This is a genomic window from Mycobacterium heckeshornense, assembly GCF_016592155.1.
GTDB classification, from domain to species: Bacteria; Actinomycetota; Actinomycetes; order Mycobacteriales; family Mycobacteriaceae; genus Mycobacterium; species Mycobacterium heckeshornense.
The window spans coordinates 3,099,087-3,553,888 of the sequence record NZ_AP024237.1 but is presented as its reverse complement, the minus strand read 5'-3'; the positions used below and the strand labels follow the sequence as shown (position 1 = coordinate 3,553,888).

Genomic DNA, 454,802 nt, shown 5'->3' with positions numbered 1-454,802 from the left:
GACTGACGTGTTGGTGCGGGCTGACACCGCCCGGCAGCGGTTCATCGTTACCGGGGTGGTCCAGGGCGTCGGATTTCGGCCCTTTGTACACCGGATCGCCACCGAGCTGCGCCTGGCCGGTTTCGTCGGCAACGACTCGGGTGCGGTCTTTGTGGAGGTGCAGGGACCGCGGCAAAGTCTGGCCGAATTCAATCGCCGATTGCGTGCCGATGCGCCACCGCTGGCGAAGATCAACCGGGTCGACGTCGTCGACATCGACGCCAGAGCCGACGCTGGTTTCCATATCGTCGAAAGCCAGACGGTTCCGGGCACCACCACGCCGATTCCACCCGACATCGCAGTGTGCGACGCCTGCGTCGCCGAGCTGTTCGACCCTGCCGACCGTCGTTACCGGCATCCCTTTGTCACCTGTACCAATTGCGGCCCGCGATTCACCATCATCAAAGCGTTGCCCTACGATCGCCCGGCCACCACCATGTCGTCGTTCGCCATGTGTGAGCGTTGCGCCGCCGAATACCGCGATCCCGCCAACCGCCGATTTCACGCCCAGCCCATCGCTTGCCCGGACTGCGGCCCGTCGCTGTGGTTTTCGGGTGCGGGCCGGCGGATCGAGGGAGCCGACGCAGCCCTTGCCGCCACCCAGCAGGCGCTGGCAGCCAGAGCCATCGTCGCGATCAAAGGCATCGGTGGCTACCATCTTGCCTGCGTCGTCGACGACGAGGCGGCGGTCGCCAGGCTGCGCACACGAAAGGCGCGCGGCGCCAAACCGTTCGCCATGCTGGTGCGTGATCTGGAAGTCGCCCGTCGCTACACGCACATCGACGACGACGAGGCCGCGATCCTGACCAGCCCCGCCCGTCCCATCGTGTTGCTGCGTCGGCGCAAAGACGCACCGGTCGCCGACGCTGTCGCGCCCGCTAACCCACTGCTGGGGCTGATGCTGCCGTACTCGCCGATCCATCACCTGCTGCTGGCGCCGGTCCCGGGCGCCCACGCCCCGGTGCCGGATGCGCTGGTGCTGACCAGCGCCAACCGTTCCGACGAACCGATCTGCTTCACAGAAGACGATGCAGCGCACCGACTTTCGCAGTTATGCGACGCGGTGCTCGACCACGACCGGCCGATCCACGTACCCTGCGACGACTCGGTGGTGCGCGTGGTCGACGGCCACGAACTGCCGATCCGCCGATCGCGTGGCTATGCGCCGCTACCTGTCGACCTCGGCCGCGACGGACCTGCCGTGTTGGCGGTGGGCGGGGAACTGAAGAACACCTTCTGTCTCACCGACGGTTCGCGCGCATTCATGTCCGGTCACATCGGTGACATGGCCACCCTGGAGACGCTGCGAGCGTTCGAGCGTGCAGTCACCCAGCTCAGTGAAATCCGCCAGCACCCAGTGCGATTGGCTGCCGATCTGCATCCGGGGTATCAGACGCGCGGCTGGGCCGAGCGCCATGCCGGCGACCTTCCCCTGGACCTCGTCCAGCACCACCATGCCCATGTCGTCTCGTTGCTGGCCGAGCAGGGGCGGCTCGGCGAACCGATCATCGGCGTGTCCTTCGACGGCACCGGCTACGGCAGCGACGGAACTATCTGGGGTGGTGAGATTCTCGCTGTCGGGCCCGACAGCCACCGATTCACCCGGGTCGGCCACCTGCTGCCGGTGCCGCTGCCCGGCGGCGACGCCGCGGTGCGCAACCCGTGGCGGATGGCGCTGTCTCAGCTGTGGACCGCCGGCATCGACTGGACCCCCGATCTCCCCCCGGTGGCGGCCGCAACGCCTGCCGAATTGCGCGCTAGCCGTTGGCAATTGGAAACGAGCGTGGGCTGCATCCCGTGTTCGAGCATGGGTCGGCTGTTCGACGCGGTGGCCTCGCTGCTGGGTGTGCGACAGCGGATCGACTACGAGGCCCAGGCCGCGATCGAACTGGAGGTGTTGGCCGAAACGGCGGACGGGCCGGCGCAGCTGTGCCTGGATGTGCGCCGCAGCGGGGTGATCGACCCGCTCGGCATGATCCGCGCGATGGTGTCGATGCTGCGCGCCGGGGCGAAGCCGGCCGAGCTCGCGGCCGGGTTCCACCACGCCGTCGCGGCCGCGGTCGCGGACGTGGTCAGCCTGGTCGCGGGCGACGTGGCGTTGGTGGGCCTTACCGGCGGGGTGTTCCAGAATGTGCTGCTTTTGACTTCATGCCGAAAGCAGCTGCAAGAGGCGGGATTTGAAGTATTGACCCATCATACCGTTCCACCGAACGACGGTGGACTGGCGCTGGGCCAGGCCGCGGTTTGCGTGCTCACCGCGATGGACGGAGCGGTCCAGGACGCCGTGCAGCGGCACGTGTTCGATAAGGAGAAGGTGGTTAAGCGATGACTACCACCGCGATCGACCGCGGACTGGGCGCGGAGCTGACAGCGGATCTGGCCGCTACCGCGTTCACCATGGCCAGGCGGTTCGCAGCCGGCGCCACCATGTGGTCCATCGCGCCCGGCTGGGAGCCGCACGCCCTGCATATCGCGGTCGAGTTCATTCATCCGGTGATCGTCGGCAAGCGAGCGTTGCCGGCCGTGGCGATTACCGGTCCCGATGTCATCGACATGGTGCGGGTTTCGGTGCGCCCCGGTGACATCGTGATCGCGGTTTCCGGCGCCGACGATCCGCAGGTGCGCTCGGTAATGCGCCGAGGCCCGGCATGGGGTGTTACCACCGTGTGGATCGGCAGCGGGAAGCGGCCGCTGCCCGGGATCGCCGACCACGTGCTCTGGCTCGACGACCCCGATCCCCGCGTTCCCGCCACCGGTGGGTTCGTGCTGTTCTACCACCTGTTGTGGGAGCTCACCCACGTCTGCTTCGAGCACCCGGGCTTGCTGAAACAGCAATGCGCCGATGACGTTTGCGTCACCTGCAGCGACGAAGGCCGGCTCGGCGAGGTGGTCGTGCCGTCAGCGGACGGCCTGGCCCAGGTGCGCACCGCCAAGGGGATCGAGACCGTGGCCACCGCGCTCGTTGACCCTGTGGCCGTCGGCGATCTGGTGCTGGTGCACGCGGGAACGGCGATTAGCAAAGTGGACGAGGACGTGTGATGACCGACGAACCCACCAACTTCTTGTACCCGTTTATCGACGCCCAGGAGAACGATCCCAAGTCGCTGCTGGCCGACCTGGCCGCGTCAGCGCAAGCCAAGGCGGGCGAGAGCCTGGCCCTGCGCCGCCGCACTCTGGAAGAAAACGCCGAACTGCTGCACCGGGCGGCCACCGAAATCGCGAGTCGCTTCGCCACCGGTGGACGGCTATTTACCTTCGGCAACGGTGGCAGCTGCACCGACTCCACCACGCTGGCAAGGCTATTCGCCCGTCCACCCGTCGGGACACCGCTACCGGCCTGGGCGTTGACCGCCGACCAGGCGATCCTGACCGCGCTGGGCAATGACGTCGGCTTCGAGCTCGTTTTCGCCCGGCAGCTGATCGCCCGCGCCAAACCGGGCGACATCGCGATCGCGATGTCCACCAGCGGCAGCTCACCGAACCTGATGGCGGCACTGGCCGAAGCACGTCGTCGCGACGTGTACACCGTCGGTTTCGCCGGATATGAAGGCGGCGCATTCGCCAAAAGCGGGGACGTCGACGCGTGCTTCGTCGTTCATTCGCAGAGCGTGCACCGGATCCAAGAAGCTCAAGCCCTGCTGGGCTATGAGCTGTGGTTGGCGGTACACGATCGGATGGCCAGTCAGCGAGCGGAGGCCTGATGAGCAAGTCGACAAGCGAATACCTCTCCTCGGGCCCGCATTTCGCCGAGCATGACGTGATCGAGCGCATTGAATCGTTTCGCAGACGCCGGCCGCGGCTGCTCGACGAACATGTCACACTGGCACACGGCGCCGGCGGAAAGGCGTCAGCCGCACTGGTCGACGCGGTGTTCGTCGAAGCGTTCCGAAACCCGCTGCTGGAGCCGCTTGGCGATGGCGCTGTTCTGAGCCTGCCGAGCGGCGAGCGGCTGGTGCTGTCGACCGACTCGTTCGTGGTGCAGCCCAGGAGATTTCCAGGCGGCTCGATCGGCGAGCTGGCGGTGCACGGGACCGCAAACGATCTTGCGGTGACGGGCGCTGTTCCGCAATGGATTTCGGCCGCATTCGTCCTCGAAGAGGGTTTCCCGATAGCTGAGTTGAAGGAGATCGTTGCCGACATGGCCGCGGCCGCAGCCCAAACCGGTGTGCAGATCGTCGCCGGGGATACCAAGGTAGTGCCCAACGGCGCTGCAGACGGGGTGTTTATCACGACGACCGGTGCCGGCGTCATCCCCGAGGGCAGGTGGCTGTCCGCGGAGTCGGTACGTCCCGGCGACAAGGTGCTGCTGTCGGGCTCGATGGGCGATCACGGTATGGCGGTGATGCTGGCCCGCGGTGACTTGGCGATCGAAGCCGATATCCGTTCTGACGCCGCGTCGGTGAGCCCGTTGGTAGAGCTGCTGCTGGCGGCGGCCCCCGCCACGCGGTGGCTGCGCGACCCCACCCGCGGCGGGGTGGGCACCGTCTGCAACGAGTTGGCGCAGGCGTGTGGTCTGGCAGTAGTGCTCGACGAAGAGCGGCTTCCGGTGCACCCCATGGTCAGTGGCGCGTGCGAGCTGCTGGGCATCGACCCGCTCTACGTCGCCAACGAAGGCAAGTTCGTTGCCGTCGTGGCGCCGGAGGAAGCCGAGGCCGCGGTGGTGGCGTTACGGTCGCATCCGCTTGGCGCCGAGGCGGCCGAGATCGGACAGATCGTGGCGGAGCCCGCGCAGACTGTCGTGGTGCGCACGGGATTCGGGGGCACCCGTATCGTCGACATGCTCGTCGGTGACCCGCTACCGCGGATCTGTTGAGGAGTGGAGCTGACATGTGTCTGGGAATACCGGGGCGGATCGTCGAAATCACCGACGCTGAAAACTATTTGGCCAAGGTCGACGTTAGCGGCGTGCAGCGCACGATCAGCGTGAGGCTGCTGGAAAACGACATGCCACAACCCGATGACTGGGTGCTGGTCCACGTCGGCTTCGCGATGGCCAAGATCGACGAAACCGAAGCATTGCTGACGCTGGCGGCGGTCAAGAAGATGGGCGACGCGTACGCCACCGAGATGGAAGCTTTCGATTCAACCGCGATCGTCTGACTGAAAGGCTTTGTTGATGAAATTCGTCGACGAGTTCCGCGATCCTGCCGCGGCCCGCAGACTGCTGGTCGCGATCAAGCACTTGGCCGGCGACAGCGCGCATTTCAAGTTCATGGAGGTGTGCGGCGGGCACACCCACACCATCTACCGTCACGGCATCGAGCACCTGCTGCCCGAGAACGTCGAGCTGGTCCACGGCCCGGGCTGCCCGGTGTGCGTGATCCCGATGGGCCGCATCGACGACGCGATGTGGCTGGCCGAGCAACCCGAGGTGATCTTCACCTGCTTCGGCGACATGATGCGAGTGCCCGGCTCCAATGGCAACCTGCTGGACGCCAAGGCGCGCGGCGCCGACGTGCGGTTCGTCTACTCACCGTTGGACGCGCTGAAAATCGCGGTCGACAAGCCCGACAAGCAGGTGGTGTTCTTCGCCATCGGATTCGAGACCACGGTTCCCTCCACCGCGGTGACCTTGGTGCGCGCCCGCGAACTGGGGTTGACGAATTTCAGCGTGTTCTGTAACCACGTCACGATCGTGCCGCCGATCAAGGCCATCCTGGAATCACCGGATCTGCGGCTGTCCGGCTTCATCGGGCCCGGGCATGTGTCGACGGTCGTCGGCAACCGGCCGTACCGGTTTGTGCCTGAGGTGTACGGAAAACCGTTAGTAGTCTCCGGTTTCGAGCCGCTGGACATCCTGGCGTCGGTGGCGATGCTGTTAAGCCAGATTCGCGAGGGCCGCTGCGAGGTGGAGAACCAGTACTCGCGAGTGGTGCCCGAAAACGGCAACCCGGCAGCACTGGCACTGATGGCCAAGGTGTTCGCGCTGCGGCCGCACTTCGAATGGCGTGGATTGGGCTTCATTTCGCAGAGCGCACTGCGGCTCAATGACGACTTCGCAGACTTCGACGCAGAACTACGCTATGCGATGCCCGGTGTGCGGGTCGCCGACCCTAAAGCCTGCCAATGCGGCGAAGTGCTCAAAGGGGTGCTTAAGCCTTGGGAGTGCAAGGTTTTCGGCACCGCTTGTACTCCGGAGACCCCGATCGGCACCTGCATGGTGTCCCCCGAGGGAGCGTGCGCGGCCTACTACAACTTCGGGCGAATGCACCGCGATGCCGCCAAGCTCGTCGGGTCGTCAGGACGGGCATGACCGCGGCGGCGCTGGAGGTTCGCGGGGCGGAGATGTTCGCCCGCTACGCCTATGCCCCCAACGCCCTGGGCTACTGTGGCCCGCCGCTGGCAGCCACGCTGCGGGACGGCTCGGTGGCGCAGATCCGAGCGGCGGCCAGGAAGTTCGCCGGCGCCTGGCCGTATTTGCAGGTCTTGTCGAAAATGACCGGCATCGCCGACCCGTTGGACCACCGTCTGGTCGAGTCCTACTGGCTCGGCGGTGGGCTCGGCGCCCACCTCGATCCGGTGCAGTTCGTGGATGAGCTGCTCGCCATCATCGGGCCACAGGCGGGTCACTACTGGTCGCATCTGGGGCCGGATCTGGTTCGTGAGGCGGCGGCCAACCACTGCTTCCACGTGTTCGGCATCTATCCGTGGTCGCGCCTGTTAGGCCGGGGCGTCGACGAACATCCGCTCAGTGTCTTAGACAATTGCCGAATCACTTGGGGCACAGTGCTTTCCCGCGACGGCGACGATGTCGAGGTGTCATGCCGCGTCCTGGCCTGGGACGGGCACCGGCTGGATCTGTCAGAGCCCGTGCCACGTCGACTCGATGTGTGGGCGGACGGCTACTGCGCAGTGCCCGACGTGGCCGTCGGTGACGAGGTGGCGATCCATTGGGGCCGGATGTGCGGGCGGCTGCGGGGCGGGCAGATCGAGGCGTTAGCGGACAGCACCATGCGCCAGCTTCGGGTGACCAACCAGCGGCTGGCCCGGGTGTAGTTGCGCTGACGGCGTCGAAATCTCCGGCGCCGGTCCATGATGATCGGGTGGGTGACGAATCTTTCGACCGGCTGGTCGCGATGCTGGATTACCCGATGTTCGTGGTGACCACGCAGGCCGGCGGGCATGCGTCCGGTTGTCTGGTCGGCTTCGCCACCCAAACCAGCTTGCAGCCACCCCGGTTTCTGGTAGGAATGTCGCGGCGCAACCACACCTTCGGGGTAGCGGCCCGATCGGAGCACCTCGCCGTGCACCTGTTGGCGCGCCGGAACCTCGGCCTGGCTCGGTTGTTCGGCGGCCAAACCGGTGACCAGATCAACAAATTCGAGCACTGCTCGTGGCACAGTGGACCGGCGGGCATGCCGATTCTCGACGACGCGATCGGGTGGTTCGTCGGTAAGACGCTGAACCGGATCGATCTCGGCGATCATGTTGGGTACCTCTTGGAGCCCGTGGCCGCCACCGCCGCCGAGCGCTCCGAGCCTCTGGTGAACTTCTCCGACGTCGCCGACCTGCGACCCGGCCACGGGGCGTGAGACCGGCTCGGCCCGGGTCAGGTCTTGTCCTCGTTGGTGCGCGGGAAACCGCCGCCCTGTGGGAACAGCGGAAAGACCACGTCGTCGAGCTTTTCCGCATCGCCGGCGGTCTTGTTGATCGTCGCGCCCCAGACGTTGCCATCCGGGGCCATCCGCACCGCCCAGGCGTGGGCATGGGTGTCCTGGCGGACGACCTCGGGAGCGCCGGTGACCGCGCCGGTCGCCGGCGCGAGGTGCACCGCCACCGTCTGCTTGGTGTTGATCAAATTGACCAGGATGGTGCCGTCGAGGGCGGCGCACCCGGCCACACCGGGCCGATCCGGCCAGGTCCAGACCGTCGAAACCCGCGAATCCCGGGCGATCCGCTGCAGACGGTCCGCGGTGGGGGCGCGATCGAGGACATACAGGGAGCCGTCGACGGGGTCGGTGCACAAGCCGCCGCCGGAGCCCATGCCGGTGAGCGCCGTGGTCGGCGGTGCCTGATTGATCGTGGTCGGCTGTTCGATCCGGATGACCTTGCCCGCCAACGACGCGGGGTCGGCGGCCGCCGCGGGGTTGCCCGCGTCGCCGGTGAGCACCACCAGGGTGGTCTTGCTGGTGAAGTGCAGGGCCCCGGTATTGCCGGTGGCACCCTTCGGGATGCCGGTCAGGATGTCCTTGGGAACGTCGCCGTCGGCGATGCGGATGACCCGGTTGTCGCTGGGCGTGCTGACGTAGGCGTACATCAGCCGGTCCTGGGAGTACGTCGGTGACAGCACGATGTCCATCAGCCCGCCGTCACCGGCGGGGTCGACGGGGATGACGGTCTTGACTTTCGGTTCGGCGCTGACCGAGACCTCCTTGACCGCACCGGTAGTGCGTTCGGCGACCAGCGCGGACTTGCTGTCCGGAAGCATGATCAACCCGCTGGTGCTCTCCAGGCAGCCCTGCATCACCCCGGGTGCGGGGCATTGTTTGGGGAACGGTTTGGCCGGTAGCGGCGGAGGCGGCGGAGGCGTGGAGGTGGCCGGCGGTCGCCGCTGCGGTTCGGTGGTAAACGGCTGCGACTGGGCGTCGTTGAACCGCGCGCAGCCGCTCGAGACCAGCATCGCCGCGCACGCTGCGACGGCCCCGACCCGCAGCGATAGCCCTACCCGCATGATGGCCAGGTTACCGCGCCACCTCCCACCGCCCGGTTCGTCGGCGGGCGTGGCAGCGCCATCCGCACACGTCGGCCGCGGCGCCGGTGACGTGTCGATTAAGTCCGGCGAAAGCGCCGCTCAAATCCCCAATTCACGCGAAATTGCCCTTACCCTGGCACCCGTGACCAGTCAATCGCATGACTCGCATTGGCGGCGACCGGACGACTCCGCGGCGCCAACCCAGGTCCGTCCGGCTTCCGCAAGCCTGGTCGACCCGGAAGACGACCTGCCGTCAGCCAACTACGCAGGCGATTTCGAGACCACCACAATCCCGCACTACGGCAGCGACGCAGGCACCGTGCGTCGGGTCGGCTCGGGCTTGACCTTGACCGGCCAGCAGCCCCTGCCATACCTCGAGCCGCAATCCGGTGGCCGCCACGCGGCACCGGGGTCCGACGAGATCGACACCGACGAGCAGGACGAGCGCGTACGAGCCGCCGGCCGGCGCGGGACCCAGAACCTTGGCCTATTGCTGCTGCGGGCGGGCCTGGGCGCGGTGCTGGTCGCCCACGGACTGCAAAAACTATTCGGTTGGTGGGGCGGGGAGGGGCCGACGGGATTCAAGAACTCGCTGTCCGACGCCGGCTACCAGCATGCGGAGATCTTGACCTACGTGGCCGCGGGCGGCGAGATCGTCGCGGGAGTGCTGCTGGTATTGGGCTTGTTCACACCTGTTGCCGCGGCGGGAGCGCTGGCCTATCTCCTCAACGGCCTGCTGGCGGACATGTCGGCGCAGTCGAACCCGGATTCCTTCCGGTTCTTCCTGCCGGGCGGACATGAATACGAGCTGACGCTCATCGTCGTCGCCGCCGCGGTCATCCTGATTGGTCCGGGCCGCTACGGCTTCGACGCCGGCCGGGGCTGGGCACGGCGGCCTTTCATCGGCTCCTTCGCCGCGCTGCTCTTCGGTATCGGCGCGGGAGCCGCCGTCTGGGTGTTGCTCAACGGCGCCAACCCCTTGCATTAGACGGCCGCAGCAGGCCGCCGGGGTCAGGCGTAGGGGTTGGGCACCCGGCCTCCGCTGGCTTCGGTCAACAACGGCAGGGTCGCGAAGCTGACCGCAGGTAACCGCAGTTCGCCGCCACTTTTGAGCCGCGCCCGCGCCCACGAGCCCCGAGTGAACCGCAGCCCGTCGATATCGGTCCAACGGACCGTTCGGCTGCCCAGCAGCGTCCGTACCGTGACACCGTCGCGGTCGGCGATCGTGCGCAGCCGAATGATCAACCCGGACAGTGCTAGCGGAATCGCCAACAGCGGCAATGTTGGCGGCCACGTCAGCACAGGCACCAGCAGGCCCAGCGTCATAAAGCCCACCGCGAGGTGCGCTATCGGCGAAATCTTGATCACCACCGGAGCCGCGGGGGACGGTCGCTCCGAAGAACCGGTAGCCACCCATGCATCATGTCACCGCCGACAAGCCCGACCGGCAACCGCCCGATCGCCCAGATTTGACGGCTGACCTGTGCGGAGACTACCGTCGGTCGTCATGGACAGCCGCGAATTGCTCGTAGTACTTGGTCGGCGCGTTGGTGGCTGACTAGCCCACGCCGGGATAGCTTTCGAGCACCAACGCGCAACCCTCGTGCAGCAGCTGAGCTGACGGGGGTTTTTTGTTGTCGCCGTTCCTACACCCAACGAAGAGGACCCAAAGAGGACACCGTGAGTGCACCCACCGCGCCGTCGGCGCCATCCCAGCCCGTCAACGGCAGCAGGTCAACGACAAAGCCGTCGAACCCTCATCAGAAACGTATTGCGCCGCAACAACTTACCGGCGCACAGTCGGTGATCCGGTCGTTGGAGGAGCTTGCCGTCGAGGTCATTTTCGGTATTCCCGGTGGCGCCGTGCTGCCGGTGTACGATCCGCTGTTCGACTCGAGGAAGCTCCGGCATGTGCTGGTGCGCCATGAGCAGGGCGCCGGGCATGCCGCCAGCGGCTATGCGCACGCCACCGGCAAGGTCGGCGTGTGCATGGCCACCTCCGGACCCGGCGCCACCAACCTGGTGACCCCGCTGGCCGACGCGCAGATGGACTCGATCCCGGTGGTGGCGATCACCGGGCAGGTCGGGCGTTCGCTGATCGGCACGGATGCCTTCCAGGAGGCCGACATCGCCGGCATCACCATGCCGATCACCAAGCACAACTTCCTGGTCCGCGACGGCGACGAGATCCCGCGGGTGCTGGCCGAGGCCTTCCACATCGCCGCCACCGGCCGTCCCGGTGCCGTGCTCGTCGACATCCCCAAGGACGTGCTGCAGGGCCAATGCACGTTCAGCTGGCCGCCGCGGTTAGATCTGCCGGGCTACAAGCCCACCACCAAACCGCACAGTCGCCAGGTCCGGGAGGCCGCCAAACTGATCGCGGCCGCCCGCAAACCCGTGCTGTACATCGGCGGCGGCGTCATCCGCGGCAACGCCACCCAAGAGCTGCGCGAGCTGGCCGAGCTGACCGGCATCCCCGTGGTCACCACCTTGATGGCGCGCGGCGCCTTCCCGGACAGCCACCCCCAGCATCTGGGCATGCCGGGCATGCACGGCACGGTGGCGGCGGTGGCGGGCCTGCAACGCAGCGACCTGCTGATCGCGCTGGGCACCCGTTTCGACGACCGGGTGACCGGAAAGCTCGACTCGTTTGCCCCGGAGGCCAAGGTGATCCACGCCGACATCGACCCCGCGGAGATCGGCAAGAACCGTCACGCCGACGTGCCGATAGTGGGCGACGTCAAGGCCGTCATCACCGAGCTGGTCGCCGCGCTGCGCCACGACGGGGCCGCCTTCCGCTTCGACGAGTGGTGGCAGTACCTGCGCGGGGTGCAGGCCACGTACCCGTTGTCCTACGGGCCGCAGAGCGACGGCAGTCTCAGCCCTGAGTACGTGATCGAAACGCTGGGCAAGATCGCCGGGCCCGACGCCGTCTACGTCGCCGGGGTGGGACAGCACCAGATGTGGGCGGCGCAGTTCATCTCGTTCGAGAAGCCGCGCACCTGGATCAACTCCGGCGGGCTGGGCACCATGGGTTTCGCGATCCCGGCGGCGATGGGCGCCAAGATCGCCCGCCCCGACGCCGAGGTGTGGGCGGTCGACGGCGACGGGTGCTTCCAGATGACCAACCAGGAGCTGGCCACCTGCGCGGTCGAGGGCGCCCCGATCAAGGTTGCGCTGATCAACAACGGCAGCCTGGGCATGGTGCGGCAATGGCAGTCGTTGTTCTACGCCGAGCGCTACTCGCAGACCGACCTGGCCACTCACTCGCACCGTATCCCGGACTTCGTCAAGTTGGCCGAGGCGCTTGGCTGCGTCGGATTCCGTTGCGAGCGTGAAGAAGACGTCGTCGAGGTCATCAACGCCGCCCGCGCCATCAGCGACCGGCCGGTGGTGATCGACTTCGTCGTCGGCGCCGACGCGCAGGTGTGGCCGATGGTGGCCGCCGGCACCAGCAACGACGAGATCCAGGCCGCCCGCGGCATCCGCCCGCTTTTCGACGACCCTAACGAAGGCCACGCCTGATGAGCGCGACGACGCACACGCTGTCGGTGCTGGTCGAGGACAAACCCGGTGTGCTGGCACGGGTGGCGGCACTGTTTTCCCGGCGCGGCTTCAACATCGAGTCGCTGGCGGTCGGGGCCACCGAACAGAAGAACATGTCCCGGATGACCATCGTCGTCTCCGCCGAGGACACTCCGCTCGAGCAGGTCACCAAACAACTCAACAAACTGGTCAACGTCATCAAAATCGTCGAGCAGGATGAGGACAATTCGGTCTCCCGAGAACTCGCGCTGATCAAGGTACGAGCCGATGCCGGTAATCGCAGCCAAGTCAGCGAAGCAGCAAACCTGTTCCGCGCCAAGGTGATTGATGTATCTCCCGAGTCGCTCACCATCGAGGCCACTGGGACACCGGCCAAGCTGGAAGCCCTGCTGAAGGTACTGGAGCCGTTCGGTGTGCGCGAGATCGTCCAGTCCGGTTTGGTGTCGCTGTCTCGCGGTCCGCGCGGCATGGGCGGAGCCAAGTAACAACCAAGGAGAAAAACACGTGGCAGTGCAGATGTTCTACGACGACGACGCCGACCTCTCGATCATCGCCGGCCGCAAAGTCGGTGTCATCGGTTACGGAAGCCAGGGCCATGCACACTCGCTGAGCCTGCGCGACTCGGGTGTCGACGTCCGCGTCGGCCTGAAGGAAGGCTCGAGGTCACGTCCCAAGGTCAGCGAGCAGGGCCTGCAGGTCGACACCCCGGCCGAGGTCGCCAGGTGGGCCGACGTCATCATGCTGCTCGCACCCGACACCGCGCAGCCGAGCATCTTCGCAAACGACATCGAGCCAAACCTGCAGCCGGGCAACGCCTTGTTCTTCGGTCACGGGCTCAACATCCACTTCGGATTGATCAAGCCGGCGCCCGACATCACGGTTGCGATGGTGGCGCCCAAGGGACCCGGGCACCTGGTGCGCCGGCAATTCGTCGACGGCAAGGGGGTGCCGTGTCTGGTTGCGGTGGCGCAAGATCCGGGCGGTGACGGGCTGGCGCTGGCACTGTCCTATGCGAAAGCCATCGGCGGTACTCGTGCCGGTGTCATCAAAACCACGTTCAAAGACGAGACCGAAACGGACCTCTTCGGTGAGCAGACGGTGTTGTGCGGCGGCACCGAGGAATTGGTGAAGGCCGGCTTCGACGTCATGGTGGAAGCCGGCTACCCGCCGGAATTGGCCTACTTCGAAGTGCTGCACGAGCTGAAGCTGATCGTCGATTTGATGTACGAGGGCGGCATCGGCCGGATGTACTACTCGGTCTCCGACACCGCAGAATTCGGTGGCTACCTGTCCGGCCCGCGGGTGATCGACGCAGGCACCAAGGACCGCATGCGCGAAATCCTGCGGGAAATCCAAGACGGCACCTTCGTCAACAAACTGGTGGCCGACGTCGAGAACGGCGGCAAGCAGCTGGCCGAACTGCGCAAGCGCAACGCCGAGCACCCGATCGAGGTCACCGGCAAGAAGCTGCGCGGCCTGATGAGCTGGGTGGACCGGCCGATCACCGAAACCGCCTGAGCTGTCTGCACCGAGCCTGAAACCCGGGCTGAGTCCTCGCCGATGTGTCGCCATGGGTACACGCCCGGCGGCTCTTCAGCGCGCCCTACTAGGCTGGCCGGGGTGAGCTTGCCTATTGTATTGATCGCCGACAAACTCGCCGAATCAACGGTTGCCGCGCTGGGTGACGGCGTCGAGGTCCGGTGGGTCGATGGCCCGGACCGGGAGAAACTGCTTGCGGCGGTGCCCGAGGCCGACGCACTGCTGGTGCGTTCTGCGACCACGGTCGACGCGGAGGTGTTGGCCGCGGCGCCCAAGTTGAAGATCGTCGCGCGCGCCGGGGTGGGGCTGGACAACGTCGATGTCGAGGCCGCCACCGCGCGAGGCGTGCTCGTCGTCAACGCACCGACGTCGAATATCCACAGCGCCGCCGAGCATGCGCTGGCGTTGCTGCTGGCCGCGGCGCGCCAAATCACCGCGGCCGACGCCTCGCTGCGCGCTCACGAGTGGAAGCGCTCGTCGTTCACCGGAACCGAGATCTTCGGTAAGACCGTCGGGATTGTCGGGCTGGGCCGCATCGGGCAGCTAGTCGCCCAGCGGCTGGCCGCCTTCGGTGCCCACCTGATCGCCTACGACCCTTACGTGTCGCCGGCACGGGCGGCGCAGCTGGGCATCGAACTGCTCAGCCTGGACGAGTTGCTGGCCCGCTCCGACTTCATCTCCGTGCATCTGCCGAAGACCCCGGAAACGCTCGGACTGATCGATAAGGAGGCGCTGGCCAAGACCAGGCCCGGCGTGATCATCGTCAACGCCGCACGCGGTGGCCTGGTCGACGAAATGGCGCTGGCCGAGGCCGTGCGCAGCGGACACGTGCGGGCCGCCGGTATCGACGTGTTCGCCAAGGAGCCGTGCACCGACAGCCCGCTGTTCGAGCTGCCGCAAATAGTCGTCACCCCGCACCTGGGCGCCTCCACCGCCGAGGCGCAGGACCGGGCGGGCACCGACGTCGCCGAAAGCGTAAGGCTGGCGCTGGCGGGAAAATTCGTGCCCGACGCGGTCAACGTCGGGGCCGGGGCGGTCAGCGAGGAGGTGGCACCGTGGCTGGACTTGGTGCGCAAACTCGGTCTGCTTGCCGGTGCTCTCTCCGACGAGCTGCCGGTGTCGCTGTCGGTGCAGGCACGCGGTGAGCTAGCCGCGGAAGACGTTGAGGTGCTGCGGCTTTCGGCTCTGCGGGGCTTGTTCTCGGCGGTCATCGAAGAGCCGGTGACATTCGTCAACGCCCCGGCCATCGCCGAAGAACGCGGAGTCATCGCCGAGATCACCACGGCCAGCGAAAGCCCCAACCACCGCAGCCTGGTCGACGTACGGGCAGTGGGCGCCGACGGGTCGACGGTCAACGTCGCCGGCACGCTGTCCGGCCCCCAGCTGGTGCAGAAGATCGTGCAGATCAACGGTCGCAACTTCGACCTGCGCGCCGAGGGCATCAACCTGATCATCAACTACGTCGACCGGCCGGGTGCCCTCGGCAAGATCGGCACGTTGCTCGGCGCGGCGGGAGTCAACATCCACGCCGCCCAGCTGTCCGAGGACACCGAGGGTCCCGGCGCGACGATCCTGTTGCGGCTCAACCGCGACGTGCCCCAGGATGTGCGGGCGGCCATCGGCGCGGCCGTCGACGCCAACAAACTCGAAGTGGTTGACCTGTCTTGAAATTGGCGATTATCCCGGGGGACGGGATCGGCCCCGAGGTGGTGACCGAAGCCGTCAAGGTCCTCGACGCGGTACTGCCCGATGTGGAGAAGACGAGCTACGACTTAGGCGCCCGCCGTTTGCACGCCACCGGGGAAGTGCTGCCCGACTCGGTTCTCGACGAGTTGCGCGCCCACGACGCGATCCTGCTCGGCGCGATCGGGGATCCCTCGGTTCCCAGCGGGATCCTGGAGCGCGGTCTGCTGCTGCGGCTGCGCTTCGAGCTCGACCACCACATCAACCTGCGCCCGGCGCGGCTGTACCCGGGGGTGAGCGGCCCGCTACGTGGCAATCCCGAGATCGACTTGGTCGTGGTGCGCGAGGGCACCGAGGGCCCCTACACCGGCACCGGGGGCGCGATCCGCGTCGGCACCGCCCATGAAGTGGCCACCGAGGTCAGCGTCAACACCGCCTTCGGGGTGCGCCGGGTCGTGCACGACGCGTTCGAGCGCGCACGGCTGCGGCGCAAACACCTGACCCTGGTGCACAAGACCAACGTCCTGACGTTCGCCGGCGCGCTGTGGTCGCGGACCGTCGAGGAGGTCGGCGAGAAGTTCCCGGACGTCGAGGTCGCCTATCAGCACGTCGACGCGACGACGATTCACCTGCTCACCGACCCGGGCCGGTTCGACGTCATCGTCACCGACAACCTATTCGGCGACATCATCACCGACCTGGCGGCCGCGCTGTGCGGCGGCATCGGCCTGGCCGCCAGCGGCAACATCGACGCTACCGGCACCAACCCGTCGATGTTCGAGCCGGTCCACGGCAGCGCACCCGATATCGCCGGCCGGGGCGTCGCCGATCCCACCGCGGCGATCATGTCGGTGGCGCTGCTGCTCGCCCATCTCGGCGAAGACGCCGCCGCGGCGCGGGTGGATCGGGCGGTGGCGGCTCATTTGGCCACCCGGGGCAACGGCCGGTTTTCCACCAGCCAAATCGGCGACCGGATCGCCGCGGCGCTCTGACGGATAGCCCGGGGGGGACCAGCCTGGCCGGCACCAAAGGCACCGCTACCAGGGAAAACAGTCCACAGACCAGCCACGCAAGCGGGTAGCCGCCGGAGGCGATCAGCGCACCGAATATCGGCTGACCGGCGGCCGCCGCCAGCCGTTGCGTGGTGTTCTGGGTGCCCAGGGCGCGCCCGCTCCAGTACGGTCCGGCGAACTCGGTGATCGCGGTGGATTCCAACCCGTTGTCCAGCACCGCTATCACCGAGGCGACAACCATGCACCACACCGCGGCCGAGGAGCCGATGCGATCGGTGAATCCCAGCACCATCATGGTCGTGGCCGCGGTCGCCGCGATCGTACGCACGGGCCGCATCCGTGACCCGACCCGGTCAGACCATCGGCCGGCCAGAATGCGGCCCACTGCGCCGAGCAGCTGCGAGACAGTGACCAGCGCGCCAGCCGCCCCCACCGACCAGTGGCGCTCGTTGAGCAGCCAGATCAGCATGAACGTCACCGTCACCGTCTGCGGCATCATCAGCAGCGCCGACACCGCGTGGATTCGCCACAGCATGCGCGATCCGCGATAGGGGCTGGCCAGCTCCTCGGTGGTGGCCGTTGCCCGGGGCTTTCGCGGTGGGTCGAGGACGCCGAGCGCACACGCCACGCCCGACAGCATGCAGATGACGGCGGGAAACATCATCGCTGCAGCGAAGCCGTGCTCCGCCAGCTCGGGAATCACCGCGGCTCCCAAGGCAATTCCCAGCGGCTGGGCCGTCTGGCGGATTCCCATCGCCACGCCGCGCCGCTCCGGCGGGAACCAGCCGGTCACCAGTCGGCCGGTGGCCGAATTGGCGCCGGCCGCGGCCATGCCGCCGAGGAACAGGAATGCGCCCACCACCAGCAGCGAGTGGGCCGACGCCGCGGCGAAGGCGGCGGCTGCGGTCAGCGCCGACCCCAACCTCAGCACGATCCGCTCGCCCGCGTGGTCAACCAGGTAACCCCAGGCGATCAGGGTCACCACCATGCCCCAGCTCGGCATCGACGACAGCAGGCTGGCTTCCGTCAGCGTGATGTCTCGATTGGCTTCCAGCTCCGGGATCATGAAGGCGACGCCGTTGATGAACAGAAATGACGACAACGTCGCGACCGACGCGACGACCAACATCGACCAGCGTGCCCCGGTGCTGACCGATTCCGTCGGCATCAGCCCATGGTTTCACAACCGCCTGCGGACAAAGCGATACGAAACTCGGTGGGCGGGCCGGCCGGGCCGCGCCGCGGCGGCGTCCGCTTGGTGCGGGCGCGCACGCACCGGCACTACCGGCAGCGCCAACAGCGGAAACAGCGCGCATACCGCGAACGCCACCGGATACCCAGTCGCATCGATCAATTCGCCGAACACCGGCGGCCCGGCGCCCGCCGTCAACCGCTGAGTGGTGTTTTGGGCTCCCATCGCGCGCCCGCTCCAGTACGGTCCGGCGACTTCGGGGATGGCGGTAAACGCTAACCCGTTGTCGAGCACGGTGATCACCGACGCGGCGAGCATCACCGCCACCGCAAGAGGCCAGTGCAGGTGATCGGTGAGCGCCAGCAACATCATCACCACCGATGCTGTGACGGCGATGACGCGGATCGGCCGCATCCGCGACCCGACACGATCCGACCAACGGCCCGCGGCGATGCGGCCCAGCGCGCCGAGCAGTTGCGAGACGCTCACCAGCACGCCGGCTGAGGCTGTCGACCAGCCATGCGCCCGCATCAGCCAGACCAGCATGAACGTCAAGACGACGGTCTGCGGCACCATCAGCAGCGCCGACGCCAGGTGGATGCGCCACAACACCGCCGTGCCGCGGTAGGGGTTGGCCAGCTCGGCCACGTCGGCGGTGGCCCGTTTCTTACGCGGCGGGTCGAGCACCCCGACCGCGCTGACGAGTGCCGAGGCCGCGCACACCGTGGCCGGGAACACCAGCGCCACCGAAAAGTCGCGCTCCCCGAGCTCGGGAAGAACCAAGGCGGCCAATGCGATTCCCAGCGGCTGGGCCGTCTGGCGGATTCCCATCGCCAGGCCACGCTGGTCCGGCGGGAACCAGCCGGTCACCAGTCGGCCGCTGGCGGTGTTGGCGCTGGCGGCGGCCATGCCGCCGAGGAATAGGAACGTTCCGACAGCCACCAGACCATGAACCGACGCCGCGGCGAACACGGCCGCCGCCGTGAGTGCCAATCCGACGGTGAGCACCACCCGCTCGCCGACCAGATCCAGCAAGTAACCCCAGGCGATCAGGGTCACCACCATGCCGAGGCTGGGCATCGACGACAGCAGACCGGCCTCAGCCAAGCTGATGCCGCGCTCGGCGTCCAGCGCGGGGATCAGGAAGGCGATGCCGTTGATGAAGACGGTCGCGCACAGCGTTGACGCCAGCGAAATCGCCAGCAAAGCCCAGCGCCGGACCGTGCTGATCGATGTGGTCGGCACGGCTCCATGGTTACAGGTGTCAACCCGCGGCAGCCAACGCGTCGTGGCGGCGATAGCTGCGATCGCCACCGGGTCGCGGTGAAGCCGCGGGCGACGAACCGGCGCCGCGACCATTGGCCGAACTCCTCGCTGAGCCGTGTCGCACCCGGCACCAGCCGCCGCAGGTCACCGGTCCCCACCAGCGGCTTGTCGGCCTTGGACGCCAGGTAGCCACCGGTGAGGGCCAGTCCGGGCAGCGCCAGGGCGATGCTCCACAGCCCGGTGCGCATCGTGACCCGCACCGCCAGATCAAGCTTGGCCTGGTCCAGCCAGCAGGGCCGGTCGTCGGCCTGCGCGAAAAAGGCCACGAGTCTGTCGGGCGGGCGGTCGACCGAATCGATGCCGTGGTCGACGGCAACGTCGAACATGCGCCGGCCAGCGCCGGGTGGCAGCCGGTGCATCATCGCGACGAGGTGATCGGCTAACGGGTCACCGAGCGTGGCGAAACGCCGAAACGACTCTCGTTGGGCGACCCTGGCCGCGCTCATCCTGGTGGCCGGCGGCTTCGACCTGGTGACGCAGTGGTTGCGGGGTGAGCTCGACGTCACCCGCGAACACTTGGAGGACTTTCTCGTCGCGATGGTCACCGCGCGGTCGGCGTGAGCGCGGCGGTTAGGCTCTCATGAATGCGCCTTGGACGAATCGCCAGCCCGGATGGCGTCGCCTTCGTCAGCATCGAGGGCAAAGTCGGCGAACCCGGTGCGATGATCGCTCGGGAAATCGCCGAACACCCTTTCGGCACACCAACCTTCACTGGCCGCACCTGGCAGTTGGCCGATGTGCGGCTGTTGGCGCCCATGCTGGCCAGCAAGGTGATTTGTGTCGGCAAGAACTATGCGGCCCATGTCGCCGAGATGGGTGACATCGCACCCGCCGATCCGGTGATCTTCCTTAAGCCCAACACTGCGATTATTGGACCGAATGTGCCAATTCGCCTGCCTGCCAACGCATCACCGGTGCATTTCGAGGGCGAGCTGGCTGTGGTGATCAGTCGCCCGTGCAAAGACGTGCCCGCGGCCCGCGCGGCCGAGAGCATCCTGGGCTACACCATCGGAAACGACGTGACGGCCCGTGATCAGCAGCAGGCCGACGGACAGTGGACACGCGCCAAGGGGCACGATACCTTCTGCCCGGTCGGGCCGTGGATAGTCACCGATATCGATCCGGCAGACCTCGAGCTGCGCACCGAGGTCAACGGCGAAGTCAAGCAGCGCAGCCGGACTTCGATGATGCTGCACGATGTCGGTGCGATCATTGAATGGGTTTCAGCGGTGATGACGTTGTTGCCAGGGGATCTCATTCTCACCGGCACACCCGACGGCGTCGGTCCGATCGAGGACGGCGACACCGTCAGCATCACCGTTGAAGGTATCGGCACGCTGACCAATCCTGTGGTGCGAAAGGGAGGATCATGACTGGCGGTGTGCGGGTACGGTTCTGCCCGTCGCCCACCGGTATTCCGCACGTTGGGCTGATTCGCACCGCGCTTTTCAATTGGGCTTACGCCCGGCACACCGGCGGCACCTTTGTATTCCGCATCGAAGACACTGATCCCGGGCGCGATAGTGAGGAAAGCTATCTGGCGCTGCTGGACGCGCTGCGCTGGCTCGGTTTGAACTGGGACGAGGGACCCGAGATCGGCGGCCCTTATGGACCATACCGGCAATCACAGCGCAAGGACATCTACCGCGACATCATCGACCGGCTGCTCGCGTCTGGAGAGGCCTACCAAGCCTTTTCGACCCCGGAGGAGGTCGAGGCCCGCCACATCGCCGCTGGGCGCAATCCCAAGCTGGGATACGACAATTTCGACCGCGACCTCACCGATGCCCAGCGGGCATCGTATCTGGCGGAGGGCCGCAAACCAGTGATCAGGCTGCGAATGCCGGACGAAGACATCAGTTGGCACGATCTGGTCCGCGGCGACGTGGTATTCGCGGCCGGCACTGTGCCCGACTTTGCATTGACCCGTGCGACCGGTGATCCGTTATACACGTTGGTCAATCCGGTTGACGACGCCCTGATGAAGATCACCCATGTGCTGCGTGGGGAGGACCTGCTGCCCTCGACCCCGCGTCAGATCGCACTGTATCAGGCGCTGATGCGCATCGGTTTAGCCGATCGGATTCCTGAATTCGCGCATCTGCCAACTGTTTTGGGCGAGGGAACTAAAAAGTTGTCCAAGCGCGACCCACAGTCGAATCTATTCACTCACCGGGATCGAGGTTTTATCCCCGAGGGCCTACTGAATTACCTTGCGTTGCTGGGTTGGGCGATCTCCGGTGAGCGCGACGTGTTCAGCCTGGACGAGATGGTCGCTGCTTTCGACGTAGTCGACGTCAATCCCAACCCTGCCCGGTTCGACCAAAAGAAGGCTGACGCCATCAACGCCGAGCACATCCGTCTGCTCGATGCCGACGACTTCGCCGGGCGACTGCGCGATTACTTCGCCGCGCACGGCTATGACACGGGTCTGGACGACGCGAGTTTTGCCGCCGCGGCAAGGCTGGTCCAAACCCGCATCGTCGTGCTCGGTGACGCATGGCCGTTATTGAGATTTTTCAACGACGACGAGTACGCACTCGAGCCAAAGGCCGCCGCCAAGGAGCTGGGCCCGGATGCCGGGGCGGTGCTCGACGCTGCTCTGGCGGCACTGACGGCTGTGACGGAGTGGACCGCGGCCCATATCCAGGCGGCCCTCAAAGACGCGCTGGTCGAGAAGTTGGCGCTGAAACCGCGGAAAGCGTTCGGGCCGGTCCGGGTCGCGGTCACCGGAACATCTGTCAGCCCGCCGTTGTTCGAGTCGATGGAGCTGCTCGGGCGCGACCGGAGCCTGCGGCGACTGCATGGCGTTCGCGACCAGGCGGTGCATGCCTGAGCTGTGCGACGCTAATCTTTGGTAGTCTGCACCTCGGCCGCACCGGCTGGCGGGGCAACGCCCGCAGAATCCGATTGTGGATTCTGACCAGCGGTTTTAGGCAGCCATTGGGGTATGGTGTAATTGGCAACACAGCTGATTCTGGTTCAGCCGTTCTAGGTTCGAGTCCTGGTACCCCAGCAAAATGTGCCCGCCGCAAGCGATTAGGTGCGGGTGGGTTATGCTGACAGCTCGGATCGGTTCTGGCCCCGTCGTCTAGCGGCCTAGGACGCCGCCCTCTCACGGCGGTAGCGTGGGTTCGAATCCCATCGGGGCTACGTGTGCAGCCTGCTCAGCCCGCTGGTTTGCCCGCCACAACGCTTGGCGCTGTCGAGCCGCCGACCGGCATATGCGGCAGCCCGAGCTTGCGGTGATCCCATGAGCGGGTGCGCCGGGTGACGATGCGCACGGCGATCCGTTTGTGCATCATCTGGTCCACCGCCGGTTTCAGCTCCTCGGTGTAGGGGCCGGTGTAGCGCTCCCAGACGCTGACACCGACCCGGAAGAGGGCCTCGGGGTCGTCGACGATTTCGCCGACGCCTTCGAAGGAGACCCCCCGCAGCGTGTCGTAGGTGTCGCCGTCTTCGATCAGGAAACTGACTCGCGGGTCGCGCCGAAGATTGACCGCTTTTTGCGACTTGGCCTTGGTCTCCAGCCAGATCTCGCCGTCGACGACGCCGTACCACATCGCGGTCAGGTGCGGCTGGCCGCCGGGGCCGACGGTGGCCAGCGTGCCCGTCCGGCTGCGGGCGACAAAATCGGCGATCTCAGCCTCCGACATGACAATCTGCGCGCGCTGATTGCTTCCCATGAAGCGTTAGTCTGTCAGGTCGTCGCCCAGCAGCCCCGAGCAGCTGCCCGGCCGCCGGCGGGGGCCAAGTCACAGCCGGCGGGTAATGGCGTCCGCCGCAGCCACTAGGTCGGCGGCCCAACGCGCGCCGGGGCGGCGACCCAGGCGATCGATCGGTCCGGAGACCGAAATCGCGGCCACCACCGAGCCGCGGGGGTCACGCACCGGCGCCGAGACGCTGGCCACACCTGGCTCGCGCTCGGCCACGCTTTGTGCCCAGCCGCGCCGTCGCACCTCGGCCAACACGCGCTCGCCGAACTTCGCGGCCGGCAGGATGGCTTGCTGGGTCGCCGGGTCGCTGTAGGCCAGCAGCACCTTGGCGCCCGAGCCGGCGGTCATCGGTAACCGTGCGCCCACCGGCACCGTGTCCCGAAGGCCGGCAGGTGGTTCCAGTGCGGCAATGCAAATCCGCCAATTGCCGTCGCGGCGGTACAGCTGCACGCTCTCGCCGGTGATCTCGCGCAGCTGAGCCAGTACCGCGGGGCTTGCTGCCAGCAGCGGATCGTCGACATGGGCTGCGAGTTCGCTCACCGCGGGACCGAGCCGCCAGCGGCCGTCACTCTCGCGAGCCAGCAGGCGATGCACCTCGAGTCCAGCGGCAAGGCGATGGGCAGTGGCCCTGGGCAAGCCGGTGCGTTCGCACAGTTCGGCCAAACCGCAGGGCGATTCCGCGATCGCGTGCAGCACACCCACGGCTTTGTCCAGCACCCCGATGCCGCTATCCTGTCTCATAAAGAGATACTAGCGTCTCGCATAGTGGGAGAGCGCGAGGTCTGGGGACTCAAGAATCGAGGTGGCGATGGCGCGTACGTTGGCGGAGAAGGTTTGGGACGACCACGTTGTGGCTTCCGGCGGTGGCGACGACCCGGACCTCATCTACGTCGATCTGCATTTGGTGCACGAGGTCACCAGCCCGCAGGCGTTCGACGCGCTGCGATTGGCCGGCCGTCGGGTGCGGCGACCCGACTTGACCCTTGCCACCGAGGATCACAACGTGCCGACCGTCGACATCGACAAGCCGATCGCCGACCCGGTGTCGCGCACTCAAGTGGAAACTCTGCGGCGCAACTGCGCTGAATTCGGCATCCGTTTGCACCCGATGGGAGATATCGAGCAAGGCATCGTGCATGTGGTGGGACCTCAGCTGGGTCTCACCCAGCCGGGTATGACGATTGTGTGTGGCGACAGCCACACTTCCACCCACGGAGCTTTCGGCGCACTGGCGATGGGCATCGGCACGTCGGAGGTGGAACACGTGCTGGCGACACAAACGTTGCCGCTGCGCCCATTCAAGACGATGGCGGTCAACGTCGACGGCCAGTTGCCCGCCGGAGTAACGGCCAAGGACGTCATCCTGGCGCTGATCGCAAAGATCGGCACCGGCGGCGCACAGGGCCATGTCATCGAATATCGGGGCAGCGCCATCGAATCACTGTCGATGGAAGGCCGGATGACGATTTGCAATATGAGCATCGAAGCCGGCGCACGCGCGGGAATGGTGGCCCCGGATGAGATCACCTACGAGTACTTGCGAGGGCGGCCGCACGCGCCGGCGGGCTCGCAGTGGGACGCTGCCGTCGCGTACTGGAACCAGCTGCGCACTGACCCTGGCGCCGAATTCGACACCCAGGTTTACCTCGACGCGGCCACGCTGAGTCCGTTCGTCACATGGGGAACCAACCCGGGACAAGGGGTGCCGCTGGACGCCGTGGTGCCCGACCCCAAGCTGTTTTCTGACGAAAGCGAGCGCCAGGCCGCCGAGAAGGCATTGGCTTACATGGACCTTCGGCCCGGCATGCCAATGCGTGACATTTCGGTTGACGCGGTGTTCGTAGGCTCGTGCACCAATGGCCGGATCGAGGACCTGCGTGCTGTGGCCGAGATATTGCGTGGCCGCAAAATTGCTCCTGGAGTGCGGATGCTGATCGTCCCCGGCTCGATGCGGGTGCGCGCACAGGCGGAAGCGGAAGGGCTCGGCGAAATTTTTACCGCCGCGGGCGCCGAATGGCGCCAGGCCGGCTGCTCAATGTGTCTGGGAATGAACCCCGATCAGCTTGCGGCGGGGGAGCGCTGCGCCGCGACGTCCAATCGGAACTTCGAGGGGCGGCAGGGCAAAGGTGGCCGCACCCACTTGGTGTCACCGGCGGTCGCCGCCGCGACCGCCGTGCGCGGCAGGCTCTCCGCTCCGGCGGATTTGGATTGAGCAGCGGATTTGGACCAAGTAGCGGACGGGAGAGGAGCATGGAAGCGTTTCGTATCCACACGGGGATCGGCGTGCCGCTGCGGCGGTCCAATGTCGACACAGATCAGATCATTCCCGCGGTCTTTTTGAAGCGGGTCTCCCGAACGGGTTTCGCCGACGGATTGTTCGCGACATGGCGGGCTGACCCGTCGTTTGTGCTGAATCTCAGCCCGTTCGACAAGGGTTCAGTACTAGTCGCGGGACCCGATTTCGGCACCGGATCATCGCGTGAGCACGCGGTGTGGGCACTGATGGACTACGGGTTCCGGGTGGTCATCTCCTCCCGGTTCGGCGACATTTTCCGGGGCAACGCGGGCAAGGCGGGCCTGTTGGCGGCCGAAGTCGCCCAAGAAGGTGTCGAACTACTCTGGAAGCTTATCGAGGCCAGCCCGGGACTGGAAATCACTGCCAATCTTCAAGATCGAAATATCACCGCCGGAACGGTCCTGCTGCCGTTCAAGATTGACGATTACACCGCCTGGCGATTGCTCGAAGGGCTTGACGATATAGCCCTCACGCTGCGGAAACTCGCCAAAATCGAGTCTTTCGAGGCTTCCCGCCCACAGTGGAAGCCGCGTACTTTTGCCACTTCCTGACGTGTCGATCGGGACCGAATTTCGGCCCTCCAGGGCCCCTATCCGCGAGCTGATTTCGGGCCCGGCGACCGGCCAAGGGGGGCAAGTGGATTCCTAAAAAATTCGCTAAAGCCCCCTGAAATTGCGCGTGGCTCTTGGAAATCAACCGTGTAAGGGTTTACCGTGTCCTTTAGTCGGTCCAAAGAGGGCCACTGACTTCGGAGGGTTTTGGATGAACAAAGCAGAGCTCATCGACGTACTCACGCAGAAAATGGGTACAGACCGTCGATCGGCGACGGCCGCCGTCGAGAACGTCGTCGACACCATTGTGCGCGCGGTGCACAGGGGCGACAGCGTTACGATTACCGGCTTCGGTGTTTTCGAACAGCGGCATCGCGCAGCGCGCGTGGCCCGCAATCCGCGCACCGGGGAGACGGTAAGGGTGAAGCCGACATCGGTGCCGGCGTTCCGTCCAGGGGCCCAATTCAAAGCGGTTGTCTCTGGGGCGCAGCGTCTCCCGGCGGAAGGGCCAGCCGTCAAACGCGGTGTCCTCTCTGGCGGGGCCAGGAAGGCAGCGAAGAAGGCGCCCGCTAAAAAGGTGACCAGAGCGGCCAAGAAGGCCGCGACCAAGGCACCTGCCAAGAAGTCGGCGGCCAAGAAGGCGGCGGCGAAGAAGGCTGCGACAAAGCGGACCGTGGCCAAGAAGGCGGCCAAATCGACCGCCAGGAAGGCCACTAAGCGGACTGCCTCGAGGGCTACCGCCCGCAAGGCCGCGAGCAAGGCACCGGCCAGGAAGTCGGCCGCGAAGAGGGCGCCGGCGAAGAAATCCACTGCGAGAAGAGGTCGCAGGTGAACCGGTAACGGGTCGAGACGCAAACACCCTTCGGACGGCTTGGTCCTGGAGGGTGTTTGCCTTTACCTAGGGGCATTGACCGCCAAGGCTGTGCCGATGTGGTCTGCCGCTATGAGGTGGCCGTCGGCCAGCGACAGCACCCACGTGCTGCCTTTACGATTGCGTGATTTATCCGGCCGCACACCGTCGCGAGCGCACCACCACGCAATGAGGTCTGGAATCACTTTGCCCTGGGTGCAGATCACCGGTGTATGTCCGCGCGCGGCGATTTCCAGAACTCGACGTCGAGCACGCTTGGGGTTTTCCGCGTAAGCCTCTTCGGTCAGCAGGGGTTCGTTGCCGATGACCACACCCAATTCCTCGGCAAGCGGTTCAACGGTCTGATGGCATCGCAATCGATCTGCGGCATATACGTCGGTGGCGCCGAACGCCAACAGCTGCCCGATGAGTGCCTCGGCCTGTGCGCGGCCCTTCTTGTCCAGCGGCCGCTTGGAGTCGTCTCCCGAGAAGCGCGACCGGCTGCCAGCGCTACCGTGCCGGACGATCAGCACGGTCTGGGTGTCTGCGGGGCGTTCGGCAAACCTGCGCAGAACCTTTCGATCCTGTGCGTAGCCGACCTTTTTCATCGCAGCCGCAACCGGCAGCCAGACCAGTTGGTCGACTTCGTGGTTGGGTGTGAATTCACCGCCGGTGCTGCGGGCCGCCCAGTAGCGCACCTTTTTTATGCCTTGCTCGATCGGGTAGCTCACCGCAGCGATCCGGCGACCCAAATGCGCTCGGTGACCGGTCTCTTCGAACACTTCGCGCACCGCTGTCACCGGTTCGGTCTCACCGACATCGACTTTTCCCTTGGGCAGTGACCAATCGTCGTAGCGCGGACGGTGGATGAGCGCGATTTCGACCTCTTCTTCGTCGCCGCGCGGCCGCCAGAGCACCGCACCTGCGGCGGGAATGGCTTTACCCGCCGGGCGTTGCCCATCGGGTGAGGTTCCTGTCGACACCTTAACTCCTGCAGGTCAATTCGGGCCGCTCGTAACCATGCGTATGCGGTCTGGCGGTCATGATTGATGCGGTATGTCAGGGGTTGCGGCGCCGCTCCATGAGCGATACCTGGTGGTCGCGCACCGTCTGCCCGTCCTTCGGCGACGCCTTCCACTGACCGTCGGGCCCCAGTTCCCAGCAGCGAGTGGCCGGATCCAGTGCCGACTCGAATATGTCGTCCAGTTGCGCGGTCAGCCTCGGATCCTTGACTTGAGCCATCACCTCGACTCGCCGGTCGAGATTGCGGTGCATCATGTCGGCGCTACCGATCCAGAACTCGTCGATAGCGCGAAAGTGAATGATCCGCGAGTGTTCCAGGAAACGTCCCAGAATAGAGCGCGCGACGATGTTTTCGGAGTAGCCCTTGGCGCCCGGGCGCAACGCGCAGATGCCGCGGACCACCACCTCGACCCGCACGCCGGCCTGCGACGCGCGATAGAGCGCGTCGATGACCTGTTCGTCGACGAGCGCGTTGAGCTTGAGCCGGATCCGCCCGTTGCCGGTTTCGCGGTGCGCGGCGACCTCGCGTTCGACTCGCTCGATGATGCCCGTGCGGATACCGTGCGGGGCCACCAGCAGATTGCGGTAGGACACTTTGCGCGAATAGCCGGTGAGCGAGTTGAACAAGTCAGTGAGATCGGCACCGATATCGGGAGCTGCGGTCAAAAGGCCGATGTCCTCGTAGAGCCGGGCCGTCTTGCTGTTGTAGTTGCCGGTGCCGACATGGCAGTAGCGGCGGATGGCCGAGCCTTCGCGGCGCACCACCAGGGCGGTCTTGCAGTGCGTCTTCAGTCCGACGAGCCCGTAAACCACATGCACGCCCGCCTGTTCGAGCGTGCGCGCCCACCGGATGTTCGCCTGCTCGTCGAAGCGTGCCTTTATTTCGACCAGCGCCACGACCTGCTTTCCGGCCTCGGCGGCCTCGATCAGCGCGTGCACGATGGGCGAATCACCGGAAGTGCGGTACAACGTCTGCTTGATCGCCAGCACGTTGGGGTCGGCGGCCGCCTGCTCGATGAATCGCTGCACACTGGTGGAAAACGAGTCATACGGGTGATGGACCAGCACATCACCTTCGCGCAGCGTCGCGAAAATGCTTTTCGGCGTCTCCCGCTCGGCGAACGCCGGCGGCGTAGCGGGCACGAACGGGGGATCCTTCAGGGCGGGCCGGTCAAGGTCGTAGATCTGCCATAGCGACGACAGGTCAAGCAGCCCAGGCACTTCGATGACATCGCCGGGATGTACGTCGAGCTCGCGCAGTAGCAGCTCCAGCATGCTCTCGGTCATGTCGTCGGAGACCTCAAGGCGCACCGGCGATCCGAACCGTCGACGCGCCAATTCCCGCTCCAGCGCTTGCAGCAAGTCCTCGTCGCGGTCTTCTTCGACCTCGAAATCGGCGTTGCGGGTGATGCGGAACACGTGATGCTCGACGATCTCCAAACCCGGGAACAGCACCGGCAGGAAGGCCGCGATCAGCTCCTCCATCGGCAAGAACCGCACGACCGCCTTTCCGTCCGGGCCCGCACGCCCGGCCAGCTCGACGAAACGATCGACGTTGTTGGGCACCTTGACCCGCGCGAAATGCGTCCCGCCGTCCTCGGGGCGCTTCACCGTGACGGCCAGGTTCAGGCTCAATCCGCTGACGAACGGGAAGGGGTGGGCCGGATCGACGGCCAGCGGCGTCAGAACCGGAAACACCTGCTCGTGAAAATACGCCGAGAGTTGATCGCGTTCGGCCTCGTCGAGATCGGCCCAGGTAACGACGTGGATGCCCTCGTCGGCGAGCGCGGGGCGCACCGAATCGAGGAACACGCGCGCGTGCCTGGTCGCGATCTGCTGGGTCTGCTCGCCGATGCGGCGTAGTTGTTCGCGCGGGGTCAGACCATCGGCCGAGCGCACCGACAGCCCCATCTCGTCGCGGCGCTTGAGCCCGGCGACGCGCACCATATAGAACTCGTCGAGATTGGAGGCGAAAATCGCCAGGAACTTGGCGCGCTCCAACAACGGCAGCGAGGTGTCCGCGGCCAGTGCAAGCACCCGCGCGTTAAAGTCCAGCCAGCTGAGCTCCCGGTTCAGATACCGGTCCTCGGGAAGCTCTGCCTCGAGGACGGCCGTGGTGGCAGCGGGCGGAGCCGCCGGGGCCGAGTCACCCGGATGCCACACGCTCTGGTCAGGGCGCACCTCGGCTTCGATTTCGGTCATTTTTCGATCATCGCGCATTACCCGGTGGTGCTGCCACACTCCAGCGGCCAGCCGTTCACCGTTGGTGTGCTGTTCACTCCCTTGTTATCGGTGCGGGGCCGCATGGTGTCGCGCCCGGCCATCCGGCCGGGCTAGTGGCCGGCCAGGGCCCGCGCAGTGGCGGGGCCTACCCCCAGGCGGCGGGCCACCGCCAGATCGTCGGGCGTGTCGATATCGCATCGCAAACCCGGCCACGCACCGGTGAGCTCCACTGCACCCGAACGACGATGCCGTGCCGAGGAATCCGGTCCGAATTGGGGCTGCAGCCCGGTTCCGAACGCGCACAGAGCCGCGGTGCCGGTGCCGAGCCGGTCGGCGACGAAGCTTCGCGGATGGTTGCGTGCTGCTGCAATCGCCTCGGACAGCTCCTGCGGCTGCAAAGCAGGCAAATCTCCTTGCAGGACAACAAGATTCGTCACCGTTTCAGCCACCAGACGTTCGGCTACGGTGATCGCGTTGTTCAGTGAGTCGGGGTGGCCCTCGGGCGTCGGATCGGCCAGCACCTCCGCTCCCAGCTCGGCCGCCGCGGCGGCGGCGGCGTCGTCGGGCGTGATCACGGTAATCGAGCGCAATGATTCAACCGCTGCGGCCGCGGTCAGGGTGTCGACGAGCATGGCCAGCACCACCGCTTCGCGGGTTCGGGCCGAAAAGATCGGCGCCAGGCGTGTCTTGGCGACAGCCAGCCGCTTGACGGCAACGATCAGGCCAACGTCACCGTGACCGTCGGCCCGGGTGCCGTTCATGCGCTCATCCTGCCAGCGCGGACCGGGGCTCGGCGTGGGCCGGGCTAGGGTAGGGCGCCTGCGGATGCAGCAGACACACGGCATTGGGGGTTGGTATCGGTGGCTGGCAGGGACGGTGCGGTAGCGGTGATGGGCGCCGGTGCGTGGGGCACGGCGCTGGCCAAGGTGCTGGCCGAAGCGGGTAGTGCGGTGACGTTGTGGGCCCGGCGGGCGCAGGTCGCCGACGAGATCAATGCCACCCGCTGCAACGCCGGCTATTTGCCCGGTGTCCAGTTGCCCTCGACGATTCACGCCACCGCCGATGCCGCCGAGGCCCTCGGCGGCGCGTCGACCGTGCTGCTGGGTGTTCCGGCCCAGACCATGCGGGCCAACGTCGAGCAGTGGGCTGGTTTGTTCGCCGAGGGCGCCACCCTGGTCAGCCTCGCCAAGGGTATCGAGTTGAACACGCTGATGCGGATGAGCCAGGTGATCGTCGCGGTGACCGGCGTCGATCCGGACCAGGTTGCGGTGATTTCCGGCCCCAACCTGGCCAGCGAGATCGCCCAGCGTCAGCCCGCCGCCACCGTCGTCGCGTGCAGCGACTCCGGACGCGCGGTCGCATTGCAGCGCGCACTGAACACCGGCTACTTCCGTCCGTACACCAATGCCGATGTGATCGGTGCCGAGATCGGTGGCGCGTGCAAAAACGTCATCGCGTTGGCGTGCGGGATGGCGGCCGGTGTGGGGCTCGGCGAAAACACCGCCGCGGCGATCATCACCCGGGGGCTTGCCGAGATCATGCGGCTCGGGATCGCACTGGGAGCCAAGGCTGCCACGCTCGCCGGCCTGGCCGGGGTGGGCGACCTGGTGGCCACCTGCACCTCCCGGCGGTCGCGCAACCGGTCTTTCGGCGAGTGCCTGGGCGCCGGCGGCACGATGCAGTCGGCCATGCAAGCGCGCGACGGGCATGTGGTGGAAGGGGTGACGTCGTGCGAATCTGTGCTGGCGCTGGCGTCCAGCTACGACGTGGAGATGCCACTGACCGACGCCGTGCACCGCGTCTGCCACAAGGGCCTGTCCGTCGACGAAGCGGTGGCCTTGCTGCTGGGCCGCAGTACCAAGCCGGAGTGAGCCGCTACCGGTTCAGGTCAGGGCCGCCGTACCGGTGCCGGGCCGCCATGGCGGTAGCCTCTTGAGGTTGTGAGTGCTCGCCACCGGCCCGCGTCGAGCGGACACGCCGGATCGCCGACATCCCGGGGCCGGATCCGCGTCGCCGTGGTTTACGGCGGACGCAGTAACGAACACGCGATCTCGTGCGTCTCCGCGGGCAGCATTCTGCGCCACCTGGACCCGCAACGCTTTGACGTCGTCCCGGTAGGCATCACGCGTGACGGCTGCTGGATGCTCGCCGACGCCCGCCCGGAAACCCTGGCCATCACCGATGGCCGGTTGCCTGAAGTCAGTGCGGCGTCTGGAACCGCGCTGGCGCTGGCGCAGGATCCGCGCCAGCGCGGCCAGCTGGTATCGGTCAACAGCGACGGGCAGCGCAGCGCTGGCGAGGTCCTCGCCTCCGTCGACGTGGTGTTCCCGGTATTGCATGGCCCGTACGGCGAGGACGGCACCGTTCAAGGTTTGCTGGAACTGGCCGGCGTTCCCTATGTGGGCGCTGGTGTGCTGGCCTGCGCGACAGCTATGGACAAGGAGTTCACCAAGAAGCTGCTGGCGGCCGACGGGCTCCCCGTCGGCGCGTATGCGGTGCTGCGTTCGTCGCAGCCGACGTTGGGCCCTGAGCAGCGGGAACGCCTGGGGCTGCCGGTTTTCGTCAAGCCTGCGCGCGGCGGCTCGTCGATCGGTGTCAGCCGGGTGACGGACTGGGCCCAGCTGCCCGAGGCCATCGACCAGGCCCGCCAGCACGATCCCAAGGTCCTGGTGGAGGCCGCGGTGGTTGGCCGCGAATTGGAGTGCGGTGTGCTCGAATTCCCGGACGGCACAGTGCGAGCCAGCAGTGTCGGGGAGATCCGATTAACCGGGGTCCGTGGTCGCGAGGAACCCTTCTACGACTTCGCCAGCAAATATCTCGACGAGGTTGCGGAGCTGGACGTGCCGGCCAAAATCGACGATCGGCTCAGCGACGCGATCCGTGACTTGGCGATCCGGGCGTTTCGCGCGATCGACTGCGAAGGGCTGGCCCGAGTCGATTTCTTCCTCACCGAAGACGGGCCGCTGATCAACGAGGTCAACACCATGCCCGGATTCACCACGATCTCGATGTTTCCGCGAATGTGGGCGGCCAGCGGTGTCGATTACCCCACGTTGCTGGCGGTCATGGTCGAGACCGCGCTGGCCCGAGGCGTCGGCCTGCGCTAGCGGCGCGGCGGTGCCGGGGCTATGGGTACCGCGGCGATGGTGCGGTCGATCACCTCCGACAGTTCCTGAATGGGTGTGGCCCCCGACCCCGGCGGCAGCGTGAGCGCTACGTACACCGGGCGATCGACCGTGTACCACGTGCTGCGCCCCGCCTGGCCGCCGGCCTGGGTATCCATCTCCTGGAACCACTGCACCCGGTCGACCACCTGAATCGGCGAGCCCACCACGAAGTCTGGCGGTCGGTTGAGGCCGCACCGCAGCACCACCGGCTCGGCGGTGCTGCGGGCACGCCACGCGGCAGCCCCGGGCGGCGCGGGCTGAGCAGCCGGCGCACGCTGGTAGTCGCCAAGCCACTGCGGCAGCGCCTGCAGCAGCGCCCGGCACGCCGGATCGTCGGCCCGGGGGCGGCGACGGCCGGGATCGCGACCGGTTGCTGCGGCGGGTGGCGGGTGGCCGCGATCGCCAACATGATCCCGATGACGACAACGGTCAGCAGCAGTGCTGCGATCAGCAACGCCCGCGGCGGCCCGTCTGAACCGGCCACCTGCTCACTTCTCGATTGCGCGTCCATCGCGTCGTAGTTTTCGGGACGGTCCTATCGCCTGCTTACACTCCACGTGTCCGCCGCCGAGATCGGCGGACCAAACTTACCGCGAGTCGACCGGTATTCATCGGGGATCAACGGGCCGGGAGGAAGCGACGTGAGCAGCGGCGAGCCTGGGCCCACCCTCAGACAGCTCGGCGAGTTCGCCATGATCGACCGGTTGTTGGCCGGCCGTCGGCCACCGCCCATGACCGCACTCGGACCCGGTGACGACGCGGCCGTGGTGCGGACCGGCGACGGCCGGACAGTGATCTCGACGGACATGCTCGTGCAGAACCGGCATTTTCGGCTGGACTGGTCGACGCCGGACGATGTCGGCCGCAAGGCCGTCGCGCAAAACGCGGCCGATATCGAGGCCATGGGCGCGGCGCCGACCGCATTCGTCGTCGGTTTCGGCGCGCCGCCGGAAACCCTTGCCGCTCATGTGAGCGAGTTCGCCGACGCGATGTGGGACGAGGCGGGACAGATCGGGGCCGGCATCGTCGGCGGCGACCTGGTCAACTGCCCGCAATGGGTCATCGCGGTGACGGTGCTGGGCGATCTGGCCGGTGGCGCACCGGTGCGGCGAGCAGGAGCCCGCCCGGGCTCGGTGATTGCGGTCGCCGGCGAGTTGGGATATTCGGCTGCCGGATATTCCTTGTGGCGCAGCGGAATTAAGGGCTTCAACGAGTTGCGCCGTCGCCATCTGGTGCCGCGCCCGCCTTACGGGCAGGGCCGGACCGCCGCCAGGGCCGGTGCGCAAGCGATGATCGACGTGTCTGATGGACTCGTCGCCGATCTGGGCCACGTCGCCCGCGCGTCCGGGGTAGGCATCGACGTGTCTACCGCGGCTCTGGCCGCCGATCATCAGGCGCTGACCGCGGCCGCCGAGGCGGTGGGCGCCGACCCGTGGTCGTGGGTGCTCGGCGGGGGAGAGGACCATGCGCTGGTTGCGGCGTTCGCCGGAGGTGTCCCGGCGGGCTGGCGGGTCATCGGCCGTGTGCTCGACGGTCCCGCCCGGGTGCTCGTCGACGGGGTGGAGTGGCGCGGATACGCGGGCTGGCAAGCCTTCAACAGTCGTTAAGGTAGCGCGGTGACCGTATATGCGATCGCTCAGCTCCGATTCACCGACCGCGCTGCCTACGACCGCTACCGGGCGAGGTTCATGGGGGTCTTCTCGCGCTATGCCGGAACACTGCTGGCCGCCGACGAGGCTCCGCAAGTCGTCGAAGGCCGATGGGACCATGAGAAGGTGGTGCTGATGTCGTTTCCCGACGAGGCGGCCTTCCGGAGCTGGGCCGAATTGCCGGAATACCAACGTATTTCGCAGGACCGTGACGCGGGCGCGGACGCCGTGGTGCTGCTGGCGAAGGGACTGGCGTGACCGCGCGTCCGCTACATGAATTAGTCGAGGACGGCTGGGCCCGCGCGCTGCAGCCGGTGGCCGAGCAGGTCGCTGCGATGGGGCAGTTCCTGCGGGCCGAGCTCGCCGCCGGGCGCCGCTACCTGCCGTCCGGCCCAAATATATTGCGGGCCTTCACATTTCCATTCGACCAGGTGCGGGTGCTAATCGTCGGGCAGGATCCGTACCCAACTCCCGGTCATGCGGTGGGGCTTAGCTTTTCGGTGGCCCCCGATGTGCGGCCGCTGCCGCGCAGCCTGGAGAACATTTTCGCCGAGTATGTCGACGATCTGGGCCATCCCACACCGTCGTGCGGCGACTTGAGCCCGTGGGCTCAGCGTGGAGTGATGCTGCTGAACAGGGTGCTCACCGTCCGGCCGGGAAACCCGGCGTCACATCGCGGCAAAGGCTGGGAGCTGGTCACCGAGCACGCAATTCGGGCCTTGGCGGATCGTAAGCAGCCGATGGTGGCGATTCTGTGGGGCCGCGACGCCTCGACGCTCAAACCGATCTTGGCCGGCGGCCAATGCGTCGCGATCGAGTCGCCGCATCCCTCGCCGTTGTCGGCGTCTCGAGGTTTCTTCGGTTCACGGCCGTTCAGCCGGGCCAACGAGCTGCTGGAGAAAATGGGCGCCGAACCGATCGATTGGCGGCTGCCCTAGTCCCCCGGCCGACGCCGACGCCCCCGTGACACGCTGGCCGACCGGGCGGGTTTTGCCTCTGTTCGCGCGCCGCTAGCCGCGGGCGACCTTGCCGGCTTTCATGCAGGACGTGCAGACGTTGAGCCGCTGCTTGTTGCCGCCGGGCCGGGCAACGGCGCGCACGGTCTGGATATTGGGGTTCCATCGGCGGCTGGTCCGGCGGTGCGAGTGCGACACCGATTTGCCGAAACCGGGGCGCTTTCCGCAGATGTCGCAGACGGCGGCCATGGCGAAACTCCTCAAATCTCTGGGGGCCAACAACCGAGCTAGGGGTGACCCGACGACCTGGCCAGGATAACCGGCGGCGTGGCGGAGCGCCAAAACGACCAACAGCTGGCGATACCGTGTGACCTGTGCTGTCGGCTCAACTAGCTAGGCTGGCGCCACCAGAGGAGGTGTGCGAGGTGGTGTCCGATGTGGCTAAGTCGGCTCGTCGGCTGGACGCATTCGCACTGCGCGACTGGGCACATACCGCCGTCAGTGACCTGATCACCCACATCGATGAGATCAACCGGCTCAACGTGTTTCCCATCGCCGACGGCGACACCGGTACGAACATGTTGTTCACCATGCGCTCGGCGCTGGCTGAGGCCAACGCGGCCGCGAGCTCCCAGGCCGGGTCGGCAGACGTGGCCCGGGTGGCGGCGGCCCTGTCGGCCGGCGCGCTGCATGGCGCGCGCGGCAACTCAGGAGTGATTCTCTCGCAAATCCTGCGGGGTATCGCCGACGTGACGGCCACGGCCGCCGCCGACGCCGGCGGTGAGCTGCCCGACATCGACTCCGCCACGCTCGGGGCTGCGCTGCGGCACGGCGTGGACCTGGTGGTCGCCTCAATGGGCGGGCACGAGGTCGCCGGCACCATCGTGTCGGTGCTGCAGGCCGCGGCCAGCGCTGTGGAACAGTGCGCGTACGACGGAGAGGGGCTGGCACGAGCGATTACGGCCGCGTGTGATGCCGCCGTCGTGGCCCTGGACAAAACTCCCGAACAGCTGGATGTTCTCGCCGACGCCGGAGTGGTCGACGCCGGCGGGCGCGGCCTGCTGGTGCTGCTCGACGCGTTCAGCGCAACCATCACCGGCCGGGCGCCGGTTCGTACGGTGTATGCGCCGTCACCGCCGCGGCTAGCGGCCGAGACCCCGCGCGTGCACCCCGCGCAGCAATTCGAGGTGATGTATTTGCTGGGCGATTGCGATGCCGCCGGAGCCGATGCGCTGCGGGATCGGCTTGGCGAACTCGGTGACTCGGTGGCGATCGCTGCCTCGGCATCCGATGCGGTCGGCGGCTACTCGGTTCATGTCCACACCGACGACGCCGGCGCCGCCGTCGAGGCCGGGCTGGCGTTCGGGACGCCGCGCCGGATCCAGATCTCGGCGCTGACCGGGGCAGCGACCGGGTTGCCGCCGGGCAGCTGGACGCGTGAGCGGGCGGTCCTGGCTGTTGTCGATGGTGACGGTGCCGCGGAGCTGTTCGCTGGCGAGGGCGCTTGCGTGCTGCGGCCTGACCCCGAGGCGGCCGAACCCGCTACCGCGGTCAGCGCCCAGCAGCTGTTGCGGGCAGTGGTGGACACCGGCGCCGCACAGGTCATGGTGTTGCCCAACGGTTACGTGGCCGCCGAAGAACTCGTGGCCGGCTGCACCGCCGCCATCGGCTGGGGGATCGACGTGGTGCCGCTGCCGACCGGGTCGATGGTGCAGGGGCTGGCCGCGCTCGCGGTGCACGACCCTGAGCGGCAGGCAGTCGACGACGGCTACACCATGGCCCGCGCGGCCGGCGCCGCCCGGCACGGGTCGGTGCGCGTTGCCACCGAGCAAGCACTGACCTTCGCCGGCCCCTGCCGGCCGGGCGACGGCCTAGGTATCGCCGGTGACGAGGTATTGATCGTCGCCAACGATATCGGCTCGGCGGCAACCGGCCTGGTCGATCTGTTGCTCGCTGCCGGTGGCGAGCTGGTCACCGTGTTGGTCGGCGCGGGTTTGGATGCCGATGCCGCCGTCGTCGAATCAACGATGAAAGCCCATGTGCACGACCATCATCCGGGTACCGAGGTGGTGAGCTATCGCACCGGGCATCGCGGCGATGCGCTACTGATCGGGGTCGAGTAGCCGTGGTGGCGCTGACCGACCGGCTGGATTACGTCTTGGGGGCGAAATCGGCCGACCCGCTCGACGAGGCATTCGGCATCCGCACGGTCCAGGACTTGCTTCGCCACTATCCGCGCACCTACGTCGAGGGCGCGGCGGTGCGCGGTGTCGGCGACGAGCGACCACCGGCCGGCGAGCACATCACGCTCGTCGACACCATCACGGGCGCGATGTCACGGCCGATGAAGAAACGCCCGAAAGAGAAGTACCTGGTGATCACGATCGGATCTGGCCGCAACCGGGTGACCGCCACGTTTTTCAACGTCAAGCAGTGGTTCGTAGACCAGCTGGCCAAAGGAACCCGGATCATGCTGTCCGGGGAGGTGAGCTATTTCCGGGGCACTATGCAGCTTACGCATCCCGATTTCCTCGTCCTCGACTCTCCGGACGGCAAGGACCACGGCAGCAGGTCCCTGCGCATGATTGCCGACGCCTCGAAGAAAATCAGCGGCAAGGTGCTGCAATCGGCGTTCGAACGGGCCTTCTACCCGATCTATCCGGCCAGCACGAAAGTGCAAAGCTGGGACATCTACGCATGCGTGCGGCAAGTGCTCGCCGTGCTGGACCCGATACCCGACCCGCTGCCGAAATCGGTTGTCACCGAATACGGTTTGATCTCCGAAGATCAAGCGCTGCGCGCAATTCACCTCTCGGAAAGCGAAACCGAACGCCGACGGGCCCGCGAGCGGCTAACTTTCGACGAAGCGGTTGGCCTGCAATGGGCACTGGTGACTCGCAGGCACGGTGAACTCTCCGAATCCGGTCCTCCGGCATCGCCCCGATCCGACGGTTTGGCACAAGAACTGTTGCAGCAGTTGCCGTTCGAACTCACCGACGGTCAGCGTGAGGTGCTCGAGGTGTTGCGTCGCGAACTCGCAGCGACCCGCCCGATGAACCGGTTGTTGCAGGGTGAGGTGGGTTCGGGGAAAACGATCGTGGCGGTTCTGGCCATGCTGCAGATGGTCGACGCCGGATACCAGTGCGCCCTGCTGGCACCGACAGAAGTCCTTGCAGCACAACATGTTCGATCAATCCGCGATGTGTTGGGACCACTGGCAATGGGCGGGCAGTTAGGCGGTGCCGACAACGCCACCCGGGTGGCGTTGCTCACCGGCTCGATGTCTCCTGCGCAGAAGAAACAGGTGCGCGCTGAGATTACCAGCGGACAGGTGGGTATCGTCGTCGGCACGCACGCGCTGCTGCAAGACGCCGTAGAGTTCCACCGGCTGGGCATGGTGGTCGTCGACGAACAGCATCGCTTCGGAGTAGAGCAGCGAGATCAGTTGCGGGCCAAGGCTCCTGACGGCATCACGCCACACCTGCTGGTGATGACTGCGACACCAATACCCCGGACAGTTGCGCTTACCGTCTATGGCGACTTGGAAACCGCGACATTGCGTGAGCTTCCGCGCGGCCGCCAGCCGATCGCTACGACCGCGATTTTCGTCAATGACAAGCCGGCATGGCTGGACCGTGCCTGGCAGCGCATCATCGAGGAGGTCTCCGCCGGACGCCAGGCCTATGTGGTAGTGCCACGGATCGACGAAACTGATGACGCTGGGCAGACCGAAGAGGGCGGCCGGTCTTCGGCCACCGCGGTCGACCTGTTCGCGCGGCTACGTCGCCGTGAATTGGCCGGCCTGCGGCTCGGTCTCATGCATGGTCGGCTGCCGGCGGAAGACAAAGATGCCGTCATGGCGGCGTTTCGGGCCGGCGAGATCGACGTGCTGGTGTGCACCACCGTCATTGAGGTTGGCGTCGACGTTCCCAATGCCACCGTGATGCTGATCATGGACGCCGACCGGTTCGGCATCAGCCAATTGCATCAGCTGCGCGGTCGCATCGGCCGAGGCGCACACCCGAGCGTGTGCCTGCTGGTGAGCTGGGTCTCCCCGGATTCGCGGGCCGGCAAGCGGCTGCGCGCGGTCGCTCAAACCTTAGACGGATTCGTCTTGGCCGACCTCGACCTCAAGGAGCGCCGCGAGGGAGATGTGTTGGGCCGCACCCAGTCTGGTCGTGCGATCACGCTGCGACTGCTGTCGTTGGCCGACCATCGAGACATCATCGAAACCGCACGGAATGTGTCCGAGCACATCTACGACGAGGATCCTGGCCATCCCGGACTGACACTGCTGGCAGCACCGTTCACCACCAACGAGCGCGTCGAGTACCTGGACAAAGCATGAACGCTGAGCGCTATGCAGAGCGCAGTGATGAGGAGGAGCGGCGCTTGTGAATAAAAAAGCGTTGCTATGGCTTTCGGCGGTCGCTGCGCTCGCCGTCGTGGTCGCCTACCAGGTGGCATCCTCGGCGGGAGATCGCGCGAAGGAGTTTGCCGCGCGCGCCGACATTCCGACCGTGCAACCCGGCAGCGACGTGTTGGCAGGAGTTACCGTGGTGCCGGCCAGAATCCATCGCTACGACTATCGCCGGGCTGCGTTCGGAGATGCCTGGGATGACGACAACGATGCACCCGGCGGGCACAACGGCTGTGACACCCGCGACGACATACTCAACCGCGACCTGGTCGACAAGACCTATGTGTCAATCAAACGCTGTCCCGAGGCGGTGGCTACAGGGACGCTGCACGACCCGTATACCAACGCGACCATCAACTTTCAGCGCGGCGCGCGGGTGGGCCAGTCCGTGCAAATCGACCACATCGTCCCGCTGGCGCTGGCGTGGGATATGGGCGCCTACGCCTGGCCGTATCCGCAACGGCTACGCTTCGCCAACGATCCGGCCAACCTGTTGGCCGTGTCGGGGCAGGCGAACGAAGACAAGGCTGATTCACAACCGGCCCTGTGGATGCCGCCCAACACCGCGTTCTGGTGCCAGTACGCCGTACAGTACATCGCCGTACTGCGTGGTTATGCGTTGCCCGTCGACCAGCCCTCCGCCGACGTATTGCGGCGCGCCGCCGCCACCTGCCCGACGGGCTAACGGCGCGAGCAGACACGAACTCCCGCGAAAGTGGCGGAAAATGGGCGACTTTGCGTCTGCTCGCGGTTTTAGGTACCCGTGTAGGTCAGCGGATCCTCGCGCACCCGGGTGCCGTCGTTGAGCCCGTTGAGTGCGTCCATGTGCTCGGCGGCCAGCTCGAAGTCGAAGATGTCGAAGTTGCTGGCGATGCGGTCGGGTTTGCCGGAGCGGAAGACGACCGAATTGCCCAGTTGCACGTTCCAGCGCAGCAACACCTGTGCGGGTGTCCGGCCGTATTCGGCGGCGACGGAGTTCACCGTGGGGTTGTCCAGCAGCCGGCCCAGGGCCAGCGGACTGTAGGCCTGGGTGACCACATTGTGCTGAGCGTTGATCGTGCGCAGTTCGGTCTGGTTGAGCAGCGGGTGAAGCTCGATCTGGTTGACCGCCGGCGTGAAGAAGGTCAGGTCGATGACCGTCGACACATGTTCCTCGGTGAAGTTTGAAACGCCGATCGAGCGGGCGTAGCCATCACCGCGGGACTGGATCATGCCGCCAAAGCTGTCCACATACTTGCCGAGCTGTGGGGCCGGCCAATGGATCAGGAAAAGGTCGACATAGTCCAGGCCGAGCCGCTCCAGGCTTTCTTTGCAGGCTTCCTGCGACCTGGTGAATCCTTGGTCGGGGGTCGCCAGCTTGGTGGTGACGAAAAGTTCGGCGCGGGGGATGCCAGACGCCGCAATGGCACGTCCGACGGCGGCTTCGTTGCCGTATGCCGCCGCGGTATCGATCAGCCTGCAGCCGATTTCCAGCGCCGCTGAGACCGCGCGTTCCGTCTCGGCGTCGGCCAATTCCGCGACACCGAGGCCGAGCACCGGCATCGTGTTCTCGTCATTGAGCGTCAGCGAAGGGATCAAAGAACGCTCAGCGGCATTGCCAGACAACTTCATTCACCTGCCTGTGAAATTGAAGGTTCGTGGATCTGGACCAAGCCGGGTGCCGTCATCGAGCGAGGAGATCGACGCCATCTCGTCCGCGCTGAGTTCGAAATCGAACACGTCGAAATTACTCGCAATCCGTGCAGGGTTCACCGACTTGGGGATCACGATATTACCGAGCTGAATGTGCCACCTAATCAGCACTTGCGCCGGAGTGCGGCCGCAGCCCTCGGCGACCGCCGTGACCGTCGGGTGAGTCAGCAACGAGCCCTGGCCGAGCGGCGCCCACGCCTCGGTGGCGATCCCGAGCTGGGCATGCACTTCCCGCAACGCGGTTTGTGGAAAGCGCGGATGCAGCTCGACCTGATTGACGGCGGGGACGATGCCGGTGGCGTCGATGAGGACCTTTAAATGCTCCGGTTCGAAATTGCTGACCCCGATCGACCGGACCCGGCCCTCGTCGCGAAGGTGCGCGAAGGCCTTGAAGGTGTCGACGAACTTGCCCGCTGCGGGCAATGGCCAGTGGATCAAATACAGGTCGAGATAGTCCGCTCCGAGCCGTTCCAAGCTCGCGTCGAACGCCGCCAGCGTGCTGTCATAGCCCTGGTCGGCGTTCCACAGCTTGGTGACCAAGTAGATTTCGTCTCGGGGTATGCCCGATTCGGCAACTGCCCGTCCGGTCTCACGTTCGTTGTTGTACATTGCCGCGGTGTCGATGTGCCGGTAGCCGGTTTGCAACGCGGCGCGGACCGCCTGTTCGGTCTGTCCGGGTGGAATCTTGAATACGCCGAACCCCACTGAGGGGATCGAATGACCGTCGTTCAGGGTGACTAGGGGAGCAGCCATGACCAAAAGTCTGCCAGGCGCGCCGGACCTGCACCGGTGGTCCACGCGCCTGCAGGGCACCGCTACCCGCGTCGGGCTGAAGGTCATTCCGTGGATTCCAGCCGGTGCCAAGCGGCTGCTCACCGGCGGGCGGTCAGTGATCATCGACGGCAACACGCTCGATCCCACGTTGCAGTTGTTGTTGGCGGCGCAGCGGGCTGTGGGCATCAACGGCTTGGTGGTCGACGACGACGTGGTCGCCTCGCGGATCCTGATGCGGGAGGGGTGTTTGGCGTTGCCCGGGCCGCAGATCCACGTTGCGGTGAACGACGTGTCGATACCCGGGCCCGCCGGTGACATCGCTGCTCGGCATTACCGCCCGGCGGTCGCCGGGCCGACGCCGTTGCTGGTCTTCTACCACGGCGGTGGCTGGACCATCGGTGACCTGGACACTCATGACGCGTTGTGCCGGTTGACCTGCCGCGACGCCGACATCCACGTGCTGTCGGTCGATTATCGCCTAGCGCCCGAACACCCGGCTCCCGCCGCTCTTGACGACGCCTATGCGGCATTTCGCTGGGCCCATGAACACGCCGCCGGGCTCGGCGCAATCCCGGGCAAGGTGGCGGTCGGCGGTGACAGCGCGGGCGGCAACCTGGCGGCCGTCGTGTCGCAACTGGCGCGGGCTGATGGCGGCCCCAGGCCCGCGCTGCAGTGGCTCATCTACCCCAGAACCGACTTCACCGCCCGCACCCGTTCGCTGTCGTTGTTCGCCGACGGCTTTTTGCTCACCAAGCGCGACGTCGACTGGTTCGAGACCCAATACTTGGCCGATTCCGATCTCGAGCCGACCGATCCGCGGATATCGCCGTTGCTGGCCGATGACCTGTCCGGCCTGCCGCCCGCATTGATCGCAACCGCCGGGTTCGATCCCCTGCGCGACGAGGGCGAGCAATACGCCGCGGCACTGCGAGCCGCCGGCACCGCCGTCGACCTGCGCTCGATGAGGTCGCTGACCCACGGTTTCGCCACATTGTTCCCGCTCGGCGGCGGCAGTGCCGTCGGCACCGCCGAGATCGTCTCGGCGCTGCGTGCCCATCTCAGCCGGGTGTGAGACTTTCCGCCGGTACTCTGGAGGCGCCATGCCGCCAACCGGAGGATCCGCAAACCTGTGGCCAGCAAACCTAACCGTCCCGCGCGCTACGACTTGAAGGCAGCCGATCGCAGGCGCAACCTGCTGATCCAGATCGGGCTGACGGGGATCGTGGTGATCTTCGCGGTCGGTCTCGTGCTCTATATCGTGATGACCCACGGCCACAAGCCCGCTGCCGGTCAGCCGGTGCGAGTCACATCGAGCAAGCTCGTCACCAAGGACGGCACCCGAGACCCCAAGGCCGTCGTCGCGTTCTACGAGGATTTCCTGTGTCCGGCTTGCGGCAATTTCGAGCGGACGTTCGGGCCGACGGTGGCCAAGCTCATCGACAGCGGCGCCATCGCCGCCGACTATTACATGGTCGGCATCCTCGATAGCGCGCGCACCGACAACTATTCGTCGCGGGCCGGCGCGGCGGCCTACTGCGTCGCCGACGAATCCATCGAGGCGTTCCGGCGTTTCCACACCGCGTTGTTCACCAAGAATCTGCAGCCATCCGAAACCGGCTCGACGTTTCCCGACAACGCCCGGTTGATCGAGATTGCCCGTGAGGCCGGGGTGGTTGGCAAGGTCCCCGATTGCATCAACAGCGGCAAGTACGTGCCGAGGGTCGAGGGCATGGCCTCGGCCACAGGTATTCACGCCACCCCGACGATCCGGATCAACGGCCAAGACTACGAACCGTCGACGCCGCAGGCGCTGGTCGCCAAGATCAAAGAGATCGTCGGCGACGTAGCGGGCCTTGACTCGGCGGCGACACCAGCCGCGTCGTGACAGTCACGGTGTCGGCGCAACCGGCCCAGCCGCCCGGCGGTCAGGCAGCCGCGCCGTCGGTGGCGTTGCCCAGCGCGTGGTGGGTGCTCATCGCCGGGGTCATCGGATTGGTCGCCTCGGTGACGCTGACGGTGGAAAAGATCAAGATCTTGACCAACCCGTCGTATGTGCCGTCGTGCAACCTCAACCCGGTGGTGTCGTGCGGGTCGGTGATGGCGACGCCGCAGGCGTCGGTGCTGGGTTTTCCCAATCCGCTGATCGGTGTCGCCGCATTCACCGTGGTCGTCGTGACCGGCGTGCTGGCCGTGACCAAAGTGCCTTTGCCGCAGTGGTATTGGAGTGCACTGGCTGCCGCGACATTGGCCGGTGCCGGGTTCGTGCACTGGCTGATATTCCAAAGCCTGTATCGCATCGGCGCATTGTGCCCCTACTGCATGGTGGTGTGGGCGGTCACCATCCCCCTGCTGGTGGTGGTCGCGTCGATCGCGTTTTGCCCGGCAGAGGGAAACAGGGCCGGCGCGGCGTCGACGCTCTACCGTTGGCGATGGTCGATCACCACACTGTGGTTCACTGCGGTCATCCTGCTGATCGTGGTGCGGTTTTGGGACTACTGGTCGACACTCTTCCAGCCCGGCTAGGGCGCTGACGTGCGGTGGTGGTGAGCTGACGCGGATCATTGCCGGAGCGGCACGCGGCCGACGCCTCGCGATCCCGCCGCGGGGAACACGACCGACCACCGACCGGGTGCGCGAATCGTTGTTCAACATCTTGACCGCGCGGCGGGACCTGGCCGGCCTGTCAGTGCTCGATCTGTACGCCGGTTCCGGCGCGCTCGGGCTGGAGGCACTATCACGTGGAGCGGCCTCGGCACTGTTCGTCGAGTCGGATCATCGGACCGCGGCCGTGCTGGCCCGCAACATCGAGGCCGTCGGTCTGGCCGGCGCGACACTGCGCCGCTGCACGGTGGCGGCAGCTGTGAGTGTCGAGGCCGAGCAACCGGTGGACCTGGTGCTGGCGGATCCGCCCTACGACGTCGGGACCGCCGAAATCGAGGCGGTGTTGGGCGCCTTGACCGCCCACGGATGGGCGGGTACCGGAACCGTGGCGGCGGTGGAGCGCGCCGCTTCCAGTACGTCGTTGAGCTGGCCGGTCGGTTGGGTGCCGTGGCAGCACCGCGTTTACGGCGACACCCGGCTGGAATTCGCCGAACTGAGCGGCCCGGCGGGGTGAGCGGTTCCTGCTACCGTCATCGGTCATGACTACCGGCGACGATGCCGAGCGCGGCGATGATAAGGAGTGGCGCAGATGACCGGCGCGGTATGCCCGGGATCTTTCGATCCAGTGACCCTGGGCCACATCGACATTTTCGAACGCGCCTCTGCTCAGTTTGACGAGGTGGTCGTGGCCATCCTGGTCAACCCCGCCAAACAGAGCATGTTCGAGCTTGACGAGCGGATCGCGATGATCATCGAGTCGACGACGCATCTGCCCAATCTGCGGGTCGAAGCCGGGGAAGGCCTGGTGGTCGACTTCGTCAGGTCTCGCGGTATGACCGCTATCGTCAAGGGTCTGCGCACCGGCACCGACTTCGAATACGAGTTGCAGATGGCGCAGATGAACAAACATATCGCCGGCGTCGACACGTTCTTCGTGGCTACCACTCCGCGGTATTCGTTCGTGTCGTCTTCGCTGGCCAAAGAAGTCGCAATGCTTGGCGGTGACGTGTCGGACCTGCTTCCCGAACCGGTTAACCGACGTCTCCGCGAGAAGCTTTCCCGCGGAGGGTGATTGAGGCGTCAGCTACTGTTCGACGGTGCGTCTGCGTACGTCGCCGCCGGCTGCCGGCCAGGTTTCGAGCGGCCAGCAATAATCAGCAGTGCCCGTGGTGGTGATGGTTGTGCTCTGCGTCCGGCGAACCGCCCATCATGCGTAGCATCGGCACGCCGCCGGTCGCCACGAATCTCGCGACCAGAACCGCCGCGACGGCCAGAAACACGATGTTGAGCCAGGTCGTGTAGTTCCACGAGATTCCGGCGTGCATCACGGTAGCGTTGCGGTGACTCGGAACGAGATGTGCTGCGCCGAACAGTAATTCGACGAGGTAGCCAGCTCCGATCGTTGCGCCGTAGAAGGTGCCCAGCAGTGTCAGCATCATCGCGGTGCCGTAGTACTTACGGTAGATGTTGAGAATCGGCAGAATCAACAGGTCGGCGAAGATGAAGGCGACCACACCGCCAAAACTTATGCCCCCGTTCCAAAGCACCGCAGCCAGTGGCACATTGCCGATCGAGCAGACGAACGATGCGATCGCTACCAATGGCGCCACGATCGGGCCCCAGAGTGCCGAGAGTGTGTGATGCTCGGTGAAAAAGAATGCTTGCCAGAATGATTCAGGCATCCATGCGGCAATGGCGCCAGCGATCAACAAGCCGATCACAAGGTCGCGCAGGATTGCCGCCCACTCCATGACAAATACATGTGAAACCGAGGTGAAGCCTTGCGGCGAAAACAGCCGCTGCCAAAACGATCCGTCGCGTTGAACGGACATGTCCATCGCGGCGTGGCCTTCCATCGAACCGGCGATTCCGCGCTCGGCTTGCCGACGGGCGGCGTCGAGCATGGGCGGGCGTACAAATAGCCGGAACAACACGGCCAAGATCACGATCATCAGTGGGCCGCCGACGAATTCGGCCGCGGCGAACTGCCAGCCCATTAGCAGGGCCATGATGATGCCCAGCTCGGCCACCAAGTTGGTCGAGCCGATCTGGAATGCCATGGCGGCGGTGAAGTCCGCGCCTTTACGAAAGAGCGACCGGGCCAACGCCACCGCGGCATAGGAACACGACGACGATGCGGCGCCCAACCCGGTCGCCACCACCAGGGTGCGGGGCCGGTTGTCGCCCAGCAGGGTGGCGATCGTCGAACGGCGCACGACCGCCTGCACGAGCGCTGACAGCACGAACCCCAGCACCAGGGCCCAGAGGATCTCCCACGTCATGGAGCCCGCCAGCGCCAATGCCCGCTCGACCGCATCCAGCACGGTGCCCAACAGATCCTCCTCGTTCGCGGTTCGGTGGCCGGCGGTCGATGCGGCCCACACCATGCTAACCGTGCCCGTTTTATACCCAGCAGGGGTATATTGCGCCGTCGGCCGGCGGTGGCCGCCGACCACACCGGCTGCCCGCGCCGGCGCGGGCGTGCCGGGGTGAGCGGCCAAGCCCGGGACGCCAATGTTCGACACACCGGGCCCAGCAGCAGAGTCACAAGGACAACACCAGGCACACTGGTAACAACAACGATGCCGGGAGGGTGTGCCGTGTACCGAGTTTTTGAAGCGCTGGACGAACTCAGCGCGATTGTCGAAGAAGCCCGTGGCGTGCCGATGACGGCCGGTTGTGTGGTGCCTCGCGGCGACGTGTTGGAGCTGATCGACGACATCAAGGACGCGATCCCCGGCGAACTCGACGACGCCCAAGATGTGCTCGATGCTCGGGATTCAATGCTGAACGAGGCCAAGGCGCACGCCGACTCCATGGTGTCCTCGGCAACCACCGAGTCGGAGTCGATGCTCAATCACGCCCGCGCCGAAGCGGACCGGATATTGTCCGAGGCGAAGGCCCAGGCCGACCGGATGGTCAGCGAGGCCCGCCAGCACAGCGAGCGGATGGTCAGCGATGCGCGCGAGGAGGCGGTGCGCATCGCGGCCGCGGCCAAACGCGAGTATGACGCCAGTACCGGCCGGGCGAAGGCGGAATGCGACCGGCTGGTCGAGAACGGCAACATCTCCTATGAAAAGGCCGTGCAAGAAGGCATCAAGGAACAGCAGCGGCTGGTGTCGCAGACCGAGGTGGTGCAGGCGGCGCGCGCCGAGGCCACCCGTTTGATCGACGCGGCGCACGCCGAGGCGGACCGGCTGCGCGGCGAGTGCGACATTTACGTCGACAGCAAGCTCGCCGAGTTCGAGGAATACCTCAACGGCACCTTGCGGTCGGTCAGTCGCGGCCGTCACCAATTGCGGACGGCTGCCGGCACCCACGACTACGCCACCCGCTAGCCCGTGGCGGCAGCAGCGGGCCGCCGGGACCGTAGGATTGGGATATGGCTAGGCAGCGTAGCCCAATCGCAAAACGGCCGCCGATTTCACCGCTGATCGTCAATATCTCGCGGCTGGGCCGACGCCCCGGAGAGGTGTTTGCGCTGCAGGACACGGTGAGCAGTCCGGCGCGAATCGGATTGGAGCTGATCGCGATCCAACGCGGTGCGCCGCTGGAACTGGACCTGCGGGTGGAGTCGGTGTCGGAAGGCGTCTTGGTCACCGGCACGGTGGCGGCACCCACCACCGGTGAGTGCGCGCGTTGTCTGACGGCGGTCAGCGGGCGAGTGGAGGTCGAGTTGACCGAGTTGTTCGCGTATCCGGATACCCTCACCGACGAGACCACCGACGATGACGAGGTCGGTCGGGTTATCAACGACACGGTCGACCTGGAGCAGTCGATCATCGACGCGGTCGGCCTGGAACTGCCGTTCTCTCCGGTGTGCCGGGCCGATTGCCCGGGCTTGTGCGCGGAGTGCGGTATCCCGCTGGCTTCCGCCGAGCCCGGCCATCACCACGATCGGATCGATCCGCGCTGGGCCAAGCTGGCCGGAATGCTGGATGCACCTGAGGCCGACCGGTGACCCGGTCATACCAGCCGCTGCTCGATGCCCTGGGGGTCGACCTGCCGGACGAGTTGCTATCGCTGGCCCTGACGCACCGCAGCTACGCCTACGAGCATGGCGGCCTGCCTACCAACGAACGCCTGGAGTTCCTCGGTGACGCGGTCCTGGGCCTGACGGTCACCGATGAACTGTTTCACCGCCACCCGGACCGCTCGGAGGGCGATCTTGCCAAGCTGCGCGCGAGCGTCGTCAACACCCAGGCGTTGGCCGATGTCGCACGCAAGTTGACGGATCAGGGTCTCGGCGCCTACATGCTGCTGGGCCGTGGTGAGGCCAACACCGGTGGAGCCGACAAATCCAGCATCCTGGCCGACGGCATGGAATCGCTGTTGGGTGCGATCTATTTGCACCACGGCATCGACACCGCCCGGGAGGTAATCCTGCGGTTGTTCGGGGCGCTGCTGGACGCGGCGCCGACGCTGGGTGCGGGGCTGGATTGGAAAACCAGCCTGCAGGAACTGACCGCGGCGCGCGGCCTGGGCGCGCCGTCATATGTAGTGACCTCCACCGGGCCGGACCACGACAAGGAGTTCACCGCCGTCGTCGTCGTGATGGACACCGAATACGGCTCCGGAACGGGCCGGTCCAAGAAGGAAGCCGAGCAAAAAGCGGCGGCTGCGGCGTGGAACGCGCTGGAGAGCGCCTGAGCTGAATGCCTGAACTACCGGAAGTCGAGGTGGTGCGGCGCGGCCTGCAAACCCATGTGGTGGGAAAGACCGTCACGGCGATCCGAGTTCACCACCCCCGCGCGGTGCGCCGGCACGAAGCCGGGCCCGCGGACCTGACCGCGCGGCTGATCGGCGCGCGCATCACCGGCACCGATCGTCGCGGTAAATACCTGTGGCTGAGATTGGATGAGGCCGACACCGCGCTGGTGGTGCATCTGGGCATGAGCGGGCGGATGCTGCTAGGTGCCGTCCCGAATACCGCGCACCTGCGCATCGCGGCGATGCTCGACGACGGCACCGCGCTGAGCTTCGTCGATCAGCGCACTTTCGGCGGCTGGCTGCTGGCCGAGTTGGTAACGGTCGACGGCAGCGCGGTACCGGTGCCCGTGGCCCACCTGGCTCGCGATCCGCTGGACTCGAAATTCGATGCCGACGCGGTGGTTAATGTGATGCGGCGCAAGCATTCCGAGCTCAAACGTCAGCTTCTCGACCAGACCGTGGTGTCAGGCATCGGCAACATCTACGCCGACGAGGCACTGTGGCGCGCCAAGGTGCACGGCTCGCGCGTGGCCGCCACGCTGCCGCGCCGGCAGCTGGCGGCGGTGCTGCAGGCCGCCGCGGAGGTGATGTGCGACGCGCTGGCCCACGGCGGGACCTCGTTCGATTCGTTGTACGTCAACGTCAACGGTGAATCGGGGTACTTCGACCGCTCGCTCGACGCGTACGGTCGCGAGGACCAGCCATGCCGACGCTGTGGCTCGCTGATTCGGCGCGAGAAGTTCATGAACCGCTCGTCGTTTTATTGCCCGAGGTGCCAGCCGCGGCCGCGGCTTCGCCGCTGACCCTTCCCACGCGCTCGGGCGCGTCGTGCGCCGCCGCGCTGTACCGGGCGTCCAGCGGCGCCCGCTCGCGCAGGCCATACGGCGCGGTAAGAAAGAACCCATGACGCAACTGTGGGTCGAACGCACCGGGGTGCGCCGCTATACCGGGCACAGCTCGCGCGGCGCGCGGGTACTCGTCGGTTCCGAGGACGTCGACGGTGTCTTCACTCCTGGCGAGCTGCTCAAGATTGCGCTCGCCGCCTGCAGCGGGATGGCCAGCGACCAGCCGCTGGCTCGGCGCCTCGGCGACGACTACAAGACGACCATCCGGGTGTCTGGGGCGGCCGATCGCCGGCACGAGCGCTATCCGCTGCTGGAGGAGACGCTCGAGGTCGACCTGTCCGGGTTGACCGCTGCTGAAGCAGGGCGCCTGCTGGTCGTCGTCAACCGGGCCGTCGATCAGTCCTGCACCGTCGGCCGCACCCTGAAATCCGGTACCACGGTGAAATTCGGGATCGCCGATGTCGGAGCCTGAGGTTCGCCTCACCGCGCTGATCCGCGGGCGGGTGCAGGGAGTCGGCTTCCGCTGGTGGACCCGCTCCCGGGCGCTGGAGCTGGGGCTGACCGGCTATGTCGCCAACCGCCTCGACGGACGGGTGCTGGTCGTCGCTCAGGGATCCCGCGACACCTGCCAACAGCTGCTTGACCTGCTACGAAGCGGCGACACACCCGGTCGGGTGGACGCCGTCGACGTCGAGTGGTCAGAACAGGTCGAGGACATCCCCGGATTCAGCGCGCGCTAACCGGTGTCGGCCCGATCGAGCGGTAGTCTGGCACGTCGTGTACCTCAAGAGTCTGACGCTGAAGGGCTTCAAGTCCTTCGCCTCACCGACGACTCTGCGGTTCGAGCCGGGCATCACCGCGGTGGTGGGTCCTAACGGCTCGGGTAAATCCAACGTGGTCGACGCGCTGGCCTGGGTGATGGGCGAGCAGGGAGCCAAAACCTTGCGCGGCGGCAAGATGGAAGACGTCATCTTCGCGGGGACTTCCTCGCGTCCACCCCTGGGCCGCGCCGAGGTCACCGTCACCATCGACAACTCCGACAACGCATTGCCGATCGAATATTCCGAAGTGTCGATCACTCGTCGGATGTTCCGCGATGGTGCCAGCGAGTACGAAATCAACGGCAGCAGTTGCCGTTTGCTGGACGTGCAGGAGCTGCTCTCCGACTCGGGCATCGGCCGCGAGATGCATGTCATTGTCGGGCAGGGCAAGCTGGAGGAAATCCTGCAATCCCGCCCCGAAGACCGCCGCGCGTTCATTGAGGAAGCCGCCGGGGTGCTCAAGCACCGCAAGCGCAAGGAAAAAGCTCTCCGCAAACTCGACGCGATGTCAGCAAACCTGGTCCGGCTCACCGACCTGACCACCGAATTGCGCCGTCAGCTCAAACCGCTGGGCCGGCAGGCCGAAGTCGCCCGCCGCGCGCAGAGCATCCAGGCCGACCTGCGTGATGCCCGGCTGCGGCTGGCCGCCGACGACATCGTCACCCGTCGGGCCGAGCTGCAAGACACCAGCCACGCCGAGGCGGCACTGCGCCGCGAGCATGACGAAGCCTCCGCCCGGCTCGCCGCGGCTTCCGAAGAGCTGGCAGCGGAAGAGGACGCGTTGGCCCGCCTTTCCGAACGCGCCGAATCGGCCCAGCAGATCTGGTTTCGGCTGTCCGCCCTGGCCGAACGGGTGGGCGCCACGGTGCGCATCGCCGACGAGCGCGCCCAGCGCCTCGATGTCGAGCCGCCGACCACCGGCGGGGCCGACCCCGACGCGCTGGAGGCGGAGGCCGAGCAGGTGGCGGTGCACGAGCGGCAGCTGTTGGCGGAGTTGGCGGCGGCACGGGGCCGGCTGGAGGCGGCGCGGGCCGAACTTGCCGAGCGGGAACGCAGCCTCGCCGATGCCGAAAAGGCACACCTGGCAGCGGTCCGTGCGGAGGCCGACCGGCGTGAGGGGCTGGCGCGGCTGGCCGGTCAGGTCGAGACCATGCGCGCGCGGGTGGAATCGATCGATGACAGCATCGCGACTTTGTCCCAACGCATCGACGAGGCAGCCGCGCGTGCCCAGCAGGCGCAGGCCGAATTCGAAACCGTGCAGGCCCGGGTCGGGGAATTGGATCAGGGTGAGGTCGGCCTCGACGAGCATCACGAGCGGATGGTCGCCGCGCTGCGGCTGGCCGACGAGCGGGTCGCCGAGTTGCAGGCCGCCGAGCGCGGCGCCGAACGGCAGGTCGCGTCGCTGCGTGCCCGCATCGACGCACTGTCGGTCAGTCTCGAACGCAAGGACGGCACCGCGTGGCTCAGTCGAAACCACAGCAGCGCAGGGCTTTTCGGGTCGATCGCGAAGCTGATCAAGGTGCGCCCGGGCTACGAGACGGCGCTGGCCGCGGTGCTCGGGGCGGCCGCTGACGCGCTGGCCGCCGACAGTCTGGGTGCGGCCCGGGCAGCGGTGACCGCGCTCAAGGAAGCCGACGCCGGGCGGGCGGCCATCGTGCTGGGCGATTGGCCGGCCACCGATGATCCGGCGCGCGCGACCCACCGCCTGCCCGACGGCGCACGCTGGGCGCTCGACCTCGTCGAGGCGCCGCCGCGGCTGCGCGGCGCCATGATCGCGATGCTCTCCGGCGTCGCCGTGGTCGCCGACTTGTCCCATGCGCTTGACCTGGTCGCGGCGCACCCGCAGCTGCGCGCGGCGACTCTTGACGGTGATCTGGTCGGCGCCGGGTGGGTCAGCGGCGGTTCGGATCGCAAGCCGTCGACGCTGGAGCTCACCTCCGAAATCGAGAAGGCCCGCGCCGAGCTGGCCACCGCGGAGGCCCAGGCCAATGAGCTCAGCGCCGCGCTGGCCGGCGCGCTGACCGAGCAAGCCGCCCGCCAGGACGCCGCCGAGCAGGCGCTGGCTGCGCTTAACGAGTCGGATGCCGCGATCTCGGCCATCTACGAGCAGCTTGGTCGGCTCGGCCAGGATGCCCGCGCCGCCGAGGAGGAGTGGGCCCGGCTGCTGCGGCAGCGCGAGGAATTAGAGACCGGCCGCGCGCAGACGGTCGAAGAGCTCACCGAATTGGAGTCCCGGCTGCGCAACGCCGAGCAGACCCAAGCCGTGTCCGCGACCGGCCCCGTCGACCGGCAGCAGATCGCCACGGAGCGCAGCCGGTTGGAAACCGCCCGCGCCGACGACGTGGAAGCCCGCCTGGCGGTGCGCACCGCCGAAGAACGCGCCAATGCTGTTCGGGGGCGGGCGGATTCACTGCGTCGAGCCGCCGCCGCCGAGCGTGAGGCACGGCTGCGTGCGCAACAGGCCCGCGCTGCCCGAGAGCATGCGGCAGCGGTCGCCGAGGCGGTAGCTTTTTGCGGACGGTTGCTGGCCGGGCGGCTGAGCCAGGTCGTCAATGCCGCCTCGCGTCGCCGCGACGCGTTGGCGGTTGAGCGCCAACAGCATTCGGCGGCAATGGCCGCGGTTCGTGAGGAGGTGGATGCGCTGCGTACCCGCATCGCGGCGCTCACCGAGGCGCTGCACCGCGACGAGGTGGCCAAGGCGGAGGCGGCGCTGCGCATCGAACAGCTGGAGCAGATGGTGCTCGAGCAGTTCGGCATGGCGCCCGACGACCTGGTCGCCGAATACGGTCCGCAGGTTCCGCTGGCACCCACCGAGCTGGAGCTGGCCGAGTACGAGCAGGCCCGTGAACGCGGCGAACAGGTCACCCCACCGGCACCGATGCCGTTCGACCGGCCCACCCAGGAACGCCGGGCCAGGCGCGCCGAACGGGAGCTGGCCGAGCTGGGCCGGGTCAACCCGCTGGCGCTGGAGGAGTACGCCGCGCTGGAGGAGCGCTACAACTTTCTGTCCACTCAGCTCGAAGACGTCAAGGCCGCGCGCAAGGACCTGCTCAACGTCATCGCCGACGTCGACGCCCGCATCCTGCAAGTGTTCACCGAGGCGTTCGCCGACGTGGAACGCGAGTTCCGCGCGGTGTTCGCCGCGCTGTTCCCCGGCGGGGAAGGCCGGCTGCGGTTGACCGATCCCGACGACATGCTCACCACCGGCATCGAAGTCGAGGCCCGGCCGCCCGGCAAGAAGGTCAAACGGCTGTCGTTGCTATCCGGTGGCGAGAAGGCGCTGACCGCGGTCGCGATGCTGGTCGCGATCTTCCGGGCCCGGCCCTCGCCGTTCTATGTCATGGACGAGGTGGAGGCGGCGCTCGACGATGTGAACCTGCAGCGGCTGCTCGGGCTGTTCGAAGAATTGCGGGAGCGCTCGCAGATCATCATCATCACGCATCAAAAGCCCACCATGGAAGTGGCCGACACCCTCTACGGCGTGACCATGCGCGACGACGGCATCACCACAGTGATCTCGCAGCGGATGCGCGGCCAGCGGGTGGACCAACTCGTCGGCAGCTCACGATAACCAGGAGTACATGGTGTCCGACGCTGTGTGGATCGTCGTTGCGGGTGTCGCGGCGCTGGTGGTCGCCGCTGTGCTGATCGTGGGCCTGACGCGCTACCGGCGTCGGCGGATCCGCCTGTCGGCCCGTGAGCAGGGCGGTGTCGGCGATCGTGCCGGCGGATACACCACGTCGTCGGGCATCGCGTTCACCCAAGGGACATCGCCGCAGGGCCTCGACACCGCGGTGCTGCCCGGTGTGGGCGACGACGCAACCGGTGCGCGCGACGCCGCCAAGCGGTCGATCGCCGACGTCCAACTGCCCGAGCACGTGCCGGCGCGGCCCGTCGCTGCCGACGTCAGCGCCATCGCCCCACCCGAAGGGCGGCTGGAACGACTGCGCGGCCGGCTCGCCCGATCGCAGAACGCCCTGGGCCGCAGCATGCTCGGCCTGCTCGGCGGTGGCGACCTCGACGACGACTCCTGGCAGGACGTCGAGGACAACCTGCTGGTGGCCGACCTCGGCCCGGCGGCCACCGCATCGGTGGTGTCGCAGCTGCGCAGCCGACTGGCCCACGGCAGCGTGCGCACCGCAACCGACGCCCGCGCCGTGCTGCGCGAGGTCTTGATCGCCGAGCTGCGGCCGGAGCTGGACCGCTCGATCCGCGCGCTGCCGCACGCCGACCACCCGTCGGTGCTGCTCGTCGTCGGCGTCAACGGCACCGGGAAAACCACCACCGTCGGCAAGCTGGCGCGGGTGCTGGTGGCCGACGGTCGGCGGGTCGTGCTCGGCGCCGCCGATACCTTCCGGGCCGCGGCGGCCGATCAGCTGCAAACCTGGGCCGCGCGGGTGGGCGCTGAGGTGGTGCGGGGCGCCGAGGGCGCCGACCCTGCCTCGGTGGCCTACGACGCGGTCGACAAGGGCATCGCCACCGGCGCCGACGTCGTCGTCATCGACACCGCCGGTCGGTTGCACACCAAAACCGGGCTGATGGACGAGCTCGGCAAAGTCAAGCGCGTGGTGACCCGCCGTGCGGCCGTCGACGAGGTATTGCTGGTGCTCGACGCCACCATCGGCCAGAACGGCCTGGCGCAGGCCCGGGTATTCGCCGACGTCGTCGACATCACCGGCGCGGTGCTGACCAAGCTGGACGGAACAGCCAAGGGCGGCATCGTTTTCCGGGTGCAACAGGAACTCGGGGTACCGGTGAAACTGGTCGGGCTCGGTGAAGGGCCCGACGACCTCGCCCCCTTTGAGCCGGCGGCGTTCGTCGACGCCCTGCTCGGTTGACGCTGGATCCGGTGAGAATCACGTAACTTCGGCGAAACGTTGAGGCACTAACGCCGCAACAACTTTTGCGCATTGTCTGACAAGGTCATCGGTCACGATTGGCGGCCGGGGCTGCGCCGACCGGAGGTGATGTCGAGTGGACCAATTCCCAACCATGGGCATTCCCAATACTGGCGACACCGCTTGGATGCTGGCGAGCTCTGCTCTCGTGCTGTTGATGACGCCCGGCCTGGCGTTCTTCTACGGCGGCATGGTCCGCGCCAGAAGCGTGCTCAACATGATCATGATGAGCATCAGCGCCATGGGCGTCGTGACGGTGCTGTGGGTGCTCTACGGTTACTCGCTCGCCTTCGGCGACGACGTCGGCAATATCGCCGGCAGGCCAACCGAATACTGGGGCCTGAAGGGTCTTATCGGGGTCAACGCCGTCGCCGAGGATCCGAGCACCCACACCGCGGGTGTTCAGATCCCGTTGGCGGGCACCATCCCTCACGTCGTGTATGTCGCCTTCCAGCTGATGTTCGCGATCATCACCGTCGCGCTGGTCTCCGGGGCGGTGGCCGACCGGATGAAGTTCGGCAGCTGGACGCTGTTCGCCGGACTGTGGGCGACGTTCGTCTACTTCCCGATCGCGCACTGGGTGTTCGCCGCCGACAAGTTCGCGGCCGCGCACGGCGGCTGGATCCTGAACAAGCTGCATGCCATCGACTTCGCCGGCGGCACGGCCGTGCACATCAACGCCGGGACGGCGGGCCTTGTCCTGGCGATCATCCTCGGCAAGCGGCAGGGCTGGCCCAAGACCATAATGCGGCCACACAACCTGCCGTTCGTGATGCTCGGTGCCGGCCTGCTGTGGTTCGGCTGGTACGGATTCAACGCCGGATCGGCGACCAGCGCCAACGGCGCCGCGGGCGCCACGTTCATGACCACCACGGTGGCAACCGCCGCCGCCATGCTGGGCTGGCTGGCTACCGAACGCATCCGCGACGGGCACGCCACCTCGCTGGGTGCCGCGTCGGGCATCGTCGCCGGGCTGGTCGCCATCACGCCGTCCTGCTCGTCGGTCAACGTGGTGGGCGCCTTGGTCGTGGGCGTCGCGGCCGGCGTGTTTTGCGCGTTGGCTGTCGGGCTGAAATACCGTTTCGGCTTTGATGATTCGCTCGACGTGGTCGGAGTGCATCTGGTCGGCGGTCTGGTAGGCACGCTGCTGGTGGGTCTGCTCGCAGCCCCGCAGACCACTGCCATCGCGGGTGTCACCGGCGTGTCACCCGGCCTGTTCTACGGCGGCGGATTCGCTCAGCTGGAACGCCAGGCGATCGGCGCATTCAGCGTTCTCGGGTATTCGGCGGTCGCCACCGCTATCTTGGCTCTGATCCTGAAATACACCATCGGGCTGCGGCTGAGCGCCGAGGACGAAGCCTCAGGCATCGATGAGGCTCAGCACGCTGAGAGCGGCTACGATTTCGCGGTCGTCAGCGGTTCGGTTCCTGGTCGTCACGCCTTGGAGGAGAGTGGAAATGAAGCTGATCACCGCGATCGTGAAGCCGTTCACGCTCGACGACGTCAAGACCAGCCTGGAGGAGGCGGGCGTCCTGGGGATGACGGTGAGCGAAGTGCAGGGATACGGGCGGCAGAAGGGTCACACGGAGGTTTACCGGGGCGCTGAGTACTCCGTCGAATTCGTCCCGAAGGTTCGCATCGAGGTCGTCGTCGACGATTCCATCGTCGACAAGGCCGTCGACAGCGTGGTCCGGGCGGCGCGCACCGGCAAGATCGGCGACGGCAAGGTGTGGGTCACTCCGGTGGAAACCGTGGTGCGGGTGCGCACCGGCGAACGCGGACCCGATGCCCTGTGAGATCTACGGCGAGCATGCGCGAGCAGACGCAAAGGTACCCGATTCCACCCGCTTTCAGGAGCCTTTGCCTCTGCTCGGCCGGATAGCATGAGACCGCGCAGGCTGGGTGCTGTCCCCGACTCTCGGTGGGAGGGTACGGCCGCTGGAAGTGCCTGTCCGGCAACTGATTTGGTCGCAGCGCGGGAGCGGCTGCTTGCCCGCGGTCCACGCGACCACAATGCCGCGGCATTGCGAAGGGCTTGGCAGGAGCTGCACGAGTCCTGGTTGACGACGAAGGCGGCCCAGATCGGCGTCACGCAACACAGCGGCTTCGCTATCGTCGCCACGGGATCGTTGGGCCGACGCGAGCTGCTGCCGCACTCCGATCTGGACCTGATGTTGTTGCACAACAACATGCCCGCCGACGTCGTCGGCAGGGTCGCCGACCTGTTGTGGTATCCGCTGTGGGACGCCAACATTCGTCTTGACCATTGCGTGCGCACTGTCGCCGAGGCACTGCAAATCGCCGGTGCGGACATCTCGTCGGGTCTGGCGATGCTGGAAGCACGCCACATTGCCGGCGATCTGGCCCTGTCGGCGCATCTGGTCGACGGGGTTCGCCGACAGTGGAGGAGCGGAATCCGTTCGCGATTCGGTGAGCTCGTCGAGGCCACCCGGGCCCGCTGGCAGCGCACCGGCGAGATAGCGCACCGCGTCGAACCGGATCTGAAGTTCGGCCGCGGTGGCCTGCGCGACATCCAGTTGCTCGATGGGCTCGCGATCGCGCAGCTCGCGGATCGCCAGGCGATCCGCACCCCCGAGGTCCCGGCCGGTTCAGTGGACCATGCCCGTCGCGCACTGGTCGACGTGCGCACCGAACTGCACCGGGTATCCGGCCGCGGGCATGACGTGCTGCTGGCCCAGTACGCCGACGACATCAGTTCGGCGCTGCAGCTCGGCGACAGGTTTGACCTGGCGCGCATGTTGTCCGACGCTGGGCGCACGATCAGCTACCACGTCGACGCCGCGTTACGAACCGCCGCCAATTCGCTGCCGCGGCGCGGTATGTCGGCGTTGCGGCGGCGACGCCGCCGACCACTGGATGAAGGCGTCGTCGAGTACGCCGGCGAGGTCGTGCTGGCCCGCGACGCCCGACCGGAACGCGATCCCGGCCTGCTGCTGCGAGTGGCCGCTGCCTCGGCCGTCTCCGGTTTGCCCATCGCGGCCGCCACGCTGAGCCGACTCGCCGACGCCGCACCCGAGTTGCCTGCCCCGTGGCCGCCGGAGATGCTGGACGACCTGTTGGTTCTGCTCAGCGCGGGGCCGACCACGATTTCGACGATTGAATCGCTCGACCGCGTCGGGCTGTGGGCCCGGGTGCTGCCCGAGTGGACTGCCGTGCGCGACTTACCACCCCGCGACGTGATCCATACCTGGACCGTGGATCGTCATCTGGTCGAAACTGCCGTACAGGCAAGTGCTTTCACGACCCGCGTGGCACGTCCGGACCTTCTGATACTTGGCGCACTGCTGCACGACATCGGCAAGGGGCGTGGCAGCGACCACAGCATGATCGGTGCCGAGTTGGCCACTGCGATCGGGACCCGCCTGGGTATGTGGCAGGCGGACGTGGCGATGCTGGCGAAACTTGTTCGCCACCACCTGCTCTTGGTCAAGACGGCCACTCGCCGTGACTTGAAGGATCCCCAGACCATTGCGGCTGTCGCCGACGCCGTCGGGGGAGATCCGGTGCTGCTCGACGTGCTGCACGCAATGACGGAAGCCGACGCGCTGGCCACCGGCCCCGGGGTGTGGGGTGACTGGAAAGCCTCGCTCGTCGGCGAGCTGGTGCGCCGTTGCCACATCGTGATGGCCGGGGAACGTTTGCCCCAGCCCGATCCCATTGACCCGGAGTATCTTTCGCGGGCCGGCGACCACGGGGTGCACGTGGAGGTCAGGCAGGGCGACGGTGCGCGCTACCACGTTGTGATGATCGCCCCCGATCAGCGGGGACTGCTGTCGAAGGCCGCAGGCGTGCTGGCGCTGAACTCATTGCGAGTGCACTCCGCTGCCGTGAACGTTCACCAGGGCGCCGCAATCAACGAATTCGTGGTGTCGCCGCTTTTTGGCACCCCGGCTGCGGCCGAGCTGCTGCGCCAGCAATTGGTCGCTGCGCTGGCCGGCGACCTCGACATCCTGGGCATGCTCAACCGGCGAGAGGCCGACGAAGACAGCAGGCCCGTCGGGGAGGTGCTGACCGGGGTGCCCGCCCATCGGCCGACCGCGCCGCCACGCATTCTGTGGTTCGGTGGCACGCCCGACCATCTCGTCGTCGAAATCCGCACGTCCGACCGGACGGGGCTGCTCGCATTACTGACCGGAGCATTGGAGCGTGCCGGCGCCGACATCGTCTGGGCGAAGGTCACCACACTGGGGTCGATGGTCGACGACGTGTTCTGCGTCAGGTCGTCCATCGACGCGGCCGAGGACCATGCGCACGTGCAAACGGCGGTGGAACGGGAACTCATCGCCGTTTTGGAGACCACCGTGGTCGACAGATCGGTCGACTACGCCTACTAAGGGCCGGCTGTGACGGCCGGCTCGCGGGCCGTCGGCTTCGTCTACACGAGGACGGTTTTGGGCATCACGGTGGGCTTGACTCCGTATCGCGGGGTGCCGAAGCCGTAGCCGCTGCGGCCAGCCGACGCTACCGACGGCATCCCGGCCGGCACCGTGGCCACCGGCATTTCTTCCGGAGCGACGGTCCAGCCCGAACCCTCGAACTCGGTGGCGGCGCCGGCGGCCGGGACGGCCGAGGACCAGGTGCCCGGCACCGACAACCTGCCCACCAACGAGGCCTGGCCCATTCCCGCCGCTACCGGCGCCCCACCAAAGCCGCCGGCCGCGGGCGCGGTCGCGCCCGCCAGGATTCCTCCGCCCAAGCCGGCGCCGAGGGGAGTGACGTCGCCGACGGTGACGCCCGCCGGGGCGTTGCTGATGAAATGTCCCAGGGTCGCCATGGCCGAGATCGTCATCATCGTGCACCACGACGCCGTGACGTCGGCGGAGTTGATGCTGTTGAAGACGATGCCGGTATTGAGCAGGGCGTTCAAACCGTCCCAGATCGAGGTTCCCGAGCTCGCGCTCGCGGTCAGGCTGAGCGGGTTGGCGAGCGCACCTTGCGCGCTGGTGAGGCTGGACAGCACCCCGTTGAGCCCCGACGTCGTCGCGCTGGTGCTCATGGCATTGGAGACCGCGGCGGCCTGGGCGCCCAGACCCGCCGGGTTGGTGGTGTCCGCCGGCGGGGTCACGGGGTCGAGCTGCGCGGCGCCCGCCGAGGACGCCGCGTAGCCGTACATTGCGGCGGCGTCCTGGGCCCACATTTCCGCGTATTGCGCCTCGTTGGCCGCGATCGCCGGGGTGTTTTGTCCCAGGACGTTCGTCGACACCAGCATCGCCAGCTGCGCCCGGTTGGCGGCGATAACCGGCGGCGGCACCGTGGCGGCAAACGCGGTCTCGTAGGCGGCCGCCGATGCGATGGCCTGTGAGGCCGCGTGCAGCAGTTGTCCCGAGGTCGTATTCAGCCAGGTGATGTAGGGTTCGGCGGCGGCGGCCATGGCCGCGGCCGACGGACCCTGCCAGGCTGAGCCGGTGAGCTGTGAGATCACCGACTGGTAGGACGCCGCCGTCGCGCTCAACTCACCGCTTAAGTTGCTGAACGCCGAGGCGGCGGCCACCATCGGGCCCGCCCCGGCACCGGAATACATGAGCGCCGAATTGATTTCCGGGGGCCGCGCTGCGAAATCGAAAAACATTGTCTTTAGATCCTGTCTCTTAAATCCAGTGGCGCATCGGGATTACCGGACACCGTTGGCCGGCTCAATTTCTACACGGTCGGTTTGGGCATGACCTTGGGTTTGACACCGTAGCGCGGGGCGCCGAAGCCATAGCCGCCGCGACCGGCCGACGCGACCGACGGCATGCCGGCGGGCATGGTGGCCACCGGCGCGGTGTCCGGTGCGGCAGTGGTCCAGCTGTGAGCCGCCAAGCGTACCGGCGTGCCGGCCGCCGACGCTTCGCCGGCCCAACTGGGCGGGACGGACAAGCCGCCGACCGACGATGCCTGCCCGACCCCGGCCACCACCGGCGCCCCGCCCAGCGCGGCGGCACCGCCGACCCCGCCGGGCTGACCGAACCGGCGAGGTCGGCCAGGCCGCCTTCCAGCCCGCCTTCGGCGGCCTCCTCGGGCAGCGCGGTGAGCAGACCGCCACCGGCCATCCCGATCAGGTCCGATCCCGCCGAGGCCCAGTTGCCGACCTGGATATTCATCAAGTTGGCGAAGGGGCTGCTCAGCGGTGAACTGCCAAGCGTATCGGCCAGACCTTGAAGGATGTCGCCCAGGCCGGTGGCTGGTGTCGCGGCCGGGGCGGCAGCCGACGATGCCCCGACCAGGGAGCCCAGGCCCGTCAGTGGGGTCGAGGCGGCCACCGCCTGGTTGGCCGCTTCGGTTTCCCCGTAGGACCCGGCGCTGGCCGCCAGGAGGCTGACGAATTGCTGGTGAATGGCCTGGGCTTGGGCGCTGGCCGTCTGGTAGAGCTGGCCATAAGTGGAAAAGATGCCCGCCTGTAGCGCCGAGACCTCGTCGGAGGCTGCGGGGGCGATGGCTGTGGTCGGACCGGCGGCGGCCGCGTTCTCGGCGGCCATCGAAGTGCCCAGGCCCTCCAGCTGGCTCGACGCCGCTGCGAGCGCCTCGGGCAGCGTCTTCACAAACGACATGTATTTCTCCTGGGGAAATAGATGAACCCGTTAAGAGGGTCGGCCGCGGTGATCACCATGCGATCATCGTTGGTATTGAATCCACGGCTATACCTTCGCGCAGCGAGTGCGGAAAACCTAGCGCGTTAATTGCTTCTTAACGTCGGCGGACGAACTTTTAACAAATTGCTTCCGGCGGTCGCCCATTTCACCCATCCGGTGGCGTCCGCGACCGAGTGTTAGATTTCGCGCGGTGCCCATATCCCAATCGCCGGAGTCGGTGAACTTAATTCCGTGAGCCGACGCGCCGGCGGGCGATCGGCGATCATGTAAAAGTCTGGTTAAGCAAATGTCACCGTTAAGGTGTCGTTACGGAATACTCACACGCCCGGTCGCTTGGTATGCGGTCCCGGTCGGCGCTCGATCAAAGCGGCCCCGACGGCGGCTAACGACCTGCGGACGGGTTCACCGCCATCGCAACCCAATCGAGGCGCCACAGCGACTGGAACAGTTTGCGGGCGAACGCCTCCAGGTCGGCGTCGGCCGGGGGTGCCACGGCCGTCCGCGCCACGCCGGCGGCAATCTCTCGGATCGAGCGCCGGCCGTCGACGTGCCGCACGAAGGGCAACTGAGCCGGATTCATGGTCATACGCGCCCCGGGCCAAAAGATGTCGGTGCCGGAGACACCGCAGCGGGTGCGCAGCATCGGAACGTAATCGAGGGAGTCGACGCTCGAGAAATCGATTGCGTAGCTCTCTTTGGGCCGATCCGGGCGACACGCAATGAAAAAATGGCACCCGTTCAACGTCTGAAGACGCTCCATCACCGACCACAGCTTCCTTTCCGGCAACGCATTTACGGCCGGATAGAACATGTTGGCGGGCGCAAATAAATCGTGCGGGTAATAGGGCGCCTTATGGAACCACCCCTGAAATACCAGCCCGGCAGAGGTGACGAGGTCAATGCACTCGTCTACCGTATAGCTACGTGCACGGCCGTGCAGAAACGTGTCGACCAGGGCGGCATCTGACTGCAAATCCCGCGCTATTTTCAGATAATGCTGAATAGGGTGATCCGGCGGAAGCACCGAGAGCGTGTCTTTGACGATTTTGACGGATGTTTCGTCCTGGCCGAGTCCCATGTCACGAAATACAGATTCCAGCAGCTCGACGCCGATACGGCCGTATTTCGCATAGAGCATCACTCCCAGCGCGCCATCCCGCCGCAGGCAGCCGGCGAGCGCTTCCATCCCGGTCAGGGGATCGGCCATATGATGTAAAACGCCGGTTGATACGACAAGGTCGAACTCGAGTCCAAGCGTCGGCAGCTTTTCGATGTCAAGCCGGCGCAACTCGAGGTTGTCCAGCTCATGCTTTTCTTTCAAATATTGCTGGTGGTCCAGGGACGGCTGGCTAATATCGACGGCCACCACTTTTGCCTGGGGGTTGGTAAAGGCAAAAATTGCCGCCTGGCTTGTGCCACAACCCGCGATGAGAATGTCGAGATCGGGTCTGTATTCGCGATCGGGCCACAGAATTCGGTGCGCATGCGCGGGGTCGAACCATTCCCAGTGGTCAACAGTCCATGCCTGGAGGTCCGCCACGGGGCGGGGATACCTCCACCGCTCATACTGGCGGCGGACAATGTCGGCGCCCGGATCGTCGTTCACTTCACCGGTGACCTCGTTGCGGATTGACGCTGATCGCAAATCCCGGATGGCGTAACCGTTGCGGGACTGCCCCTGGCTACCGGTGATTATCAGTTCGGGCCCGACCTGCCGCAACCGAGCCCGGGCCCCCTGCCGCGCCCGGCGGCGCGCGTCCTCGCCTCGCTACGCTGGTCGGCGTGTTCGAATCACTCTCCGACCGCCTGACCGGCGCCCTGCAGAGCCTGCGCGGCAAGGGTCGGTTGACCGACGCCGACATCGACGCCACCACCCGCGAAATCCGGCTGGCGCTGCTGGAAGCCGACGTCGCGCTGCCGGTGGTGCGGGCGTTCATCAGCCGGATCAAAGAACGCGCCAAGGGCGCCGAAGTCTCCGGCGCGCTCAACCCCGCACAGCAGGTCGTCAAGATCGTCAACGAAGAACTGATCGGCATCCTCGGTGGCCAAACCCGACAACTCGCATTCGCGAAAACTCCGCCGACGGTGATCATGCTCGCCGGCCTGCAAGGCTCGGGTAAGACCACGCTAGCCGGAAAACTGGCCAAATGGCTTCGCGGACAAGGGCACACACCGCTTCTGGTGGCTGCCGACCTGCAGCGGCCCGCGGCGGTGAACCAGCTGCAGGTCGTCGGTGAGCGGGCCGGGGTCCCGGTGTTCGCGCCGCATCCCGGCGCGTCGCCCGACGCCGGCCCCGGTGATCCGGTCGCGGTGGCCGCCCAAGGGCTCGCCGAGGCGCGGACCAAACATTTCGACGTCGTCGTCGTCGACACCGCCGGACGGCTCGGTATCGACGACGAGATGATGGCCCAGGCCGCCGCCATCCGCGCCGCCATCGATCCCGACGAAGTGCTGTTCGTCCTGGACGCGATGATCGGGCAAGACGCCGTCACCACCGCCGAAGCGTTCGGCGCGGGTGTCGGCTTCACCGGCGTGGTGCTGACCAAACTCGACGGTGACGCCCGAGGCGGCGCCGCGCTGTCGGTGCGCGAAGTAACAGGTGTGCCAATTCTTTTCGCGTCCACCGGCGAAAAGCTGGAGGACTTCGACGTCTTCCATCCCGACCGGATGGCCAGTCGCATCCTGGGCATGGGTGACGTCCTGAGCCTGATCGAGCAGGCCGAACAGGTCTTCGACGCCCAACAGGCCGAGGCCGCCGCCGCCAAGATCAGCACCGGGGAGCTGACCCTGGAGGACTTCCTCGAGCAGATGCTCGCGATTCGCAAGATGGGACCGATCGGCAACCTGCTGAGCATGTTGCCCGGCGCCGGCCAGATGAAGGAGGCGCTGGCCGCCGTCGACGACAAACAGCTCGACCGGCTGCAGGCCATCATCCGCGGGATGACACCGCAGGAGCGGGCCGACCCCAAGATCATCAACGCCTCGCGGCGGCTGCGCATCGCCAATGGCTCCGGCGTGACGGTCGCCGAGGTCAACCAGCTGGTCGACCGGTTCTTCGAGGCCCGCAAGATGATGTCGTCGATGATGGGCAGCATGGGCATGCCCGGGTTGGGGCGCAAATCCGGGCGCAAGGCCGCGAAAGCCAAAGCGGGCAAGGGAAAGAAAGGCAAGAAGCGCGGTCCCACACCGCCCAAGGCGCGCGGCCAGCTCGGCGCCGGCTTGCCGGCGGGGTTCCCGGATCTGTCCCACATGCCGCAGGGGTTGAACGAGCTGCCGCCGGGACTGGCAGACATCGACTTGTCGACACTGAAGTTCCCGGGCCAGAAGTAGCCGGATGCGGCTTCACATTCGGGGCAGAGGTTTGCCCGACGAAGCCGCGCTCGAGCTGTGGATCGTCGACGGGCAGATCAGCCTCGAGCCGGTCGCCGGTGCCGACACCGTGTTCGACGGCGGCTGGATCATTCCGGGCCTGGTGGATGCCCACTGTCATGTCGGGTTGGGCGCGCACGGCGTCGTCGACCTCGACGAGGCGATCGACCAGGCCGAGACCGAACGCGACGTGGGTGCGTTACTGCTGAGGGACTGCGGTTCGCCGACCGACACCCGCAGCCTGGACGATCACGCCGATCTGCCGCGGATCATCCGCGCGGGCCGGCATCTCGCCCGCCCCAAGCGCTATACGCCTGGTTTCGCAATCGAACTCGACGATGAATCGCAGCTGCCCCGGTTGGTCGCCGAGCAGGCGCGGCGAGGTGACGGGTGGGTGAAGCTTGTCGGGGACTGGATCGACCGGCAGGTGGGCGATCTCGCGCCGCTGTGGTCCGACGGCGTGCTGAAGACGGCGATCGATGTCGCGCACGCCCACGGAGCGCGGGTCACCGCGCACGTCTTCGGCGAGGATGCGCTGCCCGGCTTGATCAATGCCGGGATCGACTGCATCGAACACGGCACCGGGGTCACCGACGACACGATCGAGCTGATGGTCGAGCATGGCACCGCATTGGTGCCCACGCTGATCAACATCGAAAACTTTCCGGGGATCGCGGCTTCCGCAGACCGCTACCCGAGGTACGCGGCCCACATGCGCGACCTGCATGCCAAGTGTTATGCACGGATCGCCGCCGCGCGCGAAGCGGGCATACCGGTGTATGCGGGCACCGACGCCGGCACCATGGTGGCCCATGGTCGCATCGCCGACGAGGTCGAGGCGCTCAAGCGCATCGGAATGAGCGCAGGCGAGGCGCTGGGCGCGGCGTCCTGGGATGCCCGACGCTGGCTGGGCCGTCCCGGCCTGGATCATGGCGCATCGGCGGATCTGTTGTGCTACAAGGACGATCCGCGGCACGGTCCCGCGGTGCTCAGCAGCCCCGACCTCGTGATATTGCGCGGCCGGCTGTTCTGAGCCGACGCGCGGCCGCGACCGCCGATAGGATCGAGGAATGCCGTTGGCCCCTGGGTCGACCTTCGCCGGTTACACCATCATCCGGATGCTGGGCAGCGGTGAAGCGGGTGAGGTCTATCTCGCCCAGCATCCCGGGCTGTCGCGCCAGGACGCACTGAAAATCCTCCCCCGGGCGATGACAGCGGACCGTGAGTTTTGCGAGAGATTCCATCGGGAAGCCCCGATTGCCACCACGCTGTATCACCCGCACATCGGGCAGGTGTATGGCCGCGGCGAGTTCGACGGCCGGCTGTGGATCGCCATGGAATACCTCGACGGCATCAACGCCGCGCAGCTCATCCGCGAGCAGTTTCCAGCCGGGATGCCGGCCGGTGAGGCGCTGTCGATCATCGCAGCCACCGCCGGGGCACTGGATTATGCGCATCAGCGCGGAATGCTGCACCGCAACGTCGCACCAGCCAACATTTTTTTGACCAACCCGGGCAATGGTGAACCACGAATCCTGTTGACGGACTTCGGAATAGCGCGACAACTCAGTACCGTCCGACGGCTGGGACGCAGGAACACGGACGCGGGTGCGTACGCCTACGCCGCGCCGGAGCAGTTAACCGGCCCGCCCATCGACGCGCGCGCCGACCAGTACGCGCTCGCGGCCACCGCCGTTCATCTGCTCACCGGAGCGCAGCCCCGACGCGGCGATCGGCACCCGCAACTTGGTCATCTCGACCGTGTGCTGTCGATAGCGCTGGCCGAAAACCCGGCCGACCGGTTCGCTAGCTGTGTTCAATTCGCCAACGCGCTAAGCGAACAGGCGGGCGTTCTGGTCGGTGATCGCAGCCCGGAGGCAGTCTTCGCCCTGGACTACCCCGATGAAGCAGCGGTCGAAAGCGTGGCCGGGGCAGGCCAATCGCAGCCGAATCGCCCTGGCAGCACTGCCCGGTCGCTGCTGGCAGCGGTGCGGCGACCGTTGTCTGGGCGGCGCAGCGGTGTGCTGTCGGTGGCCACCGTGCCGATGCGGGCGAGCCGCCGATGGCCGTGGATCATGCTCGGGTCGGCCGCCGGGGCGGCGCTCACATTGCTCATCGGCTTGCTGGCAGTGGGCACCATCTATCGCAGTAACCACACGACGCCCGCCCGGGCGGGCATTCCCGCGACGACGTTAAGCCGGGCTCCCACGACGATCAGCAGCTCGCCGGCAGCACCGGCTGCCATGCTCGACGGCACCTACCAGGTCGACGTCAACCGCGCCCAGCAGACCTACAACGACATCCCCGACCCGCAGCCGCCGAACGTGACCACCTGGTGGGCATTTCGTTCGTCGTGCACACCGGCCGGATGTGTTGCCGGCGGTGTCTTACTCGACGACAACGACCACCACACGGTGAGCGCGGCAAGCGGCGGGCACACCCTTACCCTGGATTTTCGTGACGGCGCCTGGCAGTCGCGACCGGAAATCGTCCAGTTCCCCTGCGTGGGGCCGAACGGAACAGCGGCGAAAGAGACCACCACGCAAACGATTTCGTTGCAACCGCAGACGCATGGCCCGCTGCGCGGGGTGATGACGGTGACCGTCGAAACCGATGAGTGCGGCCAAAAGGGCGGACGGATCGTTATTCCGGCTGTGGCCGCGCGAGTCGGCGAGGTGCCCCCTGGCATCGTCGTGCCCGTTCCTGGCACCGGCACTGCGGCGGCCCCGACGACGACGCGGTGACGGGCAAGCGCATAAGGGCAAAAAGATTGTAAGTACTTGCTAACCACGCTAGGCTCACGGAAAACTCTGGACCTGGAGGTGCCGTGGGCTACGACGTCATTGTTCGCGACGGGCTGTGGTTCGACGGCACCGGCCGCCCCCCGCAGCCCCGCACGCTGGGGATTCGCGATGGCGTGGTCGCGGCCGTGTCCGCCGAGCCGCTGGACGAGGCGGGCTGCCCGGAGGTGATCGACGCGGCCGGCAAGTGGGTGGTCCCGGGGTTCATCGACGTGCACACCCACTACGACGCCGAGGTGCTGCTGGACCCCGGATTGCGGGAGTCGGTGCGGCACGGCGTCACCACGGTACTGCTGGGCAACTGTTCGCTGTCGACCGTGTACGCCCAGCCGGCGGACGCCGCCGACCTGTTCAGCAGGGTCGAGGCCGTGCCGCGCGAATTTGTGTTCGGCGCGCTGCAGGCCAAGAGGACCTGGTCGACAGCCGCCGAATACGTTGCAGCGCTTGATGACTTGCCGCTCGGGCCGAACATCGGCTCGCTGGTCGGTCATTCGGACCTGCGCACAGCCGTGCTGGGCCTGGGCCGGGCCACCGACGGCGGCGTACGACCGACTGACGCCGAATTGGCGCGGATGACGGCATTGCTCGACGAGGCGCTCGACGCGGGGCTGCTCGGCATGTCGGGAATGGATGCGGCCATCGACAAGCTCGACGGCGACCGCTATCGGTCGCGCGCGCTTCCGTCCACGTTTGCCACCTGGCACGAGCGGCGCAAGCTGATCGAGGTGCTGCGCCGTCGCGGCCGCATTCTGCAGAGTGCCCCCGATATTGCCAAGCCGGCTTCGGGATTGCTGTTCTTCTTGGCCAGCGGTCGCATGTTCGGGCGCCGCAAGCCGGTGCGGATGAGCCTGCTGGTCTCCGCGGACGCCAAGTCGATGCCCGGCGCGGCCAGTGTGTTTGGCCTGGGCACACGATTTCTCAATGCGGTCCTGGGCTCGCAGGTGCGCCTGCAGCACCTGCCCGTGCCGTTCGAGCTGTATGCCGACGGAATCGATTTGCCGGTCTTCGAGGAGTTCGGCGCGGGAACCGCGGCGCTGCATCTCCGCGACCAGCTGGAGCGCAACACACTGCTCGCGGACCTGGATTACCGTCGGAAATTCCGGCGTGAGTTCGACCGCAAGAAGCTCGGTCCGACGTTGTGGCACCGCGACTTTCATGACGCGGTAATCGTGGAGTGTCCCGATACGTCGCTGATCGGCAAGAGCTTCGGGGCGATCGCCGACGAGCGTGGACTGCACCCGCTGGATGCGTTTCTCGACGTGCTCGTCGACAACGGTGAGCGCAACGTGCGGTGGACGACGACCGTCGCCAACCACCGGCCCAGGCAACTCAACAAGCTCGCGGCCGAGCCCACCATTCACATGGGTTTCTCCGACGCCGGCGCGCATCTGCGCAACATGGCGTTCTACAACTATCCGCTGCGACTGCTCAAGCGCACCCTGGACGCCGAACGAGCCGGGGCGCCGTTTCTTACCGTCGAGCAGGCGGTGTATCGCCTGACCGCCGAAGTGGCCGACTGGTTCGGGCTCGACGCCGGCACGCTGCGGCGCGGTGACCGCGCAGATTTTGTGGTGATCGATCCGGCCGGCCTCGACGAATCGGTGGACGGCTACTACGAGGAGGCGGTTCCCTTCTACGGTGGCTTGCGGCGCATGGTCAACCGCAACGACGCAGCAGTGGTGGCGACCGGGGTGGGCGGGGCGATCGTGTGTCGCCACGGGCGGTTCCGCGACGGCTACGCATCCACGGTGAAATCGGGCCGGTTCCTGCGCGCCAGGGCTCACCAACCCCGGGCTGCGCGCGTCTGAGATGGCCAGAACCCAGCGGCAGCGCCGCGACGAAACCGTCGCCCGACTGCTCGACGCCAGCATCGCGACCATCGCCGAAGTCGGGTACGCGCGGGCATCCGCCGCTGCGATCAGCAAGCGCGCCAAGGTTTCCGACGGCGCGCTATTTCGGCACTTCGCCACCATGGGGGACTTCATGGCGGCCACGGCGAATGAGGTGTCGCGGCGTCAACTGGACTTGTTCACCAAGCAGGTCGCCGAAATACCCGCTGACAGGCCGCCTTTAGAGGCGGTGCTGACCATTCTTCGCGACATCACCCGCAATTCGGCGAACGCTGTGTTGTATGAACTCATGGTCGCTGCGCGCACTGACGAAAAGCTCAGGGCCACTTTGCGAAGCGTCCTTGAGCAGTACCGCTCGAAGATCTACGACGTCGCCCGGGCGCTTCCTGGTGCCGATAGCTTTCCGGAGGACGTGTTTCCCGCCGTGGTGGCCATGGTCGCCAACACATTTGACGGGGCGGCCATTGTGCAAGCGGTGCTGCCTCAACCCGACATCGAGCCGCGGCGCATACCGCTTCTGGCGTTGCTGCTCAACGGAATAGCCCGGGTACCGGGCGACAGCTGACTAAAAGCGGGTGGCCTGTGTCCGGCGAGGCTGTGCAAGCCGACTACAGAGCGCCCACGGCCGACTGCGGGCCCTGCGCGAATCCCCAGTCGAACAAAGCGGCGGCCTGATCCCAGTAGGTCGGTCCGCCCTCGTGCACCAGGCCGTACATCATCGCGATGACCAGCCGCCGGCCATCGCGGGCCGCGGCCCCGACGAACGTCTTGCGAGCGGCGTTGGTAAACCCGGTCTTCCCGCCGATCGCACCCGGGTAGCGCTGCAACAGCTCGTCCTGGTTGACGATCGGCCGGTCGCCATCGTCGCCGGGAAACTGTGCCGACGGAGCCGCGGTGATCTGGGCGAAAACCGGGTTGGCCATGGCCGCCCGGAAGATGACGGCCAGGTCGTGCGCGGTCGACCAGCCCGGGCCGCCCGGCCCGTCCAAACCCGAGGGGGTCGTCGCCTGCGTACTGGCCGCGCCCAGCGCCGCAGCCTTGGCGTTCATCTTCGCCACGGTGGATTGCTGGCCGCCCAGCATGCGGGCCAGCGTGTTGGCCGCATCATTACCCGATACCAGCAGCAGACCGTCGAGCAGCTGGCGTGCGGTGTAGCTGCGGCCGGGTTTGACCCCGACGCAGCTGCACTCGACCTGGGTGTCAACGGTGTCGGCCACGACCGTGGAGTCCAGGTTCAGCTCGTCGAACGCCACCAGCGCTAACAGGACTTTGATGGTGCTGGCGGGCGGGTGGCGCACGTTCGCGTCGTGGGCGGCCAGCACCCGCCCGCTGTCGAGGTCAGCGACGATCCAGGTCTGTGCCGGGCCGTCGGGGATCGGCACCGAGCCCACCGGCTGGACAGTGGCGTCGGCCGTCGCCGCGGGCGGATGCCCCAAGAACCCGGCGGCGATCACGACAGCGAAACACGACACAAGCTTCCGCATGGTCGCCGAGGGTAGCCCCTGCCACGGGATCGTGTTCAATCGACTTCTATGTTGAGCCTGGCCGAAATATCCGACCGATTAGAGATTCAGCAGCTGTTGGTGGACTACTCCACCGCCATCGACTCCCGTCGATTTGACGACCTCGACAGGGTGTTCATCCCGGAGGCATACATCGACTATCGCGCGATGGGTGGCGTGGACGGCCGCTACCCGGAGGTGAAGGCGTGGCTGACCGAGGTGTTGCCGAGCTTCGCCAACTACGCGCACATGCTGGGCTTGCCGTCGATCCGCATCGACGGCGACACCGCGACCGCGCGCACCTTCTGTTTCAACCCGATGGTGTTCGGCGGCGAAAAACCCACCACGATGCTGTTGGGCCTGTGGTACGAGGACGAGTTCGTCCGCACAGCCGAGGGCTGGCGGATGAGTCGCCGGGTTGAGGCCAAGTGCTTCGACCGCCGCGCCTGACGTTTCGACGGCGAGCAGACGCAGAATCCCCCTTTTCCAGCCCGGAAAGGGGGATTCTGCGTCTGCTCGGCGGGGTCAACCGGCCGGAATTCCACCGGGCGGGTGCGTTCTGGCACAATGGGCGGCTGTCCACCGCGTGACTTGCCGCGTCCGGCGTTGCCGGCGGACCCCACACGCGAGGCAAAACCGGACCCCGGCGTCCTGCCCGGGTCGCTGAATTGCAGCGTGACACGCACAGGAGAAGTCGCTGAATGGCTGTGAAGATCAAGCTCACCCGGCTTGGCAAAGTCCGCAATCCCCAGTACCGCATCGCCGTCGCCGACGCGCGTACCCGCCGCGACGGCCGCGCGATCGAGATCATCGGCCGGTATCACCCCAAGGAGGAGCCGAGTCTCATCGAGATCGACTCCGAGCGGGCCCAGTACTGGCTGTCGGTCGGCGCTCAGCCCACCGAGCCTGTCCTGAAGCTGCTGAAGATTACCGGCGACTGGCAGAAGTTCAAAGGACTGCCCGGCGCCGAGGGCAAATTGAAGACCCGGGCGCCCAAGCCGAGCAAGCTCGAGCTGTTCAACGCTGCGCTCGCCGAAGCCGAGGGCGCTCCGACCACCGAGGCCGCGACCCCGAAGAAGAAGGCCCCCGCCAAGAAGGCCGCCAAGAAGGCCGCCGACGCTGACAAGACGGCCGAAGCCGACAAGCCCGAACAGTCGGCCGAAGGTGGCGAGCAAACTGAAGCGGCGTCCGAAAATTGATTGGTCCGATGAATACCGTCGTCGTCGACGCGGTTGAGCATCTGGTGCGCGGCATCGTCGACAACCCCGACGATGTCCGGGTCACCATGGTGACCAATCGGCGCGGACGCACTGTGGAAGTGCATGTTCACCCCGACGATCTGGGCAAGGTGATCGGCCGCGGGGGCCGCACCGCGACCGCGTTGCGGACACTGGTCGCCGGCATCGGTGGCCGCGGCATTCGCGTCGACGTGGTGGACACCGACCAGTAGCGAACCAAGGCTCATGGGACTGCCATGGAGTTAGCAGTCGGGCGTGTGGTGAAAGCGCACGGTGTGACCGGCGAGGTTGTCGTCGAGGTCCGCACCGACGACCCCGATGCCCGGTTCGCGCCGGGGTCGGTATTGCGCGCCAAGGCAACCGACCAGGAGCGCAGCTACGTTGTCGCCGCGGCCCGACCGCACGGTGGGCGGCTGCTGGTGCGCCTGGCCGGTGTTTGCGATCGCGATGCGGCCGACGCGCTGCGCGGCAGCTTGCTGGTGATCGATTCCCAAGACCTGCCACCAATCGACGACCCGGATGAGTACTACGACCACCAGCTGGAAGGGCTTCGGGTGCGCACGACGACGGGCCAAGACATCGGCACGGTCGCCGAGGTGTTGCACACTGCCGCTGGCGAATTGCTGGCGGTCAAGCGCGACGACGCCGGAGAGCTGTTGGTGCCGTTCGTCAGCGCGATCGTGACCTCGGTGTCGTTGGAGTCTGGCATCGTCGAGATCGATCCGCCGGACGGCCTTTTGGAACTGAGGACCTAGTGCGCATCGACGTCGTGACAATCTTTCCCAGCTATTTGGATCCGCTGCGCCAGTCATTGCCGGGTAAGGCGATCGAGTCGGGGCTGGTCGAGCTGAATGTGCACGACCTGCGGCGCTGGACCCATGACGTACACCGCTCGGTTGACGACGCCCCCTACGGTGGCGGCCCCGGGATGGTGATGAAAGCACCGGTCTGGGGCGAAGCGCTTGATGAAATCTGTTCAAGCGAAACACTTCTCGTGGTCCCCACACCCGCTGGTGTGTTGTTCAACCAGGCCACCGCGCGGCGCTGGAGCGCCGAGACGCACCTGGTGTTCGCCTGCGGCCGCTACGAGGGCATCGATCAGCGGGTCATGGACGACGCTGCCCGCCGGATGCGTGTCGAAGAGGTCTCGATCGGCGACTACGTGTTACCGGGCGGGGAGTCGGCGGCGCTGGTGATGATCGAGGCGGTGCTGCGGCTGCTGCCCAATGTTTTAGGCAATCCGCAATCGCTTGACGACGATTCGCACTCGCCGGGCCGGGTGGGTCTGCTGGAAGGACCCTGCTACACCCGCCCGCCGAGCTGGCGTGGTCTGGACGTGCCCGAGGTGCTGTTGTCCGGCGACCACGCCCGAATCGCCGCCTGGCGAGAGCAGGCGTCGCGGCAGCGCACCCGGGAACGCCGTCCGGATTTGCTCGAGTAGTGGAAGGCGCGCGGCGTCGACTGTGCAGCTTATTGGCGAGAAATCGGCGAATCCACGTCCATAACCTGCACAGTCGGCGCGATCAGATGCGGCCGGTGGGGAACATGGTCTTGACGGCCCTGGTAATGGTTGCCCGAGCGGTGGCGTCATCGGAGGGCTGCAGCGACTCGACGACCATGATGTAGCGGCTGTCCGGGCCGACCACTCCGGTCGACAGGTGCATCCAGTCCTGCCCGATACAGCACATCCAGCCCTGCTTGACTGCGACCGGTTCGGCATACAGCCCGTCGGGGATGCCGAACCGCTGCGGGTAGCCGTCGACGCCGGTGGGGGTCGAGCTGGCCAGGTCGTCGATGATGAGCTTGGCCCGCTCCGGCGGGAGGCCACCGGAGCCGTCGAGCAGCATCTGGTAGTAGTGAATCAGGTCGGGCGTCGAACTGGTGGTGTCCCACCAGCGTCCGTCGCTGGGTGGCTGTGTGGAGGTGAGCCCGTAGCGTGCGGCGACGTCGGTGATGATCGTCTCACCGCCGGCCTGATTCCAGAACTTCTCTGCCGCGTCGTCGTCGGATGACCGGAGCATGGCGTCCAGGGTGCTGCGCTCATCGGCCGAGAGCGTGGCCTTGCCCTGGGATTCCTGCAAGAGCAGCTCGTCGGCAATGAACAGTTTGGCAACCGAGGCGGTGGCGACCAGGTGAGGGTCGCCGTTGACGATCAGCTGGTTGGTTGCGCGGTCGAGCAGCGCAACCGAAATCGTGGCGCCGTCGCTGGCGGCCTGGTCGGTTGCCTGCCGGATGCGGTCTTGCAGCCCGGCCAGCGTACCGACCTGAGCCTGCGGCTGCTGTGGCGGAACGATCGCGTGGACCAGCGGCGCAACCGGGGTGGCGCGGGGTGGCGCCGGCTTACCGGCCGCCGCGCCGTACACCTTGGCCTCACAGCCTGCCACCAACGCAATCAGCGCCAGCGCGACGAGTAACATCGGCGGCCGCGGTCGCATAGCCCTCCTCGGACGGTAGGTCGCGAAATCGACCCTGGCGCACTGCCATCCGCCTTGCGCCTGCGGCAGAGGCGTTCCGGTTCGTGTAGTTAGGCCTGCGTCATATCTACCATCTGTGGACGTCCGTGCAGGTTAGCGATGCCCGGCGATTCGCTGTGATTTCGCTGCGGCGATGCCATCTGGCACAATTGGGCAGTTGTCTCCAGCAGTTGTCCCCGGCAGTTGTCGGTGAGACGGGCTGCTGCCGCCTGTTGCGAGATACGCCAAGATGTCCGAATCCATCGGCTCGGTGACCGCCTCACGTTGGCGTGTGGGGCAGCGTCCCGTGGCCGCGAGTGCAAGGAAGTGCCTGGCGAAATGAACACGCTGGACTTTGTCGACAAGGCGTCGCTGCGCGACGACATCCCGGCCTTCAACCCCGGCGACACGGTCAACGTGCACGTCAAGGTGATCGAGGGCAACAAGCAGCGCATCCAGGTGTTCAAGGGCGTGGTGCTGCGCCGCCAGGGCGGCGGCATCCGCGAGACGTTCACGGTGCGCAAGGAGAGCTACGGCGTGGGTGTCGAACGGACGTTCCCGGTGCATTCGCCCAACATCGACCACATCGAGGTCGTGACCCGAGGCGACGTTCGGCGGGCCAAGCTGTATTACCTGAGGGAGCGGCGCGGCAAGAAGGCCAAGATCAAGGAGAAGCGCTGATCCTCTGCGGTCGGCGACCCGCTGCGCCCGGCTCCGCCGCGCTTGCGATCGCCTCTGGGCTTGATGGTCGGCGACCCGCTGCGCCCGGCTCCGCCGCGCTTGCGATCGCCTCTGGGCTTGATGGTCGGCGACCCGCTGCGCCCGGCTCCGCCGCGCTTGCGATCGCCTCTACGCTGATGTCGTGACCGAAACCGCGGATCCGCCGCCGCAGCGCCAATCCGATTCCGATCCGGCAGAGCCCCCAGTCGCTACCCGTGATCCCGCCACGTCTGACACCGCCACCGCCGAGGAACCGAAAGGCAAGAAGCGGGCGGCGATGCGGGAAACGGTGCTCCTGGTGGCGATCGCGATGGTGCTCTACTACGTCATGCTGACGTTCGTGGCGCGGCCCTACCTGATCCCGTCGGAATCTATGGAGCCCACCCTGCACGGATGTTCGGGCTGCGTGGGCGATCGCATCATGGTCGACAAGATCAGCTACCGATTCGGCGCACCGCAACCCGGCGACGTCATCGTCTTCCGGGGACCGCCGTCGTGGAATATCGGGTACAGGTCGATCCGCTCCCACAACGCCGTGGTGCGCTGGCTGCAAAACGCGCTGTCGTTTGTCGGCTTCGTCCCACCCGACGAGAACGACCTGGTCAAGCGCGTGATCGCGGTAGCGGGTCAGACCGTGCAGTGCCGAGCCAGCACGGGACTGACGGTCGACGGCGCCCGGCTCAAGGAGCCGTATCTGGACCCGAAGACGATGATGGCCGACCCGTCGATGTACCCGTGCCTGGGCGGCGAGTTCGGCCCGGTCAGGGTCCCGCAGGGCAGGCTGTGGGTGATGGGGGATAACCGCACCCACTCGGCGGACTCGCGGGCCCACTGCACCAGTATCCCGGCGGATGCGCTCAAGGGTCTGCTCTGTACCGGCGACCCGATGTCGGCCACCGTGCCGGTGGGCAACGTCATCGGCAAGGCCAGGTTCATCGTCTGGCCGCCGTCGCGCTGGGGTGTAGTAAGGTCGGTGAACCCGCAGCAAGGTCGATAGCCATGGCGACGACGTGGCCGCCGCGGACGGTGATCCGCAAATCCTCCGGGTTGCGCACCCTGGAGTCGGCTCTGTATCGCAGCGGACTGGGCCCGGTGGCCGGGGTCGACGAGGTGGGCCGCGGCGCATGCGCGGGACCGCTGGTTGTCGCGGCGTGTGTGCTCGGGCCAGGACGGTTGGAAAGCCTTGCCGCCCTGGATGATTCGAAGAAGCTCACCGAGAAGGCCCGAGAGAAGCTGTTTCCGGCGATCCGCCGCCACGCCCTGGCCTACCACATCGTCTACATCCCGCCGAGCGAAGTCGACCGGCGTGGGGTGCACGTGGCCAACATCGAGGGCATGCGGCGAGCGGTGGCAGGGCTCTCGGTGCGCCCCGGGTATGTGCTCAGCGACGGCTTCCGGGTGCCCGGGCTGCCGGTACCGTCGCTGCCCGTGGTCGACGGCGACGCCACGGCGGCCTGCATCGCGGCGGCCAGCGTGCTGGCGAAGGTCAGCCGCGACCGGCTGATGGTGGCGTTGGACGCCAAGCATCCAGGGTACGGCTTCGCCGAGCACAAGGGCTACTGCACGCCCGGGCACAGCGCTGCGCTGAATGAGCTCGGCCCGTGTCCGGAGCATCGCCATTCGTTCATCAACGTCCGGCGGGTGGCGACGGCCTCGGGTCCCCGGCTGGTCACGGAATTCCAACCGGCACCACCGGATCAGGCCGGTGGCAACGGGTGGGGGAAAATGGGAGCCGGGGAATTTGGCGAGGGAGAAGGACGGCTGGGCAAATGAGTGCCGAAGATCTCGAAAAGTATGAAACCGAGATGGAGCTCTCGCTGTACCGCGAATACAAGGACATCGTGGGCCAGTTCAGCTACGTCGTGGAGACCGAGCGGCGGTTCTACCTAGCAAATAGTGTGGAGATGGTGCCGCGCAACGCCGACGGGGAAATCTACTTCGAGCTGCGTCTCACCGATGCCTGGGTGTGGGACATGTACCGGCCAGCTCGGTTCGTCAAGCAGGTGCGGGTGGTGACCTTCAAAGACGTCAATATCGAGGAAGTCGAGAAACCCGAGCTGCGACTCCCCGAGTAAGCACACTCGTTTCAGGCGCCGACGGCGCGCTCCAGATCTTTTAGCCCGAAGTTCCCCCTGGTGTGGAGCGGTTTAGTGGGTTGAGCTGGGGTTTTGTGTTGGTGTGCTGACTACGCGAGTCCGTGGCGGTGTGAGACGCCGAGTAGTTCGAAGGCTCGCCGCTGTAGTGGGGTGGGGTTGGTGATCTTGGTGAATGCCGGCAGGTCGTCGGTGGGCTGGATGTGGTTGGCGCAGATGGTGGCCAGGTCGGCGAGCAGGCTGGTGAAGCTGTGCACCGGGTAGTCGTTTTCGGTGCGTTTGCGCGCTGCCTTGGCCAGCGCTTGATCGGAGCGTTGGGCGGGAGCGACGGGGTCGGCACGTTTGGCGGCGGCGGCGGGTTTGTCGTTGTCCTGGAAAAGGATTGGTGCGAGGGCTTGTTTCATGTGCCAGCTGATGTAGTAGGACAGCATCCGTAGGAGCATGTGCGCGCGCACCCGATCGGCGAGGCGGTGCCGGATGGGTCGCACGTCCAGTTCGGTGTTGAGGGTGCGGAAGAACCGTTCGACGTCGGCGAGGTCCTTGTAGCGCAGCACGACCTCGTCGCGCTGCAGTGTCTGGTCGGGCAGGCTGGTGCGGAGCACGTAGATGCCGTCGAGGGCGGCCTCGGCGGCGATGGCGTCCTGGTTGCGGGAGAAACTGAACGCTTCGTCGGTGATTTGCAGGTCAAAATGCTTGGCCATCTTGAACTTGTTGCGCACCTTGCCCACCCGCAGCGCGATCTTGTCCCGCCCGCGTAGTGGTCGTTTGGCGCGGCGGGTGGCCTCGGCGATGGTCTGTAGTTCGTGTTCGGTGGCCGCCAGCAGCTCGCCGCGTTTGCGGGCACGCTCATCAGCCAGGGCGGGGTTGTGGCAGCACACCAGCCGCTCGCCGGGGTAGTCGGGGTGGGTGATCTCGAACAGGTTCTGCTCGTCGAACAGCGACAGCTGCAGCGCCCCGTCGTCGACCAATGCCTTGATCTGCGGGGCGCGCAGCGCGCTGATCCAATCCAACTGCGCCGGGTGCAGCTCGTCGCGGATGCGCGCGCTGGTGAGCATGCCCCGATCCCCCACCAGGGCGATGGTGGTCAGCCCGAACCGGGTCTTGAGCTTGGTGATCTGGGCGCCCAGGGTTTTCGGGTCGGCGGTGTTGCCGTCGAACACCTCAATGGCGATCGGCACCCCGGCTGGTGAGCACAGCAGCCCGTAGACGATCTGCAACCGGCCTTTGACCCCGTCGCGGGCATGCCCGATTTTCCCTAACGGGCAGGTGTGGCCCTCGAACGCCGCCGAGGACACGTCATAGAGCACCAGGGTTCCGTTGGCCAGATGCCGTGCGGCCAACGAGTTTTCGATGGCATCCTGGCGCTCGACCACCCAGTCCATCGCGTCATACAGGTCATCCTCATCGGCACCCGCCACGCCCAGCACCGCACCCAGGGTGCTGGTGGCGGTCTCGATGCGCAGCCCGCGCGCCATCGCCAGCTTGGAGCCCGGCTCGATCACCGACGCGGCCAGCATGGCGCACACCAAGTCCCGGTTACGCGACGGGGCGGGGTCGATCAGCTCGGCCATGCCCAGCTTGGCGGCGGTGCCCAACACCGCGGCCACATGCCCGTGCGGCAGGCTGCGGGTGATGTCAAACGCCCCGGCCAGATCGCCCGTCCCCGGCAGGCCCTTGAGCGCGCGCTGCAGTTTGTCCACCTTGTGCTCGGGCCAGCGCGACAGGTTGGCCAGCGTGCGGGTTTTCACCTTGCCGTTCTCGCGGTAACTTTCGCGCAACAGCACCGCCGGCGGTGATCCACGGTTGGGCACCCGCGTCACGTACATGATTACTTTCTAGCACAACAGCAGTACGAGAGTAGCGAATTTAGAAAATGACACGCCGAACAAGTCTTGCGAATACATGATTACGCCTTGCCGGCACATGAACACTGAAACACCTGCTCACAAAGCAGAAAGGAAATCAGCCCCCTCTCAGAAGGGGGGAACTTCGGCTTAGCGAAGTCTCCAGATGCCCGAGCATGCGCTGGAGATGCGGCACGCTGCGCCGGCAGCCCACCAGCCCGACGTCCAGGTTCTCGGCGTTGGTGGTGACGGTGATGTTCATCGCCTGACCGTCCAGGGCGATTGACAGCGGGTAATTGCCGACCATCCGCGCGCCACGCCAGTACAACGGCTCCCGCGCTCCCGGCACGTTCGAGATCACGATGTTAAACGGTGGCGGGGCGGCGCGGACGAAACCGGGAATCAACGCGAAGACCAGGCCCCCGGTCATGAAGGCAGACAACGCCAATTGCTGCACCTGTGGTAGCTGCTTGAACACGGTCTTGCTGTCACACATCGAAACATTGATCGCCTCAAGGCGTTTCGCCGCATCTTCGATGTGGGTGTTCAAATTGCACAGCACAGTGCCCACCATGTTGCCGCCGCCGTCACCCTGGTCCTCCTTCCGCAGGTTCACCGGGACCATCGCGACCAGCGGGGCCTCGGGCAGAGCGTCCTGTTCGATCAGGTAGGCCCGCAGCGCACCGGCCGACATCGCCAGCACGATGTCGTTGACGGTGACGCCCGTGGCGGTCTTGATGCGATTGATCCGGTCCAATGACCACGATTGAGCCGCGACGCGCCGGGCACCGCCGATGCGGACGTTGAACATCGTCTTGGGGGCTTGGAACGGCAACGTCAGTTGTTGCTCGAGCAATGCTGCCCGTGCCAGCGCCGCCGTCGAAGGGCCAAGCGTGGTAAGCGATCCCATTGCTCCGGTCAGCAGCTGCAGGGGAGAGCGTCCCGGGCCGCCGCTTTGGCGACGCCGCGGCTTTAGCGCCCACGGCACCCTGACCTCGTCGTCGTGGGGATCCGTGGTGAAGGCCCGCTGCATCAACCGCGCGGCCGACACGCCGTCGAGCAGCGAGTGATGGAATTTGACGTAGACCGCATAGCGCCCGTCGTTCAGTCCTTCCACGAGGTGGGCTTCCCACAGCGGACGATGCCGGTCGAGCAGACTGCCATGCAGGCGCGAGACTAATTCCAACAACTCCCGTACCCGGCCCGGACTGGCCAGCGCGGATCGCCGGAAGTGGTATTCGAGGTCGACGTCGTCGTCGAAAGACCATGCCAGGTTGGTGACCGGACCGAAGAAAGCCGGATGCTTGCGGAAGGTGGGCTGCACGTCAGTACACCCCAGCATCGCCTCGTAGGCCTCCCGCACGAACTCCGTTCCTGCGTCGGCGGGCGGTTGGAAAAGCTGCAAACTGCCGACGTGCATGGGATGCTCGCGCGATTCGCCGAGCAGAAACATCGAATCGGTCGGTGATATCAGCTTCATCATCCTTCTCCCACGCCGGGTGTCTACCTACTTTGTCACTGCAGCACATGCGGGTCATACTCGTTGGGGAATCGCGTGTTTGCGCTCTGAGCTCCCCGGGAACAATGGCCGGATGGGATTGACCGTCTCTGTCACCGGTCCGACCGGAGAAATCGGAATCGCAGCGGTGACGGCGCTGGAACACGAACCCGCGGTGGAGAAGATCATCGGGATGGCGCGTCGCCCCTTCGACCCCGCGACGCTGGGGTGGGAAAAGACCACCTACCGACAGGGCGACATCGTGGAGCGTGAGGCGGTCGACGCGCTGGTCGCCGACGCTGATGTGGTCCTCCACCTGGCGTTCATCATCATGGGCTCGCGGGAAGAGAGCGCCCGAATCAGTCTGCAGGGCACCCGCAATGTGTTCGAGGCGACTGTCACCGCTCAGCGGCCGAGGCGCCTGGTCTACACCTCCTCGGTGGCGGCGTACGGTTACCACGCCGACAACCCGGTCCCGCTGACCGAGGACGTGCCGGCACGTGGATCACCGGAGCATTACTACTCCGAGCAGAAGGCCGCCTGTGAGGCCGCGCTCTCGGAAATCACGGCCGGCTCGTCGCTGGAGGTGTTCGTCCTGCGGCCATGCATCGTCGCCGGCCCGAAAGCCCGCGCGCTCGCCGACGCGATGCCGTGGAACCAGCTGCCCGCCCCCCTGCGCGCGGTCACGGGTCTGCTGCCGGTGTTGAAGCCGGTGTTGCCCGATCCGGGGTTTCCGCTGCAGCTGGTCCACCACGACGACGTCGCCGCGGCGATCGCATTGGCGGCGACGGCTCCGGCACCGCCCGGCGCGTACAACATCGCCGGCGACGGGTTGGTCACCGTGTCAGATGTGGCCAAGGCGCTAGGCGGCCGTGCGGTGCGGGTGCCTGCGGCGGCTGCCTCGGCGGCGTCCGCGGCACTTTCACGGTTACCGTTCATCCCGTCGGCGCTGGAATGGCTGCACGTGGCGCGCGCGTCGGTGGTGATGGACACCACGAAAGCCAAAAAAGAGCTCGGCTGGCAGCCGACCTACAGCTCGGCGGAGACGCTCGCGGCCCTGGCCGCCGCGCTGTGACTGCCGGCTACGGTTAGGCGCCCGGGTTCAACTTGTGGGAGGGCAACTGGCCGCGGTTTTCGATGACCGCCCGGGCTACGTCGGCCAGTTTGATGTTCAGGTCCTGGGAGTAGCGGCGCAGCAAATCGAATGCCTCCCGCTCGGAGAACTTGTGCAGCAACATCAGCATGCCGATGGCCTTGCCGATCTCGCGGTTGCTGAGCAGCCCGCGTCGCAAGGTGGCCGCGTCTTCTCCCTGAGCGATGGCGTTGATGGCCACACTGGCGAACGCGGCCAGCACGATGGCCCGTCCGGCCGACTCGGTGTTGAAACGGTTAGCGGTGTCGCTAAACAGGTTGAGCGCACCGGTTTTGCGGCGATCGACCAGGATCCGAAACCCCATCGCGCCGCGCACCGGTGTTTCCGCGACGAGCCGCGCCGCAAGCTCGGGCCACTGCGACGGCGTGGTCAGGTCCGGTTCGATCTGCGGGGTTTCCTCCTCGATGGCGTCCAGACACGGCCCGTCGCCGACGCTGAGCTCGAGGTCGTCGATCTGCTGCGCGATCCGGTCACTGGCGCCGACGGTGACGTAGCCGCCGTTACGGCGGAGCAGCAGGCTGGCGTGGTCGCATCCGGGGACGATCAGGGTGGCGGCGACGCAGATCGCCGCGTACACGTCACTGGGGTCCGAGCCCTGGTAGATGATCTCGGCGAGGGCAGCGAACACGGTCGCAGGATCCGGTGCCGCGGCGCCTGATGATGACGCACCGGAGCCAACGTCAGGCTCGTTTGCCACGTCATCCCCTCACTTCGGTAATTCCCGGGCCTGAAATGTCAGCGGCGGTTATTGCCCGGCAACGGCCGGGTCAGCAGGACTTATTTATATCGGCTGCCCGCTCGATGGTCTAAGTCCTTCACTATTGTCATGTGCCGGGCGGGCGTCAACTCGGTCCCACTGGCTGCAAGCGATGCTGCTGTTGCGGGCTCCCGCCACCGGGGCCGTCCTGCGCGGGGATGGCGGGCGCGGTTTCAACCAGTTTCAACACCCTTCTGACTGGCGCAGGCGGGCACGCCGAAGATCCGGTGGAACGAGTCCTCGCCGTGGCTCGTCGGTTTGGGCTCTCCGGGCAGTAGCCGGAAGGTGCGTACACCATCGGGTCGGCGCTGGGCGCGCAAGAACAAGTCCGCCGGGTTATGGCGTATGTACAGGCTGTGGGCGAGGTCGTAGAGATGGGTGACGAACACGACTTTGACGCCGCCGTCCACCATGGCGTAAACGATTCCGCGGGCGATTTGCGAACCCTCGCGTTCATTGGTCGAGGCAAAGGATTCGTTACACAACAACAACGATGTCGGCCTGATGTACTCGGCGATCTCACTCATCCGGGCGAGTTCCTCGTCAAGCTTGCCGCGCGTCAGGGTGACGTCTTCTTCGCGTTTGAAATGCGTGAACACGCCGTCGCGGACATTGGCGCGAAACGATTGAGCGGTGACGAACATACCGGCCTGCATCATCACCTGGGCCGCGCCCACACTGCGCAAAAACGTGGACTTGCCACCTTCGTTTGCGCCGGTGATCACGATCAGCGACTTGCCGCCGGCGTCGATGTCGTTGCCGACGACCTTCTTGACGGTGGTCAGACACAGCCCCACATCCCGCAGATCGCGACACTGAAGCTCTTGCACATCGGCCGGTGTTGGCATCGGAAAACACGTCGGGACACCGAACTTGGTGAGCTCATCGCGCAGGTTCAGGCACCCGAGGTAGAAGCCGACCTCGGTACGCAATCGCTCGAAGAATCCCTGGACGTGGTCAGCGGATTGAGTGACGACGTTGGCGACGTCGTTGATGGCACGCCCGGCCAATTCGGTGAGGGCCTGCGCGCCCGCGTCGTCGCGCTCGTCCACCGTGAACCCGCATGTGTCGCTGCGGTTTCCGGTCAACCGTTCCCACCAGCTCCGCCGGGGCGGTTGGTGAAGCATGTAGCGTTCGCCTTTGTTGCCGAGCCCCAGCTGAGCGCTGAGCAAAACGCCGCGAGGCAGCGCTAACTCGCTGAGGTGCTCGTCGAGGCGGCGCAGGTAGTCATCGGAAAGCTGTTCGGCGATCATCGCCACCAACTGCCGAAAGCCTGCGGAGCGGAACTGGCTACCGTGCTCATCGCAGACGCTGCGTAGCTGTTTGAGGTTCTCGGTGAGCAGTTCGAGGACACGGACCGAGCGGCGCAGGATTGACTCGGGATTGCGAGACATCAACCCGCCGAGAAAAACCTTGCGCCGCACTTCGGCGCCGTCCACCGCGATGTCATATATCTGCTGCACCACAGGACGGTTGGCGAGACAGTCGGCCAACACCCGTTGGCGGTAGACGATGACGTCCGGGTCGGCGACGCCCAGCGGCACCACCCGCTTTGCGGTTTCGAGCAGAAACTCGTCACCACCCGCCATGGCTTCGTAGACCCGCCGCAGCTCGAGGTCGTCGTCGATGATGTCCTGCAACTGCCACGGCAGCGTCGGTTTGAGTTCGGGATCACATTCGGGATGCAGCAGACGAACTCTCATCGCCCGATCCTTTGTCGCAGTACCTCAGGGTTCAGTGCGTATTTATCGGCTAACGCCGCGGCGTAGGCCAGGCCGTCCGCCGGCCGCCGGGTGAACTTGAAAGTCCGACGGGTCGGGTCGTCGTGCGCGACTTCACCGACCATGCTGGCGCATGCCGGACCGAGGGTGGACAGTTCGTCGAAGAAGGTGACATAGACGGCCACGCAGCCCAGCTTGATGATGCGTTGGAGAACTTCGGTGCCGATCAGCAGTGCGTCGTCGGCGGTGGTGGACGAGAAGCTTTCGTTCATGATGACGATGCTCGACTTCGTGGCGCGGCAAAGGATGTCGTGAATTCGCACCAGCTCGTCGTCGAGCTTTCCATGCAAGCTCGACAAAGACTCCTGTCGCTCGAAGTGGGTGTAGATGTGGTCGGGCAGCATGAGCTTGGCCCGTCTTGCGGGTATCGGACAGCCCAGTGCGGCCAGATAGGCGCACTGCCCGATTGTTCTGGCGAACGTTGTCTTGCCGCCCTGGTTGGGACCCGTCACTACGAAAATGCGTTCGGGTCCCGACAGGCGAAAGCCGTTACATACGACGGGTTTGTCTTCCTCAACCGACTTGATCGCCAGTGCCAGGTCGAAGGCGTCGTCCACATCGACCGCGGTGGTATCTGTGGTGACTTCCGGAAAAGTGAAAGCAAGCCCGGCCGCGGTGAAGCGGTGCACGAAGGCCAAATAGGCCAGATAAAAGCGGATTTCACGGTCGAAGCGAGCGATGGTGCGTTCGACGAAGTGCTGATTGCGCCGGCAGTATTCGTCGAGCAGTGCGAAGACATCCGGATAGAGTTCGGCGACGCATTCGAGGATCTGCTCCTCGACGTGGTTCATGTCGGGAAAGTCCTTGAGCGGCACACGATAGTCCTTGGTTGCCTCGGTGGCGAACCGGTCGAAGGTTGCGAGTACTGCATTGCTGTAGTCGCTTTGGCCCTCGAATTTGTCGACATGCACCCGCAAGCCCTGGATGTGCACGGTGTAACGAACGTTGCGTAACTCGGCTCGTACCGATTGGGTGTCAGCCACCAGTGCTTTGAAGGCGTCGCTGTCGACGTACTGGTTCACATGGTCGGCGAAGGCGCGCAGTCCGGGAGAAGCCGGCTCGGCCCGGGTCAGATCGTCCCGCAGCGATTCCACCGCGGCGCGGTAGGCTTCGACTGCGTCGACAAACCAGCCTTGCCGTTGCAGTGGATGCCACAGGTGCTGGGCCCGGTCGAGACGGCGCCGCATCGTGCGCATGCCGTCGACGAAGTTTTGGATAGCCCGTCGCGTCTGGTCGCGGTCGAGATCGCGGAATACCCGATGGCGGTAGTCGACTGCGGAAACGTCGCGCAACGGGGCGTAAAAGAAGTTCTCCAGACGATCGTCGGAGTGGCCGCCGGTTACCGCGGCGATGATGTCGTCGAGGTGCAGATCGAAAAAGCAACTCGGAGCCACGTCGCTAGCGACGACCGCATCGGGATAAGGGGAAAGGATGCTGGTAAAGCCCGCCATTGGCACTGACCTCCGCACGTATCCGTGGTAGAAGCCATCAGCCTGGGGTGGCGGTCGAGGCGAGCTTCATCGCCTGGCTTGATGCTACCCGGCGCCGGTTTCGCCGTGCCAATCGACAGTTGGCGGGTCGTCGGGTGTGCCGAGCCACTAGCTGGCAGTTTGGCCGTAGGCCCATTGCATCGCCGTCTGATGTTGGTCAGGGCATAGTTCGCTGGTCGCTGCCCCGATGATCGCCCCGGCATCACGAGTGGTGAAGCCGCCGTTGTTCTTCAGTGTCGAGACCACCGCTGGGACATCGGCCCCGTTGCGCAGCTCGTCGCACGCCGAGGCGCCCCAATGCACGGCGTCGGGTTGCGACACGTAGCTCACGTGGTTTCTGTCCAGTCGTGCGAGATATCCAGCGTGGTCGGGGCTGGCGGGCGCTGCCAGACAAACACCGGCGACGGCGAGTCCACTTGTGAGAGTTAGTGTTCGGAACATCATTCTCCTTAATTAGGTTTTGTTGCTCATCGAATTCGTGGCGCGTCGTCATAGCTGACGGCGCGGCGTTGTGACACCGGAAAGACGTTGTTTCTCGGTGAATTCTTCGTCGGTGAGATCTCCAGATTCGCGCAAGACGGCAAGGGCGAGGTCCCGTAGTTCGGCAGAGATCGCCGTCGCGGGATTGCCCGGCGTTTGTGGCTCCACACGCGTTGCAGGCGCCATCGTAGGCGCACGCTGCTGGCGGGCAGGGCTGACGGTGTTGCCGATGGCGCTCCCGGCCATACCGGCCAGGGCCGTGCCGCTGACTATGCCTTCCGGGGCCATCACCGCCGAAGCGGCGGCGGTGCTGGTGAATGGCAGCGCCAAGGCGGCGGCGCGTATCGCGGGGGCCGCAGTGGCCCAGCCCCGCGGCACGGACAGCGCTCCGAGCGAAGACGCCTGGCCAATGCTGGCCGATACCGGCGGTGTGGTCTTGAAGCCGGCCCCCGCCGGGCCCTCCGGAAGCGGTGGGGGCGGCGGGAACGGCCCGCCTGGCACGCCGCCCCGGATGATGCCTTCGGCGGCCTCGGATCTTTCGCGCTGCTCCTGCAGCGCGATGTTGCGTGACGCCACCGCGGTCGACAGGAAAGAGGCCGGCGCGCTCGTCGACGACGCGGCAGTGCTGGTCGTGGACGCGGTGGCACTGGGGATCGACAGCAACGACAGCAACGACAGTGGCGACGGCGCTGACGGCGGGTCGGCCGCTGTGGGCGCTGCGAGACTCTGCAACGCCCCGGACACGGCCGACATGAGCGACGACGCGTGGGCCGCGGACGACGTGCCGACCGGGTGGCCGACCGCAGCGGCCTGGGCGCCTAACCCGGCCGGGTTCGTGGTGATCGGCGGCGGGGCGAACGGCGTCAGCGTCGCAGCGTGCGCCGAAGCGGCGGCATACCCGTACATCGCGGCGGCATCCTGGGCCCACATCTGTAGGTACTGGGCTTCCGTGGCCGCGATCGCCGGGGTGTTTTGACCCAGGAAGTTGGTCGCGATCAGCGACATCAGCAGGCTGCGGTTGGCCTCGATCACCGGCGGGGGCACGGTCATCGCAAACGCTGCCTCGTAGGCGACCACGGCAGCCTTGGCCTGGGTGGCGACTTGTTCCGCCTGGGTGGCCGTGGCGGTCAACCACGCCGCGTAGGGTGCGGCCGCAGCGGCCATCGACGCCGAGGCCGGGCCCAGCCAGGGCCCGCCGGTCAGCCCCGCGACTACCGCGCCATGTGCGTCCGCGGCAGAGTGCAGGTTGGCGGCCAGCGCATCCCAGGCGGCCGCGGCAGCCAGCATCGGCCCCGACCCCGGGCCGCTATACATTCTGCCGGAGTTGATCTCCGGCGGTAACGCCCCAAAGTCCATGCCGCACCTCTCACCTGGCCGCGATGGCGTTAGCAGCCTCGGTGGCCGCATACGATGCGGCACTGGTATTAAGCGTGGTCGCGAACAGCTCGTGAATGGTCTCGGCTTGGGTGGCGACAGCCTGATACATCTGGGCGTGCATGGCGAATTGCATTGCGGTGAGCGCCGAGACCTCATCGGCGGCGGCGGGGATTACCCCGGTCGTGGGCGCGGCCGCAGCCGCGTTGTGGGCGGCCATCGCCGTGCCGATTCCCCGGAAATCGGCGGCCGCAGCAGCCAGCATTTCCGGCTGTGTGGTGACAAAAGACATGGCTCTACCTCCCTTAGCCTGAATCCGTGGATGAGTGATTTGGTGTCGTCGCGGGGCTGGTTTCTGCACGATTGGGGCGGTTGGGAATGGGGTGGGCATAATTGAGCCGCTGGCCTGCACCAGCTTTCCTGTGTCTTCGGGGTCGGGCCTGGGATGGCAGTTGGGCACGGGAGGTGGCGTTCACCCTGCTCGTGGGATCGCCGGACTGTGACCGATGATGTTGTTCCACAGGGTTTTCCACCCGATCTGCCATGGCCAGTGCGCGGGCAGGTGCAACATCGGCTTACGGGCGGGCGCGGCGAAGCGGGCTGGGATGTTGACCAGGTCGCGGCGCAGGGTCGCACCGCGCGCGACGACGTGCTCACCGCTGGCGAGGGTGCCGGTGGCGCGTAGCAGGTTGTGCGCGATCACCGTGCAGGCCAGCCAGGCGCAATTGGCTGCAAACAGCCCAGAGGGGATATGAGCCAATGGGCCGTCGATGAGGTCGGCGAAGGTGGTCTCGATGATGGCATGGCGGCGGTGGGTGATGTCGGCCTGGGCGGTGGGCAAATCGGAGTTGGTCACAAATGGGTGATAGCGCCACACCGCAAACAGCGCGTCGGGGTAGCGGGCATCTTTGACACGGCGCACGATCAGCCGGACGGTGAGCGTGCGCCCGCCGCCCAGGCGCAGCGTGTAGGGCGTTTCGGCGACCTGGGCATCAGAGATCAGCGCGCCGGTGTCGGGGTCAGCCACCGCGCCCGGGTAGTGCACCGGGGTGTAGGCGTGCTCGCCGATGCCGGCGATGGCGGTGCTGATGCGCTTGTTTCGGGCCACCGACACGGAGAATTCGATACCTTCGGCAACGCAGGTGGCCATCACCTTCTTGGTGCCGAACGCCGAGTCGCCGCGCAGCATGATGGTGCCCGCGCCGCACCGGCGGGCGGTGGTGATGGCCTGCTTGACTTGGCGGGCCGCCGCACGCCCGGAGCCGGCCCGCCCGCTGCGTAGCCGCGCCTCGGCAATCACCGGCGGCGCCTGCGCGGTCGACAGCGTGGTGATCTGCGGTGAAAGGCCCAATCGCAGCAGCGCGCGGCTGGCGATCTTGGCGTGCCCGAACGAGGCGCCCTGCTTGTGGTGTCCGTAGACCGGGCGCAGCAGCGAGTCGATGTCTAAAAACGCGCGCTGCTCGATGCCGGGCAAAAGCGGGGTGTGCGCCGCGAGTGCCACCAGATGCTCGCGGGCCACCGCGGCGAGCTGGTTGGAATGCCCGAAGCTGAACTCGCGCAGGAAGATCCCCAGCGTCGAGGGCGCATACACCTCATCGAAGACCCGCGGCGTGCCGCCGGCGCGCAGCACATTCACATCGTCGATGCTGTCCGCCCCGCACATCATGCCCGCGATGATCGTGGTCAGCTTGCCGGCCGCATTGACCGCGCCCGAGGCCACCCGGGTGCTGGGCAGATCGATGTGCTCGCCGATCAACCGCGAAAGACCGCTCTGCTCAGCCAATTCCAGCACCGGCACCAAACCCGCCGCCGACACCAAATTCTGCTCGTCGAACACGGCGGACTCGGTGCTAAACGTGTATGCTGATTGCACTGGAAATGCCTTCCCGAGCAGGGACTGTTTCGACTTCGACAATCGTTATTGTCCCAGCTCGGAAGGCGTTTTCACTGTTCACACGCCGATCACCAAAGACCGACCTTCCACGGATTCAGGCTTAGAGATATGCCGAGGACCGGCGGGTGAGGGTGATGCAGAGCGCCGTGCTACGGAGGACTCCCCCGAGCCTCTATGGTTCTGTGCGCGGCGTTGCCTACAAACACGCTGTGGCAGAAGCACTTACGAAGCGTCGATTGGGCTTGTGCCGCATGCACCGCAGTGCGTCGCCGCGGTCGGCCGAGCACCTGCCGCACGTGCATTACGGTGTAATCGGGTGCGGGTAACGGACGTTCACACAGCCCGATTCCGCCTATCCGCCGAGTGCCACCGGCACATCGGAAACACCACAGTAGGACCTGAACAAGGAATGCCACCAGCCGCTCACCTAACTTCTACTCGACCCTTGGTCAGTCACGGGTAGAAGCCATTAGCCGGTGTGGCAGTTCAAGGCGAGCCTCATCGCCTGTCCGCGATGTTAGCTCACGGTTAACCGGACGTGCAAGTGAAGACACGCGCGCCACGCCGGCGCGCGATGATGGAACCCGGTGGTGGGGCTCGCCGTAACCGCGGACGGCGCCGACAGTCCCTGAATGTCCTACCAGGGAAGACGGATGTTGACGACAACAGCGCAGGAGCCGTCGTGAGTTCCCCGATTCGCCCAATCAGAAATCCCACTCGGCTCGATGTCATGTTCTGGCTACCACCGGGCGGCACCGACAACGGCGTCTTTGCCAGCGCATGGGCGGAGCTCGCCGACCTTGGGCCCGACGATATCGACCCCGTGCTTAGTTTGCTCGCCGGGGCCGGTATTGGCGGTTACGTGGCTACCCCGGGTGGTCGTTGGCGGCCCGGGCAGGCGGCAATCCGGCGCCTGTGGGTGGATTCACTGCAATATCACCGGGCTGAAGACGTGCTCGTGACCTATCTGCACACTCGAGATCGGTCCTGACCGTTCGCTGTCGGCGATCGCCCGCATCATGGGATCACGCAGCGATCACGCTCGGCTTGACCCACGGCGTTGCCATTGGTTAACTTGCACCGGCGATGGAGCCCGTCCGGAAGCATGACTTCCGAACCGCCACAAGGCTGATGGCTTCTACGAACAAAGGGGTCGTAGGTGGCGTGTGCTCATTTTCACCGCCGGTCGATGTCCACGGCGGTAAGGCGATGATTTCCGTGGACGAGTCATTGGTCGAATTGCGTTGCGCGGTGGCGGTGGTCCGCGGCGATGCGGTGCTGCTGCTGCAGCGTCCCGACCGCGGCGATTGGGTGCTGCCCGGCGGGCGCCCGCACCCGCACGAAGGCATGGCATCCGGCGCGCGGCGGGAGACACGCGAGGAGACCGGTCTTGACGTGTACCCCAACAGGTGTGCCCTCGTCCTCGTAGTCAATGACCCCGTCGCGCATCGGCGGATTGTCGAGCTGGTCTTCATCGCGGAGGACTTCGACACTGCTGCCACGCCCGCTGCCCGCGAGCCGGACCTGCGCCGCGGTGGATACGCCCGCTACGTCGGCAACCTGTGGCGCCCGGAACCGGGTGATCGATGACAGCGTTGCCGCTCCCACTGATCCAGGGTTTGCAGGTGGTGACCGTTGCTGCTGGTGCGCCAGGCATTAGCGGCTTCATCTCCTGGTTGGAAGCGCGGTTGCAGGGCCGCCGCGGTCCACGGATATTGCAGCCCTACTTCGACTTAGTCAAGCTCTTCGGCAAAGAGTCGCTGACACCAAACGGCGCGGGTCCCTTCTTTCGCCTGGCGCCGGTCGCATCTTTTGCTTGCTACCTGACCGTTCCGATGTTGATTCCGGTGCTCACCAGTTACGCGCTGCCACTGGGATACATGGGTGACATCCTCGGTGGGGGATTGATTCTCGCGTTTGCGAGCTTCCTGGTCGCCGTCGGCGCAGCCGAAACCGGTGACGCATACGCACAATTGGCTTCCAGCCGGGCCAAGACATTCGCTGCGATCACCGAGCCGGTCATGCTGTTGGTCGTTTTCACGGTCGCGATGATCACCACCACCGACCTGCCGTATGTGCTGGGTGCGACGGTCCGCAGCGGACCCGATCAGATTGTGCGGCCCGCGCACCTGCTCGCCTCAGCCGCGCTGTTCATGGTGATTCTTTATGAGACTGCGCGGATCCCTGTCGAAACACACACCGGCACAATCGAATTTGGAATGATTGAAACCGGCCGCACATTCGAGTATTCCGGGCCAGACCTGGCCCTGCTGCACTGGGGGTCGGCGGCCAAACAGTTCGTGCTGTACATCATTTTGCTCAATGTCTTCGTCGCCCCATGGGGGATGGCCGAGGGCCCCTCGCCGATGGAGGTTGGGTTGGCGATCCTCGCCATTGTGGGTAAGGCTGTCCTACTGGGCTGCGTGATCGCGGTGCTGGATAACAGCTACGCCAAACTGCGGCTCTATAAGATCACCGAATTCGTCGCGGCCGCATTACTGCTCGCCGTCCTCGCGGTCTTCACCCTCTACCTAGGAGGCGGCTGATGGCGTTAGCGGGTAACCAGTTCGTGCCCACCGTCTACGACGGAACCGCGAATACGGTCGCGCTGATCGTGCTGCTACTGGAATTCGGGATGTTGCGGCAGGCGCTGCTGCGTGGCCAAGTACGGCTGTACACAGGACAGTCCCTGGCTGTCAGCGTGCTGGCCGCCGTCGTGGCCTTCCATCATCACGTTCCCGAGTTGTACGCGCTGGCCCTCCTATCGTTCTTGCTCAAGGTGATCGTTGTGCCGCTGCTGGTGTTGCGTCTGCTTCGAGAAGCCCCTGAGGAGATTGCCGGCAGTGGCGTGGTCGGAGTTGCAGGCCAAGTGCTGATCTCGATCGGCATTGGCGCGTCCGGGTTTTTCGCGGTCGGCGTGCTCGGCATCCATTCCGAGGTGCTGCCCACGACTGCGCTGAGCCTGTCGGTGGCGGTGGTGCTGGTCGCGTTCGTCTTGATGATCGTTCGCCGCGACGTCGTCAGCCAGGCCATTGGATTCTTCTCCCTGGAAAACGGCGCGTCGCTGGCCAGTCTGGTGGTCGCTGCCGGGATGCCGTTGATCCTGGAGGTGGCCTTCCTGTTCGATCTGCTGGTAGCCGTGGTGGTGTTCGGAGTGCTGATACGCACCCATCAACGGCGGACCTTGTCACTATCCACCGAGACCCTCGACCGGCTCAGGGGGTAGCCGATGTCCGCTTTGATGGTGTTGCTCGTTGCCTTGCCACTGGTCAGCATGCTCGTCTGTGTCCGGGCGCCGCATCGGGTCGCCGCGGCGACGACTGCGCTGACCGGGATCGTTGCCCTGCTGCTCGCGGCCGCGTTGGTGCCGCAAAGCCTCGAGGGCACCATCAGTGCGGGGCACTACCTGCGTGCAGACGCGCTATCGGTGATCTTTTTGTTGGGCACCTGTTTTCTGTATGCGACCGTAGGGGTCTACTCCATCGGCTATTTCGCGGACGAGGAGCGGGCCGTGCGTTCCGACACCGCCGAAGAGCAGGAGCTATTCGCTCGCTACAGCACTCGTTTTTTCCTTGGGCTGAATGCGTTTGCTTGGTCGATGATCTGTGCGCCGCTGGTGAACAGCTTGACCGTACTGTGGATCGCCGTCGAAATCACCACGGTGGTGTCGGCGCTGCTGGTGGCACTGGATAACACAGAGGGGGCCACCGAGGCCGCATGGAAGTATGTGCTGATCGCTTCCTCCGGACTGGGAATCGCACTGCTGGCAACTATTTTCATGTACTACTCAGGTGCACAGGTGCTCGGCGAGTCCTACGACCTGGCGCTCGACCCGTTGGTCGCTGCCGGCAGTCAACTACCCGCCACCCCAGTACGATTGGCGTTCGTCCTGGCCGTGGTGGGGTTCGGCACAAAGGTCGGTCTGTTTCCGGTGCATACCTGGCTTCCGGATGCCCACGCCGAGGCACCCACACCGGTTTCGGCGCTGCTGTCGGGATCGCTGCTGGCGGTTAGCTTCTACGCGATCCTGCGTTACTACCAGATCGCCACGGCAGCGCTGGGATCACGGTTCCCGCAAACCGTTTTGATGGTCTTCGGCGTGCTGTCACTGCTCCTGGCAGCGCTGTATCTGCTCGAGCAGCGGGATATCAAACGGCTGCTTGCCTATTCGAGCGTCGAACATATGGGCATCATTGCGATCGGTGTCAGCTTCGGGGCACCGATCGCGTTTTCCGGGGTGCTGTTGCATGTCCTCGCGCACGCCGCCGCCAAGGCCAACGCGTTCATGGGCGCCGGTGTGCTCGTGCGCAAGTTCGGCACCAAGGAGCTCGGCCGGATGACACAGGGCATCGCGCTGCTACCGTGGTCGGGGCCGATGTTCTTAATTGCCGTTCTGGCATTGTCAGCGATGCCGCCATTCGGCTTGTTTCGCAGCGAATTCCAGATCGTTGCCGGCGGCTTCACGCAGAGCCGCAACATCGCCACGGTCGCGCTGGTCATCCTGGTCAATCTGGCGTTCCTCGGCCTGACGCTGGCGACGACGCAGATCTTGTTCGGGCCTGCGCCGGAGGCATCGGCCACCGGCCAGGCGCCATTGCGTCGCGGTGAACCCAGCCGATGGATGGTGGCACCGGTGGTGGTGGGCGTGTTGGTCCTCGTGGTGTTGGGGTTGGCACCGCCGTCGGATCTGGTCGACCTGCTCAACCGCGGCGCCGCTGAACTCGGGGCAGGTGTGCGGTGAACACCACGACGACCACCACAGTCATTGACCTGGTCCTGGATGAATGGCGCACGCGGGTCGTCGATCTCGTCGCGCGGGGTGAGCGATTCGCCGGGGTCTACAGCACCCATCGCGGCGATGTGGCGCAACTGCACGCCTTGCTCGTCGGCGCTGCCTCGCTGGCCTGCCTGCGGACCGAGCTGTCACCGCAGACAGACGGCTCGTTGTCCTACCCTTCGCTGACACCCGATGTGCCCGCGGCGTTTTGGTATGAACGCGCGCTGCACGATCTGTCCGGTGTGGTCCCGATCGGGCATCCGCGGCTCGACCCGCTGCTGCTGCCCCGCGAACCCGGCCAACCCACACCACGCCCCGGGCACACCGAACAGGCGACACTGGAAGGGCATGTCCACTCCCGTGCGGCAGAGCAGCATGGGCCCGTCGACGTCAGGGGTGGCGGCGTGTTCACGCTACCGCTCGGCCCGGTGCGCTCAGGGGTGTTCGAATCGATCGAATTCCTCATCGAAACGCCCGGCGAGGACATCCCGCATCTGAACATTCGGCCGTACTACAAGCATCGCGGTATCGCCAAGCGGTTCGAATCGCTGCCGGTGACCGACGGGATCTTGGTCGCCGAACGGGTGGAGGGCGTCGCGTCGATCGCCCACGCGCTGGCGTTCGCCCACGCCGTCGAGACGCTCGCTGATGTGACCCCGCCGCCGCGCGCACGTATGACACGAGTGATCCATGCCGAGCTGGAGCGCATCGCCAACCACCTCGACGTGGTGATGCGACTCTGCGATGCGGCCGGGATCGCCGTACCGACCGCGAGGTTCGGCTGGCACAAGGAGCGGGTGCTGCGACTGGTCTCGGCGCTGTGCGGCAACAGGTTTGGCCGCTCGGTCGTCTGCCCCGGCGGCGTCAACGCCGAGCCGCGATTGACGCCGGCTGCGATCTCCGAACACGTCGGTGCCCTCCTTCGCCGCATCCGCGGCGATCGGGACGCGTTGATGGTGGACGCATCTTTCCTCGACCGGCTAAGGGGCACGGGACATCTCGACCCGATGCTGGCCCGCTCGCACGGCGCGGTGGGCCCGGTGGGCCGCGGGTCCGGTTGCGACGACGATGCTCGCCGCCGTACCTACGACGGCTACACCGAACTTCCGCCCATCGACGCGGCCGCGGTCGACGACCGCGGTGACGCGCTCGCGCGATTACGGGTGCGGTGGACTGAAATCGACGTTGCCGCTGGGCTCATCGCGCGAGCCTGCGAAACGCTCGAAACAATTTCCGACCCACAGATCGCCACACCGGTACCAACCGTCGACGGCTTCGCACTGGGCTGGGCCGAGGCGCCGCAGGGCGAGGTGCTCTACGGCCTCGAGGTGCGCGACGGGGTGATCCGGCGTTGTTTTGCGCGCACAGCATCGCTACACAACATGCTGCTTTTCCACGACGTGTTCGGCGGCGATGTTTTCACCGACTTTCCATTTATCGAAGCAAGTTTCGGCCTGTGCTATGCCGGGGTGGCGATGTAGATGCCGTGGGTGTTCAGAGGATTACGCGACGGAGTCGTCACCACTCGATGGCCCAAGCAGGCAGACGGGTACTTCGACCAATTCCCGGCTGCGGTGGGCGTGGTGGGCGATCCGGCCGCGACGGTGCCGGACGAGGTTGCCCGGGCGGCCGCCGCATGTCCGACCGATGCGATCTCGGTGCAACCACGACCAAGGCTGGACCGGGGCCGCTGCATAATGTGCGGGCGTTGCGTCAACCTGGCCCCTGCCTGGTTTGCCTGGGAAAAAGGCTGCGCCACCGCACAACTGACTCGGTCAGCGCTGGTGGTGGGAGAAGTCGACGAAAGCGACGAGGCACTCGGCGAGCTGCGCGCGAGCCTGGCCCGCCGGGTGCGCAGGCTGCGGCGCTCGGTGCATATTCGTCACGTCGACGCCGGGTCCAACGGCAGCGACGAATGGGAGATCCAGGCGCTGACCAACCCGGTCTACGACGTGCACCGCCTCGGAATCTTCTTCACCGCCAGCCCTCGTCATGCCGACATCTTGCTGGTGACAGGCATCGGTGTGTCCGGGATGGTCGAGCCGCTGCGCCGCACGCTCGACGCGATGCCCGCACCCACCGTGGTCATCGCCGTGGGTACCGATGCCATCAGCGGAGGGGTCCTCGGCGGTGGATACATCGGCGGTACCGGAGTCTCCGACCTGGTGCCTGTCGACGTGTGGGTGCCCGGCGCGCCGGCCTCGCCATTCAGTGTGTTGCACGGCATCCTGCTCGCGCTGGGTCGGGTTCCGTCGCGCCAGAAGAGGAGCGCGCAGTGATCGCCGTGGGGTTGGCCTTGGCGGCAGCGGCGGTATCGATCGGCTGGTGCGCGGCGATGGGCGGCACCGACCGGGCACGGCTGCGCCTGGGCCTTAGCGCGTGGGGGGTGAACATCGCCGCTGCATCGGTGTTCGTGATCGCCGGTGCCCGCGGATTATCCGGTCATACCGGGCGTTTGGAGCTTGGTGGGTTGGCTGGACTCGGCCCGGCCAGTCTGAGCGTTGATGCGCTGTCGGGATTGTTCTTGATCGTTTCGTTCGGGGTTGCGGTCCCGGTGCTGGCGGCCGCGGCAGCGTCGGCCAACCGCAATCGTCCCCGGCTGCCGGCCGCGGTCGGCGCTGCGCTGGCCGCAGTCGCGGTGATCATCACCACCGACAACTTCTTCGTGCTGCTGTTCGGTTGGGAAACACTGACGATCGCCTTCTACCTGTTGGCCGGCTACGACCGCGGGTTGCCGGGCCGGATGGAGGCGTCGGTGATCACCGGGGTTTTCGGAAAGGCTAGCGGTGCTGCGGTGCTGCTAGGGGCTCTGCTGCTGGCCGGGCGCACGCATACATTCGTTTTCACCGCGAGCGCGGTGGATCCCCGCAGCGTCGCCGGCCAGGCGGCGTATGCGCTGCTGCTCTTGGGGTTTGGTATCAAAGTTGGGCTCGTGCCCGCCCACATCTGGATGCCGCGTGGTTATGCGGCGGCCCCGGGCCCGGCACGCGCCGTGATGGCCGGTGTGGCCGTCAACGTCGGCTTCTACGGAATGTGGCGCACACTGAACGCGCTGGGACCGCCGCCGGTCTGGCTGGCCTGCGTGGTGCTAGTGGTCGGGGGAGCGACGGCCATCCTGGGCATTGCCCACGCCGCCGTCAATGCGGACCTGGCGGCGTTGATCTCCTGGTCGAGCGTGGAAAATGCCGGGTTGATCACGGCCGGTTACGGGGTGGCGTTGATGGGGGCATCGGCGGGCGAGCCGGGGTTGGTCGCCGCCGGGCTGGTGGCCGGTACCGCCCAAGTGATGGCCCACGCTTTGGGCAAGACACTGCTGTTCGTGTCGGCCTCGACGATCGAGCAGGCAACCGGAACCACCGATCTGGACCGGCTGGGCGGGGTGGCGCGTCGCCTACCTTGGGCGGGAACGGGTTTGGTGGTCGGGTCGCTGACCCTGGCCGGATTGCCGTTGACTGCCGGATTCGCCTCGGAATGGTTCACGCTCGAGTCGTTGATGCAGCAGTTCCGGGTGTCCAGCCTTGCCCTGCAACTGTCGACCGCCGCGGCCGGAGCATTGATCGCGCTGACGGTCGGCATCGCGGCGGTGACGTTCGTTCGGGTCGTCGCGCTGACGGCTTTCGGACCGGTGCGCATCGGAGAGCCGCCGCTCGATCCCGGTCTCGCGCGCCCAGACCGCCAATGGCCGTACCGCTTCGGCGTCGGCGTGTTGGTGGCCGGCTGCCTGGGAATCGGCGCGTTCGCACCGATGCAGGTACGTGTGATCGGAGCTGGCCTATTGCCGTTGGTGGGCACTAACGCGGCGGGGGCAAACGCCAAACCGTGGGTGCTCCAGCCGGTTTACGCAGACTTCTCAGCGCTTTCGCCGAGTTGGCTATGGATCGTGCTTCCCGCGATGGCGGTGGTGATCGCCGGGTTTACGGCGATGTTCGCCGGCCGTAACCCGTTCCGAACCCGTCGAGTCGTTCCATGGTCGTCGGCGTCGCCGGGCGTCGACCGGGGAGTCGGCTACACGTCATTCGGTTATGCCAACCCGGTTCGCACCGTCCTCTCGACGCTGCTGCTGACCCGATCCGAATTGGTCGACACCGCAGACGGCCCTGCCGGTCGCACAGCTGTGCCGCGCACCTACCGCGTGGACGTCGTCGATGTGGTCGAACGATACTTCTATCGGCCGCTGGCACAGGCACTGATATTTTTGTCGCGATCCGCCAAGCTGCTCCAGTCCGGCCGCCTGGACGCCTACATGACCTACATGCTCATCGCGGTGCTGGCCGTTCTCGCCGTGGTGATCGCGACCGCCTGAGGCCCGTCGATCAGCGAGTGCCAAGGAAGGATTGCCGAGCATGTCTGAACGAATTGCCTCGAGGCTTGGCCGGCGTGAGCTGCTGGCGATCCCGGTCGTCGCAGGCGGCTTAGCTTCGGCCGCTTGTGGCGGCCCGTCACCGAAACCGCATGCGCCCCAGCAAGAGCCGTCAGTCACGCCGCCCGAAGACTTGATGCGCGAGCACGGGGTGCTTAAACGGGTGCTGTTGATCTACCGCGAAGCCATCCGCCGTCTTGAAGCGGGCGAGCCGATACCGGTCAAGCCGCTGGCCGCCGGGGCGGGCATCATTCGCAATTTCATCGAGGATTATCACGAGCACCTCGAAGAGCAGTACGTGTTTCCCCGACTCGAACAGGCCGGCAAGCTCACCGACGTCACTGCGATTTTGCGCACCCAGCACCAGCGGGGCCGCGCGCTGACGGATCGGGTGCTCGCTGCGACCAGCGCCCCGGCTGCCCCGGATCCACAAAGCCGGGAGCGGTTGATGCGCGACCTGTCGGCTTTTGTGCGCATGTACGAGCCCCACGAGGCGCGCGAGGACACCGTCGTGTTCCCGGCATTGCGTGACACCATGCCCGCCAGGGAGTTTCTCGAGCTGGCCGACACATTCGAAGACGAGGAGCACCGCCGTTTCGGGCACGCCGGCTTCGAAGGGATCGTCGACCACGTTGCCGACATCGAAAAAAGCCTCGGCATCTACGAGCTGGCCCAGTTCACCCCGTCGTAGCGAACTCGCAGCGCTGGCCCCGCGATGCCCTGCTGTGCATCGATGCGTAACTGGGGATAACCGGGCGCCGCGATGTGGTGGCCGCATTGGTGTCGGCTTGCCGTGTCGGCGCTGAAAGGCACTGTGACGGCATGACGACGTTGACGCGGGCCGAGCTGGGAGCACTGGGCGAACAACTGGCCGTCGATCACCTGACCCGGTCGGGGCTGCGGATTTTGACCCGCAACTGGCGGTGCCGGTATGGCGAAATAGACGTGATCGCCGTCGACGCCGCTTCGCGCACAGTGGTGTTCGTTGAGGTCAAGACCCGTACCGGCGACGGTTTCGGCGGCCTGGCGAACGCGGTGACCCCGCAGAAGGCGCGCCGGCTGCGCCGGCTGGCCGGGCTGTGGCTGGCCGGTCAGGACCGCGGGTGGGCGGCGATCCGCATCGACGTCGTCGGCGTGCGAATCGGGCGCTGTCGCGCGCCCGAGATCATCCATCTGCAAGGGATCGGCTGATGGCCTTGGGGCGGGCGTTCTCGGTCGCGGTGCGTGGCTTGGACGGTGAGATCGTCGAAATCGAAGCCGACATCACCTCGGGACTGCCGGGCGTGCACCTGGTGGGCCTGCCCGACGCCGCCCTGCAGGAATCCCGGGACCGGGTCCGTGCGGCCATCACCAACTGTGGCAACCAGTGGCCGATGAGCCGGCTGACCCTGGCGTTGTCGCCGGCCACGCTGCCCAAGATGGGGTCGGTCTACGACCTGGCCCTGGCGGCGGCGGTGCTGAGCGCGCAGCGAAGAAAGCCGTGGCGGCGGCTGGAAACCACGGTGCTGCTGGGGGAACTGGCACTGGACGGGCGGGTACGCCCGGTGCGGGGGGTGCTGCCGGCAGTGGTGGCCGCCAAGGCTGACGGTTGGTCGGCCGCCGTGGTGCCGGTCGGCAACCTGGCGGAGGCCAGCCTTGTCGACGGCATCGACGTCTGGGGTGTGCGCACCCTGGGACAACTGCAAACCTGGCTGAGCGGTGCGGCGTCGCTGGAAGACCGGATCAGCGCGACATCCGCTGCGCCCGAGCCGGCGGCCGACCTCGCTGACGTGGTGGGGCAGGCGCAGGCCCGCTTCGCGGTGGAGGTGGCGGCCGCCGGAGGGCATCACCTCATGCTGACCGGCCCGCCCGGAGTAGGCAAAACCATGCTGGCGCAACGTCTTCCGGGCTTGCTGCCACCGCTGTCGGAAAGCGAGTCGCTGGAAGTGACCGCGATTCACTCGGTGGCCGGGCTGTTGTCGGACGCGACGCCGCTGATCACCAGGCCGCCGTTCGTCGCGCCGCATCACAGCTCCAGCGTCGCCGCGCTCGTCGGGGGCGGCTCGGGGATGGCGCGCCCGGGCGCGGTCAGCTGCGCCCACCGCGGAGTGCTGTTTCTTGACGAGTGCGCCGAAATCGGTGTCAGTGCCCTGGAGGCTTTGCGAACACCGTTGGAAGAAGGAGAGATTCGCATCGCACGCCGCGACGGCGTGGCGCGCTACCCGGCGCGCTTTCAGTTGGTGCTGGCGGCGAACCCGTGTCCGTGCGCGCCAGCGGATCCGCAGGACTGCATCTGTCCCGCCGCGGCGAAACGGCGCTATCTGGGCAGGCTGTCGGGTCCCCTGCTGGATCGGGTCGACCTGCGGGTGGAGATGCACGCAGTGCGGGCCGGCGCGTTCTCGGCTACTCGGGGCGAGTCGACGGCGCAGGTGCGCCGCCGGGTCGCTCAGGCCCGAGACGCGGCCGCCGATCGGTGGCGACCATACGGATTCCGTACCAATGCCGAGGTCGGCGGTGCGCTGCTGCGGCGGAGGTTCCGGCTGGACAGCGTGGCGATGGCACCGCTGCGCGCCGCACTGGACCGCGGCCTGCTCAGCATCCGCGGGGTTCATCGGACCATGCGTGTCGCATGGACGCTCGCCGACTTGGCCGGTCGCTCAGCACCCGGTGTCGACGAGGTCGCGGCCGCGCTGAGCTTTCGCCAACCGGGAGCGTCGCGATGACCGAGTCGGCCAACGATCCGACGATGCGGGCCTGGGCGTATCTGTCGCGGGTGGCTGAACCGCCGTGCGTCGAGCTGGCGGCGTTGGTCCAACGCGTCGGTGCGGTCGAGGCGGCCGAACGGGTTCGGCGCGGGCAGGTCGACCACATGCTTGCCCGGCGTACCGAAGCCAGACGCGAAATCGACTATGCAACAGCCGATCTGGAGCTTCTGCGTCGCCGTGGCGGGCGGCTGATCACGCCCGGCGACGACGAGTGGCCGATGCTCGCGTTCGCCGCGTTCGGCAGCGCTGCGGTCCAGGCTAAACCACAGGGCAGGACACCGATGGTGCTGTGGGCGCAGGGACCCGCGCGCCTCGACGAAACCGCCCAACGCGCCGCGGCCATCGTCGGAACCCGCGCTGCGACCGCCTACGGCGAGCACGTGGCGGCCGAGCTCGCCGCGGGACTGTCCGAGAAAGGCGTCGCGGTTGTCTCCGGGGGCGCCTATGGCATCGACGGCATGGCCCACCGCGCCGCGCTGGCAGCCGACGGGATTACCCTGGCCGTGCTTGCCGGTGGGATCGACATTCCGTACCCGGCAGGTCATTCGGCGCTGCTGCATCGGATCGGCGGGCACGGTCTGCTCGTCACCGAATACCCTCCTGGTGTGCGGCCGGCCCGCCACCGGTTTTTGACGCGCAACCGGTTGGTCGCCGCGTTCGCGGGCGCGGCGGTGGTGGTGGAGGCCGGGCTGCGCAGCGGCGCGGCGAACACCGCGGCGTGGGCACGGGCCTTGGGGCGGGTGGTGGGCGCGGTTCCCGGGCCGGTCACGTCGTCGGCGTCGGCGGGCTGTCACGCGCTGCTGCGTGCGGGTGCGGAGGTGGTTACCCGCTCCGGCGATGTCGTCGAGTTGGTCGGTCGCATCGGGGAACTGGCGCCCGGCGACCCGCGGCCCGCGACGGCGTTGGACGCGCTCAGCGACACCGAGCGGCAGGTGTATGAGGCGTTGCCGGGCCGCGGCGGCGCCACGATCGACGAGATTGCCGTCGGGTCGGGACTGGCGCCGGCTCAGGTGTTCGGGCCGTTGGCGATGCTTGAGGTTGCCGGTTTAGCCGAGCAGCGCGAGGGTCGTTGGAGGATCGTCCGGGTGGGTACACAGCAGCCAGCGCGAACTGGCCGGCTCGTATAGTCGGGCAGACGGTCCGCTCTGGAGGGAGGCGATGTGGCGGGTCGACCAGTGCACACCTTCGAAGTGGTGCGGCGTGAACAACTCGCGCCGCATCTCGTGCGGGTAGTGCTCGGCGGCAGCGGCTTCGACACGTTCGCACCGAACGAATTCACCGATTCGTATGTCAAGCTGGTATTCGTCGCCGACGACGTCGATGTGGCCGAGCTGCCGCGTCCGTTGACGCTGGACAGCTTCGCCGGTCTGCCTGCCGACAAGCAGCCGCTGATCCGCACGATGACCGTTCGCCGTGCAGACCCGGTGGTCGGCGAGCTGACCATCGACGTCGTGGTGCACGGCGAGCACGGGGTCGCCGGGCCTTGGGCGGACACGGCGCAGCCCGGTCAGCCGATGTATTTGATGGGCCCCGGCGGCGCCTATGCCCCAGACCCCTCCGCCGACTGGCATCTGCTGGCCGGCGATGAATCCGCCCTTCCCGCCATCGCCGCTGCTCTAGAAGCGTTGCCGGACAACGCGGTTGGTAAGGCATTCATCGAGATCTCCGGACCCGAAGACGAGATCGCGCTGGCCGCACCGAAATCGGTACAGGTGAATTGGATATACCGTGGTGGGCGCGCCGATCTGGTGCCCGAGGATCGCGCCGGCGACCACGCGCCGCTGATCGAGGCGGTCAAGACCACCCAATGGTTGCCCGGTCAGGTGCACGTCTTCATCCACGGAGAAGCCCAGGCTGTCATGCACAATCTTCGCCCCTACATCCGCAAGGACCGTGCAGTCGACGCGGAATGGGCGTCGATCTCCGGTTACTGGCGGCGCGGCCGCACCGAAGAAACGTTTCGGCAGTGGAAGAAGGAACTCGCCGAAGCCGAGGCGGCCGGGGTCGCGGACTGATCGCGCCTGGCATCCTCAATGTTGTGGCGTTCTCCGATTACCAGAACGAGATCTACCTCCAGGGTCTAGCGGGCGTCGTCCCGTCGCTGCCCATGGCCTTCGCCGAGCTGGAGGCCAACGCCCGGGCCGCGATGCCGCCATGGGTGTGGTCGTATGTCGCGGGCGGCGCCGGCGACGAGCGCACCCAGCGGGCGAACTGCACCGCATTTGAGCGCTGGGGCCTGATCCCGCGGATGTTCGTCGGTGCCCAGGACCGCGACCTATCCGTCGAGTTGTTCGGGCTGTCGTTGCCGTCACCGGTGTTCATGGCGCCCATCGGGGTCATCGGCATCTGTGCCCAAGACGGTCACGGCGACCTGGCGACCGCCCGCGCGGCCGCCCGCACCGGTGTTCCCATGATGGTGTCGACCCTGACCGCCGACCCGCTCGAACAGGTGGCCGCCGAATTCGGCGACACCCCAGGTTTTTTTCAGCTGTACACACCCACGGATCGGGAGTTGGCGGCCAGCTTCGTGCACCGCGCCGAAGCCGCGGGCTACAAGGGCATCGTGGTCACACTGGATACCTGGGTGCCCGGGTGGCGGCCGCGGGATCTGAGCACGGCGAACTTCCCGCAACTGCGGGGGCATTGCCTGAGCAACTACACCGGCGATCCGGTTTTTCGCGCCGGCCTGAAACGCCCGCCGGAGGAAGATCCCCAGGGCGCCGTGCTGCGCTGGGTTCAACTGTTCGGCAATGCGCTGACGTGGGATGACCTGCCGTGGCTGCGGTCGCTGACCAAGCTGCCGCTGATCGTCAAGGGCATCTGCCACCCCGACGACGCCCGGCGCGCCAAGGATGGTGGCGTCGACGCCATCTACTGCTCCAACCACGGCGGGCGCCAAGCCAACGGCGGTCTGCCGGCGCTGGACTGTCTGCCGGGCGTGGTGGAGGCCGCAGACGGGCTGCCGGTGCTGTTCGACTCGGGCGTGCGCAGCGGCGCGGACATCATCAAGGCCCTGGCGCTGGGCGCGACCGCAGTCGGCATCGGGCGTCCGTACGCCTACGGGCTGGCCCTCGGCGGAATCGACGGCGTCGTTCACGTGCTGCGCGCGCTGCTGGCCGAAGCCGACCTCATCATGGCCGTCGACGGCTATCCCGCGTTGAGTGATCTCACCCCGGCTGCGCTGCGACCGGTCAGCTAGCCGGTTCTCTGATCGCGACACACGCCGCGCCTGGCCAGGTCGCCCGGATAAGTCTGCGACGGTAAGGGGGTGGCGGTTGACATCGAAGCCATCCTCGACGAGTTCGCCGAGTATCTCGCGCTGCAACGGGGCCGGTCGGCCCACACCCGTCGCGCATACTTAAGCGACTTGCGCTCGCTGTTCGCGTTTTTGGCCGAGCAGGCCCCCGGCTCGGGCCTGGAGGCGCTGAACCTGGCGGTGCTGCGGTCCTGGCTGGCGGCCGAAGCCACCGCCGGTGCGGCCCGCACCACGCTGGCCCGCCGCACCTCGGCGGTCAAGGCGTTCACCGCATGGGCGTTGCGGTGCGGCCTGCTCGGTAGCGATCCGGCTGTGCGGCTGCAAGTGCCGAAGGCGCGCCGTACGCTCCCGGCGGTGCTGCGCCAAGATCAGGCGCTGGCTGCCATGGCTGCTGCGAAATCTGCTTCGCAGCAAGGTGATCCGCTTGCTCTGCGAGACCGGTTGATCGTCGAGTTGCTCTACGCCACCGGTATCCGGGTCAGCGAATTGTGCGGCCTGGACATTGACGACGTCGACCTCGGGCACCGGTTGGTGCGGGTACTCGGGAAAGGCGACAAGCAGCGCACCGTTCCGTTCGGTGAGCCGGCGGCCGAGGCGCTGCGCGCGTGGATGGCCGACGGACGCCCAGCCCTGGCCACCGCCGAATCCGGGCCCGCGCTGCTGCTCGGTGCCCGGGGTCGACGACTCGACGTGCGCCAGGCTCGCACGGTGGTGCACCAGAGCGTCGCCGCGGTCACCGGCGCGCCTGACATCGGCCCGCACGGACTGCGGCACAGCGCGGCCACCCACCTGCTCGAAGGCGGGGCCGACCTGCGCGTCGTGCAGGAATTGCTCGGGCATTCCAGTCTCGCCACCACCCAGCTCTACACCCATGTCTCGGTGGCGCGACTGCGCAAGGTCCACGATCAAGCCCATCCGCGCGCGTGACCGGCGCCGCAGCTAGCGCAGCGGCTTGAGCCGGATCGGCGTCGAGGCCAGCAACCCCAGCGGGTCGACATAGTCGGCGCGGGCCGCCGGCCCCCACATCGCACCCCAGTGCAGACACGCCGCCGCGCCGCAGCCGGGGTGGCCCGCCGCCAGCCGGCCGATCACGGTCGCCGCGGCCACCGGTTGGCCGACGCGCACAATGGCCTGCACCGGCTCGTAGCTGGTGTGCAAACCACCCGGGTGGGCCAGCGACACTACCGGTCGTCCCGCCAACAGACCGGCGAACACCACGGTCGCCGCGCCGACCGCATAGACGGGCTGGCCCGGCACACCGGCCAGGTCGACCCCGCGATGCCCCGGATGCCAGTTGGGCGACGGCGCATCGAACACGCGCACGACGGCCGGCGGCGGCCGCAGTGGCCAGTCCAGCCGGGTGTCGTCGGCAACGGCCCGGGCTGCGCACAGTAACGCCACCGCCAGCATCGCAACGCATCGCACGCGCCCAGTGCACCTCGGTGCGAACCCGCGCGCCAGGCAGGCTGTGGACAAACCACCAGGTACCGGCGTGTAAACTCGTCGGCGCAGCCCGCAGCAGCGGGCTGACTTCGCGTGTCTGCCGCCAACCGGATGCCGCGCGGTCCCGCCAAAAGTCAGGTGGGTGCGGCATCGTGCAGACGCCAGGGCCCGGCTTCACCCGACGCCGGGCGACAACCGACACATAAGGACATTGGCCGGCCATGGCTGTTGTAACCATGAAGCAGCTGCTCGACAGCGGCACCCACTTCGGGCATCAGACCCGTCGCTGGAACCCCAAGATGAAGCGGTTCATCTTCACCGACCGCAACGGCATCTACATCATCGACCTGCAGCAGACGCTGACCTACATCGACAAGGCGTACGAGTTCGTCAAAGAGACGGTGGCGCACGGCGGGACCATCCTGTTCGTCGGCACCAAAAAGCAGGCACAGGAATCGATCGCCGCCGAAGCCACCCGGGTCGGCATGCCATATGTCAACCAGCGCTGGCTGGGCGGCATGCTCACCAACTTCGCCACCGTGCACAAGCGGTTGCAGCGCCTCAAAGAGCTCGAGGCGATGGAACAAACCGGGGGTTTTGAGGGCCGCACCAAGAAGGAGGTGCTGGGCCTGGTCCGGGAGAAGAACAAGCTGGAACGCAGCCTGGGCGGTATCCGCGACATGAACAAGGTGCCGTCGGCGATCTGGGTCGTCGACACCAACAAGGAGCACATCGCCGTCGGCGAGGCCCGCAAGCTGGGCATCCCGGTGATCGCGATCCTCGACACCAATTGCGATCCCGACCTGGTCGACTACCCGATCCCCGGCAACGACGACGCGATCCGCTCGGCCGCGCTGCTGACCAGGGTGATTGCCTCCGCGGTGGCCGAAGGCCTGCAGGCCCGTGCCGGCCTGGGCCGCGGCGACGGCAAGCCCGAGGCCGAAGCTGCCGAGCCGCTGCCGGAATGGGAGCAGGAACTCCTGGCCGCAACAACGCCGGCCCCGGAACCGATCGCCGCCGACACCGCAACCGAACAGACCACCGACCCCTCCTAGGAAAGGCTGAGCATTGGCGAACTACACCGCTGCCGACGTCAAGCGGCTTCGGGAGCTGACCGGCGCAGGCATGCTCGACTGCAAGAACGCGCTGGCCGACGCCAACGGTGACTTCGACAAGGCCGTCGAGGCGCTGCGCATCAAGGGTGCCAAGGATGTCGGCAAACGCGCGCAGCGGGCCACCGCCGAAGGTCTCGTCGCCGCCACGGACGGCGCACTGATCGAGCTCAACTGCGAAACCGATTTCGTCGCCAAAAACGCCGAATTCGGTGCGCTGGCCGATCAGATCGTGGCGGCCGCGGCGGCGTCCAAGACAACCGACGTTGACACGCTCAAGGCGGCCAAAATCGGCGGGAAGACCGTCGAGCAGGCCATCGCGGACCTGTCGGCCAAGATCGGTGAAAAGCTCGAGCTGCGCCGGGTCGCCTACTTCGACGGCACCGTCGAGACCTATCTGCACAAGCGGGCCGCCGACCTGCCGCCCGCGGTGGGGGTCCTGGTCGAATACACCGGCACGGGAGACCAGGCCAAGGAGGCTGCGCACACGGTGGCCTTGCAGATCGCCGCGCTGCGGGCCCGTTACCTCAGCCGCGACGACGTGCCCGACGACGTGGTGGCCAGCGAGCGCCGCATCGCCGAGGAGACCGCCAAGGCCGAAGGCAAACCCGAGCAGGCGCTGCCCAAGATCGTCGAGGGCCGGCTGGGCGGCTTCTTCAGGGATGCCGTGCTGCTTGACCAGGTGTCGGTGTCGGACAGCAAAAAGACCGTCAAGGCGCTGCTTGACGAGGCCGGCGTGACCGTGACACGTTTCGTCCGATTCGAGGTGGGTCAGCAGTAGCGTCGGCGTATGCGACATGTGCACGCCTTCGGCGACGACGCCCTCGGGGATCTCGACGCGGTCGCCCTCGCCGAGGCGATCAGAACCGGGCAGCTTGCGCGGGCGGACGTGATCGAGGCGGCGATCGCCCGCACCGAGGCCGTCAACCCCGCCCTCAACGGCCTGGCTTACCAAGCGTTCGACCAGGCGCGAGCCGTCGCGGCAGCCCCGCGGGCCGGTTTCTTCAGCGGGGTGCCGACCTTCGTCAAAGACAACGTCGACGTCGCCGGGTTGCCGACGATGGAGGGCACCGACGCGTGGGTGCCGCGCCGGGCTGCCAGGGACGGCGAGTTCACCCGGCTGTATTTGGGGACCGGCCTCGTCGCGCTGGGAAAAACGCAGATGTCCGAGTACGGCTTCAGCGCATCCGCCGAGCACCCTCGGCTCGGACCGGTCCGCAACCCGTGGAACACCGACTACACCGCGGGTGCCTCGTCGTCGGGTTCGGCCGCGTTCGTCGCCGCTGGCGCGGTGCCGATCGCCCACGCCAACGACGGCGGCGGCTCGATCCGGATCCCCGCCGCCTGCAACGGGCTGGTGGGCCTCAAGCCGTCACGCGGCCGGCTTCCGGTGGACAAGGACCTGCGCCGCATGCCGATACGCCTGGTCGCCAACGGTGTGCTGACCCGATCGGTGCGCGACACCGCGGCTTTTCACCGGGAAGCCGAGCGCATGTGGCGTCAGCCCAACCTGCCGCCGATCGGCGACGTCACCCATCCCGGCAGGCAGCGGCTGAAGATCGCCGTGCTGACGCGTTCGGTGGATCGTGAATGCAGCCCCGAGATCCGCGAGCTGACCCTGAAGTCGGCGCGACTGCTCGAGGAACTGGGTCACCGCGTGGAGCATGTCGAAAACCCGCCAGTGCCTTCGACTTTCGCCGACGACTTCGTGCTGTATTGGGCGCTGCTGGCGCTTGGGCAGCTGTACATCAGCCGGCGCCGGTTCGGCGACACGTTCGATCCCGCCCGGTTGGACAACCTGACGCTGGGTCTGGCCCGCCACGCGCGGCGCAACCTGCATCGGCTCCCGTTGGCAGTACTGCGGCTGCGGGGCGTGCGGCGGCACACTGCCCGCTTCGCCGAAACCTATGACGCAGTGCTGACGCCAACGCTGGCCGAGGAGACGCCGCGAATCGGCCACCTTGACCCAACCGGGGACTACGAGCAGATCATGGGCCGGATGCGCGACTGGGTCGCGTTCACGCCGCTGCACAATGTCACGGGCGAGCCGGCGATCTCGCTACCGCTGGCCGAGTCCGCGACCGGCATGCCGGTGGGCATGATGATCTCGGCCGACATCGGGTGCGAAGCGAGGCTCTTGGCACTGGCTTACGAACTCGAAGAGGCGCAGCCATGGCGCCGCATTCAGGCCGCGGCCGACAAGCCCCGTGGAAAACACCGCTAGTCCACCGGCCGAACCTCCAAGTGGTACCACTGCGGGGAGCCGCCCACCTGACCATTCAGGCAGCCGTCACCGCGAAGCGATGGCCTCGAGCAAGTCGCGGGTACCGGCGAGGTGCGCTGAACCGGCTCGACGTCGCCGAAATAGCGGTTAGGCGCTTGCTGGGCTTCGTCGCCGCACGCATCCGGCGGGGTCTACCGCAAGGTGAACGTTGGAATCGACCAACGTGCCGTCGAGGTCGAACAGCACACTCGTGCCCGTCGGCGGTGGATGCGGCCACGACAACCTGTCCTCTCGTTGCGCCGGCTCATTGGATACCCCGGCGACGTCCCCGAAATCAGCCGCCCCGGGCCGGGCGGCAGCCGGCGCTGGATTGCCGGGGGTCGACTTCGGGTAACCGGCGTGCGGGAGCGGGCGCCGACGAAGGAGTGCCGGTGAGTGAGTTACGCCAAGCCACCGCGGCGGCGGCCGAGCGTGCGCGGCAGGAAGCCGACGCCTATCGCGGGAACAACCCGCAGCCGTTGAGCGGATACCTGGCAGTCCTGGGCCTCGACGCCATGCTGGCGGCCGTGACGGCGATCGTCGCCGCCGCGACCGGTCGCAGGCTGCCCGACCGGTGGCATGGTCAAGACCTGATCACGGTCACGTTTGGTACTCACAAACTCTCGCGGACGATGGCCAAGGACGCGGTGACCAGCCCGTTACGGGCGCCGTTTGCTCCGCTACGCGGGCACTGCCGGTCCCGCCGAGGTGCTAGAAGAAACCTGTCACGGCAGCCGGCTGCGCCACAGCCTGGGCGAGCTGATGACCTGCCCGTTCTGCCTAGACATGTGGGTGGCCAGCGCATTGGTCACCGGCCTGATTTTTGCCCCGCGGCTGACCCGGTTGGTTGCGCGCAGCTTTACCGCTTTGGCCGGCGCCGATTTTCTCCAACTGGCCTGCGCCAGGGCGCAGCAGTCTGCGGCGGGATGAGGTAACCACACAACGATCGGAGGTTTCATGCCCAAGACCACCAAAGGCGGCGGGGTCAAAAAGAGCGAGCTGCCCGCTACCTTGCAGCGCTCCGGCGCCAAGGCGCAACGGACATTCGCAAAAGCGCACGACGCCGCCGCCAAACAGTACGGCAGCGAGCAGCGGGCCCACCGGGTGGGCTATGCCGCACTCAAGCACGAGTTCGAAAAAGTCGGCGATCACTGGGAGCCCAAGGCGCGGAAGGGCCCCTTTGACAAGGCCGCCGAACGCGGCGGCCCGCGGAACACGGCCCCGTCGGCGGAAGGCGTTGACGCTAACGCCAGCAAAAAGCATCTGCTCGACGTGGCGCGCCGACTGGATGTGCGCGGGCGGTCATCGATGAGCAAGTCCGAACTCGTCGACGCGATCAAGAAGGCCAACCGTCGCGCCCGTGCGCGCTAAGTGGCGCGCCCACGCCGGTCCGTCGACCGGATCAACCCGAGGCAGGACATAGCCCGACCGGCGGGCCGAGCACCGCGGCTACCGTCAGCGCTGATCTGGCGCCGTCGTGCTTTGTCGTCGAATCTTCGTCGCACGAGCCGGTGTCGCTGAAGCGTGGGAAGCGATCGATGCCTTGCTTGCCGCTCCCGCGGCCAAGCTGCTCAGGCCGGGCGGGCGGCATTGAGCGCTATGTCGACAGCTCGCGATTGACACCACCGCGCGGCAACGACGTCGCCGACGCATATCCGGCCGCCTATGCCGTTGAGAACAATGCGACTTGGCTTAGCGCGGACCGCGGCTTCGCGCTTCGCCCGGTTGCGCTGGAGTCATCCGTTAGAAATCTAGAAGCATGCCGGCGCATGCAAAGTCGGATGTCGACTTGCGGGACGGTCCGGCCCCGACGAACTTCAGATGAGCAACGTCTCCTTCGTGCCAGAGGCCGTTGTGATGCGCCGGTGCGGAATTGGACGATGGAAAGTCGGAATCATCTGCTCAAGCAATAGACCGTAACCGTTGGCCAGCAGGCTCATCCACAACTGCGGACTGGCCTGGTTCTCGGCAAGCCACGTGGTGATCGGCTCCCACTGTTTGGCCACCGGTTCATCGTTTACACCGAGCAACCGGAGAAGCTCCGGCAGAGTCCGCGGCTCAGTTGACATGACGCTGTGATCGACGGCAGTTCCCATGCTGGCCACCTCCCCACCAGCCGAACGCGTGTCGTGCGCTAGTGCTGGGCTCGCCCGACGCCCGGGATGGTCAGCCTGCGCGCGCGTGGCCCGGCGCAGCACGTCTGTGATCAAGTCTCTACCCGAAACGAGACACAACAAAACGCTCAGCCGGTCGGATAACCCGCGGATCAAGGGAATTATCAAATCAGGTGGAGCAAACTGCAAACGAAGCAGACGTACTGCGAAACCCATTCATCTACCTCAGTTTGACAGCAGAAGTCGGCGAAGAGAGCGGCACCGCCTTCCCGATGACAGCAAACACGCGAGATGAATATGAAAGGTACCCTGAAAACGATTCGGGCAACTGTGATGAGATCGACGCACATTCGCAGCGTTTCCGTGACGAGCCGGCGGGCCCACCGGAGGCGAACTGCCAATGTGTGCGCCCGTCGACTCGTCCGCCAAACCGCGGCTTGCCGAGGGGAGGTAACCTGCGCGGCCCGCTTCGATCTCGGTGAAAATTCGCGTTTAACCCGGCACTCGCCCGGGCACCTCTGCGGCATGAATGTACGTCCCCCGCTTCGTTTCCCGGGTTACGCGCTGGCAGCCGCCGCGGCGGGCCTTAGCCTGAATCCGTGGATGAGTGATTTGGTGTCGTCGCGGGGCTGGTTTCTGCACGATTGGGGCGGTTGGGAATGGGGTGGGCATAATTGAGCCGCTGGCCTGCACCAGCTTTCCTGTGTCTTCGGGGTCGGGCCTGGGATGGCAGTTGGGCACGGGAGGTGGCGTTCACCCTGCTCGTGGGATCGCCGGACTGTGACCGATGATGTTGTTCCACAGGGTTTTCCACCCGATCTGCCATGGCCAGTGCGCGGGCAGGTGCAACATCGGCTTACGGGCGGGCGCGGCGAAGCGGGCTGGGATGTTGACCAGGTCGCGGCGCAGGGTCGCACCGCGCGCGACGACGTGCTCACCGCTGGCGAGGGTGCCGGTGGCGCGTAGCAGGTTGTGCGCGATCACCGTGCAGGCCAGCCAGGCGCAATTGGCTGCAAACAGCCCAGAGGGGATATGAGCCAATGGGCCGTCGATGAGGTCGGCGAAGGTGGTCTCGATGATGGCATGGCGGCGGTGGGTGATGTCGGCCTGGGCGGTGGGCAAATCGGAGTTGGTCACAAATGGGTGATAGCGCCACACCGCAAACAGCGCGTCGGGGTAGCGGGCATCTTTGACACGGCGCACGATCAGCCGGACGGTGAGCGTGCGCCCGCCGCCCAGGCGCAGCGTGTAGGGCGTTTCGGCGACCTGGGCATCAGAGATCAGCGCGCCGGTGTCGGGGTCAGCCACCGCGCCCGGGTAGTGCACCGGGGTGTAGGCGTGCTCGCCGATGCCGGCGATGGCGGTGCTGATGCGCTTGTTTCGGGCCACCGACACGGAGAATTCGATACCTTCGGCAACGCAGGTGGCCATCACCTTCTTGGTGCCGAACGCCGAGTCGCCGCGCAGCATGATGGTGCCCGCGCCGCACCGGCGGGCGGTGGTGATGGCCTGCTTGACTTGGCGGGCCGCCGCACGCCCGGAGCCGGCCCGCCCGCTGCGTAGCCGCGCCTCGGCAATCACCGGCGGCGCCTGCGCGGTCGACAGCGTGGTGATCTGCGGTGAAAGGCCCAATCGCAGCAGCGCGCGGCTGGCGATCTTGGCGTGCCCGAACGAGGCGCCCTGCTTGTGGTGTCCGTAGACCGGGCGCAGCAGCGAGTCGATGTCTAAAAACGCGCGCTGCTCGATGCCGGGCAAAAGCGGGGTGTGCGCCGCGAGTGCCACCAGATGCTCGCGGGCCACCGCGGCGAGCTGGTTGGAATGCCCGAAGCTGAACTCGCGCAGGAAGATCCCCAGCGTCGAGGGCGCATACACCTCATCGAAGACCCGCGGCGTGCCGCCGGCGCGCAGCACATTCACATCGTCGATGCTGTCCGCCCCGCACATCATGCCCGCGATGATCGTGGTCAGCTTGCCGGCCGCATTGACCGCGCCCGAGGCCACCCGGGTGCTGGGCAGATCGATGTGCTCGCCGATCAACCGCGAAAGACCGCTCTGCTCAGCCAATTCCAGCACCGGCACCAAACCCGCCGCCGACACCAAATTCTGCTCGTCGAACACGGCGGACTCGGTGCTAAACGTGTATGCTGATTGCACTGGAAATGCCTTCCCGAGCAGGGACTGTTTCGACTTCGACAATCGTTATTGTCCCAGCTCGGAAGGCGTTTTCACTGTTCACACGCCGATCACCAAAGACCGACCTTCCACGGATTCAGGCTTAGCGCATACGCCCTTTCCGCTGTGTCCGCTCCATCCGCGTCGGCACAGCCATGCCCCGATACACAAGTGGTATTCGCCCGCGGCACCGGCGAGCCTCCTGGTCTCGGTCCCACCGGCGAGGCCTTCGTCAACGCTCTCAATTCCCGTGTCGGAAGGCCGCTCGACGTGTACCCGGTCAACTACCCCGCCAGCGACGATTGGGCCACATCGGGTCTCGACGGCATCAGAGACGCCGGCGCCCACGTTGTCTCCATGGCGGCGAACTGCCCGCAGACCAAGATGGTGCTCAGCGGTTATTCCCAAGGCGCCGCGGTGATGGGCTTCACCACCTCGCCGGCTGTGCCCGATGGCGTCGATCCGGCGACCGTGCCGAAACCGCTGGCGCCCAGCGTGGCTGACCACGTCGCCGCGGTCGTCTTGTTCGGCATGCCGAACGTGCGGGCCATGAACTTCCTCGGCCAACCGCCCGTCGTCATCGGCCCGGCGTTTCAGGGCAAGACCATAAAGGTGTGCGCTCCCGAGGATCCGGTGTGCTCTGACGGGATGAATTTCGCCGCGCACGACGCATACGCCCAAGACGGTGGCGTCATCGACAAGGGAGCGGACTTCGCAGCCAGTCGGCTCGGCGGAGGTTCCGGTGCACCGGTGACGGTCGCGTCTCCCGGCGGCGGCTTTGGGGAGTGATCACCGTTTGTCCGGAGACCACGCCGGGGCGCTTACCGCGGAGATCTGTTTGGCACGGAACCTCGACCGTCGGTGTTTGAGGATGCTGCGGACCGGTTATGGACAGTTGAGCGCGCGGTGGCCCTCGCCCTGAGCGCGTTCACAACCCGAACAAAAGGCTGGGCTCCATCGAGAGGAGATAGCGTGAAGTTCACCAGGACCGCCCTGAAGGCGGCAATCGGCGCTGCCGCAATATCGACCGCCACAGTATTCACTGCTGCAACGGCTTCTGCCGTCAACCCGACGATCCAGCGATTTGGCACGACCGAACAGTTGGTGGATGGACCGCTGGTCACCGCCTATACGGTCAGCAACCTGCAACCGAGCAACGTGGTGATCCCGGGCTACACCCCCGCTGGGAAGATCTGGCAGGCCGACGTGACCGCGGTGGCGCAAAGCGGCACCGTCACCCCGCTGGTCGCAGACTTCAACGCCCGGGCAGGCAACGGTCAGAACTACCGGGTGATCATTCCGCCGCAGCCGGCACCAAACGGCCTATCCGATGCGCCGCTCGCGCAGGGCCAGCAGGCCAGCGGGAAGATCTACTTCGACGTGACCGGCGCTCCGCCGGATGGCGTCGTCTACAACGACGGAGTCGAAGACGTGCTGATCTGGACCACCAACACATAACCGGCTGAAGGCGCCTCCCCGCGTCAATCGACGCGGGGAGGTTGCGTCTTGCGTGATGGCTCGGCGGCGCAGCCCTGGGCTGCGCCGCGGTCCGGTGGTTCAGTGATCACGAACCCGCTTGCGGCGGATAAGGATTTCGCGCCGACAAGCGGCAATCTCGGGGCCTTGGCGAACCAGTCCGCCAAGCACACCGTGTCGCGGCATCGGCAAGCGGTCGCACAGGGGCAGCGAAACTGCCGGCGGCTCAGCAGCGCGTGGCCGCGCGAACCCGTTGCCGCTGCTCGTCGGTATGGCCGTCTCTGGACACCACACGAAGGCGTGCCGCCATCCGGGCGTATTCGGATCGGTTGCCAGCTCCGAAACCGTCTGTCGCCGGTGTCATGTCGACATACGAGCCGTGTATGCCTTGAAGCGATCCGCGTTCGTCGTAGAACGGTGCCCCGCTGACCACCACGTCATGGACGCGGTGGCGGACGTCGACGATCCGGTGCTGCGAGCCGAACGGACGCGGTGTGCGCTGCAGCGCGTGCAGAGTGTCGGCCACCTGCGCGAAATCGTCGGGATGAACATGGGACAGCACCAATTCCGTGGTTGGAATAACGGTCCCGGGAGGATACCCATGCATTTGCTCGACCTGCGGTGACCACACCCAGCGGCCGTCGGCACAGAAACTGAACCAGCCCAGGTGGTCAGACCACCCCGCGGTGAGCGGCGTCCGCGCGGACTGTACGCCGCCGTCGTCACAGCGCAGCAAACGCGTTGGTGTGTCCATGATGATCCCCGCATATCTCATCGCTACGACACGCCATCGTTGGTTGAACGACCGAGTTTGCGTGAAAACTGAGCGCGGCCGCACCGCCGAAAAGGCCGCTTGTCGCCTAGCTGACCTTTTGCGCCCGCGCCGGTGGGATGATCCGGCACCAACCGATTGAACATGGCGATCGTGAACCGGTGATGAACCGACACGGTGACCTTTGCCACATCGGGGGAGCGGCGCGTCAGCGAGCCGCCGCGCAGCCGACGGGCCCGGTCCCTTTGTCAGGGACCGGGCCCGTCTTTTCTACCGGGTTAATCCTGGTGGGCTTGCTGCTTTTTCTCCGCAGCCTCCGCGCCGCCGCGGGCCGCCTCGGCTTCGGCTTCCTTCTTCGCGGCGTCGCGCTGCGCTTGGGCCTTTTCCTGCTGGGCCTTGCCCTCACGGGCCAGCTCGTCTTGGCCGGCCAGGTTCCCCACCGCTTCCTTGGCCTTGCCCTTGACGTCTTCGACGACGCCCTTCACGGCTTCTGCGGGTCCGCTCCGGTTTTCTTCCGCCATGGATTTCCTCCTCGTTGGCTGCTAATCGGCACCGCGAGGCCATGTCGTTGAGCTCATGGATTTCCCCGCCGCAAGGGCCGCATTCCCGCGTCGCCGGGGACTCAAACATGTGCCGAGGCGGTGTAGGCCGACGGCGCGTTCAGGTGCCGGTCGGGCTGTTGCGCAGCGGCTCTCGGCGAGGTGGCCGCCGTTCTTGGGCCCTATTCACCCGATGCGGTCAAAGCTTTTGTCCCCGTTTGTATCTGCCTTCGACCGTGAGTTTGCTCGCTGTTGCGCCCGCTGGGTCGTCGGACGCCAGTGATAGCGGGGACGTGGCTGCCGGTGGCCGCCGCGCGAAGTCGTGCGCGACACTCGCCACGTCCTCGACCGGGCGGCCCTGACCGCGTCGGCGCTGCTTCGCCGGGCCAACGGCACAGCCCACGGGTATTAAGTTGGACGGCGAGCGTGCAGCCACCGCGAAATATCGGCACAATTTTCGCCCTGGTTTCACGTTCGGCGCACAATTACCTCCCGGGGAACGGCCATACGGGAGGATCGGGTTGCCGTCCTGGGTGTGGTCGCCGGGATGGCGCTCTGGTACGAGGAGTCTGATGATCGAGCCGCAACCGACGGGCACCAACGGCATACAGGCAGTCCCACCGGAGGGCGGCGACCTGTCGAACCGGCCCAAGTACTCGCGCGTGCTGCTCAAGCTCGGTGGCGAGATGTTCGGCGGCGGGCAAGTCGGCCTCGATCCTGACGTGGTGGCGCAGGTGGCTCGCCAGATCGCCGAGGTGGTCCGCCATGGCGTGCAGGTCGCAGTGGTCATCGGTGGCGGCAACTTCTTCCGCGGCGCCCAGCTGCAGCAGCGGGGCATGGAACGCACCCGCTCCGACTACATGGGGATGCTGGGCACTGTAATGAATAGCCTTGCACTGCAAGACTTTCTGGAAAAAGAAGGCATTGTCACCCGCGTTCAGACCGCCATCACCATGGGGCAGGTCGCCGAGCCGTACATCCCGCTGCGGGCACGCCGTCACCTGGAGAAGGGGCGAGTGGTGATCTTCGGCGCCGGCATGGGGTTGCCTTACTTTTCCACCGACACCACGGCCGCCCAGCGAGCGCTGGAGATTGGCGCGGACGTGGTGCTGATGGCCAAAGCGGTCGACGGAGTGTTCGCCGAGGATCCACGGGTCAACCCCAACGCCGAACTGCTCACCGTGATCAGTCACCGCGAGGTCATCGACCGCGGACTGCGAGTGGCCGACGCCACCGCGTTCAGCCTGTGCATGGACAACGGCATGCCGATCCTGGTGTTCAACCTGCTGACCGACGGCAATATCGCCCGTGCGGTCGCGGGTGAGAAGATCGGAACGCTGGTCACCACCTGACGAGGAGGAGCGGCGGAGATGATCGACGAGGTTCTTCTGGACGCCGAGGAGAGAATGGAAAAAGCCGTTTCGGTGGCCCGCGACGATCTGGCAACCATCCGGACCGGCCGGGCCAATCCCGGCATGTTTTCCAAGATCGTCATCGACTACTACGGTGCGCCCACCCCGATTACCCAGTTGGCCAGCATCAACGTGCCCGAGGCCCGGCTCGTTGTCATCAAGCCGTACGAGGCCAACCAGCTTCATGCCATCGAGACCGCCATCAGGAACTCCGACCTGGGCGTGAACCCCACCAACGACGGCACCCTGATCCGGGTGGCCGTGCCGCAGCTGACCGAGGAACGCCGCCGCGACCTCGTCAAACAAGCACGGCACAAAGGTGAAGAAGCGCGGGTCTCGGTGCGCAACATCCGTCGCAAGGCAATGGAGGAGCTGCACCGTATCCGCAAGGACGGGGAGGCCGGCGAAGACGAAGTCGGTCGAGCCGAGAAAGACCTGGAGAAGACGACGCACCAGTACGTCAACCAGATCGATGAACTGGTCAAACACAAGGAAGGCGAGCTGCTGGAGGTCTAGCGGCCGAGCAGCAAACCATGTCCGTGGCAGACACTGATACAGGTGCAGGCAGTCCGCGCCAGGAGCCGGCGCCGCCGCCAGCGCAGACGACCTCTCGGGCCGGCCGCAATCTGCCCATCGCGATCCTCGTGGGCGTTCTTTTGGGTGGCGGTGTGGTCGCCAGCCTGGTGTGGGCCCGGTACGCGTTCGTCGGCATACTCGCGGCCGGTGTGCTGCTGGGCACGCTCGAGGTGGCGCGGCAGCTGCGGGTCGCCGGATACGTGTTACCGCTGGTTCCGCTGGTCGTTGGCGGCCAGGCCACGCTGTGGCTGAGCTGGCCGTTCGGCACACGCGGCGTTCTGGCCGGCTTCGGCGGAACGGTGGTGGTCTGCATGATGTGGCGGTTGCTGACCCGCCACGGCCGCACGACGGCGCCCGGCCCCGATGCGGCCCCGGCGAATTACCTGCGCGACGTGTCGGCGACCGTGTTGCTGGCCGCCTGGGTTCCGCTGTTCGCCTCGTTTGCTGCTCTGCTCGTTTACCAGCACGACGGCGCCGGGCGGGCATTTTCGCTGGCGGTCGGTGTCGTCGCCTCCGACGTCGGCGGGTACGCGGCGGGCGTGCTGTTCGGCAGGCACCCGATGGTGCCGGCCATCAGCCCGAAGAAAACGTGGGAAGGCCTGGCTGGCTCACTGGTCCTCGGGATGGCGGTGACCACGGTGAGCGTGGTCTATCTGACCGGGAAGCCGTGGTGGACGGGGTTGGTGCTGGGGCTGGTCCTCGTGGTCACGGCCACGCTGGGCGACCTGGTGGAATCCCAGGTGAAACGTGACCTCGGCATCAAGGACATGGGCAGCCTGCTACCCGGTCACGGCGGGATCCTGGATCGGTTCGACGGGTTCCTGCCCTCAGCGGTGGCGGCCTGGATCGTGCTGACGCTGCTGCCCTAGCCGCGCCGATACTGGACTCGTCATGGCTCAACAGTTGGTGTTCGAGGCTCCCCGGCGCAAGGTGCCGCCGCAGCACCTGGCCGATTTCGACGCGGCCGGGCGCATCGCCGCGGTCGAGGCACTGGGCCTGCCCGCGTTTCGCGCCAACCAGCTTGCGCACCAGTACTTCGGCCGGCTGACCGCCGACCCGCACCAGATGACCGATCTGCCGGCAGCGGTTCGCGACCGGGTGGCCGCCGCCATGTTCCCGAAGCTGCTGACCGCCGTTCGTGTCCTCGCGTGTGATGCCGGCCAGACCCGCAAGACGTTGTGGCGCGCCGGCGACGGCACCACATTCGAGTCGGTGCTGATGCGTTACCCGCAGCGCAATACGGTCTGCATCTCCTCGCAGGCCGGCTGCGGGATGGCGTGCCCGTTCTGCGCGACCGGGCAGGCCGGCCTGACCCGCAACCTGTCGACCGCCGAAATCCTCGAACAGGTCCGTGCCGCGGCCGCGGCGCTGCGCGACGACTTCGGGGACCGGTTGTCCAACGTGGTGTTCATGGGCATGGGCGAGCCACTGGCCAACTACGCGCGGGTGGTTGCCGCGGTGCGCCGCATCATCGAGCCCTCCGGTTTCGGGATCTCGGCGCGGTCGGTGACGGTGTCGACGGTGGGCGTCGCACCGGCGATCCGCAAACTCGCCGACGAACGCCTCGCCGTGACATTGGCGCTGTCCCTGCACGCTCCCGACGACGAGCTGCGCGACACGCTGGTTCCGGTCAACACGCGGTGGAACGTCGGCGAGGCGCTCGGCGCCGCCCGGTACTACGCCGAGGTAACCGGGCGGCGGGTGTCAATCGAATATGCGCTGATCCGCGACGTCAACGACCAACCCTGGCGCGCGGATTTGCTGAGCGAGCGGCTGCGTGGGGCGCTCGGACGGCGGGCCCACGTGAATGTGATTCCGCTCAACCCGACGCCGGGCAGCCAGTGGGACGCCAGCCCCAAGGCTGCGCAGCGCGAATTCGTGCGCCGGGTGCGCAGGACGGGCATCTCCTGCACCGTACGCGACACCCGAGGTCGCGAAATCAGTGCCGCCTGCGGCCAATTGGCCGCCGGCGGCTGAACAGGGACGAAACGTCGTGACAGCGAGCGGGATTATCGGCGAATTTTTGAACAAACCAGGCCAGCTTTGCGTGGTTAAGGCAGCAGCAGCGCATGAAAGTAGAGGTCTGCCATGAGAATTCAATGTCCGGTCTTGATCAAAGGGTTGGTCGTCGGTGTCATCGCCGCCGCGCTGGCGTTCGGGTTGGGCGTCGCACCGCGCGCCAGGGCAGACGACGATCGGTTGAACTTCACCGCCACCACCCTCAGCGGAGCCCCCTTCACCGGGGCCAGCCTGCGGGGCAAGCCGGCCGTGCTGTGGTTCTGGACGCCCTGGTGCCCGTTCTGCAACGCCGAAGCTCCCGGCGTCAGCCACGTGGCGGCCGCCAACCCGGCGGTCACGTTTGTGGGCGTGGCGGCCCGCTCTGATGTGGGGGCGATGCAGGACTTCGTCGCCAAATACAACCTGAACTTCACCAACCTCAATGACGCCGACGGCGCGATCTGGGCGCGCTACAACGTGCCGTGGCAGCCGGCGTATGTCTTCTATAGGGCGGACGGTTCCTCCACCTTCGTCAACAACCCCACGGCGGCCATGCCACAGCAGGAGTTGTCCGACCGGGTGGCCGCACTGACGCGGTAGCGGGCGTTATTGGTGAGCCAAGGCCTTGTCAGCTTGGCCTTCGCCGCCGGGTTGGTGGCAGCGCTGAACCCGTGTGGCTTCGCGATGCTGCCCGCCTACCTGGTGCTGGTGGTGCGCGGCGAGGGTGGCGAATCCTCGGCTGCGGGCACGCCGATGGCGTCGCTGGGTCGCGCGCTGGTCGCCACGGTGGGCATGGCCCTGGGATTTCTGACGGTGTTCGGGCTATTCGGGGCGCTGACGGTTTCTGCGGCGGCCGCGGTGCAACGATACATGCCCTATCTGACCGTGCTGATCGGCAGTGTGCTTGTCGCTCTGGGGGTTTGGCTGCTGATGGGCCGCGAGCTGAAAATGTTGGCACCGCTGGGTTGGCGACGGGCGCCCACCGTGCGGCTCGGATCGATGTATGGCTACGGCGTCAGCTATGCGATCGCCTCGCTGTCGTGCACAATCGGGCCGTTCCTGGCCGTCACGGCGGCGGCGTTGCGCAGCGGCTCCGTGCTCGCGCGGGTGTCGGTCTACCTCGCCTATGTTTGTGGCCTCACATTGGTGGTCGGGGTGCTGGCGGTGGCCGCCGCAGCCGCGAGTTCGGCAGTGGCCGACCGCATCCGGGCAATCCTGCCGTTCGTCAACCGGATCGGTGGCGCGCTGCTCATCGCGGTCGGCCTCTATGTCGGCTACTACGGCCTCTACGAGGTGCGCCTGTTGCACGCCCACACCAATCCGCGCGACCCGGTGCTCACCGCCGCCGGCCGCATCCAGGGTGCGCTCGCCGGATGGGTGCACCAGCATGGCGGCTGGCCCTGGGTTATGGCGCTCGCCGTGCTCGGCGGCGGGCTGCTGGCCGGAACTGTCTGGCGCCGGCTGCGGCGCTGAGCGCTACCGGATCCAGCCCCGGCGGCGGCCCCACCAGTCGCGGACAACGAAAACCAGTGTCACGGCGGCAAACCCGACCAAGAACCAGTCCTCAATGTGGCCGACGTGATTGCCTCGCAGCATGCACAGCAGAAACACGACGATGGCCAGGCCGGTGATGCGCCAGGTCCGGTGATTGATCTTGCTCCACCCCCACGCCGCGGATGGCACCTCGGCGGTGTCGACCTCGGCGCGGCGCTCGACCTCAGTACTGACCACGGCGACTCCTCCAGTTGGGTGTGGGCGGTGTCGCGCGCCATTGTGGCATACTGCGACGCCCGCACTCGCGCACCAGATTGACGCTTGCCATGATGTCATATTGATGTCATGATGACGCCCATGGACGTGCAGCCGTACGTCGACGCCGTGCGAGCCCAGCTCCATGTCGCCGCCGCAGCGGGTGGTCCGGATGCCCGCGCGCTCGCGGAGCGGCTCAGCGCTCCGCTGGAATCCGCCATCCGGCTGGCACTGCTGGAGGCCCTGTCGGAGGCTGCCGAAGAAATCACCCGTGAACTGGCCCCGCGCTCGGTGGAAATCCGGCTGCGCGGCCGCGACCCGGAGTTCATCGTGTCCGCCCCGCTCGGCGAGCCCGCCGAAGAGCGGCTCGTTGCTGTCGACGACGGCGGCGGCACCTGGCGGATCACCCTGCGTCTGCCCGAAGGCCTGCGTGCGGCTGTCGAGGGCGCCGCTCGCCGCGACGGGTTGTCGCTGAACGCCTGGCTGGTGCGCGCAGCGGCCGCCGCGGCGCGATCCGCCGCCGGCAACCACCCTGCGACCGCAGGCGGCCATCACGTCGGCGGCTGGGTGCGCTGAAACCACCAAAGGAGATTCTCAATGAAGTTGTCAAGCCGCCGCGGCGGTAGGTGCGGGCTGGTATGCCGTGCCGTCGCGGAGCATGGCCCATACCACGTTGAGGCGGCGGCGCGCCAAAGCGAGGACGGCTTGGGTGTGGGTTTTGCCTTCGGATCTTTTGCGGTCGTAGTAGGTGCGCGAGGCGGCGTCGGTGCGGATGGCGATTTGGGCGGACAGGTAGCAGGCGCGCAGCAGGCGGCGGTGGTAGCGGCGGGGGCGTTTGAGGTTGCCGCTGATGCGCCCGGAGTCGCGGGGTACCGGGGCCAGTCCGGACACGCCGGCGAGGCGGTCGACGGAGTCGAAGCCGCATATGTCGCCGCCGGTGGCGGCGAGGAACTCGGCGCCGAGCACGACACCGAAGCCGGGCATGCTCAAGATGATTTCAGCGTGGCGGTGGCGGCGAAATCGCTCCTCGATCATCGTCTCGGTGTCGTCGATTTCGATGTCGAGGGCCATCACCTCCTTAGCCAGGCGAGCCACCACGGTGGCAGCCAGGTGTTGTCCGGGCACGATGGTGTGCTGGGCGTTAGCGGCCGCAAGGGCTTTGGACGCGACAGCATCGGCATTGCGGGCCTTACGTTTTCGCAACCAGGCGGCCAGCTCAGCAGCACCGGCGCGGCGCAGCCCGTCAGGCGTTTGATAGCCGGTAAGCAAAATCAACGCGGCCTTGCTGGTGCTGTAGTCAAAGGCGCGTTCCAGGGCGGGGAAGTATTCCAGCAGCTGGGCCCGCAGCCGGTTGATCGCCCGGGTGCGATCGGCCACCAAATCAGCGCGCCGGCTGGTGAGGATGCGCAGTTCCACCGCGATCTCGTCGCCGGGTCGCAACGGCTGCAGGTCGCGGCGCATCCGGGCCTGATCGGCAATGATCGCGGCGTCTTTGGCGTCGGTCTTGCCATCGCCGCGGTAGCCGCCCGAGGCGTGATAGACGGTGCGCCCGGGGATATACAGCAGCCGCTGCCCGGCCCCGACCAGCAGAGCAATCAACACCGCAGCGCCACCACCGTTGAGATCGATCGCCCAGGTGATCTCAGCGCCATCAACCACAGTGCTGACCGTGCTGATCAACTCCAGCAGCGCAGTTTCGTCGTTAGCGACCCGCTGCGCCAGCAGCCGCTGCCCTTCGGCGTCGATGACCACACAGTAGTGATCAGATTTACCGGCGTCGACACCAGCCCACAACTGCTGCCCCACAACCACCTCCGTAATCGCCGTAACAATCGACCCAGCAGACGACCACGCCGACGTGTCCTTACACAGCGATCGAATCGCATCTCTCAATTAGCGGTCGAGTCGTCGCGGGACGCCGGGCGGCCAATCTCCTTCGGCCATCACCGACGGCAAACCCATGAAAGCCATACCCGACGCCCCTGGGCAGTTCGAAGCCTACGGCCAACGGCAACGACCACCCTGCAAGAAAGGTAAGGAAACCGATGCCGAGCTTTCCCACCCCGCAACCCATCACCGCGAGCCTCCATGCCGGTAGCGGCTCGATTCGCCTCGTCGCCACCGACAGCGGCAACACCGTCGTGGAAGTTCGCCCGCACGACCCCTCCCGCCAAGCCGACGTCCGATCCGCCGAACAGGCCCGCATCTCCTATGCCAACGGCAAACTGGCCGTGGCGCCGGCCAAGCAGGGCTTCCTGGGTTACCGGATGGGCGCGGTCGACATCGTCGTCGAACTGCCGTCCCGGTCCGGTGTGCAGGTGGCTGTGGCCGCCGCCGACGTACACGCCGAGGGGGAATTCGCCTCCTTCCGATTTGCCTCGTCCAGCGGCAACCTGGCGGTGCAGTCGGTCGTCGGCCGGCTCAAGGCGGCTACCGCGTCAGGCAACGTCGACGTGGGCCTGCTCGACGGCGACGTGAAGTTCCAGGCGGCCAGCGGCTCGCTGACCGTCGACCGGCTGCGCGGCAACGTGAATGCGCAGACCTCGTCCGGTGCGGTCGATGTCGCTGCCGCCGTTTACGGAGCGGTGGTCGCCCACACCAGCAGCGGAGACATCGGGCTCGGCATACCCGAGGGCACCGCCGCTCAGCTCGACATCGTGACCGGCTCGGGCGTCGTCACCAACCGGCTGAGCCCGTCCGACGGACCCGCTGAGGGGGACGAGACGCTGCTGATCCGGGTGCGCACCGGCTCCGGCGACGTCGACATTTACCGGGCCGTGCAGGCACACGGCACAATAAGTGGGTGACCAGCCGCCGCATCAAAGTCTTGGTGCTGGGCAGCACCGGCTCGATCGGCACCCAGGCCCTGGAGGTCATCGCCGCTCACCCGGATCGCTTCGAGGTCGCCGGGCTGGCCGCCGGCGGCGGGCATCCGGAGCTGCTCGCGCGCCAGCGCGCCGAGACCGGCGTGACCAAGGTCGCGGTCACCGACGAGGACGTCGCCGAGGCGCTCGGCGACGTCACCTACCGCGGACCCGATGCCGTTCTTCGGCTGATTGAAGACACGCAGGCCGACGTCGTGCTCAACGCCCTGGTCGGCGCGCTCGGCTTGAAGCCCACCCTGGCGGCGCTGGCCACCGGCGCCAGGCTGGCGCTGGCCAACAAGGAGTCGCTGGTGGCCGGCGGCCCGCTGGTGCTGCGGGCGGCCAAGCCGGGGCAGATCGTGCCCGTCGACTCCGAGCACTCGGCGATGGCCCAATGCCTGCGCGGCGGCACCCCCGACGAGGTCGCCAAAATCGTGCTGACCGCCTCCGGTGGCCCGTTCCGCGGCTGGTCGGCGGCGGACCTCGAGCACGTCACACCCCAGCAGGCCGGGGCACATCCGACCTGGTCGATGGGGCCGATGAACACGCTGAACTCGGCGTCGCTGGTCAACAAGGGGCTCGAGCTGATCGAAACACATCTGCTGTTCGGTGTTCCCTACGAGCGCATCGACGTCGTCGTCCACCCGCAGTCGATCGTGCATTCGATGGTCACGTTCACCGACGGCTCGACCATCGCCCAGGCCAGCCCCCCGGACATGAAGCTGCCGATCGCGCTGGCGCTGGGCTGGCCCGACCGGGTGCCCGGCGCTGCCGCCGCCTGCGACTTTTCTACGGCCTCGTGCTGGGAGTTCGAACCGCTGGACACCGAGGTCTTCCCGGCGGTGGAGCTGGCCCGGCGCGCCGGCCGGGCCGGCGGCTGCATGACCGCGGTGTACAACGCCGCCAACGAAGAAGCCGCGGCGGCATTCCTGGCCGGGCGGATCAGCTTCCCGGCAATCGTGCGCACGATCGCCGACGTGCTAGCCGACGCCGAAGAGCGGGCCCCTCATTTGAGGGATGCACCCGCTACCGTGGATGACGTACTCGCCGCGCAGCGCTGGGCCCGGGAGAAGGCCGGGCGCCTCATCGATCGAGCCACCCAGGAGGTCATGCCCACCCGATGATGTTTGTGTTCGGCATCGTGGCATTCGCGCTGGCCATCTTGATCTCGGTGGCGCTGCACGAATGCGGGCATATGTGGGCGGCGCGCGCCACCGGGATGAAGGTTCGCCGGTATTTCGTTGGGTTCGGCCCGACCTTGTGGTCGACGCGGCGCGGCGAGACCGAATACGGCGTCAAGGCCATTCCGGCCGGCGGTTTCTGCGACATCGCCGGGATGACGGTGGTCGAGGACCTCACCCCCGACGAACGCGACCGCGCCATGTACAAGCAGAAAACCTGGAAGCGTGCCGCGGTGCTGCTCGCCGGTCCGGCGATGAACTTTTTCATCGGGTTACTGCTGGTCTACGTCATCGCCGTGGCCTGGGGCCTGCCCAACCTGCATCCGCCCACTGCGGCAGTGGTGGGCGAAACCGCTTGTGTGCCAGCTGAATTGAGTAAAGGCCAGTTTGGGCAGTGCACTGGCCCGGGTCCGGCGGCCGCGGCCGGCATCCGCGCCGGTGACGTCGTGGTCAAGGTCGGCGACACCGACGTGCACACCTTCGACGAAATGGCGGCCGCGGTGCGCAAGCTGCACGGCACCGTCCCGTTCGTCGTGGAGCGCGACGGCAAGACGCTCACCTTGCCGGTGACCGTCGTCCCCACCCGGCGTTGGGTCGGCGACGGTGACACGCCGTCGAATGTCGGCATGATCGGTGTGGCACCCAAGACCTACCCGCCGACGCGGCACACCGTGATCTCCGCCGTGCCGGCCACCGTCACCTTCACCGGTGAACTGTCCGTCGAGCTGGGCAAGGCGCTGGCCGCGATCCCGACCAAGGTCGGCGCGCTGGTGCATGCCATCGGCGGCGGCCAGCGCGATCCGGAGACACCGATCAGCGTGGTGGGCGCGTCGATCATCGGCGGCGACACCGTCAACCACGGGCTGTGGGTGGCGTTCTGGTTCTTTTTGGCCCAGCTGAACTTCATCCTGGGCGCGATCAACCTGGTGCCGCTGCTGCCGTTCGACGGCGGGCACATCGCGATCGCCGTGTACGAAAAGGTCCGCAACATGATCCGCTCGGCGCGCGGCATGGTCGCGGCAGCGCCGGTGAACTACCTCAAGCTCATGCCGGCAACCTACGTAGTGTTGGTGCTGGTGGTCGGCTACATGCTGTTGACCGTGACCGCCGATCTGGTCAACCCGATCAGGCTGTTCCAGTAGGAGAAACGATGAGCGTCGGCCTAGGGATGCCGGCATCGCCCGCACCGGTCTTGGCCCCGCGCCGCAAGACGCGTCAGCTGATGGTCGGCAACGTCGGGGTGGGCAGCGACTATCCGATTTCGGTGCAGTCGATGTGCACCACCAAAACCCACGACGTCAACGCCACCTTGCAGCAGATCGCCGAACTGACCGCGGCCGGCTGCGACATCGTGCGGGTGGCCTGCCCGCGCCAGGAGGACGCCGACGCGCTGGCCGAAATCGCCCGCCACAGCCAGATCCCGGTGATCGCCGACATCCACTTCCAGCCGCGCTACATCTTCGCCGCGATCGAGGCGGGCTGCGCGGCGGTGCGGGTAAACCCGGGCAATATCAAGGAATTCGACGGTCGGGTCGCCGAGGTCGCCAAGGCCGCCGGCGAGGCCGGCATCCCGATCCGCATCGGGGTCAATGCCGGATCACTGGACAAACGGTTCCTGGAGAAGCACGGCAAGGCCACCCCTGAGGCGCTGGTCGAGTCTGCGCTGTGGGAGGCCTCGCTGTTCGAGGAGCACGGTTTTTCCGACATCAAGATCAGCGTCAAACACACCGACCCCGTCGTCATGGTCCAGGCCTACCAGCTGCTGGCGGCCCGGTGTGACTACCCGTTGCACCTCGGCGTCACCGAGGCGGGTCCGGCGTTTCAGGGCACCGTCAAGTCCGCGGTGGCGTTTGGCGCACTGCTGTCGAAGGGCATCGGCGACACCATCCGGGTTTCGCTGTCGGCGCCTCCGGTCGAGGAGGTCAAGGTCGGCAACCAGATCTTGGAGTCGCTCAACCTGCGGCCGCGTTCGCTGGAGATCGTGTCCTGCCCGTCATGCGGTCGCGCCCAGGTCGACGTCTACACGCTGGCCAACGAGGTCAGCGCCGGGCTCGAGGGCCTTGAGGTGCCGCTGCGGGTGGCGGTGATGGGCTGTGTGGTCAACGGTCCGGGGGAGGCCCGCGAGGCCGACCTGGGCGTCGCGTCGGGCAATGGCAAGGGTCAGATTTTCGTGCGGGGCGAAGTGATCAAGACCGTCCCCGAATCGCAGATCGTCGAGACGCTGATCGAAGAAGCCATGCGGCTGGCTGCCCAGCTTGGCTCCGAAGCGGGCACAACTACAAGCGGTTCACCCGTTGTGACCGTAAGCTAATAAAGGCTACTCGGGCCACCCGGCCGCACAGAAAGACTTCCCATGTCGGCTCCGCCCATCTTTCGCCTGGTCGACGAGCGACGGGTGTCGGTGGTGCGCGACGCCGCGGCCGTGGGCCGGGTTCTCGACGCCGATCCCGTCGGATCGTGCATGGTCGCCGCGCGGGTCGCCGACCACGGCATCGACCCCGGCTCGATCGGCGGCGAACTGTGGACGCGCCGCGGCGCTGACGAATCGCTGTGCTACGCGGGGGCCAACCTGATACCGCTGCGCGGCGCGCTCGAGGATCTGCACGCGTTCGCCGACGAGGCGATGAGCGCGGCGCGGCGCTGCTCGTCGCTGGTCGGCCGGGCCGAACTGGTCATGCCGATGTGGCGGCGGCTGGAATCCGCCTGGGGCCCGGCCCGCGACGTGCGCGACCGTCAGCCGTTGATGGCGCTGGACCGCATGCCCGCCTGCGCGATCGATCCCGAGGTGCGCCAGGTACGCCCCGACGAGCTCGACGCGTATCTGGTCGCGGCCGTCGACATGTTCATCGGCGAGGTGGGTGTCGATCCCCGGCTCGGTGACGGCGGCCGGGGCTATCGCCGCCGGGTCGCCAACCTGATCTCGGCGGGGCGCGCGTGGGCCCGCTTCGAGGACGGCGAGGTCATCTTCAAGGCTGAGGTCGGCTCGCAGTCGCCGGCGGTGGGCCAGATTCAGGGGGTCTGGGTGCATCCCGAGCGCCGCGGGCGGGGTTTGGGCGCCGCGGGCACCGCCACGCTGGCGGCGGTGATCGTGGGCACCGGACGTATTGCCAGCCTGTACGTCAACGACTTCAACACCGTGGCCCGGGCCGCATACGCCCGGGTCGGCTTCCGTGAGGTTGGCACCTTCGCCACCGTGCTGCTGGACTGACCCGGCCGGTGCCCGGCACCGAAGTCGACGTTTAAGCCGGTGGCCACGTGCACTGCTTCGCCACATGGCCGATCGAGGCGTGGCCGTCACGGTTCGGTTTCGGTGTGGCGCTCCCCGCGAGGCCGGCAAGCCACTTAACATCAGCCTCAATGGCAACAGGAATCTCATTTGTATCAGCGGTCGCATGCCTGGGTTTGGCTGCGGCGCTCACCGCGCCGGGCTGCACCCCGCGTCCCGACGGCCCCGGTCCGGCCGCCGAGCGCTTCTTCGCCGCACTGGCCACCGGCGACACGGCGACGGCGGCACAGCTCACCGACGATCCCAGCGATGCCCGCGCAGCACTCAACGCGGCCTGGGCCGGGCTGCAGGCCACCCACCTGGATGCGCGGGTGCTGGGCGCCAAGTACACCGAGGACACCGGAGCGGTCGCCTACCGCTACACCTGGCATCTGCCCAAAAACCGCACCTGGACCTACGAGGGCCAGCTGAAGATGGCGCGCGACGAGGGCCGCTGGCAGATCCGGTGGACCGCCACCGGGTTGCATCCCAAGCTCGGCGACCACCAGACGTTCGCGCTGCGCGCTGACCCGCCGCGGCGCGCTTCGGTCAACGAGGCCGGTGGCACCGACGTGCTGGTCCCGGGCTACTTGTACCACTACGCGCTGGACGCCAGCCGGGCCGGCACCCAGCTGGCCAGCACGGCCCGCGCGGTGGCCGATGCGTTGCGGCCGTTCGACGACACGCTGGATCCGCAGCAACTGGCCGAGCGGGCCAGCTCCGCACCCAAGCCGCTGGACCTGATCACGCTGCGCGTCGACGACAACAATCGCGTCGCCCCCGCGATCGGCAACTTGCCCGGGGTGGTGATCACGCCGCAGGCCGAACTGCTGCCGACCGATGACCGGTTCGCACCGGCCGTCATCAGCGAGGTGAAGAAGGCCGTCGTCGATCGACTCGACGGCCAGGCGGGCTGGCGGGTGGTCAGCGTCAACCAGAATGGTGTCGACGTGGCCGTGCTGCACGAAGTTGAGCCGTCGCCCGCCCCGTCGATCACGATCAGCCTGGACCGCACGGTGCAAAACGCCGCCCAGCACGCCGTGGACAACCAGCCCCGCAAGGCCATGATCGTGGTGATCAAGCCGTCGACCGGGGAGATCCTCGCCGTCGCGCAGAACGCCGCCGCCGACGCCGACGGCCCGGTCGCCACCACCGGCCTGTACCCACCCGGATCGACCTTCAAGATGGTGACCGCCGGCGCGGCGCTGGAGCGCGACATGGCCACGCCGAACACGCTGTTGGGCTGCCCTGGTGAGATCGACATCGGGCATCGGACGATTCCGAACTACGGCGGATTCGACCTCGGCGTGGTGCCGATGTCACGCGCGTTCGCCAGTTCGTGCAACACCACGTTCGCCGAGCTGGCCAGCCGGATGCCGCCACGCGGCCTGTCGCAGACGGCCGCCCAGTACGGCCTGGGCCTCGACTACCAGGTCGATGGCATCCCCACCGTGACGGGGTCCGTTCCGCCGACCGTCGACCTGGCCGAGCGCACCGAGGACGGGTTCGGCCAGGGCAAGGTGCTGACCAGCCCGTTTGGCATGGCCCTGGTCGCGGCCACGGTGGCGGCCGGGAAGACTCCACTGCCGCAGCTCATCGAGGGACGACCGACGAAGGTCTCCGGTGATGCCACGCCGATCACTCCCAAGATGCTCGACGGGCTGCGCCCGATGATGCGGCTGGTGGTGACCAACGGCACCGCGTCGGACATCTCCGATTGCGGCGCGGTGTTCGGCAAGACGGGGGAAGCCGAATTTCCCGGCGGGTCGCATTCCTGGTTCGCCGGCTATCGGGGCGATATGGCATTCGCGTCGCTGATCGTCGGGGGCGGCAGTTCGGAGTACGCGGTGCGGATGACCAAGTTTATGTTCGACCAGCTGCCGGGCGACTACCTGACGTGATAGCCCCGATTTTCCGCGGCGGCCCGCACACCCGGGCAGCGGTACATTAAAACCGCTATGACCCGCCCGGACGAATTGGCAGGCCTGCGGATCTCGGATGCCGACCGCAACGGCACCCTGCGGCGGCTGCACAACGCCGTCGCGCTCGGGCTGATCGACATCAACGAGTTCGAACAACGCTCGTCGCAGGTGTCCTGCGCGCGGACCCGTGGCGAACTTGACGGCCTGGTTGGTGACCTGCCCGGCCCCGGCGCGATCGTCACGTCGGCTGCCGACCGTGTGGAGTTGCGCGGCTGGCTGGGATCACTCAAACGCCACGGCGAATGGATCGTGCCAACCCGGCTGGCGCTGGTGCGCCGCCTGGGCCCGGTCGAATTGGACCTGGTCAAGGCCCGATTCGCGGGACCCGTGGTGGTCATCGAGCTCGACATGAAATTCGGCGGCGTCGACATCCGCCTGCCCGACGGTGCCAGCGCCTCGATCGACGACGTCGAGGTCTACGTCGGCAGCGCCACCGACCGCCGCAAGAACGCCCCGGCCGAAGGCACTCCGCACGTGGTGCTGACCGGTCGGGTGGTGTGTGGATCGGTCGTCATCCGCGGGCCGCGCCGGTCCTGGCTGAAACGCCGCTCGGCCTGAGTGCCTGCCGGACCGCCAGTAAGCTGGCGGCATGCCTGTGCGAGCCGCGCTGTCACCTGGCGTGCTGTCTCCGACACTGCCGGTGCCCAAGTCGATCCCTCGTCCGGAATACGTGGGCAAGCCGACCGCACGGGAGGGCAGTGAGCCCTGGGTGCAGACACCCGAGGTCATCGAGAAGATGCGCATCGCTGGCCGGATCGCGGCCGGCGCGCTCGCCGAGGCAGGAAAGGCGGTCGCGCCTGGCGTGACCACCGACGAACTCGACCGGATCGCACACGAATACATGATCGACCACGGTGCCTACCCGTCGACGTTGGGCTACAAGGGTTTTCCGAAGTCGTGCTGCACTTCGTTGAATGAGGTGATCTGCCACGGGATTCCGGACTCGACGGTGATCGAGGACGGCGACATCGTCAACATCGATGTCACCGCCTACATCCACGGAGTGCACGGCGACACCAATGCCACGTTTCTGGCCGGTGACGTCTCCGAGGAGCACCGGCTGCTGGTGGAGCGCACTCGCGAGGCGATGATGCGCGCGATCAAAGCGGTCAAACCGGGCCGTTCGTTGTCGGTGATCGGCCGGGTAATCGAGTCCTACGCAAACCGGTTCGGCTACAACGTCGTTCGTGATTTCACCGGGCATGGCATCGGCACCACGTTTCACAACGGGCTGGTCGTGCTGCACTACGACCAGCCCGCGGTCACCACCATCCTCGAGCCAGGGATGACGTTCACCATCGAGCCGATGATCAACCTTGGTGCGCTGGACTACGAAATCTGGGACGACGGGTGGACGGTGGTTACCAAGGACCGCAAGTGGAGTGCTCAGTTCGAGCACACGCTGCTCGTCACCGACACCGGCGCCGAAATCCTGACCCAGCTGTGACTTTGCGCGCGCGAGCAGACGCAGAATCGCACGTTCGAGACGGTAATCGTGCGATTCTGCGTCTGCTCGCCACAGCCACGTGAGCGGCGCACTGCTGGTGGCCGGCACCAGCTCCGACGCCGGCAAGTCCATCGTCGTCGCCGGCCTGTGCCGGTTGCTGGCGCGCAAGGGGCTGCGAGTCGCACCGTTCAAGGCGCAGAACATGTCCAACAATTCCGTGGTCACCGTCGAGGGCGGCGAAATCGGCCGGGCCCAGGCCATGCAAGCCCGCGCCGCGGGCCTGCAACCCAGCATCAGGTTCAACCCGATCCTGCTCAAACCCGGCGGCGAGCGCACGTCGCAGCTGGTGATCCGGGGTCAGGTGGCCGACTCGGTCACCGCGGCCGGCTACTGGGCGCATCGCGACCGACTGGCCGCAGTGGTTAACGACGAGTTGTCAAGCCTGCGAGCCGAATTCGACGCGGTGATCTGCGAGGGCGCCGGGTCGCCCGCGGAGATCAACTTACGCGCAACGGATTTGGCTAACCTGGGCCTGGCCCGGGCGGCACATCTGCCGGTAATCCTGGTGGGTGACATCGACCGCGGCGGCCTGCTGGCCCACCTGTTCGGCACGGTCGCGGTGCTCGACCCGCAAGACCAGGCACTGGTCGCCGGCTTCATCGTCAACAAATTCCGCGGTGATCCCGCGCTGCTGGCGCCCGGCTTGCGGCAACTGCACGAACTGACCGGTCGGCCCACCTACGGCGTGCTGCCGTACGCCGAAGAGCTGTGGCTCGACGCCGAGGACTCGGTGTCGGTGCAGGCCACCCGGGTTCTGGGCATCCCGGCGCCGCCGCGCGGCCGTCAATGGTTGCGGGTCGCCGCACTGCGCCTGCCCCGAATCTCCAATTCCACCGACATCGAGGCGCTGGCCTGCGAACCCGGTGTACTGGTGCATTGGGCCACCGAACCCGCCGACGTGGCCGAGGTCGACGTGATCGTGGTGCCGGGCAGCAAGGCCACCGTCGCCGATCTGCGCTGGCTGCACGACCGTGGCCTGGCCCAAGCCGTGGTCGCCCACGCCCGGTCGGGCCGTGTCGTGCTGGGTATCTGCGGTGGTTTTCAGATGCTGTGCCGGACCATCGACGACCGGGTGGAAACCCATTCCGGGCGCGTCGAGGGGCTGGGCCTGCTCGACGCCGACATCGTGTTCGGTGCGGAGAAGGTGCTGCGCCGGTGGCTCACACCGCTGACCGGCTACGAGATTCACCACGGCCGGGTGCGGCGCTGCGGCGAGGCGACGTGGTTCGAGGCTGACGGATGCGCGCAGGGCTATCGGCGCGATCACGTGTTCGGCACCCATTGGCATGGCGTGTTCGACAACGACGCCTTCCGCCGCCAGTGGTTGACCGACGCCGCGACCGTGGCCGGCCGCGATGGGTTCGCGGTCGCCGACGATGTCGACGTGGTGGCCCGCCGGGACGCCCAATTGGACTTGATCGCAGATCTATTGGCCACGCATGTCAACATCGACGCGATTGCCGGCCTGCTTGACGAGGGGCCACCGAGGCGTCCGCGCATCGTTTCGCGGCTGGGCGAATAGCAGTGCTGCAGTAGCCAATACGCCCCTGGTGTATAGGCGTGGGTGGCTCCGGCGAATCCGGATCCTGATATTGCCCTGAGAGACCTGAGCGAAACGGCCCGCGGACGAGCCGAATGACGTACCTTGCTTCGAGTGCCCTCGACGATGATGACCACCGTCGACGGCTTCCCCGTCCCGGTCAGCGTGACCGGTCCGGACAAGGGCTCCGTCGTGGTGGTGCTTGGCGCAGCGCAGCGCGCGGTCGCCGCATACGACGCGGTCTGCGAACGCCTGCACACCGCCTCGCTGCGGACCATCGTCATCGGCCCGGATCCGAGGCTGACGCCCAAGTCGGTGGTCGGCATCCTCGACGCGCTCGACATCCAGTGGGGTGTGGTGGTCGGCGACCGCGCCGGCGGAGACGTCGCCTGGGAACTGGCGGCGACCCGGCTGGACCGGTTCACCGGTTTGGTCGCCATCGACCGGGGGCATCCCCGCGTGGCCGACCTGGCCGGTGTCATCCGCGACGCGCACTGCCCGCCGGTGGAGGTCAACACCACGGCACTGGTCAGCACCCCCGCGGCGCGCGCGGTGGCGCGGGCCAGCCAGCGGTATGTCTACGCCGACTACCGCATCGTGGAGCTGCTCGGGCGGCGCAATGCGCATGAGGCGACCGCGCAACTGGCGGCCGAGATCGTGCTGCGCACCCACACCTTCTAGCCACCTTTCAGGCACTCGGCCCGGCGCTGCGGGCCGGCCATCGGCCGGTGGCAAATACGATGGTTGCGTGCGGTGCGCTGGTCACCAGGGAGAGCGGCAGTGAACCCCTTCCGATTCGCTAAGCCGGTGGTAGGCATGACGTCTTATCTGGACCGGGCCCGGAGTGGGATATGGGACGTGCGTGCAGGATTTTTGCCCGCCGCCTACTTCGACGGTGTCACGCGGGCCGGCGGTATCGCGGTGTTATTGCCGCCGCAGCCGGTCGACGCCGAGATCGCCGATCGGGTGCTCGACAGCCTGGACGCTCTGGTGATCACCGGGGGCAACGACATTGACCCCGGCGCCTATGGCCAGGCGCCCCATCCGGCCACCGACGAGCCGGGGCGCGAGCGCGACGCCTGGGAGTTTGCCTTGCTCGACGCGGCGCTGCGGCGCGGGCTGCCGGTGTTGGGCATCTGCCGCGGCGCCCAAGTGCTCAACGTCGCCTTCGGCGGCACGCTGCATCAGCATCTGCCCGACGTCATCGGGCACAGCGGACACCGGGCCGGCAACGCGGTGTTCACCACATTGCCGGTGCGCACCGTGCCCGGTACCCGGCTGGCAGCCCTGATGGGCAAGTCCTGTCAGGCGCGCTGCTACCACCACCAGGCCATTGCCCAAGTCGGCGAAGGCCTGGTGGTCAGCGCGTGGGACGCCGACGGTGTGGTCGAGGCGCTCGAACTACCCGGCGACAACTTCGTGCTGGCCGTGCAGTGGCATCCGGAGGAAAGCCTCGAGGATCTGCGGCTCTTCGCGGCGGTGGTGGACGCCGCGCGGGCGTACGCCGAGGCGCGGGTGAGCACGATCGGGGGCGACTGACCGACCACTTACGCGTGCAGCACGGATCACGTTGTCGTGGCTGTGTTTTGGTGGGGGAGCAGCCGGCCTCCTGGTGCAGCGGTTGCGGGGCAGGACAAAACGCCTACCTCGCCGAGACTGGATGCCACCACGACGACGCCAGAAGCGGGGCGGTCACCCGGCCGACGGTGAACGGGGAATCACAGTCGGCCGCACGGCATATTGCGACGGGGGAGCGTTCAAACCGCGTCCGCCCATCGACCCGATCGGCATCACGGGCGGTACGCTCGCCGATCCGGTCGCCGGTGCGGCGCCGGCGGCGGATCCTGCCAGACCCCCAGCAGGCTGGCCGACGCCGCCGGCTGGTGGAGCCGCCGTCCATGCCTGCGGCACCGACAACGGGCCGATCGAAATTGCCTGGCCGATACCCGCCGATACCGCCGGCCCGCCAGAACCCGGACTGGCCGATGAACCCACCGCGCCCAGCAACGAACTCAACCCGCCCGCGAAGGCCGATTCCCCCGCTTTGACGCTGGAAGCCGCCGTGGTGGTCGTCGACCCCAGAGACTTCGCAATGGAGTTCAGCGAGTTGACGCTCGTGATCGGTGTATTCGCCAGATACGCGGCAGTCCGCACCGGGGTCGACAGGCTATTGAGGCTGTTCACCGCCGACATCAGTGATGTTGACGAGGTCGACGAGCCGGGCGAGGTGAGGCTCTGCAACGCCTGCGGTACCGCGGAGGTCAACTGAGTCAAAGCCGTCTGGGTCTCCGTTGCGCTCGACGTACTCGCGGTTTGTGCGAGCGTCGCGCCCTGGCTGGCCAGTCCAGCCGGATTGACGGTGATCGGCGGTGAGGTGAAGGCACTCACCTTCGATGCCACCGCCGCGCTGCCGGCGTAGCCGTACATCGCCGCCGCATCCTGGGCCCACATCTCGTCGTAGTGGGCTTCGGTGGCAGCAATCGCCGGACTGTTTTGGCCCACAACATTTGTCGCGATCAACGACATCAGTTGCGCGCGATTGGCGGCGATCAACGGCGGAGGCACCGTCATCGCATAAGCCGCCTCGAAGGCGGCCGCTGCCGCCTTGGCTCCGGCTGCGGCCTCTTCGGCTTGACCGGCTGCGGCGGCCAACCATGCCACAAACGGTGCCGCAGCCGCCGTCATCGACGACGCGGACGCGCCCTGCCACGGCCCGCTGGTCAAACCGGAGATCACCGAGCCGTAGTCGACGGCAGCGGATCTGAGTTCACCGGCCACCTGGTCCCAGGCCGCAGCGGCGGCGAGCATCGGTCCACAGCCGGGACCGGAGTACATGCGCCAGGAATTGACTTCCGGCGGAAGCATCCCGAAATCCATTGCTATACCTTTTCTTTGCGAACCACAATCGGGTTGACGGCTGGGCAGGATGTATACCAACCGGGAGCGCTGACGCGATGGCGCGCAGCAGCCAAGCGGCCGGCTGGCGACATTTGCGGTTGGATGGCTGCTAAAGACATGGGCATCCTTACCTTTCTTGCAGGGTGGTCGTTGCCGTTGGCCGTAGGCTTCGAACTGCCCAGGGGCGTCGGGTATGGCTTTCATGGGTTTGCCGTCGGTGATGGCCGAAGGAGATTGGCCGCCCGGCGTCCCGCGACGACTCGACCGCTAATTGAGAGATGCGATTCGATCGCTGTGTAAGGACACGTCGGCGTGGTCGTCTGCTGGGTCGATTGTTACGGCGATTACGGAGGTGGTTGTGGGGCAGCAGTTGTGGGCTGGTGTCGACGCCGGTAAATCTGATCACTACTGTGTGGTCATCGACGCCGAAGGGCAGCGGCTGCTGGCGCAGCGGGTCGCTAACGACGAAACTGCGCTGCTGGAGTTGATCAGCACGGTCAGCACTGTGGTTGATGGCGCTGAGATCACCTGGGCGATCGATCTCAACGGTGGTGGCGCTGCGGTGTTGATTGCTCTGCTGGTCGGGGCCGGGCAGCGGCTGCTGTATATCCCCGGGCGCACCGTCTATCACGCCTCGGGCGGCTACCGCGGCGATGGCAAGACCGACGCCAAAGACGCCGCGATCATTGCCGATCAGGCCCGGATGCGCCGCGACCTGCAGCCGTTGCGACCCGGCGACGAGATCGCGGTGGAACTGCGCATCCTCACCAGCCGGCGCGCTGATTTGGTGGCCGATCGCACCCGGGCGATCAACCGGCTGCGGGCCCAGCTGCTGGAATACTTCCCCGCCCTGGAACGCGCCTTTGACTACAGCACCAGCAAGGCCGCGTTGATTTTGCTTACCGGCTATCAAACGCCTGACGGGCTGCGCCGCGCCGGTGCTGCTGAGCTGGCCGCCTGGTTGCGAAAACGTAAGGCCCGCAATGCCGATGCTGTCGCGTCCAAAGCCCTTGCGGCCGCTAACGCCCAGCACACCATCGTGCCCGGACAACACCTGGCTGCCACCGTGGTGGCTCGCCTGGCTAAGGAGGTGATGGCCCTCGACATCGAAATCGACGACACCGAGACGATGATCGAGGAGCGATTTCGCCGCCACCGCCACGCTGAAATCATCTTGAGCATGCCCGGCTTCGGTGTCGTGCTCGGCGCCGAGTTCCTCGCCGCCACCGGCGGCGACATATGCGGCTTCGACTCCGTCGACCGCCTCGCCGGCGTGTCCGGACTGGCCCCGGTACCCCGCGACTCCGGGCGCATCAGCGGCAACCTCAAACGCCCCCGCCGCTACCACCGCCGCCTGCTGCGCGCCTGCTACCTGTCCGCCCAAATCGCCATCCGCACCGACGCCGCCTCGCGCACCTACTACGACCGCAAAAGATCCGAAGGCAAAACCCACACCCAAGCCGTCCTCGCTTTGGCGCGCCGCCGCCTCAACGTGGTATGGGCCATGCTCCGCGACGGCACGGCATACCAGCCCGCACCTACCGCCGCGGCGGCTTGACAACTTCATTGAGAATCTCCTCAAAGGCACGGGCTTACCGAAATAGCGCGAGCGGTGAACGCCGTCTGACGGAGCGTGTGTGCCACACTGTCGCGCGTCATGGCTGCGCACAGGGTGATTCGGCGCGCCGAATCAAAGTGGACAGCGCTCAGCGGCCGTCGCGGCGAAGGGCAACGGTGCAGCGCTGGGCGATCAGCGTCGAGCCACGCAGAACTGTGTTAAGAGATCGTGACCGGCAAGGGCGATGGCAGGCGCTGCGGAATCGGCTCCGCCCGGCGTCCAACTCGAGGCGCCGGCGGGACCGGGCAGCGGCACTTCCCGCAGCGCGGGATCCAGGCGTAGCGACGGCTCGGGCCGATTGCGTTTTAAGCCTGCAGATTTGAACGCCGTCTGGCTTACCGGCGATTTTTTGTGGTCGAAACTCGGCTGGTCGGCATGCGCAGCGACCAGTGACGTCGGCGAGGTGGGCGGCGGCACAGATACGGCACGCTCGAACTGCAGCACCCAGCCGCCCAAGGCAGCGGCGAACACGCACAGCGCGACTACGGTCGCGATAACCGATCGCGACCGCGGCGGCCTGTCGTTTCGCGTCACGGTGGCTCAACTGTAGCAGCGCAAAACCGATGGTCGGCGGCCGACGGCAAACGACATCGTTAACTTTTCCGGACCACCGTCCGCGACGGGTAGGTCGCGACCCGGCCGGACACCCGTCCGAGTCGTCCGCGACGCAGATCGCGCACCGGGCGCACCGATACCGGGATCCGGTTGCTTACCCCGCGGCTGGTGGGCGTGCCACCACGGTCGGGCGGAAGCCGTATTTCGGTGCAGCGCTGAGGCCGTGGCCCATTCCGCCTACCAGCGGCATCGCCGGCACGCCGGCCGCGAGGCCCGGCGGACCGGCAAGGGGAGTGCTGCCCAGCGCCGCCGGCAGCGGGCGGTGCCCGCGGCTTGGCGCTGATCCAAGCCAGCTTGTCATCGACGCGTTTTACCCAACGCGCTCGGCTTGCACGCTCCACTTCTCCTCGATGCGGCCATAGCGCCAAACAAGCAGGGCCACAATCCAAGTCACGACAAATAACGCGACAATCGCGAAGCCGATCATGTTGAGGTCGACGCTGCCGACCCAGTTCCAGAACGCGCCGGTCCAGCCAAACTGATCGGCAAGCAGCCCGAGGAGTTCAACGCTGCCCACCAGCAGCGCGACCGCTACCGACAGCCCGGTAATGGTGATGTTGTAGTAGACCTTTCGCACTGGGTTGGAAAACGCCCAGCCGTAGGCAAAGTTCATGAACGACCCGTCAATGGTGTCCAGCAGGCACATGCCCGCGGTGAACAGCACCGGCAGGCACAAAATCGCATACCACGGCACACCCGCCGCAGCACTGCTACCCGCCAACACCAGCAGCGCGACTTCGGTTGCGGTGTCGAAACCCAACCCGAATAACAGGCCAACCGGGTACATGTGCCAGGACTTGGTAATCGATTTGGTAAAGCGACCTAGTAACCGGTTGAGCAATCCGCGGCTATTCAACTGTGCTTCGAGCTCGGCCTCGTCATAGTGGCCGCGGCGCATCCGCGCGAACACCCCCAGGATGCCGACCAGGATGACAACGTTGATGACCGCGATCAAGTACAGGAACGCCCCCGAGACGCTGGTGCCGATCAAGCTCGTGTAGTGGTGCAGTGCCGAGGAGCCCTGCTCCACGGGGCCGATGATGGCCTTCACCCCGATGGCCAGCAGCACCGCCAACCCGAACACAACCGACGAGTGGCCCAGCGAGAAGAAGAAACCGACCCCAAGCGGCCGCTGGCCGTCGTTCATCAGCTTGCGGGTGGTGTTGTCGATCGCGGCGATGTGATCGGCGTCGAACGCATGCCGCAACCCCAGCGTGTAGGCAGTCAGCCCGATGCCGAGGCCGAATGCTTTGTCGCCGAGGCTCAAATGTGCTGGCTGGACGATGAGCACCAGGGTGATCCACCCGATCAGGTGCAGCGCGACGATCACTGCGAACATCGCTCCCAGCCGCAGCCACTCGTCGGGCATCAATGCGCCCCGTAGCCTCGACCACGTCGACGGCCGCTTGTCCAGCGCGCCCCCGAGCATGTCGCGTCCCCTCGAATCGGTGAACCCCAGCCCAGACCGAACGGTAGAACAGACATCGGTGTCTTGCGGGTGATTCGCAGGAACGCCGCAAGAGTTTTGCAGGTGTCGACGGGCCGGCTGCCGCTGGGATCAGCCCCGCAACACAATCAGCGGAATCGCCATCTCGGCCGCAGTTGCGCCACCGTGCAGGCCGATCAGGCCGGCCACCTCGGGCGGCTCGTGGGCGCTGGCCAGCACCGCCGTCTGTCCGGCGCAGACCACCACGACGTCACCGAGTCGGGGCAGGTGCTCCGGGCGCACCGGGCCGAACAACCCGGCCGCCACGGCGTCGTCCCGGCTGTAGACCTCGGCCCGCCCGGCCAGCGTTTCGCTCCACGCCGCCAGCACATCGGCAGCGGCACCGGGTTCGGTGTAGAGGTAACGCACCCGGGGATCACCGGCGACGACCCGCACTCCGGCGGCCAGCCGAGGGTCGGTGTCGAGGTCGATCCGTGCGTCCGGTTCGACGTTCACGCCGCCGTGGTCGGCGGTGACCAGCAGTACTGTATCGGCCGGCAGCGATTCGGCCAGTCGCCGAAGCAGCGTATCGACGTAGGTTGCCGCGGCGTGCCATTGCGGTGACCCGATCCCGGACAGGTGCGCGGCGGTGTCCAGGGCCGCCGTGTAGCCGTAGACCAATCCCGGTGCCGCGTTGATCTCGTCGCACAGTTGCTCGCCGTAGTCCGCGTCGTGGGGCGTCGGGCGAATCCGGGCTCCGCGATACACCGCGTCGGTGAGCCCGCTGCCGACAAACGCCGCCGGCAAGACCGCGCGGGTGCCGACCCCGGCGCGGTCGAGTCGTTCGAACCACGTCGCCACAGGCTGCCATCGGGCGGGCGGCGGGTCGTCACGCCAGTCGATGTGGTTGAGCACCCGGTCGGTGTGCGGCAGCTTCAGCGTGAAACCCAACACGCCGTGCTCACCCGGTTGCGCACCGGTCGCCAGCGACACCAGGCTCGTCGGCGTGGTCGAGGGAAATGCGCAGACCAGTTCGTCGAGTCGGCCGATGCCCCCGCCCACCACAGCCGCCAGCAGCGGCGCGTCGGCGACCAGCTCCGACAACAGGTGCCAACCCAGGCCGTCGACCAGTAGCACCACGACGCGTCGGACGTCGCCGGCCCAGTTGGTCAGCCCGAGCGCATCGATCGCGCCGGCAACTTTCAGCAGCGCTGCCGCCGCGGGCAGCACGTCGCAGATCGAACCCAGCGGCGATCGCAAGCCCGGCGGGGCCGGGCGCAGCGGGTCGGCGCGCGACAACCTCGGCACGACGGCCAGTCTGGCACCTGCGCCGACCGATCCGGTCAATGGCTGTGCTTCGCCGACCCGGTGCGTGATACTGAAGGGGTGACCGGTCCATCGGCGTTGGACGCGGCCGTCACGGAGCGGATCGGCGAACTGTTGCGTGCGCACGGGCTGCGGCGCATGGCGTCGCGGATCGCGGTGCTGGCGGTGATCGAACCGGTCAACGGCCACCTATCGGTGGCGGAGATCCATCATCGGCTGCGCGAGGCCGCTCCGGCCGGGCTGACACCGCCCGACTTGGCGACGGTCTACCGAACGGTGACGACGCTGGTGGACCAGGGAGTGCTGCACGCGCTGACGCTCGAGAACGGCGTCACGACCTACGGATTGGCCGCAGACCCACACCATCACGCGGTGTGCACCCGCTGCGGAGCGATCATCGAAGTGCCCGCACGACGGCTGAGTGCGGCGCTCGAGCACGCGATGGCGGGCAGCTCCTTCGCGCTCTCGGAGCGGGCGGGGCTGACCCTGCACGGGCTCTGCCCGCGATGTCAGGCCGCCGGAGACTGACCGGGCCAGCACGCAGAGCCGGTCAGCGCAGATTCAGCAGCGCATTTTCGACGACCTCGGGCAGCGCCGGATGGATCCAATACTGGCCGCGTGCCATCTGCTGCGCGGTCAGCCCGAAGCTCATCGCCTGGATCAGCGGCTGGATGATCGAGGAGGCCTGGTGGCCCAGGATGTGTGCGCCCAGCAGCCGGCCGCTGCCCCGTTCGGCGATGATCTTGACGATCCCGGTGGTGTCCTCCATCGCCCAGCCGTAGGCCACGTCGCCGTAATCCTGAATCGCGCATGAGACATCAAAACCCTTTGCCACAGCCTGGTTTTCAGTCAGCCCGACGGTGGCGACCGGCGGATCGGTGAACACGGCCGACGGCACGTAACGGTGGTCGGTCATCACCATCGACTCGGTATCGTCCCAGTCGCACAGCAGGTTGTGTTGCACGACGCGGGCTTCATGGTTGGCGACATGCTTGAGCTCGTAGGGCGAGGAGACGTCACCCAGCGCGAAAACGCCCCGGGCACAAGTACGTTGGTATTCGTCGACCACCACTCTGCTTTTGTCGAGATCGATACCGGCCTGTTCGGCGTCCAGCAGATCGCCGTTGGGCATCCGGCCGGTGGCCACCAGCACGGTGTCGGCGCGCACGGCCGAGCCGTCGTCGAGTTCCAGGACGACCTGCGATCCCTCGTGGTGCGCGCCGACGACGTTGCGATGGGTGCGCAGTTCCCATTTCGTCGACGCGATGCGGGTGAAGCGCTCGCAGATGGTGTCATCGGAGTGCCGAAGCAGTGTGCCGCCGCGGATCACCAGGGTGATGCGCACGCCGAGCGCAGAGAAGATATGTGCGAATTCGGCCGCGACGAAACCGCCGCCGATGATTGCCAGATGCTCGGGTAATTCGGCGATCCGCATGATGGTGTCGCTGGTGTGGTAGTCGACCCCGCAGGCGAGGATGGCCGGCGGGATCACCGGCCGTGACCCGGCGGCAATGACCACTTGTTCGGCGGTGAATTCGTCGCCGACGTCGGTGCGCAGCAGGTAGCGTCCGTCTGGCTGGACCGGCCCGAACCGGGTGTGCTGGGCGTAGACGTCGATGTTGGGTGAGCAGCGCCGATAGTCTTCGCCGCTGATCGCGATCGGGTCGATGCGGCCGAAGATGCGCGAGACGATGTCGTCCCAGCGCACTCGGTCGATGTGCGCATCGATGCCGTAACGGGCTGCGCCGCGCACGGTTTGGGCCACCTCGGCGGCGTAGACGAACATCTTGGTGGGAATGCAGCCGACGTTGAGGCAGGTGCCGCCGAAGGTGCCCTGCTCGCAGATCGCCACCCGCTTTCCGGCGTAGCGTTCATCGAGAATGCTGTTGCCCGAACCGGTCCCGATGATCGCAAGATCGTAGGTTTCCACGCAGCTCACCCGTTCCCGCACATCACCGGGGCGCCCGGCCGCTGTGTGCGCCGATAGCGGCCAGCGCCGTGTCGAGTTCCCGGTCGTGGTCGGCCAGCGCGTTGTTGACGAAGCAGTCGATGTAGCCGTGCACGAGCCAGCGCGGCGTGAGCGGTCGTGGTGGGCTGGCCGTGGGGATCGGGGCCCAGCGGGATCGTGTGCTGCCAACAGCCCGGCGAAACGTCGGGCACCCAGCCACTCACGCTCGCCAGCTTAGAGCGTGCGAGCTGGCCGGGATAACCTGAGGACGCCCGGACAGGCTACCCCTAAGGACGAACGATCGGTGTCAGACACAAAGCTCGCCAAGGCCGATGTCGTGCTGGTCGGGGCGGGCATCATGAGTGCCACACTGGGTGCGCTGTTGCGGCGATTGGAGCCGGGCTGGTCGATCACCCTGGTCGAACGTCTGGACGCGGTCGCCGCCGAAAGCAGCGACCCGTGGAACAACGCGGGCACCGGCCACTCCGCGCTGTGCGAGCTGTATTACACGCCGGAGCGTCACGGCTGCATCGACATCGCCAGGGCGGTGCGAGTCAACGAGCAGTTCCAGGTAACCCGCCAGTTCTGGGCCTATGCCGTTCAAACCGGCATGCTGACCGACGTGGGCAGCTTTCTTAACCCGGTCCCGCACGCAGCCTTCGTGCAAGGGGCCGCGCGTGTGGACTACCTGCGTCGCCGCCATCGCGCCCTGGCCGCTAACCCGCTGTTCGCGCGCACCGAATTCATCGACGACGCCGACGAGTTCGCTCGCCGGCTGCCGCTCATGGCCGCCGGGCGGGACCTGTCCGAACCGGTGGCGCTCAGTTGGGCCGATGACGGTACCGACGCCGACTTCGGTGCACTGACCAAACAGCTCGTCGGGTTCGGGCTGCGCACCGGCATGACGGCATGGTTCGGACACGAGGTGCGCCGTCTGAGACCTTGCCGTGACGGCAGCTGGATACTTAGCATCCGCAACCGCCGCACCGGAGCACGGCGCAGGCTCAACGCGAAATTCGTTTTCGTCGGCGCCGGCGGCCATACGCTGCCGCTGCTGCAGAAAGCGGGAATAAAAGAAGTGAAGGGATTCGGCGGGTTCCCCATCGGCGGGAGATTCCTGCGCAGCACCAACCCGGCGCTCACCGCCGAGCACCGCGCCAAGGTGTACGGCCTGCCCGCCGCCGGGGCGCCCGCGATGACGGCCCCGCACCTGGACCTGCGGATGATCAACGGCAAGCCGTGGCTGCTGTTCGGGCCGTTCGCCGGCTGGTCGCCGAAGTTCCTCAAGTACGGCCACGTCGGCGACCTGCCGCGATCGATTCGACCCGCCAACGCGCTGTCCATGCTGCGGGCCGCGGTCGGCCAGCGGCGCCTGGTCAGCTACCTGGTCGGCCAACTGACGCTGTCGCAACCCGCGCGGGTCGACGCGCTGCGAGAGTTTGCCCCCGACGCTGTCGACTCCGACTGGGAGACGACGGTCGCCGGGCAGCGCGTTCAGCTGATCCGGCGGGGTCGGCTGGAGTTCGACACCACGGTGATCAGCGGGGCCGACGGCAGCATCGCAGGTCTGCTGGGTGCCTCGCCCGGGGCGTCGACCGCGGTGTCGGCGATGCTCGACGTGCTGCAGCGCTGCTTTCCTGACCGGTATCGGTCCTGGCTGCCCGCGCTCAAAGAGATGGTGCCGTCGCTGGGCATCGCATTGTCGACGGAGCCGACGCTGTTCGAGGAAGTGTGGTCGTGGGGCACGAAGGTGTTGGGCTTACGACGCGCGCCGGCGACGACACAGAGTTCAGCGATGAGGAGGAGCGGCGCATGACGATCGCGCTGCGCCGGGCGTGGGCCAAAGACCTTGACGCGCCGACCCTTTACGAACTGCTCAAACTGCGGGTGGAAGTGTTCGTCGTCGAACAGGCCTGCCCGTATCCGGAGCTGGACGGGCGTGACCTGCTCGCCGAAACCCGGCATTTCTGGCTGGAACAGCCCAGCGGCGAGGTGATCTGCACGCTGCGGCTGATGGAGGAGCATCCCGGCGGCGAGAAGGCGTTCCGCATCGGCCGGCTCTGCACCAGGCGCAGCGCCCGCGGCCAGGGCCACACCACCCGGCTGCTGCGTGCTGCGCTCGCCGAGGTAGGCGACTACCCGTGCCGGATCAACGCCCAGGCCTCCCTGACGGACATGTACGCCCAGCACGGTTTTGTGCGCGACGGCGACGACTTCGTCGAGGACGGCATCCCGCACGTGCCGATGCTCAAGCCGGCTAGCCCGCCGCCGCCTCGGGCCGCTACCCGGCCCGCATCGTCGGCAAGCGGGCCCGGCACCGGGGTAAAGGCTCGGCCATGAAGCCGTATCCGTTCAGCGCGATCGTCGGGCACGACCAGCTGCGGCTTGCGCTGATCCTGTGTGCGGTGCGCCCGGAAATCGGCGGGGTGCTGATCCGCGGCGAGAAGGGCACCGCGAAGTCGACGGCTGTCCGCGGTCTGGCCGCACTGCTGTCCCACACCGGCGAATCTCGTCTCGTCGAGCTGCCGATCGGCGCCACCGAGGACCGGGTGATCGGTTCGCTGGATCTGCAGCGGGTGCTGCGCGACGGGGAACACGCGTTCTCGCCGGGGCTGTTGGCCCGCGCGCACGGCGGCGTGCTCTATGTCGACGAGGTCAACCTGCTGCACGACCATCTGGTCGATCTGCTGCTCGACGCCGCGGCGATGGGGCGGGTGCACATCGAACGCGACGGCATCTCGCATTCGCACGAGGCCCGGTTCGTGCTGATCGGCACCATGAACCCCGAAGAAGGCGAACTGCGCCCGCAGCTGCTGGACCGGTTTGGGCTCACCGTCGATGTGCATGCGTCGCGTGATGTTGAGGTGCGGGCCCAGGTGATCCGGCAGCGGATGGCCTACGAAGCAGATCCCGACGCGTTCGCCGAGCGCTACGCGGCCGCCGACGCCGAGTTGGCTCACCGGATCGCCGCCGCCCGCGGGTTGGTGTCCGATGTGGTGTTGGGGGACAACGAGTTGCGCAGGATCGCCGCGCTGTGCGCCGCGTTCGAGGTCGACGGCATGCGCGCGGATCTGGTTGTGGCCCGCACGGCGGTGGCGCACGCCGCCTGGCGCGGCAGCGACACTGTCGACGAGCGCGACATCCGGGTGGCGGCCGAGCTGGCGCTGCCCCACCGGCGCCGCCGCGACCCGTTCGACGACCCGGGCCTGGACCGCGACCAGCTCGACGCGGCGCTGGCGCGGACCGGCGACGACGATGAGCCGGAGCCAGATCCCCCTGGCGGCGGTCAGATCCCTCATGAGCCTGCGCCGCACGAAAACCCGATGCGCACGCCGCCGCAAGCGCCCAGACCCAGCGCGCCGCCGTCGGCACCCTTTCGCACCCGGCTGCTGACGGTGCCCGGCGTGGGTGCGGGCGCGCCGGGCCGGCGCTCTCGTGCCCGCAACGCGACCGGGGCGGTGGTGGCCGCCACCGACAGCACAGACGGGCATGGCCTGCACCTGTTCGGCACCGTCCTGGCAGCGGCGGAACACACCGACGCCGCCGGGCAGCTTCGATTACGCCCCAGCGATATTCGCCGCGCGGTGCGCGAGGGCCGGGAAGGCAATCTGGTGATCTTCGTGGTCGACGCATCGGGTTCGATGGCAGCGCGGGATCGGATGGCCGCGGTCAGCGGCGCCACCCTGTCGCTGCTGCGCGACGCCTACCAGCGCCGCGACAAGGTCGCGGTGATCACCTTCCGCGAACGGGGCGCGCGGATGCTGCTGCCGCCGACGTCGTCGGCGCATATTGCCGGACGGCGACTGGCCCGCTTCGACACCGGCGGCAAAACCCCCCTGGCCGAGGGCTTACTGGCCGCGTGCGAACTTCTGGTGCGGGAGAGGGTGCGTGACAATACCCGCCGCCCACTGGTCGTGGTGCTCACCGACGGGCGGGCCACCGGCGGACCAGATCCTTTGGGCCGCAGTCAATTAGCCGCTGCGAGGCTGGTCGCCGAGGGCGCGGCCGCGGTGGTCGTCGATTGTGAGATGTCTTACGTGCGTCTGGGGCTGGCCGAGCAGCTGGCCGCGTGGCTGGGGGCGCCGACGATTCGGCTGCAGCAGTTGCGCGCCGATTACCTGAGCCGCGCGGTGCGCCGCGTCGCCTGAGCCGGTGGAGTAAGCGCTGATGCCACAAGGCCGCCCAACCCGGATTCCCGACGACGGGCTGACCACCCGGGCCCGCCGCAACACGGCGGTGCTGGCCGTGCACACCGGCGCGGGCAAGGGCAAGTCGACCGCCGCGTTCGGGATGGCGCTGCGGGCGTGGAACGCCGGGCTGGACATCGCGGTGTTCCAGTTCGTCAAGAGCGCCAAGTGGAAGGTGGGCGAAGAGGCGGCATTTCGCCAGCTCGGGCGGTTGCACGACGACCACGGGACGGGCGGGCCGGTGCAATGGCACAAGATGGGCGCCGGTTGGTCCTGGGCGCGCAAGCCCGGCAGCGTCGCCGACCACGCCGCGGCGGCCGCCGACGGATGGGCCGAGATCGCCCGTCGGCTCGCCGCGCAGCAGCACGACTTCTATGTGCTCGACGAGTTCACCTATCCGCTCAACTGGGGGTGGGTCGACGTCGGCGAGGTGGTCGACACGCTGCTGGGCCGCCCCGGCCGCCAGCACGTGGTGATCACGGGCCGCGATGCCCCGCCGCGGCTGATTCAGGCGGCCGACCTGGTCACGGAGATGGCGAAGGTCAAGCACCCGATGGATGCCGGTCGTAAGGGGCAGAAGGGCATCGAGTGGTGAGCATCCCCGCAGTCGTCGTCGCCGCGCCTGCCTCGGGCAGCGGAAAGACAACGGTCGCAACGGGTTTGATCGGTGCACTGCGGCGGGCCGGCCATCGGGTCGCGGCCTTCAAGGTCGGCCCGGATTTCATCGACCCCGGCTATCACGCGCTGGCCTGCGGGCGGCCCGGGCGTAACCTCGACCCGGTCCTGGTGACAGAGCGCCTGATCGGCCCGCTCTACACCCACGGCGCCGCCGGCGCTGACATCGCCGTGGTGGAAGGCGTCATGGGTCTTTTCGACGGCCGCATCGGCGCCGATGCGGTCACCCCGGCGCCCGGCTCCACCGCGCACGTTGCCGCGCTGCTGGGCGCACCGGTGATTCTGGTGGTCGATGCGCGTGGCCAGAGCCATAGCATTGCCGCGTTGCTGCACGGCTTTTCGACGTTCGACGCCGCCACGCGCGTCGCCGGTGTCGTCCTCAACCGGGTCGGATCGGCCCGGCACCACGAGGTGCTGCGGCGGGCCTGCGACCACGCCGGTGTGCCGGTGCTGGGCGTCATCCCGCGCAGCAACGAAATCGAGCTGCCCACAAGACATCTCGGCCTGATCACCGCCGTCGAGTATGGCCGTCGGGCACAGTCTGCGGTCGAAGCGATGACGGCGCTGGTCACGCGTCACGTCGACGTCGCGGCTGTTGCGGCCGCCGCCGCGAGCCGGGTCAACGATCAGCCATGGGATCCCGCGGCCGCGATCGGTGACGGAAAGCGCCAACCTGTAATCGTCGCCCTGGCTGCGGGAAAGGCGTTCAACTTCTGCTACGCCGAGCACGCCGAACTGTTGCGCGCCGCCGGGGCCGAGGTCGTCGAATTCGATCCATGCACCGACTCGCTGCCCGACGGAAGCGCCGCGGTTGTGCTGCCCGGCGGCTTCCCGGAGCAATTCACCGGCGAGCTCTCGGCCAACACCGCCGCCCGACATCAGCTCCGCGCGCTGGCCGCCTCGGGCGCGCCGGTGCACGCCGAATGTGGTGGGTTGACCTACCTGCTCGCCGACCTCGACGGGCACCCGATGTGCGGTGTACTGGCCGGCTCGGCCCGGTTCACCGCCGAGCTGACGTTGGGGTACCGCGACGCGGTCGCGGTCGCCGATTCCACGCTGTATGACGCCGGAGAGCGGGTCGTCGGACACGAATTCCACCGCACTGCAATAACTTTCACCGAGAGCTTTCAGCCGGCGTGGGTCTATCGCGATGGCCGCGCAGACGCGGTGCGAGACGGCGCGGTGCATGCCGGTGTGCACGCGTCGTACCTGCACACCCACCCGGCGGCCACACCGGGCGCGGTGGCCCGCTTCGTCGCCCACGCCGCCCGCCACGGTTCTAAACTCGCCGGGTGACGACACCGGAGAACGCGTACCTGGTCGGGTTGCGCCTGGCCGGCAAGAAGGTCGTTGTCGTCGGCGGCGGCACGGTCGCCCAGCGCCGGCTGCCGCTGCTCATCGCCAGCGGCGCCAGCGTGCACGTCATCGCCCGCAGCGCGACCCGCGCTGTCGAGGCGATGAGCGGAATCACGTTGTCGCGGCGGGAGTACCGCGACGGCGACCTCGACGGAGCCTGGTATGCCATCGCGGCCACCGACGATCCGGCGGTGAACGCCGCGGTCGTGGCCGAGGCCGAGCGACGGCGAATCTTTTGTGTGCGCGCTGACATTGCGGTCGAGGGCACCGCGGTCACTCCGGCGACATTCGACTACGCCGGCCTGTCGGTGGGGGTGCTGGCCGGAGGCGAGCATCGCCGCTCGGCGGCGATTCGCTCGGCGATCCGCGAGGCCCTGCAGCGGGGCATCATCACCGCGGCCACCGACGACGCCGTGCCCGGCGGTGTGGCGCTGGTTGGTGGCGGGCCCGGCGACCCCGAACTGATCACCGTGCGCGGCCGGCGCCTGCTCGCCAGCGCCGACGTCGTCGTCGCTGACCGGCTGGCACCGGCGGAACTGCTGGCCGAACTGCCGCCGCATGTCGAGGTGATCGACGCCGCCAAGATCCCCTACGGGCGGGCCATGGCCCAGGACGCCATCAACGCGGTGATGATCGAGCGGGCCAAGGCCGGCCAGTTCGTCGTCCGCCTCAAAGGCGGCGACCCGTTCGTCTTCGCCCGTGGCTACGAAGAACTCCTGGCGTGCACCGACGCGGGAATCCCGGTGACCGTGGTGCCCGGTGTGACCAGTGCCATCGCGGTGCCGGCGCTGGCCGGTGTGCCGGTCACCCACCGCGCTGTCTGCCACGAATTCGTGGTGGTCAGCGGCCATATTGCGCCGGGGCATCCCGAATCGTTAGTGAATTGGGACGCATTGGCCGCGCTGTCGGGCACGATCGTTTTGCTGATGGCGGTGGAGCGCATCGAGCAATTCAGCCAGGCGCTGCTCAAAGGCGGTCGACCAGCGCAGACGCCGGTGCTGGTGGTTCAGCACGGCACCACGGCCGCGCAGCGCACGTTGCGGGCCACCCTGGCCGATGCGCCGGAGAAGATTCGCGCCGAGGGCATCCGGCCTCCCGCGATCATCGTCATCGGCGCGGTGGCGGCGTTCGGCGCTTAAACAATTCTTAAGGTTACTGTAGGGTTGCGCCTTATGACGGCTCTCAACGATGCAGAGCGGGCAGTCCGGCACGCGGCCAGCAACCGCCCGAAACGGGTGGTGCCGACGCGCTCCGGACAGGCTGCTTTGGACCGGATGAGCAGGTATTCCCCGACATGGCTGCCATCATGGCGGTTCGTCGCCGCGGTGGTGGCGATCGGCGGCATGCAGCTGATGGCGACGATGGACGGCACCATCGCGATCGTCGCGCTTCCTAAGATTCAGAACGAGCTGAGCCTGTCCGACGCCGGGCGCAGCTGGGTGATCACCGCCTACGTGCTGACCTTCGGTGGGCTGATGCTGCTCGGCGGCCGTCTCGGTGACACCATCGGCCGCAAGCGCACCTTTATCGTCGGTATCGCGCTGTTCACGATCGCCTCCGCCCTGTGCGGTATCGCCTGGGACGAGGCCACGCTGGTCATCGCCCGGCTGTTGCAGGGCATCGGTGCGGCCATCGCCTCACCGACGGCTCTTGCGCTGATCGCCACCACGTTCCCGAAGGGGGCCCGCGCGTAATGCCGCGACCGCGGTGTTCGGCGCGATGACCGGTGTTGGCTCCGTGATGGGCCTCGTGGTGGGCGGGGCGCTCACCGAGGTGTCGTGGCGGCTGGCGTTTTTGGTGAACGTGCCGATCGGGCTGGTGACGATCTACCTGGCCCGCACCACGCTGCGCGAAACGCACCGGGAACGGATGAAGCTCGACGCCACCGGGGCCGTCCTGGCCACGTTGGTCTGTACGGCAGCGGTGTTCGCGTTTTCGATGGGCCCGGAAAAGGGCTGGATCTCGGCCACGACGATCGGTTCGGGCGTGGTGGCGGCGGGGGGCTTTCGTGGCGTTCGCCATCGTCGAACGCACCGCGGAGAACCCGATCGTGCCCTTCGACCTGTTCTTTGACCGCAACCGGCTGGCCACGTTCGCGGCCATATTCCTGGCCGGGGGCGTGCTGTTCACGCTCACCGTGCTGATCGGCCTGTACGTGCAGGACATCATGGGCTACAGCGCACTGCGCGCAGGTATCGGCTTCATCCCGTTCGCCATCGCGATGGGCATCGGGTTGGGGGCGTCGTCGCAGCTGGTGTCCTGGTTCCCGCCGCGCGTGGTGGTCATCGCCGGCGGTGTGCTGGTGCTGGGTGCAATGCTGTACGGCTCGACGCTCAACGGGAGCATGCCGTATTTCCCCAACCTGATCATGCCGATCGTGGTCGGCGGGATCGGTATCGGCATGATCATTGTCCCGCTGGCGCTGTCGGCGATCGCCGGCGTCGGATTCGATCGGATCGGACCCACGTCGGCGATCGTGTTGATGCTGCAGAACCTGGGCGGTCCGGTGGTGCTGGCCATCATCCAGGCCGTCATCACCTCGCGAACGCTCTACCTGGGCGGCACCAACGGCCCGGTGAAGTACATGAACTCAGCCCAGTTGCATGCGCTCGACCACGGCTACACTTACGGCCTGCTCTGGGTCGCCGGGGTGGCCATCATTGTGGGTGGCGCGGCGCTGCTGATCGGATACTCCGCTCAGCAGGTCGCGCATGCGCAGGAGGTCAAAGACGCGCTGGAGGCCGGCGAGCTGTAGGCCCGCTGCGCTTACCAAACACACGCCAGCGTCGCGGTTGGATCCCGAACCACGGTCATGGCTTCTGTTTCGCGGGGCAGTCTAGGCTCGCTTGCTGTGATCACCCGGATGTCCGAGCTGTTTGTGCGCACGCTGCGCGAGGATCCCGCCGACGCCGAAGTGCCCAGCCATAAGCTGCTCATCCGCGCCGGCTATATCCGGCCGGTGGGGCCTGGCCTGTACAGCTGGCTGCCGCTGGGCCTACGGGTGCTGCGCAAGATCGAGCGTGTCGTCCGCGAAGAGATGAATGCGATTGGCGGGCAGGAGATTCTGTTCCCCGCACTGCTGCCGCGGGCCCCGTACGAGGCGACCAACCGGTGGACGGAATACGGCGACAGCGTGTTTCGGCTCAAGGATCGCCGCGGCAACGACTATCTGCTTGGCCCGACCCACGAAGAGCTGTTCACGTTGACGGTCAAAGGCGAGTACAGCTCGTACAAAGACTTTCCGCTTGTGCTCTACCAGATCCAGAACAAGTACCGCGACGAAACGCGTCCTCGGGCCGGCATTCTGCGTGTCCGTGAGTTTTTGATGAAAGACTCCTATTCCTTCGACCTCGACGACGCCGGGCTCAAAGCCGCCTATCACGCGCACCGTGAGGCCTACCAACGGATTTTCGACCGGCTGCAGGTCCGCTACGTGATTGTGTCCGCGGTGTCCGGCGCGATGGGCGGCAGCGCCTCAGAGGAGTTTCTGGCCGAAAGCCCGATCGGTGAGGACACGTTCGTGCGATGCCTGCAATCCGGTTACGCCGCCAACGTCGAAGCGGTCGTTACCGCTCGCCCGGAAGCGCTGCCCGTCGACGGATTGCCGGATCCGGTGGTTTACGACACCGGTGACACGCCAACCATTGCCACCCTGGTGGAATGGGCGAACAACGCCAACCTCGGCCGAAGCGTCAGCGCCGCCGACACGCTCAAGAACGTGATGCTCAAAGTGCGCCAACCAGGCGGTGATTGGGAGCTGTTGGGCATCGGGCTGCCGGGTGACCGCGAGGTCGACGAGCGGCGATTGGCCGCCGCGCTCGACCCGGCCGAATACCAACTGCTCGGCGACGACGACTTCGCCGAATACCCATTTCTGGTGAAGGGTTATATTGGGCCAAAAGCGTTGCAGAAGAACGGGATTCGTTACCTCGTCGATCCACGCGTCGTCGACGGTACCAGTTGGATCACCGGAGCCGATGAGCCCGGCAAGCATGTCGTCGGGCTGGTCGCCGGGCGGGACTTCACCGCCGACGGCACCATCGAGGCCGCCGAGGTGCGTGACGGCGATCCGTCCCCCGACGGCGCAGGCCCGCTGGTGTCTGCCCGCGGCATCGAGATCGGCCACATCTTTCAGCTCGGCCGCAAATACACCGACGCCTTCGCCGTCGACGTGCTCGGCGAGGATGGTAAACCGGTGCGCCTGACGATGGGGTCCTACGGCATCGGGATATCCCGGCTGGTGGCCGTCATCGCCGAGCAGCATCACGACCAGCTCGGCCTGCGCTGGCCACCCGCGGTGGCGCCGTTCGACGTGCACCTGGTGATCGCCAACAAGGACCGCGAGGCTCGCGCCGGAGCCAGCGCGCTGGCCGCCGACCTGGACCGCCTGGGTATCGAGGTGCTGCTCGACGACCGTCAGGCATCGCCCGGAGTCAAGTTCAAAGACGCCGAGTTGCTGGGCGTGCCGTGGATCGTCGTGGTAGGACGGGGCTGGGCCGACGGTGTGGTCGAGCTTCGGAACCGCTTCGACGGCCAGACCCGCGAGATGGCGGTCGGTGTCTCGCTGGCCACCGAGATCACCGCGGCGGTGTCGAGCTGACCGCGGCTATTCGCCGCCGCCCGGGAAGGCCTTGGTGATCGGCCAGGCACCCAGTTCCCGGTTCCACCGCGCAGCCCACACCGCGCTCTGCGTCAGCGCGGTCACGGCGAACGAGCGGTGATCGGCCGTCTTGGCCCGCTCGACCACCACCCGCCACGCGGCCGCCGCATCGTTTTCCATCCGTACCGCCAGGTGCGCCGCGTCGATGGCGTTGTTCACCGGGATGGGCAGCTGATAGCCGGCGGCGGCGACGGGCCCGGTGACCGACTGGGCTGCCAGCATCGCGATCACCGCGTCGCGACGCTTTCGATGCTGGCGGAGCGCGGCAGCGACCATCGCGTTGAGATCGGGTGTGGTGTGCGCCGACACGATGCCGTAGCCGTAGACGACGGCGTGCTCGGTGGCCAGCGCGTCGCACAGGGCGGTGTCTTCGGGGTCACGCGGGCGGCTGGACGCATCCGTGGCCTGGGTCGGCTCGGCCGAGGTCACCGCGTTGCCCCGTTCGGCGCCAGCGCGACCGTGTAGGCCGCCGTGCATGCCGCGGCGATGGAAGCCAGCAGCCCCGCTCGATAACCCGATGACGCGGTCGCCAGCCGGGTCGCCGAATCCGCCGAGGCCTGCAGCGAGTGGAGCACCTCGGCCAGCGGCGGCGGCGTCGCAGCCTGGCTGCGCGTCGGGCTGGGGGATGCGCTCGAGCTTGTCGGTGTCCGTCCGCTGACCCGCTCGATTTCGGATTCCAGCGCCGCCGCATGTCGGGCACGCTCCGCGGCGACCTGCGTCAACGCGGTCGCCATTTGCGGCGGCGCGCCGGTGGCGGCTGCGGTGGCGAGCTCGCTATCGTGCCGCGCCTGCCTCGACTGTGCTTCCAGCTCGTCGACCTGCCGGGGCGGTTGACCAGAGCCGCACCCCGGCACGACCGCTCCGAGCACAGCCAAAGCGGTGCCGCCGGCCAGGACACGCCTTCGGGTGACGACTGGTGCTGCGCTTGGCACAGCAACATCCTGCCATCGCGCAGCAGCGGCTCAGCAGCTGGACGAATAATGGGCCCGGCAGCCGCGCTGGCCGCTGAGACGCATTTCCTGGCGTATCGTTGGTAGCTGATTCCCCTGGAACGCTGACTGATGCGCGCCGGAGGGGCGCCGGAGCCGTCCTGCCGGCGACACCCGGCGATGACCGGACAACTCAAGATGAGGAGCTCGCCGTGGCCACCGGGCTGCCTTCGCGTACTGAGGTGATCGAGCTACTCGATGGAGAGTTCGCGCGCGCCGGTTGCGAGATCGAAGATGTCGTCGTCGACACTCGGCGCCGTCCGCCCCGCATCACTGTCATCGCCGACGGCGACGAGCCGCTCGATTTGGACACGGTCACGGCGCTGTCGCAGGCCGCGTCGAGGTTGCTTGATGGGGTCGACACCATCCGGGGCCACTACGTGCTGGAGGTCAGTTCGCCCGGGGTGGACCGGCCGCTGACCAGCGCGAAACACTTCCGTCGGGCCCGTGGCCGCAAACTTCACGTGACGTTGACCGACGGATCGCAGCTGGTCGGCCGGGCCGGCGAGACGCGCGGCGACACGATCGTGCTCGTAGTCCGCGACGACCGCGGCCGCGATTGGACGGTGCGCGAAGTGGCGCTGGATGACATCGCGAAAGCCGTTGTGCAGGTCGAGTTTTCGCCACCCGCTCCACGGGAGTTGGAGTTGGCGACCGCGAGTGGGGGGCGTGGCAACGGAGGTTGCAACATGAACCGCGCCGGCGACCATGCACAGCGTGGCGGTGAGGAGGAGCGGCGCTGATGAACATCGACATGGCCGCGCTGCACGCGATCGAAGCGGACAAAGGGATTTCGGTGGATGTCGTGGTCGAGACCATCAAATCCGCGCTGCTGACCGCCTACCGGCACACCGAAGGGCACCAGCCCGACGCGCGTATCGACATCGACCGCAAGACCGGTGCGGTACGGGTGATCGCCCGCGAAACCGATGACGACGGCAACGTCATCAGCGAATGGGACGACACCCCCGAGGGTTTCGGCCGGATCGCGGCCACCACCGCGCGCCAGGTGATCCTGCAGCGGTTGCGCGACGCCGAGAACGAGCGCAATTACGGCGAGTTCTCCACCCGGGAGGGCGAGATCGTCGCCGGAGTGATTCAGCGTGACAGCCGTGCCAACGCCCGCGGCCTGGTCGTGGTGCGGCTGGGCAGCGAGACGAAGGGCTCCGAGGGCGTGATCCCGGCCGCCGAGCAGGTCCCCGGCGAGGTGTACGAGCACGGCGACCGGCTGCGCTGCTACGTGGTCGGCGTCACCCGCGGTATCCGCGAGCCGCTGATCACGTTGTCGCGCACCCACCCCAACTTGGTGCGCAAGCTGTTTGCGCTGGAAGTTCCCGAGATCGCCGACGGGTCGGTGGAGATCGTCGCCGTGGCCCGGGAAGCCGGTCACCGCTCGAAAATCGCAGTGAAATCCAACGTTGCCGGCCTCAACGCCAAGGGTGCCTGCATCGGCCCGATGGGCCAGCGGGTGCGCAACGTGATGAGCGAGCTTTCCGGGGAAAAGATCGACATCATCGACTACGACGAGGATCCGGCACGTTTCGTCGCCAACGCGTTGTCGCCGGCGAAGGTGGTCTCGGTGACGGTTATCGACCAGGCGGCGCGGGCCGCCCGGGTGGTGGTGCCCGACTTCCAGTTGTCGCTGGCCATCGGCAAGGAGGGGCAGAACGCCCGGCTGGCGGCGCGGCTCACCGGCTGGCGCATCGATATCCGGGGTGATACGCCGACACATCCGGCGGCTCAACCCGAGCACGGCGCCAGCCACGGGATGGCCCACGACCGCTAGCCCGGGCACCGGCATGATCGATCTGCGTTCGCTGGCACGGTTGGGCGGCGCCCAGTCTCGGTCGATTAGCCCGGAGAACTTCGACGGGGGCAAGGGCGGCGGCGGCCGCGCCGTCGACGGCACCGGCGCGGCCGCCGCGGCCGACCTGGGACGGGGCTGGAAGATCTCGCCGAGCGTCCACATTGACGGGCACACCACATTTGAGCTGGCCGCCATCGAGGGACCGGCGCTGATCACGCACATCTGGCTGACCACGGACCACAGCAACTGGCGCAGTCTTATTTTGCGCTGCTATTGGGACGGCGCCGATGAGCCCGCGGTCGAGGTGCCGCTTGGCGATTTCTTCGGGCAGGGCTGGTGTGAGTTCGCCCAGCTGTCCTCGGTGCCGGTCGCGGTCAACCCGCACGGCGGCTTCAACAGCTATTGGCCGATGCCCGCGCCGCGGCACGCCCGTTTGACACTGGAGAACCGCGCGCCGCACACCGCCACCGTCTATTACCAGATCAGCTACGAGATCGACGTGGACTTCGAAACCGACATGGCCGGCGCCGGCTATCTGCACAGCCAGTTCCGCCGCAGCAACCCGCTGCCCGCCGGCAGCGTGCATCCGATCCTCGACCGCGTGCACGGCGCGGGCAAGTACGTCGGCACCTACCTGGCCTGGGGCGTGAATCGCCCCGGCTGGTGGGGTGAGGGCGAGGTCAAGTTCTACCTCGACGGCGACGAGGAGTTCCCCACCATCTGCGGCACCGGCACGGAGGACTACTTCGGTGGCGCCTGGAATTTCGATGTGCCCGGGCAGGGTTACACTGCCTACTCCACAGCGTTCCTCGGGCTGCATCAGATCATCCGCCCGGACGGGCTCTACCGCAGCCAGCAACGGTTCGGCATGTACCGCTGGCACCTGCTGGACCCCGTCCACTTCCATGCTGAGCTGCGGGTGGACATCCAAGCGCTCGGGTGGACGTCGCGGGGTCGCTACCAGCCGCTGCACGACGACATCGCCTCCACCGCGGTGTTCTACCTGGACCGTCCCGCTACCACGCGCCCGTCGCTGCCCGACGCCGACGAGCTTGACGTGGGCTAGCTCGCCCGGGTGGTTCTGACCAACGGTTCGATCACGGTAGACTGAGCCGTGATCCAGCGCGAGACTTCGGCGACTGATGCACGCAGGCATCGGCGCACCGATGGGCCGGTGCGAACGTGTGTCGGCTGCCGAAAGCGAGAGTTGGCCGTCGAACTGCTTCGCGTGGTCGCTGTGTCGACCGGGAACGGCGAATATGCCGTGATCGTTGACCCAGCGGGTAGCCTTCCGGGGCGGGGTGCATGGCTGCATCCCGATCCGCGATGCGCGCGAGAAGCGATCCGGCGGCGAGCTTTCGCCCGAGCGCTGCGCATCGCCGGTTCACCGGACACGTCCGCGGTGGTCGAGCACCTGGAACTTCTAAGGACGCTCGACCCACCCGGCAACAGAACAGGTAGCAAAGAACATGAGCACACCGTGAAGTCCCGATGACCATGCGTCATAGCTAAACCCGAGGCGCGGCCCACCACCGCTGTCGCCTCATGGACAGGAGAAGTAGTGGCAGGCAAGGCCCGCGTACACGAGTTGGCCAAGGAACTCGGTGTTACCAGTAAGGAAGTTCTCGCCCGGCTCAGCGAACAGGGCGAATTCGTCAAATCGGCGTCGTCGACGGTAGAGGCGCCGGTCGCGCGTCGGCTGCGTGAATCGTTCGGCGGGGAAGGCCGCTGCCGACAAGACAGCGGATAAGGCCGCCGGCAACGGCGAAGCGGCTGCCGGGGCCGCCAAGGTCGCCGGTGACGGTGGCGTGGCGACCGCACCGCCGAAAACCGCCGGCCGCAAGCCGGCCGAGCCGGCCGCGGCCGAACCGCCCGCGGCGGCGTCCGCGGCTCCTCCCACCGAGCCCCCGGCGCGACACGCCCGCCGACTCCCGGGCCGCGCCCAGGCCCGGGGCCCAAGCCGGGAATCCGCACGCCGCGCGTCGGCAACAACCCGTTCTCGACCGCACAACCGGTCGAGCGGCCCATTCCGCGGCCGCAGGTTCCCCGTCCCGGCGTTGGCCGGCCCGGGGCACCGCGTCCCGGTGTGTCACCGGGCAGCATGCCGCCACGACCGGGCGGGCCCGCCGCCGGGCAAGGCCGCCCACCCCGTCCGGGTGTGCCGCGGCCCGCTGCGGGTGGCCGGCCGGGAATCCCGACCGGCGGTCGTGTCGGCGGCGGCGGCCCGTACCGCGGGGGTGGGGTCGGTGCCCCGCCCGCCGGGGTTTTCGCGGCCGTCCCGGGGCCGGTGGGCGTCCCGGGCAACGTGGCGGCGCTGCCGGCGCGTTCGGCCGTCCCGGTGGCGCGCCCAAGCGCGGCCGCAAGAGCAAGCGGCAGAAACGCCAGGAATACGACTCGATGCAGGCCCCGGTGGTCGGCGGCATTCGGCTGCCGCACGGCAACGGTGAGACGATCCGGCTGGCCCGCGGTGCGTCGCTGTCGGATTTCGCCGAGAAGATCGACGCCAACCCGGCCGCGCTGGTGCAGGCGCTGTTCAACCTCGGGGAGATGGTCACCGCCACCCAGTCGGTCGGCGACGAGACGCTCGAGCTGCTCGGCAGCGAAATGAACTACAACGTCCAAGTCGTCAGCCCGGAGGACGAAGACCGTGAGCTGCTGGAGTCCTTCGACCTGACCTACGGCGAGGACCAGGGCACCGAAGAGGATCTGCAGGTGCGTCCGCCGGTCGTGACCGTCATGGGTCACGTCGACCACGGGAAAACCCGGTTGCTGGACACCATCCGCAAGACCAACGTCCGCGAGGCCGAGGCCGGCGGCATCACCCAGCACATCGGCGCCTACCAGGTGTCGGTCGAGCATGACGGCGTCGAGCGGCCGATCACGTTCATCGACACCCCCGGCCACGAGGCGTTTACCGCGATGCGCGCCCGCGGCGCCAAGGCCACCGACATCGCGATCCTGGTGGTGGCCGCCGACGACGGTGTCATGCCGCAGACGGTGGAGGCCATCAACCACGCGCAGGCCGCCGAGGTGCCGATTGTCGTGGCGGTGAACAAGATCGACAAGGAGGGTGCCGACCCGGCCAAGATCCGCGGGCAGCTCACCGAATATGGTTTGGTGCCGGAGGAATTCGGCGGCGACACGATGTTCGTCGATATCTCCGCCAAACAGGGCACCAACATCGAAGCGCTGCTGGAGGCGGTGCTGCTGACCGCCGACGCCGCGCTGGACCTGCGCGCCAACCCCGACATGGAAGCCCAGGGTGTGGTGATCGAGGCGCAACTGGACCGCGGCCGCGGGCCGGTGGCCACCGTGCTGGTGCAGCGCGGCACCCTGCACGTCGGCGACTCGGTGGTCGCCGGCGACGCCTACGGGCGGGTGCGCCGCATGGTCGACGAGCACGGCGACGACGTCGAGGCGGCGCTGCCGTCGCGGCCGGTGCAGGTCATCGGGTTCACGTCGGTGCCCGGCGCCGGGGACAACTTCCTGGTCGTCGACGAGGACCGCATCGCCCGCCAGATCGCCGACCGGCGCAGCGCCCGCAAACGCAACGCGCTGGCGGCTCGCGCCCGCAAGCGGATCAGCCTGGAGGACCTGGATTCGGCGCTGAAGGAAACCAGTCAGCTGAACCTGATCCTCAAGGGCGACAACGCCGGTACGGTCGAGGCTCTGGAGGAGGCCCTGATGGGCATCCGGGTCGACGACGAGGTGGCGCTGCGGGTCATCGACCGTGGTGTCGGTGCGATCACCGAGACCAACGTCAACCTGGCCTCGGCCTCGGATGCCATCATCATCGGCTTCAACGTGCGCGCCGAGGGCAAAGCCACCGAGCTGGCCAACCGCGAGGGCGTGGAGATCCGCTACTACTCGGTGATCTACCAGGCCATCGACGACATCGAGAAGGCGCTGCGCGGGCTGCTCAAGCCGGTGTACGAGGAAGTGCAGCTGGGCCGCGCCGAGGTGCGGGCACTGTTCCGCAGCTCGAAGGTCGGCCTGATCGCGGGTTGCCTGGTCACCTCCGGTTCGGTGCGGCGCAACGCCAAGGCCCGGCTGCTGCGCGACAACATCGTGGTCGCCGAGAACCTGACCGTCCAGTCGCTGCGTCGGGAAAAGGACGACGTCACCGAGGTCCGTGACGGTTACGAATGCGGTCTGACGCTGGGCTACGCCGACATCAAGGAAGGCGACGTCATCGAGACCTACGAGCTGGTCCAAAAGGAACGCGCCTGATGGCCGATCCGGCCCGGGCGCGCCGGCTGGCCAAGCGGATCGTCGCGATCGTCGCCTCGGCGATCGAACACGAGATCAAGGATCCGCGGCTGGCCGGGGTGACCATCGTCGACGCCAAGGTGACCGGCGACTTGCATGACGCGACGGTGTATTACACGGTGATGGGTCGCACTTTGGACGAGCAACCGGATTACGCCGGCGCGGCGGCGGCCCTCGAACGAGTCAAGGGAGTGCTGCGCACCAAGGTCGGGGCCGGCACCGGTGTGCGGTTCACCCCCACCTTGACGTTCGTCCGGGACACCGCATCCGACACCGCGCAGCGGATGGAGGAGCTGTTGGCCCGGGCCCGCGCAGCCGACGCCGATCTGGCTCGCGTGCGATCAGGCGCCAAGCCGGCGGGGGAGCCCGATCCGTACCGGACGAACCCGGATGCTAAGGATGTCGGTGACGACGACCGATCCGACGACTGACCTCGTCTCCGACGCCAGGCGCGTGGACGCCGCCGGCGCCGCGCGGTTGCTGTCCGATGCGGCCGCGATCGGCGTCATCTGCCATGTCTTTCCCGACGCCGACACCATCGGCGCCGGGCTGGCACTGGCCTTGGTGCTCGACCGGTGCGGCAAGCAGGTCCAGGTGAGCTTCGCCGCACCGGCTGCGCTGCCGGATTCCCTGCGGTCGCTGCCCGGTGGCCAGCTGTTGGTTGAGCCGGGCCGCATGCGCCGCAACGTTGATGTCGCCGTCACCGTGGACATTCCGAGCGTCAACCGGCTCGGCGGCCTCGGCGATCTGGCCACAGCCGGGCGCCAGCTGCTGGTCATCGACCATCACGCGTCGAACCAGCTGTTCGGGACCGCGAATTTCGTTGACCCGTCGGCGGATTCCACCACGATGCTAATCGCCGAGCTGCTCGATGCGTGGGGTGAGCCGATCGGCGTCGACGTGGCGCACTGCCTGTACGCGGGGCTGATCACCGATACCGGGTCGTTTCGCTGGGCCAGTGCCCGCGCTCATCGGTTGGCGGCCCGGCTGGTCGAGCTCGGCGTGGACAACGCCGCAGTCAGCCGGATGCTGCTGGACAGCCATCCGTTCACCTGGCTGCGGATGCTCTCACGGGTGCTGGGCTCGGCGCAGCTGTTGCCCGACGCGGTGGGCGGTCGCGGACTGGTCTATGCGGTTGTGGAGCACAAACAGTGGATCAACGCCCGGCCGGAAGAAGTTGAAAGCATCGTCGACATCGTGCGCACCACGCAAGAAGCTGAAGTCGCGGCCGTGCTGAAAGAGGTTGAGCCGCAGCAGTGGTCGGTGTCCATGCGGGCGAAAGCGACCGTCGATCTGGCGGCGGTCGCGTCGACGTTCGGCGGAGGCGGACACACGCTGGCGGCCGGGTATTCGACTGCCGGCTCGATGGCCGATGTTGTCGCGTCGCTGCGCGCCGCGCTCGGCTGACCAGCACGCACCCGCCGGTGGCCGGCAAATCGCCAGCTTGGCCCTGCCGGCGTTGGGTGTGCTCGCCGCCGAGCCGCTCTACCTGTTGTTCGACACCGCGGTCGTCGGCCGGCTGGGCGCTTTGAGCCTGGCCGGATTGGCGATCGGTGGGCTGATCCTTGGGCTGGTTGGTTCGGACCTGACGTTCTTGTCATATGGCACGACGGCGCGTTCGGCGCGCTACTTCGGCGCCAGGGACCACGCCGCGGCGGTGGCCGAAGGTGTTCAGGCGACGTGGTTGGCGCTGGCCCTGGGGGCGGTGATCGTCCTGGTGGTCGAGGTGGTCGCCGTCCCGCTGGTCTCGGTTATCGGCTCGCGCGCCGACATCGCGACGGCAGCGTTGCCGTGGCTGCGCATCGCGATCCTGGGTGCACCGGCGATGCTGGTTTCGTTGGCGGGCAACGGCTGGCTGCGTGGGGTGCAGGATACTGTGCGCCCGTTGCGCTACGTGGTTGCGGGTTTCGGCCTTTCGGCGCTGTTGTGTCCGTTGTTGGTATACGGCTGGCTGGGCCTGCCCCGGTTGGAGCTGGCCGGTTCGGCGGTGGCCAACCTCGTCGGCCAGTGGTTGGCCGCGCTGCTGTTCGGCCGCGCTCTGCTGGCACAAAGGGTGCCGCTGCGCCTGGATCTCAGCGTGCTGCGGGCCCAGCTGGTGATGGGCCGCGACCTGATGGTGCGAACGCTGGCCTTCCAGGCGTGCTTCGTGTCCGCCGCGGCGGTAGCGGCCCGGTTCGGTGCCGCCGCCTTAGGGGCGCATCAGGTCGTGCTGCAGTTATGGGAGTTCCTTGCGCTGGTTCTCGATTCGCTAGCTATCGCGGCGCAAGCACTGGTCGGGGCCGCGCTTGGGGCGAGCCAGATCACGCACGCGAAATCGGTAGCGCGCCGGGTGACCATGTTATCGGCGATCGCTGCCGCCGCGTTGGCCGCGCCGTTGGCCTTCGGTGCCTCGGCCCTGCCACGGCTTTTCACCGGCGACGCATCGGTGCTGGCCGCCATCGGCGTGCCATGGTGGTTTCTGGTGGCCCAATTACCGGTTGCCGGAATCGTTTTCGGCCTCGACGGGGTGCTGCTGGGCGCCGGCGACGCGCCATTCATGCGTACCGCAACCCTGGTCAGCGCGCTGGCGGGCTTTTTGCCGTTGATGTGGCTGTCGCTGGTGTTCGGCTGGGGGTTGGCGGGAATTTGGTCGGGGCTAACGACCTTCATGGTGCTGCGACTGGCCTTCGTCGGGGCTCGCGCTGTTTCCGGTCGCTGGGCGGTGACCGGTACGACCTGAGCGGCCGGCGGTTGGCCACTCCGCTGGACCGGTCAGCGCCGGGCCTGGATGGTTCGCAGGATCCGGGCCGAAAGTTGGCGGTCGGTCAGCAGTTGGTCGATCAGCGCGGACAGGACTTCTTGTCCGGTGACGCGAGCCAGGCCGAGGCGGTCGGCTGCCTCTCGCTGCCAGATGTCGAGGCCTCGGTGCTGGGCGGCCGTGAGGTCGACGGTGCGTCGGGTCCGTCGTGTCCGCGATTGTCGGATGGCGGTGAGCCGTTCGGTGACCTCGGCCCCGTCCAAGGAGGCGGGCGGGGCGCCGGCCGCCGCGTGGGCGCGGAACCGTTCGGCGCCGGCGTCGAAGCGGTCGGCGGCAGGGCTCATAGGGGCGGAACCTTCCGTTTCCGTTGGCACAGACTGGGCTAAATCAGCATATCAACGGTGGTGCATTTCAGTGCTTCCGACCGGCATCGCACTGACTCCCCATTGCATCGAAATCACATTCAGCATGCAGATAATTTGATATTCAGCGACGCGCAGAGGTAAATGCTGCCAAAATACTGTGACGCATCGTCGAGCGATGACACAGCACGGGAATATCCATCGAGTACTGATTTCCTTAGACGCGGATATTAGCCCCGGAGTATTCACTGTGACATGCGGCTATGTACTTACGGAGGTACTGATACCCAGTAGCTACTGAGGTCCACACTACTTCTGCGACGACATGCAGAAGTATATGAAAACAGCTTCTTTCGCGCCCATGCCGGGGCCGCGTAGGAATACCTGTAATGGCGATGGTGAGATTGGTCAAAGCCCTTTGACAATTGCGTGGCTTTGGGTATCCAATTACATTGGGTATCAATTCAAGCCGGGGAAATCGAGACGAAGGAGGTTTTGTCATGTCGCTTTTGTCGGACGCGGCGCGTCGCTCGGCGATTGGTGCGGTGGGGGTCGGCCTTGTCAGCGGCGCCATGGTGTTTGGCGCCATCCCCGCGGCACACGCCGTCCCGGCGCCCACGTCGGCGGGGCCCGCCATGACCGCCGTCACGAATGTCGCGGCCACGGGCTACGGCTCACCCCTGCCGCAGCACTGGTGGCATCACCGCGGCTGGTGGCACCGCTGGTGGTGGTGGTGGTGAGGTAGCGGCGCTGGAGGCCGGGCCTTTGGCCCGGCCTCCAGCGCCAACCACCACGACGTCGACGCTGCCGCGAAACCGCGTGTTAGGACCGGTGTTTGGCTGTCGGCGGTTGAAAACCTACGGACCGTTTCCAGGGGCTCATGCGATGACTTTCCCACGATGCTGGACTGCAAAAATCACGTCGTTTCTGGCGGCACTCGGTGTGAGTGTCCTCGCCGGGTGCGGGCATCCGTCAGAAAGCAAACCCGCGGACGCGTCGGCGATGCGGCCGCAAGCCGCGTCACCGGCGGGCGCCGCATACGACATCTCGCGCGTCGACCGCGTCAAAGATGACCTTCCGCCGGGCTTCGCGGGCGAGGCGGAACCGTCGAAAACCCTGACCCAACAAGACATTGCCAGCTCTGGTATCACCGCGTTCACCGGAGCCCAGGTGGACCCGCCGCAATGCCGCGCGGTCCTCGTCCCGCCCCATGTTGAACCTTCGGTCGGCACCCAGGCCGCGGGTGTTCGCGGGCAGGGAGATCAGGGAAACATCTACATCGTCGCAATGCGGCTGCCCCAGCCGGTGCGGGCCAGCCAGCCGCCGGCAGGCTGCGATCGGGTCTCGGTGTCCGGCTCGCCCAAGGCAAGTGGGACAGCTGAACGCATTGCCGCCCCGAGCATCGCGGGCGTCACCACCACCGGGGCCAAGCTGAGCGTGGATGCCGCAGAAGATCCGGATTATGTGTTCACCGCGGCCCTCGATGACCAAACCTCTGTTGTCGTCATGGGCAGCACCGACGCGCAACTCAACCCGCAGGGATTGCTGTCGGATCTGCTGGTGAAGGCCACATCGGCGGTGCGCGGCCGGTAACCGCACTGCGGCGTTGGGGTCAGCGCACCTGCGCGCGTCCGCGCCGCAGCACCGCTTCACGGTTGCTGGCGATGTCCTCGCCCGTTGCGGTGCTCATCCACTGCCGGGCCGCCGCGGCTTCCAGCCATAGTCCCGCGCTGGTCTGCGAGTCGTCGATGCGGTGATAGGACGCCAGCAGCGCGCGCACGGCGCGCTGGTTGTTGCCGACAATCGATGCCGCAACCTCACGGGCGGCGGGCAGCAGTCGCTCGTGCGGCACCACTTCGGTAACCAGCCCGGCCCGCAGCGCGTCGTCGGCGGACAGATAGTCGCCGGTGAGGCTCATCCGACGGGCAAGACCGATCCCCACTTTTTGCGGCAGTCGCACGCTAAGGCCCCATGTCGGAAGCAGACCCACGCGCGCATGGGTGTCGGCGAATCGCGCGCGCTCGGAGGCGATCAGGATGTCGCAGTACAGCGCCAACTCCAGGCCGCCGGTTACGGCAGCACCGTTGATCGCGCCGATCACCGGCTTCGTCATCGCAGGCCAGCGCGGGGAGATGTCGGGCAGTGCCGACTGCCCGCCCAGTTCTTTGAGATCAAGCCCCGCACAAAACACGGGGTCGGCACCGGTGAGGATCACCACGTCGACGTCGTCGTCGGCATCGGCCCGCGCCAGGGCCGCGAACAGGCGGTCCCGCAGCGCCGCCGAAAGGGCGTTGCGCGACGCCGGCCGGTTGAGGGTCAGGGTGCGGATCCGCCCGTCGGTGTCAACCAGCAAGGTATTCTCGCTCATCACCTCACCGTAGCCAGCCGCCCCAGGGCGCCGCGGGCGCACCTATCGTTGAGCCATGTGCCGCAATATCACCGAGCTGCGCGGACTGGTGCCCGCCGCCACCGCCGAAGAGATCGCCGCCGCCGCACGCCAATATGTGCGCAAGGTCAGCGGCATCACCCACCCGTCGCCGGCCGGCGCCGAGGCTTTCGAGGCGGCGGTCGCCGAGGTCGCGGCGGTGACGACGCGCCTGCTGGAGGCCCTGCCAGCGCGCCGCCAACCCCCCAAATCCATCCCGCCGCTGCGCCGGCCGGAAATCGCAGCCCGGATGGCCCGGTGACCCACACCGCGACGGTGCCCGCGCTCAAGGAGTGGGGCGCTGTTGTGCGCGCGCTGCTCGACGGGCGCCAGACCGTGCTGCTGCGCAAGGGCGGCATTCACGAAAAGCGATTCGACGTGGCAGCCGAGCAGTTCCTGCTGTTTCCGACCGTGGCGCACAGCCACGCCCAACGGGTCCGGCCCGAACATCACGATCTGCTGTTGCCGGCGGCCGCGGACAGCACCGACAACCACATTGTCGTGCGTGCCGCAGCGAAAGTCGTTGCAGCGCTGCAGGTTAGCCGTCCGGAGAACATCGATGCCATCGCGGATCTGCATATCTGGACGGCCGACTCGGTGCGCGCGGATCGGCTCGATTTCCGGCCCAAGCACCGACTGACGGTGCTGGTGGTCTCGGCCACGCCGTTGGCCGAGCCGGTGCGGCTGGCGCGCACGCCCGGGTACGCCGGCTGCAGCAGCTGGGTGCAGCTGCCGATGACGCCGAACCTGGCCACTCCGGTGCACGACGACGCCACGCTGGGCCGGATCGCGGCCCGGGTCCGTGACGCCGTCGGCTGACGGGCTGTTAACGGCGTCGGCTAGGGCGGTGCTGTTTTAGTCGCTGACTTTCGGCGTGCCTGAGCGGATTTCGCGTAGGTGGTCGACGAGGATCTGATGTGTGGCTTTGGGACGGGAGGATCGGCAGGGCCGGTTCGATGACGTGATGCTGCTGGTGGGTGATCAGCTGCCGGCGGGCAGTATTTACCGGCTGTTGGCCGAGCACGGCGGTGCACTGTTTGACGATGACTATTTCGCTGATCTGTTCAAGCGCTCGGCGCTGGGTCGACCGACGGTGCCGGCGCGGGTGATGGCCACAGTGATGCTGCTGCAGGCCTATGAGGGATTGTCGGATCGGGAGGCGTGTGACCGGTTGGCCTTTGATCTGCGCTGGAAAGCGGCCGCCGGGTTGACGGTGGACGCCGAGGCTTTTCATCCCACGGTGCTGGTCGGCATGCGCAACCGGCTACGCGCATCGGATCGGCCACGGCGGTTGTTCGAGGACGTGAACACCACCGCGCGAGCGGCGGGGTTGTTGCGGGGACGACGCCGGGTGCTGGATTCGACGCCGCTGTTGGATGCGGTGGCCACCCAGGACACGGTGATCCAGCTGCGGGCCGCGATCCGCAAACTGCTGACCGTGGCTGATCGGGCCGATCCGGAAGTGGCCGGTGCGGTGCGCACCGTGCTGACCCGCGACGATGACTACGCCAGCCTGGGCAAACCACCGTGTGACTGGGATGACCCCAAAGCGCGTGAAGCCTTGGTCGATGCGCTGGTGCGCGACGCCAACGCCGCACTGGAGGCCCTCGACGGCCGCAAGCTCGATGGGGCACTCAGTGAGGCGGTCGAGTTGTTGGCGCTGGTGGCCGGCCAAGACGTCGAAGCCGGCGACGACGGAATCTTCCGCATTGCCCGGCGAGTGGCCAAAGACCGGATGATCTCCACCGTCGATACCGAAGCCCGCCATGGGCATAAGTCGCGGGCGCGGACCTTCGATGGCTACAAGTCCCATCTGGGTATCGACCCCGACGACGAGCTGATCACCGGGGTGGCCATCACCGCGGCCAACGCCGCCGACCGTGAGGTCATCGATGAGCTGTTGGGCAACCCCGCCACCGACATCAGAAGTGCTGCACCCGCCACCGCCCCCGACACCGACAGCAGCACCGATGCCGCCACCGATGCCGATGCCGATGCCGATGAAACGATCACCGATCACGGCGAGCATGTGCACAACGAGTCGGAGCCGAACGTCTTTGAGGTGTATGGCGATTCGGCTTACGCCGATGGGGCCACCCTGGATGAGCAGACCGGGCGGGGTCATGACATGCGCGCCAAGGTGCCCCCGGTGCGCAACGCCAACGGCTATTCCAAAGACCGGTTCGGTATCGACCTGGCCGCCGGCACCGTGACCTGCCCGGCCGAGCACACCGTGGCGATCAGCACCGGCCGACGTCAGCAGGTCGCTCGCTTCGGTTCGTTCTGTGGGTCCTGCCCACTGCAGGCGGAGTGCACCAAAGCCCGTCGCGGGCGGGTGATCACCATCCATGCCCATGAAGCCGCCCTGCAGCACGCCAAGGCCCGCCAACGCGATCCGGCCTGGCAGGCCGATTACCGAACGTATCGGCCGGTCGTGGAACGCAAGATCAGTCACTTCACCCGCCGCCCCTGGGGTGGTCGCAAGGCGCGGTGCCGCGGCCAAAAACGCATCCTGACCGACATCCTGGCCCGAGCAGGAGCGATCAACCTCGCCCGGTTGGCCACCTTGGGCTTGCACCCACACGCCGGGGGTTGGGCCATCGCCTGATCCGGGACCACCGGGCCACCCGGCCACACGGCTACCCCGATCAGATCAGCCAGCGAAAGCCATCACAGCCGTCGAAATCTCGATACCGCCAAATCCCCGCCCCACGGGGGTCACTACATCAGCGCCGTCCTAGGCGACCGGTAGCACCAGACGGGAAGCGCCGAAGTGCACCGAGTGGGTGGCGGGCTTCAGCTCTCGGCCCGACACCGGCGGCTCGCCGGTTCCGAGGTTGCGCGCGAAGCGGGGATGACACCCGCCGGCCACCAGCACGCGAATGCGTGAGCCCGCGCGGAATCGGTGCGCGATGGCGTCGAGCTCGATCCGGACCGTATCCGCTGCGTCGGTCAGCCGCCGGTAGCCGTCGGTGACGTTGACCGACCGGGCTCGGGCATCGACCTCGCTGACCCGGACGAACAGGTCGACGTGGGGATTGTCCGAGCTGTGCGTCAGCTCGACGACCGGATTGCCGTGCACGCACACGTCCTCGGTCAGCGTGGCCCCGGTGAAGCACAGCACGTCGTCGCGTCGGGCCAGCGACTCGTCGTTGCGGTAACCGCCCTGCGGCGACAGCAGCCGACCGCCGACGGTGGGAGTGGGGTCGGCGGGGTCGTAACGGAACGACGCCGGCGGCGCCGTCGGCGTCGGCGGTGTGCTGTCCAGGCCGCCGCCGGGCAGCAGGTACAGCACGTGTTCGGTGGTGCTCGGCGGCCAGTCGGGCAGGTTGAGCCAGCCTTGCCCGGTGACGAAGACCCGGACTCTGCCGGGCCGCGGCGGTGCATCCACGCCGCGCAGGTGACAGTCCAGCCAGCCCAGCGATTCGCGGGTGATGGTGCCCAGCCCGTTGCGGAGCAGCTGGGCGTGGGTCCAGGGGCCGACCGTCAGTGCCACGTCGACGCCCCGCCGGTGCAGGTGGCGGTACTGCTCCAGCGTTTGGCCGATGAAGATGTCCTGCCAGCCGCCGAACAGCAGCACCGGAACCTGCACGCGGTCCAACGCGGCCGGACACCGCAGCGGCTCCCAGAACGGGTCCTCGGGGTCGGGGTGTTCGAGCCACGACTCGTACCATGGTGCCCCCGTGCCGAGCAGCGTGCGGCCCGCCTCGCCCATCGGCAACCCGTCGGTCGCGCGGGTCACCAATCGGCGGGCCAGCAGCTGGCGGGCGCCGGACCAGGCTAACCCGTGCGCCTCCTGGTGGGCGACCAGATCGCTCCAGCCCAGAAAGTCGGCGAGTGCAAACGACCCGGTGCCCCAGGTAGAGGCGCTGAAATCGTGCGGGCCCGCGGTGATCACCGCCGCGGCCAGTTCGGGCGGCGGATCCTGCAACAGCGCCCACTGGGTGAAGCCCAGATACGACAAACCGATCGTGGCGAATCGACCGGTGAACCACGGCTGGTGACGCAGCCACGCGACCGTGTCGGCGCCGTCGGCGGCCTCGTGGATCATCGGCTCGAACACACCGCCCGAGCCGAACGTTCCGCGCACGCTCTGCACCACCACGTGGTAGCCGCGGGCGGCGTACAACGCCCCGTATACCAGCGCGAACGGGAACCCGCGGCCGTAGGGTCCGCGCACCAGCAGGGTGCCGGCGGGCGGTCCGGCCGGTGCATAGTGGTCGGCACGCAGGTCGACCCCGTCGCGCATCGGGATGCGAACCGGGGTGACCGTGTACCGTGTCGTGGCTTCGGGCAGGCGTAACAGCCGGCCCAGCGCCTGGCCGCCGAACCGGTTTAACCACACGCGCAGCGACCCGCCGGCGCGGTCGGTGAAGGTGGTGCTCATCGCGTCAGGTTATCCGGCTACCCGCCGGATCCCACCGCAGGCCCGGAAGCGGGCTTAAAAGACCTTAAAAGACGTAGTACGGCGAGAGTTCTTGTGCCCGCTGCAGGTTGGTGGACGGGCAGTCGACGTCCGGCACCGAATACACCGTCGAATAAAACAGCGACTGCTGGATCACCCCGTAGCTGGTCTTGAACGTGACCATGCAGGAGACGTACCAATAGCTGTTGCGCCACGTCGGCTTCAGCACCCAGTACTGGGCGGCGCGGTGGCCGTTGACAGTGGTTTCAACCGCGTCCGGCGGCAACGACTCGGCGTAACCGCGCCAGATGATCGGCTCGACCGCCAGCTGGTAGTTGCCCGCGTCGTAGTGGCAGCGCAGCCCCTCTTCGTGCTCGGGCGGGGTAAAGCTCAGCCCGAGCCGCTGCACCACGTCGAACGGGATGTCTTCGCACGGGTCGAACGGTCGGGGGTTGACGGTCGCGATGATCGGGCTCTTCATCGTGGTGGCCGGCTCCATCGGCGCCGCGGTGGACCGCAATTCGACGCGGCCGCTGCCGGTCACCGCCGGCGGCGCGCTCTGCCACACCAAGACCGCGGCGCTGGACAGCGCACCCAGCGCCGCGAGCAGACGCAGCTTGGTGAGCATCACACCCCCTGACTCGGCCTGATTGTCGGGAGTGTACAAGCCGGGTCGGCGCGGGCACAGAGGAAACAAGAACCTGTTCTAGTTCTAGGTACGACGCGGCCGAGGGCGCGGCCGGTGGACCGTTAGGCTGGGGAGTCGTGGCAGCGCGGGAGCAGACGAACGGCGGCCAGCCGACACTGTGGGCGGTCTCGGATCTGCACACTGGCCACATCGGCAACAAACCCGTCACCGAATCGCTGCACCCGTCGTCACCGGACGACTGGTTGATCGTCGCCGGTGACGTCGCGGAACGCACCGACGAGATCCGCTGGTCGCTGGATGTGCTGCGCCGACGCTTCGCCAAGGTGATTTGGGTGCCCGGCAACCACGAACTGTGGACCACCAACCGCGATCCGGTGCAGGTCTTCGGCCGCGAGCGCTATGACTACCTGGTCAATATGTGCGACGAGATGGGCATCGTCACGCCCGAGCATCCGTACCCGGTGTGGACCGAGCGCGGCGGCCCGGCCACCATCGTGCCGATGTTTTTGCTCTACGACTACACCTTCTTGCCGGAGGGGGCCGCCAGCAAAGCCGAAGGGTTGGCGATCGCCCGGGAACGCAACGTGGTGGCCACCGACGAGTTCCTGCTGTCACCGGAGCCGTACCCCACCCGTGAGGCGTGGTGCCGAGACCGGCTGGCCACCACCCGCGCCCGGCTCGAACAGCTGGACTGGATGACACCCACCGTGCTGGTCAACCACTTTCCGTTGGTGCGTGAGCCCTGTGACGCGCTGTTCTATCCGGAGTTTTCGCTGTGGTGCGGCACCACCGAAACAGCCGACTGGCACACCCGCTACAACGCCGTGTGTTCGGTGTACGGGCATCTGCATATTCCCCGCACCACCTGGTATGACGGGGTGCGCTTCGAAGAGGTATCGGTGGGTTACCCACGGGAGTGGCGGCGCCGCAAGCCATACGCGTGGCTGCGCCAGGTGCTGCCGGATCCGCAGTACGCGCCCGGCTATCTCAACGAGTTCGGCGGGCATTTCGTGATCACTCCGGAGATGCGCGCCCAGGCTGAGCGGTTCCGGGAACGGCTGCGGCAACGGCGATGACGGAGCCGACGCTGCTGTCGTCGCTGTTGCCCGGCGATGCCGACCACCTGGCGTTTGCCGAACTGTATTCCGATCCGCCGGGCCTCGAACCGCTACCCGAAGAGAAAACGTTGATCGCGCGCTCAGTGCCCAAGCGGCGCAACGAGTTCGTTACTGCGCGTCACTGTGCCCGCATCGCGCTGGGTCAGCTGGGCCTGCCCCCGACGCCAATCCTGAAGGGCGAGAAGGGCGAACCCTGTTGGCCGGATGGTGTGGTGGGCAGCCTCACCCATTGCACCGGCTACCGCGGCGCCGTGGTGGGCCGCAGCTCCGCGGTGCGCTCGCTGGGTATCGACGCCGAGCCGCACGACGTGCTGCCGGACGGTGTACTGGACGCGATCACCCTCGATGAGGAACGCCACGAAATCGCGGGGTTGCCCGACGGTTTGCATTGGGACCGGATCCTGTTCTGCGCCAAGGAGGCTACCTACAAGGCGTGGTTTCCGTTGACACGACGCTGGCTTGGTTTCGAGGATGCTCACGTCGTGTTCGACGTCGATCCCGAGGGCACTAGCGGCGCGTTCGTGTCCAAGATCCTCATCGACGGCGCGGCGCTGTCCGGCCCACCGCTGACGGTGCTGCAGGGACGATGGGTGGTGCGAAAGAGCTTGGTGCTCACGGCAATTGTACTATGAACGCGGGCGTAGTGATCGTCGACAAACCGGCGGGAATGACCAGCCACGACGTGGTGGCGCGGTGTCGACGCATCTTCGCCACCCGCAAGGTGGGGCACGCCGGGACGCTGGACCCGATGGCCACCGGTGTGCTGGTAGTCGGGATCGACCGGGCCACCAAGATCCTGGGCCTGCTCTCGGGCGCGTCGAAGTCGTATGCCGCGACGATCCGGCTGGGTCAATCTACGTCGACGGATGACGCAGAAGGCGAACTGCTGCAACAGGTTTCAGCTGGCTATCTGACCGACGCAGCGGTCGCCGCAGCGATGAGCAGGCTGTGTGGCGAGATCCACCAGGTGCCGTCGGCGGTGAGCGCGGTCAAGGTCGGCGGCCAGCGGGCCTACCGGCTTGCGCGGCGAGGCGAGACGGTCGAACTCGCGCCAAGGTCGGTGCGTGTCGACCGATTCGAGCTGCTGGCCACCCACCGCCACGGCGAGCTGGTCGACGTCGACGTCGAGGTCGACTGCTCGTCGGGAACCTATATCCGTGCGCTGGCACGCGATCTCGGCGACGCGCTGGGAGTCGGCGGACACTTGACCGCGCTGCGGCGCACCCGGGTCGGCCGTTTCGGGATCGAGCGGGCCGTTTCGCTGGACCAGCTGGCCGAGCGGCCGCGGCTGAGCCATACCCTGGATGAGGCGTGTCTGCTGGTGTTTCCCCGCCGCGAGCTCACCGAACAGGAGGCTGCAGCCGCGGCCCATGGGCGCGCGCTTGCGGCTGCCGGAATCGAGGGCATCTACGCGGCCTGCAGCCGCGATGGCGCTGTGATCGCGCTGCTGCGCGACGATCGGTCGCGGACGAAGTCAGTGGCTGTGCTCCGCCCGGCTAACCTGTAGACACCCGCCGTACGCTAGGGCCATGACAAACAAGGTTTACGTCGTCGGCGTGGGTATGACGAAATTCGAAAAACCCGGGCGACGGGAAAACTGGGACTATCCCGACATGGCGCGCGAGTCGGGGACCAACGCGCTGGCCGATGCCGGCATCGACTACCGCGAGGTCGAGCAGGGCTACGTCGGCTACGTTGCCGGTGACTCGACGTCAGGGCAGCGGGCGCTTTACGAGCTGGGTATGACGGGGATCCCGATCGTCAACGTCAACAACAATTGTTCAACGGGGTCCACGGCGCTTTTCTTAGCGGCGCAGGCCATCCGCGGCGGCGTCGCCGACTGCACCATCGCGCTCGGTTTCGAGAAGATGCAGCCCGGCTCGCTGGGCGGCGGCGCGCAGGACCGGGAATCACCGATGGCCAAACATGTCAAGGCGATGGCCGAGATCGACGAGTTCGCGATGCCCGTCGCGCCGTGGATGTTCGGCGCCGCCGGCCGCGAGCACATGCGTCAATACGGCAGCACCGCAGAACATTTCGCCAAGATCGGTTACAAGAATCACAAGCACTCGGTCAACAACCCGTATGCGCAATTCCAGGAGTCTTACACGCTCGACGACATCCTGGCCTCGCGGATGATTTCCGACCCGCTCACCAAGCTGCAGTGTTCGCCGACGTCGGATGGTTCGGCTGCCGCGATCCTGGCCAGTGAGCGGTTCGTCGACGGGCACGGGCTGGCCGCTCAGGCGGTCGAGATCGTCGGCCAAGCGATGACCACCGACTTCGCGTCGACCTTCGACGGCACCGCGAAGAATCTGGTCGGCTATGACATGAATGTGCAAGCAGCTCAGCGAGTTTACGACCAATCTGGTCTCGGGCCGGACGACTTCCAGGTGATCGAGCTGCACGACTGCTTTTCCGCCAACGAGCTGTTGCTCTACGAGGCGCTCGGGTTGTGCGGCGAAGGCGAGGCGCACAAACTCGTCGACAGCGGTGACACCACTTATGGCGGGCGTTGGGTGGTCAACCCGTCCGGCGGCCTGATCTCCAAGGGACATCCGCTCGGCGCGACAGGTCTAGCGCAGTGTTCGGAGCTGACGTGGCAACTGCGCGGCACCGCCGGCAAGCGTCAGGTCGAAGGCGTCACCGCGGCATTGCAGCACAACATCGGGCTGGGCGGGGCTGCGGTGGTCACCGCCTATCAGCGCGCCGAGCGGTGAACGAGCGCAGCGAAGTAGTTGCGCTGCCACAGGCCCGGACACACGCGGCTGGTGCGCCATGCGGCGAGTCGGATTTCCGTGCGACAGCTCGACGAGGGCCCCGCGGCTCAGGCGACGACCCAAATCGCCCGAGCGGCGGGGCTGCCCAGGTCGACGGTGGTCGCTCCGCCGTCGCCGGATGCCCCCGATGCATCCGATTCGATGGCTACCGAGATCACCCCGGCGAACTCGCGACGGGTCAGCACCCGTAGCCGCGAGTCGAGGCTGATGCCGATGCTGTCGAAGTAGCGCAGCATCTCGGGGTCGGCGTCGGAGATCCGCGCCACCGTGCCGACGTCACCGTCGTGGCATGCCCACAACTGGCGGGCCGGCGGGGTGGGCACCTGGCCGTCGGAGGCCGGGATCGGATCGCCGTGCGGGTCGCGCTGCGGATACCCCAGCTTGGCGTCGATGCGGGCCACCAGCCGGTCGGAGACCGCGTGCTCGAGGACCTCGGCCTCATCGTGCACCTCGTCCCAGCCGTAACCGAGCTCGTTGACCAGGAAGGTCTCCAGCAGGCGGTGCCGGCGCACCATCGCCAGCGCCGCCCGGCGGCCAGAGTCGGTCAACGTGACCGCGCCGTACTTCTCATGATCGACCAGACCCTGCTCGGCGAGTTTGCGGATCGATTCCGAGGCGGTGCTCGCCGACACCCCGAGCTTCTCGGCCAGCATCTTGGTGCTGACTTTCTCCCGCGACCACTCCTGGGCGTTCCAGATGACCTTCAGATAGTCCTGGGCAACCGCACTGAGCTCGCTTGGCTCGTCAGGGGCCACAACGGAAGTTTAAGCAACGTCTCACCTGATCTGGGGCTCGCCCACGTCCGGGGGGCTATCTTGCGCCGTAGGCTTGCGGTTGTGCAACGGTGGCGGGGGCAAGACGAGATCCCCACGGACTGGGGCAGATGCGTGCTCACGATCGGAGTGTTCGACGGTGTGCACCGGGGACACGCCGAGCTGATCGCGCACGCGGTCAAGGCCGGCCGGACCCGGGGCGTGCCGACGGTGCTGATGACGTTCGACCCGCACCCGATGGAGGTGGTCTTCCCGGGCAGTCATCCCGCGCAGCTGACGACGCTGGCCCGCCGTGCCGAGCTGGTCGAGGAACTCGGCATCGACGTGTTCCTGGTGATGCCGTTCACCAGCGATTTCATGAAGCTGACCCCCGAGCGTTACATCCACGAGCTGCTGGTTGAGCATTTGCACGTGGTCGAAGTCGTGGTGGGGGAGAACTTCACCTTCGGCAAGAAGGCGGCCGGCACCGTCGAGACGCTGCGCCGCGCCGGGGAGCGGTTCGGATTCGCAGTGGAAGCGATGTCACTGGTGTCCGAGCGCCATGACAGTGAGACGGTGACGTTCTCCTCGACCTATATCCGCTCCTGCGTGGATGCCGGCGACGTGGTGGCCGCCGCCGAGGCGCTGGGCCGCCCGCACCGGGTAGAGGGTGTGGTGGTTCGCGGCGAAGGCCGGGGGATGCGGTTGGGCTTCCCCACCGCCAATGTGGCGCCACCGATGTACTCGGCGATCCCCGCCGACGGGGTGTATGCCGCCTGGTTCACCGTGCTGGGCCGTGGACCCACGACCGGCACTGTCGTGCCGGGCGAGCGTTACCAGGCCGCGGTGTCGATCGGCACCAACCCGACGTTTTCCGGGCGCACCCGCACGGTCGAGGCATATGTGCTCGACGCCACCGCCGACCTGTACGGCCAGCACGTGGCGCTCGACTTCGTGGCACGCATCCGCGGGCAGCGCAAGTTCGATTCGGTCCGCGACCTGGTCGCCGCGATGAACGACGACACCGGCCGGGCCCGCGCACTGCTGTCTGCGGGCTAGTTTTTGCCGCTGATAGACTTTCCGGCGACACGGTGTGTGCTGCAGTTCGCGGCGGCCGCGCCGAATTCACCTCGCGGACCGATCGATGGAGAGTATTTCGTGGCGCTGACAGCCGAGCAGAAAAAGGAGATTCTGCGAGAGTACGGCCTGCACGAGACCGACACCGGGTCTCCCGAGGCGCAGGTGGCGCTGTTGACCAAACGGATCGCCGACCTGACCGAGCACCTCAAGGTCCACAAGCACGACCACCACTCCCGGCGTGGGTTGTTGCTGCTGGTGGGGCGGCGGCGCCGCCTGCTGAAATATGTGGCCCAGATCGATGTGGAGCGTTACCGCGCGCTCATCGAGCGCCTGGGTCTGCGCCGCTGACACAGCCAACGCGCGCCCTGGCCGCGGCGGCGATCACGGCAATCGCGCTCACCGCGTGCAGCGGGTGGTCGCCCGAGGCCGACACCGTTGACCTGCGGGTGGGTGACTGCCTGCGGCTCGGGGGCACCGCCCGGCGGCCAGTAGCGGTCAAGGTGGCCTGCGGCAGTCGGGCGTCGAACTTCAAGGTCGCGGCCACCGTCCCCACCCGCGAGCAGTGTCCGGGCGACGTCGACTCCGCCTACTCGGCGCGCAACGGATTCAGCGAAACCCACACCGCCTGCCTGGATATCGACTGGGCGGTCGGCGAGTGCATGAGCGTCGACCCGGACAACCGCACCGACCCGGTCCCAGCGGACTGCAACGACGAATCCGTGCCGCATCGCCAGCGCGCCACCCAGATACTCACCGGGCTGAGCGACCCGGTCAGCGTCGACCAGTGCCTCAGCGGCGTGGGCTACGCGTACGCCGAGCGGCGATTCGCGGTGTGCGTCGAGGACGTCGGCTAACGGGTTGACAACGCGCACCGCAACGGCCCCGGCAATCGGGATTGGCAAGAACGCGCAGCTAGACAGTGTAGAGTGGGGGCGTTCTGGGCCAGATCGCCCAGATCAGGTGCGGGCGCGCAATCCACGCGTACCGTCCCAGCGCGTCACAACAGGATGACAAACGCAGGAATGGCGAGTCTGTATCGCGCGGTCTTCGGTAGTGGCTGCCGGGTCTGTACCGGCCGCTTCGATCGACGGCCGTAGTCGGATTCAGACTCGCTGAGCTGCAGGTTTCCTGGAACCCGCCGGGGTTTGTGTGACCGCGCGAAACAGCTGAATATCCAGAGAGGCCACACGGACGTCCATGTCTGTCACAGAAATTGATCAGGGAGTTTTCGAGTCGACCGCCGTCATCGATAACGGCAGCCTCGGCACCCGCACCATCCGTTTCGAAACCGGCCGGCTGGCACAGCAAGCCGCCGGCTCCGTCGTCGCCTACCTCGACGAGGAGAACATGCTGCTGTCGGCGACCACCGTCGGCAAGACCCCCAAGGAACAGTTCGACTTCTTCCCGCTGACGGTCGACGTCGAGGAGCGTATGTACGCCGCGGGTCGCATCCCCGGTTCGTTCTTCCGCCGCGAGGGACGGCCGTCCACTGACGCGATCCTGACCTGTCGGCTCATCGACCGCCCGCTGCGCCCGTCGTTCGTCGACGGCCTGCGTAACGAAATTCAGATCGTGGTGACGATCCTGAGCCTGGACCCCAATGAGCTCTACGATGTGCTGGCGATCAACGCCGCGTCGGCGTCGACCCAACTGGGCGGGCTGCCGTTTTCCGGCCCGATCGGCGGCGTCCGGGTCGCGCTGATCGACGGCACATGGGTGGCGTTCCCGACGGTCGAACAGACCGAGCGGGCGACGTTCGACATGGTGGTGGCCGGCCGGGTGGTCGGAACCATAGACGGCAAGCCCGACGTCGCCATCATGATGGTCGAGGCCGAAGCCACCGAAAACGCCGTGGAACTGATCGGGGGCGGAGCGCAGGCGCCGACGGAAACCGTTGTGGCCGAGGGTCTTGAGGCCGCTAAGCCGTTCATTGCCACGCTGTGCGCGGCCCAGCAGGAACTGGCCGACGCGGCGGCGAAGCCGACCGGGGAATTCCCGTTATTCCCCGACTACGGTGACGACGTGTACTACTCGGTGGCTTCGGTTGCCACCGACGATCTGGCCGCCGCGCTGACCATCCCCGGCAAGACCGAACGCAATAACCGCACCGACGAGATCAAGGCCGAGGTGCTGGCGCGGCTCGCCGACACCTATCCGGGTCGTGAGAAAGAGGTCAGTGCGGCGTTTCGCGCGCTGACCAAGAAACTGGTGCGCCAACGCATCCTGACCGACCATTTCCGCATCGACGGCCGTGGCGTCACCGACATCCGCGCGCTGTCCGCCGAAGTCTCCGTGGTGCCGCGAGCGCATGGCAGCGCGTTGTTCGAGCGCGGCGAAACCCAGATCCTCGGCGTCACCACGCTTGACATGATCAAGATGGCCCAGCAGATCGACTCGCTGGGGCCGGAAACCACCAAGCGGTACATGCACCACTACAACTTCCCGCCGTTCTCCACCGGCGAAACCGGCCGCATCGGCTCGCCGAAGCGGCGCGAGATCGGGCACGGCGCCCTGGCAGAGCGAGCGCTGATCCCGGTGCTGCCCAGCGTCGAGGAATTCCCGTACGCGATCCGCCAGGTCTCAGAAGCGTTGGGCTCCAACGGTTCCACGTCGATGGGGTCGGTGTGCGCGTCCACGCTGGCGCTGCTCAACGCCGGGGTGCCGCTTAAAGCGCCGGTGGCGGGCATCGCAATGGGTCTGGTTTCCGACGACGTTGAGCTGCCCGATGGGCGCACCGAGCGCCGCTTCGTGACGCTGACCGACATCCTGGGCGCCGAGGACGCCTTCGGCGACATGGACTTCAAGGTTGCCGGCACCAGGGACTTCGTCACCGCGCTGCAACTTGACACCAAACTCGACGGGATTCCGTCGGAGGTGCTCGCCGGCGCGCTGGCCCAGGCCCGTGACGCCCGGCTGACCATCTTAGAGGTCATGGCCGAGGCCATCGACAGGCCAGACGAGATGAGCCCCTACGCGCCGCGGGTCACCACCATCCACGTGCCGGTCGACAAGATCGGTGAGGTGATCGGGCCCAAGGGCAAGATCATCAACGCCATTACCGAGGAGACCGGCGCACAAATCTCCATCGAGGACGACGGCACGGTGTATGTCGGTGCCACCGACGGACCGTCTGCGGAGGCTGCGATCGAGCGGATCAACGCGATCGCCAACCCGCAGCTGCCCAAGGTCGGCGAGCGGTTCCTCGGAACCGTGGTCAAGACAACCGATTTCGGTGCGTTCGTGTCGTTGCTGCCGGGACGCGACGGCCTGGTGCACATCTCTAAGCTCGGCAAGGGCAAGCGCATCGCCCGGGTCGAGGACGTGCTCAACGTGGGCGACAAGCTGCGAGTCGAGATCGCCGATATCGACAGGCGAGGCAAGATCTCGTTGGTGCCGCTCGGCGACGACGAGTCAGCGAGTTCAGGGGCCGCGCCAGCCGATGCCGCGACGGCCAGCAGTTAACACCGGCGCCCTGCGGCGCGGCCAGCACAGCGCCGAGCCGTCCGCCGCGATCCGGCGTACCACGCTGCCCGGCGGTCTGCGCGTGGTCACCGAGTATCTGCCCGCGGTGCGCTCCGCGTCGGTGGGGGTCTGGGTTGGAGTCGGATCGCGTGACGAGGGAGCCACCGTCGCCGGGGCCGCGCACTTTTTGGAGCACTTGCTGTTCAAGTCCACGCCGACCCGCACGGCGGTGGATATCGCGCAGGCGATGGATGCCGTCGGAGGCGAGCTGAACGCGTTCACCGCCAAGGAACACACCTGCTACTACGCGCACGTGCTCGACAGCGATCTCGAACTGGCAGTCGACCTGGTTTCCGATGTGGTGCTCAACGGCCGTTGTGCGGCCGAGGACGTCGAATTGGAACGCGATGTCGTGCTCGAAGAGATCGCGATGCGCGACGATGATCCCGAGGACACACTGGCCGACCTGTTTTTGGGCGCCCTGTTCGGCGATCACCCGGTAGGTCGGCCCGTAATCGGCACCGTGCAATCGGTGTCGGCGATGACGCGCACCCAACTGCACTCGTTTCACGTACGCCGCTACACACCCGAGCGGATGATCGTCGCGGTGGCCGGCAACGTCGACCACGACGAAGTGGTGGGATTGGTTCGCGAACATTTCGGGCCGCGGCTGGTGCGGGGACGCCGGCCGGCCGCGCCACGCAAGGGCGCCGGGCGGATCAATGGCCGGCCGCGTTTGGCGGTGCTCAACCGGGATGCCGAACAAACCCATGTAAGTCTGGGAGTGCGCACACCCGGCCGGCATTGGCAGCATCGCTGGGCGCTCTCCGTGTTGCACACCGCGCTCGGCGGTGGCTTGAGTTCTCGGCTGTTCCAGGAGGTCCGCGAAGCCCGTGGCCTGGCCTACTCGGTGTACTCGTCGCTGGACATTTTCGCCGACAGCGGTGCGCTATCGATATATGCCGCCTGCCTGCCCGAGCGGTTCAGCGATGTCGCGCAGGTGACGTGTGACGTGCTCGAAGCGGTAGCGCGCGATGGCATCACGGAAGCCGAATGCCGGATTGCCAAGGGTTCGCTGCGCGGCGGGCTGGTGCTTGGCCTGGAGGATTCCAGTTCGCGGATGAACCGCATCGGGCGAAGTGAGTTGAATTATGGCGAGCATCGCAGCATCGAACACACGCTACGAGAGCTCGACGCCGTCAGCGTCGACGAAGTCAACACGGTGGCGCGCCGACTCCTGCGCAGGCCCTACGGGGTCGCGGTTCTGGGTCCTTACCGCTCGAGACGAGCGGTGCCGCAACAGCTTCGGGCGATAGTACAGTAGCGCCATGGTCTTAGGCTTCTGGGATCTTGAGGTCCCCGTGGTGGGAGCGCCGATGGCCGGCGGCCCGGGTACGCCGGCGCTGGCGGCAGCGGTGACCAATGCCGGCGGGTTGGGTTTCGTCGCCGGCGGGTACCTGACCCCGGAGCGTCTGGCCGACGACATTGCGGCGGCGCGCGCCGCCACGACCGGCCCGATCGGCGTCAACCTGTTTGTGCCGCAACCCAGCGTCGCCGACTACGTGCAGCTGGACCGCTACGCCGAAGAACTCGACGAGATCGCCGAGCACTACGACGTCGAGGTGGGCCAGCCCCGGTTCGGTGACGACGACGGTTGGCAGCGCAAGCTGGAGGTGATTGCCGACGTCAGGCCCGAGGTGGTGTCGTTTACCTTCGGCGCGCCGTCACCGGATGTGCTGCGCTGGTTCGGCGCGCTGGGTATCTTGCTGTTCATCACGGTGACGTCGACCTATGAGGCGGGCGTGGCCGTGGCTGCGGGCGCCGACGGCCTGGTGGTGCAGGGGCCGGATGCCGGCGGGCACCGCGGCACCTTCGCCCCGGACATGAATCCGGGCACGGAGCCGCTGGGTGAACTTCTGAGCAAAATCCGTGCCGCGCACGATGTTCCCCTGATCGCCGCGGGTGGCTTGGGGACGGCCGAAGACGTCGCCGGTGTATTGCGCAGGGGAGCGGTGGCCGCGCAGGTTGGCACCGCACTGCTGTTGGCCGACGAAGCCGGTACGTGCTCTGCGCATCGCACCGCGTTGCAAAACCCGCAGTTTGGCAGGACGCTGGTGACTCGGGCATTCTCGGGGCGATTTGCCCGCGGACTCGAAAACGACTTCACCCGCTTGCTCGACGACGTTGCGCCGCTTGGTTATCCAGAGGTCAACCACATGACGTCGCCGATCCGCAAGGCAGCCGCTGCCGCCGATGACCCGCATGGGATAAACCTCTGGGCCGGAACCGCATTCGCTAGGGCTCGCTCGGGCCCTGCGGCGGACATCGTCGCCGCGCTCGCCGACGTGTGATGTCAGGCCAGCACCGTTGCCGGGTCGGTGAACGGCAGACCGAGATCGGCGGCAACTTGCTCGCACAGCAGCGCGCCGTCGTGGGTTGACAGCCCTTTGGCCAGTGCGGGATCGGATCGGCACGCCGCTTGCCAGCCGTGGTCGGCCAGGGTGATCACATAGGGCATGGTGGCGTTGGTCAACGCGGATGTCGACGTCTTGGGAACCGAAGCGGGCATGTTCGTGACACAGTAAAACACCGTGTCGTGCACCCCGAACGTCGGGTTGTCGTGCGTGGTCGGCCGCGAGTCCTCGAAACAGCCCCCCTGGTCGATGGCAATGTCGACCAGCACTGCACCGGGTTTCATTTGCGCGACAAGCGAATTCGATACCACTTTTGGGGCCTTGGCGCCGGGCACCAGGACCGCGCCGATCACCAGGTCGGCCTGCTTGACGACGTCTTCGAGATCGTAGGTCGATGAGTATCTGGTACGGACCTGACCGCTGAATGCGGCGTCGAGCTTCCGCAATTTGTTGATGTTGATGTCGAGAACGGTGACGTGCGCACCCATGCCACTGGCGAGTCGGGCAGCGTTGTAGCCGGCGGTGCCGCCGCCGATCACCACCACGTCGGCCGGCTCCACACCGGGTACCCCACCCATCAGCAGGCCGCGACCGCCGTGGGTGCGCATCAGATGGTACGCGCCGACTTGAGCGGAGAGCCGCCCGGCGATCTCGCTCATCGGTGCCAGCAACGGCAGCTCGCCGGCGGCGGTTTGGACGGTCTCGTAGGCGATCGATGTGATTCCAGACGTCAGCAGCGCTTCGGTGCACGACCGCGAAGCTGCCAGGTGCAGGAAGGTAAACAAGATCTGACCGCGCCGCAGGCGGGCGTACTCGGCCGGGGTTGGCTCCTTGACCTTGAGCACAAGTTCGGCGGCAGCCCAGACCTCGTCGGCGGTGCTCACCAGTTGCGCGCCCGTGGCCTTGAAATCGGCGTCGGCGATGGCCGAGCCCTCGCCGGCACCGGCCTGGACGAGTACCTCGTGGCCCCTTCGTGTCAGTTCGGCAACGCCGGCGGGGGTGATAGCGACCCGGAATTCGTTGTTCTTGGTCTCGGTCGGAATCCCGACACGCATGGTCGCTCCTTAGCCAGAGCTCGCTGGAAAAGACCTCCTTCAATTGTGAAGAAAGTTCGATGTCTCTGCAATCTGACTGTCGATAATTCTCTAGACTGCGGCATATGCCTGTAGATCTCACTGAACCCGCGCGTACTGGCGCGGCCGAGGCGAAGGATCTTCGGCCGGCAAATCTCGATGATGTGGACCGTCGGATCTTGAGCCTGCTGCATGCCGATGCCCGGATCACGAACAGCGCGCTCGCCGAAAAGGTTGGGGTCGCTGCTTCGACCTGTCATGGCCGGGTTCGACGGTTGGTGGAGCTTGGCGTGATCCGCGGCTTCTACACCGACCTTGATCCGGTCGCCGTCGGACTGCCGTTGCAGGCCATGATTGCGGTCAACCTGCAATCCAGCGCCCGCGGCAGGATCCGCAATTTCATCCAGCAGATTCGGCGCAAGCCGCAGGTGATGGATGTCTACTTCCTTGCCGGTCCCGACGATTTCATCCTGCACGTCGCGGCCCGCGATACCGAAGACCTGCGGTCCTTCGTGGTCGAGAACCTCAATGCCGACGCCGATGTCGCGGGCACCCAGACGTCGCTGATCTTCGAGCATCTCCGCGGGGCCGCACCGCTGTAGAGCAGAATCCCAAAAGTGACCGCGCTATCAAATAGTGATTAACATAAGGGCTGTAACCTGCATGTATCGAAAGCGAGTTCATTTCAGCTTGCTCGAACGTGTGTTGAGTTTTCAGCTCACAGTCGTCGAACTCGCCTGCGTCGCAGTGCTCTTCGGTGCGCCGTATCTCGCGGTCGGCATCATGTGGGCCAGCACCCACACCGCCCACGTGGAACAATTGCAGGGTTTGCACCTGATGGTGTGCCTGCTCGGATCGATCGCACTGTGGCCGGCACTCGCGTTCGGTGGCGTCTGCGTGACCTAATCGTGGAGGATCCCTTATGTCCGTGCATGGTTCGTCTGACCACGATCTCGCGCACCCCGGACAGACGCCGTATCTGCTCACCATGTTGCGTCGCCTGGTGAATTATCAGGTCAGCCTAGGTGCGCTGGTCGAGATGGCATTGGTGTGCGCGATCCCCTATCTTGCCATCGGCGCGATCGTCGCCGGCGCGCACGGTGAGGGACTGCGCCAGGTGCAGGTCGAGCAGGGACACGACGCTTTGGTGACCTTCGTAGCGTCACTCATCTCCTGGCCGGTGTTGCTGTTCTCTCACTCCTGCGCGACGTGATGCGCTGCGGCGCTGATCGGTAGCGCACTGTCCGCCGACGGTAAGCAACACCGTTACAATCTGCGCTGTAGTCATGGCGGGAGGTGGGCGCATGGCAGCGGAGTTCGTTCAGGTGGACCCGGTGGCGGTGGCGGCGGGCAGCACCCACCTAGAAGCCTCGGTGGGCGACGCCGCGATCGACTTCGTGGTGCATGAGGACCAGCTGGCTGATGCCGCGCTGGGCTGGATCGGCGAGTCGGCTAAGGCGCTGTCGGAAGTGATGACGCGCTGGGCGACCCGTCACGCCGAGCACAAGCGCGCTGTCGGTGGGCTGTCGTACCACATGGCCACGGCGGGAACCGCCTTCACCGCCAACGAGAGACACAGCGCGCAGACGCTTTCGGCGCTCGACCCGCGATGACCGACCTGACTCCCGACGACGTGCGTCGCTGGGACGCCGCCGCGGTGCTCAAGGTGTTCCAGGTCGCTACCAACCGCGCAACGACACTGGGCATGTTCGGGGAGGACTTGGGTCAGACAGGTCAGCTGCTCGCCGAGTGGCAGGGCGAGGCAGGCTCGGCGTTCCACAGCAGCCTAGGGAAGCTGCGCACCGACATCGACAAAGACGGCCACGAGTCGACGCAAGTGGCCGCCGCGGTGAGCACGGCCTCGGCGGACGTGCAAACCTGCAAGACGATGATGAGCCAGGTCGACGAAACCGCCGAGACACTGGGCTTCACCATCACCTCGGACTGGAGGGTCAACGTCAGCGAAACAGCCGTTCTGCTGATGGGGCCGCAGGAAGCCGAGCTGCAGCGCCAGATTCTCCAAACCGACCTCGACGCGGTGAAGACCAAGGCGCACACCACCGACCACGAACTGGCCACCGCGATGCGCGCCGCCGTCGGCGACGGCGGCCTCGACTCCGACGGCGGCGCTGGCGCCTACCCTCCCCCTCGCAAGCACAGCGGTGAACAGCCGACCAAAAACGGCAAGGCTCAAAGCGCAGGAGCCGACGGTGGCCCTGCGCAATTGCCGTCAACGCCGACGCCGGGAGCGGACGGGCACGCCAGCGAGGGCCCCGGGCTCACGGTGACGAAGGGGGATGTGGCGATCGGGGCTGCGGGTGCGGTGGCCGGTGGTACCGCCGAGGGTGTGCGTCAGACGACGCTCAAGGCCATCAAAGAATCCCCTGGCACGGGCCCCGGCAAGGCTGACCCCGGCTTGTTGAAGTGGTTTGAGGACCCGACCGTTGGCGGCGTCGAACTCAAGGGATTCTCCCGTGTGAGCGGGGTGGTTGCTGCAGCCAGCGCGGTACCAGCCGTCATGTCCGACATCCATGACGGAAACTCGGTGGCCGAGGCGGTTACCCGTGAAGGCGTCGGAACCGTAGCCGGGCTTGGTTTAGGCGCAGTGGTAGGAGACGCGGCAGCTGGTGCGGTAATCGGTTCGGTCGTTCCGGGGGCAGGGACCGCGGTCGGTGTGGCAGTCGGCGCCGTTGTGGGAGCAGCCGCCGCTTTGGGGGCATCCAAGGGTGTCGAGATGGTGTGGCATCCGGTCGCGGATGCGGTCGGTAGCGCGGTGCACGGTGTGGAGTCGCTCTTTGGTTTCGGGTAGGTCGACGGCGATGCGATTCGATGAGTTCACAGAGAAGCATGGCCTCGCTGTGTCACCGGTCAATCGGTTTGCCGGCTTCCTTGTTGAGGTGGGGGTACCGAAGGGCTGGGAGCCGTTTGATTCCGCTCCAGGGGTGCGGGTGTGGGCTTGGCGCGACGATCCGTGCATCGACGTGTTTTGTGCCAACGCGGTGTTGACGATGCATCGCGTGGAGGCCCCACTGGACCCCGCTGAAGTGTTCACCATGCTGGTCCACCAGCAGCTGCAGTCGGTGCCGCGATGCCGCGAACTGCGTCGCGAAATCGGCCCGGCCGGTGAATCCGGCGGGGTCCAGGGATTCCTCGCGATGCACATCACCCATGAGCTCGGCACCATCGACAGCGCAGCACAGACCCGGATCATCACGGCTGGACAGGAGACGCTGATCGCGCAACTAACGGTGACCGCGCTCCGTGATTCACCGGTGGACCGGACACACATCCGGCTGACCGTCCGGCCGGGCGCGGCGGCAGGCCCTGCGCCGGCCGGTCACCACTGCGCCCCAGTAATCGCAACGGAGGACCGTCACTAATGGCTGGCGGCGGGGCGAAAACCCGTTGGAAACGCGCATTGCGCTACAGCTTCGGCGGCGCCCTGTGCCTGCTGGCGGGCATCAACGTGCTGATTGGATCGGCCTGGTACCTATGCCTCATCGTTGCTGTGACCGGCAGCATCATTGTCGTCGGGCAGCGCCGTATTTTTCGTGCAGGGGTCAGCCGGTCCGGGGACCAGATCGTCTGCCGCTACATTCCCTGGTACGAGGGCAACGCGTACTTCTTGAACGTGCTGCTCCCCCTCATGGGAGTCGCCATGGTTGCGGCAGGGTTCGCTCCTGGCTATCCGGCGTGGTTTCGACTCGGCGGCATCTTTCTCCTTGTTCTGATCCCGCTGTTCACGCACTCCGCCATACGGATGTGGCGCCGATGCCGTCTCAGCATCTCCCCGGCAACGCTGGCCATACGTCTAGCACCGACGTGGGAGCTCATCGAAATTCGACGTGAGCTTGTCCAGGCGATCACTTCCAAGGTCGTCTCCAACGGTGTGGGCGGCCAATCATTGCGAGTCGAGATTGCCTACCACGACCCGGATTTGAGCAGCGGCCCGACCAAGACCGTGGTGCTCAGCCCGCAGTTGAGCGTTGAGCCGATCAACCTCCTCAACGCACTCGTCGTCTGGAAAGACGGCGCCAATGACAATCCCAGCGAGTTGTTGGATCGGGTCGAACAAGTCCTTCGAGGCCATTCAATGGCTGGCGTGTGACCGCGTCACGCTGCTCATCAATGCAATCAACCGATGAGTTTGGTCGGTATCGCCCCATCGCTCGAGATGGCGTTGCTGTGTGCGATCCCGTATCTGGTTTTCTGCGCGATCGTCGCCGGTGCGCACGGGTGAGGGACTGCGCCAGGTGCAGGTCGAGCAGGGACACGACGCCTTGGTGACCTTCGTAGCGTCACTCGTTTCCTGGCCGGTGTTGCTGTTCGCTCCCTCCTGCGCGACGTGATGCGCGGCGGGCACTGATCAGCCGGTGTCGCCGTCGTCATCGAAGAACCGTTCGGGGTGGTGGTAGTTGTTGGTTTGGGGTTGGCCGTGGTCGAGGTGGGGTGGGGGGATCCAGTGGGTTTGGCCGTTGGTGTTTTTGATGGTGCGCCAGCCTTGTTCGGCGAGGGTGTGGTCGGGTTGGCAGGCTAGCGTGAGTTTGTCGATGTTGGTGTGTCCGCCGCGGGCCCAGTTGTCGGTGTGGTGGACTTCGCACCAGTAGCCGGGCACATCGCAGCCGGGTGCTGTGCAGCCGCGGTCTTTGGCATAAACATCGCGATGATGCACTGCTAGGAATCAATGGAGTGTGGCAATGAACCGTCTCGAACACGTTCTGACGCGGCAGCGGCACGAATGCCGGTTCACCTGGTGCGAAACATCACCCGATAACCCGGTGGACGCGACCTCACACTGGTCCGATGTCATGTACACGCCAGCCTCGGTGCGCGACGGCAACCCCGAGCTGCTAGCGTCCGACCGGAGTCCGCTTCGGATCGGTGTGGGCTTAACCTGCGACGACCTCGAAAACGAACCCGTGTCCATCGTGCTACACGTTGACGGCGGTGCCCGCGACCTGGACGCTCAGGCGAACCTCACTGTTGATGAAGCGCGCGCCTTGAGCGACACGCTCACGGCAGCTATCACCGCCGCCACAGGCGGCGCGGCCGTGCGCGCCGGGCTGGGAAGTACGCGATGAGGGCAACCATCGTGCGCAAAGACCTGCTCCGCTACGTGCTGGACACGCTGCCGTGGGACGGCCGCGACACGTGGAATATCGGCCGCATCATCGACGACCTGCTGGCCGAATACCCCGACCTGCTCGGCGAGCAAGACCTGTCCGGCTACCCCGGCCCGGACCGGGTGATCCAGTACCTCGAGGACCACATCGACCACGACGCCTACTGGCGCATCTCGAGCGGTGGGACTCAATGAGGGCCCCTCGTCTGGCGCGAATGGCATAACCGAAACCCTGTCAGAGTGACTGGTTAACGTGCATGCACTCACCCCGCAAACCCTGGCGCGCCAGCCACCCAACAAAGGAAGAAACCCGTGAACACAACCCGCCCACACAGCAACATCCCAAGTCAGATACTCCGCGACGTCGAGACCCGCGGTTCTTCGGGGGTATCGCGCTGCGAGTCCAGGTGTTCGCACACGCGCTGGGTTGACCGTCACCCCACGGCCACAACCACACTGATCCTGGCCATCCCGATCACCATCTGCGCGATGCTGGCCGCCCACCCGCTCGCCGGCACCATCACCCTGCTGGTCGGCGCGGCCGCCGGCCTGGCCTGGCTGGCAGACCGCGAACGCTCCCGCCGCGAAGCCATAGCCGCACGCGCCGACCGCCAGCACCAGCAGCTCATCACCGGCATACCACCGCTAACTGCATGCCTAGCCGGCACGCCCCCCGACACGCCGACGATACGCCTGCAACCGGCACGCCTCCGAACACCACCTACGCCTGCCGCCAACCGGAGCCAAACAATTAGCACACCGAGAACCCGTACGCGCGCGTACGGGTAATTCGCCGTCACCCTCACCCACCGCCACATCCTCGGCATCACCGCCGCACCCGTTGCACGCCAACACATTTAGCCGCCCCCACCGGACCCCGCGGTGCTGTCCCGGCGAAAACCTGGGGTTGTGGGCGGCCCAAAATCCACAGAACCGCGCGGCGAGGGTGGCGGGCCGGGGAGGGGTGGGGTGCGTGGGGGTGGCGGTGGGTTTGGCGGGCGTTCGGCTTTGCCGCTGGGGTGGTGTGGCGCGCCGCCACTCTGGTCTGGTTGCGCCCATCCGCGTTTGATCCATTGTTTTGCGGTGTGTGCTGGGATGTTGTGGATGGTGCCGCCGCGTTGTTTGCCGTTCCAGCAGACGAGTGTGCCGGGGGTGATGTGAACGGTTTGCGGGGTGGTGTCGCGGTGGGCGCGGCGGGTCATGGGGGTTTAGGTGGTGTGGATTTTGACGATGGCGGCGGGGTTTGGGAATCCGAAGCCGAGTCGCACGATGCCTCGGATGGCGATGCGGTCGCTTGTGAAGAATACGCTTGCGTCGGTTTCGATCTCGGCTTGTTCGCGTACGACCATGAAGCATTGGGTTTGGGGGATGGCCCATACGGTGTTGTCGGTGTCGTCGATGTAGGGGGTGACGAGTAGTGGCACGCCGAGGATTTGGCGTTGTCCTGGGCTGGTGGGGTCGGGGCCGAGTAGGGGCAGGTTGAAGGTGTCGCCGACTTTGAGTTTCGCTAATGTCATCGCGGTCGCGGGGCTGGTGGCGAACGCGGTGATCTGCCCGTTGTGTTGGGCTGATAGGTAGATGGCGTCGCTGAATGGGTCTGAGTTGGTGTAGGTTGTGCCGGCGATGATTTCGGTGATCCCGGATTGGCCGGCGAGCCCGGTTGGCCCGTTGGGTGTGGTTGCGGCGAATAGTGCTTGGTCGGTTCGCCGTACCAGGTCGCGGACGATTCCTTGTCCGATTGTGTCGGCGGCGGCGGGGCTGGAATCGTTGGCCAGTTCGCGGCTGATGACGCTTAGTGCTGCGAGTTTGCTTGGTTCGACGAGTAGTTCGTCAACGGCGGCGTCGGATACGGTGATTTCTTGGCCTTCGGCTACCCATGAGGCTTGCGGGTCGTTGGTGACGATGGGGATTCGGTATTCGTGACGGTCGGTGAAGACCGTTGTCAGTGTTTGACCGGCGATTGATTGTTCGATCAGTGGGCGGATGATGAGGTCGCCGATTTGTTCTTGGGCCAGGATCGGCCCGAAGGTCGCGGTGGTCGCGGACATGCAACAACTCCAACAAACGGGGATTGGTTGTTTTCCGCGTTCCCCGCTGGGGTTGCGCGGTGGGCCGCAGACCCTCGGTGTTTGGGATTTGAGTATACCCGGCAAAGCGTGAATCGTGTTTCAGCGGCGTTGGCCGCCGTCACGCACGGTCACCATGACCGCACACGTCAACCCCGCGCGGATCCACAGTCGCGTTTGCGCTGCCCCAAGTTGCCGGCATCAACAACTTGGGTGAACTGCACAAACTGCGGATCGACGGTCGGTGCATCCGTTGGCTCTCCGCTTGCCGAACGCACGCCGTCACCGACATTGCCGGTCACGCGCGGAGATGGTCGCCACCAACCACAACGGCCAGCGTTGTGGTTGGTGGCGGCAACCACGGTGCTTAAGACCGTGGTTGCCGGCGACGGCCGCGACCGGCTGTCCCGGCGATGGCGTCCTGGTCGGCCGGTTCAAGATCAGGTGTTCCATTTGGAACACCTGATATCTCACGCTGCACCGTCCCGAGACCGGCTCCTGTTGCTGCGGCGGTGGCCCGGACGATGAGCGGCTATCGGTGGGCGATGATGTCGCTCCAGGTGATTCCGCTGCTGGCCACTGTGGAGTATTGTCCCCAGTTTCGGCGGGCCGGCCGGGGTTTGGCCAGGCGGGGGCGCCGGTCGGCCAGTGCGGTGGCGCACAACACAAGCCGTTCGCGGTCGAGGTTACCGTCTTCGGTGTAGAAGTCGCCGGGTTGTACGCCGCCGATTTCAAACAGGTCGGCCGGTTGGTCGAGAATGTCGGCGACCACCTGTTCGCATTCGCGCCGCTGGTAGGCGGCCAGCCGGGCGGCCAGCGTGTCGCGTTCGGCTTCCACTGCTCGTAGCCGTGTGCGGTATTTGGCGGCTTCCCGGTTGGCTGGAGCCTGACCGTTATCGTCGGCACTGTTTTCGTTTTCACCGGGTTCTGTGCCGGGGTTCTCGGCCGATTCGGGTTCTGTGCCGGGGTTCTCGGCAAGTTCGCCGGGTTCCGTCATGGTGTGGCTCCTTCCAGTTGCGGCCAACAACGTGCGCGCATGGTCGGCGACTGATAGTAGACAACAGTGGTTAGATCGTCTGGAAGTTGGAAACCTAAGTGCTGCAATAGTGTTCGCTCAGCATCGGTTGCCGGTCGGGTCATTTCCCGGCGACAAGTGTCAGTGTTGTATCTGGCTTTTCGGGCGAACATGGCCAGGTCGTGAAACAGGGTGGCGTCCTCGGCGCGCTGCAAATCGGCTGGTAGGTGTGTGAACACCAGCCAGCCGCGCGGGTCAGGTTGCGGGTACTGGTCGCCGATCACGTCGTCAGGCATCGTCGCTAATCCTCGCGATCACGGATTTCAGCAGTTCGCGTACCAGGATCAAACCGCGGTGAAAATCATTGCCCCCCAATGCTGTACAAGCAACTTCCATCAAAAATACGACACCCAAAAGGGTGTAAACGGGTTCTTTGTTCAACGTGACAGTGTCGGCGTCAATAACGCCGGTTGCGTTGGCGCAACGCGCCATTTCCAGCAATTCAAGCGCGGTTGAACCAGCGCGCCGACGAACCTCGCCGTCGATAACGATCTCAATCATCGTTCTCCCTTTTTTCTTTGGTGCTGCAATTTCTCGCGGCCACCGGAACGATGCCAGCCGCAAGTCTGGCCGGGCCGGGTGACCACGACGCGGCAGCGGCCACCGGCCGCCGTGGCCCGTCCGCAACGGGTCGGCGCGAGCCGGACACGCGACCGCCAGTACGGCGGCAACGCGCCGAGCTGTTCGTGCTCGACGGCCCGGCACGCCGAGTCGAAGCCCGCGGTCGGGTCACCTAAACGGTCGGCGTCGGCCACCAGCAGCGTCGTGTCCCCGTCCGAGCCGACCGCCGCCACCGCGAGGAAACCGGGCGCGCCCACATCGCAAAGGTGTGTCGAACGGCGGCTGTCGATCAGCAATGTCGCGTCGAGCTCGCGGTCGATCATGGGCGAGTCCCCTGTCCGGTGATGGCTTCGATGTGCGGGCAAGCGATGACCGGCCCGCAGTGCGGGCAAATAAGGTCCGGCTCGATGCCCACGTGTGCTCTCGGTCGGGCTGTCTGACGGTTTCCGGCCTCGCCGTTAAGACGCGCGGTAGTTTGCTGGACCCGCTCGGCGTGGTCGGTGGTTGCGTTGGTGGCATCACCCGCCCGAGTGGTGTCCGGCTCGGGCGGCTGGGTGTCATCCGAGCGCTCGTCACCAACTTTTCCGTTTGTATGCGTGACATCCGTGACAAGCGTGACATTTTCGGAAAACAGCTGCTCAGATGGTGTTTTCGATGTCACGCTTGTGTCACGGATGTCACGCTCATCCGTGCCGATGTCACGCTTGTCACGGATCGGATTTCTATCCGTGACGCGCTGACCTGCAATGTCACGCTTGTCACGGATGTCACGCTTGATAGCGTCGGGCAGCCAGCGTGACCACGCCTGCCCAAGCCCTGTTTGACCCTCGACCCGGTACCCTTTGGCGCGCGCATCGCCAATACGCACGGTCTCAGAGACGACGCCATAGCGTTTCAATTCCTTTGCTAGCCGGCGCTCGTTGAGCGGTTTACCGAACAGGTCGGACCATTCGGACTCGGCGTCGGATGTCAACGCGGTGAGGATGTCGGCAGTGAACATGCGCTCCCGGTTGTCGAACACGTCCTGGATGTCGCGGAGCAGCCGCGCACCAAGCGACAGTCGATCCTCGGGATTGGACTCGAAGTAAGAGCAGGCGGCGCGCGCACGCTCCGGCCAGTCGGCTCCGGCCACGTCGGCGACCGATAACAATGGCTCCCAAACCTCGGCACGCCGGTCGCGCACGCCAGGCGGCATGCCGGGCCGGGCCTGCGCCAGCGCGTCGAGTGCGGTCTCGACCCATGCTGCAATGCCCGCACGCAGCGGCCGCGCTTCGATTTCGACGTCCCTTTCACGCCAGTCGCTGAGGCGTTCGTCAGGTAACCGGCGGCGCATGTGCATGACGATTGCGCGGCTGGTGACCGTGCGGGGAATCTTGCCCTCCAAGCCGGCCAGCGCCGCTGGCGCAAACACGCGAAAATCACGCACGTCCATGTTTTTGGCGTCCCCGACGCAGCGGTCAACGACGGCACCACGTCGATAGCCGTTGTCGTAGATCGCTCGCAAGTCTTCGGCCTGCGTGCTCGCTCCCCGGCCAAATATCGCGTCGGCTTCGTCTTGCAAAACGGTCGGAGGATGGTCACCGGCAGCGTCGATGCGCCGATACAAAGCTGCTGGAGATGTCGAGACGATCAGCCGTGGCGCGTAGCACAGTTTTTCGAGCACTTCCAGTACCCGAGTTTTGCCACTACCCCATTCCGGGGACTCAAGCACAAGCCGCGGTGTCGTATAGAACGCTTCGATGGCCCACGTGTGCACTGCCCACAAACTAAGCGCGACAAGATGATGTTCGCTTGGGAGCGCCAGGAATCGAGCGGCGAACGATTCGATGTCGTCAAGCAGCTCCGCGCCGCTCTCCGGCTCGCCTTCGCCGTACCAGTCGTGCAGTTCGTCGGAGCGGTCCACGTCGCCGCGTGGCGCGTGCTTGCCGCTTGCGATGATTTGCCGTCCGCGTTCGACCAGCTCGAGGTCCGAGCGGTGTGCGCTCATTTTCAGGAAACCTTCCGTCGTGGGATTCGCGCGCCGGTATGCTCGGCGGCGCGGCGCTGTGTGACCTCGGCGGCTATCGCCGGCCAGTCCGCTGCTGCCGCGACAGCTTTCGATGCTTCGGCGAGCGCTTCCTGCGCGGTCTCCATCCGCAGTACGTGGTGCTCGCCGGCGACGGCCAGCGCCAACAGTTTCCGGGGATCACGGTCGGCCAGCGCGCACCAGGCCGGCGTGCCGGCCATCGGCAGGCACTCGTATTTCGCTTGGGAGAGAACAGATTCGAGGAACTGGTGGACCGGCCACCAAGAGACTTGCCGGGAGTCGAGCGTTGAGACGGCACGGCCGCTGGTTCCGGTGGCTCGCGCAGCAATATCACGGGACAACTCGCCGCGTTGTTTCGGTTTCTCCCGGCTGCCCAGATGTGGCCGATCGGCCACATCTGGGGATTCCGGGTCGGTGGGTGGCGACTCCAAGGCGATAGCCACACTTTCCCCCATCGTCAAACGACCGCCCAGATGGGGCAGATCTGCCCCATCTACCGTTACCGTTTCGTTATTTACGCGGCGTTGCTCGGCTTCGCGGGGGTTGTGTTTGGTAACGTGGACAGCACTGGTTGACTGTTGAGTGGGCCGGGCCTTCAGGCCCGGCCTTTCCTCGTTCACAGGGCCTCACCACCAGTGCCGGCGCACAAAAGTGCCGCGACACGCGCTAGTTGCTCGTCGGTGGGCGGTGGCCAGCCAGCGACAAGACGCTCGGCACGCCGCAGAAATTGATGCTGGGACTGTGACATCGGCCTCTCCAGGGCATGCGGGAACTGCCCCGGCTGGCGGGCCGGTTGATGACCTGCTACCGCGCGGAAATTTGCGCGGCGGTCACCCGCGATATTAGGACGGCAGTGGCCGGCCGACGATGTGACACGCGGCACGAAGCGCCGCGACTGTAAGCGTCAAACGGTCCGTTTCAACGGTCTCGGTGATCGAGTCCAGCGCGGCATACAGCCGTTGGGCACGCAAACAGAGTTTGTCTCGGCAGACAGGGCATTCGATGTTGTAATTCAAGCGCATCGGCTGCTGGTCTTGCGGCGGGGGGGAACCGAAACGGCGCAGGGCCTCAGCACGGCCGTGGGCGCCGTATTCGCGGCGGCGATAGTACAGGTCGCCGTCGTGCAAGCGGACGACTCGTATTCTTCTGGGGTGCGGACCGTCAACAGCCCAATCGCCGGCCCCACCGGTGAACACTCCAAGCATTTCGGCCGGATGCGAGTATTCGACCTTACCGTCGTATGTCCTGAGCGGCCTGCCGGCGCAGCATATTTCGACGCGCATGGCGGTCATTTTCGCTTCGGTTGGATGTCAATGTAGTCGGGGTTAAACCGGGATCCGGGCGGCGCTTTGTGCACGACGACCGTCACCAGTTCGTCGATGACTTTGCCTTTCATGTCGGGTGACAAAGCGGCCCAACGTTTTTCGAGTGCGTCACTGGCGGTGAGCAGGTCGGCGACGGGGCTGCGGCGCGTTAGTTCGGCGAGCTGGTTGTCCACACTGGCAAGTTGTGTGCGTAGTTCGCTGGTGCCGCGACGCAACTGGCTGGCGTCGATGACGCCTTCGGCGAACATGGCCGCGAGGTCGTCGAGTCGCGCCTGCAACGCGCTGCGCTGCGTCTGCAACGCGCCGACGTCAACCTTGTTGCCGTCGAGCAGCACGTGGATGTCGGTGCGACGCAGGTAAGCCAGCACCACGGCTTCAACGTAAGCGTCAAGCGGTGGTCCTGTGCGTACAACGCATTGCCGGTCCCGGCATTCGTAGCGGCGGCCACCCGCGCGTGGACCACCAGACACCGAGTGGCGCATCCGGCCACCACATACCCCACAACGGTAGATACCGGAGCCGATGTACTTCTTTTCGAAGCTGGTGCAGATGATCCGCGACGGGTCGGACAGGTACGCGACAAGACCACGATGCGTCTGCTCGTCGATCAACGGCTCCCAATTGCCGGGGCCAATGACCTTGCCTTGATGCACGCGCAGCCCAGCGTAGCGCGGGTTGACTAGCAGCCGGCGCACGTTCGGGCCGGTGAACTTGCGGCCGCGCGTGCCAGTCAAACCCGTCGCGTTCCACTCGCGCGCAACCTGTTTGATCGACTTGCCGGCCAGCACGTCGGCGGCGGCCTGGCGAATCATCGACGCCTCGGGTTCAAGCGGCTCGCCGTTGACGGTATACCCGAGCGGCCTGTTCGCGGTCTGCCACATGCCAGTCTCGGCCTTCTGCGCATTGGCGCGGCGGCGGCGTTCGGCCATGTGCTCCGACTCCTGGCGCGCCACAGAGCCGAGTATCCGTGCAATCATCCGGCCCGCGCTGGTGGACAGGTCCAAGTCGCCACCCTGAACGGTGCGAATCTGCACACGCTTGCTCTCGGCCACATCAATCAACCGCTCCAGGTCACGCATCGAGCGGTACAGCCGGTCGGTGTGCCAAACCAGCAGGCCGCCGAACTCGCCGGCCGCCATGCCGGCAAGCATGGCCTCAAAGCCAGGCCGCCGCTTGCCGTTGAACGCCGAAACGTCGTTGTCGTCGAAGCGCGCCACCACTTCCCAACCGAGCCGGTCGGCCAGCGCCACGCAGTCGTCGAGCTGGCGTTGCACGCCCAGCCCTTCGAGCTTCGGATCGTTCGATATTCGGGTGTAGACAGCCGCGCGCATGGGTGTAGTCTAGCAGTGCATCATCAAAGCTTTTATTGGCATACAACACCACCCGCTGATCGGGTGAGGCGATGCGTTTGGTGCGCCCGAGATAGAGGGGGCGGTTGTCGTGGTCGTCGAAGACGGCCAGATAGTGGTGGGCGTGGCTGGCCATGCGGATCAGGTCGCGCATCGGCAGCAGCGTTCCGCCGCCGGTGAGGGCATGCCCGGCGCCGGAGGTCAGCTCGGTGAGTGTGGTGGACACGATCACCGTGACCGGCAACCCGTTGTGCATCCCCAGTTGGGGGTCGCCGAGCTGGCCGCGTACCAGCGCGTTGAGGGCGTCGTGTTGGCGTTGGGCGTGGGTGCGCAGGTCCTTGCCCGCTGCTTCGTGGTTGGGTGTGCCGTTGATGCAGGGGGTTTGGTCGTCGGGGTTGCACATGCCCGGGGCGGCGAAGCGGGCCAGCCAGGCATCGAGGTGGGCGCGTAGTTCGGGGGAGGCGACGAGTTTGCCGATGCTCATTCCGTCGCGGCGTTGCCCGCACCAGGTGAAGCCGCGCTGGCGGGCCCGATCAGTGTCGGAGAATTTGCCGTCGGGATTGATCAGCACCGCATAGCGCTGGGCCAGCTTGTCGAGCTGGTCGGGGCGCAGCTGGGTGGCGTGCTCGGCCAGGAATCGTTCGGCCTCCACCACCACGGGTAGCGGGGTGATGTCGGGCAGCTCGTGCACAAAGGTCTGGATGACCCGCAGGTGCTGCTCGTCGAGTAGCCCCGATCGCCACGCCGCGGCGGTGGCCGGCAGCTTGGGGGGCAGCGTTTGTCCGGTGAGTGTGCGGCCAGGGGCCAGTTGTTCGGCGTTGCGGATGCGCCGGCGCGCCTCGGCGCAGCTGATGCGCAGCCAGTCGGCGATCACCTTGTGGGGCGCCCCACCGATGGCCGCGAACTCCTCTGTGGCCAGGCTCGCGATCAGGTCGTGGCTGGCCACCGCCTGCTGGCGGCGCGCGGTCTCCAACCGCTCCAACGCGCGCAGGCGCACCGCCGGCTCATAGCGGTCGAAGTCCAACTCGCCAACCCGCGCCACCGCCGCATCCAAGGCCTCCAACGCCGCAGTCACCTCCGGCGGAACAGCCACACAAGTCGAACTCACGTTCGAGATCCTATCGGTGACGACCGACATTGATCACCGCGCAAGCCGTCCGCTGTGGATGAACCCCGAATTGTGGACAAATCCGACCAAGGCGGGCACGGCTGGGCTTGCCCGGCTCCTTCTCGGGCCGTGCCGGCCCGCATCGTCGCCGGGCTACGCTGCATCTATGCGGGTGGGCGTGCTCGGAGCCAAGGGCAAAGTCGGCTCGACGATGGTGCAGGCGGTGCGAGACGCCGACGACCTCACGCTATCCGCCGAAGTCGACGCCGGTGATCCACTAAGCCTTTTTACCGACAGCAACACCGAGGTCGTCATCGACTTTACCCACCCTGATGTCGTCATGGGTAATCTGAAGTTCTTGATTGACAACGAAATTCACGCTGTCGTTGGCACCACAGGCTTCACCGAAGAGCGGCTCCGGCAAGTGCGATCATGGCTGGCCGCCAAACCCGACGCCGGTGTCCTGATCGCGCCGAACTTCGCAATCGGGGCAGTGCTGTGCATGCACTTCGCCAAGCAGGCGGCCCCGTTCTACGACTCGGTAGAAGTTATCGAGTTGCACCACCCCCACAAGGCCGACGCCCCGTCAGGCACCGCCACGCGCACCGCCGAGATCATTGCCGAAGCGCGAAAAGGTCTGCCGCCCAACCCCGATGCCACCAGCACGAGCCTGCCAGGTGCCCGCGGCGCTGAGGTCGACGGAATCCACGTGCACTCGGTGCGGTTGGCCGGACTGATCGCCCACCAAGAGGTGCTGCTAGGTATGGCGGGCGAGACGCTGACCATCCGTCACGACAGCCTCGATCGCACCTCCTTTGTGCCCGGCGTTCTGCTGGCGGTCCGCCACATCAAGGAACGACCCGGTCTGACGGTCGGCATCGAACCCTTGCTCAACCTGTAATGACCAAAGCCCCAGGCGCCCTGCGCATCCAGCTGCTCATCGCGTTCATGCTTGGTGCACTGCTGGTCTGCCTCACCCTGCTCACCCGCATCGCCGTCGTCATGATCGGCTCCGGCCGAGCCGCCGCGATCGGTCTGGGGGCAGCGCTACCGGTCCTGCCCGCAATCGGACTGTGGGCGATGATCGCAACCCTGCGCGCCGGGGTCGCCCACCAGAAACTGGCCCGGCTCGGAGCCGACGAGGGAATGGGACTCGACGTCAGCGCGCCGCCACGACCGTCCGGCCAATTAGACCGACAGGCGGCCGACGTCTTGTTCGATACCGTCCGCGCCGAGCTACAGGACAATCTCGACGACTGGCGGCGCTGGTACCGGTTGGCCCGCGCCTACGACCACGTGGGCGAGCGCGGCCGCACCCGCGAGGCCATAAAGAACGCTGTTCAATTGCAGGACCGCCGATGAGCAAAAGGCTGCTGGTGGTTCACCACACCCCGTCGCCCGGCACTCGCGAACTGCTCGAGGCCGTGCTCGCCGGTGCCAACGACCCGGAGATCGAAGGCGTCGATGTGGTGGTGCGTCCGGCGCTTGCTGCCACCGTCTCGGACATGCTCGACGCCGACGGCTACCTTTTCGGCACCACCGCCAACCTCGGTTACATGTCAGGAGCGCTCAAGCACTTTTTTGACACCGTCTACTACCCGAGCCTGGACCACGTCGCGGGCCGGCCCTACGGCCTGTGGGTGCACGGCAACAACGACACCGTCGGCGCGGCAACGGCTGTCGAGAAGGTGGCCACCGGGCTGTCGCTGACCAAAGCTGCCGACGTACTGGAGGTCGTCGGCGGCATCGACGCCGCGGTGCGTGAGCGGGCCCACGAGCTGGGCGGCACCCTGGCCGCCACATTGATGGACTGACGCGCGATGACTCGTCGCGAGAGTCGGCCGGCCGCGCTCAAGTTGGATCCTGGTGAAGAGGCGCTGCGCGCCCCGATGTCCGGAACAGTGATCGAGGTGGTGCACGAAGGCGCCGAAGTCGCGGCGGGCGAGCAGGTCGTCGTGCTCGAGGCGATGAAGATGCACCAGGTGCTTGCCGCCCCCGACACCCTGCGGATCATTCGCAACCTGGTGACGCCCGGGCAAGTCGTGAGAGCCGGAGATCCGCTGGTGGTCTTCGTCCGCGCCGATCCCAGCGCAGGCGGCGAGTCGGTAACCGGACTGGATCTCGACCGGCCACGGGCGGACCTCGACGAGGTGCGGCAGCGGCATCTCCTCACCCTCGACACGGGCCGGCCGGACGCAGTGGCCAAGCGGCACAAGCAAAACCGCCGCACCGCGCGGGAGAACATCGCCGACCTCGTCGACCCGGGCAGCTTCGTCGAATACGGCGCGCTAGCGATTGCCGCGCAGCGCAGCCGCCGCTCGGAAGAGGACTTGATCATCAACACGCCGGCCGACGGCCTGGTCGCGGGCCTTGCGACCATCGGCGGGGCCGAGGCGGTGGTGCTGTCCTACGACTACACCGTGCTTGCCGGCACGCAGGGCATGCGCAACCACGCCAAAACCGATCGGGTCTTGGAGTTGGCCGCGCGCAAACGTATTCCGGTGGTGCTGTTCGCCGAAGGCGGCGGCGGACGTCCCGGTGACACCGACCTGGGCAACATCGCGGGGCTGGATGTGCCGACCTTCCGCGCGCTGGGTGCGTTGAGCGGCCGGGTACCGTTGGTGTCGATCGTGTCGGGACGCTGCTTCGCCGGCAACGCCGCACTGGCCGGAATTTGTGACGTGATCATCGCGACTCCCGACGCCAACATCGGCATGGGCGGGCCGGCGATGATCGAGGGCGGCGGGCTCGGTGAGTACCGCCCCGAGGACATCGGCCCGATCGACGTGCAGCGGCGCAATGGGGTCGTCGGCTTGGCTGCCCGTGACGAGGCACACGCGGTTTCACTGGCCAAGCAATATTTGTCATATTTTCAGGGCAGCATTGAGGATTGGGAGGCGCCCGATCTGCGGCTGGCCCGTCATGTGGTGCCGGAGAATCGGTTGCACGCTTACGACGTCCGCCGGGCAGTCGAATCAGTGGTGGATGTCGGCTCGGCGCTAGAACTACGCCCCGACTATGGGGTCGGTGTGGTGACGGCTTTGGTCCGGGTCGAGGGCTCGGCATATGGGTTGGTGGCCAACAACAGTCACCATCTCGGCGGCGCCATCGATGGCGAAGCTGCGGACAAATTCGCCGACTTCCTAACCCTCTGCCAAGCCTTCGGGCTGCCGGTGATTTCACTATGCGACACACCCGGTTTCATGGTCGGTCCGGAGGTGGAAACCCAAGCTGCCGTCCGGCGGTTCAGTCGGCTCTTCGTTGTCGGTGCTCGGCTGACCGTGCCGCTGGGAATGATCGTCGTGCGCAAGGGATATGGGCTGGGCGCGATGGCCATGGCAGGTGGGTCATTCCACGCCCCAGACTTCACTGTTGCCTGGCCAACGGGCGAGATCGGCGGCATGGGGCTCGAAGGCGCAGTACGGCTCGGTTTTAAAAAGGAGCTCGGCGCAATCGCGGATCCGGTCGAGCGCCAACGCCTGTTTGAAAAACTGGTCAGGGCGGCCTATCAGCACGGCAAGGCGCTCACCTCCGCCACCACCTTTGAGCTTGACGATGTCATCGATCCGGCGGACTCACGGGCCTGGATTACCCGGTTAGCCCCCCGCTGAAAGGAATTCACGCGTGGAAGTTGTCCGAAAGACCGCCATCGTCACCGGCGGTGGCGGCGGCATTGGCGGCGCACTGGCCACGAGACTGGCACGCGACGGTGCGCGGGTCGTCGTCGCGGACCTGGACGCTAAAGCCGCGGCAGAAGTCGCCGAACAAGCCAACAGCCAGCGGTCCGGTGCCGCGGTCGGCGCGGGTGCTGACGTATCCGACACCGCCGCGATCCAGCGGCTCATCCGGCTGGCCGAAGACGAATTCGGCCCGGTCGACCTATATTTCGCGAACGCCGGTATTACCGGCGCGGCGGGCCTCGACGTCAGCGAAAGCGATTGGGAGCGAAGCCTCGACGTCAACCTGCTTGCGCACATCCGCGCCGCGCAACTGCTCGTGCCAGGCTGGGTCGAGCGCGGCGAGGGCTACTTCGTCAGCACCGCGTCGGCGGCTGGCCTGCTCACCCAACTCGGCTCGGCCACCTACTCGGTCACCAAGCACGCGGCGGTCGGCTTCGCCGAATGGCTCAACATCACGTACGGCGACAAGGGAGTCCGGGTGAGCTGCCTGTGTCCCATGGGGGTGAACACCAAGCTGCTGTACTCCGGAGGGCAATCCGGCGATCCGCTGGGCGATCTGGCCACGCGTGCGGTCACCACAGCTGGCGAAGTGCTAGAGCCATCCAAGGTCGCCGATGCCGTGCTGGCGGCCATCGAGGAGGAGCGCTTTCTCATCCTTCCACACCCGGAAGTGCTGGACATGTACCGCCAAAAGGCCGCCGACTACGACCGGTGGCTGCGCGGCATGCGCCGCTACCAGCGCAGCCTGTTAGGAGATGAACGATGACCCGCGCTGTCGACGATGCAGAGCGAAGCGATGAGGAGGAGCAGCGCAATTGACCACTGAAAATCTCACCGGCCGCACGGCGATTATTACCGGCGCCTCGCGGGGGATCGGGCTGGCCGTCGCGCAGCGACTAGCCCGGGATGGCGCCAATGTCGTGGTGACGTCACGCAAGCAGGAGAACGCGGACGCGGCCGCCGCGCAGGTCGGGGGTAACGCCCTCGGTGTCGCCGCCCATGCCGTCGAAGAGACTGCCGCGCAACGGTGTATCGACCTGGCGCTGGAGCGTTTCGGCAGCGTCGACATCCTCGTCAACAACGCCGGAACCAACCCGGCCTATGGTCCGCTGATCGATCAGGACCACGGGCGCTTCGCCAAGGTCTTTGACGTCAACCTGTGGGCGCCGCTGTTGTGGACCTCGCTTGTCGTCAAGGCCTGGATGGGTGAGCACGGCGGCGCGATTGTGAACACGTCGTCGATCGGCGGCATGCACTTCGCGCCGTACATGGGCATGTACAACGCGACGAAGGCCGCGCTGATCCACGTCACCAAGCAACTGGCGCTGGAGCTTTCACCGCGGGTCCGGGTGAATGCGATCTGCCCCGGCGTGGTGCGCACCCGCCTCGCCGAGACGCTGTGGAAGAACAACGAAGACGCCTTGGCGGCGACGACACCGCTAGGACGCATTGGCGAGCCGGCCGATGTGGCAGGCGCGGTTGCGTTCCTGGTTTCCGATGCTGCCAGCTGGATCACTGGGGAGACCATGGTGATCGACGGCGGTCAGCTCCTCGGCAATGCGCAGGCGTTTCGGACCGACTCCGGTGACTAGCGCGGTCCTGGGTATCGACCCGGCCGCCGTCGCCGACTGGATCGAACGGCTCGGGATCGCGTTCACCGGCCCGCTGAGCTTCGAGCGGATCGGGCTGGGCCAGTCGAACCTGACCTACCTGGTGCGCGACGCCACCGACCGGGCATGGGTGCTGCGCCGCCCGCCGCTGGGGCAGTTGCTGGCGTCGGCGCACGACGTGGCGCGCGAGGCGCGCATCCTGTGGGCGTTGCGGGACACCGCCGTGCCCATGCCGGCGATCTACGGGCTGACCCGCGACACCGCCGACGTTCCGCTGCTGTTGATGCAATACGTCGACGGCCTGGTGATCGACCGGATGGAAAAAGCGAAATCACTGGCGCCGCGGCGCCGCAGGCAAATCGGCCTCTCGATGGCGAAGACCCTGGCCAAGATCCATGCCGTCGACATCGACGAAGTCGGCTTGGCCGATCTGGCGAGCCACAAACCCTACGCCCAGCGTCAGCTCAAACGCTGGGCCGGACAGTGGGAGCTGTCGAAGACCCGCGACCTGCCCGACCTCGACGACCTGACCCGACGACTGGTCGCCGCCGCTCCTGCGCAACAGGAACTGACGCTGGTGCACGGCGACTTTCACCTGCGCAACGTCATCACCTCGCACACGACCGGCGAAGTAATCGCCGTGCTGGATTGGGAGCTGTCCACCCTCGGTGAGCCGTTGGCCGACATGGGCAGCTTGCTGGCGTACTGGCCCGAGCCTGGGGAGGATGACTGGGCCGGAAGCTTCGCCGCGGCAGCGCTCGACGGGTTCCCCGATCGTGCCGAGATGATAGCGGTGTACCTCGCCGAAACCGGCCGCGACGCGGCGGCGCTGAAGTACTGGCATGCATTGGGGCTGTGGAAGGTGGCGATTATCGCCGAGGGTGTGATGCGCCGCGCCATGGACGAGCCGCAGAACAAGGCCGCCGCCGGCACGCCTACCGTGCAACGGATCGACGCCCTGGTCCGCAAGGCGCGCGAAGTAGCCGCGGACGCTGGTATCTGAACGGAGACCGAGATGAGCACCGACATCGCCGCAGACCTCGACGCGAGAGTGCGCACGCTGCTTGCGCAACACGATCCGGCGACCACCGACCCCCGCGAGTTTCTCGGCGCACGGTTCGACGCCGGGCTGGCATGGGTGCACTTTCCCCGTGGGTGCGGCGGTCTCGAGCTGCCGCGGACGTTCCAGCAGCGTGTCGAGGCCCAACTGGCTGCGGCGGGTGCGCCGCCGCCCGGGCTGGGCAGAAACGTCATCGGCATGGGCATGGCGGCGCCGACGATCGCCGCGTTCGGCACCGACGAACAGAAACGAAAGTTCTTGCGCCCGTTGTACACCGGCGAACACATTTACTGTCAGCTGTTCAGCGAACCAGGCGCCGGATCGGACCTGGCCGGGCTCGCCACCCGTGCGGTCCGCGACGGTCCGGATGGCGACTGGATCGTCAACGGGCAGAAGGTGTGGACCTCGATGGCGCAACACGCCCAGATGGCTATCCTTCTCGCGCGCACGGACCCCGCGGTGCCCAAACACCAAGGCCTGACGTACTTCCTGTGCGACATGACCGTTCCCGGCATCGAGATCCGCCCGCTGCGTCAGATCACCGGTGAAGCCGAATTCAACGAAGTCTTTCTCACCGACGTCAGAGTGCCCGACGCGAACCGGCTCGGACCCGAGGGCGGCGGCTGGAAGGTGGCGACCACCACGCTCAACAACGAGCGGCTCGCCATCGGCAACAGGCCCGGCGTCCCCCGAGAAGGCGGAATGATCGGCAAGGTCACCCAGGCCTGGCGAAGCGAGCCGGGGCTGCGCAACCCCGCGATGCACGACCAGCTGATGCGGCTGTGGGTTGAATCGGAAGTCACCCGATTAACCGGTGAACGGCTGCGGCAGCGGCTGGCCGCCGGCCAGCCCGGGCCCGAAGGTGCGGGCATGAAAATCGCCTTCGCCCGCTTAGCGCAAGCGATTTCGGGATTCGAGCTGGAACTGCACGCAGAATCGGGCCTGCAATACGACGATTGGACGATGCGGCGACCCGAGACGGTCGACCTGATCGGGCGCGAGCCCGGATATCGCTATCTGCGGGCCAGAGGCAATTCAATCGAAGGCGGTACCTCGGAGATCTTGCGCAACACCATCGCCGAACGGGTTCTCGGGCTGCCGCCCGAACACCGCGTCGACAAGGATGTCGCCTGGAAGGATCTGGAGCGATGAACGCCGACTTGCTGTATTCCGACACCGAGGAAGCCCTGCGAGACAGTGTCCGCCGCTTGCTGGCCGACCGGTGTCCGCCGGAAGCGGTGATGCGGCTGTATGATCCTGCGCCGCCGGACTTTTCGGGCGTGTGGAAGGAGTTGGCGGCCGACCTCGGGGTAGCGGGGTTGCTGGTGCCCGATGAGCTCGGTGGCGCAGGCGCCGGTGCGCGAGAGGCCGCCGTGGTGATGGAGGAGATCGGCCGAGCGGTTGCCCCGGTACCGTTTTTGTCCAGCGCGGTGCTGGCGACCATTGCGCTGCTGACCGCCGGCGACACCGAAACGCTGCCGGCGCTGGCCGCCGGTGAGCTCACCGCGGCGCTGGTGGTGCCGCTGTCGACCGCGCCCGGCGATGCGGTCGCGGGGGTAACTATCGGGAATGACGGTCTGGCCGGAGAGGTCACCGGCGTCGCGGGCGTGGCCGAGGCCGATGTGCTGGTGGTGCCGGCGGCCGGCCCCGATGGACTCGGACTGCACACCGTCTCTCGTGCTGCGACCGGTGTCGAGGTGTCGCCGGTGTTGGCGCTGGACATGACTAGATCCCTCGCACACGTGAGATTTTCAGGAGTGCCGCCGTCGCGGGTTGCCACCGGCTCTGCGGAGGCGGCGCTCGCGGCGGCGCTGCAGACCGGGACGGCGCTGCTGGCCTCCGAGCAGCTCGGCGTCGCGCAATGGTGTTTCGACACCACGCTCAAGTACATCAAGGGCCGCAAGCAGTTTGCTCGCACGATCGGCTCATACCAGGCGATCAAGCACCGGATGGCGGACCTGTGGCTGGAGGTGAGTTCCGCGGCGGCAGCAGCGCGATACGCGGCCGACACCTGCGCACGGCGCGACCCGGACGCGGCCATCGCCGCGACCATCGCGCAGGCCTACTGCAGCGACGCGGCGGTGCATGCCGCCGAAGAATGCATTCAGCTGCACGGCGGCATCGGAATGACGTGGGACTACCCGGCGCACCTGTATCTCAAGCGGGCCAAGAGCGATCAGCTTGCGCTCGGCACCGGCTACCGGCATCGCGCCCGGCTGGCCGAGCTGGTCGACCTGCCGGCAACGTGATCATGGGCAAGGTAGGCAGCGGCTATCGCGGAGCCGACAAAGCACCCGCCGGCGAGGCGTCAGCGCGTCGCCGCGAAGCATAAGTCGGGTCGTGCAGTCGGCTGAGACCGCAACCGCGGCCGCCGTCACCGTGTGGCGGCTCTCCCGGCCAGCTTGGCGCCGAAGAAGTCCCGCATCGCCGCCCAATGCCGCTCGGCGGCGGACTCGTCGTACGGCGGATTGTCCGGGACCGCGAACCCATGCTCAGCCGGGTACGTCTCGATCGTGTGCTCGACACCGGCCGCGGTCAGCGCCTTGTCGAGCTGCTCGGCCTGCTCGGGAGTGAACGAGCCGTCGTTCTGGGCTCCCGCGACGTAAACCGCCGCTTGGATCCGGTCGGCCAACAGGTGGGGGCTGTCCGGGCTCTCGGTCGCCAGCCCGCCACCGTGGAAGGAGGCGGCCGCCGCGACCCGCTCCGGTTGACGCCCGGCGACCACCAGCGAGGTCCGTCCGCCCATGCAGTAGCCGGTGGTGCCGAATCTGTCGCCCTTGACCTCGGGGCGGCCGGTCAGGTAGTCGAAGAACGCGGCGGCATCGCGGGCCATCATGTCCGGTGTCACGCTGCCGACCATCGACATCAGCCTCCTGCGCTCGGCCGGGTCGCTGAACGCTGTGCGCATATCCAACGGCTCCCAGTTGCCGTGGCGGTAATACACGTCGGGCAGCAGCACCGCGTAGCCGAAGCCGGCCAGCTTGGCCGCCATGTCGCGGAAGGTGTCGCGCACCCCGCCGGCGTCGGGATACATGACAACGCCGGGCCAGGGGCCGTCACCATCGGGGGTGAACAGCTGGACGGTACAGGTGCCATCGGCAGTGGTAATGGTGTCGGTAATATGCGGCATGGCATCCGTTCTACTCCCCCCGTTGCGACGTAAGCTGGGCGGCGTGCCGATCGCTACGCCGTACGAGGATCTGCTGCGGCTGGTGCTGGAGCGGGGCACACGCAAGTCCGACCGCACCGGCACCGGAACCCGCAGCCTGTTCGGCCAGCAGATGCGCTACGACCTGTCGACCGGCTTCCCGCTAATCACCACCAAGAAAGTGCATGTCAGATCGGTGATCTACGAATTGCTGTGGTTTCTGCGCGGCGATTCCAACGTGCGCTGGTTGCAGCAGCATGGAGTCACGATCTGGGACGAATGGGCTTCTCCGACGGGCGATCTGGGGCCAATCTACGGTGTGCAGTGGCGGTCGTGGCCGACCGCGTCGGGTGAGCACATCGACCAGATCCGCGCGGCGCTGGAGCTGCTGCGCACCGACCCCGACTCGCGGCGAATCATTGTCTCGGCGTGGAACGTCGGGGAACTTCACAGGATGGCATTGCCGCCGTGTCACGTGCTGTTCCAGTTCTACGTTGCCGACGGGCGGCTGAGCTGCCAGGTTTATCAGCGCAGTGCCGACCTGTTTCTCGGGGTGCCGTTTAACATCGCCAGCTACGCCCTGCTCACCAATATGATGGCTGCGCAGGCGGATCTGGATGTGGGAGAGTTTATTTGGACCGGTGGCGACTGCCATATCTACGACAACCACGTCGAGCAGGTGCGCCTGCAGCTCGGTCGCGAACCTCGGCCATATCCGCAAATCGTTCTGGCACACCGAGATTCGATATTCGATTACACCTATGAGGACATCGTTATCAAAAATTACGATCCGCACCCGGCGATCAAGGCCCCCGTCGCCGTATGACCGCGCCGACGACGATGCAGAGCGGACCAATGAGGAGGAGTGGCGCACATGGGGGACGTGGGCCTGATCTGGGCTCAATCGACGTCGGGCGTCATCGGCCGCGCCGGCGGTATCCCGTGGCGGTTGCCTGAGGACCAGGCCCGCTTCAAACGGCTCACCTCGGGTCACACCGTGGTGATGGGCCGGCGGACGTGGGAGTCGTTGCCGGCCACAGTGCGGCCGCTGCCGGGCCGCCGAAACGTCGTGCTGACCCGTCAAGCGGACTACGTGGCCGAAGGCGCCGAGGTTGTGGGAACTCTCGACCACCTCCTGCGGGACGGCGAGGTGTGGATTATTGGGGGCGCAGAGCTCTACACGCTCGCGCTTCCGGTGGCGTCCCGCTGCGAGGTCACCGAGGTCGACATCGACCTGCCCCGCCAGGACGGCGACGCGCTGGCCCCGGTGCTCGACGAGACCTGGCGCGGCACGACGGGGCAATGGCTGACCAGCGGCTCCGGGCTGCGGTATCGATTGTGTAGCTACTGGCGTTGTCCAGCAGCAGTGGGTGAACCGTGACATACTCAACGTGGGTCGGTTTTAGTGCATCTACCAGGTGTTTCAGAAAGGGGAGCAGGCCGTGAAAACCAGACCCGCAGACAGGTTTCCTCGCGTTCTCCTGGGCTACGATCCGATGGCCGTTGACGCCTGCATCGAGGAGTTGACCGCGGAGCGACAGGTACTACTCGACGAGATCGAGAGCCTCAAAACCCGGCTGAAGACGTCAGGCGATGAAGCCGCCGCGCTGCGAAAAGAGGTCGCGCTCCTCAACGACACCTCGCAATCGCCGCACGCGATGGCGCATCGCATGGCCAAACTGCTGCGGCATGTGGTCGACGAGGTGACCGAGATGCGAGCCGAGGCGAAGGCCGAGATGGAAGCGTTGGTCGCGGCCATCGAGTCGGATGCCGAGGACGCGCGGCGGAAGCATGATGAGCTGTTGGCGGAGGCGGAAGCGCAGCGAAGCGCCACCGAAGCCGAGTGCGCGGAAGCCAAACAGGAACTCGAAGCAGAACTTGCCAGGATGCGTACTGAAACCCAATCGGCGATCGAGGACGCGTGGCAGAAGGCCCAGCAGGAGCGGGACCAACTGCTCGCCGACGCCAGGCGCGAGGCCGATGATTGTCGCGAGCAGGCCCGGCGCGTGGTCGACGAGGCGAATCTGCAACAGATCAAGATCCTTGAGCAACTGATGGTCGTCTACCGCGGGCTGGAGGCGGTCCCTGCGATGCTCGAATCGGCACACCAGGAAGGACGCGAGCCATCCAGCGACGGCGTCGTGGTCCCGTTTGAGCAGAAAAGCAGCGCGGGGTGAGACTTCGCCGAGCTTGCGGGCGGAGCTCGGCCTTGACGGTCAGCCGATCAGCGGGGTTGGTAGCACCACCGGGGAACCAAACCGTCCGAGATCCCGGTCAGCCGACCACAGTTCGCGTACCCCATGGGCCAAGCACCGTGCTGCGATGCCGACGTCGTGCACCGTCGAGCCCGTCGGCGTGATCCAAGCCGGGCGATAAGGTGAGCGCCGTGGCCGAGACCGCGCCGCTGCGCGTGCAGCTGATCGCCAAGACCGAGTTCTTGGCGCCTCCCGACGTGCCGTGGAGCACCGATGCCGACGGCGGCCAGGCCCTCACCGAATTCGCGGGCCGGGCCTGCTACCAGAGCTGGTCTAAACCGAACCCGAAGACCGCGACCAACGCCTCCTACCTCCGGCACATCATCGACGTCGGGCATTTTTCGGTGCTCGAGCATGCGAGCGTGTCGTTTTACATCACCGGGATTTCGCGCTCCTGCACCCACGAGTTGATCCGCCACCGCCATTTCTCGTACTCGCAGCTGTCGCAGCGCTACGTGCCGGACCGAGACTCCCGGATCGTTGTGCCGCCCGGCATGGAAGACGATCCCGAACTGCACCAGATCCTCGCCAGCGCCGCCGATGCCAGTCGCGCCACCTACACCGAACTGCTGGCCAAGCTGGAAACCAAGTTCGCCGATCAGCCCAACGCGGTGTTGCGGCGCAAACAAGCTCGTCAAGCGGCTCGCGCGGTGCTGCCTAATGCCACCGAAACGCGAATCGTGGTCACCGGCAACTACCGGGCGTGGCGGCACTTCATCGCCGTGCGGGCCAGCGAGCACGCCGACGTGGAAATCCGGCGGCTGGCGATTGCCTGCCTGCGCCAGTTGGTCGACATCGCCCCCGCGGTCTTCGCCGACTTCGAGATCACCACCCTGGCCGACGGCACCGAGGTCGCTACCAGTCCGCTGGCCACCGAAGCGTGAGCCGGGCGGAAAGCTCCTGTCGCGAACGGGCGCGCCAACGCGCGGCGATGGGCGGGGTTCGGCGCACCGACGCGCCCGCTCACGCCCGGGGTTAGGGCAGGTAGCCTTGGGACCGTGAGCACCGGCGGATTCGACGTGCACGCCCGCCTGGGCACCCTGCTGACCGCGATGGTGAGCCCGTTCGCCCCGGACGGCTCCCTGGACACCGCCGCCGCGGCACGGCTGGCCAACCACCTCGTCAATGCCGGATGCGACGGCCTGGTGGTGTCCGGGACCACCGGCGAATCGCCGACCACCACCGACGACGAGAAGCTCCGGCTGCTGCGGTCGGTGCTGGAAGCGGTCGGCGATCGCGCGCGTGTGGTTGCCGGCGCAGGCACCTACGACACCGCCCACAGCATCCGTCTTGCCAAGGCCAGCGCAGCCGAGGGGGCGCACGGCCTGCTGGTGGTTACGCCGTACTACTCGAAGCCGCCCCAGTCCGGGCTGATCGCGCACTTCACCGCCGTCGCCGATGCCACGGAGCTGCCGGTGCTGTTGTATGACATCCCGCCCCGCTCGGTGGTCCCCATCGAACCCGACACCCTCCGGGCCCTGGCGGCTCACCCCAACATTGTGGGCGTCAAAGACGCCAAGGGTGATCTGCACCGTGGTGGACAGCTGATGGCCGAAACCGGGCTGGCGTATTACTCCGGTGACGACGCGCTGAACCTGCCCTGGCTGGCGATGGGAGCCGTCGGTTTCATCAGCGTGATTTCTCATCTGGCCGCCGGTCAGCTGCGAGAGATGTTGTCGGCCTTCCAGTCCGGGGATGTGGCTACCGCCCGCAAGATCAACGCTGAGATCGCACCGCTGTGTGACGCGATGAGCCGTCTGGGCGGGGTGACGATGGCCAAGGCGGGTCTGCGGCTGCAGGGCATCGACGTCGGGGACCCGCGGCTGCCCCAGATGCCGGCAACCCCGCAGCAGGCGGAGGAGTTGGCCACCGACATGCGCGCGGCGTCGGTGCTGCGGTGAGCCACAAGGTGAGCCGCAGGTGAACGACGAGCTCGGCCCGCCAGGTCCTCTCGCCCCTGGCGGACTGCGGGTGACCGCGCTGGGCGGCATCAGTGAAATCGGCCGCAACATGACGGTTTTCGAGCATTTGGGTCGGCTACTGATCATCGACTGCGGGGTCATGTTCCCCACTCACGACGAACCCGGTGTCGACCTGATCCTGCCGGACCTGCGGCATATCGAAGGCCGGCTCGACGACGTCGAGGCGTTGGTGCTCACCCACGCGCACGAGGACCACATCGGAGCCATTCCGTTCCTGCTCAAGCTGCGGCCCGACATCCCGGTGGTCGGCTCGAAGTTCACGCTGGCGCTGGTAGCGGCGAAATGCCGTGAGCACCGGCTCAAACCGGTTCTCGTGGAGGTTAGCGAAGGCCAGCACACCACCCATGGCGTATTCGAGTGCGAATACTTCGCCGTCAACCATTCCATTCCCGACTCGCTGGCCATCGCGGTGTACACCGGGGCGGGAACCGTCCTGCACACCGGCGACATCAAACTCGACCAGCTTCCGCTCGACGGCCGTCCCACCGACCTGCCCGGGATGTCGCGGCTGGGCGATGCCGGCGTGGACCTTTTCCTGTGCGACTCGACCAACTCCGAGATACCCGGCGTCGGACCGTCGGAAAGCGAGGTTGGTCCGACCCTGCACCGGTTGATCAGAGGCGCCGACGGCCGGGTCATCGTGGCGTGCTTCGCCTCCAACGTCGACCGGGTGCAGCAGATCATCGACGCCGCAGTCGCGTTGGGCCGACGGGTGTCGTTCGTAGGCCGTTCGATGGTGCGCAACATGGGCATCGCCCGTGAACTCGGCTACCTGCGGGTGGCCGACTCCGATCTGATCGACATCAGCGTGGCCGAAACGATGCGGCCCGAGCAGGTCGTGTTGATCACGACCGGCACGCAGGGCGAGCCGATGTCGGCGCTGGCCCGCATGTCGCGCGGCGAGCACCGCAGCATCACGCTGACCGCCGGTGACCTCATCGTGTTGTCGTCATCGTTGATACCTGGCAACGAGGAAGCCGTCTACGGCGTCATTGACGAACTCTCCAAGATCGGCGCCCGCGTGGTCACCAATGCTCAAGCGCGGGTGCATGTTTCGGGTCACGCGTATGCCGGCGAGCTGCTGTTCCTCTACAACGGGGTGCGACCGCGCAATGTGATGCCGATCCACGGCACCTGGCGGATGCTGCGCGCCAACGCCGCCCTGGCCGCCCGCACCGGGGTGCCGCCGGAGTCGATTCTGTTGGCCGAGAACGGTGTCAGCGTCGACCTTGTTGCCGGTAAGGCCCGCATCGCGGGAGCTGTGCCGGTCGGCAAGATGTTCGTCGACGGTCTTGTCACGGGCGACGTCGGCGAGATCACTCTGGGTGAACGGCTGATCTTGTCGTCGGGGTTCATTGCGGCAACTGTGGTGGTGCGACGCGGCACCGGGCGTGCGGTGGCGCCACCGCATCTGCTCTCGCGCGGTTTTTCCGAAGATCCCAAGGCACTGGAGCCCGCGGTGCGCAAGGTCGAAGACGAGCTGGAGTTGCTCGCCAAGGAGAACGTCACCGACCCGATCCGGATCGCCCAGGCGGTGCGCCGGACCGTCGGCAAATGGGTGGGGGAAACCTACCGGCGCCAGCCGATGATCGTGCCGACCGTGCTGGAGATCTGACGTTCAGCGCTTCTCGGCGTACGCCGACCATTCGATCTGCGACGCGGTGAGGTTGCGGCCTGTCGGCTGGACATAGCGGTGAACCAGCTGCTCGGGCCCGACCTGCTCGATCAGCCGCCAACTGTATCCGGCGAGAAACCCCGCCACGTCCTCGGGTTGTAATCCGAAGTGCCACAGCTGTCGTCGCTGGCGCGTTCTGCGGTACAGCTTAGGGGTCCCGTACAGGTTTCTCCCTTCGATGAAGTCGCGGCGCACGTAGGTGAACACCAGCCGGCTGCCCGCAGCCACCGGCCGCAGTCCGTCCAACGTGGCTCGAACAGCGTGTTCGGTGAGGTACTGGGTCACCCCTTCCCAGATGAAAAAGACCCGATAGTCGGTGAGGTAGCCGTATTCAGCCAAAGCAGTGAGCACGTCGTCGCGCTCGAAGTCCACCGCCACCAACCGAACCGAGCGGGGCAACGCGCCCAGCACACGGCGCACGGCGGCTGACTTTCTGGCGATGTTGACCGCAAGATCCACCTCGAAGACCGGGATCTGGGTGCGCCGCGCCAACTGGTAGGCGCGGGTGTCCAATCCCGCACCCAGGATGACGACCGCATCGATGTCGTCGAGCGCGTCGTCGAGCTTGTCGGCGACGAACTGCTTACGGCAGGTCAGATTGGCCCACAACCCGGGGCCGGACCGGTCCATCGCCGCGATGAACAGCTTGCGCAGCACGGCAGATCGCGTCGCTTCGGTCAGCCACCGGGCCGGGGCCGGCAGAAACGTTGCCGCCAGGTCATCGTCCACCAGCCGCTGCCCGGGCGGCTGGTGCTGTTCGACAGCTGCCAGTACCATCGGTCCTAAAGCAGTGTGCGCTACCGGATTTCGTGGCATCAGCTACCGCTTGTTCAGAAATCCCGCATCGACCGCCAAGGTGATGCCGGTGACGTAGCGCGCCTGATCGGACACCAGCCACGCCACAGCGTTGGCGATGTCCTCGGGCGCGAGCACCTGCACCGGCAAGGCGTTGCCCATGTCCGGCGGTGAATCGGATTGGGCAACAATCTGGTCCAGCCAGGCTCGGGTCCACTCGTTGTTGATCATCGGCGTATCGACACCGGCGGGGTGTATAGAGTTAACCCGAATGTTATGTGGTGCAAGCAGATTGGCGTAGACGCGCATTAACCCCACCATCCCGTGCTTGGCCGCGGCGTAGCCGATGGAACCGGCGTCGCCGCTGCCGATGCCGGCCAGGCCTGCGGCCGAGCTGATCATCACGATCGACCCGCCGTCGCCTTGCGCGATCATCGTCGGGATTGTTACTTCGACCGTGTGGTGCACGCCGGTGAGGTTGACGTCGATCACGTCACGCCAGCCGTCAGCGCCCGCCTGCATGGGCGCGATCCCGGCGTTGGCCACGACGATGTCCAGCCGACCGAGCTCGTCCAGGCCGGCCTGTAACGCGGCCGCCAGCGACGCGCGATCGCGGACATCGCCTCGGCGGGCTACGACGCGCGCGCCTGTTTCCTCGACCAGCTTGACAGTGGCGGCCAGGTCGTCGGGAGTGGCCAGCGGGTAAGGGACGCTGGCGATCTGCTCGCACAGGTCGACGGCGATGATGTCGGCGCCGTCGGAGGCCAGTCGCAGCGCATGGGCACGGCCCTGGCCGCGCGCGGCGCCGGTGATGAATGCGACTCTGCCGCGCAGGGGCCGGTCCATCAGGGACGGAGCTGTCCCTTGGTGGGGTCGCCGGCGACGACGGGTGTCAGCGTTTTGATGTCCGGTGCCGCGGCCAGATGTTCACCCGCCTCCTTGAACATCGTCGCGATCGCGGGTGCGGTGCTGTGGGCCTGCAGCGCGTCGGCGTCGGCCCATTGTTCGACGAAGACGAAAGTGTTGCCGCTTTCGTGCAGGGCGTAGAGCTGGCAGCCGGGCTCGCCGTGCACGTCGTTGACACCACGCTTTAAGACCTCGCGGACGGTATCCACGGATTCGGGTTTGACCGTGAAGGTGGCGACAACGACGACGGGCATGGTGGCCTCCTCAGGCGGGCAAGCGGCGCGACGAGTGTCACCTTACCGACGCGGCCCGCCGCTCAGGTGCTCGCGTGGCCGTAACCGTGGCCGTAACCAGTGTGGCGAATGGTGTCTATGGTGTTTTTGAGATTAGGCTTGCCACCATGGCTAGTAGGACCGTCGCCCGATCCGGCACCCGAACAGGCAGGTCACAGGCCGCTTCACGGGGTAGTTCCCGGTCCCCTCGCGCCAGGGCATCCCGCAAACGCCTCAGGAAGCGCCGCACCGGGTCGCTGCCCGTCACCATCGGGCTGAGCTGCGCAGATGCCGTGCGCAGCACGTGGCTGCTGGTGGCCAGAACCGCCGGCGCTGCCGCGCGCTCGGTGGGTCGTGCCCGCGACATCGAGCCCGGCCACCGCCGCGACGGGATCGCGCTGATGCTGCTGGGTGTCGCCGTCGTCATCGCGGCCAGCTCGTGGTTCGACGCCGCCCGCCCCGTCGGGGCATGGGTGGACGCGGTGCTGCGAATGTTCGTCGGCTCGGCCGCCGCCGTGCTGCCGGTAGTCCTCACTGCCGCCGCCGTCACACTGATGCGCACCGAGCCCAACCCCGACGCGCGGCCCCGGCTGATCCTCGGGGCGGCGTTGGTGGGGCTGTCGGTGCTCGGCCTGTGGCATCTGTGGGCCGGTTCACCGCAGGGCCCCGGTGCGCGCCGGCACGCAGCGGGTTTCATCGGCTTCGCCATCGGCGGGCCGCTCTCGGAGGGGGTGACCGCATGGATCGCGGCGCCGCTGCTGTTCATCGGCGCGCTGTTCGGTCTGCTGCTGCTGACCGGGACCACGATCCGAGAAGTTCCCGAGGCGCTGCGCGCCATGTTGGGCACCCGGGCCTGGTACGGTGAGCCCGACATCGCTGGCCTCAAAGAGGTTGCAGCAGAGGACTATTCGGATGGCTACTACGACGACGGCGAAGCACAGCCATGGTTGTCGGGGCAGGATCCGGTCACGCCGGACGACACTCCCACCATCCCGGAGCCGAGTGTTCGCAGCGGCCGTCGCGCCGACCGATCGGCCCCCAAACACGAGACGCTCCCGCTGGACCGGGTGGTCGAAGGGCCCTACACGCTGCCGTCGCTGGACCTGCTCGTCAAGGGTGACCCGCCGAAACGGCGCAGTCCGGCCAACGACCGCATGGTGGAAGCCATCACCTCGGTGCTGCAGCAGTTCAGGGTCGACGCGGCTGTCACCGGCTGCACCCGCGGGCCCACCGTCACCCGCTATGAGGTCGAGCTCGGCCCGGGCGTCAAGGTGGAGAAAATCACTGCGCTGCAACGCAATATCGCATACGCCGTAGCCACGGAGAGTGTGCGGATGCTGGCCCCGATTCCCGGCAAATCCGCCGTTGGCATCGAAGTGCCCAACACCGATCGTGAGACCGTGCGGTTGGCCGACGTCCTGACTGCACCTTCGACACGCCGCGACCACCACCCGTTGGTGATCGCGCTCGGCAAAGACATTGAAGGTGAATACATTTCGTGGAACCTGGCCAAGATGCCGCACTTGCTGGTCGCCGGGTCCACCGGCTCCGGGAAATCCAGCTTCGTCAACTCGATGCTGGTCTCGCTACTGGCGCGGGCCACCCCGGAAGAAGTCCGGATGATCCTAATCGACCCGAAGATGGTGGAACTGACGCCCTACGAAGGCATTCCGCATCTGATCACCCCGATCATCACCGAGCCCAAGAAAGCCGCCGCGGCGCTGGCGTGGCTGGTCGACGAGATGGAACAGCGCTACCAGGACATGCAGGCTTCCCGGGTGCGTCACATCGACGACTTCAACGCCGCGGTGCGCGCCGGGAAGATCACCGCGCCGCTGGGCAGCCAGCGTGAATACCGGCCTTATCCGTACGTGGTCGCGATCGTCGACGAGCTGGCTGACCTGATGATGACCGCGCCGCGCGACGTGGAAGACGCCGTCGTGCGGATCACCCAAAAGGCCCGCGCCGCCGGCATCCACCTGGTACTGGCCACCCAGCGTCCTTCGGTCGACGTCGTTACCGGGCTGATCAAGACGAATGTGCCGTCCCGGTTGGCGTTCGCCACCTCGTCGCTGACCGACAGCCGGGTGATCCTCGATCAGGGGGGCGCGGAGAAGCTGATCGGCATGGGCGACGGCTTGTTCCTGCCGATGGGCGGCAGCAAACCGATCCGCCTGCAGGGCGCATACATCACCGACGAGGAGATCCACGCTGTCGTCACCGCCTGCAAACAACAGGCCGAACCCGAATACACCGAGGGCGTCACGACCGCCAAGCCCACCGCAGAACGACGTGACGTCGACCCTGACATCGGCGACGACATGGACGTGTTCCTGCAGGCCGTGGAACTGGTGGTGTCCAGCCAGTTCGGCTCCACCTCGATGCTGCAGCGCAAGCTCCGGGTGGGCTTTGCCAAAGCCGGCCGGCTGATGGACCTGATGGAGACCCGCGGGATCGTCGGGCCGTCCGAAGGCTCGAAAGCGCGCGAAGTACTGGTGAAACCCGATGAGCTGGCCGCGACGCTGGCATCGATCCGGGGCGTGGGGGCAGAGGCTCCCGAATAGCGCCGAGCGTGTATTCACGGCGCATTCTGGGCCCAAAACTCGCCAAGGGTGCACGCCCGACGCAACCCCTTCAGGCGTCGATCACCACCCGGTCACCTCTCGCCCGCGACACGCAGATCAGCATCTCGTCGTCGCCCTCTGCGGCGCGGCCCCGGCGATCCACCTGTCCGGCCAGCACCTTGACCTTGCACGTCCCACAGAATCCCTGCTGGCATGAATAGGGGGTTGCCGGGTCACGGTCGAGCATGACGGCTAGCGCCGAGCGGTTCGACGGCACAGACAGCACCCGCCGCGAGCGCGCGAGTTCCAGCTCGAACGGACGCCCGTTGACCACCGGCGGCGGGCTGAACCGTTCGTAATGCAGTGGCGCGTCGGCATATTCGTTGCGTGCTGTGCGCACCGACTCGAGCATGCCGGTCGGCCCGCAGACGTAGACCGCCGTCGCCGGCCCGGCATCGGCCAGCAGGTCGGCGGCGGTGGGCAGTCGGCCACGCTCGTCGTCGGCCCACACGGTGACGCGATCGGGAGCCGCCGCCACCACCTCGTCCAGCAGCGGCATGTATTCCCGGCTGCGGCCGGCATAGACTGCGCGCCAATTGATTCCGTGCGTCTGCGCCAGCTGGATCATGGGCAGGATCGGGGTCACCCCGATGCCGCCGATCACGAACAGCACGTCCCGCTCGTCGGTGACGAGGTAGAACGCGTTGCGGGGGCCTTCGAACACCAGCGTGTCGCCGACGTCGAACGACTCGTGCATCTCGACCGACCCGCCGCCGCCGTCGGCGATCCGGCGCACGGCGATGCGGTAGTCGGTGCGCCGCCCGGGCGGCCCGCACAGCGAGTATTGGCGGCGCCGGCCCGAGGGCAGCCGCACATCGATGTGCGCGCCGGGCGTCCAGGACGGCAGCAGCCTGCCGTCGGGGTCGGCGATCGTCAACGAAACCACGTCGGGACAGAGCAGTTCGCGTTTGGTGACCACTGCCGCGATGGTGCGCTGCACCGGCGCGATCCGCGAGGGCGTCCACCGCGACGCCGACGCCAGGCCGCCGAACAGAACACCCACTCCGTACAACAGGGACAGGATTCGGTCGCGTTTGCGCCGACCGTAGAGGTCGGCCGGTCTGCTGCTCCAAATAGCTTGTGTCACTGGGTTGCTCACTAAGTCGGTCGGATGTCGAAGCGCGCGAACAGCCGCAGCAGCGACGGGCTGATCCGGCGAAGCGCGTAGCCGACCCGCGACTCGGCTGCGATCGGCAACACGGCCGGGCCGGAGTTGACCGCCTTGACGATCGCCTTGGCGACCGCTTCCGGCGGGTAGTTGCGGCGCCGATACGCCGCGTCGGCCTTCTGCCGGGCTTGCTCCTGCTGCTCGGCCGTCATCCCGGCGTAGACGGTGCTCTTGGCGATATTCGTGTTCACGAAGCCCGGGCACACCGCCGTGACCGTGATGCCCTCGTCGGCGAGGTCGGCGCGCAGCGATTCGCTCAACGCCAGCACCGCCGCCTTCGTGGTGCCGTAGGCGACCATGGATTTCGACGGCACAAACGCCGCGGCCGACGCCACGTTGACGATCGTGCCGCCCTGGCCGCGCTCGACCATCTGAGACCCGAACGCCCGGCAGCCGTTGATGACGCCGCGGACATTGATCCCGATGATCGTGTCCCAGTGCTGCGGCGTCGTCTCCAAGAACCGGCCGGCCATCCCGATGCCGGCGTTGTTCACCAGGATGTCGACCACGCCGTGTTTGCTCAGTACTTGTGCGGCAACGTTGTTCATCGCCGCATCGTCGCTGACGTCGGCCTGGTAGACGGCGGACTCGGCCCCGAGCCCCCGCACGGCGTCCGCGGTCTGTTCCGCGGCGGGCAGATCTCGGTCGACGATCACGACGGCGCGGGCGCCGTGGCGGGCCAACTCCAGCGCGGTGGCCCGGCCGATGCCCCCACCGGCCCCGGTGACCAGCGCGAGTTTGCCTGTCACGTCACGCGGCCCGGTGTCCACCCCAGGCTCGCCTGGAGCGGCCGCACCTTCGGTGACCCGGTCGACCCACTCACTGGTCAGCCGGGCGATGACGTCGGGACGCGAGGTCACCACCCAGTGCCCGCCCTCGATCTGGACGATTCTGCGGCGGGCCGGTATCGAGCCGGTGAACCGCTGCAGGGCGGGGGAGACGAAATAGTCTTTGCGCGCCACCAGCACCTGCACCGGGACGGTCGTCTGCGGCAGCTGCTTCGGCGGCGCCAGCATCGGTGCGGGCATGTTGGCGCGGTACAGGTTGAGCCCGTTGAGGTAGTCACGGATCGACCGGTAGGCGGCATGACGCCGGCTGCGTGTGCTCGAGCGGCCGATACGCTCAACGGCCTCAAAGACTTTCACCGTCGCCCGAGTCCGGATCGCGATCTCCGGCGCACCCGGGCACAAGAAGAACCAGATATAGGAGGAGGCCATGATCTGTTTGGCGACGTCGGCGACGGCGCGCGGCGTGCGCGCTGACCGCAGAAACTTGCCCGCGTAGTTCAGGTGCGGCCCCGAGATCGACGTGAACGAAGCCACTTTGGCGCTGACCGAGTCGTCGGTAATCGCCGCCCAGCACTGGATGGAGCCCCAGTCATGGCCCAGCAGGTGGACCCGGCCCACCCCGAGGCTGTCGATCACCGCGCCGATGTCCGAAACCAGTTGCGGGAACTCGTATCCCGAGCGGTCGGGTGGACGTCCTGATTCGCCGGCACCGCGCACGTCGTAGGCCACAACGTTGTAGCGCTCGCTGAGCTCGCTCGCGACCCCGTCCCACACGTGGTGGTTATCCGGATAGCCGTGGACGGCCAAGATGGTCGGGCGTTTGGGGTCGATACCGGTGTAGGCGTGCACCGCCAGCGTGATACCGTCCGACGCGGTCACCGAGGTGGTCATCGCTCCCCGGTGCTCAGTGTGACGCACGGGCAGCGGGTGACCTGGCCAAGTACTCCACCGCGCGTCCCACCCCGCCCAGCTGGGACGGATGGAAATTCGGCTTGTAGTAGGCGCCGATGACCCGCAGGAACTCGAACGGACCGGGTACCAACCCCCTGCGCGCCGCGCGGAAATAGTCGCGCCAGCGGGGTTTGGTCCCCGGGGCCAGGTAGGGGTCAACCGAGTACATGAATCGCACGCCCCGGACGAACAGCCACAACATCGCCGGTGTGACCAGCAGCTGGGTGCGCACCTGTCGCCAGTACCCCGCACGCAGATGCTTCATGGTGTCGAACGCGACGGCTTTGTGTTCGACTTCCTCTGCCCCGTGCCAGCGCAACAGGTCCAGCATCACCGGGTCGGCGCCCAGCGCGTCGAGCTGCGGGGTGTCGAGGATCCATTCACCCAAGACCGCGGTGTAGTGCTCGATGGCCGCCACGATCGACACCTGCTCGGCCAACCAGCGCTGCCGTCGTCTTGGGCTCCACCCCGGCCGGTCGCCGATGAGCTTGGTGAACAGCCAGCGGATCTGGTCGGTGAACGGGGTTGTGTCGATGCCCTTGGCGGCGAAGTGCTCGAGCACACCGGCGTGGGCTTGAGAGTGCATCGCCTCCTGGCTGATGAAACCCTGCACGTCCAGCCGTAGTTGGTCGTCCTGGATCAAGGGCAACGCCTTCTTGAACACCTCGACGATCCACTCCTCACCCGCGGGCAGCAGCAGGTGCAGCACGTTGCAGAAGTGGGTGGCTAAGGGCTCACCCGGCACGTAGTAGAACGGCAGGTTCGCCCAATCGAATTCGACGTCGCGGGCCTGCAGGACGATGCGTTCGTGATCGAGTGAGCTGTCGTGGGGGCCCGCCGCCTGGTCATCGACAGTGAACATCAGGACCTCCCTTGTCGTAGCTAGGCTACTGCGTCGCCGTCGAGGCTCCCCCTGTCTTCCTCGGCGATCAAACGCTCACGCCGCAGGAACCCGACGAGGTCGTCGACCGTCTCGGATAATGCCGGCTCACGCCGACGAACCTTGGCCAGCGCGCGGGCGTGCCGGTAGCACGTGTTGTCGTAGCGCTTGTCGCGCATCGCCTCGATCTTGCCGGCCGACCGGGTGAGGAAATCGACCAGTGGATAGAGCGGGTCGCGCGGTGTGCACCGACGGTTCACCTGCTCGGTGAACGACGGGATGTCGTGGTAGGTGAAGCGGTAACCGTGGCGTTCGGACAACAGCCGGGTGACGTCCGTGAGGTTGTAGTAGTCATCGGCGGTCATATTGAACACCGTGCCCGCCTCCGCGGGCAGGTCCATCAGCGTGACGATGTGCTCCGCGATCAGGTCTGCCGGCAGCAGGCTGATCTGGTTGAGCGCGTTGACGGCCAGGCCGTGTTCGATCATGAACGCTGTCAGACGCACATAGATGTCGTCCTGGCTGCCGTAGCCGGCGCTGGTGGGGGAGATCAGCGACGGCCGGTAGATGCGCACCTCCAGGCCTTTTCGCTGGGCGGCAAACGTCAGCTGCTCGGCGACCCACTTGGTCTGCGAGTAGCCGAAGTCCAGGCCGCTCATCTCCTCGTTCGCATAGTCTTCGCCGACCACCGGCAGGGTGCTCCAGCCGTAGATGAACGTGCTGGAGACCAAATGAAACGCCTTGCGGTGCCCGGTCATGGCCAGCCGCAACAACTCCCACGTGCCGCCCACGTTGGTGGGCCGCAGCGCGTCGTAGGTCCGGACGTAGTTGACCAGCGCGCCGTTGTGCACGATGACATCGACGTCCTCGGTCAGCTGCCGGAAGGCGGCCTTGCTGATTCCCAGGTGAGGCTCGGCCAAGTCCCCGCAGACGACGCGCACCCGTGCCCGGATCTCGGCCTCCAGGGCCGCTGACCACAGCTGCGCCCGGCGCAGCGAGGCGACGATGCGGTCCAGGCCGTGCGCCGCGTCGGTGGCACGCACCAGCGCGTGGACGGTGTAGGAGGTCTGACCGAGCAGGCTGGCGAGCAGGAACGGCCCCAGGAACCCCGTCGCACCCGTCAAAAGGACGTCGCGCGGCGCGCCTTCTCGCGCGGGCGGCAGCTCCGGCAGCGGAAGCCGTGTGTCGGCGCGCATCCGCGTGGTCTCGTATTCGTCGTACTCGACCGAGATTTGATCCAGCGCCTGGCGCAGCTCATTGAGCGGCTGTCCGGAGCCCTCGCCGAATTGGCGCATGAGCCGGAAGAACTCGGCGACTGTCAGGCGCTGCAGCAGGCGCGTGTTGACCTCCTCGGCCAGCCCGCCGGCACCATGCTCGTCCAGCAGGGCCTGCAGGTCCGCGCGGAGTTCGGCCAGGGCCAGCGAGTCGATGCCGAGGTCGGCGAACGAGCAGTCCTCGTCACCGGTGAGGTCGTAGCTCTCGATGAGATTGCGGAAGCGTTCCAGCGGACCCGCCGCGGCGTCGGGCGCCTCGTGGGCCTGATACGTGTGGCTGGCCAGCACGGGCAGTTTGCCGTCCAGCCAGAGCTGACGGGTCTGCGAGCGCCGGATCTTCCCGGAGGTGGTCTTGGGAATGCTGCGCGCCGGCACGAAGACGATGGTGTGCGGATCGATGTGGCAGTGCCTGCGGATCGCCCGCGCCAAGGCCTTGGCGTCCGGAAGCGTCTGCTCATCGCGCACCTCGGCGGCCACGACCAGGACTTCCTGGTCGTCGTTTTCGACCGCGAAAGCCGCGACGCAGCCGTCGCGGACCTGCGTTGCCGACCGTTCCACCACGGCTTCGATGTCCGATGGATAGCAGTTGACCCCGCGAACGATGATCAGATCCTTGGTGCGGCCGCAGACGAACAGCTCACCCTCATACAGGAAGCCCAGGTCTCCCGTTCGCAGATAGGTGCGCTCCTCGTCACCGGCAATGTGGCCTCTGAAGGTCTCCGCCGTTTTCTCCGGGCGCTGCCAGTAGCCGCCGCCTTTGGATGCACCAGCCACCCAGATCTCGCCGATTCGGCCCTCGCCGAGGTCATGGCGTGACCGGGGATCGACGATACGGACAATGTTTCCGTCGAGCGGCTTGCCGCAGCTCACCACGGGGGCTTGATTGTTGTTCTCCGGCAAGGCTTTTTCGACCCGCGCGATGTTCTTTTCCAGCGCACGCTTGTTCAACGTCAGGGTCTGGCGCCCGCGAAGCGAGACGATGAGCGTGTTTTCGGCCAAACCGTAAGCGCCCGTCAACGCGTCGGGCCGCAGCCCGTAGGGCGCGAAGCGCTGCCGAAAACGCGCGAAAGTGTTGGCCCGCAGCGGCTCAGCCCCGATGACCATGCTCTCCAGGCTGCTCAGGTCTATCCCGGCCAGCTCGGACGCGGGAAGCTTGTCTTCGCGCAGGCAATACTCAAGGGCGAAGTTCGGTGCTGGTGTGTGCGTGGCCCGCACGTCGCTGATGAGCCGCAGCCACGCCGATGGCCGCTGGAGAAAGTCAACCGGGGACATCGCATGCGTGCTGCCGCCCTTCAGCAACACGAACAGGTAAGCCGAAATCAGACCCATGTCGTGGTGCTGGGGAAGCCACGAGACGCATACTTCGTCGCCGGTGAACGCCGAGGCGTTGGCGATGACGTTAGCGTGGCTGACGATCACGCCCTTGGGGTCGCTGGTCGAGCCCGAGGTGTACTGCAGGAACAACACCGGGCCGGGTGTGTCCGCCACCGGGGCGCCGCCGAACTCCTGGGTGCCGTCCGTGGCAAACCAGGGCAGCTCCACCGGCCGCTGGGCGTCCGGCCAGGGCAGGCCGTTTTGCCGGTGGCCGAGCAGAAGCCGGTAGTCGTACTCGAACTGCTTGGTCGACAGCACCGCCTTGGCCCGGCAGTCGCGGGCGATGAAGCTGAGCTTGGCGAGCCCGGCTTCGAACGCCATCGGCAACGGCGGACTGACGGGGACGGCGATCACGCCAATACGCGCGCAGGCGAAGAATGCCGCGACCATCTCCAGACCCGGCGGGTAGACCAGCAGCGCTCGATCTCCCCGCCTGAGCCCGGCTTCGGCGAACAGGTAAGCGGCCAGCTCGCGCGTCCGCTCGGCGAAGCTCTGATACGTGTAATGCTCGAGCTCTCGGCCCTCGACATCAACGAACCGGAAAAGAATCTGATCCGGTCTCTGCGCTTCCCAGGTACGCAGGTAGTCGATAAGCGTCTCCATCGTCGGAGTATCCCCTTTCCAGGCCGGTCACGACCGAAATCAACAGAACAAGGCCTTCAACCACATCCGTACCGCTGATGCTAGCTCTGCTAACCGATACTAAGCAAAACCTTTTATCTTTTAATAGGCACTATACAACTCCCTTCCAAGAAGTTCACAGGCGAATTTTTTGACGGCGCTTTTCACTGTGGTCATCGGCAGCGTCCCAAGACGCCGATGTTTTCCACTTGTGGATTGTCTTCGATAATGATGACAGTACTCCCGTAACTACTGCTTTCAGTATGTCATGAGGAATATCCGCATGTCGAGTACACTATTGAGCGGCGACAACGTAGATACTGACTTCCGGACTACCACGTTGGCGTATTTAATGAGAAATCGGCAATGGAACGGAACACCACCAGTCTTATCGTGACCAGTGCTTCCAAGATACCAGCCATACAGCAAACTCAGATTTAGCGGATTTGTGCCTTTACGCAGCTGGACTGCTGGAACTGTCAGCAACCATGGGGCCCGCTGCGGAAAGCGAGCCGGTCTGTCGTCGGGAGCGGGCCCGCCCGGCCGCGGTCGTCGGGGCGGTTCGATGCCGATCGGCGGCACCGCGAGGCGTCCTTCCTCGCCCCGTCGAGCAGACCCTCAGAGTGTCCGTAGCTACTGAGAACTGATATACTGACATACTGATACTCTGCCCGACAGGAGGTCCTTTCGCCAATGAACACCGTTGACCGCAGGAAAGCCGACGGCGACCGGTCACGCCCGCACGCCGCGGCCACCCCGCTGACACCGTCGGTTGCGGCCGCGCCAACCGAACCTGTCATTCTGGGGCGAACACGCGTCACCCGGACCCGCCGAACGGTCGATCTCTCACCCGCCCAGCACCGAGCCCTCGACATCTGGCAGCGCGACGCCGCCGACCGCCTCGGGCTCGCCCGCGTCACCGGACAAGAGGTGCTCTCCGCGCTCGTCGATCAACTGCTGAGCGATCCGAAACTTTCCGCCCAGATCATCCGCACGATCCGGGACCGGCGGTGAGCTTATCGCCTGGTGCGCGGGACGACATCGGTCGCTGCACCTACCCGGGCGATACGGATAGCCGGCCCAGCGCGGGCCACGAGTTTGACGATGCCAGCGAAACGCTCGCCATCGATGATTGGCGATAACGGCTCGTCCTCGGCCTCGATGGTCATTTCCCGCCCGTTGACATCGCGGACCCGCTGACCGCGAACCGTGCCGCTGGTGAGCGCGGCGGGAAGCTGTACGACGATGAGCGACGGCCTCAGCTCGCCGGCTTGGAAATGCAGCGCACCGGGTTTGCATGCCTTGGGGAAGAGCCGGAACGGGCCGCCGATGCGCAGGTCGATCGCGCCGGCGTGCAGCAGCCGGTGCGCCGTCGTCGGGACTTCCTCGCCATCGATCACGACGCGGGCGTGCGTCGGTGCGAACAGGTGCGACGCCCAGTCACTTCGGTGCAGGCGTCCAGGTGCAACCTTGGCGGTTATGTAGTCGGCGAACATGCGGCCGATTACCCGGGCGACGGCCGCGCGGCCATGATCTGGGTTGGCGTAGTACTTGTCGTAGAACCGGTTACCGACGCCTCCGGCGGCCAAACCGAAACACAGGCGATGAAACGATGCGCCATCGGCGGTTTCGCCGACCAGTTCCAACGTGTCCAGGCACACTTCGGGCGGAGGCCGATCCGATTCGGCGGCGACCGTCAAGGCGCGCACGATCGCATCCGCTTTCCCGCGGACCCGCGCCTTGCGTGCGACGGCGTTGACGCTGCCGTGGTTGGTGGGCACGAACGTCGGCCAATGTTGCGGATCAGCGGCGCATTGGCGGACTTCGTTGATCAACCAGTGCAGCGACCCGTCGCCGCCATCGCCCACAAGGTGGGTGACCCGCGGACAGAGCCGCCGTACAGTCGCGCGAAGGTCCTCGACGGAGGCGGTTTCGTGCACCTCACCCCACGGGCCGACGATGCGGCGCAGATCGGCGCTGCGATCACCCGGTGCAGCAAGATTCTTGCGTGCTTTCGGGTTGACGATGATCCCTAGATACATCCGGAGGCCATCGACGCATGCTCGACGCGGATGGATCGCCGGTGATCGTTGTGGGACCGGGCTGACGGGGCGGAGACGTCGCGTCGCAAGTGAATACTCCTCGGCGGGAACTCGGGCCGCCCGAATGGGCGCCGCAGCTATCCCCAGCACGATACCGGTGGCATCCGCGTTGGCCGGCGCCCCCGGCAAAGTCGTGGACGACTTCACATTAGTGTGGCCGCCATGGCTGGTTGGACCGCAGCAGAACTGCCGTCGTTTGCCGGGCGCACCGTCATCGTCACCGGGGCCAACAGTGGATTGGGCGAGGTGGCCGCACGTGAATTGGCCCGCGCCGGGGCACGGGTCATCCTGGCTGTCCGCGACACCGAGAAGGGCAACGCCGCGGCCGAGCGGATGACCGGCGCCCAAAGCGGTCCGGTCGAGGTCCGCCATCTGGACCTGCAAGACCTATCCTCGGTGCGGAATTTCGCCGACGGCGTCGACGTCGTTGACGTCCTGGTGAACAACGCGGGCATCATGGCCGTCGACTTCGCGCTCACCACCGACGGCTTCGAGCGCCATATCGGCACCAATCACCTCGGGCATTTCGCGCTGACCAACCTGCTGTTGCCCAAGCTCACCGACCGAGTGGTGACGGTGTCGTCGCTGATGCACATCTTCGGCTACATCAGCCTCAAGGATCTGAACTGGCAGTCCCGGCCGTATTCGAGGTGGCTGGCATACAGCCAGTCGAAGCTGGCCAACCTGCTGTTCACCAGCGAGCTGCAGCGGCGGCTACACGGCGTCGGCTCGCCGCTGCGCGCCCTGGCCGCCCACCCGGGCTGGTCGCATACCAACCTGCAAGGCCAATCCGGACGCAAAGTGAGCGACACGGTGGTGATGGCCGTCGACCGGGTGGTGTCCACCGATGCCGACTTCGGCGCGCGGCAGACCTTGTACGCGGTGTCGCAGGATCTGGAGGGCGGCACATTCGTCGGCCCGCGATTCTGTTTTTACGGTCGTAGCCAGCCGACCTGGCGCAGCTGGCTGGCCCAGCGTGCAACCACCGCCACCGCGCTCTGGGAACTGTCGGAACAGCTCACGGGTACCAAATTCCCGTTTTGAATCTTTTAGAGAATCAACAGCATTCGCGAGTTGCCCAAGATGTTCGGCTTGACATAGCTCAGGTCCAGGAACTCGGCCACACCCAGGTCATAAGAGCGGCACATCTCTTCGTACACCTCGGCGGTCACCGGGGTGCCGTCGATCTCGGTGAAGCCGTGCCGGCTGAAAAACTCGGTCTCGAACGTCAATACGAACAGCCGTTGCAGTTGCAGCTCACGCGCCACCTCAATAAGGCGATCCACGATCGCGTGGCCGATACCGCGACCGGTCATATCGGGATGGACGGCAACGGTGCGTATTTCGCCGAGGTCCGACCACAAAACATGCAGTGCGCCGCAGCCCACCACCTCCCCGTCGTGTTCGGCCACCCAGAATTCCTGGACTGCCTCATAGAGCGTCACCAGGTTCTTTTCCAACAAGATCTTTCCGGCGTAGGTGTCGACAAGTCGTTTGATCGCCGGGACATCCGAGGTTCGCGCGCGCCGGACCACTGGCCGGGTGTCTGCTGACCTTCCCGCTGGGTCCACGCCTGCACAGTATCGGGATTCGGGACGTGCCAACTGGGCACCCGCTATTCTGAGGCGGTGTCGGGACAGCCTCAAACCGGTTCCACGGTGGGGCGCGTCCGCGTCGCCAACGTCGCCAACATGTTGACCGGTTTGCGGCTGGTACTGGTCCCGATTTTCGTGCTTGCGCTATTCGCCGGCGACGGCCATGACACCACCAGCCGAATCGCGGCTTTCGTGATCTTTGCCGTCGCCGTCGTCACCGACCGCTTCGACGGTGCGCTGGCCCGCACTTACGGCGTGGTGACCGAGTTGGGCACGTTGGCGGACCCGATCGCGGACAAGGCGCTCATCGGGGCGGCGCTGATCGGGCTGTCGATGCTCGGTGACTTGCCGTGGTGGGTGACCGTGCTGATCCTCGTCCGCGAGCTCGGAGTGACGGCACTACGCTTCGCGGTGCTGCGCCGTGGCGTTATTCCGGCCAGCTGGGGCGGCAAACTGAAGACCCTTGTCCAGGCGGTGGCGATCGGCCTGTTTGTGCTCCCGCTTTCCGGGTCGTGGCTCCTGGTGGCGACGGCGGTGATGACCGCTGCCCTGGTGCTGACGGTTGTCACCGGGGTCGACTACATCGCATCCGCGGCCAGGGAAGTTCGCTCGACGACCCGCTGATCGGGAATCGCGCCGGCGGGAACCACGCCGGCGCGGGCGGCGTTGACGTTAATGACCGCTGCGAAACACCGACGACCCGGGCAAAGGAGAGCGCGATGGCGTCATTGTTACGGGAGGTCATCGGCGACGTGCTGCGCCGGGCGCGGACTTCGCAAGGACGTACGCTGCGTGACGTATCCGGTTCTGCGCGGGTCAGCCTGGGATATCTTTCCGAGGTCGAGCGTGGCCGCAAGGAGCCATCCAGCGAGCTGCTGAGCGCCATTTGTGACGCGTTGGAGGTCCCGCTGTCGGAGGTGCTCATCGACGCCGGTGAGCGGATCGCAGCCTACGAACGCGCGGCCGTCTCCACGTCGGCCAGCGCGGCCAACATCGACGAGAGCACCAAGGTGGTCATCCCGCCCGTGTCGTTGGCGGTGGCCTGAGCCGAGCTATGCCCAGCGTGTCAGACCGGTGCGCAGCACGGGTGCCACCATCGACGCTGAACCGATAAATTGAGCACCAGGCGGGCCCGGCAGTCCGCCGGTAGATCTCGATACGAAGGCGGAGCTAACTCATGGCCAATCCGTTCGTCAAGGCGTGGAAGTACCTGATGGCGCTGTTCAACGCGAAAATCGACGAGCACGCCGACCCTAAGGTGCAGATTCAGCAGGCCATCGAGGAAGCCCAGCGCCAACACCAGGCGCTGACGCAGCAGGCGGCGCAAGTGATCGGCAATCAGCGCCAACTCGAGATGAGGCTGAACCGCCAGCTTGCCGATGTGGAAAAGCTTCAGGTCAATGTTCGACAGGCACTGACGCTGGCCGACCAGGCCACCGCCGCGGGTGACACCGCCAAGGCCACCGAGTACAACAATGCCGCCGAAGCGTTTGCGGCCCAACTGGTGACGGCCGAGCAGAGCGTCGAAGACCTCAAGACGTTACACGACCAGGCCTTGCAGGCCGCCGCCCAGGCCAAAAAAGCCGTCGAACAGAACGCGATGGTGTTACAGCAGAAGATCGCCGAGCGCACCAAATTGCTCAGCCAGCTCGAGCAAGCCAAGATGCAAGAACAGGTGAGTGCATCGCTGCGGTCGATGAGTGAGCTCGCGGCGCCCGGCACCACGCCCACCCTCGACGAGGTGCGCGACAAGATCGAACGCCGCTACGCCAATGCCGTGGGCGCGACCGAGTTGGCGCAGAGCACCGTCGCGGGCCGCATGCTGGAGGTCGAACAGGCCAGCGTGCAGATGGCAGGCCATCAACGCCTCGAGCAGATCCGGGCGTCGATGCGCGGTGAGGCTTTGCCCGCCGGGGGAACTTCCGGGTCCGCCAGCACACCGGCCACCCCCGCGACAGCCTCCGAGCCAACCCCAGAGAAGCCCATCGGCCAGAAGTAAGCGGGGAGTCGGAGATGGCGGTGAATAGCCAGCAGCTCATGGGCGGCGGAGGCTGGCGCGCGTTGCTGCAGCGTGGTTTCAACACCGCCAACGAGCTTTGCGACGTGGTCGCGGACAAGATCAGCGCGGTCACCGATCCGCGTGCCAGGCTGCTGCGGCGACGCCGCCGGGCACTGCGGTGGGCTGTGATTTTCGGTGTGGCCTCAGCGTTTTGGGCGACTGTGACGATATTGCTGGCAGCTTGGGGATGGTTCGTGGCGCTGCTGGTGGTCACCGGCTCTGTCGCGGCGGGCTCAGCGATTCCGGCGACGCTGTTGTTGATGCGCTACCGTTGGCTGCGCTCGTTGCCGCTACCGGCGCAGCGGCCCGCCAGCGTTCGCCGACTCCCGCCGCCGGGCTCTGCCGCGCGGCCCGCGATGCATGCGCTGGGCGCGTCCGAACGTGGATTCTCCTCTTTGCTGAGTGTCATGGAGCGAGGCAATATCTTGCCTCCCAACGAAATTCGAGATCTGACTGATGCGGCAAACCAGACCTCTGCTGCCATGGCGGCCACCGCTGCACAAGTGGTGTCCATGGAGCGAACCGCGAACGTGAGCCCGCAATCGCGGTCGTATTTGGTCCCCACGATCAACGCGTTTACTGCACAGTTGAGCGCCGGTGTGCGTCAGTACAATGAAATGGTAACCGCTGCAGCACAATTGGTGTCATCGGCGAGCGGGAATGGAGACGCAGCGGCTGCCCCTGCGGCGTTGCAGCAGCGCTACCGCGACGAATTGGCCGACGCCACCGACCGCCTCATCGGCTGGGCGCGGGCGTTCGACGAACTGGGTGGGTTGCCGCGGGTCTAGCCGAATTCGGGCGAAGTCTTAGAACGACGGCCGCAGCGAGGGTAACACGGTGGCAGCCAGCGCGCGCACCGTCGCCTTGAGCATGTCGTAGAAGTCGAAGTAGTCGCGCCACAAGGTGATTCGGCCATTGTGGACCTCGAAGACGCCACAGACCCAGAACTGCAGCCGCAACGGGCCCACGATCAGCGCATCGGTGCGTTCGGTGAGCACCGCGGCACCGTCCGCGGCGATGCGGTGGATCTTGACCTCGAACCTGACGCGGCCCTGCATCCGGCGGAACAGGTTTATCGTTCGGTCGCGGCCGTGGACGGTGGGCAACCCCACGTTCTGGTAGACCAAGTCGTCGTCTAATGCTGCGCCTGCGGCTTCGAAGTCCTCGTCCTGCAGCGCGTAGAGGAACTTCTCGATGATCCTGGTGTTGTCAACAGTGGTCGGCTCGGTCATGGTTGTCAGCCTAGAGAGGGCGGCTGTGACAAGGTAGGGGTGATGCGAGTCGCGGTGGTCGCCGGGCCGGATCCCGGGCACTCGTTTCCCGCTATCGCGCTGTGCCAGCGCTTTTCGGCCGCGGGCGACCAGCCGATTTTGCTCACCGGCACCGAATGGCTCGACGTGGCCCGCGCCGCCGGCCTCGACGCCGCCGAACTGGACGGGCTCGAGCCCACCGCCGCTGACGACGACCGCGACGCCGGGGCCAAGATTCACCAGCGGGCGGCGCGGATGGCCGTGCTCAACCTTCCCCGGCTACAGGCGCTGGCAGTCGATCTGGTGGTGTCCGACGTCATCACCGCCTGCGGCGGCATGGCCGCGGAACTGCTGGCCATCCCGTGGATCGAACTCAACCCACATCCGCTGTACCTGCCGTCGAAAGGGCTGCCGCCGGTGGGTAGCGGACTGGCGGCGGGCACCGGCGTCCGCGGTCGCCTGCGTGACGCGCTGCTGCGGTCGCTGACGGCGCGTTCGCTGCGTGCGGGGATGCGCCAGCGCGCGGCGGCCCGGGTCGGCATTGGCCTGCCGGCCCGCGACCCGGGGCCTTTGCGCCGGCTGATCGCCACCCTGCCCGCTCTGGAAGTACCCCGTCCGGACTGGCCGGCCGAGGCCGTCGTGGTGGGTCCGTTGCACTTCGAACCGACCAACCAGGTGCTGGCGATCCCGCCCGGTTCTGGACCGGTTGTCGTGGTAGCACCCTCGACGGCGTTGACCGGTGCGCGGGGTATGGCACAGGTCGCCTTGGACTGTCTGGTCCCGGGCAGGGGATTGCCGGCGGGTGCACGGGTCGTGGTGTCGCGGCTGAACGGTCCCAATCTGACGGTCCCGCCGTGGGCCGTGGTCGGCTTGGGACGCCAGGACGAACTGCTCGCGCAGGCCAATGTGGTGGTGTGCGGCGGGGGGCACGGGATGGTGGCCAAGGCGCTGCTGGCCGGTGTGCCGCTGGTGGTGGTACCCGGCGGCGGGGACCAGTGGGAAATAGCGAATCGTGTGGTACGCCAAGGCAGTGGGCTCTTGGTCCGGCCGCTGAGCGCCGACGGGCTGGTCGCTGCCGTCGGTGAGGTGCTGTCGTCACCGCGTTACCGGGATGCGGCCCGACAGGCCGCGGCCAGCGTCGCCGAGGTGGCCGATCCGGTAGAGGTGTGTCACCGCGCACTGGCTGGGTAGGTTGACGAGGGTGCGGTTGACGGAGTTTCACGAGCTGGTCACCCTGCGCTTCGGCGCTGCCTACGGCGCCTCGGTGCTGGTTGACCACGTGCTGACCGGTCTGGATGGGCGCACCGCCGCCCAGGCGATCGAGGACGGTGTGGATCCGCGCGAGGTATGGCGGGCGCTGTGCGTCGACTTCGACGTCCCGCGCGAGCAGTGGTGAGCCCCCGAGGCGCGAGCCGACGCGAGAGCACCCCCAGCGGGGTTTGGGGTGCTGTCGCGTCCCAGCGTCGGGGTGGGTGTGCCGTCGTGCGGCATCCCGGCCCGGTCGGGTGCCATGGGAGCCATTGTTCGCGCGCTCGGCGCGCCTACTTGCTGTCGAACACACGTTCGCTACTGTGGTGAGGGTTCGGAGGCACCGACTTGTCGGTGGGCTGTCCTAGCGTCACGGCCAACTGACCAATACCGGTCAACCGAACACCGACGACAGGAGAGGCATCAATATGACGCAAGCCCCGGACCGGGAGAAGGCTCTCGAGCTGGCAGTGGCCCAGATCGAGAAGAGTTATGGTAAAGGTTCGGTGATGCGCCTCGGCGACGAGTCGCGTCAGCCGATCTCGGTCATTCCGACCGGATCCATCGCACTCGATGTCGCGTTGGGCATCGGTGGTCTGCCGCGCGGGCGGATCGTGGAGATCTATGGCCCGGAGTCCTCGGGTAAGACCACCGTCGCATTGCACGCGGTGGCTAACGCGCAAGCCACGGGTGGTATCGCGGCGTTCATCGACGCCGAGCACGCGCTGGATCCGGAGTACGCCAAAAAGCTCGGGGTAGACACCGATTCGCTGCTGGTCAGTCAGCCCGACACCGGTGAGCAGGCGCTGGAGATCGCCGACATGCTGATCCGCTCCGGGGCGCTGGACATTCTGGTCATCGATTCGGTGGCCGCGCTGGTGCCGCGTGCCGAGATCGAAGGCGAGATGGGTGACAGCCATGTCGGCCTGCAAGCCCGCCTGATGAGCCAGGCAATGCGGAAAATGGCTGGTGCACTGAACAATTCCGGAACTACAGCGATCTTTATCAACCAGCTACGAGAGAAGGTAGGAGTCATGTTCGGCTCGCCCGAAACAACAACGGGCGGAAAGGCTTTGAAGTTCTACTCTTCGGTTCGATTGGATGTGCGGCGCATTGAGACGCTCAAGGACGGCACCGATGCGGTCGGTAACCGCACTCGGGTCAAGGTTGTCAAGAACAAGTGCGCTCCACCGTTCAAACAAGCGGAGTTCGACATCCTCTACGGCAAAGGGATCAGCCGGGAAGGCTCGCTGATCGACATGGGCGTGGAGCAGGGCTTCATCCGCAAGTCCGGGGCCTGGTTTACCTACGAGGGCGAGCAACTTGGGCAGGGCAAGGAGAATGCCCGCAACTTCCTGCTGGAAAACACCGACGTGGCCAACGAGATCGAGAAAAAGATCAAGGAAAAGCTCGGCATTGGCGCTGTGGTGACCGATGACGACGTCTTGCCCGCCCCCGTCGACTTCTGACGGAGCGCTGGCCCGCGAGGAGCAGGCGCGGGCGTTGTGCCTGCGCCTGCTCACCGCGCGGTCCCGTACCCGCGCTGAGCTCGAAGGTCAGCTGGCCAAACGGGGATACCCGCACGACGTCAGCGAACGGGTGCTGGACCGTCTAGCCGCCGTCGGGCTGGTCGATGATGTCGATTTTGCTCAACAGTGGGTGAATTCGCGGCGGGCGAAGGCGGGAAAAGGTAAGCGCGCGTTGGCCGCTGAACTGCACCGCAAGGGAGTCAGCAACGACGTGATCACCGCGGTGCTGGGCGGCCTGGATGCCGGTGTGGAACGAAGCCGGGCCGAGCGGCTGGTACGGGACAGGCTGCGGCGCGAGACCCTGGCCGACGACGACGCGCGGGTCGGCCGCCGGTTGGTGGCGATGCTTGTGCGACGGGGATACGACCAGACACTGGCCTACGACGTGGTCGGCACCGAACTGGCCCGCGAGCGGGAGCGCCGTCGGGTGTAAGCGTGCCGCGGCTTGAGCAGCCGTACCATGGCGGCGTGAGTTGCACGACAGCGCCAGCGGTGGCGGCGGCGCCGCCGACCCGCACCTACGAGGTGCGCACCTACGGCTGTCAGATGAACGTGCACGATTCCGAGCGGTTGGCGGGATTGCTGGAGGCGGCCGGCTACCGGCGCGCGCCTGAGGGCGCAGACGCCGACGTGGTGGTCTTCAACACGTGCGCCGTCCGGGAGAATGCCGACAACAAGCTCTACGGCAACTTGAGCCACCTGGCCCCGCGGAAGCGGCACAACCCGGACATGCAGATCGCGGTCGGCGGCTGCCTGGCGCAGAAGGACCGAGACGCGGTGCTGCGCAAGGCGCCGTGGGTCGATGTCGTTTTCGGTACCCACAACATCGGGTCGCTGCCCGCGCTGCTTGAGCGAGCCCGTCACAACAAGGTCGCCCAAGTCGAAATCGCCGAGGCGCTGCAGGTGTTCCCGTCAACGTTGCCAGCAGCCCGCGAATCAGCTTATGCCGCTTGGGTTTCCATCTCTGTCGGCTGCAACAACAACTGCACCTTCTGTATCGTGCCGTCGCTGCGGGGAAGGGAAGTCGACCGCAGTCCGGCCGACATCCTCGCCGAAGTACGGTCGTTGGTGGATGCGGGCGTGCTGGAGGTCACGCTGCTGGGCCAGAACGTCAACGCCTACGGCGTCTCGTTCGCCGATCCACGGTTGCCCCGCAATCGCGGCGCCTTCGCCGAGCTGCTGCGGGCCTGTGGACGCATCGAGGGGCTAGAACGGGTCCGGTTCACCTCACCGCATCCGGCGGAGTTCACCGACGACGTCATCGAGGCGATGGCGCAAACCCCCAACGTTTGCCCGGCCCTGCACATGCCGCTGCAGTCGGGTTCCGACCGGATTTTGCGTGCGATGCGGCGGTCCTACCGGGTCGAGCGTTACCTGGGGATTATCGATCGGGTGCGCGCGGCGATACCGCACGCGGCCATCACCACCGACGTGATCGTTGGCTTTCCCGGTGAAACCGAGGAGGACTTCGCCGCCACGCTCGAGCTGATGCGGCGGGTTAGGTTCGCCGGCGCGTTCACCTTCCAATATTCCAAGCGCCCCGGCACGCCGGCGGCAGACTTCGACGGGCAGGTACCCAAAGACGTTGTGCAAGAACGCTATCAACGGCTGGTTGCGCTACAGGAGCAGATCGCGCTGGAGGAGAACCGTGCTCAGATCGGCAACACCGTCGAACTGCTCGTCGCCAGTGGCGAGGGCCGCAAAGACAGCCGCACGGCCCGGATGAGCGGGCGGGCCCGCGACGGCCGGCTCGTCCACTTCACGCCCGGCGAGCAGCGGATACGCCCGGGCGACATCGTCACCACCGTGGTCACCGGCGCCGCGCCGCATCACCTCATTGCCGACGCCGGCGTCCTCTCGCACCGCCGCACCCGCGCCGGTGATGTGCATGAGCAGCGGCCGCGCGGGGTAGGCCTCGGCATGCCCGGTATTGGGTGCCGATGAACGAGTTCGACGCGTTCAAAGCGGACCTGGAGGACGCCGAGCGCCGCATTGCGCGTGAAATCGATCCTGGCGTAAGAGGTTTCGTCGTCGCCATCCTGGTGTTCGTGCTGCTTGGCTCGTTTATCCTGCCGCACACCGGTGATGTCCGGGGCTGGGATGTGCTGTTCGCCAGCCACGGAGCCGCCGCCGCGGCCCTGGCGTTGCCGTCGCGGGTGTTCGGCTGGCTGGCGCTGGTGTTCGGCGTCGGCTTTTCGATGCTGGCATTGATGACCCGGCGCTGGGCGTTGGCCTGGGTGGCGCTGGCCGGCTCGGCGTTAGCCAGTGCCGTCGGTCTGCTTGCGGTCTGGTCGCGACAAACGGTGGCTGAAGGTCATCCCGGCCCCGGTGTGGGTCTCGTCATCTCGTGGATCACCGTGATCATGCTCACCTTCCACTGGGCCCGGGTGGTGTGGTCGCGCACCATCGTGCAGCTTGCCGCTGAGGAACAACGCCGCCGCGCCGCCGCGCGCCGGCAGTCCAAAACGCTGCTGGAAAGCCTCGACAACCCCGACGCGGACAAACCGCCAGGCCCCGACCGGCGGCCTTAGGGTTTGCGGGTCAGCGCGTCGGCGGCGGCCTCGGCCCACTCGCGCCACTGCTGAGCGTTCGCCTTGGCCTCGTCGGCTTCCTTGCTACGGCCAGCGGCCTGCGCCTTTTCGGCCTGGCGCTCGAATTGCTCGGCGCGGGCGCGGAACTGCTCGGCCCGGGCCTGCGCTTGCGGGTCGGACCAGCCCGGCTCGGTCGCGTCGCGCACCCGCTTCTCCACCGCTCGCAGCCGCCGCTCCAGCTCAGCGGAGCGCTCCCGCGGCACCTTGCCGATCTTGTCCCACCGCTCGGCGATCGATCGCAGCGCCGCCCTGGCGGCGTCGTGGTTGCTGGTGTCCAGCTTTTCGGCCTCAGCAAGCAGCGCCTCTTTGGCGGCGGCGTTGGCGCGCAATTCGGCATCGCGCTCAGCGGTAGCGGCATTGCGCGCCTTGAAGAACTTGTCCTGGGCAGCCTTGAAGCGCCGCCACAACGCGTCGTCGACCTCGCGGGCGGCTCGTCCGGCCGCCTTCCATTCGCCGAGCAGCTTGCGGAACTCCGCGCTGGTGGCGCTCCAGTCCGTTGATTCTGCGAGTTCTTCGGCGCGCTGACACAACCGCTCCTTGGCGTCACGGGCCCCGGAGCGTTCCCGGTCCAGCTCGGCGAAATGCGATCCCCGCCGACGGTTGAACATCTCGCGGGCCGCGGCGTAGCGCTTCCAGAGCACATCGTCGGTTTTGCGGTCCACCCCGGTGATCGTTTTCCACTCCTCGAGGATGGCGCGCAGCCGGTCACCGGCGGCTTTCCACTGCGTCGAATTGGCGGCCAGCTCTTCGGCCTCGGCGGCCAGCGCCTCCTTGCGCGCGGTCTGCGCTGCGCGATGTTGTTCACGGCGGGCACGGTCAGCGGCGGCGACGGACTCGGCGTGTTCGCGGATCGCGGTCAACCGGGCGGCCAGCGCGTCGACGTCGCCGAGCACATTGGCTGTGGGCAACGCCTCGGCGAGCGCCGACGCGGTGGCTTTGATCTTGCGGGCATCGCCGGTGCCGGTCGCCAGGCGTTCCTCCAGCAAGGCGACTTCGGTGCTCAGGTCGTCAAACCGCCGGCCGAAATGCGCGAACGCGGCTTCGGAGTCGCCAGCTTGCCATGATCCGATCACCCGCTCGCCACTGGCCGTGATCAACCACACCGTGCCGTCGTCGTCGACACGGCCGAACCGGTGAGGGTCGCTGGCAGGTGCCGCCGCGACGGGGTGCAGCAAGGATCGTGAGGTCGGTCGGGGCCCGGGACGTGGCCCCGGGCGGGGTGCCGGACGGGGCGAATCGCTGCGGCGAGGCTCCTGAGAGGTCATACGCTGCCGTCACCACCCTTCGCGCGGTTGGGTCCGCGCACCTGCCGCGCACCGCGGCGCCATCAGCTGCAAGTCGGAGCGGTGCTCCTGACCGGTTCCAACTGTATTGAAGCAGCTTGGCGGCCAACATGCGGGCACGTTGGTTTTGCCCGTTGTCGTCACACCGGCGGGCTGCGATGGTATGCAAGCGTTACAGATCGGGCACGACCCAGCCGTCGGGCGCGTGCCTTCGGTGCGGTGCGACGCCGCGCGAGCACAATAGGGGGTTCGTAAAACTGTCGCCGAATAGCAGGCAGGTCACGGCATTCGGGCCGGCCGGCCGGTAAGGGGGTCACCCATCGCGAAGGTGGATATCGCTGCGCTGCTTGCCCTGATCGCCGCGCTGATATCCGGAGCGGGGGATGTGATCCGCCAGCGGTCTGCGCAGGAGATCACCGACGAGCCCGTCGGGCATCTGCAACTGTTCCGCATGTCGCTTCGCGACGCCCGCTGGTGGCTGGGCGGTGTGGCCGCGGTTGCCAGTTTCGGTTTGCAAGCCGTGGCATTGGGACTGGGGTCGGTGGTGTTGGTGCAGGCGCTGCAAGTGACGGCGTTGCTGTTCGCATTGCCGATCAATGCCAGGCTCACCCGGCATCCGGTCAGCCGCCGGGAGTGGGTGTGGGCGGTGCTGGTAGCTGCGGCGGTCGCGGTTTTTGTCGTCGTGGGTGATCCGACCGCTGGCGTCCAGCGCGGGTCGGCCACGGCGTGGACGGTGGTCGCCGCGGTGATGGGACCGGCGTTGGCGTTGTGTGTCGTGGGGGCGCGGATCTGTTCGGGGCCGGCAGCCGCGATATTGCTGGCGTTGGTGTCGGCGTCGGCGTGGGCGCTGTTTGCGGTGCTGACCAAGGGGATTGTCGCGGTGCTTGACCAGGGGCTGGGACCGGTGCTGCGCACGCCGGAGCTGTATGCCTGGCTGCTGGCGGCGCTGGTCGGCACGGTATTTCAGCAGTCGTCGTTTCGGGCCAGCGCGCTGACCGCCTCGTTGCCGACCATGACGGTGGCCGAGCCGGTGGTCGCATCGGTCCTCGGGGTGGCCGTGCTCGGTGAAACCTTGCAGACCCCCGGTGCGGAGATCGTCGTGCTGATCGCGGCGGTGGCAGTGGTGGTCGTCGCGACGGTGGCGCTGGCGCGCGGCGAGGCCGTCACTATGGCCGCCGGCGCCGAACGGCGCCCGGTTGAGGTTGCCGGACTAGGCGACGCGATCTCGCGCAGCGTGCTTGCGTAGTTGGCGAGGTTGGCGGGCGCAATAGAGTGTTTCTCGGCCCGTCGGGAAACAGCGGGTGAATAGTTAGGTGTGCGTAACGGCTTTGCAGGCCGGACGTCGGCGAGGAGATCAGCCCATGTCGAATACCGATGTTGCGACGCTGCTCGCCTTGTGCGCTGCGCTCGCAGCCGCGATCGGGAGTGTGATCCGTCAGCGGTCCGCGCAACTGGTCACCGATAAGCAGGTCGGCCATTTGGCCCTGTTTGGCATGCTGTTGCGCGACGTCCGGTGGTGGCTGGGCGGAATGGGGGATATTGCCAGTTACTGCCTGATTGCCGCAGCGCTCGACCATGGCTCGGTCATGCTGGTCACGGCGCTGCAGGTCACGGTCATCCTCTTCGCCCTGCCGATTTATGCACGGGTGACTGGCCACCGGATCACGGGCCGGGAGTGGATGTGGGCGATATTGCTGGCCGCGGCGTTGGCGGTGGTCGTGACCGTCGGGGATCCGACGGCCGGTGACTCCCACGGCTCGCTGCAAGCCTGGATCGTTGTGGCGATGGTGATGGGTCCGGCGTTGGGGTTATGTGTTTTGGGCGCCCAGATCTGGTCGGATCGGCCGGCTGCGGCGGTGCTGCTGGCAGTGGTGTCGGGCTCGTCGTTGGCGCTGTTCGCGGTGCTGACCAAGGGCATCGTCGACGTGCTCGAACATGGCGCCGGCCACTTGTTGCAGACGCCGGAGCTGTATGCGTGGGTGCTTGCCGCGCTGGTCGCGATGGTCTTTCAGCAGTCGGCGTTCCGCGCCGGCGCCCTGACCGCCTCGCTGCCCACTATCACGGTGGCAAAGCCGGTGGTGGCCACCGTGCTCGGGGTGACCGTGCTCGGCGAGAGTTTACGTGCCGACGGCACTGAATGGCTTGTGCTCGTCGTCGCCGCCGTCGTGGTGATGGTCGCGACGGTGGCCCTGGCCCGTGGCGAGGCCGCAACCATGGCGGCCGGCGCGGGGCGGGACGCGAAGGCCCGTGACCTGCCAGCGGCAGCGTCGCAACACCTGAGCGGCTAACGGTTTCCCGGCGCGCCGCGCCTCATTGCCCAGCGTCGCAGCATGTTCGTGCAACAGTTGATATGCGTCGGCGGAAGTCGGCGGGGAGGTCAGGCATGCCGAAGACGGACATCGCCGCGCTGCTGGCCTTAAGCGCGGCGCTGTTCATCGCGGTCGGCAACGTGATCCACCAGCGCGCCGCGCGGCAGGTCACCGACAAGCCGGTCGGCCATGTCGGGTTGTTCGCCAGGCTGCTGCGATACCCCCGCTGGTGGTTGGGAAGTCTTGCGGGTGGCGTCGGTTTCGGGCTGCAGGCCGCGGCGCTGGGCTTGGGATCGGTGCTGTTGGTACAGGCGTTGCTGGTGACGGCGCTTTTGTTCGCGTTGCCGATCAACGCCCGCGTCACCCATCGTCGGATGACCAGGCGGGAATGGACGTGGGCGGCGCTGCTGGCCGTTGCGGTTGCAATCGTGGTGACCATCGGCCATCCGTCGGCCGGTCACGCCCGGGCCCCGATCACAACCTGGGCCGTCGCGATCGTGGTGATCGGCCCGGCGTTGGTGTCGTGCCTGGTGGTGGCCCGGAGGTGTTCCGGCCCTACGGTCGCGGTGCTGCTGGCGATGGCGTCCGCGTTGTCGTGGGCGCTCTTCGCGGTGTTGACCAAGGGGGTCATCGGGGTGCTGGGCGACGGTATTGCAGTGCTACTGCGGACCCCCGAGTTGTACGGCTGGCTGCTGGCCGCGTTGGGGGCGACGGTGTGGCAGCAGTCGTCGTTTCGCGCCGGTGCGCTGACCGCATCGCTGCCAACGCTGACGGTGTGTCAGCCGCTGCTGGGTTCGCTGCTGGGAATCGCCATGCTGGGTGAGGTCCTGCGGCCGGGCCAGGCCGGGTGGTCGACGTTGGCGGTTGCGGTGGTCGTGATGATTGCGGCGACAGTGGCCTTGGCGCGCGACGAGGCGGCCACGCTCACGACCGGCCGGGGCGGCGCATCAGCCACCCATCAGCCCGCGATGTCACCGGGACGTTAGTTTGGTGGCGTGCTGGGCGCCATCGCGATCATTCCGTCAGCACCACTGCTGGTTCCGCAACTCGCCGGAGCGGCCGCAGCTGACCTGGCCGACCTTCGCGAGGCGGTGATCGCCGCTACCGCCTCGCTGCCGGCGCGCTGGATTGCCGTCGGCTCGGGACGTTTCGACAGCGTGGTCGGGCCCGAGAGGGCCGGCACTTTCGCCGGTTTCGGGGTCGAGCTGCCGGTGCGGCTCTCGCCGGATGCCGACCGCCGGCCCGACGAACTGCCACTGTGTGCCCTGATCACCGCGTGGACACGTGAGCAGGTCCAGCCGCATGCCCGGGCCGAAGTGCGCGTCTACGCCGACGACCACCGCGTCGAGGCCGCGGTTGCCCGGGGCCGGTGTCTGCGCACCCAGATCGACCAGCTGGTCGAACCGACGGGGGTGTTGATCGTCGCCGACGGTGCCAATACCTTGACTCCGGCGGCCCCGGGCGGCCACCACCCGGGCGACGTCGACGTTCAGCTCGCGCTCGATGATGCGCTGGCCTGCGGTGATGCGGCTGCGCTGACCCGGCTGCCGACCCGGGTTGTCGGGCGGGTGCCGTTTCAGGTGCTGGCCGGGCTGGCCGAGCCGGCGCCGCGATCGGCCAAGGAGCTCTACCGCGGAGCGCCCTACGGCGTGGGCTACTTCGCCGGTGTCTGGCAGCCGTGACCAGGCCGCTGGCGATTGTCGGCCCCACCGGTACCGGCAAGTCGCAGCTGGCGCTCGACGTCGCCGAACGGCTCGGCGGGGAGATTGTCAACGCCGACGCTATGCAGCTCTACCGCGGTATGGACATCGGCACCGCCAAACTGCCGGTTGCCGAGCGTCGCGGCATCCCGCACCATCAACTCGACGTCCTCGACGTCACCGAGACCGCGACCGTCGCCCGCTACCAGCAGGGCGCTGCGGCCGACATCGAAGCGATCATGGCCCGGGCAGCGGTGCCGATCGTGGTCGGCGGGTCGATGCTCTACGTTCAGTCCCTGCTCGACGACTGGTCGTTTCCGGCGACTGACGCGGCCGTGCGGGCCAGGTGGGAGCAGCGGCTCGCCGACGTCGGGCCCGCTCGACTGCATGCCGAGCTAGCCAGCCGCGACCCGGCAGCCGCCGCCGCGATCTTGCCCAGCGATGGCCGCCGCATCGTGCGCGCGCTGGAGGTCATCGAACTCACCGGGCAGCCGTTTGTCGCCTCGGCACCGCCGATCGGCGCAGCACGCTGGGGCACCGCGATCATTGGATTGGATTGTGAGACTTCAGTTCTCGACGAGCGGCTGGCCCAGCGCACCAAGACCATGTTCGAGCGCGGGCTCGTTGGCGAAGTGGCGGGCTTGCTCAACCGGGGGCTGCGCGACGGCGTCACCGCGTCACGGGCGCTTGGCTACGCGCAAGTGATCGCCGCGCTAGATGCCGGTGGCACCTCGGAGTTGCTCGACGAGGCGCGCCGGCAGACCTACATCGGCACCCGCCGCTATGTGCGGCGGCAGCGGTCCTGGTTTCGCCGCGATCACCGTATCCGCTGGCTGGACGCCGCCGCGCCCAAGCGCGCCGACACCGTCGACGCGGTGCTGCGGGCCTGGCGCCACGTATCCTGAGCGTGTGATCCGCGCCGACGACGATGATGCCGGCGCAGCCGGGATCGAGGAGTGGCGCCGATGATTTTCGCCGACGACGATGATGCCGGCGCAGCCGGGATCGAGGAGTGGCGCCGATGATTTTCGCCAAAGGCCACGGCACGCAGAACGATTTTGTGCTGCTGCCTGACCCGGAGGCGAAGCTGACCCTGACTGCGCAGGCGGTGGCCGCGCTGTGTGACCGCCGTCGTGGCCTTGGCGCCGACGGGGTTTTGCGGATCACTACCGCGGCCGCCGCGCAGGCTGCGGGCGTGCTCGACCGTCTGCCTGACGGCGTCGACGCCGGCGACTGGTACATGGACTACCGCAACGCCGACGGCTCGATCGCCCAGATGTGCGGCAACGGCGCCCGGGTGTTCGCACACTACCTGCGGGTCAGCGGGCTGGAGCGGCGCGACGAATTCGTGGTCGGATCGCTGGCCGGGGCTCGCCCGGTCACGGTGCACGACGTCAGCCCGGAGCACGCCGACGTCACCGTCGATATGGGCAAGGCCAACCGCCTCGGCACGAGCGAGGCCGTGGTCGCAGGCAGGCGATTCAGCGGCCTGGTGATCGATGTGGGCAACCCGCACCTGGCGTGCCTGGACCCGCAACTCACGGCTGAAACGTTGGCCGCCTTGGATATTGGAGCACCGGTGGATTTCGACCGAGCACAGTTCCCGGACGGGGTCAACATCGAGATCCTCACCGCCCCGGACCGTGGCGCGGTGTTGATGCGGGTGTACGAACGTGGGGTCGGTGAAACCCGCTCGTGCGGCACCGGAACCGTGGCCGCCGCGGTCGCGGCGTTGGCGCATACCGGCGCCACCACCGGCACACTCGCCGTGCAGGTGCCCGGCGGTGAGGTCACCGTCACCCTCACCGAGGCCACCAGCTACCTACGCGGGCCGTCGGTGCTGGTCGCCGCCGGTGAAGTGAACAAGGAATGGTGGCGACGCCAGCAGCGTTAATTCGGGTGCGCACCGCCGGTTCGGCGTGCACCATCGGTAATTGCCTATGACACATCCGGAATCTCCCGATCAGACGGTGGTTAAGCCCAGCACGGGCGAGTTGGCCCTCGACGACCGCTCTGCGCTGCGCCGGGTCGCCGGGCTGTCGACCGAACTCGCCGACATCTCCGAGGTCGAGTACCGCCAGCTGCGGCTGGAACGTGTCGTGCTCGTCGGCGTGTGGACCGAGGGCAGCGCCGCCGACGCCGAGGCCAGCCTGGCCGAGTTGGCAGCACTCGCCGAAACCGCCGGCTCCCAGGTGCTCGAAGGTCTGATCCAGCGCCGCGACAAACCGGACCCGTCGACCTACATCGGCTCGGGGAAAGCCCAGGAGCTGCGTGAGGTAGTGCTGGCCACCGGCGCCGACACTGTGATCTGCGACGGCGAGCTATCGCCGGCGCAGCTTACCGCGCTGGAGAAGGCGGTCAAGGTCAAAGTCATCGACCGCACCGCGCTGATCCTCGACATCTTCGCCCAGCACGCCACTAGCCGGGAAGGCAAAGCGCAAGTGTCGCTCGCGCAAATGGAATACATGCTGCCGCGGCTGCGCGGCTGGGGCGAGTCGATGTCGCGGCAGGCCGGCGGCCGGGCCGGCGGCAGCACCGGCGGCGTGGGCCTGCGCGGTCCCGGTGAGACCAAGATCGAGACCGATCGCCGCCGCATCCGCGAGCGGATGGCCAAGCTGCGCCGCGACATCAAGGGCATGAAACGGGTCCGCGACACCCAGCGGCGTCGCCGACTGGCCAGCGACGTGCCGTCGATCGCGATCGTCGGCTACACCAACGCCGGCAAGTCCAGCCTGCTCAACGCCCTCACCGGTGCGGGAGTCCTGGTCGAGGACGCGCTGTTTGCCACCCTGGAACCCACCACCCGGCGCGGGCAGTTCGACGACGGGCGGTCCTACGTGGTCAGCGACACCGTCGGTTTCGTGCGCCACCTGCCAACGCAGTTGGTCGAAGCGTTTCGGTCCACGCTGGAGGAAGTCGTCGACGCCGACCTGCTGGTGCATGTCGTCGACGGCTCCGACGTCAATCCGCTCGCGCAGATCAGCGCGGTGCGCCAAGTGCTCTCCGAGGTGATCGCCGACCACCACGGCGATCCGGCGCCGGAGCTGCTGGTGGTCAACAAGATCGACGCCGCCGGCGATCTGGCGCTGGCCAAGCTGCGTCGCGCCTTGCCGGGGGCGGTGTTCGTCTCCGCCCGCACGGGGGAGGGCATCGACATCTTGCGCACGCGCATGGCCGAGCTGACTGAGCTCGCCAAGCCCACCGACACCGCCGTCGACGTGGTGATCCCGTACGACCGGGGCGATCTGGTGTCGCGTGTGCACACCGACGGCCGTGTGCAGAAAGCCGAACACCACGCGCACGGCACCCGGATCAAGGCGCGGGTTCCGGTCGCGCTGGCAGCCAGTCTGCGCGAATTCGCCGCGGCGGGTACTCAGGCAACAACCTCGTAGACGTCGCCGGCCGGCGCGGCCAGCAGGCGCCCGGCTAGGTTGGCCTTCAGCTCATTTAGCCGGGTCTCCTCGGCGCCGTCGCGGTCGGGTTTGCCTGCGAGGTCGATGAATTCCTCGGTGACGAAGCCGTCTCGCAGCAGCAGGGTCGCGGACCGGTTACCGAGGTGAACCTCGAACACGAAGCTTTGCAGCAGCCGGCCACGCTCGGGCCGCGTCAAGCCGAGCTCGACCGTGTACCGCCCATCGGTGACCGCCCTGGTGACCATTTCGAACCCGTCGCGCGCGCCCGGCCCTTGGAACGCGGTGCGAACCACGACGCAGCGCCGCGGCGGCGGTTCGGTCGGTGACAGCAATTCGAACGCGCACTGCATGACTTGGAAAGCGATCGCGACGCCGGCAGGTGAGTACGGGCCGGCGTAGCGCAGCAGGTCGGCGACGGTGAACTCGAGAACCTGCCCGCGCTCTTGCACCCGGAGCTTTTCGGCCATGGGCCGAGGGTAGGCGCAACCGCAAGTCCGCCCAACCATCCGGTTGGTATATCTTGGGCGGCAAAGCCGCGTCCTCCGGAGGTCCTCATGGATAGTGCCGTCAAATACGAGCGCACCCTGTTCGAACCCGAACACGAACTGTTCCGGGAGTCTTACCGGGCGTTCCTCGATCGCCACGTCGCCCCCTACCACGACGAGTGGGAAAAGGCGAAGATCGTCGACCGCGGGGTGTGGCTGGAGGCCGGCAAGCAGGGCTTTCTGGGCATGGCGGTGCCCGAGGAGTACGGCGGCGGGGGTAACCCCGACTTCCGCTACAACACGATCATCACCGAAGAGACCACCAGGGGACGCTACAGCGGAATCGGGTTCGGGCTGCACAACGACGTGGTCGCACCCTACCTGCTTCGGTTGGCGACCGAGGAGCAGAAGCAGCGCTGGTTGCCCAAATTCTGCACCGGCGAACTCATCACCGCGATTGCCATGACCGAGCCCGGCACCGGCAGCGACTTGCAGGGCATCAAAACCCGCGCCGTCAAGCACGGCGACCACTACGTGCTCAACGGTGCAAAGACGTTCATCACCAACGGCATCAACTCCGATTTGGTGATCGTGGTGGCCCAGACCGATCCCGACAAAGGTGCGCAAGGCTTTTCGCTGCTCGTAGTGGAACGTGGCATGGAGGGGTTCGAGCGCGGCCGTCATCTGGACAAAATCGGCTTGGATGCACAGGACACCGCCGAACTGTCCTTCACCGACGTCAAAGTCCCGGTGGAGAACTTGCTCGGCGAGGAGGGCAAAGGGTTCATCTACCTCATGCAGAACCTGCCCCAGGAGCGGATCTCGATCGCCGTCATGGCCGCCGCCGCGATGGAAACGGTGCTTGAGCAGACATTGCAATACACCAAGGAGCGCAAGGCTTTCGGCAGGCCCATCGGTAGCTTCCAAAACAGCCGATTTCTGCTTGCGGAGTTGGCGACCGAGGCCACCGTGGTGCGGATGATGGTCGACGAGTTCATCCGACTGCACCTTGACGGCAAGCTCACCGCTGAGCAGGCGGCCATGGTCAAGTGGTATTCGACGGAAAAGCAGGTGCACCTGGTCGATCGCTGCCTGCAATTGCACGGCGGGTACGGGTATATGCGCGAATACAGCATCGCGCGGGCATACCTGGATGCCCGGGTGCAGACGATCTACGGCGGCACCACCGAGATCATGAAGGAGATCATCGGCCGCAGTCTTGGTGTCTAGTGTCGGGGCGCTAGCCCGGCTTGTGCGCGTCGTGGGCCTGATGAGCTTGGCGCAACAGCTCGACCAGGTCGCCTTCCTGGCTGATTAGGGCTTTGTATTTGCTTGGCAGCGCGCATATTCGGCGTTCCTCGTCAAGCAGCTGGGCGAAGATCTTCTCCCGTTCAACCGGATCCGCTTCGTAACGTTGGTCGAGGTATTCGGCCGCGTGGCGGCGGACGCGCGCGATAGCGTTTTGGGCCCGTCCTCGCATCGACAGCGACGACACGAGCGTTGTGATGAGCAGGATGAGGCTGATAACGGCCAACGACGCGGTGGTGCTCACTTGCGCCACCGAAACCGGCTTGCCGCCGTTGATGAACGCAATGTTGTTCTCTCGCAACGCCTGAAGCATCAGTTTCACGCCGATGAATGCAAGTATCAGCGCCAGCCCGTAGGACAGGTACACCAGCCGGTAGAGCAGCCCGTCGATCAGGAAATACAGCTGACGCAGGCCCAGCAGCGACAGGGAGGTGGCGGCAAATATCAGGTGCACGTTTCGGGAGAGGCCGAACAGCGCCGGCCCCGAGTCGAACGCGAACAGCAGGTCGGTGCCACCCAAAGCCGCCATCACCAGCAGCATCGGCGTCATCACCCGCCTGCCGTTCTCGACGATGAACAACCGGTCTCCGTCGTAGTTGTGCGAAGTGCGCAAGAACCGCTTGGCGACGCGGATGACCAAGGTATCTGCGGCCCGATGTTCGGCCGCCTCGGGTTTGGCAAGAAACACCGCCGTCACCAGCAAAACCAGCGCAAAGAGGTAAAAAGCCCAATCGAAAATCCTGACAAACGCGGCACCCAGGAGGATGAATCCGGTACGCGCGACGAGCGCGAAAACAATGCCGAACAACAACGCTTTTTGCTGGGCAACCCGAGGCACCACGAAGCTAGCCATGATCACCAGAAAAACGAGCAAATTATCAACCGATAACGCCTCGTTGCTGAGGTAACAGACGAAATACTCAATGCCCGCCGCGGCGCCGCCCACCATTACCACCACGCCGCCGAACACAATCGCCGCGCCGATGTAGGCCGCCGACCAGACAGCGGCATCGCGCACAGTGGGCACGTGCGACCTGCGGACGTGGAAGAAGTAGTCGAATACCGCCAAACCTACGACGACTGCGATGGTCAGGCCCCAGACCAATGCGGAAACGCCCATGTGGTGCTTAATTCCTCCCCGGCATGCGCGCACGGCCTTCGGCCTCGGATCGGGGCGCTTCCGCGACGTGGAGAACCAGCCTTGCGGAGTGAAGCCCCAATCCGGGACGGTAACGCAATCCGCGCGCGAGATGTACCGGCCACGCCCGCGACACCGGTACGGTGTGCATCATTTCGGCATCGGCTGGGTATCTCTTTCCGTAATGTCTGTACTGTGACTTCGCAATTGCGGTCGGGTGCTAAGAAGGCATTCTGGCGCGACCATGATGCGGACCCGCGTGAAGAGGAGTCCCCCAATCGGAGCGCGCGAGATCTAGCCAGAGCCGCGGCCGGGGCGGGCCGATGACAATGCGGCGAGGCGGGCTGGTGGGCCGTGCGGTGCTGACGCTGGCCGCCGCGGTAGTCCCCGTGGCGTTGGCGCCGCTTGCGTCGGCGTCCCCGGAAGGCGACGCCGACGCCGCGATCACCGCGGCATGGGAAGCCGGCGGTGGCGCCGAGTCGCGTCTTGGCCCGAAGCAGGGCCAGGTCTACGCCGTCGGCGACGGCTTCGTCCAGGACTTCGCCGGCGGCAAGATGTTCTTCACCCCCGCGACCGGGGCCAGATCGTTGTACGGGCCGATTCTGGACAAATACGAATCACTGGGCGGACCGGCCGGCAGCGATTTGGGGTTCCCGACCATGAGCGAAGTACCCGGCCTGGCCGGACCGGACACCTTGGTCAGCACATTCTCCGCGAGCGACAAGCCCGTGATGTTCTGGTCGGCCGCCCATGGCGCGTTCGTGGTGCGCGGGGCGATGAACGCCGCATGGGACAAGCTGGGCAGCTCGGCCGGGCCGCTGGGCGTACCGGTCAGCGACGAAACCTACGACGGCGAAATCGCCACCCAGTCGTTCAGTGGCGGACGCGTGTCATGGAACCGGCTGACGAAGGTGTTCGCCACGGTTCCGCCGGAGTTGGCGCAACAACTGGCGGGCCTTCAGGTGCCCATCGATCCCACGGCGGCGATCAACACGGCCTGGCGCGCGGCCGGCGGAGCGTCAGGTCCGCTGGGCGCCAAGGTGGGCGGGCAATACCCGGTGGGCGGCAACGGGTTAGCCCAGAACTTCGTGGGCGGGAAGGTGTTTTTCAGCCCGGCCACCGGGGCCAACGCCGTGGCGGGCGACATCCTGGCGAAATACGAGTCACTCGGTGGGCCAGTCGGCAGCGACCTGGGCTTGCCGACGGCAAACGAAACCGATGGCGGCATCACACCGGCCAGTCGCCTCAGCACTTTTTCCGCCGCGGACAAGCCGGTGATTTTCTGGACACCCGCCCACGGTGCCTTCGTCGTGCGAGGCCCGTTGAGAGCCGCGTGGGACAAGCTCGGCGGTGCGAAAGGCAAGCTCGGCGTGCCGGTCGCTGATCAGACGGTGAACGGCGATGTGGTGTCGCAGAAATTCGCCGGCGGCACGATCTCCTGGAACCGCACCGCGAACACCTATGCCGCCGAGCCGCCGGGCCTGGCATCGTCGCTGTCAGGTTTGCAGGTGCCGGGCCAAGCCCCACAGAGCCGGCCCGCCACGCCCGCTGGCGGAAATACCACCCGGCGTTGGTGGTGGCTTCTGGCGGCTGCGCCGGTGCTGCCCGTGGTGGGTCTGCTGGTATGGGCGACAGTGTGGGCACGCCGGCGCCGGGTCGCCGCGCGGCGTGACACCACCCGGGAAGCGCCCGGCGATGAGGCACCCACCAGCTGCGCATCCGGGCCGACCGCCGGCGACGAGTGGGCGGTCGATGCCGCACGTGACCGCGGTGCGTCACCGTTCGCCCGGGCGTACCCGCAGATGCCGGGTCAGACTTGGCCGATGGCCGCACCGGATCAGGCTGCGCCGGCGACGGATCGGATGCCCGCTGCGGGATACACAACCGCGGGACCGGCCGACACCGGGCCCGCGGGCAGCGCTCCCGCGCGCTTCGACGATGAAATCGGTGTGGACGACCCCGACGCGGTCGACACCGCCCCGACCCGCATTCCCGCGGAAGCCCACGTGCGGACGACTGGACGGCATGCGGCCGCCGAAACCGACGAAGACGCCGACGCGCGGACGGCGGCCAAGCCTATGATCCACCTTCCGCTGGAGGATCCGCGTGAGGCACCGCAGGGATATCCCGTCAAGGGCAATGCCCGCTTCGGCCTGTATTACACGCCCGACAGCGCGCTCTACGACGACGCCTTTGCCGAAATCTGGTTCGCCAGCGAAGAAGTCGCACGCGCCAACGGCTTCATCAAGGCCAGCTAGTGGGGCCGGGACGGGTTAGATTTTGCGGATGACGGTGACGACCTTGCCCAGGATCGCGGCGTCGTTGCCGGGGATCGGGTCGAACGCCGGGTTGTGCGGCATCAGCCAGACCTGACCGCCGGTGCGTTTGAACGTCTTGACGGTGGCTTCACCGTCGATCATGGCTGCGACGATGTCGCCGTTATCGGCCACGTTTTGCTGCCGCACCACCACCCAGTCGCCGTCGCAGATCGCGGCGTCGACCATCGAGTCGCCGACGACCCGCAGCAAGAACAATGCACCCTCACCGACGAGCTCACGTGGCAACGGAAAAACGTCTTCGACCGCTTCCTCGGCGAGGATCGGCCCACCCGCCGCGATGCGGCCCAGCACCGGGACGAACGTGGGCTCAGGCAAGGCGTCCGAGCCGGAGACGTCGGTGAGAACAGGCGCTGCGGTGTCATCGGCTCCGCGGACGTCCACTGCGCGCGGGCGGTTCGGGTCGCGTCGCAGGTAGCCTTTGCGCTCGAGGGTGCGCAACTGATGAGCCACCGACGATGTCGAGGTAAGCCCCACCGCGTCACCGATCTCGCGGATGCTCGGCGGATATCCACGGCTGGTGACCGAGGCGCGGATGACGTCCAGGATGGTGCGCTGCCGCTCGGTCAGCGCTGAATCCGCAGCTCGCGGGCGGCGGCCGATGCCGGCGGGGGTGTCGGTGCTATCGCTCATAGCTCCTCAATGTAGCCCCATGTCGACCGATCCTCAAACATTTGTTCGACATGTGTCGCGTGGTGTCGCCCCTGCGGGTGGATCACCCCGGAACGGCTCGGGATGGGGTGTCGGTGCCATCGCCTACAGTTCAATCGCTCGGCAACAATTCGATCACGCGTTCGGATATGTGCATCGAATCGAACGCACGATCGAATATAGTCGAACATGCGATCGACCATGACGGGATGGGAGGACCACATGACGCTCATTGAGGCAACGCGATCGGCCGTCGGGTATCCGGGACGCCCAACGCCGACGGGCTGCCCGCACGCGTGGCGACGGCCTGGGCCGGCCCGCCCGCGGGTTGCTCCGCCGCGTTACCGCGGCACCGGTGTCTGGATGTCCACGGCGCCACATCACCGGCGTCCGATCAGGCCCGCCACTACGGTGGGCCTCGCCTTGCTGGCGGCAATGATCACCCTCTGGTTGGGGGTGGTCGCACACTTCGGCGAGGCGGTCGATGGTGCGGCCGGTAAGGCCGGGCCGATGCCGGCTCGGCTCGCCGTGGTGCGGGTTGATGCCGGCGAGACCCTGCCGCACCTGGCCGCCCGCGTGGCGCCCGACGCTCCGGTCGGTCAGGTCATCCAGCGCATCCGTGAGCTGAACGACCTGCAGTCGCCGACGCTGACGGCGGGCCAAACGCTGATCGCCCCGGTCGGCTGACGCGCCCGATGCAGCGCGAAACCAGCGCTGGCCCAACCGGGGTCGGTGGTGGTGAAAACCTGCCGAGCAAGGCGGTCGTGGCCCTTGCGCGGAGCTCACAGGTACTCTCGAAGTCGTCTGAGGTCTGTCGGCAGGACGAAGGAGCGGTCATGCACTGTCCGTTCTGCCGCCATCCTGATTCCCGGGTGGTCGACTCCCGAGAGACCGACGAAGGCCAGGCGATTCGGCGGCGCAGGTCGTGCCCGGAATGTGGCCGGCGCTTCACCACCGTTGAGACAGCGGTGTTGGCCGTCGTCAAACGCAGCGGCGTGACTGAACCGTTCAGCCGGGAGAAGGTCATCAGCGGTGTGCGCCGGGCATGTCAGGGCCGCCAGGTCGACGACGATGCGCTGAACCTGTTGGCCCAGCAAGTCGAAGACACCGTGCGCGCGAAGGGGTCGCCTGAAGTCCCGAGTCATGAAGTCGGGCTGGCGATCCTCGGCCCGCTGCGCGAACTCGACGAGGTGGCCTATTTGCGGTTCGCCTCGGTCTACCGGTCGTTTTCCTCGGCCGACGACTTCGAACGGGAGATCGAGGCGCTGCGGGCACACCGCAAGGTCTCCGCGCCGAAGTGAGCGGGCGCGGGGAATGCGCCCGACACATCGTCGTTAGGCTTGCGGTATGCCTGCTGAGCTGCATCCCGACCTCGAAGCGTTAGCACCACTGCTGGGCACCTGGGCGGGCCGCGGTTCGGGCAAGTATCCGACAATCGAACCCTTCGAATACCTCGAAGAAGTGGTGTTCTCCCATGTCGGCAAGCCTTTTCTGAGCTACGGGCAAAAGACCAAAGCGCTCGCCGATGGCGCGCCGCTTCATGCCGAAACCGGATACCTTCGCGTTCCGCAACCGGGCCGGGTCGAGCTGGTTTTGGCCCATCCCAGTGGCATCACCGAAATCGAGGTGGGCACGTACTCCACGATCGGCGACGTCATCGACATCGAGTTGGCCTCGTCGGCGATCGGGCTGACGCCGACTGCCAAAGAGGTGACTGCACTGGGCCGGCATTTTCGCATCAAAGCCGACGAGTTGCGGTATTCGGTGCGCATGGGTGCCGTTGGACAGCCGCTGCAAGACCACCTGAGCGCGGTGTTGCACCGCACCGGATGACCGGCTTGGGTGCCTTCACACCACGTGCATCACACCGTCGCTGACCACGCGACCGGCAACGCGGACCCAGCCTTCCGGATTCCAGGTGGTCTGAATTACCGAACCTTTGCCCTGGGTGATCGTGAGGTCGCGACTTAGGTAGTCGGTGATCCGGACAGCCGCGGCCCCGGTCGCTTCGTCTTCGGGCACACCGATATTGCCGGCGAACATCCGCGCACGCACCAGCCCCGCGGACTGGTCGGTCCAGGTCCACAGGTAGTGCTGGATGTCGTCGGGATAGTCCGCCGGGCTGGCGGCGAAAAGCTCGTCAAGCGAATCCAGATCGTGGATCGCGAACTCTGGAGCCCATTCCGAGCGTGCGCTGATGGCGGTGAGTTCGCCGACGTAGCTCACTTGTACGATGCCGGCCGGCACCTGCAAAGTGCGAATCGGCATAGCCTGTTCACGAAGCCACCACGACGCTCCCACGGTGGGGTGGCCGGCGAACGGAAGTTCGGTCAGCGGCGTGTAGATGCGGGCGTGCGCGGTGGTCGAACCCGGTGTCGGTGGATCAACGAAAATCGTTTCGCTGTAACCCAATTGACGCGCCAGGCTTTGCCGCCGCTGGGGTTCCACAGTGCGGGCATCGATGACGGCGAGCGGGTTTCCGAAGTTGCCGTGCGGGTCGGTGAAAACACGCAGCACCGTGACATCGATCGCCATGGGCTGACTGTACGATGCGGTGCCCGCAGGCGATCAGGTGGCGCTGCGTTCGTCGGCGCCCATGGCGTTGAGTACAGCCACGCGGGTGTCGACCGGGCCGGATACGGTGCGTTCGCCGCCACCGGTGCGCAACAGTTCGCGCAGCATGTTCTGGTCGTATTCGGCCGGCTCGGTGGTGTCGATGAAGCGCTCGACCACCTCGATAAACCGGTTGGGATCGTCGTGGAAGGGAAAGTGCCCGGAATTTTCGAAAATCTCCAGCCGTGAGCCGGGCATCGCGGCGTGCGCCATCCAAGCGTGGCTGACCGGGACGACCACGTCGTCTGTTCCCCAAATCAGTTGTACTGGAACAGATTTCGTCAGATAACAGCGATCGAGCATGGTTACCATCTGGCCGCGCCAGTCCACCACTGCCCGCAACGTGCGGGTGAAAGCCGACGACGCCTTGGGCTCAGGCAAGTCGGCCAGGATCCGCAGCACATCCGGCAGGTCGCGGCCCAGGGCCGTCGAACCGAACAGCCTGCCCGCTGCGCGCCCGGCGATCTGCAACGACGGCAGCACCAACGGCAGCCGCAGCAACGCCAGAGCTTCGCCACCCATCGGCAGCGACGCCCAGCGCAAGACGATGTTGACGTCCTTGGTGACGCCGCCGGTGGCGACCAGGACTAGCCGTTCGACCAATTGCGGAAACTGGTAAGCGAATTGCATCGCCACCCCGCCGCCGAGCGAATGACCCACCACGGTGACTCGGTCGATATCGAGGACGCTCAACAGGTCTCGCATGCCGTTGGCGTACGCCGCGACCGAATAGTCCGCGCGGGGTTTGTCGGACTGACCGTGGCCGAGTAGATCGGGAGCAATGACGGTGAACCGCTGTGCGAGTTTGGCCTGCACCGTCGCCCATGTGGTGGAGTTGTCGGCGATGCCGTGAATCAGCAGGATCGCCGGCCCTGAGCCGGCGATCCGGAACGCCCGTCGATAGCCGTGGATGGTGCGAAACTGCAGTGACGGTGTCACCTCGCGCACCGGCCGGAGGTGGGGCTTGCGCTTGGTCATGTCGCCACTCCATCGTCAGGCCGGGCGCTCAGCTCGGGTCGTCGTCCTTGCGCTTCTTCTCTGCCTGCTGGGCCAAAAACCGCTCGAACTCCGCGCCAAGCTCGTCGCCGCTGGGTAGATCTTCGTCGCGCGCCAGCAGTGACCGATTCTCCTGAGCGGCGATGAAAGCATCGTACTGGCGCTCCAATGCGGCCACCACCTGAGCCACCTCGGCGCTGGCCTCGACCTGCTCGTCGATCTTTGCCCGGATCTCGGCGGCCGCTTCAGCCAGCGCCGTCAGTGGCAGCTCGAGTGCGCCCGTCTTGGCCACCTGCTCCAATAGCGCCTGGGCCGCGGCCGGATAGTCGGTCTGGGCCAGGTAGTGCGGGACGTGCACGGTAAATCCCACCACCTCGTGGCCGTGCTGCGCCATGCGGTATTCCAGCAGGTTTGATGCGCTGCCGGGCACCTGCACCTCGGCGATCCACGGCGTGAAGTCGGCGATGAGGTCGCGGTTGTTGGAGTGTGCGGTCATCGTTATCGGCCGCGTGTGCGGGACCGCCATCGGGATCGTGCCCAGGCCGATCGTTTGCCGTACGCCCAGCCGCTCGGCGAGCAGACGCACTGCGGTGACGAAACGCTCCCACTTCAAGTCCGGCTCCATGCCGGCCAGCAGCAGAAACGGTGTCCCGACGCTGTCGTGTAGCGCGTACAGGCTCAGCTCAGGATCGTCGTAGTCGGTGAAATGGTCGGTCTTGAACGTCATCAGCGGCCGCCGCGAGCGGTAGTCCAGCAGCTCGTCGATCGCGAACGATGCCACCAGCTCGGTGTCCAGCGAATTCTTCAGGTGGGCTGCGGCCAGTCGAATGGCGTGACCGGCGTCGGAGAAGCCCTCCAACGCATGCACCAAAACCGGGCCTCGACCGTCAGGCGACGACAACTGCGGCGCCGGCAACTCAAGCTGGTACATCCCGGTTTGCTCGGGTTGGTAGTGCTGCTTGTGTTCGTCGGCCATCGTTGTGCCTCCTCACCACGGCGCTGAGTCGCGCCATGTCACCAGTTTCTCTCAAATCGACGGGTGCCAAGAATCTAATTCAGCACACTAGTTAGCCCGCCTGTATGTTCGAAACGCGGTGCGCTGGGGCAGCATTCCGTACCCGGTGCTGGTGTCGGGCCGTCCGATGCGACGAGCACATCGCGCGATCGGTGCAGCGCGCCGAGATGGGCGGGCCCGGCGACGCCGCCGAGCGACTTCGACGACGGCTGCCGGTGCCGGGAGGGCCAGGGGTGCGAGCTCGGATCGGGGCCCTGGTCGCAATCCAGCCGCTTCCGCGACACCGGTTGAGACCAGCACGGTGTGGGCGTCAACGAGTCGAGCGTGACCTGAACGAGTCACTGGGTTGACATCCACGCGAGTCCGGCACTTCCCGCAGCCGGGGTAATCAGCGGCCCGTTGAGCGGGCCACCAGTTCGACTCACAGTGCTGGATTCATCCACAGCCGCCCGGCTTGGCGGCCTCGCCCGCCCGCCGGCTGACGGTGGCGCAGACCAGCGTGTGGCCCATGACGAAACATCGATCCGACTTCGAACTCGATCGTCCCGGCACGCTGATCGCCGCGTTACCCGCCGTCCTCGGTTTCGTGCCGGAAAAATCGCTGGTGCTGGTGTCGATCGACGGCGGCGCAATGGGCGCGGTGATGCGTGTCGACCTCTCCGCTGACCTTTCCGAGCGGGTCGAGCAGCTCGCCGAAGTCGCCGCGGCGGCTCGGCCTGAGGCCGCGATCGCGGTGATCATCGACGCCGATGGTGCCCGTTGCCCGGTGTGCGCGGAGGAATACCGCGAACTATGCACAGCGCTCAATGACGCGTTGTCGCGCCGCGACATTGTGTTATGGGCCGCTCACGTGGTGGATCGGGTGGCCGCGGGCGGACGCTGGCGCTGCGCCGACGGTTGTGGTGCCGCGGGCATCGTCGACGATCCGTCGTCGTCGCCGATGGCGGTGGCCGCCGTGCTGGAAGGGCGGCGGCTCTACGCTCGCCGGGCCGACCTGCAGGCCGTCATCGCAGTCGACGACACGGCCAGCAGCGCTGAGTTGGCCGTTGCGATCGCCGACCAGGCGGCGTCGCGTGAGCAGGCGCGCCGCGGCGATCCGGACGTCACAGCTCGCCGCGACATCGAGGAACTGATGGACGCCGCGGCGCGGGTTGCCGACGCACACCAGCTGTCCATCTCCGAGCTGGCGAAACTGGGCTGCGCGCTGAGCGACGTGCGGGTACGCGATACGTTGTATGGCCTTGCCGTCGGCGTCAACGCTGCCGCGGCGGAGTGTTTGTGGGCGGTGTTGTCGCGCAGCCTGCCCGAACCCTGGCGGGTCGAGGCGCTGGTGTTGCTGGCGTTTAGTGCTTACGCCCGCGGCGACGGCCCGCTGGCCGGTGTGTCGTTGGAGGCGGCGCTGCGCTGCGCGCCGGGCCACCGGATGGCGGGCATGCTCGACCGGGCGTTGCAGTCGGGTCTGCGGCCTGAGCGCATTCGCGAACTGGCGCTTACCGGTTACCGGCTGGCCGAGTCGCTCGGTGTGCGGCTGCCGCCGCGCCGAGCATTGGGTCGGCGCGCGATGTGACGGCTAGACCTTTTCCACCTTGACGGCGTGCGCCATCTCGTGCGGCAGTGTCACGTTTTCGTGACCCGGTATCACGATGGTCACCCCTCCGCCCGGGTTGGTCTCCACGGTTACCCGGGCATTAGGTACGACGCCCGCGTCCTTGAGTCGGGTGATCAGATCGATATCGCCCTGGACGTGTTCGGTGAGCTGGCGGACGACGACGGCCACCGGCGCGCCCGACGGCAGTTCGGTCAGCCGCACCAGATTGGCGTCCTCGGCGCCGAAGCCCGGTCCAACCCCAAGGTCCTTTAGCCCGGGAATCGGGTTGCCGAACGGGGACGTGGTCGGGTTGTTGAGCACCTTCACGAGCCGACGTTCGACGTCTTCGCTCATCACGTGTTCCCACCGGCAGGCTTCGGCGTGCACTTCCTCCCATGGCAACCCGATCACATCGACCAGCAGCCGTTCGGCCAGCCGGTGCTTGCGCATCACGGCGATGGCCAGTGCGCGGCCCTTGTCGGTGAGCTCCAGATGGCGGTCGCCGGCCACCCGCAGCAACCCATCGCGCTCCATCCGCGACACGGTCTGGCTGACGGTCGGACCGCTCTGCTCAAGCCGTTCGGCGATCCGCGCCCGCAGCGGCGTCACGCCCTCCTCTTCGAGGTCGTAGATCGTCCGCAGGTACATCTCGGTGGTGTCAACCAGCTCGTTCATTGCGCACCCTCCATCGCCGCCGAGTCTACTTGCCGAGCTGCGAAAATGGTTTACGAACACTCCACGGCAGCACGATGCCCGCCGCGACCCGCGGCGGGCATCGTTGCTCGCTGTGCGCCGGCGCTCTTAGCTGGCATACGAGCGCAGCCGGTCGGCTCGCTCGCCGTGGCGCAGCTTGGCCATCACTTCGCGCTCGATCTGGCGGACCCGCTCCCGCGACAAACCGAACAGCTTGCCGATTTGATCCAGTGTCCGCGGCTGCCCGTCGTCCAGCCCGAAGCGCAACCGAACCACCTGTTGCTCGCGCTCGTCGAGGGTGGCCAGCACGCTGCGGATGTCGGTGTGCAACAGCTCGGCGATGACCGTGTTCTCCGCCGACGCCGCTTCGGCGTCCTCGATGAAGTCGCCCAATGGGGCCTCCTCATCGGAACCGACCGGCATATCCAGGCTGACCGGGTCCCGGCTGTGCTCCAGCAGGTCATTGATCTTGTCGATCGGAATGCCGGATTCCTCGGCCAGCTCCTCCTCGGTGGCTTCGCGGCCCAGGTTCTGGTGCAGCTCTCGCTTAATCCGCGCCAGCTTATTGACCTGCTCGACCAGGTGAACCGGTAGCCGGATGGTGCGGCTCTGGTCGGCCATGCCCCGGGTAATGGCTTGGCGGATCCACCACGTGGCATATGTGGAGAACTTGAATCCCTTTGTGTAGTCGAACTTCTCCATGGCACGGATCAGGCCGAGATTGCCTTCCTGGATGAGGTCCAGCAGCGGCATGCCGCGGCCGGTGTAGCGCTTTGCCAGCGACACCACCAGCCGCAGGTTGGCTTCCAGCAGATGCCGGCGCGCCGCCTCACCGTCGCGGACCACCATCGCCAGTTCCCGCTTGCGGTTCTCCCCGAGGCGCTTTCGGGTTTCCAGCAGATACTGGGCATAAAGCCCGGCCTCGATGCGCTTGGCGAGCTCGACCTCGTCGGCGGCGTTGAGCAGCGCCGTCTTGCCGATGCCGTTCAGATACACGCGCACCAGGTCCGCGGCTGGGCTCTGAGCGTCCAGATCGCTGTCAACCCGGCCTGTGGTGGCATTTGCCATAGCGCCCTCCCGATCGGCTTGAACTGTCATGTGGTCCAACGACCAAACCACCCCTTGAGTTCCCGCCGAGTGGCTATCTCACACCCGTTGACGTGCGCGAATGCGCCGACGACCTGAGAATGTCCTGAGAACTGCGGCCAATAACCGGTTATGCGGAACCGTCAACCGCCGACCGTGGCGAGTCCGGTTGCGGCGTCGGTGGTCTGCGTGGCTCGAGCGCGGGACGCTCGGCGGTCGGGAACAACGGCGTGCGGCGCTGGGTGCTGTCGAAGCGCCGGGGCTCGTCGGCGCGCCGCGGCGGGCGGTCGTTGGCGATCAGCACCGCCATCCACGGCAATGGCACCGAGACGGCCACGATCAGCAGTGAGATCAAGCCGTTGTGCCACATGCCGTAGGCGAGTGCCGCCAGAACGAGCGCCGGGACCCGAAACGCCATCAGGGTGAGGTACTTGCGCACCCGTTCGCGGTGCTGCACTTCGTATGACGGTGCGGCGGCGGTGATGAGGACTGGTCGACCATCGTCGTCGAAACCCGGCTCCGGGCCGTGCTTCATTTCTCCACTGTCCCATACTTGGGAGACGACGGCACAATCGGTTTTTGGCCTCCGGTTTCCGGCACAATATGAGCTATGCAGACCCAAACGATCGAACGCACTGTCACCGACGAACGCGTTGACGACGGGACCGGCAGCGACACTCCCAAGTACTTCCACTACGTCAAGAAGGACAAAATCGCTGAGAGCGCGGTGATGGGCACCCATGTCGTCGCCCTGTGCGGTGAGGTGTTTCCGGTGACCCGCTCGGCGAAGCCGGGCTCTCCGGTCTGCCCGGAGTGCAAGCGAATTTACGACAGGCTCAAAAAGGACTGACCCAGTCCGGGCCTTACCGCTCAAGCGGTGCGGCGCTCACTTCCAGTACCGCGGACAACTCGATCAGCTTCGCCTCGTGCTCGTTGGCGTGATGCTGGCAGAAGAGAAGCTCACCGCCGGACGGCAGCGTGGCACGCACACGGGCGGCCGCGCCGCACCGATCGCACCGATCAGCCCTGGTGAGTTCGGGACTGGTCAATGTGGCGTTCATCGCTTCTCCGTTCTCGACGTATATCCACTGTCTCAGACGTTTCGGCTCTTGGCCTTGTTCCCCACGGTGTACCCGGTGTGTCGTTTCTCACGCCCCCTCCAGTTGCGTTGCCAGGCAGTCTGGGGTGTGACGTTCGTCTCGCGGAACCTGGTTCATCTGTGCTCGGCGCGGGCGTGGTCGTGTGCCCAGGACTGCGGGGAGATTCGCCCTGACTCGCTGTCGAGCGCCGGGTTCGTCCATTTATCGACGCCGGCACAGGTTCACCTGCCGGCCAACCGGCTCTATCGCGGATGCGACGATCTGGTGTTGCTGCATATCGACCCCGCCCGGCTTGACTCACCGGTGCGGTGGGAACCGGGCGTGCCGACGGATCCAGAGTCCATGTTGTTCCCGCACTTGTACGGTCCGCTGCCGGTCACCGCGGTGACCAAGGTCACCGCCTACCGGCCCGGTCCGGACGGCGCCTTTCCACCGCTCGACGAACCGACATAGCGCTACCGTTCACGGAGTTCTATCTCCACCAGCAAGCCCGGCGCGATGAACGCCGCGACTTCGACCATGGTGGCCGCCGGCCGGATCTCGCCGAAAACCTCGGCGTGCACCGCGGCGACCTCCGCCAACGCGAAATGTCGGTCACGTAAATACGGGTGCGCACCACGTCGGCAAGCGTCGCGCCAGGCCTCCTGAAGCGCAGATTCGATGCGGTGCAAGGCATCTCGGGCTTGAGCGCCAATGTCACCGGCTGGTCCGGCGCCGGTGGTGCCGGCGACGGCGACGTAGTCGCCCACCCGCACCGCTCGGGAGTAGCCGACCGTCGCTTCGAAATCGGAGCCGGACGACACCAGAATGCGGCTGGCTGACATGCGGTCACGTTAGGTCGGCGGCGGCGTCAATGCATCCGAAATATCAGCCGGGCGGGGCCGGCACACCGTCAATCAGGTCCGTCGAGTGTGATCGCACGATTAGCTCCGGCACGCGTCTAACCGGGTTAGCCTGCTGATGCCAGGGCCGGGAGGGCGTCTGACACAGGAGGCTTGGCAATGATGTCGTTGGCCACACCGACACCCGAACCCAGTCGGCGGAGCGGCGATGGTTGAGTCCCTCGACACCGCCGGATTGCCCGTAGAGCTGAGCCCGCTCGACTATCTCATGTATCGGCGGGAAGCCAACCCACGCACCCGCGCAGCGGTCATGGGCGTCGTCCTTCTCGACACCGCCCCGGGGTGGGGCCGGTTCCGCGACTGCTTCGACAACGCCTCCCGACGGGTGCTGCGAATGCGCCAGAAGGTCGTGGTGCCCACCCTGCCGACGGCGGCACCGCGCTGGGTGGTGGATCCCGACTTCGACTTGGACTTTCATGTGCGGCGGGTGCGCGTCCCCGAACCCGGCACGCTGCGGGAGGTTTTCGAGCTGGCCGAGGTGATGCTGCAGTCACCGCTGGACATCGCGCGGCCGCTGTGGACGGCCACCCTGGTCGAGGGCCTTGCCGATGGCACAGCCGCGATTGTCTTCCACGTAAGCCATGCGATCGGCGACGGAGTCGGCAGCTTCGAGATTTTCGCCCAGATCTGCGACCTGCAGCGCGATCCACCGGCCGGGCCGCTGCCTCCGCCGCCGATTCCGCAGCATCTGTCACCCAACGGCTTAATGCTGGACGGCATCAAAAACCTGCCTGGCGTCGTTGTCAGGGCAGTCTGGCGAGCGTTGTGGGGCGCGATCTCGACAGTCGGCCGGGTGGTGCTCCACCCGCCGTCGGCCCTGGCGGGCGTTGTGGGGCATGCACGCTCAAGTGTTCGGGTAATGAGCCTGGTCGCCGAGCCGTCACCCGTGCTGCGCCAGCGCAGCTTGGCTTGCCGCAGCGAAGCGCTCGACATCCGGCTTTCTGACCTGCAAAAGGCTGCGATAGCCGGCGGCGGCTCAATCAACGACGCCTACCTGGCAGGTCTGTGCGGCGGGTTGGGCCGCTACCACAAGGCGCTCGGCTCACCGATTGACACGCTGCCGGTGATCGTCCCGGTGAGCGTACGCACCGATGCCGACGCGGCCGGCGGCAATCGGGTCACCATGATCAATCTGGCGGCGCCGGCGGGGACGGCCGATCCGACGGCTCGCATCCAGCAGATCCGCGAGCAGATAACGCAGCGGCGCGCGGAGCCCGCACGAAACATCGGCAGTGTCTTAACGCCCCTGCTGAACCTCGTGCCGGCGCGCGCGCTGGAGTCGTTGAATGGCGGTGGGCGTTTCGATGCGGCGGCCAGCAATGCGCGTACGTACGACGGCGACGTCTACGTTGCCGGCGGGAAGGTGCTACGGACGTATGCCCTAAATTCGTTGGCTGGTCTGGCGATGTCGGTCGTCCTGTTATCCATGGGAGCTTGGTGCACTATCACCGTGCGCTACGACAGGGCCGCCGTCCAGGATGAGCAGCTGTTTACCCGGTGCGTGCTCGAGGGTTTCGACGAGATCCTCGCACTGGCGGGTGACTCAGCGCCGCGCGCGCAGCCTGCGTCGTTCGTCTTCCAGCGAGACGTCGACGGAGTGCTCGAGAAGATAGCCCGCGACACGAGCTAGCCGGGCCGGCAATATAGCTGGCGTGAGTATGCGTCAGTCCAGGTAGTCGCGCAGCACCTGGGAACGGCTGGGGTGACGCAGCTTCGACATCGTCTTGGACTCGATCTGGCGGATGCGTTCCCGGGTGACGCCGTAGACCTGGCCGATCTCGTCAAGAGTGCGCGGTTGGCCGTCGGTGAGCCCGAAGCGCAGCCGCACCACGCCGGCTTCCCGCTCGGACAGCGTCTCCAATACCGACTGCAATTGATCCTGCAGCAGAGTAAACGACACCGCGTCGACCGCCACCACGGCTTCGCTGTCCTCGATGAAATCGCCCAACTGCGAATCGCCCTCGTCACCGATGGTCTGGTCGAGTGAGATCGGTTCGCGGGCGTATTGCTGAATCTCCAGAACCTTCTCCGGCGTGATGTCCATTTCTTTGGCCAGCTCCTCCGGAGTGGGCTCACGGCCCAGATCCTGCAGCAGCTCACGCTGGATGCGGCCCAGCTTGTTGATCACCTCGACCATGTGCACCGGTATGCGGATGGTGCGTGCCTGGTCGGCCATTGCCCGGGTGATGGCCTGGCGAATCCACCAGGTGGCGTACGTGGAGAATTTGTATCCCTTGGTGTAGTCGAACTTCTCGACCGCGCGGATCAGGCCGAGGTTGCCCTCCTGAATCAAGTCCAAAAACGCCATGCCGCGGCCGGTGTAACGTTTGGCCAGCGAGACCACTAGACGCAAATTCGCTTCCAGCAGATGGTTTTTCGCCCGGTCACCGTCGCGACAGATCCACAGCATGTCGCGGCGCAGCGCGGTCGGCAGCTTCTCGCCGCGCTCGGCCATCTCGGCCAACAGCTGGCTGGCGTAAAGGCCGGCCTCGATCCGCTTGGCCAGCTCGACCTCTTCCTCGGCGTTGAGCAGCGCCACCTTGCCGATCTGCTTCAGGTAGGCGCGAACCGAGTCCGCCGATGCGGTGAGTTCGGCGTCTTTGCGCGCCTGGCGCAACGCCTCCGACTCGTCTTCGTCCCAGACGAAATCGCCTGAAGCCTTGTCCTTTTCGGTCGGCTCAGCGATCTCTTCATCCTCGTCGACGGTGTCATCGACGGCAATGGTGGCCGCGGTCGCGTCGGCGTCGTCGGTGTCGGCCTGGTCGAGATCGACGTCCGCACCCTCCACCGCGACGTCCTCGAGGTCGTCGAGGTTCAAATCGGCGGCATCGATGTCGAGATCCTCGGGCTCGATGTCGGCGTCCGGTTCCCCGTCGAGATCCGGTTCCACATCGAGGTCTTCGACCGCGGAATCCAGCGCGTCGGCAACGACTTCGACATCCTTTGGGGCAGCAACCTTCTTTGCGCGGCTTCGCGTCGGCGCGGCGGTCGCGTTCTTGGCCGAGGTGTGGCCCTTCTTCGTGGTCTGGGCTTTCGTGGTCTCGGCACGTTTGGCGCCGCCGGTCTTCGCGGGGCGTTGAGTTGTCTTACTGGCGCGGGTGGTGCTCTTAGCGGTCCGCTTGGTGGCCGCGGAGCCGTGGCCGGACTTCGCTGCGGACCGTTTTGCCCCGGCCTTGGCGGGGGCCTTGGTGGCGGTGCGTTTCACCGGCTCATCGGTTGACGGGCTTGCCTTGGTCGCTGCCACGTACACCCCTTCGGTCGGACTCACTTCCGGTGCGCTTGGGCGTGCTTGACCGAAAGTATCGGTTATGTCGAATGTCGGCGTGGATACGCGCCGCTATCGGTTCAGGCGGCCGCCGCTGACCATTGTAACGACAGCCCACGGTCCGACCCGGTTGAGCGGGCAATTTCAATGCGTGACGTCTGTGGTGGCCGCCATCGCCGCGCCGACAATGCCGGCGGTGTTCTGCAAGGCGGCCGGCACCACCGGGGTCCGGTTGGTAAGCAACGGCACCCATTTGTCGGCCTTGCGGCTAATGCCGCCGCCGACGATGAACAGGTCGGGCCACATCGCATTCTCGATCGCCACTAGCACCTTGGTGACGTGCCCGGCCCATTTCTTGTAACTCCAGCCCCGCCGTTCCTTGACCGACGACGCCGCTCGGTGCTCGGCCTCCTTGCCGCCCACCTCGAGGTGTCCGAACTCGGTGTTGGGCAGTAACTTCCCGTTGTGGATGACCGCCGACCCGATCCCGGTTCCGAAGGTGAGCAACACCACCACACCGGATTTGTCTTTGCCGGCGCCGTACCGTTCCTCAGCCAGCCCTGCCGCGTCGGCGTCATTGAGCACGGTAACCTCTTGGCCGTCCAGCTCAGCGCTGATGACGTCGCGCGCGCTGATGCCGATCCACGACTTGTCCACGTTGGCCGCGGTCTGCACGACACCTTCGGTGACGACCCCGGGATAGGTCACGCCGAGCGGACCCGTCCAACCGAACTCGTTGACAATCGCCGCAATTGTCTTGGCCACCGCCGCCGGCGTGGCCGGTTGGGGCGTGGTCAGTTTGAACCGGTCGCCGATGAGCGCCCCGGTGGCCAGGTCGACAATGCCGCCCTTGATGCCGCTGCCGCCGACGTCGACGCCGAACCCCCGTTGCGGCTGTGTGCTGCTGGTCATCGGATCTCCTCGACGAGAGGTAGCTGCCCACACCTTAGCCCGACGGCGCCGCGGGCCCGGGTAGAACTGCTGGTCAGGCGGCGCATGACCACTCTTAGCCGGCCGCTGTGGTGCGATAGGCCGGTGACGACAGCTGACAACCAGCCGGCGCCCCTGCGTTCGCTGGCCGAAACGCTGGCCGCGGAGGCCGCTGCGTTCGTGCGGCGTCGCCGTGGCGAAGTGTTCGGCGCCGGCGCTCCCGGTGCCGAGGATGAGCCGGTGCGGACCAAAAGCACGCCGACCGACCCGGTGACCGTGGTCGACACCGAGGCCGAGCGGCTGCTCCGCGCCCGGCTGGCGCAACTGCGTTCCGCCGACCTGATTCTCGGTGAAGAGGGGGGCGGGCCCACCGATGCCGCCGCCAGCGCTGACGGCGCTGTGACGTGGGTGCTCGATCCCATCGACGGCACGGTGAATTTCGTCTACGGCATCCCCGCCTATGCCGTGTCGGTTGCTGCACAGGTAAACGGCGTCTCGGTGGCCGGTGCGGTCGCCGACGTCGCCGCCGGCACGGTGTATTCGGCAGGCGCCGGGCTCGGGGCACACGTTATCGACGAGCACGGGACGCGCCCGCTGCGGTGCACCGCGGTCGAGGACCTGTCGTTGGCGTTGCTCGGCACCGGATTCGGATACTCCAGGCGGCGCCGGGCCGAGCAGGCCGCGCTGCTGGCCCGGATGCTGCCGATCGTTCGTGATGTGCGTCGCATCGGTTCGGCCGCACTGGATTTGTGCATGGTCGCGGCGGGGCGGCTGGACGCGTATTACGAACACGGGCTGCACCTGTGGGATTGCGCGGCCGGGGCGTTGATCGCCGCCGAGGCCGGCGCGCGGGTCGTGATGCGGGGACCGGGTGGACCGGAAGGCAGCGGGAACCTGGTGGTCGCCGCCGCACCGGGAATCGCCGACCAACTGCTGACCGCGCTCGAGCAGTTCGACGGCCTCAAGCCCATCCGCGACTAGCGCCCGTCAGCAGCTGTTGGCGTGGATCTTCGAGATCAGCGCGGGATCGGACTCTTCGGTTGCGCCCGGGCGCAGGCTGGCCAGCACGGTCTCGATGTCATCGCTATGCGCCAGCGTGGTGAAATCGGTGCCAAGCGCCAGGTCCACGGAATCGTCGGCGCGGTCATCGCGGAACAATTCGGCACACGGCGCAACCAGCCACACCGCGGCTGCCGCCGCTTGACCCGCTTCACCGAACCGGATCTGAGCCTGGCAGTTCAGCCGGCCGTTCGCGTAAATCGGGTCATTGGCGGCGCTCGGCTGGGCGAAACCGAGATCGCGCAAGGCATCCGCGACGTCGGCGGCCTGACCGCCCCGCCCGCTGGCGTTGAGCACGTGGATCTTGGTTTCGGCGAGTTTGGCCGGCGTGACGTTCGTCATTGCGCTTCGAGGCACCTGCTCGCCTAGCCGCGGCTGCTCGCCGGTGGTCAGCCGCGGGGGTGGGTTGCACGTCGCGATCTCGTGGACGTCGGACGAGCGGGTCAGCGCCATCGTCCACACCACGGCCGTGGCGACGAGCAGAACCAGCAGCAGGGCGATGGCCGGGCGTGGATTGCGTCGTCGAAAGGGCCGGCCGTGCTTGTCGAAAGCCGTGCCTTCGGTGATTTGCGCGACCACATTCGCACTCTAAACGCGATGTGTAAAACCGCCCACCGAGGGCAGAGCTGGTGTGTGATGTAAATCACACTTGAACACGTGGCGATACGGGCACGAATCGTTTGGTGGATGCGTTCGACGCTGGTACAAAGCGTTGCTTGGCAAGGTAACGAGGGGATGCGAAATGCCTACCGATTATGACGCCCCACGGCGCACCGAGACCGATGACGTTTCCGAGGACTCGCTGGAGGAGCTCAAGGCACGGCGGAACGAAGCGGCGTCGGCCGTGGTCGACGTCGACGAGTCGGAATCCGCTGAATCCTTCGAACTGCCCGGCGCCGACTTGTCCGGCGAAGAGCTGTCCGTGCGGGTGATTCCCAAGCAGGCCGACGAGTTCACCTGCTCGAGTTGTTTCTTGGTGCAGCACCGCAGCCGGCTGGCCAGTGAGAAGAACGGCGTGATGATCTGTACCGACTGCGCGGCCTGACCGGTCGGGCAAATCAACCACGCAATGCCGACAGCACCCGATCCGGGTGGCGGCAACTCACCAGCCAGTATGGTGTCGGATCTTCGGGGTCGTCGAGCACCACGAGCACCATCGGGCCGACCCAGCCCCGGTGCAGGACGTATGCCGCGGGATCCAGCTGGCGTCCAAGCGCCGCGGACTTGGCTGACCGCGGGATCTCCGCGCAACGTGCGATCACCGTGACCGGCAAGTGTGCTTGACCGGCCCACAACTCGATGCCGTTATCGCCGACAGTCACCCGGATTTCGAAGCGTCCCAACCACAGTAGTGCCCCGGCGGCCAGCGCGGACAGCGCGACGAACGGTAGCCAGTCGGGCAGGCCGGGCAGGCCGAGATTGACCTCGAACGCGATGAGCGCGGCCAGGGCAAAACCCAGCGGCCACCACCACCACGGCACCCATAATCGCTCGCGGTACCGCACGCTTCGCGGCGCGACGCGCACCCCGGACACCCGGTCAAGAGTAGTCTGTGGCCCCGTGTCGACCAGTCTGGCGGTTGTCCGCTTGGACCGCGAACTCCCCATACCCAGCCGTGCCCACGACGGTGACGCCGGCGTGGATCTTTACAGTGCCGAAGATGTCGAGCTGGCGCCGGGTCAGCGTGCGCTGGTGCGTACCGGCATCGCGGTTGCCATCCCGCACGGCATGGTCGGCTTGGTGCATCCGCGTTCGGGTTTAGCTGCGCGCGTAGGGCTTTCGATCGTTAACAGTCCGGGCACCATCGACGCCGGCTACCGCGGTGAGATCAAGGTGGCTCTGATCAACCTCGATCCGGTCACGCCGATCGTCGTGCATCGCGGTGACCGCATCGCCCAATTGCTGGTGCAGCGGGTGGAACTGGTCGAGCTGGTCGAGGTTTCGTCGTTCAACGAGGCCGGGCTGGCCGAGACGTCCCGCGGCGACGGTGGCCACGGTTCCTCCGGCGGACATGCGAGTTTGTGATCGCCTGCGACGATGCAGAGTGAAGCGATGAGGACGAGGAGCGGCGCTGGCTATGGCATTCGGTAGACGCAAACCCAAAACCGCCAGAGCCGACGGCGCCGTCGAACCCGAGCCGACGACCACGCCGCCGGAAAGTGAAGCTGCCATCGAGCCCGAGACATCCGAAGAGCTGACCGGTCCCTTCGACATCGAGGATTTCGACGATCCAGCGGACGCCGAGCTGGCCCGCCTCGATCTCGGGTCGGTCTTGATACCGATGCCGGCGGCGGGTCAGGTGCAGGTCGAGCTCACCGAGGCCGGTGTTCCGAACGCGGTATGGGTTGTCACGCCCAACGGGCGTTTTACCATTGCGGCGTATGCGGCGCCGAAGACCGGCGGCCTGTGGCGTGAGGTGGCCGCTGAGCTCGCCGACTCGCTGCGCAAAGACTCGGTCAAAGTCTCGATCCAAGACGGTCCGTGGGGCCGTGAAGTGGTCGGCGTCGCTGCCGGTGCGGTCCGGTTCATCGGGGTCGACGGCTACCGCTGGATGATCCGTTGCGTGGTCAACGGTTCGCACGAAACCGTCGACGCATTGGCCGAGGAGGCGCGTGTTGCGTTGGCGGACACGGTGGTTCGCCGTGGCAACACCCCGCTGCCGGTACGCACGCCGTTGCCGATTCAGCTGCCCGAGCCGATGGCAGCGCAGCTACGTGAGGCTGCGGCCTCCCAGCAAGCCGCGGCGCAGCAGCCCACTGGCCCTCAGCAGGCGCCGCGGCGCAGCGCCGGCGGATCGGCGATGCAACAGCTGCGCAGCAGCTCAAGCGGCTGACCCCGACCGCGTCTAGAGATCGCCGAGCGCGGCCAGGCAGGCCGCGCCCAAAGTGGCGGGCTCGGCGCCGATTTGATCCAGTGTCACTGTTCGCAACGCCGCGCGCGGAGCGGCACGAACCCATTCGACACCGACGTCGAGCGGGTGGATCGGGTCGTCGGTCGCGGCGGCCACCGCCAGCGGTACAACCAGCCGGGCAAGTTCGGTACAGGTCGGTGCGACATAGCTGGCGGCTTGCTCCATCGCATCGGGCAACTGCGGCCACTGGCTGCGCCACGACCGGGCCAATTCGTCACCGAGCCAGCGCGGCGTGGATGCGCGCATCTGCGCCGTCGCCGCCGCCAACCCGTCGCGGCGCAGCTGCTGCGCCGACTGGAGTGCCGCGTGGGCGGCGGGAGCCTTCGCCGGCGGCCCGGTCCATGCGGGCAGCGCCGCCAGCACGGCGAGCGCACGATCGGGATGGGCCAGCGCCCACGCGGTGGCCACCGCCGCACCGATCGACACTCCGCCGACCACGATCGGGCCGCCCCGAGCGGCGGCGTCCATGGCAGCCAGATACCCGTCGATCAGGCGGCTGGGCCGCGGCCGGTGGGCTTGCACCGCCGCACCGGCCCTGTGCAGTGGACCGCGGAACGCCCGCGCGACATAGTCGTCGTCGGAGCCGGTCCCGGGCAACAAGACGGCGCTGACGCCGCGCAAATTCACCGCCACTCCCCGATACTGCCTGGCGTTTATGGGTACTCCAACCAAACACTCCCGGGGGTGCGTGGCATTGGGGAACCAAGGGGTCTACGGTGTCCGTTGGCATTACTGGATGGCGTCCACGACGGACTGGCTGAAGTGTCAGGAGAGGCCATGACGGCCGAAAGTTATCTGCGCCGGCTCACCCGGCGGTTGACGGAGGATCCCGAGCAACTCGACGTCGAGGAGCTGTCCGACGAAGCCGCTACCACCGGGGCGCAGCGGGCCATCGACTGCCAGCGCGGCCAGGAGGTCACGATGGTGGGCACGTTGCGCAGCGTGGAAGCCAACGCCAAGGGGTGCGCGGGTGGTGTTCGCGCCGAATTGTTCGACGGCACCGACACGGTGACACTCGTGTGGTTGGGCCAGCGCCGGATACCCGGCATCGAGTCGGGGCGCACGCTGCGGGTGCACGGCCGACTGGGCACGCTGGAAAGCGGCGCCAAGGCGATGTACAACCCGCACTACGAAATTCAGCGGTGACCGGACCGGGCATGACGGCGCCTCACCCGAGGGTGTGAGCGATGGCTGTCGAGCGCAGCAGCGACCCGCGCCCGCTGGCCCAGCTGGGCGGGGCTGGTGGGCTGGTCTACTCGTCGCTGCCGGTGGTGATGTTTGTGGCCATCTCCAGCGGGTTCGGGTTGCTGCCCGCTATCGGCGCTGCGCTCGGCACGGCCGCGCTGGTCTTGCTGTGGCGCCTGATCCGGCGGGAGTCGATGCAGCCCGCGGTGGCCGGCTTCTTCGGGGTCGCTTGCTGCGCGGTGATTGCCTACGCGGTGGGGGAGTCGAAGGGGTACTTCCTGCTGGGCATCTGGGCCTCGCTGGTGTGGGCTGTGATCTTCGCGCTGTCGGTGCTGATCCGGCGGCCGCTGGTGGGCTACCTGTGGAGCTGGGCGAGCGGGCATGACCGCGACTGGCGCCGGGTCCGCCGTGCAGTGTTGGCGTTCGACGCCGCGACCCTGGCCTGGGTGCTGGTGTTCGGCGCACGGTTCGTGGTGCAACGGCTGCTGTACGACGCCGACCAGACCGGCTGGCTGGGTGTGGCTCGCATCGGCATGGGCTGGCCGTTGACAGTCGCGGCGGCGATGGCGACGTACGTGGCGATCAAGGCTGCCCGACGTGCGATGCATCCGCCGCAGGCTGGTGCTCCGGCAGCAGCAGCCGGCGCAACTCCTCCTCCACCTCGCTGACCGCGACGAAGAGCAGCTCGTCGCCGCCTTCCAGCGGCTCGTCGGCGGCCGGCACGATCACCCGCGGCCCCCGCAATATCGTCACCAACGCGGCGTCCCGCGGCAGCTGCAGCCTGCGCACCGGCTTGCCACCCCAGGGGGTGTCGTCGGGCAGCGTGATCTCGACCAGGTTCGCCTGGCCCTTGCGGAACTCCATCAGCCGCACCAGGTCCCCGACCGCGACGGCTTCTTCGACGAGCGACGCCAGGATCCGTGGGGTCGACACCGCGACGTCGACCCCCCAGGCGTCGGTGAACAGCCACTCGTTGCGCGGATCGTTGACCCGGGCCACCACGCGGGGCACCGCGAATTCCGTTTTGGCCAGCAGGCTCAGCACGACGTTGGCTTTGTCGTCGCCGGTGGCGGCGACCACGACGTCGAAGTCCTCGAGGTGCACCGACTCCAGCAGGCTGAGCTCGCAGGCGTCGCCCAACCGCCAGTGCGCGGCCGGGACGGCGTCGACGTCGACGTGGTCGATGTTGCGTTCGATCAACGTCACATCGTGACCGCTTTCGATGAGTTCCCGGGCGATCGAACGGCCGACCGCGCCGGCTCCGGAGATCGCGACTTTCATTCGAAGTCCTCACTTGGTGGCTGAGCGGCGATCGCTTGGGCCTCGGCGGCGCGTCCGGCTATCGCGGCGACATAGACCTGATCGCCGGCCTGGATAACGGTCTTGGGTTCGGGCAGCAGCCCGCTGCCGAACCGGATCATGAACGCGACCCGGGCACCTGTGGCGTCCTCCAGATCGGTGATGCGGTGGCCCACCCAGTCTTCGTGGACGACAAGTTCAACGACGGCGACGGTGCCGGTGGGGTCACGCCATTTGGTGGTTTCGCTTTCCCGCAGCAGGGCGTTGAGCAGCCGATCAGTGGTCCACGGCACGGTGGCGATGGTCGGGATGCCGAGCCGCTCGTAGACGGCAGCCCGCTTGGCGTCGTAGATCCGCGCGACCACCCGCGGCACACCGAATGTTTCGCGAGCCAGCCGGGCGGAGATGATGTTGGAGTTGTCCCCGGATGACACCGCGGCGAACGCGCCCGCTTCCTCGATGCCCGCGCGCAGCAACACGTCGCGGTCGAACCCCACGCCCAGCACCCGTTCGCCCGCGAAGTCCGGGCTGAGCCGGTTAAAAGCGGTGCTGTCACGGTCGATGATCGCGACATCATGGCCGATGCGGGATAGCCCGTCGGCCACGGCGGCCCCCACCCGGCCGCACCCCATCACTACTACCCGCACCTTTAGGTCCTTTCGGCGGCAGCCTTTCCTCGGGGCCCGGCCTGCAGCCGTTAGCCCGCCGATGTGAGCCGGAACATGTCCCTCCTAGGGAACGCTACCGCCAACGCCGCATGCGCATACCCTTGGCTCTCGTGTCCAAACTCTCGACCGCGGCGCGCCGGTTGGTTTTGGGTCGACCGTTCCGCAGCGATCGGCTAAGCCACACCCTGCTGCCTAAACGGATCGCGCTGCCGGTGTTCGCCTCGGATGCGCTGTCCTCGGTGGCGTATGCCCCCGAGGAGATCTTCCTGATGCTGTCGGTGGCCGGGTTGGCCGCGTACTCGATGACGCCGTGGATCGGCCTGGCGGTGGCGGTCGTCTTGCTGGTGGTGGTGGCCAGCTACCGGCAGAACGTGCATGCCTACCCGTCCGGCGGTGGCGACTACGAAGTGGTGACCACCAACCTGGGTGACAACGCGGGTCTGCTGGTGGCCAGTGCTTTGATGGTGGATTATGTTCTAACCGTTGCGGTTTCGACGGCATCGGCGATGTCGAACATCGGCTCGGCCATCTCGTTCGTGGCCGACCACACTGTGCTGTTCTCGGTGAGCGCGATCCTTTTGGTGATGGCGATGAACCTGCGGGGCGTGCGGGAGTCCGGGGTGGCGTTCGCGATCCCCACCTACGCGTTTATCGCCGGGGTGCTTATCATGCTCGGCTGGGGGCTGTTCCGTATCTACGCGCTGGGTGATCCGCTGCGGGCCGAGTCCGCCGGTTTCGTGATGCATGCCGAACACGGCAAGATTGCCGGTTTCGCGCTGATGTTTCTGGTGGCGCGGTCGTTCTCGTCCGGATGCGCGGCGCTGACCGGGGTGGAGGCGATCAGCAACGGGGTACCGGCGTTTCGGAAACCCAAGTCCCGCAATGCCGCAACGACACTGCTGATGTTGGGCACCATCGCGGTGACCTTGTTCATGGGCATCATCGTGCTGGCCGAGAAGACCGGCGTGCAGGTTGTCGACGACCCCGCCAAACAGCTGACGGGCACCCCGCCCGGCTATCACCAAAAGACGTTGGTCGCCCAGCTGGCGCAGGCGGTGTTCGGCAGCTTCCACCTGGGGTTGCTGTTGATCGCCACGGTGACCGCATTGATCCTGGTGCTGGCGGCCAACACCGCGTTCAACGGCTTCCCCGTGCTGGGTTCCGTGCTGGCGCAGCACAGTTACCTGCCGCGCCAATTGCATACCCGCGGGGATCGGTTGGCTTTTTCCAACGGCATCGTGTTCTTGTCGGTGGCCGCCCTGGCGGCGATCATCGCGTTCCGTGCGCAGGTGACTGCGCTGATTCAGCTGTACATCGTCGGCGTGTTCATTTCGTTCACGTTGAGCCAGATCGGCATGGTGCGGCACTGGACTCGGCTGCTGCGTACCGAAACCGACCCTGCGCTGCGGCGCAAGATGATGCGCTCCCGTGTAGTCAACACGATCGGCTTCCTGTCCACCGGCACTGTGCTCTTCGTCGTTTTGATCACCAAATTCCTTGCCGGGGCATGGATTGCAGTTTTCGCCATGGGCTCGCTGTTCGTGATCATGAAGCTGATCCGCCGGCACTACAACACGGTCAGCCGGGAACTGCAAGAGCAGGCTGCCGCCGACAACGACGTAGTGTTGCCCAGCCGCAACCACGCTGTGGTATTGGTGTCGAAGTTGCACCTGCCGACACTGCGAGCGCTGGCCTATGCCAGGGCGACCCGACCGGATGTCCTGGAGGCCGTCACCGTCAGCGTCGACGACGCCGAAACCCGCGAGCTGGTGCGCAAGTGGGAGGACAGCGATATCAGCGTGCCGCTCAAAGTGATCGCGTCGCCCTATCGTGAAATCACCCGCCCGGTTCTGGACTACGTGAAGCGGGTGAGCAAGGAGTCGCCGCGGACCGTGGTGACAGTTTTCATTCCGGAATATGTGGTGGGGCACTGGTGGGAGCAGTTGCTGCACAACCAGAGTGCCCTTCGGCTCAAGGGCCGACTACTGTTTATGCCGAATGTGATGGTGACTTCGGTTCCCTGGCAACTCAGTTCGTCGGAGCGGGTCAAGACACTGCAGCCGCACGCTGCTCCGGGCGACGCCCGACGGGGTATTTTCGATTGATCGGCGAGTTGACCGAAACCACACCTTGCGAGCTGACGTTGACCACCGGCGCTGCGGCCAACGGCGGCAGTTGTGTCGCACGCCACGAAGGCCGGGTGGTGTTCGTGCGTTACGCGCTGCCCGGCGAGCGGGTGCGGGCACGGATCACCGCCGACCGTGGCTCCTATTGGCACGCCGAGGCCGTCGAGGTGATCGAACCGTCGGCCGATCGGATCCCATCACTGTGCCCGATCGCCGGGGTCGACGGCGCCGGGTGCTGCGACCTGGCGTTTGCCAGTCCGGAGGCGGCGCGCGGCCTTAAGGGGCAGGTGGTCAGCAACCAGCTGGCCCGCCTGGGTGGCTACCGCTGGCACGGCGAAGCCGAACCCCTTGGCACGGCAGGGCCGTGCGGCTGGCGAACCCGCGTGCGGCTCGACGTGGGCGACGACGGGCGGGCCGGTTTTCATCGTTACCACAGCGACGAACTGGTCACCGACCTGCGCTGCGGGCAGCTACCGGCGGGGATGATCGACGGTCTGGCGGGTACCGATTGGCCGCCGGGCGCGCACCTGCACATCGCCGTCGATGACGACGGGCGGCGACATGTGGTGTGCACCGCCAAGCGGGGCCGCAGAACCGTTGCCGAGGTGGTCGAGGGCGGATATCAGGCGGTCCAGCGGGCGGCCGGGCGCACGTGGCGGGTGCCGGTGACCGCGTTCTGGCAGGCCCACCGCGACGCGGCGCGGATCTACAGCGCCATGGTGCGCGATTGGGCGCAGCCCGCCGCCGGGACGACGGCCTGGGATCTCTACGGCGGCACCGGCCTGTTCGCAGCGGTACTGGCCGCGGCGGTGGGGGAGTCGGGGCGAGTGCTAAGCGTCGACACCGCTCGGGCGGCGTCGCAGGCCGCGCGGGCCGCGCTGGCCGATCTGCCGCAAGTGCATACGGTCACCGATTCGGTGCGCCGCGTGCTGGCGACGCAATCCGTGGCCGCCGATGTCGCAGTACTTGACCCACCGCGCTCAGGCGCCGGCCGTGCGGTCATCGAGCTGCTGGCTGCAGCGGGAGTGCGACGGCTGGTGCACATCGGTTGCGAGGCAGCATCTTTCGCCCGTGATATCGGTCTTTACCGCGGTCATGGCTACACCGTCGAGAAGCTCCGGGTTTTCGACGCGTTCCCGTTGACTCATCACGTGGAGTGTGTGGCGCTGCTGACCCGCTAAGGTTGCGACGGCCGCGGTCCCTCGATGTGCTCGCCAGCCCGGCAGACGACAGCGGCCGTCAGGGCTCGATCCGGCAAATTCTGATTGCGTAACGGGTCAGCGCCAGGCGGTCGCGCAGGCCAAGCTTCTGCAGCGTGTTTGTCCGATGCTGGTCCACTGTCTTAGCGCTAATACCAAGGGTTTTCGCGATTTCACGGGCTGAGTAACCCTCGGCGATCAGTTTCAGCACTTCTTCTTCGCGTGGTGTGAGAATGGTGTCGGGCAAGCCGTCTCCGCGCTGTGTCCGGTGCAGGAATTCCCGGATCAGCGCGCTCACCGCCCCGGCGTAGAAAGGGCTCACCGCGCATCGTCGCCCGACACCGCGTATTTCATGGCCACCCGAGAGTGCTCAGCTCCAGACGAAATAGCGCACCCACAGATAGACCGCGGCGAGCACAAGCGAGACCGCCGTGACCACTGCGCCTTTGCGGGTGAACTCCCAAAACGAAATGGAATTGTCTGCGTGACGGGCGATTCCGAGCATGACGACGTTTGCGCTGGCCCCGACGGCGGTGAGGTTGCCGCCGAAGTCGGCGCCCAGCGCCAGGGCCCACCACAACACGTCCGGGTGAAGATGCGCCGGCACCGCAGCGGACAGTTCGCCGACGATCGGTGTCATGGTGGCGACATAGGGAATGTTGTCGACAATGCCGGACACGGGTGCGGATACCCCGAGGATGAGCATCACGGTGAACAGCGCGTTGCCGCCGGTCACTTCGGTGGCTGCGCGTGCCAGCTTGTCGATGACACCGGTTTTCACCAGGGCACCGACCATGATGAACAAGCCGCCGAAAAACAACAGCGTGTCCCATTCGACGCTGGCCAGGTAGTCGGAGCGCTCGAGCCCCGATATCGCGACCAGAAGACCGGCGCCCAGCAGGGCCACGACGGCCGGCTCCAGGTGCAGCACCGGGTGAGCGACGAATGCGGCGAACACCAGTGCCAGCACCACGCCGCACTTCAGCAGTAATCCGCGATCGCGGATGGCTTGGGCCTCATCCAACGACATCACGTCGGCGACTCGTTGCGCATCGACGTCGAAAGAGCCAGCGAACAGCCGTGGTAACAGCGCGGCGAACACCGCAATGACGATGACCACGATTGGCGCCACGTGCACCAGAAAGTCGTTGAACGTCAGCCCGGCGCGGCTGGCGATGATGATGTTCGGCGGGTCGCCGACCAGCGTCGCAGCCCCACCGATGTTGGACGCGAACACTTCGGCGATCAGAAACGGCACCGCGTTGATAGCCAGCCGGTCACATACCAGCAGCGTGACCGGTGCGATCAGCAAAACCGTGGTGACGTTATCCAGCAGCGCCGATCCCACCGCCATGACCAGCGCTAGCAGGACCATGATGCGCAGCGGCGAGCCCTTCGCGCGTTTAGCCGACCAGATCGCGACGTATTCGAAGACGCCGGTCTGGCGCAGCACGCTGACGATGACCATCATGCCGAGCAGCAAAAAGATGACGTCCCAGTCGATTCCGGTCCGATGGGAATAGAAGATGTCGGTAGAGTTGATCACCGGCAGGCTGACCACGACGGCGGCGCCGGCCAACGCAACCAGCGTCTTGTTGATGCGATCGCTGGCGATCAGTGCATAGGCGGCCACGAACACCGCGACCGCGACGGCGCTCATCGGCGGCTGCCCCGATCGACGATCGCGCCTGTGCCGGCGCAAAAATTTGCGCGCGCCGCGCTTTTCGGCGTGCCGAAGGTCAGGGTTTCAGCGCCGCGGCCAGCAGACGCGATGCTGTGATCACGCCATGCAGCGCGCCGTCTTTGACCACCGCGACCAGCGGGCTTCTCGACCGCGCCATCATCGCCGCCACCTCGATGATGGTGTCGTCGGCGTCGGCGTAGGGGATGTTCAGCAGGTGGTCGGGCAGCACTTCGCGCACTGTCTTGCCGCCCAGCTTTTCCGCCACGCGGTCCGCCATCGACTCGTTGAGCACACCGGCCAGCGATGGGTCGTCCTGCACGTAGCGCGGCACGATGAATCGGACCACCTGAGAGGCCGGCAGCACCGCGTACGGCTCGCCTGACGGGTCGGTGACCACGATCCCCGGCAGGCGATGCTGGGCGAGCATGCGCGCGGCGTCTAGCGCGTCGGACTCGATGCTTACGACCGGGAAATTCTCGGCGATCTCCGCTGCCCGCATACCCCGACGATACGTCCGCCGCGCCGCCGATCACACGCGCAGGTCCGGGGCGTCGCGAAGTGGTCACGCCTTCGTGGTCTGCCATCAGCTCAGCGCGAAATAGCGCAGCCACAGATAAATCGCCACCAGGGCAAGCGACACGACCGTGATCACCGCGCCTTTGCGGGTGAATTCCCAAAACGAGATGGGATTGTCTGCGCGCCGGGCGATTCCCAGGATGACGACGTTGGCGCTGGCGCCCACGGCGGTGAGGTTGCCGCCGACCCCGGTTCCGAGGGCAAGCGCCCACCACAGCACGTCGGGGTTGGCGGTACCCACCATCGACGGGATCAGCTCGGCGATGATCGGAGTCATGGTCGCGGCGTACGGAACGTTGTTGACGATCCCGCTGAAGATCAACGACACCGCGAGGATCAGCATCGTCGTCAACAGGGCGTTGCCGCCCGTCGCGCTGGTGGCCGAGCGTGCGAGCTGGTTGACGACACCGGTTTTCACCAGGGCACCGACCATGATGAACAAGCCGCCGAAGAACAGCAGCGTGTCCCATTCGACGCTGGCCAGGTACTCGGAGCGCTCCAGCCCGGAGATCACGATCAGGATCCCGGCGCCCAGCAGCGCCACCACGGAGGGCTCCATATGCAGCGCCGAGTGCGCGATGAAACCGGTCAATACCAGCGCCAGGACAACGCCGCACTTGACGAGCAGCCCGCGGTCGCGAATCGCCTCGCCCTCTTCCAGCGACATGACGTCGGCGACCCGCCCGGCGTCGACAGCGAACGCGCCGGGGAACAGCGCCGGCAACATCGCGACCGCGACGAGCATCACCACAACCACCGCCGGCGCCAGGTGGATCAAAAAGTCGTTGAACGACAGGCCGGCCCGGCTGGCGATGATGATGTTGGGCGGATCGCCGACCAGCGTCGCTGTGCCACCGATGTTGGATGCGAACGCCTCAGCCATGAGAAACGGTGCCGCGTTGATCGCCAGGCGGTCACACACCAGCAGGGTGACCGGCGCGATCAGCAGCACCGTGGTGACGTTGTCCAGCAACGCTGAGCCGAACGCGGTCACGACCACCAGCAGGATCATGATGCGCAGCGGCGAGCCCTTCGCGCGTTTGGCCGACCAGATCGCGACGTATTCGAAGACGCCGGTCTGGCGCAGCACGCCGACGATGATCATCATCCCCAGCAGCAAAAAGATGACGTCCCAGTCGATTCCGGTGTCATGGGAGTAGAAGACGTCTTCGGATCTGATCACCGGCAAGGTAACCACGACCGCCGCGCCGGCGAGCGCCACCAAGGTTTTGTCGAAGCGCTCGTAGGCGATCAGCGCATAGGCGACCACGAACACCGCCACCGCGACGACGCTCATCGCCGGCGCTCCGCCGGGCCGCCGCAGGCTTTGCGGACATGTGGGTGACCGCGGTCCCCGGGCGGGTGGTGCTCGGGGACGATCATCAGCGAACCGATGCCGTCCGGCCGGCGGGGAAGTCCACGGTTTACTCCCAGGTCGCGAGATAACGACGCCGACCAGGCTTCCCGGCTCACCGCAGAGCAACGCTATCAAAGACGCGGGTGGCCGCCGCCGGGACTCGTCGGCACCCGCTGAGCGTGGGCACCCGGCCAGCCGCGAAAGTTCGCGGCCCGCCAAGCCGGGGGCGTCCTTGCGTACACTGGCGAGATGCTCGAAAGGATCCGCGGACCCGCCGATCTGCAGCCCCTTTCGCACGCACAGCTGAGAGATCTGGCACATGAGATCCGGCAGTTCCTGATCCACAAGGTGGCCGCCACCGGGGGACACCTGGGACCCAACCTCGGCGTCGTTGAGCTGACGCTGGCGCTGCACCGCGTGTTCGACTCACCGCACGATCCGATCATCTTCGACACCGGCCACCAGGCCTACGTGCACAAGATGCTGACCGGGCGCTGCGCCGACTTCGAGACTTTGCGCAAAAAAGGCGGCCTGTCGGGGTATCCGAGCCGGGCCGAAAGTGAGCACGACTGGGTGGAGTCCAGCCACGCCAGCGCAGCGCTGTCCTATGCCGACGGGCTGGCCAAGGCATTCGAGCTGACCGGGCACCGCAACCGGCACGTGGTGGCCGTCGTCGGCGACGGCGCACTGACCGGCGGCATGTGCTGGGAGGCGCTCAACAACATCGCCGCGGCCCGCCGGCCGGTGGTGATCGTCGTCAACGACAACGGCCGCAGTTACGCCCCGACCATCGGAGGGTTCGCTGACCACTTGGCGATGCTGCGGCTGCAGCCCGGCTACGAGCAGTTGCTGGAGAAGGGCCGCGGCGCGGTACGCGGTATGCCGGTGGTCGGCGAGCTGGTCTACCACCTCATGCACAGCGTCAAAGCCGGCATCAAGGACGCGCTGAGCCCACAGCTGCTGTTCACCGATCTCGGGTTGAAGTACGTCGGACCGGTCGACGGCCACGACGAACGCGCCGTGGAGTCCGCGCTGCGCCATGCCCGGGGTTTCGGCGGACCGGTGATCGTGCACGTGGCCACCCGCAAAGGGATGGGGTATCCACCGGCCGAGGCCGACGAGGCCGAGCTGATGCATTCCTGCGGCGTCATCGACCCGGCCACCGGCGCGGCCACCAAGGTGCCGGGGCCGGGCTGGACCGCGACGTTCGCCGAGGCACTGGTCGCCTACGGCGCCCAGCGCCGCGACATTGTCGCGATTACCGCGGCCATGCCCGGGCCGACCGGGCTGACGGCGTTCGGCAAGCGGTTCCCCGACCGGTTGTTCGACGTCGGTATTGCCGAGCAGCACGCCCTGACCTCGGCCGCCGGCTTGGCGATGGGCGGGCTGCATCCGGTGGTGGCGATCTATTCGACGTTTCTCAACCGGGCGTTCGACCAGATCATGATGGACGTGGCGCTGCACAAACTGCCGGTCACCCTGGTGCTTGACCGGGCCGGCATCACCGGTCCGGACGGCGCCAGCCACAACGGCATGTGGGACCTGTCGATGCTGGGCATCGTGCCCGGCATGCGAGTGGCCGCGCCCCGAGACGGCGCTCGTCTGCGTGAGGAACTCGGTGAGGCACTCGACGTAAACGACGGCCCGACAGCCATTCGGTTCCCGAAAGGTGATGTGGGCGAAGACATCCCGGCGCTTGAGCGGCGCGCCGGCGTTGACGTGCTCGCGGTGCCCGCCGACGGGCTGAACCACCACGTGTTGCTGGTCGCGGTGGGAGCGTTCGCCGCGATGGCGCTGGCGGCCGCCAAGCGGTTGCGCAACCAGGGCATCGGCGTGACGGTGGTCGATCCGCGCTGGGTATTGCCGGTGCCGGATGCGATCCGCGACCTGGCGGCGGCGCACAAGCTGGTCGTGACGTTGGAGGACAACGGCGTCAACGGCGGTGTGGGCAGCGCGGTGTCGGCGGCACTGCGGCGCGCGGAGATTGACGTCCCGTGCCGCGATGTGGGGTTACCGCAACGGTTTTACGAGCATGCGTCCCGCGGTGAGATACTCGCCGAAGTTGGGCTGACCGAGCAGGGCGTGGCCCGCCAGATCACCGGCTGGGTCGCAGCTTTGGGCAACGACGTGCCGGAGTCCGCGGTCAGCGAGCCGCTGGACTAGCCGGCGGCCTGCTGCAGCGCGGCGGCTAACACCGGGACCACGAGCTCGCGCTGCCAGGCGCGAGCCTGCCCGGCGGCGAGAAACTCGTCGATCACCCGCTCGCTGTCGGCCTGTGATCCGCCGTCCCAGTCCCAGCACAGCCGTCGCACCAGGTCGGGGGGAGATCAGGTTCTCCGCGGGCACCGACACCCGCTGCGACAACTCCGCCAGCGCTGCCCGGGCCGCATCCAGCCGCGCGGCGGCCTGCGGTCTGCGCTTGACCCACCGCGCCGGGGCCGGCGGCCCGTTGGGCGGCTCGACCTCGTCCACGGGCTCGGGGTTGTGCCTGGCCGCCTCCAGCGCCGCCAGCCAGGTCGCGGCGCTGCGGCGCTGCTTGGGCCCGCCGAACACCGGCAAAGCGGTCAGGTCCTCGACCGTCTTCGGGTCGGCGATCGCCGCGTCGATGATGGCCGAATCGGGCAGGACGCGGCCGGGGGCGATGTCGCGGCGCTGGGCGATCCGGTCGCGTACGGTCCACAACTCGCGAACCGCGGCCAGTCCGCGCCGGTCGCGGACCCGATGGATGCCCGACGTGCGTCGCCAATGATCGCGGCGGGTGCTCGGCGCCCCCCCGCACTGCGCTGGCGCGCAGGTATTCGAATTCCTCTGTGGCCCAACGTGTTTTCCCTTGCTCCGCCAGCACGGACGCGATCGCCGCGCGCAGTTCGATGAGGACTTCGACGTCCAGGGCGGCATAGTTCAGCCACGCCGCCGGCAGTGGACGCTTGGACCAGTCGGCCGCGCCGTGGCCCTTGGCCAGGCTCAGCCCGAGGAGCCGCTGCACCATGGCCGCCAGGTTCACGCGTTCGAATCCGGCCAGCCGTCCGGCCAATTCGGTGTCATACAGCGCCGGTGGCCGCATGCCCACTTCGGCCAGGCACGGCAGATCCTGGTCGGCGGCGTGCAAAATCCATTCGTCCCCGGCGAGCACTTCGGCGACCGGCCGCAACACGGCCGCCGGGTCGCTTCCATGGCTGACCGGATCGATGAGCACGGTGCCCGCACCGGCGCGGCGGATCTGGATCAGATAGGCCCGGTTGGAGTAGCGGAAACCCGACGCCCGCTCGGCGTCGACCGCGAACGGCCCGTGACCACCGGCCAGCAGCTCGGCGGCCGCGGCGATCTCGCCGACCGTCGCCGAGAGCTCGGGCACCCCCTCGGCCGGGTGCAGCAGCGGGGTGGGCTCGGCCTGGACGCCACGCTGCGCTGGGGCCGCATTGCACATGTCAGGCGCGAGACCGCGAACCCAGGTCGGTCACCCCCACCGGCGGAAGTCCCGCGGCGTGCTCGAGCACCTCACAGAACGCCTCCACGTGGGTGCCGATCTCGGGGGAGGCCGCCGTCCACGACGCCCGCAGCTCCAGCTGGTGGGCCCGGGGCGGTCCGGAGATGTCACCGTAGCGCACCGACGTGGTGGCGGTGACCGTCCCGCCGAGCGCAAGGACGTGGTCGGCGCGGGTCTCCAGCGCCTCGACCAGCCAACTCCACGCCACTTCCGGTAGCAGCGGGTCGACCGCCTCGCTGGGATCCAAATCGGCCTGGATGTAGGCGACCAGCCGCATGGTGCCGTCCCACGCCTCGGATCCGTCCGGGTCGTAGAGCAGGATCAACCGCCCGAAGGCGTCCCCCTCGGATCGTTCCGGGATGACGTCGAGCTCGGGATGCTTGACCTCGGCGCCCAGCGCATAGCTGTAGGGCGCCAGGCGCTGCGGCGGACGGATGGGGCCGAGCTCGATTTCCGCGCGGACGCTGGCGGCGTTCATCGCGGCCACCGCCTCACGGAACACGGCCGGTTCGGCTGGGCTCAAACGCCGCTCCTCCTCATCGCTGCGCTCTGCATTGTCGCCGACAGGGCCCCGGGCGCCGCGTCGCGGTGTCACTACGCCGCGCGTCGTCGCCGGGGCGGCTCACATCCTTTGACGCTAGACCCATGCGCCGACACGTGTGGGCAGGCGCGCCGTTTCGGCCCGGCGTCGGCCACGGCGAGCACAGCCAGCCCCGGCGGGCCCTACTGCACGCGCTTGACCTGGGGGTCGGCGGTGAAGCGCGGCGCACGTTTCTCCCGGTTGGCGGCCAGTCCCTCGGCGACGTCGGGGCCGCTGAACCCGATGAATTCCAGGCCCAAGGCCGTTTCGAAGGCCGGCGCGAACATCCGGTACCAGTGGTTGAGGCTGTGTTTGGTCCACTGGATCGCCGTTTGCGCACCCCGCGCCAGATCCTCGGCGATGCGGGTCGCGGTGGCGAGCACGTCCTCGTCGTCGACACAGGTCGACACCAGCCCGATGCGCTCGGCCTCCTCACCGGTGAGCGGCTGGCAGGTGAGCAGGTAGTACTTGGCTTTGGCCATGCCGACCAGCAGCGGCCAGCAGATCGCGGCGTGGTCACCGGCCGCGACCCCCAGCTTGGTGTGCCCGTCGATGATCTTGGCGCCGCGCCCGGCCACCGAAATGTCGGCCAGCAAGGCCACGACCAGGCCGGCGCCAACCGCCGGGCCGCGGATCGCCGAAACTACCGGCTTGTCGAAGTTGACCATGTTGAGCACCAGGTCGCGGGCTTCGCGCATGATGCGGATCCGGTCGGCGAAGTCCCCCATGGTTTCCTCGATCAGATCGAAGCTGCCTCCGGAGGAAAACGCTTTGCCTTCGCCGCGCACCAGGACCGCGCGCACCTCGGGATCACGCTCGATCGCCGGCCAGATGTCGGCGAGGTCCCGGTGCATCTGCGGGCCCACCGAATTGAGGCCGGGCGAATCGAGGATCACGTGCAATACCCCGTCGGTGCCCGGTTCAATTCGGAGACTGGGAAACTCGTCGTACCTGACTGGCGGTTGTGTGACTGGCATGCCGACGAGGTTACGCACACCCGGATGCCCGGCTGAGCGCGGCATCGGCCGTGACGTCGCGGCGCACGAGCCTCTCGGCCAGCCGCGACGCCAGCGCCATGATGGTCAGCGCCGGATTGGCGCTGCCCTGGGTCGGGCACACCGAGCCGTCGGCGATGAACAGGTTGGGCACTGCCCAGGCCCGCTGGTTGGCGTCGACGACGCTGGTGTCGGGGTCGCTGCCCATCCGGGCGCCGCCGATGAGGTGGGCGAAGCGCTGAATGGTCAGCACGTCTTGGGCGCCGGCGGCATCCAGAATATTGGCGATCACCTGGGTGGAGTACGCCATGTTGGCCTTGTCGTTGTCGCACAGTGAGTAGTCGAACCGGGCGACGGGCAGGCCATACTGGTCGGTCTCGTCGGCCAGCGTGACCCGGTTGTCGGGCAGCGGCAACAGCTCGTTGAGCACGCCGATGGTGGCCCAGTGGTTGTAGTCGCGCAGGTATTCGCGCAGCGCCGCCCCCCAATGCCCGGCGGCCAACACATGTTCGGCCCAGGCGATCGGCAGCGGTGACACGGTTTGGATGGAGAACCCCCGCGCGAAGCCGCGATCCGGATCGGTTTCGTAGAACTGCTCCGACGACACCTCGGGCGGCGGCGCCTTGTACATCCGGAGCTCGTCGGGCCAGCGGCCCGCGCTTTGGGTGGCGCCCTGCACCATCACGTAGCGGCCAACTTGATCGTTGTTGTTGCATAAACCGTTGGGGAACCGGCTGCTGGTTGAGTTGAGCAACAGCCGCGGTGTTTCAATCGAATAACCTGCCACTGCAACGACTTTGGTGCGCTGTAATCTCTCATGATCGGAATGCTCGTCGAAATATACTACGCCGCAGGCATTTCCGCGCTTATCCAGTTCGATGCGAGCGGCCATGCAGTTGGCCCGAATCTCGACCCCGTGTGCCAGCGCGTCGGGTAGATGGGTGACGAACGGGCTGGCCTTGGCGTTGACCTTGCAGCCCTGCAGACAGTAGCCGCGGTAGACGCAGTGCGGCCGGTTGCCGAACGTGCCGTTGACAATGCCGACCGGACCGACCCGCATCTCGATGCCGAGTTTGATCGCGCCTTCCCATAGTTTGAGCGCCGCCCCTGACACCGGATGCGGCGAGAACGGGTAGCGGTGCGGATCTCCCCACGGCCAGTCCTGGCCGGCCACCGGCAGCTCCTGCTCGAGACGCGCATAGTGCGGGCGCAGCTCGGCGTAGCTGATCGGCCAATCCGCGCCCACCCGGTCGCGGCTATAGGTTTCGAAGTCACTGGGGTGAAAGCGCGGTGTGTAGCCGGCGTAATGGATCATCGATCCGCCCACACCGCGACCGGAGTTGTTCTTGCCCAACTCGATAGGGTCCGAGCCGCCGATGATCCGCTTCTGCGTCCAATACAGCCGGTGCGACCCGGCCTCGTCGGACACCCAGTCCTCATCGGGGTGCCAGAACGGGCCGGCTTCCAGGATCACCACTCGCCACCCCGCGCGGGCCAGCCGTTGTGCCAGCACCGAACCTCCCGCGCCGGCGCCCACCACCACCAGGTCGACCTCGTCGTCATCGTGGTAGCGGCGCATGGTGGCCTCGCCGGGCAGATCACGCGAATGCACGTCGAGCAAAAACCGCGAGTCGTTGCCCGGCGGGCCGAGCGCGCCTTTGAGCAGTCCGCGCCAGAAGTCACCCATCGAGTTTTTCCTGTTCGACGGCTGTGACCGGGTCCTCGGCGGTGGCGCCGGGCTTTTCGTAGGGCTCGCGCACGCCCACACCGCCGAGCCGCATGAAACCGCGTGGATATGCCGGCCCACCGAAACCGATCTCGTTCCATGCCCACGGATGGCTGTAGAACGCCGACAGCGCCATGCGCATCACCACCGACCAGGCCCGCTTGACGTCGAGCTTTTCCCAGCTGCCGCCGCGGAGCTGTCCGTCGGAGAACCGCCCGAGGACCGATTCCCGGGTGGGCGGGTCGGCCGCCGCGAACGATTCCGCGCCGGCATCGCGGGCCGCCTCATCGAGCCCGGCCAATACCAGCCGCCAGGTGTCGCGGTCGTCGGGCATGTCGGCGTACTGGTAGCCGTCGAGCTGTCCGTCGGCCAGCTTGGCGTCGACGAACTCGGCCACCGGTATTCGCGGTTCGGCATCCTGGGCCAGCGCGGTGTCGCAGAAGGCGCGCAGCGTCGGCTCTTCCGAGGTGTCGAAGAACCGCAACGGTCCCGGCTTTTCCAGCCGGGCCAACACCACGCGCCTGGTGGCCTCGTCCCAGCTGTCGATGTTCGACAACACGTCATAGTCGGGGTAACGCCCGATCATCTGCGGTGTCACACCGCGGCGCTGCCGCGGCAGCCACGACGGATGCAGCGGCTTGCCGTCGGGTCGCAGCTGCGGCAGGTGACGGCCGCTGGAGATGTCGCGCATCGCAAGCCCGTTACTTCTCACGACGTAAGACGGCGGCCAACAAACCCATCGCCCCCACGATGCTCATCAGCCCGGGCGCGGCGATCGGCGGGCCCATCGGCACGTTGTAGCTGGCCAAACGCCAGCCACCGGGTCGTCGCGACACCCCGCGCACGTGGAAATACTGGCCCATCAGCCCATTGGCCGCGTAGACCGCGGCGGTGACCGGCAGCCACCGCTTGGCCCAGCGCCTGGAGAACACGCCGGCCACCCCGGCGACCACCACCGGCGGGGTCACCGCGATCGGGCTCCACATCCATTTGTTGCCGAAACTGGCCCGGTAATGCTCGAAGTAGATCTCCGCCGTCGTCACCGCCGCCGCGAACGCCGTCAATCCCGACAACGACCGTTCGAAGCGGCCGTGGGCGATGTTGCGCATCACCCGGTCGATGAAGTACTCGACCTCGCCGACCGCATCCCCGGCCGTCCTTCTTTCCGTCAGCACCATCAACCGCTTCCCTTCCTGCATCGGGGCGGTGCCTGAGGTCCGCCGTAGGCCGCATTCCCCAAAACAGCGGCGCGCACACGTACCTGCCGACCGGCGTGGCCGAGGGCGCTGTTCGTGGCAGCATTGAGCGCGATGACCGTTCGCCGCGACCTTCCCGAGTCGCCGTATCTGGCCGCTGCCGCCGGCCGCAAACCGCACCGGGTCCCGGTGTGGTTTATGCGGCAAGCCGGGCGCTCGCTGCCGGAATACCGGGCACTGCGCGAAAAGCACAGCATGCTGGCGGCCTGCTTCGACGCCGAACTGATCTGCGAGATCACCCTGCAGCCGATCCGGCGTCATGGCGTCGACGCCGCGATCCTGTTCTCCGACATCGTGGTCCCGCTGCGCGGTGCTGGCATCGAGCTGGACATCGTCACCGACGTCGGACCGGTGATCGCGACGCCGGTGCGCACCGCCGCCGATGTCGCAGCGATGAAACCCCTTGAGCCGCAACATGTTCAGCCGGTAGCGGAGGCTGTTTCGCTGCTGGTGGCCACGCTCGGGGATGTTCCGTTGATCGGTTTCGCCGGGGCGCCGTTCACGCTGGCGTCCTACCTGGTCGAAGGCGGACCGAGCCGCCACCATGCCCGCACCAAGGCGATGATGCTGTCCGATCCGGACGCCTGGCACGCGCTGATGGGCAAGCTGGCCGACCTGACCGTGGCGTTTCTGCGGCTCCAGCTCGACGCCGGGGTCGACGCCATCCAGGTGTTCGACTCGTGGGCCGGCACGTTGTCGCTGGCCGACTACCGCGCCTATGTGCAGCCGCACAGTGCCCGGGTGTTCGGCACGCTCGCGCCTTACGGCGTGCCGATGACGCACTTCGGGGTGGGAACCGCCGAGCTGCTGGGGGCGATGTCGGCCGCCTTAAAACCGGCACCGGCGACGGTGGTCGGCGTCGACTGGCGAACGTCGCTGACCGACGCGGCGGGCCGGGTGCAACCCGGCACGGCGCTGCAGGGCAACCTGGACCCGGCGGTGCTGCTGGCGGGGTGGCCGGTGGTGGAGCGCGCGGCGCGCGCCGTGGTTGACGACGGGCGTCGCGCGGTCGACGCCGGCGCGGCCGGACACATTTTCAACCTCGGGCACGGGGTGCTGCCCGAAACCGACCCGGACGTCCTCACCGAGCTGGTGTCGTTGGTGCACTCGCTATGACATCCCGCTTGTATTGCATTGTCGGGGGAGGGATTTCGGGTTTGACGGCTGCGTACTGGCTGCGGGCGCTGGCCGGCGACGACGCCACCATCACGGTGTTCGACCCGGCCGACCGGCTCGGCGGGGTGTTGCGCACCGAGCGGGTGGGTGGCCAGCCGATGGACGTGGGCGCCGAGGCGTTCGTCGTGCGCCGCCCGGAAGTGCCTGCACTGCTGGCCGAGCTGGGTATTTCGGATCGGCAACTGGGCACCACCGGGGCGCGACCACTGATCTACAGCCAAGGCCGGCTGCACCCGTTGCCGTCAGACACCGTCGCCGGAATCCCGTCGTCGCCGGCATCGTTGGCGGGGCTGGTCGACGACGCGACCGTTGCGCGCATCGCCGCGGAACCCGGCCGCCCGCTGGACTGGCGTCCCGGCGACGACCCGGCAACGGCCGCGGTGGTGGCCGACCGGTTCGGCGAACAGGTGGTGGCCCGATCGGTGGATCCGCTGCTGGGCGGGGTGTACGCGGGCTCGGCCGCCAGCATCGGTCTGCGCTCGGCCGCCCCCGGGCTGGCCGCGGCGCTCGACGGCGGCGCCGCGAGCCTGGTCGAGGCGGTTCGGGCGGTGTTGCCGGCCGGCACCGGCGGGCCGGTGTTCGGCGCCGTCGATGGCGGCTACACGGTGCTGGTCGACGAGCTGGTCCGCCGCAGCGGCCTGCGCTGGGAGCCGGCTGCGGTCGAGTCGATCGAGCCCGCCACGCCCGGGTGGACGTTGCGCGACGGCGCCGGCGGTCGGTGGCGGGCTGACGCGGTGATCCTGGCTGTTCCGGCGCCGCGGCTGGTCGGCCTCGTCACCGCGATTGCCCCGCGCAGCGCGGCGGCCGCCAGGCGAATCGCTAGTGCGTCCTCGGTGGTGGTGGCGCTCGCGGTGCCGCCCGATGCGGGGTTCCCGGAGCAGTCCGGTGTGCTGGTAGCCAGTGGGGAAGCGTTGCACGCCAAGGCGATTACATTGTCGTCGCGGAAGTGGGGTCGCCGCGGCGACCTCGAGTTGGTGCGGCTCTCGTTCGGGCGGTTCGATGACGACGCGGGCTGCCGCGCTGCCGACGACGAACTGCTGGCCTGGGCCGTGGCCGATTTGGCGACGGTGTTCGGGGTGACGGTCGAGCCGGTCGACGTCCGGGTTGGGCGCTGGGTCGACGCGATGCCGCAGTACGGCCCCGGCCACGGCGATATCGTCGCCGAAATTCGCGCCGGTTTGCCGCCGGCGCTGGCGGTGGCAGGAAACTATCTCGACGGCATCGGGGTGCCGGCCTGCATCGCCGCTGCGCGGCGAGCGGTGTCGGAGCTGCTGGGCGCCCGCATGGCACGATAGGACCATGGCCCGCCTGGACTACGACGCGCTGAACGCCACCATCCGCTACCTGATGTTTTCGGTGTTCTCGGTGCGGCCCGGCGCCCTCGGCGACGACCGCGACGGAATTGTCGACGAAACCGCCACCTTCCTCAAGCAGCAGGAGGAGCGCGGCGTGGTGGTGCGCGGCCTCTACGACGTGGCCGGCCTGCGCGCTGATGCCGACTTCATGATCTGGACCCACGCCGAGCGCGTCGAAGCGCTGCAGGCCACGTACGAGGATTTCCGTCGCACCACGGCGCTGGGCCGGGCATCGACTCCGGTGTGGAGCAGCGTGGCGCTGCATCGCCCGGCGGAGTTCAACAAGAGCCACATCCCGGCGTTTCTGGCCGGCGAGGAGCCCGGCGCCTACGTCTGCGTCTATCCGTTCGTGCGGTCCTACGAGTGGTACCTGTTACCGGAGGAGGAGCGCCGCCGCATGCTCGCCGAACACGGGATGGCCGCCCGCGGCTACAAGGAAGTCCGCGCAAACACGGTCCCGGCGTTCGCGCTGGGTGATTACGAGTGGATCCTGGCGTTCGAATCGCCCGAGCTGCACCGCATCGTCGACCTGATGCGCGATCTGCGGGCCACCGAAGCGCGGCGCCATACCCGCGCCGAGACACCGTTTTTCACCGGTCCGCGGGTGCCGGTCGAGCGGCTGGTGGCGTCGCTGCCGTGACGGCGTCGACGGATCCGGGCCGCTTCGAGGAGATGTACCGCGATCGGCCAAGCTCGCACGGCTTGCCGACCGCCACGGCGTGGGACATCGGTGGCCCGCAACCGGTGGTGCAGCAGCTGGTGGCGCTGGGCGCGGTCAAGGGCGAGGTGCTCGACCCGGGCACCGGCCCCGGCCACGATGCCATCTACTACGCGTCGAAGGGCTATCAGGCCACCGGGATCGACGCGTCGCCGACCGGGTTGCAGCGTGCTCGCGAGAACGCGCGCCAAGCGGGCGTGTCGGTGAACTTCCAGCTGGCCGACGCCACCAAGCTGGAAGGACTGGAGAACCGCTTCGACACGGTCGTCGACTGCGCCTTCTACCACACCTTCTGAGCAGCGAGACCTTCGACCTGATGCTGGCGCGCAATCCCGAAATGGCCGAGCAAATCAAGCCGTTGGCCGAACGGTTCCGCATCATCGAGCCGTGGCTCACCAACGGCCGCGCGCACGCGCCGTTCTGGGAATGCCATGCCACCCGGGTGGATTAAGCCCGCCCAGACAGGCATGGTGTTCACGAGCCCGTCGGTACCAGGCGCAGGCAGATCGAGTTGATGCAGTAACGCTGGTCGGTGGGCGTCGGATAGCCCTCACCGCTGAACACGTGGCCCAGGTGGCTGTGACAGTTGGCGCACAGCACCTCGGTGCGACGCATGCCAAGCGAGTCGTCGGGGCGCAGGATCACCGCGTCGGAGTTCGCCGGATCGAAGAATGACGGCCAACCGCAATGGGATTCGAACTTCTCGCTGCTGCGGAACAACTCGGCGCCACAGGCCCGGCACTGATACACGCCCTCGGTCTTGGTATCGGTGTATTCACCGGTGAACGGGGGCTCGGTGCCGGCCTGGCGCAGCACCGCGAACTCCTCGGGAGTGAGCTTTTGGCGCCATTCGTCCTCGCTCAGTTGCACCCTGGGCTCAGGCAAGTTGGAACGCGACGAAGTCATGCGTCCACGCTAGCGTCAATCGCGGTGACCCGCCGCGCCCGGCTGCGCCGCGCTTGCGGTCACGCGGGCTAATCGCGGTGACCCGCCGCGCCCGGCTGCGCCGCGCTTGCGGTCACCGCGGTGCGCGGTGGCTCCGGCCTCAGCCACGCCGGATCGATCCCGGAATCCAGCCGGTTTTCAGCCCTGGCGTCCAGGTAGCGGAAGTACAGCACGCAGAACACCACGATCAGCAGCAGCGACCAGCCGTAGGTGATCTTGAGGTATTCCAGCGGCCGCCCGATGCCCATCCAGTTGAACAGCAGCCAGCGGTCCATTGTCATAAACCCGTAGACCCCCAGCCAGGCCGGCCAGTTGCGGATCACCGAGTTGGGCAGCACCACCGTCATCAGGAACGGGAACAGCATCATCGAGTAGTAGCCCTGCGCCAGCGACAACACCAGCCACGACCACAGCAGCAGCACCCCGGACGAGGTGAGCATCCAGAACCGCGGCTCGCGCGCGCGGTAGTAGCGGTACAGCAGCCACAGACTCGCAATCGCGATCAGCGTGAACGCAATTCGCAGGAACATGATCAGCCACGTCGGCAAGCCGAAGTAGACCCCGTTGCCCTCGATCGAGCTGTTGAAGTAGTCACGCACGCCCAGGATGTAGGGCACCGTGCGGGTGACGAAGTCCTGCGGATCGCTCACCAGCGGCCAGGCCACGGCGTTCAGCACCAGCGGCACCACGACCGCGGTGACCACCGCCCGCCACTGGCGGTTCAGCAGCGGCAGCAGCACCAGCGGCGCCAACAGGGGTTTGGTCACCAGCGTCAGCCCGACCGCGATGCCGGCCCACCACTGGTGGCTTACCTTGCCGTCGAGCAGCCAGCGGAAGAACAGCACCTCGGCCAGCAGCACGCAGCCGTTGATGTTGGTGAACACCAGCGTGTTGGTCACGCTCTCGGTGCAAAACATCGCCAGCAGCAGCGCGGGGGCAGCCACCGAGGCCAGCGTGTAGTTGAACAACCGCAGCAACAGATACCAGGCGATGAGGATCGCCAGGGTGTTGCACAAGATGAATAAATAGCGCGACGGCGTAAACGACAGGTACCCGAACGGCGCCATCAGCAGGGTGCCGCCGGGCGGATACAGGTAGTGCGGGTCGACGTAGTCGAAGTGTTCGTTGTAAATGTCCCAGCCGTGCCGGAAGTTGAGCACGGCCCGGTAAACCGGTTTGAAGTCGTCGGTGATGTTGCCGTTGGTGGTGACCACGACGCTGCGGTGGATCACCGCCAGGATGGCCACCGGCCACAACGCCGACCTGAGCACCGTCGCTGCGCTCGGTGCGCTGGTGCGCGGACGAAAGGCGGCCAGCACGCAGGCGCGCCAGCCGGAAGCGGTGGAGTCAGCTGCCGTCACGAGCGAACCGTACACCGCGGCTCCACCGCGGCGATAAGTCAGGCAGGACAGTAGGTGTCGGTGTCGGGCAGCCTGCCGCTGTCCAGGTAGGCGATCAGCGGCGGTACCGCGCATGAGGAATAGATGCTGGCGCCGTGGCCGATGCCCTGCCACATCACCCGTTTGCTGGCCGCACTGGCGTTGATGACGGTGGCGGCGGTCGCGGCCACGCCCTCCGAGCCGGTGATCGGGTCGTGCTGCACACCCATCAGCATGACGTCGACCTTGAGTTTCTTCGGTGGCTGCGGCGGCGAGCCACTCGGCCAGTGAATGCACTTGACCATGTTGAGCGCTCCGACGGCACCGAACTGCGGGTAGAGCTTGCCCCATTCGACGACCAGCTGACGGACCCGGTCGGGCGTCGGGCGGTTCAGCGCGTCGCCGCAGGAGTTGATGAACTGCCCGTCGGTGTCGCGGGTCGCCTCGGCCCGGTTGATCAGATTGGTCAACAGGTTGGCGTCGCCGGCGTTGGCGGCCGCGAGCGCGTTGGCCAGGTCCGTGGTAGCGGTGACGCGGTCGCCGGTGGGGTAGCCCAGCGCGGTGACGATGGCGTTGGCGACCGAGGCCACCGAGGCGCCGCCGGGGCCGTGCCCGCCGCGGGCCGCCGCCAGCAGCGAACTGACCGCCGCCTTGGGATCGCGGCCCAGCGCGCAGTTCACCGCGGCGCACTGCTTGGCGAACGCGTCCAGCGCCGCCTGCTGCCCCTTCACCTGTTGCTCGGCCGCAGCTTCGGCGTTGACCCCCAAGCCAATCGGGGAGTCGAGAATCAGCCGGGCCACCTTGTCCGGATGCGACCCGGCGTAGGTCAGCGCGACTTGGGCGCCGTTGCCCACGCCGATCAGGGCCAGCGTGGGCACGTCCCAAATGCTGCGCAGCCGTTCCACATCGGTGGCCGCATGCGCGTTGTCGTAGGACGAGTCGCCGGGCGCGATGGTGTCGGTGCAGCTGGTGGTCGCCTTGTCGGAGATGTCGCTGAGGTTGGCTACCGGGTCGTCGCCGGCCTCGAACTGCGCCTGGTCACGCATCTCCTGGCGGTCGTGCTGGTCTCGGCAGTCGACCGGGCTCGACATTCCCATGCCGCGCCGGTCGACGGCGACGATGGGGTGGCTGCGCAACACGTCCGCGCCGGCGCGCGACAGCCACACCGGCAGCTGAACCGACGACGGCAGGTCGGATCCGGTGGTAAACACCAGCGGGCCGGCATCCTGCGGGGTCTGCACCGAGCGGGCACGCACCGCGCCGATGCTCAGCGTTCCGGCTGCGCCGTTGACGGGGTCGAGGTCGGCGTCATAGCTCGCGCACTCCAGTTTGATGCCCGGTGCGGCGGGCACCGCGGCGTCGCCGAATATCCGCGCGGTGCAGTCATGCCACGACAAGTCGTTTTTCGGCACCGCGATCGGCGGCGGACCGCCGGGCGGCGGCGGGGTGGTGGCTGCGCCGCGCGGGCGCCCGCCGGAATTGGTGGCAAACCGCGGGTTGGCGGCCAAGCCCGGCACGCAGCCGGCCAACAGTGCGGTCACCGCCACCAGGACCGTGGCGAGCGTGGCGTGCCGACTCATGCCGACCACAGTAGCCAGCCGCCGGGTGGTCAGGCTTTCACGTAACGGGTGTAGAGGTAGTCCGACGCATCGGCCAGCACATGCAGGCAGCGCATCCGGGTCAGCACCTGGCCGGGGCCCGCCGTGATGCGGCGGGCCTGACCGCCCACGACACAGGGCGCGATCGTCAGGCACAGCTCGTCGAGCAGGTCACGTTCGACGAACGAACTCAGCAGCGTCGGGCCGCCCTCGGTCAGGACCCGGCACAGGCCTCGATCCGCCAGCTGCGCCAGCGCGCGGGCCTCGTCGACCTGGCTGGGATCATCGCTCGAGCAGTCGATGACGTCGGCGAGCCCGGCCAGCCGCTGCCGCGTCTCGTCGGCGGCCGCGGTGCAGGTGAGCACCAGCGGCGGCACCTCGGTCCGGGTGAACACCGGCATGTCGCGGTCGAGCTGACCGGAGCGGGTGACGATCGCCAGCTGCGGGACCTCGCTGAGACCGCGGGCCTGACGGTATTGCCGCTGCGCCACGGTCAGCCGGGCACCGCTGTAGCTCTCTATCCGCACGGTGCCCGCGCCGACCACGATGATGTCGGCCAGCGCCCGCAGGATGGTGAACAGCGCCCGGTCGCCGGGCCCACCCAGCCCGCCGGTGGTGCCCTTGACCGTGGCACTGCCGTCAATGCTCGCGATGAAGTTTGCCCGTACCCAGACCCCGCGGTGTTCGGCGGGGTAGCTGTAGAGCTCGGCCAGGTCCCCGTCGTCGAGCTCGCGGAGCGAACCCAGCAGTGTCAGACGGAGGCCGGGGGCTTCGCCGGCGGTCGGGTCGGGCATGAGCACGATTGCAGCACGCCGCTACGGCGACCGCTTGCACGGCCCCGCCGCTGGCGTCGGCCTGGGCAGCCTGCGAACCATTACGTAGTCGTTCTCGATCCGTGTTCCCAGCCGGAATGTCCTGGTGCCGTTGAAGGTAAAGCCGTGTTTGCGGTAAAAGCGTTGTGCGCGTTGGTTTTGCTGATTAACGCCCAGCCACACACAGTCGGCGCCGGATGCGCTGTCCAGCGCGGTGTCCATCAATGCCGTCGATACCCCGGTACCGTGATACTGCGACAGCACATACATTTTGGAAAGCTCGACGGCCGAATGCGGGCCGACGGCCCGGTGCACGTGGACGTCGTCGCCAACCCCGTGAACCAGCATCGCATATCCGATGATCCTATTTCCTTGCGCTGCAACGAGAATCAACCGCTCAGGATCGGCGAGGTATTCGCCGAAGCGCGCCTCGGACAAATGCGCATCGATGAACGAGGCGATATTGTCGGCCGTCACCGACGGCGGGCAGGCCATCGGAAAAGTGTGTGCGGCCAGCTTGGCCAGCTCGTCGACGTCGACCGAATCAGCCGTGGCGATCCGTACAGCTAGAGGTTCCACTGCGCGAGGTGCACGCCCGTTTTCCGGTCCAGCAGCACCACGTTCGACACCGGGTCGCGGTAGGCGTCCCAGTACACGCCGCCGTGCACAGTCGCGCCGGGGGGTGCGTTCAGCAGCGCGCGGTCCAGCGCGTCGGGCGCGTCGGACGGCCGTGACGTGTAGGCGTCGGCGAACGGGGTGACGCCGTCGAAGGTGAAGTCGGAGGCCATTTGGAACGGGGTAGGCGACTTGATGGTGTGGACCGTCACCTCAGCGCGAGCCACCTGGCTGCCGGGAAAACTCTTGATCGGAACACCGCTGCGGGTGTAACCGAATCCGGGGGGCGGATCGACCGGTTCGACGCGGCTGACGGTGACGTCGGCAACAACTTTGCCGGTGTCCACCCGCAGCGTGTCACCGAGTCGACCGATGGGCGCGTCGCCGGCCCAGGCCCGGGGAGCGGCGACGACCACCGCGGAGACGAACACCAAGACAACCAGCCAGCGGCGCATCTTCCCTCCTCAGCGACCCTAGGAATGATCGCACACGGCAACTCCAGCGAAGGGCCGGTTTCATGACAGCCCGGCGACTCAGGCGGCCTCCAGGCTGAGCAGCGCGGACTTGGCCTGTGCTCCCCCGGCGTACTGGCCGGTCGATCCGTCCGAGCGCACCACGCGGTGGCACCCGATAACGATGGGCAGGGGGTTGCACGCGCATGCGGTGCCGACGGCACGAACGGCGCGTGGGTTGCCGACGGCGCGGGCCACGGCGGCGTAGGTTTGCCGCTGCCCGTATCCGATGCGGCGCAGGTGGTCGAGCACCATGCGGCGGAACCCGGTGGCCAAACGTAAATCGAGCGGAAGCTCAAAGGTCCTGCGGCGCTTGGAAAAATAGTCGTCGAGCTGACGGGCGGCGGCGTCGAGGCGCGCCGGTGCCAGCAAGATCCGTGGACTGACCGCGCGTGCCAGCGCATCCAACACCGCGTCGTGGTCCTGGACGTCGAAGGCGACCCGCACCAGACCGACGTCGGTTGCCGCCAGAAGCAACACGCCCACCGGGGTGTCGACGATGCGGTAAGCCACGTCGAGCAGCCCACGCTGCTCGGCGCCGCGCGCCAGACGGTCGTGCAGCCGCGCCAACGCGGCCGTCTCATCGGATGCGTTAAAGAGGTTGGTGTTCATGCGGTTTGGTCTTTCTGGTACGTCTTCCGAAGTGTTTTGATGCCGTCGGCGGCGGCGCGGCGGGCGGCGTCGGGGGAGTTACCCAGCAGCTCGGCGACTTCCGCGAACGGCAGCCCGGCGATGTGGTGGTAGGCCACGGCCAGGCGTTGTTTGTCGGGAAGTCGCGCCACTGCCGTCCACAGGCCCTGGTCGCGGGCGGCGGGGTCGCTGGATGCGGCCGGCCCGTGGGCGAGGTTGTCGGTTGGAACAGGGCGCCGGGACCGGGCACGGCTGGCGTCGAGGGCGCGGCGGTGCGCGATCGTGACAAGCCAGGCCTCGACATTGGTGCCGGGCGGTAGTCGCGGATAGGCGCGCAACGCCGAGAGAAACGTTTCCGACCATGCGTCTTCGGCGTCCTCGGAACCGGCCACCGCGCGGCATACCCGCAGCACGGTCGCGCCGTGTTCGGCCACCACATCCTCGAACGGTTTCATTGCTCCCACATTCTGTAGACGCCGTCGCCGGCCGGGATGTGAGACGGGCTCAGTCGTCTTTGCCGGCGACGATCGACTCCAGCACCGACGTCAGGTCCGCTTCGGCCCGGTCCTTGTCGACGCCGGCGCGGTGCAGTGGCCCGTCGCCGTCTTCCAGTTCGAGCAGCGCCAGCAGCAGGTGTTCGGTGCCGATGTAGGTGTGTCCGAGCCGAAGTGCTTCGCGGAAGGTCAGTTCGAGCGCTTTGCGCGCCGGACCGCTGAAGGGGATCAGCCGTGGCGGGTCCTCACAGGCCGGCGGCAGCGTTATCGCTGCGCGGATGGCTTGGGGGGCCGCCCCCTGTTCCTTGAGCAGTTTGGTGGCCAGCGCCTCGGGATCACCGAGTAGGCCAAGCAGCAAGTGGACGGGTGTGATCTCTCGGTTGCGGGCCTCGTGCGCGGCTTTTTGGGCCGCGGCGACAGCGTAGCGGGCCCGCGGGGTGAACCGTCCGAAGCCCTGGTCTGGGTCGAGGGCGGCCGTGCCCGATCTGGGCACGAACCGTTTCTGTGCGGCTTGTTTGCTGACGCCCATGCTCTTACCGATGTCGGTCCAGGACGCGCCGCAGCGACGTGCCTGGTCGACGAAGTGCCCGATCAGGTGATCGGCGACTTCACCGAGATGCTCGGCGGCCAGAACGGCGTCGCTGAGCTGATCGAGTACGTCGGTATGGACCTGCTTGATGGCATTGATCAGGTCATCCAGGCGGATGGGGTGGGCAACCGCGGTCGGCTTGGGCATCGGCTCCGTCATATCGTCAATCTTAGGTTGACGATATGGGTGCGTCAACCGTGGGTTGACAACGTACCGGGGTTTGCCCGGGTCGGCCCTTCGTGGTGGGGATTGGGCGTGAGGGTTTTTTAACAGTTTTGCTGTCGACACCGCGGAGTGGTGAAACGCGTCGTCAACAATCCGCCCCTAGCATTCGGGCCATTCTCACCGGCCCAGTTTCGGGAGGAAGCAGGCATGGACTTTCTTCGGTCGCAGTTCATCGATCCGGTCGGCAAAGTCCTCTGCGGGTACGTCCTCGTTTACTTGCTGATCGGGACCGGCATCTATCTGACGGTGCGCACCCGCTGCGTCCAGGTCCGTTACATCGGCCGGATGATTCGCCAGCTGCGGGTGTCGCACCTCGACGGCGGAGGGATCTCCTCGTTCCAGGCGTTCTGCGTCGGCCTCGCGGCGCGTGTCGGCGTCGGCAACATCGCCGGCGTTGCCATCGCGCTCAGCGTCGGGGGCCCCGGCGCGATCTTGTGGATGTGGGTGGCGGCGGCCGTCGGCATGGCGACGGCGTTGATCGAGGCCACGCTCGCTCAGGTCTTCAAAGTTCGGTCCGCCGACGGCGCCTTCCGCGGAGGCCCGGCGTTTTACATTCAGCGTGGGCTGGGCTCGCAGGCGGGCAGTGTCCTCTTTGCCGTGCTGCTCGTGTTCACATTCGGCATCGCGTTCAACATGGTGGAAGCCAACGCCATCAGCGATGTTCTGAAGACCTCGCATCACGTCGGCGCAGGTTGGACCGCGGTGGCTCTCGTCGCGCTTACCGCGCCGATAGTGTTCGGCGGCGTCCGCAGTGTCGCCCGGGTCGCCGGAGTCGTCCTACCCGCCGTGGCATTGGCGTACGTGGTACTGGCGCTGGTGATCGTGCTCCTCCATGTCCGAGATCTGCCCGGCGTATTCCATGAAATCATCGGCGGTGCGTTCGGAATTCCGCAGATGGCAGGCGGTTTCGGCGGCGGTATCGCCGCCGCGATGCTCAACGGGGTCAAGCGCGGCCTGTTCGCGAACGAGGCGGGGATGGGCAGCGCGCCCAACATCGCGGCCACCGCGACCGTGTCGCATCCGGTCGAGCAGGGTCTGATCCAGTCGTTGGCGGTGTTCGTCGACACCATGGTGATCTGCACGGCGACGGCGTTCATCGTCTTGGTTTCCGGCCCGGCGGTCTACGATCCGGCTCACGCCGGCACGATCGTCGGTGCGAGCCTGACGCAGTCCGCAATCGCTGCCGGGTTGGGTTCCTGGACCACCGGATTGATGAGCGTCGTGGTGTTCGTCTTCGGGTTCTTCTCGGTGCTGGGCGATTACGTGTGTGCGGAGGCCAACCTGCTGTTTCTCGGTGGCAGACGACGGGCGATCAATCTGCTGAAAATTTCGGCGCTGGTCTCGATCGCGTTCGGTGCGATCGCCAAGCTGGCGCTGGTGTGGGCGCTCGCCGATCTGGGGATGGCGATGATCGCGATCGTCAACCTCCTCGCGATCAGCTTGCTGGGCAAGTGGGCGTTGGCGGTGCTGAACGATTTTCACCGGCAATCACAGCGGGGCGCCCGGCCGATTTTCGTGGCCGACGAGGCAGACCTGCCCGGCGTTCTCGGCGGCGAGGTCTGGCGACGTCCGGCGCACCCGGCCGACAGTGAGCCGACGAGACGTCTGCCACGGCGCACATCGACGACAAACGGCGCTGCGGTGCGGTCGACGAGCGCGATCCGCTCACCGAGCGACGAGGTCGCCGCTGTGGGACAATAAGCGCCCGATGAAACTACTGCTGGCGCTGACAAGCGTCGCCGTTGTAGCCGGCTCTGCTGCGTATGCGCACGCCGAGCCGTCCAGCGGCGACGCGAGTTTCCTTGACGCCCTGACCAAAGCCGGCATCACCTATCAGAACGCGGATGGAGCAGTCGCCTCCGGCAAAGCGGTATGCGCAATGCTCGACGACGGCAAGAACGCCACGGACATCGTCAACCAGCTACGCCAGGTTAACCCGGGCTTCTCCGCGCGGGACGCGGCGAAATTTTCGGTGCTCGCGTCCGTGGCTTATTGCCCCAAATACATGCAGGCCGGCGGCGAAAGCGGCGGCAGCGGCTAGGCAGCGATTGGGCGGGTCATGAGGCTTTTACCGATAATGATCGGCACGATCACTGCGATGCTGTTGGCCACCTCGGCGCACGCCGACCCGGCAGGCGATGACGCGAACTTCCTGCGGTCGCTCGACCGGTTGGGCATCACGTATCAAAGCCCAGATAGTGTGATCGCAAGCGGCAGAGCGGTATGCCAACTGTTGGATGAAGGCAAAACTCAAAAGGACATCGTCCAACAGCTAAGGCAAGCCAATCCGGGGTTCACATTGAACAGCGCGAAAAACTTCACGGTCGTCGCAGCCACCGCATATTGCCCGCAATACCTGTGATGCGGCGGTAATCAGGCGCCGCCGGGGTCGCTGTCGGCACGTTTGCGGTGACGACTCGGGTTACCGCCGGCCCGGGATGGCTTGCAGATCATCGCGGATGCCCTGCAGGTCACCTTGGATGCGTTGCAGGTCTGTGAGGGCATCCTGGAATGCCTGCTGCGCCTGGTCCGGGCTTGCGGGTTGGTACTGAGGGCAGTACGCCACGATAGCTCCGGCGGCGACATTGGTGCTTTGATCGGCGTCCCATACCGAGGTTCGCTGCACGAAGGCGACGGCTTCTGCCAAGCTCGGTTGGCGCGCCAGGAAGTCGCAGACCGCGTGCCCATGGCTTATCACGTATTCGCGGCTGGGCACTGGCACGCCCTCGTGGCTCAGCGCGTCGATGAACGCCTTGTCGACGATGTCGAGTTGTGGGACCGCTGGTTTCGGCGCGATCGGGTGAGGTTGTGCACCCGGCGGCGGGGCTACCGGTGGCTGTGTGGGCTGCGCAGCCGGGTGTTGATGGTGAGCCGCGAACATCACCACGAGCGCGGTGGCCGCGGTCACCAGGGATAGCGGCAACAGCATCAGGGGGACGGCGCGGCGCAGCGCGCGCTTGCTTCGCCGAGGCATAATGCGGCCGGTTTCGTCGCACGTCGCTGTGGTCTCAGACGTCGCCACGCGGTGGCCGAGGCGCTCGTCAAGAAGTTCGTCGAGCTGGCGACTCGACAGCTCGCCGCCGTGCTCGCGCATCGAACGGCGCAGGGCGACGAGCCGACGCAACTCGGCGTCGATCGTGTCCCGATCGCGCATGCCTTGAGCGTAGGCCCGCATGACCCATTGCGGGTCAACTCTCGGCTACGGGTCAGGTTAGGCGGGCGCCTCGTGCGGCCCTGAACATCGTCGCCGTACCGCACACAAACACTGGTGCGCGGTACTGGGATTGAACCAGTCCAATCGGTTTGCTGACTTTTGCTTATTGACCAGCGCCGACGTTGAATTGCCTGCGCTGACAAGGGACAGTACAACAGGAAGCATGCGGCGGCAAGCGGAAGCAAGTGTGCTATGGTCAGGTCATGTTCAGGTCATGACCTGAGAAGCCAAGAGGACTGGGAATCAGACAATGACACGGGGAGCGGGTCGCAGGAACCGCACTTCCGGCACGTTTGGGTCGGTCGATAAGCTCGCCACCGGCTACCGCGCCCGCTACTACGGGCCGGACGGCCGCCGCCACAAAGCGCCCACCCTGTTTCTCACCAAGGCCGAGGCCCGCGCCTGGCTGGCGCTCAAGCAGGCCGAGATCGTGCGTAACGCATGGACACCACCGGAGGCCGAGCGACCGGCCGAGCCGAAGCTGACGTTCGCCGAGTACGCCGAAACCTGGCTGTCCCAGCGCGACCTGAAGGAGCGCACCCGCGAGCACTACCGCAAGCTGCTCGACCACCACCTGCTGCCCGCATTCGGTGGCATGCCGCTGGCATCCATCACGGCCGAGGACGTGCGCGGCTGGCACGCGGCGATGGCTCACCGCAAAACCCCTACCCTGCGCGCGCACTGCTACGGGCTGCTTCGGACGATTCTGGGCACCGCGACCAGCGACGGCAAGATCGCTCTCAATCCGTGTGTGGTCCGTGGCGCGGGCACCGCCAAACGGGTCCACCGCATCCGGCCCGCCACGCTGGACGAGCTGGAGATCATCACCAATGCGATGCCCGACGAGTACAAGCTGCTCGTGTTGCTCGGCGCGTGGTGCGCACTGAGGTTCGGGGAACTCGCCGAGCTGCGCCGGATGGACATCGACCTGTCCGATGAAGTGATCCGTGTGCGTCGCGCCGTGGTGCGTGTCCACGGCGGCCAATTCCAGGTCACCACACCGAAATCCGACGCCAGTATTCGCGATGTCGCGATACCGCCGCACCTGCTGCCGGCCATAGAGGAACATCTCGCCAGACACGTTGGCGGCATGCGTGATTCGCTGTTGTTCCCGGCCAAGAGTGGACGCCACCTAGCACCCGCCAGCTTGAACCGGCACTTCTACAAAGCGCGTGACGCTGCCAACCGCCCCGATCTTCGCTTTCACGATCTGCGGCATTCCGGCGCGGTGTTGGCGGCGGCCACCGGGGCCTCGCTCGCCGAGTTGATGGCCCGGCTGGGTCACTCAACGCCGACGGCCGCTTTGAAATACCAGCACGCCGCGCAAGGCCGGGACCGTGAAATCGCCGCGCTGCTAAGCAAAATCGCCGAGAACAGGTAGAGCAACCAACGGCGCGACACGCCGAAGTTTGGCCTCATCCGGCGACTAGCGGCACCACGCGCTAGCATGCAATCGCTAGCCGTCAGTAGCGGTGCAGGCCACTCGCGAAACCCGGCGAACGACGGAAGGCACAGGCGGCCTTCGGCTCCCAGGCGGAGAACGTCGAGCAATCCCCGAAACATCTGCGCGCGGAGTCGGCGCGGACAGCGGTTTGCGCTCAACATTCCCGCATTCAAGCCTGGGAGCTTTCAAATGCCTGAACGCACAAGCGACTTCAGTAAATCTCCGTCACGTCTGCGGCGCTGGGCCAGCCCGCGCGAAGCCGCGGATTACCTCGGTGTTTCCACGCGGACCATTCGTCAAATGGGTGCCGACGGTCGAATCCGATTGTACCGCAACGGAAAACGACTGGTGCGCATCGACCTCGATGAGCTGGACGCCAGCATGCAGCCGGGCGGTGCCCGGTGAACGAGCCGCCGAAAGAAGTCGGGGCCGGCCCCGCAGGACCGGACCCCGACCACCAGAGAAGATGCGGCTACCCGACCGCCCTAAGTCATCCTAGCTCAGTCGGGCGCTGGTTGCGGTCACGCCGCGCCGCATCGTATCGCCTGCCAGCACTGCCGTGCGGGTACCGCGACCCTTGGCGGTATCCGGCCCCCGGCGCGGCGGGCTACACCGAAGCCGCACATCATCTCCTCGACCGCGGCTTAACCCCCGCACCTGACCTGGATGGCCTACGCGCGATGTGGGCCGCGGGCGGTCACCACCGCGCCGCCGCCGAACTCATCGCGCAGCGCTGGGAACTGATGCCATGAGCACTGCTGCTATTTATCGCACTAGTGCGATAAAACGATCCCGGCGCACCAGGCGTCAGGTTGAGGAGCTGGAGAACGCGATCCACGCGGTCGCCGCCGCCGAAAAACCCGTCACTATCCGCGGATTGTTCTACCGGGTCGTGTCGAAGGGCTTGGTCTCCAAGACCGAGCAAGGCTACCGGCAAGTGCAAAACCGCGTGCTGCTGATGCGCCGGCGCGGTGATCTGCCTTACGGGTGGGTCGCCGATGGCACCCGCTGGCAGGTCAAACCGAAAACCTATTCCAGCATCGAGCAAGCGCTGCAGAACACCGCGACCTGCTACCGGCGCGCCCTGTGGGACCGACAGAACGTGCACGTCGAAGTCTGGGCGGAGAAAGACGCCATCCGATCAGTGATCCACCCGGTCACCGATGAGTTTGATGTGCCGTTGATGGTGGCCCGTGGTTTCGCCTCCGAAACCTTCCTGTGGGAGACCGCGCAGGAGATCATCGCCGATGACAAGCCCGCGGTGATCTACCAACTTGGTGACCACGATCCCTCCGGATTGGCCGCGTGGAAGCACATCCAGCGCCGGCTAACCGAGTTCGCGCCCCGCGCCGAGTTCCACTTCGAGCGGCTCGCGGTCACACCCGCGCAGATAACCGAACACCGCCTACCGACGCGGCCGACCAAGACAACCGATAGCCGGGCCGCCGACTTCGACGGTGATTCCGTCGAAGTCGACGCGCTGCCGTCCCCGATCCTGCGTGATCTGGTGCGGGAGGCGATCGAGTTCTGGATCGACGATGAGGCGCTGCGGCTGACCGAGATCGCCGAAAGGTGTGAACGCGAGGTTCTGTACAGCATCGCCAGCTGGTCGCGGTCCGGCAGCTGGTCGTGGCTTGACCGGGAGCCGGAATCGTGAGCGTCGACCGTTCCGATGAGCTGCGCGAGCGCCGCGCCGCCGAGGCGGCCGGGGCGCGCATCGCACAAAAGGTTTCTTTGTGAATGACTACCACCGACACCACACGCGCCGAGCGTGCGCTGTTCCCGCCGCCCACTGCGCCGCTGGATGTGGCCCGCGAACTTTACAGCCGATACCGAACCGGCGATAACGGCCTGCGGGTTCTGCTGGCGTGGCGCGGCGGATGGATGCGATGGCGTAAAACCCATTGGGCCGAGCTGGACATCGCGGAGCTTCGCAGCGAAATCTACGACACCCTCGGCGATGTCGACTACAACCACCCGATCCGGGAAAAGGGTGTGATCGTTGACCATGAGGTCCGGCCCTGGAGCCCCGACAAACGCAAGATCGCCAACGTCGTGGAGGCGCTGGAAGCCATCGGCCACCTGTCAGCCGACATCGACCCGCCATCGTGGATCGACCTACATAGCGCGGCGGAAACCGGCGTGGAGCAAATCATCTCATGCGAGAACGGTCTACTGGACCTATCAACGCGGACGATTCACAACCACACCCCCGCGTTTTTCAATCTCGTCTCGGTGCCGTTTGCCTACGATCCGAACGCGCCAAAACCTGCCGCGTGGTTTGAGTTCCTGGACTCACTGTGGCCGCATGACCCGGACTCGATTGCACTGCTGCAGGAATACATCGGCTACGTGCTGTCCGGGCGCACCGATATGCAGAAACTGCTGCTGCTGATCGGCCCGACGCGCTCCGGTAAAGGCACGATCGCGCGAATGCTCACCCAGTTGGTCGGCCGCGGTCATGTAGCCGGCCCCACCCTGGCAAGCCTGGCAACAAACTTCGGTTTAGCCCCGCTGCTGGGCAAACCGCTGGCGGTCATCTCCGACGCCCGGCTGGGCGGCAAGACCCAAACCGAAACCCTCGTTGAACGATTGCTGTCGATCACGGGTGAAGACGTTTTGACCGTTGACCGAAAATTCCGTGAATGCTGGACCGGAAAGCTGCCCACCCGGTTTGTGATCCTGTCCAACGAGCTGCCCCGGTTCCGTGACAGCTCGGGCGCCATCGCTAACCGAATGTTGGTCCTTCAAACAACGGAAAGTTTCCTCGGCCGCGAGGATCGCGCACTGGACGCGAAGCTGAGCCGCGAACTCCCGGGCATTCTCAACTGGGCGTTGGAGGGCTTGGACCGGCTCAACCGCAATGGCCGCTTCACCGTCCCGGCGTCCTCGGAGGAATCGGCGCTGCTGGTGATGGACCTGGCCAGTCCGGTGTCGGCGTTCGTTCGGGAGCGCTGCGTTCGTGATCCACACGCCGAAGTCTCCCGCGACGATCTCTACAGGGCCTGGAAAACCTGGGCCGAAGACAACGGGCACCGGCCCGGCTCGAAGTCCACCTTCGGGCGAGACCTTCGCGCCGCCGTGCCGTCAGCAAAGACCTCGCGACCGAGAATCAACGGCGTACAAGTCCACCACTACTGCGGGATCGGTTTATGTACGACCAGCAATGCCAAACTGCCTAACTCACCTGACTCACGGCACGAACATACAGGTCACAGGGGTGAAACTGAGTCAGGTGATCCTGACTCAGCGGATAGCTCACATCGGGGCCGTTATCGGAGCCGCGATTCCGAGTCGGCTTTGAGTCAAGATGCCCTGACTCAGGGAAACGGCGTAAAACCCCAGCTCAACGGCACTGAGCTAGGCGCTGAGTCACGTGAGTCAGGCAAAAGTGCATTTAAGGCACAACACAGCCAGAACTCGTACGCGCCCACCGGCCGGCCTGGTGATGTCACCAGCGCGACCCCCGGCTTCACCGATCGTGTCCAGCAAATCGCCGAGCGCCTTAACGGCGACACCGGAAAGAGGACTACAACGCCAACGCCCAAGCCGACACGCCTCTGCCCGTGCGGTCGGCCCGCACCCATCAACCCTGAGACCGGGCTCTGCTACTGGTGCGAACGCAAGGCCGCCGCGTGGCGGCAAGCCGCAGCGGGCGGTCTCGGGAAACCTCGGCGGGCGCAATGACACTCGACGAGACCGACGTACGTGCCGCGTATTTCTGCGTGGCCGAGGTAGTCCGTCGCCGCCGTTTATCTGGCCAGCCGATCCCGAGCTGGTTGCGCGGGCACTTCGACCGTCTTGACCGCGCCGTTCGCGCCGCAGCCGCGTCCACTTCGGGACATGAATCCGGTTGCGCCGAGCAAGAATTGCAGCAGCAGTGGCTGACAGCCACACAGGCCGCGCAAGCGCTCGGCATGTCCGCTCGGCATGTGCGGCGTCTGGCCGCCGACCTCGACGGCCAGCTCGTCGGCGGCCGCTGGCTGTTCCCGGCGGCTGCGGTCAGTGAATACGCAGCGGAAAGGCGGCGGCGTTGAGCGGCAACGAATCCGAGTCTGAGCTGTGGCGAGCGGCGCTGGAGGAGCACTTGGCGGGTCTTTCCGCCGCCGACTTCGCCGCGCTTGTGGCGCGGACCCGCCCGCCCGGCGACTTCGCTGACCTGCCGCCCGGCGATGTCACGGCCCGTCACCGCCGCATCACGGAATCCTTGACGGCCAAAGCGGCGCAGCTTCGCAGCCTGCCACGCGACGCCGACGGCCCGCTAGCCCAGGGGAGGTCCAGGTGACGAAATCGTCCCCGACACAAGACATTGCGGCACAACTGGCAAAGGCCGAAGCCGAAGCCGCCAGGCTGCGCGAACACGCGGCGGCGATAGCCGAAGCCGAGCAGACCGCGCGCGACGCCACCGAATTGCGTTACTACCGGGGCTTTTACGGCACCCAGCTCGACGGCTACCGCGAGCGCCGCGACGCGGCGATGGCGAAGCTCGATGAGCTGGCCGCCGCCGACCGGCTCGACCTGGCCGAAGCGGTCGCCGCGTTCGGCGAGCTGCAGCGACTCGACGCCCGGGCCGGTGCCGCCGCCGCCCACGCAGGCCGGCTCGACCACATCGACCCGCTGCCGGACCGGCACAACGGCGCGCCACGCACCCGGCCGCCGCGCGTGCAGCGACTCTACGCCGGACTGACATTCACCGCATGGCTCGACGGCGTGATCGCCGGACGCGCACAGGCCGCCCACGACCGGCATTTGGCCGAGCTACAGGCCCAGGCAACCCGAGTGATCGACGAGGCAGCCGCGACGGCCCGCGAGCAAGCGGCGAACGGCGAGCCGGCCGCGACCGACACTCCGGCAAGCATCCGCGAGTTGGCCGAGCAGGCAGGCACCCCGGCCATCGACGAGCAGGCCGTCGCAGTCGCAGGCTTGCGCCGAGCCGAACTCAACGCCGAGCAGGCCAAGCTCGATCAGCTTGTGGCACAAGGCAACTGAGCACGAAGGGAACCGCATGCCGACACTCAGCTACGGCAACCAGGCACCGATCACACTCACGGCCGCCGAGGCAACAACAGTCCTCGACGCGATGCGCGCCGCAACCGCCGACGGCGGCAACCAAGGCAGCGTCGTGACGGTCGCCGGCCTGACACTTCTGATCGGCCCCTCGACGCCAGTCGCCGTCACCACGACATGACCGGAGCGGAGCCGCCGCGCTTCCCGAGTTGCTGGGCGCGGCACGCGCCGAGCGGTCTGGCAGTCGGGTCCGGACCGCTCGGCGCACCCACCCAGGGGGTAACCCCCCGGCCGCGCCGCACAGACCGAAGCGCCTTAGCAGCTCAGCTTGTGCGTGCGGCCCGGCGAAACGCCGTTTTTGCCAGCTTGTCGCGGCAGCGCCGGGTTCCCCGGCTCATAGACCCTGACCAGGGAGGACGATGAGCATGCAGGCACCAAGACCACCGCGCGGGTTAGCTGCCGCGGGCCGCAAACTGTGGCGCGAAGTCGTTGCCGAAGCCACCGCCGAGGGCCTGGTTCTGACCGCGGTCGAGCGGTACTGGCTGGAGACGGCGGCCAAGCTGGTCGATCAGGCCGCAACCCTTGAGGCCGAGCTGGTCGGCGCACCGAAGATGGTGCGCGGGTCACAGGGCCAGGAGGTCATCAACCCGCTCATCTCCGAGCTACGCCAACTACGGCAGGCGGCGGACCGATCACTCGCCAGGTTGCGAATCGAGCCAGATGAATCGTCGAACGCCATCCGCGTGATCGGCACCAGCAGCACTCAGGCGCGTCGCGCGGCTCACACGCGCTGGCGCGGCGCGGGCGCATGAGGCGGGTCGGCAGCACGTCCGGCCTACGGCAAGTGCTGATCGCGGGGCATGAACCTTCGTGGCAGCGCTGGCGTATCCCCGGCCGGGCCTGCGACTTCGAACTCGACCTGAAAGCCGGCCGTCCGGTCGTGGTTTCCTCGGCGCAACTGCTGGCCGCGCTGATGCGCGCCGGCCTGCCTCACCGCGAGTTCGCGTTGGGCGGCCAGCATCACGGCGGCGCGTTCGTCCTGGACGAGCATGACCGGCTGGTCGAATAGTCGCAGTCGATTCGGCCACTACCGCCGACCGATAGCTCGCTGCGGGAAGCTGAGCGTACGCAAGTTTGCGTTGTCCCAGGTTGCTGGCATCGACAACTTGGGTGACCTGCACAAGCCCTGAATCGACAGTGGCCGAGACGTTTGCTGGTAGGTGTACCAATCTGGAACCTGATCTTGGACCGGCCGACCAGGACGCCATCGCCGAGGTGGTGTGCTCGCTGCGGGAAGCCGGACTGAGCGTCCGGGCCATCGCCGCAGCAACAGGAGCCGACAGAAACACCGTCATGTCCGATCTCAGGCGGCAGGTGTCTGAATTTCAGACACCTGATCTTGAACCGGCCGACCGGGACGCCATCGCCGGACAGGTGCAGCGTGAGATATCAGGTGATCAATTTCGATCACCTGATCTTGAACCGGCCGACCGGGACGCCATCGCCGGACAGCCGGTCGCGGCCGAACCGGCACCAACCACAACGCTGGCCGTTGTAGTTGCCGGTTCGGCCGCTCCGGTGACCGAGACCCTTTTCGTTGGCGTCTCGGCGCGCCGGCACTGGCATGTGCGGTCATCATGACCGCGCGTGAGCTACCCGGCCGTCGTCGGTGGCCGGGTAGGCAGTCTTGGTGGGTGGCCGGCCGACTTGCGCGAACGGCGCGCGCGCCGCGCGGTCGCGCGCGGCGCTGACGACTTTCTGCCAGCGGCTCCAGTCGGCGCGCGCAGCGAAGGGCTGTAGGGCTGGCGTGTCGGGCAGGCTGGTGTGCCGCCGTAGCGGCCAGCGCCGGCGTATCACCCCGGCCAGCACCGAGCAGCCGGGTCGGTGACGCACGATGGCGATAGTCGAGTTGCCGTCACTGACCGGATCCGCCGAGGCGGCGCAGCGGGCGCAAGCGAAGAACTCCACCATCGCCACTAGTGTGCAGCACGCCAGCGGCGCGCCGAGTCTGCCGCGACCTGGCCGTCGTTACGGGACCACATATCGCCAAGTGGTCGGTTCCCGGTTCAGGCATGCCGGCGGGTAGTCGCCGTAGATCCCTCGGTCGTCTCCGGCCATCACCCAGGCGTGCTGGCGGTCGGCGCGAGCGGCCAGCTCGGCGAGCTGCCGGCGCCGCGCATCGCGCGCGGCGCACATGTCGCGGTAGGCCCGTTTGAGCGTCCAGGCCATCAGCACGATGGCCGCCAGGCCGATGATCCACCAGATGAAGTGCGCGATGATTCCGACGAGCAGCAGCACGGCGAAAAGATGACCGAGGATTCCCGTCATGGTGCTGAGTCCCACCGCTCCACGATGCGCCGGTAAGTGTCGTGGTCGATGTGGTCGTCGAGGTACTGGATCACCCGGTCCGGGCCGGGGTAGCCGGACAGGTCGTGCTCGCCGAGCAGGCCGGGGTATTCGGCCAGCAGGTCGTCGATGATGCGGCCGACATTCCACGTGTCGCGGCCGTCCCACGGCAGTGTGACCAGCACGTAGCGGATCAGGTCTTTACGGGTGACGGTTGCCCTCATCGCGTACCTGCTTGTTCGGCGCGCAGGTCACCTTCAGCGCGAAGGTCGCCTTCGACGACGAACCGTAGCCGGTCGGCGTAGGTGATCGTGTCGGCGATTTTCCCGGCCAGCTCGAACGCGCGCGCCGCGCGGGCACCGGATAGGTGTTCCTCGGCCCAGCGGGCGCGGGTCAAAGCGTCGCGCAGCAGATGGCGGCACTCGTCGAGGCACTTGGCGGCTTCGGTGATCCCGCTGGCCGCGCCGGCGCGGGCTTCCTCGGCGCGGCGGCGTTCCTCGGCCAGCTCGGCGGGCGTCGCCTGCCGGTAGTCATCGCGGCCCATCGGCGGCTCCATCGTCGTGTTGGGCGCGCGCACCGCCCGCGGCCAGCCGGTTGATCGCTTCCGTGCGCCGAGCATCCGACACTTGAGTGTAAATGGCGGTGGTGTTCAAATTGGCGTGCCGCAGCAGGGTTTGCGCGGTGCGCAGATCGGTGCCGTCGCTGACCAGCTTGGTTCCGTACCAGTGACGCAGCCTATGTGCGGTGCCGCCTGGAATGCCGGCGCGATCCATTGCCTGCCCGATGATGTCGGCGACGCCGCGTGGCCGGATCGGCTGCCCGCGCCGGCGCGCGTTGCCCGGAAACCACCAACCGCGCCGGGGCATCGTCTCGGCGGCCTCAACCAGCAGCGGATGCAGCGGCAGTATCGCGGTCACGTTGCCCTTGCCGGTCACCCGCAGGGTGCGCGCCTGGGGGTCAACGTCCTCGCCGCGTATTTTGGCGATTTCATGCACCCGCAAGCCCGCGAACGCCGCCAACAGGATCATCACACGGGTGCGGTGATGCATGCGCACCGCGAGCAGGTTTTGCAACTGCTCATCGGTGATCGGCCGGGGTACGCCTTTGGAGGCCTTCGGGCGTGGTAGCTGCGCTGCGGCATTCGTGCCGCCGTTTTGCCCCAACCAGCGGTAGAAGCTGTGAATGTAGCCGTAGTAGGCGGCGCGGCTGTTGGGCTTCAAATTGGGCCGGCCAAGGAACCGGGCGATGTCAAGGGGCCGCACCGACTCCACGCCCACCCCGGCGAATTTCTCCAACCGGCGCAACACACCCAGGGTTTCGTTGATCGTGCGGTTGGAGCGGCCCGCGCCGCGCATGTACAGCTCCCAGCGCTCCAATGCGCTCAGCTCGCCATCGTCATCGCCGGAACCGGCGGCGGGCACCACCAACGCCAAATGCCGGTGGTGGTGTCGGGCCGCGCTCATAGCCGCACCAACCGTACTGCGGTGGCCAGGTCGTCGAACACGCACCCGCAATGCGCGCAGCGCGCCGGGCCCGTGTAAAACTGCGCCCGAGTCTGCCGCAGCCACGCGGCCTTGTGCTGCCCGCACATCAGCACCGCCTCACAGCCGTGCAGGTTCACCCGCCAGCCGGCCGGCCGGCGGCATCGCCGACCCTCACCGGCGGCGGGCATCTCACAACCCGGCGGGCAATCGAACATAGACACCACCGCCTCCAACCCGTCACCGGCCCGGCACAACTGGCGGTAGGACTCAATGGACATGTGGCTCCCTTCGGGTTCGGAGCCAGCGTCGCCGATTGTCAGGTCATATCTAGGTCACGGCACCGTGTTTGTTCAGCTAACTACCGCCTCTGACCTGCGTAAACACTGGTGCGCGGTACTGGGATTGAACCAGCGACCTCTTCCGTGTCAGGGAAGCGCTCTCCCGCTGAGCTAACCGCGCCCGGATCAAAGAAAAAGAGGTGGAGACGGGAATCGAACCCGTGTGCACGGCTTTGCAGGCCGTTGCCTCACCACTCGGCCACTCCACCGCGGGGTTGACGCCACCACCTTCGAGCGGATGACGGGATTCGAACCCGCGACCCTCACCTTGGCAAGGTGATGCGCTACCAACTGCGCTACATCCGCGCGCAACGGACAAGATCGTCGCCCGGTGCGAAGCACGACGATAGTCCACTTGAGCAGGACCGCACAAATCTCTTGACATCTTCGGGTATACCTCACCGCGGTGTGGGCAGCAGGTTCTCTCAAGTGGCGCGTCACGTGCTAACCTTCGACCTCGTCTGGCCCGCGGCATCGGTCCTGTAGCTCAGCGGGAGAGCGTCCGCCTCACACGCGGAAGGTCGCTGGTTCGATCCCAGTCGGGACCACTGCGTGGCGTGCGGGTACCGCCGTTCCTTGTTGTGCGCGGGGCGCTCGGCATCGCCTTTGATCCGCCGTCATTAGAAGTGAAATGCCGGCATCCGCATGTTGAAGTGCGGCATAGCCGGGACCGCCGGCGCCGCAGGCATCACGGGGGCCGGCATGGCCGGGATTCGCGGGGCTGCCGGGGGCGGCATGGCCGGCAACACCGGTGCCTCGGGGGCGGGCAGACGGATCGGCTCGGGAGCCGGCACGTGTGCCGGGGCCCCGGGCGCCGGAATGTGCACCGGTGGCTGCGGCGACGGGAGGTTCAACGGCGGCTGCGGCTCTGGAAGGTGAACCGGCGGTTGCGGTGTCGGCAGCTGAACCGGCGGCGTGGGATCGGGCGCCTGCACCGGTGGGGTGGGAACATGTGCCGGCGGCCGCGGGGTTTGCACCGGTGGGGTGGGAACATGAACTGGCGGTCGCGGCGCCTGCACCGGAGGCGCAGGGCTCGGCAGCTGTACCGGTGGCTGCGGGGCCGGCATGCGAACCGGCGCCGCGGGAACCGTTACGTGGACAGGTGCCGGCGACGGTGCGGGCGCTGGCAGCGGGCCGGGAATTGGCACAGGCACCGGTGCGGCCACCGCAACGGGCTCAGGCGGCGGCGCTGCCGGTAGCGGCGGCGCGGCCACGGCAACGGGCTCCGGCGGAGCCGGCGGGTTCGCGGCTGGCGGCGGCGCGACCGCGGGCACAACCGGCGACGCCTGGCGCATCGGCTGTGGTTGTGGCGCGGGCGGTTGGGCCACCGCCGGCGGGGGTGGCTGCTGGGCCGGCACGATGAGGCTTTGACCGGGTTCGGGACGCAAGGCGACGGTCGGTCGTATGCTGATCGCCAACGAAATCGCCAGCGCGACCACGCCTCCGACGACGACCGTCGCTAACGTGCTGCCGACCAGCAACACCGGCCTGCGCCGCCGCCCGGTGCCGGCGCAGACGGCGGCGTCGGACTCTTCACCGGCGCCGCTGTAGGCCAAAGCCTCGCCACCCGTCGAAGCGTCCGAGGAGCCCTCCACGAAACCCAGGTAGGCCAGCGGATCGACCTCACCCGTGCCGGGATCCTGTGCGTAGGCCAAAGCCGCGGTCGACGACGCGAACAGCGGCGCGTTGGCCGACGCCAGCGCAGCGCCGCGGGCCAGCGCCGTCTCCGGCTCCTCGGGAGCGCTGACCGCGAGCGGCGTCGCAGCTTCGAGTTGCGGCTTGATCGCGGCGATGTCGACGCCGCTGCCGACCACGAACAAGCCCTCGGGCCGGGACTGCAGTGCTTCGACACCGGCGACTATCGAGAGCAACCCGGGCCAGGCGTCGGCGCCCGGAGCCAGCGGCTGGCGTCGTACATCGGTGATCGAACCGTCGGCGGAGTCCACCACGGCCAGGGTCGCCGTATCGGGTTCGACGAACAGCATCGCGGTGTGCTCGTAGCCGATCGCGCTGCCGACCGTCTGCGCCAACGCCGCCGCGGCCAAAAAGGCGGAAACCAGCATGACGTTTTCGACCTTGTGGGCGGCCAGCGCGTCGCGCAGCGCGGCGCCCTCGGCTTGATCGGTCCACGTAACACCGGTCGACAGCAGATGATGGCCGGCCTCGGCGGCGCCTTCGCGGGTACCGAGGATGGCCGCCACGACTTCTTCAGGCGCGTTGCGGGTTGCCAAACCCGGGGCGGCGGCGGTGTCGAAGCTGTCTTCTTCGACGGTCACGCCGTCGCCGTTTTGGCCCTCGACCACCACCAGCCTGATCGATTCCGGAGCCATCGAGACCCCGAGTACGACGTCCATCGCTCCTCCCAAGTCCCTGGGGCTCATCGCGGTCTGATCGGAGCAGAACACCGCGCGGGCCGCGATCTCCACGATCTTCGTCGCGGTCGCGGAAAACGTTACACCGGCTAATTAAGTCGGAGCTGTGAATTTCGCGCCGAACGGGCGTAACGCCGCGCTCAGGCCACCCGGAACCCCTCCAAATCTGCCTGCTTGACGGTCAGGCCGTGACCCGGTGCGCCGCGGTCGGGACGCAGCACGCCGCCCGGCTGCGGCGCCAAAACGCCGTCGAAGGCCAGCTTTTCGATGCGGACATGGTCATGGAAATACTCCAGGTGTCGCATGTGCCACACCGCCGTGCCGGCGTGCGCACTGATTTGCGGAGCGCAATGCAGCGACAGGTCCATGCTGCGGGCGTCGCACAATGCGCCGACCTTGAGGACCCCGGTGATCCCGAGGGCGCGGGTGACATCGGCTTGCAGACAGTCCACCGCGTCCGCGTCGAGCATTTGCTGGAAATACGGTAAGTGGTAACCGTATTCACCGGCGGTGATGTCCATTCCCGCCGGGCCGTGCTCGCACAGCTGATGCAGTCCCCACAGGTCGTCGGAGGTCACCGGTTCTTCGAACCACCGCACGTCGTACTCGGCGAAGCGCCCGGCCCACAGCAGCGCTTGTTTGCGGCTGTAGGCGCCGTTGGCGTCGACGAACAGTTCGGCGGCGTCGCCGATCGCGCAACGCGCTGCGCTCACCCGTTCGGTGTCGGCGTCGGGGTCGCGCCCCACTTTCATCTTGACCCGGGGGATCCCGGCCTCGACCCAGCCGCACAGCTGGGCCCGCAGCGTGTCGTTGTCATACGAGGTGAATCCGCCGCTGCCGTAGATCGGGGTAGCGTCGTGCACGGCGCCGAGCGCGATCATCAACGGTTCTTGCAGTAGCCGGGCCCGCAGATCCCACAGCGCGATGTCGACCGCGGAGATGGCCTCGGCCACCACTCCCGGCTTGCCCAGGTTGCGCACCGCATGCGCCATCTCGGCCCATCGGGCGGGCGGCTGCAAGGCGTCGCGACCGGTGATAACCTCCGCCAATTTCGATTTCACCACGGTCACGACAGATGTGTCCGCATAGGTGTACCCGGTCCCGACCTTGCCGCCTGCGTGCACAGTCACCAGCACGAAAGTCGTCGAGTCCCAGGTCAACGTGCCGTCGGACTCGGGAGCATCGGTGGGAATCGTGTAGGCGGAGGCTTCCACTGACTCGACGGGAACGGTGGAGCCGGCGCATGAAGTCATGTCCGGTGTCTACCCGCAACGCAAACCGGGTATGCCCGGTTTGCACAGTGCCAGGCGGCGCGCGGAAGGGGGACGATGACGGCAAAACCAGCATTCGTCGAAGAGCTTGCGCCGCACGTACTTCGGGAATACGCGCTGCTCGCCGACGGCGAACGGGGTGTCGTCGTCGGGCCGCGCGGCGATTACTGCTGGATGTGCTTTCCCCGCTGGGACAGCCCCGCGGTGTTCAGTTCGTTGCTAGGTGGCGGCGGTGTCTACGCCGTGTCGCCGGATCACCCGCGGTTCGTGTGGGGCGGCCGTTACGAACAGCGGTCGCTGATCTGGCGGTCGCGCTGGGTGACCACCGATGGGATTGTGGAATGCCTTGAGGCACTTGCATTTCCGGGCGACTCGGACACGGCGGTGCTGTTGCGCCGCATCATCGCACGAGATGCGCCGATGCGGATGCGGGTCACCCTCGACCTGCGCGCGGGTTTCGGTGCCGAGCCGATGCGCGACCTGTGCCACAACGACGGCGTGTGGACAGGGCGGACCGGACGACACCGATTCCGGTGGACCGGGCCCGCCGAGGCCCGCCGCGGCGACGACGGCGCGCTGCGCGCGGTGGTGAACGTTACGCCCGGGCACGACTTCGACTTGGTGCTGGAAGTATCCGACCAAGAGCTGCCCCAAGCCGCAGTGCGGCCCGACGACGTGTGGCGACAAACCGAACAGGCTTGGGCCAGCGCGGTTCCGGCGTTCTCGGATACCTTGGCCGATCTCGACACCCAGGTCGCCTACGCGGTGCTGCGCGGCTTGACCAGCAGTGGCGGCGGGATGGTGGCCGCGGCGACGATGTCGCTGCCGGAACGGGCTGAACAAGGCCGTAACTACGACTACCGGTACTGCTGGATCCGCGACCAGTGTTACGCCGGTCAGGCCGTGGCCGCGGCGGGCAGCTATCCGCTGCTCGACGACGCTGTCCGCTTTGTCGGCGAACGCGTCCTTGCCGACGGTCCCAGACTTCGGCCCGCTTATTCCGTCATCGGCCGGCCGCCGCCGCGTGAACAGCAGCTCGACCTGCCGGGTTATCCCGGCGCTGATGTCAAGACCGGCAATTGGGTGACCGAGCAGTTCCAGCTCGACACGTTCGGCGAGGCGCTGCTGCTGCTGGCGGCCGCCGCCGACCGCGACCGCCTGGACGGCGCGCACTGGCGTGCGGTGGAAACGCTGGTGCAATCGATCGGAGAGCGCTGGCGCGAGCCCGACGCCGGCATCTGGGAGATCGGCAATCACCGCTGGACCCATTCGCGGCTCATCTGCGCGGCCGGGCTGCGGCGCATCGCTGAGCAGGCGCCCACTCGCCAGGGTGCCGAGTGGCAACGCCTGGCTGATCTGCTCGTCACCGACGCCGATTCGAACTGCCTGCACCCGAGTGGAAGATGGCAACGCGCACCCGATGATTCACGGATCGATGCGGCACTGTTGATGCCGTCGATCCGGGGGGCGATCCCGCTCGGCGATCCGCGCACCGTGGCCACACTCGAGGCGGTGCGGGCCGATCTGGGTCGGGACGGTTTCGTGTACCGGTTCCAGCCCGACGAGCGGCCACTCGGCCAAGCCGAAGGCGCTTTCCTGCTGTGCGGCTTTCTGATGGCCTTGGCCGATCATCAGCACGGCAACCACGTGGCCGCGGCTCGATGGTTCGAGCGCAACCGCACCGCCTGTGGTCCACCCGGATTGCTCACCGAGGAATTCGACGTGGCCCAACGCCAACTGCGCGGCAACCTGCCTCAGGCTTTCGTGCATGCGCTGCTGTTCGAGACGGCGCATCGGCTCGCCGAAGGATGCCGCCCGCCGGTCGGCGCCGGAACCGGATAGGGGTGTTTGCCCAGCGGCGCCGCCGGGTACGCAGCCGCAGTGGATGCTCTCGCCGAAACGGCTGTCGAGACCTGGCGGCGCAGCCGGTTGTCTCGCTGGCTTCGCCTCAACGGCTATGTGGCGTTCGACCTGCCGCGCACGGTAACCGCGCTGGGCGGATTGCTGCTGGTGGGTATCATCGTCGCGCACGCCTACGTGTTGGCCACACAGCAGGCGCTGCCGCTGTACTTCGTGCTCTACTGCGCCGTGCTGATCACCGCCTGCATGCTGGCAGCCGGCGGGATGTGGTTGGCTGTCAAGCCTCGCGCGCCACAGCTGGGCTGGTTTGCCGGCGACCTGGTCTCGGTCGTCGTTATCGTGCTGTACTTCGCAAGCCGCGCGGCCAGCCTGCCCGGGCTGATCGCGCTGACGGGCCGGTGGGACTTCGCCCCTGCGACGTTCGCACTCGCCTTCGCGGGGGCGTTCGTCGCGGTGCACATGTCGGTGCTGCTGGGCATCAACGTCGCGTATCCCCAGCGTCAGGGTTGGCACGACTGAACGGCCGGCGATGACGCTCGACTACCCGGTATGGCTGCGGATCGACCACTGGCTCAACGTGCTGTTTCTGACGCTGCTGCTGCGCAGCGGCATCGAAATCCTGGGCACGCATCCCAAGCTGTACTGCAACGACGACAGCAAACCCGGCACCGAGTGGGCACGCTTCACGACCAAGGAAATGCCGACCGACAAGCTGTACGACACCCTCGACGAAGAAGAGTCTTACAGCTCGCTCGTGGCGCTGCCCGGTCATAAGAAACTGGGCATGGGCCGGCACTGGCACTTCTTCTCGGTGATCTGCTGGATTCTGGTCGGCCTGTCTTACTACCTTCTGTTGTTCGCCACCGGGCAGTGGCACCGGTACTGGCCCTACTCGTGGTCAATCTTCCCGGAGGCCTGGAACGACATCGTCGCCTACATGACGTTCAACCTGCCGCCGCTGCTGCCCGGCGAGCCGCTGGATGCCATCCAGAAACTGACCTACGCGGGCGTGATCTTCCTGCTCGCTCCGTTTCAGATCCTCACCGGTGCCGCCCAATCCCCGGCGATCGAGGCGCGCTTTCCGTGGTATGTCCACATGTGGGGTGGACGGCAGTGGGCGCGCACCCTGCATTTCGTCGGTCTGGTCGCCTTCCTGGTGTTCATCGTGATCCATCTGTCGATGATCGCTTTCTGGGGCTGGGGTCAACTCAACGCCGCCATGATTTTCGGCTCCGTCCGCAACATTTACTGGGCGACCGCGTTGTCCGCAGTGATCGTTGGTGCGATCGTCGCCATCCACATCGCGGCAACGAAGTGGAGCCTTCGCCGGCCCGTGCAGGTACACCGCGTCCTTGGTGCGATCAACACGCGCGCCAAGCTGATGTTGTTGCGGCCGTTGAATTCACGGCAGAACTACCCGCGGCGCAAACTGTCGGGAGAGCACCGCGTTAACGGTAAGCCACCCTGTTCAACCGAGTACAAGGTGATGGCGGTGCACAACTTCGTCGACTGGCGGCTGCGGGTCGGCGGGCTGGTGGAAAACCCGGTGACCCTGGACCTTGCCGCGCTGCGGGCGCTGGCCGAACCGGAAACGCAGCGCGTCATGCACAACTGTGTGCAGGGTTGGACGAGCCTCGGCCAATGGAGCGGCCTGCACCTGGGCAAGCTGGTCGAGCACGTCAAGCCGCTGCCGGGGGCCCGCTACATCTGCTTTTTGACCATGCAGGACAACAGCCGCGACGAACCCAGCTCCGACGGACTGGGGCAGTTCTATGAGGTCATGGATCTCGAGCTGGCCTACAAGCCGCAGACCATCCTGGCCTACGAGATGAACGGCATGCCGTTGCCGATCAAACACGGTGCGCCGCTGCGATTGCGGGTGGAGACCCAGGTGGGATTCAAAATGGCCAAGTGGATCAACCAGATTGAGTTCATCGATGACTACACCGGTATCGGCATGGGCTTGGGCGGGTGGCGTGAAGACAACATCCACTACGACAAGGATGTGGAGATCTGACCATGACCGAGTCGATGGTGCGGCCCGAGTTGGTCGAGTTGCAGCCGGCCGAGCGTGAACGTGTTCTCCAGCAGGTTGCCGCCAAGGGCGGGTACTGCGAAAGCTGCGGCGGAACGGAGTTCCACGTCGGCCGCGCTTTGTACCTCGGCTTTTTGTTTCTCGACGAAGACCAGGACGCGTATATGGTGGCGCTCACTTGCCGCAACCCCGACTGCCGCAAGCCGCGTACCGGAATCAGGTTGCGGGAGAACGATTTTCTCGACCACGACGGAGAATCCCGCGCCGCGAGCTGGCGAATCGGCCTGCCCCGTGGCGCTTAGCTTTGACCGGTGGCCTCTCGGTGAACACCGGATGGGCAAGCTCGAACCGGTCGATAAGGTCCGATAGCGCACGCAGGTCGTCGCACAACGACCGGAACCGGCGCTCGTCTGCGTCGCTGAGCAAGCCGCGGGTGCTGTAGTGGACGAGCCGACGCAGCCGCCCGGCCAGCGCCGTGCCCCACCTGATGGAAAAGTCGTAGCTTTCGCCTTCGGCCAGTTCGTGTTTCGTCCCGAGTCGTTTGAGCGCGTCGATCTGCTCGGTGAGCAGCTGCATATCGTCGTCGATATTGACCATCGCTGTTCCTCGTCTCACCGGTGCGGCTTGGCGACGCTGAGCACATACGGCGTGCCCTGCAGCGTCAGAAAGACCCGGTGCGGCCCGACCGCCATGCCCGACACGGCGGCGGACCGGACCGGGCCGGGCGGCAGGCCCGCACGGTAGTTGGTGACGTGCAGGACGGGAATCGTGCCGCTCGGGTATCCGGTGAAGCTAGCCGTCTCCAGCGTCACCACCTCATGGTCGGTGGCCGCGTAGATGCGGGTGTCGTCGGTGCCCAGCTTGCGGATGGGGGAGGGCAGCCGGGTGCGGGCCAGCACCTGCATCCCGTCACCGCCGCGGCGCGAGTCGACGGCATACAGCACGCCGTCGTCGCGCCCGGCCACATAGCTGCGCGTCACCTGGGTGCCGTCGCCGGCGGAGACCGCGACGCCGATGCGCAGCGACCCGCGTTGCGCGGGTGGAGACGACGCATCCTTGTAGTAGCGGATTCCCGATGGGCCGTAGAGGTGGTATTCGATCGCGCGCCCGCGGTTGGCGCCGTCGATGGTGTCGGCGGGGGATCCGGTGACGGCCGCGGTGGCCAGTTTGCGATAGCCGTGTTGATCGACCGGCGTCACCGACAGCCCGTCGGCCGACAGCGCCAGCAGGATACCCAGGCCGGCGTCTTCGGACAGGTAGGCGGGCGCAGGGCCGGCGTCGACCTCGTCGAGCTGACGCAGCGTGCCGAGGTCGACGACCGCCACCTTGTTACGGCCGGGCTGCGGCACGAACACCTGCCCGCCGTCGGTGCGGCTGATCTGCAGGTTGCGCCCCGCTTGCATCGGCGGGGAGAGCCGCGTCTTCCCATGCTGGGGGCTCAGCGGATCGCTGACCTCGGCCAGCCGACCGTCGTCGGTGAGGCCGATCAGCGCGTGCGTGCCAGACGACCACACCGGATCGCGCAGTGTTGCGCCGACCCAGCGCACCGTCACTTCGGGCGTGCTTTCCGGTTGCGACGGGCTCGAACAGCCTGCGGCCGCGATGGCCGCCGCGGCCGCGGCACCGCACCAGCGCCACAGCGGCGACCCAGCCACGGCCGCTCTCCTTCCGCGGTTGCCCTGAACCCGTCCGGTTGCTGTACCCGGATGTGTCGTCGGCTACACCTGGCCCGGCGCGTCCAATCGCCGCTCTGGTCCAGCCGCAGGGGTGGCCCGCCGGCGGTGTCCCCAGAAGCCGAAGAACGATCTCGCGTCCTCGGCGTTGAGGTGCAAGCGTATTACCTACCCGCACAGCGTCTTTGGCAAATCGGCTCGCCAGCAAGCATGCCGGCCGGGCTGACACCTTCGTGCCGTGTTTGCTGCCCGGCACGTTGGGGTAGCCCCTAGCAGCGCGCACCACAGCCCGGGGCGCGGTCCAGGACTCTTCAGGAGGACACGGTGGCAACAACCGTCAGGTCAGCGACCGAGGTGACGCGATTCCTCGTCGGCCAACACGAACGGATCAAGTCGCTGTTCGCCGAGACGCTGAAGGCGAGCGGCAAGGAGCGAGAGAAAACGTTCCTCGAGCTGCGGCGGTTGCTCGCGGTGCATGAAACCGCGGAGGAACAGATCGTGCACCCGCGCGCAAAGCGGAAAATCCCCAACGGCGACAAGGTGGTCGGCACACGGCTGCAGGAAGAGAACGAAGCGAAAAAGGTGCTCAGTCAATTGGAGTCACTCGATGTCGACTCGTACGAGTTCAGCGGCCAATTGATCGAGCTTCGCGATGCGGTCGCTGAGCACGCCGAGCACGAAGAGCAGGAGGAGTTCGCCAAGCTCGAAGAAGAGCTGGACCGAGACGAGCTGCGGTGGATGGGCCGCGCCGTCGAACTGGCCGAAGCAATCGCGCCCACCCGCCCCCACGCCGGGGTCGAATCCCAGGTCGCCAACATGCTGGCCGGCCCGTTCGCGGCGATGATGGACCGGGCCCGCGACGCCATCCTCGGCAAGGGCTGAGCGGGCCAGCATGATAACGCCGGGACACCTGCTTACTTGCGACGAGTTCGATCCGAAGAAGCTGGTGCGCCAAGCCCGTTCGGTCCAAACCGCTAGGTTCGCGCGGCTCTGGAACGACAAGCAGGGCCATAGCCCCGTGGTGTGGTCGGTGATCGGGGCGGTGTCGCAGGCCTGCTCGCTGCCGATCACCACCGCTGTGACCTGCCCATCATCCGGATGCACCCCGCCGTGGTGGCGCAGCGGCAGCGACCCGCGCGACCCCTACTCCAAAGGATGTCGAGCGCGGCTGTCGACGACGTCTACATCCCGCGGATCGGGCCCGAGCAGGACCGATTCTTCGGCGTCTGGGAGTCGAAAGTCGCGGCGTGAGCACGCGTGAGGATCGGTGATGGCGGCAGCGCGGAAAACCAGTGCGGCGAGCTACTTACCCGAGGACCGCGACCTCGATTCACTTGAGGCTGCCGCCAATGTGTGCCGGGGCTGCTCGCTCTACGAGAGCGCCTCGCAAACTGTTTTCGGGCACGGGGATTCGCATGCCCAGCTCATGCTCGTCGGTGAGCAACCGGGTGACCGGGAGGACATCGAGGGCTTGCCGTTCGTGGGTCCGGCCGGCCGGCTGCTTGCCCGGGCGCTCGACGAGGCGGGCATCGACCCGGATGTGACGTATCAGACCAATGCCGTCAAGCACTTCAAGTTCACCCGCAAGAACGCAAAGCGACGCATACATCAAAAGCCCAGCCGGACCGAAGTGGTGGCCTGCCGCCCGTGGCTCGTCGCCGAAATCGAGGCGGTGCGACCGCAGGTGATCGTGTGCCTCGGCGCGACCGCGGCACAATCGCTTTTGGGCGCGGCCTTTCGAATCTCGGCGCACCGCGGCGAGCTGATGCGGCTGCCCCGCGAGGCGGAGATCCGCGTCGAACCGGAGCCGCGGGTAGTGGCCACCTTTCACCCGTCAGCGGTGGTGCGCGAGCGCACCGAGCGCCGCCACGAGATGTACCAACTATTCGTCGGCGACCTGCGCAGCGCCCGGGCCAGTTTGGCCGGCCGCCGACGTCAACGACGGTGACGCGCCCCGTTTGATCCGCATCCCTGCGGGTACACCGTGATGGTGACCATCGGCGCGGTCACCCTGCCTTGGCATGCCCAGCGCCGCAAACGTGTCCCCGGAAGCGGCGGGTGGTGGCGCGCCGATGGTCCACTACGCCACGCGTCGATGTTGGGCCCAGCGGCGCGTTCTCACGGATCGTCGTCTTCCTCATCGCGGAGCAGCTTTTCCGGGTGGTGGAAAGTGTTGATGCGCGGCTGTCCGCGGTCCAGATGCGGTGGCGGGATCCATTCGGTGAGACCATCTTTGCGCTTGCGGGTTTGCCAGCCGCCGGGTTGGACGGTTCGGTGATTGGTTCCGCAGGCGAGGGTGAGGTCGTTGACGTCGGTGGTACGGCATTTGGCGTAGTCGGTGACATGATGGACCTCGGTGAAGTACGCGGGCACGTCGCAGCCGGGCGCCGTGCAGCCACGGTCCTTCGCGTACAACACGATTCGCTGCGCCGGTGAAGCCAGACGTTTGGTGTGGTACAGCGCCAAGGCGCGTCCCTTATGAAAAATGGCCAAATAGTGATGGGCATGACCGGCCATGCGGATCACGTCGCTCATCGGCAGCAACGATCCGCCACCGGTGAGCCCACGCCCGGCGCCGGCCTCCAACTCTGCCAAGGTAGTGGTGACGATGATGCTGGCCGGAAGTCCGTTGTGCTGGCCGAGTTCCCCGCTGGCTAGCAGCGCCCGCAGCCCGGCCAGCAAGCCATCGTGATTGCGCTGAGCGGCTGAGCGAGTGTCGCGCTTGATGGCTTCTTCGCTGGGAGTGCCGTCGATGACCGGTCTGTCGTCGTACGGGTTGGCCATACCGGGCGCGGCGAGTTTGGCTAACACCGCCTCCACGGTGGCGCGCATGGCCGGGGTGAGCCAGCCGCGGATGGGACTCATCCCGTCGATGTCTTGTCTGCCCAGGCTCAGCCCGCGTCGACGGGCGCGATCCTCGTCGGTGAAGTCGCCGTCCGGGTTGAGGCAGTCAGCGAGCTTGTCGGCCAGCTTGGCCAGCTGATCAGGTCGAAACTGGGTGGCCAACCCTGCCAGCTTGGCTTCCGCGCGCTCGCGGGTGGCCGCGTCGATCCAACACGGCAACTGCTCGAAGAACCTGCGGATCACCGCGACGTGGCCGGCGCCGATGTCTCCGGCGCGCTGCGCGGCGGCGGTGGCAGCCAATCGCGGCGGCAACGGCTCGCCGGTCAAGGCCTGCCGGTCGCCGAGATCCTCGGCCTCGTGGATGCGCCGCGCGGCCTCCGGACGGCTGACGCGCAGCCGATCGGCCAAGGCATGCGACAACTTGCCGCCCAGCTCGGTCGGTGTGGCCCGCTGGCGCACGCCGTTGATCAGGGCATGTCCTGCCACCGGCAACCGGCGCGCCTCGTTTTCGAGCCGCTCCAGAAGTGCCATCCGCTCCGGCGTCGTCAGCACCTCAAAGGTCAGCTCACCGAGCCGCGACACCGCATCATGCAGTGCATCGAAGACCTCGACGATCTCCTCACGGCTGGTCGAACGCATGTACGAATGCTACGTGTGGCCACCGACGCCGAGCCGACCCGAAAGCGCCACCTGGTGATGGAATCCCAACTGTGCATAGCTATGGACAACGCCCGGATCAGGGCGGCGACCCGCCCACGCGTCGGCGCTGAACACGGCGCCGTCCCCAGTCGGAGACGGCCAGCGCACCGGCCATCAGCGTGGCGCCCGCCAGCGACCGACGATGCCGGGTCGCCCAGAACTGCGGGCTGTGCGCGCGCGAGCGATCGTCGAACACGCCGCGCGCCCCGAAATCGCGGCCGCCCGCACCGTCAAGCGGCGCCCAGAGATTGGCCGGCCGGCCCGAGCTGATCGGCTGATCGGTCTGCTGGGAGCTGTAGCCGGTGCGGGCGAGATAGCGGTCGAGCAGCGCCGGCGCGAGCCGCTGACCCGAGATGGTGGCGACGGTGCTGGCGCCCAGCCAATACTGTTTGCGGTGCGGATGGTCGAGCGCGTGGATGACGCCGCGGGCCGCCACTTCGGGCTGGTAGATCGGCGGCACCGGCTGCGGATGCTTGCTCAGACGCGACAGCACCCAGGAGAACTGCGGGGTATTGACCGCCGGCATCTGGACCACGGTCACCCTGATGTTGCTGCCCTCGTGCATGAGTTCGGTGCGCAGCGACTCGGTGAATCCGTTGACCGCGTGCTTGGCGCCGCAGTATGCCGATTGCAATGGAATCGAGCGGGCACCAAGGGCAGAGCCCACTTGGACGATCACGCCGGAATCGCGTGGGCGCATGCGCTTCAACGCGGCCATGGTGCCGTAGACATAACCGAGGTAGGTCACCTCGGTCACCCTGCGAAACTCGTCCGGGTCGATCTCGGTGAACGGGGCGAACACGGAGGTAAAAGCGACGTTGATCCAGGCGTCGATCGGGCCGAACCGTTCCTCGACACGGCCGGCGGCCTGGTCGACGGCACCGTACTCGGAGACGTCGGTCGGGATCGCCAGCGCCTCACCGCCGGCCGCCTCGATCTCTGCGGCGGCTGCCCGAAGGCCGGTTTCGCCGCGCGCCAGCAGGCCGACACATGCCCTGCGCTGGCCCAGCAGCCGCGCCGTCGCGCGACCGATCCCGGCGCTGGCCCCGGTGACCACGACCACCCGCCGAGTTGAGTTGATTGCCACGGTCTTGGCTCTACCCCGACGCCGGATTGGTAAACATCGCACCACGGCGCCGAATCAAATAGGTAAGTAGCAGCGAACCGTTGACAGTGACTTACGGTTCGCGAATACTTACCACTGTGACTGCTTCGGTAGACGCTAAGCTGGATGCTCTCGGGGATCCGACCCGTCGCGCCATCCTGGAGAAGCTGACGGGCGGCCCGATCGCGGTGGGAGTGCTGGCCGACCAGCTGCCGGTGTCTCGGCCCGCGGTTTCACAGCACTTGCGGGTACTCAAGAACGCCGATCTCGTCATCGAGTCGGTCGCCGGCACCCGAAGGCTGTACCGCATCAACCACTCGGGGCTGCAGGCGGTGCGCGACTACCTCGACCGGTTCTGGGAAACCGCGTTGGACAACTTTGCCATCCTGGCCGCCGCCGAAGCGGAGGCCGATCACCGAAAGTCGTCGTCCGCCAGGAAAGCTGACAAAGGTCGAACCGGAAAGAAGTGAGGAGCAGTGATGAGTATTGAATCCGCCGTCGAAGTGGTTCGATCGGTGAGTGTGCCTCTGCCGCCGGCGCGAACATTCGAGTTATTTACGTCACGGATGACCGACTTTTGGCCCAAGGAACATTCGATTGGCAGCTCGGAGATGGCCGAAGTGGTGGTCGAACCCCACACGGGCGGACGTTGGTTCGAACGCGGCGTGGATGGCAGCGAATGCCCGTGGGGTCGGGTGGCAACCTGGGATCCGCCACGAAAAGTCTTGCTGCTGTGGCAAATCGATGCCGACTGGAAGTTCGATCCGAACTTTGAGACCGAGGTCGAGGTGACGTTTACCGACGAGGGCGCGGGTCGTACCCGGTTGGAGCTTCGCCACCGGAAACTAGAGCGGTACGCAGACAAGGCCGAACAGATGCGCGCAATCTTCGACGATCCCAGCGGTTGGACCGGTACGTTGGCCCGTTTCGTCGAGCTCGCGAGCGCCGAAACCGCACAACGTTAAGGACTTGTAGCAGTGCAGAATTCGACTACCCTGCAGATGGCTTGCGAGGAGCGCCGAGATTTCGCCGATCTGCTTGCCGGACTATCACCACAGCAGTGGGAGCAGCCCAGCCTGTGTGAGCGTTGGCGTGTCAAAGACGTTGTCGCCCATGTGCTTAGTTACGACGAGCTCAGCCGCTGGCAGTTGGGGTGGCGGTTCGTCAAAGGCGGATTTTGGCCGAGTCGTATCAACGCCATCGGTGTTGCCCAGTACGCTACCCGTTCACCCGAGCAGCTGGTGGAGCTGATGCGCGCGTGTATTCCGCCGCGGGGTCTGGCATCGGGTTTCGGCGGCATGGTCGCACTGGTTGACGGAATGGTCCATCAACAAGACATCCGGCGACCGCTGGGTATCCCGCGTGCTATTCCGCCGGAGCGCATGCGCACCGTGCTGAATTACGCGTTGACGGCTCCCGCCGTGCGCGGTGCCCGCCGCAGCCGCGGTGTGCGGCTCGTCGCAACCGATCTGGACTGGAGTGTCGGCAGCGGACGCGAAGTCACCGGGCCCGCAGAAGCGCTATTGATGGCCATGGCCGCACGCCCGGATGCACTCAACCAGCTGAGTGGGTCCGGTAAAGACATTGTGGCCCAACGTATCTGCGGCGCGTCGTCGCGACGCTAATCGGGAATCGCGACCGCCGATAACGCGGCGTCCACGCTTTGATCGATGGGCAGCAGACCGGTCAACCCGCACGCCGCGACGGTGCGTGCGACGACCGGCTGCAGGGTCACCAAGCGCAGCTCGATACCGCGACCGTGGCATTGTTTTGCCTCGTCGGCGAGCACGGCGAAGGCGCAGCAGCCCATGAAATCTAGGCCGTTGGTGTCGATGACGAGCGGCCCCGGCGGGCTGACGGCGGCAGCCGCCTCACCCAGGAGTCGCCGCCAGGTGCTCTCGTTGCAGGCGTCGATTTCGCCGCCGGCGTAGATCACCACCGCTGAGCCGCTGCGTTGAGTGGTGGCCCTGAGCGTGCTGTGCATATCGCCCAGCTCCGCGACCAGACGCGTGCTCAGCGTCAAATGGTGCAGACTGCTTGGCAAAGGTTCTGCGGTGGAGAGATTCATCGTGGACTCCTGCTCGTCTGGCGCTTGACGCACCGGCGAAGGATGTCCGTCCTACACGTCTTAAGACAGACCGTGAACTTTGTAGATTTCTATTCTATAACGAGACAGGTCGGTCTGTCTATAGCACGCCGGTAAGAGTATGGTAAGGCAGCCATGACGAGCGCCGGGGTCGCGTCGACTGCGACGACGTCGGCTCGCGAACGCATCTTGAGTACGGCGTACGACCTGTTCACGCGGCGGGGCATCCGCGCGGTGGGAACCGACGAGGTGGTCGAGCGGGCCGGGGTGGCGAAAGCAACGCTGTACCGGCATTTCCCGAGCAAGAACGATCTGGTGCTAGCCGTGCTCGAACGTCGGCAACAATTGTGGACTTTCGGTTTGGTTGAGAAGCAGTCGCGGTTGCGCGGCAATACCCCCGAAGAACAACTGCTGGCGATCTTCGACGTATTCCGCGACTGGTTTGCCAACCCCGACGGCTTCGAGGGCTGTTCGTTTGTCAACGTGTTGCTCGAGTTGGGTGCCCAGCATCCGGTTGGACAGGCCAGCCTCGCCTATTTGGACAACATTCGCGACATTGTGCGTCGACGCGCCCGCGCGGCCGGGTTGTGCGACGTCGAGGACTTCGCTCGGTCCTGGCATATCTTGATGAAGGGCTCGATCGTCGCAGCGGCCGAAGGCGACGTCGAGGCGGCGCAGCGTGCCAAAGCCATGGCGCGCATGCTCATTGAGCGACATCGGGTTTCAGCCAGCTGCCCGTAGCCGTGCCGGTTTTGTCGGCGTGCTCGGCTTCCAGTTCGGCGACGGCGCGGGCGGTGCGTTCGCGCAGCAGGGCGGCAGCGATGCCACCGGCCACGACGGCGACCACCAGGGCGATCCAGGAAAACCGGGTCAGCCAGCGTTCGGCGGCAACCCCGGCGTAGTAGATCAGCGCGGTGGTGCCACCGGCCCAGCAGATGGCACCGGACACGTTTGCCAGCAGGAATCGCGGGTAACGCATCTTGAGCGCGCCGGCGAGCGGTCCGGCGAATATCCGCAGCAGCGCGATAAACCGTCCGAAAAACACCGCCCGCATCCCCCAGCGGTCGAACGTGCGCTCGGCGAGGGCGATGTGGCCGGGACTGAAATGCTTCGGGAAACGTCGGCCCAACCAGTCGAAGAGCGGCATGCCGAGTCGACGGCCAACCGTGTAACCGATCGAGTCACCGACCGCTGCGCCAATCACTCCGGCGACACCGACCCCGATGGGGTTCACCGCCAGCTCGTGGTGCGACGACATCAGTGCCGCCGTGACCAGCACGACCTCGCCGGGAAGCGGGACGCCCAGGCTTTCGATCCCTACCACGGCGCCGACCACCAAGTAGACCGCCACAGGTGGAATGGCCTGCAGCAGGGAGACCACGGTCATGGGAACAGCATGCCTGACCGGGCGCGGTCAGGCGGACCGGCCCAGGATCTGGGCCCGACGTGTCGAGGCCCAGTCCGCCACACGGAGTCGGGACTCGTGGTCACACAGCGTCAACAGCAGTGCGGCCCGCGGCACCGCGACCAACCCGTAGTCGCAGGTCCAGTCGGGGCGGGTCATCGTCCACACCAGCACGCCATCGGCCGACACGCCGTATTGGCTGAGTCTCATCCCGCCAAATTCGCCCAGCGGGGCAATACCGGTGGCTTCGGCGGTGCATCGGGACACCGCGCGAAAGCCATTCCAGACCACTTCGTGGACGTCCAGAGCGTTGTCGTAGACGTCGACCGATTCGCTATACATTGCTGTGCCGCCGAAGCCGTATGCCGAGTCGGCGTAATCGGTGGAATGCGGTGGTCGAAGTGGTGAACCTTTGAACAACAGCGCAGCCGAACATTCGGGCGGTCGCACGCTGGTGAAATAACTGTCGCCCAGTTCGGTCATGGCGGCCGGGCCGAGGGGGGTGCTGTCCCCGTCGTGCAGGAGCAGGTCGCGTGCGAAGATCGGGGGCGGTTTGGCTTTCGGCGGGCCCGCCTCGCCGGACGATGACACCGGTGCCGGCTCACGCGGCGCCAACACCGCGCGTCCCGACACCGATGTGGTGCAGGCGACCAGTGCGGCGGTCAGTGTCAGCAAGACGGCCGCGATCCGAGCGGTGACAGCGAGTTTTGTCGGCATGCTGCTCGTACGCTATCGCAGGTACCGTCTCCGGCATGCAGAAAAAGAAGCAGCATGCCGCTGACTCGCCTGCGCCGCAGTATCCGATCGAGTCGGTCGACAAGGCGTTGAAGCTGCTGTTGCTGTTGGGCGAGCGGCCCGAGATCCGGTTGAGCGAAGCCAGCCGTTATCTGGGTGTGGCATCGTCGACCGCGCACCGGTTGCTGGCGATGTTGGCCTACCGCGGATTTGTCCGACAAGATCCGGTGTCGCGGGCCTACCGTCCGGGACCGGCGTTGACCAGTGTGGCGTTCGCGATCTTCGGCCGCATGGACATTCAGCGCACCGCCACACCGGTAATGCGTGCACTCAGTGCACGTCTGCGCGAAACGGTCCATGTCGGCATGCTCGACGGCGCCGCCGTGCGGTTCATCGCCGCGGTGGAAGGGCCGAGCGCGGTCCGGGTCGCTTCGCGGTTGGGCCGCACCATGCCGGCGCACTGCACCTCGACAGGCAAGGCCATGCTCGCACAGTTGTCGGAGCAGGAACTACACCAGCTGTTACCAGACGAGAAGCTGGAAAGCATTACACCGCATTCGATTACGTCACGTACCGCGCTGGAAGCCGAACTTGCGCGGGTGCGGGAGCGCGGCTATGCGGTCAACCGCGAGGAAAGCGAGGAAGGCGTCGCGTCGGTCGCCGTGCCGATACCGACGCGCGCGCCCAGACTGGCGCTGGCGCTGAACGTCGCTGCGCCGCAGCATCGGCTGCCCAAGTCGCAATACCCCGCCGTCGCGGCAGCACTGGTGGAGGCCGCCAAGGAAATTGGCGACCAGCTGGGGTAGGTCATTCCCCGATGCGAGCGATCTCATGCCGCCAGGCGGCTTCGACGGTGAAACCCGAGCCCAGGTCCGGCAGGTCGTCCCAGTCTCGTTCGTCGATGTCGCGCAGGCTGCCGCCGGCCGCTTGCACCTGTAACGACATCCGAGCCAGCGCATCGAGGCTGATTGCCTGTAACACCGCTTGTTGCACGGTGGTTGCCGCACTGGTGATCCCGTGCCCACGGCAGATCACAATCGGCCGACCGCGCATTGCGGCAGTCATTTCCTTGCCCAGCAAGCTGTTTCGGATTAGTACTGCTCGTTTGTACACCGGCACACCGTCACGGGCCAGCCGCGCGCCCACGATGTCGTAGGCCCCGTAGATCGGCCGGAGAGCGATACCGGCGAGGTCGGCGGCGACGACGGCCGGCGGGTGCAGATGGGCGACGGCCCGGTGGTGTGGGTACGCGAGCATGGTTTCGACGTGGATAGCAAGTTCGTTGGGTACCCGGTAACCGTCGAGTTCGCCGGCGGCGGCCTCGGTGCCGTCAAAGCGGATCAGCCGGATGTCACCTGGGTGGGTAAACGCCACGCCGGTGTCGGTGTCGCTGCGGCAGCGGATCAGCAGCCGTTCGTCGTCGATGCGCAAACTGAGATGACCGAGCATGCCGTCGGCCAATCCGCGGGCGGCCGCCACCCGGCAGGCCTGGGCGATCAGTGCCCGCTGTTGCTGAAAGTCGGTCACGGCTTGGCTCCCAGCCCGAATCCGCCGTCGGGGTGGGCGGTTTCGCCGGTGATGCCGCGCGATCGGTCGGAGGCCAAGAACACAAAACTCCACGCATGGTCTTCGGCTGTGAGCGCGACGCGCAGCGGAGTGCGCGCGGCGAGGTCGCGCGCGCGGTGGGGCGTGTCGTCGAGGCGGACGGTGTCGAGCCCGAGACTGGCCAGGCCACGCAGGTCGGTGCCCAGGGTGCCGCCCGGGGCCACGCCGTTGACCCGTATCGCCGGGGCCAGTTCATGGGCGAGGGTGGTGACCAGCCCGCGTACCGCAAACTTGGACGACACATACAGTATTCCGCCGCGTCCCGGATAAAACGACGATGCCGATTCGGTCAACACGATCGACGGACCGGTTCCGGCCCGCAGCGCGGGCACAGCGGCTTTGACCGACTGCAGATGGCTCAGCACGTTGGTGTGAAACATCTCGTCGAACGCCATGGCGACGTCGTCGGCGTCGATGTCGCAGATGCCCTTGTAGAAGTCGAAGATCCCCACGCAGTTGACCAGGGTGTCCAGACCGCCGAAGGCGTCCACCGCTGCTGCGACCGCACGTTCGTTGGCGTCGCGGGCGATGGCATCCCCTTCGACGACGGGCACGTCTGGCAGCTGTTGGCGCAGCAGCGCGCATTTGTCGCTGGCGAGTTCTAGCACAGCAACTTTCGCGCCTTCAGCGAGGAAGGCATCAACCACGGCCCGGCCGATACCGGTGCCGCCGCCCACCACAAGGGCCCGCTTGCCGTCCAGCCAGCCGGTCATTGCGGTTCATCCGGGAGCAGGGGGCCGTGCGTATTGCCGACCATTGCCTCCAGTGTGCGCGTGTTCTGGCGCGTCAATGCCTCCAGCTCCAGGGCATCCAAGCTGATCGACTGCCCGGATTTGGGGGCGGCGATCAGCAGTCGGGACCCGTTGCGGGTATCGATCCTGCGCACCACCACTTCGGTGAATTCGTTTGCGATGGTGAACGATTGATTGTTCATAGGAACACCGCCAGGTTCTGCATGCGCAGCACGGATTCGTCGACGATTACAGTGCGCCGCGCGAGTTTCCATCGCGTGTCGCAATGACGCAGCACGTCTTCGCGGGCGCAGGACAGCAGCGCGGGCTCGTTCACGTCGCCGCGGCTGCGGAACAGCAGTTCGGCGGATTGCACGAGCAGATGAGTGTCGTCGGGACCGGCGAAGGTGCGCACATTGGTGATGAAGTGACGCAGCCGCGACGGCGGGTCCTCGGTCCAGGCGTGCTCGGTGGCAAACCGGGCGACCCGCCGGCACAGCGAGTGCTTGTTCTCGTCGAAGTGGGCCATCTGCGGTAACGTGTCGAACCCGGTACCGCGCGCCGTCGTGACCCGCACCGGCATGACGTAGCGGATGTCGTCGGTCAGGGTATCCAGCCACGCGTCATAGTCCTGAGCGTCGAGCAGATACGCTTCGTCGATCAGGAACTGGTGCGCCTGTAGGTGCCGAACATCATTGAACGGCAGGGGATTTCTCATAGCTTCTCCAGATAATCGGCCCACAGCCGCAGCAGCTGGCGCTGGTTGTGCTCGTTGTAGCCGACCTGTGCGTGTCCGGGCCCGTGAAACGACCCCGCGGGCAGTGCCTCGACTAGCGGGCGGTCGTCGGCGAGCAGGCCCATCCGGCTGTTCAACAGCAGCCGCCGTGCCATCGAACCGCCGGCGGTGTTGGTCAGCGATACCCAGTTCTCGACGTCGTCTTGTTCGAACATGCCCGTCGACCCGAAACACATCAGGTAGGCCTGGTAGGACTTCTGCTTGTACGCCGTGGAAGCGGCGGAGTCGACCGCGAACCACGAGCAGACTTCGGTCTCGTTTTCACTGATCGGTTGCCACAACCGGATCGAGATGAACGGCACCACGTCGTCATCGCCGTCGTGCACCTTGGGCCAGTTGTGCACGAAGCTCAGATTCGGGAAGCATGACGCGGCCGAGAACATGAACCCGTCGTCGCCGACCAGTCGTTGCTGCCTCGGTGTCCAGACGTCTTTGATCCTGCTGATCATGTCGTCGGTGTAGCCGACGTAGCGCATACGCTCGTCGAAGTTGCCGGGCGGCAGCTTGTAGGTGGTACCACCGCCGCTGCCCGCCCAGTAGGTGGCACCGTCTTTGCGTTTCTGCGCTTTGGGTTCGCGGAACAACCCGATCTCGACGATCGAAGTATGCGTGTGTGGCGTGTGATACATATCGCCGGCGAAATTCTCGGCGCCGATCTTCCAGTTGGCCTTGATCCGCCAGCGCTGAGGTCCGCGCACGTCGAGGCCGTGGCGGCTCTGCCTGGTATAGAAGTCCAGGTAGAACCTGAAGTCGCCGAGAAAGTCCTCGAGCGGTTGCGCGTGGGCGTCCATGCTGATGAAGAGCAAGCCGTTGTAGCTGTCGAACTTCGGTGCGGGCAGCAGGGTTTGGGTTTTCTTGGCAAAGCCGTCGTCGCCGCCGTAGGCCTCCCGATGAAACGGCAGGCCGATCAGTCGGCCGTCGTTGCGGTAGGACCAGCCGTGGTAGGGGCAGCGGAAGTTCGAGGCATTGCCCATCTCGGCGCGGCACACTTGCATGCCGCGGTGCAGGCACATGTTAAACAACGCCCGCACAGTGCCATTCGAGTCTCGGGTGATGATGAACGAATCGTCGAGCACCCGTCGCACCACGTAGTCGCCGTCCTGCGGGATCTCTGACTCATGCGCGACATATATCCAGGCCCGGCTGAACAACCGCTCTTTTTCCAGTTCGAAGATTCCCCGGTCGTTGTAGATGTGGGCGGGAATCATGCCGCGCCGGACGCTGTCGAAGAGTTCCACGCGCACCGCCGTTGTCTGTAATACAGAGAGATATTCTGTCATCTAGAATGCCGGTGGCTGGCGGTGCAGTCAATAGACGCCGAACATGCGGTGACTGCATCGAGCGGGCACCGGCGCTGGGAATCCCCCCGACTCTTCCACCGTGGTTGCACACCCGACGTCGCGCGGCTGAACGAAATATCCGCTGTTGCTGAGAGTTTGCTGCATGAGCTATTTCACACCGGCCGGCTGTGGAATAGTCGAAGACATCCGTTACCGTGGTCGGCACGTGTACCGCGGATACGGAAGTAATCAGCCTGTGAAGCCTGTATATGAGGAGAAACGGTCGCTCATGCTTCAGCGCTCGCCCGCCGGTCAGTTCCAGAATTTCGGGAGTCGGGTGCTGGCGTTGATCGGGCGCCAGAAGTGGCTGGATCGGCCGAGTTACCGGTTTGAGCACATGCTCAGCTACGTTTACAACGCGTTCGGCGGTGCCCGCGATCACCTCACCAACGCATTGAACGGTGTCTGGCTCGGGCATCCGGTCCATCCGGCGTTGGCGTCGCTGACCAGCGGGGCGATCGGCACGACCGTTGCACTGGACGCGATCAGCGTGTTGCCCGGACGGCCGGCCTCAGAGGTTCGTGACGCGTCGCGGTTTGCCTCGCGAGCGCTTGGCCTCGGCATCCTGGCCAACGTCGGCTCGGCGATTACCGGTGTGACCGATTGGCAGCACACTCACCAGGAGGAGCGTCGTATCGGGCTGGTGCACGGCGTGTTGAACGTCATGGCCACCGCCCTCTACCTGATGTCGTGGTGGGAGCGCCGCCGCGGCCGGCATTTTCGGGGAATCGCGATCAGCGCGCTCGGTTATGCAATCACCGTCGGTAGCGGCTACATGGGCGGTGCGTTGGTGTTCGAATCCGGTATCGGCATCGACCAATCGGGCAAGCGGCTGCGCACTCGCGACTGGACGGCGGTGCTGCCGGTGGACTCGCTGCAGGACGGCAAGCCGCAGCGGGTGGAGGTCGACGGTGTGGGATTAGTCCTGTGCCGCAACGGCGATGGAGGGGTGTCGGCGTTCGGCGAGTTTTGCCCACACCTGGCGGCGCCGATGGTTGACGGTTGGGTCGATCGCGGGCGCATCGTGTGCCCGTGGCACGGGTCACGGTTCGACGTCGAGTCCGGAGAGGTGTTGCGCGGGCCGGCGGCGGCTCCGCTGCCGTGCTATCAGACGCGGATCAACGACGGGATGATCGAGCTGCGCGGCGATGGCCAGCACGCGCTCGACGCGGCGAAGGGAGTGGCCAAGTGAACGCGTACACGGTGCTGCAAGACCACCACAAGGTGATCAAAGGGCTGGTGCGGAAAATCAGCGAGGCCCCGGCCGAGCGGCAAGACGTGCTCGACGACTTGCTGGTGGAACTGGACATCCATTTCCGGATCGAAGACGACTTGTATTACCCGGCCATGTCGGCTGCCGGCGAGCTGATTGCGGTCGCGCACGCCGAACATCGCCAAGTGATCGACCAGCTGGCAGTGCTTCTTCGTACCTCACCGAGCGCGCCGGGCTACGACGACGAATGGCATTCCTTCGCCAGGGTGCTCGAAGCACACGCTGACGAAGAGGAACGCGACATGATCCCTGCCCCGCCGCCGGTGCAACTCAGCGACGAAGAACTCGACGTGCTCGGTAACCAGATGGCCGGTCGCATCAAGGAATTGCGCGACTCGACCGTCCACAAGCTTCGGGTGAAGGGAAGAAAGGCGCTTTTGCGGGCGATGTAACCCGAACACCGCTCGACGCCGGTCATCGACGAGCGCCGTGGATGGCCGCGGGGAGGCCGCCAAACCGTAGTACCGTCACGCTTCATGGAAGCTGCCGCGAAGCGTATCGCAACCCAACGCGACATCACCGCGGAGATCGCGCGCATCGCAGCCGGCTACCGCGGGGCAGAAACCCAGCCGCGGCTGGACTACCCGCCGTATCGCAGCAGCGCGTTGCGCCACCCAGAATCTCCGTTGGTCTGGGCGGACCCGGAGGAGATCGAGCGCTGGGCCCCGTGCTTCGGCGATCGCGACGTCGAGCCGCACGACGCCGATCTCACCGCGGGGCATCGCGGCGAGCCGCTCGGGGAGCGCATCATCGTGACCGGAAGTGTCCTGGACGCGGCGGGCAGACCGGTGGCGGGGCAGCTCGTCGAGATCTGGCAAGCAAATGCCAGCGGCCGTTACCGCCACCGGCGCGACCAGCACCGGGCCCCGATCGACCCGAATTTCACCGGCGTGGGCCGGTGCCTGACCGGACCCGACGGAAGCTACCGGTTTTTGACCATCAAGCCCGGCCGGTACCCGTGGCGCAACCACCACAACGCCTGGCGTCCGGCGCATATCCACTTTTCCGTCTTCGGAACGGCTTTCACGCAGCGGCTGGTCACCCAGATGTATTTTCCGGGCGATCCGCTGCTCGGGTTCGACCCGATCTTTCAGTCAATCCCCGATCCCGCAGCCCGCAACCGGCTGATCGCCGGATACGACCATGACCTCACCCAGCCGGAGTACGCGACCGGCTACCGCTGGGACATCGTGTTGGGCGCGACGTGGACCGAGACCGATGGCTAGCCTCGTCGAGACCCCGGGCCAAACGGTGGGCCCGTTCTTTCACTGCGCCTTGCCCTTTGACGGCGACAGCCATTTGGTCGACGACGCCCGGCCCGGTGCAATCCGGTTATACGGAACGGTTTACGACGGCGCCGGCCGGGGAGTCCCCGACGCATTGGTCGAGCTGTGGCAGCCCGACTCCGACGGCAACATAGTCCAGCGGCCTGGCTCGCTGCGGCGTGACCGTCACACCTTCACCGGCTGGGGCAGGTCGGCGACTGACCCGGACGGGCGCTACAGCTTCACCACGGTGGCGCCCGGATCGCCGACCCCAGGCCGCCCGGCTTTTTTCGCGCTCACTGTGTTCGCTCGCGGGCTGTTGAACCGGCTGTTCACTCGCGCATATCTGCCGGGCGGCGACCTCGGGGCCGATCCGCTGCTAGCCGGTCTCGACACCGCCCGCCGGGACACCCTGATCTGCGATGTCGGCCCCGAGGGCGGGTATCGCTTCGACATCCATCTGCAAGGCGGCCATGAGACGGTATTTCTGGCGTATCGGGATCGGCGATGACCAATCTGCTGTGGCCCGGAGACCAGCGCGCCGGCGAATTCATGACCGACCGGGCGCTGCTGCGATCGATGGTTGCGGTCGAATCCGCTTGGCTCAGTGGGTTGGCCGACGCCGGGCTTGCCCCGGCCGAGTGCGCTGGCGTAGACCTCTCGCAACTGGTGGAGCAGCAGGATTGCGACATGCTTGCCGACGCTGCTGAGGACGGCGGCAACCCCGTCATCGGTCTGGTGGAGTTGCTTCGTCGACGGGCAGCTCCGGCGGTGGGTTGGTGGATTCACCGCGGTCTCACCAGTCAGGATGTTGTCGACACAGCGCTGATGCTGGGTGTGCGGGCCATCGTCGACCACCTGAAAAGAGTTGTCAAGAACCAGATTTCGATGCTGTCGAAGATGGCCGCCACCCATCGGCACACGGCTATGGTGGCCCGGACCTTGACCCAGCCCGCGGTACCCACAACATTCGGCGCAAAAGCCGCGGGGTGGTTGAACGGTGTCGTCGACGCCTATGATCGGTTGACTGGGCTGACCACGCCGGCTCAGATCGGCGGTGCCGCCGGAACATTAGCCGCCACAACGGAATTGGCGACGTTAAGCGATGCAGCCGACGACCCGGCGCGGATTTCGGTTCGATTGGTGCAACACACCGCCAAAGCATTGGGTTTGAGCGTGCGGACGCCGTGGCACACCACCAGGACACCGGTCACCGCCGCCGCGGACGCCCTTGTTGGCTGCACCGACGCCTGGGGGCGCATCGCCTCGGACGTGGTTGTCCTGGCCCGGCCGGAGATCGGGGAACTGCGCGAACCTGCCGGTACAAACCGGGGCGGCTCATCGACCATGCCGCACAAGCGCAATCCGGTGCTGTCCGTCTTGATCCGGCGGGCCGCCGTGGCCGCACCTTTCCTGGCAGCGACGCTGCACACCGCGGCGGCGTTGGCGAACGACGAACGCCCAGACGGCTCCTGGCATGCGGAATGGGACACGTTGCGCACGATGGCTCGCCGGACCGTTGTCGCGGGCTCGCACTGCAGCGACTTGCTGGCCGGTCTGCAGATCCATTCGGGTCGGATGGTTGACAATCTGACCGCAGCGGAAGTTTCGGGTGAACAACGAGCTATCGCCGACTTCGTCGGAAAAACCCCGTCGCCAACCTATTTCGGGGTGCTCGACCGTGTCGTCGATGACAGCTTGGCACGAGCGCAGGCGGTACTGCAGGACGACTCGTGAGCCCGCCCACCATCGGCGGATCCGACCTAGGCGGTGCACCCGACCTGCCGACGCTGGTGGTCGGGCCATCGCTGGGCACCTCCGTTCACCCATTGTGGGCGGCGACGGTCGAGCGGTTAACGGACATGTACCACGTCATCGGGTGGGATCTTCCCGGTCATGGCAGTAGCCCGCCCCCATTGCGGGCCTTCACCATCGACGATCTGGCCGCCGGTGTCGTCACACTGGTGGATCACACCGTCGGCGCACGCCGGTTCTTTTATGCCGGTGTCTCGGTGGCCGACGTCCGCGATCGCCTCGCTGAGATCAAGACCCCGATCGTCGCGGTGGCAGGCGCGAAAGACATTGCGACGCCACCGCAGTCGGTGCGATTCATCGCCGCCAATGTGGCGCGGGGGCGGTTCGTCGAAGTGGCCGACGCCGCGCACCTGGTGCCCGCCGAGCAACCCGGACGAACCGCCGAGGTGTTGGTGACGCTGCGGAAGTGACCGTTGTCGTCACCGACTCGGCTACCTTCGCTGTCGACGGTATCGAAGACGCCTTGACGATTCCGATCAGCGGCCTGGGCATAAGCGCGGCTGATCTGCCGCTCTGTTGAACTTGCATGAGCATTGACGAAATTCCAAAAACGTCGCTTATTGGGGGGACGAGGTGTGGTGGGGATGTGTCGCTCGCCTCGCGGTAGTCTGCCTACTCGAATCAAAAGCTGGGGTAGCCCGGGCTTCCCGCTGAGTCTTTTGATCAATTCTCGAACCGGGCTCGCTTCAGTAATGTGTGAGCGCGCACGTGGCCAGTCCGGCGATCGTGCACTCAAGCAGCACAGCGGATAGCGTTTCGCCGCAATGCAAAACCTGTGGACGATTATCGTACCGTGGGATGCGGACAGTCCCGAGCTGGACGGGACTCCGTGGGCCAGCTCGAAAGGCTAAGTACACCGGCGCAGTTCTGATCAATATGACGGGTCGTAACGGCGCATGGCCTCGGTGAGCCGGAACGCCTCAGCCAGCTCTGCACGGGTATCGCCGGGTACTGCGCCGAGCATCACACCATCGTGCTCGACGCTGCGCTAAGGCGCCGTTCGACGGACTGCCAAGCCCTCGGTGCGACGAACGGCAAATCGATCGCCGCGCTGCCGGCTGATGCCAGCGTTCGCGACTGCCCGTTAAGGTCTTTGGTCCTTGCAGGAATTGGGCCTTCGGCCCGAGCCGTTAGCATCAGCAACCGGCTACCATTCGGACATGACGGCGCCTACAGATTCGGCGGTTGTCGGTGTCGACGGTTGAGCGGTGACCCTGGACGCTGCCCTGTGGGCTGTCGAGGAGGCGGTCAGTCAGGACATTCCGCTGCGCGTGACGTGCGCACTCGGCGCCGAAGACGACACCGCAGGGCCGATGGGGAGCGCGCCGTTCGTCAAGCCGTCGTCGCCGTCGAGACGCCCGATAGGCCGCTGACGACAAAAATCGAGATCACCCGCGGCTCGCTGCTCGGCGCATCCCGATCGGCGGCGATGATCGGTGTTGGTACCGTCGGCTCCTATCATTTCAGGCTCGGGCGTGTCAGCTCCAGAGCGGCCCCTTTGGCGGTCTCGGCGCAGCAGGCGCGCATGCGCATCGCCCGGCTACGGGTGGTCACATGTTGGCAGTATCTCGCCTGCGGCAGTGGTTAAGCCGCGAGGCCGAGCACCGTGCATGCGCGCGGTTAGGTCGCCGATCGGCCCCCTGGCGGCGGCGCTGTTTAGACCTCGAGGTCGAACTGGTTTCGGTTCATGACGATATCTGTAACTATCTATCGACGAACGTTGCGGCGCTGCAGCTGCTGGTGATCGGTGCCTGCGGTTCCCGGCATGTGCGCGCGGTTGTCGGTGCCGCAGGCAGTCCTGCGCTGGGACACTTGGAATGCGTGGTCCCTGTTGTCGGTCATCGGCACCTGTGACGAGGAACGAGCATGATGGTGTCTATGCGTCAGGGCCGAGAGGTCAGTCACAGGGAGGGCACGCCATGATGAAGGTCTTTCTGGTCGACGACCACGAGGTAGTCCGTCGCGGGATCGTCGACCTGCTGGAATCGGATCCGGAGCTGGAAGTCGTCGGTGAAGCCGGCTCGGTTTCCGAGGCTATGGCGCGGATACCGGCGGCGCGGCCCGACGTAGCCGTGCTCGACGTCCGATTGCCTGATGGCAGCGGAATCGAGTTGTGCCGCGATTTGCTGTCAGACATACCCGACCTGCGCTGTCTCATGCTGACCTCGTTCACTTCCGATGAAGCGATGCTCGATGCGATCCTGGCCGGCGCCAGCGGCTACGTCGTCAAAGACATCAAGGGCATGGAGCTGGCGCAGGCCATCAAAGACGTCGGTGCCGGCAAATCGCTGCTGGATAACAGGGCGGCAGCGGCGTTGATGGCGAAACTGCGGGGCGCTGCCGAACGCACCGATCCGCTGCTCGGGCTGACCGACCAGGAGCGTACGCTGCTGGGGCTGCTCAGTGAGGGGCTGACCAACAAACAGATCGCCGCCCGCATGTTCCTTGCCGAAAAGACGGTCAAAAACTATGTCTCGCGTTTGCTGGCCAAGCTCGGAATGGAGCGGCGCACCCAAGCGGCGGTGTTTGCGTCCAAGTTGAACGCCACCGAGCGGCCGGTCAATTAGGCGAGAATACAAATAGGTGAGCCGAAACGTCGGCGCAGTGCGATCATGGTCGCGTGGCTAAGGCGGTGACTCCCAGCGATGGTACGCATCCGCTGCGCGACACGCTGTCACAGCTGCGGCTACGGGAGCTGCTGACCGAGGTCCAAGACCGGATCGAGCAGATCGTCGAGAGGCGCGACCGGCTTGACGGTCTGATCGAGGCCATGCTGGTTATCACATCGAACCTCGACTTGGCTACCACGCTGCGCACCATCGTGCGCACCGCCATCGGGCTCGTGAACGCTCGCTACGGGGCGCTGGGAGTGCGCGGGCAGGGACACGACCTGGTCGAGTTCATCTACGAGGGAATCGATGAAGAGACTCGTGAGCTGATCGGGCACTTGCCCGAAGGTCGCGGTGTGCTCGGGCTTTTGATCGACGATCCAAAACCGATCCGCTTGAACGACATCTCCCAGCACCCGGCGTCGGTGGGATTTCCGCCGTATCATCCGCCGATGCGCGCGTTCCTCGGGGTGCCGGTCCGGATTCGTGACGAGGTGTTCGGCAACCTGTATCTGACCGAGAAAACCAACGGGCAACTGTTCACCGAGGACGACGAGGTGCTCGTTGAAGCCCTGGCGGCCGCTGCCGGGATCGCGATCGACAATGCCCGCCTCTATGAGCAATCCCGGGCTCGCCAATCCTGGATCGAGGCGACCCGCGATATCGCAACCAGGCTGCTCTCCGGCGCCGACCCGGCGACCGTGTTCCGGCTTATCGCCCACGAAGCCCTGAAACTGACTGACGCCCGAGCGACTTTGGTCGCGGTGCCGGCTGATGACGACGGGTCGTCGGACAATGTCAGTGAACTGCTGGTGGCCGAGACGGCGGGCGAGCTGGCGGCGTTGACTCAGGCACCGACGATACCGGTCAGCGGAACACCCGTTGGACAGGCTTTTCGGGACCGCACGCCGCGGCGGTTCGACAACCTCGAGATCGGTGTCGCGGAGATTCGTCCTAGTCCCGCGCTGGTGTTGCCTCTTCGCGCCACCGACAGGGTCGCCGGTGTGCTGGTTGTGCTCCGACGCGGTGGCGCAACGCCATTCAGTCATGATGAAGAAGAGATGATGGCTGCGTTCGCCGACCAAGCAGCGCTCGCCTGGCAGCTGGCCACCTCGCAACGCTTGGCGCGCGAACTCGATGTCCTGGCCGACCGCGACCGCATCGCTCGAGACCTGCATGACCACGTCATCCAACGCCTGTTCGCCGTCGGGCTTGCCCTGCAGGGAACCATCCCGCGGGCCCGGTCACCCGAAGTACAACAACGGCTGTCGGAGTATGTCGACGACCTGCAAGCGGTCATCCAGGAAATCCGGACGGCGATATTCGATCTGCATGGGCCGGCATCCGGCATGACCCGGCTGCGTCAGCGGCTCGACGAGGCGATCGCCCAATTCTCAGGCGGAACGCTACATATCACGACACAGTTCATCGGACCACTCTCGGTGGTCGATGCCACCCTGGCCGATCACGCCGAAGCGGTTGTACGCGAGGCGGTCAGCAACGCCGTGCGACACGCTCATGCGACCACGCTCACCGTCACTGTCAAGGTCGAAGACGAGCTGCTTATCGAAGTGGTGGACGATGGCCACGGCATCCCCGAACACATCACCGGCAGCGGCCTCACGAACCTGCTTCAGCGCGCCCAGCAGGTGGGCGGCACCTTCACCGTCGATAGCCCTCCGAGCGGCGGCACGGTAGTACGGTGGTCGGCCCCGCTGCCCTAACCGACTTGCGAGGGGGCTTGCGCGTGCGACTCTCGTGCCACGATCACCGGCGTGCGCGACAACTGGGCGACCGTTTCGCTGACCGAACCCACCAGCATCCCGGCGAATCCGCCGCGGCCGCGGCTGCCGACGACGAGCAGCTGGGCTTCCTCGGAGCGGTCCACCAGCTGGCGTGCCGGCTGATCGCGAACGACAACACGGCGCACGTTCACATCCGGATACTGTTCCTGCCAACCTGCCAAGCGCTCGGCCAGCACCTCTTCGGCCATCGATTGTGTTGCCGGCCAATCGATACCGGGCCATTCGGAGACGTCGACGTCGCTCCATGCGTGCAAGGCGACCAGTCCCACGTTGCGGCGCGAGGCCTCGTCGAACGCGATCGCAGTAGCCGACTCCGATGCCGAGGAGCCGTCAACGCCGACCAATACCGGCGCCTGACCCGGGTGGGGCATCAATGGGTCCTCATCGTGGATGACCGCGACCGGACAGTGGGCGTGGCGGATCAACCCGGAACTGACCGAACCTAGAAGCCGGCCGGGCCAGCTCCCACTGCCGCGGCACCCCGTCACCAAGAGCTCCGCGTCTTTGGACAGGTCGACTAGTGTGGGAACGGCCGGCGACGACAAGAGTTCGGTGCGAACCTCGGCAGGACCTCCGGACTCACAAGCTTCTGCAACGAACTTGGCCGCGTCATCGAGTAGCCGGCGCCCGTGGTCTTTCTGCCAGCGCGCCAATCCCGGGGGCAACGGAGTATCCAGCCAGGTAGTCATGTTCGGCGAAACCGCATGCACGAGAGTCAGCGAGATGTTTCGCATTCCGGCATCCCGGGCCGCCCAATACACCGCGACCTTGGCGGCCGGCGAGTCGTCGACACCGACGACAATTCCCAAATGCGCGTTGCCCGATCGCATCTCTTCTCCTCTGTAACGTTGGAGTGTTCCCACCGGACTGTCGCGCATAGTGACGGTTTCAATCTTGACCGGTGGCGCCATGGCCGCCTCTGAAGCCGAGGCGCTGCGCAACGCGGGTTCCCCGTGTTCGAGTTCCAGGCGCTCGTTGTCCGCCGACGCGGATCTGGCCCGGTTCGACGTGGTCTGGCATCACGAGGATCAGGCTCAACGGGACCACCCCTTCCGCGGCGCGATCGCTGCTGACGAGCCGTCGATCCCGACGACTACTGACCTGCGGGGGTGCGTGGCGTTCACCTGACCTAACCTAACTTACCCGTCACCGGATTGTTCGTGATCGCTGCAGCCGGATGGCGAATACCGCGGCTCCTCCTCGCAGTTTCGTCATCAGCGCCGCTGCGGCCGGATTGCCGGGAACTGTTTTCAGCAAGTCGCGAAGACCACGGCATACCGCCTGATGATCCTCGACTAGGAAGACGCTGATCATGGCACCGCTTCCCAGAGAAGTTCCTATAGGTGGTCGTGGTGCACGGTAAGCACGGAGCATCCAGCGTTGTCCGCCCTGCCCAATTCACAGACGCGGCTATGGGAGCCGGAAACGAAAAGCTGGATCGACTCCGCGTTTTCGGCCAGATATCGGCAAATACTCCCACGGACCGCGACCGGCTCGACGTCCACGTCGGGGTACCGCCGCCGCCATGCTGCGACGCGGCGAGTCAGATGGGCTTGCACCAAACGGCTTTCGTCGCCGACATCATCGGGAGCCTCCGCCCGCCACGAGGCGATGACACGCAGCGGCGCTGCACGCAGCCTTGCCTCATCGAAGGCGCGTCGCAACACCCCGCCATTGTCGGCTTCCGCAACGATGCTGCCGGGTTCGGAATTTGCCGACCGTTGCGCCGGCTGACGGATCACCGCCACCGGACACTGGGACAACTCAGGCAAACCCGCTGCGACCGAACCCACACCACGGTATGCATGTTTGACCCCGATTGACCCTACACAGACCATCTCCGCCGACCGCGATTGCTTGATCAGTTCTCGAAGCGGCTTTCCCACCACGACCTCGGTTTCGACCTTCACCGACTTTCCAGTCGCCTCGACGGACCGCTGGGCCTCATACAACGCCGCGCGGGCGGAAGCGAATTCAATGCGCTCCGCGTCTGCGCCGCACAGGTCCGCCGGATCGATGACGGATACCAGACGCAACGGCATATCCCGGCTGATAGCCTCGTCGACCGCCCATATGGCCGCATTCTTCGCCGCGTTCGACCCGTCGATGCCTACCACCACCGACGGTGCTACCACGACTGAAGGAAGGTCATTCATCGCGGGCTCCCGGATCTCGGTTTTAGCTCTGTTGAGACTTACGTTAAGCACGGGAGGCGGTATCCTCCAGGGCCATCGGTCACCGAAGCCAAGGCCATTGGTCCGCAGTGCCGATGCGGCGCCCGGCAGTGCACCTGCCGAATCCGGCGTGTCGCCCGGTCGGGGCGAGTTAAATACCGGGCAAGCAGCCCACTTGTCGGCGAAGGGGGGACATCATCTTGTACTCGGCCGGCGGGGTGATCGGCACGATGCATCACCTGTACTTCTCCGGAACCCCGGTGGAGCACATGGCGCTGGGCGCGTTCTTCTCGGCGGCCGAGGTCATTCCGCTGACCTTCCTGACCGTCGAGGCGTGGGCGTTTTTGCAACTAGGGTCGCGTCAGCAGGCCGGTGACGCCAGGCCGTTCCCGCACCGCTGACGGTGATGTTCCTGGTCGCGGTCGGGTTCTGGAACTTCCTGGGCGCGGGCATCTTCGGGTTCCTGATCTACCTGCCGGTGGTGTCCTACTACCAGATCGGCACCGCGCTGACTGCCAACCACGGGCATGCGGCCATGATGGGGGTTTACGGCATGCTGGCCGTCGGGTTGGCGATGTTCGCGTTTCGCTACGTGATCCCGGCCGATAAGTGGCCGGAGAAGTGGGCTCGGGTGTCGTTCTGGTCGTTGAATATCGGTTTGGCGTGGATGGTTTTCGCCACGTTGCTGCCGCTGGGGGTACTGCAGCTCTACCACTCGGTCAGCGACGGCTACTTCGACGCGCGTTCGCTGGGTTACATCACCCGGCCCGGCAACGCGTTGCTGGAGTGGATGCGGCTGCCCGGCGATGTGATCTTCATTGTCGGCGGTGTGCTGCCATTCATGTGGATCGCGTGGACAGCCCTGCGCAACTTCCGCTCGGGATCGACCGTCCAGGAGTTGCCCGAGCATCCGCTTTACACCGAGACCGAGTCGGCGGCGGCGAAGGAGTGATGTATGGCCGCACCCGACGTGTCGGTGTGGTTGGTCAGCGGGTATGCGCTGGTCCTGGTCGCGTTGGGGTGGGGCTTCGACGAGATGGCGCGCCGCATATCGCGGCGCGCCGCGCGGTGGCGCACCGGCGGTTTTAGCTACCGCCCGGACCACGACGCCTGGGTGTGCCCACAGCACCACTGGCTGTGGCCCACGTCGTTTGATCCTCGGCACCGGGTGCAGCGCTATCGGGCGTCGCCCGTCGTGTGTAACAGCTGCCCGGTCAAGTCCAGCTGCACCACGTCGGATCACGGTAGGGAGATCAGCCGCGAGATCGATCCGTGGCCGTATTCCGACGCGGGCCGCTTCCACCGCGGTATCGCCTGTTCGGTCGCCGGGCTGGGGGTGGTGATGCCAGTGGCGATGCTGATCGGCCGGCACACCCCCACCGATGTGCTGCTGTTGCTCGTGACCGTCCTGCTGGTGCTGATCGCGGGACTGCCGCTGGCCCGCCACCTGTGGAACACTCCGTCGAACGCCCCGGAGCACCTGCCGCAGCGATCGGCCATCGAAGATCAGGTGGCCGCCGCGATCGATCGGTACTCCACCAGGTGGGGTGGCTGGGCGCAGAAGGAGGATTCCCGATGAGCGCGATGGTGATCGCCGTCGTTGCCGCTGCGGTTGTGGTGCTGACGGCGCTGGCGCTGGTGTCGCTGGTTGTGCTGCGCGAATACGAACGCGGGGTGGTGTTCCGGATGGGTCACATCCGGCCGTTGTACCTCCCCGGTCTGCGGATTCTGTTGCCGTTGGTGGACAAGATGATTCGTGTGGACCAGCGAGTAGTGACGTTGACCATCCCGCCACAGGAGGTGATCACCCGCGACAACGTGCCGGCCCGGGTGAACGCCGTGGTGATGTTTCAGGTGGTGGATCCGCTGAAAGCGATCCTCGCGGTGGAGAACTAAGCGGTGGCCACCTCGCAGATCGCGCAGACGACGTTGCGGTCCCTGCTCGGCCGGGCCGACCTGGATACCCTGCTGGCGCACCGGGAGGACCTCAACACCGACCTGCGGGCCGTCATCGAGAAACAGACCGAGCCCTGGGGTGTCCAGGTGCGCGTCGTCGAGATCAAGGACGTCGAGATCCCCGAGTCGACGCAGCGGGCGATGGCCCGCGAGGCCGAGGCCGAGCGGGAACGCCGGGCCAAGGTCATCAACGCTCGCGGGGAATTGCAGGCCTCCGAGGAGCTGCGCGAGGCCGCTGAGACGCTGTCGAAGAACCCGGTGTCGCTGCAACTGCGCTACCTGCAAACACTTCTGGAGTTGGGCGCGGACCAGAACTCGACCGTGGTTTTCCCATTGCCGGTCGACATCATCACCCCGTTCCTAAAACGCCCAGAGCTGCTGGAAGCGATCGCCAGTGCGATAGACGACCGCCGCTGAGCCACCTGAGAAAAAGCGCTAGCCGCACACCACACGTAGCCGTCCGTAACTTGGGTCACCGGGCTGTGATGGGTTGGCAGAGCCCAATGGCGTCGGAGCGGGGACCAATTACCCTGCCGCTGCCAGCGGTTTCAGAGGAGGGTTGATGGCAGGTAGGGAAATATGGCTGTCACGACGGTGGGAATCGATGTCATCAAGGACGCGGTGCGGTTGGCGTGTCGTGCACCGTCGCTCTATAACGCCCAGCCCTGGCGGTGGATAGAAGAAGACGGCCAATTGCACCTGTTCCTTGATCGGAGTCGAGTGACGCTTTCCGACCGGTCGGGGCGGGAGGCGTTGATCGGTTGCGGCGCCGTGCTCGATCACCTTCGAGCAGCGATGGCGGCAGCCGGTTGGCAGGCCCAGGTAGGCCGGTTTCCGCATCCTAACGATCCGGATCATCTGGCGTCGATTCGTTTCACCCCGATGAAGTCTGTGACTGATGTCCAGCGCCGCCGCGCTGACGCCATTTTGGTACGCCGCACCGACCGGCTGCCATTCATGGCGCCTACCGACTGGGAATCGCTTGAGCCGGTGCTCCGCGACGCCGTCGACAACGATATGGTGCGTCTCGACGTGATGCCCGAGGACATGCGTTCCTGCCTGGCAGATGCATCCCAGCTCGCCGATTCGCTGCGGCTCTACGATTCCCGGTATCACACCGAACTTGGCTGGTGGACAGCACCATTCGAGGCATCAGAGGGCATCCCGTACAGTTCGCTGGTGTCAGCGGCCGAGGGTGACCGGGTCGACGTTAGGCGGGTGTTCCCGGTCATGCACCACAGTGAGAGGCGCACCGAAGTCCCGGAAGACAAGTCGATGATGCTGCTACTGTCCACCGGCGACGACAGTCCGGCTGCCGCATTGGCAACGGGCGAAGCCCTGTCTGCCGTTTTGCTGGAATGCACAATGGCCGGCTTGGCCACCTGTCCGGTAACTCACATCACCGAGGTCCGTGTCACTCGTGAGATGGTCGAGGCGTGCCTGGGACAGGAAATTATGCCCCAAGTCTTTATACGTGTGGGCGTGGCGCCCGCCATGGAAGAACTGCCGCCCGCCACGCCGCGGCGGCCACTCGACGATGTCTTGTGTGTGCGGGATTGACGGCTGCTCCGTGGTCGTCATCCACCGGTATTACGCAGTCGTGACGAGATGCAGTCCTCGGTGATCGCGCGCGGTCTTATGCCTCTTACAAACCGCCACCAGCCGTGCCACCGCGATTTCGATCCCGCGGGCGATCTCATCGACGTCGGGCACACTGTCGAAGTCAGCCAGGATGCCGAAGAACAGGTCGTTGGCATAACTGAGCATCGCGACACCAGTTCGCAGCTGCATCGCGATCGGCGGGATTGGCAGCACGCGGATCACCTTGCGGCCCATAATCTGTAGCGGTTCGCGTGGGCCCGGCACATTCGTGGCGAGGGTCACCACACCGCGCTGCGGCAGTCGGGTCGCCAGCCGTAGGGCCCAAGCTGTCAGGGCGAACGGAATGCGGTTGGCAAGTGAGACGAACGCATGCCCGGCCTGACGTTGTCCGGTGGCCTTGGTCCTAGACAGCCGGGAATGGACCAGTCGCAACCGCCGAACCGCGTTCTCCTCCTCGACCGGCAGGTAAGGAAGCATCACAGAGACTTGGTTTCCGGTGTTCTCGGCCGCATCGCCAGATCGCATCGACACCGGTACCAGTGTGCGCAGCGACTCGGGTAGCGGCTGTTCGCCTCGGCGGATCAAGACCGCGCGGTAACTCTCGGCGAGTGCGGCCAGTGCGACATCGTTGATGGTGACGTCGAATGTCTGGCACACCTTTCGGATGTCGTCGAGTGAGACTCGCGCCGCGCTGTAACGGCGCAGGCTCGTGATCGGTCCGTTCAGCGATGAGGACGTTGGGCGCAGCAGGCCAACCGCAAGTTCAGCGGCGCCGCGGGCCGCACGCGCAGTAGTTGTCGTTACCATGGCTGCGGTGCCCCAGAGTTGGCTCGCCCAATTGACCGGGTTGGCGCCGAATCCAGGTGCTTTGATGGCGTTTCGGGGGTTTGCGTCGGCGCGTATACGGCTGACGAAACTGTTGTGGATGCCGCCGTCGGACAGGCCGGCGAGCATATGCGCCGTAGCTATTCCATCGGCGATGCAGTGGTGGACCTTAATCAGCATCGCCCACCTGCCATTATCGAGGCCTTCGATCACCCAGATTTCCCATAGCGGGCGGCTCCGGTCCAGCCGCCGTGACATCACATCGGCGACTAGTTGATACAGGTCTGCGTCGTGGCCGGGACGTGGCAGCGCAACGCGCCGCACGTGGTGGGCGAGGTTGAAATCGATGGCATCCACCCATTCGGGCGGACCCAGGTCGAACGGACGTCGCCGCAGCCGCTGTGCGAACCGGGGACAGGTACTGATCCGCTGCTCCAGCGTTGCTGTCAGAACTTCGTGGTCAGGCATCGGCCCCTCGAGAACCGCTAAACCTCCGATGGCCAGGCTGATGCGTTGGTCGGAGTCTTCGGCTCCCAGAAAGCCGGCGTCAAATGTCGTTAAGTGCTCCACCGCCGGTACCTCACAGCTATCTGAAACTAACAGTTACAGTATCCGCCCGGCGGAGCTGAGACGTTAGGGGTCAAAGGTCCCGAACTTGTAAGATCCTGGGTGGTCTCTAATCCCGATACCCCCATATCTCCTTACGCCGCTTGGCGATTGGGTGCCGGATGGGTCGCGTGTCCGGTGGCACACCTCCGAGCGCAACCACTAGCTGAGGTTCCCTCTTGGATACGCCGCGGCGGCAACTAATTGTGGCCCAAAGTCCCTGACAGTTCAGGGCTTCATGCTCTAGTCGGGGTGACTAGGGCGCGGGACGGTGGAGGAGTCAGCAGGTGTGCTATGGAGGAAGGCAGCGGAGCCGATGAAGGCTTACTTCCCAGATGCGAAGGTAATTCGCACGGTTCTCGCGTTGGCCAGCCGGGCACCATCCATTTACAACTCGCAACCATGGCGCTGGCGGGTAGGCGACGATGCACTGCATTTGTACGTCGAGCCGAGCCTGCAGCTACCCTACACCGATCCAAGCGGCCGGGATCTGATCCTGAGTTGCGGTGCGGCGCTGAACCACTGTGTGATCGCGCTGGCAGCGATGGGCTGGCGGGCCAGAGTGCATCGTCTGCCCAACCCCGCCAACACCAACCATTTGGCAACCATCGCGGTAGACCCCGCTAATGCCGATCAGGCCGACGTCATGCTGGCTGCGGCGATCCCGCAGCGGCGAACCGACCGGCGACACTATAGTTCCTGGCCGGTCGCGGCGGGTGATATCGCTCAAATGACCGCCCGGGCCGCCCGCATGGGGATCCTGCTGCGTCGGGTCGACGCCGTAGACACGCTGAATCAGATTGTGGCGCGTGCCGTTCGGAGCCATGCAATGAATTACGAGTACCTCGCCGAGATCACCAGGTGGAGTGGGCGATACGGCTCGGTGGCCGGCATTCCCGCCCGCAATATCCCGGAGCACGACTGCGCTGCGCCGATACCTGGCCGCATCTTCGCCGGTCCGGCCCTGGCGCAGCCGCTGGGCGCCTCACCAGCTGAGGACAGCGCCGTGATTCTGGTGCTCGGCACCGAGACCGATGACCGGCTGGCCTGGCTGCGCGCCGGCGAAGCCACCAGCGCGGTGCTGCTTACCGCGACGGCGATGGGACTGGCCAGTTGCCCGGTCACCGAGCCACTGGAGATTGCCGAGACGCGCGAAGCGGTCCGCTCCGACGTGTTCGGCACCAGCGGTTATCCCCAGATGCTGCTTCGGGTGGGCTGGGCGCTGGTCAACGCCGATCCGTTGCCACCGACACCGCGCCGCCAGCTCTCCGACGTTGTTGAGTGGTCGATCGAGAGTGAGGCAAAAATCTTTGCATGAGCAAAGTTTGGTATCGGGTGTAGCGTTACCCGTTACTCTGGCGCACTGTCAGCTGGTGCTACCAGTGGCACCGACCATCGCAGCAGGGTACCGCCGCCCGGTGGGCTTCGAGCGTGAAAGCACCGCTGGCCTGCTCCGCTCGCCGACGCAAGTTTGTCAGGCCACTAGCGGTAATGTTCTCGGGCATCCCGCAGCCGTTGTCGATCACCTCGATACACAGCTCGTCTTCCACCTTCACCCGCACGGTCAAGGTGGTGGCGTGCGCATGTCGAACGGCATTGCTGACCGCTTCCCGCACAACGGCTTCGGCGTGATCGGCCAGTATGCCGTCGACCACCGACAGCGGGCCGATGTATTGCACGGTGGTGTATAACCCGGAGTCGGCGAACTGGCTGACCGCGTCGGTGAGCCGTTGCCGCAGCGGGGTGATTCCAGGCGATTCGCCGTGTAAGTCGAAGATGGCGGTCCGGATTTCTGAGATGACCGCCTGCAGATCATCCACCGCCTGGGAGAGTCGTTGTCGCACGTCGAGATAGCGGGCCCGCGGGATGGTGCCCTGCAGGCCTAGACCAACAGCGAATAGCCGCTGGATGACGTGGTCGTGAAGGTCCCGAGCAATCCGGTCCCGTTCGGTCAGCACGTCGAGCTCGCGCATCCGGCGCTGTGTGGTGGCCAACTGCCAGGCCAGCGTGGCCTGATCGGCGAAGGCGGCCATTATGTCGAGTTGTTCGTCGCTGAATGGGCGCGACCCGTTGTGGCGCGCCACGACAACGACACCCGCGACGGTGTCAGCGGCCCGCAGCGGCAGGATGAGCGCAGGCCCGGCACTGTCGACACCTTCCAGCTCGATCCGGTCGACCCGCCTCGCGGTGCGCGTCGCGAAGGCATCTCCGACCGCTGTGCCTGCCACCGGGATGGTCTGCTCGATGCTGGAAGTCACTGTGTCACCGACTCTTTCGACCAACTCCGCAACATCCGCAGCGGGGGTGTCCTCGTCGACGGGAACAACCACTATGACGGCTGCGGCGCCGGTCAGCTCGAGCGCCTTCTCGGCGATGAGCCGGAATACCGTGGCGGGTTCGGCACCGGATAACAGCTCGGGATGATGTCGGTTGAAACCATCGAATCGTCCGAGACCCCGGAGAGCCTATGGTAAACGGCGCGTGTCGTCACCTCCCGGCCGAGTTCAACCGTTTGGCACATGTGTCTCCAATGCTTTCGGCTGGCCTAGGACGGCGCTGATGTAGTGACCCCCGTGGGGCGGGGATTTGGCGGTATCGAGATTTCGACGGCTGTGATGGCTTTCGCTGGCTGATCTGATCGGGGTAGCCGTGCGGCCGGGTGGCCCGGTGGTCCCGGATCAGGCGATGGCCCAACCCCCGGCGTGTGGGTGCAAGCCCAAGGTGGCCAACCGGGCGAGGTTGATCGCTCCTGCTCGGGCCAGGATGTCGGTCAGGATGCGTTTTTGGCCGCGGCACCGCGCCTTGCGACCACCCCAGGGGCGGCGGGTGAAGTGACTGATCTTGCGTTCCACGACCGGCCGATACGTTCGGTAATCGGCCTGCCAGGCCGGATCGCGTTGGCGGGCCTTGGCGTGCTGCAGGGCGGCTTCATGGGCATGGATGGTGATCACCCGCCCGCGACGGGCTTTGGTGCACTCCGCCTGCAGTGGGCAGGACCCACAGAACGCACCGAAGCGAGCGACCTGCTGACGTCGGCCGGTGCTGATCGCCACGGTGTGCTCGGCCGGGCAGGTCACGGTGCCGGCGGCCAGGTCGATACCGAACCGGTCTTTGGAATAGCCGTTGGCGTTGCGCACCGGGGGCACCTTGGCGCGCATGTCATGACCCCGCCCGGTCTGCTCATCCAGGGTGGCCCCATCGGCGTAAGCCGAATCGCCATACACCTCAAAGACGTTCGGCTCCGACTCGTTGTGCACATGCTCGCCGTGATCGGTGATCGTTTCATCGGCATCGGCATCGGCATCGGCATCGGTGGCGGCATCGGTGCTGCTGTCGGTGTCGGGGGCGGTGGCGGGTGCAGCACTTCTGATGTCGGTGGCGGGGTTGCCCAACAGCTCATCGATGACCTCACGGTCGGCGGCGTTGGCCGCGGTGATGGCCACCCCGGTGATCAGCTCGTCGTCGGGGTCGATACCCAGATGGGACTTGTAGCCATCGAAGGTCCGCGCCCGCGACTTATGCCCATGGCGGGCTTCGGTATCGACGGTGGAGATCATCCGGTCTTTGGCCACTCGCCGGGCAATGCGGAAGATTCCGTCGTCGCCGGCTTCGACGTCTTGGCCGGCCACCAGCGCCAACAACTCGACCGCCTCACTGAGTGCCCCATCGAGCTTGCGGCCATCGAGGGCCTCCAGTGCGGCGTTGGCGTCGCGCACCAGCGCATCGACCAAGGCTTCACGCGCTTTGGGGTCATCCCAGTCACACGGTGGTTTGCCCAGGCTGGCGTAGTCATCGTCGCGGGTCAGCACGGTGCGCACCGCACCGGCCACTTCCGGATCGGCCCGATCAGCCACGGTCAGCAGTTTGCGGATCGCGGCCCGCAGCTGGATCACCGTGTCCTGGGTGGCCACCGCATCCAACAGCGGCGTCGAATCCAGCACCCGGCGTCGTCCCCGCAACAACCCCGCCGCTCGCGCGGTGGTGTTCACGTCCTCGAACAACCGCCGTGGCCGATCCGATGCGCGTAGCCGGTTGCGCATGCCGACCAGCACCGTGGGATGAAAAGCCTCGGCGTCCACCGTCAACCCGGCGGCCGCTTTCCAGCGCAGATCAAAGGCCAACCGGTCACACGCCTCCCGATCCGACAATCCCTCATAGGCCTGCAGCAGCATCACTGTGGCCATCACCCGCGCCGGCACCGTCGGTCGACCCAGCGCCGAGCGCTTGAACAGATCAGCGAAATAGTCATCGTCAAACAGTGCACCGCCGTGCTCGGCCAACAGCCGGTAAATACTGCCCGCCGGCAGCTGATCACCCACCAGCAGCATCACGTCATCGAACCGGCCCTGCCGATCCTCCCGTCCCAAAGCCACACATCAGATCCTCGTCGACCACCTACGCGAAATCCGCTCAGGCACGCCGAAAGTCAGCGACTAAAACAGCACCGCCCTAGATGGTCTGGTGGCGTCCGAAATACTTGTGGTCTTCGCTGTAGCCGCCGTGACCGCTGCCGATTTCAGAATAGTGAGCGAGGAACTCGATCCCTTTGATCCACTTCACCTGTTTGAAGCCATGCTGGAGTTCGTTGCGCAGCCGCAACGGTGCCCCGTGGCCGTAGGTCAAAGGTTCGTCGTTCATGTTGTAGGCCAGCATGGTCAGGTGGTGGCTCATCTGTTTTATGGGGTGCACGTTGTAGTAGATGCCGCCGGTGCCGCCCAGGCCCATCGAGTAGAACGCCACCCATTTGGCTTCCGGCAGCGGTTTGACGATGTCCAGGATCGTCTGCATCGAGACCCCGCCCCATTTGGCTACACCTGACCAGCCCTGGATGCACATATGCTGGGTGATCTGCTCGTGGTAGGGCAGTGCCTTCAACTCGTCAAGTGAGAACTCTGTCGGGTTTTCGACCAGACCGTAGATGCGCAGCCGCCAGTCGCGGAAGCCGTTCTTCTCCAGCTCTTTGTATTCGACGCTGTCCGGTAGGCGGCCGTTGTGCCAGAAGTAGGGCGAAATGTCCTTTTCCGTGAAGGCCCCTGGTGCGGGATTCATCTGTTCGAACAGTCGTTGCAGGGGTCCGATCAGCGCATCGCCCACCCGCTGCACCACCCGGGGGTGCCGGATGGTGACCCCGTCGTTCGGTTGGCTCCTCTGGCTGTTCATACAGGCTCCCTTCGCCTTCAGGCGCACCTTCTTCGACGCTCAACAGATCCCGTCGAATCACCGGCACGGCGCAGTCTGCGGGCAGGCGGCGTGTCTCGCCGACCTCGGCATCCACGGTCACGCTGATGACCCCGTGGACATCGTCTCTTCTGCGCAGGCCGCCACTGCGGTGCAACTATTGTCGGTCACGACGGTGCCGAAATCGGTTGCGCTTCTTTACGGCCGACGTGTGCCTCGGCGCGCAGTCGTTCCACCATGTGCGGGTAGTGCAGCTCGAACGCTGGGCGCTCCGAGCGGATTCGGGGCAGCTCGTAGAAGTTGTGCCGTGGCGGCGGGCAGCTGGTCGCCCACTCCAGCGAGTTGCCGTAGCCCCACGGGTCGTCGACGGTGACCGGTTCGCCATAGCGCCAGCTGCGAAATACGTTCCACACGAACGGAAGCATTGACGCGCCCAGAATGAACGCCCCGATCGTAGAGACGACATTCAGCGGTTGGAAACCGTCGGTAGGCAGATAGTCGGCGTAGCGTCGCGGCATGCCCATATCGCCGAGCCAGTGCTGCACCAAAAACGTGGTGTGAAAACCGACCAGCGTCAACCAGAAGTGCAGCTTGCCGAGCCGCTCATCCAGCAGCCGACCTGTCATCTTCGGAAACCAGAAATAGATTCCGGCGAAGGTGGAAAACACGATGGTGCCAAACAGCACGTAATGGAAGTGTGCGACCACGAAATAGGTGTCGGTGACGTGGAAGTCCAGCGGTGGGCTGGCCAGCAGCACACCAGACAGGCCGCCCAGCAGGAAGGTCACCGCAAAGCCGATCGCGAACAGCATCGGGGTCTCAAACGTCAGCTGACCCTTCCACATGGTGCCGATCCAGTTGAAGAACTTGATCCCGGTGGGCACCGCGATCAGATAGGACATGAAACTGAAGAACGGCAACAATACGGCTCCGGTAGCGAACATGTGATGTGCCCACACCGCAGTTGAGAGTCCGGCGATGGTCATCGTCGCGTAGACCAGGGTGGTGTAGCCGAAGATGGGCTTGCGGGAAAACACCGGGAAGATCTCGCTGACGATGCCGAAGAACGGTAGCGCAACGATGTAGACCTCGGGGTGGCCGAAGAACCAGAACAGGTGCTGCCACAACAAAACTCCGCCATTGGCCGGGTCGTAGATGTGAGCACCCAGGTGGCGGTCGGCGGCCAGCCCGAACAGCGCCGCGGTCAGCAGCGGGAAAACGATCAGCACCATGATGGACGTGATCAGGATGTTCCAGGTGAAGATCGGCATCCGGAACATCGTCATGCCCGGGGCGCGCATGCACACGACGGTGGTGATCATGTTGACCGCGCCCAGGATGGTGCCCAGCCCTGCGACGATCAGACCCGTAATCCACAGGTCGGCGCCAGCACCCGGATTGTGGATGGCGTCAGACAGCGGGGTGTAGGCGGTCCAGCCGAAGTCGGCGGCCCCACCGGGTGTGATAAACCCGGCCATCCCGATGGTGGCGCCGAACACGAACAGCCAGAAGGAAAGGGCGTTCAGCCGCGGAAACGCCACATCAGGCGCGCCGATCTGCAGCGGCAGCACCAGGTTGGCGAACCCGAACACGATCGGGGTCGCGTAAAACAGCAGCATGATCGTGCCGTGCATGGTGAACAGCTGGTTGTACTGCTCGTTGGACAGGAACTGCAAACCCGGCGCAGCTAATTCGGTGCGCATCAACAGGGCCAGCAGGCCGCCGATGAAAAAAAAGACGAAGCAGGCGACGCAGTACATGATGCCGATCATCTTGTGATCAGTAGTGCTGATCAGTCTGTAGACCAGGTTGCCCTTTGGGCCCAGCCGTGCCGGAAACGGCCGACGGGCTTCAAGTTGCGCCGGGGTGACAACCACCTGTTCGCCTCCTGCTGCGGCAACGTCTAATATTGAGGAATAATATCCGTTAAACATCACAAGCGGTAGGTCGACAAGGGGATACTCGAAATGACGGTCCAGCCCAGCCGCCAAGGCCGACGGCGGCGACACCTGCCGCAGCAACGCGACCGGGTGCGCCAGCTGGTCGGTGAATACCGAAGGCCAGTAGACGCGGCCGAGTTAGCGGCCCGGTTGGGGCTGCACGTGACTACCGTGCGGTTTCACCTGGACGCATTGTGCGATCAGGGACTCATCGCGCGGACCCGGATTAAGCGGACCGGTGTCGGCCGGCCGCGCACCGGTTACGCGCCAGTGCGGGAACACCTGGACTATCAGAGCTTCGCCGAAATGCTGGCGCTCGGCTTGGGGGACACTGTGGAAACGCGTCGACGGCGCGCCGAGCGGGCCGGGCGGCGGTGGGCCGATCGGATCACTACGGGTTCACCGCGCGAACGTGTTGCGACACCGAGTGTACCCGAGCCCGCCGGGACGTCTGCGGACCTTGATCGCCAGGCGACGATGATCACGGAGGTCTTCCAGCGGATGGGATTCGCCCCCGAGCTGGCCCCGCCGACAGAAGCGGTGACCGGTAAACAGCAGCGAGCTATTCGGCTGCATGGCTGCCCGGTACGGGAGCTGGCCCGAGCGCACCCGGAGGTTGGATGCGCGGTACACCTGGGGTTGCTGCAGGGGCTGCTCACCAATTCGGTATCCGCCGAAGGGAAAGCGGCACGACCACGGCTGACATCGCATGCCGAACTCGAACCGTTCGTCGAACCCGAACTGTGTGTCGCCAGCGTGATCGCCGATGGCTGAGCTCGAGGCGTCGCCCGACCTGGACCGCGCGGATTTGGCGGACCGTGCCGATGTAGAAAAGTTGTTGCGCCGCTTCTACAACCGGGTCCTGGTCGACGACCTTCTCGCCGAGCCGTTCACCGACGTGCGAACCTACGGTCTGGACTCGCACATTCCGAGGATGTGTGACTTTTGGGAGACGGTGTTGTTTCGTGCCGGGCTTTACCGGGGCAGCGCACTGGACGCGCACCGACACGTCCACCGCCGAACACCGTTGTCCGGCCGTCATTTCGTCCGCTGGCTGACCACCTGGAACCACACCGTCGATGAGTTGTACAACGGACCGATGGCCGACCGCGCCAAAGTTCAGGCCGCCAGGATCGCCTGGGCTATGCACCGCCGACTGAACGGCCATGACACACAAGAACTCGACGCAATGGTCGGTGCTTGGATCCGGTGATCGGAAGCCGTCAGTGCTGAGGCTTGCGGGCGACGATCGCGACGGCGGTCAACTGGTTGCGGTGCCTTCGAAAGGTCCGTCGCATCTGAAGTATGCGCCGGCGGGCGTCGGGATGGGTGAGCACGTTGATGGCGAACCGCAGTGCTCCATGCAGTCCTTCGTCGGCGACCAAGCGCCGAGGCTGCAACAGCGCCATCGGCGCCGTCGCGACGTGGTCGACGACAAGCCCGTGCTCAGCGAGCAGTTGGCGCCATTCGGCGACGGTCAGCGGGCGGGCGTTGACTTTGATGGCGCGGGCCAAGGATTGCCGGACGTCGGTTTTGATGTCATCGCTGATGGTGTCGGGCGTCAGCGCGAGTTCGTGGATCGCGTAGCGCCCGCCCGGCCGCAGCAGACGGGCCGCCTCGGCGACGATTGCGTGCTTGGTCGCCTCGCCCTGCATGGTCAGCATCGCCTCACCGACGACGAGGTCGGTGCTGGCATCGGACAACCCCGTATTGCTGGCGTCGGCCACCCGGACGTCGCCGCGTCCGGTGACGATGTCGCGAACCAGCATGGCCGCATCAGGGTCTTGCTCGGCGGCGAGATACGAGCACGGGCATCGCGCGAGAATTTCAATTGCCGTGTGGCCCAACCCCGGTGCCAACTCAAGCACATCGGCGTCGGTCACCTCGGCGCAATCCAACAGCTCGCGGGTGAGCTCCACACCCCCCGGGCGGAGCACCCGCTTGCCCATGCGGGCCAACAGCCAGTGGCCCGCCACCGCGTCGTCGCCGCGGTCGGCTTTCGGCAGCGTCGTGCGCCGGATGTCGGCCATCAAACAACCTGCCGCACAGTGGGTGTCAGCGGAAGGATCTCCCGCTTCTTGTGCACGGTCAGATAACGCAGCCCATCCGGCCCGGCGCTGAACTGGCGTCGGGACCGCCTTGGCAACCACAGCAGCGCGCCTGGAGCCAGTTCGATCTCGCCCTGCTCGGTGGTGACCTGCCCGCTGCCGGCCAGCACGTGAATCAGGACGTCGACGTCGGCTCCGGCGTGGGCGTCGATCCCGCCACCGGGCGCCAGCGCGATGATGTTCGAGTCCAGGTCGCGCTCGCCGACTTCCAGCTTCCACACCGCACCGCGCACGTCCGGCTCGATAGCGGTGACCTCGGCGGTATTCACCAGGATCCGGGGTAGTGGGGTAGAGGTGAGCTTGGTGATCCGGATACGCCAGACCGCAGGGCCCTTCTCGAGGTACTCCCAGCCGTAGCTGCCTGCGTGATCGGCTTCGAACTCCTCGTGCAAGTGCTTGGGATCGTGGTTGTTGACCAGCACGAAGGACTCGCCGACCGCCAGGGCGGCGTAGGTGGCGAAGATAGTCGGGTGCTTGTCCGGCTTACGCAGCTGCCGGACGTCAAGTTCGGTGTCGGCCATGAAATCGGTTGCCTTCCTGGGTTTCAACAAAGGATAACCTAGCCTTCCTAGTTTTCACAAACTAGTTTGTGTAAACTCCGTGGCATGACGTACGTGATCGGGAAGCCGTGTGTCGATGTGATGGATCGCTCCTGCGTCGACGAGTGCCCGGTGGACTGCATCTACGAGGGCGGGCGGGCGCTCTACATCCATCCCGACGAGTGTGTGGACTGCGGAGCCTGCGAACCGGTGTGTCCGGTCGAGGCGATCTACTACGAGGACGACCTGCCTGAGGACCTGCAGCCATACCTGGCGGACAATGCGGCGTTCTTCAGCGAAGTCCTGCCGGGCCGCGACGAGCCGCTCGGCTCACCCGGTGGAGCCGCCAAGGTAGGCCCGCTGGGTGTCGACACCCCGCTGGTGGCTAGCCTGCCCAGAGCAGAAGGCTCGGAGTCACGGTGAGCAATATCGCCAGGCCGGCCCACGACGCCGATCGCCGGCGCGCCGTACTGCAGGTGTTGAAGGCGGCGACCGCTCCGATGAGCATCGCCGCGATCGCCGAGCACCTTGACGTGCATCCCAACACCGTGCGCTTTCATCTGGACGGCCTGGTCCGTGACGGCCGAGTCGAACGTGTCACGCCCGATCACCGGCGCCCGGGCCGGCCTCCGCTGATGTTTCGCGCCATCCGGCAGATGGACCGCGGCGGGGCCCGCCGCTACCAGCTGCTGGCCGAGATCCTCACCCTGGGCTTCGCCGACGAGCGGGATCCCAGTGGCAAGGCGCTCGCGGCGGGCCGGGCGTGGGGGCAGCGGCTGGTGTCCGGTCCGGCCGGCGGAATGCGAACCGAGGAATCGATCGATCACCTCGTCGGACTGCTCGACGACCTCGGGTTCGCCCCCGAGCGCCGCGGGTCCGCCGGCGAGCATCAGATCGGCCTGCGGCACTGCCCGTTTCTCGAACTCGCCGAAACTCGCAGCAGTGTGGTTTGCCCGATTCACCTCGGGATCATGCGAGGAGCGATGGACATCATCCAAGCGCCGGTCACCGTCGACCGCCTGGATGCCTTCGTCGAACCCGACCTGTGTGTGGCACACCTCGGTCCGCGGGAGGCAACCACGTGAGCGCCGGGCCGGCGGTCGCGGTCGGTGCCACTTTCGTCTGGCTGGGCATGGTGCTGGCCATCTCGTTTCTGGAGGCGCCGCTGAAGTTCCGGGCGCCCAACGTCACGACGCAGATCGGGCTCGGCATCGGCCGGCTGGTCTTTCGCGCGCTCAACGCGGTCGAAGTGGTCTTCGCCATCGTCATCCTGGCCGCGGCCATGACAAGCCGGCCGCCATCGCCCGTTTTGGTGGCGTACCTGATCGCGTGGACGACACTGGCCGCGCAACTGGGTGCGGTGCGGCCCTTTTTGAACCGGCGATCGGACAAGGTGCTGGCCGGTCTTAACGCCCCGCGCTCCCGCGGTCACTACGCCTATGTCGGCCTGGAGGCGCTCAAGGTGATCGCCCTGGCGACGGCGGGCGGTCTTCTACTATCCAGCTGAAGCCCAGACGACCGACCTCTCGACCGAAGGACATCATGGAATCCATTTCGCTGACCGACCTGGCCGCGCAAAAGCTGGCCGAGGCGCGGCAGACCAACAGCGGGCGCGCCGCTCATACGCTTCACGGCGGGCACAACCACGAACTGCGCCAAACCGTGATGGCGCTGCTTGCCGGACGCGAACTGGGTGAGCACGACAGCCCAGGCCAGGCGTCGCTGCAGGTGCTGCACGGCCATGTGCACCTCAGCGCCGGCGCCGATTCCTGGGACGGCAAGACCGGCGACTACGTCGTGATCCCGCCGCAGCGGCACTCCCTGCAGGCCATCGAGGATTCGGTGATCATGCTGACCGTCTTCAAGAGCCTGTCCGCTGCGGGGTAGCGGCGAAACGGTGTTGTCGACGCCGTGGCCGCGGGCGGCTTTGGCGGGGGGATGGGGCAGCGTGCATCGGCGCCGAACCCCTGCCTGGGGCGTGGGGCTCATGACCTGCGGGCGGCCGCAAGCACGACACAACAGTTCGGTGGTCGCGGATCCAGCCGGGCGTGCGGGCGGTACGGTCGCATCGCGTCGGCGATGCCGCTGATCATCGCGTGGTTCATCGTGCAGGCAAGCTCCCGTTGCTCCTGCGCCAGCGCATGGAACGGGCAGTTGGCCAGATACACCTCGCCGTCCTCGGGCCGGGGCTCGTAACCGTGCTGGCGGAGCACCGCGACGGCCAGCTCGAGGGCTGACTGCGGATCACGCGGCGGCCGCCGACTAGCGGCGACGGCGGCGACGCCGACGGCGCGGCCGTGGTCACGGGCGGTCTGGTTGAGCACGGCGACGACGGGCGCGCCGCTGGTCGCCGATTCCACGATGGCCCTGGCCATCAAGCGGCCCGCCAGCTCGTACTCGCGCGGGGGAAGGCTGACCGCTAGCTGCCGGTCGGCCCGCCGATACAACTTTGACGTGCGCCCCGCGCCGGGCCCTGAGCGCCCCGTCACGCGCGCGTAGGCGCTTTCCAGCAGCCCCTCGGCCTCCAGCCGGTCGAGGTGGAACTTCGCCTGGTGCCGTGCGATGCCGGTCGCGTCGGCCGCCTGGTCACGGCTCACCGGTTCCGGCTGCGAGCACACGAATTCATACAGCCGGTGGCGCACCGGATCGGCGAGCGCGCCGATTCCGGCGGCATCACGCTGCAACGCGTCCCACCAGGACTGCATAACCATTTCTAACAGATAAAAGTCTTGACGCTACATTCCCGGGCGTTCTAACGTTCAATTTACGATCTGTTAGAAGGAGGACGCCACCCATGAGCACCGATCGCGCCGCCGCTTCCGGCACCGTTGCCGGCGGCCAGCTCAAGGACCCGTCGTTTCAGGCATACGCGCTGCTGCGCACGCTCTTCACGGTCGCGCCGATCCTGTTCGGGCTGGACAAGTTCGTCAACCTGCTCACCCACCCGGACCACTGGAGCAAATACCTGGCCGGCTGGATCGACGGCATCGTCCCGGGCAACGCCGACCAGTGCATGTACGTCGTCGGCGTCGTCGAAATCGCCGCGGGCGTGCTCGTCGCGATCGCGCCGCGCATCGGCGCGTGGGTGGTGGCGGCGTGGCTGGCAGGCATCATCGTCAACCTGCTGACCCTGTCGGGCTATTACGACATTGCGCTGCGCGACTTCGGTCTGCTGGTCTCCGCCGTCGCACTGGCCCGGCTGGCTGACGGTGTGCATCGCGCCCACACCGCGCGGACCGCAACATAACGCCGCGGTCGGCCGGCCCGTCACACCGCGCGCAGGTAGCGTCTGGCGATGACGCGCTGGCCCACCGCCAGCAAGGGTCGGCCGGCCCGGCTCCACCACGTCGCCGGCCGGGAAAACGATGACACCTCCGCGAACACGGCGGCGGTGAGCGGGTCGTAGCGCACCGCGAACCGCTCTTCGCCGGCCTCGGGGTGGCCGGGCAGGGTGCCGTACGCGAAACCGCGCAGGTTGGGTTCGTCGATCAGGTACACGACCCGGCACGGTGCGCGCAGGAAACCGAGCGTGACGACGACCACCGCGCCGACGGTGACCACGTCGCTGCTGGCGTGCACCCGCAGTCCGGCTCCGCGCTGCATGCCCCAGTGCATGACCGCGTCGGCGGCCTGCTCGAATCGCTGTTGACCGGCGCCGATCTGGCTGACGTAGCCGATGTGGTCGTATCCCACCGGGATCGCACCCGCGGTCGCGCCCACCTCGGGATAGGTGAACGGCAGGCTCGTCAACGCGTGCAAGTCCACGGGCTTAGCTTGCCATGCCCCGCAGGGCTGCTCGGGCAAGGCGTACGGTCGTCGGGGTGAGTACCCAAACCTCGAAAAGGCCAGCGGCGGCAGCCGGCACATTGACGTTGGGCGGTGAGTTGACCGTCAACCGGCTCGGGTTCGGCGCGATGCGCCTCACCGGGCCCGGCGTGTGGGGTCCACCCGCCGACCGTGATGAAGCCGTCCGCGTGTTGCGTCGCGCGGTGGACCTCGGCGTCAACTTCATCGACACCGCCGACTCCTACGGCCCGTACATCTCCGAAGAGATCATTGCCCAGGCGCTACATCCGTATCGGGATGTGGTGATCGCCACCAAGGCCGGGCTGCTGCGCACCGGCCCGGACATCTGGATTCCGCTGGGCTACCCGAGTTACCTGCGCCAGCAATGCGAGATGAGCCTGCGCCGACTCGGCGTGGAGACCATCGACCTGTTCCAACTGCACCGCGTTGACGACAAGTTCCCGCTGGAGGACCAGGTCGGCGAGCTTGCCAAGCTCCAGCAGGAAGGCAAGATTCGCCACGTCGGCTTGTCGGAAGTCTCCGTCGATCAGCTCACGGCCGCCCAGCAGATCACGCCGATCGTGTCGGTGCAGAACCTGTACAACCTGACCAACCGGTCCGCCGAACCGGTCGTAGATGCGTGTGCCGACCAGGGAATCGGATTCATCCCGTGGTTCCCACTGGCCGCCGGGCCGCTGGCCGCGCCGGATGGTCCGCTGGCGCGGATGGCCGCCGAGCATGACGCGACACCGGCGCAGATGGCGCTGGCCTGGCTGCTCAACCGCTCGCCGGTGATGCTGCCGATTCCGGGCACCTCGAGGGTGGCGCACCTGGAGGAGAACGTCGCGGCCGCCGAGATCAGGCTGTCCGAGCAGGAGGTCGAGTTTTTAGGTGCCATCGGCGAGCAGAACGCCTAGGTGCCACTCGTACGGTGTCCTGGTGGCCCGACATCCCGGCGGCGGATTCAATCCGCCCGAACCGACCACCAAGGGTGGACCCGACTACGGGCGGTTCATCGAAGCCGTGCGAACCCTGCAAGATCACGCCCGCGACGTCGACGCGCCCGACGAGGTGATCAGCGAGGCGGCGGATCTCATCGAGAAGGTCTCCGACCTGCTGGCCCCGTTCGACACCGACGAGTGGTCCTCGCCGTCAGGCCGGCGGATGGATCTGCCGAACCGCGGCAACATCCTCGCCGTGCCGATGTCGATGAGCAAAACTGACGACGGCCGGCTGCGCGGCTGGGCCCGTTTCCGCCGATTCCACTTGGGCCGCAACGGCGCGGTGCACGGCGGGGCGCTGGGGCTACTGTTCGATTCGGTGCTCGGCATGACGTCGGCGGTGCTCACCGGCGGCCCGTATCAGCGCACCGCCTACCTGCACCTCGATTACCGCAGCATCGTGCCGATCGACAAGCAGCTGCAGGTCGACGCGGGCGTCGACCGCGTCGACGGCCGCAAGATCTTTGTGTCCGGCAGCCTTTGCGACGGCGAGACCCTGCTGACCGAAGCGCAAGGATTGTTCGTCCTGCTCAAGCCCTGTCAGCCATGAGGCGAAGCCGTCCTGGGCGGCCGCCCCGATAGCATGGTCGCTACGGTGCGACAACCTTTGACACCTCGGGAGACCACGCCGTGAGCGCGCCCGCACAACCTGCCTCCGGAGCCGATGGCGGCGATCCGCTGCGCCCGGCTGCGCCGGAGTTGCGATCGCCGATTCGGGTTCCGGCCGGAACCACCGCAGCCGCCGCGGTGCAGGCCGCGGGGTTGCCCAGCCGCGGCGCGCCCGATGCCGTCGTGGTCGTGCGCGACCCCGACGGCAAGCTGCGCGATTTGAGCTGGGCGCCGGAACGAGATGCCGACGTCGTCCCGGTCGCGGCCAACACCGAGGACGGGCGCAGCGTCATCCGGCACTCATGCGCGCATGTGCTGGCCCAAGCCGTGCAAGACCTGTTCCCGCAAGCCAAGCTCGGCATCGGCCCACCGATCACCGACGGCTTCTACTACGACTTCGACGTGCCGGAGCCGTTCACCCCGGAGCACCTCGAGGCGCTGGAGAAGCGGATGCGCCAGATCGTCAAGGAGGGCCAGCTGTTCTCGCGGCGCGTCTACGAATCCAAAGAACAAGCCCGCGCTGAACTGGCTGACGAGCCGTACAAAGTGGAGCTCGTCGACGACAAGTCCGGCGACCCGGCCGTGATGGAAGTAGGCGGCGACGAGCTGACTGCTTATGACAACCTCAATCCCCGTACCCGGGAACGGGTTTGGAGCGATCTGTGCCGCGGTCCGCATATTCCCACCACGCGACACATTCCCGCGTTCAAGCTCACCCGTACCTCGGCCGCCTACTGGCGCGGCGACCAGAACAACCCCAGCCTGCAACGCATCTACGGCACGGCCTGGGAATCGCAGGAAGCGCTCGAGCGCCATCTGCAGCTGCTCGAGGAAGCCTCGCGACGCGACCACCGCAAGCTCGGCGCCGAGCTGGACCTGTTCAGCTTTCCCGACGAAATCGGTTCCGGCCTACCGGTTTTCCATCCCAAGGGCGGCATCATACGTCGGGAGCTGGAGGACTATTCACGGCGCAAGCACCTCGAGGCCGGCTACGAGTTCGTTACCACCCCGCATATCACCAAGGCGCAGCTGTTCCACACCTCCGGTCACCTGGACTGGTATGCCGAGGCCATGTTCCCGCCCATGCACCTCGACGCCGAACACAACGAGGACGGCACTGTGCGCAAGCCCGGGCAGGACTACTACCTGAAGCCGATGAACTGCCCGATGCACTGCCTGATCTACCGGTCACGTGGACGGTCCTATCGCGAACTTCCGTTGCGGCTCTTTGAATTCGGCACCGTGTATCGCTACGAGAAGTCCGGGGTTGTGCACGGGTTGACCAGGGCACGCGGGTTCACCATGGACGACGCGCACATCTTTTGCACCCGTGAGCAGCTGCCCGAGGAGTTGGCGTCGCTGCTGCGGTTCGTGCTCGACCTGCTCGGCGACTACGGGCTGGAAGACTTCTACCTCGAGCTGTCGACGAAGGACCCGGAGAAGTTCGTCGGCTCCGAGAAGATCTGGGACGAGGCGACCGCCACACTGGCCGAGGTGGCCCGGCAATCCGGTCTGGAGCTGGTGCCAGACCCGGGCGGGGCGGCGTTCTACGGTCCGAAAATCTCGGTGCAGGCCCGCGACGCTCTGGGCCGCAGCTGGCAGATGTCGACCATTCAGCTGGACTTCAACTTTCCGGAGCGTTTCGAGCTGGAGTTCACCGCTGACGACGGCACCCGGCAGCGACCGGTGATGATCCACCGCGCGCTGTTCGGCTCGATCGAACGGTTCTTCGGCATCCTCACCGAGCACTACGCGGGCGCCTTCCCGGCATGGCTGGCGCCGGTCCAGGTGGTCGGCATTCCGGTGGCCGACGATCACGTGCCGTACCTAAAGGATGTTGCTGCGCAACTGAAGTCGTACGGAGTGCGGGCCGAAGTCGACGCCAGCGACGACCGGATGGCCAAGAAGATCGTGCACCACACCAACCACAAGGTGCCGTTTATGCTGCTGGCCGGCGACCGCGATATGGCGGCAGGCGCGGTGAGTTTCCGGTTCGGCGACCGCACCCAGATCAACGGCGTGCCCCGCGACGAGGCCGTCGGGGCAATTGTGAAATGGATTAGTGAACGCGAGAACGCCGCTCCCACAGCTGATTTGGTGAAAGTGAGCAGTCGTGGCTGACGACGACGACCGCGAGCGCGAGGAGGCGGCGACGCTGATCGACCGGGGCGTCGGTGAGGCCGACCACCTGCAGCGGTTGTGGACGCCGTACCGGATGAGCTACCTGGCCGAGGCGCCCGCGCGGCGGGCGAACTCCGACCCCGCGCAGCTGTTCACCGACATCCCACAGCTTCCCGACGAGGACGGACTGGTGGTCGCGCGCGGCAAGCTGGTCTACGCGGTGCTGAACTTGTACCCGTACAACCCGGGGCACCTGATGATCGTGCCGTATCGGCGGGTGTCCGAACTCGAGGACCTCACCGAACAGGAAAGCGCCGAATTAATGGCTTTCACCCAGAAGGCGATTCGTGTCATCAAGGCGGTGTCGCGGCCGCACGGTTTCAACGTGGGCCTGAACCTGGGAACCTCGGCGGGCGGTTCGCTGGCGGAGCACCTGCACGTGCACGTGGTTCCGCGCTGGGGCGGCGACGCGAATTTCATCACCATCATCGGCGACTCCAAGGTCATCCCACAGCTGCTGCGCGACACTCGCCGGCTGCTGGCCACCGAGTGGGCGAAACAACCGTGAGCAAGTTTTTGTCCCGTGAGGGCGTCGCACGAGTCACCACGCCGCTGGCGCGAGGCTTATTGCGGACCGGATTCACCGCGGACAGCGTCACCATCATCGGCACCGCGGCTGCGGTGCTGGCCGCGCTGACACTGTTTCCGACCGGCCGGCTGTTCGCGGGCACGTTCGTGATCTGGTTCTTCGTCATGTTCGACACACTGGACGGGGCGATGGCGCGCGAGAGCGGCGGCGGCAGCCGCTTCGGGGCGGTGCTGGACGCCACCTGCGACCGCATCAGTGACGGCGCCGTGTTCTGCGGGTTGTTGTGGTGGGCGGCGTTCGGCCTGCACAGCGCGCCGCTGGTGGTGGCGACGATGATCTGCCTGGTGACCTCGCAGGTGATCTCCTACATCAAGGCCCGCGCTGAGGCCAGCGGACTGCGCGGTGACGGGGGCTTCATCGAACGGCCGGAGCGGCTGATCATCGCGCTGGTCGGCGCCGGGCTATCGGATCTGCCGGTGTTTCGGCTGCCCTGGGCGCTGCATGTGGCGATGTGGTTGCTGGCGGTGGCCAGCATGGTCACCTGCGCCCAGCGGTTGCACACCGTGCGGCACTCGCCCGGGGCCGCCGATCCCATGCGCGCTTCGGACGAGCGGGGGAAGCCGGAGAAGAGCCAGCCGTGATCTCGCTGCCGGGGCGTCTGAAAGTGCCTGGGGTGAGCCGCTTCCCGCTTGGCGGCGTGGTGACGGACTGGGGATATGCGGCGGGCTGGCTGCTGGTGCGCGCCATGCCGGAATTCGCTGCCCGCAACGTGTTCGACGCCGGGGCGCTGTTTGCGGCCCGCAACGGCGGACCAGAGCAGCTGCGCAAGAATTTGGCCCGGGTCGTCGGCGTGCCCCCGTGCGACGTGCCCGGTACGCTGATGCGTGCCTCGCTGGCCTCCTACGCCCGCTACTGGCGGGAGGTGTTTCGATTGCCGACGATGGACCACCGGGCGCTGGCCCGTCAGCTCCACGACCTGGTCGCCGGGAAGGAGCACCTGGCCGCGGCGCTGGCAGCCGGCCGGGGAGCAATCCTGGCCCTGCCGCACAGCGGGAACTGGGATATGGCCGGAGTGTGGCTGGCGCAAACCCACGGCCGGTTCACCACCGTCGCCGAGCGGCTCAAACCCGAGTCGCTCTACCGGCGTTTCATCGACTACCGCGAGAGCCTCGGCTTCGAGGTGCTGCCGTTGTCCGGTGGTCGGCGCCCGCCATTCGAGTTGCTCTGCGAGCGGCTGGCCGACAACCGGGTGGTCTGTCTGATGGCCGAGCGCGACCTCACCAGAACCGGCGTGCAGGTGGATTTCTTCGGCGAGCCCACCCGCATGCCGGCGGGCCCGGCCAAGCTCGCGCTGGAAACCGGGGCGGCCCTGCTCCCGGTGCACTGCTGGTACGAGAAAGACGGTTGGGGCTTCGAGATCTATCCGGCGCTGGATTGCACAGGCGGGGACGTCGGCGTCATCACCCAGGCGCTGGCCGACCGGTTCGCGCACAACATCGCCGCGCACCCCGCCGACTGGCACATGCTGCAGCCGCAGTGGTTAGCCGACCTGTCCGAGAAGCGTCGGGCCGACTTGGGGGCGCCCTGATGCGGATCGGCATGGTGTGCCCGTACTCGTTCGACGTGCCCGGCGGGGTGCAGTCGCACGTGTTGCAGCTGGCTGAGGTGATGCGCGCGCGCGGGCATGTGGTCAGCGTGCTGGCGCCGTCGTCGCCACAGGTCTGCCTGCCGGAGTATGTGGTCTCCGGTGGCCGGGCGGTGCCCATTCCCTACAACGGGTCGGTGGCCCGGCTGCGGTTCGGCCCGGCGACGCACCGCAGGGTCAAGCGCTGGCTGGCCGACGGCGCCTTCGACGTCTTGCATCTGCATGAGCCGAACGCGCCCAGCCTGTCGATGCTGGCGTTGAACGTGGCCGAGGGCCCGATCGTGGCAACCTTTCACACGTCGACCACCAAATCGCTGACCCTCTCGGTTTTCCAGGGCATCCTGCGGCCCATGCATGAAAAGATCGTCGGCCGCATCGCGGTGTCCGATCTGGCGCGGCGCTGGCAGATGGAAGCGCTGGGTTCGGACGCGGTGGAGATTCCCAACGGCGTCGACGTGGCCGCTTTTGCGTCGGCTCCGCGGCTGCCCGGATATCCGCGGGCCGGCAAGACGGTGCTGTTTTTGGGCCGCTATGACGAGCCGCGCAAAGGCATGAGCGTGCTGCTCGGCGCGCTGCCGAGCGTGGTGCAGCACTTCGGCGATGTGCAGCTGCTGGTGGTCGGCCGCGGCGACGAAGACGAATTGCGCAGCCAGGCAGGCGAATTGGTGGACCACCTGCGTTTTCTGGGTCAGGTCGACGATGCCGGCAAGGCGTCGGCGCTGCGGAGCGCCGACGTGTACTGTGCACCGAACACCGGCGGCGAAAGTTTCGGCATCGTGTTGGTCGAGGCGATGGCCGCCGGCACCGCGGTAGTGGCCAGCGAGCTGCATGCGTTTCGGCGGGTGCTGCGCGACGGTGAAGCCGGCTGCCTGGTGCCTGTCGACGATCCGGCGGCGCTGGGAGCCGCCCTGGTCAACGTGCTGAGCAATGACGTCTTGCGGGAACGCTATATCGCGGCCGGTGCCGAGGCGGTACGGCGATACGACTGGTCGGTGGTGGCCAGCCAGATCATGCGGGTCTACGAGACGGTCGCTGGGTCGGGCGCCAAGGTGCAGGTGGCCAGCTGATGGTCTGGGGCGTGGTGGCCATCGCCGTGCTGGTCGTGGTGCTGGTGCTGTTCGCGGCGTGGGTGTATCAGACCGCCAACCGGCTCGACCGGCTACATGTGCGCTACGACCTGTCCTGGCAGGCCCTGGACGGGGCATTGGCCCGGCGCGCCGTGGTGGCCCGGGCCATTGCGGTCGACGCCTATGGGGGTGGCGCCGAAGGCAAGCGGTTGGCCGCGCTGGCCGACGCCGCCGAGCGTGCACCCCGGCATGCGCGCGAGGCCTGCGAAAACGAGCTTTCGGCCGCTTTGGCGATGGTCGATCCCGCGGCCCTGCCCTCCGCGCTGGTCGCCGAGCTCGCCGACGCGGAAGCGCGGGTGCTGTTGGCCCGCCGATTCCACAACGACGCGGTCCGCGACACGTTGGCGTTGCGGGAACGCCCCATGGTGCGGCTGCTGCGGCTGGGTGGAACTGCTTCGCTGCCAACGTATTTCGAAATCGCCGAGCGTTCGCATCCGGTAGGTCACGCCGCCTACGGCGTGTCCAGTCAGCGCACGTCGGCCCGGGTGGTGTTACTTGACGACGACGGCGCGGTGCTGCTGCTGTGCGGATCGGATCCGGCCGTCACCGATGGCAGCGCGCCGCGCTGGTGGTTCACCGTCGGGGGTCAGGTGCGCCCCGGCGAGCAGCTCGCGCAGGCCGCAGCCCGTGAGCTTGCCGAAGAGACCGGACTGCGGGTCGACGCCGACGACATGATCGGACCGATCTGGCGGCGCGACGCGGTATTTGACTTCAACGGTGCGGTGATCGACAGCCAGGAGTTTTTCTTTGTCTACCGCACCCGCCGGTTCGAGCCGACCATCGCCGGCCGAACCGAGTTGGAGCGCCGTTACATCCACGCCGCGCGTTGGTGCACTGCCGCCGACATCGCCGAGCTGGCCGCCGCCGGCGAGACGGTCTACCCACTTCAGCTGTCCGAGTTGCTCGCCGACGCCAACGCGCTCGCCGACCGTCGGATACCGCAACCGCGGCCCCGGCTGCAGGCCATCCGCTGACGTTCACCCGCGAGCCGCTGTTAGAGCTCGCGGACAACAAACGGCTGCTATCCGGGGCGCACCCCCGCAGCGGCCAGTCCGTCATGCACGCCTTGCACTGTGCCCTGGCTCAAATCGCCGGCAACGGCGAACAGGTCGATGTTCGGAAACAATCGGGCCGGGGTGGGAACATTCGCGTAGCCGGCCCGGTCATAGCCCAGCTCGACAATCACCCGCAGGTCGGGCTGGATGAGGTCGGCCAGCGGATTCCCCACGCCGGGGACCTGGCGCAGCGGCTCCAGCAGCGGCAGATTCTGCGTCGGGATCAGGTAATAGGTGGTGGCACCGGTGTAGCCCGCGGACACCGGCTGCTGCACAGCCGTAGCAAGCTGTGCGGCAGTGAGATCCGGATACGTGGGGTGCAGGTAATAGATGCCTGCAACGGCGTTGGCGTCGGCGACGAGATTGATTGGGTACTTTGGGAAGTCGGCCCAGCCGTCGTACTGGATCGTGTAAATCGCGGTGGGATAGGGGGTGTTTGGCGGGGTCGCGCCATTGAAGGGCACATCCAGGCCGGGGATGTACAAGCCGTGGAAGCGTTCGAGGATTCCGCCGTTGGGATTGTTCGGATCGCCCAGCAACACGAACGAGAGCTGGTCTGGACTTGGCCGTGCACTGGCCGGCAACGCATTGAGATGGCGCATTTCCAAAGTGGCCACCGTGGCGCTCTGCGAGTAACCCACGACGACGACATGGTTGCCGCCGGCGGTTTGGGTCATGATCGCGTTGTTCAGCAGCGGCACACCCTGATTCACCGACTGGCCGAACGTCTGGCTGGTGAGACCGGTGACGGGCCAAAACTGCTCGGGTGTGTAAAGTCCCACCGGGCTGTAGCCGGGGTATCTGGGTGCGATGTAGAGCTGATTTATGGCGGCAACGTAGCCAGGGTCGGGTTGGGGATTTCCGGTGCCGCCCATGATCAGCGCAGTGCCGGTGCGCGACAACGTCGGTGCGAGCGCCGCATTGACCTTGCTGGCCGAACCGAGGTTTGCCGCGCCCGAGTTGAGCAGGCCGACGTTTGCGCTGCCATAGTTCCCGTTGGTGAGGTTCCCGACGCCAGCGTTGCTGCCGGCCACGTGGCCGGCGAGCGGGCTGGCGCTGTGCTGCCACGAGCCGGCCAGCTGGGCCGCGGTATTGGCTGTCTCGGTGTCCGCATAGGAGTGGCCGGCGGCGTTCAACGCTTGGACGAACTGGCTATGAAACGCCGCGGCTTGTGCGCTGAGGGCCTGATACTGCCGGGCATATCCGGCGAAAACTGCCGCGGTGCGCGCCGACACCGAATCGGCCGCAGGCGCCAACACACCCGTTGTCCCAGCGGCGGCGGCCGCGTTTGCGGCGCTTATCGCAGTGCCGATCTCCTGTAGGTCACCGGTAGCACCAGCCAGCATCTCCGGCGTCGTCACCACGAAAGACATCGCGATCTCTGCCTCCGACTAGCCCACCACCGTGCGCGGCACCACCGTTGTGCGAGGTGGCGTGACCGGTGGAGTTGCCCCCACCGCCGCGCGTGCGGGGGTGCCCGCCGGCGGCCTGAAGGGCATCGCCGGCATGCCGGCGGACCCCTGGCTCGCACCGGCGCCCGGTACCACGGTGACCGCGGGGGCCGGCGAAGTGGCCGGCGCGGTCGTGCCCCAACTCGCCGGCACCGACAACGCCCCGACGGAGCCCGCCCGGCCCAAAGCTGCCGACACCGCCGGCGCGCCCAGCCCAGGCGGGCTCGGCGCGCCCATTCTCGGAGCAACCTCGCTGCCCGCAACCGGACCCATTGCCGACACGGCCCCGGCCGAACCATTGGTTAGCGGGTTGGCGCCCGTCATCAGTTGACCCATGAGCGTGCTCATCGGAGACATCGTTAGCTGCGCGGGCGTCGACACCATGTTCAGCGGTGACGTCCCCGGGGTGGGCGGCGAGGACAAGTCCAGCGATCGGGGAATTGCCGACAGCGACTGCGCACCCGCCGACAGACCCGACTGCGTCCCGGGCGCCGCCGAGGTTGAGGCGGACCCAGCGGCCGTCCCGGCCAGGCTGGCGGGCGGCTCGCCGAATGGCTCCAATTGCAAGGTCGCCGCCAGCGCCCTGGCGTCATAGCCCGACATCGCCGCCACATCTTGGGCCCACATCTCGGCATACTCCGCTTCGGTCGCCGCGATCGCCGGGGCGTTGTGACCCAAGAAGTTGGTCGTGACCAATGCCATCAGCCGGGTCCGGTTGGCCGCGACCAGGCCCGGCGGCACGGTGGCGCCCAGCGCCGTCTCAAACGCCGCGGCCGCTGCCCTGACCTGCTCAGCCGCCAGCTCGGCGTGAGCCGCCGCGGCGGTCAACCACCCTCCATACGGAACGGCTGCCGCTGCCATCGACACCGACGCCGGACCCTGCCAAGCCCCGCCGGTCAGGCCCGACGTCACCGCCTGGAACGACGTTGCTGCAGAACGCAAGTCCGCAGCCAACTCATCCCATGCCGCAGCCGCGGCCCACATCGAGCCCGACCCCGGCCCGGCATACATGCGCGCCGAATTGACCTCCGGTGGCAACACCACGAAATCCGGCAACACCCAAACCCCTCCTCAACGACCACAACCGCTGCCGTACCAGCGTTGGACAGCCACCATATGGCCAAACAGGGAATTGTCTAGCACCCCATCCCGACTCGGCTGGGCGGAATCCGCGAAAATCCCGCGGCGTCAACGCGGCTGAAAACGGGCTGGACGCCCATTACTAGACTGGCTGCTAACCAGCCAAAAGGAGACCAGCAGTGGACACCGCCGGTTCGTCGAACGGGCGCGGGCAGACGGGAACCGCGCGCGTCAAGCGCGGCATGGCCGAGATGCTCAAGGGTGGCGTGATCATGGACGTCGTCACCCCGGAGCAGGCCCGCATCGCCGAAGGGGCCGGCGCCGTGGCGGTCATGGCGCTGGAGCGGGTTCCTGCCGACATCCGCGCTCAGGGCGGCGTGTCGCGGATGAGTGATCCCGACATGATCGAAAGCATCATGTCCGCGGTCACGATCCCGGTGATGGCCAAAGCCCGCATCGGCCATTTCGTGGAAGCCCAGATTCTGCAGAGCCTGGGCGTGGACTACATCGACGAATCCGAGGTGCTCACCCCGGCCGACTACACCCACCACATCGACAAGTGGAAGTTCACCGTGCCGTTCGTGTGCGGGGCGACCAATCTTGGTGAGGCGCTGCGCCGCATCACCGAAGGTGCGGCGATGATCCGCTCCAAGGGCGAAGCCGGCACCGGCGACGTGTCCAACGCGACCACCCACATGCGTGCGATCACCGGCGAAATCCGGCGGCTGACGTCGCTTACTGACGACGAGTTGTACACGGCCGCAAAGGAATTGCAGGCACCCTACGAGCTGGTTGTCGAGGTGGCCCGGGCCGGCAAGCTGCCGGTCACGCTGTTTTGCGCCGGCGGGATCGCCACCCCGGCCGACGCCGCGATGATGATGCAGCTCGGCGCTGAGGGCGTGTTCGTGGGCTCGGGCATCTTCAAGTCCGGCGACCCGGCCCAGCGGGCCGCAGCGATCGTCAAGGCCACCACGTTCTACGACGACCCCGACGTGCTGGCGAGGGTGTCGCGCGGGCTCGGCGAGCCGATGGTGGGCATCAACTCCGAGGAGATCGCCGCGCCGCACCGCCTGGCCCAACGCGGCTGGTAAGAACGTTTCGTGTCGATCGAGCAGATCCTTGATCTCGAACAACTCGAGGTCAACATCTACCGCGGCCGCGTGTTCAGCCCGGAATCGGGCAACTGGCAGCGCACCTTCGGTGGCCATGTCGCGGGCCAGTCGCTGGTGTCGGCCGTGCGCACCGTCGACCCCCACTACCTGGTGCATTCCCTGCACGGTTACTTTCTGCGCCCGGGAGACGCCAAGGCGCCCACCGTTTTTCTCGTCGAACGCATCCGTGACGGCGGCTCGTTTTGCACCAGGCGTGTTAACGCGATCCAGCATGGGGAGACGATCTTTTCCATGTCGGCGTCGTTTCAAACCGACCAAAGCGGCATCGAGCATCAAGACGTGATGCCGTCCGCACCGCCACCGGATGACCTGCCGGGGCTGGCCTCGGTCAAGGTGTTCGACGACGCGGGATTTCGGCAGTTCGACGAGTGGGACGTGCGCATCGTGCCCCGGGAGCAGCTGCGGCGCCTGCCCGGGCTGGCGGCGCAGCAGCAGGTGTGGTTTCGCCACCGTGACCCGCTGCCCGACGACCCGGTGCTGCACATCTGCGCGCTGGCCTACATGAGCGACCTCACGCTGCTGGGCTCGGCGCAGGTCAACCACCTCGACGAGCGACACCACCTGCAGGTCGCGTCGCTGGACCACGCGATGTGGTTCATGCGCCCGTTCCGGGCCGACGAATGGCTGCTCTACGACCAGTCCTCACCGTCGGCCTGCGGGGGGCGGTCGCTGACCCAGGGCAAGATCTTCAACCAATACGGCGAGATGGTCGCGGCGGTGATGCAGGAGGGGCTGACCCGCTACAAGCGCGACTTGCGTGCCGCGCTATGAGCCCGCCACGGGTCGGGGTCCTGGCGCTGCAGGGCGATACCCGCGAGCACCTCGCGGCGCTGCGCGAAGCCGGCGCCGACCCGATCCCGGTGCGCCGCCGCAGCGAACTGGATGCGGTGGACGGGCTGGTGATCCCCGGCGGGGAATCCACCACGATGAGCCATCTGCTGCGCGACCTCGACCTGCTCCAACCGTTGCGGGCGCGCCTCGCGGGCGGGTTGCCGGCTTACGGCGCCTGTGCCGGGATGATCCTGCTGGCCACCGAGATCCTGGACGCCGGGGCGAACGGCCGGGAAGCCGTTCCCTTGCGGGCTATCGATATGACGGTGCGCCGCAATGCTTTTGGCCGCCAAGTCGACTCGTTCGAGGGGGATCTGGAGTTTGCGGGCCTGCACGGTGCGGTGCACGCGGTGTTCATCCGTGCGCCCTGGGTGGAGCGGGTCGGCGCCGACGTGCAGGTGTTGGCCCGGGCGGCCGGACATATCGTCGCGGTCCGGCAGGGTCCGATGCTGGCGACGGCGTTTCATCCCGAAATGACCGGCGATCGGCGCATCCACCGCATGTTCGTCGACATCGTCAACGGGCGCTCGTGAGCTCGCGCCGGCCGGAGCCCACGTAGACTCGTCTGGCGAACTTCGGCAGAGCACGTACAAGAGGTAGCGGATGAGCGGCCACTCCAAATGGGCCACCACCAAGCACAAGAAAGCCATCGTCGACGCCCGGCGCGGCAAGATGTTCGCCCGGCTGATCAAGAACATCGAGGTCGCCGCGCGGGTCGGGGGTGGTGATCCGGCGGGCAATCCCACGCTGTATGACGCGATCCAGAAGGCCAAAAAGAGCTCGGTTCCCAACGAGAACATCGAGCGGGCCCGCAAGCGCGGTGCCGGCGAGGAAGCCGGTGGCGCCGACTGGCAAACCATCACCTACGAGGGCTATGGTCCCCACGGGGTAGCCATCCTCATCGAATGCCTCACCGACAACCGCAACCGCGCCGCCAGCGAGGTGCGGGTCGCGATGACCCGCAACGGCGGCACCATGGCCGACCCTGGGTCGGTGTCCTACCTGTTCGCCCGCAAAGGGGTCGTCACGCTGGAGAAGGACGGCCTGACCGAGGACGATGTGCTGGCGGCCGTGCTGGACGCCGGCGCGGAGGACGTCAACGACCTTGGGGACAGCTTCGAGATCATCACCGAACCCGGTGACCTGGTGGCCGTGCGCACCGCCTTGCAGCACGCCGGAATCGACTACGACTCCGCGGAAGCCGGGTTCCAGCCGTCGGTCACGGTTCCGCTCGATGCCGAGGCTGCGCGCAAGGTCATGAAACTCGTCGACGCGCTCGAAGACAGCGACGACGTGCAGAACGTCTACACCAACGCCGATATCCCCGACGAGATACTGGCCCAGATCGAGGCCTGACAGCCGCGGGCCGCGCGCTGTGTCGCTGCCCGGAGATGTCGGCTCCAGCCGTTAGGGTTATCGAACAGCCGTTCGGTGTCGAGGGAGCATGCGGTGCGCGTAATGGGAGTCGACCCCGGATTGACCCGCTGCGGTCTGTCGGTGGTGCAGAGCGGACTGGGCAGACAGGTGATCGCCCTGGACGTTGACGTGGTGCGCACCCCTGCCGACGAGCCGTTGCCGCGGCGGTTGCTCACCATCAGCGACATCGTCGAGCACTGGCTGGACACTCATCATCCCGACGTCATCGCGATCGAGCGGGTGTTCTCCCAACAGAACGTCTCGACGGTGATGGGCACCGCGCAGTCCGGCGGGGTGATCGCGTTGGCGGCGGCCAAGCGCGGGATCGACGTTCATTTCCACACCCCCAGCGAGGTCAAGGCCGCCGTGACCGGAAACGGCAGCGCCAGTAAGGATCAGGTGACCACGATGGTGACCAAAATCCTTGCGCTGCAAGCTAAACCGACACCGCCGGACGCCGCAGACGCACTAGCGCTGGCGATCTGCCATTGCTGGCGCGCGCCGATGATCGCCCGGATGGCGGCCGCTGAGCTCAAGGCGGCCGAGCACCGCAAGAAGTTCGCCGCGAAGGTGAGGGCCGCCCGGTGATCGCGTCGGTGCGCGGTGAGGTTCTCGAGGTGGCGCTCGACCACGCGGTGATCGAGGCGGCCGGGGTCGGCTACCGGATCAACGCGACGCCGTCGACGCTGGCGACGCTGCGACGCGGCAGCGAAGCCCGGCTGATCACCGCGATGATCGTGCGCGAGGATTCGATGACGCTCTACGGTTTTCCCGACAGCGAGACCCGCGACCTGTTCCTGACGTTGTTGGGGGTCTCCGGGGTCGGGCCGAAGATCGCCCTGGCCACCCTGGCTGTGTATGACGCCGCGGCGCTGCGTCAGGTGCTGGCCGACGGCGACGTCGCCGCGTTGACCAGGGTGCCGGGCATCGGCAAGCGCGGCGCCGAGCGGATGGTGCTCGAGCTGCGCGACAAGATCGGGCCGGCCGCAGCGCCGAGCGCATCGGTCAACGGTCATGCGGTGCGAGGACCCGTGGTGGAAGCCCTTGTCGGCCTTGGGTTTGCGGTCAAGCAAGCGGAGGATGCCACCGACGCGGCGCTGGCCGCCGACGGCGGCGCCACCACGGCCAGCGCGCTGCGTGCCGCCCTGTCGTTGTTAGGCAAGACGACATGAGCCGATTCGACGATTTGCCCGTGGAGCCCGCCGAGCGGGACGTCTCGCCGACGCTGACCGTCGGCGAGGGCGACGTCGACGCCAGCCTGCGGCCGCGTACGCTGGCCGAGTTCATCGGCCAGCCGCGGGTGCGCGAACAGCTGCAGCTGGTCATCGAGGGCGCCAAGAACCGCGGCGGCACACCGGATCACATCCTGCTGTCCGGACCGCCCGGTCTGGGCAAGACGTCGCTGGCGATGATCATCGCCGCCGAGCTCGGGTCGTCGCTGCGGGTGACGTCGGGTCCGGCGCTGGAGCGGGCCGGGGATCTGGCCGCGATGCTGTCCAATCTCGTCGAGCACGACGTGCTGTTCATCGACGAGATCCACCGCATCGCCCGGCCCGCCGAGGAGATGCTGTATCTGGCGATGGAGGATTTCCGGGTCGACGTCGTCGTCGGCAAAGGCCCGGGCGCGACGTCGATTCCGCTGGAAGTCGCCCCGTTCACGCTGGTGGGCGCGACCACCCGGTCCGGCGCGCTGACCGGCCCGCTGCGCGATCGTTTCGGCTTCACCGCTCACATGGACTTCTACGAGCCCGCCGAGCTCGAGCAGGTGCTGGCGCGTTCGGCCGGGATCTTGGGTATCGAGCTCGGCGCCGACGCCGCCGCGGAGATCGCGCTGCGCTCGCGGGGGACACCGCGGATCGCCAACCGGCTGCTGCGGCGGGTGCGCGACTTCGCCGAGGTGCGCGCCGACGGGGTGATCAACCGTCACGTCGCCAAGTCCGCGCTGGAGGTCTACGACGTCGACGAGCTCGGCCTGGACCGGCTCGATCGCGCAGTGCTGTCGGCGCTGACCCGCAGCTTCGGCGGCGGCCCGGTCGGGGTGTCGACGCTGGCGGTGGCGGTCGGGGAGGAGGCCACCACCGTCGAGGAGGTCTGTGAGCCGTTCCTGGTGCGGGCCGGCATGATCGCGCGCACCCCGCGCGGCCGGGTCGCGACCCCGCTGGCCTGGACTCATCTGGGAATGACGCCGCCGGCGGGGGTCTCCGGGTGGGCCCAGCCGGGCCTGTTCGACTAGCCGGCGGCGGCGTTACAGCCGCACCCGATGCGGGTACCCATCGGGCACCTGGCGCCGGGACAGCCGGAGCCCAAGGGTGGATGGAGACACGATGAGAGACTCACGCAGTGGAGTCGACGGCTACGATGGTCTGCACATGCCACGCAGCCGCGGCGCGATCACCGGCCTGCTGCTTGTCCTGCTGGGGGCCTGGGGTGGCGTGATACCGTTCGTCGGGCCCTACTTCGACTTCGCCTATACGCCCGACCAGGCCTGGACGTGGACCGCGGCCCGCGGCTGGCTGGAGGTATTCCCTGGGGTCACCACGCTGGTGGGAGGTCTGCTGCTGGTCGGTTCCGGTAACCGTGCCACCGCGATGGTCGGCGGCTGGCTGGCCACCTTTGCCGGCGCTTGGTTCGTGGTGGGCGGCGCGCTGGCCCCGGCGCTGCGCATCGGCAATATCGGCCATCCGGTGGCGTCGACCGACGGCAAGCGGGCGCTTCTAGAGATCGCGTACTTCTCCGGCCTGGGGACGCTGATCGTTTTCCTGGGCGGAGGTGTCCTGGCGCGGCTGGTGGTGCGGTTAGCCCGCGACGTCGAGCCGGCACCCGCGGCCACGGACATGCCCGCGGCCGGGCCGGCGCCGGAGTACTCGGCCGCTCCCGAGGTTTCGCCGGACGCGGTCACCCAGGTGGGCGGTGAGCAGTACGAGCCGCGGCAGCGTGGCAGCTTCTTTCGCCGCCGCCACGTCAGCGCCGCCCGCTAAGCCAGCGCGACCGGCTTCTCATCACAGGAAGCCGAGCAACTGCAGGTCGGTGGCGTACTTGACGATGATCTCCCGGGTCACGTGCGGAATGTCGTGGTCCGGGCCGATCTTCTTCTCGTGCACCGCGGCCCGGAACCGATCGGTCGGGGCCATCGATCCCCGGATCGGCTTTTCGGGCTTTTGATAGTTGTGCAGCAGCGGCAGCAGCGAGTACTGACGCTGCCGATCCGGCAGGGCCCGCATCGCGGTCTCGAACCTGCGCAGCCAGTCCGCGTAGTCGTCGACACGCTGGATCGGGTAGCCGGACTCGATCAGCCAGTCGACGTATTCGTCGAGCCCGATGCCGTCGTCATGCGGGTTCATCACGTGGTACGTCTGGTAGCCGGCGGGGGCCGGCGTCCCCAGGGTGGAGATCGCCGCGGCGATGAACTCCACCGGCAGCCCGTCGTAGTGGGCGCGCTGCCGGTTGCCCTCGGCGTCGAGCTCGTAGAACGAGCGGGGCGCGATGCCGGTGGCCACCAGGCTCAGCATCAGCCGGGTGAACATGTCCGGCAGGTTGAGCTGCCCCGCATACGTGGTGTCGGCCAGGATCATGTCGCAGCGGAATACCGTGACCGGCAGGCCGCACAGGTCATGGGCTTCACGCAGCAGCACTTCCCCGGCCCACTTGCTGTTGCCGTAGCCGTTGGCGTAGGCATCGCTGATCCGCCGGGTCGGGCTGATCACCCGGATGTCGGCGTCCTCGGTGAACCTGGCGGGCTCGATCTGGTCGCCCACCCCGATCGTCGACACATAGGTGTAGGGCTTGATCTTCGTCGTCAACGCCAGCCGGATCAGCTCGGCGGTGCCCAGCACATTCGGGCCGAAGAGCTCGCGGTACGGCAGCACATGGTTGACCAGCGCCGCGGGGTCGACGATCACATCGACGGTATCGGCCAGCCGCTGCCAAGTCGGTTGATCCAGGCCAAGATTCGCTTCGGACTTGTCGCCGGCGACCACCTCCAGATGATCGGCGGCCAGCTCGCGGTAGTGCGCCCGCAGCTTCGGGTCGCCGGCGAACGTCCGGTCGAGACGCTCCCGCGCCGAGGCGTCGTCTTTGGCGCGCACCAGTGCGATCACCGTGCCGTCGACGAGGTTCATCCGCTCCAGCCACTCCAGCGCCAGGTAGCGGCCCAAGAATCCGGTCGCGCCGGTCAGCAGCACCGTGCGCACCTCGGTGCCCGGGCCGGGCAGGGTCGGGGCCGTGGCCAGTGTGTGCGCGTCGAGGAACTTGTCCAGCGTCAGGTCCCGGGCGTGCACCTCGACCGCCGCTCCTTCGTCTGGACCGGCGTGCACCGAGGCAAACGTGGGCCGTTTCGAGCCGTCCGGTGCAAGCGCGGCCGCAATGAAGCCGGCGATGGCCTGCAGGTCGGATGCCGGGCTGACGATTACCCCCACCGGCACGTCGACGTCGTAGATCTCGCGCAACAGACTGCCGAATGTCACCGCCGACAACGAGTCTCCGCCCAGGTCAGTGAAGCGGACATCCGGCTGCAGCTCGCTGACCGCGGCACCCAGCAGCGCACCGGCGGCCCGGGTAACCGTTTCCAGCACCGGACGCTCGGCGCCGCCGCGGCGCAGCTCGCTGAGCTCGTCGGCCTGGTTGCGGTCCAGCTCGGCGTAGAGCCGTTCGAGCCGCTCGCCGTAGCGCTCCTTCAACTTGGGCCACGCCAGCTTGCGGATACCGGTGAGCAGACCGTTCTCCACCGTGAACGGCTCGGTCTCGATGAGGAAGTCGCGCGGCACCTCGTAGGACTGCAGGCCGGCGTCTTTGGCGACGCGCTGCAGTGATTCGGCGATGCGGCGCTTCAGCTCGTCACGATCGGGGCGGGCCAGCGCATCTTCGGTCGGCACCACGACCGCCAGCAGGTAGGGGTGGGCGCTGTTGCCGTAGACGTAGATCTGCCGGACCAGGGGGCTGTTGCCCAACACGGCCTCCAGCTTCGCCACGGTGACGAACTCGCCTTGCGCAAGCTTGAGCACGTTGTTGCGGCGGTCGACGTAGACCAGCCGGTCGGGGCCGACCTCCGCCACGACGTCGCCGGTGCGGTAGTAGCCGTCGTCGTCGAACACGTCGGCGGTGATCTCCGGGCGCTGGTAGTAGCCCGGGAACATGTTCTCGGTCTTGAGCAGCAGCTCGCCCCGGGGGAAGGGCCGGTCGGTGCTGAAGTAGCCCAGATCGGGCACGTCGGCCAGCTTGTAGTCGATCACCGGCGGGCGTTGCACGACACCGTCATACAAGACCATCCCGGCCTCGGTGGAGCCGTAGCCGTCCAGCAGGTGAATCCCGACAAGCGACTCGACCCATGCTTTGAGCTCCGCGGAGATCGGCGCCGAGCCCGTCATCGCGAAGATGGCTCGCCCGCCGAGCAGGTGGTCGCGCAGGTCGTCCATCACCTGGGTTTCGGCGGTGGCCCGGTCGGCGCCCTCCGCGGTCAGCCGGTCCACCCTGGCGAGAAACTCTGCGTGCAGGGTGTCCCAGACCCGCGGAACGAAGTTCAATTCGGTGGGCCGCACCAGGGCGAGGTCTTCTAGCAGCGTCGACAGGTCGCTCGTGGCGCCGAAGTAGGCGGTGCCGCCGTTGCCCAGCGTTCCGTACAGGATGCCGCGGCCCATGACGTGGCTCATCGGCATGAAGTTGAGGGTGATCGATGCGGCACTCGGGCCGAACCAGTTGCGGCTGGACCGCTGCCACATCTTGGCGACGTTGCGCTGCGGGTACATCGCGCCCTTGGGTGTGCCGGTGCTGCCGGAGGTGTAGATCAGCAGCGCCAGGTCGTCGTCTTCGGCGGCGACCGTCGGAGCAGGCAGCGCCCTGCCGCGTTCCAGCACCTCGGCCAGAGTCTCCACGGGCACCGAATGTCCGGCCAGTCGGCCACGGGCGGCATCCAGCGCCTCGCGGTGGTCGTCGACCTCGCGGTGATAGTCGAACACCACGAGCCGCGCCGGCGCGTGACCGGTCAGGATCAGTTCGACCGCGTCGGACAGGTAGGCGACGCTGGCCGCGATCACCCTCGGCTCGGTCTCGGCGACGATGGGCCGTAGCCGGTCGACGGCCGCGCTGGTCTGCAGCGGCACCGAAACGGCGCCGATCCGGGCCAGGGTCACGTCGATCGTGGTGTAGTCGACGCTGGTGAAGCCCAGGATGGCGACGCGGTCACCGGGTGAGACGGCCTCGTGGGCCCACGCGCTGGCCAACGCGTCGACGCGGTCGGTCAGTTCGCGATAGGTGATCGTGTCGAAGCGGGGGAGCAGCCGCGCCGAAGTGCGGCCCGTGGTGGGGTCTTTGACCACCTCGACCGCGCGTTGCCCGAGGGCCGGCCGGTCGGCGTAACCCTCCAGCACGGTCTGGATCACCTGCGGGAGGCGCAGCCCGGGCTGCTCGAGGGCCGCAGCGACCGCCGGGTCCGGCCGGGCGGCGGCGAACTGCGGATCGTTGGCGGCCAATTCGGCGATGCGGCGCTCGAGCTGCTCTTCACGGGTATCAATCGACATCACATGACCTCGCAAGTACGACTTGGGAAAGTTGACCGGCGCCACGCTGCGCCCGGAAGAAACTACGTTAGCAAAGCTAAATTTATTCCGGAATGCGCGAGCGTTGTGAGATCGATTACCGGATAGTTGTCCCGACTCGGGCGCGCCGACTGTGCGGTGTCGTAACCTGGCAAACCGCAGCAGCCGTTATGAATCGGCGCCATCGGTGGCTTGATTCGTCCGGTCATCGACCAAGGGTGTCGGCACTAGCGCCGGGCGTCGTCGGGGTCGAGCGCGTCGAGCAGCCGCTGCATGGTCGCGCACATGTGGGCAAAGTCGTTGGCTCCCACCAACTTCGACCACCGCGCCTCGATATCGGCCACCCGGTCACCGGCGTCGGCCATCAAGTGTCTTCCGCGGTCGGTCAGATCGATCAGCTTCGCCCGTCCGTCAGCCGGGTCGGGACGGCGGGTCAGATAGCCCAGTGCGGCCAGATCGTTCACCAACTCCGACGTCGCAGCGAGGCTCAGCTGGGCTCGGGCGGCGAGCTCTGTCAGACGTACCCCACCGGTGCGAATGTTGCCGAAAACCTGCAGGTGGGGATCGCGGACGTCGCCATAGCCCCGCTCAGCGCGCGGCGCGGCCAAATCCTGGCGAAAGCGTCGCAACAATCGCACCAGCAATTGGCCAACTGCCTGTCGGTCCGTCGGCAGATCGCTTGACTCTGCCATGCGCCCAGAGAATACTACGGTTGCCGAAACTTCGGGCTCCGAAGCAAATCACGGAGGTTGGTCATATGGCCGATACCCAATTTGTCAGCACGAGCCTGGGACGTCTTCATGTGCGGCGCGGTGGCGCAGGGCCCACCGCGGTGTTGTGGCACAGCCTGTTCGTCGACTCACGGTCCTGGGGCGCGGTGTTCGACGCGCTGGCCGGGCATCGCACCGTGATCGCGATCGACGGGCCGTCTCATGGTAAAAGCGACCCCGTCACCCGCGACTTCACCTTCGACGAGTGCACGCACGCGGCTGTGGAAGCCCTGGACCGGCTCGGCATCGACGAACCGGTTGACTGGGTCGGCAACGCATGGGGTGGACACGTTGGGATCCTGCTGGCCGCGACCCGGCCGCGGCGCATTCGCACGCTGACAACGATCGGCACCCCGGTTCCGGCGCTCGGTCCCCGGTTTCGCTGGACCAAGGCATGGCCGCTGGTCGTCCTGTACCGGTTGGCCGGCCCGACATCGTTCCTGTGCAGCGCGCTGTCGAGCAACCTGTTGGGCCCGGAAGCTGTCGCCACCCAACCGGATCAAGCGGCCATCGTTATCGACGCATTCCGCATGGCCGACCGGCGTGGGATGCTGCACGCCATGCGCTCGATGATGCTGCACCGGCCAAGCCTTGCCGACCGCCTGCAGGATATCGTCGCGCCCACACTGATGCTGGCCGCCCGCGACGACGATGAGGGCTGGCCGCCGCGCGAGGCCGAGGCTGCCTGCGCCACCATGCCGAATGCCCGCGCGGCCGTAGTGGCAGGTACCGGCCGGGTAGCGCCGCTGCTGTTGGACGCCGACCTGATCGCGGGGAGCGTGGTGGAGCTGGCGCCGATTGCATGAAGACAGGTCAGAGCTTCGCGAGCAGCTCTGCGATGACGTCCAGCGCTTCGGTCAGCAGCTCGTCGCTGATGGTCAGCGGCGGCAGCAGCCGCACCACGTTGTCGAAGGTGCCGGCGGTCAACACGATCACTCCGGCGGCGCGCGCGGCGGCCGCGAGCGCCTCGGTCAGCTCGGGATCCGGGTCGGCGCCGCCGGCTTTCACCAGCTCGATGGCCATCATGGCGCCCCGCCCGCGGACATCGCCGATGCGGTCGTCGTCGCGCTGCAACGCCAGCAGCCGCTCGCTCATCAGCCCGCCGATCCGCCGCGCCCGCTCGACCAGCCCGTCGCTCTCGATGGTCGCGATGGCGGCCAGTGCCGCCGCACAGCTGACCGGGTTGCCGCCGAAGGTGCCGCCCAGGCCGCCGGGAGGGGCGGCGTCCATCACGTCGGCGCGTCCGGTCACCGCCGAGAGCGGCAGCCCGCCGGCAATGCCCTTGGCGACACAGGTCAGGTCGGGCTCGATGCCCTCGTGCTCGCAGGCGAACATCGCCCCGGTGCGCGCGAATCCGGTCTGGATCTCGTCGGCGATGAAGACCACGTTGTTCCGCTGGCACCACAGGCGCAAAGTCGGCAGAAATCCCGGGGCCGGGACGATGAAACCGCCTTCACCCTGGATCGGTTCGATCAGCAGCGCCGCGACGTTGCCGACGCCGACCTGCTGGTCGATGTAGCGGATCGCACGCTGGGCGGCCAGCTCGCCGTCGGTGGCCAGCTTTTCGTCGAGCAGGCGGTCGCGAAACGGGTACGACAGCGGAGCCCGGTAGATCTCCGGCGCAAACGGCCCGAAACCGCTTTTGTACGGCATGGATTTGGCGGTCAGCGCCATCGCCAGGTTGGTGCGGCCGTGATAGGCGTGGTCGAACGCCACCACCGCCGGTTTGCGGGTATAGCAGCGGGCGATCTTGATGGCGTTCTCGACGGCCTCGGCGCCGGAGTTGAACAGTGCCGAGCGCTTGTCGCCCGCGCCCGGGGTCAACCGGTTGAGCTGCTCGGCAACCGCGACGTAGTTCTCGTACGGGGTGACCATGAAGCAGGTGTGGGTGAACTCGGCGACCTGCGCGCGGACCGCCTCCACGACCCGCGGCGCGGCGTTGCCGATCGTGGTGACCGCGATCCCCGAGCCGAGGTCGATCAGCCGATTGCCGTCGACGTCCTCGACGATGCCGCCGCCTGCGCGCACCGCATAGACCGGCATGGCGCTGCCGACCCCGCGGGCCACCGCGGCGGTCCGACGCGCGGCCAGTTCCCGCGAGGCCGGGCCCGGGATGTCGGTGAGGAGCCGGCGACTCTGGTTGAGGACGGGCACGTCGGTCTCCTCACGGGCGGGTCCGGGTCGCGGGGTGGTTCGAGCCTATCCGCGGCGGCCCGACGGCGACGGGAACCCGGTTCGCGGGCTACCCGGTCGCGGGTACCAGCGGTGGCCGGCAGGCGTTGGACGTCGGGTCCCACCACCAGCCGTTGTCGCATGCCAGCGGTTGCGCCGCCATCCCCAGCGGCCGGCAGACGTTGGCCGTGGGGTCCCACCACTGGCCGGTTCCGCAGTCCAGTGGCTGCGGCCCGACACCCAGCGGTCGGCAGACGTCGCCGGTGGGGTCCCACCACTGGCCCGGGTCGCACTGCAGGGCCAGCGGCGCATCGGCTGGCCGGCACATGTTGGCCTTCGGGTCCCACCACTGGCCGTTCGTGCACTGCGCGGAACTTACTGCCGGCCTGGCGACGGTCATCAAAGCCAGGGGCGCCATTCCCATTACGACGACAGCCGCTAACCGGCGGACAAACTTGTGCACTGCATGCCTCCCTGCTGTTCTTGGCTCGCTACCTTAGCCACTCGCTAGCCGCTAGCCCCGAACACCGGGCCGTCGACCGAGTCCACGGTGGCGAAGGCGCTGACCGGGGCGCGGCTGAGCCGACGCGGCTGGCGGACCGGGTACCCCAGCGCGATCACCGCCGCCAGCGCCAGCGGGTCGCGCGCGCCCAGCAACGTCTTCACGTCGCCTTCGGCGCGGATCAGGATGGTGGTGATCACACCGCCCAGGCCTTGGTCGCGGGCGGCCAGCAGAATGTTCCAGGTAAACGGGTAGATCGACGCGCCGCCGGCAAACGAATACCGGGCCGCGTCGCGGTCCATGGCCGCCAGCAACGACAGGTCGACGAACACCGCCAGCAGCACCGGCGCCCGGTCGAACCACTGGGCGAAGCCGCCCGCGGCGGTGCCGTCGCCGCCGGGAGCGGCCGCCAGGGCACGGGCCTCCGCGTCGCGGTCGTTGGTCGGCGCCCAGGGCCGAAGCCCGGCCGCGGCCATCGCCGCGTATTCGGTCATGCCCTGCCGGTAGAGGTCGCCAAGCCGGCGACGTGTCGCGGGATCCCGGACGACCACCACCCGCCAGGCCTGAGCGTTGCCGCCGCTGGGCGCAAACCGGGCCGTGTCGAGCACGCGGGCCAGCACGCCGTCGTCGACGGGCTGTTCGGTGAAGTCGCGGATCGCACCGGTGGTGCGCAACGCCTCGGTCAGCTCCATCCGCTCAATGATGAAGCAGCGTGTCGACGTTGTCGTGAAACAGTCCGGGCATCGCCGGCTCCTCGCAGCCCATCCGGCGGTAGTCATCGAGCGGTGTCGCGGTCCCCTCGGAGTGCGGGTAGTCGCTGCAGAACATGAACACGTCGCCGGTCTTGTCGGTCAGCTGCTTAGGGTCCTCGTAGGAAAACGAGGACACCCGGACATGCTCGAGGAAGTATTCGCTGGGCCGCCGTGACAGCGTCGCCACCGGCCTGCCGTTGAGCCTGGTGGTGAAGTCCGACGCGCCGTCCAGCAGCAACAAAAACTGGGGCACCCACGCCGAGCTGAGCTCGACCACGCCGAAACGAAGCCGCGGATGGCGCTCGAACACGCCGTGCAAGATCAAATCGGTCAACGCCAGCGCCGGTGGCACCCAGAGGAACACCGCTTCGGTCGCGGGGACCAGATCGCCGGACTGGTCGCCGGGATACCAGCAATCGTCGAAGACCCGCACCTGATCGGCGACGTGGAACACCGGGGTGATGCCATGGTCGACGAACGCCGACCAGATCCGGTCATGGTCGGGATGCGACAATGCGCGCCCGTCGACCGATCCCGCGCCGATCATGGCCAGCCTGACCCCGGCCCCGGCGAGTCGCGCCAGTTCGGTCTTTAGCCACTGCGGGTCGCGCAGCGTCAGATGAGCGACCGGGTGAAGTCGGCCCCGGCCCTCGGCCTGCACCGCGGCGCACCACCGATTCCACGCCGTCATGTTCGCGGTGACCGCGGCCAGCGACGAGGACAGGCGCCGCTCCCACAGCAAGCCGTAGTTCGGAAACACGACGGCTTCGTCGAGACCGACGTCGTCGAGCCAGCGAACGCGAGCCTCGGGGCGCCAGTAGGAGGCCGGCAACACCTCGTCGTAGCGATAGGACGGCGGTTTGCCGGCCCGGTAGCGGTTGCGGTGGGCCCCGCAGGACGCGGTGTCGCCGGGGAGGTGGACGTCGGCCAGCGCCAGGGGAGCGCCTCGCCAGCTCAACCAGGTATAGCCGCGTTCGTCGTCGACCAGGCTCAGCGCTTCGTCGCGGGCGGACGGATCGATGTGGTCGGCCCACAGGGACCGGCTCTCGTAGAGGTGCTGGTCGGAGTCGACAATGCGGGCCATATCGCCCGTTGTCCCACTGCCGCACCGCCGCGTCAAGGGCTGGGCGCGATGGCAGACTGGCCGTCATGAATCAACTGGTCGTTTTCGTGCCGCTGCTTGTCCTGCTGGCAGCGTTCATGTTCTTCGCGTCGCGGCGACAGAAGCGTGCGATGCAAGCCACCATCGACTTGCACGAGTCGCTGCGCATCGGCGACCGGGTGCACACCACATCCGGGCTGCAGGCCACGGTCACCGGGATCACCGACGACACGGTCGACCTCGAAATCGCGCCGGGCGTGGTCACCACCTGGATGAAGCTGGCGATTCGGGACCGTATCGAAGCAGAGGAGGCCGCCCGCGACGACGACGACGTCGAGCAGGACACCGGTGACCCGGAGCGCCTGACCAACGACTGAGGTCCGCCCACCGGCACGTAATCTTTGCGGGGTGCAGTCGCAGTGATCACCGTGGGAGCGGATCGCGCGAGAGTGTGAGGAGACAACGTGGCATCGCCTTCGGCGCCGGTGCGTCCTGCCCGTTATCTGTCGGTGTTCCTGATGCTGCTCGTCGGTGTCTACCTGCTGGTGTTGCTGACGGGCAACAAGCGGGCCGAACCCAAACTCGGCATCGACCTGCAGGGCGGTACCCGGGTCACGCTGACGGCGCGGACGCCGGACGGCTCGGCCCCGACCCGCGAGGCGCTGTCGCAGGCCCAGCAGATCATCAGTGCCCGGGTCAACGGGCTGGGCGTCTCCGGTTCGGAAGTCATCGTCGACGGGGACAACCTGGTCATCACGGTGCCCGGAAACAACGGCAACGAGGCCCGCAACCTGGGGCAGACCGCGCGGTTGTACATCCGGCCGGTGACCAACGCGATACCGGCGGAGTCCGCGCCGCCACCCGACCAGCAGACCGGCCAGGCGCCCGGAGCCGCCCGGCCCGGCCCGGCCCCGGCCGGAGCCCCGGCCGGCCAGCCGACACCGCAGCCGCGGCCTTACCCGCAGGAGCCGACGCCCACCCCGGCGACGCCGGCGCCGAGCCCAGCGCCGGCGCCGGCCGAAAAGCCCGGTCCCCCAGATCCGCGCAAAGACCTCGCCGAGCGCATCGCCCAGGAGAAGAAGTGGCGGCAGAGCACCAGCCAGGGCGTGCAGTTTTTGGCCCTGCAATACCAGGCCACCCGCTGTGGGCAGGACGACATCCTCGCCGGCAACGACGACCCCAACCTGCCCCTGGTGACCTGCTCGACCGACCATAAGACCGCCTACCTGCTGGCGCCGTCGATCATCAGCGGTGACCAGATCCAAAACGCCACCTATGGTCTGGACCAGCACAGCGGCGGCTACGTCGTCGATTTGCAGTTCAAGAGCTCGGCGGCCAACACCTGGGCGGACTTCACCGCCGCCCACGTCGGCACCCAGACGGCGTTCACCCTGGACTCGCAGGTGGTCAGCGCGCCGCAGATCCGGGAGGCGATCCCGGGCGGCCGTACCCAGATCACCGGGAACTTCACCCAGAGCCAGGCCCGGGAACTGGCCAACGTGCTCAAATACGGGTCGTTGCCGCTGTCCTTCGAATCCTCGGAAGCCGAAACCGTCTCGGCCACACTCGGTTTGACGTCGTTGCGAGCGGGCCTCATCGCGGGTGCGATCGGGCTGGCCCTGGTGCTGGTGTACTCGCTGCTGTACTACCGGGCTTTGGGTGTGCTCACTGCGCTGTCGCTAACTGCTTCGGGCACAATGGTTTTCGCGATCTTGGTGCTGCTGGGCCGATATATCAACTACACGCTGGACTTGGCCGGCATCGCGGGTCTGATCATCGGTATCGGCACCACCGCCGACTCGTTCGTGGTGTTCTTCGAACGCATCAAAGACGAGATCCGAGAGGGTCGTACGTTCCGCTCGGCGGTGCCTCGCGGTTGGGCGCGGGCCCGCAAGACGATCCTGTCGGGTAACGCGGTGACCTTCCTGGCCGCCGCCGTGCTGTACTTCCTGGCCATCGGACAGGTCAAGGGGTTCGCCTTCACGTTGGGGCTCACGACCATCCTTGACACCGTCGTGGTGTTCCTGGTGACCTGGCCGCTGGTTTACCTGGCCTCCAAGTCGGTGACCCTGGCCAAGCCGGCCTACAACGGCCTGGGCGCTGTCCAGCAGGTCGCCCGCGAACGTCGCGCCCTGGCTCATTCACAGGCCGATTAGGACGGGATAGCGAAATGGCCTCCAAAGCAACAGAAGCCGTGGAACTCACCGAGTCCACCGCCACCGTCGTCGACAGCATCCCCGCCGCCCAGCTGCCACGCCACGGGTTCTTGTCCCGGCTCTACACCGGCACGGGCGCGTTCGAGGTGGTGGGACGACGCCGGTTCTGGTACGCGATCAGCGCGACGATCGTCGCAATCGCCGTGGCCAGCATTGCCATTCGCGGGTTTACCTTCGGCATCGATTTCGCCGGCGGCACCAAGGTGTCGTTCCCGCGCGGCGACGCCAAAGTTGCCCAGGTCGAAGACGTCTTCCGGCGCACGCTGGGCAGCGACCCGGAGTCGGTGGTGATCGTGGGCAGCGGCGCCTCGGCCACTGTTCAGATCCGCTCCGAAACGCTGACCAATCAGCAGACAGCGAAGTTAAAAGACGCCCTGTTCAACGCTTTTCATCCGCGCGGCGCCGACGGACGGCCCAGCAAGCAGGCGATCAGCGACTCGGCGGTTTCGTCGACCTGGGGTGGCCAGATCACCAAGAAGGCCTTGATCGCGCTGGTGGTGTTCTTGGTGCTGGTGACGCTGTACATCACCGTGCGCTACGAGCGTTACATGGCGATCTCGGCGCTGGCCGCCCTGTTCTTCGACCTTACCGTCACCGCGGGAGTGTATTCGCTGGTCGGCTTCGAGGTCACCCCGGCCACGGTCATCGGGTGGCTGACGATCCTGGGTTTCTCGCTGTACGACACGGTCATCGTGTTCGACAAGGTCGAGGAGAACACCCGCGACTTCCAGCACACCACCCGGCGCACCTTCGCCGAGCGGGCCAACCTGGCGGTCAACCAGACCCTGATGCGATCGATCAACACCAGCCTGATCTCGGTGCTGCCGGTGATCGCCTTGCTGGTGGTGGCGGTGTGGCTGCTCGGCGTGGGCACCCTCAAGGATCTGGCGCTGGTGCAGCTGGTCGGCATTCTCGTCGGGACCTACTCGTCGATCTTCTTCGCCACCCCGCTGCTGGTCACCCTTCGGGAGCGCACCGAACTGGTGCGCAATCACACTCGCCGGGTGCTACGGCGCCGCGATCCGGCTCGGGTCAGGGACACCGAGAAAGCGGAGACCGCGACCGAGTCCCGGGAGGCTTCGCCGGACGAGGAGCCGCGGCAGGGCATCGGCGCGGCCGCACCCGCTCGCAGCAAGCCGGCGCCGGCCAAACCCGCGCCCGGTGCGCGCCCGGTGCGCCCCGCAAGCAGCCGGCGACGTCCCACCGGCAAGCGGAACAAGCGATAGCCCGATGGCGGTCTGGTGTCGGCGCGCGGCCGCGGTGTCGGCGGCGGCGACGCTGGTGGCAGCCGGCCCGGGGTGGCTGACGGCGTGCTCGGGCAGCGCCTCCGGCCAGATCGACTATGTGGTCGACGGGACGCTGGTGAGCTACAACACCAACACCGTCGCGGGTGCCGCGTCGGCCGGGGCGCAGGCTTTCGCCCGCACCCTCATCGGGTTCGGCTACCACGGGCCCGACGGGCAAGTCGTCGCCGACCACGACTTTGGAACCGTGTCGGTGGTTGGCGGGGCGCCGCTGGTGCTCGACTACCAGATCGCCGACAACGCCGTCTATTCCGACGGCAGGCCCATCACCTGTGACGACCTGGTGCTGACCTGGGCCGCGCAGTCGGGCCGTTTTCCCGGATTCGACGCCGCCAGCCACGCCGGCTACGCCGATATCGCCAACGTCGATTGCCAGCCGGGCCAGAAGAAGGCGCGGGTGTCGTTTGCCCCGGACCGCACCGTCATCGACTACACCCAACTGTTCACCGCGACCTCGCTGATGCCGTCGCATGTCATCGGCGATGAGCTCGGCGTCGACGTGACCACCGCGCTGCAGACGAACAACACGCCGGTAGTGGACCGGATCGCGCAGGTGTGGAACACGACGTGGGATCTCAAGCCCGGTATCGACCTGAAACACTTCCCGTCGTCGGGACCGTACAAGATCGAATCGCTGCTCGACGGTGGCGCCGTGGTGCTCGTCGCCAACGACCGCTGGTGGGGCACCAAACCCGTTACCAAGCGAATCACGGTGCGGCCGCAGGAAGCCGACATTCAAGACCGGATCAACAACAAGTCCGTCGACGTCGTCGACGTCGCGGCCGGGTCGTCGGGATCGCTGATCACACCGGACAACTACCAGCGCACCGATTCGGCTTCGGCGGGCATCGAGCAGCTGATCTTTGCCCCGGTCGGCCCGCTGTCGCAAACCCGGGCCCGCCGGGCCCTCGCGCTGTGCACGCCGCGCGATCTCATCGCACGCGACGCCGGTGTGCCGATCGCCAACGCGCGGCTGCACGCCGCCACCGACGACGCCCTCGGTCAGGCCGAGAGCGCAACCCCGGCGGCCGCGCCGTTCATCCGCTCCGATCCCGCGGCCGCCCGCGGCGAGTTGGGCGGTGCGCCCCTGTCCGTGCGGATCGGCTACCGGGCGCCCAACGCGCGGCTGGCGGCCATCGTCGGCGCCATCGCCAAGGCCTGCGCACCGGCTGGCATCGCGGTCTCCGACGCGACCTCGCCCTCCGCGGGCCCGCAGACACTCAAAGCCGGCCAGATCGACGCCTTGCTGGCCGGTACCGGAGGCGCCACCGGCGGCGGATCGACCGGATCCTCGGCGATCGACGCCTACGACCTGCACAGCGGCAACGGCAACAACCTGTCCGGTTACCACAACGGTCAAGTCGACGGCATCATCAGCGCTCAGGCGGTCTCCGCTGACCCGGTAGAACTGGCCCGGCTGCTCGGCGACGGTGCCGCGGTGCTGTGGGCGGACATGCCGACGCTGCCGCTGTACCGCCAGCAGCGCACGCTGGTGACGTCGAAGAAGATGTATGCCGTCAACAGCAATCCGACCCGTTGGGGTGCGGGGTGGAACATGGACCGCTGGGTGCTGGTGCGGTGACGGCTCGCGGCGGCCCAGTTGAGAACCTCATCGCGTCTTTGACCCGGGAGGTAGCCGATTTCCCTACGCCGGGAACACAATTCAAAGACCTCACCCCGCTTTTCGCCGACGCCCGCGGACTGGCCGCAGTCAGCGAGGCGCTGGCCGACGCGGCCGCCGGAGCCGACCTGGTGGCGGGCATCGATGCCCGTGGCTTCCTGGTGGCGGCGGCGCTGGCCACCCGGCTCGGCACCGGCGTGCTGGCCGTCCGTAAGGGCGGCAAGCTCCCGCCGCCGGTGCTCGCCGAGCAGTACCACCTGGAATACGGCACCGCTGTTTTGGAGATTCCGGCCAGCGGTATCGAGCTGACGGCGCGGCGCGTGGTCATCGTCGACGACGTGCTGGCCACCGGCGGCACACTGGCTGCGGCGCGCCGGTTGCTCGAGCACGCTGGCGCCGTCGTGACCATGGCCGCGGTCGTGCTGGAGCTCGCCGAGCTGGGCGGGCGCGGACTGCTGGCACCGCTGCCGGTGCGCAGCCTGCGCAGCATCTGAATCGCTACCCGCCCGCGCCCAGCTGGAGCGATATCCTGGGAGCTCGGAGGTGACGAACGTGGCGGACGACCGGGCTCAAGCGTTAGAGCCGGCTGTCGAATCGCCGCCGGTCCCCGACGCACTGCCGGCCGAATCTCGGGTAGGGCTGAAAACCAGTACCAGCGCGTCGCGGCGGGTTCGGGCGCGGCTGGCGCGGCGGATGACCGCGCAGCGCAGCGCCATCAACCCGGTGCTCGAACCGCTGGTGGCAGTGCACCGGCAGGTCTACCCCAAGGCCGATCTGTCGCTGCTGCAACGGGCCTACGAGGTCGCCGAGCAGCGCCACGCCAGCCAGCTGCGCCATTCCGGGGATCCCTACATCACTCACCCGTTGGCCGTCGCCAACATCCTGGCCGAGCTGGGCATGGACATCACCACGCTGGTGGCCGCGCTGCTGCACGACACGGTCGAAGACACCGGTTACCCGCTGGAGCAGTTGACCGAGGAATTCGGCGAAGAGGTTGGCAATCTCGTCGACGGCGTGACCAAGTTGGACCGGGTAGTGTTGGGCAGCGCCGCCGAGGGTGAGACGATCCGCAAGATGATCATCGCGATGGCCCGCGACCCGCGGGTGCTGGTGATCAAGGTGGCCGACCGGCTGCACAACATGCGCACCATGCGCTTCCTGCCGCCGGAGAAGCAGGTCCGCAAGGCCCGCGAAACCCTGGAAGTCATTGCGCCGCTTGCACATCGGCTGGGCATGGCCACCGTCAAGTGGGAGCTGGAGGACTTGGCGTTCGCGATCCTGCATCCCAAGAAATACGAAGAGATCGTACGGCTGGTAGCCGACCGCGCGCCGTCGCGGGACACGTACCTGGCCAAGGTGCGCGACGAGATCGTCGCCACCCTCAAGGCGTCGAAGATCAACGCCACCGTCGAGGGTCGGCCGAAACACTACTGGTCGATCTACCAGAAGATGATTGTCAAGGGCCGCGACTTCGACGACATCCACGACCTGGTGGGCATCCGTATCCTGTGCGACGAGATCCGTGACTGCTATGCCGCGGTGGGCGTGGTGCATTCGCTGTGGCAGCCGATGGCCGGGCGGTTCAAGGACTACATCGCCCAGCCGCGCTACGGGGTGTACCAGTCGCTGCACACCACGGTCGTCGGCCCGGAGGGCAAGCCGCTGGAGGTGCAGATCCGCACCCGCGACATGCACCGCACCGCCGAATACGGCATTGCCGCGCACTGGCGCTACAAAGAAGCCAAGGGCCGCAACGGCGTTCCGCATCCGCATGCCGCCGCCGAGATCGACGACATGGCCTGGATGCGTCAACTGCTCGACTGGCAACGGGAGGCCGCCGACCCCGGCGAGTTCCTGGAGTCGTTGCGCTATGACCTGGCGGTGCAACAGATTTTCGTGTTCACCCCGAAGGGCGACGTCATCACCTTGCCGGCCGGGTCGACGCCGGTGGACTTCGCCTACGCCGTGCACACCGAAGTCGGACACCGTTGCATCGGTGCGCGGGTCAACGGTCGGCTGGTGGCGCTGGAGCGCAAGCTCGAAAACGGGGAAGTCGTCGAGATTTTCACCTCTAAGGCGCCCAACGCCGGGCCGTCGCGTGACTGGCAGCAGTTCGTGGCGTCGCCGCGCGCCAAGACCAAGATCCGCCAATGGTTTGCCAAGGAGCGCCGCGAGGAGGCGCTGGAGGCGGGCAAGGAAGCGATGGCCCGGGAAGTGCGCCGCGGCGGACTCCCGTTGCAGCGCTTGGTCAACGGCGGATCGATGGCGGCGGTGGCGCACGAGCTGCACTACGCCGACGTGTCGGCGCTCTACACCGCGATCGGTGAGGGACACGTGTCGGCCAAGCACGTCGTGCAGCGGCTTTTGGCCGAGCTCGGCGGCATCGAACAGGCCGAGGAGGAGCTCGCCGAGCGGTCCACGCCGGCAACCATGCCGCGCCGCCAGCGCGCCGACGACACCGGCGTCGCGGTGCCCGGAGCTCCCGGTGTGATGACCAAGCTGGCCAAATGCTGCACGCCGGTACCCGGCGATCAGATCATGGGCTTCGTCACCCGCGGCGGCGGGGTCAGCGTGCACCGCACCGACTGCACCAACGCCGCGTCGCTGCGCCAGCAGTCCGAGCGGATTATCGAGGTGCACTGGGCGCCATCGCCGTCGTCGGTGTTTTTGGTGGCGATCCAGGTCGAGGCGCTCGACCGGCATCGGCTGCTCTCCGACATCACCCGGGCGCTCTCCGACGAGAAAGTGAACATTCTGTCGGCGTCGGTGACCACGTCGAACGACCGGGTTGCCATCAGTCGCTTCACGTTTGAGATGGGCGACCCCAAGCATCTGGGGCATCTGCTCGACGTCGTCCGCAACGTCGAGGGCGTCTACGACGTCTACCGGGTCACGTCGGCGGCGTAACAACGGCGAGCAGACGCAAAAACCCCTGCAGCAGCTCAGTTTTGGGTGTTTTTGCGTCTGCTCGCGGTGAACGTGGTCACTTCACGATGCGGTAGCAGAATGCGCCAACCTTCCCGGCCGGCTGGCAAACAACGTGCTCTCGGGGTTGATCCGCCGACTGCTGACGGAGCTGGTTTTGCGGGTTGGCGGAACCGCCCACCGGCGGGCATGGATCGGTCGTGTCGGCGACACACTGCGGGGTGTTCGCATGGGCTTGCGCCACCAGGCCGGTACCGCCGACCGCGCCGGCCAGCACCAGCGCACCGGCGCCCACGATCACCGCGTGCTTGCCGAATGTGAGGACCCGTGACGGATCCCAGCGACTGGACATCGTTGTCTCCTCGCGACGGCTACCTAACGACACTCTAGTCCATAAAAGTGAACTTCTGTAGTAGAGAATGGCTGATTCGTGCGCGCAGCCGGCATATCGTCTACCGCCGCCAAATGCGACACGCCGCCTAATCCCGCGACATGCGCATGTTTGGCGGCATCGGTCGCGACCGGGCGACCCACAGACAGGTAAACAGCAGTTTACAAAAGTGGACCTTTGTTACGATCATGGGTCGGATCGCGTCATTAGGCACTTTCGGTTGTGCTTGGGCCACCGGGCTGAGCTACTGTCCATCGCCATGGACGACCGTGACAAAGACCCGGCGGTGGTCCTTTCCTACCTTGTGGGCCGGCCCCTTGCCGCCACCGAGGTCTACGAGGCGTTCGGGTACCGCAAATCGGCCTACTACAAGGCGGCTCGTGAGGGCAGGCTGATCACCGCGGACAACCTCATCAGGGCGGCCGAGTATTTCGGGCTGAACCCGGTCGACCTGCAGGTCCGCTACGGGCTGATCCCGCATGAGGCGGTCACCGAGTACGTCGATTCGACGCCGCACCGGGTGAGGCTGCGCGACCTGCAACCCGACCCGAGGAAACCGCCTGTCTGACGCCATCGCGGGTAAGTTGGGCGGTGACAATGGTGTCTGCACTCATCCTCGCCACCCTGGCCGCCGTCTTTTACAGCTTGTGGATCCGCCGTCACACGTGGCGGTCCCGCTGGGAAGCCGGTGCGAGCCTCAATATCGCCCTGCAGGGCTGCGCGGTGTTGCTGATGTCGCCATGGGCGTCGGCGCGATTGGGGCCGCCGCTGCACCACCTCGTCGGGCGATGGAATGTGGAGGATCTGCTCGGCCACCTGTGCTTGATTGGCGCGGTGACGGCCATCATCCTGCACGGGTTGGCCCGGCTGGGCGACGAGCGCCAGCTGCGCGGCCTGTTTCGCCGGCAGGTCGAAATCCCGTTGCTGCTTGGCATTCCGTTGCTGGTAGCGGTGTTCGTCGTCGCCGACGAGGGCTATCACCCGGACCTGTTCCCGGCCCATGTCAGCACGGTCTGGTTCGGTGCCTACTGGCTGGTGCTGGGAGCCCTGTTGATCTATTTGTTCAGCTACGCAGGCAGGGTGCTGCTGATCCTGCGGAAGGACCCGCGTTCGACGACGACGGTCAACCTCTATCTGATATCGGCCGCCTTCGGTATCGCGGCGACCGCGATCCAGGTGATCACCGCCGAGATCGGTGTCGATATCACTTTGCCCGTCTGGCTGTGTGCCTGCCTGGCTGCGGTCGGTTTCGCCTTCGGGTCGGCCCGATCCTGGCACGCCAAAGTCACCTGGTTCACCAGCGGCGACAACCCGCCGACGGATTCCTCCGGGTAGGCCGGGGGCTAGCCCGGGCCGGGTCAGTCGAGGCGCACCGAGGTGATCGTGACGTCCTCCGCGGGTTCGCCGTCCTCCTTGCCACCGGCCACGCCGGCTTTGGCGATCTTGTCCAGGGTGGCCAGCCCGTCCTGCTGGATCGTGCCGAACACCGTGTACTCCGGCGGCAGCTGTGAATCCCGGTACACCAGGAAGAACTGGCTGCCATTGGTGTTCGGCCCGCTGTTGGCCATGGCCAAGGTGCCGCGCGGATACACCACCGGTTCGTGCAATGCCGGGTCGTCGGGCTTGTACTGGTCGGTGGGGTATTCGTTGGCGAATTGGTAGCCCGGTCCACCCGTGCCGTCCCCCTTCGGGTCACCGCACTGCAGCACACCTAAGGTCGGCGAGGTCGTCAGCCGGTGACATCGGGTGCCGTCGAAGAACTTCTGCCCGGCCAAGCTGGCGAAACTGTTGACCGTGCACGGTGATCTGTCGTTGGCGAGCAGCAGGCCGATGTTGCCCCGGTTGGTGACCATGCTGACGCTGACCTGGGCCGGGTCGGTGGGTATGTGGCCCGACCGCGGGGGCTTAACCGGCTTGCTGGCCGGGTCCGGCGACGGCGGGTACTGACAGTCGGCACCGAGGTCGGCCGACGGGCTAAACGCCGGCAACGGCGGCGCTGCCGGCAGGGCCGGCCGAGCTGAGGTACTCGCGGCCGCGGTGCCCGTCTTCGCCGACGCGGCCTTGTGGTGGTGCTCGCGGTTGGTGAGCACCAGGGTCGCCACCGCCGCGGCGACCACCAGCACCGCCGCGACCGAACCGCCGGCGATCAGCAAGGCCCGGCGCCGGCGGGCCTGCTGGGCACGACGCTCCAGCCGCCGTTCCAGTTTGCGCTTGGCCGCCGCCCGTCGTTGTTCATTGCTCGGCACCGCCGCTACCCCTCCATCGTTGTTGCCTCGCGTCTGGACAGAGTGTGCCAGTCACCGGTGAATGCGGGTCGCACCACCCGGCGGCGGCGGCAGATGGGACACTGGGGACCGTGCTGATCACCGGATTTCCCGCTGGACTGCTGCAGTGCAACTGCTACGTGGTGGCACCGCGACCGGGAGCGGACGCCATCATCATCGACCCCGGCCAGCGTGCTTTTGCCCCGCTGCGACGGATCCTCGACGAAAACCGGCTGACCCCGGCGGCCGTCCTGCTCACCCACGGTCATATCGACCACATCTGGTCGGCGCAGAAGGTGTCCGACACGTTCGGCTGCCCCGCCTACATCCACCCCGAGGACCGTTTCATGCTGACCGACCCGATCAGGGGTTTCGGGCCGCGGCTGGGCCAGCTGCTGCTGCGCGCGATGTTCCGCGAACCCAAACAGGTCGTCGAACTCGACCGCGATGGCGACAAGCTCGACCTGGCCGACATCACCGTGACCGTCGACCACACACCCGGCCACACCCGCGGATCAGTCGTTTTCCGGCTCGGCGGCGACGGCTCCGACGTGGTGTTCACCGGCGACACGCTGTTCGAGCGCTCGGTGGGCCGCACCGACCTGTTCGGTGGCAGCGGCCGTGACCTGCTGAGCTCGATTGTTGACAAGCTTTTGGTGCTCGACGACAACACCGTGGTGCTGCCGGGGCACGGCCCCAAGACCACGATCGGCGCCGAGCGACGATACAACCCATTCCTCGAAGGCCTTAGCCCGTGAGCCGATTCTCGGCACCCAAGGGTGTACCGGACTACATTCCACCGGAGTCGGCGGGATTCGTCGCGGTCCGCGACGGCCTGCTCGACGCCGCCCGCCGTGCCGGCTACCGCGATATCGAGTTGCCGATCTTCGAAGACACCGCGCTGTTCGCCCGTGGGGTCGGCGAGTCCACCGACGTGGTGTCCAAGGAGATGTACACGTTCACCGACCGCGGTGACCGGTCGGTCACCCTGCGCCCCGAGGGCACGGCCGGTGTGGTTCGCGCGGTGATCGAGCATGGTCTCGACCGCGGGCCCCTGCCGGTCAAACTGTGCTACGCGGGCCCGTTCTTCCGCTACGAACGTCCGCAGGCGGGCCGCTACCGCCAGCTGCAGCAAGTCGGGGTGGAGGCGATCGGGGTCGACGATCCCGCGTTGGACGCCGAGGTGATCGCGGTGGCCGACGCGGCGTTTCGTGCGCTCGGCTTACGGGACTTCAGGCTCGAAATCACTTCGCTGGGCGACGACACATGTCGTCCCCAATACCGAGAGTTGTTGCAGGACTTCCTATTTCAGCTCAATTTGGATGAGGAAACCCGCAGGCGTGCCGAGCTCAACCCGATGCGGGTGCTCGACGACAAGCGTCCCGAGATCAAGGCGATGACGGCCGGTGCACCGGTGATGCTCGACCACCTCTCCGACGTCGCCAAGCAGCACTTCGACACCGTGCTGGCCCACCTGGACGCGCTCGGCGTGCGATATGTCATCAACCCGCGCATGGTGCGCGGCCTGGACTACTACACCAAGACCGCGTTCGAGTTCGTGCATGACGGGTTGGGCGCGCAGTCCGGCATGGGCGGCGGCGGCCGCTACGACGGCCTGATGCGCCAACTCGGCGGAGCCGACCTGTCCGGCATCGGGTTCGGGCTGGGCGTGGACCGTACACTGCTGGCCCTGCACGCCGAGGGCAAGACGGTCGGGGAGGCCGGCCGATGCGACGTGTTCGGGGTGCCGTTAAGCGATCAGGCCAAGCTTCGGTTGGCGGTGGTGGCCGCACAATTGCGGGCCGGTGGGCTGCGGGTTGATCTGGCGTACGGCGATCGCGGCCTCAAGGGTGCGATGCGCGCGGCGGACCGTTCCGGCGCACGCTTCGCGCTGGTCGCCGGCGACCGCGATATCGAGTCGGGCACCGTCGGGGTAAAGGACCTGGCGACCGGTGAGCAGCAGGCAGTGCCCATCGATTCCGTTGTTTCCGAAGTAATTTCGCGGCTGAACTCCTAGTTACGGCACAGCCGCATCTGTCTGGGCTAGATGCATGCCTCGATGGTTCGACCGGCCGTGACCTAGTCCTGTCTGCCAACCACTTCCACGACGACGTCGACATCGCGTCGAAGATGTGGGAGCGGTGTTGCTCTTAACGACGCATGGCGCTTCTCGAGAAGCGCGGGATGCAGGCGAAGGTGAAAACCAATCAACCGCCGCGCGGCCGGGTCAGGGTGAACTGGTCGACGACGACCAGCGCACCGGCGGGTCCGGCCACCGCGTAATGGGTGGCCTTGATCGAGGTATTGCCGCCCGGCGCACCGGGGTCGACCTCGAAGGCGGCAAAGCCATACGGATTGTCCCGGTCGCGAAACGCCGACCACGGCGCGTCCTCGGTCAGGTAACTCGGCGCCTTGCGGCCGATCGCGGGGTCGAACCCGCCGACACCGGTCAGTACCCGGCACCGCGGCTGGTCGAAGAACAGGCTGTTCGACGGCGCCGACGTGCCGCCCCCACCGATGACGACGTGCACGGTTCCCCGGGTGGTGTCGATGACGTCGGTGCGGGTATCGACGGGTATGGGTGTCCTGGTATCGCCGCCCAGCACGCCGCGGACGGGGTGTGAGCGTTCGTAGTGGTGTTCATGTCCGCAGACCACCAAATCGACCTGGTAGCGGTCGAACAGCGGCAGCCATTCCTGGCGGATGCCCAGGTCGGCCCCGTTGGTGCGGTCGGTGGTCGAGATCGCGGTCTGATGCATGCACACCACGATCCAGTCGATCCCGGGGTCGCGCCGCGCATTGCCCAGTTCGGCTTCAAGCCAACGTTTTTGCGCACCCCCCGAGTAGCCGTGGACATAGAAGTTGCCGCCGTCCTGGAAGCAGACGTCGTCGTTGTTGAGGCTGATCACCCGCACCGGGCCGGCGGTGAACGAGTACCACAGGCCGCGAAATTGCGGGTCCGATCCCGAATCGGGCAGCGCGAAGTACGTTTGGTAGGCCGCGTAGCCGACCGGCCCGTTGCCGAGTTCGTTTTCGTGGTTGCCCGCCGCCGGCATCCACGGTCGATGGCGTGCCGAGCGGGTGTTGTTGTCGAACCAGTCCGACCAGGTGCGGACCCGGTCGCGAGCCAGGTTGGCATAGCACAGGTCCCCGTTGACCAGATTGAACAGCGGGCCGATCCGTTCGACAGCGGCGGTGATATCACCGGCGGCCGGTGACCCGAGGTTGTCGCTGGCATACATGGTGCCGACCAGCCTGCCTAGCGTCGGCGTGGCCTGGTCGCCGAAGCTTGTGAAACGCAATGGCTTTCGCCCCAACGGTGCGGTGCGAGCCGTTCCAAGCTCGGGGCTGGCGCCGTCGTGTACGGCGGCGTAGACATAGTCGGTGTCCGGGGTCAGGTTGTCCAGCACCGCGTGATTGACGCGAACCTCGGTGTTGGACTTGGCGTCCCGGTAGGTGCGGGTCTCGGCTGCTACGGTACGGCCGAAGCCGGATCCGGGCTCGCCCACCATGACCCGCGGATTGCGCACGGCGTCGGTGCTATGCCACGACACCACGACTTCGGTGGACGCGTTTTGACCGAATTGCAAATGCAGACCGCGCACCGGCGGTGCACCGGCGCGGTCGGGCCGCTGCCACAGGGCGGGCCCGGGCGGACGAGACCGCGCCAGGACCGCGCCGCCCACCCCGACGCCCGCGCCGACCACCGCCGACGCTGCGCCCGTCGTCAACAATGTCCGGCGGCTGATGCCCGGCTGTCGCGTGGCATTACCGGCGGGCCGCTCTGGGTCTTCGCTCACCCTTGCTTCATACCTGACCGCGGCGACGGCGCACATACCCGCCGGTAAACAGCTGTCGGGTGGCGACTCAGCGTGGCGGTTCGTGGTGCGCCACCACCACGATTTCGGCCGCGGCGGTGCCGACCCCCCGGAAAGTGTGGCTCACCGACGCGTCGAAGTAGGCGCTGTCACCGGCCGTGAGCTCGATGGTTCGGTCCCCGTAGTCCAATTCGACCCTGCCGGCGTGTACGAACACGAACTCTTGACCGGCGTGCGTTGGGTGTGGGTCGTCACTGCACGTTCCGGTCGGCCTAATCACGAAGGGCGACATGGCCTTTCCCAAAACGCCGGGCGCCAGCGCGACATAGCGCTCGGGTGAGTGCTCGCGGTCGCCGGCGCGGTCGACGGTGATCTTCTCGTCGGCGGGCCGGTCGGAGAATAGCTGCGCGACATCGACGTCGAGTGCCCGGGCAACCTTGAGGGCCACCGCGATCGACGGTGTGCTCTGCTGGCGCTCGATCTTCGACAGGTAGCTCTTGGTCAAGCCGGTTCGCCCGGCGAGGCCCTCCAGAGTGAGGCCGCGCTGTCGGCGGACCGCACGCACCAGTGCTGTCATGGTTTGCATGATGACACAAAGTTTCCTATGGTGGCCACAGTGTCATGACCCGGGCGATCCAGGGGAGCCGACGATGGCAACCACGTTCACCGACTCCAAAGCCGAGCTGATGCGCCGCGCTCAGGAGCGCCTGGCCGCCACCGTCGGGGAGTCGGGATTGACTGCCCGCCAGAAGCTGGCACTGACCTGTCGCGCATTGTTCGACGCCGGCCACGATTCGGGTCTGGCCGGGCAGATCACCGCGCGGGCCGAGCAGCCCGGCACCTATTACACCCAGCCGCTGGGGCTGGGATTCGACGAGATCACCGACGCTAATCTGCTGCTCGTCGACGAGGACCTCAACGTGCTCGACGGCGAGGGAATGGCCAATCCCGCCAACCGCTTTCACAGCTGGATCTACCGCGCGCGGCCCGACGTGGCCTGCATCGTGCACACGCACGCGTTCCACTGCGCGGCGCTGTCGATGCTCGAGGTCCCGCTGGTCGTGTCGCAGATGGACACCACGCCGCTCTACGGCGACTGCGCGTTTCTGGCCGATTGGCCGGGCGTTCCGGTGGGCAACGAGGAGGGGGAGATCATCAGTGCGGCCCTCGGTGACAAGAAGGCGGTCCTGCTCGCGCACCACGGTCAGGTGGTTGCCGGTGCCAGCATCGAAGAGGCCTGCTCGCTGGCGATGCTCATCGAACGCGCGGCCAAGCTGCAGCTGGCGGCCATGGCAGCCGGCACGATCAAGGAGCTTCCGGAAAAACTGGCGCGCGAGGCCCATGATTGGACCCTGCGACCCGAGCGCAGCCGGGCGAACTTCGCCTACTATGCGCGACGCACGCTGCTCCGACACCCCGACGTTTTGACCAGCTGAGGAGCCCACAGTGCCCAAAATCCACGGCATCATCGCCTATCCGGTGACCCCGTTCGGCACCGATTCGGGCGCCACCATCGACACCGCGGCGCTGAGCGCACTGGTGGATCGGCTGGTGGGTGCCGGCGTTCACGCGATCGCACCGCTGGGCAGCACCGGTGAGCTGGCCTATCTCGACGAGAACGAGTTCGACACCGTCGTCGACACCACGATCGCCGCCGTCGGCGGCCGGGTGCCGGTCGTCGTCGGTGTGTCAGATCTGACTACTGCCAAGACAATTCGGCGCGCCCAGTACGCCCAGAAAGCCGGCGCTGATGCGGTGATGGTCCTGCCGGTGTCCTACTGGAAGCTCACCGAGCGCGAAATCGTCGAGCACTACCGCAGTGTCGGCGAGGCGATCGGGATTCCGATCATGGCGTACAACAACCCCGCCACCAGCGGGATCGACATGAAGCCCGAGCTGCTGGTCCGGATGTTCGAGACCATTGACAACCTGGCCATGGTCAAGGAGTCCACCGGCGACCTGTCGCGAATGCAGCGCATCGCCGAGCTCAGCGGTGGCCGCCTGCCCTTCTACAACGGCAGCAACCCGCTGGTGCTCGACGCCCTGAAAGCCGGAGCCGCCGGATGGTGCACCGCGGCACCGTGTTTGCGTCCGCAACCGTGCATCGAGTTGTACGACGCGGTGCGCGCAGGCGATATGGCCAAGGCGCACAAGCGATACGAGATGCTCAAGCCGCTGCTGGAGTTCATCGTGGCGGGCGGGCTGGCCACCACGGTCAAGGCGGGATTGGACTTGCTCGGCGCCGGCGTGGGTGATCCGCGGCGGCCGCTGCTGCCGCTCGACGACGAGGGCCGGGCCAGGCTGCAGGAGTTGCTCGCCGGGGTGTGAGCGGTGCCCGTTCGCGCTTGACTTTATCTCGAACAAGAGTTCGAATTAGGACATGCGTTGGGACACGCAGGGCATCGACGTCGACGACGGCGCCCTGCCCGGCCTGGAGCGCATCGGATTCGTCCGCAGCGTGCGCACCCCGCAATTCGATGGCATCACCTTTCACGAAGTGCTGTGCAAGTCCGCGCTCAACAAGGTTCCCGACGCCTCGATGCTGCCCTTTCGATACACCGTCAACGGTTATCGCGGTTGCTCCCATGCCTGCCGGTACTGTTTCGCCCGGCCCACCCATGAATACCTCGATCTGGACTGCGGCAACGACTTCGACACCCAAATCATCGTCAAGACCAACGTCGTCGAGGTGCTGCGCGGGGAGCTGCGTCGTCGATCGTGGCGCCGCGAGAAGGTGGCGCTGGGCACCAACACCGACCCGTACCAGCGTGCCGAGGGCCGCTACGCGTTGATGCCGGGCATCATCGGCGCGCTGGCCGAATCGGGCACCCCGCTGTCGATCCTCACCAAGGGCACGCTGCTGCGCCGCGACCTGCCGCTGATCGCCCGGGCCGCCGCACAGGTGCCGGTCGGTGTCGCGGTGTCACTGGCGGTAATCGATCCCGCGCTGCACCGAGACGTCGAACCTGGCACGCCGACTCCGCAGGCCCGGCTGGGGTTGATCACCGCGGTCCGCGACGCCGGTCTGGACTGCCACGTCATGGTGGCGCCGGTGCTGCCGTATCTGACCGATTCCACCGAACACCTTGAGGCTTTGGTGCGCGAGATCGCCGCCGCCGGTGCGACGGGTGCCACGGTGTTGGGGCTCCATCTGCGGGGGTCGACCCGCGGCTGGTTCATGTCGTGGCTGGCGCGGTCACATCCCGAGCTGGTCGCGCGGTATCGCGAGTTGTACGGGCGCGCAGCTTATCTGCCGCCGTGGTACCGCGACGCACTGCACGGGCGGGTGGCCCCGCTGCTTGCCCGCTACGGTCTGGCCGGGGGGCAGCGGGCGGGCGCGGAAACCCCCGCCGCACCGGCCGCCGCGGCACCGCAGCCGACGCTGTTCTAGCGTTCTACCGGCCCTAGCCCAGGTCGGCGGCGTGGAAGGTGTCGCACTTGTTCGGGTCACCGGTCTGATAGCCGACGGTGAACCAGTGCTGGCGCTGCGCGGACGACCCGTGCGTCCACGACTCCGGGTTGGTGCGCCCGGTCGCCCGGCGCTGGATGCGGTCGTCGCCGACGGCGGCGGCCGCCGAGAGCGCGTCGTGAATGTCCTGGTCGGTAAGCGGCTGCAAGAACGGTACCCCGGTGCTTTCCTGACGGATCGTCGCCGCGTAATGCGCCCACACGCCGGCGTAGCAGTCGGCTTGCAGCTCCGTGCGCACGCCGCTGCCACCGGCGCCCTGGGCGCCCTGCTGGGCGCGTCCCAAGACCCCCGCCAGGTCCTGCACATGGTGGCCGAACTCGTGCGCTACCACATACTCCTGCGCCAACGGCCCACCGCTGGAACCGAATTGGTCCTTGAGCACCTGGAAGAAATCGGTGTCGAAGTAGGCGGTCTGATCGACCGGGCAATAGAACGGCCCGACCTCGCTGGTGGCCGGCCCGCAGCCGGTGTCCACGGCGCCGCTGAACAGCCGCACATGCGGGCGGGTATAGCCGGGAAGCAGCTGCCTGAAGACCGCGTCGACGGAGTTGCCGGTGGCCACCACGCGGCACTGGACGTATTTGTTGGCGTCGGCGCCGGTCCGGCACCTGGCCAAGTCGAAACCGGGGGCGGTGTTCTCACGGGTGTTGACCGGCTGCTGGCTCAAGACGTTGCCGGGATCGACGCCGAGCAGCATCGCCACCACGGCGATCACCAGCCCGCCGAGGCCACCGCCGATCGCGATCATTCGCCCACCGACGCCGCCGGATGTCGACGTGGTGCTGGTGTCGATCTGCATACCCTCGTTGAAGGTCATGGCGCGCTCTCCGTTGCATTTCTCCGCGGCTGGCTGTCGGCGCCGGTGTCTGTCGGAGACGAAACCGGCGCGGCACCAAAGCGGGTGTCGGTGTAGGTGCGCAGGTTGGCCAGGAACCGCCGCAGCATCCGATTCAGCAGTGGCCGGCCGGCGAACATCGCCAGCCGGGCGACGCCGGCGGGCTTTTGCGCCATGGTCCACGTCAACCGGCACCCGCCCGGGATGGCCTCGACGCGATACTCCTCAGCGAACGCCGCGACCGCGGGTGTGGAGCAGTTGTTGAACCGAAAGGCGATGCGGGTGAACGGTTCCCAGGCGAGGAACTCCTCGTCGCCGACGATGCCGCCGCGCATCTCGACGATGCGGGTGGCGCCCACACCGCGCGGCTCGGGACTGGTCCACGTCACCTTGGTGATCACCGTCGCCCACTGCGGCCACGACTGCGGGTCGCCGAGCACCTCGAACAGCTGGCCGGGTGTGATCGCGAGCTCGACGCTGTTGCGGAACCGATACGGTGCGGTCTCGATGAAGCTCAGGTCGACGCGTTCGCAGGGAAACATGGCCCTAGACACTAGCCGGGTCCGTCGCTGGCCGCGGCCAATAGGGGCACCACGACGTCGCTGACCGGCGTGGGCAGTCCGTGTGCCCGTGCCTTGCGGACGATCACGCCGTTGCGGATGTCCCACTCCAGCTTCCGGCGGGCCTGCCGGTCGGCCAGCATCGAGGTGCCCATGTCGACGGGCGCGCGGCGGAAAAGCTCGAGTATCTCCTCGGCGACATCGTCATCCAGGCGCGCCCCTTCGGCCTGCGCGACGGCCAGGCATTCGGCGAGGTAGCGGCGGGACAGGACGGCGACATCGTCGCGGTGAAACATTCCCGATCGCCGCCCGGCCAGCACCATCAGCCCCGCCAGCGCGTTCACCAGCAGCTTGCGCCAGGCCGCGGTGACGAAGTCGGGGTCGCAGTCCACCGGGCAACCGGCGCCGCGCAGCAGCTCCGCGATCATCTCGGCGGCGGGTCCGGACGGCAGCACCAGCCGGGGTTCGCCGCGTAACCACACCCAGCCGTCCGGCTGGGTTTCGGCGCCGAACCAGACGATGCCGGGCAGCACGGCCGACGACGGGCAGTGCGGCTGCACCTGCTCGACGTGTTCAATGCCGTTTTGCAGCACGGCGACAACCGTATGTTCGTCGCACAGCCGGGCAAGCCAGGCGCCGGCGTCATCGTTGTGGGTGGCTTTCACGGCGAGTACGACGACGTCGACGCAGCCGGTGATCTCGTCCGGATCGGTGCGCACCGGCCCGGGCACGATGATCGGGTCCGCACCGTCGGGCCGCACTTCGATCCGGTCGCGCGCGGTGCGCCCGCACAGCAACACCGGATGGCCGGCGGCGTGCAAATACGCCGCGACCGTCGCACCGACGGCACCCGGACCGACAACCGCAATCTGTGTGGCGATGCACAAAAGTTAGCAACCGCGCCGGCCATCTACACTGGGCAGTCGTTTCCGAGCATCGCCGAGGGAGTATTTGTGCTGCGCAGTCACGCCGCCGGTGCATTGCGCGCCGCCGACGCCGGGCAGAAGGTGACATTGGCCGGCTGGGTGGCGCGCCGCCGCGACCACGGCGGGGTGATCTTCATCGACCTGCGCGACGCCTCGGGCATCTCGCAGGTGGTGTTCCGCGCCGCCGACGTCCTGGAGCAGGCGCACCGGCTGCGCGCGGAGTTCTGCGTGGCCGTCGAGGGTGTGGTCGAAATCCGCCCGCAGGGCAACGAGAACCCCGACTTGGCCACCGGTGAGGTCGAGGTCAACGCGACGTCGCTGACGGTGCTGGGCGAGTGCGCGCCGCTACCGTTCCAACTCGACGAGCCCGCCGGTGAGGAGCTGCGGCTCAAATACCGCTACCTCGACCTGCGCCGCGACGGGCCGGGCTCGGCGATTCGGTTGCGCTCCAAGGTAAATGCCGCTGCCCGTGAGGTGCTGGCCCGGCACAACTTCGTCGAGATCGAGACACCGACGCTGACCCGTTCGACTCCGGAGGGCGCCCGCGATTTCCTGGTGCCGGCACGGCTGCAGCCGGGCTCGTTCTACGCGCTGCCGCAAAGCCCGCAGTTGTTCAAGCAGCTGCTGATGGTCGCCGGGATGGAACGCTACTACCAGATCGCCCGCTGTTATCGCGACGAGGATTTCCGCGCCGACCGCCAGCCCGAGTTCACCCAACTCGACATGGAGATGAGCTTCGTCAACGCCGACGACGTGATCGCGGTCGCCGAGGAAATCCTGGCGGCGCTGTGGGCGCTGATCGGCCACCAACTGCCCACCCCTATTCCGCGGATCAGCTACGCAGAAGCCATGCGCCGCTTCGGCACCGACAAGCCTGATATGCGGTTCGGGCTGGAGCTGGTGGAGTGCACAGAGTTCTTCGCCGACACGCCTTTTCGGGTGTTTCAGGCGCCGTATGTCGGCGCGGTGGTGATGCCGGGCGGGGCCTCGCAACCCCGCCGCACGCTCGACGGGTGGCAGGACTGGGCCAAACAGCGCGGCCACAGGGGACTGGCCTACGTGCTGGTGGGAGACGACGGCACACTGAGCGGCCCGGTGGCCAAGAACCTCTCGGACGCCGAGCGCGCCGGGCTGGCCGCCCACGTCGGGGCGAAACCCGGGGACTGCGTGTTCTTTTCGGCAGGCCCGGCGAAGTCGTCTCGGGCATTGCTCGGCGCTGCCCGCGTCGAAATCGCCAAGCGGCTGGGCCTGATCGACCCGGCCGCGTGGGCGTTCGTCTGGGTGGTCGACCCGCCGCTGTTCGAACCGGCCGACGAGGCCACCGCCGCCGGCGAGGTGACTGTGGGCACCGGTGCATGGACGGCGGTGCATCATGCATTCACGGCGCCCAAACCCGAATGGGAGGACCGCATCGAATCCGACCCCGGGGCGGTGCTGGCCGACGCATACGACATCGTCTGCAACGGACATGAAATCGGTGGAGGCTCGATCCGTATCCACCGCCGCGACATTCAAGAGCGGGTTTTCGCGGTGATGGGCCTCGACAAGGCGCAGGCAGAAGAGAAGTTCGGATTCTTGCTGGAGGCGTTCATGTTCGGCGCGCCGCCGCACGGCGGCATCGCGTTCGGGTGGGACCGGATCACCGCGCTGCTGGCCGGGATGGATTCGATCCGCGAGGTCATCGCGTTCCCCAAGACCGGCGGCGGGGTCGACCCGCTCACCGAGGCGCCCGCGCCGATCACCGCGCGGCAACGCAAGGAATCCGGCATCGACGTCGTCGGTGAACATCGAGATCGACGGTAGGCGGAGCGGGTTGCACCAGCCCGGAATAGAACCCGGGCCGAGCGGGTTGTCCGGGCATGACCCGACCAATGCCCGATGCCGAAACGATCAAAGCGTTCAACAAGTCCATCATCGAGGAGTTCCGCCACAACAACGGCAGGGTAGGCGGCCAGTTCGCCGGCGCCGACCTGCTGTTGCTCACCACAACCGGCGCCAAGTCCGGCCAGCCGCGTTTGACGCCGCTGGCCTATCTGCGCATCGACGGCAAGCTGATCATCGTCGGCTCGTTCGCCGGGGCGGACGTGCATCCCGCCTGGGTGCACAACCTGCGGGCCGATCCGCAGGCGCATGTCGAAATCGGCTCGGAATCGTTCGCTGTGATCGCCCGCGAACTTCCGCGAGTTGAACGGGATGCGATTTTCCCCAAAGTTGCCGCTGCCGCACCGGGTTTCGCCGACTATCAGGCCAAAACCAGCCGGGTGATCCCGCTTTTCGAATTGCAGCCGGTGAATTAGCCGCTGCCGATCACGGGCCGATCACATCGGCCATGCGCGGTCACCCTTGTGCGGTCGAGTAATCTAATGCGGAATCGCTTTGGACCACAGCTTTTTCAAGGTGGTCTGTACCGGATGGCCGGATCGCAGGATGTTGACCACCTCCGCTGGGAAAAGGGCTTGGCTTGAGCCGCATTTGGGCCACGCCTCGGGTCCTTGTGTGGCCAGGACCCGTTCGGCCACCGCGATCTGCTGCTCCCGGGTGGCATCGGCCGGTGAGCCGACGCCGCCATTGGCGTCCCACGTCGACTGCTTGAATTGCAGGCCACCGTATCGCCCGTTGCCGGTGTCGGCGTGCCAGTCACTGCCTGACTCGCACTCGGCGACGGCGTCCCAGTTGACGCTGTCGGCGTAGGCCACGCCCGTGGCGGGATCGGTGAACACCGCGATCACGACGACGATGAACGCGGCCTTGGTGAAGGCCCTGAGCGGGCTTTCCGCTTCGGGTGCCGCGCTGAGATTCGCCATTAAACACGTGTAGCAAAGTGCCGTGAAAATTGTCAATAACTGTGTCGTGATTTGTTTAGCGGTAGCTTTGATTTCCTGGTGTTTTGAGTAAATGAAAGTCAGATATGTGTTTGCTGAGATAGAAGCTACTAGATTGGTAATTGATAACTAAAGAGATAATAGTTACTGGTGGTGTATTTGTTGCTGGTGTTGTCGAGGTGTGACGTCGTCCCGATCGGGCCCCGCACTGTGCTGGGCACACCGCCGCGGCACCCGTCGGGCGGATCGCAGCGAATTCTCAGCTACATCGCCGATAGTGAACCCGTGGCTCAGTCCGAGCGGTGGATCAGCACGGCGCGCATGCTGCGGCGGGCCGGATTCGGCGTGAGCGGGCCTGAAGTCGACGTCGTGGCCGCACGGGACTGGTCGGCCTATGTGGATGAGGCGCTGGGCGCAGACCCCAACGCCGACCCCGGTGCGGTCGCGACCCCGATACCGACGTTGCCTGCTCCCGTCCGACCGGGGAAGGCGGCGGCGCCAGGCGAACGAAAGCAGTACAACCGCCGACTGTCCGAGCAGATGTCGCAGTTGTCGGGTTGGTGGCTGCGCCGCATGGCGGCCGTCCGGCAGCCGGTCCACGAAAAACTGACCCTGTTGTGGCACAACCACTTTGCCACGTCGGCGCAGAAAGTCCGGGTGGCAGGTTTTATGGCGGCGCAGAACGAGAAGCTGCGCAGCCTGGCGCTCGGTGATTTCCGGACCTTGGCCTACGCGATGCTGACCGACGCGGCGATGCTGCGCTGGCTGGACGGACAGACCAACACCGCCGGGGCCGCCAACGAAAACCTGGCCCGCGAATTCATGGAGTTGTTCGCGCTCGGCCGCGGCAACGGCTACACCGAGGCCGACGTGCGGGCCGGCGCCCGCGCCCTGACCGGCTGGGTGATCGGCAGGAACGGACATACCGCGATGGTTCGTCGCCGCCACGACGGCACCGCCAAGACACTGTTCGGAGTCACCGACGATTTCGACGCCGCGGGGTTCTGCGACGCCGTCCTGGCGCAACCCAAGTCGTCGGCGTACGTCGCCGGACGGCTCTGGCGGCAGTTGGCCTCCGATGATCCCCCGTCGGCGCCGACGCTGGACAGGCTGGTCGGCGCGTACGGCCCCGGCCGTGATCTGCGGGCCCTGACCCGCGCGATCCTCACCGACGACGAATTCGCCGGCAACCGCGGAACCCTCGTCAACACGCCGGTCGAGTGGTTGCTGGGAGTGACCCGCACGCTGCGGGTTGCTCTGGACCAACCGAAACGGCTGGCGGCGCTCGACGCGACGCTGAAAGCGCTGGGGCAGCGGCCTTTTTACCCGCCCGACGTGGGCGGCTGGCCGCGTGGGCGGGTGTGGCTGTCGACGGCCAGCGCCGGGCTGCGGTTGCGCACCGCGACCAACCTGGCGCGTGCGGGCGACCTGTCGACCATCGAAAACTCCTCTGCGAGTGAGCGTGTCGACGCCGTGGGCTATCTCATCGGTGTCGGCGCATGGTCGGACAGGACCGCTGCCGCGCTCAGGCCGCTGGTGCGCAATCCGGTGCAACTGGTCGCCGCCGCGGTCAACACGCCCGAATACCTGACGTCCTAGCGAGATTGCCGATATGTTGAGTCGTCGCAAGTTCTTGATCGCCAGCGCCGGAGTCGGTGCGGCCGGCCTGCTGTCCGGCACCGCCGCGATCACCTGGAACGACTTGCTGCGCGCCGCACAGGACCGGCCGCTGGCCGAGGGCAGCGGGATCCTGGTGATCGTGACGCTCTACGGCGGAAACGACGGCATCAATACCGTCGTCCCTTACGCGGACAGCGCCTATCACGATGCTCGCCCCGAACTCGCCTATGCGCCAAGCGATGTGCTGCACCTGGACGAGCAGCTGGGCCTCAACCCCGCGTTGAAGGGGTTGGCTCAAGCCTGGCGCGACAAGAAGTTGGCCATCGTGCGCGGGGTGAGCTATCCCCGGCCGGACCACAGCCACTTCCGGTCGATGGACATCTGGCAGACCGCTTCGCCCACCGAACCGGTGTCGACCGGGTGGATCGGGCGCTGGCTGGACGTCACCGGCGACGACCCGCTGCGCGCGGTCAACATCGGGCCGGTGTTGCCGCCGCTGGCGGTCGGCGAAAAGTGCACGGCCGCTGCGCTTTCCCCGGCCGCTTCGACGGAATCAGCGATTTGGTTCACGCAGACGATGGATGCGCTAGGCGCCGACGATCCGGACGACACACCCGCGATGTCGGCGGTGTGCGCCGCTTACCGCGCCGCTCGTAGCGCCGATGCGACGTTGGGCAAGATGGCGGCCGCCGGTACGGAAGGGCTGGCCGGCCAGCTCGCGATGGTGGCGGCCGCGGTGCGGGCCGGGGTGCCGACGCGGGTATACATGGTTGCGCTGGGCGGTTTCGACACCCACGCCGGGGAACGCGAAACCCATCAGCGCCTGCTGCAGACCTTCGACGAAGCGCTGACCCCCTTCCTTGCCGACATGGCCGCTGACCGGTACGGCAAGAACGTCGTGGTGGTCGCGTACTCGGAATTCGGCCGCCGCGTGGCCGCCAACGCGTCGCAGGGGACCGATCACGGCACCGCGGGGCCGGTGTTCGTGGCCGGAGCCCCGGTCACGGGCGGTTTCTACGGCGAGGAGCCGAGCCTGACCGACCTCGATAACGGTGACCTGAAAGCCACCACCGATTTTCGCGACGTCTACTACGAGTTGTTGTCCACGACGCTGCGCAGCGATCCCACACCGTCGGTAGGGTCCGGCCGCAGGCCGCTGGGTTTTCTGCGATGATCGCATCGCTTTCTCGACCGTGCGGTTGGTCATTGCGGCGATGGGTTGCCGCCGAAGTGCTGTCGCGCCGAGCACGCGACGGTGGGTTCGTGCATGCCGCGCACCACCGTGGTGCCGATTCGGGCGCTTCGCCGGCGGGGCCGGCCATGCCGCTGCCTGATCGGCGGGGTCAACGTCGGTGAATACCCATAATGGCTGTGGGTGCGCCGGACAGCAGCGCGGGCCGAGAGGGCAGGAGGTGCGGCGGTGTCGTTGCCGCGAGAAGCGTCGCCCGATGCCAGGCCGACGTCACCCGACCGTGACCGGTTGGTGGCCGGCTACCGCGCGGCGCGCACCCAGGACGCCCTGTTCGACCTGCGCGCAGACCGGTCGGCGTTCGGGGCGACCGGGTACGACGAGTTCGTCGACCCCACCGGCGACATCCGCGCCGGCTGGTCGGAGCTCGCCGAGGTCGTTCGGATGCGGGGACGCGCCGGTTTGCAGCGGCTGCGTGCGGCGGTCAGCGCCCTGGTCGACCACGACGGCATCACCTACATCGCGATCGACCACCACGACACCGCCGGGTCTGGCTCCGCCGCGCCCCAGCCCTGGCGCCTGGATGGCCTGCCGCTGCTGATCTCGCCCGACGACTGGGCCACGCTGGAAGCCGGTGTGGTCCAACGCAGTCGGCTGCTCGACGCGATCCTGGTCGACCTGTACGGGCCGCAGCGGGCCATCACCAGCGGGGTACTGCCGCCGCAGCTGCTGTTCGCGCATCCCGGTTACGTGCGGGCCGCGCGGGGAATCGAAATACCCGGCCGCCACCAGCTGTTCCTGCACGGCTGCGACGTCAGCCGGGACCGATCCGGGGATTTTCTCGTCAACGCCGACTGGACGCAGGCACCGTCGGGCGCCGGCTACGCGCTGGCCGACCGTCGAGTCATCGCGCACGCCGCACCCGACCTCTACGAGCGGTTCGGCCCGCGTCCGACCGCACCGTTCGCCCAGGCACTGCGGCTGGCGCTGATCGAGGCCGCGCCCGAGACCGCCGAGGACCCGGTCGTGGTCGTGCTCAGCCCGGGCATCCACTCCGAGACCGCATTCGACCAGGCCTACCTGGCCTCGGTGCTGGGCTTTCCGCTGGTGGAAAGCGCCGACCTGGTGGTCCGGGACGGCACGCTGTGGATGCGGTCGCTGGGCACGCTCAAACGCGTCGACGTGGTGTTGCGCCGGGTCGACGCCGACTACGCCGATCCGCTGGATCTGCGTTCGGACTCTCGGCTGGGGGTGGTCGGCCTGGTCGAGGTGCAGCGGCGCGGCGCGGTGACGGTGGTCAACACGCTGGGCAGCGGCGTCCTGGAAAGTCCCGGGCTGCTGCGGTTTGTGCCCGAGCTGGCCGAGCAGCTGCTCGGCGAAACCCCGCAGCTGCAGACCGCGCCGCTGTATTGGGGTGGTATCGACGCCGAGCGCTCGCACCTGCTGGCCAACCTGTCGTCGCTGCTGATCAAGCCGGCTACCGGCGGGCGGCCTATCGTCGGGCCCGCGCTGTCGTCGCAGCAGCGCGACACGCTGGCCGCGCGCATCGAAGCGACACCGTGGCAGTGGGTCGGGCAGGAGCTGCCGCAGTTCTCTTCGGCGCCCACCGATCAGATGGCGGCAGCCAGCGTCGGGCTGCGGCTTTTCACCGTGTCCCAGCGTGGCGGCTACGCGCCGATGGTGGGCGGTCTGGGCTACGTGCTGGCCCCCGGCAACGACGCATATCTATTGAAAACTGTTGCTGCCAAAGATGTCTGGGTGCGGCCGCCGGTGCGGGCGCAGGCGGAGCTGACGGTGACCGCGCCGCCGCCTGAGCGGCCCACGCCGACGCCGGCCGGCACCCGCGGCATCAGCTCACCGCGGGTGCTGTCCGACCTGTTCTGGCTGGGCCGCTACGGCGAACGCGCCGAAAGCATGGCCCGGCTGCTGAGCATCACCCGCGACCGCTACCACGACTACCGCTCCCAGCCCGACGCCGAAGGGCGCGAATGCGTGTCGGTGCTGCTGGCCGCGCTGCAGCAGATCACCGGGGCCGCCGGTGCCGACGTCGCGGGCGTGGACACCACACCGCGCACACTGTGGTCGCTGACCGTCGACCGGCAACGCTCCGGATCGCTGGCCCAGTCGGTCGAACGGCTCGGGCTGTCCGCGCGGGCGGTGCGCGACCAGATGTCCAACGACACGTGGATGGTGCTCGGCGGGGTGGAACGCGCACTGGCCCAGCTGGCCGCCCAGCGCCCCAACGGCGAACCCGAAGACGACACCGCGCTGGCCTCCACGCACGCCCTGACCCTGGCGGGGATGCTGGCTCTGTCGGGGGTGGCCGCCGAGTCGATGGTGCGCGACGTCGACTGGACCATGACCGACATCGGCAAACGGATCGAGCGCGGCCTGTTTCTCACCGCGCTGCTGCGCGCCACGCTGGGCAGTGCGCGCAGCGGCGCCGCCGAACAGCTGATCGTCGAGTCGGTGTTGGTGGCCTGCGAGTCGTCGGTGATCTATCTTCGGCGCAACCTGGGCGCCGTTAGTGTGGCCGCTGTGGCCGATCTGGTGCTGGTCGAGGCGGAAAACCCGCGGTCGCTGGTGTACCAGCTGGAGCGGCTGCGGGCGAACCTGAAAGCATTGCCCGGGGCGTCGGGCTCGTCGCGGGCTGAGCGGCTGGTCGAAGAGCTCGGCACCCGGCTGCGCCGCCTGGACCCGGCCGACCTGGAGGACGTCAACGCCGCGGGAGAGCGCATCCAGCTGACCGACTTGCTCGACGCTGTGCACAGCGGGCTGCGCGACCTGTCCGGCATCATCACCGCCACCCAGCTCTCGCTGCCCGGGGCGATGCACCCGTTGTCTTGGCCTGTCCGCCGGATGGTGCCGTGACGTCTCCTCAGGGCCCACGCCGCTACCGCGTCACTCACCGCACCGAATACCGCTACTCCGACGTGGTCACCAGCTCCTATGGGCGCGGTTTTCTCACCCCCCGCGATCTGCCCGGGCAGCGTTGCCTGTCCCACGGATTGCGGATCGAGCCGCCACCGGCCGACAGTTCCCTCAGCCCTGACGTCTACGGCAACATCAGCTCCTATTTCCACGTCACCGAGGCGCACCGGATCCTGACCGTCACCAGCGACTCGGTCGTCGAAGTCGATCCGCCGCCTGCCGAGCTGTACCGCAGCGGACCGGCGCGGGCCCCGTGGGAGGACGCCCGCCCCGCGGGGCCCGGCGGCGCACTGGCCATCGAGTTCACCCTCGACCTGGATCCGCCGGAGATCACCGACGAGGTACGCGACTATGCCGCCTCGAGCTTCGCTCCGCGGCGCCCGCTGATCGACGTGCTGGGCGACCTGGCGTCGCGCATCCAGGCCGACTTCACCTACCGCTCCGGCTCGACGACGGTGTCCACCGGGGTCCACGAGATGCTGGTGGCGCGCGAGGGGGTCTGCCAGGACTTCACCCGGCTGGCGATCGCTTGTCTGCGGGCCAACGGGCTGGCCGCGCGCTATGTGTCGGGTTATCTGGCCACCGACCCGCCGCCGGGCAAGGAGCGAATGGTCGGTATCGACGCCACCCACGCCTGGGTGGAAGTGTGGACACCGGAAAACCGTTGGCTGGGAATGGATCCCACCAACAACCAGCTGGTCGACGAACGTTACATCGTGGTCGGCCAGGGTCGCGACTATGCCGATGTGCCGCCGCTCCGCGGCATCATTTACACCAACTCCGAAAACAGCGAGATCGACGTCGCCGTCGACGTGGTGCCCTGCGCCGGGGGGCTGTTGCATGCGTGACTTCGTGTGCCCCATCTGTGGTCAGCGCTTGACGTTCGAGAACTCGGTGTGTTTGTCGTGCGGTTCCGCGCTGGGTTTTTCGCTCACCGACATGGCGTTGCTGGTGATCACCGACGGCTCCCAGCGCGGTCACGCTGGCACCGTGAGCGCAACCGAATACCAGCTGTGCGCCAATATGCATCTGGCGGAATGCAATTGGTTGGTGCCCATCAAGGCGGGTGGGCTTTGTGCGTCCTGCGAGCTGACCCGTTGTCGGCCCAACGACTCCGACACCAAGGCGCTGGCCGCCTTTGCGCGCGCCGAGCGGGCCAAACGACGGCTGATTGCCGAGCTCTACGAGCTGAAGCTGCCGATCATCGGACGCGACCGCGACCCCGACCACGGGCTGGCGTTCGACCTGCTCTCCAGCGAACACCAGCAGGTGCTGACCGGACACCACAACGGCGTCATCACCCTGGATTTGGCCGAGGGTGACGACGTGCACCGCGAGCAGCTGCGCGTCGAGATGGGCGAGCCTTACCGCACCCTGCTCGGGCACTTCCGCCACGAGATCGGCCACTACTACTTCTACCGGCTGATCGACCCGTCACCGGATTACCTGGCCCGGTTTCGCGAGCTGTTCGGCGACCCCGACACCGACTACCAGGCCGCGCTGGAGCGGCATTACCGCGAGGGCGCGCCCGGCGGCTGGGAGGAGCGGTTCGTGTCGTCGTATGCCACCATGCACCCCAGCGAGGATTGGGCCGAAACCTTCGCCCACTATTTGCACATTCGCGACGCCCTCGACACCTCGGCGTCCTGCGGGCTTGCCCCGGCGGCAGCCACGTTCGAGCGTCCGCCCTTGGGGCCCAGCGCTTTCCGGAAAATCATCGAAATGTGGCTGCCGCTGTCGTGGTCGCTGAACATGGTCAACCGCTCGATGGGACGCGACGACCTCTACCCGTTCGTGCTGCCGGCCGCGGTGCTGGACAAGATGGGTTTCATCCACACCGTCATCGACGAGGTGACCCGCGCCGGGTGACCGACCGGCGTTAGTCCGCGTCGAGGTCGGGCGCCCACGCGACGCCGTTGATGTGGCTGCCGCCGTCGACGAACAAAGTGTTTCCGGTCAGGTATCGGCAGCCTTCGCTGGCCAGAAACACCGCGACCGGCGCGATGTCGTCGTACGGGTCGCCGAGCCGGCCCATCGGGTTGGCCGCATCGGCCATCGCCTCCAGCTGCGGGTATTGCCCGATGGCCTGAAAGAACGCTTGGCTCTTCGCCGCCGGGCAGATCGCGTTGACGGTGACGCCGGTGGGTGCCCATTCGCGTGCGGCGGTGCGGGTCAGCGCGCGAAGCGCTTCCTTGGCGGCGTTGTATTCCAGTGTTCCCATGTGGGCGTTGACGCCGTTGAGGCTGCACATGTTGATCACGCGGCCCCAGCCCCGCGCCTTCATGTGGGGAAACGCGGCTCGCATCGCCCAGTATGGGCCGTAGTAGCCCACCGCGATGCCGTGCGCCAGTTGCTCGTCGGTCTTGTTCTCGACTCGGCCGATCTTGCCGCCACCCCAGGCGTTGTTGACGACAATGTCGATCGACCCGTATTCAAAAAGCGCTGTCTGCACGGCGTTTTCGACGTCGGAGCGGTTGGCGACATCGGTACCGACGAACACCCCGCCGATGTCGCGTGCGACGGCTTGGCCTGCGGCCGCGTCGATTTCGGCTACCACGACGCGGGCGCCTTCTGCGGCGAAGCGGCGGGCGATGCCTTCCCCGATGCCGGCCCCCGCTCCGGTTACCACGGCGGCCTTGCCTGCCAGCGTCCCGCTCACCGCGGACTCCCGGCCACGCCGGCGGCGAGCAGCTCCCGCGCCTGCGCGCGCCCGTCCAACGGCCGGGTCACGCGGGCGGTGATCTGCCAGCGGTGATCGATGCGTCGCAACTCAAAGTGGTTGGCACCGGCCCGCCACACCGTGTATCCGTCGTCGCGGTGCACCACCAGCAGCGATTCGCACACCGCGACGGCCTTGTCGCCGGCAACGCTGACCACGGCCGGGCCCAGAAAGTGCGCGGCGCCCCGGCCGATCAAACCCTGATGCGCATCGGAGGCAACCATCGCCGCAACGTCGTCGCGGTTGTTCATCACCCAGCCTTCGACATCGTAAACGCCGTCGGCAGCCCACAATCGGGCCGCCGCCGCGGATTGACCCGCGTCGACCAACGGACCGTAGGACGCGATCATTCGCTCGATCGCGCGTTCGTCTTCGATTGTCTGCAAGCGTCGCTCGAGTTCGGTAAGGCGATCGTCGGTCATCGTGACTCCTACTCGGTCAGCGTCTTAATCGGCTCCCAGCAGCTGCTGCATCACCCGGTGGGTGCTAAGCACGACGTTCGCCCGGTCCGGGTGGTTGCGGCGCGCCGCGTCCTCGGCGTTACCGCCGGCGACATACACCGGGCCGTGTGGCAACTGCTCGAGGCCTTCACGGGCGACGTCGCCGGGGTCGGCGACCCGCAGTCCGGGCACGTCGAAGTTCAGCCCGGCCCGCTGCATCGCCGGTGTGCGGGTGACGCCTAGTACCAGTTCGAGCACGTGCACGTTGTGGTCGCGCAGTTCGAGCCACAGGCTTTCGGCGAAGATGCGACCGAACGCCTTCACCCCGCCGTACACGCTGTGCCGCATCGACCCGAGGTATCCGGCCATCGAGCCGACGAGCAGAATGCCGCCGCGCCGCCGCGTTCGCATCGGGCGGCCGTAATGCGCGACCAGCGCCAGCATCGCGGTGATGTTGAGGTCGATGACCCGCTGGAAATCGGCCAGGTCGCCGTCGAGGAACTGCTCACTGCAGGTGTTGGCCCCGGCGTTGTAAATCAGCAATCCGACTTCGAGATCGCCTGTCGCCGTGATGATTTCGCTGACCGCACCGGGCTGCACCAGATCCAGTGCGAGCGTGCGCACCCGCACGCCGCGCCCGCGGCAGTCGTTCGCGGTGGTCTCCAGCGGGCCCGGTTTGCGCGCCACCAGCACCAGGTTCAGCCCAGCGGCGGCGAGCTGCCGAGCGAATTCGGCGCCGACGCCTTCTGATCCGCCGGCGATCACCGCCCACGGACCGTACCCGGCAAGGTTGGTCACCCGTTGATCATCACCCGCCGCCGCGGACCGCTGATGCCCGGTTCCGTTCATCGGGAGCCGGCGCGCAAAAGCCCAGCCCCGGCGACGCCGCCGGTGGTTAACCTGAGACGGTGTCCGACGGTCTCTTCGACCTGCCCGGTACGCCCAGCCTGAGCGACCGCGACCCCGCGGTTTGGGCCGCGGCTCCGCTGGCGGTACGGATGCGCCCGGCCACCATCGACGAGCTGGTCGGGCAGGACCATCTGCTGCAACCCGGGTCGCCGCTGCGCCGCCTGATCGAGGGCTCCGGGGTCGCGTCGGTCATCCTCTACGGGCCACCGGGCAGCGGCAAAACGACGCTGGCCGCGCTGATCTCCCAGGCGACCGGGCGCCGCTTCGAGGCGCTGTCGGCGCTGTCGGCCGGCGTCAAGGAGGTCCGTGCGGTCATCGACATCGCTCGGAAAGCCGCCGCCCACGGCGAACAGACCGTGCTGTTCATCGACGAGGTGCACCGGTTCTCCAAAACCCAGCAGGACGCGCTGCTGTCGGCGGTGGAGAACCGGGTCGTGCTGCTGGTGGCCGCGACCACGGAGAACCCGTCGTTTTCGGTCGTCGCGCCGCTGCTGTCGCGGTCGCTGATCCTGCAGCTGCGCCCGCTGGCCGCCGACGACGTGCGCGCGGTGGTGCGGCGCGCGATCGACGATCCGCGCGGACTGGCCGGGCGGGTGCCCGTCGACCCCGACGCCGTCGAGTTATTGGTGCGGCTGGCGGCCGGCGACGCGCGCCGCGCGCTGACCGCACTGGAGGTGGCCGCGGAGGCCGCCAACCCGGTCACCGTCGAGGCCGTCGAGAAATCCCTGGACAAAGCCGCAGTCCGCTACGACCGCGACGGCGACCAGCACTACGACGTGATCAGCGCGTTCATCAAGTCGGTGCGCGGCTCCGACGTCGACGCCGCGCTGCACTACTTGGCGCGGATGCTGATCGCCGGCGAAGATCCGCGGTTCATCGCCCGCCGGCTGATGATCCTGGCCAGCGAGGACATCGGGATGGCCGATCCCACCGCCCTGCAGACCGCGGTGGCCGCCGCGCACACCGTGCAGCTGATCGGCATGCCAGAGGCCCAGCTGACGCTGGCGCACGCCACCGTGCACCTAGCCACCGCGCCCAAGTCCAACGCGGTGACCACCGCGCTGGGCGCCGCGCTGGCCGATGTTCACGCCGGCAAGGCCGGGCTGGTGCCGGCCCACCTGCGCGACGGCCACTATTCGGGCGCGGCGGCGCTGGGCAACGCGGTCGGGTATCGCTACTCCCACGACGACCCCGGTGGTGTTGTCGCGCAACAGTATCCGCCCGACGAACTGGTCGGCGTGGACTATTACCACCCCACCGGGCACGGTAAGGAACGCGAAATCGGCGGCCGGCTGCAGCGGCTGCGGGCAATCATCCGCGGGCAAGGGGAAGGGCGGTCATGAAGACGTTCACCGACGACGAGATGAACGAACTGCTGCCGACCGCCAAGCCGTACAGCGTCGTCATCCTTAAGCGGGGCCCAAACTTTGGCGGTGACGACACTCCGGCGATCATCTGGGAGCATGGCCGGCGCAACTTCGGGCTGCGCCACGAGGGCATCATGCCGGTGGTGCTGCCCGTGACCGACGGCTCCGAGCTGTGCGGTGTCGGGGTGTTCGCCGGCACCGTCGAGCAGACCACCGCGGCGATGACCGAAGATCCCGGCGTGCAAGCCGGGGTCTTCACGTTCGAAGTACACCCCTGCCGCGGATTTCCCGGCGACTCTTTGCCTTAGACCAACTCGGGCACCCGCAGGTGGGCGATCGCGAGTTCGAACTCGCCGACGTCGAGCTGGTCGGCGCCCAGGTCACGAAGCCCGTTGGTGCGGATCGAGCGGGCCCGGTCCCGGTTGCGCTGCATGGTGTCCAGGCTGTCAAAGGTCGACGACACCACGGCGCGCCAGGAGGTGCGGTCGAGCATCAGGCTGGCGCTGCAGAACCCCTCGAGCCTTTCGACGTCGGGTAACACCGACTGCCGGTAGAACTCGATGGCGCGATCGAACTGGTCGGGCCGCACCGTGAGCCAGGTCGCTCGCACGCAGGCGCCCGGACCCGAGCGGTGGTCGCGGTGCAATACCGCGATCTCCCATTCATCAACGGTCGGTTTGCCCCCGAAGGCCTGAGCGGCCCGGTCGCGCACCGGCCGCACCCGGTCGGCGCTGGCCCGCATCGCCTCCTGGGTCTCCCATGCGCTGGTCGCGATGCAGCGGCCGGACTCCCGATCGACCAGCAGCGACACCCCGACGCACCCGTCGACTTGTTCCAAAGCGGGCATCACTTCGTCGCGGACATGCGCGATCCCCGCGTCGATCAACGATGGTTGGGCCTCAATCGTCGTAGAGCGCGCGTACACCGTCGACCCCCTCACCCGTCAGGGCGGCGCCCCGGCGGCGCCACCGGTCCACTGCCTACTTTTCACCGGCCGGGTAACCCCCGCAATGGGTTTGCCGGGAATTGGCGCACGAAATCCTGGCCGGCCGACATCCGCTGGCGCGGTTCGGTCGCGCTACGCGTTAGCGTCGGTCAGACCAGCTCAGGCACCCGTAGATGGGCGAGCGCCAGCTCGAACTCGCACTCGTCGAGCTCCTCAACGCCCGCTTCTTTGATCTTGGCCCGCTTCAGCGACATCGACTGCTCCCTGTTGCGCTCCATCGCGTCGCGGCTGTCGAAGGTCGCGCACGATACCGCTCGCCCCGATGCGCGGTTGATCAAAAGGCTGGCGCTGCAGAAACCCTCGAGGTTCTCCAGATCGGGCAGCACGGCCGACTTGTAGTATTCGACGTTTTGATCCATCCGGGCCGGATCGCCCTTTACCCAGGTCACCCGCGCGCATGCACCCTCACGCGAGCGATGGTCGCGGTGCAGGGTCGCGATCTCCCACTCCTCGACCGTGGCGGGGCCTCCGAAGATCTGCGCCGCCCGGTCGCGGATCGGCTGGATCCGCTCGGCGCTCGCGTGCATCGCCTCGTCGCTTTCCCACGCGCTGGTGGCGATACATCTGCCGGACTGCCGGTCGACCAACAGTGACACCCCGACGCATCCGTCGATGGCCTGCAGGGCGGGCATCACCTCGTCGCGAATATGCGCAATCCCGGCGTCGACTGACGAGGGTTGCGCCTGGATAGTGGTAGAGCGTGCGTACACGATCCACCCCCTCACCCATCCGGTGGTGGCGCCCCGGTGGCGCCACCGGTGCCCGTCTTACTCTCCTCCCATCGACGAAGCGTGGCAATGGGTTTGCCGGGGATTGGCAGCTGGGTCCGCCCGGCTCGTAGGCTGGGACTCGTGGATACCAGTGTGCTGGAAGTGGACACCGCGCGTCGCCGGATCGTCGATCTCACCGGCGCGGTGCGCTCGTTTTGCGGTGGCCACCGGGATGGCCTATGCAACGTGTTCGTCCCGCACGCGACGGCGGGTGTGGCGATCATCGAAACCGGCTCGGGGTCCGACGACGACCTCGTCGACACCCTGGAGCGGTTGCTGCCCCGGGACGACCGCTACCGGCACGCACACGGATCCCGAGGCCACGGCGCCGACCACGTGCTGCCCGCGATCGTCGCCCCCTCGGTGACGGTGCCGGTGCAGGGCGGCGCGCCGCTGCTGGGCACCTGGCAAAGCGTGGTCCTGGTCGACCTCAACCGGGACAACCCGCGGCGGAAGGTACGGCTGAGCTTTGTCGACGGTTGACGGTTTGCGGCACCGCGGGGCGCCACGGTTCGTTGGCCGTTCAGCACGGGTAACCGGCCCGGTAGGGTAATGCGGTCGAAAATGAGGCCGCGCAGTGGTGGCAAAAGGAAGCGGAACAGTGCGGACACACGAGATCAGGAAGCGGTTTCTTGATCACTTCGTGAAGGCGGGCCATACCGAGGTGCCGAGCGCCTCGGTGATCCTCGACGACCCCAACTTGCTGTTCGTCAACGCGGGCATGGTCCAGTTCGTGCCGTACTTCCTGGGTCAGCGCACACCGCCATATCCGACCGCCACCAGCATCCAAAAATGCATCCGCACACCCGATATCGACGAGGTCGGTGTCACCACCCGGCACAACACGTTTTTCCAGATGGCCGGCAATTTCTCGTTCGGCGACTACTTCAAGCGCGGCGCGATCGAGCTGGCCTGGAAGCTGCTGACCAATCCCGTCGAAGACGGGGGATACGGGTTAGAGCCTGAAAAGATTTGGGCCACGGTCTATCTCGAGGACGACGAGGCTGCTCAGCTGTGGCAGGAGGTGGCGGGGCTGCCGCCGGAGCGCATCCAGCGCCGGGGCATGGGCGACAACTTCTGGTCGATGGGCATCCCCGGCCCGTGCGGGCCGTCGTCGGAGATCTACTACGACCGCGGGCCGGAATTCGGCCCGGAAGGCGGTCCGGTGGTCAGCGAGGACCGCTACATCGAGCTGTGGAACCTGGTGTTCATGGAAAGCGAGCGCGGCGAGGGCACCAAGGACGAGTTCGAGATCATCGGCTCGTTGCCGCGCAAGAACATCGACACCGGCATGGGTGTGGAGCGGGTCGCGTGCGTGCTGCAGGGCGTGCCCAACGTCTATGAGACCGACCTGCTGCGGCCCGTCATAGAAAAAGTGGCCACCCTGGCCGCGCGTCCTTATCACGTCGGCAACCACGACGACGACGTGCGCTACCGCGTCATCGCCGACCACAGCCGCACCGCGGCGATCCTGATCGGCGACGGGGTCAGCCCCGGCAATGACGGGCGCGGCTACGTGTTGCGGCGGCTGCTGCGCCGGGTGATCCGCTCGGCCAAACTGCTGGGCATCGAGGGCCCGATCGTCGGCGAGCTGATGGCATGCGTGCGCGACGCGATGGGCCCGTCGTATCCCGAGCTGGTCAGCGACTTCGAGCGCATCCACCGCATCGCGGTCGCCGAGGAGACCGCGTTCAACCGCACGCTGACGTCCGGGTCGCGGCTGTTCGAGGAGGTGGCCGGCGCCACCAAGGCCTCCGGCTCGACCGTGCTGTCCGGTGCGGATGCTTTCACCCTGCACGACACCTACGGGTTCCCGATCGACCTCACGCTGGAGATGGCCGCCGAAGCCGGCCTGCAAGTCGACGAGGCCGGCTTCCGCGAGCTGATGGCCGAGCAGCGCCGCCGCGCCCAGGCCGACGCCGCGGCGCGCAAACACGCGCACGCCGACCTCTCCGCCTACCGCGAACTGGTCGACGCCGGGCCCACCGAGTTCACCGGCTTTGACGAATTAACCTCTGAGGCAACGATTTTAGGAATCTTCGTCGACGGCAGAAGGGTTCCGGTGGTGTCGCACGGCACCGATGGCGCGCACCGCGTCGAACTCGTGCTGGACCGCACCCCGCTCTACGCCGAGTCCGGGGGGCAGCTCGCCGACGCTGGCAGCATCACCGGAACCGGCGCCAGCGAAAGCGCCAGGGCGGCCGTCACCGATGTGCAGAAGATCGCACACACCCTGTGGGTGCACCGCGTCAACGTGGAGTCCGGTGAATTCGTGGAAGGCGACACCGTCGTCGCCGCGGTCGACCCCGACTGGCGCAAAGGCGCCACCCAGGGCCACTCGGGCACCCACATGGTGCATGCTGCGCTGCGACAAGTCTTGGGGCCCAACGCCGTTCAGGCCGGATCGCTGAACCGGCCGGGGTATCTGCGCTTCGACTTCAACTGGCAGGGCCCGCTCACCCAGCAGCAGCTTGGCCAAGTCGAAGAAGTCACCAACCAGGCGGTGCAGGCCGACTACGAGGTGCACACGTTTACCGAACAGCTCGACAAGGCCAAGGCAATGGGCGCGCTGGCGCTGTTCGGCGAGCGCTACCCGGAGATCGTGCGGGTCGTCGAGATCGGCGGGCCATTCTCGCTGGAGCTCTGCGGCGGCACGCATGTGCACAACTCGGCGCAGATCGGCCCCGTGACGATTCTCGGCGAGTCATCGGTCGGCTCCGGGGTGCGCCGGGTGGAGGCCTACGTCGGGCTGGAATCCTTCCGGCACCTCGCCAAGGAGCGTGCGCTGATGGCCGGGCTGGCCGCGACGCTGAAGGTGCCGTCGGAGGAGGTGCCGGCCCGGGTGGCCAACCTCGTGGAGCGGCTCAAGGCCGCCGAAAAGGAGCTCGAACGCATGCGGCTGGCCACGGCACGGGCGGCGGCGGCCAACGCTGCGGCCGGGGCGGAGCGCATCGGTAACGTGCGTGTGGTGGCGCAGCGGATGTCCGGCGAGATGACGGCCGCCGACCTGCGTGCGCTGGCCGGCGACATCCGCGGCAAGCTCGGCACTGAGGCCGCGGTGGTCGCGCTGATCGCCGCCGGCGACGGCAACACCGTCCCGTATGTCGTGGCGACGAACTCCGCGGCCCAGGATCTCGGCATCCGCGCCGACGACCTGGTCAGGTCGCTGTCGGCGGTCGTCGACGGCCGCGGCGGGGGCAAACCCGACCTCGCCCAGGGGTCGGGCAAAAACCCGTCCGGCATCGACGCTGCACTCGACGCGGTGCGTGCAGAGATAGCGCGGGTCGGCTAAGTGGCGTCGACAGAGCACCGGCTGCCCGATCGGCCCGGCAGGGACGACCCCGGCCCGGGCCGGCGGCTGGGCATCGACGTCGGCAGCGTGCGTATCGGGGTGTCCGGCAGCGACCCTGATGGGATCCTGGCCACGCCGGTGGAGACCATCCGGCGCGACCGCTCCGGCGCGCATCTGCGCCGGCTGGCCCGACTCGCTGCCGAGCTGGGCGCCGTGGAGGTGATCGTGGGGCTTCCGCGAACCCTGGCCGACCGCACCGGTGCGGCGGCCCGCGACGCGATCGGGCTGGCCGACGCGCTGGCCCGCCGGATCGCGCCCGTCCCGGTGCGACTGGCCGACGAGCGACTGACCACGGTGAGCGCGCAGCGTTCGCTGCGCGCCGCCGGGGTCCGTGCCAAAAACCAGCGCGCGGTCATCGACCAGGCTGCGGCGGTGGCGATCCTGCAAGACTGGCTCGACCAGCGCCGTGCCACGCTGGACCGGGAGGGTGGCGGTGGCTGAGGGCACCCAGCGCGGCGAAGCCGGGCGCCGCGGGTCGCCACCAACTGCCGGCGCGGTCGGGCCGCACCGGCGTCATCGGACCCGCGCCGAGCGCATCCGCGCCCGGCGCAATCGTCGCCGCAGGCGCCTCTTCGGCGGGCTGGCGGTCAGCCTGCTCGTCGTGGTCGTCGTGGCCGCCGTCTTCGTGGGTTCCCGGTTGTGGCACACCGTGTTCGGCTCCGACAACGACTACACCGGCAGCGGCAAGCGCGACATCGTCATCCAGGTCCACGACGGAGATTCGACGACCGCGGTCGGTGAGACGCTGTTCAACCACGGCGTGGTTCGCACCGTGCGGGCCTTCGTCGACGCCGCGCACGGCAACAGCGCGATCTCGGCGATCCAGCCGGGCTATTACCGGATGCGCACCGAGATCCCGGCCAAGTCCGCGGTGCAGCGCCTCGCCGACCCGCACAACCGGGTGGGCAAGCTGGTCATCCCCGAGGGACGTCAGCTCGACGACACCACCGACATGAAAACCAACGCGGTGACGCCGGGGATTCTCACGCTGATCTCGCGCGCCACCTGCGTGGACCTCGACGGCACCGTGCACTGCGTGTCGGTGTCCGACCTGCGCAACGCGGCCGCCCAGGCTCATCCGCCCACGGCGCTTTCGGTGCCGCAATGGGCGACCGAGCCCGTCACCGCGATGGGCAACGACCACCGGCGCATCGAGGGCCTGATCGCGCCGGGCACCTTCAACGTCAACCCGTCGGGCTCCGCCGAGTCGATCTTGTCGACGCTGATCAACGCCAGCGCCGAGATGTACGTTCGCTCGGATCTGCTCGACACCGCCACCTCGCTGAGCCTGTCGCCCTACGACGTGCTGGTGGTGGCGTCGCTGGTGCAGCGCGAATCCAAGCCGGAGGATTTCCCGAAGGTCGCCCAGGTCATCTACAACCGCCTGCGTGAGCACCGCACGCTCGAGTTCGATTCGACGGTGAACTATCCGCTGGACCGTCGTGAGGTGGCCACCACCGACGCCGACCGGGCGCAGCCCACCCCGTGGAACACCTATGTGTCGGATGGGGTGCCGGCCACGCCGATCTGTTCGCCCGGCGAGGATGCGCTGCGCGCGGCCGAACATCCCGAACCCGGCGACTGGCTGTACTTCGTCACCATCGACTCGCAGGGCACCACCCTGTTCACCCGCGACTACCAGCAACACCTGGCGAACATCGAGCTGGCCAGGCACAACGGTGTGCTCGACTCCGCGCGGTAGAAAAGCGGCGATCCTCGGCTCGCCGGTCGCGCATTCCCGGTCCCCGCAGCTGCACCTGGCCGCATACCGCGCGCTGGGCCTGTACGACTGGACCTACGAGCGCATCGAATGCGGCGCCGACGAGCTGCCTCGCCTGGTCGGCGGCTGCGGGCCCGAATGGGTGGGCTTTTCGGTGACGATGCCCGGCAAGTTCGCCGCGCTGGCATTCGCCGACGAACGCACCGACCGTGCGGAGTTGGTCGGTTCAGCCAACACCCTGGTGCGCACACCGGCCGGCTGGCGCGCCGACAACACCGACATCGACGGTGTGACGGGCGCGCTCGGTGCGGTGAGCGGGCACGCGGTGGTGGTCGGATCGGGTGGCACCGCCCCGGCGGTGGTGGCGGCGTTGGCGCAGCTGGGCGCCGACGGCCTGACCGTGGTCGCACGCAACCCGGACAAGGCGGCGCGGCTGGTGGACCTGGGTGTTCGGCTCGGTGTGCCGACCCGGTTCTGCGAGCTGGACAGCCCGGCGCTGTCCGGGGCAGCAGCGGGCGCTTCCGTGCTGGTCAGCACGATTCCCGCCGATGTGGCGGCGCGTTACGCCGAGGCGCTGGCAAATGTCCCGGTGCTGCTTGACGTCGTCTACGACCCGTGGCCCACCCCGCTGGCCGTGGCGGTGGCCGCGGCCGGTGGCCGGGTGGTCGGCGGGCTGCAGATGCTGCTGCACCAGGCGTTTGCCCAAGTCGAACAATTCACAGGGCTGCCCGCACCGCGAGAAGCCATGGCTGCGGCGTTGGGTTAGCCTGCCGCCCATGCGGATCACGGTCGCAGGCGTAGTGCTGGTGTGGCTGGCCGCGCTGAGCCTCTACGACGTTCGGCAGCGGCGACTGCCCAACACGCTGACGCTGCCCGGCGCGGGCGTCATCGTGCTTGCCGCGCTGACCGGTGGACAAGGAGGACCGGCGCTGGCCGGCGCGGCGGCGCTGGGCGGCGTGTATCTGCTGGTGCACCTGGCGGCGCCGGCGGCGATGGGCGCCGGCGACGTCAAGCTGGCCACCGGCCTGGGCGCGCTGACGGGTTGCTTCGGTGTGGATGTGTGGTTTCTGGCGGCGCTCGGCGCGCCGCTGCTGACCGCGGTGTGCGGTCTCGTGGTAAAAGCCGCGACGGGGGCCGCCACCGTGCCGCACGGCCCGTCGATGTGTGTGGCCAGCGCCGGCGCGGTCGCGGTGGCCATGACGTAGGCGTTGCCGGCGCTATCGGCCTTATGGGAGGCCGGCCAGCCTTGATTCTGTACCTCCGGGAGTAACTGCGGCAACGACTTGCTAGCTGAAAGCGCCCCGGCTTGTCGTACCGTCTTGATAGATACCTCTCATTGGGACATCACTGGCACACAACGAGAGGTACCCAATGAACCCGATCAACTATGAGCAGCTTCGTGAAGCCGTGGCTGGCGGGGCTGTGGCGCTTCGTTCGGTCATCGAGTTGCAGCCCGCTGGCGGTCGCGGCGATCGTGTCTATCCCCCCACCTACAGTACCGACGGTGGCGGCACCAAATACGCCGTCGAGGGGCCGGTCCGGGACAGGGAGGGCGAATACGCGCGGGTCTTGCTTGACTCCGTGGCATCGCAAGCCAACCGGCTCGAGTCTGCGCTGGAGAACGCGCGGGACGCCGGGCAGCTTAACTTCCCTGTCGCATATGTGGATTTTCGTGGCTACGAAAGTGTTCGCGACCTAGACCGTATTTCGGTCTTGCGCGCACCCCACCGGATCGTCGACGCGCTGTTTCGGGACAGCCTGCTCGACGGCACGCTGTTTCGGCTCAGCGATATCGGGCAGGCGATCACCGAAGCCAGGCCCGACAACGCCACCGCGATGTTCCGGTTCGCCCCGACCTGTCTGCTGTTCGGCGCGTGGGATTCGACTGGGCCGAAAGGCGGGCTGGGGTCGAAGTTTCAGCGGGCAATCGTCTCCGAGATCGTCGGCCACAACGTCAAGCTGGCGGTGAAGGTCGGTAGCCGGATCGACCCTTTGGCCATCGAACGGGCTGCTGCCGAGATCTATGAAGCGGCGGATGCCGACGAATTCTGGACCCTGGACCCAGCTCAAGCGCAGAAGGACGATAAAGGCAAGCCGGAGAAATTCGGCAAGGGGGAGGACAAGGGGCGACCGTCGCAGATCAACCATGGAAATTTCACACCGAGCATCGATCGTCAAGCCGGCGGAGTGCTGATCGACCACGCGACACAGACACTGGTGCTTTCGTTGGCCGCCCTGCGGAAACTGCGATTCACGCAGGATGCCGACGGGTCCCCGCTTGAGGGAGAACGGCGCCGGGACGCCGAGGTCTCGGCCCGCACCGCCGTGGCGGCGCTGGGTGTCGCGGCCTCCGCGTTGCACGTTGAAAACGATTATGACCTTCGGTCGCGGTGTCTGCTGCTGCCCCAGGGAACACCCACGCTGGAAGCCTTGGGGCGTGACGGCTCAACCGTCGCAACCTACTCGCTGGACTCGTCGGCTGCCTGTGGTCTCGTTGCCGAGGCCGCTGAGCACGCGAAGCGCGCCGGGATCGGGTGGCATCAGGCCGAGATAAGGCTTGAGCCCGCCCCGAAACTGGTGAAGCTGATCGAGCAGAGCCGCAACAAATTGATCGCGAAGCTGGGAGCCGAGTGATGATCGCGGTCACCGTGGAGTTTCTCACCGGGAGATTCGTGGCCACCGCACCCGGGGATCGCCGCCAGCATGAGTGGCCACCCCACCCGGCCCGGCTCTTTTGTGCGCTGGTCGCGGCGTGGAAGGAGCAAGCGGACGCGGGGGAGGGTGAGCGCGCTGCCGTCGAATGGCTGGAACGCCAACCGCCACCGTTGGTCGCTGCGTCGGAAGCGGCCGAGCGAAGCGTGCGCCCCCATTTCGTGCCGGTCAACGACACATCCGTCGTCAGAGCAGTCGATGAAAAGGTCTACGACAACATTCTCGCCGCGAGGCGAACGATCGCGCAAACCGAAGGCGCCCAACGTGAGAGGGCGCGTCGTGCCCTGCAGAAAGCCCGCGATATTCGCAAGAAAGTAAACGACATCGGGAGGACGAATTGGACAACCGCCTTGGAGTTGTTGCCTTCAGGACGTAAACGGATGCCGCGATACTATCCGTCGGTTACCCCGGTGGTGCCGCGTGTCCACTATGTCTGGCCCGATAGCGAGCCTCCTGATGAGATCGCCGACGTGCTTGACCGGATTCTCGCCACCGTGACTCGGATAGGGCATTCCAGCTCGCTTGTGTCGTGCCGAATCGAGCGGCACGTCGATGTGGACAGCCTGCGGATGCCGGTATGGGTTCCGAGTCCACACGGAGACAGGTTGCTGCGCACACCAAGTCGCGGCCTGCTCCGAGAACTCGAGGCGGCCTTCTTAAAACACCAGGGCTGCCGTCCACGGACAATGCCCAGCGACGTACGACGCTATCGCCTCCGCGGTGCAACCCGGCCCGATGCCGAGCCGCAAATACCCCACAACTCCGGTGAATGGTTCGCATTTACCCAGGTTTCCGGACGGCGATTGCCGATCCACGCGGCGGCGAGCCTTTCCACAGCGGTGCGCGCCGGGATTCTGCGCCACGCCGCTGATCCCCCACCAGAGTTGATCTCCGGCCACGGCCACGACGGCGCGAGTTCTCACCACCCGCATCTGGCGATCATGCCGATGCCGTTTGTGGGACGTCAACACGCCGACGGTCATCTGGTGGGTTTTGCGCTTCTGCTCCCCCATGTATCGCCCCTGCTTTCTGCCCGAGACGAAATACTGCGAGCGATCGGCCGTTGGGAGGGAACCGATCGCAGCGGCAATTTTCGAGTGCGGATTCTGCTTAGCGGTGGGGAAGAACTGTGGTTCACGCGTATTCAGGATCCGGCGGATGCCTGGAGCTTGCGGCGCAGCCGGTGGGAGGGGCCCGCGCAGACCTGGGTTTCGGTCACACCCATCGCGCTTGATCGCCACCCGGGAAATCTGGCCAGCCGTAATCCAACAACCGCGGCGCGGGCTGCGCAGGAGGCCGAGGCGTCGCTCACGGCAGCTTGTGAGCATGTGGGCCTTGCGCGGCCGAGCTCCGTCGCCGTTACTCGCAGTGCCCTTGTCGTAGGCAGCAGGCCGGCTCGGTCGTTCCCAGCGTTTCGGGGCGGCGGTCCGATGTCACCCCAGCGGCTGCTGGTGCACGCACGGCTCACGTTCGACACCAGTGTTCGGGGCCCACTACTGCTCGGGGCCGGCCGCTACCTCGGCCTGGGCCTGATGATTCCGGAAGACCGCCCATGAACCCACTCACCACACAGGATTTCGCCAGGTTTGCGCATGCCGTCTACGGGCATGAGCTATTCCCTTGGCAGACACGCCTCGCAGAGCAGGTGTTAACCACTGGCAAGTGGCCCGCATTGTTGGACATACCAACTGGGGCCGGCAAGACCATTGCCCTCGACGTAGCACTGTTCGCGCTGGCCGCTAACCCATCTCGCGCGCCCCGGCGGATAGTGTTCGTCGTTGACCGGCGGGTCATCGTCTCCCAAGTGGCAGCGCAAGTCCATCGGCTTCGCGAGACGTTGCGGCAACCCCAGGGCGATACGGGAATCGTCGCCGAGGTAGCTCGTCGCCTGGCAACGCTGTCCGGGATGAGCAGTGAACACGGCGTTCCGTTCGTTTTTGCCGAACTCAGAGGAGGAATCGCACTCGACAACAGCTGGGCGGCCCGGCCCGACACTCCAACCGTTTTGGTTTCCACAGTCGACCAAGTAGGATCACGGCTGCTGTTTCGTGGATACGGTGTATCGGGATCCTTGCGACCCGTGCACGCCGGGCTGCTCGGCCACGACGCGTTATTGCTGCTGGACGAAGTTCATCTGTCCCGCCCATTCGCCCAAACGCTCCATGAGTTGGGCACCTACCATCGGCCAGCCGGCCCGCTGCCGGACAGGTGGCACGTTGTTGAAATGACAGCCACCCCAACCGGTGCCGGCTATGACGAGAATGACATCTTGCGACTTGACGATGCCGACCTGGCCGAGGGGTCACCTCTCGCCCCGAGGCTGCAGGCCACCAAGCAGGCAACACTAAAAATGGTCGGTTCGAAGACTCAGGACCCCAACGACGCGCTCATACAGCATATTCCGCCGTTTGCGACGAGTATTCCTGGACAGGTCGTCGGGATCATCGTCAATCGGGTAGCGACAGCCGCCGCGATCGCCGACAAGCTGGCTGCGCAGATAGAACAACCGGACCGAGTGGTCCTCCTAACTGGCCGTATGCGCCCTCTAGACCGAGACGATATGTGGGAGCAGGTCAAGTCCGAGGTGCAGGCCGGCCGAACACGAACCAGCGGGCCTCGCCTGTACGTTGTCGCCACACAGACAATCGAAGCCGGCGCTGACCTCGACTTCGACGCGCTCATCACCGAAATCGCGCCGGTCGACGCCTTACGGCAGCGCTTTGGACGTGTCGATCGCCTGGGTGCACTGTCACAAACTGGAACACCCTCGCAGGTCATGGTCGTTGCTGCCCATGCGCAGACCCAGAAGCAATTCGATGACCACATCTACGGACCGGCCCTGAGCGCAACGTGGCGAGAATTAGAATCTTGTCACGGCAGCGGCGTTTTCGATGTCGGGCCATTGTCGAGGAGCCTTCCCGTGGCGCCTGAATGCCAGACGCGGGCACTGGAGGCGCCGCTCTTACTTGACAGTCACCTAGATGCGCTCGTCCAGACCAATCCCGCGCCCGCGGCGGACCTCGACATCACCCGATGGCTGCACGGGCCGCAGGATACGCCCGCCGACGTCAACCTCGTGTGGCGCGCCGACCTCGATGATGGCTTTCTTCGGGCGGCGCGGCCGGCGGGGGCCGGCAACGAAAACCATGAGCGGCTCGTTGAACTGCTGCTGGCCTGCCCGCCCAAATCCAGCGAAGCGGTGGCACTGCCTGTGTGGTCAGTGATCAGCTGGTTGCGCTCAGCCGCGACTACCGGCGACCTCGCCGATGTGGATCAGCCGGGACCCGAGTCGGAACCCCCGCCTGATTCGACCGTCCAGGATGCCCACTTGGTCGTGCGCTGGGCCGGAGTCAACACCGAAGTAATCACAGCGAGCGAGGTCCGGCCCGGCGACACGCTCGTTGTCCCGGCGGCTCGGGGTGGGCTCCGAAAACACAACTGGGATCCCCGATCGCGAGAAGAGGTTGGGGATTTGGGTGATCGAGCACAGCTCGCGGCTGGTCTAGCCCGGACGCTACGTTTGCACACACGCGTCATCGCCGCACATGTCGAGCACCCGGAGAGCCTGCCCGCACCCCCCGTACCGATCGACCCGGACGATGACGTCTCTGACGACATCGGCTCCGATATCGCTAACTGGCTGGGCGCTGTAGAGTCGGCGGGCCCGGTTTCGTGGCTTGCCGACATCTGTCAATCGCTCGGCTCGCGCGCTACCCGACAGGTTGTCTATGCGTCAAGTGACGGCGATCCGTCGAGAATGTATGTGCTGTGCGGCGCACGCCCGGTCCGCGACTTGTCCTGGCGCGAGGGCGGTCTTGAGTTCGACGGAGAGGATTTGACCAACTCGTTCATTGAGCGTGAGGTTCCGCTGAAAGCACACTGTGAAGGGGTCGGCCGGCTCGCCAACCGATTTGCCGTCGCCTGCGGTCTGCCGATTCACCTGCAACAGGACCTGGCGCTCGCGGGAAAACTGCACGATCTGGGCAAGGCGGATCGCAGATTTCAGTTATGGCTGTGCGATGGCGACGAGATCGCCATGGGACGGCTTGACACATTGCTTGCTAAATCGAGTCACGGACATCGCGACAAGCGACGGCGAGACCAAGCGCGAAAGCGTGCGGGCTATCCGGCCGGGATGCGGCACGAGTTGCTAAGCGTCGCACTGGCAGCCTCAGATCCCGAACTGCTCGCCGAGGCCCATGACAAAGAGTTAGTGCTACATCTGATTGCGAGCCATCACGGTCATTGCCGCGCGCTGCCGCCCCCGCAACCGGATCCAGCGCCTGTCGATGTCGATGTCGTGTGGGACGCCCATCACCTCCACGCCTCATCCGAGCACGGGCTCTGCCGGCTCGATAGGGGTGTGACAGACAGGTTCTGGTCACTGAACAAACGCTACGGACGCCACGGATTGGCGTGGCTCGAGGCGCTTCTTCGGCTTGCCGACCATCGCCGAAGTGCGCTTGAACAAATCAACCGGGAGACAGCGTGATGAGCGAGCGAACTTCAGTGCTTAACCTGGATGGGCTTGACGGCACGAATCCCATGGGATTCCTGGCGGGCCTGGGAGTTCTCGCGATCCTCGATCACCTCAATTACCCGGCCCGGCTGTGGTGGACCGATACGCTGGTGCCCCGGGCGCGGATTCAGGGAACCCCATCAATTGATGCCCTCGTGGAGGAGGTGAGGCGTGATAAGGAAAAGTTCGGCGTCAGCGCGCTCCTCGACTTTCCACCCGGTGACCCTGCTACCGATATCAAGTTCGAGCGCCCCGAGGAAGTTCGGGATTTTCTTCAGCACTGTCGCAAGTCGGAGCCGAGTTCGTCACTGAGCGCGGCCCTTGTCTGTGAAGGGGTCGCAGATAATCAGGGGCATGCGAAGCCGACCGACCTTCACTTCACCGCAGGCCAACAGCAGTTCCTTACCATGGTACGTGAGTTGCAGCAGGATGCAGCGAATGATCACCTCCGCAACGCACTCTACGGTCCGTGGAAGTACGAGTCGACCCTTCCTTCCTTCAAGTGGGACTCAACCGATGACCGTGACCACGCTTTTGCAGCATCGAACCCAGCCAAAGAGAAGAAGCGAACAGCTCCAGGCGCCGAATGGTTAGCGTTCCGTGGTTTAACGTTGTTTCCTGTTCACCCCAAAAGTGGACGGGTTCAAACACCCGGCGGCGGCGGAACATGGAAGTCCGGGTGGCTGACCTGGCCGCTGTGGCGAGTACCAATTTCGACTGCTGGTGTCCGAACGCTCATTCAAGCAGTGCCGCGGGACGAAGACGTCCCTAACAGGTTCCTGATTGCAGCCGAGGCTTGGGGCGTTCACCGGCTGATGCGCAGCAGGATTATCCGCTCTGACGAAGGTGGTTACGGTACCTTCAGGCCAGCCCACCTCGTGTGGTCTGCTGCTCCGCCGTTTGAGCCAAAGCAGCCATTATGACACAAAGCGAAGTCGACGTTGTCGATGTGCCCAAGCTGCTTCCGGCCAGGATGCTCAACGAGTACGCATACTGCCCAAGGCTCTTTTTTCTTGAGTGGGTACAACAACAATGGGCCGATAGCGCCGATACCGCAGAGGGATCATTTCACCACCGCCAGGTCGATATTGCGCGCGGCGATGCTCCGCTCCCCGATGACGAAGCCGATCTCATTCGTGCGCAGTCTGTTTCGCTTGCGTCAACCGAGCTAGGTCTCGCTGCAAAGATTGACATTATCGAGGGCGACAACGGCGTCGTGCGACCGGTCGACGTCAAGCGAGGCAAACCACCCAACATCACCGAGGGAGCTTACGAGCCGGAACGAGTTCAGCTCTGCGCACAAGCGCTGCTACTGCGGGAAGCCGGGTACCGGTGCGATGAAGGAATTTTGTACTTCGCTGGCGCGAGGCGACGCGTAACGATCAGCTTCGACGCTGACCTCATACACCGAACCCACGAGCTGCTGGTCGAAGCACGGGAAGTCGCAGGCCGCGACATTCCTCCGCAGCCACTGGTTGACAGTCCTAAGCCTGAATCCGTGGATGAGTGATTTGGTGTCGTCGCGGGGCTGGTTTCTGCACGATTGGGGCGGTTGGGAATGGGGTGGGCATAATTGAGCCGCTGGCCTGCACCAGCTTTCCTGTGTCTTCGGGGTCGGGCCTGGGATGGCAGTTGGGCACGGGAGGTGGCGTTCACCCTGCTCGTGGGATCGCCGGACTGTGACCGATGATGTTGTTCCACAGGGTTTTCCACCCGATCTGCCATGGCCAGTGCGCGGGCAGGTGCAACATCGGCTTACGGGCGGGCGCGGCGAAGCGGGCTGGGATGTTGACCAGGTCGCGGCGCAGGGTCGCACCGCGCGCGACGACGTGCTCACCGCTGGCGAGGGTGCCGGTGGCGCGTAGCAGGTTGTGCGCGATCACCGTGCAGGCCAGCCAGGCGCAATTGGCTGCAAACAGCCCAGAGGGGATATGAGCCAATGGGCCGTCGATGAGGTCGGCGAAGGTGGTCTCGATGATGGCATGGCGGCGGTGGGTGATGTCGGCCTGGGCGGTGGGCAAATCGGAGTTGGTCACAAATGGGTGATAGCGCCACACCGCAAACAGCGCGTCGGGGTAGCGGGCATCTTTGACACGGCGCACGATCAGCCGGACGGTGAGCGTGCGCCCGCCGCCCAGGCGCAGCGTGTAGGGCGTTTCGGCGACCTGGGCATCAGAGATCAGCGCGCCGGTGTCGGGGTCAGCCACCGCGCCCGGGTAGTGCACCGGGGTGTAGGCGTGCTCGCCGATGCCGGCGATGGCGGTGCTGATGCGCTTGTTTCGGGCCACCGACACGGAGAATTCGATACCTTCGGCAACGCAGGTGGCCATCACCTTCTTGGTGCCGAACGCCGAGTCGCCGCGCAGCATGATGGTGCCCGCGCCGCACCGGCGGGCGGTGGTGATGGCCTGCTTGACTTGGCGGGCCGCCGCACGCCCGGAGCCGGCCCGCCCGCTGCGTAGCCGCGCCTCGGCAATCACCGGCGGCGCCTGCGCGGTCGACAGCGTGGTGATCTGCGGTGAAAGGCCCAATCGCAGCAGCGCGCGGCTGGCGATCTTGGCGTGCCCGAACGAGGCGCCCTGCTTGTGGTGTCCGTAGACCGGGCGCAGCAGCGAGTCGATGTCTAAAAACGCGCGCTGCTCGATGCCGGGCAAAAGCGGGGTGTGCGCCGCGAGTGCCACCAGATGCTCGCGGGCCACCGCGGCGAGCTGGTTGGAATGCCCGAAGCTGAACTCGCGCAGGAAGATCCCCAGCGTCGAGGGCGCATACACCTCATCGAAGACCCGCGGCGTGCCGCCGGCGCGCAGCACATTCACATCGTCGATGCTGTCCGCCCCGCACATCATGCCCGCGATGATCGTGGTCAGCTTGCCGGCCGCATTGACCGCGCCCGAGGCCACCCGGGTGCTGGGCAGATCGATGTGCTCGCCGATCAACCGCGAAAGACCGCTCTGCTCAGCCAATTCCAGCACCGGCACCAAACCCGCCGCCGACACCAAATTCTGCTCGTCGAACACGGCGGACTCGGTGCTAAACGTGTATGCTGATTGCACTGGAAATGCCTTCCCGAGCAGGGACTGTTTCGACTTCGACAATCGTTATTGTCCCAGCTCGGAAGGCGTTTTCACTGTTCACACGCCGATCACCAAAGACCGACCTTCCACGGATTCAGGCTAAGTGTCCGCGTTGTTCGCTTGTCGGCATCTGTCTTCCCGACGAGATCAATACCTTGGCCGACCGCACCGAGCGGCCTCGCCGACGCCTAATCCCAAGTGATCGTGCGGCACGCCCGCTCTACGTCACAGAACAGGGAGCCTATGTTTCGGTCCGCCGCGGTCGAGTCGAAGTTCGTAAAGACGGCTTAGACTTGGCGTCGGTACGCTTGATCGACGTCTCGCAGCTGTGCCTGATAGGCAACGTCCAGGTGTCGACCCAAGCCTTCCGGGCTTTTTTCGCCAACGACATTCCGGTCTGCTTCTTTACGTTCGGTGGTTGGTTGGCTGGTATCGCCGAGGGGCTTCCATCAAAGAATGTGGACCTACGACGCCGCCAAGTCATTGTCGGTTCGCGCGGTGGCCTGGAAGTGGCACGGCGATTTGTTGCTGGAAAGATCACCAACAGCCGAACACTGCTGCGGCGTAATTCCCGTGAGGACGTGCGCCAAATCGTTGACCGTCTCAAAGAGCTGCAGCTATTGGCGGGCCGGTCAGACTCGTTGCAGGAGTTGCTGGGTCTAGAAGGGGCAGCGGCGAGAGATTACTTCGGTGCGTTTGGAGCGATGCTACGACCTGATCTGAGACTTCCTGGCTCACCCTTCACCTTCGAGGGACGTAACCGTCGGCCACCCCGTGACGCAGTCAACGCTCTGCTCTCGTACGTATACGGCCTGCTAGTTAAGGATCTCACCGCGACAACGTTAGCGGTCGGCTTTGACCCGTACATCGGGCTATTCCACCGTCCCAGATTTGGACGTCCCGCACTTGCCCTTGACCTTGCCGAAGAATTCCGCCCCTTAGTTGGTGATTCCGTAGTTCTGCAAGTGCTGAACAATGGTGAGGTCGGGTCACGTGATTTCGTCGTTCGTGCCGGGAGCGTGGCTCTGTCCAGCGAAGGACGTCGCGCGGTCCTAGCTGCGTATGAACGGCGACTAGATATTACAATCACGCATCCGTGGTTTGGCTACAAGATCTCGTACCGTAGGCTATTTGAGGTCCAGGCCCGCATACTTGCAGCATATTTAACCGGCGAGGTGCCGGAGTATACGCCTATCATCACCAGGTAACCGATGAAGCGAATCCGCTACCTCGTAGCTTATGACATCCGCGACGACCGCCGCCTGCGTGAAGTCCATTCGATTGCCAAGAAATACGGATACGCGCTCCAATACTCTGTATTTATTTGTGATCTTGATGAAGGCGAGAAATATTCTATGTGCCTTGAACTGGGGAAGGCAGTGAACCACGCTGTGGACTCCTTGGTCTTTGTAAACCTCGGTGATCCGAGTTCTCGGGGAACTGAATGCTTCGAGTTTATAGGAGCTAGCGGACGGGCCGAGCTGCCGACGCGAGGCCCGACAATCATATAGGAATCCTGCGAGCGCTGAAATAGCTAGGTACTGCCCTATCAGGACTCGCGCCGAGGTCAGATATGGTATTGTGGCTGTTTGATAACTCAATATCTGAAACCTCTGCGCGCAGCTATGGCAGCGCTCGCAAACTTTCGGAGCGCTGCAGGTCAAAGGCCATAAATCTCTCCTGCTATCTCCCAGGTGATTTCGCCTGGGCTCCATTGCGGCAGCGATGCTCTGCCGCTGCGTCTGCTCTTTCGGTACCGATCTCCCAGGTGATTTCGCCTGGGCTCCATTGCGGCGATTTTCCTGAGCAAAACATCTTCGTTGATGCCGTGCATCTCCCAGGTGATTTCGCCTGGGCTCCATTGCGGCCAATCCCGCGAATTTGGTCAGCGTGCCGGAGCAACTGGATCTCCCAGGTGATTTCGCCTGGGCTCCATTGCGGCCTAGCCAGGGTGGTGCAGGCGGTCGTCGGCGTTTTCATCTCCCAGGTGATTTCGCCTGGGCTCCATTGCGGCTCGATCTGGTCGGCGGCCCGCTTGAACGATGACGCGTATCTCCCAGGTGATTTCGCCTGGGCTCCATTGCGGCTGCTACACCGACGTGCTCTACCACGCACACGAATTCATCTCCCAGGTGATTTCGCCTGGGCTCCATTGCGGCAGCTACCTCGGGTACAGTCAGAAGCCGATTTGTTGATATCTCCCAGGTGATTTCGCCTGGGCTCCATTGCGGCCACCTTGGAGCAAGTGCAGGCCGCGATCCAGACGCAGATCTCCCAGGTGATTTCGCCTGGGCTCCATTGCGGCACGCTCCGGATCCCCACGGACGGCACGCTGACCGACGCGATCTCCCAGGTGATTTCGCCTGGGCTCCATTGCGGCGCCACGCAAAACAAACGGCGCCGCACCAATTTTCGGTATCTCCCAGGTGATTTCGCCTGGGCTCCATTGCGGCCGGTCTAGGACCTCCCGCGACTTCGGGTCACCAACCGGATCTCCCAGGTGATTTCGCCTGGGCTCCATTGCGGCAATTTTGAGCGGGCTGTGCGCTGGGCCGACGATCAGATCTCCCAGGTGATTTCGCCTGGGCTCCATTGCGGCGAGGTCGGCGCGTGCGTCCGCGACTTCTTGGCGGGATCTCCCAGGTGATTTCGCCTGGGCTCCATTGCGGCCTGCAACTGCACCGAGTACAGCCCCGAATGCACGAGCATCTCCCAGGTGATTTCGCCTGGGCTCCATTGCGGCATAGATGAGACTCCCGCTGTCAACCTCGGGTCGTGGGCATCTCCCAGGTGATTTCGCCTGGGCTCCATTGCGGCGTCTCAAAGCCGAACTCATAGACGTGACGGCGCAGCAGATCTCCCAGGTGATTTCGCCTGGGCTCCATTGCGGCACGTCCGTTGCAACTGAGTGATCGCCCAGCGCAGAACATCTCCCAGGTGATTTCGCCTGGGCTCCATTGCGGCGAGACCGTCGACGCCGGCCCTGGCAAGCCTCTCAAATCTCCCAGGTGATTTCGCCTGGGCTCCATTGCGGCCCCGCCGCCGGCCGGGTCGGCAACCGACACCGGTGCCGATCTCCCAGGTGATTTCGCCTGGGCTCCATTGCGGCACGAACTCCCACAGCCCCGACTGGATGCGCAGCGCGCATCTCCCAGGTGATTTCGCCTGGGCTCCATTGCGGCGAACGTGGCCTGGAAGCTCTCGATACCGCCATCAACCAGATCTCCCAGGTGATTTCGCCTGGGCTCCATTGCGGCTGTGATAGTGCACGGCATGCCATACTGATGGTGTCGCCATCTCCCAGGTGATTTCGCCTGGGCTCCATTGCGGCACGACTGGTACACCGCCGAGGCTTTTTTCTGTGCCGATCTCCCAGGTGATTTCGCCTGGGCTCCATTGCGGCCACACGAAACAGATGCGCCATTGCTCGTTGACGCGGATCTCCCAGGTGATTTCGCCTGGGCTCCATTGCGGCCTCAACACCATCCCCGGGCCGGAGCGGGATCCGGCCATCTCCCAGGTGATTTCGCCTGGGCTCCATTGCGGCAGCCAGATGAGTGCGCTGACACACCACACTGAGGGGCCGAATCTCCCAGGTGATTTCGCCTGGGCTCCATTGCGGCCCGAGTAATCTCCGATGCGGGCACTGTCAGGATCAGATCTCCCAGGTGATTTCGCCTGGGCTCCATTGCGGCACCACCACCAGCTTGTACGCGGGCATTCTAGGCTCCTATCTCCCAGGTGATTTCGCCTGGGCTCCATTGCGGCTCGAGGTAATGGCGCGGGTCCGTGTCTGGCGTACCTCATCTCCCAGGTGATTTCGCCTGGGCTCCATTGCGGCCGGTTCCGTCACACAGATTTCCGGCACCACAATCGAATCTCCCAGGTGATTTCGCCTGGGCTCCATTGCGGCAGCGGTACGCTGTACAGTTCGATTCCGGCTGATGGCCATCTCCCAGGTGATTTCGCCTGGGCTCCATTGCGGCATTGCTCCTACAGTTAAGAGTCAAAATCCCGTGAGGATCTCCCAGGTGATTTCGCCTGGGCTCCATTGCGGCCCATCCACATGATTCTTCATCCCCAGCGACCAAGATATCTCCCAGGTGATTTCGCCTGGGCTCCATTGCGGCCGTCACCACATCGCCGGCGGTGTCGACTTCTTCGACCGATCTCCCAGGTGATTTCGCCTGGGCTCCATTGCGGCTCAATATCGCCGTTGAGGTCACCGAGTCCAGAGCCCATCTCCCAGGTGATTTCGCCTGGGCTCCATTGCGGCAGCAGCGGCGGTGCCGAAAGTTTCGGCAACGCGATATCTCCCAGGTGATTTCGCCTGGGCTCCATTGCGGCGATCTGGCTCTCAAGTTCCTCGATTTTGCGTTGATCATCTTAGGGTGTTCCCGGTGAATGAGTCCGCCTTGTTTTAGAGTCCTGTGGCCCCGTGGATGGGGCTGGAAGGGATGATGAAACACATGGGTGGTCGGAAGCGGCATTCCGCGGAGGACATCGTGCGCAAGCTGCGCCGCGCGGACGAGCTGGCCGCGGCGGGCAAGACCGGTGAGGAGATCGCCGCCGAGCTGGAGGTGTCGGCGGCGACGCTGTACAACTGGCGCCGCACCTATGGCGGGATGGATATCGATGCCGCCAGGCAGCTCAAGGAGTTGCGGGAGCAGAACGCGCGGTTGAAGCGGCTTTTGGCCGAGGCGGAGTTGGAGAAGGATGCGTTGCGGGAGGTTGCGAAGGGAAAATTCTGAGCCCGGCCGCCAAGCGTCGCGCCGTGGACATGCTCAAAGAGGTGTTGAGCATGTCGGAGCGGTTGGCGTGCAAGGCGGTTGGGCTGGCTCGTTCTACCTACCGGCGCACTCCGGTCGCGGCGACCCCGGCCGACCCGGATGCCGATCTGCGGGTCTGGCTGCGCGCGTATGCCACCAAACATCCCTGCCATGGGTTTCGGCGCGCCTGGGCGGCGTTGCGCCACGATGAGGGCCGTGAGGTCAACAAAAGAAGGTCCACCGGCTGTGGCGTGAGGAAGGACTGCAGCGGCGGGCGTATTCGCCGCGTAAGCGCGCGGGGTGTCGTCGGCGCCGCAGGTCGTCGCGGACGCACCCAAGGTGGTGTGGGCGATCGATTTTCAGTTCGACTCCACCATCGACGGCAAGGCTGTCAAGATCGCGTCGATGGTCGACGAGCACACTCGCGAATCGCTGCTGAACATCGTGGAGCGCTCGATTACCGGCGAGCGTCTCGTCGATGAACTCGAGCGGGTGTTCGCCTCCGCCGGTGGACCGCCGCTGGTGCTGCGCATGGACAACGGCCCGGAGATGATTTCGCAAGCGTTGCAACAGTTTTGTGACGGCACAGTCGGATTGTCCTACATTCCACCCGGAGCGCCGTGGGACAACGCCTACATCGAATCGTTCAACAGCAGGCTCAGGAAGGAGTGCCTCAACCGCAACCACTGGACCAACCTGCTGGAGGCCCGAGTAGTCATCGGTGACTTCAAGCACGAACATAATCACCGGCATCGTCACTCCGCGCTGGGCTACCTCACCCCGGCCGAGTACGCTGCCCGATGCAGCCACACCCACACCCCTGTGGCCTGCGAAATCAACTGAATCCAGAACAACAAAACCCGACTCTAGAACCGGGTGGACTCAGTATCGGGGACTCGCCAATCTCCCAGGTGATTTCGCCTGGGCTCCATTGCGGCTATAGGGGCGGGCACGACCCATCCCCAGACGCCCGCACATCTCCCAGGTGATTTCGCCTGGGCTCCATTGCGGCTCCGGGGCATGCTGATCGAAGTCGCCAACCGATACGCACATCTCCCAGGTGATTTCGCCTGGGCTCCATTGCGGCGTTGCCAACGAGAGCGAGCTGGCGTGCGGACTTATTGATCTCCCAGGTGATTTCGCCTGGGCTCCATTGCGGCTCGACTGCGCTCCCACATGCGATCAGACCCCACCGCCCATCTCCCAGGTGATTTCGCCTGGGCTCCATTGCGGCGGGACCGGCGCGCCAGGTTCACGCCGTCACTGAAACATCTCCCAGGTGATTTCGCCTGGGCTCCATTGCGGCCTGTTAAACCCATTCCACCAGGGTGTAGCCGTCGCCGATCTCCCAGGTGATTTCGCCTGGGCTCCATTGCGGCTTGTTACGCCGCGGCAAAGCCCGCGCTGCCGCGAACATCTCCCAGGTGATTTCGCCTGGGCTCCATTGCGGCCCGCACAGCGGCCAAACAGTCCGAGGACATCAAACATCTCCCAGGTGATTTCGCCTGGGCTCCATTGCGGCGGCGTTGGCTCTGAGTTGTTCGGTAAGGATGGCGGATCTCCCAGGTGATTCGCCTGGGCTCCATTGCGGCCTGTTGTGTTTCACCGGCCCACGCCACCTAACTGGTATCTCCCAGGTGATTTCGCCTGGGCTCCATTGCGGCTCGATGAAGGCGGGATCACCGGCTGGCCCACCGATCCCGATCTCCCAGGTGATTTCGCCTGGGCTCCATTGCGGCGAGATCCGGCAGGTGGACGAAATGTATGAACCCAAGATCTCCCAGGTGATTTCGCCTGGGCTCCATTGCGGCGGCTCGATGCCGTGCGACTTGGCGATTCGCGACGCGCATCTCCCAGGTGATTTCGCCTGGGCTCCATTGCGGCGGCGTTGATCACGCTGACCCGGTGATGCCAGCGCGCATCTCCCAGGTGATTTCGCCTGGGCTCCATTGCGGCGGCGTTGATCACGCTGACCCGGTGATGCCAGCGCGCATCTCCCAGGTGATTTCGCCTGGGCTCCATTGCGGCGCGCCTGAGGCGCGCGTTCATCCGCTTCGGACGCTGAATCTCCCAGGTGATTTCGCCTGGGCTCCATTGCGGCGTCGATGGTGTAGATGCGTGCGGTTGCGGCGTTGGATCTCCCAGGTGATTTCGCCTGGGCTCCATTGCGGCCGCAGCAGCCGTTGAACCTGTCGCCTTGTCTATCGCATCTCCCAGGTGATTTCGCCTGGACTCCATTGCGGCACGCGGGAGAGTGAGCGTCTGTGCTTAACGGATTCGCCGTTCGCTGCGGCTAGGGGGAGGACTCTTACCCAAGAGTGGTGACTTACAAGCTTCGGCGGGTTCCGTGCTCCCTCAACATGCTCCCGCCATGTTCGGCATCACTGTTACTCTCCCGGTGTGCCAGCCGAATTCCCTGGTTTCGGCACGCGGTTGCGGCTGCTCGCCTCTGGCCCCAGCAGCTCGCCGTCGGCTGCGACAAGACGGGCCCGGAGCTGGCCGTTGAGGTCGCGTCGCCGCTTCCCGCAAGACCTTCGGGTGGGCATCGACGCTGTCGACCCTGGCAACCGCGGTCGGATCCGGGCAAGGACACGGGCTCCGCGGGCAAGCGTGTCGCGGCGCGGGGCGCCGCATATAGCCGGGTCACCGCGATGTTTACCGATAATGACAAGGGCAACGCCGAGCGGTTTCCGGCACCTGGAGCGCTGATGGATGCCGCGCCATTCGGGCTGGAGGGCTGTTGCGCGTCGCTGAAGATGACGATGAGGGCGTCATCGATGTTGACGACGATCCGATGATGAGAACGGCCCCGCTCGGTGTGGTGAGCGGGGCCGTGGTGGGCGTGGTGACGGAGTGCTGGTCGGGTTGATGCGGTGCTGGTCGTGTTGACGTGAATCAGGTTCAGTCCGCGGCGGTTTCGCTGATCGCGATGCGAGCGGCCTTTTCGTCGACGATGGCGTGATCGGCGGCGAACGCGGCGGTCAGCGCGTGCAGGGCCAGGTTGTTGACCGCGCGGGGGTGACCGCGGGAGGCGTTGTGGATCAGCCCGATGGCGTCCTCGGAGAAGAGGGTGTCGGAGCGTCCGGCGATTTTGCAGTGATGGCGGATGTAGTCGGCGGTGTCGGCGCCGTTCATCCCGGCGATGGTGTAGCGGACTGCGATGCGCTGATCTAACGCGGCGAGCACCCCGAGCCGGAGCCGGTGGCGCAGGCTGGGTTGGCCGATGAGCACGACGGCGAACGGGGATCCACTGTCCATCTCGTGGTTGGTCAAGAGCCGGATCGCTTCGAGCTGGTGGTTATCGAGTAGGTGGGCCTCATCGACGACCAGCACGGGATTGCGGCCCCGTTCGGCGTGTTCGGTGGCCAGCGCCTCGGCGGCTTGGGGGGCCAGGGCTGATTTGTGATAGGCGGGGGTGTGCCCGAGCGCGGCCACGATGTGGGTGAGCATGCCGCGCACCCCGATGGTGGGGTTGGC

444 protein-coding genes, 6 tRNA genes, 21 pseudogenes, 3 CRISPR repeat arrays and 3 riboswitches (2 of these 477 cut by a window edge) are annotated in these 454,802 nt (G+C 66.7%); of the genes and pseudogenes, 303 read left to right on the top strand and 168 right to left on the bottom strand.

Annotated elements, in window-relative coordinates:
- The 8 genes in view from hypF to MHEC_RS17090 are tightly spaced (at most 47 nt apart) and all read left to right on the top strand, a layout consistent with a single transcriptional unit that may run on beyond the window.
- Positions 1-2,368: the 3' portion of a carbamoyltransferase HypF gene (hypF, locus tag MHEC_RS17125; RefSeq protein WP_048890893.1), read on the top strand. Its footprint begins 2 nt before the window's first position; 2,368 of the gene's 2,370 nt are visible here — the last part of the coding sequence; only part of the start codon is in view: it crosses the left edge, with 1 base visible at position 1; its stop codon occupies positions 2,366-2,368.
- Positions 2,365-3,078 carry a HypC/HybG/HupF family hydrogenase formation chaperone gene (locus MHEC_RS17120; protein WP_048890813.1) on the top strand — a complete coding sequence of 238 codons (714 nt, stop codon included), beginning with the start codon at positions 2,365-2,367 and terminating at the stop codon, positions 3,076-3,078. Before hypF ends, MHEC_RS17120 begins: the two co-directional genes overlap by 4 nt.
- A complete protein-coding gene (locus MHEC_RS17115; protein WP_048890812.1) occupies positions 3,078-3,740 on the top strand; it encodes a D-sedoheptulose-7-phosphate isomerase in 663 nt (220 codons plus the stop codon). The genes MHEC_RS17120 and MHEC_RS17115 overlap by 1 nt, the downstream gene beginning before the upstream one ends.
- A complete protein-coding gene (hypE, locus tag MHEC_RS17110; RefSeq protein WP_082169773.1) occupies positions 3,740-4,852 on the top strand; it encodes a hydrogenase expression/formation protein HypE in 1,113 nt (370 codons plus the stop codon). Before MHEC_RS17115 ends, hypE begins: the two co-directional genes overlap by 1 nt.
- A 14-nt stretch (positions 4,853-4,866) precedes the next feature.
- Entirely contained in the window at positions 4,867-5,139 is a 273-nt protein-coding gene (locus tag MHEC_RS17105) for a HypC/HybG/HupF family hydrogenase formation chaperone (RefSeq protein WP_003922127.1), read from the top strand.
- A 16-nt stretch (positions 5,140-5,155) separates the two neighbouring features.
- Entirely contained in the window at positions 5,156-6,292 is a 1,137-nt protein-coding gene (hypD, locus tag MHEC_RS17100; RefSeq protein ID WP_048890811.1) for a hydrogenase formation protein HypD, read from the top strand.
- Complete coding sequence (locus MHEC_RS17095; RefSeq protein WP_048890810.1) at positions 6,289-7,035, top strand: DUF6390 family protein; 747 nt, start codon at positions 6,289-6,291, stop codon at positions 7,033-7,035. The genes hypD and MHEC_RS17095 overlap by 4 nt, the downstream gene beginning before the upstream one ends.
- 47 nt (positions 7,036-7,082) lie before the next feature.
- Complete coding sequence (locus MHEC_RS17090; RefSeq protein ID WP_172442138.1) at positions 7,083-7,571, top strand: flavin reductase family protein; 489 nt, start codon at positions 7,083-7,085, stop codon at positions 7,569-7,571.
- A 17-nt stretch (positions 7,572-7,588) separates the two neighbouring features.
- Here the strand turns inward: MHEC_RS17090 and MHEC_RS17085 are convergent, their stop codons facing one another.
- Positions 7,589-8,710 carry a PQQ-dependent sugar dehydrogenase gene (locus MHEC_RS17085; RefSeq protein WP_071700253.1) on the bottom strand — a complete coding sequence of 374 codons (1,122 nt, stop codon included), beginning with the start codon at positions 8,708-8,710 and terminating at the stop codon, positions 7,589-7,591.
- 163 nt (positions 8,711-8,873) lie between these two features.
- Here MHEC_RS17085 and MHEC_RS17080 point away from each other — a divergent pair, with 163 nt between their 5' ends.
- Entirely contained in the window at positions 8,874-9,719 is an 846-nt protein-coding gene (locus tag MHEC_RS17080; RefSeq protein WP_048890890.1) for a DoxX family protein, read from the top strand.
- A gap of 23 nt (positions 9,720-9,742) precedes the next feature.
- Here MHEC_RS17080 and MHEC_RS17075 read toward each other — a convergent pair whose 3' ends face one another.
- Positions 9,743-10,057, bottom strand: a complete 315-nt coding sequence (locus MHEC_RS17075; protein ID WP_235434770.1) for a PH domain-containing protein — start codon at positions 10,055-10,057, stop codon at positions 9,743-9,745.
- Between the two features lie 354 nt (positions 10,058-10,411).
- Here MHEC_RS17075 and MHEC_RS17070 point away from each other — a divergent pair, with 354 nt between their 5' ends.
- The 5 genes from MHEC_RS17070 (at position 10,412) to MHEC_RS17050 (ending at position 16,491) form a co-directional block, all read left to right on the top strand.
- Positions 10,412-12,256, top strand: a complete 1,845-nt coding sequence (locus MHEC_RS17070; protein WP_048890808.1) for an acetolactate synthase large subunit — start codon at positions 10,412-10,414, stop codon at positions 12,254-12,256.
- Positions 12,256-12,762 carry an acetolactate synthase small subunit gene (gene ilvN, locus MHEC_RS17065; RefSeq protein ID WP_048890807.1) on the top strand — a complete coding sequence of 169 codons (507 nt, stop codon included), beginning with the start codon at positions 12,256-12,258 and terminating at the stop codon, positions 12,760-12,762. Before MHEC_RS17070 ends, ilvN begins: the two co-directional genes overlap by 1 nt.
- Positions 12,763-12,793: 31 nt before the next feature.
- On the top strand, positions 12,794-13,795 hold the full coding sequence (gene ilvC / locus MHEC_RS17060; protein ID WP_099869114.1) for a ketol-acid reductoisomerase: 1,002 nt from the start codon (positions 12,794-12,796) through the stop codon (positions 13,793-13,795).
- Between the two features lie 102 nt (positions 13,796-13,897).
- Positions 13,898-15,484, top strand: coding sequence for a phosphoglycerate dehydrogenase (gene serA, locus MHEC_RS17055; protein WP_048890805.1), 1,587 nt, complete (start codon positions 13,898-13,900; stop codon positions 15,482-15,484).
- Positions 15,481-16,491, top strand: a complete 1,011-nt coding sequence (locus MHEC_RS17050) for a 3-isopropylmalate dehydrogenase (RefSeq protein ID WP_048890804.1) — start codon at positions 15,481-15,483, stop codon at positions 16,489-16,491. Before serA ends, MHEC_RS17050 begins: the two co-directional genes overlap by 4 nt.
- Positions 16,492-16,627: 136 nt before the next feature.
- On the opposite strand, the pseudogene MHEC_RS17045 reads toward MHEC_RS17050, so the two are convergent.
- The 3 genes and pseudogenes from MHEC_RS17045 to MHEC_RS24485 form a co-directional block, all read right to left on the bottom strand.
- A pseudogene (locus MHEC_RS17045) lies at positions 16,628-17,641 on the bottom strand (MFS transporter); the annotation flags it as partial.
- 51 nt (positions 17,642-17,692) lie between these two features.
- Complete coding sequence (locus MHEC_RS17040) at positions 17,693-18,949, bottom strand: MFS transporter (RefSeq protein WP_048890888.1); 1,257 nt, start codon at positions 18,947-18,949, stop codon at positions 17,693-17,695.
- Positions 18,950-19,059: 110 nt separating this feature from the next.
- A pseudogene (locus MHEC_RS24485) lies at positions 19,060-19,467 on the bottom strand (oxygenase MpaB family protein); the annotation flags it as partial.
- Between MHEC_RS24485 and MHEC_RS17030 the strand changes: the two are divergent.
- From MHEC_RS17030 to MHEC_RS17010, 5 genes and pseudogenes are all read left to right on the top strand, one after another.
- Positions 19,463-19,591, top strand: a pseudogene (locus MHEC_RS17030) (TetR/AcrR family transcriptional regulator); the annotation flags it as partial. The pseudogenes MHEC_RS24485 and MHEC_RS17030 sit on opposite strands and share 5 nt — an antisense overlap.
- 23 nt (positions 19,592-19,614) lie before the next feature.
- Complete coding sequence (locus tag MHEC_RS17025) at positions 19,615-20,403, top strand: fumarylacetoacetate hydrolase family protein (protein WP_048890802.1); 789 nt, start codon at positions 19,615-19,617, stop codon at positions 20,401-20,403.
- Positions 20,400-21,866: a glutamate--tRNA ligase gene (gltX, locus tag MHEC_RS17020; protein ID WP_048890801.1), complete on the top strand. Its 1,467-nt coding sequence runs from the start codon at positions 20,400-20,402 to the stop codon at positions 21,864-21,866. The genes MHEC_RS17025 and gltX overlap by 4 nt, the downstream gene beginning before the upstream one ends.
- 108 nt (positions 21,867-21,974) lie before the next feature.
- Positions 21,975-22,046, top strand: a tRNA-Gln gene (locus MHEC_RS17015).
- Between the two features lie 64 nt (positions 22,047-22,110).
- Positions 22,111-22,183 (top strand) — tRNA-Glu (locus MHEC_RS17010).
- A gap of 14 nt (positions 22,184-22,197) precedes the next feature.
- Here the strand turns inward: MHEC_RS17010 and MHEC_RS17005 are convergent.
- On the bottom strand, positions 22,198-22,716 hold the full coding sequence (locus MHEC_RS17005; protein ID WP_048890800.1) for a pyridoxamine 5'-phosphate oxidase family protein: 519 nt from the start codon (positions 22,714-22,716) through the stop codon (positions 22,198-22,200).
- A 69-nt stretch (positions 22,717-22,785) separates the two neighbouring features.
- Positions 22,786-23,487: an IclR family transcriptional regulator gene (locus MHEC_RS17000; protein WP_048890799.1), complete on the bottom strand. Its 702-nt coding sequence runs from the start codon at positions 23,485-23,487 to the stop codon at positions 22,786-22,788.
- 67 nt (positions 23,488-23,554) lie between these two features.
- Here MHEC_RS17000 and leuC point away from each other — a divergent pair, with 67 nt between their 5' ends.
- From leuC to MHEC_RS16985, 3 genes are all read left to right on the top strand, one after another.
- Positions 23,555-24,958: a 3-isopropylmalate dehydratase large subunit gene (gene leuC, locus MHEC_RS16995; protein WP_048890887.1), complete on the top strand. Its 1,404-nt coding sequence runs from the start codon at positions 23,555-23,557 to the stop codon at positions 24,956-24,958.
- A 38-nt stretch (positions 24,959-24,996) separates the two neighbouring features.
- Positions 24,997-25,593, top strand: coding sequence for a 3-isopropylmalate dehydratase small subunit (leuD, locus tag MHEC_RS16990; protein ID WP_048890798.1), 597 nt, complete (start codon positions 24,997-24,999; stop codon positions 25,591-25,593).
- Between the two features lie 211 nt (positions 25,594-25,804).
- The gene (locus tag MHEC_RS16985) at positions 25,805-26,425 is read left to right on the top strand and encodes an HU family DNA-binding protein (protein WP_082169772.1); all 621 of its coding nucleotides are present in this window, start codon (positions 25,805-25,807) and stop codon (positions 26,423-26,425) included.
- A gap of 62 nt (positions 26,426-26,487) precedes the next feature.
- On the opposite strand, the gene mutT1 is transcribed toward MHEC_RS16985, so the two are convergent.
- The 3 genes from mutT1 to cofC all read right to left on the bottom strand — a co-directional run bounded on the left by mutT1 (position 26,488) and on the right by cofC (position 30,450).
- A complete protein-coding gene (gene mutT1 / locus MHEC_RS16980) occupies positions 26,488-27,426 on the bottom strand; it encodes an 8-oxo-(d)GTP phosphatase MutT1 (RefSeq protein ID WP_048890797.1) in 939 nt (312 codons plus the stop codon).
- Between the two features lie 76 nt (positions 27,427-27,502).
- Complete coding sequence (locus MHEC_RS16975) at positions 27,503-29,686, bottom strand: RNA degradosome polyphosphate kinase (RefSeq protein ID WP_048890796.1); 2,184 nt, start codon at positions 29,684-29,686, stop codon at positions 27,503-27,505.
- Positions 29,687-29,799: 113 nt separating this feature from the next.
- The gene (gene cofC / locus MHEC_RS16970) at positions 29,800-30,450 is read right to left on the bottom strand and encodes a 2-phospho-L-lactate guanylyltransferase (RefSeq protein ID WP_048890795.1); all 651 of its coding nucleotides are present in this window, start codon (positions 30,448-30,450) and stop codon (positions 29,800-29,802) included.
- A gap of 129 nt (positions 30,451-30,579) precedes the next feature.
- Here cofC and MHEC_RS16965 point away from each other — a divergent pair, with 129 nt between their 5' ends.
- Together MHEC_RS16965 and MHEC_RS16960 are read left to right on the top strand one after the other, a co-directional pair.
- The gene (locus MHEC_RS16965; protein WP_048890794.1) at positions 30,580-31,560 is read left to right on the top strand and encodes an NAD(P)H-dependent glycerol-3-phosphate dehydrogenase; all 981 of its coding nucleotides are present in this window, start codon (positions 30,580-30,582) and stop codon (positions 31,558-31,560) included.
- Between the two features lie 69 nt (positions 31,561-31,629).
- On the top strand, positions 31,630-32,796 hold the full coding sequence (locus MHEC_RS16960) for a D-alanine--D-alanine ligase family protein (RefSeq protein WP_048890793.1): 1,167 nt from the start codon (positions 31,630-31,632) through the stop codon (positions 32,794-32,796).
- Here the strand turns inward: MHEC_RS16960 and MHEC_RS16955 are convergent.
- Positions 32,793-33,367, bottom strand: a pseudogene (locus MHEC_RS16955) (DUF3515 domain-containing protein). The gene MHEC_RS16960 and the pseudogene MHEC_RS16955 overlap by 4 nt on opposite strands.
- 130 nt (positions 33,368-33,497) lie before the next feature.
- Between MHEC_RS16955 and MHEC_RS16950 the strand changes: the two are divergent.
- From MHEC_RS16950 to MHEC_RS16940, 3 genes are read left to right on the top strand one after another with little or no spacing between them, the layout of a single operon-like run.
- A complete protein-coding gene (locus MHEC_RS16950; RefSeq protein ID WP_099869110.1) occupies positions 33,498-34,463 on the top strand; it encodes a thiamine-phosphate kinase in 966 nt (321 codons plus the stop codon).
- A 9-nt stretch (positions 34,464-34,472) separates the two neighbouring features.
- A complete protein-coding gene (locus MHEC_RS16945) occupies positions 34,473-34,763 on the top strand; it encodes a DUF1330 domain-containing protein (RefSeq protein ID WP_048890791.1) in 291 nt (96 codons plus the stop codon).
- A complete protein-coding gene (locus MHEC_RS16940; RefSeq protein WP_048890790.1) occupies positions 34,760-35,443 on the top strand; it encodes a uracil-DNA glycosylase in 684 nt (227 codons plus the stop codon). The genes MHEC_RS16945 and MHEC_RS16940 overlap by 4 nt, the downstream gene beginning before the upstream one ends.
- Positions 35,444-35,515: 72 nt before the next feature.
- Here the strand turns inward: MHEC_RS16940 and rpmB are convergent, their stop codons facing one another.
- Positions 35,516-35,710, bottom strand: a complete 195-nt coding sequence (rpmB, locus tag MHEC_RS16935; RefSeq protein WP_003922095.1) for a 50S ribosomal protein L28 — start codon at positions 35,708-35,710, stop codon at positions 35,516-35,518.
- Between the two features lie 209 nt (positions 35,711-35,919).
- On the opposite strand from rpmB, the gene MHEC_RS16930 reads away from it, so the two are divergent.
- The 3 genes from MHEC_RS16930 to MHEC_RS16920 are packed head-to-tail and all read left to right on the top strand — an operon-like array spanning position 35,920 to position 40,566.
- Positions 35,920-37,584, top strand: coding sequence for a DAK2 domain-containing protein (locus MHEC_RS16930; RefSeq protein ID WP_048890884.1), 1,665 nt, complete (start codon positions 35,920-35,922; stop codon positions 37,582-37,584).
- 2 nt (positions 37,585-37,586) lie between these two features.
- Complete coding sequence (gene recG / locus MHEC_RS16925; protein WP_071700248.1) at positions 37,587-39,809, top strand: ATP-dependent DNA helicase RecG; 2,223 nt, start codon at positions 37,587-37,589, stop codon at positions 39,807-39,809.
- 46 nt (positions 39,810-39,855) lie between these two features.
- Positions 39,856-40,566, top strand: coding sequence for an HNH endonuclease family protein (locus MHEC_RS16920; protein ID WP_048890788.1), 711 nt, complete (start codon positions 39,856-39,858; stop codon positions 40,564-40,566).
- Between the two features lie 68 nt (positions 40,567-40,634).
- Here the strand turns inward: MHEC_RS16920 and MHEC_RS16915 are convergent, their stop codons facing one another.
- Both MHEC_RS16915 and MHEC_RS16910 read right to left on the bottom strand, forming a co-directional pair.
- Positions 40,635-41,492, bottom strand: coding sequence for an aldo/keto reductase (locus tag MHEC_RS16915; RefSeq protein WP_071700247.1), 858 nt, complete (start codon positions 41,490-41,492; stop codon positions 40,635-40,637).
- Positions 41,493-42,326 (bottom strand): aldo/keto reductase, encoded by an 834-nt coding sequence (locus MHEC_RS16910; protein ID WP_048890786.1) that lies wholly within the window; start codon positions 42,324-42,326, stop codon positions 41,493-41,495.
- Between MHEC_RS16910 and MHEC_RS16905 the strand changes: the two genes are divergently transcribed.
- The 5 genes from MHEC_RS16905 to coaD all read left to right on the top strand — a co-directional run bounded on the left by MHEC_RS16905 (position 42,325) and on the right by coaD (position 46,020).
- Entirely contained in the window at positions 42,325-43,419 is a 1,095-nt protein-coding gene (locus MHEC_RS16905; protein ID WP_048890785.1) for an alpha/beta hydrolase, read from the top strand. The genes MHEC_RS16910 and MHEC_RS16905 overlap by 2 nt on opposite strands.
- Positions 43,420-43,476: 57 nt before the next feature.
- A complete protein-coding gene (locus tag MHEC_RS16900; RefSeq protein ID WP_048890784.1) occupies positions 43,477-44,232 on the top strand; it encodes a DsbA family protein in 756 nt (251 codons plus the stop codon).
- Complete coding sequence (locus tag MHEC_RS16895; protein WP_372507355.1) at positions 44,229-44,870, top strand: vitamin K epoxide reductase family protein; 642 nt, start codon at positions 44,229-44,231, stop codon at positions 44,868-44,870. Before MHEC_RS16900 ends, MHEC_RS16895 begins: the two co-directional genes overlap by 4 nt.
- A gap of 25 nt (positions 44,871-44,895) precedes the next feature.
- Positions 44,896-45,462: a 16S rRNA (guanine(966)-N(2))-methyltransferase RsmD gene (gene rsmD, locus MHEC_RS16890; protein WP_048890783.1), complete on the top strand. Its 567-nt coding sequence runs from the start codon at positions 44,896-44,898 to the stop codon at positions 45,460-45,462.
- Positions 45,463-45,537: 75 nt separating this feature from the next.
- Entirely contained in the window at positions 45,538-46,020 is a 483-nt protein-coding gene (coaD, locus tag MHEC_RS16885; protein ID WP_071700256.1) for a pantetheine-phosphate adenylyltransferase, read from the top strand.
- 82 nt (positions 46,021-46,102) lie between these two features.
- On the opposite strand, the gene MHEC_RS16880 is transcribed toward coaD, so the two are convergent.
- Positions 46,103-47,335 (bottom strand): permease, encoded by a 1,233-nt coding sequence (locus tag MHEC_RS16880; protein WP_071700246.1) that lies wholly within the window; start codon positions 47,333-47,335, stop codon positions 46,103-46,105.
- A gap of 213 nt (positions 47,336-47,548) precedes the next feature.
- Between MHEC_RS16880 and sepIVA the strand changes: the two genes are divergently transcribed.
- From sepIVA to MHEC_RS16825, 11 genes are all read left to right on the top strand, one after another.
- Positions 47,549-48,286 (top strand): cell division protein SepIVA, encoded by a 738-nt coding sequence (gene sepIVA / locus MHEC_RS16875; RefSeq protein WP_048890780.1) that lies wholly within the window; start codon positions 47,549-47,551, stop codon positions 48,284-48,286.
- A 44-nt stretch (positions 48,287-48,330) separates the two neighbouring features.
- The gene (locus MHEC_RS16870; protein ID WP_048890779.1) at positions 48,331-48,909 is read left to right on the top strand and encodes a YceD family protein; all 579 of its coding nucleotides are present in this window, start codon (positions 48,331-48,333) and stop codon (positions 48,907-48,909) included.
- A complete protein-coding gene (gene rnc / locus MHEC_RS16865) occupies positions 48,906-49,598 on the top strand; it encodes a ribonuclease III (RefSeq protein ID WP_048890778.1) in 693 nt (230 codons plus the stop codon). The genes MHEC_RS16870 and rnc overlap by 4 nt, the downstream gene beginning before the upstream one ends.
- Before the next feature lie 5 nt (positions 49,599-49,603).
- Entirely contained in the window at positions 49,604-50,461 is an 858-nt protein-coding gene (gene mutM, locus MHEC_RS16860) for a DNA-formamidopyrimidine glycosylase (RefSeq protein ID WP_071700245.1), read from the top strand.
- A gap of 100 nt (positions 50,462-50,561) precedes the next feature.
- Positions 50,562-50,975: an OsmC family protein gene (locus tag MHEC_RS16855; protein ID WP_048890776.1), complete on the top strand. Its 414-nt coding sequence runs from the start codon at positions 50,562-50,564 to the stop codon at positions 50,973-50,975.
- Complete coding sequence (locus MHEC_RS16850) at positions 50,962-51,243, top strand: acylphosphatase (protein WP_071700244.1); 282 nt, start codon at positions 50,962-50,964, stop codon at positions 51,241-51,243. The genes MHEC_RS16855 and MHEC_RS16850 overlap by 14 nt, the downstream gene beginning before the upstream one ends.
- 37 nt (positions 51,244-51,280) lie before the next feature.
- The gene (gene smc / locus MHEC_RS16845; RefSeq protein WP_071700243.1) at positions 51,281-54,895 is read left to right on the top strand and encodes a chromosome segregation protein SMC; all 3,615 of its coding nucleotides are present in this window, start codon (positions 51,281-51,283) and stop codon (positions 54,893-54,895) included.
- Positions 54,896-54,905: 10 nt separating this feature from the next.
- Positions 54,906-56,162, top strand: coding sequence for a signal recognition particle-docking protein FtsY (gene ftsY / locus MHEC_RS16840; RefSeq protein ID WP_275999788.1), 1,257 nt, complete (start codon positions 54,906-54,908; stop codon positions 56,160-56,162).
- A gap of 136 nt (positions 56,163-56,298) precedes the next feature.
- Positions 56,299-57,828, top strand: a complete 1,530-nt coding sequence (locus MHEC_RS16835; RefSeq protein WP_236591504.1) for an ammonium transporter — start codon at positions 56,299-56,301, stop codon at positions 57,826-57,828.
- Positions 57,737-58,018, top strand: coding sequence for a P-II family nitrogen regulator (locus MHEC_RS16830; RefSeq protein ID WP_235434766.1), 282 nt, complete (start codon positions 57,737-57,739; stop codon positions 58,016-58,018). The genes MHEC_RS16835 and MHEC_RS16830 overlap by 92 nt, the downstream gene beginning before the upstream one ends.
- Before the next feature lie 87 nt (positions 58,019-58,105).
- Entirely contained in the window at positions 58,106-60,577 is a 2,472-nt protein-coding gene (locus MHEC_RS16825; protein ID WP_071700240.1) for a [protein-PII] uridylyltransferase, read from the top strand.
- Between the two features lie 41 nt (positions 60,578-60,618).
- Here the strand turns inward: MHEC_RS16825 and MHEC_RS16820 are convergent, their stop codons facing one another.
- From MHEC_RS16820 to MHEC_RS16810, 3 genes and pseudogenes are all read right to left on the bottom strand, one after another.
- Positions 60,619-61,812 carry a PPE family protein gene (locus MHEC_RS16820; RefSeq protein WP_048890771.1) on the bottom strand — a complete coding sequence of 398 codons (1,194 nt, stop codon included), beginning with the start codon at positions 61,810-61,812 and terminating at the stop codon, positions 60,619-60,621.
- A 71-nt stretch (positions 61,813-61,883) separates the two neighbouring features.
- Positions 61,884-62,773 (bottom strand): annotated as a pseudogene (locus tag MHEC_RS24885) (PPE family protein, SVP subgroup).
- Positions 62,774-63,197: 424 nt separating this feature from the next.
- The gene (locus MHEC_RS16810; RefSeq protein ID WP_048890881.1) at positions 63,198-64,421 is read right to left on the bottom strand and encodes a class I SAM-dependent methyltransferase; all 1,224 of its coding nucleotides are present in this window, start codon (positions 64,419-64,421) and stop codon (positions 63,198-63,200) included.
- Positions 64,422-64,597: 176 nt separating this feature from the next.
- On the opposite strand from MHEC_RS16810, the gene ffh reads away from it, so the two are divergent.
- From ffh to MHEC_RS16785, 5 genes are all read left to right on the top strand, one after another.
- Positions 64,598-66,145, top strand: coding sequence for a signal recognition particle protein (gene ffh / locus MHEC_RS16805; RefSeq protein WP_048890769.1), 1,548 nt, complete (start codon positions 64,598-64,600; stop codon positions 66,143-66,145).
- A gap of 4 nt (positions 66,146-66,149) precedes the next feature.
- Positions 66,150-67,217: a metal-dependent hydrolase family protein gene (locus MHEC_RS16800; protein WP_048890768.1), complete on the top strand. Its 1,068-nt coding sequence runs from the start codon at positions 66,150-66,152 to the stop codon at positions 67,215-67,217.
- 37 nt (positions 67,218-67,254) lie between these two features.
- The gene (locus MHEC_RS16795) at positions 67,255-68,928 is read left to right on the top strand and encodes a serine/threonine-protein kinase (RefSeq protein WP_048890767.1); all 1,674 of its coding nucleotides are present in this window, start codon (positions 67,255-67,257) and stop codon (positions 68,926-68,928) included.
- 83 nt (positions 68,929-69,011) lie between these two features.
- The gene (locus MHEC_RS16790; protein ID WP_048890766.1) at positions 69,012-70,793 is read left to right on the top strand and encodes an N-acyl-D-amino-acid deacylase family protein; all 1,782 of its coding nucleotides are present in this window, start codon (positions 69,012-69,014) and stop codon (positions 70,791-70,793) included.
- A gap of 1 nt (position 70,794) precedes the next feature.
- Positions 70,795-71,400 carry a TetR/AcrR family transcriptional regulator gene (locus tag MHEC_RS16785; RefSeq protein ID WP_048890765.1) on the top strand — a complete coding sequence of 202 codons (606 nt, stop codon included), beginning with the start codon at positions 70,795-70,797 and terminating at the stop codon, positions 71,398-71,400.
- 43 nt (positions 71,401-71,443) lie between these two features.
- Here the strand turns inward: MHEC_RS16785 and MHEC_RS16780 are convergent, their stop codons facing one another.
- Positions 71,444-72,319 (bottom strand): D-alanyl-D-alanine carboxypeptidase family protein, encoded by an 876-nt coding sequence (locus MHEC_RS16780; protein WP_048890764.1) that lies wholly within the window; start codon positions 72,317-72,319, stop codon positions 71,444-71,446.
- Between the two features lie 48 nt (positions 72,320-72,367).
- Between MHEC_RS16780 and MHEC_RS16775 the strand changes: the two genes are divergently transcribed.
- The 5 genes from MHEC_RS16775 to trmD all read left to right on the top strand — a co-directional run bounded on the left by MHEC_RS16775 (position 72,368) and on the right by trmD (position 75,016).
- Positions 72,368-72,787, top strand: coding sequence for a nuclear transport factor 2 family protein (locus MHEC_RS16775; RefSeq protein ID WP_048890763.1), 420 nt, complete (start codon positions 72,368-72,370; stop codon positions 72,785-72,787).
- A gap of 251 nt (positions 72,788-73,038) precedes the next feature.
- Positions 73,039-73,536: a 30S ribosomal protein S16 gene (gene rpsP / locus MHEC_RS16770; protein WP_048890762.1), complete on the top strand. Its 498-nt coding sequence runs from the start codon at positions 73,039-73,041 to the stop codon at positions 73,534-73,536.
- An 8-nt stretch (positions 73,537-73,544) separates the two neighbouring features.
- Positions 73,545-73,787: an RNA-binding protein gene (locus tag MHEC_RS16765; RefSeq protein ID WP_048890761.1), complete on the top strand. Its 243-nt coding sequence runs from the start codon at positions 73,545-73,547 to the stop codon at positions 73,785-73,787.
- A 24-nt stretch (positions 73,788-73,811) separates the two neighbouring features.
- Complete coding sequence (gene rimM, locus MHEC_RS16760) at positions 73,812-74,330, top strand: ribosome maturation factor RimM (protein WP_048890760.1); 519 nt, start codon at positions 73,812-73,814, stop codon at positions 74,328-74,330.
- Positions 74,330-75,016: a tRNA (guanosine(37)-N1)-methyltransferase TrmD gene (trmD, locus tag MHEC_RS16755; RefSeq protein WP_048890759.1), complete on the top strand. Its 687-nt coding sequence runs from the start codon at positions 74,330-74,332 to the stop codon at positions 75,014-75,016. The genes rimM and trmD overlap by 1 nt, the downstream gene beginning before the upstream one ends.
- An 82-nt stretch (positions 75,017-75,098) precedes the next feature.
- Here trmD and MHEC_RS16750 read toward each other — a convergent pair whose 3' ends face one another.
- The gene (locus MHEC_RS16750) at positions 75,099-76,010 is read right to left on the bottom strand and encodes a serine hydrolase (protein WP_048890758.1); all 912 of its coding nucleotides are present in this window, start codon (positions 76,008-76,010) and stop codon (positions 75,099-75,101) included.
- 357 nt (positions 76,011-76,367) lie between these two features.
- Between MHEC_RS16750 and rplS the strand changes: the two genes are divergently transcribed.
- The 4 genes from rplS to MHEC_RS16725 all read left to right on the top strand — a co-directional run bounded on the left by rplS (position 76,368) and on the right by MHEC_RS16725 (position 78,823).
- A complete protein-coding gene (gene rplS / locus MHEC_RS16745) occupies positions 76,368-76,709 on the top strand; it encodes a 50S ribosomal protein L19 (RefSeq protein WP_003922057.1) in 342 nt (113 codons plus the stop codon).
- 181 nt (positions 76,710-76,890) lie between these two features.
- On the top strand, positions 76,891-77,745 hold the full coding sequence (lepB, locus tag MHEC_RS16735; RefSeq protein ID WP_048890757.1) for a signal peptidase I: 855 nt from the start codon (positions 76,891-76,893) through the stop codon (positions 77,743-77,745).
- A 2-nt stretch (positions 77,746-77,747) separates the two neighbouring features.
- A complete protein-coding gene (locus MHEC_RS16730; RefSeq protein WP_048890756.1) occupies positions 77,748-78,521 on the top strand; it encodes a ribonuclease HII in 774 nt (257 codons plus the stop codon).
- A complete protein-coding gene (locus MHEC_RS16725; protein ID WP_003922054.1) occupies positions 78,518-78,823 on the top strand; it encodes a DUF2469 domain-containing protein in 306 nt (101 codons plus the stop codon). Before MHEC_RS16730 ends, MHEC_RS16725 begins: the two co-directional genes overlap by 4 nt.
- A 110-nt stretch (positions 78,824-78,933) precedes the next feature.
- Here MHEC_RS16725 and MHEC_RS16720 read toward each other — a convergent pair whose 3' ends face one another.
- Positions 78,934-80,667: an IS1634 family transposase gene (locus tag MHEC_RS16720; protein ID WP_071700660.1), complete on the bottom strand. Its 1,734-nt coding sequence runs from the start codon at positions 80,665-80,667 to the stop codon at positions 78,934-78,936.
- Positions 80,668-80,803: 136 nt separating this feature from the next.
- The gene (locus MHEC_RS16715) at positions 80,804-82,165 is read right to left on the bottom strand and encodes a WS/DGAT/MGAT family O-acyltransferase (protein WP_048893707.1); all 1,362 of its coding nucleotides are present in this window, start codon (positions 82,163-82,165) and stop codon (positions 80,804-80,806) included.
- A gap of 112 nt (positions 82,166-82,277) precedes the next feature.
- Between MHEC_RS16715 and MHEC_RS16710 the strand changes: the two genes are divergently transcribed.
- Positions 82,278-83,258 carry an NAD-dependent epimerase/dehydratase family protein gene (locus MHEC_RS16710; protein ID WP_048893700.1) on the top strand — a complete coding sequence of 327 codons (981 nt, stop codon included), beginning with the start codon at positions 82,278-82,280 and terminating at the stop codon, positions 83,256-83,258.
- Between the two features lie 13 nt (positions 83,259-83,271).
- Here MHEC_RS16710 and MHEC_RS16705 read toward each other — a convergent pair whose 3' ends face one another.
- From MHEC_RS16705 to MHEC_RS16675, 7 genes are all read right to left on the bottom strand, one after another.
- A complete protein-coding gene (locus MHEC_RS16705; RefSeq protein ID WP_048893701.1) occupies positions 83,272-84,033 on the bottom strand; it encodes a GAF and ANTAR domain-containing protein in 762 nt (253 codons plus the stop codon).
- Between the two features lie 233 nt (positions 84,034-84,266).
- Entirely contained in the window at positions 84,267-85,796 is a 1,530-nt protein-coding gene (locus MHEC_RS16700) for a MutS-related protein (protein WP_048893702.1), read from the bottom strand.
- A complete protein-coding gene (locus MHEC_RS16695; RefSeq protein WP_048893703.1) occupies positions 85,793-87,325 on the bottom strand; it encodes a MutS-related protein in 1,533 nt (510 codons plus the stop codon). The genes MHEC_RS16700 and MHEC_RS16695 overlap by 4 nt, the downstream gene beginning before the upstream one ends.
- A 21-nt stretch (positions 87,326-87,346) precedes the next feature.
- A riboswitch (Fluoride riboswitch) is annotated at positions 87,347-87,408 on the bottom strand.
- Between the two features lie 64 nt (positions 87,409-87,472).
- On the bottom strand, positions 87,473-87,805 hold the full coding sequence (locus MHEC_RS16690; protein WP_160315084.1) for a DUF732 domain-containing protein: 333 nt from the start codon (positions 87,803-87,805) through the stop codon (positions 87,473-87,475).
- Positions 87,806-87,853: 48 nt separating this feature from the next.
- Positions 87,854-89,200 carry a PPE family protein gene (locus tag MHEC_RS16685; RefSeq protein ID WP_048893705.1) on the bottom strand — a complete coding sequence of 449 codons (1,347 nt, stop codon included), beginning with the start codon at positions 89,198-89,200 and terminating at the stop codon, positions 87,854-87,856.
- 10 nt (positions 89,201-89,210) lie between these two features.
- Complete coding sequence (locus MHEC_RS16680) at positions 89,211-89,510, bottom strand: PE family protein (RefSeq protein ID WP_048893706.1); 300 nt, start codon at positions 89,508-89,510, stop codon at positions 89,211-89,213.
- A 180-nt stretch (positions 89,511-89,690) separates the two neighbouring features.
- Positions 89,691-91,091, bottom strand: coding sequence for an IS1380 family transposase (locus MHEC_RS16675; protein WP_048893886.1), 1,401 nt, complete (start codon positions 91,089-91,091; stop codon positions 89,691-89,693).
- A 474-nt stretch (positions 91,092-91,565) separates the two neighbouring features.
- Positions 91,566-91,627, bottom strand: a riboswitch (Fluoride riboswitch).
- 167 nt (positions 91,628-91,794) lie between these two features.
- Between MHEC_RS16675 and MHEC_RS16670 the strand changes: the two genes are divergently transcribed.
- The 15 genes from MHEC_RS16670 to MHEC_RS16600 all read left to right on the top strand — a co-directional run bounded on the left by MHEC_RS16670 (position 91,795) and on the right by MHEC_RS16600 (position 107,176).
- Positions 91,795-92,103: a hypothetical protein gene (locus MHEC_RS16670; RefSeq protein WP_048893333.1), complete on the top strand. Its 309-nt coding sequence runs from the start codon at positions 91,795-91,797 to the stop codon at positions 92,101-92,103.
- Positions 92,104-92,185: 82 nt separating this feature from the next.
- Positions 92,186-92,260, top strand: a riboswitch (Fluoride riboswitch).
- Positions 92,261-92,321: 61 nt separating this feature from the next.
- Positions 92,322-92,702, top strand: a complete 381-nt coding sequence (locus MHEC_RS16665; RefSeq protein WP_048893334.1) for an NUDIX hydrolase — start codon at positions 92,322-92,324, stop codon at positions 92,700-92,702.
- Positions 92,699-93,658, top strand: a complete 960-nt coding sequence (locus MHEC_RS16660; protein ID WP_048893335.1) for a respiratory chain complex I subunit 1 family protein — start codon at positions 92,699-92,701, stop codon at positions 93,656-93,658. Before MHEC_RS16665 ends, MHEC_RS16660 begins: the two co-directional genes overlap by 4 nt.
- Entirely contained in the window at positions 93,658-94,338 is a 681-nt protein-coding gene (locus MHEC_RS16655) for a hydrogenase (protein WP_048893336.1), read from the top strand. Before MHEC_RS16660 ends, MHEC_RS16655 begins: the two co-directional genes overlap by 1 nt.
- A 3-nt stretch (positions 94,339-94,341) precedes the next feature.
- A complete protein-coding gene (locus MHEC_RS16650; protein WP_048893337.1) occupies positions 94,342-95,853 on the top strand; it encodes a proton-conducting transporter transmembrane domain-containing protein in 1,512 nt (503 codons plus the stop codon).
- Positions 95,850-97,370 carry a hydrogenase large subunit gene (locus MHEC_RS16645; RefSeq protein WP_048893338.1) on the top strand — a complete coding sequence of 507 codons (1,521 nt, stop codon included), beginning with the start codon at positions 95,850-95,852 and terminating at the stop codon, positions 97,368-97,370. The genes MHEC_RS16650 and MHEC_RS16645 overlap by 4 nt, the downstream gene beginning before the upstream one ends.
- A complete protein-coding gene (locus tag MHEC_RS16640; protein ID WP_048893339.1) occupies positions 97,371-98,168 on the top strand; it encodes an NADH-quinone oxidoreductase subunit B family protein in 798 nt (265 codons plus the stop codon).
- On the top strand, positions 98,165-100,192 hold the full coding sequence (locus MHEC_RS16635; RefSeq protein ID WP_099869088.1) for a proton-conducting transporter transmembrane domain-containing protein: 2,028 nt from the start codon (positions 98,165-98,167) through the stop codon (positions 100,190-100,192). Before MHEC_RS16640 ends, MHEC_RS16635 begins: the two co-directional genes overlap by 4 nt.
- A 40-nt stretch (positions 100,193-100,232) precedes the next feature.
- Positions 100,233-100,940: a hemerythrin domain-containing protein gene (locus MHEC_RS16630; protein ID WP_048893340.1), complete on the top strand. Its 708-nt coding sequence runs from the start codon at positions 100,233-100,235 to the stop codon at positions 100,938-100,940.
- Between the two features lie 131 nt (positions 100,941-101,071).
- Positions 101,072-101,440 (top strand): YraN family protein, encoded by a 369-nt coding sequence (locus MHEC_RS16625; RefSeq protein WP_048893353.1) that lies wholly within the window; start codon positions 101,072-101,074, stop codon positions 101,438-101,440.
- Positions 101,440-102,951 (top strand): YifB family Mg chelatase-like AAA ATPase, encoded by a 1,512-nt coding sequence (locus MHEC_RS16620; protein ID WP_048893341.1) that lies wholly within the window; start codon positions 101,440-101,442, stop codon positions 102,949-102,951. The genes MHEC_RS16625 and MHEC_RS16620 overlap by 1 nt, the downstream gene beginning before the upstream one ends.
- A complete protein-coding gene (gene dprA / locus MHEC_RS16615; protein WP_048893342.1) occupies positions 102,948-104,120 on the top strand; it encodes a DNA-processing protein DprA in 1,173 nt (390 codons plus the stop codon). The genes MHEC_RS16620 and dprA overlap by 4 nt, the downstream gene beginning before the upstream one ends.
- A 33-nt stretch (positions 104,121-104,153) precedes the next feature.
- Positions 104,154-105,008, top strand: a complete 855-nt coding sequence (locus MHEC_RS16610; RefSeq protein ID WP_048893343.1) for a siderophore-interacting protein — start codon at positions 104,154-104,156, stop codon at positions 105,006-105,008.
- 23 nt (positions 105,009-105,031) lie between these two features.
- Positions 105,032-106,192: an alpha-hydroxy-acid oxidizing protein gene (locus MHEC_RS16605; RefSeq protein ID WP_048893344.1), complete on the top strand. Its 1,161-nt coding sequence runs from the start codon at positions 105,032-105,034 to the stop codon at positions 106,190-106,192.
- Positions 106,193-106,273: 81 nt separating this feature from the next.
- Positions 106,274-107,176, top strand: a complete 903-nt coding sequence (locus MHEC_RS16600) for a tyrosine recombinase XerC (protein ID WP_048893354.1) — start codon at positions 106,274-106,276, stop codon at positions 107,174-107,176.
- 18 nt (positions 107,177-107,194) lie between these two features.
- Here the strand turns inward: MHEC_RS16600 and MHEC_RS16595 are convergent.
- Positions 107,195-107,659: pseudogene (locus MHEC_RS16595) on the bottom strand (M23 family metallopeptidase); the annotation flags it as partial.
- Positions 107,660-107,913: 254 nt separating this feature from the next.
- Here MHEC_RS16595 and rpsB point away from each other — a divergent pair.
- The 5 genes and pseudogenes from rpsB to MHEC_RS16570 all read left to right on the top strand — a co-directional run bounded on the left by rpsB (position 107,914) and on the right by MHEC_RS16570 (position 112,438).
- Positions 107,914-108,747 carry a 30S ribosomal protein S2 gene (gene rpsB, locus MHEC_RS16590; RefSeq protein ID WP_048893346.1) on the top strand — a complete coding sequence of 278 codons (834 nt, stop codon included), beginning with the start codon at positions 107,914-107,916 and terminating at the stop codon, positions 108,745-108,747.
- A gap of 13 nt (positions 108,748-108,760) precedes the next feature.
- Positions 108,761-109,585, top strand: a complete 825-nt coding sequence (gene tsf, locus MHEC_RS16585) for a translation elongation factor Ts (protein ID WP_048893347.1) — start codon at positions 108,761-108,763, stop codon at positions 109,583-109,585.
- A gap of 9 nt (positions 109,586-109,594) precedes the next feature.
- Positions 109,595-111,028: an amidase gene (locus tag MHEC_RS16580; RefSeq protein WP_048893348.1), complete on the top strand. Its 1,434-nt coding sequence runs from the start codon at positions 109,595-109,597 to the stop codon at positions 111,026-111,028.
- Positions 111,029-111,459: 431 nt separating this feature from the next.
- Positions 111,460-111,997: pseudogene (locus tag MHEC_RS24470) on the top strand (DUF1360 domain-containing protein).
- 27 nt (positions 111,998-112,024) lie between these two features.
- Positions 112,025-112,438, top strand: a complete 414-nt coding sequence (locus MHEC_RS16570; RefSeq protein ID WP_048893349.1) for a ChaB family protein — start codon at positions 112,025-112,027, stop codon at positions 112,436-112,438.
- 446 nt (positions 112,439-112,884) lie between these two features.
- Here MHEC_RS16570 and MHEC_RS16565 read toward each other — a convergent pair whose 3' ends face one another.
- Together MHEC_RS16565 and MHEC_RS16560 are read right to left on the bottom strand one after the other, a co-directional pair.
- Positions 112,885-113,163 carry a hypothetical protein gene (locus MHEC_RS16565; RefSeq protein ID WP_071700523.1) on the bottom strand — a complete coding sequence of 93 codons (279 nt, stop codon included), beginning with the start codon at positions 113,161-113,163 and terminating at the stop codon, positions 112,885-112,887.
- A gap of 771 nt (positions 113,164-113,934) precedes the next feature.
- A complete protein-coding gene (locus MHEC_RS16560; RefSeq protein ID WP_048893886.1) occupies positions 113,935-115,335 on the bottom strand; it encodes an IS1380 family transposase in 1,401 nt (466 codons plus the stop codon).
- A 144-nt stretch (positions 115,336-115,479) separates the two neighbouring features.
- Here MHEC_RS16560 and MHEC_RS16555 point away from each other — a divergent pair, with 144 nt between their 5' ends.
- Together MHEC_RS16555 and MHEC_RS16550 are read left to right on the top strand one after the other, a co-directional pair.
- The gene (locus tag MHEC_RS16555) at positions 115,480-116,142 is read left to right on the top strand and encodes a cutinase family protein (RefSeq protein ID WP_071700593.1); all 663 of its coding nucleotides are present in this window, start codon (positions 115,480-115,482) and stop codon (positions 116,140-116,142) included.
- A 183-nt stretch (positions 116,143-116,325) separates the two neighbouring features.
- Entirely contained in the window at positions 116,326-116,811 is a 486-nt protein-coding gene (locus MHEC_RS16550) for an MPT63 family protein (RefSeq protein WP_048893691.1), read from the top strand.
- A 244-nt stretch (positions 116,812-117,055) separates the two neighbouring features.
- On the opposite strand, the gene MHEC_RS16545 is transcribed toward MHEC_RS16550, so the two are convergent.
- Both MHEC_RS16545 and mbp1 read right to left on the bottom strand, forming a co-directional pair.
- Complete coding sequence (locus MHEC_RS16545; protein WP_082170033.1) at positions 117,056-117,583, bottom strand: PAS domain-containing protein; 528 nt, start codon at positions 117,581-117,583, stop codon at positions 117,056-117,058.
- Between the two features lie 296 nt (positions 117,584-117,879).
- The gene (mbp1, locus tag MHEC_RS16540; RefSeq protein ID WP_048893689.1) at positions 117,880-118,122 is read right to left on the bottom strand and encodes a microaggregate-binding protein 1; all 243 of its coding nucleotides are present in this window, start codon (positions 118,120-118,122) and stop codon (positions 117,880-117,882) included.
- A gap of 590 nt (positions 118,123-118,712) precedes the next feature.
- Here mbp1 and pyrH point away from each other — a divergent pair.
- The 6 genes from pyrH (at position 118,713) to MHEC_RS16510 (ending at position 123,599) form a co-directional block, all read left to right on the top strand.
- Positions 118,713-119,492, top strand: coding sequence for a UMP kinase (gene pyrH / locus MHEC_RS16535; RefSeq protein ID WP_048893688.1), 780 nt, complete (start codon positions 118,713-118,715; stop codon positions 119,490-119,492).
- A gap of 18 nt (positions 119,493-119,510) precedes the next feature.
- On the top strand, positions 119,511-120,068 hold the full coding sequence (gene frr / locus MHEC_RS16530) for a ribosome recycling factor (RefSeq protein ID WP_048893687.1): 558 nt from the start codon (positions 119,511-119,513) through the stop codon (positions 120,066-120,068).
- 23 nt (positions 120,069-120,091) lie between these two features.
- Positions 120,092-120,997, top strand: a complete 906-nt coding sequence (locus MHEC_RS16525) for a phosphatidate cytidylyltransferase (RefSeq protein WP_172442136.1) — start codon at positions 120,092-120,094, stop codon at positions 120,995-120,997.
- Between the two features lie 22 nt (positions 120,998-121,019).
- Positions 121,020-122,105, top strand: a complete 1,086-nt coding sequence (gene rlmN / locus MHEC_RS16520; protein ID WP_048893685.1) for a dual-specificity RNA methyltransferase RlmN — start codon at positions 121,020-121,022, stop codon at positions 122,103-122,105.
- A gap of 111 nt (positions 122,106-122,216) precedes the next feature.
- On the top strand, positions 122,217-122,726 hold the full coding sequence (locus MHEC_RS16515; RefSeq protein ID WP_048893684.1) for a protein disulfide oxidoreductase: 510 nt from the start codon (positions 122,217-122,219) through the stop codon (positions 122,724-122,726).
- A 12-nt stretch (positions 122,727-122,738) separates the two neighbouring features.
- Positions 122,739-123,599, top strand: a complete 861-nt coding sequence (locus tag MHEC_RS16510; protein ID WP_048893683.1) for a cytochrome c biogenesis CcdA family protein — start codon at positions 122,739-122,741, stop codon at positions 123,597-123,599.
- Positions 123,600-123,602: 3 nt separating this feature from the next.
- Here MHEC_RS16510 and MHEC_RS16505 read toward each other — a convergent pair whose 3' ends face one another.
- Positions 123,603-123,857, bottom strand: a complete 255-nt coding sequence (locus MHEC_RS16505) for a DUF2631 domain-containing protein (RefSeq protein WP_048893682.1) — start codon at positions 123,855-123,857, stop codon at positions 123,603-123,605.
- Positions 123,858-123,977: 120 nt separating this feature from the next.
- On the opposite strand from MHEC_RS16505, the gene MHEC_RS16500 reads away from it, so the two are divergent.
- Entirely contained in the window at positions 123,978-124,451 is a 474-nt protein-coding gene (locus tag MHEC_RS16500) for a hypothetical protein (RefSeq protein ID WP_048893681.1), read from the top strand.
- Positions 124,452-124,481: 30 nt separating this feature from the next.
- Here MHEC_RS16500 and MHEC_RS16495 read toward each other — a convergent pair whose 3' ends face one another.
- Positions 124,482-125,681, bottom strand: coding sequence for an IS110 family RNA-guided transposase (locus tag MHEC_RS16495; protein ID WP_142358634.1), 1,200 nt, complete (start codon positions 125,679-125,681; stop codon positions 124,482-124,484).
- 239 nt (positions 125,682-125,920) lie between these two features.
- On the opposite strand from MHEC_RS16495, the gene MHEC_RS16490 reads away from it, so the two are divergent.
- The 11 genes from MHEC_RS16490 (at position 125,921) to MHEC_RS16440 (ending at position 137,753) form a co-directional block, all read left to right on the top strand.
- Positions 125,921-126,682 (top strand): DUF4097 family beta strand repeat-containing protein, encoded by a 762-nt coding sequence (locus MHEC_RS16490; RefSeq protein ID WP_048892860.1) that lies wholly within the window; start codon positions 125,921-125,923, stop codon positions 126,680-126,682.
- Complete coding sequence (dxr, locus tag MHEC_RS16485) at positions 126,679-127,863, top strand: 1-deoxy-D-xylulose-5-phosphate reductoisomerase (protein WP_048892861.1); 1,185 nt, start codon at positions 126,679-126,681, stop codon at positions 127,861-127,863. Before MHEC_RS16490 ends, dxr begins: the two co-directional genes overlap by 4 nt.
- Complete coding sequence (locus tag MHEC_RS16480; protein ID WP_048892862.1) at positions 127,860-129,062, top strand: M50 family metallopeptidase; 1,203 nt, start codon at positions 127,860-127,862, stop codon at positions 129,060-129,062. The genes dxr and MHEC_RS16480 overlap by 4 nt, the downstream gene beginning before the upstream one ends.
- A gap of 8 nt (positions 129,063-129,070) precedes the next feature.
- Positions 129,071-130,231, top strand: coding sequence for a flavodoxin-dependent (E)-4-hydroxy-3-methylbut-2-enyl-diphosphate synthase (gene ispG / locus MHEC_RS16475; RefSeq protein ID WP_048892863.1), 1,161 nt, complete (start codon positions 129,071-129,073; stop codon positions 130,229-130,231).
- Between the two features lie 42 nt (positions 130,232-130,273).
- Positions 130,274-131,128 (top strand): GNAT family N-acetyltransferase, encoded by an 855-nt coding sequence (locus tag MHEC_RS16470; RefSeq protein ID WP_048892864.1) that lies wholly within the window; start codon positions 130,274-130,276, stop codon positions 131,126-131,128.
- Between the two features lie 149 nt (positions 131,129-131,277).
- Positions 131,278-133,086 (top strand): penicillin-binding transpeptidase domain-containing protein, encoded by a 1,809-nt coding sequence (locus MHEC_RS16465; RefSeq protein ID WP_048892865.1) that lies wholly within the window; start codon positions 131,278-131,280, stop codon positions 133,084-133,086.
- A 57-nt stretch (positions 133,087-133,143) separates the two neighbouring features.
- Positions 133,144-133,725, top strand: a complete 582-nt coding sequence (locus MHEC_RS16460; protein WP_048892866.1) for a DUF1707 SHOCT-like domain-containing protein — start codon at positions 133,144-133,146, stop codon at positions 133,723-133,725.
- Between the two features lie 31 nt (positions 133,726-133,756).
- Positions 133,757-134,614: a type I methionyl aminopeptidase gene (gene map, locus MHEC_RS16455; protein ID WP_048892867.1), complete on the top strand. Its 858-nt coding sequence runs from the start codon at positions 133,757-133,759 to the stop codon at positions 134,612-134,614.
- Between the two features lie 79 nt (positions 134,615-134,693).
- Positions 134,694-136,196, top strand: a complete 1,503-nt coding sequence (locus MHEC_RS16450; RefSeq protein WP_071700571.1) for a cobyric acid synthase — start codon at positions 134,694-134,696, stop codon at positions 136,194-136,196.
- Positions 136,197-136,343: 147 nt separating this feature from the next.
- Positions 136,344-136,895 carry an alpha/beta hydrolase gene (locus tag MHEC_RS16445; RefSeq protein WP_048892892.1) on the top strand — a complete coding sequence of 184 codons (552 nt, stop codon included), beginning with the start codon at positions 136,344-136,346 and terminating at the stop codon, positions 136,893-136,895.
- A gap of 126 nt (positions 136,896-137,021) precedes the next feature.
- Entirely contained in the window at positions 137,022-137,753 is a 732-nt protein-coding gene (locus MHEC_RS16440; RefSeq protein WP_172442139.1) for a gamma-glutamyl-gamma-aminobutyrate hydrolase family protein, read from the top strand.
- 153 nt (positions 137,754-137,906) lie between these two features.
- On the opposite strand, the gene MHEC_RS16435 is transcribed toward MHEC_RS16440, so the two are convergent.
- Positions 137,907-139,091 (bottom strand): PPE family protein, encoded by a 1,185-nt coding sequence (locus tag MHEC_RS16435; RefSeq protein ID WP_071700570.1) that lies wholly within the window; start codon positions 139,089-139,091, stop codon positions 137,907-137,909.
- A 379-nt stretch (positions 139,092-139,470) separates the two neighbouring features.
- On the opposite strand from MHEC_RS16435, the gene MHEC_RS16430 reads away from it, so the two are divergent.
- Positions 139,471-140,670, top strand: a complete 1,200-nt coding sequence (locus MHEC_RS16430) for an IS110 family RNA-guided transposase (protein WP_142358634.1) — start codon at positions 139,471-139,473, stop codon at positions 140,668-140,670.
- 192 nt (positions 140,671-140,862) lie between these two features.
- Here MHEC_RS16430 and MHEC_RS16425 read toward each other — a convergent pair whose 3' ends face one another.
- The 4 genes from MHEC_RS16425 to MHEC_RS16410 form a co-directional block, all read right to left on the bottom strand.
- Positions 140,863-141,264 (bottom strand): hypothetical protein, encoded by a 402-nt coding sequence (locus tag MHEC_RS16425; RefSeq protein WP_048892871.1) that lies wholly within the window; start codon positions 141,262-141,264, stop codon positions 140,863-140,865.
- 175 nt (positions 141,265-141,439) lie between these two features.
- The gene (locus MHEC_RS16420) at positions 141,440-141,646 is read right to left on the bottom strand and encodes a PPE family protein, SVP subgroup (protein ID WP_083569511.1); all 207 of its coding nucleotides are present in this window, start codon (positions 141,644-141,646) and stop codon (positions 141,440-141,442) included.
- Between the two features lie 9 nt (positions 141,647-141,655).
- Positions 141,656-142,774 (bottom strand): Nickel transporter NicT, encoded by a 1,119-nt coding sequence (gene nicT, locus MHEC_RS16415; protein WP_071700535.1) that lies wholly within the window; start codon positions 142,772-142,774, stop codon positions 141,656-141,658.
- 129 nt (positions 142,775-142,903) lie between these two features.
- On the bottom strand, positions 142,904-144,070 hold the full coding sequence (locus MHEC_RS16410) for an alkaline phosphatase family protein (protein ID WP_235434941.1): 1,167 nt from the start codon (positions 144,068-144,070) through the stop codon (positions 142,904-142,906).
- 87 nt (positions 144,071-144,157) lie between these two features.
- Here MHEC_RS16410 and MHEC_RS16405 point away from each other — a divergent pair, with 87 nt between their 5' ends.
- Positions 144,158-144,625: a Fur family transcriptional regulator gene (locus MHEC_RS16405; RefSeq protein WP_048892874.1), complete on the top strand. Its 468-nt coding sequence runs from the start codon at positions 144,158-144,160 to the stop codon at positions 144,623-144,625.
- Positions 144,626-144,647: 22 nt separating this feature from the next.
- Here the strand turns inward: MHEC_RS16405 and mtr are convergent, their stop codons facing one another.
- Positions 144,648-146,027 carry a mycothione reductase gene (mtr, locus tag MHEC_RS16400; RefSeq protein WP_048892894.1) on the bottom strand — a complete coding sequence of 460 codons (1,380 nt, stop codon included), beginning with the start codon at positions 146,025-146,027 and terminating at the stop codon, positions 144,648-144,650.
- Between the two features lie 322 nt (positions 146,028-146,349).
- Here mtr and mqo point away from each other — a divergent pair, with 322 nt between their 5' ends.
- The 8 genes and pseudogenes from mqo to MHEC_RS16360 all read left to right on the top strand — a co-directional run bounded on the left by mqo (position 146,350) and on the right by MHEC_RS16360 (position 156,863).
- Positions 146,350-147,861: a malate dehydrogenase (quinone) gene (gene mqo, locus MHEC_RS16395; protein WP_048892875.1), complete on the top strand. Its 1,512-nt coding sequence runs from the start codon at positions 146,350-146,352 to the stop codon at positions 147,859-147,861.
- Positions 147,858-148,385 (top strand): GNAT family N-acetyltransferase, encoded by a 528-nt coding sequence (locus MHEC_RS16390; RefSeq protein WP_048892876.1) that lies wholly within the window; start codon positions 147,858-147,860, stop codon positions 148,383-148,385. Before mqo ends, MHEC_RS16390 begins: the two co-directional genes overlap by 4 nt.
- On the top strand, positions 148,382-150,193 hold the full coding sequence (locus MHEC_RS16385) for a VWA domain-containing protein (RefSeq protein ID WP_048892877.1): 1,812 nt from the start codon (positions 148,382-148,384) through the stop codon (positions 150,191-150,193). Before MHEC_RS16390 ends, MHEC_RS16385 begins: the two co-directional genes overlap by 4 nt.
- Before the next feature lie 19 nt (positions 150,194-150,212).
- Entirely contained in the window at positions 150,213-150,827 is a 615-nt protein-coding gene (gene cobO / locus MHEC_RS16380) for a cob(I)yrinic acid a,c-diamide adenosyltransferase (RefSeq protein ID WP_048892878.1), read from the top strand.
- Entirely contained in the window at positions 150,824-152,203 is a 1,380-nt protein-coding gene (locus tag MHEC_RS16375; protein WP_048892895.1) for a cobyrinate a,c-diamide synthase, read from the top strand. The genes cobO and MHEC_RS16375 overlap by 4 nt, the downstream gene beginning before the upstream one ends.
- A pseudogene (gene cobA, locus MHEC_RS16370) lies at positions 152,200-153,413 on the top strand (uroporphyrinogen-III C-methyltransferase). Before MHEC_RS16375 ends, cobA begins: the two are co-directional and overlap by 4 nt.
- Before the next feature lie 22 nt (positions 153,414-153,435).
- Positions 153,436-155,018: pseudogene (locus MHEC_RS16365) on the top strand (MFS transporter).
- Between the two features lie 96 nt (positions 155,019-155,114).
- Entirely contained in the window at positions 155,115-156,863 is a 1,749-nt protein-coding gene (locus MHEC_RS16360; protein ID WP_048892896.1) for a proline--tRNA ligase, read from the top strand.
- A gap of 6 nt (positions 156,864-156,869) precedes the next feature.
- On the opposite strand, the gene MHEC_RS16355 is transcribed toward MHEC_RS16360, so the two are convergent.
- Positions 156,870-157,352 carry a ferritin-like domain-containing protein gene (locus MHEC_RS16355; RefSeq protein WP_048892897.1) on the bottom strand — a complete coding sequence of 161 codons (483 nt, stop codon included), beginning with the start codon at positions 157,350-157,352 and terminating at the stop codon, positions 156,870-156,872.
- On the bottom strand, positions 157,349-157,855 hold the full coding sequence (locus MHEC_RS16350; RefSeq protein WP_048892881.1) for a hypothetical protein: 507 nt from the start codon (positions 157,853-157,855) through the stop codon (positions 157,349-157,351). Before MHEC_RS16350 ends, MHEC_RS16355 begins: the two co-directional genes overlap by 4 nt.
- A 209-nt stretch (positions 157,856-158,064) precedes the next feature.
- Between MHEC_RS16350 and rimP the strand changes: the two genes are divergently transcribed.
- The 8 genes and pseudogenes from rimP to MHEC_RS16310 all read left to right on the top strand — a co-directional run bounded on the left by rimP (position 158,065) and on the right by MHEC_RS16310 (position 166,707).
- A complete protein-coding gene (rimP, locus tag MHEC_RS16345; RefSeq protein WP_082169980.1) occupies positions 158,065-158,655 on the top strand; it encodes a ribosome maturation factor RimP in 591 nt (196 codons plus the stop codon).
- A complete protein-coding gene (gene nusA, locus MHEC_RS16340; protein WP_048892882.1) occupies positions 158,655-159,698 on the top strand; it encodes a transcription termination factor NusA in 1,044 nt (347 codons plus the stop codon). The genes rimP and nusA overlap by 1 nt, the downstream gene beginning before the upstream one ends.
- Before the next feature lie 13 nt (positions 159,699-159,711).
- Positions 159,712-160,785, top strand: coding sequence for a glycoside hydrolase family 172 protein (locus MHEC_RS16335; protein ID WP_048892883.1), 1,074 nt, complete (start codon positions 159,712-159,714; stop codon positions 160,783-160,785).
- A 48-nt stretch (positions 160,786-160,833) separates the two neighbouring features.
- A complete protein-coding gene (locus MHEC_RS16330; RefSeq protein ID WP_200902204.1) occupies positions 160,834-161,214 on the top strand; it encodes a YlxR family protein in 381 nt (126 codons plus the stop codon).
- 66 nt (positions 161,215-161,280) lie between these two features.
- Positions 161,281-163,949 (top strand): annotated as a pseudogene (gene infB / locus MHEC_RS16325) (translation initiation factor IF-2).
- Positions 163,949-164,419: a 30S ribosome-binding factor RbfA gene (rbfA, locus tag MHEC_RS16320; RefSeq protein ID WP_048892885.1), complete on the top strand. Its 471-nt coding sequence runs from the start codon at positions 163,949-163,951 to the stop codon at positions 164,417-164,419. The pseudogene infB and the gene rbfA overlap by 1 nt, the downstream one beginning before the upstream one ends.
- Positions 164,394-165,395 carry a DHH family phosphoesterase gene (locus tag MHEC_RS16315; RefSeq protein WP_048892900.1) on the top strand — a complete coding sequence of 334 codons (1,002 nt, stop codon included), beginning with the start codon at positions 164,394-164,396 and terminating at the stop codon, positions 165,393-165,395. Before rbfA ends, MHEC_RS16315 begins: the two co-directional genes overlap by 26 nt.
- Positions 165,361-166,707: an MATE family efflux transporter gene (locus tag MHEC_RS16310; RefSeq protein ID WP_048892886.1), complete on the top strand. Its 1,347-nt coding sequence runs from the start codon at positions 165,361-165,363 to the stop codon at positions 166,705-166,707. Before MHEC_RS16315 ends, MHEC_RS16310 begins: the two co-directional genes overlap by 35 nt.
- A 32-nt stretch (positions 166,708-166,739) precedes the next feature.
- On the opposite strand, the gene MHEC_RS16305 is transcribed toward MHEC_RS16310, so the two are convergent.
- Positions 166,740-167,069 carry a hypothetical protein gene (locus MHEC_RS16305; protein WP_048892887.1) on the bottom strand — a complete coding sequence of 110 codons (330 nt, stop codon included), beginning with the start codon at positions 167,067-167,069 and terminating at the stop codon, positions 166,740-166,742.
- Positions 167,070-167,587: 518 nt separating this feature from the next.
- On the opposite strand from MHEC_RS16305, the gene MHEC_RS16300 reads away from it, so the two are divergent.
- The gene (locus MHEC_RS16300) at positions 167,588-167,827 is read left to right on the top strand and encodes a hypothetical protein (RefSeq protein WP_048892888.1); all 240 of its coding nucleotides are present in this window, start codon (positions 167,588-167,590) and stop codon (positions 167,825-167,827) included.
- Positions 167,828-167,972: 145 nt separating this feature from the next.
- Positions 167,973-168,680: a DUF5642 family protein gene (locus MHEC_RS16295; RefSeq protein ID WP_162838790.1), complete on the top strand. Its 708-nt coding sequence runs from the start codon at positions 167,973-167,975 to the stop codon at positions 168,678-168,680.
- A gap of 19 nt (positions 168,681-168,699) precedes the next feature.
- Here the strand turns inward: MHEC_RS16295 and MHEC_RS16290 are convergent, their stop codons facing one another.
- Complete coding sequence (locus MHEC_RS16290; protein WP_048892889.1) at positions 168,700-169,455, bottom strand: enoyl-CoA hydratase; 756 nt, start codon at positions 169,453-169,455, stop codon at positions 168,700-168,702.
- A gap of 55 nt (positions 169,456-169,510) precedes the next feature.
- Between MHEC_RS16290 and MHEC_RS16285 the strand changes: the two genes are divergently transcribed.
- The 3 genes from MHEC_RS16285 (at position 169,511) to MHEC_RS16275 (ending at position 172,120) form a co-directional block, all read left to right on the top strand.
- Positions 169,511-169,774 (top strand): DUF2277 family protein, encoded by a 264-nt coding sequence (locus tag MHEC_RS16285; protein ID WP_048892890.1) that lies wholly within the window; start codon positions 169,511-169,513, stop codon positions 169,772-169,774.
- Entirely contained in the window at positions 169,771-170,331 is a 561-nt protein-coding gene (locus MHEC_RS16280) for a DUF1802 family protein (RefSeq protein WP_048892891.1), read from the top strand. The genes MHEC_RS16285 and MHEC_RS16280 overlap by 4 nt, the downstream gene beginning before the upstream one ends.
- A gap of 100 nt (positions 170,332-170,431) precedes the next feature.
- Entirely contained in the window at positions 170,432-172,120 is a 1,689-nt protein-coding gene (locus MHEC_RS16275; RefSeq protein WP_201399603.1) for a transposase, read from the top strand.
- A 129-nt stretch (positions 172,121-172,249) separates the two neighbouring features.
- Here MHEC_RS16275 and MHEC_RS16270 read toward each other — a convergent pair whose 3' ends face one another.
- Positions 172,250-173,899, bottom strand: a complete 1,650-nt coding sequence (locus MHEC_RS16270; RefSeq protein ID WP_048893434.1) for a CocE/NonD family hydrolase — start codon at positions 173,897-173,899, stop codon at positions 172,250-172,252.
- A gap of 64 nt (positions 173,900-173,963) precedes the next feature.
- The gene (locus MHEC_RS16265) at positions 173,964-174,545 is read right to left on the bottom strand and encodes a DUF3558 domain-containing protein (protein WP_048893435.1); all 582 of its coding nucleotides are present in this window, start codon (positions 174,543-174,545) and stop codon (positions 173,964-173,966) included.
- A 137-nt stretch (positions 174,546-174,682) separates the two neighbouring features.
- On the opposite strand from MHEC_RS16265, the gene MHEC_RS16260 reads away from it, so the two are divergent.
- Genes MHEC_RS16260 through MHEC_RS16245 form a run of 4 tightly spaced genes read left to right on the top strand, consistent with a single transcriptional unit; the run spans position 174,683 to position 178,404 of the window.
- Positions 174,683-175,642, top strand: a complete 960-nt coding sequence (locus tag MHEC_RS16260; RefSeq protein ID WP_048893436.1) for a metallophosphoesterase family protein — start codon at positions 174,683-174,685, stop codon at positions 175,640-175,642.
- Positions 175,639-176,316, top strand: a complete 678-nt coding sequence (pptT, locus tag MHEC_RS16255) for a 4'-phosphopantetheinyl transferase PptT (protein ID WP_048893437.1) — start codon at positions 175,639-175,641, stop codon at positions 176,314-176,316. Before MHEC_RS16260 ends, pptT begins: the two co-directional genes overlap by 4 nt.
- Positions 176,313-177,191 carry a tRNA pseudouridine(55) synthase TruB gene (gene truB / locus MHEC_RS16250; RefSeq protein WP_048893438.1) on the top strand — a complete coding sequence of 293 codons (879 nt, stop codon included), beginning with the start codon at positions 176,313-176,315 and terminating at the stop codon, positions 177,189-177,191. The genes pptT and truB overlap by 4 nt, the downstream gene beginning before the upstream one ends.
- Before the next feature lie 22 nt (positions 177,192-177,213).
- Positions 177,214-178,404 (top strand): lipid-transfer protein, encoded by a 1,191-nt coding sequence (locus MHEC_RS16245; RefSeq protein WP_048893439.1) that lies wholly within the window; start codon positions 177,214-177,216, stop codon positions 178,402-178,404.
- A gap of 107 nt (positions 178,405-178,511) precedes the next feature.
- Here the strand turns inward: MHEC_RS16245 and mntR are convergent, their stop codons facing one another.
- Entirely contained in the window at positions 178,512-179,219 is a 708-nt protein-coding gene (gene mntR / locus MHEC_RS16240; RefSeq protein WP_048893440.1) for a manganese-binding transcriptional regulator MntR, read from the bottom strand.
- 81 nt (positions 179,220-179,300) lie between these two features.
- Between mntR and MHEC_RS16235 the strand changes: the two genes are divergently transcribed.
- The 6 genes from MHEC_RS16235 (at position 179,301) to MHEC_RS16210 (ending at position 186,109) form a co-directional block, all read left to right on the top strand.
- The gene (locus tag MHEC_RS16235) at positions 179,301-180,275 is read left to right on the top strand and encodes a bifunctional riboflavin kinase/FAD synthetase (RefSeq protein ID WP_048893441.1); all 975 of its coding nucleotides are present in this window, start codon (positions 179,301-179,303) and stop codon (positions 180,273-180,275) included.
- A gap of 99 nt (positions 180,276-180,374) precedes the next feature.
- Entirely contained in the window at positions 180,375-180,644 is a 270-nt protein-coding gene (gene rpsO, locus MHEC_RS16230; RefSeq protein ID WP_048893452.1) for a 30S ribosomal protein S15, read from the top strand.
- Entirely contained in the window at positions 180,641-181,150 is a 510-nt protein-coding gene (gene lppU, locus MHEC_RS16225) for an LppU family putative lipoprotein (protein ID WP_071700556.1), read from the top strand. The genes rpsO and lppU overlap by 4 nt, the downstream gene beginning before the upstream one ends.
- Before the next feature lie 343 nt (positions 181,151-181,493).
- Positions 181,494-183,758, top strand: coding sequence for a polyribonucleotide nucleotidyltransferase (locus MHEC_RS16220; protein ID WP_048893442.1), 2,265 nt, complete (start codon positions 181,494-181,496; stop codon positions 183,756-183,758).
- Positions 183,736-185,082, top strand: a complete 1,347-nt coding sequence (locus MHEC_RS16215; protein WP_048893443.1) for a M16 family metallopeptidase — start codon at positions 183,736-183,738, stop codon at positions 185,080-185,082. Before MHEC_RS16220 ends, MHEC_RS16215 begins: the two co-directional genes overlap by 23 nt.
- Before the next feature lie 4 nt (positions 185,083-185,086).
- Entirely contained in the window at positions 185,087-186,109 is a 1,023-nt protein-coding gene (locus MHEC_RS16210) for a nitronate monooxygenase (RefSeq protein WP_048893444.1), read from the top strand.
- Between the two features lie 2 nt (positions 186,110-186,111).
- Here MHEC_RS16210 and ald read toward each other — a convergent pair whose 3' ends face one another.
- Positions 186,112-187,227 (bottom strand): alanine dehydrogenase, encoded by a 1,116-nt coding sequence (gene ald / locus MHEC_RS16205; protein ID WP_048893445.1) that lies wholly within the window; start codon positions 187,225-187,227, stop codon positions 186,112-186,114.
- Positions 187,228-187,331: 104 nt separating this feature from the next.
- Here ald and aldR point away from each other — a divergent pair, with 104 nt between their 5' ends.
- The 7 genes from aldR to MHEC_RS16170 all read left to right on the top strand — a co-directional run bounded on the left by aldR (position 187,332) and on the right by MHEC_RS16170 (position 191,353).
- Positions 187,332-187,847: an HTH-type transcriptional regulator AldR gene (aldR, locus tag MHEC_RS16200; protein WP_048893446.1), complete on the top strand. Its 516-nt coding sequence runs from the start codon at positions 187,332-187,334 to the stop codon at positions 187,845-187,847.
- Between the two features lie 88 nt (positions 187,848-187,935).
- Entirely contained in the window at positions 187,936-188,151 is a 216-nt protein-coding gene (locus MHEC_RS16195; RefSeq protein ID WP_048893454.1) for a hypothetical protein, read from the top strand.
- A gap of 16 nt (positions 188,152-188,167) precedes the next feature.
- Positions 188,168-188,458 (top strand): hypothetical protein, encoded by a 291-nt coding sequence (locus tag MHEC_RS16190; protein ID WP_048893447.1) that lies wholly within the window; start codon positions 188,168-188,170, stop codon positions 188,456-188,458.
- Positions 188,459-188,549: 91 nt separating this feature from the next.
- Entirely contained in the window at positions 188,550-188,858 is a 309-nt protein-coding gene (locus MHEC_RS16185; RefSeq protein ID WP_048893448.1) for a hypothetical protein, read from the top strand.
- Positions 188,855-190,054, top strand: a complete 1,200-nt coding sequence (locus tag MHEC_RS24455) for a hypothetical protein (RefSeq protein WP_235434985.1) — start codon at positions 188,855-188,857, stop codon at positions 190,052-190,054. The genes MHEC_RS16185 and MHEC_RS24455 overlap by 4 nt, the downstream gene beginning before the upstream one ends.
- A gap of 10 nt (positions 190,055-190,064) precedes the next feature.
- Positions 190,065-190,625 carry a hypothetical protein gene (locus MHEC_RS16175; protein WP_048893449.1) on the top strand — a complete coding sequence of 187 codons (561 nt, stop codon included), beginning with the start codon at positions 190,065-190,067 and terminating at the stop codon, positions 190,623-190,625.
- Positions 190,625-191,353, top strand: a complete 729-nt coding sequence (locus tag MHEC_RS16170; protein ID WP_048893450.1) for a hypothetical protein — start codon at positions 190,625-190,627, stop codon at positions 191,351-191,353. The genes MHEC_RS16175 and MHEC_RS16170 overlap by 1 nt, the downstream gene beginning before the upstream one ends.
- A 258-nt stretch (positions 191,354-191,611) precedes the next feature.
- On the opposite strand, the pseudogene MHEC_RS16165 reads toward MHEC_RS16170, so the two are convergent.
- Positions 191,612-191,902: pseudogene (locus MHEC_RS16165) on the bottom strand (HNH endonuclease signature motif containing protein); the annotation flags it as partial.
- Positions 191,903-191,942: 40 nt separating this feature from the next.
- Here MHEC_RS16165 and MHEC_RS16160 point away from each other — a divergent pair.
- Both MHEC_RS16160 and MHEC_RS16155 read left to right on the top strand, forming a co-directional pair.
- Positions 191,943-192,326 (top strand): hypothetical protein, encoded by a 384-nt coding sequence (locus MHEC_RS16160; RefSeq protein WP_071700667.1) that lies wholly within the window; start codon positions 191,943-191,945, stop codon positions 192,324-192,326.
- Positions 192,323-192,562: a hypothetical protein gene (locus MHEC_RS16155; RefSeq protein WP_071700666.1), complete on the top strand. Its 240-nt coding sequence runs from the start codon at positions 192,323-192,325 to the stop codon at positions 192,560-192,562. Before MHEC_RS16160 ends, MHEC_RS16155 begins: the two co-directional genes overlap by 4 nt.
- A gap of 1,013 nt (positions 192,563-193,575) precedes the next feature.
- On the opposite strand, the gene MHEC_RS16150 is transcribed toward MHEC_RS16155, so the two are convergent.
- The 10 genes and pseudogenes from MHEC_RS16150 to MHEC_RS16105 all read right to left on the bottom strand — a co-directional run.
- Entirely contained in the window at positions 193,576-194,415 is an 840-nt protein-coding gene (locus MHEC_RS16150) for a phage major capsid protein (RefSeq protein WP_071700642.1), read from the bottom strand.
- A 550-nt stretch (positions 194,416-194,965) separates the two neighbouring features.
- Positions 194,966-195,430: a hypothetical protein gene (locus MHEC_RS16145; protein ID WP_071700643.1), complete on the bottom strand. Its 465-nt coding sequence runs from the start codon at positions 195,428-195,430 to the stop codon at positions 194,966-194,968.
- Positions 195,427-195,744, bottom strand: a complete 318-nt coding sequence (locus tag MHEC_RS16140; protein ID WP_071700644.1) for a hypothetical protein — start codon at positions 195,742-195,744, stop codon at positions 195,427-195,429. Before MHEC_RS16140 ends, MHEC_RS16145 begins: the two co-directional genes overlap by 4 nt.
- Entirely contained in the window at positions 195,737-196,009 is a 273-nt protein-coding gene (locus tag MHEC_RS16135; protein WP_071700645.1) for a hypothetical protein, read from the bottom strand. Before MHEC_RS16135 ends, MHEC_RS16140 begins: the two co-directional genes overlap by 8 nt.
- On the bottom strand, positions 196,006-196,392 hold the full coding sequence (locus MHEC_RS16130; RefSeq protein ID WP_071700646.1) for a hypothetical protein: 387 nt from the start codon (positions 196,390-196,392) through the stop codon (positions 196,006-196,008). Before MHEC_RS16130 ends, MHEC_RS16135 begins: the two co-directional genes overlap by 4 nt.
- Positions 196,389-198,056 carry a DUF3631 domain-containing protein gene (locus MHEC_RS16125; protein ID WP_099869322.1) on the bottom strand — a complete coding sequence of 556 codons (1,668 nt, stop codon included), beginning with the start codon at positions 198,054-198,056 and terminating at the stop codon, positions 196,389-196,391. The genes MHEC_RS16130 and MHEC_RS16125 overlap by 4 nt, the downstream gene beginning before the upstream one ends.
- 2 nt (positions 198,057-198,058) lie before the next feature.
- Positions 198,059-198,550 (bottom strand): DUF2742 domain-containing protein, encoded by a 492-nt coding sequence (locus MHEC_RS16120; RefSeq protein WP_083569517.1) that lies wholly within the window; start codon positions 198,548-198,550, stop codon positions 198,059-198,061.
- 387 nt (positions 198,551-198,937) lie between these two features.
- Positions 198,938-199,222: a hypothetical protein gene (locus MHEC_RS16115; RefSeq protein ID WP_142358675.1), complete on the bottom strand. Its 285-nt coding sequence runs from the start codon at positions 199,220-199,222 to the stop codon at positions 198,938-198,940.
- 161 nt (positions 199,223-199,383) lie between these two features.
- The gene (locus MHEC_RS16110) at positions 199,384-200,751 is read right to left on the bottom strand and encodes a recombinase family protein (RefSeq protein ID WP_071700586.1); all 1,368 of its coding nucleotides are present in this window, start codon (positions 200,749-200,751) and stop codon (positions 199,384-199,386) included.
- Positions 200,720-201,877 (bottom strand): annotated as a pseudogene (locus MHEC_RS16105) (13E12 repeat family protein); the annotation flags it as partial. The gene MHEC_RS16110 and the pseudogene MHEC_RS16105, both read right to left, overlap by 32 nt.
- Before the next feature lie 166 nt (positions 201,878-202,043).
- On the opposite strand from MHEC_RS16105, the gene dapB reads away from it, so the two are divergent.
- From dapB to MHEC_RS16060, 9 genes and pseudogenes are all read left to right on the top strand, one after another.
- Positions 202,044-202,778: a 4-hydroxy-tetrahydrodipicolinate reductase gene (dapB, locus tag MHEC_RS16100; RefSeq protein ID WP_048891622.1), complete on the top strand. Its 735-nt coding sequence runs from the start codon at positions 202,044-202,046 to the stop codon at positions 202,776-202,778.
- The gene (locus MHEC_RS16095; protein WP_048891621.1) at positions 202,778-203,239 is read left to right on the top strand and encodes a hypothetical protein; all 462 of its coding nucleotides are present in this window, start codon (positions 202,778-202,780) and stop codon (positions 203,237-203,239) included. Before dapB ends, MHEC_RS16095 begins: the two co-directional genes overlap by 1 nt.
- Positions 203,236-203,691, top strand: a complete 456-nt coding sequence (locus MHEC_RS16090; RefSeq protein ID WP_048891620.1) for a flavodoxin family protein — start codon at positions 203,236-203,238, stop codon at positions 203,689-203,691. Before MHEC_RS16095 ends, MHEC_RS16090 begins: the two co-directional genes overlap by 4 nt.
- A gap of 24 nt (positions 203,692-203,715) precedes the next feature.
- Positions 203,716-205,488: pseudogene (locus tag MHEC_RS16085) on the top strand (carboxyl transferase domain-containing protein); the annotation flags it as partial.
- 13 nt (positions 205,489-205,501) lie between these two features.
- Positions 205,502-206,323 (top strand): SDR family oxidoreductase, encoded by an 822-nt coding sequence (locus MHEC_RS16080; protein ID WP_048891619.1) that lies wholly within the window; start codon positions 205,502-205,504, stop codon positions 206,321-206,323.
- Between the two features lie 49 nt (positions 206,324-206,372).
- Positions 206,373-207,149, top strand: coding sequence for an SDR family oxidoreductase (locus tag MHEC_RS16075; RefSeq protein WP_048891618.1), 777 nt, complete (start codon positions 206,373-206,375; stop codon positions 207,147-207,149).
- Positions 207,142-208,170 carry a phosphotransferase family protein gene (locus MHEC_RS16070; protein WP_412176930.1) on the top strand — a complete coding sequence of 343 codons (1,029 nt, stop codon included), beginning with the start codon at positions 207,142-207,144 and terminating at the stop codon, positions 208,168-208,170. The genes MHEC_RS16075 and MHEC_RS16070 overlap by 8 nt, the downstream gene beginning before the upstream one ends.
- Before the next feature lie 12 nt (positions 208,171-208,182).
- Positions 208,183-209,379: an acyl-CoA dehydrogenase family protein gene (locus tag MHEC_RS16065; RefSeq protein WP_048891616.1), complete on the top strand. Its 1,197-nt coding sequence runs from the start codon at positions 208,183-208,185 to the stop codon at positions 209,377-209,379.
- Positions 209,376-210,476: an acyl-CoA dehydrogenase family protein gene (locus MHEC_RS16060; RefSeq protein WP_048891615.1), complete on the top strand. Its 1,101-nt coding sequence runs from the start codon at positions 209,376-209,378 to the stop codon at positions 210,474-210,476. Before MHEC_RS16065 ends, MHEC_RS16060 begins: the two co-directional genes overlap by 4 nt.
- Before the next feature lie 125 nt (positions 210,477-210,601).
- On the opposite strand, the gene MHEC_RS16055 is transcribed toward MHEC_RS16060, so the two are convergent.
- The gene (locus MHEC_RS16055; protein WP_048891614.1) at positions 210,602-211,357 is read right to left on the bottom strand and encodes a dienelactone hydrolase family protein; all 756 of its coding nucleotides are present in this window, start codon (positions 211,355-211,357) and stop codon (positions 210,602-210,604) included.
- 43 nt (positions 211,358-211,400) lie between these two features.
- Between MHEC_RS16055 and MHEC_RS16050 the strand changes: the two genes are divergently transcribed.
- From MHEC_RS16050 to MHEC_RS16025, 6 genes are all read left to right on the top strand, one after another.
- Positions 211,401-212,201, top strand: a complete 801-nt coding sequence (locus MHEC_RS16050) for a thymidylate synthase (RefSeq protein ID WP_048891613.1) — start codon at positions 211,401-211,403, stop codon at positions 212,199-212,201.
- A gap of 48 nt (positions 212,202-212,249) precedes the next feature.
- Positions 212,250-212,756 carry a dihydrofolate reductase gene (locus MHEC_RS16045; protein ID WP_048891612.1) on the top strand — a complete coding sequence of 169 codons (507 nt, stop codon included), beginning with the start codon at positions 212,250-212,252 and terminating at the stop codon, positions 212,754-212,756.
- Positions 212,757-212,871: 115 nt separating this feature from the next.
- On the top strand, positions 212,872-213,552 hold the full coding sequence (locus tag MHEC_RS16040) for a cell division protein DivIVA (protein ID WP_048891611.1): 681 nt from the start codon (positions 212,872-212,874) through the stop codon (positions 213,550-213,552).
- Between the two features lie 209 nt (positions 213,553-213,761).
- Positions 213,762-214,514, top strand: a complete 753-nt coding sequence (gene thyX, locus MHEC_RS16035) for an FAD-dependent thymidylate synthase (protein WP_048891639.1) — start codon at positions 213,762-213,764, stop codon at positions 214,512-214,514.
- A 114-nt stretch (positions 214,515-214,628) separates the two neighbouring features.
- Entirely contained in the window at positions 214,629-215,531 is a 903-nt protein-coding gene (gene dapA / locus MHEC_RS16030) for a 4-hydroxy-tetrahydrodipicolinate synthase (RefSeq protein WP_048891610.1), read from the top strand.
- A gap of 19 nt (positions 215,532-215,550) precedes the next feature.
- Positions 215,551-217,227 carry a ribonuclease J gene (locus MHEC_RS16025; protein ID WP_048891609.1) on the top strand — a complete coding sequence of 559 codons (1,677 nt, stop codon included), beginning with the start codon at positions 215,551-215,553 and terminating at the stop codon, positions 217,225-217,227.
- 3 nt (positions 217,228-217,230) lie between these two features.
- Here the strand turns inward: MHEC_RS16025 and MHEC_RS16020 are convergent, their stop codons facing one another.
- The 3 genes from MHEC_RS16020 to MHEC_RS16010 are packed head-to-tail and all read right to left on the bottom strand — an operon-like array spanning position 217,231 to position 219,242.
- The gene (locus MHEC_RS16020; RefSeq protein WP_048891608.1) at positions 217,231-218,103 is read right to left on the bottom strand and encodes an SAM-dependent methyltransferase; all 873 of its coding nucleotides are present in this window, start codon (positions 218,101-218,103) and stop codon (positions 217,231-217,233) included.
- Positions 218,104-218,106: 3 nt separating this feature from the next.
- Complete coding sequence (locus MHEC_RS16015) at positions 218,107-218,931, bottom strand: mycofactocin-coupled SDR family oxidoreductase (RefSeq protein ID WP_162490229.1); 825 nt, start codon at positions 218,929-218,931, stop codon at positions 218,107-218,109.
- A complete protein-coding gene (locus MHEC_RS16010) occupies positions 218,928-219,242 on the bottom strand; it encodes a putative quinol monooxygenase (RefSeq protein ID WP_048891606.1) in 315 nt (104 codons plus the stop codon). Before MHEC_RS16010 ends, MHEC_RS16015 begins: the two co-directional genes overlap by 4 nt.
- A 146-nt stretch (positions 219,243-219,388) precedes the next feature.
- Here MHEC_RS16010 and MHEC_RS16005 point away from each other — a divergent pair, with 146 nt between their 5' ends.
- The gene (locus MHEC_RS16005) at positions 219,389-221,824 is read left to right on the top strand and encodes an FtsK/SpoIIIE family DNA translocase (protein ID WP_048891638.1); all 2,436 of its coding nucleotides are present in this window, start codon (positions 219,389-219,391) and stop codon (positions 221,822-221,824) included.
- A gap of 70 nt (positions 221,825-221,894) precedes the next feature.
- Here the strand turns inward: MHEC_RS16005 and MHEC_RS16000 are convergent, their stop codons facing one another.
- From MHEC_RS16000 to MHEC_RS15985, 4 genes are read right to left on the bottom strand one after another with little or no spacing between them, the layout of a single operon-like run.
- Positions 221,895-222,971 (bottom strand): PDR/VanB family oxidoreductase, encoded by a 1,077-nt coding sequence (locus MHEC_RS16000; protein WP_048891637.1) that lies wholly within the window; start codon positions 222,969-222,971, stop codon positions 221,895-221,897.
- Between the two features lie 11 nt (positions 222,972-222,982).
- A complete protein-coding gene (locus MHEC_RS15995) occupies positions 222,983-224,731 on the bottom strand; it encodes an SDR family oxidoreductase (protein ID WP_048891605.1) in 1,749 nt (582 codons plus the stop codon).
- Positions 224,732-224,744: 13 nt separating this feature from the next.
- On the bottom strand, positions 224,745-225,653 hold the full coding sequence (locus MHEC_RS15990; protein WP_048891604.1) for a metal-dependent hydrolase: 909 nt from the start codon (positions 225,651-225,653) through the stop codon (positions 224,745-224,747).
- Between the two features lie 20 nt (positions 225,654-225,673).
- Positions 225,674-228,922: a thioester reductase domain-containing protein gene (locus MHEC_RS15985; RefSeq protein WP_048891603.1), complete on the bottom strand. Its 3,249-nt coding sequence runs from the start codon at positions 228,920-228,922 to the stop codon at positions 225,674-225,676.
- Between the two features lie 711 nt (positions 228,923-229,633).
- Here MHEC_RS15985 and MHEC_RS15980 point away from each other — a divergent pair.
- On the top strand, positions 229,634-229,954 hold the full coding sequence (locus MHEC_RS15980; protein ID WP_048891602.1) for a hypothetical protein: 321 nt from the start codon (positions 229,634-229,636) through the stop codon (positions 229,952-229,954).
- A 2-nt stretch (positions 229,955-229,956) separates the two neighbouring features.
- Here MHEC_RS15980 and MHEC_RS15975 read toward each other — a convergent pair whose 3' ends face one another.
- On the bottom strand, positions 229,957-230,982 hold the full coding sequence (locus MHEC_RS15975; RefSeq protein WP_048891601.1) for a diacylglycerol kinase family protein: 1,026 nt from the start codon (positions 230,980-230,982) through the stop codon (positions 229,957-229,959).
- Positions 230,983-231,204: 222 nt separating this feature from the next.
- On the opposite strand from MHEC_RS15975, the gene MHEC_RS15970 reads away from it, so the two are divergent.
- Positions 231,205-232,086, top strand: a complete 882-nt coding sequence (locus MHEC_RS15970) for an oxidoreductase (RefSeq protein WP_048891636.1) — start codon at positions 231,205-231,207, stop codon at positions 232,084-232,086.
- Positions 232,087-232,091: 5 nt separating this feature from the next.
- On the opposite strand, the gene MHEC_RS15965 is transcribed toward MHEC_RS15970, so the two are convergent.
- Complete coding sequence (locus MHEC_RS15965; protein WP_099869319.1) at positions 232,092-232,613, bottom strand: amino-acid N-acetyltransferase; 522 nt, start codon at positions 232,611-232,613, stop codon at positions 232,092-232,094.
- A gap of 57 nt (positions 232,614-232,670) precedes the next feature.
- Here MHEC_RS15965 and pgsA (MHEC_RS15960) point away from each other — a divergent pair, with 57 nt between their 5' ends.
- The 4 genes from pgsA (MHEC_RS15960) (at position 232,671) to pspM (ending at position 235,484) form a co-directional block, all read left to right on the top strand.
- Positions 232,671-233,261: a CDP-diacylglycerol--glycerol-3-phosphate 3-phosphatidyltransferase gene (gene pgsA / locus MHEC_RS15960; RefSeq protein WP_048891599.1), complete on the top strand. Its 591-nt coding sequence runs from the start codon at positions 232,671-232,673 to the stop codon at positions 233,259-233,261.
- 95 nt (positions 233,262-233,356) lie between these two features.
- Positions 233,357-233,683: a transcriptional regulator ClgR gene (clgR, locus tag MHEC_RS15955; RefSeq protein WP_048891598.1), complete on the top strand. Its 327-nt coding sequence runs from the start codon at positions 233,357-233,359 to the stop codon at positions 233,681-233,683.
- Between the two features lie 131 nt (positions 233,684-233,814).
- A complete protein-coding gene (gene pspA, locus MHEC_RS15950) occupies positions 233,815-234,636 on the top strand; it encodes a phage shock protein PspA (RefSeq protein WP_048891597.1) in 822 nt (273 codons plus the stop codon).
- Positions 234,637-234,650: 14 nt separating this feature from the next.
- Entirely contained in the window at positions 234,651-235,484 is an 834-nt protein-coding gene (gene pspM, locus MHEC_RS15945; RefSeq protein ID WP_048891596.1) for a phage shock envelope stress response protein PspM, read from the top strand.
- 18 nt (positions 235,485-235,502) lie between these two features.
- On the opposite strand, the gene MHEC_RS15940 is transcribed toward pspM, so the two are convergent.
- On the bottom strand, positions 235,503-235,928 hold the full coding sequence (locus MHEC_RS15940) for a limonene-1,2-epoxide hydrolase (RefSeq protein ID WP_048891595.1): 426 nt from the start codon (positions 235,926-235,928) through the stop codon (positions 235,503-235,505).
- Between the two features lie 42 nt (positions 235,929-235,970).
- Between MHEC_RS15940 and MHEC_RS15935 the strand changes: the two genes are divergently transcribed.
- The 6 genes from MHEC_RS15935 to MHEC_RS15910 all read left to right on the top strand — a co-directional run bounded on the left by MHEC_RS15935 (position 235,971) and on the right by MHEC_RS15910 (position 241,254).
- Positions 235,971-237,137 carry a glycosyltransferase gene (locus MHEC_RS15935; protein WP_048891594.1) on the top strand — a complete coding sequence of 389 codons (1,167 nt, stop codon included), beginning with the start codon at positions 235,971-235,973 and terminating at the stop codon, positions 237,135-237,137.
- A gap of 10 nt (positions 237,138-237,147) precedes the next feature.
- A complete protein-coding gene (locus MHEC_RS15930; RefSeq protein WP_048891593.1) occupies positions 237,148-237,342 on the top strand; it encodes a DUF3046 domain-containing protein in 195 nt (64 codons plus the stop codon).
- Between the two features lie 280 nt (positions 237,343-237,622).
- Complete coding sequence (recA, locus tag MHEC_RS15925) at positions 237,623-238,663, top strand: recombinase RecA (protein WP_048891592.1); 1,041 nt, start codon at positions 237,623-237,625, stop codon at positions 238,661-238,663.
- Positions 238,629-239,156 (top strand): recombination regulator RecX, encoded by a 528-nt coding sequence (gene recX, locus MHEC_RS15920; RefSeq protein ID WP_048891591.1) that lies wholly within the window; start codon positions 238,629-238,631, stop codon positions 239,154-239,156. Before recA ends, recX begins: the two co-directional genes overlap by 35 nt.
- Positions 239,157-239,191: 35 nt before the next feature.
- Positions 239,192-240,667, top strand: a complete 1,476-nt coding sequence (gene miaB / locus MHEC_RS15915) for a tRNA (N6-isopentenyl adenosine(37)-C2)-methylthiotransferase MiaB (RefSeq protein WP_048891635.1) — start codon at positions 239,192-239,194, stop codon at positions 240,665-240,667.
- Positions 240,664-241,254, top strand: a complete 591-nt coding sequence (locus MHEC_RS15910) for an Rv2732c family membrane protein (RefSeq protein WP_048891590.1) — start codon at positions 240,664-240,666, stop codon at positions 241,252-241,254. The genes miaB and MHEC_RS15910 overlap by 4 nt, the downstream gene beginning before the upstream one ends.
- On the opposite strand, the gene MHEC_RS15905 is transcribed toward MHEC_RS15910, so the two are convergent.
- On the bottom strand, positions 241,251-242,579 hold the full coding sequence (locus MHEC_RS15905) for a DUF349 domain-containing protein (RefSeq protein ID WP_048891589.1): 1,329 nt from the start codon (positions 242,577-242,579) through the stop codon (positions 241,251-241,253). The two genes, MHEC_RS15910 and MHEC_RS15905, sit on opposite strands and share 4 nt — an antisense overlap.
- Positions 242,580-242,916: 337 nt before the next feature.
- On the opposite strand from MHEC_RS15905, the gene MHEC_RS15900 reads away from it, so the two are divergent.
- The 7 genes from MHEC_RS15900 to hflX all read left to right on the top strand — a co-directional run bounded on the left by MHEC_RS15900 (position 242,917) and on the right by hflX (position 249,998).
- Positions 242,917-243,843 (top strand): DMT family transporter, encoded by a 927-nt coding sequence (locus tag MHEC_RS15900; protein WP_048891588.1) that lies wholly within the window; start codon positions 242,917-242,919, stop codon positions 243,841-243,843.
- Positions 243,844-243,958: 115 nt separating this feature from the next.
- Entirely contained in the window at positions 243,959-244,885 is a 927-nt protein-coding gene (locus MHEC_RS15895) for a DMT family transporter (RefSeq protein WP_048891587.1), read from the top strand.
- Positions 244,886-244,980: 95 nt separating this feature from the next.
- Positions 244,981-245,892, top strand: coding sequence for a DMT family transporter (locus tag MHEC_RS15890; RefSeq protein ID WP_048891586.1), 912 nt, complete (start codon positions 244,981-244,983; stop codon positions 245,890-245,892).
- Between the two features lie 9 nt (positions 245,893-245,901).
- A complete protein-coding gene (locus MHEC_RS15885; protein WP_048891585.1) occupies positions 245,902-246,588 on the top strand; it encodes a class III extradiol ring-cleavage dioxygenase family protein in 687 nt (228 codons plus the stop codon).
- Positions 246,576-247,511: a tRNA (adenosine(37)-N6)-dimethylallyltransferase MiaA gene (miaA, locus tag MHEC_RS15880; protein WP_048891584.1), complete on the top strand. Its 936-nt coding sequence runs from the start codon at positions 246,576-246,578 to the stop codon at positions 247,509-247,511. The genes MHEC_RS15885 and miaA overlap by 13 nt, the downstream gene beginning before the upstream one ends.
- Before the next feature lie 116 nt (positions 247,512-247,627).
- Complete coding sequence (gene dapF / locus MHEC_RS15875; RefSeq protein WP_048891634.1) at positions 247,628-248,500, top strand: diaminopimelate epimerase; 873 nt, start codon at positions 247,628-247,630, stop codon at positions 248,498-248,500.
- Between the two features lie 46 nt (positions 248,501-248,546).
- A complete protein-coding gene (gene hflX / locus MHEC_RS15870) occupies positions 248,547-249,998 on the top strand; it encodes a GTPase HflX (protein ID WP_048891583.1) in 1,452 nt (483 codons plus the stop codon).
- Here the strand turns inward: hflX and MHEC_RS15865 are convergent.
- On the bottom strand, positions 249,980-250,486 hold the full coding sequence (locus MHEC_RS15865; protein ID WP_048891582.1) for a hypothetical protein: 507 nt from the start codon (positions 250,484-250,486) through the stop codon (positions 249,980-249,982). The two genes, hflX and MHEC_RS15865, sit on opposite strands and share 19 nt — an antisense overlap.
- A gap of 87 nt (positions 250,487-250,573) precedes the next feature.
- On the opposite strand from MHEC_RS15865, the gene MHEC_RS15860 reads away from it, so the two are divergent.
- Positions 250,574-251,734, top strand: a complete 1,161-nt coding sequence (locus MHEC_RS15860) for an acyl-CoA dehydrogenase family protein (RefSeq protein ID WP_048891581.1) — start codon at positions 250,574-250,576, stop codon at positions 251,732-251,734.
- Positions 251,735-251,744: 10 nt separating this feature from the next.
- On the opposite strand, the gene MHEC_RS15855 is transcribed toward MHEC_RS15860, so the two are convergent.
- Positions 251,745-252,932, bottom strand: a complete 1,188-nt coding sequence (locus MHEC_RS15855; protein WP_048891580.1) for a TerC/Alx family metal homeostasis membrane protein — start codon at positions 252,930-252,932, stop codon at positions 251,745-251,747.
- 341 nt (positions 252,933-253,273) lie between these two features.
- On the opposite strand from MHEC_RS15855, the gene MHEC_RS15850 reads away from it, so the two are divergent.
- Positions 253,274-255,208 (top strand): sunset domain-containing protein, encoded by a 1,935-nt coding sequence (locus MHEC_RS15850; protein ID WP_048891579.1) that lies wholly within the window; start codon positions 253,274-253,276, stop codon positions 255,206-255,208.
- A gap of 15 nt (positions 255,209-255,223) precedes the next feature.
- On the opposite strand, the gene lexA is transcribed toward MHEC_RS15850, so the two are convergent.
- Entirely contained in the window at positions 255,224-255,919 is a 696-nt protein-coding gene (gene lexA / locus MHEC_RS15845) for a transcriptional repressor LexA (protein ID WP_048891578.1), read from the bottom strand.
- A 219-nt stretch (positions 255,920-256,138) separates the two neighbouring features.
- On the opposite strand from lexA, the gene MHEC_RS15840 reads away from it, so the two are divergent.
- The 3 genes from MHEC_RS15840 (at position 256,139) to MHEC_RS15830 (ending at position 257,770) form a co-directional block, all read left to right on the top strand.
- Positions 256,139-256,624: a LysM peptidoglycan-binding domain-containing protein gene (locus MHEC_RS15840; protein ID WP_071700074.1), complete on the top strand. Its 486-nt coding sequence runs from the start codon at positions 256,139-256,141 to the stop codon at positions 256,622-256,624.
- Between the two features lie 149 nt (positions 256,625-256,773).
- Positions 256,774-257,238, top strand: a complete 465-nt coding sequence (gene nrdR / locus MHEC_RS15835) for a transcriptional regulator NrdR (protein ID WP_048891633.1) — start codon at positions 256,774-256,776, stop codon at positions 257,236-257,238.
- A gap of 46 nt (positions 257,239-257,284) precedes the next feature.
- A complete protein-coding gene (locus MHEC_RS15830) occupies positions 257,285-257,770 on the top strand; it encodes a peroxynitrite isomerase (protein ID WP_048891576.1) in 486 nt (161 codons plus the stop codon).
- A gap of 15 nt (positions 257,771-257,785) precedes the next feature.
- Here MHEC_RS15830 and MHEC_RS15825 read toward each other — a convergent pair whose 3' ends face one another.
- The 3 genes from MHEC_RS15825 to MHEC_RS15815 are packed head-to-tail and all read right to left on the bottom strand — an operon-like array spanning position 257,786 to position 260,522.
- Positions 257,786-258,472 carry a PhzF family phenazine biosynthesis protein gene (locus tag MHEC_RS15825; protein ID WP_048891575.1) on the bottom strand — a complete coding sequence of 229 codons (687 nt, stop codon included), beginning with the start codon at positions 258,470-258,472 and terminating at the stop codon, positions 257,786-257,788.
- A gap of 33 nt (positions 258,473-258,505) precedes the next feature.
- Entirely contained in the window at positions 258,506-259,528 is a 1,023-nt protein-coding gene (locus tag MHEC_RS15820) for an alpha/beta fold hydrolase (protein WP_048891574.1), read from the bottom strand.
- A 28-nt stretch (positions 259,529-259,556) separates the two neighbouring features.
- The gene (locus MHEC_RS15815; protein ID WP_048891573.1) at positions 259,557-260,522 is read right to left on the bottom strand and encodes a proteasome assembly chaperone family protein; all 966 of its coding nucleotides are present in this window, start codon (positions 260,520-260,522) and stop codon (positions 259,557-259,559) included.
- A 547-nt stretch (positions 260,523-261,069) separates the two neighbouring features.
- Here MHEC_RS15815 and MHEC_RS15810 point away from each other — a divergent pair.
- Positions 261,070-262,128 (top strand): DUF4192 domain-containing protein, encoded by a 1,059-nt coding sequence (locus MHEC_RS15810; RefSeq protein ID WP_048891572.1) that lies wholly within the window; start codon positions 261,070-261,072, stop codon positions 262,126-262,128.
- Between the two features lie 3 nt (positions 262,129-262,131).
- Here MHEC_RS15810 and ideR read toward each other — a convergent pair whose 3' ends face one another.
- The 3 genes from ideR to MHEC_RS15795 form a co-directional block, all read right to left on the bottom strand.
- On the bottom strand, positions 262,132-262,824 hold the full coding sequence (ideR, locus tag MHEC_RS15805) for an iron-dependent transcriptional regulator IdeR (protein WP_048891571.1): 693 nt from the start codon (positions 262,822-262,824) through the stop codon (positions 262,132-262,134).
- Between the two features lie 126 nt (positions 262,825-262,950).
- On the bottom strand, positions 262,951-263,910 hold the full coding sequence (gene sigB, locus MHEC_RS15800; protein ID WP_048891570.1) for a sigma-70 family RNA polymerase sigma factor SigB: 960 nt from the start codon (positions 263,908-263,910) through the stop codon (positions 262,951-262,953).
- Between the two features lie 148 nt (positions 263,911-264,058).
- The gene (locus MHEC_RS15795) at positions 264,059-264,463 is read right to left on the bottom strand and encodes a DUF3099 domain-containing protein (protein ID WP_048891569.1); all 405 of its coding nucleotides are present in this window, start codon (positions 264,461-264,463) and stop codon (positions 264,059-264,061) included.
- A gap of 75 nt (positions 264,464-264,538) precedes the next feature.
- Between MHEC_RS15795 and MHEC_RS15790 the strand changes: the two genes are divergently transcribed.
- Complete coding sequence (locus MHEC_RS15790) at positions 264,539-264,778, top strand: DUF3039 domain-containing protein (RefSeq protein ID WP_048891568.1); 240 nt, start codon at positions 264,539-264,541, stop codon at positions 264,776-264,778.
- Positions 264,779-264,791: 13 nt separating this feature from the next.
- On the opposite strand, the gene MHEC_RS15785 is transcribed toward MHEC_RS15790, so the two are convergent.
- Positions 264,792-264,989, bottom strand: coding sequence for a DUF7455 domain-containing protein (locus tag MHEC_RS15785; protein WP_048891567.1), 198 nt, complete (start codon positions 264,987-264,989; stop codon positions 264,792-264,794).
- Positions 264,990-265,115: 126 nt separating this feature from the next.
- Here MHEC_RS15785 and MHEC_RS15780 point away from each other — a divergent pair, with 126 nt between their 5' ends.
- Positions 265,116-265,481, top strand: a complete 366-nt coding sequence (locus MHEC_RS15780) for a DUF952 domain-containing protein (protein ID WP_099869309.1) — start codon at positions 265,116-265,118, stop codon at positions 265,479-265,481.
- Between the two features lie 2 nt (positions 265,482-265,483).
- On the opposite strand, the gene MHEC_RS15775 is transcribed toward MHEC_RS15780, so the two are convergent.
- Positions 265,484-265,852 carry a Rid family hydrolase gene (locus tag MHEC_RS15775; protein WP_071700075.1) on the bottom strand — a complete coding sequence of 123 codons (369 nt, stop codon included), beginning with the start codon at positions 265,850-265,852 and terminating at the stop codon, positions 265,484-265,486.
- Positions 265,853-266,078: 226 nt separating this feature from the next.
- On the opposite strand from MHEC_RS15775, the gene MHEC_RS15770 reads away from it, so the two are divergent.
- Positions 266,079-267,560: a wax ester/triacylglycerol synthase family O-acyltransferase gene (locus MHEC_RS15770; RefSeq protein ID WP_048891565.1), complete on the top strand. Its 1,482-nt coding sequence runs from the start codon at positions 266,079-266,081 to the stop codon at positions 267,558-267,560.
- Between the two features lie 33 nt (positions 267,561-267,593).
- Here MHEC_RS15770 and MHEC_RS15765 read toward each other — a convergent pair whose 3' ends face one another.
- Positions 267,594-269,174: an RNA polymerase sigma factor gene (locus MHEC_RS15765; RefSeq protein WP_048891632.1), complete on the bottom strand. Its 1,581-nt coding sequence runs from the start codon at positions 269,172-269,174 to the stop codon at positions 267,594-267,596.
- A gap of 165 nt (positions 269,175-269,339) precedes the next feature.
- Positions 269,340-270,107: a polyphosphate--glucose phosphotransferase gene (gene ppgK, locus MHEC_RS15760; RefSeq protein WP_048891564.1), complete on the bottom strand. Its 768-nt coding sequence runs from the start codon at positions 270,105-270,107 to the stop codon at positions 269,340-269,342.
- A 123-nt stretch (positions 270,108-270,230) separates the two neighbouring features.
- Here ppgK and MHEC_RS15755 point away from each other — a divergent pair, with 123 nt between their 5' ends.
- A complete protein-coding gene (locus tag MHEC_RS15755) occupies positions 270,231-271,106 on the top strand; it encodes an inositol monophosphatase family protein (RefSeq protein ID WP_048891563.1) in 876 nt (291 codons plus the stop codon).
- A gap of 6 nt (positions 271,107-271,112) precedes the next feature.
- On the opposite strand, the gene cei is transcribed toward MHEC_RS15755, so the two are convergent.
- Positions 271,113-271,763 carry an envelope integrity protein Cei gene (cei, locus tag MHEC_RS15750; RefSeq protein ID WP_048891562.1) on the bottom strand — a complete coding sequence of 217 codons (651 nt, stop codon included), beginning with the start codon at positions 271,761-271,763 and terminating at the stop codon, positions 271,113-271,115.
- A 163-nt stretch (positions 271,764-271,926) separates the two neighbouring features.
- Here cei and MHEC_RS15745 point away from each other — a divergent pair, with 163 nt between their 5' ends.
- Positions 271,927-272,229: a DUF4193 domain-containing protein gene (locus tag MHEC_RS15745; protein ID WP_003919098.1), complete on the top strand. Its 303-nt coding sequence runs from the start codon at positions 271,927-271,929 to the stop codon at positions 272,227-272,229.
- Between the two features lie 13 nt (positions 272,230-272,242).
- Here the strand turns inward: MHEC_RS15745 and MHEC_RS15740 are convergent, their stop codons facing one another.
- A complete protein-coding gene (locus MHEC_RS15740) occupies positions 272,243-272,719 on the bottom strand; it encodes a DUF3093 domain-containing protein (protein WP_048891561.1) in 477 nt (158 codons plus the stop codon).
- Between the two features lie 25 nt (positions 272,720-272,744).
- On the opposite strand from MHEC_RS15740, the gene dut reads away from it, so the two are divergent.
- Entirely contained in the window at positions 272,745-273,209 is a 465-nt protein-coding gene (gene dut / locus MHEC_RS15735) for a dUTP diphosphatase (protein ID WP_048891560.1), read from the top strand.
- A 52-nt stretch (positions 273,210-273,261) separates the two neighbouring features.
- Positions 273,262-274,017, top strand: a complete 756-nt coding sequence (locus tag MHEC_RS15730) for a DUF3710 domain-containing protein (protein WP_048891559.1) — start codon at positions 273,262-273,264, stop codon at positions 274,015-274,017.
- 12 nt (positions 274,018-274,029) lie between these two features.
- On the opposite strand, the gene MHEC_RS15725 is transcribed toward MHEC_RS15730, so the two are convergent.
- Complete coding sequence (locus tag MHEC_RS15725) at positions 274,030-274,728, bottom strand: alpha/beta fold hydrolase (RefSeq protein ID WP_048891558.1); 699 nt, start codon at positions 274,726-274,728, stop codon at positions 274,030-274,032.
- A 144-nt stretch (positions 274,729-274,872) separates the two neighbouring features.
- Here MHEC_RS15725 and MHEC_RS15720 point away from each other — a divergent pair, with 144 nt between their 5' ends.
- Positions 274,873-275,241, top strand: a complete 369-nt coding sequence (locus tag MHEC_RS15720; RefSeq protein ID WP_048891557.1) for an OB-fold nucleic acid binding domain-containing protein — start codon at positions 274,873-274,875, stop codon at positions 275,239-275,241.
- 41 nt (positions 275,242-275,282) lie between these two features.
- Positions 275,283-275,948, top strand: a complete 666-nt coding sequence (locus tag MHEC_RS15715) for a DUF3159 domain-containing protein (protein ID WP_048891556.1) — start codon at positions 275,283-275,285, stop codon at positions 275,946-275,948.
- Here MHEC_RS15715 and MHEC_RS15710 read toward each other — a convergent pair.
- Both MHEC_RS15710 and MHEC_RS15705 read right to left on the bottom strand, forming a co-directional pair.
- Positions 275,863-276,561 carry a potassium channel family protein gene (locus MHEC_RS15710; protein ID WP_048891555.1) on the bottom strand — a complete coding sequence of 233 codons (699 nt, stop codon included), beginning with the start codon at positions 276,559-276,561 and terminating at the stop codon, positions 275,863-275,865. The two genes, MHEC_RS15715 and MHEC_RS15710, sit on opposite strands and share 86 nt — an antisense overlap.
- Positions 276,558-277,226 carry a potassium channel family protein gene (locus MHEC_RS15705; RefSeq protein WP_071700076.1) on the bottom strand — a complete coding sequence of 223 codons (669 nt, stop codon included), beginning with the start codon at positions 277,224-277,226 and terminating at the stop codon, positions 276,558-276,560. The genes MHEC_RS15710 and MHEC_RS15705 overlap by 4 nt, the downstream gene beginning before the upstream one ends.
- Positions 277,227-277,357: 131 nt before the next feature.
- Here MHEC_RS15705 and MHEC_RS15700 point away from each other — a divergent pair, with 131 nt between their 5' ends.
- Positions 277,358-279,352, top strand: coding sequence for an APC family permease (locus MHEC_RS15700; protein WP_048891553.1), 1,995 nt, complete (start codon positions 277,358-277,360; stop codon positions 279,350-279,352).
- 8 nt (positions 279,353-279,360) lie between these two features.
- Positions 279,361-280,554: a class I SAM-dependent RNA methyltransferase gene (locus tag MHEC_RS15695; protein ID WP_048891631.1), complete on the top strand. Its 1,194-nt coding sequence runs from the start codon at positions 279,361-279,363 to the stop codon at positions 280,552-280,554.
- Between the two features lie 58 nt (positions 280,555-280,612).
- On the opposite strand, the pseudogene MHEC_RS24880 reads toward MHEC_RS15695, so the two are convergent.
- From MHEC_RS24880 to MHEC_RS15675, 4 genes and pseudogenes are all read right to left on the bottom strand, one after another.
- A pseudogene (locus MHEC_RS24880) lies at positions 280,613-280,913 on the bottom strand (response regulator transcription factor); the annotation flags it as partial.
- A gap of 29 nt (positions 280,914-280,942) precedes the next feature.
- Positions 280,943-282,232: an ArsB/NhaD family transporter gene (locus tag MHEC_RS15685; protein ID WP_048891552.1), complete on the bottom strand. Its 1,290-nt coding sequence runs from the start codon at positions 282,230-282,232 to the stop codon at positions 280,943-280,945.
- Between the two features lie 79 nt (positions 282,233-282,311).
- Positions 282,312-282,755, bottom strand: a complete 444-nt coding sequence (locus MHEC_RS15680; protein ID WP_048891551.1) for a CBS domain-containing protein — start codon at positions 282,753-282,755, stop codon at positions 282,312-282,314.
- A gap of 84 nt (positions 282,756-282,839) precedes the next feature.
- A complete protein-coding gene (locus tag MHEC_RS15675) occupies positions 282,840-284,129 on the bottom strand; it encodes an ArsB/NhaD family transporter (protein ID WP_048891550.1) in 1,290 nt (429 codons plus the stop codon).
- Between the two features lie 309 nt (positions 284,130-284,438).
- Between MHEC_RS15675 and dxs the strand changes: the two genes are divergently transcribed.
- Positions 284,439-286,352: a 1-deoxy-D-xylulose-5-phosphate synthase gene (dxs, locus tag MHEC_RS15670; RefSeq protein WP_048891549.1), complete on the top strand. Its 1,914-nt coding sequence runs from the start codon at positions 284,439-284,441 to the stop codon at positions 286,350-286,352.
- Here dxs and MHEC_RS15665 read toward each other — a convergent pair.
- The 6 genes and pseudogenes from MHEC_RS15665 to MHEC_RS15640 all read right to left on the bottom strand — a co-directional run bounded on the left by MHEC_RS15665 (position 286,349) and on the right by MHEC_RS15640 (position 292,155).
- Positions 286,349-287,616, bottom strand: a pseudogene (locus MHEC_RS15665) (HRDC domain-containing protein). The gene dxs and the pseudogene MHEC_RS15665 overlap by 4 nt on opposite strands.
- Position 287,617: 1 nt before the next feature.
- Positions 287,618-288,154 carry a DUF3000 domain-containing protein gene (locus tag MHEC_RS15660; protein WP_372507345.1) on the bottom strand — a complete coding sequence of 179 codons (537 nt, stop codon included), beginning with the start codon at positions 288,152-288,154 and terminating at the stop codon, positions 287,618-287,620.
- Between the two features lie 245 nt (positions 288,155-288,399).
- Positions 288,400-289,233 carry an enoyl-CoA hydratase/isomerase family protein gene (locus tag MHEC_RS15655; protein ID WP_048891629.1) on the bottom strand — a complete coding sequence of 278 codons (834 nt, stop codon included), beginning with the start codon at positions 289,231-289,233 and terminating at the stop codon, positions 288,400-288,402.
- A 10-nt stretch (positions 289,234-289,243) separates the two neighbouring features.
- Positions 289,244-290,938 (bottom strand): GMC family oxidoreductase, encoded by a 1,695-nt coding sequence (locus MHEC_RS15650; RefSeq protein ID WP_048891547.1) that lies wholly within the window; start codon positions 290,936-290,938, stop codon positions 289,244-289,246.
- Positions 290,931-291,668 (bottom strand): gluconate 2-dehydrogenase subunit 3 family protein, encoded by a 738-nt coding sequence (locus tag MHEC_RS15645; protein ID WP_048891546.1) that lies wholly within the window; start codon positions 291,666-291,668, stop codon positions 290,931-290,933. The genes MHEC_RS15650 and MHEC_RS15645 overlap by 8 nt, the downstream gene beginning before the upstream one ends.
- A 10-nt stretch (positions 291,669-291,678) precedes the next feature.
- Positions 291,679-292,155 carry a hypothetical protein gene (locus MHEC_RS15640; protein ID WP_099869326.1) on the bottom strand — a complete coding sequence of 159 codons (477 nt, stop codon included), beginning with the start codon at positions 292,153-292,155 and terminating at the stop codon, positions 291,679-291,681.
- Positions 292,156-292,287: 132 nt separating this feature from the next.
- Here MHEC_RS15640 and hemE point away from each other — a divergent pair, with 132 nt between their 5' ends.
- The 4 genes and pseudogenes from hemE to MHEC_RS15620 all read left to right on the top strand — a co-directional run bounded on the left by hemE (position 292,288) and on the right by MHEC_RS15620 (position 295,933).
- On the top strand, positions 292,288-293,349 hold the full coding sequence (hemE, locus tag MHEC_RS15635; protein WP_048891545.1) for a uroporphyrinogen decarboxylase: 1,062 nt from the start codon (positions 292,288-292,290) through the stop codon (positions 293,347-293,349).
- Positions 293,346-294,704 (top strand): protoporphyrinogen oxidase, encoded by a 1,359-nt coding sequence (locus tag MHEC_RS15630; RefSeq protein ID WP_048891544.1) that lies wholly within the window; start codon positions 293,346-293,348, stop codon positions 294,702-294,704. Before hemE ends, MHEC_RS15630 begins: the two co-directional genes overlap by 4 nt.
- A gap of 4 nt (positions 294,705-294,708) precedes the next feature.
- Positions 294,709-295,404, top strand: a complete 696-nt coding sequence (gene hemQ / locus MHEC_RS15625) for a hydrogen peroxide-dependent heme synthase (protein ID WP_048891543.1) — start codon at positions 294,709-294,711, stop codon at positions 295,402-295,404.
- Positions 295,405-295,436: 32 nt separating this feature from the next.
- Positions 295,437-295,933: pseudogene (locus tag MHEC_RS15620) on the top strand (class I SAM-dependent methyltransferase).
- Between the two features lie 23 nt (positions 295,934-295,956).
- On the opposite strand, the gene msrB reads toward MHEC_RS15620, so the two are convergent.
- From msrB to MHEC_RS15575, 9 genes are all read right to left on the bottom strand, one after another.
- Positions 295,957-296,388: a peptide-methionine (R)-S-oxide reductase MsrB gene (msrB, locus tag MHEC_RS15615; protein ID WP_048891542.1), complete on the bottom strand. Its 432-nt coding sequence runs from the start codon at positions 296,386-296,388 to the stop codon at positions 295,957-295,959.
- 68 nt (positions 296,389-296,456) lie between these two features.
- Positions 296,457-297,803 carry an arabinofuranan 3-O-arabinosyltransferase gene (gene aftC, locus MHEC_RS15610; RefSeq protein WP_048891541.1) on the bottom strand — a complete coding sequence of 449 codons (1,347 nt, stop codon included), beginning with the start codon at positions 297,801-297,803 and terminating at the stop codon, positions 296,457-296,459.
- Positions 297,804-297,826: 23 nt separating this feature from the next.
- Positions 297,827-299,404, bottom strand: a complete 1,578-nt coding sequence (locus MHEC_RS15605; RefSeq protein ID WP_071700086.1) for an alpha/beta fold hydrolase — start codon at positions 299,402-299,404, stop codon at positions 297,827-297,829.
- Between the two features lie 11 nt (positions 299,405-299,415).
- A complete protein-coding gene (locus MHEC_RS15600) occupies positions 299,416-300,198 on the bottom strand; it encodes a pyrimidine reductase family protein (protein ID WP_048891539.1) in 783 nt (260 codons plus the stop codon).
- A 21-nt stretch (positions 300,199-300,219) separates the two neighbouring features.
- Positions 300,220-300,795, bottom strand: coding sequence for a GNAT family N-acetyltransferase (locus MHEC_RS15595; protein ID WP_048891538.1), 576 nt, complete (start codon positions 300,793-300,795; stop codon positions 300,220-300,222).
- On the bottom strand, positions 300,783-301,286 hold the full coding sequence (locus MHEC_RS15590) for a hypothetical protein (RefSeq protein ID WP_048891537.1): 504 nt from the start codon (positions 301,284-301,286) through the stop codon (positions 300,783-300,785). Before MHEC_RS15590 ends, MHEC_RS15595 begins: the two co-directional genes overlap by 13 nt.
- Before the next feature lie 78 nt (positions 301,287-301,364).
- A complete protein-coding gene (locus MHEC_RS15585) occupies positions 301,365-301,955 on the bottom strand; it encodes a methylated-DNA--[protein]-cysteine S-methyltransferase (RefSeq protein WP_048891536.1) in 591 nt (196 codons plus the stop codon).
- Complete coding sequence (locus tag MHEC_RS15580) at positions 301,952-302,428, bottom strand: RNA polymerase sigma factor (RefSeq protein ID WP_048891535.1); 477 nt, start codon at positions 302,426-302,428, stop codon at positions 301,952-301,954. The genes MHEC_RS15585 and MHEC_RS15580 overlap by 4 nt, the downstream gene beginning before the upstream one ends.
- A 49-nt stretch (positions 302,429-302,477) precedes the next feature.
- The gene (locus MHEC_RS15575) at positions 302,478-303,203 is read right to left on the bottom strand and encodes a Clp protease N-terminal domain-containing protein (RefSeq protein WP_048891627.1); all 726 of its coding nucleotides are present in this window, start codon (positions 303,201-303,203) and stop codon (positions 302,478-302,480) included.
- 225 nt (positions 303,204-303,428) lie between these two features.
- Here MHEC_RS15575 and MHEC_RS15570 point away from each other — a divergent pair, with 225 nt between their 5' ends.
- Genes MHEC_RS15570 through MHEC_RS15560 form a run of 3 tightly spaced genes read left to right on the top strand, consistent with a single transcriptional unit; the run spans position 303,429 to position 305,643 of the window.
- The gene (locus MHEC_RS15570) at positions 303,429-304,982 is read left to right on the top strand and encodes an alanine/glycine:cation symporter family protein (RefSeq protein ID WP_162838785.1); all 1,554 of its coding nucleotides are present in this window, start codon (positions 303,429-303,431) and stop codon (positions 304,980-304,982) included.
- A gap of 7 nt (positions 304,983-304,989) precedes the next feature.
- The gene (locus tag MHEC_RS15565) at positions 304,990-305,322 is read left to right on the top strand and encodes a DUF732 domain-containing protein (RefSeq protein WP_048891533.1); all 333 of its coding nucleotides are present in this window, start codon (positions 304,990-304,992) and stop codon (positions 305,320-305,322) included.
- A gap of 36 nt (positions 305,323-305,358) precedes the next feature.
- Positions 305,359-305,643, top strand: coding sequence for a DUF732 domain-containing protein (locus MHEC_RS15560; protein ID WP_235434797.1), 285 nt, complete (start codon positions 305,359-305,361; stop codon positions 305,641-305,643).
- 60 nt (positions 305,644-305,703) lie between these two features.
- Here MHEC_RS15560 and MHEC_RS15555 read toward each other — a convergent pair whose 3' ends face one another.
- Positions 305,704-306,435 carry a DUF732 domain-containing protein gene (locus tag MHEC_RS15555; RefSeq protein ID WP_048891626.1) on the bottom strand — a complete coding sequence of 244 codons (732 nt, stop codon included), beginning with the start codon at positions 306,433-306,435 and terminating at the stop codon, positions 305,704-305,706.
- Between the two features lie 310 nt (positions 306,436-306,745).
- Between MHEC_RS15555 and MHEC_RS15550 the strand changes: the two genes are divergently transcribed.
- The 11 genes from MHEC_RS15550 (at position 306,746) to MHEC_RS15500 (ending at position 314,587) form a co-directional block, all read left to right on the top strand.
- Positions 306,746-307,876, top strand: coding sequence for a tyrosine-type recombinase/integrase (locus MHEC_RS15550; protein WP_048891531.1), 1,131 nt, complete (start codon positions 306,746-306,748; stop codon positions 307,874-307,876).
- A gap of 252 nt (positions 307,877-308,128) precedes the next feature.
- Positions 308,129-308,344, top strand: coding sequence for an excisionase family DNA-binding protein (locus MHEC_RS15545; RefSeq protein ID WP_048891530.1), 216 nt, complete (start codon positions 308,129-308,131; stop codon positions 308,342-308,344).
- 343 nt (positions 308,345-308,687) lie between these two features.
- Positions 308,688-309,596, top strand: coding sequence for a hypothetical protein (locus MHEC_RS15540; RefSeq protein WP_071700078.1), 909 nt, complete (start codon positions 308,688-308,690; stop codon positions 309,594-309,596).
- Between the two features lie 83 nt (positions 309,597-309,679).
- Positions 309,680-311,626: a DNA primase family protein gene (locus tag MHEC_RS15535; protein ID WP_071700079.1), complete on the top strand. Its 1,947-nt coding sequence runs from the start codon at positions 309,680-309,682 to the stop codon at positions 311,624-311,626.
- Positions 311,623-311,976: a helix-turn-helix domain-containing protein gene (locus tag MHEC_RS15530; protein WP_099869305.1), complete on the top strand. Its 354-nt coding sequence runs from the start codon at positions 311,623-311,625 to the stop codon at positions 311,974-311,976. Before MHEC_RS15535 ends, MHEC_RS15530 begins: the two co-directional genes overlap by 4 nt.
- Positions 311,973-312,224 (top strand): hypothetical protein, encoded by a 252-nt coding sequence (locus MHEC_RS15525; RefSeq protein ID WP_099869303.1) that lies wholly within the window; start codon positions 311,973-311,975, stop codon positions 312,222-312,224. Before MHEC_RS15530 ends, MHEC_RS15525 begins: the two co-directional genes overlap by 4 nt.
- Positions 312,221-312,928: a hypothetical protein gene (locus tag MHEC_RS15520; RefSeq protein ID WP_201399601.1), complete on the top strand. Its 708-nt coding sequence runs from the start codon at positions 312,221-312,223 to the stop codon at positions 312,926-312,928. The genes MHEC_RS15525 and MHEC_RS15520 overlap by 4 nt, the downstream gene beginning before the upstream one ends.
- Before the next feature lie 16 nt (positions 312,929-312,944).
- The gene (locus tag MHEC_RS15515; RefSeq protein ID WP_048893906.1) at positions 312,945-313,127 is read left to right on the top strand and encodes a hypothetical protein; all 183 of its coding nucleotides are present in this window, start codon (positions 312,945-312,947) and stop codon (positions 313,125-313,127) included.
- Positions 313,128-313,365: 238 nt separating this feature from the next.
- On the top strand, positions 313,366-313,758 hold the full coding sequence (locus MHEC_RS15510) for a P27 family phage terminase small subunit (RefSeq protein ID WP_201399599.1): 393 nt from the start codon (positions 313,366-313,368) through the stop codon (positions 313,756-313,758).
- On the top strand, positions 313,755-314,015 hold the full coding sequence (locus MHEC_RS15505) for a hypothetical protein (protein WP_048893888.1): 261 nt from the start codon (positions 313,755-313,757) through the stop codon (positions 314,013-314,015). The genes MHEC_RS15510 and MHEC_RS15505 overlap by 4 nt, the downstream gene beginning before the upstream one ends.
- A gap of 128 nt (positions 314,016-314,143) precedes the next feature.
- The gene (locus MHEC_RS15500; RefSeq protein WP_201399597.1) at positions 314,144-314,587 is read left to right on the top strand and encodes a helix-turn-helix domain-containing protein; all 444 of its coding nucleotides are present in this window, start codon (positions 314,144-314,146) and stop codon (positions 314,585-314,587) included.
- Here MHEC_RS15500 and MHEC_RS15495 read toward each other — a convergent pair.
- The 9 genes from MHEC_RS15495 to MHEC_RS15455 all read right to left on the bottom strand — a co-directional run bounded on the left by MHEC_RS15495 (position 314,582) and on the right by MHEC_RS15455 (position 317,420).
- On the bottom strand, positions 314,582-314,917 hold the full coding sequence (locus MHEC_RS15495; protein ID WP_152967089.1) for a hypothetical protein: 336 nt from the start codon (positions 314,915-314,917) through the stop codon (positions 314,582-314,584). The two genes, MHEC_RS15500 and MHEC_RS15495, sit on opposite strands and share 6 nt — an antisense overlap.
- Positions 314,918-314,974: 57 nt before the next feature.
- Entirely contained in the window at positions 314,975-315,289 is a 315-nt protein-coding gene (locus tag MHEC_RS15490; RefSeq protein WP_048893859.1) for a hypothetical protein, read from the bottom strand.
- Positions 315,271-315,516, bottom strand: coding sequence for a hypothetical protein (locus MHEC_RS15485; protein WP_048893858.1), 246 nt, complete (start codon positions 315,514-315,516; stop codon positions 315,271-315,273). The genes MHEC_RS15490 and MHEC_RS15485 overlap by 19 nt, the downstream gene beginning before the upstream one ends.
- A complete protein-coding gene (locus tag MHEC_RS15480) occupies positions 315,513-315,836 on the bottom strand; it encodes a hypothetical protein (RefSeq protein WP_099868846.1) in 324 nt (107 codons plus the stop codon). Before MHEC_RS15480 ends, MHEC_RS15485 begins: the two co-directional genes overlap by 4 nt.
- Positions 315,823-316,755 carry a tyrosine-type recombinase/integrase gene (locus MHEC_RS15475; protein WP_235435021.1) on the bottom strand — a complete coding sequence of 311 codons (933 nt, stop codon included), beginning with the start codon at positions 316,753-316,755 and terminating at the stop codon, positions 315,823-315,825. Before MHEC_RS15475 ends, MHEC_RS15480 begins: the two co-directional genes overlap by 14 nt.
- The gene (locus tag MHEC_RS15470; RefSeq protein WP_201399596.1) at positions 316,752-317,054 is read right to left on the bottom strand and encodes a hypothetical protein; all 303 of its coding nucleotides are present in this window, start codon (positions 317,052-317,054) and stop codon (positions 316,752-316,754) included. The genes MHEC_RS15475 and MHEC_RS15470 overlap by 4 nt, the downstream gene beginning before the upstream one ends.
- Before the next feature lie 106 nt (positions 317,055-317,160).
- Positions 317,161-317,235: transfer RNA gene (locus MHEC_RS15465), tRNA-Val, on the bottom strand.
- Between the two features lie 17 nt (positions 317,236-317,252).
- Positions 317,253-317,323, bottom strand: a tRNA-Cys gene (locus MHEC_RS15460).
- Between the two features lie 24 nt (positions 317,324-317,347).
- Positions 317,348-317,420, bottom strand: a tRNA-Gly gene (locus tag MHEC_RS15455).
- Positions 317,421-317,590: 170 nt separating this feature from the next.
- On the opposite strand from MHEC_RS15455, the gene MHEC_RS15450 reads away from it, so the two are divergent.
- Positions 317,591-317,662, top strand: a tRNA-Val gene (locus MHEC_RS15450).
- 72 nt (positions 317,663-317,734) lie between these two features.
- Here the strand turns inward: MHEC_RS15450 and MHEC_RS15445 are convergent.
- A complete protein-coding gene (locus MHEC_RS15445) occupies positions 317,735-319,468 on the bottom strand; it encodes a DUF7159 family protein (RefSeq protein ID WP_201399593.1) in 1,734 nt (577 codons plus the stop codon).
- 158 nt (positions 319,469-319,626) lie between these two features.
- Positions 319,627-320,739: an enolase C-terminal domain-like protein gene (locus tag MHEC_RS15440; RefSeq protein ID WP_048892940.1), complete on the bottom strand. Its 1,113-nt coding sequence runs from the start codon at positions 320,737-320,739 to the stop codon at positions 319,627-319,629.
- Positions 320,740-320,814: 75 nt separating this feature from the next.
- Between MHEC_RS15440 and MHEC_RS15435 the strand changes: the two genes are divergently transcribed.
- The 4 genes from MHEC_RS15435 to MHEC_RS24875 are packed head-to-tail and all read left to right on the top strand — an operon-like array spanning position 320,815 to position 324,954.
- The gene (locus tag MHEC_RS15435) at positions 320,815-322,599 is read left to right on the top strand and encodes a glycoside hydrolase family 15 protein (RefSeq protein WP_048892941.1); all 1,785 of its coding nucleotides are present in this window, start codon (positions 320,815-320,817) and stop codon (positions 322,597-322,599) included.
- 39 nt (positions 322,600-322,638) lie between these two features.
- On the top strand, positions 322,639-323,136 hold the full coding sequence (locus MHEC_RS15430) for a hypothetical protein (RefSeq protein WP_048892942.1): 498 nt from the start codon (positions 322,639-322,641) through the stop codon (positions 323,134-323,136).
- A 10-nt stretch (positions 323,137-323,146) separates the two neighbouring features.
- Entirely contained in the window at positions 323,147-324,634 is a 1,488-nt protein-coding gene (locus tag MHEC_RS15425) for a molybdopterin-dependent oxidoreductase (protein WP_048892943.1), read from the top strand.
- A 2-nt stretch (positions 324,635-324,636) separates the two neighbouring features.
- Complete coding sequence (locus MHEC_RS24875) at positions 324,637-324,954, top strand: hypothetical protein (protein WP_071700390.1); 318 nt, start codon at positions 324,637-324,639, stop codon at positions 324,952-324,954.
- Here the strand turns inward: MHEC_RS24875 and MHEC_RS15415 are convergent.
- A complete protein-coding gene (locus tag MHEC_RS15415) occupies positions 324,869-325,249 on the bottom strand; it encodes a hypothetical protein (protein ID WP_048892944.1) in 381 nt (126 codons plus the stop codon). The genes MHEC_RS24875 and MHEC_RS15415 overlap by 86 nt on opposite strands.
- Before the next feature lie 14 nt (positions 325,250-325,263).
- Entirely contained in the window at positions 325,264-326,307 is a 1,044-nt protein-coding gene (locus MHEC_RS15410; RefSeq protein WP_048892945.1) for a YncE family protein, read from the bottom strand.
- Between the two features lie 342 nt (positions 326,308-326,649).
- On the opposite strand from MHEC_RS15410, the gene MHEC_RS15405 reads away from it, so the two are divergent.
- The 3 genes from MHEC_RS15405 (at position 326,650) to MHEC_RS15395 (ending at position 328,273) form a co-directional block, all read left to right on the top strand.
- Positions 326,650-327,207, top strand: coding sequence for a hemerythrin domain-containing protein (locus MHEC_RS15405; RefSeq protein ID WP_048892946.1), 558 nt, complete (start codon positions 326,650-326,652; stop codon positions 327,205-327,207).
- 141 nt (positions 327,208-327,348) lie between these two features.
- Positions 327,349-327,576 (top strand): hypothetical protein, encoded by a 228-nt coding sequence (locus MHEC_RS15400; protein ID WP_048892947.1) that lies wholly within the window; start codon positions 327,349-327,351, stop codon positions 327,574-327,576.
- Between the two features lie 19 nt (positions 327,577-327,595).
- Positions 327,596-328,273 (top strand): UdgX family uracil-DNA binding protein, encoded by a 678-nt coding sequence (locus MHEC_RS15395; protein WP_099869229.1) that lies wholly within the window; start codon positions 327,596-327,598, stop codon positions 328,271-328,273.
- Between the two features lie 170 nt (positions 328,274-328,443).
- On the opposite strand, the gene MHEC_RS15390 is transcribed toward MHEC_RS15395, so the two are convergent.
- Together MHEC_RS15390 and MHEC_RS15385 are read right to left on the bottom strand one after the other, a co-directional pair.
- Entirely contained in the window at positions 328,444-329,808 is a 1,365-nt protein-coding gene (locus MHEC_RS15390) for an HNH endonuclease signature motif containing protein (protein WP_048892949.1), read from the bottom strand.
- 97 nt (positions 329,809-329,905) lie between these two features.
- Positions 329,906-330,949: an SDR family oxidoreductase gene (locus MHEC_RS15385; RefSeq protein ID WP_048892979.1), complete on the bottom strand. Its 1,044-nt coding sequence runs from the start codon at positions 330,947-330,949 to the stop codon at positions 329,906-329,908.
- A gap of 122 nt (positions 330,950-331,071) precedes the next feature.
- On the opposite strand from MHEC_RS15385, the gene MHEC_RS15380 reads away from it, so the two are divergent.
- From MHEC_RS15380 to MHEC_RS15370, 3 genes are read left to right on the top strand one after another with little or no spacing between them, the layout of a single operon-like run.
- Positions 331,072-331,443 carry an ArsR/SmtB family transcription factor gene (locus MHEC_RS15380; protein WP_048892950.1) on the top strand — a complete coding sequence of 124 codons (372 nt, stop codon included), beginning with the start codon at positions 331,072-331,074 and terminating at the stop codon, positions 331,441-331,443.
- Positions 331,444-331,452: 9 nt separating this feature from the next.
- A complete protein-coding gene (locus MHEC_RS15375) occupies positions 331,453-331,938 on the top strand; it encodes an SRPBCC family protein (protein ID WP_048892951.1) in 486 nt (161 codons plus the stop codon).
- A gap of 36 nt (positions 331,939-331,974) precedes the next feature.
- The gene (locus MHEC_RS15370; protein ID WP_048892980.1) at positions 331,975-332,598 is read left to right on the top strand and encodes a maleylpyruvate isomerase family mycothiol-dependent enzyme; all 624 of its coding nucleotides are present in this window, start codon (positions 331,975-331,977) and stop codon (positions 332,596-332,598) included.
- Here MHEC_RS15370 and MHEC_RS15365 read toward each other — a convergent pair.
- Positions 332,595-333,041: an anti-sigma factor antagonist gene (locus MHEC_RS15365; protein WP_048892952.1), complete on the bottom strand. Its 447-nt coding sequence runs from the start codon at positions 333,039-333,041 to the stop codon at positions 332,595-332,597. The genes MHEC_RS15370 and MHEC_RS15365 overlap by 4 nt on opposite strands.
- Positions 333,042-333,194: 153 nt before the next feature.
- Here MHEC_RS15365 and MHEC_RS15360 point away from each other — a divergent pair, with 153 nt between their 5' ends.
- A complete protein-coding gene (locus MHEC_RS15360; protein WP_048892953.1) occupies positions 333,195-333,800 on the top strand; it encodes a TetR/AcrR family transcriptional regulator in 606 nt (201 codons plus the stop codon).
- Here MHEC_RS15360 and MHEC_RS15355 read toward each other — a convergent pair.
- Positions 333,763-334,446, bottom strand: a complete 684-nt coding sequence (locus MHEC_RS15355) for a DedA family protein (protein ID WP_048892954.1) — start codon at positions 334,444-334,446, stop codon at positions 333,763-333,765. The genes MHEC_RS15360 and MHEC_RS15355 overlap by 38 nt on opposite strands.
- 27 nt (positions 334,447-334,473) lie before the next feature.
- Positions 334,474-335,181, bottom strand: coding sequence for a sensor domain-containing protein (locus tag MHEC_RS15350; protein WP_048892955.1), 708 nt, complete (start codon positions 335,179-335,181; stop codon positions 334,474-334,476).
- Between the two features lie 35 nt (positions 335,182-335,216).
- Here MHEC_RS15350 and MHEC_RS15345 point away from each other — a divergent pair, with 35 nt between their 5' ends.
- The gene (locus MHEC_RS15345) at positions 335,217-336,005 is read left to right on the top strand and encodes an IclR family transcriptional regulator (protein ID WP_048892956.1); all 789 of its coding nucleotides are present in this window, start codon (positions 335,217-335,219) and stop codon (positions 336,003-336,005) included.
- A 1-nt stretch (position 336,006) separates the two neighbouring features.
- Here MHEC_RS15345 and phtC read toward each other — a convergent pair whose 3' ends face one another.
- The 5 genes from phtC to MHEC_RS15320 are packed head-to-tail and all read right to left on the bottom strand — an operon-like array spanning position 336,007 to position 339,539.
- The gene (phtC, locus tag MHEC_RS15340; RefSeq protein ID WP_048892957.1) at positions 336,007-336,726 is read right to left on the bottom strand and encodes a 3,4-dihydroxyphthalate decarboxylase; all 720 of its coding nucleotides are present in this window, start codon (positions 336,724-336,726) and stop codon (positions 336,007-336,009) included.
- Entirely contained in the window at positions 336,723-337,517 is a 795-nt protein-coding gene (gene hcaB / locus MHEC_RS15335) for a 3-(cis-5,6-dihydroxycyclohexa-1,3-dien-1-yl)propanoate dehydrogenase (protein ID WP_048892958.1), read from the bottom strand. The genes phtC and hcaB overlap by 4 nt, the downstream gene beginning before the upstream one ends.
- On the bottom strand, positions 337,514-337,738 hold the full coding sequence (locus tag MHEC_RS15330; RefSeq protein ID WP_082169982.1) for a dihydrodiol dehydrogenase: 225 nt from the start codon (positions 337,736-337,738) through the stop codon (positions 337,514-337,516). The genes hcaB and MHEC_RS15330 overlap by 4 nt, the downstream gene beginning before the upstream one ends.
- Complete coding sequence (locus MHEC_RS15325) at positions 337,735-338,253, bottom strand: 3-phenylpropionate/cinnamic acid dioxygenase subunit beta (protein ID WP_048892959.1); 519 nt, start codon at positions 338,251-338,253, stop codon at positions 337,735-337,737. Before MHEC_RS15325 ends, MHEC_RS15330 begins: the two co-directional genes overlap by 4 nt.
- Positions 338,250-339,539 carry an aromatic ring-hydroxylating dioxygenase subunit alpha gene (locus MHEC_RS15320; protein WP_235434947.1) on the bottom strand — a complete coding sequence of 430 codons (1,290 nt, stop codon included), beginning with the start codon at positions 339,537-339,539 and terminating at the stop codon, positions 338,250-338,252. The genes MHEC_RS15325 and MHEC_RS15320 overlap by 4 nt, the downstream gene beginning before the upstream one ends.
- Positions 339,540-339,900: 361 nt before the next feature.
- Here MHEC_RS15320 and MHEC_RS15315 point away from each other — a divergent pair, with 361 nt between their 5' ends.
- The 9 genes from MHEC_RS15315 (at position 339,901) to MHEC_RS15275 (ending at position 348,357) form a co-directional block, all read left to right on the top strand.
- Entirely contained in the window at positions 339,901-340,863 is a 963-nt protein-coding gene (locus MHEC_RS15315) for a Rieske (2Fe-2S) protein (RefSeq protein WP_048892961.1), read from the top strand.
- The gene (locus MHEC_RS15310) at positions 340,860-341,336 is read left to right on the top strand and encodes a hemerythrin domain-containing protein (protein ID WP_048892962.1); all 477 of its coding nucleotides are present in this window, start codon (positions 340,860-340,862) and stop codon (positions 341,334-341,336) included. The genes MHEC_RS15315 and MHEC_RS15310 overlap by 4 nt, the downstream gene beginning before the upstream one ends.
- Positions 341,337-341,420: 84 nt before the next feature.
- A complete protein-coding gene (pcaH, locus tag MHEC_RS15305) occupies positions 341,421-342,170 on the top strand; it encodes a protocatechuate 3,4-dioxygenase subunit beta (RefSeq protein WP_048892963.1) in 750 nt (249 codons plus the stop codon).
- A complete protein-coding gene (pcaG, locus tag MHEC_RS15300; protein ID WP_048892964.1) occupies positions 342,163-342,720 on the top strand; it encodes a protocatechuate 3,4-dioxygenase subunit alpha in 558 nt (185 codons plus the stop codon). The genes pcaH and pcaG overlap by 8 nt, the downstream gene beginning before the upstream one ends.
- The gene (locus MHEC_RS15295) at positions 342,717-343,946 is read left to right on the top strand and encodes a lyase family protein (protein ID WP_048892965.1); all 1,230 of its coding nucleotides are present in this window, start codon (positions 342,717-342,719) and stop codon (positions 343,944-343,946) included. Before pcaG ends, MHEC_RS15295 begins: the two co-directional genes overlap by 4 nt.
- Positions 343,943-344,434 (top strand): alpha/beta hydrolase, encoded by a 492-nt coding sequence (locus MHEC_RS15290; RefSeq protein WP_048892966.1) that lies wholly within the window; start codon positions 343,943-343,945, stop codon positions 344,432-344,434. The genes MHEC_RS15295 and MHEC_RS15290 overlap by 4 nt, the downstream gene beginning before the upstream one ends.
- A 798-nt stretch (positions 344,435-345,232) precedes the next feature.
- Positions 345,233-345,397, top strand: coding sequence for a hypothetical protein (locus MHEC_RS15285; protein ID WP_160315065.1), 165 nt, complete (start codon positions 345,233-345,235; stop codon positions 345,395-345,397).
- A 546-nt stretch (positions 345,398-345,943) separates the two neighbouring features.
- Positions 345,944-346,591: a hypoxia response regulator transcription factor DosR/DevR gene (gene dosR / locus MHEC_RS15280; RefSeq protein WP_048892968.1), complete on the top strand. Its 648-nt coding sequence runs from the start codon at positions 345,944-345,946 to the stop codon at positions 346,589-346,591.
- Between the two features lie 53 nt (positions 346,592-346,644).
- Positions 346,645-348,357 carry a GAF domain-containing sensor histidine kinase gene (locus tag MHEC_RS15275; RefSeq protein WP_048892969.1) on the top strand — a complete coding sequence of 571 codons (1,713 nt, stop codon included), beginning with the start codon at positions 346,645-346,647 and terminating at the stop codon, positions 348,355-348,357.
- On the opposite strand, the gene MHEC_RS15270 is transcribed toward MHEC_RS15275, so the two are convergent.
- A complete protein-coding gene (locus MHEC_RS15270) occupies positions 348,354-349,268 on the bottom strand; it encodes a universal stress protein (protein ID WP_048892982.1) in 915 nt (304 codons plus the stop codon). The genes MHEC_RS15275 and MHEC_RS15270 overlap by 4 nt on opposite strands.
- A gap of 49 nt (positions 349,269-349,317) precedes the next feature.
- On the opposite strand from MHEC_RS15270, the gene MHEC_RS15265 reads away from it, so the two are divergent.
- Positions 349,318-349,566 carry a hypothetical protein gene (locus MHEC_RS15265; RefSeq protein WP_071700389.1) on the top strand — a complete coding sequence of 83 codons (249 nt, stop codon included), beginning with the start codon at positions 349,318-349,320 and terminating at the stop codon, positions 349,564-349,566.
- Between the two features lie 209 nt (positions 349,567-349,775).
- On the opposite strand, the gene MHEC_RS15260 is transcribed toward MHEC_RS15265, so the two are convergent.
- Positions 349,776-350,594: a universal stress protein gene (locus MHEC_RS15260; RefSeq protein ID WP_048892971.1), complete on the bottom strand. Its 819-nt coding sequence runs from the start codon at positions 350,592-350,594 to the stop codon at positions 349,776-349,778.
- A 209-nt stretch (positions 350,595-350,803) separates the two neighbouring features.
- Here MHEC_RS15260 and MHEC_RS15255 point away from each other — a divergent pair.
- From MHEC_RS15255 to MHEC_RS15240, 4 genes and pseudogenes are all read left to right on the top strand, one after another.
- Positions 350,804-351,564: pseudogene (locus MHEC_RS15255) on the top strand (cbb3-type cytochrome c oxidase subunit I); the annotation flags it as partial.
- 3 nt (positions 351,565-351,567) lie between these two features.
- The gene (locus MHEC_RS15250; protein WP_048892974.1) at positions 351,568-352,191 is read left to right on the top strand and encodes a hypothetical protein; all 624 of its coding nucleotides are present in this window, start codon (positions 351,568-351,570) and stop codon (positions 352,189-352,191) included.
- Positions 352,188-352,985, top strand: a pseudogene (locus MHEC_RS15245) (slipin family protein). The gene MHEC_RS15250 and the pseudogene MHEC_RS15245 overlap by 4 nt, the downstream one beginning before the upstream one ends.
- Before the next feature lie 162 nt (positions 352,986-353,147).
- Positions 353,148-354,128 carry an Acg family FMN-binding oxidoreductase gene (locus tag MHEC_RS15240; RefSeq protein ID WP_048892975.1) on the top strand — a complete coding sequence of 327 codons (981 nt, stop codon included), beginning with the start codon at positions 353,148-353,150 and terminating at the stop codon, positions 354,126-354,128.
- 30 nt (positions 354,129-354,158) lie between these two features.
- Here the strand turns inward: MHEC_RS15240 and MHEC_RS15235 are convergent, their stop codons facing one another.
- Positions 354,159-355,565: a WS/DGAT/MGAT family O-acyltransferase gene (locus MHEC_RS15235; RefSeq protein ID WP_048892976.1), complete on the bottom strand. Its 1,407-nt coding sequence runs from the start codon at positions 355,563-355,565 to the stop codon at positions 354,159-354,161.
- Between the two features lie 352 nt (positions 355,566-355,917).
- Between MHEC_RS15235 and MHEC_RS15230 the strand changes: the two genes are divergently transcribed.
- Positions 355,918-356,919: an Acg family FMN-binding oxidoreductase gene (locus tag MHEC_RS15230; protein WP_048892977.1), complete on the top strand. Its 1,002-nt coding sequence runs from the start codon at positions 355,918-355,920 to the stop codon at positions 356,917-356,919.
- Between the two features lie 32 nt (positions 356,920-356,951).
- Here MHEC_RS15230 and MHEC_RS15225 read toward each other — a convergent pair.
- The 4 genes and pseudogenes from MHEC_RS15225 to ctaD form a co-directional block, all read right to left on the bottom strand.
- A pseudogene (locus MHEC_RS15225) lies at positions 356,952-358,018 on the bottom strand (GAF domain-containing sensor histidine kinase); the annotation flags it as partial.
- 261 nt (positions 358,019-358,279) lie between these two features.
- On the bottom strand, positions 358,280-359,974 hold the full coding sequence (locus MHEC_RS15220) for a transposase (RefSeq protein ID WP_201399509.1): 1,695 nt from the start codon (positions 359,972-359,974) through the stop codon (positions 358,280-358,282).
- A gap of 76 nt (positions 359,975-360,050) precedes the next feature.
- Positions 360,051-360,725, bottom strand: a pseudogene (locus MHEC_RS15215) (molybdopterin-dependent oxidoreductase); the annotation flags it as partial.
- A gap of 221 nt (positions 360,726-360,946) precedes the next feature.
- Entirely contained in the window at positions 360,947-362,656 is a 1,710-nt protein-coding gene (gene ctaD, locus MHEC_RS15210; protein WP_048892235.1) for an aa3-type cytochrome oxidase subunit I, read from the bottom strand.
- Between the two features lie 90 nt (positions 362,657-362,746).
- On the opposite strand from ctaD, the gene MHEC_RS15205 reads away from it, so the two are divergent.
- Together MHEC_RS15205 and MHEC_RS15200 are read left to right on the top strand one after the other, a co-directional pair.
- On the top strand, positions 362,747-363,493 hold the full coding sequence (locus tag MHEC_RS15205; protein WP_048892221.1) for a helix-turn-helix transcriptional regulator: 747 nt from the start codon (positions 362,747-362,749) through the stop codon (positions 363,491-363,493).
- Complete coding sequence (locus tag MHEC_RS15200; RefSeq protein ID WP_048892220.1) at positions 363,486-363,932, top strand: group III truncated hemoglobin; 447 nt, start codon at positions 363,486-363,488, stop codon at positions 363,930-363,932. Before MHEC_RS15205 ends, MHEC_RS15200 begins: the two co-directional genes overlap by 8 nt.
- A gap of 10 nt (positions 363,933-363,942) precedes the next feature.
- Here the strand turns inward: MHEC_RS15200 and MHEC_RS15195 are convergent, their stop codons facing one another.
- Complete coding sequence (locus MHEC_RS15195) at positions 363,943-364,749, bottom strand: class I SAM-dependent methyltransferase (RefSeq protein ID WP_048892219.1); 807 nt, start codon at positions 364,747-364,749, stop codon at positions 363,943-363,945.
- Positions 364,749-365,348, bottom strand: a complete 600-nt coding sequence (locus MHEC_RS15190; protein WP_048892218.1) for a DUF2249 domain-containing protein — start codon at positions 365,346-365,348, stop codon at positions 364,749-364,751. Before MHEC_RS15190 ends, MHEC_RS15195 begins: the two co-directional genes overlap by 1 nt.
- Positions 365,349-365,432: 84 nt before the next feature.
- Between MHEC_RS15190 and fdxA the strand changes: the two genes are divergently transcribed.
- Genes fdxA through MHEC_RS15170 form a run of 4 tightly spaced genes read left to right on the top strand, consistent with a single transcriptional unit; the run spans position 365,433 to position 367,253 of the window.
- On the top strand, positions 365,433-365,789 hold the full coding sequence (gene fdxA / locus MHEC_RS15185) for a ferredoxin (RefSeq protein WP_048892217.1): 357 nt from the start codon (positions 365,433-365,435) through the stop codon (positions 365,787-365,789).
- Positions 365,786-366,451 carry a helix-turn-helix transcriptional regulator gene (locus MHEC_RS15180; RefSeq protein WP_048892216.1) on the top strand — a complete coding sequence of 222 codons (666 nt, stop codon included), beginning with the start codon at positions 365,786-365,788 and terminating at the stop codon, positions 366,449-366,451. The genes fdxA and MHEC_RS15180 overlap by 4 nt, the downstream gene beginning before the upstream one ends.
- Positions 366,448-366,873: a hypothetical protein gene (locus MHEC_RS15175; RefSeq protein ID WP_048892215.1), complete on the top strand. Its 426-nt coding sequence runs from the start codon at positions 366,448-366,450 to the stop codon at positions 366,871-366,873. The genes MHEC_RS15180 and MHEC_RS15175 overlap by 4 nt, the downstream gene beginning before the upstream one ends.
- Before the next feature lie 35 nt (positions 366,874-366,908).
- Complete coding sequence (locus tag MHEC_RS15170; protein WP_048892214.1) at positions 366,909-367,253, top strand: cupin domain-containing protein; 345 nt, start codon at positions 366,909-366,911, stop codon at positions 367,251-367,253.
- 98 nt (positions 367,254-367,351) lie between these two features.
- Here MHEC_RS15170 and MHEC_RS15165 read toward each other — a convergent pair whose 3' ends face one another.
- On the bottom strand, positions 367,352-368,077 hold the full coding sequence (locus MHEC_RS15165) for a helix-turn-helix transcriptional regulator (protein WP_099869224.1): 726 nt from the start codon (positions 368,075-368,077) through the stop codon (positions 367,352-367,354).
- An 83-nt stretch (positions 368,078-368,160) separates the two neighbouring features.
- On the opposite strand from MHEC_RS15165, the gene MHEC_RS15160 reads away from it, so the two are divergent.
- A complete protein-coding gene (locus MHEC_RS15160) occupies positions 368,161-368,613 on the top strand; it encodes a DoxX family membrane protein (RefSeq protein WP_048892212.1) in 453 nt (150 codons plus the stop codon).
- Positions 368,614-368,633: 20 nt separating this feature from the next.
- Here MHEC_RS15160 and MHEC_RS15155 read toward each other — a convergent pair whose 3' ends face one another.
- Positions 368,634-369,131 carry a DUF1990 domain-containing protein gene (locus MHEC_RS15155; protein ID WP_048892211.1) on the bottom strand — a complete coding sequence of 166 codons (498 nt, stop codon included), beginning with the start codon at positions 369,129-369,131 and terminating at the stop codon, positions 368,634-368,636.
- Positions 369,132-369,187: 56 nt separating this feature from the next.
- On the opposite strand from MHEC_RS15155, the gene MHEC_RS15150 reads away from it, so the two are divergent.
- The 8 genes from MHEC_RS15150 to MHEC_RS15115 all read left to right on the top strand — a co-directional run bounded on the left by MHEC_RS15150 (position 369,188) and on the right by MHEC_RS15115 (position 377,218).
- Entirely contained in the window at positions 369,188-370,069 is an 882-nt protein-coding gene (locus tag MHEC_RS15150; RefSeq protein WP_048892210.1) for an aldo/keto reductase, read from the top strand.
- 19 nt (positions 370,070-370,088) lie between these two features.
- Positions 370,089-370,703 (top strand): PaaI family thioesterase, encoded by a 615-nt coding sequence (locus MHEC_RS15145; protein ID WP_048892234.1) that lies wholly within the window; start codon positions 370,089-370,091, stop codon positions 370,701-370,703.
- 80 nt (positions 370,704-370,783) lie between these two features.
- Positions 370,784-372,883 (top strand): threonine--tRNA ligase, encoded by a 2,100-nt coding sequence (gene thrS, locus MHEC_RS15140; RefSeq protein WP_048892209.1) that lies wholly within the window; start codon positions 370,784-370,786, stop codon positions 372,881-372,883.
- Positions 372,876-373,451 carry an ATP adenylyltransferase gene (locus tag MHEC_RS15135; RefSeq protein ID WP_048892208.1) on the top strand — a complete coding sequence of 192 codons (576 nt, stop codon included), beginning with the start codon at positions 372,876-372,878 and terminating at the stop codon, positions 373,449-373,451. The genes thrS and MHEC_RS15135 overlap by 8 nt, the downstream gene beginning before the upstream one ends.
- Positions 373,448-374,113: a phosphatidylinositol phosphate synthase gene (gene pgsA, locus MHEC_RS15130; RefSeq protein WP_048892207.1), complete on the top strand. Its 666-nt coding sequence runs from the start codon at positions 373,448-373,450 to the stop codon at positions 374,111-374,113. Before MHEC_RS15135 ends, pgsA (MHEC_RS15130) begins: the two co-directional genes overlap by 4 nt.
- On the top strand, positions 374,110-375,060 hold the full coding sequence (locus tag MHEC_RS15125) for a phosphatidylinositol mannoside acyltransferase (protein ID WP_048892206.1): 951 nt from the start codon (positions 374,110-374,112) through the stop codon (positions 375,058-375,060). Before pgsA (MHEC_RS15130) ends, MHEC_RS15125 begins: the two co-directional genes overlap by 4 nt.
- Complete coding sequence (locus tag MHEC_RS15120) at positions 375,060-376,184, top strand: glycosyltransferase family 4 protein (protein ID WP_048892205.1); 1,125 nt, start codon at positions 375,060-375,062, stop codon at positions 376,182-376,184. Before MHEC_RS15125 ends, MHEC_RS15120 begins: the two co-directional genes overlap by 1 nt.
- Positions 376,184-377,218, top strand: a complete 1,035-nt coding sequence (locus MHEC_RS15115) for an NUDIX hydrolase (RefSeq protein ID WP_048892204.1) — start codon at positions 376,184-376,186, stop codon at positions 377,216-377,218. The genes MHEC_RS15120 and MHEC_RS15115 overlap by 1 nt, the downstream gene beginning before the upstream one ends.
- 47 nt (positions 377,219-377,265) lie before the next feature.
- Here MHEC_RS15115 and MHEC_RS24870 read toward each other — a convergent pair whose 3' ends face one another.
- Positions 377,266-378,672 (bottom strand): PE-PPE domain-containing protein, encoded by a 1,407-nt coding sequence (locus MHEC_RS24870; protein ID WP_048892203.1) that lies wholly within the window; start codon positions 378,670-378,672, stop codon positions 377,266-377,268.
- An 18-nt stretch (positions 378,673-378,690) separates the two neighbouring features.
- Positions 378,691-379,761 (bottom strand): PPE family protein, encoded by a 1,071-nt coding sequence (locus tag MHEC_RS15105; protein WP_276000041.1) that lies wholly within the window; start codon positions 379,759-379,761, stop codon positions 378,691-378,693.
- A gap of 311 nt (positions 379,762-380,072) precedes the next feature.
- Between MHEC_RS15105 and pdxS the strand changes: the two genes are divergently transcribed.
- The 8 genes from pdxS to MHEC_RS15065 all read left to right on the top strand — a co-directional run bounded on the left by pdxS (position 380,073) and on the right by MHEC_RS15065 (position 386,227).
- Positions 380,073-380,921, top strand: coding sequence for a pyridoxal 5'-phosphate synthase lyase subunit PdxS (gene pdxS / locus MHEC_RS15100; protein ID WP_235434832.1), 849 nt, complete (start codon positions 380,073-380,075; stop codon positions 380,919-380,921).
- A 9-nt stretch (positions 380,922-380,930) separates the two neighbouring features.
- On the top strand, positions 380,931-381,773 hold the full coding sequence (gene tesB, locus MHEC_RS15095; protein ID WP_048892200.1) for an acyl-CoA thioesterase II: 843 nt from the start codon (positions 380,931-380,933) through the stop codon (positions 381,771-381,773).
- On the top strand, positions 381,770-382,366 hold the full coding sequence (pdxT, locus tag MHEC_RS15090) for a pyridoxal 5'-phosphate synthase glutaminase subunit PdxT (RefSeq protein WP_048892199.1): 597 nt from the start codon (positions 381,770-381,772) through the stop codon (positions 382,364-382,366). Before tesB ends, pdxT begins: the two co-directional genes overlap by 4 nt.
- Before the next feature lie 70 nt (positions 382,367-382,436).
- On the top strand, positions 382,437-383,189 hold the full coding sequence (locus MHEC_RS15085) for a YebC/PmpR family DNA-binding transcriptional regulator (protein WP_048892198.1): 753 nt from the start codon (positions 382,437-382,439) through the stop codon (positions 383,187-383,189).
- Positions 383,190-383,282: 93 nt separating this feature from the next.
- Positions 383,283-383,837: a crossover junction endodeoxyribonuclease RuvC gene (gene ruvC, locus MHEC_RS15080; protein ID WP_048892197.1), complete on the top strand. Its 555-nt coding sequence runs from the start codon at positions 383,283-383,285 to the stop codon at positions 383,835-383,837.
- Positions 383,834-384,421: a Holliday junction branch migration protein RuvA gene (gene ruvA / locus MHEC_RS15075; RefSeq protein WP_048892196.1), complete on the top strand. Its 588-nt coding sequence runs from the start codon at positions 383,834-383,836 to the stop codon at positions 384,419-384,421. The genes ruvC and ruvA overlap by 4 nt, the downstream gene beginning before the upstream one ends.
- Complete coding sequence (gene ruvB / locus MHEC_RS15070) at positions 384,418-385,482, top strand: Holliday junction branch migration DNA helicase RuvB (RefSeq protein WP_048892195.1); 1,065 nt, start codon at positions 384,418-384,420, stop codon at positions 385,480-385,482. Before ruvA ends, ruvB begins: the two co-directional genes overlap by 4 nt.
- Before the next feature lie 91 nt (positions 385,483-385,573).
- Complete coding sequence (locus MHEC_RS15065) at positions 385,574-386,227, top strand: hypothetical protein (protein WP_048892194.1); 654 nt, start codon at positions 385,574-385,576, stop codon at positions 386,225-386,227.
- A 21-nt stretch (positions 386,228-386,248) separates the two neighbouring features.
- On the opposite strand, the gene car is transcribed toward MHEC_RS15065, so the two are convergent.
- Positions 386,249-389,761: a carboxylic acid reductase gene (car, locus tag MHEC_RS15060; RefSeq protein ID WP_048892193.1), complete on the bottom strand. Its 3,513-nt coding sequence runs from the start codon at positions 389,759-389,761 to the stop codon at positions 386,249-386,251.
- Between the two features lie 245 nt (positions 389,762-390,006).
- Positions 390,007-390,471 carry a MarR family winged helix-turn-helix transcriptional regulator gene (locus MHEC_RS15055; RefSeq protein ID WP_048892192.1) on the bottom strand — a complete coding sequence of 155 codons (465 nt, stop codon included), beginning with the start codon at positions 390,469-390,471 and terminating at the stop codon, positions 390,007-390,009.
- Between the two features lie 65 nt (positions 390,472-390,536).
- Between MHEC_RS15055 and MHEC_RS15050 the strand changes: the two genes are divergently transcribed.
- The gene (locus MHEC_RS15050; RefSeq protein ID WP_048892191.1) at positions 390,537-391,355 is read left to right on the top strand and encodes an alpha/beta fold hydrolase; all 819 of its coding nucleotides are present in this window, start codon (positions 390,537-390,539) and stop codon (positions 391,353-391,355) included.
- A 7-nt stretch (positions 391,356-391,362) separates the two neighbouring features.
- Here the strand turns inward: MHEC_RS15050 and gabT are convergent, their stop codons facing one another.
- From gabT to MHEC_RS15030, 4 genes are all read right to left on the bottom strand, one after another.
- Entirely contained in the window at positions 391,363-392,703 is a 1,341-nt protein-coding gene (gabT, locus tag MHEC_RS15045; protein WP_048892190.1) for a 4-aminobutyrate--2-oxoglutarate transaminase, read from the bottom strand.
- An 88-nt stretch (positions 392,704-392,791) separates the two neighbouring features.
- Positions 392,792-393,184 carry a hypothetical protein gene (locus tag MHEC_RS15040; RefSeq protein ID WP_099869218.1) on the bottom strand — a complete coding sequence of 131 codons (393 nt, stop codon included), beginning with the start codon at positions 393,182-393,184 and terminating at the stop codon, positions 392,792-392,794.
- Between the two features lie 44 nt (positions 393,185-393,228).
- Positions 393,229-393,915, bottom strand: a complete 687-nt coding sequence (locus MHEC_RS15035; RefSeq protein WP_048892188.1) for a nitroreductase family protein — start codon at positions 393,913-393,915, stop codon at positions 393,229-393,231.
- A gap of 4 nt (positions 393,916-393,919) precedes the next feature.
- Complete coding sequence (locus tag MHEC_RS15030) at positions 393,920-395,059, bottom strand: amidohydrolase family protein (protein WP_048892187.1); 1,140 nt, start codon at positions 395,057-395,059, stop codon at positions 393,920-393,922.
- Positions 395,060-395,124: 65 nt separating this feature from the next.
- Here MHEC_RS15030 and yajC point away from each other — a divergent pair, with 65 nt between their 5' ends.
- The 6 genes from yajC to MHEC_RS15000 all read left to right on the top strand — a co-directional run bounded on the left by yajC (position 395,125) and on the right by MHEC_RS15000 (position 403,125).
- Positions 395,125-395,454 carry a preprotein translocase subunit YajC gene (yajC, locus tag MHEC_RS15025; protein WP_048892186.1) on the top strand — a complete coding sequence of 110 codons (330 nt, stop codon included), beginning with the start codon at positions 395,125-395,127 and terminating at the stop codon, positions 395,452-395,454.
- An 87-nt stretch (positions 395,455-395,541) separates the two neighbouring features.
- Positions 395,542-397,233: a protein translocase subunit SecD gene (secD, locus tag MHEC_RS15020; RefSeq protein ID WP_048892185.1), complete on the top strand. Its 1,692-nt coding sequence runs from the start codon at positions 395,542-395,544 to the stop codon at positions 397,231-397,233.
- 14 nt (positions 397,234-397,247) lie between these two features.
- Positions 397,248-398,519 (top strand): protein translocase subunit SecF, encoded by a 1,272-nt coding sequence (secF, locus tag MHEC_RS15015; protein ID WP_048892184.1) that lies wholly within the window; start codon positions 397,248-397,250, stop codon positions 398,517-398,519.
- A 4-nt stretch (positions 398,520-398,523) separates the two neighbouring features.
- Positions 398,524-400,179 carry an ABC transporter substrate-binding protein gene (locus MHEC_RS15010; RefSeq protein WP_048892183.1) on the top strand — a complete coding sequence of 552 codons (1,656 nt, stop codon included), beginning with the start codon at positions 398,524-398,526 and terminating at the stop codon, positions 400,177-400,179.
- Positions 400,176-400,712, top strand: coding sequence for an adenine phosphoribosyltransferase (locus tag MHEC_RS15005; RefSeq protein WP_048892233.1), 537 nt, complete (start codon positions 400,176-400,178; stop codon positions 400,710-400,712). The genes MHEC_RS15010 and MHEC_RS15005 overlap by 4 nt, the downstream gene beginning before the upstream one ends.
- Positions 400,713-400,770: 58 nt before the next feature.
- Positions 400,771-403,125: a RelA/SpoT family protein gene (locus MHEC_RS15000; protein ID WP_048892182.1), complete on the top strand. Its 2,355-nt coding sequence runs from the start codon at positions 400,771-400,773 to the stop codon at positions 403,123-403,125.
- Between the two features lie 76 nt (positions 403,126-403,201).
- On the opposite strand, the gene MHEC_RS14995 is transcribed toward MHEC_RS15000, so the two are convergent.
- Complete coding sequence (locus MHEC_RS14995; protein ID WP_048892181.1) at positions 403,202-403,495, bottom strand: hypothetical protein; 294 nt, start codon at positions 403,493-403,495, stop codon at positions 403,202-403,204.
- A 298-nt stretch (positions 403,496-403,793) separates the two neighbouring features.
- Between MHEC_RS14995 and MHEC_RS14990 the strand changes: the two genes are divergently transcribed.
- Positions 403,794-404,102 (top strand): hypothetical protein, encoded by a 309-nt coding sequence (locus MHEC_RS14990; protein ID WP_039889773.1) that lies wholly within the window; start codon positions 403,794-403,796, stop codon positions 404,100-404,102.
- Positions 404,103-404,131: 29 nt separating this feature from the next.
- Entirely contained in the window at positions 404,132-404,869 is a 738-nt protein-coding gene (locus MHEC_RS14985) for a hypothetical protein (RefSeq protein ID WP_048892180.1), read from the top strand.
- A 23-nt stretch (positions 404,870-404,892) separates the two neighbouring features.
- On the opposite strand, the gene MHEC_RS14980 is transcribed toward MHEC_RS14985, so the two are convergent.
- Positions 404,893-405,780 (bottom strand): peptidylprolyl isomerase, encoded by an 888-nt coding sequence (locus MHEC_RS14980; protein ID WP_048892179.1) that lies wholly within the window; start codon positions 405,778-405,780, stop codon positions 404,893-404,895.
- A gap of 110 nt (positions 405,781-405,890) precedes the next feature.
- Between MHEC_RS14980 and MHEC_RS14975 the strand changes: the two genes are divergently transcribed.
- Complete coding sequence (locus tag MHEC_RS14975; RefSeq protein WP_048892232.1) at positions 405,891-406,556, top strand: MBL fold metallo-hydrolase; 666 nt, start codon at positions 405,891-405,893, stop codon at positions 406,554-406,556.
- Positions 406,553-407,815 carry a histidine--tRNA ligase gene (gene hisS / locus MHEC_RS14970; RefSeq protein WP_048892178.1) on the top strand — a complete coding sequence of 421 codons (1,263 nt, stop codon included), beginning with the start codon at positions 406,553-406,555 and terminating at the stop codon, positions 407,813-407,815. The genes MHEC_RS14975 and hisS overlap by 4 nt, the downstream gene beginning before the upstream one ends.
- A 190-nt stretch (positions 407,816-408,005) precedes the next feature.
- Here the strand turns inward: hisS and MHEC_RS14965 are convergent, their stop codons facing one another.
- Together MHEC_RS14965 and MHEC_RS14960 are read right to left on the bottom strand one after the other, a co-directional pair.
- Entirely contained in the window at positions 408,006-409,634 is a 1,629-nt protein-coding gene (locus MHEC_RS14965; RefSeq protein ID WP_276000006.1) for a purple acid phosphatase family protein, read from the bottom strand.
- Between the two features lie 31 nt (positions 409,635-409,665).
- A complete protein-coding gene (locus MHEC_RS14960) occupies positions 409,666-410,193 on the bottom strand; it encodes a helix-turn-helix domain-containing protein (protein WP_048892230.1) in 528 nt (175 codons plus the stop codon).
- Positions 410,194-410,266: 73 nt separating this feature from the next.
- On the opposite strand from MHEC_RS14960, the gene MHEC_RS14955 reads away from it, so the two are divergent.
- From MHEC_RS14955 to MHEC_RS14945, 3 genes are read left to right on the top strand one after another with little or no spacing between them, the layout of a single operon-like run.
- A complete protein-coding gene (locus MHEC_RS14955; protein ID WP_048892177.1) occupies positions 410,267-411,052 on the top strand; it encodes an aldolase in 786 nt (261 codons plus the stop codon).
- Positions 411,053-411,062: 10 nt separating this feature from the next.
- Positions 411,063-411,944, top strand: coding sequence for a dihydrodipicolinate synthase family protein (locus MHEC_RS14950; RefSeq protein WP_048892176.1), 882 nt, complete (start codon positions 411,063-411,065; stop codon positions 411,942-411,944).
- Between the two features lie 52 nt (positions 411,945-411,996).
- A complete protein-coding gene (locus MHEC_RS14945; RefSeq protein ID WP_048892175.1) occupies positions 411,997-413,007 on the top strand; it encodes an Rv2578c family radical SAM protein in 1,011 nt (336 codons plus the stop codon).
- Positions 413,008-413,020: 13 nt separating this feature from the next.
- Here MHEC_RS14945 and ypfJ read toward each other — a convergent pair whose 3' ends face one another.
- From ypfJ to MHEC_RS14930, 3 genes are read right to left on the bottom strand one after another with little or no spacing between them, the layout of a single operon-like run.
- Positions 413,021-413,902: a KPN_02809 family neutral zinc metallopeptidase gene (gene ypfJ, locus MHEC_RS14940; protein WP_048892174.1), complete on the bottom strand. Its 882-nt coding sequence runs from the start codon at positions 413,900-413,902 to the stop codon at positions 413,021-413,023.
- Positions 413,899-414,462: an SRPBCC family protein gene (locus tag MHEC_RS14935; RefSeq protein WP_048892173.1), complete on the bottom strand. Its 564-nt coding sequence runs from the start codon at positions 414,460-414,462 to the stop codon at positions 413,899-413,901. The genes ypfJ and MHEC_RS14935 overlap by 4 nt, the downstream gene beginning before the upstream one ends.
- A gap of 11 nt (positions 414,463-414,473) precedes the next feature.
- Complete coding sequence (locus MHEC_RS14930; RefSeq protein WP_200902192.1) at positions 414,474-415,361, bottom strand: oxidoreductase; 888 nt, start codon at positions 415,359-415,361, stop codon at positions 414,474-414,476.
- A gap of 54 nt (positions 415,362-415,415) precedes the next feature.
- On the opposite strand from MHEC_RS14930, the gene aspS reads away from it, so the two are divergent.
- Together aspS and MHEC_RS14920 are read left to right on the top strand one after the other, a co-directional pair.
- A complete protein-coding gene (gene aspS / locus MHEC_RS14925) occupies positions 415,416-417,209 on the top strand; it encodes an aspartate--tRNA ligase (protein ID WP_172442158.1) in 1,794 nt (597 codons plus the stop codon).
- A 56-nt stretch (positions 417,210-417,265) separates the two neighbouring features.
- Positions 417,266-417,703 (top strand): nitroreductase family deazaflavin-dependent oxidoreductase, encoded by a 438-nt coding sequence (locus MHEC_RS14920; RefSeq protein ID WP_048892172.1) that lies wholly within the window; start codon positions 417,266-417,268, stop codon positions 417,701-417,703.
- Between the two features lie 63 nt (positions 417,704-417,766).
- Here the strand turns inward: MHEC_RS14920 and MHEC_RS14915 are convergent, their stop codons facing one another.
- Positions 417,767-418,210 (bottom strand): transglycosylase family protein, encoded by a 444-nt coding sequence (locus tag MHEC_RS14915; RefSeq protein ID WP_053094022.1) that lies wholly within the window; start codon positions 418,208-418,210, stop codon positions 417,767-417,769.
- A 339-nt stretch (positions 418,211-418,549) separates the two neighbouring features.
- Between MHEC_RS14915 and MHEC_RS14910 the strand changes: the two genes are divergently transcribed.
- The 5 genes from MHEC_RS14910 (at position 418,550) to MHEC_RS14890 (ending at position 425,837) form a co-directional block, all read left to right on the top strand.
- The gene (locus tag MHEC_RS14910) at positions 418,550-419,827 is read left to right on the top strand and encodes a DUF1800 domain-containing protein (protein WP_082169941.1); all 1,278 of its coding nucleotides are present in this window, start codon (positions 418,550-418,552) and stop codon (positions 419,825-419,827) included.
- Between the two features lie 13 nt (positions 419,828-419,840).
- Positions 419,841-421,022: a DUF1501 domain-containing protein gene (locus MHEC_RS14905; RefSeq protein WP_048892171.1), complete on the top strand. Its 1,182-nt coding sequence runs from the start codon at positions 419,841-419,843 to the stop codon at positions 421,020-421,022.
- 246 nt (positions 421,023-421,268) lie between these two features.
- Positions 421,269-423,908 (top strand): circularly permuted type 2 ATP-grasp protein, encoded by a 2,640-nt coding sequence (locus MHEC_RS14900; RefSeq protein WP_048892170.1) that lies wholly within the window; start codon positions 421,269-421,271, stop codon positions 423,906-423,908.
- Entirely contained in the window at positions 423,905-424,816 is a 912-nt protein-coding gene (locus tag MHEC_RS14895) for a transglutaminase family protein (protein ID WP_372507365.1), read from the top strand. Before MHEC_RS14900 ends, MHEC_RS14895 begins: the two co-directional genes overlap by 4 nt.
- A complete protein-coding gene (locus tag MHEC_RS14890) occupies positions 424,809-425,837 on the top strand; it encodes a zinc-binding metallopeptidase family protein (RefSeq protein ID WP_048892168.1) in 1,029 nt (342 codons plus the stop codon). The genes MHEC_RS14895 and MHEC_RS14890 overlap by 8 nt, the downstream gene beginning before the upstream one ends.
- 10 nt (positions 425,838-425,847) lie before the next feature.
- Here the strand turns inward: MHEC_RS14890 and MHEC_RS14885 are convergent, their stop codons facing one another.
- The 3 genes from MHEC_RS14885 to MHEC_RS14875 are packed head-to-tail and all read right to left on the bottom strand — an operon-like array spanning position 425,848 to position 427,925.
- The gene (locus MHEC_RS14885; RefSeq protein WP_048892167.1) at positions 425,848-426,627 is read right to left on the bottom strand and encodes an SDR family NAD(P)-dependent oxidoreductase; all 780 of its coding nucleotides are present in this window, start codon (positions 426,625-426,627) and stop codon (positions 425,848-425,850) included.
- Entirely contained in the window at positions 426,624-427,109 is a 486-nt protein-coding gene (locus MHEC_RS14880; RefSeq protein WP_048892166.1) for a nuclear transport factor 2 family protein, read from the bottom strand. The genes MHEC_RS14885 and MHEC_RS14880 overlap by 4 nt, the downstream gene beginning before the upstream one ends.
- 24 nt (positions 427,110-427,133) lie before the next feature.
- Positions 427,134-427,925, bottom strand: a complete 792-nt coding sequence (locus MHEC_RS14875) for an SDR family NAD(P)-dependent oxidoreductase (protein WP_048892225.1) — start codon at positions 427,923-427,925, stop codon at positions 427,134-427,136.
- Between the two features lie 110 nt (positions 427,926-428,035).
- Between MHEC_RS14875 and MHEC_RS14870 the strand changes: the two genes are divergently transcribed.
- Positions 428,036-429,379 (top strand): replication-associated recombination protein A, encoded by a 1,344-nt coding sequence (locus tag MHEC_RS14870; RefSeq protein ID WP_048892165.1) that lies wholly within the window; start codon positions 428,036-428,038, stop codon positions 429,377-429,379.
- A complete protein-coding gene (locus MHEC_RS14865) occupies positions 429,376-429,711 on the top strand; it encodes a hypothetical protein (protein ID WP_048892164.1) in 336 nt (111 codons plus the stop codon). The genes MHEC_RS14870 and MHEC_RS14865 overlap by 4 nt, the downstream gene beginning before the upstream one ends.
- On the opposite strand, the gene MHEC_RS14860 is transcribed toward MHEC_RS14865, so the two are convergent.
- Complete coding sequence (locus tag MHEC_RS14860; RefSeq protein ID WP_048892163.1) at positions 429,708-430,328, bottom strand: antibiotic biosynthesis monooxygenase; 621 nt, start codon at positions 430,326-430,328, stop codon at positions 429,708-429,710. The two genes, MHEC_RS14865 and MHEC_RS14860, sit on opposite strands and share 4 nt — an antisense overlap.
- A 170-nt stretch (positions 430,329-430,498) precedes the next feature.
- The gene (locus tag MHEC_RS14855) at positions 430,499-431,119 is read right to left on the bottom strand and encodes an antibiotic biosynthesis monooxygenase (protein WP_048892162.1); all 621 of its coding nucleotides are present in this window, start codon (positions 431,117-431,119) and stop codon (positions 430,499-430,501) included.
- Positions 431,120-431,272: 153 nt separating this feature from the next.
- On the opposite strand from MHEC_RS14855, the gene MHEC_RS14850 reads away from it, so the two are divergent.
- The 11 genes from MHEC_RS14850 (at position 431,273) to cas4 (ending at position 444,992) form a co-directional block, all read left to right on the top strand.
- Entirely contained in the window at positions 431,273-431,662 is a 390-nt protein-coding gene (locus MHEC_RS14850) for a secondary thiamine-phosphate synthase enzyme YjbQ (RefSeq protein WP_172442157.1), read from the top strand.
- A 118-nt stretch (positions 431,663-431,780) separates the two neighbouring features.
- Positions 431,781-434,471: an alanine--tRNA ligase gene (alaS, locus tag MHEC_RS14845; protein WP_048892223.1), complete on the top strand. Its 2,691-nt coding sequence runs from the start codon at positions 431,781-431,783 to the stop codon at positions 434,469-434,471.
- On the top strand, positions 434,472-434,972 hold the full coding sequence (gene ruvX, locus MHEC_RS14840) for a Holliday junction resolvase RuvX (protein WP_048892161.1): 501 nt from the start codon (positions 434,472-434,474) through the stop codon (positions 434,970-434,972). It abuts the gene before it with no gap.
- 94 nt (positions 434,973-435,066) lie between these two features.
- Positions 435,067-436,233: an endolytic transglycosylase MltG gene (gene mltG / locus MHEC_RS24435; RefSeq protein ID WP_235434831.1), complete on the top strand. Its 1,167-nt coding sequence runs from the start codon at positions 435,067-435,069 to the stop codon at positions 436,231-436,233.
- Entirely contained in the window at positions 436,211-437,017 is an 807-nt protein-coding gene (locus MHEC_RS14835; protein WP_048892160.1) for a shikimate dehydrogenase, read from the top strand. The genes mltG and MHEC_RS14835 overlap by 23 nt, the downstream gene beginning before the upstream one ends.
- 10 nt (positions 437,018-437,027) lie before the next feature.
- On the top strand, positions 437,028-437,456 hold the full coding sequence (locus tag MHEC_RS14830; protein WP_048892159.1) for a prepilin peptidase: 429 nt from the start codon (positions 437,028-437,030) through the stop codon (positions 437,454-437,456).
- 166 nt (positions 437,457-437,622) lie between these two features.
- Complete coding sequence (cas7g, locus tag MHEC_RS14825; RefSeq protein WP_048892158.1) at positions 437,623-438,885, top strand: type I-G CRISPR-associated RAMP protein Csb1/Cas7g; 1,263 nt, start codon at positions 437,623-437,625, stop codon at positions 438,883-438,885.
- Entirely contained in the window at positions 438,885-440,519 is a 1,635-nt protein-coding gene (gene csb2 / locus MHEC_RS14820) for a type I-G CRISPR-associated protein Csb2 (protein WP_048892157.1), read from the top strand. Before cas7g ends, csb2 begins: the two co-directional genes overlap by 1 nt.
- Positions 440,516-443,455 carry a type I-G CRISPR-associated helicase/endonuclease Cas3g gene (cas3g, locus tag MHEC_RS14815; RefSeq protein WP_048892156.1) on the top strand — a complete coding sequence of 980 codons (2,940 nt, stop codon included), beginning with the start codon at positions 440,516-440,518 and terminating at the stop codon, positions 443,453-443,455. Before csb2 ends, cas3g begins: the two co-directional genes overlap by 4 nt.
- On the top strand, positions 443,455-444,405 hold the full coding sequence (locus MHEC_RS14810) for a type I-G CRISPR-associated protein, Cas3-extension family (RefSeq protein WP_142358669.1): 951 nt from the start codon (positions 443,455-443,457) through the stop codon (positions 444,403-444,405). The genes cas3g and MHEC_RS14810 overlap by 1 nt, the downstream gene beginning before the upstream one ends.
- Complete coding sequence (gene cas4, locus MHEC_RS14805) at positions 444,402-444,992, top strand: CRISPR-associated protein Cas4 (RefSeq protein WP_048892155.1); 591 nt, start codon at positions 444,402-444,404, stop codon at positions 444,990-444,992. The genes MHEC_RS14810 and cas4 overlap by 4 nt, the downstream gene beginning before the upstream one ends.
- 142 nt (positions 444,993-445,134) lie before the next feature.
- On the opposite strand, the gene MHEC_RS14800 is transcribed toward cas4, so the two are convergent.
- On the bottom strand, positions 445,135-446,535 hold the full coding sequence (locus MHEC_RS14800) for an IS1380 family transposase (RefSeq protein WP_048893886.1): 1,401 nt from the start codon (positions 446,533-446,535) through the stop codon (positions 445,135-445,137).
- Between the two features lie 176 nt (positions 446,536-446,711).
- Between MHEC_RS14800 and cas1 the strand changes: the two genes are divergently transcribed.
- The 4 genes and pseudogenes from cas1 (at position 446,712) to MHEC_RS24725 (ending at position 454,194) form a co-directional block, all read left to right on the top strand.
- The gene (gene cas1 / locus MHEC_RS14795; RefSeq protein ID WP_071700648.1) at positions 446,712-447,764 is read left to right on the top strand and encodes a CRISPR-associated endonuclease Cas1; all 1,053 of its coding nucleotides are present in this window, start codon (positions 446,712-446,714) and stop codon (positions 447,762-447,764) included.
- 3 nt (positions 447,765-447,767) lie between these two features.
- On the top strand, positions 447,768-448,067 hold the full coding sequence (cas2, locus tag MHEC_RS25090) for a CRISPR-associated endonuclease Cas2 (RefSeq protein WP_071700647.1): 300 nt from the start codon (positions 447,768-447,770) through the stop codon (positions 448,065-448,067).
- A 174-nt stretch (positions 448,068-448,241) separates the two neighbouring features.
- Positions 448,242-450,903: a CRISPR direct-repeat array (repeat unit 36 nt; unit sequence ATCTCCCAGGTGATTTCGCCTGGGCTCCATTGCGGC).
- 122 nt (positions 450,904-451,025) lie between these two features.
- Positions 451,026-452,168: pseudogene (locus tag MHEC_RS14785) on the top strand (IS3 family transposase).
- A gap of 58 nt (positions 452,169-452,226) precedes the next feature.
- Positions 452,227-452,847: a CRISPR direct-repeat array (repeat unit 36 nt; unit sequence ATCTCCCAGGTGATTTCGCCTGGGCTCCATTGCGGC).
- A 105-nt stretch (positions 452,848-452,952) separates the two neighbouring features.
- Positions 452,953-453,569: direct repeats of the CRISPR family, unit length 36 nt; unit sequence ATCTCCCAGGTGATTTCGCCTGGGCTCCATTGCGGC.
- Positions 453,570-454,065: 496 nt separating this feature from the next.
- The gene (locus MHEC_RS24725; RefSeq protein WP_269097370.1) at positions 454,066-454,194 is read left to right on the top strand and encodes a hypothetical protein; all 129 of its coding nucleotides are present in this window, start codon (positions 454,066-454,068) and stop codon (positions 454,192-454,194) included.
- A 32-nt stretch (positions 454,195-454,226) separates the two neighbouring features.
- On the opposite strand, the gene MHEC_RS14775 is transcribed toward MHEC_RS24725, so the two are convergent.
- A protein-coding gene (locus MHEC_RS14775) for an ExeA family protein (protein WP_235434982.1) crosses the window boundary here: on the bottom strand, positions 454,227-454,802 show its 3' portion. 198 nt of this gene lie beyond the right edge of the window; only the last 576 of its 774 coding nucleotides appear in the window; the start codon falls outside the window, past its right edge — the gene reads right to left on this strand; the stop codon is at positions 454,227-454,229.

Bases quoted from the DNA above. Each gene is read 5' to 3' on its own strand.
- MHEC_RS17120 (WP_048890813.1), top strand. From the start codon at position 2,365: ATGACTACCACCGCGATCGACCGCGGACTGGGCGCGGAGCTGACAGCG.
- MHEC_RS17115 (WP_048890812.1), top strand. From the start codon at position 3,078: ATGACCGACGAACCCACCAACTTCTTGTACCCGTTTATCGACGCCCAG.
- hypE (WP_082169773.1), top strand. From the start codon at position 3,740: ATGAGCAAGTCGACAAGCGAATACCTCTCCTCGGGCCCGCATTTCGCC.
- MHEC_RS17105 (WP_003922127.1), top strand. From the start codon at position 4,867: ATGTGTCTGGGAATACCGGGGCGGATCGTCGAAATCACCGACGCTGAA.
- hypD (WP_048890811.1), top strand. From the start codon at position 5,156: ATGAAATTCGTCGACGAGTTCCGCGATCCTGCCGCGGCCCGCAGACTG.
- MHEC_RS17095 (WP_048890810.1), top strand. From the start codon at position 6,289: ATGACCGCGGCGGCGCTGGAGGTTCGCGGGGCGGAGATGTTCGCCCGC.
- MHEC_RS17085 (WP_071700253.1), bottom strand. From the start codon at position 8,710: ATGCGGGTAGGGCTATCGCTGCGGGTCGGGGCCGTCGCAGCGTGCGCG.
- MHEC_RS17075 (WP_235434770.1), bottom strand. From the start codon at position 10,057: ATGACGCTGGGCCTGCTGGTGCCTGTGCTGACGTGGCCGCCAACATTG.
- ilvN (WP_048890807.1), top strand. From the start codon at position 12,256: ATGAGCGCGACGACGCACACGCTGTCGGTGCTGGTCGAGGACAAACCC.
- ilvC (WP_099869114.1), top strand. From the start codon at position 12,794: ATGTTCTACGACGACGACGCCGACCTCTCGATCATCGCCGGCCGCAAA.
- MHEC_RS17025 (WP_048890802.1), top strand. From the start codon at position 19,615: ATGCGCCTTGGACGAATCGCCAGCCCGGATGGCGTCGCCTTCGTCAGC.
- gltX (WP_048890801.1), top strand. From the start codon at position 20,400: ATGACTGGCGGTGTGCGGGTACGGTTCTGCCCGTCGCCCACCGGTATT.
- MHEC_RS17005 (WP_048890800.1), bottom strand. From the start codon at position 22,716: ATGGGAAGCAATCAGCGCGCGCAGATTGTCATGTCGGAGGCTGAGATC.
- MHEC_RS17000 (WP_048890799.1), bottom strand. From the start codon at position 23,487: ATGAGACAGGATAGCGGCATCGGGGTGCTGGACAAAGCCGTGGGTGTG.
- leuC (WP_048890887.1), top strand. From the start codon at position 23,555: ATGGCGCGTACGTTGGCGGAGAAGGTTTGGGACGACCACGTTGTGGCT.
- leuD (WP_048890798.1), top strand. From the start codon at position 24,997: ATGGAAGCGTTTCGTATCCACACGGGGATCGGCGTGCCGCTGCGGCGG.
- MHEC_RS16985 (WP_082169772.1), top strand. From the start codon at position 25,805: ATGAACAAAGCAGAGCTCATCGACGTACTCACGCAGAAAATGGGTACA.
- MHEC_RS16975 (WP_048890796.1), bottom strand. From the start codon at position 29,686: ATGCGCGATGATCGAAAAATGACCGAAATCGAAGCCGAGGTGCGCCCT.
- cofC (WP_048890795.1), bottom strand. From the start codon at position 30,450: ATGAACGGCACCCGGGCCGACGGTCACGGTGACGTTGGCCTGATCGTT.
- MHEC_RS16965 (WP_048890794.1), top strand. From the start codon at position 30,580: ATGGGCGCCGGTGCGTGGGGCACGGCGCTGGCCAAGGTGCTGGCCGAA.
- rpmB (WP_003922095.1), bottom strand. From the start codon at position 35,710: ATGGCCGCCGTCTGCGACATCTGCGGAAAGCGCCCCGGTTTCGGCAAA.
- MHEC_RS16915 (WP_071700247.1), bottom strand. From the start codon at position 41,492: ATGAAGTTGTCTGGCAATGCCGCTGAGCGTTCTTTGATCCCTTCGCTG.
- MHEC_RS16905 (WP_048890785.1), top strand. From the start codon at position 42,325: ATGACCAAAAGTCTGCCAGGCGCGCCGGACCTGCACCGGTGGTCCACG.
- MHEC_RS16910 (WP_048890786.1), bottom strand. From the start codon at position 42,326: ATGGCTGCTCCCCTAGTCACCCTGAACGACGGTCATTCGATCCCCTCA.
- coaD (WP_071700256.1), top strand. From the start codon at position 45,538: ATGACCGGCGCGGTATGCCCGGGATCTTTCGATCCAGTGACCCTGGGC.
- MHEC_RS16880 (WP_071700246.1), bottom strand. From the start codon at position 47,335: ATGGTGTGGGCCGCATCGACCGCCGGCCACCGAACCGCGAACGAGGAG.
- MHEC_RS16870 (WP_048890779.1), top strand. From the start codon at position 48,331: ATGGCTAGGCAGCGTAGCCCAATCGCAAAACGGCCGCCGATTTCACCG.
- mutM (WP_071700245.1), top strand. From the start codon at position 49,604: ATGCCTGAACTACCGGAAGTCGAGGTGGTGCGGCGCGGCCTGCAAACC.
- MHEC_RS16855 (WP_048890776.1), top strand. From the start codon at position 50,562: ATGACGCAACTGTGGGTCGAACGCACCGGGGTGCGCCGCTATACCGGG.
- MHEC_RS16850 (WP_071700244.1), top strand. From the start codon at position 50,962: ATGTCGGAGCCTGAGGTTCGCCTCACCGCGCTGATCCGCGGGCGGGTG.
- ftsY (WP_275999788.1), top strand. From the start codon at position 54,906: ATGGTGTCCGACGCTGTGTGGATCGTCGTTGCGGGTGTCGCGGCGCTG.
- MHEC_RS16825 (WP_071700240.1), top strand. From the start codon at position 58,106: ATGAGACCGCGCAGGCTGGGTGCTGTCCCCGACTCTCGGTGGGAGGGT.
- MHEC_RS16820 (WP_048890771.1), bottom strand. From the start codon at position 61,812: ATGTTTTTCGATTTCGCAGCGCGGCCCCCGGAAATCAATTCGGCGCTC.
- MHEC_RS16800 (WP_048890768.1), top strand. From the start codon at position 66,150: ATGCGGCTTCACATTCGGGGCAGAGGTTTGCCCGACGAAGCCGCGCTC.
- MHEC_RS16795 (WP_048890767.1), top strand. From the start codon at position 67,255: ATGCCGTTGGCCCCTGGGTCGACCTTCGCCGGTTACACCATCATCCGG.
- MHEC_RS16785 (WP_048890765.1), top strand. From the start codon at position 70,795: ATGGCCAGAACCCAGCGGCAGCGCCGCGACGAAACCGTCGCCCGACTG.
- MHEC_RS16780 (WP_048890764.1), bottom strand. From the start codon at position 72,319: ATGCGGAAGCTTGTGTCGTGTTTCGCTGTCGTGATCGCCGCCGGGTTC.
- MHEC_RS16775 (WP_048890763.1), top strand. From the start codon at position 72,368: ATGTTGAGCCTGGCCGAAATATCCGACCGATTAGAGATTCAGCAGCTG.
- rpsP (WP_048890762.1), top strand. From the start codon at position 73,039: ATGGCTGTGAAGATCAAGCTCACCCGGCTTGGCAAAGTCCGCAATCCC.
- MHEC_RS16765 (WP_048890761.1), top strand. From the start codon at position 73,545: ATGAATACCGTCGTCGTCGACGCGGTTGAGCATCTGGTGCGCGGCATC.
- rimM (WP_048890760.1), top strand. From the start codon at position 73,812: ATGGAGTTAGCAGTCGGGCGTGTGGTGAAAGCGCACGGTGTGACCGGC.
- MHEC_RS16750 (WP_048890758.1), bottom strand. From the start codon at position 76,010: ATGCGACCGCGGCCGCCGATGTTACTCGTCGCGCTGGCGCTGATTGCG.
- rplS (WP_003922057.1), top strand. From the start codon at position 76,368: ATGAACACGCTGGACTTTGTCGACAAGGCGTCGCTGCGCGACGACATC.
- MHEC_RS16730 (WP_048890756.1), top strand. From the start codon at position 77,748: ATGGCGACGACGTGGCCGCCGCGGACGGTGATCCGCAAATCCTCCGGG.
- MHEC_RS16725 (WP_003922054.1), top strand. From the start codon at position 78,518: ATGAGTGCCGAAGATCTCGAAAAGTATGAAACCGAGATGGAGCTCTCG.
- MHEC_RS16720 (WP_071700660.1), bottom strand. From the start codon at position 80,667: ATGTACGTGACGCGGGTGCCCAACCGTGGATCACCGCCGGCGGTGCTG.
- MHEC_RS16715 (WP_048893707.1), bottom strand. From the start codon at position 82,165: ATGAAGCTGATATCACCGACCGATTCGATGTTTCTGCTCGGCGAATCG.
- MHEC_RS16710 (WP_048893700.1), top strand. From the start codon at position 82,278: ATGGGATTGACCGTCTCTGTCACCGGTCCGACCGGAGAAATCGGAATC.
- MHEC_RS16700 (WP_048893702.1), bottom strand. From the start codon at position 85,796: ATGAGAGTTCGTCTGCTGCATCCCGAATGTGATCCCGAACTCAAACCG.
- MHEC_RS16695 (WP_048893703.1), bottom strand. From the start codon at position 87,325: ATGGCGGGCTTTACCAGCATCCTTTCCCCTTATCCCGATGCGGTCGTC.
- MHEC_RS16690 (WP_160315084.1), bottom strand. From the start codon at position 87,805: ATGTTCCGAACACTAACTCTCACAAGTGGACTCGCCGTCGCCGGTGTT.
- MHEC_RS16685 (WP_048893705.1), bottom strand. From the start codon at position 89,200: ATGGACTTTGGGGCGTTACCGCCGGAGATCAACTCCGGCAGAATGTAT.
- MHEC_RS16680 (WP_048893706.1), bottom strand. From the start codon at position 89,510: ATGTCTTTTGTCACCACACAGCCGGAAATGCTGGCTGCTGCGGCCGCC.
- MHEC_RS16665 (WP_048893334.1), top strand. From the start codon at position 92,322: ATGATTTCCGTGGACGAGTCATTGGTCGAATTGCGTTGCGCGGTGGCG.
- MHEC_RS16660 (WP_048893335.1), top strand. From the start codon at position 92,699: ATGACAGCGTTGCCGCTCCCACTGATCCAGGGTTTGCAGGTGGTGACC.
- MHEC_RS16655 (WP_048893336.1), top strand. From the start codon at position 93,658: ATGGCGTTAGCGGGTAACCAGTTCGTGCCCACCGTCTACGACGGAACC.
- MHEC_RS16650 (WP_048893337.1), top strand. From the start codon at position 94,342: ATGTCCGCTTTGATGGTGTTGCTCGTTGCCTTGCCACTGGTCAGCATG.
- MHEC_RS16640 (WP_048893339.1), top strand. From the start codon at position 97,371: ATGCCGTGGGTGTTCAGAGGATTACGCGACGGAGTCGTCACCACTCGA.
- MHEC_RS16630 (WP_048893340.1), top strand. From the start codon at position 100,233: ATGTCTGAACGAATTGCCTCGAGGCTTGGCCGGCGTGAGCTGCTGGCG.
- MHEC_RS16625 (WP_048893353.1), top strand. From the start codon at position 101,072: ATGACGACGTTGACGCGGGCCGAGCTGGGAGCACTGGGCGAACAACTG.
- MHEC_RS16620 (WP_048893341.1), top strand. From the start codon at position 101,440: ATGGCCTTGGGGCGGGCGTTCTCGGTCGCGGTGCGTGGCTTGGACGGT.
- dprA (WP_048893342.1), top strand. From the start codon at position 102,948: ATGACCGAGTCGGCCAACGATCCGACGATGCGGGCCTGGGCGTATCTG.
- rpsB (WP_048893346.1), top strand. From the start codon at position 107,914: ATGGCTGTTGTAACCATGAAGCAGCTGCTCGACAGCGGCACCCACTTC.
- MHEC_RS16580 (WP_048893348.1), top strand. From the start codon at position 109,595: ATGCGACATGTGCACGCCTTCGGCGACGACGCCCTCGGGGATCTCGAC.
- MHEC_RS16570 (WP_048893349.1), top strand. From the start codon at position 112,025: ATGCCCAAGACCACCAAAGGCGGCGGGGTCAAAAAGAGCGAGCTGCCC.
- MHEC_RS16565 (WP_071700523.1), bottom strand. From the start codon at position 113,163: ATGGGAACTGCCGTCGATCACAGCGTCATGTCAACTGAGCCGCGGACT.
- MHEC_RS16545 (WP_082170033.1), bottom strand. From the start codon at position 117,583: ATGGACACACCAACGCGTTTGCTGCGCTGTGACGACGGCGGCGTACAG.
- mbp1 (WP_048893689.1), bottom strand. From the start codon at position 118,122: ATGGCGGAAGAAAACCGGAGCGGACCCGCAGAAGCCGTGAAGGGCGTC.
- pyrH (WP_048893688.1), top strand. From the start codon at position 118,713: ATGATCGAGCCGCAACCGACGGGCACCAACGGCATACAGGCAGTCCCA.
- frr (WP_048893687.1), top strand. From the start codon at position 119,511: ATGATCGACGAGGTTCTTCTGGACGCCGAGGAGAGAATGGAAAAAGCC.
- rlmN (WP_048893685.1), top strand. From the start codon at position 121,020: ATGGCTCAACAGTTGGTGTTCGAGGCTCCCCGGCGCAAGGTGCCGCCG.
- MHEC_RS16515 (WP_048893684.1), top strand. From the start codon at position 122,217: ATGAGAATTCAATGTCCGGTCTTGATCAAAGGGTTGGTCGTCGGTGTC.
- MHEC_RS16500 (WP_048893681.1), top strand. From the start codon at position 123,978: ATGGACGTGCAGCCGTACGTCGACGCCGTGCGAGCCCAGCTCCATGTC.
- MHEC_RS16490 (WP_048892860.1), top strand. From the start codon at position 125,921: ATGCCGAGCTTTCCCACCCCGCAACCCATCACCGCGAGCCTCCATGCC.
- MHEC_RS16480 (WP_048892862.1), top strand. From the start codon at position 127,860: ATGATGTTTGTGTTCGGCATCGTGGCATTCGCGCTGGCCATCTTGATC.
- ispG (WP_048892863.1), top strand. From the start codon at position 129,071: ATGAGCGTCGGCCTAGGGATGCCGGCATCGCCCGCACCGGTCTTGGCC.
- MHEC_RS16470 (WP_048892864.1), top strand. From the start codon at position 130,274: ATGTCGGCTCCGCCCATCTTTCGCCTGGTCGACGAGCGACGGGTGTCG.
- MHEC_RS16465 (WP_048892865.1), top strand. From the start codon at position 131,278: ATGGCAACAGGAATCTCATTTGTATCAGCGGTCGCATGCCTGGGTTTG.
- MHEC_RS16460 (WP_048892866.1), top strand. From the start codon at position 133,144: ATGACCCGCCCGGACGAATTGGCAGGCCTGCGGATCTCGGATGCCGAC.
- map (WP_048892867.1), top strand. From the start codon at position 133,757: ATGCCTGTGCGAGCCGCGCTGTCACCTGGCGTGCTGTCTCCGACACTG.
- MHEC_RS16445 (WP_048892892.1), top strand. From the start codon at position 136,344: ATGACCACCGTCGACGGCTTCCCCGTCCCGGTCAGCGTGACCGGTCCG.
- MHEC_RS16435 (WP_071700570.1), bottom strand. From the start codon at position 139,091: ATGGATTTCGGGATGCTTCCGCCGGAAGTCAATTCCTGGCGCATGTAC.
- MHEC_RS16420 (WP_083569511.1), bottom strand. From the start codon at position 141,646: ATGACAAGCTGGCTTGGATCAGCGCCAAGCCGCGGGCACCGCCCGCTG.
- nicT (WP_071700535.1), bottom strand. From the start codon at position 142,774: ATGCTCGGGGGCGCGCTGGACAAGCGGCCGTCGACGTGGTCGAGGCTA.
- MHEC_RS16390 (WP_048892876.1), top strand. From the start codon at position 147,858: ATGACGATCGCGCTGCGCCGGGCGTGGGCCAAAGACCTTGACGCGCCG.
- MHEC_RS16385 (WP_048892877.1), top strand. From the start codon at position 148,382: ATGAAGCCGTATCCGTTCAGCGCGATCGTCGGGCACGACCAGCTGCGG.
- cobO (WP_048892878.1), top strand. From the start codon at position 150,213: ATGCCACAAGGCCGCCCAACCCGGATTCCCGACGACGGGCTGACCACC.
- nusA (WP_048892882.1), top strand. From the start codon at position 158,655: ATGAACATCGACATGGCCGCGCTGCACGCGATCGAAGCGGACAAAGGG.
- MHEC_RS16335 (WP_048892883.1), top strand. From the start codon at position 159,712: ATGATCGATCTGCGTTCGCTGGCACGGTTGGGCGGCGCCCAGTCTCGG.
- rbfA (WP_048892885.1), top strand. From the start codon at position 163,949: ATGGCCGATCCGGCCCGGGCGCGCCGGCTGGCCAAGCGGATCGTCGCG.
- MHEC_RS16310 (WP_048892886.1), top strand. From the start codon at position 165,361: ATGTTGTCGCGTCGCTGCGCGCCGCGCTCGGCTGACCAGCACGCACCC.
- MHEC_RS16305 (WP_048892887.1), bottom strand. From the start codon at position 167,069: ATGAGCCCTGCCGCCGACCGCTTCGACGCCGGCGCCGAACGGTTCCGC.
- MHEC_RS16300 (WP_048892888.1), top strand. From the start codon at position 167,588: ATGTCGCTTTTGTCGGACGCGGCGCGTCGCTCGGCGATTGGTGCGGTG.
- MHEC_RS16295 (WP_162838790.1), top strand. From the start codon at position 167,973: ATGACTTTCCCACGATGCTGGACTGCAAAAATCACGTCGTTTCTGGCG.
- MHEC_RS16290 (WP_048892889.1), bottom strand. From the start codon at position 169,455: ATGAGCGAGAATACCTTGCTGGTTGACACCGACGGGCGGATCCGCACC.
- MHEC_RS16285 (WP_048892890.1), top strand. From the start codon at position 169,511: ATGTGCCGCAATATCACCGAGCTGCGCGGACTGGTGCCCGCCGCCACC.
- MHEC_RS16270 (WP_048893434.1), bottom strand. From the start codon at position 173,899: ATGAGCACCACCTTCACCGACCGCGCCGGCGGGTCGCTGCGCGTGTGG.
- MHEC_RS16265 (WP_048893435.1), bottom strand. From the start codon at position 174,545: ATGCTCACCAAGCTGCGTCTGCTCGCGGCGCTGGGTGCGCTGTCCAGC.
- pptT (WP_048893437.1), top strand. From the start codon at position 175,639: ATGACGGAGCCGACGCTGCTGTCGTCGCTGTTGCCCGGCGATGCCGAC.
- truB (WP_048893438.1), top strand. From the start codon at position 176,313: ATGAACGCGGGCGTAGTGATCGTCGACAAACCGGCGGGAATGACCAGC.
- MHEC_RS16245 (WP_048893439.1), top strand. From the start codon at position 177,214: ATGACAAACAAGGTTTACGTCGTCGGCGTGGGTATGACGAAATTCGAA.
- MHEC_RS16220 (WP_048893442.1), top strand. From the start codon at position 181,494: ATGTCTGTCACAGAAATTGATCAGGGAGTTTTCGAGTCGACCGCCGTC.
- MHEC_RS16215 (WP_048893443.1), top strand. From the start codon at position 183,736: ATGCCGCGACGGCCAGCAGTTAACACCGGCGCCCTGCGGCGCGGCCAG.
- MHEC_RS16210 (WP_048893444.1), top strand. From the start codon at position 185,087: ATGGTCTTAGGCTTCTGGGATCTTGAGGTCCCCGTGGTGGGAGCGCCG.
- ald (WP_048893445.1), bottom strand. From the start codon at position 187,227: ATGCGTGTCGGGATTCCGACCGAGACCAAGAACAACGAATTCCGGGTC.
- aldR (WP_048893446.1), top strand. From the start codon at position 187,332: ATGCCTGTAGATCTCACTGAACCCGCGCGTACTGGCGCGGCCGAGGCG.
- MHEC_RS16190 (WP_048893447.1), top strand. From the start codon at position 188,168: ATGTCCGTGCATGGTTCGTCTGACCACGATCTCGCGCACCCCGGACAG.
- MHEC_RS16185 (WP_048893448.1), top strand. From the start codon at position 188,550: ATGGCAGCGGAGTTCGTTCAGGTGGACCCGGTGGCGGTGGCGGCGGGC.
- MHEC_RS24455 (WP_235434985.1), top strand. From the start codon at position 188,855: ATGACCGACCTGACTCCCGACGACGTGCGTCGCTGGGACGCCGCCGCG.
- MHEC_RS16175 (WP_048893449.1), top strand. From the start codon at position 190,065: ATGCGATTCGATGAGTTCACAGAGAAGCATGGCCTCGCTGTGTCACCG.
- MHEC_RS16170 (WP_048893450.1), top strand. From the start codon at position 190,625: ATGGCTGGCGGCGGGGCGAAAACCCGTTGGAAACGCGCATTGCGCTAC.
- MHEC_RS16160 (WP_071700667.1), top strand. From the start codon at position 191,943: ATGAACCGTCTCGAACACGTTCTGACGCGGCAGCGGCACGAATGCCGG.
- MHEC_RS16155 (WP_071700666.1), top strand. From the start codon at position 192,323: ATGAGGGCAACCATCGTGCGCAAAGACCTGCTCCGCTACGTGCTGGAC.
- MHEC_RS16150 (WP_071700642.1), bottom strand. From the start codon at position 194,415: ATGTCCGCGACCACCGCGACCTTCGGGCCGATCCTGGCCCAAGAACAA.
- MHEC_RS16145 (WP_071700643.1), bottom strand. From the start codon at position 195,430: ATGACGGAACCCGGCGAACTTGCCGAGAACCCCGGCACAGAACCCGAA.
- MHEC_RS16140 (WP_071700644.1), bottom strand. From the start codon at position 195,744: ATGCCTGACGACGTGATCGGCGACCAGTACCCGCAACCTGACCCGCGC.
- MHEC_RS16135 (WP_071700645.1), bottom strand. From the start codon at position 196,009: ATGATTGAGATCGTTATCGACGGCGAGGTTCGTCGGCGCGCTGGTTCA.
- MHEC_RS16130 (WP_071700646.1), bottom strand. From the start codon at position 196,392: ATGATCGACCGCGAGCTCGACGCGACATTGCTGATCGACAGCCGCCGT.
- MHEC_RS16125 (WP_099869322.1), bottom strand. From the start codon at position 198,056: ATGAGCGCACACCGCTCGGACCTCGAGCTGGTCGAACGCGGACGGCAA.
- MHEC_RS16120 (WP_083569517.1), bottom strand. From the start codon at position 198,550: ATGGGGGAAAGTGTGGCTATCGCCTTGGAGTCGCCACCCACCGACCCG.
- MHEC_RS16110 (WP_071700586.1), bottom strand. From the start codon at position 200,751: ATGCGCGCGGCTGTCTACACCCGAATATCGAACGATCCGAAGCTCGAA.
- dapB (WP_048891622.1), top strand. From the start codon at position 202,044: ATGCGGGTGGGCGTGCTCGGAGCCAAGGGCAAAGTCGGCTCGACGATG.
- MHEC_RS16095 (WP_048891621.1), top strand. From the start codon at position 202,778: ATGACCAAAGCCCCAGGCGCCCTGCGCATCCAGCTGCTCATCGCGTTC.
- MHEC_RS16090 (WP_048891620.1), top strand. From the start codon at position 203,236: ATGAGCAAAAGGCTGCTGGTGGTTCACCACACCCCGTCGCCCGGCACT.
- MHEC_RS16065 (WP_048891616.1), top strand. From the start codon at position 208,183: ATGAGCACCGACATCGCCGCAGACCTCGACGCGAGAGTGCGCACGCTG.
- MHEC_RS16060 (WP_048891615.1), top strand. From the start codon at position 209,376: ATGAACGCCGACTTGCTGTATTCCGACACCGAGGAAGCCCTGCGAGAC.
- MHEC_RS16055 (WP_048891614.1), bottom strand. From the start codon at position 211,357: ATGCCGCATATTACCGACACCATTACCACTGCCGATGGCACCTGTACC.
- MHEC_RS16045 (WP_048891612.1), top strand. From the start codon at position 212,250: ATGGGGGACGTGGGCCTGATCTGGGCTCAATCGACGTCGGGCGTCATC.
- MHEC_RS16040 (WP_048891611.1), top strand. From the start codon at position 212,872: ATGGCCGTTGACGCCTGCATCGAGGAGTTGACCGCGGAGCGACAGGTA.
- MHEC_RS16020 (WP_048891608.1), bottom strand. From the start codon at position 218,103: ATGCCACGAAATCCGGTAGCGCACACTGCTTTAGGACCGATGGTACTG.
- MHEC_RS16010 (WP_048891606.1), bottom strand. From the start codon at position 219,242: ATGCCCGTCGTCGTTGTCGCCACCTTCACGGTCAAACCCGAATCCGTG.
- MHEC_RS16005 (WP_048891638.1), top strand. From the start codon at position 219,389: ATGGCTAGTAGGACCGTCGCCCGATCCGGCACCCGAACAGGCAGGTCA.
- MHEC_RS15995 (WP_048891605.1), bottom strand. From the start codon at position 224,731: ATGACCACCTCGGTGACCGCGTCGGACGGTATCACGCTGGCGGTGCAC.
- MHEC_RS15990 (WP_048891604.1), bottom strand. From the start codon at position 225,653: ATGTTCACTGTCGATGACCAGGCGGCGGGCCCCCACGACAGCTCACTC.
- MHEC_RS15985 (WP_048891603.1), bottom strand. From the start codon at position 228,922: ATGGAGACGCTTATCGACTACCTGCGTACCTGGGAAGCGCAGAGACCG.
- MHEC_RS15980 (WP_048891602.1), top strand. From the start codon at position 229,634: ATGAACACCGTTGACCGCAGGAAAGCCGACGGCGACCGGTCACGCCCG.
- MHEC_RS15975 (WP_048891601.1), bottom strand. From the start codon at position 230,982: ATGTATCTAGGGATCATCGTCAACCCGAAAGCACGCAAGAATCTTGCT.
- MHEC_RS15970 (WP_048891636.1), top strand. From the start codon at position 231,205: ATGGCTGGTTGGACCGCAGCAGAACTGCCGTCGTTTGCCGGGCGCACC.
- clgR (WP_048891598.1), top strand. From the start codon at position 233,357: ATGGCGTCATTGTTACGGGAGGTCATCGGCGACGTGCTGCGCCGGGCG.
- pspA (WP_048891597.1), top strand. From the start codon at position 233,815: ATGGCCAATCCGTTCGTCAAGGCGTGGAAGTACCTGATGGCGCTGTTC.
- pspM (WP_048891596.1), top strand. From the start codon at position 234,651: ATGGCGGTGAATAGCCAGCAGCTCATGGGCGGCGGAGGCTGGCGCGCG.
- MHEC_RS15940 (WP_048891595.1), bottom strand. From the start codon at position 235,928: ATGACCGAGCCGACCACTGTTGACAACACCAGGATCATCGAGAAGTTC.
- MHEC_RS15935 (WP_048891594.1), top strand. From the start codon at position 235,971: ATGCGAGTCGCGGTGGTCGCCGGGCCGGATCCCGGGCACTCGTTTCCC.
- recA (WP_048891592.1), top strand. From the start codon at position 237,623: ATGACGCAAGCCCCGGACCGGGAGAAGGCTCTCGAGCTGGCAGTGGCC.
- recX (WP_048891591.1), top strand. From the start codon at position 238,629: ATGACGACGTCTTGCCCGCCCCCGTCGACTTCTGACGGAGCGCTGGCC.
- MHEC_RS15910 (WP_048891590.1), top strand. From the start codon at position 240,664: ATGAACGAGTTCGACGCGTTCAAAGCGGACCTGGAGGACGCCGAGCGC.
- MHEC_RS15905 (WP_048891589.1), bottom strand. From the start codon at position 242,579: ATGACCTCTCAGGAGCCTCGCCGCAGCGATTCGCCCCGTCCGGCACCC.
- MHEC_RS15895 (WP_048891587.1), top strand. From the start codon at position 243,959: ATGTCGAATACCGATGTTGCGACGCTGCTCGCCTTGTGCGCTGCGCTC.
- MHEC_RS15890 (WP_048891586.1), top strand. From the start codon at position 244,981: ATGCCGAAGACGGACATCGCCGCGCTGCTGGCCTTAAGCGCGGCGCTG.
- dapF (WP_048891634.1), top strand. From the start codon at position 247,628: ATGATTTTCGCCAAAGGCCACGGCACGCAGAACGATTTTGTGCTGCTG.
- hflX (WP_048891583.1), top strand. From the start codon at position 248,547: ATGACACATCCGGAATCTCCCGATCAGACGGTGGTTAAGCCCAGCACG.
- MHEC_RS15865 (WP_048891582.1), bottom strand. From the start codon at position 250,486: ATGGCCGAAAAGCTCCGGGTGCAAGAGCGCGGGCAGGTTCTCGAGTTC.
- MHEC_RS15860 (WP_048891581.1), top strand. From the start codon at position 250,574: ATGGATAGTGCCGTCAAATACGAGCGCACCCTGTTCGAACCCGAACAC.
- MHEC_RS15855 (WP_048891580.1), bottom strand. From the start codon at position 252,932: ATGGGCGTTTCCGCATTGGTCTGGGGCCTGACCATCGCAGTCGTCGTA.
- MHEC_RS15850 (WP_048891579.1), top strand. From the start codon at position 253,274: ATGACAATGCGGCGAGGCGGGCTGGTGGGCCGTGCGGTGCTGACGCTG.
- lexA (WP_048891578.1), bottom strand. From the start codon at position 255,919: ATGAGCGATAGCACCGACACCCCCGCCGGCATCGGCCGCCGCCCGCGA.
- MHEC_RS15840 (WP_071700074.1), top strand. From the start codon at position 256,139: ATGACGGGATGGGAGGACCACATGACGCTCATTGAGGCAACGCGATCG.
- nrdR (WP_048891633.1), top strand. From the start codon at position 256,774: ATGCACTGTCCGTTCTGCCGCCATCCTGATTCCCGGGTGGTCGACTCC.
- MHEC_RS15830 (WP_048891576.1), top strand. From the start codon at position 257,285: ATGCCTGCTGAGCTGCATCCCGACCTCGAAGCGTTAGCACCACTGCTG.
- MHEC_RS15825 (WP_048891575.1), bottom strand. From the start codon at position 258,472: ATGGCGATCGATGTCACGGTGCTGCGTGTTTTCACCGACCCGCACGGC.
- MHEC_RS15820 (WP_048891574.1), bottom strand. From the start codon at position 259,528: ATGACCAAGCGCAAGCCCCACCTCCGGCCGGTGCGCGAGGTGACACCG.
- MHEC_RS15815 (WP_048891573.1), bottom strand. From the start codon at position 260,522: ATGGCCGACGAACACAAGCAGCACTACCAACCCGAGCAAACCGGGATG.
- MHEC_RS15810 (WP_048891572.1), top strand. From the start codon at position 261,070: ATGACGAAACATCGATCCGACTTCGAACTCGATCGTCCCGGCACGCTG.
- ideR (WP_048891571.1), bottom strand. From the start codon at position 262,824: ATGAACGAGCTGGTTGACACCACCGAGATGTACCTGCGGACGATCTAC.
- sigB (WP_048891570.1), bottom strand. From the start codon at position 263,910: ATGGCAAATGCCACCACAGGCCGGGTTGACAGCGATCTGGACGCTCAG.
- MHEC_RS15795 (WP_048891569.1), bottom strand. From the start codon at position 264,463: ATGAAGCACGGCCCGGAGCCGGGTTTCGACGACGATGGTCGACCAGTC.
- MHEC_RS15790 (WP_048891568.1), top strand. From the start codon at position 264,539: ATGCAGACCCAAACGATCGAACGCACTGTCACCGACGAACGCGTTGAC.
- MHEC_RS15785 (WP_048891567.1), bottom strand. From the start codon at position 264,989: ATGAACGCCACATTGACCAGTCCCGAACTCACCAGGGCTGATCGGTGC.
- MHEC_RS15775 (WP_071700075.1), bottom strand. From the start codon at position 265,852: ATGTCAGCCAGCCGCATTCTGGTGTCGTCCGGCTCCGATTTCGAAGCG.
- MHEC_RS15770 (WP_048891565.1), top strand. From the start codon at position 266,079: ATGGTTGAGTCCCTCGACACCGCCGGATTGCCCGTAGAGCTGAGCCCG.
- ppgK (WP_048891564.1), bottom strand. From the start codon at position 270,107: ATGACCAGCAGCACACAGCCGCAACGGGGGTTCGGCGTCGACGTCGGC.
- MHEC_RS15745 (WP_003919098.1), top strand. From the start codon at position 271,927: ATGCCTACCGATTATGACGCCCCACGGCGCACCGAGACCGATGACGTT.
- MHEC_RS15730 (WP_048891559.1), top strand. From the start codon at position 273,262: ATGGCATTCGGTAGACGCAAACCCAAAACCGCCAGAGCCGACGGCGCC.
- MHEC_RS15720 (WP_048891557.1), top strand. From the start codon at position 274,873: ATGACGGCCGAAAGTTATCTGCGCCGGCTCACCCGGCGGTTGACGGAG.
- MHEC_RS15715 (WP_048891556.1), top strand. From the start codon at position 275,283: ATGGCTGTCGAGCGCAGCAGCGACCCGCGCCCGCTGGCCCAGCTGGGC.
- MHEC_RS15710 (WP_048891555.1), bottom strand. From the start codon at position 276,561: ATGAAAGTCGCGATCTCCGGAGCCGGCGCGGTCGGCCGTTCGATCGCC.
- MHEC_RS15685 (WP_048891552.1), bottom strand. From the start codon at position 282,232: ATGAGCGCCGTCGCGGTCGCGGTGTTCGTGGCCGCCTATGCACTGATC.
- MHEC_RS15680 (WP_048891551.1), bottom strand. From the start codon at position 282,755: ATGCGGGCAGCGGAGATCGCCGAGAATTTCCCGGTCGTAAGCATCGAG.
- MHEC_RS15675 (WP_048891550.1), bottom strand. From the start codon at position 284,129: ATGAGCGTCGTCGCGGTGGCGGTGTTCGTGGTCGCCTATGCGCTGATC.
- dxs (WP_048891549.1), top strand. From the start codon at position 284,439: ATGCTCGAAAGGATCCGCGGACCCGCCGATCTGCAGCCCCTTTCGCAC.
- MHEC_RS15660 (WP_372507345.1), bottom strand. From the start codon at position 288,154: ATGAACGCCGCCAGCGTCCGCGCGGAAATCGAGCTCGGCCCCATCCGT.
- MHEC_RS15655 (WP_048891629.1), bottom strand. From the start codon at position 289,233: ATGCCAGTCACACAACCGCCAGTCAGGTACGACGAGTTTCCCAGTCTC.
- MHEC_RS15650 (WP_048891547.1), bottom strand. From the start codon at position 290,938: ATGGGTGACTTCTGGCGCGGACTGCTCAAAGGCGCGCTCGGCCCGCCG.
- MHEC_RS15645 (WP_048891546.1), bottom strand. From the start codon at position 291,668: ATGCGCGACATCTCCAGCGGCCGTCACCTGCCGCAGCTGCGACCCGAC.
- MHEC_RS15640 (WP_099869326.1), bottom strand. From the start codon at position 292,155: ATGGTGCTGACGGAAAGAAGGACGGCCGGGGATGCGGTCGGCGAGGTC.
- hemE (WP_048891545.1), top strand. From the start codon at position 292,288: ATGACCGTTCGCCGCGACCTTCCCGAGTCGCCGTATCTGGCCGCTGCC.
- MHEC_RS15630 (WP_048891544.1), top strand. From the start codon at position 293,346: ATGACATCCCGCTTGTATTGCATTGTCGGGGGAGGGATTTCGGGTTTG.
- hemQ (WP_048891543.1), top strand. From the start codon at position 294,709: ATGGCCCGCCTGGACTACGACGCGCTGAACGCCACCATCCGCTACCTG.
- msrB (WP_048891542.1), bottom strand. From the start codon at position 296,388: ATGACTTCGTCGCGTTCCAACTTGCCTGAGCCCAGGGTGCAACTGAGC.
- MHEC_RS15600 (WP_048891539.1), bottom strand. From the start codon at position 300,198: ATGCCCGACCCGACCGCCGGCGAAGCCCCCGGCCTCCGTCTGACACTG.
- MHEC_RS15590 (WP_048891537.1), bottom strand. From the start codon at position 301,286: ATGCGCCGCTGGCTGGTTGTCTTGGTGTTCGTCTCCGCGGTGGTCGTC.
- MHEC_RS15585 (WP_048891536.1), bottom strand. From the start codon at position 301,955: ATGAACACCAACCTCTTTAACGCATCCGATGAGACGGCCGCGTTGGCG.
- MHEC_RS15580 (WP_048891535.1), bottom strand. From the start codon at position 302,428: ATGAAACCGTTCGAGGATGTGGTGGCCGAACACGGCGCGACCGTGCTG.
- MHEC_RS15575 (WP_048891627.1), bottom strand. From the start codon at position 303,203: ATGCCCAAGCCGACCGCGGTTGCCCACCCCATCCGCCTGGATGACCTG.
- MHEC_RS15570 (WP_162838785.1), top strand. From the start codon at position 303,429: ATGGACTTTCTTCGGTCGCAGTTCATCGATCCGGTCGGCAAAGTCCTC.
- MHEC_RS15565 (WP_048891533.1), top strand. From the start codon at position 304,990: ATGAAACTACTGCTGGCGCTGACAAGCGTCGCCGTTGTAGCCGGCTCT.
- MHEC_RS15560 (WP_235434797.1), top strand. From the start codon at position 305,359: ATGATCGGCACGATCACTGCGATGCTGTTGGCCACCTCGGCGCACGCC.
- MHEC_RS15555 (WP_048891626.1), bottom strand. From the start codon at position 306,435: ATGCGCGATCGGGACACGATCGACGCCGAGTTGCGTCGGCTCGTCGCC.
- MHEC_RS15550 (WP_048891531.1), top strand. From the start codon at position 306,746: ATGACACGGGGAGCGGGTCGCAGGAACCGCACTTCCGGCACGTTTGGG.
- MHEC_RS15545 (WP_048891530.1), top strand. From the start codon at position 308,129: ATGCCTGAACGCACAAGCGACTTCAGTAAATCTCCGTCACGTCTGCGG.
- MHEC_RS15540 (WP_071700078.1), top strand. From the start codon at position 308,688: ATGAGCACTGCTGCTATTTATCGCACTAGTGCGATAAAACGATCCCGG.
- MHEC_RS15535 (WP_071700079.1), top strand. From the start codon at position 309,680: ATGACTACCACCGACACCACACGCGCCGAGCGTGCGCTGTTCCCGCCG.
- MHEC_RS15530 (WP_099869305.1), top strand. From the start codon at position 311,623: ATGACACTCGACGAGACCGACGTACGTGCCGCGTATTTCTGCGTGGCC.
- MHEC_RS15515 (WP_048893906.1), top strand. From the start codon at position 312,945: ATGCCGACACTCAGCTACGGCAACCAGGCACCGATCACACTCACGGCC.
- MHEC_RS15510 (WP_201399599.1), top strand. From the start codon at position 313,366: ATGAGCATGCAGGCACCAAGACCACCGCGCGGGTTAGCTGCCGCGGGC.
- MHEC_RS15505 (WP_048893888.1), top strand. From the start codon at position 313,755: ATGAGGCGGGTCGGCAGCACGTCCGGCCTACGGCAAGTGCTGATCGCG.
- MHEC_RS15495 (WP_152967089.1), bottom strand. From the start codon at position 314,917: ATGGTGGAGTTCTTCGCTTGCGCCCGCTGCGCCGCCTCGGCGGATCCG.
- MHEC_RS15485 (WP_048893858.1), bottom strand. From the start codon at position 315,516: ATGAGGGCAACCGTCACCCGTAAAGACCTGATCCGCTACGTGCTGGTC.
- MHEC_RS15480 (WP_099868846.1), bottom strand. From the start codon at position 315,836: ATGGGCCGCGATGACTACCGGCAGGCGACGCCCGCCGAGCTGGCCGAG.
- MHEC_RS15475 (WP_235435021.1), bottom strand. From the start codon at position 316,755: ATGAGCGCGGCCCGACACCACCACCGGCATTTGGCGTTGGTGGTGCCC.
- MHEC_RS15470 (WP_201399596.1), bottom strand. From the start codon at position 317,054: ATGTCCATTGAGTCCTACCGCCAGTTGTGCCGGGCCGGTGACGGGTTG.
- MHEC_RS15445 (WP_201399593.1), bottom strand. From the start codon at position 319,468: ATGGACGTCGTACTCGGGGTCTCGATGGCTCCGGAATCGATCAGGCTG.
- MHEC_RS15440 (WP_048892940.1), bottom strand. From the start codon at position 320,739: ATGACTTCATGCGCCGGCTCCACCGTTCCCGTCGAGTCAGTGGAAGCC.
- MHEC_RS15435 (WP_048892941.1), top strand. From the start codon at position 320,815: ATGACGGCAAAACCAGCATTCGTCGAAGAGCTTGCGCCGCACGTACTT.
- MHEC_RS15425 (WP_048892943.1), top strand. From the start codon at position 323,147: ATGACGCTCGACTACCCGGTATGGCTGCGGATCGACCACTGGCTCAAC.
- MHEC_RS24875 (WP_071700390.1), top strand. From the start codon at position 324,637: ATGACCGAGTCGATGGTGCGGCCCGAGTTGGTCGAGTTGCAGCCGGCC.
- MHEC_RS15415 (WP_048892944.1), bottom strand. From the start codon at position 325,249: ATGGTCAATATCGACGACGATATGCAGCTGCTCACCGAGCAGATCGAC.
- MHEC_RS15395 (WP_099869229.1), top strand. From the start codon at position 327,596: ATGGCGGCAGCGCGGAAAACCAGTGCGGCGAGCTACTTACCCGAGGAC.
- MHEC_RS15390 (WP_048892949.1), bottom strand. From the start codon at position 329,808: ATGCGTTCGACCAGCCGTGAGGAGATCGTCGAGGTCTTCGATGCACTG.
- MHEC_RS15375 (WP_048892951.1), top strand. From the start codon at position 331,453: ATGAGTATTGAATCCGCCGTCGAAGTGGTTCGATCGGTGAGTGTGCCT.
- MHEC_RS15370 (WP_048892980.1), top strand. From the start codon at position 331,975: ATGGCTTGCGAGGAGCGCCGAGATTTCGCCGATCTGCTTGCCGGACTA.
- MHEC_RS15365 (WP_048892952.1), bottom strand. From the start codon at position 333,041: ATGAATCTCTCCACCGCAGAACCTTTGCCAAGCAGTCTGCACCATTTG.
- MHEC_RS15360 (WP_048892953.1), top strand. From the start codon at position 333,195: ATGACGAGCGCCGGGGTCGCGTCGACTGCGACGACGTCGGCTCGCGAA.
- MHEC_RS15355 (WP_048892954.1), bottom strand. From the start codon at position 334,446: ATGACCGTGGTCTCCCTGCTGCAGGCCATTCCACCTGTGGCGGTCTAC.
- MHEC_RS15350 (WP_048892955.1), bottom strand. From the start codon at position 335,181: ATGCCGACAAAACTCGCTGTCACCGCTCGGATCGCGGCCGTCTTGCTG.
- MHEC_RS15345 (WP_048892956.1), top strand. From the start codon at position 335,217: ATGCAGAAAAAGAAGCAGCATGCCGCTGACTCGCCTGCGCCGCAGTAT.
- hcaB (WP_048892958.1), bottom strand. From the start codon at position 337,517: ATGACCGGCTGGCTGGACGGCAAGCGGGCCCTTGTGGTGGGCGGCGGC.
- MHEC_RS15330 (WP_082169982.1), bottom strand. From the start codon at position 337,738: ATGAACAATCAATCGTTCACCATCGCAAACGAATTCACCGAAGTGGTG.
- MHEC_RS15325 (WP_048892959.1), bottom strand. From the start codon at position 338,253: ATGAGAAATCCCCTGCCGTTCAATGATGTTCGGCACCTACAGGCGCAC.
- MHEC_RS15320 (WP_235434947.1), bottom strand. From the start codon at position 339,539: ATGATTCCCGCCCACATCTACAACGACCGGGGAATCTTCGAACTGGAA.
- MHEC_RS15315 (WP_048892961.1), top strand. From the start codon at position 339,901: ATGCTTCAGCGCTCGCCCGCCGGTCAGTTCCAGAATTTCGGGAGTCGG.
- pcaH (WP_048892963.1), top strand. From the start codon at position 341,421: ATGGAAGCTGCCGCGAAGCGTATCGCAACCCAACGCGACATCACCGCG.
- pcaG (WP_048892964.1), top strand. From the start codon at position 342,163: ATGGCTAGCCTCGTCGAGACCCCGGGCCAAACGGTGGGCCCGTTCTTT.
- MHEC_RS15295 (WP_048892965.1), top strand. From the start codon at position 342,717: ATGACCAATCTGCTGTGGCCCGGAGACCAGCGCGCCGGCGAATTCATG.
- dosR (WP_048892968.1), top strand. From the start codon at position 345,944: ATGATGAAGGTCTTTCTGGTCGACGACCACGAGGTAGTCCGTCGCGGG.
- MHEC_RS15270 (WP_048892982.1), bottom strand. From the start codon at position 349,268: ATGCGATCGGGCAACGCGCATTTGGGAATTGTCGTCGGTGTCGACGAC.
- MHEC_RS15260 (WP_048892971.1), bottom strand. From the start codon at position 350,594: ATGAATGACCTTCCTTCAGTCGTGGTAGCACCGTCGGTGGTGGTAGGC.
- MHEC_RS15250 (WP_048892974.1), top strand. From the start codon at position 351,568: ATGGCCGCACCCGACGTGTCGGTGTGGTTGGTCAGCGGGTATGCGCTG.
- MHEC_RS15240 (WP_048892975.1), top strand. From the start codon at position 353,148: ATGGCTGTCACGACGGTGGGAATCGATGTCATCAAGGACGCGGTGCGG.
- MHEC_RS15230 (WP_048892977.1), top strand. From the start codon at position 355,918: ATGAAGGCTTACTTCCCAGATGCGAAGGTAATTCGCACGGTTCTCGCG.
- MHEC_RS15205 (WP_048892221.1), top strand. From the start codon at position 362,747: ATGACGGTCCAGCCCAGCCGCCAAGGCCGACGGCGGCGACACCTGCCG.
- MHEC_RS15200 (WP_048892220.1), top strand. From the start codon at position 363,486: ATGGCTGAGCTCGAGGCGTCGCCCGACCTGGACCGCGCGGATTTGGCG.
- MHEC_RS15195 (WP_048892219.1), bottom strand. From the start codon at position 364,749: ATGGCCGACATCCGGCGCACGACGCTGCCGAAAGCCGACCGCGGCGAC.
- MHEC_RS15190 (WP_048892218.1), bottom strand. From the start codon at position 365,348: ATGGCCGACACCGAACTTGACGTCCGGCAGCTGCGTAAGCCGGACAAG.
- fdxA (WP_048892217.1), top strand. From the start codon at position 365,433: ATGACGTACGTGATCGGGAAGCCGTGTGTCGATGTGATGGATCGCTCC.
- MHEC_RS15170 (WP_048892214.1), top strand. From the start codon at position 366,909: ATGGAATCCATTTCGCTGACCGACCTGGCCGCGCAAAAGCTGGCCGAG.
- MHEC_RS15165 (WP_099869224.1), bottom strand. From the start codon at position 368,077: ATGGTTATGCAGTCCTGGTGGGACGCGTTGCAGCGTGATGCCGCCGGA.
- MHEC_RS15160 (WP_048892212.1), top strand. From the start codon at position 368,161: ATGAGCACCGATCGCGCCGCCGCTTCCGGCACCGTTGCCGGCGGCCAG.
- MHEC_RS15120 (WP_048892205.1), top strand. From the start codon at position 375,060: ATGCGGATCGGCATGGTGTGCCCGTACTCGTTCGACGTGCCCGGCGGG.
- MHEC_RS15115 (WP_048892204.1), top strand. From the start codon at position 376,184: ATGGTCTGGGGCGTGGTGGCCATCGCCGTGCTGGTCGTGGTGCTGGTG.
- MHEC_RS24870 (WP_048892203.1), bottom strand. From the start codon at position 378,672: ATGTCTTTCGTGGTGACGACGCCGGAGATGCTGGCTGGTGCTACCGGT.
- MHEC_RS15105 (WP_276000041.1), bottom strand. From the start codon at position 379,761: ATGTATGCCGGGCCGGGGTCGGGCTCGATGTGGGCCGCGGCTGCGGCA.
- pdxS (WP_235434832.1), top strand. From the start codon at position 380,073: ATGGCCGAGATGCTCAAGGGTGGCGTGATCATGGACGTCGTCACCCCG.
- pdxT (WP_048892199.1), top strand. From the start codon at position 381,770: ATGAGCCCGCCACGGGTCGGGGTCCTGGCGCTGCAGGGCGATACCCGC.
- MHEC_RS15085 (WP_048892198.1), top strand. From the start codon at position 382,437: ATGAGCGGCCACTCCAAATGGGCCACCACCAAGCACAAGAAAGCCATC.
- ruvB (WP_048892195.1), top strand. From the start codon at position 384,418: ATGAGCCGATTCGACGATTTGCCCGTGGAGCCCGCCGAGCGGGACGTC.
- MHEC_RS15065 (WP_048892194.1), top strand. From the start codon at position 385,574: ATGAGAGACTCACGCAGTGGAGTCGACGGCTACGATGGTCTGCACATG.
- car (WP_048892193.1), bottom strand. From the start codon at position 389,761: ATGTCGATTGATACCCGTGAAGAGCAGCTCGAGCGCCGCATCGCCGAA.
- MHEC_RS15055 (WP_048892192.1), bottom strand. From the start codon at position 390,471: ATGGCAGAGTCAAGCGATCTGCCGACGGACCGACAGGCAGTTGGCCAA.
- MHEC_RS15050 (WP_048892191.1), top strand. From the start codon at position 390,537: ATGGCCGATACCCAATTTGTCAGCACGAGCCTGGGACGTCTTCATGTG.
- MHEC_RS15035 (WP_048892188.1), bottom strand. From the start codon at position 393,915: ATGGAGCTGACCGAGGCGTTGCGCACCACCGGTGCGATCCGCGACTTC.
- MHEC_RS15030 (WP_048892187.1), bottom strand. From the start codon at position 395,059: ATGGCCCGCATTGTCGACTCCGACCAGCACCTCTACGAGAGCCGGTCC.
- yajC (WP_048892186.1), top strand. From the start codon at position 395,125: ATGAATCAACTGGTCGTTTTCGTGCCGCTGCTTGTCCTGCTGGCAGCG.
- secF (WP_048892184.1), top strand. From the start codon at position 397,248: ATGGCCTCCAAAGCAACAGAAGCCGTGGAACTCACCGAGTCCACCGCC.
- MHEC_RS15010 (WP_048892183.1), top strand. From the start codon at position 398,524: ATGGCGGTCTGGTGTCGGCGCGCGGCCGCGGTGTCGGCGGCGGCGACG.
- MHEC_RS14995 (WP_048892181.1), bottom strand. From the start codon at position 403,495: ATGTCCAGTCGCTGGGATCCGTCACGGGTCCTCACATTCGGCAAGCAC.
- MHEC_RS14990 (WP_039889773.1), top strand. From the start codon at position 403,794: ATGGACGACCGTGACAAAGACCCGGCGGTGGTCCTTTCCTACCTTGTG.
- MHEC_RS14985 (WP_048892180.1), top strand. From the start codon at position 404,132: ATGGTGTCTGCACTCATCCTCGCCACCCTGGCCGCCGTCTTTTACAGC.
- MHEC_RS14965 (WP_276000006.1), bottom strand. From the start codon at position 409,634: ATGTGCGCCGTCGCCGCGGTCAGGTATGAAGCAAGGGTGAGCGAAGAC.
- MHEC_RS14960 (WP_048892230.1), bottom strand. From the start codon at position 410,193: ATGACAGCACTGGTGCGTGCGGTCCGCCGACAGCGCGGCCTCACTCTG.
- MHEC_RS14955 (WP_048892177.1), top strand. From the start codon at position 410,267: ATGGCAACCACGTTCACCGACTCCAAAGCCGAGCTGATGCGCCGCGCT.
- MHEC_RS14945 (WP_048892175.1), top strand. From the start codon at position 411,997: ATGCGTTGGGACACGCAGGGCATCGACGTCGACGACGGCGCCCTGCCC.
- ypfJ (WP_048892174.1), bottom strand. From the start codon at position 413,902: ATGACCTTCAACGAGGGTATGCAGATCGACACCAGCACCACGTCGACA.
- MHEC_RS14935 (WP_048892173.1), bottom strand. From the start codon at position 414,462: ATGTTTCCCTGCGAACGCGTCGACCTGAGCTTCATCGAGACCGCACCG.
- MHEC_RS14920 (WP_048892172.1), top strand. From the start codon at position 417,266: ATGACCCGACCAATGCCCGATGCCGAAACGATCAAAGCGTTCAACAAG.
- MHEC_RS14915 (WP_053094022.1), bottom strand. From the start codon at position 418,210: ATGGCGAATCTCAGCGCGGCACCCGAAGCGGAAAGCCCGCTCAGGGCC.
- MHEC_RS14910 (WP_082169941.1), top strand. From the start codon at position 418,550: ATGCTGCGGCGGGCCGGATTCGGCGTGAGCGGGCCTGAAGTCGACGTC.
- MHEC_RS14905 (WP_048892171.1), top strand. From the start codon at position 419,841: ATGTTGAGTCGTCGCAAGTTCTTGATCGCCAGCGCCGGAGTCGGTGCG.
- MHEC_RS14890 (WP_048892168.1), top strand. From the start codon at position 424,809: ATGCGTGACTTCGTGTGCCCCATCTGTGGTCAGCGCTTGACGTTCGAG.
- MHEC_RS14880 (WP_048892166.1), bottom strand. From the start codon at position 427,109: ATGACCGACGATCGCCTTACCGAACTCGAGCGACGCTTGCAGACAATC.
- MHEC_RS14865 (WP_048892164.1), top strand. From the start codon at position 429,376: ATGAAGACGTTCACCGACGACGAGATGAACGAACTGCTGCCGACCGCC.
- MHEC_RS14830 (WP_048892159.1), top strand. From the start codon at position 437,028: ATGCGGATCACGGTCGCAGGCGTAGTGCTGGTGTGGCTGGCCGCGCTG.
- cas7g (WP_048892158.1), top strand. From the start codon at position 437,623: ATGAACCCGATCAACTATGAGCAGCTTCGTGAAGCCGTGGCTGGCGGG.
- csb2 (WP_048892157.1), top strand. From the start codon at position 438,885: ATGATCGCGGTCACCGTGGAGTTTCTCACCGGGAGATTCGTGGCCACC.
- cas3g (WP_048892156.1), top strand. From the start codon at position 440,516: ATGAACCCACTCACCACACAGGATTTCGCCAGGTTTGCGCATGCCGTC.
- MHEC_RS14810 (WP_142358669.1), top strand. From the start codon at position 443,455: ATGAGCGAGCGAACTTCAGTGCTTAACCTGGATGGGCTTGACGGCACG.
- cas4 (WP_048892155.1), top strand. From the start codon at position 444,402: ATGACACAAAGCGAAGTCGACGTTGTCGATGTGCCCAAGCTGCTTCCG.
- cas2 (WP_071700647.1), top strand. From the start codon at position 447,768: ATGAAGCGAATCCGCTACCTCGTAGCTTATGACATCCGCGACGACCGC.